At 38.3% G+C, this 430733-nt stretch carries 400 protein-coding genes, 2 tRNA genes, 1 pseudogene and 1 riboswitch; of the genes and pseudogenes, 184 read left to right on the top strand and 219 right to left on the bottom strand.

What is annotated here, in order from left to right:
* The first annotated feature begins 236 nt into the window (after window positions 1-236).
* Window positions 237-818, top strand: a complete 582-nt coding sequence (locus tag D0T08_RS14595) for a hypothetical protein (protein WP_158561270.1) — start codon at window positions 237-239, stop codon at window positions 816-818.
* 42 nt (window positions 819-860) lie between these two features.
* On the opposite strand, the gene D0T08_RS14600 is transcribed toward D0T08_RS14595, so the two are convergent.
* Both D0T08_RS14600 and D0T08_RS14605 read right to left on the bottom strand, forming a co-directional pair.
* Window positions 861-1580, bottom strand: coding sequence for an SIMPL domain-containing protein (locus D0T08_RS14600; protein WP_116983406.1), 720 nt, complete (start codon window positions 1578-1580; stop codon window positions 861-863).
* A 114-nt stretch (window positions 1581-1694) separates the two neighbouring features.
* Window positions 1695-3023, bottom strand: coding sequence for a dihydroorotase (locus D0T08_RS14605; protein ID WP_116983407.1), 1329 nt, complete (start codon window positions 3021-3023; stop codon window positions 1695-1697).
* Between the two features lie 296 nt (window positions 3024-3319).
* Between D0T08_RS14605 and D0T08_RS14610 the strand changes: the two genes are divergently transcribed.
* Together D0T08_RS14610 and D0T08_RS14615 are read left to right on the top strand one after the other, a co-directional pair.
* Window positions 3320-3622 (top strand): LytTR family transcriptional regulator DNA-binding domain-containing protein, encoded by a 303-nt coding sequence (locus D0T08_RS14610; RefSeq protein WP_116983408.1) that lies wholly within the window; start codon window positions 3320-3322, stop codon window positions 3620-3622.
* 18 nt (window positions 3623-3640) lie between these two features.
* Window positions 3641-5884 (top strand): S8 family serine peptidase, encoded by a 2244-nt coding sequence (locus D0T08_RS14615; RefSeq protein ID WP_116983409.1) that lies wholly within the window; start codon window positions 3641-3643, stop codon window positions 5882-5884.
* A 49-nt stretch (window positions 5885-5933) separates the two neighbouring features.
* On the opposite strand, the gene D0T08_RS14620 is transcribed toward D0T08_RS14615, so the two are convergent.
* The 15 genes from D0T08_RS14620 to D0T08_RS14690 all read right to left on the bottom strand — a co-directional run bounded on the left by D0T08_RS14620 (window position 5934) and on the right by D0T08_RS14690 (window position 19882).
* Window positions 5934-6557 carry a response regulator transcription factor gene (locus tag D0T08_RS14620; RefSeq protein ID WP_116983410.1) on the bottom strand — a complete coding sequence of 208 codons (624 nt, stop codon included), beginning with the start codon at window positions 6555-6557 and terminating at the stop codon, window positions 5934-5936.
* Entirely contained in the window at window positions 6554-7129 is a 576-nt protein-coding gene (locus D0T08_RS14625; protein WP_310586261.1) for an ATP-binding protein, read from the bottom strand. Before D0T08_RS14625 ends, D0T08_RS14620 begins: the two co-directional genes overlap by 4 nt.
* Window positions 7130-7189: 60 nt before the next feature.
* Entirely contained in the window at window positions 7190-8536 is a 1347-nt protein-coding gene (locus D0T08_RS14630; protein ID WP_116983412.1) for a tetratricopeptide repeat protein, read from the bottom strand.
* A gap of 239 nt (window positions 8537-8775) precedes the next feature.
* Window positions 8776-10047 (bottom strand): aspartyl protease family protein, encoded by a 1272-nt coding sequence (locus D0T08_RS14635; protein WP_116983413.1) that lies wholly within the window; start codon window positions 10045-10047, stop codon window positions 8776-8778.
* 181 nt (window positions 10048-10228) lie between these two features.
* Complete coding sequence (trpA, locus tag D0T08_RS14640) at window positions 10229-11005, bottom strand: tryptophan synthase subunit alpha (RefSeq protein WP_116983414.1); 777 nt, start codon at window positions 11003-11005, stop codon at window positions 10229-10231.
* 87 nt (window positions 11006-11092) lie between these two features.
* Window positions 11093-11473, bottom strand: a complete 381-nt coding sequence (locus D0T08_RS14645) for a Dabb family protein (RefSeq protein WP_116983415.1) — start codon at window positions 11471-11473, stop codon at window positions 11093-11095.
* Window positions 11474-11524: 51 nt separating this feature from the next.
* Window positions 11525-12733, bottom strand: a complete 1209-nt coding sequence (gene trpB / locus D0T08_RS14650; RefSeq protein ID WP_116983416.1) for a tryptophan synthase subunit beta — start codon at window positions 12731-12733, stop codon at window positions 11525-11527.
* A 32-nt stretch (window positions 12734-12765) separates the two neighbouring features.
* The gene (locus D0T08_RS14655; RefSeq protein ID WP_116983417.1) at window positions 12766-13404 is read right to left on the bottom strand and encodes a phosphoribosylanthranilate isomerase; all 639 of its coding nucleotides are present in this window, start codon (window positions 13402-13404) and stop codon (window positions 12766-12768) included.
* Window positions 13405-13513: 109 nt separating this feature from the next.
* Entirely contained in the window at window positions 13514-14302 is a 789-nt protein-coding gene (trpC, locus tag D0T08_RS14660) for an indole-3-glycerol phosphate synthase TrpC (protein ID WP_116983418.1), read from the bottom strand.
* Between the two features lie 31 nt (window positions 14303-14333).
* Window positions 14334-15320 (bottom strand): anthranilate phosphoribosyltransferase, encoded by a 987-nt coding sequence (trpD, locus tag D0T08_RS14665; RefSeq protein WP_116983419.1) that lies wholly within the window; start codon window positions 15318-15320, stop codon window positions 14334-14336.
* 14 nt (window positions 15321-15334) lie between these two features.
* Entirely contained in the window at window positions 15335-15901 is a 567-nt protein-coding gene (locus tag D0T08_RS14670) for an aminodeoxychorismate/anthranilate synthase component II (RefSeq protein ID WP_116983420.1), read from the bottom strand.
* Window positions 15902-15986: 85 nt separating this feature from the next.
* The gene (locus D0T08_RS14675; RefSeq protein ID WP_116983421.1) at window positions 15987-17411 is read right to left on the bottom strand and encodes an anthranilate synthase component I family protein; all 1425 of its coding nucleotides are present in this window, start codon (window positions 17409-17411) and stop codon (window positions 15987-15989) included.
* Window positions 17412-17416: 5 nt separating this feature from the next.
* Window positions 17417-17740 (bottom strand): PH domain-containing protein, encoded by a 324-nt coding sequence (locus D0T08_RS14680; RefSeq protein WP_158561271.1) that lies wholly within the window; start codon window positions 17738-17740, stop codon window positions 17417-17419.
* A 340-nt stretch (window positions 17741-18080) separates the two neighbouring features.
* A complete protein-coding gene (locus D0T08_RS14685; RefSeq protein ID WP_116983423.1) occupies window positions 18081-18479 on the bottom strand; it encodes a hypothetical protein in 399 nt (132 codons plus the stop codon).
* Window positions 18480-18484: 5 nt separating this feature from the next.
* The gene (locus D0T08_RS14690; RefSeq protein ID WP_116983424.1) at window positions 18485-19882 is read right to left on the bottom strand and encodes a Gfo/Idh/MocA family protein; all 1398 of its coding nucleotides are present in this window, start codon (window positions 19880-19882) and stop codon (window positions 18485-18487) included.
* 66 nt (window positions 19883-19948) lie between these two features.
* Between D0T08_RS14690 and D0T08_RS14695 the strand changes: the two genes are divergently transcribed.
* A complete protein-coding gene (locus D0T08_RS14695; protein WP_116983425.1) occupies window positions 19949-20158 on the top strand; it encodes a hypothetical protein in 210 nt (69 codons plus the stop codon).
* A 36-nt stretch (window positions 20159-20194) separates the two neighbouring features.
* Here the strand turns inward: D0T08_RS14695 and D0T08_RS14700 are convergent, their stop codons facing one another.
* Entirely contained in the window at window positions 20195-21697 is a 1503-nt protein-coding gene (locus D0T08_RS14700; RefSeq protein ID WP_116983426.1) for a glycoside hydrolase family 32 protein, read from the bottom strand.
* A gap of 195 nt (window positions 21698-21892) precedes the next feature.
* Here D0T08_RS14700 and D0T08_RS14705 point away from each other — a divergent pair, with 195 nt between their 5' ends.
* From D0T08_RS14705 to D0T08_RS14720, 4 genes are all read left to right on the top strand, one after another.
* Window positions 21893-22933, top strand: a complete 1041-nt coding sequence (locus tag D0T08_RS14705) for a bifunctional oligoribonuclease/PAP phosphatase NrnA (protein ID WP_116983427.1) — start codon at window positions 21893-21895, stop codon at window positions 22931-22933.
* Between the two features lie 60 nt (window positions 22934-22993).
* Complete coding sequence (locus D0T08_RS14710) at window positions 22994-23836, top strand: FKBP-type peptidyl-prolyl cis-trans isomerase (RefSeq protein WP_116983428.1); 843 nt, start codon at window positions 22994-22996, stop codon at window positions 23834-23836.
* Window positions 23837-23850: 14 nt separating this feature from the next.
* A complete protein-coding gene (locus D0T08_RS14715) occupies window positions 23851-24735 on the top strand; it encodes an FKBP-type peptidyl-prolyl cis-trans isomerase (protein WP_116983429.1) in 885 nt (294 codons plus the stop codon).
* Window positions 24736-24816: 81 nt separating this feature from the next.
* Window positions 24817-25371 (top strand): hypothetical protein, encoded by a 555-nt coding sequence (locus D0T08_RS14720; protein ID WP_116983430.1) that lies wholly within the window; start codon window positions 24817-24819, stop codon window positions 25369-25371.
* Here D0T08_RS14720 and D0T08_RS14725 read toward each other — a convergent pair.
* A complete protein-coding gene (locus D0T08_RS14725; protein ID WP_116983431.1) occupies window positions 25368-25976 on the bottom strand; it encodes an FMN-binding negative transcriptional regulator in 609 nt (202 codons plus the stop codon). The genes D0T08_RS14720 and D0T08_RS14725 overlap by 4 nt on opposite strands.
* Window positions 25977-25978: 2 nt before the next feature.
* The gene (gene rocD, locus D0T08_RS14730; protein ID WP_116983432.1) at window positions 25979-27217 is read right to left on the bottom strand and encodes an ornithine--oxo-acid transaminase; all 1239 of its coding nucleotides are present in this window, start codon (window positions 27215-27217) and stop codon (window positions 25979-25981) included.
* A gap of 150 nt (window positions 27218-27367) precedes the next feature.
* Between rocD and D0T08_RS14735 the strand changes: the two genes are divergently transcribed.
* Both D0T08_RS14735 and D0T08_RS14740 read left to right on the top strand, forming a co-directional pair.
* On the top strand, window positions 27368-27835 hold the full coding sequence (locus D0T08_RS14735; RefSeq protein ID WP_116983433.1) for an Lrp/AsnC family transcriptional regulator: 468 nt from the start codon (window positions 27368-27370) through the stop codon (window positions 27833-27835).
* A 104-nt stretch (window positions 27836-27939) separates the two neighbouring features.
* Entirely contained in the window at window positions 27940-29097 is a 1158-nt protein-coding gene (locus D0T08_RS14740) for a cysteine desulfurase family protein (RefSeq protein ID WP_116983434.1), read from the top strand.
* Between the two features lie 57 nt (window positions 29098-29154).
* Here D0T08_RS14740 and D0T08_RS14745 read toward each other — a convergent pair whose 3' ends face one another.
* From D0T08_RS14745 to D0T08_RS14780, 8 genes are all read right to left on the bottom strand, one after another.
* Window positions 29155-29811 carry a hypothetical protein gene (locus D0T08_RS14745; protein ID WP_116983435.1) on the bottom strand — a complete coding sequence of 219 codons (657 nt, stop codon included), beginning with the start codon at window positions 29809-29811 and terminating at the stop codon, window positions 29155-29157.
* Window positions 29812-29920: 109 nt separating this feature from the next.
* Window positions 29921-31318, bottom strand: a complete 1398-nt coding sequence (locus tag D0T08_RS14750; protein WP_116983436.1) for a RagB/SusD family nutrient uptake outer membrane protein — start codon at window positions 31316-31318, stop codon at window positions 29921-29923.
* Between the two features lie 23 nt (window positions 31319-31341).
* Window positions 31342-34362, bottom strand: coding sequence for a TonB-dependent receptor (locus D0T08_RS14755; protein ID WP_116983437.1), 3021 nt, complete (start codon window positions 34360-34362; stop codon window positions 31342-31344).
* 331 nt (window positions 34363-34693) lie between these two features.
* The gene (locus D0T08_RS14760) at window positions 34694-36142 is read right to left on the bottom strand and encodes a SusD/RagB family nutrient-binding outer membrane lipoprotein (protein ID WP_116983438.1); all 1449 of its coding nucleotides are present in this window, start codon (window positions 36140-36142) and stop codon (window positions 34694-34696) included.
* Window positions 36143-36213: 71 nt separating this feature from the next.
* A complete protein-coding gene (locus D0T08_RS14765; RefSeq protein WP_116983439.1) occupies window positions 36214-39402 on the bottom strand; it encodes a SusC/RagA family TonB-linked outer membrane protein in 3189 nt (1062 codons plus the stop codon).
* Window positions 39403-39723: 321 nt separating this feature from the next.
* Window positions 39724-41253 (bottom strand): SusD/RagB family nutrient-binding outer membrane lipoprotein, encoded by a 1530-nt coding sequence (locus D0T08_RS14770; protein ID WP_116983440.1) that lies wholly within the window; start codon window positions 41251-41253, stop codon window positions 39724-39726.
* Window positions 41254-41275: 22 nt separating this feature from the next.
* Window positions 41276-44455 carry a SusC/RagA family TonB-linked outer membrane protein gene (locus D0T08_RS14775; protein WP_116983441.1) on the bottom strand — a complete coding sequence of 1060 codons (3180 nt, stop codon included), beginning with the start codon at window positions 44453-44455 and terminating at the stop codon, window positions 41276-41278.
* Window positions 44456-44706: 251 nt separating this feature from the next.
* Window positions 44707-45504, bottom strand: coding sequence for an SDR family oxidoreductase (locus D0T08_RS14780; RefSeq protein WP_116983442.1), 798 nt, complete (start codon window positions 45502-45504; stop codon window positions 44707-44709).
* Between the two features lie 141 nt (window positions 45505-45645).
* Here D0T08_RS14780 and rlmN point away from each other — a divergent pair, with 141 nt between their 5' ends.
* A complete protein-coding gene (rlmN, locus tag D0T08_RS14785; protein ID WP_116983443.1) occupies window positions 45646-46695 on the top strand; it encodes a 23S rRNA (adenine(2503)-C(2))-methyltransferase RlmN in 1050 nt (349 codons plus the stop codon).
* A gap of 112 nt (window positions 46696-46807) precedes the next feature.
* Here the strand turns inward: rlmN and D0T08_RS14790 are convergent, their stop codons facing one another.
* The 4 genes from D0T08_RS14790 to D0T08_RS27445 form a co-directional block, all read right to left on the bottom strand.
* On the bottom strand, window positions 46808-47170 hold the full coding sequence (locus D0T08_RS14790; RefSeq protein WP_116983444.1) for a DoxX family protein: 363 nt from the start codon (window positions 47168-47170) through the stop codon (window positions 46808-46810).
* A 111-nt stretch (window positions 47171-47281) separates the two neighbouring features.
* Window positions 47282-49672, bottom strand: coding sequence for a 3-coathanger stack domain-containing protein (locus D0T08_RS14795; RefSeq protein WP_116983445.1), 2391 nt, complete (start codon window positions 49670-49672; stop codon window positions 47282-47284).
* A gap of 23 nt (window positions 49673-49695) precedes the next feature.
* The gene (locus tag D0T08_RS14800; RefSeq protein ID WP_116983446.1) at window positions 49696-51237 is read right to left on the bottom strand and encodes a S8 family serine peptidase; all 1542 of its coding nucleotides are present in this window, start codon (window positions 51235-51237) and stop codon (window positions 49696-49698) included.
* A gap of 20 nt (window positions 51238-51257) precedes the next feature.
* Window positions 51258-51410: a protein BatD gene (locus D0T08_RS27445; RefSeq protein WP_147322780.1), complete on the bottom strand. Its 153-nt coding sequence runs from the start codon at window positions 51408-51410 to the stop codon at window positions 51258-51260.
* Between the two features lie 160 nt (window positions 51411-51570).
* On the opposite strand from D0T08_RS27445, the gene D0T08_RS14805 reads away from it, so the two are divergent.
* The 4 genes from D0T08_RS14805 to D0T08_RS14820 all read left to right on the top strand — a co-directional run bounded on the left by D0T08_RS14805 (window position 51571) and on the right by D0T08_RS14820 (window position 56597).
* Window positions 51571-53241: a hypothetical protein gene (locus D0T08_RS14805; RefSeq protein ID WP_158561272.1), complete on the top strand. Its 1671-nt coding sequence runs from the start codon at window positions 51571-51573 to the stop codon at window positions 53239-53241.
* Window positions 53242-53441: 200 nt separating this feature from the next.
* Window positions 53442-54203 carry a hypothetical protein gene (locus D0T08_RS14810; RefSeq protein WP_229238963.1) on the top strand — a complete coding sequence of 254 codons (762 nt, stop codon included), beginning with the start codon at window positions 53442-53444 and terminating at the stop codon, window positions 54201-54203.
* Window positions 54204-54236: 33 nt separating this feature from the next.
* Entirely contained in the window at window positions 54237-55946 is a 1710-nt protein-coding gene (locus D0T08_RS14815; RefSeq protein WP_116983448.1) for a hypothetical protein, read from the top strand.
* A gap of 153 nt (window positions 55947-56099) precedes the next feature.
* Window positions 56100-56597: a GtrA family protein gene (locus tag D0T08_RS14820; RefSeq protein ID WP_158561273.1), complete on the top strand. Its 498-nt coding sequence runs from the start codon at window positions 56100-56102 to the stop codon at window positions 56595-56597.
* A gap of 91 nt (window positions 56598-56688) precedes the next feature.
* Here the strand turns inward: D0T08_RS14820 and D0T08_RS14825 are convergent, their stop codons facing one another.
* Window positions 56689-58134 (bottom strand): gluconokinase, encoded by a 1446-nt coding sequence (locus D0T08_RS14825; RefSeq protein ID WP_116983450.1) that lies wholly within the window; start codon window positions 58132-58134, stop codon window positions 56689-56691.
* A 9-nt stretch (window positions 58135-58143) separates the two neighbouring features.
* The gene (gene gnd, locus D0T08_RS14830; RefSeq protein WP_116983451.1) at window positions 58144-59046 is read right to left on the bottom strand and encodes a phosphogluconate dehydrogenase (NAD(+)-dependent, decarboxylating); all 903 of its coding nucleotides are present in this window, start codon (window positions 59044-59046) and stop codon (window positions 58144-58146) included.
* A 223-nt stretch (window positions 59047-59269) separates the two neighbouring features.
* Between gnd and D0T08_RS14835 the strand changes: the two genes are divergently transcribed.
* Complete coding sequence (locus D0T08_RS14835; protein ID WP_116983452.1) at window positions 59270-60538, top strand: acyltransferase family protein; 1269 nt, start codon at window positions 59270-59272, stop codon at window positions 60536-60538.
* A gap of 50 nt (window positions 60539-60588) precedes the next feature.
* Complete coding sequence (locus tag D0T08_RS14840; protein ID WP_116983453.1) at window positions 60589-61248, top strand: DUF1080 domain-containing protein; 660 nt, start codon at window positions 60589-60591, stop codon at window positions 61246-61248.
* Between the two features lie 72 nt (window positions 61249-61320).
* On the opposite strand, the gene D0T08_RS14845 is transcribed toward D0T08_RS14840, so the two are convergent.
* The 6 genes from D0T08_RS14845 to D0T08_RS14870 form a co-directional block, all read right to left on the bottom strand.
* Complete coding sequence (locus D0T08_RS14845; RefSeq protein WP_116983454.1) at window positions 61321-61830, bottom strand: hypothetical protein; 510 nt, start codon at window positions 61828-61830, stop codon at window positions 61321-61323.
* 137 nt (window positions 61831-61967) lie between these two features.
* Entirely contained in the window at window positions 61968-62807 is an 840-nt protein-coding gene (locus tag D0T08_RS14850; protein WP_116983455.1) for a tol-pal system YbgF family protein, read from the bottom strand.
* 50 nt (window positions 62808-62857) lie between these two features.
* Window positions 62858-63685: a lipopolysaccharide assembly protein LapB gene (locus tag D0T08_RS14855; RefSeq protein WP_116983456.1), complete on the bottom strand. Its 828-nt coding sequence runs from the start codon at window positions 63683-63685 to the stop codon at window positions 62858-62860.
* 5 nt (window positions 63686-63690) lie between these two features.
* Window positions 63691-64044 (bottom strand): membrane protein insertion efficiency factor YidD, encoded by a 354-nt coding sequence (gene yidD / locus D0T08_RS14860; protein WP_229238964.1) that lies wholly within the window; start codon window positions 64042-64044, stop codon window positions 63691-63693.
* A complete protein-coding gene (locus D0T08_RS14865) occupies window positions 64010-64738 on the bottom strand; it encodes a hypothetical protein (protein ID WP_116983458.1) in 729 nt (242 codons plus the stop codon). Before D0T08_RS14865 ends, yidD (D0T08_RS14860) begins: the two co-directional genes overlap by 35 nt.
* 69 nt (window positions 64739-64807) lie before the next feature.
* The gene (locus D0T08_RS14870) at window positions 64808-65443 is read right to left on the bottom strand and encodes a hypothetical protein (protein ID WP_116983459.1); all 636 of its coding nucleotides are present in this window, start codon (window positions 65441-65443) and stop codon (window positions 64808-64810) included.
* Between the two features lie 376 nt (window positions 65444-65819).
* Here D0T08_RS14870 and D0T08_RS14875 point away from each other — a divergent pair, with 376 nt between their 5' ends.
* Window positions 65820-66503 carry a DUF4190 domain-containing protein gene (locus tag D0T08_RS14875; protein ID WP_147322781.1) on the top strand — a complete coding sequence of 228 codons (684 nt, stop codon included), beginning with the start codon at window positions 65820-65822 and terminating at the stop codon, window positions 66501-66503.
* Between the two features lie 197 nt (window positions 66504-66700).
* Here D0T08_RS14875 and D0T08_RS14880 read toward each other — a convergent pair whose 3' ends face one another.
* A complete protein-coding gene (locus D0T08_RS14880) occupies window positions 66701-69421 on the bottom strand; it encodes a 3-coathanger stack domain-containing protein (RefSeq protein WP_147322782.1) in 2721 nt (906 codons plus the stop codon).
* Between the two features lie 289 nt (window positions 69422-69710).
* On the opposite strand from D0T08_RS14880, the gene tsf reads away from it, so the two are divergent.
* A complete protein-coding gene (tsf, locus tag D0T08_RS14885) occupies window positions 69711-70538 on the top strand; it encodes a translation elongation factor Ts (protein ID WP_116983462.1) in 828 nt (275 codons plus the stop codon).
* A gap of 76 nt (window positions 70539-70614) precedes the next feature.
* Here the strand turns inward: tsf and D0T08_RS14890 are convergent, their stop codons facing one another.
* Window positions 70615-71304: a porin family protein gene (locus D0T08_RS14890; protein ID WP_116983463.1), complete on the bottom strand. Its 690-nt coding sequence runs from the start codon at window positions 71302-71304 to the stop codon at window positions 70615-70617.
* Between the two features lie 146 nt (window positions 71305-71450).
* Here D0T08_RS14890 and D0T08_RS14895 point away from each other — a divergent pair, with 146 nt between their 5' ends.
* Entirely contained in the window at window positions 71451-72803 is a 1353-nt protein-coding gene (locus tag D0T08_RS14895) for a methyltransferase RsmF C-terminal domain-like protein (RefSeq protein ID WP_116983464.1), read from the top strand.
* A 132-nt stretch (window positions 72804-72935) separates the two neighbouring features.
* On the opposite strand, the gene D0T08_RS14900 is transcribed toward D0T08_RS14895, so the two are convergent.
* The gene (locus D0T08_RS14900; protein ID WP_116983465.1) at window positions 72936-73448 is read right to left on the bottom strand and encodes a GNAT family N-acetyltransferase; all 513 of its coding nucleotides are present in this window, start codon (window positions 73446-73448) and stop codon (window positions 72936-72938) included.
* Between the two features lie 213 nt (window positions 73449-73661).
* Between D0T08_RS14900 and D0T08_RS14905 the strand changes: the two genes are divergently transcribed.
* On the top strand, window positions 73662-74771 hold the full coding sequence (locus D0T08_RS14905) for an acyltransferase family protein (RefSeq protein ID WP_116983466.1): 1110 nt from the start codon (window positions 73662-73664) through the stop codon (window positions 74769-74771).
* A 92-nt stretch (window positions 74772-74863) separates the two neighbouring features.
* On the opposite strand, the gene eat is transcribed toward D0T08_RS14905, so the two are convergent.
* Entirely contained in the window at window positions 74864-76174 is a 1311-nt protein-coding gene (gene eat / locus D0T08_RS14910; protein ID WP_116983467.1) for an ethanolamine permease, read from the bottom strand.
* A gap of 121 nt (window positions 76175-76295) precedes the next feature.
* On the opposite strand from eat, the gene D0T08_RS14915 reads away from it, so the two are divergent.
* A complete protein-coding gene (locus tag D0T08_RS14915) occupies window positions 76296-76532 on the top strand; it encodes a hypothetical protein (RefSeq protein WP_116983468.1) in 237 nt (78 codons plus the stop codon).
* Between the two features lie 115 nt (window positions 76533-76647).
* Window positions 76648-77709 (top strand): NAD-dependent epimerase/dehydratase family protein, encoded by a 1062-nt coding sequence (locus D0T08_RS14920; RefSeq protein WP_116983469.1) that lies wholly within the window; start codon window positions 76648-76650, stop codon window positions 77707-77709.
* 236 nt (window positions 77710-77945) lie between these two features.
* Here the strand turns inward: D0T08_RS14920 and yiaA are convergent, their stop codons facing one another.
* The 4 genes from yiaA to D0T08_RS14940 all read right to left on the bottom strand — a co-directional run bounded on the left by yiaA (window position 77946) and on the right by D0T08_RS14940 (window position 80153).
* Entirely contained in the window at window positions 77946-78356 is a 411-nt protein-coding gene (yiaA, locus tag D0T08_RS14925) for an inner membrane protein YiaA (RefSeq protein ID WP_116983470.1), read from the bottom strand.
* A 9-nt stretch (window positions 78357-78365) separates the two neighbouring features.
* On the bottom strand, window positions 78366-79055 hold the full coding sequence (locus D0T08_RS14930; RefSeq protein WP_199538166.1) for a TIGR02117 family protein: 690 nt from the start codon (window positions 79053-79055) through the stop codon (window positions 78366-78368).
* Window positions 79056-79090: 35 nt separating this feature from the next.
* A complete protein-coding gene (locus tag D0T08_RS14935; protein ID WP_116983472.1) occupies window positions 79091-79561 on the bottom strand; it encodes a DUF4293 domain-containing protein in 471 nt (156 codons plus the stop codon).
* A gap of 88 nt (window positions 79562-79649) precedes the next feature.
* Complete coding sequence (locus D0T08_RS14940) at window positions 79650-80153, bottom strand: cupin domain-containing protein (protein WP_116983473.1); 504 nt, start codon at window positions 80151-80153, stop codon at window positions 79650-79652.
* Between the two features lie 75 nt (window positions 80154-80228).
* Between D0T08_RS14940 and gldG the strand changes: the two genes are divergently transcribed.
* The 4 genes from gldG (at window position 80229) to D0T08_RS14960 (ending at window position 85906) form a co-directional block, all read left to right on the top strand.
* Complete coding sequence (gene gldG / locus D0T08_RS14945; protein ID WP_116983474.1) at window positions 80229-81890, top strand: gliding motility-associated ABC transporter substrate-binding protein GldG; 1662 nt, start codon at window positions 80229-80231, stop codon at window positions 81888-81890.
* A 272-nt stretch (window positions 81891-82162) separates the two neighbouring features.
* Window positions 82163-83911: a GMC oxidoreductase gene (locus D0T08_RS14950; protein ID WP_116983475.1), complete on the top strand. Its 1749-nt coding sequence runs from the start codon at window positions 82163-82165 to the stop codon at window positions 83909-83911.
* A gap of 18 nt (window positions 83912-83929) precedes the next feature.
* A complete protein-coding gene (locus D0T08_RS14955; protein ID WP_116983476.1) occupies window positions 83930-84565 on the top strand; it encodes a gluconate 2-dehydrogenase subunit 3 family protein in 636 nt (211 codons plus the stop codon).
* A gap of 177 nt (window positions 84566-84742) precedes the next feature.
* Entirely contained in the window at window positions 84743-85906 is a 1164-nt protein-coding gene (locus D0T08_RS14960) for a LamG domain-containing protein (protein ID WP_116983477.1), read from the top strand.
* A gap of 117 nt (window positions 85907-86023) precedes the next feature.
* Here D0T08_RS14960 and serA read toward each other — a convergent pair whose 3' ends face one another.
* From serA to ubiE, 6 genes are all read right to left on the bottom strand, one after another.
* Window positions 86024-87928: a phosphoglycerate dehydrogenase gene (gene serA / locus D0T08_RS14965; protein ID WP_116983478.1), complete on the bottom strand. Its 1905-nt coding sequence runs from the start codon at window positions 87926-87928 to the stop codon at window positions 86024-86026.
* 15 nt (window positions 87929-87943) lie between these two features.
* Window positions 87944-89530, bottom strand: a complete 1587-nt coding sequence (locus D0T08_RS14970) for a P-loop NTPase fold protein (RefSeq protein WP_158561274.1) — start codon at window positions 89528-89530, stop codon at window positions 87944-87946.
* Window positions 89511-90038: a DinB family protein gene (locus tag D0T08_RS14975; protein WP_116983480.1), complete on the bottom strand. Its 528-nt coding sequence runs from the start codon at window positions 90036-90038 to the stop codon at window positions 89511-89513. Before D0T08_RS14975 ends, D0T08_RS14970 begins: the two co-directional genes overlap by 20 nt.
* A gap of 171 nt (window positions 90039-90209) precedes the next feature.
* Window positions 90210-90419 (bottom strand): membrane protein insertion efficiency factor YidD, encoded by a 210-nt coding sequence (yidD, locus tag D0T08_RS14980; protein ID WP_116983481.1) that lies wholly within the window; start codon window positions 90417-90419, stop codon window positions 90210-90212.
* 3 nt (window positions 90420-90422) lie between these two features.
* On the bottom strand, window positions 90423-91196 hold the full coding sequence (locus tag D0T08_RS14985; protein ID WP_116983482.1) for a porin family protein: 774 nt from the start codon (window positions 91194-91196) through the stop codon (window positions 90423-90425).
* A 44-nt stretch (window positions 91197-91240) separates the two neighbouring features.
* Complete coding sequence (ubiE, locus tag D0T08_RS14990; RefSeq protein WP_116983483.1) at window positions 91241-91969, bottom strand: bifunctional demethylmenaquinone methyltransferase/2-methoxy-6-polyprenyl-1,4-benzoquinol methylase UbiE; 729 nt, start codon at window positions 91967-91969, stop codon at window positions 91241-91243.
* Between the two features lie 486 nt (window positions 91970-92455).
* On the opposite strand from ubiE, the gene D0T08_RS14995 reads away from it, so the two are divergent.
* From D0T08_RS14995 to D0T08_RS15040, 10 genes are all read left to right on the top strand, one after another.
* Entirely contained in the window at window positions 92456-93163 is a 708-nt protein-coding gene (locus tag D0T08_RS14995) for a hypothetical protein (protein WP_116983484.1), read from the top strand.
* Window positions 93164-93252: 89 nt separating this feature from the next.
* Window positions 93253-93804, top strand: coding sequence for a hypothetical protein (locus D0T08_RS15000; RefSeq protein WP_116983485.1), 552 nt, complete (start codon window positions 93253-93255; stop codon window positions 93802-93804).
* Window positions 93805-93873: 69 nt separating this feature from the next.
* Window positions 93874-94425 carry a hypothetical protein gene (locus tag D0T08_RS15005; RefSeq protein WP_116983486.1) on the top strand — a complete coding sequence of 184 codons (552 nt, stop codon included), beginning with the start codon at window positions 93874-93876 and terminating at the stop codon, window positions 94423-94425.
* Window positions 94426-94490: 65 nt separating this feature from the next.
* Window positions 94491-95042: a hypothetical protein gene (locus tag D0T08_RS15010; protein ID WP_116983487.1), complete on the top strand. Its 552-nt coding sequence runs from the start codon at window positions 94491-94493 to the stop codon at window positions 95040-95042.
* 440 nt (window positions 95043-95482) lie between these two features.
* Window positions 95483-98317 (top strand): response regulator, encoded by a 2835-nt coding sequence (locus D0T08_RS15015; RefSeq protein WP_116983488.1) that lies wholly within the window; start codon window positions 95483-95485, stop codon window positions 98315-98317.
* Window positions 98318-98414: 97 nt separating this feature from the next.
* The gene (locus D0T08_RS15020; protein WP_116983489.1) at window positions 98415-99389 is read left to right on the top strand and encodes a polyprenyl synthetase family protein; all 975 of its coding nucleotides are present in this window, start codon (window positions 98415-98417) and stop codon (window positions 99387-99389) included.
* The gene (locus tag D0T08_RS15025) at window positions 99373-100023 is read left to right on the top strand and encodes a rhomboid family intramembrane serine protease (RefSeq protein ID WP_229238965.1); all 651 of its coding nucleotides are present in this window, start codon (window positions 99373-99375) and stop codon (window positions 100021-100023) included. The genes D0T08_RS15020 and D0T08_RS15025 overlap by 17 nt, the downstream gene beginning before the upstream one ends.
* The gene (locus D0T08_RS15030; protein WP_116983490.1) at window positions 100023-100874 is read left to right on the top strand and encodes a LytTR family DNA-binding domain-containing protein; all 852 of its coding nucleotides are present in this window, start codon (window positions 100023-100025) and stop codon (window positions 100872-100874) included. The genes D0T08_RS15025 and D0T08_RS15030 overlap by 1 nt, the downstream gene beginning before the upstream one ends.
* A gap of 173 nt (window positions 100875-101047) precedes the next feature.
* The gene (locus D0T08_RS15035) at window positions 101048-101482 is read left to right on the top strand and encodes a DUF2141 domain-containing protein (protein WP_116983491.1); all 435 of its coding nucleotides are present in this window, start codon (window positions 101048-101050) and stop codon (window positions 101480-101482) included.
* Window positions 101483-101531: 49 nt separating this feature from the next.
* A complete protein-coding gene (locus tag D0T08_RS15040) occupies window positions 101532-102251 on the top strand; it encodes a hypothetical protein (protein WP_116983492.1) in 720 nt (239 codons plus the stop codon).
* A gap of 35 nt (window positions 102252-102286) precedes the next feature.
* Here D0T08_RS15040 and D0T08_RS15045 read toward each other — a convergent pair whose 3' ends face one another.
* From D0T08_RS15045 to D0T08_RS15055, 3 genes are read right to left on the bottom strand one after another with little or no spacing between them, the layout of a single operon-like run.
* A complete protein-coding gene (locus tag D0T08_RS15045; protein ID WP_116983493.1) occupies window positions 102287-103084 on the bottom strand; it encodes an amidohydrolase in 798 nt (265 codons plus the stop codon).
* A 19-nt stretch (window positions 103085-103103) separates the two neighbouring features.
* Complete coding sequence (def, locus tag D0T08_RS15050; protein WP_116983494.1) at window positions 103104-103679, bottom strand: peptide deformylase; 576 nt, start codon at window positions 103677-103679, stop codon at window positions 103104-103106.
* 6 nt (window positions 103680-103685) lie between these two features.
* Window positions 103686-104147 carry a GNAT family N-acetyltransferase gene (locus D0T08_RS15055; protein WP_116983495.1) on the bottom strand — a complete coding sequence of 154 codons (462 nt, stop codon included), beginning with the start codon at window positions 104145-104147 and terminating at the stop codon, window positions 103686-103688.
* Between the two features lie 20 nt (window positions 104148-104167).
* On the opposite strand from D0T08_RS15055, the gene lipB reads away from it, so the two are divergent.
* From lipB to D0T08_RS15070, 3 genes are all read left to right on the top strand, one after another.
* Window positions 104168-104914, top strand: coding sequence for a lipoyl(octanoyl) transferase LipB (gene lipB / locus D0T08_RS15060; RefSeq protein ID WP_116983496.1), 747 nt, complete (start codon window positions 104168-104170; stop codon window positions 104912-104914).
* Between the two features lie 136 nt (window positions 104915-105050).
* Entirely contained in the window at window positions 105051-105959 is a 909-nt protein-coding gene (locus D0T08_RS15065) for an ROK family protein (RefSeq protein ID WP_116983497.1), read from the top strand.
* A 77-nt stretch (window positions 105960-106036) separates the two neighbouring features.
* Window positions 106037-106633 carry a DUF6962 family protein gene (locus D0T08_RS15070; protein ID WP_116983498.1) on the top strand — a complete coding sequence of 199 codons (597 nt, stop codon included), beginning with the start codon at window positions 106037-106039 and terminating at the stop codon, window positions 106631-106633.
* 6 nt (window positions 106634-106639) lie between these two features.
* Here the strand turns inward: D0T08_RS15070 and gatC are convergent, their stop codons facing one another.
* From gatC to D0T08_RS15085, 3 genes are all read right to left on the bottom strand, one after another.
* Entirely contained in the window at window positions 106640-106930 is a 291-nt protein-coding gene (gatC, locus tag D0T08_RS15075; protein ID WP_116983499.1) for an Asp-tRNA(Asn)/Glu-tRNA(Gln) amidotransferase subunit GatC, read from the bottom strand.
* A gap of 78 nt (window positions 106931-107008) precedes the next feature.
* Window positions 107009-107779: a 1-acyl-sn-glycerol-3-phosphate acyltransferase gene (locus D0T08_RS15080; RefSeq protein ID WP_229238966.1), complete on the bottom strand. Its 771-nt coding sequence runs from the start codon at window positions 107777-107779 to the stop codon at window positions 107009-107011.
* Window positions 107780-108023: 244 nt separating this feature from the next.
* Entirely contained in the window at window positions 108024-108782 is a 759-nt protein-coding gene (locus D0T08_RS15085; RefSeq protein WP_116983500.1) for a TerC family protein, read from the bottom strand.
* Between the two features lie 223 nt (window positions 108783-109005).
* Between D0T08_RS15085 and D0T08_RS15090 the strand changes: the two genes are divergently transcribed.
* Window positions 109006-110472: a tagaturonate reductase gene (locus D0T08_RS15090; RefSeq protein ID WP_116983501.1), complete on the top strand. Its 1467-nt coding sequence runs from the start codon at window positions 109006-109008 to the stop codon at window positions 110470-110472.
* 58 nt (window positions 110473-110530) lie between these two features.
* Here the strand turns inward: D0T08_RS15090 and D0T08_RS15095 are convergent, their stop codons facing one another.
* Genes D0T08_RS15095 through D0T08_RS15110 form a run of 4 tightly spaced genes read right to left on the bottom strand, consistent with a single transcriptional unit; the run spans window position 110531 to window position 114705 of the window.
* Window positions 110531-111118 carry a 3'-5' exonuclease gene (locus D0T08_RS15095; RefSeq protein ID WP_116983502.1) on the bottom strand — a complete coding sequence of 196 codons (588 nt, stop codon included), beginning with the start codon at window positions 111116-111118 and terminating at the stop codon, window positions 110531-110533.
* Between the two features lie 60 nt (window positions 111119-111178).
* Window positions 111179-112621: an APC family permease gene (locus tag D0T08_RS15100; RefSeq protein WP_116983503.1), complete on the bottom strand. Its 1443-nt coding sequence runs from the start codon at window positions 112619-112621 to the stop codon at window positions 111179-111181.
* Window positions 112622-112648: 27 nt separating this feature from the next.
* Complete coding sequence (locus tag D0T08_RS15105; protein ID WP_116983504.1) at window positions 112649-113047, bottom strand: NUDIX domain-containing protein; 399 nt, start codon at window positions 113045-113047, stop codon at window positions 112649-112651.
* Between the two features lie 2 nt (window positions 113048-113049).
* The gene (locus D0T08_RS15110; protein ID WP_116983505.1) at window positions 113050-114705 is read right to left on the bottom strand and encodes an amino acid permease; all 1656 of its coding nucleotides are present in this window, start codon (window positions 114703-114705) and stop codon (window positions 113050-113052) included.
* Between the two features lie 394 nt (window positions 114706-115099).
* On the opposite strand from D0T08_RS15110, the gene D0T08_RS28070 reads away from it, so the two are divergent.
* From D0T08_RS28070 to D0T08_RS15120, 3 genes are read left to right on the top strand one after another with little or no spacing between them, the layout of a single operon-like run.
* Complete coding sequence (locus tag D0T08_RS28070) at window positions 115100-115222, top strand: hypothetical protein (protein WP_255413517.1); 123 nt, start codon at window positions 115100-115102, stop codon at window positions 115220-115222.
* Between the two features lie 11 nt (window positions 115223-115233).
* Window positions 115234-116481, top strand: coding sequence for an alcohol dehydrogenase catalytic domain-containing protein (locus tag D0T08_RS15115; protein WP_158561275.1), 1248 nt, complete (start codon window positions 115234-115236; stop codon window positions 116479-116481).
* A gap of 8 nt (window positions 116482-116489) precedes the next feature.
* Complete coding sequence (locus D0T08_RS15120) at window positions 116490-117965, top strand: aldehyde dehydrogenase (RefSeq protein ID WP_116983507.1); 1476 nt, start codon at window positions 116490-116492, stop codon at window positions 117963-117965.
* Here the strand turns inward: D0T08_RS15120 and D0T08_RS15125 are convergent, their stop codons facing one another.
* The 3 genes from D0T08_RS15125 to D0T08_RS15135 are packed head-to-tail and all read right to left on the bottom strand — an operon-like array spanning window position 117966 to window position 119235.
* Entirely contained in the window at window positions 117966-118460 is a 495-nt protein-coding gene (locus D0T08_RS15125) for a GNAT family N-acetyltransferase (RefSeq protein ID WP_116983508.1), read from the bottom strand.
* Complete coding sequence (locus D0T08_RS15130) at window positions 118457-118885, bottom strand: barstar family protein (protein ID WP_116983509.1); 429 nt, start codon at window positions 118883-118885, stop codon at window positions 118457-118459. The genes D0T08_RS15125 and D0T08_RS15130 overlap by 4 nt, the downstream gene beginning before the upstream one ends.
* 53 nt (window positions 118886-118938) lie before the next feature.
* Window positions 118939-119235 carry a muconolactone Delta-isomerase family protein gene (locus D0T08_RS15135; protein WP_116983510.1) on the bottom strand — a complete coding sequence of 99 codons (297 nt, stop codon included), beginning with the start codon at window positions 119233-119235 and terminating at the stop codon, window positions 118939-118941.
* A 152-nt stretch (window positions 119236-119387) separates the two neighbouring features.
* Window positions 119388-119485, top strand: a riboswitch (TPP riboswitch).
* Between the two features lie 115 nt (window positions 119486-119600).
* On the opposite strand from D0T08_RS15135, the gene D0T08_RS15140 reads away from it, so the two are divergent.
* Window positions 119601-121799 (top strand): TonB-dependent receptor, encoded by a 2199-nt coding sequence (locus tag D0T08_RS15140; RefSeq protein WP_116983511.1) that lies wholly within the window; start codon window positions 119601-119603, stop codon window positions 121797-121799.
* Between the two features lie 65 nt (window positions 121800-121864).
* On the opposite strand, the gene D0T08_RS15145 is transcribed toward D0T08_RS15140, so the two are convergent.
* The gene (locus D0T08_RS15145) at window positions 121865-122617 is read right to left on the bottom strand and encodes a DeoR/GlpR family DNA-binding transcription regulator (RefSeq protein WP_116983779.1); all 753 of its coding nucleotides are present in this window, start codon (window positions 122615-122617) and stop codon (window positions 121865-121867) included.
* A gap of 782 nt (window positions 122618-123399) precedes the next feature.
* Here D0T08_RS15145 and D0T08_RS15150 point away from each other — a divergent pair.
* The 5 genes from D0T08_RS15150 (at window position 123400) to D0T08_RS15170 (ending at window position 129237) form a co-directional block, all read left to right on the top strand.
* Entirely contained in the window at window positions 123400-124731 is a 1332-nt protein-coding gene (locus tag D0T08_RS15150; protein ID WP_116983512.1) for an APC family permease, read from the top strand.
* 52 nt (window positions 124732-124783) lie between these two features.
* The gene (locus tag D0T08_RS15155; protein WP_116983513.1) at window positions 124784-125716 is read left to right on the top strand and encodes a carbohydrate kinase family protein; all 933 of its coding nucleotides are present in this window, start codon (window positions 124784-124786) and stop codon (window positions 125714-125716) included.
* 28 nt (window positions 125717-125744) lie between these two features.
* On the top strand, window positions 125745-126689 hold the full coding sequence (locus tag D0T08_RS15160) for an N-acetylornithine carbamoyltransferase (protein ID WP_116983514.1): 945 nt from the start codon (window positions 125745-125747) through the stop codon (window positions 126687-126689).
* Window positions 126690-126837: 148 nt separating this feature from the next.
* Complete coding sequence (locus D0T08_RS15165) at window positions 126838-128001, top strand: acyl-CoA dehydrogenase (RefSeq protein WP_116983515.1); 1164 nt, start codon at window positions 126838-126840, stop codon at window positions 127999-128001.
* Between the two features lie 312 nt (window positions 128002-128313).
* Window positions 128314-129237, top strand: coding sequence for an AraC family transcriptional regulator (locus D0T08_RS15170; RefSeq protein ID WP_116983516.1), 924 nt, complete (start codon window positions 128314-128316; stop codon window positions 129235-129237).
* Between the two features lie 124 nt (window positions 129238-129361).
* On the opposite strand, the gene D0T08_RS15175 is transcribed toward D0T08_RS15170, so the two are convergent.
* From D0T08_RS15175 to D0T08_RS15210, 9 genes are all read right to left on the bottom strand, one after another.
* Entirely contained in the window at window positions 129362-129730 is a 369-nt protein-coding gene (locus tag D0T08_RS15175) for a hypothetical protein (protein WP_116983517.1), read from the bottom strand.
* Window positions 129731-129881: 151 nt separating this feature from the next.
* A tRNA-Gln gene (locus D0T08_RS15180) sits at window positions 129882-129952 on the bottom strand.
* A gap of 74 nt (window positions 129953-130026) precedes the next feature.
* The gene (locus D0T08_RS15185) at window positions 130027-130851 is read right to left on the bottom strand and encodes an aminotransferase class IV (protein WP_116983518.1); all 825 of its coding nucleotides are present in this window, start codon (window positions 130849-130851) and stop codon (window positions 130027-130029) included.
* 35 nt (window positions 130852-130886) lie between these two features.
* Window positions 130887-132539 carry a M20/M25/M40 family metallo-hydrolase gene (locus tag D0T08_RS15190; protein ID WP_116983519.1) on the bottom strand — a complete coding sequence of 551 codons (1653 nt, stop codon included), beginning with the start codon at window positions 132537-132539 and terminating at the stop codon, window positions 130887-130889.
* A 39-nt stretch (window positions 132540-132578) separates the two neighbouring features.
* Complete coding sequence (locus D0T08_RS15195; RefSeq protein WP_116983520.1) at window positions 132579-133088, bottom strand: BspA family leucine-rich repeat surface protein; 510 nt, start codon at window positions 133086-133088, stop codon at window positions 132579-132581.
* A 792-nt stretch (window positions 133089-133880) separates the two neighbouring features.
* On the bottom strand, window positions 133881-134126 hold the full coding sequence (locus D0T08_RS15200) for a hypothetical protein (RefSeq protein ID WP_116983521.1): 246 nt from the start codon (window positions 134124-134126) through the stop codon (window positions 133881-133883).
* Between the two features lie 80 nt (window positions 134127-134206).
* The gene (locus D0T08_RS27600; protein ID WP_158561276.1) at window positions 134207-134383 is read right to left on the bottom strand and encodes a hypothetical protein; all 177 of its coding nucleotides are present in this window, start codon (window positions 134381-134383) and stop codon (window positions 134207-134209) included.
* Window positions 134384-134386: 3 nt separating this feature from the next.
* Window positions 134387-134716: a YegP family protein gene (locus D0T08_RS15205; protein ID WP_116983522.1), complete on the bottom strand. Its 330-nt coding sequence runs from the start codon at window positions 134714-134716 to the stop codon at window positions 134387-134389.
* Window positions 134717-134902: 186 nt separating this feature from the next.
* On the bottom strand, window positions 134903-135262 hold the full coding sequence (locus tag D0T08_RS15210) for a hypothetical protein (RefSeq protein ID WP_147322783.1): 360 nt from the start codon (window positions 135260-135262) through the stop codon (window positions 134903-134905).
* 597 nt (window positions 135263-135859) lie between these two features.
* Between D0T08_RS15210 and D0T08_RS15215 the strand changes: the two genes are divergently transcribed.
* Together D0T08_RS15215 and D0T08_RS15220 are read left to right on the top strand one after the other, a co-directional pair.
* Window positions 135860-136402: a Crp/Fnr family transcriptional regulator gene (locus tag D0T08_RS15215; RefSeq protein ID WP_116983524.1), complete on the top strand. Its 543-nt coding sequence runs from the start codon at window positions 135860-135862 to the stop codon at window positions 136400-136402.
* An 85-nt stretch (window positions 136403-136487) separates the two neighbouring features.
* On the top strand, window positions 136488-137663 hold the full coding sequence (locus D0T08_RS15220) for an epoxide hydrolase family protein (RefSeq protein ID WP_158561277.1): 1176 nt from the start codon (window positions 136488-136490) through the stop codon (window positions 137661-137663).
* 99 nt (window positions 137664-137762) lie between these two features.
* On the opposite strand, the gene D0T08_RS15225 is transcribed toward D0T08_RS15220, so the two are convergent.
* Window positions 137763-138740: an App1 family protein gene (locus D0T08_RS15225; RefSeq protein ID WP_116983526.1), complete on the bottom strand. Its 978-nt coding sequence runs from the start codon at window positions 138738-138740 to the stop codon at window positions 137763-137765.
* A 1-nt stretch (window position 138741) separates the two neighbouring features.
* Between D0T08_RS15225 and D0T08_RS15230 the strand changes: the two genes are divergently transcribed.
* The 6 genes from D0T08_RS15230 (at window position 138742) to D0T08_RS15250 (ending at window position 143519) form a co-directional block, all read left to right on the top strand.
* Window positions 138742-139614, top strand: a complete 873-nt coding sequence (locus D0T08_RS15230) for a diacylglycerol kinase family protein (protein ID WP_116983527.1) — start codon at window positions 138742-138744, stop codon at window positions 139612-139614.
* A gap of 292 nt (window positions 139615-139906) precedes the next feature.
* Window positions 139907-140446, top strand: coding sequence for a ferritin-like domain-containing protein (locus tag D0T08_RS15235; protein ID WP_116983528.1), 540 nt, complete (start codon window positions 139907-139909; stop codon window positions 140444-140446).
* A 161-nt stretch (window positions 140447-140607) separates the two neighbouring features.
* Window positions 140608-141069 (top strand): alpha-amylase family glycosyl hydrolase, encoded by a 462-nt coding sequence (locus D0T08_RS27790; RefSeq protein ID WP_199538167.1) that lies wholly within the window; start codon window positions 140608-140610, stop codon window positions 141067-141069.
* 99 nt (window positions 141070-141168) lie between these two features.
* Window positions 141169-142089 (top strand): alpha-amylase, encoded by a 921-nt coding sequence (locus tag D0T08_RS27795; RefSeq protein ID WP_255413523.1) that lies wholly within the window; start codon window positions 141169-141171, stop codon window positions 142087-142089.
* Between the two features lie 32 nt (window positions 142090-142121).
* On the top strand, window positions 142122-142967 hold the full coding sequence (locus D0T08_RS15245; RefSeq protein WP_116983780.1) for a glucose 1-dehydrogenase: 846 nt from the start codon (window positions 142122-142124) through the stop codon (window positions 142965-142967).
* A gap of 57 nt (window positions 142968-143024) precedes the next feature.
* Window positions 143025-143519, top strand: coding sequence for a hypothetical protein (locus tag D0T08_RS15250; protein WP_147322784.1), 495 nt, complete (start codon window positions 143025-143027; stop codon window positions 143517-143519).
* Between the two features lie 140 nt (window positions 143520-143659).
* Here D0T08_RS15250 and D0T08_RS15255 read toward each other — a convergent pair whose 3' ends face one another.
* The 11 genes from D0T08_RS15255 to D0T08_RS15305 form a co-directional block, all read right to left on the bottom strand.
* A complete protein-coding gene (locus D0T08_RS15255; RefSeq protein WP_116983530.1) occupies window positions 143660-144517 on the bottom strand; it encodes a radical SAM protein in 858 nt (285 codons plus the stop codon).
* A gap of 176 nt (window positions 144518-144693) precedes the next feature.
* Window positions 144694-146307 (bottom strand): carbohydrate-binding domain-containing protein, encoded by a 1614-nt coding sequence (locus D0T08_RS15260; RefSeq protein ID WP_116983531.1) that lies wholly within the window; start codon window positions 146305-146307, stop codon window positions 144694-144696.
* A complete protein-coding gene (locus D0T08_RS15265; protein WP_147322785.1) occupies window positions 146295-147305 on the bottom strand; it encodes a hypothetical protein in 1011 nt (336 codons plus the stop codon). Before D0T08_RS15265 ends, D0T08_RS15260 begins: the two co-directional genes overlap by 13 nt.
* 287 nt (window positions 147306-147592) lie before the next feature.
* A complete protein-coding gene (locus tag D0T08_RS15270) occupies window positions 147593-148282 on the bottom strand; it encodes a hypothetical protein (RefSeq protein WP_116983533.1) in 690 nt (229 codons plus the stop codon).
* Window positions 148283-148394: 112 nt separating this feature from the next.
* Window positions 148395-148928, bottom strand: coding sequence for a phage tail protein (locus D0T08_RS15275; protein ID WP_116983534.1), 534 nt, complete (start codon window positions 148926-148928; stop codon window positions 148395-148397).
* 92 nt (window positions 148929-149020) lie between these two features.
* Window positions 149021-149554: a phage tail protein gene (locus tag D0T08_RS15280; RefSeq protein ID WP_116983535.1), complete on the bottom strand. Its 534-nt coding sequence runs from the start codon at window positions 149552-149554 to the stop codon at window positions 149021-149023.
* Window positions 149555-149568: 14 nt separating this feature from the next.
* Complete coding sequence (locus D0T08_RS15285; RefSeq protein WP_116983536.1) at window positions 149569-150114, bottom strand: hypothetical protein; 546 nt, start codon at window positions 150112-150114, stop codon at window positions 149569-149571.
* Window positions 150115-150199: 85 nt separating this feature from the next.
* Entirely contained in the window at window positions 150200-150889 is a 690-nt protein-coding gene (locus tag D0T08_RS15290) for a Fe2+-dependent dioxygenase (protein WP_116983537.1), read from the bottom strand.
* A 10-nt stretch (window positions 150890-150899) separates the two neighbouring features.
* The gene (locus tag D0T08_RS15295) at window positions 150900-151403 is read right to left on the bottom strand and encodes a hypothetical protein (RefSeq protein ID WP_116983538.1); all 504 of its coding nucleotides are present in this window, start codon (window positions 151401-151403) and stop codon (window positions 150900-150902) included.
* A 161-nt stretch (window positions 151404-151564) separates the two neighbouring features.
* Window positions 151565-152293, bottom strand: coding sequence for a LytTR family DNA-binding domain-containing protein (locus D0T08_RS15300; RefSeq protein WP_116983539.1), 729 nt, complete (start codon window positions 152291-152293; stop codon window positions 151565-151567).
* A complete protein-coding gene (locus D0T08_RS15305) occupies window positions 152283-153305 on the bottom strand; it encodes a sensor histidine kinase (RefSeq protein ID WP_116983540.1) in 1023 nt (340 codons plus the stop codon). The genes D0T08_RS15300 and D0T08_RS15305 overlap by 11 nt, the downstream gene beginning before the upstream one ends.
* Before the next feature lie 65 nt (window positions 153306-153370).
* On the opposite strand from D0T08_RS15305, the gene D0T08_RS28075 reads away from it, so the two are divergent.
* The 3 genes from D0T08_RS28075 (at window position 153371) to D0T08_RS15315 (ending at window position 158072) form a co-directional block, all read left to right on the top strand.
* Window positions 153371-153493: a hypothetical protein gene (locus D0T08_RS28075; protein ID WP_255413519.1), complete on the top strand. Its 123-nt coding sequence runs from the start codon at window positions 153371-153373 to the stop codon at window positions 153491-153493.
* Between the two features lie 71 nt (window positions 153494-153564).
* Window positions 153565-154485, top strand: coding sequence for an ABC transporter ATP-binding protein (locus tag D0T08_RS15310; protein WP_116983541.1), 921 nt, complete (start codon window positions 153565-153567; stop codon window positions 154483-154485).
* Window positions 154482-158072, top strand: coding sequence for a M1 family aminopeptidase (locus D0T08_RS15315; protein ID WP_116983542.1), 3591 nt, complete (start codon window positions 154482-154484; stop codon window positions 158070-158072). The genes D0T08_RS15310 and D0T08_RS15315 overlap by 4 nt, the downstream gene beginning before the upstream one ends.
* A gap of 94 nt (window positions 158073-158166) precedes the next feature.
* On the opposite strand, the gene D0T08_RS15320 is transcribed toward D0T08_RS15315, so the two are convergent.
* The 4 genes from D0T08_RS15320 to D0T08_RS15335 form a co-directional block, all read right to left on the bottom strand.
* Window positions 158167-158811: a YceI family protein gene (locus D0T08_RS15320; protein WP_116983543.1), complete on the bottom strand. Its 645-nt coding sequence runs from the start codon at window positions 158809-158811 to the stop codon at window positions 158167-158169.
* A 260-nt stretch (window positions 158812-159071) separates the two neighbouring features.
* Window positions 159072-160175, bottom strand: coding sequence for a sialidase family protein (locus D0T08_RS15325; protein WP_116983544.1), 1104 nt, complete (start codon window positions 160173-160175; stop codon window positions 159072-159074).
* 72 nt (window positions 160176-160247) lie between these two features.
* Window positions 160248-162071 carry a serine hydrolase gene (locus tag D0T08_RS15330; RefSeq protein WP_116983545.1) on the bottom strand — a complete coding sequence of 608 codons (1824 nt, stop codon included), beginning with the start codon at window positions 162069-162071 and terminating at the stop codon, window positions 160248-160250.
* A gap of 95 nt (window positions 162072-162166) precedes the next feature.
* Window positions 162167-163801, bottom strand: a complete 1635-nt coding sequence (locus tag D0T08_RS15335; RefSeq protein WP_116983546.1) for a YceI family protein — start codon at window positions 163799-163801, stop codon at window positions 162167-162169.
* A gap of 256 nt (window positions 163802-164057) precedes the next feature.
* On the opposite strand from D0T08_RS15335, the gene D0T08_RS15340 reads away from it, so the two are divergent.
* Together D0T08_RS15340 and D0T08_RS15345 are read left to right on the top strand one after the other, a co-directional pair.
* A complete protein-coding gene (locus D0T08_RS15340) occupies window positions 164058-164765 on the top strand; it encodes an aspartyl/asparaginyl beta-hydroxylase domain-containing protein (RefSeq protein WP_116983547.1) in 708 nt (235 codons plus the stop codon).
* On the top strand, window positions 164746-165711 hold the full coding sequence (locus D0T08_RS15345; RefSeq protein ID WP_116983548.1) for a hypothetical protein: 966 nt from the start codon (window positions 164746-164748) through the stop codon (window positions 165709-165711). Before D0T08_RS15340 ends, D0T08_RS15345 begins: the two co-directional genes overlap by 20 nt.
* Before the next feature lie 17 nt (window positions 165712-165728).
* Here the strand turns inward: D0T08_RS15345 and D0T08_RS15350 are convergent, their stop codons facing one another.
* Both D0T08_RS15350 and cysC read right to left on the bottom strand, forming a co-directional pair.
* Window positions 165729-166652, bottom strand: a complete 924-nt coding sequence (locus D0T08_RS15350; protein ID WP_116983549.1) for a methionyl-tRNA formyltransferase — start codon at window positions 166650-166652, stop codon at window positions 165729-165731.
* Window positions 166649-167170, bottom strand: coding sequence for an adenylyl-sulfate kinase (gene cysC / locus D0T08_RS15355; protein WP_116983550.1), 522 nt, complete (start codon window positions 167168-167170; stop codon window positions 166649-166651). The genes D0T08_RS15350 and cysC overlap by 4 nt, the downstream gene beginning before the upstream one ends.
* Window positions 167171-167401: 231 nt before the next feature.
* Between cysC and D0T08_RS15360 the strand changes: the two genes are divergently transcribed.
* The 11 genes from D0T08_RS15360 to D0T08_RS15410 all read left to right on the top strand — a co-directional run bounded on the left by D0T08_RS15360 (window position 167402) and on the right by D0T08_RS15410 (window position 174317).
* Window positions 167402-168022, top strand: coding sequence for a LysE family translocator (locus D0T08_RS15360; RefSeq protein ID WP_116983551.1), 621 nt, complete (start codon window positions 167402-167404; stop codon window positions 168020-168022).
* Between the two features lie 69 nt (window positions 168023-168091).
* The gene (locus D0T08_RS15365; protein WP_116983552.1) at window positions 168092-168541 is read left to right on the top strand and encodes a YHS domain-containing (seleno)protein; all 450 of its coding nucleotides are present in this window, start codon (window positions 168092-168094) and stop codon (window positions 168539-168541) included.
* Window positions 168542-168558: 17 nt separating this feature from the next.
* Window positions 168559-169020, top strand: coding sequence for a YHS domain-containing (seleno)protein (locus D0T08_RS15370; protein WP_116983553.1), 462 nt, complete (start codon window positions 168559-168561; stop codon window positions 169018-169020).
* A 17-nt stretch (window positions 169021-169037) separates the two neighbouring features.
* Window positions 169038-169466, top strand: coding sequence for a DoxX family protein (locus D0T08_RS15375; protein WP_116983554.1), 429 nt, complete (start codon window positions 169038-169040; stop codon window positions 169464-169466).
* Window positions 169463-170482, top strand: coding sequence for a hypothetical protein (locus D0T08_RS15380; RefSeq protein ID WP_116983555.1), 1020 nt, complete (start codon window positions 169463-169465; stop codon window positions 170480-170482). The genes D0T08_RS15375 and D0T08_RS15380 overlap by 4 nt, the downstream gene beginning before the upstream one ends.
* Window positions 170483-170532: 50 nt before the next feature.
* Window positions 170533-171201, top strand: coding sequence for a Crp/Fnr family transcriptional regulator (locus D0T08_RS15385; protein WP_116983556.1), 669 nt, complete (start codon window positions 170533-170535; stop codon window positions 171199-171201).
* An 88-nt stretch (window positions 171202-171289) separates the two neighbouring features.
* Window positions 171290-171727 (top strand): DM13 domain-containing protein, encoded by a 438-nt coding sequence (locus tag D0T08_RS15390; RefSeq protein WP_116983557.1) that lies wholly within the window; start codon window positions 171290-171292, stop codon window positions 171725-171727.
* A 24-nt stretch (window positions 171728-171751) separates the two neighbouring features.
* On the top strand, window positions 171752-172483 hold the full coding sequence (locus D0T08_RS15395) for a hypothetical protein (RefSeq protein ID WP_116983558.1): 732 nt from the start codon (window positions 171752-171754) through the stop codon (window positions 172481-172483).
* Complete coding sequence (locus D0T08_RS15400) at window positions 172473-173021, top strand: YceI family protein (RefSeq protein ID WP_116983559.1); 549 nt, start codon at window positions 172473-172475, stop codon at window positions 173019-173021. Before D0T08_RS15395 ends, D0T08_RS15400 begins: the two co-directional genes overlap by 11 nt.
* Before the next feature lies 1 nt (window position 173022).
* A complete protein-coding gene (locus tag D0T08_RS15405; RefSeq protein ID WP_116983560.1) occupies window positions 173023-173535 on the top strand; it encodes a DinB family protein in 513 nt (170 codons plus the stop codon).
* A gap of 71 nt (window positions 173536-173606) precedes the next feature.
* Window positions 173607-174317 carry an NRDE family protein gene (locus D0T08_RS15410; protein WP_116983561.1) on the top strand — a complete coding sequence of 237 codons (711 nt, stop codon included), beginning with the start codon at window positions 173607-173609 and terminating at the stop codon, window positions 174315-174317.
* A gap of 65 nt (window positions 174318-174382) precedes the next feature.
* On the opposite strand, the gene D0T08_RS15415 is transcribed toward D0T08_RS15410, so the two are convergent.
* The 4 genes from D0T08_RS15415 to D0T08_RS15430 are packed head-to-tail and all read right to left on the bottom strand — an operon-like array spanning window position 174383 to window position 177435.
* Entirely contained in the window at window positions 174383-174670 is a 288-nt protein-coding gene (locus D0T08_RS15415; RefSeq protein WP_116983562.1) for a hypothetical protein, read from the bottom strand.
* A 47-nt stretch (window positions 174671-174717) separates the two neighbouring features.
* Entirely contained in the window at window positions 174718-176091 is a 1374-nt protein-coding gene (locus D0T08_RS15420) for an HAD-IB family phosphatase (protein ID WP_116983563.1), read from the bottom strand.
* A 7-nt stretch (window positions 176092-176098) separates the two neighbouring features.
* Window positions 176099-176989 carry a universal stress protein gene (locus tag D0T08_RS15425; protein ID WP_116983564.1) on the bottom strand — a complete coding sequence of 297 codons (891 nt, stop codon included), beginning with the start codon at window positions 176987-176989 and terminating at the stop codon, window positions 176099-176101.
* 50 nt (window positions 176990-177039) lie between these two features.
* On the bottom strand, window positions 177040-177435 hold the full coding sequence (locus tag D0T08_RS15430; protein WP_116983565.1) for a hypothetical protein: 396 nt from the start codon (window positions 177433-177435) through the stop codon (window positions 177040-177042).
* A gap of 233 nt (window positions 177436-177668) precedes the next feature.
* Here D0T08_RS15430 and D0T08_RS15435 point away from each other — a divergent pair, with 233 nt between their 5' ends.
* Window positions 177669-178346, top strand: a complete 678-nt coding sequence (locus tag D0T08_RS15435) for a response regulator (protein ID WP_116983566.1) — start codon at window positions 177669-177671, stop codon at window positions 178344-178346.
* Between the two features lie 3 nt (window positions 178347-178349).
* Window positions 178350-179720: a HAMP domain-containing sensor histidine kinase gene (locus tag D0T08_RS15440; RefSeq protein ID WP_116983567.1), complete on the top strand. Its 1371-nt coding sequence runs from the start codon at window positions 178350-178352 to the stop codon at window positions 179718-179720.
* Between the two features lie 193 nt (window positions 179721-179913).
* Here the strand turns inward: D0T08_RS15440 and D0T08_RS15445 are convergent, their stop codons facing one another.
* From D0T08_RS15445 to D0T08_RS15495, 12 genes and pseudogenes are all read right to left on the bottom strand, one after another.
* Window positions 179914-180150 (bottom strand): hypothetical protein, encoded by a 237-nt coding sequence (locus D0T08_RS15445; RefSeq protein WP_116983568.1) that lies wholly within the window; start codon window positions 180148-180150, stop codon window positions 179914-179916.
* The gene (locus D0T08_RS15450; protein WP_116983569.1) at window positions 180147-180545 is read right to left on the bottom strand and encodes a hypothetical protein; all 399 of its coding nucleotides are present in this window, start codon (window positions 180543-180545) and stop codon (window positions 180147-180149) included. The genes D0T08_RS15445 and D0T08_RS15450 overlap by 4 nt, the downstream gene beginning before the upstream one ends.
* A 574-nt stretch (window positions 180546-181119) precedes the next feature.
* The gene (locus D0T08_RS15455; RefSeq protein ID WP_116983570.1) at window positions 181120-181425 is read right to left on the bottom strand and encodes a YbbC/YhhH family protein; all 306 of its coding nucleotides are present in this window, start codon (window positions 181423-181425) and stop codon (window positions 181120-181122) included.
* A 4-nt stretch (window positions 181426-181429) separates the two neighbouring features.
* Window positions 181430-181984, bottom strand: coding sequence for a DUF4329 domain-containing protein (locus D0T08_RS27800; protein ID WP_304465952.1), 555 nt, complete (start codon window positions 181982-181984; stop codon window positions 181430-181432).
* Between the two features lie 9 nt (window positions 181985-181993).
* Window positions 181994-182218 (bottom strand): annotated as a pseudogene (locus D0T08_RS28130) (RHS repeat-associated core domain-containing protein); the annotation flags it as partial.
* Window positions 182219-182308: 90 nt separating this feature from the next.
* Window positions 182309-182683 (bottom strand): hypothetical protein, encoded by a 375-nt coding sequence (locus D0T08_RS15465; RefSeq protein WP_116983572.1) that lies wholly within the window; start codon window positions 182681-182683, stop codon window positions 182309-182311.
* Window positions 182655-185960: a DUF6443 domain-containing protein gene (locus D0T08_RS15470; RefSeq protein WP_116983573.1), complete on the bottom strand. Its 3306-nt coding sequence runs from the start codon at window positions 185958-185960 to the stop codon at window positions 182655-182657. Before D0T08_RS15470 ends, D0T08_RS15465 begins: the two co-directional genes overlap by 29 nt.
* Window positions 185961-185973: 13 nt before the next feature.
* Entirely contained in the window at window positions 185974-189690 is a 3717-nt protein-coding gene (locus D0T08_RS15475; RefSeq protein ID WP_116983574.1) for a hypothetical protein, read from the bottom strand.
* A gap of 886 nt (window positions 189691-190576) precedes the next feature.
* Entirely contained in the window at window positions 190577-191392 is an 816-nt protein-coding gene (locus tag D0T08_RS15480; protein ID WP_116983575.1) for a hypothetical protein, read from the bottom strand.
* A gap of 117 nt (window positions 191393-191509) precedes the next feature.
* Window positions 191510-192025: a DUF6252 family protein gene (locus tag D0T08_RS15485; RefSeq protein WP_147322786.1), complete on the bottom strand. Its 516-nt coding sequence runs from the start codon at window positions 192023-192025 to the stop codon at window positions 191510-191512.
* Between the two features lie 10 nt (window positions 192026-192035).
* Window positions 192036-198020, bottom strand: a complete 5985-nt coding sequence (locus D0T08_RS15490) for a triacylglycerol lipase (protein ID WP_116983577.1) — start codon at window positions 198018-198020, stop codon at window positions 192036-192038.
* Window positions 198021-198606: 586 nt separating this feature from the next.
* Window positions 198607-198681, bottom strand: a tRNA-Val gene (locus tag D0T08_RS15495).
* A 256-nt stretch (window positions 198682-198937) separates the two neighbouring features.
* Here D0T08_RS15495 and uxuA point away from each other — a divergent pair.
* The 4 genes from uxuA (at window position 198938) to D0T08_RS15515 (ending at window position 204134) form a co-directional block, all read left to right on the top strand.
* On the top strand, window positions 198938-200134 hold the full coding sequence (gene uxuA, locus D0T08_RS15500; RefSeq protein WP_116983578.1) for a mannonate dehydratase: 1197 nt from the start codon (window positions 198938-198940) through the stop codon (window positions 200132-200134).
* Window positions 200135-200192: 58 nt separating this feature from the next.
* A complete protein-coding gene (locus D0T08_RS15505; protein ID WP_116983579.1) occupies window positions 200193-201200 on the top strand; it encodes a sugar kinase in 1008 nt (335 codons plus the stop codon).
* Window positions 201201-201237: 37 nt separating this feature from the next.
* Window positions 201238-201906 (top strand): bifunctional 4-hydroxy-2-oxoglutarate aldolase/2-dehydro-3-deoxy-phosphogluconate aldolase, encoded by a 669-nt coding sequence (locus tag D0T08_RS15510; protein WP_116983580.1) that lies wholly within the window; start codon window positions 201238-201240, stop codon window positions 201904-201906.
* 851 nt (window positions 201907-202757) lie between these two features.
* The gene (locus D0T08_RS15515) at window positions 202758-204134 is read left to right on the top strand and encodes an MATE family efflux transporter (protein WP_116983581.1); all 1377 of its coding nucleotides are present in this window, start codon (window positions 202758-202760) and stop codon (window positions 204132-204134) included.
* A gap of 90 nt (window positions 204135-204224) precedes the next feature.
* On the opposite strand, the gene D0T08_RS15520 is transcribed toward D0T08_RS15515, so the two are convergent.
* Entirely contained in the window at window positions 204225-204656 is a 432-nt protein-coding gene (locus D0T08_RS15520; RefSeq protein WP_116983582.1) for a CHRD domain-containing protein, read from the bottom strand.
* 205 nt (window positions 204657-204861) lie between these two features.
* Between D0T08_RS15520 and D0T08_RS15525 the strand changes: the two genes are divergently transcribed.
* The gene (locus D0T08_RS15525; RefSeq protein ID WP_116983583.1) at window positions 204862-206685 is read left to right on the top strand and encodes an ABC transporter ATP-binding protein; all 1824 of its coding nucleotides are present in this window, start codon (window positions 204862-204864) and stop codon (window positions 206683-206685) included.
* Window positions 206686-206689: 4 nt separating this feature from the next.
* Entirely contained in the window at window positions 206690-207151 is a 462-nt protein-coding gene (locus D0T08_RS15530; protein ID WP_116983584.1) for a regulatory protein RecX, read from the top strand.
* Between the two features lie 51 nt (window positions 207152-207202).
* On the opposite strand, the gene D0T08_RS15535 is transcribed toward D0T08_RS15530, so the two are convergent.
* The 3 genes from D0T08_RS15535 to D0T08_RS28080 form a co-directional block, all read right to left on the bottom strand.
* Window positions 207203-207691 (bottom strand): lipocalin family protein, encoded by a 489-nt coding sequence (locus D0T08_RS15535; RefSeq protein WP_116983585.1) that lies wholly within the window; start codon window positions 207689-207691, stop codon window positions 207203-207205.
* Between the two features lie 204 nt (window positions 207692-207895).
* Entirely contained in the window at window positions 207896-208375 is a 480-nt protein-coding gene (locus tag D0T08_RS15540) for a lipocalin family protein (protein WP_116983586.1), read from the bottom strand.
* A gap of 28 nt (window positions 208376-208403) precedes the next feature.
* Entirely contained in the window at window positions 208404-208535 is a 132-nt protein-coding gene (locus D0T08_RS28080; RefSeq protein ID WP_255413520.1) for a hypothetical protein, read from the bottom strand.
* A gap of 111 nt (window positions 208536-208646) precedes the next feature.
* Here D0T08_RS28080 and D0T08_RS15545 point away from each other — a divergent pair, with 111 nt between their 5' ends.
* Genes D0T08_RS15545 through D0T08_RS15565 form a run of 5 tightly spaced genes read left to right on the top strand, consistent with a single transcriptional unit; the run spans window position 208647 to window position 213537 of the window.
* Window positions 208647-209747: an efflux RND transporter periplasmic adaptor subunit gene (locus tag D0T08_RS15545; protein ID WP_116983587.1), complete on the top strand. Its 1101-nt coding sequence runs from the start codon at window positions 208647-208649 to the stop codon at window positions 209745-209747.
* Between the two features lie 27 nt (window positions 209748-209774).
* A complete protein-coding gene (locus D0T08_RS15550; RefSeq protein WP_116983588.1) occupies window positions 209775-211025 on the top strand; it encodes an ABC transporter permease in 1251 nt (416 codons plus the stop codon).
* 22 nt (window positions 211026-211047) lie between these two features.
* Window positions 211048-211722 (top strand): ABC transporter ATP-binding protein, encoded by a 675-nt coding sequence (locus D0T08_RS15555; protein ID WP_116983589.1) that lies wholly within the window; start codon window positions 211048-211050, stop codon window positions 211720-211722.
* Window positions 211722-212747 carry a sensor histidine kinase gene (locus tag D0T08_RS15560; RefSeq protein WP_229238967.1) on the top strand — a complete coding sequence of 342 codons (1026 nt, stop codon included), beginning with the start codon at window positions 211722-211724 and terminating at the stop codon, window positions 212745-212747. The genes D0T08_RS15555 and D0T08_RS15560 overlap by 1 nt, the downstream gene beginning before the upstream one ends.
* Window positions 212748-212751: 4 nt before the next feature.
* Window positions 212752-213537 (top strand): LytTR family DNA-binding domain-containing protein, encoded by a 786-nt coding sequence (locus tag D0T08_RS15565; RefSeq protein ID WP_116983590.1) that lies wholly within the window; start codon window positions 212752-212754, stop codon window positions 213535-213537.
* Here D0T08_RS15565 and D0T08_RS15570 read toward each other — a convergent pair.
* Both D0T08_RS15570 and asnS read right to left on the bottom strand, forming a co-directional pair.
* Complete coding sequence (locus D0T08_RS15570; RefSeq protein WP_199538169.1) at window positions 213534-214619, bottom strand: complex I subunit 1 family protein; 1086 nt, start codon at window positions 214617-214619, stop codon at window positions 213534-213536. The two genes, D0T08_RS15565 and D0T08_RS15570, sit on opposite strands and share 4 nt — an antisense overlap.
* A gap of 13 nt (window positions 214620-214632) precedes the next feature.
* Entirely contained in the window at window positions 214633-216066 is a 1434-nt protein-coding gene (gene asnS, locus D0T08_RS15575; RefSeq protein ID WP_116983591.1) for an asparagine--tRNA ligase, read from the bottom strand.
* A 140-nt stretch (window positions 216067-216206) separates the two neighbouring features.
* Between asnS and D0T08_RS15580 the strand changes: the two genes are divergently transcribed.
* On the top strand, window positions 216207-216809 hold the full coding sequence (locus tag D0T08_RS15580) for a Uma2 family endonuclease (protein WP_116983592.1): 603 nt from the start codon (window positions 216207-216209) through the stop codon (window positions 216807-216809).
* Window positions 216810-216841: 32 nt separating this feature from the next.
* On the opposite strand, the gene D0T08_RS15585 is transcribed toward D0T08_RS15580, so the two are convergent.
* Both D0T08_RS15585 and D0T08_RS15590 read right to left on the bottom strand, forming a co-directional pair.
* On the bottom strand, window positions 216842-217006 hold the full coding sequence (locus tag D0T08_RS15585) for an Arc family DNA-binding protein (protein WP_116983593.1): 165 nt from the start codon (window positions 217004-217006) through the stop codon (window positions 216842-216844).
* Window positions 217006-217857: an SPFH domain-containing protein gene (locus tag D0T08_RS15590; RefSeq protein WP_116983594.1), complete on the bottom strand. Its 852-nt coding sequence runs from the start codon at window positions 217855-217857 to the stop codon at window positions 217006-217008. Before D0T08_RS15590 ends, D0T08_RS15585 begins: the two co-directional genes overlap by 1 nt.
* Window positions 217858-218025: 168 nt before the next feature.
* Here D0T08_RS15590 and lysS point away from each other — a divergent pair, with 168 nt between their 5' ends.
* The 7 genes from lysS (at window position 218026) to D0T08_RS15625 (ending at window position 227516) form a co-directional block, all read left to right on the top strand.
* Window positions 218026-219738 (top strand): lysine--tRNA ligase, encoded by a 1713-nt coding sequence (gene lysS / locus D0T08_RS15595; protein ID WP_116983595.1) that lies wholly within the window; start codon window positions 218026-218028, stop codon window positions 219736-219738.
* A 128-nt stretch (window positions 219739-219866) separates the two neighbouring features.
* A complete protein-coding gene (locus D0T08_RS15600) occupies window positions 219867-221501 on the top strand; it encodes a hypothetical protein (protein ID WP_116983596.1) in 1635 nt (544 codons plus the stop codon).
* 588 nt (window positions 221502-222089) lie between these two features.
* Window positions 222090-223760: a M48 family metalloprotease gene (locus tag D0T08_RS15605; RefSeq protein ID WP_116983597.1), complete on the top strand. Its 1671-nt coding sequence runs from the start codon at window positions 222090-222092 to the stop codon at window positions 223758-223760.
* Window positions 223761-223796: 36 nt separating this feature from the next.
* Window positions 223797-224729, top strand: a complete 933-nt coding sequence (locus tag D0T08_RS15610; RefSeq protein ID WP_116983598.1) for a hypothetical protein — start codon at window positions 223797-223799, stop codon at window positions 224727-224729.
* Between the two features lie 10 nt (window positions 224730-224739).
* On the top strand, window positions 224740-225489 hold the full coding sequence (locus tag D0T08_RS15615) for a hypothetical protein (RefSeq protein ID WP_116983599.1): 750 nt from the start codon (window positions 224740-224742) through the stop codon (window positions 225487-225489).
* Window positions 225470-226330, top strand: a complete 861-nt coding sequence (locus D0T08_RS15620; protein ID WP_116983600.1) for a caspase family protein — start codon at window positions 225470-225472, stop codon at window positions 226328-226330. Before D0T08_RS15615 ends, D0T08_RS15620 begins: the two co-directional genes overlap by 20 nt.
* Complete coding sequence (locus D0T08_RS15625; RefSeq protein WP_116983601.1) at window positions 226320-227516, top strand: caspase family protein; 1197 nt, start codon at window positions 226320-226322, stop codon at window positions 227514-227516. The genes D0T08_RS15620 and D0T08_RS15625 overlap by 11 nt, the downstream gene beginning before the upstream one ends.
* Window positions 227517-227607: 91 nt before the next feature.
* On the opposite strand, the gene D0T08_RS15630 is transcribed toward D0T08_RS15625, so the two are convergent.
* Window positions 227608-230031 carry an endonuclease MutS2 gene (locus D0T08_RS15630; RefSeq protein ID WP_116983602.1) on the bottom strand — a complete coding sequence of 808 codons (2424 nt, stop codon included), beginning with the start codon at window positions 230029-230031 and terminating at the stop codon, window positions 227608-227610.
* A gap of 163 nt (window positions 230032-230194) precedes the next feature.
* Between D0T08_RS15630 and D0T08_RS15635 the strand changes: the two genes are divergently transcribed.
* The 3 genes from D0T08_RS15635 (at window position 230195) to D0T08_RS15645 (ending at window position 231863) form a co-directional block, all read left to right on the top strand.
* Window positions 230195-230701, top strand: a complete 507-nt coding sequence (locus D0T08_RS15635) for a PAS domain-containing protein (protein WP_116983603.1) — start codon at window positions 230195-230197, stop codon at window positions 230699-230701.
* A gap of 1 nt (window position 230702) precedes the next feature.
* Entirely contained in the window at window positions 230703-230927 is a 225-nt protein-coding gene (locus tag D0T08_RS15640; protein ID WP_116983604.1) for a cysteine-rich CWC family protein, read from the top strand.
* 243 nt (window positions 230928-231170) lie between these two features.
* The gene (locus tag D0T08_RS15645) at window positions 231171-231863 is read left to right on the top strand and encodes a hypothetical protein (protein ID WP_116983605.1); all 693 of its coding nucleotides are present in this window, start codon (window positions 231171-231173) and stop codon (window positions 231861-231863) included.
* A 1-nt stretch (window position 231864) separates the two neighbouring features.
* On the opposite strand, the gene D0T08_RS15650 is transcribed toward D0T08_RS15645, so the two are convergent.
* A complete protein-coding gene (locus D0T08_RS15650; protein ID WP_116983606.1) occupies window positions 231865-232062 on the bottom strand; it encodes a hypothetical protein in 198 nt (65 codons plus the stop codon).
* Between the two features lie 83 nt (window positions 232063-232145).
* On the opposite strand from D0T08_RS15650, the gene D0T08_RS15655 reads away from it, so the two are divergent.
* On the top strand, window positions 232146-232844 hold the full coding sequence (locus D0T08_RS15655) for a hypothetical protein (protein ID WP_116983607.1): 699 nt from the start codon (window positions 232146-232148) through the stop codon (window positions 232842-232844).
* Here the strand turns inward: D0T08_RS15655 and gltX are convergent.
* The 4 genes from gltX to D0T08_RS15675 form a co-directional block, all read right to left on the bottom strand.
* Window positions 232836-234341, bottom strand: a complete 1506-nt coding sequence (gene gltX, locus D0T08_RS15660) for a glutamate--tRNA ligase (protein WP_116983608.1) — start codon at window positions 234339-234341, stop codon at window positions 232836-232838. The genes D0T08_RS15655 and gltX overlap by 9 nt on opposite strands.
* 141 nt (window positions 234342-234482) lie before the next feature.
* Window positions 234483-234998, bottom strand: coding sequence for a DUF2480 family protein (locus D0T08_RS15665; protein WP_116983609.1), 516 nt, complete (start codon window positions 234996-234998; stop codon window positions 234483-234485).
* An 80-nt stretch (window positions 234999-235078) separates the two neighbouring features.
* Entirely contained in the window at window positions 235079-236008 is a 930-nt protein-coding gene (locus D0T08_RS15670; RefSeq protein ID WP_147322787.1) for a hypothetical protein, read from the bottom strand.
* A 12-nt stretch (window positions 236009-236020) separates the two neighbouring features.
* Window positions 236021-236347, bottom strand: coding sequence for a nucleotide pyrophosphohydrolase (locus D0T08_RS15675; RefSeq protein ID WP_116983611.1), 327 nt, complete (start codon window positions 236345-236347; stop codon window positions 236021-236023).
* A gap of 259 nt (window positions 236348-236606) precedes the next feature.
* Here D0T08_RS15675 and D0T08_RS15680 point away from each other — a divergent pair, with 259 nt between their 5' ends.
* Window positions 236607-237656, top strand: coding sequence for a M28 family peptidase (locus D0T08_RS15680; protein WP_229238968.1), 1050 nt, complete (start codon window positions 236607-236609; stop codon window positions 237654-237656).
* 48 nt (window positions 237657-237704) lie between these two features.
* Here D0T08_RS15680 and D0T08_RS15685 read toward each other — a convergent pair whose 3' ends face one another.
* The 4 genes from D0T08_RS15685 to ribD all read right to left on the bottom strand — a co-directional run bounded on the left by D0T08_RS15685 (window position 237705) and on the right by ribD (window position 241997).
* Entirely contained in the window at window positions 237705-239372 is a 1668-nt protein-coding gene (locus tag D0T08_RS15685; RefSeq protein WP_116983612.1) for a S41 family peptidase, read from the bottom strand.
* 147 nt (window positions 239373-239519) lie between these two features.
* Window positions 239520-240005 carry a hypothetical protein gene (locus D0T08_RS15690; RefSeq protein ID WP_116983613.1) on the bottom strand — a complete coding sequence of 162 codons (486 nt, stop codon included), beginning with the start codon at window positions 240003-240005 and terminating at the stop codon, window positions 239520-239522.
* Window positions 240006-240077: 72 nt separating this feature from the next.
* Window positions 240078-240878 carry a pyrroline-5-carboxylate reductase gene (gene proC, locus D0T08_RS15695; protein ID WP_116983614.1) on the bottom strand — a complete coding sequence of 267 codons (801 nt, stop codon included), beginning with the start codon at window positions 240876-240878 and terminating at the stop codon, window positions 240078-240080.
* Window positions 240879-240965: 87 nt separating this feature from the next.
* Entirely contained in the window at window positions 240966-241997 is a 1032-nt protein-coding gene (gene ribD / locus D0T08_RS15700; protein ID WP_116983615.1) for a bifunctional diaminohydroxyphosphoribosylaminopyrimidine deaminase/5-amino-6-(5-phosphoribosylamino)uracil reductase RibD, read from the bottom strand.
* A 47-nt stretch (window positions 241998-242044) separates the two neighbouring features.
* Here ribD and prmC point away from each other — a divergent pair, with 47 nt between their 5' ends.
* Complete coding sequence (gene prmC / locus D0T08_RS15705) at window positions 242045-242929, top strand: peptide chain release factor N(5)-glutamine methyltransferase (RefSeq protein WP_229238969.1); 885 nt, start codon at window positions 242045-242047, stop codon at window positions 242927-242929.
* A gap of 151 nt (window positions 242930-243080) precedes the next feature.
* Window positions 243081-244052, top strand: coding sequence for a MoxR family ATPase (locus tag D0T08_RS15710; RefSeq protein ID WP_116983616.1), 972 nt, complete (start codon window positions 243081-243083; stop codon window positions 244050-244052).
* 74 nt (window positions 244053-244126) lie between these two features.
* On the opposite strand, the gene D0T08_RS15715 is transcribed toward D0T08_RS15710, so the two are convergent.
* The 3 genes from D0T08_RS15715 to D0T08_RS15725 all read right to left on the bottom strand — a co-directional run bounded on the left by D0T08_RS15715 (window position 244127) and on the right by D0T08_RS15725 (window position 248846).
* On the bottom strand, window positions 244127-245650 hold the full coding sequence (locus D0T08_RS15715) for a zinc-binding dehydrogenase (RefSeq protein ID WP_116983617.1): 1524 nt from the start codon (window positions 245648-245650) through the stop codon (window positions 244127-244129).
* Window positions 245651-245922: 272 nt separating this feature from the next.
* A complete protein-coding gene (locus D0T08_RS15720; RefSeq protein WP_116983618.1) occupies window positions 245923-246606 on the bottom strand; it encodes a DUF1080 domain-containing protein in 684 nt (227 codons plus the stop codon).
* 98 nt (window positions 246607-246704) lie between these two features.
* The gene (locus D0T08_RS15725; protein ID WP_116983619.1) at window positions 246705-248846 is read right to left on the bottom strand and encodes a DPP IV N-terminal domain-containing protein; all 2142 of its coding nucleotides are present in this window, start codon (window positions 248844-248846) and stop codon (window positions 246705-246707) included.
* Between the two features lie 306 nt (window positions 248847-249152).
* Here D0T08_RS15725 and D0T08_RS15730 point away from each other — a divergent pair, with 306 nt between their 5' ends.
* Window positions 249153-250670, top strand: a complete 1518-nt coding sequence (locus tag D0T08_RS15730; RefSeq protein ID WP_116983620.1) for a choice-of-anchor I family protein — start codon at window positions 249153-249155, stop codon at window positions 250668-250670.
* Window positions 250671-250744: 74 nt separating this feature from the next.
* Here D0T08_RS15730 and D0T08_RS15735 read toward each other — a convergent pair whose 3' ends face one another.
* From D0T08_RS15735 to D0T08_RS15760, 6 genes are all read right to left on the bottom strand, one after another.
* A complete protein-coding gene (locus D0T08_RS15735; protein ID WP_116983621.1) occupies window positions 250745-251359 on the bottom strand; it encodes a thioredoxin family protein in 615 nt (204 codons plus the stop codon).
* A 39-nt stretch (window positions 251360-251398) separates the two neighbouring features.
* The gene (locus D0T08_RS15740) at window positions 251399-251896 is read right to left on the bottom strand and encodes a TlpA disulfide reductase family protein (protein WP_116983622.1); all 498 of its coding nucleotides are present in this window, start codon (window positions 251894-251896) and stop codon (window positions 251399-251401) included.
* Window positions 251897-252149: 253 nt separating this feature from the next.
* Complete coding sequence (locus D0T08_RS15745) at window positions 252150-253316, bottom strand: acyltransferase family protein (protein WP_158561278.1); 1167 nt, start codon at window positions 253314-253316, stop codon at window positions 252150-252152.
* Window positions 253317-253420: 104 nt separating this feature from the next.
* Window positions 253421-254578 carry a helix-turn-helix transcriptional regulator gene (locus D0T08_RS15750; protein WP_116983624.1) on the bottom strand — a complete coding sequence of 386 codons (1158 nt, stop codon included), beginning with the start codon at window positions 254576-254578 and terminating at the stop codon, window positions 253421-253423.
* 93 nt (window positions 254579-254671) lie between these two features.
* Window positions 254672-257830: a PVC-type heme-binding CxxCH protein gene (locus D0T08_RS15755; RefSeq protein WP_116983625.1), complete on the bottom strand. Its 3159-nt coding sequence runs from the start codon at window positions 257828-257830 to the stop codon at window positions 254672-254674.
* Window positions 257831-257897: 67 nt separating this feature from the next.
* Window positions 257898-258764, bottom strand: coding sequence for a ThuA domain-containing protein (locus D0T08_RS15760; RefSeq protein WP_116983626.1), 867 nt, complete (start codon window positions 258762-258764; stop codon window positions 257898-257900).
* Between the two features lie 287 nt (window positions 258765-259051).
* Between D0T08_RS15760 and rpsL the strand changes: the two genes are divergently transcribed.
* The gene (rpsL, locus tag D0T08_RS15765; RefSeq protein ID WP_116983627.1) at window positions 259052-259465 is read left to right on the top strand and encodes a 30S ribosomal protein S12; all 414 of its coding nucleotides are present in this window, start codon (window positions 259052-259054) and stop codon (window positions 259463-259465) included.
* 111 nt (window positions 259466-259576) lie between these two features.
* Window positions 259577-260044, top strand: coding sequence for a 30S ribosomal protein S7 (gene rpsG / locus D0T08_RS15770; RefSeq protein ID WP_116983628.1), 468 nt, complete (start codon window positions 259577-259579; stop codon window positions 260042-260044).
* 76 nt (window positions 260045-260120) lie between these two features.
* On the opposite strand, the gene D0T08_RS15775 is transcribed toward rpsG, so the two are convergent.
* Window positions 260121-261158, bottom strand: coding sequence for a PKD domain-containing protein (locus D0T08_RS15775; protein ID WP_116983629.1), 1038 nt, complete (start codon window positions 261156-261158; stop codon window positions 260121-260123).
* A gap of 144 nt (window positions 261159-261302) precedes the next feature.
* Between D0T08_RS15775 and D0T08_RS15780 the strand changes: the two genes are divergently transcribed.
* Window positions 261303-263459: a S9 family peptidase gene (locus D0T08_RS15780; RefSeq protein WP_116983630.1), complete on the top strand. Its 2157-nt coding sequence runs from the start codon at window positions 261303-261305 to the stop codon at window positions 263457-263459.
* Between the two features lie 243 nt (window positions 263460-263702).
* Here the strand turns inward: D0T08_RS15780 and rpsA are convergent, their stop codons facing one another.
* On the bottom strand, window positions 263703-265517 hold the full coding sequence (gene rpsA / locus D0T08_RS15785; protein WP_116983785.1) for a 30S ribosomal protein S1: 1815 nt from the start codon (window positions 265515-265517) through the stop codon (window positions 263703-263705).
* Between the two features lie 344 nt (window positions 265518-265861).
* Here rpsA and D0T08_RS15790 point away from each other — a divergent pair, with 344 nt between their 5' ends.
* Window positions 265862-267568 carry an AMP-binding protein gene (locus tag D0T08_RS15790; RefSeq protein ID WP_116983631.1) on the top strand — a complete coding sequence of 569 codons (1707 nt, stop codon included), beginning with the start codon at window positions 265862-265864 and terminating at the stop codon, window positions 267566-267568.
* 231 nt (window positions 267569-267799) lie between these two features.
* On the opposite strand, the gene D0T08_RS15795 is transcribed toward D0T08_RS15790, so the two are convergent.
* From D0T08_RS15795 to D0T08_RS15805, 3 genes are read right to left on the bottom strand one after another with little or no spacing between them, the layout of a single operon-like run.
* A complete protein-coding gene (locus tag D0T08_RS15795) occupies window positions 267800-268057 on the bottom strand; it encodes a DUF6952 family protein (RefSeq protein WP_116983632.1) in 258 nt (85 codons plus the stop codon).
* Window positions 268038-268352, bottom strand: a complete 315-nt coding sequence (locus D0T08_RS15800) for a co-chaperone YbbN (protein WP_116983633.1) — start codon at window positions 268350-268352, stop codon at window positions 268038-268040. The genes D0T08_RS15795 and D0T08_RS15800 overlap by 20 nt, the downstream gene beginning before the upstream one ends.
* An 18-nt stretch (window positions 268353-268370) precedes the next feature.
* Window positions 268371-269003 carry a peroxiredoxin gene (locus D0T08_RS15805; protein ID WP_116983634.1) on the bottom strand — a complete coding sequence of 211 codons (633 nt, stop codon included), beginning with the start codon at window positions 269001-269003 and terminating at the stop codon, window positions 268371-268373.
* A gap of 359 nt (window positions 269004-269362) precedes the next feature.
* Here D0T08_RS15805 and D0T08_RS15810 point away from each other — a divergent pair, with 359 nt between their 5' ends.
* The 4 genes from D0T08_RS15810 to D0T08_RS15825 all read left to right on the top strand — a co-directional run bounded on the left by D0T08_RS15810 (window position 269363) and on the right by D0T08_RS15825 (window position 272901).
* Window positions 269363-269980: a Uma2 family endonuclease gene (locus D0T08_RS15810; protein ID WP_116983635.1), complete on the top strand. Its 618-nt coding sequence runs from the start codon at window positions 269363-269365 to the stop codon at window positions 269978-269980.
* Between the two features lie 169 nt (window positions 269981-270149).
* Entirely contained in the window at window positions 270150-272198 is a 2049-nt protein-coding gene (metG, locus tag D0T08_RS15815; RefSeq protein ID WP_116983636.1) for a methionine--tRNA ligase, read from the top strand.
* A 113-nt stretch (window positions 272199-272311) separates the two neighbouring features.
* Complete coding sequence (locus D0T08_RS15820) at window positions 272312-272539, top strand: DUF433 domain-containing protein (protein WP_116983637.1); 228 nt, start codon at window positions 272312-272314, stop codon at window positions 272537-272539.
* On the top strand, window positions 272536-272901 hold the full coding sequence (locus D0T08_RS15825) for a DUF5615 family PIN-like protein (RefSeq protein ID WP_116983638.1): 366 nt from the start codon (window positions 272536-272538) through the stop codon (window positions 272899-272901). Before D0T08_RS15820 ends, D0T08_RS15825 begins: the two co-directional genes overlap by 4 nt.
* 4 nt (window positions 272902-272905) lie before the next feature.
* Here D0T08_RS15825 and gcvT read toward each other — a convergent pair whose 3' ends face one another.
* From gcvT to D0T08_RS15840, 3 genes are all read right to left on the bottom strand, one after another.
* A complete protein-coding gene (gene gcvT, locus D0T08_RS15830) occupies window positions 272906-274009 on the bottom strand; it encodes a glycine cleavage system aminomethyltransferase GcvT (protein WP_199538170.1) in 1104 nt (367 codons plus the stop codon).
* A 126-nt stretch (window positions 274010-274135) separates the two neighbouring features.
* The gene (locus D0T08_RS15835) at window positions 274136-275527 is read right to left on the bottom strand and encodes a hypothetical protein (RefSeq protein WP_116983639.1); all 1392 of its coding nucleotides are present in this window, start codon (window positions 275525-275527) and stop codon (window positions 274136-274138) included.
* A gap of 26 nt (window positions 275528-275553) precedes the next feature.
* A complete protein-coding gene (locus tag D0T08_RS15840) occupies window positions 275554-276621 on the bottom strand; it encodes a hypothetical protein (protein ID WP_116983640.1) in 1068 nt (355 codons plus the stop codon).
* Window positions 276622-277016: 395 nt separating this feature from the next.
* Between D0T08_RS15840 and D0T08_RS15845 the strand changes: the two genes are divergently transcribed.
* Window positions 277017-278288, top strand: coding sequence for a 3-deoxy-D-manno-octulosonic acid transferase (locus D0T08_RS15845; protein ID WP_116983641.1), 1272 nt, complete (start codon window positions 277017-277019; stop codon window positions 278286-278288).
* A 55-nt stretch (window positions 278289-278343) separates the two neighbouring features.
* Here D0T08_RS15845 and D0T08_RS15850 read toward each other — a convergent pair whose 3' ends face one another.
* From D0T08_RS15850 to argB, 7 genes are all read right to left on the bottom strand, one after another.
* The gene (locus D0T08_RS15850; protein WP_116983642.1) at window positions 278344-278757 is read right to left on the bottom strand and encodes a RidA family protein; all 414 of its coding nucleotides are present in this window, start codon (window positions 278755-278757) and stop codon (window positions 278344-278346) included.
* Between the two features lie 47 nt (window positions 278758-278804).
* A complete protein-coding gene (locus tag D0T08_RS15855) occupies window positions 278805-279248 on the bottom strand; it encodes a DMT family transporter (RefSeq protein WP_116983643.1) in 444 nt (147 codons plus the stop codon).
* Window positions 279248-279436 carry a hypothetical protein gene (locus D0T08_RS15860; RefSeq protein WP_116983644.1) on the bottom strand — a complete coding sequence of 63 codons (189 nt, stop codon included), beginning with the start codon at window positions 279434-279436 and terminating at the stop codon, window positions 279248-279250. Before D0T08_RS15860 ends, D0T08_RS15855 begins: the two co-directional genes overlap by 1 nt.
* Window positions 279430-279621: a Uma2 family endonuclease gene (locus D0T08_RS28230; RefSeq protein WP_147322788.1), complete on the bottom strand. Its 192-nt coding sequence runs from the start codon at window positions 279619-279621 to the stop codon at window positions 279430-279432. Before D0T08_RS28230 ends, D0T08_RS15860 begins: the two co-directional genes overlap by 7 nt.
* Window positions 279622-279631: 10 nt before the next feature.
* The gene (locus tag D0T08_RS28085) at window positions 279632-279835 is read right to left on the bottom strand and encodes a Uma2 family endonuclease (RefSeq protein ID WP_116983646.1); all 204 of its coding nucleotides are present in this window, start codon (window positions 279833-279835) and stop codon (window positions 279632-279634) included.
* Between the two features lie 14 nt (window positions 279836-279849).
* Complete coding sequence (locus D0T08_RS15875) at window positions 279850-280929, bottom strand: M20 family metallo-hydrolase (protein WP_116983647.1); 1080 nt, start codon at window positions 280927-280929, stop codon at window positions 279850-279852.
* A gap of 196 nt (window positions 280930-281125) precedes the next feature.
* Entirely contained in the window at window positions 281126-281914 is a 789-nt protein-coding gene (argB, locus tag D0T08_RS15880; RefSeq protein ID WP_116983648.1) for an acetylglutamate kinase, read from the bottom strand.
* 96 nt (window positions 281915-282010) lie between these two features.
* On the opposite strand from argB, the gene D0T08_RS15885 reads away from it, so the two are divergent.
* Both D0T08_RS15885 and D0T08_RS15890 read left to right on the top strand, forming a co-directional pair.
* Window positions 282011-283147, top strand: coding sequence for a PLP-dependent aspartate aminotransferase family protein (locus D0T08_RS15885; protein ID WP_116983649.1), 1137 nt, complete (start codon window positions 282011-282013; stop codon window positions 283145-283147).
* A gap of 175 nt (window positions 283148-283322) precedes the next feature.
* Window positions 283323-284918: a S8 family peptidase gene (locus D0T08_RS15890; protein WP_116983650.1), complete on the top strand. Its 1596-nt coding sequence runs from the start codon at window positions 283323-283325 to the stop codon at window positions 284916-284918.
* A gap of 257 nt (window positions 284919-285175) precedes the next feature.
* On the opposite strand, the gene D0T08_RS15895 is transcribed toward D0T08_RS15890, so the two are convergent.
* Both D0T08_RS15895 and D0T08_RS15900 read right to left on the bottom strand, forming a co-directional pair.
* The gene (locus tag D0T08_RS15895; protein WP_116983651.1) at window positions 285176-287560 is read right to left on the bottom strand and encodes a M1 family metallopeptidase; all 2385 of its coding nucleotides are present in this window, start codon (window positions 287558-287560) and stop codon (window positions 285176-285178) included.
* Window positions 287561-287662: 102 nt separating this feature from the next.
* Entirely contained in the window at window positions 287663-288118 is a 456-nt protein-coding gene (locus D0T08_RS15900; protein ID WP_116983652.1) for a RidA family protein, read from the bottom strand.
* A gap of 54 nt (window positions 288119-288172) precedes the next feature.
* Between D0T08_RS15900 and D0T08_RS15905 the strand changes: the two genes are divergently transcribed.
* Window positions 288173-288598, top strand: a complete 426-nt coding sequence (locus D0T08_RS15905; protein ID WP_116983653.1) for an ABA4-like family protein — start codon at window positions 288173-288175, stop codon at window positions 288596-288598.
* 17 nt (window positions 288599-288615) lie between these two features.
* Here D0T08_RS15905 and D0T08_RS15910 read toward each other — a convergent pair whose 3' ends face one another.
* Genes D0T08_RS15910 through D0T08_RS27610 form a run of 5 tightly spaced genes read right to left on the bottom strand, consistent with a single transcriptional unit; the run spans window position 288616 to window position 293132 of the window.
* Window positions 288616-289407, bottom strand: coding sequence for a LytTR family DNA-binding domain-containing protein (locus D0T08_RS15910; protein WP_116983654.1), 792 nt, complete (start codon window positions 289405-289407; stop codon window positions 288616-288618).
* 18 nt (window positions 289408-289425) lie between these two features.
* Window positions 289426-291711, bottom strand: a complete 2286-nt coding sequence (locus D0T08_RS15915) for a histidine kinase (protein WP_116983655.1) — start codon at window positions 291709-291711, stop codon at window positions 289426-289428.
* A complete protein-coding gene (locus D0T08_RS15920; protein ID WP_116983656.1) occupies window positions 291711-292289 on the bottom strand; it encodes a hypothetical protein in 579 nt (192 codons plus the stop codon). Before D0T08_RS15920 ends, D0T08_RS15915 begins: the two co-directional genes overlap by 1 nt.
* 18 nt (window positions 292290-292307) lie before the next feature.
* Window positions 292308-292949 carry a hypothetical protein gene (locus D0T08_RS15925; RefSeq protein WP_116983657.1) on the bottom strand — a complete coding sequence of 214 codons (642 nt, stop codon included), beginning with the start codon at window positions 292947-292949 and terminating at the stop codon, window positions 292308-292310.
* 12 nt (window positions 292950-292961) lie between these two features.
* On the bottom strand, window positions 292962-293132 hold the full coding sequence (locus D0T08_RS27610) for a hypothetical protein (protein WP_158561279.1): 171 nt from the start codon (window positions 293130-293132) through the stop codon (window positions 292962-292964).
* Here D0T08_RS27610 and D0T08_RS15930 point away from each other — a divergent pair.
* The 4 genes from D0T08_RS15930 (at window position 293131) to D0T08_RS15945 (ending at window position 295721) form a co-directional block, all read left to right on the top strand.
* On the top strand, window positions 293131-293814 hold the full coding sequence (locus D0T08_RS15930) for a YafY family protein (protein ID WP_116983658.1): 684 nt from the start codon (window positions 293131-293133) through the stop codon (window positions 293812-293814). The genes D0T08_RS27610 and D0T08_RS15930 overlap by 2 nt on opposite strands.
* A 297-nt stretch (window positions 293815-294111) precedes the next feature.
* Window positions 294112-294606: a DinB family protein gene (locus D0T08_RS15935; protein WP_116983659.1), complete on the top strand. Its 495-nt coding sequence runs from the start codon at window positions 294112-294114 to the stop codon at window positions 294604-294606.
* Between the two features lie 44 nt (window positions 294607-294650).
* The gene (locus tag D0T08_RS15940) at window positions 294651-295274 is read left to right on the top strand and encodes a GyrI-like domain-containing protein (protein WP_116983660.1); all 624 of its coding nucleotides are present in this window, start codon (window positions 294651-294653) and stop codon (window positions 295272-295274) included.
* A 21-nt stretch (window positions 295275-295295) separates the two neighbouring features.
* Complete coding sequence (locus tag D0T08_RS15945) at window positions 295296-295721, top strand: SRPBCC domain-containing protein (protein WP_199538171.1); 426 nt, start codon at window positions 295296-295298, stop codon at window positions 295719-295721.
* A 51-nt stretch (window positions 295722-295772) separates the two neighbouring features.
* Here the strand turns inward: D0T08_RS15945 and D0T08_RS15950 are convergent, their stop codons facing one another.
* A complete protein-coding gene (locus D0T08_RS15950) occupies window positions 295773-296162 on the bottom strand; it encodes a hypothetical protein (RefSeq protein ID WP_116983661.1) in 390 nt (129 codons plus the stop codon).
* A 72-nt stretch (window positions 296163-296234) separates the two neighbouring features.
* Between D0T08_RS15950 and D0T08_RS15955 the strand changes: the two genes are divergently transcribed.
* Window positions 296235-297206: a helix-turn-helix transcriptional regulator gene (locus D0T08_RS15955; protein ID WP_158561280.1), complete on the top strand. Its 972-nt coding sequence runs from the start codon at window positions 296235-296237 to the stop codon at window positions 297204-297206.
* 17 nt (window positions 297207-297223) lie between these two features.
* Here D0T08_RS15955 and D0T08_RS15960 read toward each other — a convergent pair whose 3' ends face one another.
* Complete coding sequence (locus tag D0T08_RS15960; protein ID WP_116983663.1) at window positions 297224-297682, bottom strand: hypothetical protein; 459 nt, start codon at window positions 297680-297682, stop codon at window positions 297224-297226.
* A gap of 111 nt (window positions 297683-297793) precedes the next feature.
* Here D0T08_RS15960 and D0T08_RS15965 point away from each other — a divergent pair, with 111 nt between their 5' ends.
* On the top strand, window positions 297794-299080 hold the full coding sequence (locus D0T08_RS15965; protein ID WP_116983664.1) for a hypothetical protein: 1287 nt from the start codon (window positions 297794-297796) through the stop codon (window positions 299078-299080).
* 208 nt (window positions 299081-299288) lie between these two features.
* On the opposite strand, the gene D0T08_RS15970 is transcribed toward D0T08_RS15965, so the two are convergent.
* Window positions 299289-301466, bottom strand: a complete 2178-nt coding sequence (locus tag D0T08_RS15970; RefSeq protein WP_116983665.1) for a TonB-dependent receptor — start codon at window positions 301464-301466, stop codon at window positions 299289-299291.
* A gap of 453 nt (window positions 301467-301919) precedes the next feature.
* Here D0T08_RS15970 and D0T08_RS15975 point away from each other — a divergent pair, with 453 nt between their 5' ends.
* The 3 genes from D0T08_RS15975 to D0T08_RS15985 all read left to right on the top strand — a co-directional run bounded on the left by D0T08_RS15975 (window position 301920) and on the right by D0T08_RS15985 (window position 304632).
* Window positions 301920-302297, top strand: coding sequence for a hypothetical protein (locus tag D0T08_RS15975; protein ID WP_116983666.1), 378 nt, complete (start codon window positions 301920-301922; stop codon window positions 302295-302297).
* Window positions 302298-302305: 8 nt separating this feature from the next.
* Entirely contained in the window at window positions 302306-303115 is an 810-nt protein-coding gene (locus D0T08_RS15980; RefSeq protein WP_116983667.1) for a helix-turn-helix domain-containing protein, read from the top strand.
* 68 nt (window positions 303116-303183) lie between these two features.
* Window positions 303184-304632 carry an alpha/beta fold hydrolase gene (locus tag D0T08_RS15985; protein WP_116983668.1) on the top strand — a complete coding sequence of 483 codons (1449 nt, stop codon included), beginning with the start codon at window positions 303184-303186 and terminating at the stop codon, window positions 304630-304632.
* Window positions 304633-304673: 41 nt separating this feature from the next.
* Here the strand turns inward: D0T08_RS15985 and D0T08_RS15990 are convergent, their stop codons facing one another.
* The 3 genes from D0T08_RS15990 to D0T08_RS16000 all read right to left on the bottom strand — a co-directional run bounded on the left by D0T08_RS15990 (window position 304674) and on the right by D0T08_RS16000 (window position 306903).
* Entirely contained in the window at window positions 304674-305354 is a 681-nt protein-coding gene (locus D0T08_RS15990) for a carbohydrate-binding family 9-like protein (protein ID WP_116983669.1), read from the bottom strand.
* Window positions 305355-305426: 72 nt separating this feature from the next.
* Window positions 305427-306149, bottom strand: a complete 723-nt coding sequence (locus D0T08_RS15995) for a YebC/PmpR family DNA-binding transcriptional regulator (protein WP_116983670.1) — start codon at window positions 306147-306149, stop codon at window positions 305427-305429.
* Between the two features lie 103 nt (window positions 306150-306252).
* Entirely contained in the window at window positions 306253-306903 is a 651-nt protein-coding gene (locus D0T08_RS16000) for a hypothetical protein (RefSeq protein WP_116983671.1), read from the bottom strand.
* A 159-nt stretch (window positions 306904-307062) separates the two neighbouring features.
* On the opposite strand from D0T08_RS16000, the gene D0T08_RS16005 reads away from it, so the two are divergent.
* Window positions 307063-308388 (top strand): PAS domain-containing sensor histidine kinase, encoded by a 1326-nt coding sequence (locus tag D0T08_RS16005; RefSeq protein WP_116983672.1) that lies wholly within the window; start codon window positions 307063-307065, stop codon window positions 308386-308388.
* Window positions 308389-308483: 95 nt separating this feature from the next.
* Here D0T08_RS16005 and rpsB read toward each other — a convergent pair whose 3' ends face one another.
* The 3 genes from rpsB to rplM form a co-directional block, all read right to left on the bottom strand.
* Window positions 308484-309344, bottom strand: coding sequence for a 30S ribosomal protein S2 (gene rpsB, locus D0T08_RS16010; protein ID WP_116983673.1), 861 nt, complete (start codon window positions 309342-309344; stop codon window positions 308484-308486).
* A gap of 154 nt (window positions 309345-309498) precedes the next feature.
* Window positions 309499-309885: a 30S ribosomal protein S9 gene (gene rpsI / locus D0T08_RS16015; RefSeq protein ID WP_101724513.1), complete on the bottom strand. Its 387-nt coding sequence runs from the start codon at window positions 309883-309885 to the stop codon at window positions 309499-309501.
* A 51-nt stretch (window positions 309886-309936) separates the two neighbouring features.
* Window positions 309937-310386, bottom strand: a complete 450-nt coding sequence (rplM, locus tag D0T08_RS16020; protein WP_116983674.1) for a 50S ribosomal protein L13 — start codon at window positions 310384-310386, stop codon at window positions 309937-309939.
* Window positions 310387-310738: 352 nt separating this feature from the next.
* Here rplM and D0T08_RS16025 point away from each other — a divergent pair, with 352 nt between their 5' ends.
* The 12 genes from D0T08_RS16025 (at window position 310739) to D0T08_RS16080 (ending at window position 328735) form a co-directional block, all read left to right on the top strand.
* Window positions 310739-313399 (top strand): T9SS type A sorting domain-containing protein, encoded by a 2661-nt coding sequence (locus D0T08_RS16025; protein ID WP_116983675.1) that lies wholly within the window; start codon window positions 310739-310741, stop codon window positions 313397-313399.
* Between the two features lie 171 nt (window positions 313400-313570).
* Window positions 313571-314629 (top strand): ferredoxin--NADP reductase, encoded by a 1059-nt coding sequence (locus tag D0T08_RS16030; protein ID WP_116983676.1) that lies wholly within the window; start codon window positions 313571-313573, stop codon window positions 314627-314629.
* 106 nt (window positions 314630-314735) lie between these two features.
* Window positions 314736-317711 (top strand): glycoside hydrolase family 3 N-terminal domain-containing protein, encoded by a 2976-nt coding sequence (locus D0T08_RS16035; RefSeq protein ID WP_116983677.1) that lies wholly within the window; start codon window positions 314736-314738, stop codon window positions 317709-317711.
* A gap of 471 nt (window positions 317712-318182) precedes the next feature.
* Window positions 318183-319067 carry a sugar phosphate isomerase/epimerase gene (locus D0T08_RS16040; protein ID WP_116983678.1) on the top strand — a complete coding sequence of 295 codons (885 nt, stop codon included), beginning with the start codon at window positions 318183-318185 and terminating at the stop codon, window positions 319065-319067.
* A gap of 103 nt (window positions 319068-319170) precedes the next feature.
* Entirely contained in the window at window positions 319171-320337 is a 1167-nt protein-coding gene (locus D0T08_RS16045; RefSeq protein ID WP_116983679.1) for a mandelate racemase/muconate lactonizing enzyme family protein, read from the top strand.
* A 94-nt stretch (window positions 320338-320431) separates the two neighbouring features.
* Window positions 320432-320926, top strand: a complete 495-nt coding sequence (locus D0T08_RS16050; protein ID WP_116983680.1) for a VOC family protein — start codon at window positions 320432-320434, stop codon at window positions 320924-320926.
* Entirely contained in the window at window positions 320923-321891 is a 969-nt protein-coding gene (locus tag D0T08_RS16055; protein ID WP_116983681.1) for a 2-hydroxyacid dehydrogenase, read from the top strand. The genes D0T08_RS16050 and D0T08_RS16055 overlap by 4 nt, the downstream gene beginning before the upstream one ends.
* 154 nt (window positions 321892-322045) lie before the next feature.
* Window positions 322046-324709 carry a c-type cytochrome gene (locus tag D0T08_RS16060; RefSeq protein WP_116983682.1) on the top strand — a complete coding sequence of 888 codons (2664 nt, stop codon included), beginning with the start codon at window positions 322046-322048 and terminating at the stop codon, window positions 324707-324709.
* 147 nt (window positions 324710-324856) lie between these two features.
* Entirely contained in the window at window positions 324857-325705 is an 849-nt protein-coding gene (locus D0T08_RS16065) for an SDR family NAD(P)-dependent oxidoreductase (protein ID WP_116983683.1), read from the top strand.
* A gap of 64 nt (window positions 325706-325769) precedes the next feature.
* Window positions 325770-326690 (top strand): AraC family transcriptional regulator, encoded by a 921-nt coding sequence (locus D0T08_RS16070; protein WP_116983684.1) that lies wholly within the window; start codon window positions 325770-325772, stop codon window positions 326688-326690.
* A 189-nt stretch (window positions 326691-326879) separates the two neighbouring features.
* Window positions 326880-327806, top strand: a complete 927-nt coding sequence (locus D0T08_RS16075; RefSeq protein WP_229238971.1) for a ThuA domain-containing protein — start codon at window positions 326880-326882, stop codon at window positions 327804-327806.
* 38 nt (window positions 327807-327844) lie between these two features.
* Complete coding sequence (locus D0T08_RS16080; protein ID WP_116983685.1) at window positions 327845-328735, top strand: hydroxypyruvate isomerase family protein; 891 nt, start codon at window positions 327845-327847, stop codon at window positions 328733-328735.
* 114 nt (window positions 328736-328849) lie between these two features.
* On the opposite strand, the gene ftsY is transcribed toward D0T08_RS16080, so the two are convergent.
* From ftsY to rpmG, 4 genes are all read right to left on the bottom strand, one after another.
* Entirely contained in the window at window positions 328850-329806 is a 957-nt protein-coding gene (gene ftsY, locus D0T08_RS16085) for a signal recognition particle-docking protein FtsY (protein WP_116983686.1), read from the bottom strand.
* 102 nt (window positions 329807-329908) lie between these two features.
* Window positions 329909-330316, bottom strand: a complete 408-nt coding sequence (locus D0T08_RS16090) for a thioesterase family protein (protein ID WP_116983687.1) — start codon at window positions 330314-330316, stop codon at window positions 329909-329911.
* Between the two features lie 82 nt (window positions 330317-330398).
* A complete protein-coding gene (locus D0T08_RS16095) occupies window positions 330399-330554 on the bottom strand; it encodes a DUF4295 domain-containing protein (RefSeq protein ID WP_015029008.1) in 156 nt (51 codons plus the stop codon).
* A 73-nt stretch (window positions 330555-330627) separates the two neighbouring features.
* On the bottom strand, window positions 330628-330810 hold the full coding sequence (gene rpmG / locus D0T08_RS16100; RefSeq protein ID WP_116983688.1) for a 50S ribosomal protein L33: 183 nt from the start codon (window positions 330808-330810) through the stop codon (window positions 330628-330630).
* A gap of 224 nt (window positions 330811-331034) precedes the next feature.
* On the opposite strand from rpmG, the gene D0T08_RS16105 reads away from it, so the two are divergent.
* From D0T08_RS16105 to D0T08_RS16115, 3 genes are all read left to right on the top strand, one after another.
* Window positions 331035-332036 (top strand): NADP-dependent oxidoreductase, encoded by a 1002-nt coding sequence (locus tag D0T08_RS16105; RefSeq protein WP_116983689.1) that lies wholly within the window; start codon window positions 331035-331037, stop codon window positions 332034-332036.
* A complete protein-coding gene (locus tag D0T08_RS16110) occupies window positions 332033-333187 on the top strand; it encodes a hypothetical protein (RefSeq protein ID WP_116983690.1) in 1155 nt (384 codons plus the stop codon). The genes D0T08_RS16105 and D0T08_RS16110 overlap by 4 nt, the downstream gene beginning before the upstream one ends.
* 109 nt (window positions 333188-333296) lie before the next feature.
* Entirely contained in the window at window positions 333297-334544 is a 1248-nt protein-coding gene (locus tag D0T08_RS16115) for a sorbosone dehydrogenase family protein (RefSeq protein WP_229238972.1), read from the top strand.
* A gap of 8 nt (window positions 334545-334552) precedes the next feature.
* Here the strand turns inward: D0T08_RS16115 and hisF are convergent, their stop codons facing one another.
* Genes hisF through hisH form a run of 4 tightly spaced genes read right to left on the bottom strand, consistent with a single transcriptional unit; the run spans window position 334553 to window position 337178 of the window.
* Window positions 334553-335323 (bottom strand): imidazole glycerol phosphate synthase subunit HisF, encoded by a 771-nt coding sequence (gene hisF / locus D0T08_RS16120; protein ID WP_116983692.1) that lies wholly within the window; start codon window positions 335321-335323, stop codon window positions 334553-334555.
* 2 nt (window positions 335324-335325) lie between these two features.
* On the bottom strand, window positions 335326-335829 hold the full coding sequence (locus tag D0T08_RS16125; protein WP_116983693.1) for a GNAT family N-acetyltransferase: 504 nt from the start codon (window positions 335827-335829) through the stop codon (window positions 335326-335328).
* Complete coding sequence (gene hisA, locus D0T08_RS16130) at window positions 335826-336548, bottom strand: 1-(5-phosphoribosyl)-5-[(5-phosphoribosylamino)methylideneamino]imidazole-4-carboxamide isomerase (protein ID WP_116983694.1); 723 nt, start codon at window positions 336546-336548, stop codon at window positions 335826-335828. Before hisA ends, D0T08_RS16125 begins: the two co-directional genes overlap by 4 nt.
* 39 nt (window positions 336549-336587) lie before the next feature.
* Window positions 336588-337178: an imidazole glycerol phosphate synthase subunit HisH gene (gene hisH / locus D0T08_RS16135; protein ID WP_116983695.1), complete on the bottom strand. Its 591-nt coding sequence runs from the start codon at window positions 337176-337178 to the stop codon at window positions 336588-336590.
* A 343-nt stretch (window positions 337179-337521) separates the two neighbouring features.
* Between hisH and D0T08_RS16140 the strand changes: the two genes are divergently transcribed.
* Window positions 337522-339357, top strand: a complete 1836-nt coding sequence (locus D0T08_RS16140; RefSeq protein ID WP_116983696.1) for a patatin-like phospholipase family protein — start codon at window positions 337522-337524, stop codon at window positions 339355-339357.
* A 9-nt stretch (window positions 339358-339366) separates the two neighbouring features.
* Window positions 339367-340560 carry an adenylate/guanylate cyclase domain-containing protein gene (locus D0T08_RS16145; protein ID WP_116983697.1) on the top strand — a complete coding sequence of 398 codons (1194 nt, stop codon included), beginning with the start codon at window positions 339367-339369 and terminating at the stop codon, window positions 340558-340560.
* A gap of 1 nt (window position 340561) precedes the next feature.
* Here the strand turns inward: D0T08_RS16145 and D0T08_RS16150 are convergent, their stop codons facing one another.
* Entirely contained in the window at window positions 340562-341026 is a 465-nt protein-coding gene (locus D0T08_RS16150; RefSeq protein WP_229238973.1) for a hypothetical protein, read from the bottom strand.
* Between the two features lie 328 nt (window positions 341027-341354).
* Here D0T08_RS16150 and D0T08_RS16155 point away from each other — a divergent pair, with 328 nt between their 5' ends.
* Window positions 341355-342197 (top strand): fumarylacetoacetate hydrolase family protein, encoded by an 843-nt coding sequence (locus D0T08_RS16155; RefSeq protein WP_116983698.1) that lies wholly within the window; start codon window positions 341355-341357, stop codon window positions 342195-342197.
* A 57-nt stretch (window positions 342198-342254) separates the two neighbouring features.
* Complete coding sequence (locus D0T08_RS16160; protein ID WP_116983699.1) at window positions 342255-343817, top strand: aldehyde dehydrogenase (NADP(+)); 1563 nt, start codon at window positions 342255-342257, stop codon at window positions 343815-343817.
* 162 nt (window positions 343818-343979) lie between these two features.
* On the opposite strand, the gene D0T08_RS16165 is transcribed toward D0T08_RS16160, so the two are convergent.
* The 4 genes from D0T08_RS16165 to D0T08_RS16180 all read right to left on the bottom strand — a co-directional run bounded on the left by D0T08_RS16165 (window position 343980) and on the right by D0T08_RS16180 (window position 346326).
* A complete protein-coding gene (locus D0T08_RS16165) occupies window positions 343980-344789 on the bottom strand; it encodes an enoyl-ACP reductase (protein ID WP_116983700.1) in 810 nt (269 codons plus the stop codon).
* Window positions 344790-344942: 153 nt separating this feature from the next.
* The gene (locus D0T08_RS16170; RefSeq protein ID WP_116983790.1) at window positions 344943-345434 is read right to left on the bottom strand and encodes an SRPBCC family protein; all 492 of its coding nucleotides are present in this window, start codon (window positions 345432-345434) and stop codon (window positions 344943-344945) included.
* A 58-nt stretch (window positions 345435-345492) separates the two neighbouring features.
* Window positions 345493-345957, bottom strand: coding sequence for a VOC family protein (locus D0T08_RS16175; protein WP_116983701.1), 465 nt, complete (start codon window positions 345955-345957; stop codon window positions 345493-345495).
* Between the two features lie 36 nt (window positions 345958-345993).
* Entirely contained in the window at window positions 345994-346326 is a 333-nt protein-coding gene (locus D0T08_RS16180; protein ID WP_116983702.1) for a helix-turn-helix transcriptional regulator, read from the bottom strand.
* A 240-nt stretch (window positions 346327-346566) separates the two neighbouring features.
* Here D0T08_RS16180 and D0T08_RS16185 point away from each other — a divergent pair, with 240 nt between their 5' ends.
* The 3 genes from D0T08_RS16185 to D0T08_RS16195 are packed head-to-tail and all read left to right on the top strand — an operon-like array spanning window position 346567 to window position 351136.
* A complete protein-coding gene (locus tag D0T08_RS16185; protein ID WP_116983703.1) occupies window positions 346567-348918 on the top strand; it encodes a TonB-dependent receptor in 2352 nt (783 codons plus the stop codon).
* Between the two features lie 16 nt (window positions 348919-348934).
* Window positions 348935-349957: a DUF4249 domain-containing protein gene (locus tag D0T08_RS16190; protein ID WP_116983704.1), complete on the top strand. Its 1023-nt coding sequence runs from the start codon at window positions 348935-348937 to the stop codon at window positions 349955-349957.
* 54 nt (window positions 349958-350011) lie between these two features.
* Window positions 350012-351136 carry a hypothetical protein gene (locus tag D0T08_RS16195; RefSeq protein WP_116983705.1) on the top strand — a complete coding sequence of 375 codons (1125 nt, stop codon included), beginning with the start codon at window positions 350012-350014 and terminating at the stop codon, window positions 351134-351136.
* 38 nt (window positions 351137-351174) lie between these two features.
* Here D0T08_RS16195 and D0T08_RS16200 read toward each other — a convergent pair whose 3' ends face one another.
* Window positions 351175-352323, bottom strand: a complete 1149-nt coding sequence (locus tag D0T08_RS16200) for a helix-turn-helix domain-containing protein (RefSeq protein WP_116983706.1) — start codon at window positions 352321-352323, stop codon at window positions 351175-351177.
* Between the two features lie 792 nt (window positions 352324-353115).
* Between D0T08_RS16200 and D0T08_RS16205 the strand changes: the two genes are divergently transcribed.
* From D0T08_RS16205 to D0T08_RS16215, 3 genes are read left to right on the top strand one after another with little or no spacing between them, the layout of a single operon-like run.
* Window positions 353116-354045: a hypothetical protein gene (locus tag D0T08_RS16205; protein ID WP_116983707.1), complete on the top strand. Its 930-nt coding sequence runs from the start codon at window positions 353116-353118 to the stop codon at window positions 354043-354045.
* Window positions 354046-354049: 4 nt separating this feature from the next.
* Window positions 354050-354511: a Mov34/MPN/PAD-1 family protein gene (locus tag D0T08_RS16210; RefSeq protein WP_116983708.1), complete on the top strand. Its 462-nt coding sequence runs from the start codon at window positions 354050-354052 to the stop codon at window positions 354509-354511.
* Window positions 354508-355803 carry a ThiF family adenylyltransferase gene (locus D0T08_RS16215; RefSeq protein ID WP_116983709.1) on the top strand — a complete coding sequence of 432 codons (1296 nt, stop codon included), beginning with the start codon at window positions 354508-354510 and terminating at the stop codon, window positions 355801-355803. Before D0T08_RS16210 ends, D0T08_RS16215 begins: the two co-directional genes overlap by 4 nt.
* 105 nt (window positions 355804-355908) lie before the next feature.
* Here D0T08_RS16215 and D0T08_RS16220 read toward each other — a convergent pair whose 3' ends face one another.
* The 15 genes from D0T08_RS16220 to D0T08_RS16290 form a co-directional block, all read right to left on the bottom strand.
* Window positions 355909-357708, bottom strand: a complete 1800-nt coding sequence (locus D0T08_RS16220; RefSeq protein WP_116983710.1) for an acyl-CoA dehydrogenase family protein — start codon at window positions 357706-357708, stop codon at window positions 355909-355911.
* 132 nt (window positions 357709-357840) lie between these two features.
* Window positions 357841-358617 (bottom strand): hypothetical protein, encoded by a 777-nt coding sequence (locus D0T08_RS16225; RefSeq protein WP_116983711.1) that lies wholly within the window; start codon window positions 358615-358617, stop codon window positions 357841-357843.
* Between the two features lie 120 nt (window positions 358618-358737).
* On the bottom strand, window positions 358738-360192 hold the full coding sequence (locus tag D0T08_RS16230; protein ID WP_116983712.1) for a nicotinate phosphoribosyltransferase: 1455 nt from the start codon (window positions 360190-360192) through the stop codon (window positions 358738-358740).
* 24 nt (window positions 360193-360216) lie between these two features.
* On the bottom strand, window positions 360217-360951 hold the full coding sequence (locus tag D0T08_RS16235) for a metallophosphoesterase (protein ID WP_116983713.1): 735 nt from the start codon (window positions 360949-360951) through the stop codon (window positions 360217-360219).
* The gene (locus D0T08_RS16240) at window positions 360948-361490 is read right to left on the bottom strand and encodes an RNA 2'-phosphotransferase (protein ID WP_116983714.1); all 543 of its coding nucleotides are present in this window, start codon (window positions 361488-361490) and stop codon (window positions 360948-360950) included. The genes D0T08_RS16235 and D0T08_RS16240 overlap by 4 nt, the downstream gene beginning before the upstream one ends.
* Window positions 361491-361585: 95 nt before the next feature.
* Window positions 361586-362551, bottom strand: a complete 966-nt coding sequence (locus D0T08_RS16245) for an ADP-ribosylglycohydrolase family protein (RefSeq protein ID WP_116983791.1) — start codon at window positions 362549-362551, stop codon at window positions 361586-361588.
* Window positions 362552-362555: 4 nt separating this feature from the next.
* Window positions 362556-363197 (bottom strand): DUF4291 domain-containing protein, encoded by a 642-nt coding sequence (locus D0T08_RS16250; protein ID WP_116983715.1) that lies wholly within the window; start codon window positions 363195-363197, stop codon window positions 362556-362558.
* Entirely contained in the window at window positions 363194-364051 is an 858-nt protein-coding gene (locus tag D0T08_RS16255; protein ID WP_158561281.1) for a TIGR02452 family protein, read from the bottom strand. Before D0T08_RS16255 ends, D0T08_RS16250 begins: the two co-directional genes overlap by 4 nt.
* Window positions 364038-364565 carry an O-acetyl-ADP-ribose deacetylase gene (locus tag D0T08_RS16260; protein ID WP_116983717.1) on the bottom strand — a complete coding sequence of 176 codons (528 nt, stop codon included), beginning with the start codon at window positions 364563-364565 and terminating at the stop codon, window positions 364038-364040. Before D0T08_RS16260 ends, D0T08_RS16255 begins: the two co-directional genes overlap by 14 nt.
* Window positions 364547-364975, bottom strand: a complete 429-nt coding sequence (locus D0T08_RS16265) for an ADP-ribosylation/crystallin J1 (RefSeq protein WP_116983718.1) — start codon at window positions 364973-364975, stop codon at window positions 364547-364549. The genes D0T08_RS16260 and D0T08_RS16265 overlap by 19 nt, the downstream gene beginning before the upstream one ends.
* A gap of 1 nt (window position 364976) precedes the next feature.
* Window positions 364977-365447, bottom strand: a complete 471-nt coding sequence (locus D0T08_RS16270; protein WP_116983719.1) for a macro domain-containing protein — start codon at window positions 365445-365447, stop codon at window positions 364977-364979.
* Window positions 365444-365995, bottom strand: coding sequence for an NADAR family protein (locus tag D0T08_RS16275; protein ID WP_116983720.1), 552 nt, complete (start codon window positions 365993-365995; stop codon window positions 365444-365446). The genes D0T08_RS16270 and D0T08_RS16275 overlap by 4 nt, the downstream gene beginning before the upstream one ends.
* Window positions 365996-365997: 2 nt before the next feature.
* Window positions 365998-366405, bottom strand: a complete 408-nt coding sequence (locus D0T08_RS16280; protein ID WP_199538172.1) for a hypothetical protein — start codon at window positions 366403-366405, stop codon at window positions 365998-366000.
* Window positions 366406-366407: 2 nt separating this feature from the next.
* Window positions 366408-367253 carry a ribose-phosphate diphosphokinase gene (prs, locus tag D0T08_RS16285; RefSeq protein WP_116983722.1) on the bottom strand — a complete coding sequence of 282 codons (846 nt, stop codon included), beginning with the start codon at window positions 367251-367253 and terminating at the stop codon, window positions 366408-366410.
* Window positions 367254-367321: 68 nt separating this feature from the next.
* On the bottom strand, window positions 367322-368023 hold the full coding sequence (locus tag D0T08_RS16290) for an NrtR DNA-binding winged helix domain-containing protein (protein ID WP_116983723.1): 702 nt from the start codon (window positions 368021-368023) through the stop codon (window positions 367322-367324).
* 205 nt (window positions 368024-368228) lie between these two features.
* On the opposite strand from D0T08_RS16290, the gene D0T08_RS16295 reads away from it, so the two are divergent.
* From D0T08_RS16295 to D0T08_RS16305, 3 genes are all read left to right on the top strand, one after another.
* Window positions 368229-369299, top strand: coding sequence for a branched-chain amino acid aminotransferase (locus D0T08_RS16295; protein ID WP_116983724.1), 1071 nt, complete (start codon window positions 368229-368231; stop codon window positions 369297-369299).
* 45 nt (window positions 369300-369344) lie between these two features.
* The gene (locus tag D0T08_RS16300; protein ID WP_116983725.1) at window positions 369345-369746 is read left to right on the top strand and encodes a nuclear transport factor 2 family protein; all 402 of its coding nucleotides are present in this window, start codon (window positions 369345-369347) and stop codon (window positions 369744-369746) included.
* A 278-nt stretch (window positions 369747-370024) separates the two neighbouring features.
* On the top strand, window positions 370025-370492 hold the full coding sequence (locus D0T08_RS16305; RefSeq protein ID WP_116983726.1) for a MarR family winged helix-turn-helix transcriptional regulator: 468 nt from the start codon (window positions 370025-370027) through the stop codon (window positions 370490-370492).
* A 180-nt stretch (window positions 370493-370672) separates the two neighbouring features.
* Here the strand turns inward: D0T08_RS16305 and uvrA are convergent, their stop codons facing one another.
* Both uvrA and D0T08_RS16315 read right to left on the bottom strand, forming a co-directional pair.
* Window positions 370673-373516, bottom strand: a complete 2844-nt coding sequence (gene uvrA / locus D0T08_RS16310; RefSeq protein WP_116983727.1) for an excinuclease ABC subunit UvrA — start codon at window positions 373514-373516, stop codon at window positions 370673-370675.
* 237 nt (window positions 373517-373753) lie between these two features.
* Window positions 373754-376324, bottom strand: coding sequence for a T9SS type A sorting domain-containing protein (locus tag D0T08_RS16315; protein WP_116983728.1), 2571 nt, complete (start codon window positions 376322-376324; stop codon window positions 373754-373756).
* A gap of 143 nt (window positions 376325-376467) precedes the next feature.
* Between D0T08_RS16315 and D0T08_RS16320 the strand changes: the two genes are divergently transcribed.
* From D0T08_RS16320 to D0T08_RS16340, 5 genes are all read left to right on the top strand, one after another.
* Complete coding sequence (locus D0T08_RS16320; RefSeq protein ID WP_116983729.1) at window positions 376468-377130, top strand: HAD family phosphatase; 663 nt, start codon at window positions 376468-376470, stop codon at window positions 377128-377130.
* A complete protein-coding gene (locus D0T08_RS16325) occupies window positions 377127-377516 on the top strand; it encodes a VOC family protein (RefSeq protein WP_116983730.1) in 390 nt (129 codons plus the stop codon). Before D0T08_RS16320 ends, D0T08_RS16325 begins: the two co-directional genes overlap by 4 nt.
* Before the next feature lie 84 nt (window positions 377517-377600).
* Window positions 377601-378758, top strand: a complete 1158-nt coding sequence (locus D0T08_RS16330) for an MFS transporter (protein ID WP_116983731.1) — start codon at window positions 377601-377603, stop codon at window positions 378756-378758.
* A gap of 231 nt (window positions 378759-378989) precedes the next feature.
* Window positions 378990-380051: a hypothetical protein gene (locus tag D0T08_RS16335; protein ID WP_116983732.1), complete on the top strand. Its 1062-nt coding sequence runs from the start codon at window positions 378990-378992 to the stop codon at window positions 380049-380051.
* A gap of 351 nt (window positions 380052-380402) precedes the next feature.
* On the top strand, window positions 380403-381083 hold the full coding sequence (locus D0T08_RS16340) for a head GIN domain-containing protein (protein WP_116983792.1): 681 nt from the start codon (window positions 380403-380405) through the stop codon (window positions 381081-381083).
* A 111-nt stretch (window positions 381084-381194) separates the two neighbouring features.
* On the opposite strand, the gene D0T08_RS16345 is transcribed toward D0T08_RS16340, so the two are convergent.
* Both D0T08_RS16345 and D0T08_RS16350 read right to left on the bottom strand, forming a co-directional pair.
* Entirely contained in the window at window positions 381195-382985 is a 1791-nt protein-coding gene (locus tag D0T08_RS16345) for an acyl-CoA dehydrogenase (RefSeq protein ID WP_116983733.1), read from the bottom strand.
* 53 nt (window positions 382986-383038) lie between these two features.
* Window positions 383039-383347 carry an SCP2 sterol-binding domain-containing protein gene (locus D0T08_RS16350; protein ID WP_116983734.1) on the bottom strand — a complete coding sequence of 103 codons (309 nt, stop codon included), beginning with the start codon at window positions 383345-383347 and terminating at the stop codon, window positions 383039-383041.
* A gap of 275 nt (window positions 383348-383622) precedes the next feature.
* Between D0T08_RS16350 and D0T08_RS16355 the strand changes: the two genes are divergently transcribed.
* The 12 genes from D0T08_RS16355 to D0T08_RS16410 all read left to right on the top strand — a co-directional run bounded on the left by D0T08_RS16355 (window position 383623) and on the right by D0T08_RS16410 (window position 395760).
* Complete coding sequence (locus D0T08_RS16355) at window positions 383623-384225, top strand: RNA polymerase sigma factor (protein WP_116983735.1); 603 nt, start codon at window positions 383623-383625, stop codon at window positions 384223-384225.
* A 101-nt stretch (window positions 384226-384326) separates the two neighbouring features.
* The gene (locus D0T08_RS16360) at window positions 384327-384518 is read left to right on the top strand and encodes a hypothetical protein (RefSeq protein ID WP_116983736.1); all 192 of its coding nucleotides are present in this window, start codon (window positions 384327-384329) and stop codon (window positions 384516-384518) included.
* 56 nt (window positions 384519-384574) lie between these two features.
* Window positions 384575-385369: a mechanosensitive ion channel family protein gene (locus D0T08_RS16365; RefSeq protein WP_310586262.1), complete on the top strand. Its 795-nt coding sequence runs from the start codon at window positions 384575-384577 to the stop codon at window positions 385367-385369.
* A 176-nt stretch (window positions 385370-385545) separates the two neighbouring features.
* Complete coding sequence (locus D0T08_RS16370; protein WP_116983738.1) at window positions 385546-386490, top strand: DUF3078 domain-containing protein; 945 nt, start codon at window positions 385546-385548, stop codon at window positions 386488-386490.
* Window positions 386491-386522: 32 nt separating this feature from the next.
* A complete protein-coding gene (mscL, locus tag D0T08_RS16375) occupies window positions 386523-386849 on the top strand; it encodes a large conductance mechanosensitive channel protein MscL (RefSeq protein ID WP_116983739.1) in 327 nt (108 codons plus the stop codon).
* Between the two features lie 319 nt (window positions 386850-387168).
* Complete coding sequence (locus D0T08_RS16380; RefSeq protein WP_116983740.1) at window positions 387169-388353, top strand: FtsW/RodA/SpoVE family cell cycle protein; 1185 nt, start codon at window positions 387169-387171, stop codon at window positions 388351-388353.
* A 13-nt stretch (window positions 388354-388366) separates the two neighbouring features.
* Complete coding sequence (murG, locus tag D0T08_RS16385) at window positions 388367-389467, top strand: undecaprenyldiphospho-muramoylpentapeptide beta-N-acetylglucosaminyltransferase (RefSeq protein ID WP_116983741.1); 1101 nt, start codon at window positions 388367-388369, stop codon at window positions 389465-389467.
* 18 nt (window positions 389468-389485) lie between these two features.
* Entirely contained in the window at window positions 389486-390268 is a 783-nt protein-coding gene (locus tag D0T08_RS16390; RefSeq protein WP_116983742.1) for a GNAT family N-acetyltransferase, read from the top strand.
* A 198-nt stretch (window positions 390269-390466) separates the two neighbouring features.
* Window positions 390467-391234 carry a cell division protein FtsQ/DivIB gene (locus tag D0T08_RS16395; protein WP_116983743.1) on the top strand — a complete coding sequence of 256 codons (768 nt, stop codon included), beginning with the start codon at window positions 390467-390469 and terminating at the stop codon, window positions 391232-391234.
* A gap of 81 nt (window positions 391235-391315) precedes the next feature.
* Window positions 391316-392740, top strand: coding sequence for a cell division protein FtsA (gene ftsA, locus D0T08_RS16400; protein ID WP_116983744.1), 1425 nt, complete (start codon window positions 391316-391318; stop codon window positions 392738-392740).
* Window positions 392741-392989: 249 nt separating this feature from the next.
* The gene (gene ftsZ, locus D0T08_RS16405; RefSeq protein ID WP_116983745.1) at window positions 392990-394321 is read left to right on the top strand and encodes a cell division protein FtsZ; all 1332 of its coding nucleotides are present in this window, start codon (window positions 392990-392992) and stop codon (window positions 394319-394321) included.
* Between the two features lie 155 nt (window positions 394322-394476).
* A complete protein-coding gene (locus tag D0T08_RS16410) occupies window positions 394477-395760 on the top strand; it encodes a pitrilysin family protein (RefSeq protein WP_116983793.1) in 1284 nt (427 codons plus the stop codon).
* Between the two features lie 41 nt (window positions 395761-395801).
* Here the strand turns inward: D0T08_RS16410 and D0T08_RS16415 are convergent, their stop codons facing one another.
* Window positions 395802-396803: an SMP-30/gluconolactonase/LRE family protein gene (locus D0T08_RS16415; protein ID WP_116983746.1), complete on the bottom strand. Its 1002-nt coding sequence runs from the start codon at window positions 396801-396803 to the stop codon at window positions 395802-395804.
* 276 nt (window positions 396804-397079) lie between these two features.
* Between D0T08_RS16415 and D0T08_RS16420 the strand changes: the two genes are divergently transcribed.
* Entirely contained in the window at window positions 397080-398312 is a 1233-nt protein-coding gene (locus D0T08_RS16420; RefSeq protein ID WP_229238975.1) for a sorbosone dehydrogenase family protein, read from the top strand.
* Between the two features lie 267 nt (window positions 398313-398579).
* Here the strand turns inward: D0T08_RS16420 and D0T08_RS16425 are convergent, their stop codons facing one another.
* Window positions 398580-398966, bottom strand: a complete 387-nt coding sequence (locus D0T08_RS16425; protein WP_116983748.1) for a helix-turn-helix domain-containing protein — start codon at window positions 398964-398966, stop codon at window positions 398580-398582.
* 123 nt (window positions 398967-399089) lie between these two features.
* On the opposite strand from D0T08_RS16425, the gene D0T08_RS16430 reads away from it, so the two are divergent.
* The 6 genes from D0T08_RS16430 to atpG all read left to right on the top strand — a co-directional run bounded on the left by D0T08_RS16430 (window position 399090) and on the right by atpG (window position 403952).
* Window positions 399090-399884, top strand: coding sequence for an SDR family oxidoreductase (locus D0T08_RS16430; protein WP_116983749.1), 795 nt, complete (start codon window positions 399090-399092; stop codon window positions 399882-399884).
* 135 nt (window positions 399885-400019) lie between these two features.
* Window positions 400020-400334: a nuclear transport factor 2 family protein gene (locus tag D0T08_RS16435; protein ID WP_116983750.1), complete on the top strand. Its 315-nt coding sequence runs from the start codon at window positions 400020-400022 to the stop codon at window positions 400332-400334.
* A gap of 244 nt (window positions 400335-400578) precedes the next feature.
* Window positions 400579-400800, top strand: a complete 222-nt coding sequence (locus D0T08_RS16440) for a hypothetical protein (protein WP_116983751.1) — start codon at window positions 400579-400581, stop codon at window positions 400798-400800.
* Window positions 400797-401123 (top strand): hypothetical protein, encoded by a 327-nt coding sequence (locus tag D0T08_RS16445; RefSeq protein WP_116983752.1) that lies wholly within the window; start codon window positions 400797-400799, stop codon window positions 401121-401123. The genes D0T08_RS16440 and D0T08_RS16445 overlap by 4 nt, the downstream gene beginning before the upstream one ends.
* Before the next feature lie 311 nt (window positions 401124-401434).
* A complete protein-coding gene (gene atpA / locus D0T08_RS16450) occupies window positions 401435-403012 on the top strand; it encodes a F0F1 ATP synthase subunit alpha (protein ID WP_116983753.1) in 1578 nt (525 codons plus the stop codon).
* Window positions 403013-403067: 55 nt separating this feature from the next.
* Window positions 403068-403952 (top strand): ATP synthase F1 subunit gamma, encoded by an 885-nt coding sequence (atpG, locus tag D0T08_RS16455; protein ID WP_116983754.1) that lies wholly within the window; start codon window positions 403068-403070, stop codon window positions 403950-403952.
* Window positions 403953-404112: 160 nt separating this feature from the next.
* On the opposite strand, the gene D0T08_RS16460 is transcribed toward atpG, so the two are convergent.
* The 3 genes from D0T08_RS16460 to D0T08_RS16470 form a co-directional block, all read right to left on the bottom strand.
* Entirely contained in the window at window positions 404113-404898 is a 786-nt protein-coding gene (locus D0T08_RS16460) for a hypothetical protein (protein WP_116983755.1), read from the bottom strand.
* 149 nt (window positions 404899-405047) lie between these two features.
* Window positions 405048-405965, bottom strand: a complete 918-nt coding sequence (locus D0T08_RS16465; protein WP_116983756.1) for a hypothetical protein — start codon at window positions 405963-405965, stop codon at window positions 405048-405050.
* Between the two features lie 86 nt (window positions 405966-406051).
* Window positions 406052-406957, bottom strand: a complete 906-nt coding sequence (locus D0T08_RS16470) for a DMT family transporter (RefSeq protein ID WP_116983757.1) — start codon at window positions 406955-406957, stop codon at window positions 406052-406054.
* A gap of 178 nt (window positions 406958-407135) precedes the next feature.
* Here D0T08_RS16470 and D0T08_RS16475 point away from each other — a divergent pair, with 178 nt between their 5' ends.
* Complete coding sequence (locus tag D0T08_RS16475) at window positions 407136-409001, top strand: glycogen/starch synthase (RefSeq protein ID WP_116983758.1); 1866 nt, start codon at window positions 407136-407138, stop codon at window positions 408999-409001.
* A gap of 61 nt (window positions 409002-409062) precedes the next feature.
* Here D0T08_RS16475 and D0T08_RS28135 read toward each other — a convergent pair whose 3' ends face one another.
* The 3 genes from D0T08_RS28135 to D0T08_RS16490 are packed head-to-tail and all read right to left on the bottom strand — an operon-like array spanning window position 409063 to window position 412554.
* A complete protein-coding gene (locus tag D0T08_RS28135; RefSeq protein WP_158561282.1) occupies window positions 409063-410259 on the bottom strand; it encodes a TlpA disulfide reductase family protein in 1197 nt (398 codons plus the stop codon).
* 42 nt (window positions 410260-410301) lie between these two features.
* Window positions 410302-411747 carry an Asp-tRNA(Asn)/Glu-tRNA(Gln) amidotransferase subunit GatB gene (gene gatB, locus D0T08_RS16485; protein ID WP_116983760.1) on the bottom strand — a complete coding sequence of 482 codons (1446 nt, stop codon included), beginning with the start codon at window positions 411745-411747 and terminating at the stop codon, window positions 410302-410304.
* 27 nt (window positions 411748-411774) lie between these two features.
* On the bottom strand, window positions 411775-412554 hold the full coding sequence (locus D0T08_RS16490; RefSeq protein ID WP_116983761.1) for a hypothetical protein: 780 nt from the start codon (window positions 412552-412554) through the stop codon (window positions 411775-411777).
* A 223-nt stretch (window positions 412555-412777) separates the two neighbouring features.
* On the opposite strand from D0T08_RS16490, the gene D0T08_RS16495 reads away from it, so the two are divergent.
* The 5 genes from D0T08_RS16495 to D0T08_RS16515 all read left to right on the top strand — a co-directional run bounded on the left by D0T08_RS16495 (window position 412778) and on the right by D0T08_RS16515 (window position 417971).
* On the top strand, window positions 412778-414244 hold the full coding sequence (locus D0T08_RS16495; protein ID WP_116983762.1) for a TolC family protein: 1467 nt from the start codon (window positions 412778-412780) through the stop codon (window positions 414242-414244).
* A 70-nt stretch (window positions 414245-414314) separates the two neighbouring features.
* The gene (locus D0T08_RS16500; RefSeq protein ID WP_116983763.1) at window positions 414315-415721 is read left to right on the top strand and encodes an efflux RND transporter periplasmic adaptor subunit; all 1407 of its coding nucleotides are present in this window, start codon (window positions 414315-414317) and stop codon (window positions 415719-415721) included.
* Window positions 415722-415832: 111 nt separating this feature from the next.
* Entirely contained in the window at window positions 415833-416819 is a 987-nt protein-coding gene (locus D0T08_RS16505; protein WP_116983764.1) for an NAD(P)H-dependent glycerol-3-phosphate dehydrogenase, read from the top strand.
* Between the two features lie 37 nt (window positions 416820-416856).
* On the top strand, window positions 416857-417258 hold the full coding sequence (locus D0T08_RS16510; protein WP_116983765.1) for a hypothetical protein: 402 nt from the start codon (window positions 416857-416859) through the stop codon (window positions 417256-417258).
* Between the two features lie 77 nt (window positions 417259-417335).
* Window positions 417336-417971 carry a carbonic anhydrase gene (locus tag D0T08_RS16515; protein WP_116983766.1) on the top strand — a complete coding sequence of 212 codons (636 nt, stop codon included), beginning with the start codon at window positions 417336-417338 and terminating at the stop codon, window positions 417969-417971.
* A gap of 38 nt (window positions 417972-418009) precedes the next feature.
* Here the strand turns inward: D0T08_RS16515 and D0T08_RS16520 are convergent, their stop codons facing one another.
* The 3 genes from D0T08_RS16520 to D0T08_RS16530 all read right to left on the bottom strand — a co-directional run bounded on the left by D0T08_RS16520 (window position 418010) and on the right by D0T08_RS16530 (window position 419668).
* The gene (locus D0T08_RS16520; protein WP_116983767.1) at window positions 418010-418195 is read right to left on the bottom strand and encodes a hypothetical protein; all 186 of its coding nucleotides are present in this window, start codon (window positions 418193-418195) and stop codon (window positions 418010-418012) included.
* 103 nt (window positions 418196-418298) lie between these two features.
* Window positions 418299-418688, bottom strand: coding sequence for an HIT family protein (locus D0T08_RS16525; RefSeq protein WP_116983768.1), 390 nt, complete (start codon window positions 418686-418688; stop codon window positions 418299-418301).
* Between the two features lie 77 nt (window positions 418689-418765).
* A complete protein-coding gene (locus tag D0T08_RS16530; RefSeq protein ID WP_116983769.1) occupies window positions 418766-419668 on the bottom strand; it encodes a TIGR01777 family oxidoreductase in 903 nt (300 codons plus the stop codon).
* A 194-nt stretch (window positions 419669-419862) separates the two neighbouring features.
* On the opposite strand from D0T08_RS16530, the gene D0T08_RS16535 reads away from it, so the two are divergent.
* The gene (locus D0T08_RS16535) at window positions 419863-420744 is read left to right on the top strand and encodes a DMT family transporter (RefSeq protein WP_116983770.1); all 882 of its coding nucleotides are present in this window, start codon (window positions 419863-419865) and stop codon (window positions 420742-420744) included.
* A 3-nt stretch (window positions 420745-420747) separates the two neighbouring features.
* Here the strand turns inward: D0T08_RS16535 and D0T08_RS16540 are convergent, their stop codons facing one another.
* From D0T08_RS16540 to D0T08_RS28235, 6 genes are all read right to left on the bottom strand, one after another.
* A complete protein-coding gene (locus D0T08_RS16540; RefSeq protein WP_116983771.1) occupies window positions 420748-423141 on the bottom strand; it encodes an outer membrane beta-barrel protein in 2394 nt (797 codons plus the stop codon).
* 146 nt (window positions 423142-423287) lie between these two features.
* Window positions 423288-424358, bottom strand: coding sequence for an AraC family transcriptional regulator (locus tag D0T08_RS16545; RefSeq protein WP_116983772.1), 1071 nt, complete (start codon window positions 424356-424358; stop codon window positions 423288-423290).
* A 74-nt stretch (window positions 424359-424432) separates the two neighbouring features.
* Window positions 424433-425497, bottom strand: coding sequence for a helix-turn-helix domain-containing protein (locus tag D0T08_RS16550; RefSeq protein WP_116983773.1), 1065 nt, complete (start codon window positions 425495-425497; stop codon window positions 424433-424435).
* Between the two features lie 210 nt (window positions 425498-425707).
* Window positions 425708-425953 carry a type B 50S ribosomal protein L31 gene (locus D0T08_RS16555; RefSeq protein ID WP_116983774.1) on the bottom strand — a complete coding sequence of 82 codons (246 nt, stop codon included), beginning with the start codon at window positions 425951-425953 and terminating at the stop codon, window positions 425708-425710.
* A gap of 118 nt (window positions 425954-426071) precedes the next feature.
* Window positions 426072-430283, bottom strand: coding sequence for a S8 family serine peptidase (locus D0T08_RS16560; RefSeq protein ID WP_116983775.1), 4212 nt, complete (start codon window positions 430281-430283; stop codon window positions 426072-426074).
* Window positions 430284-430661: 378 nt separating this feature from the next.
* A partial coding sequence (locus D0T08_RS28235) for an IS3 family transposase (RefSeq protein ID WP_409012931.1) occupies window positions 430662-430733 on the bottom strand: 72 nt, incomplete at its 5' end.

The following is a 430733-nucleotide window of genomic DNA, read 5'->3' on the forward strand; positions in this document are numbered from 1 at the left end:
TGAACTTTTTAATCTTATCTTTGCTTAGGATGCTCATTGTAGGTTTTTATTTTGGTTCGCAAAACAAAATTACTCCTTATTTGAGCATCTTTTTATTTAACCAATAATATTAGACAAGTTCATTGAAAAGATATTCAACATAAAAAATCGAAAATTAATAGATAGTTATTATTTTAATCTGGATGATAGAAGAATTTTGGAAGAAATAGCAAATGGAAATATAAAAATAAAAACCTTTGATTTTGACGGAAAAAAAATATAATTGGAAAGAAGCAAAAGTGTTAATTGTTCAATTGAATGATGAAATTGAGAATCAAAAAGAGGAAATTATCAAATTGGAAATGCATGCCCTGCAAATCGCATATAAAAGAGCTAAAGAAAAAGGTGTTGGTGAAGAATTTAAAACGAAACTAAATCTATTTATAGAATTAAAAGATAAAGTAGAAATAATAGAGGGAATTAGAAACAGAATCGAAAGAATGAAAAGTTATATTAAAGAAAATTTTCCGTTAGAATTATACCAGATCAAACTGTTGGAAAGTAATATAGATGAGTTATATAATAGTGTTAAAAAGGAATTGGAAGTGGTAAAAGATAGGCGCATTCAAATAAAAACACAGAATATTGAAATTGATAAGCCTTTTGATAATTATCTACTTGATGAGCCTCTACTTTTTTGTGCTAAAGGCTTTTTTAGTTATGAAAATTTTAATTATTTCTGCACACAAATTTATTCAATGGAATATAAAATTAATCAGGCCTGCATGGCCACTCAAAGAGATTTTATCTATTTTCAGGGAGATTTGTTTAAGGGGTAGAAAAAAACAAGTCCTCTGCAACAACAGAGGACTTACCATATATTACTTAATCTTAAAAGCCGCTTTCATCTTATAGCTGAGCTTTATCTTCTGATATTCCAGACTACTATCTTCCATTGGAGCAGCATCAGCACCAGCTTTCATCATCCGCATGTTAGACATCATCATTGGTTGTGGCGCATAGAACTGGTCGTCTAATTCTTCTATCATTAATATATCACTCACTTTTTCGTTGATAGATTCCAATAAATAAGTCGCCTTTTCTTTGGCTGCTTTCAAAGCATTTATCTTGATTTCTTTTCTATACTCTTTAATTTGCGAATGGTCAACATGATCGATATTCACATATTCAATGCCTTTATCATCTACTTCATCCAGAATCACATCAGATTTATAGAGGTTGTTCATTTTCAGAATATAGCGCTTGCTTTCAAGAAAGTGCAAAGGCTTTTTCTTGCCTGTCCAGTTTCTATAACCTGTAATGGCTTTGATAGTCAGATTATCTCTCGGAAATCCGGCTTTGATTACAGCGGCAATCAATTGTTTCTCCAACACATCAATCGTAACCTTATCTTTCTGATTTTTCTCGTCTTTAAAATATTCTTTGAGCGAAATCGCAAAGTAAATTTCGTCCGGCACAATTTCCATTTCTGCCGAACCAGTTACCTCAATTTTCTTGATGGGGTCTTTTGCCATATTGTCTTGCGCGTGAGTTGTAAATGTGTAGCCTAGTAAGAGAAAGGCCAGAAATAATCTTTTCATTTTGTGTCAATTTTATGTTCAAGAATAAACGTTGTGTTTCGGAAGCATAACGCTATACGTCCGATAATTGTTACAAATCCCAATTCATAAAACTGTTAATAATGCGTTAATGCCTTAACGTGCAAATCTCAAACGCTGACCTTTTTTGCTCTCATCAAACTTGCCGTTAGCAAACACAATATTCCCCGAAACAATAGTATGTGTCACTTTAGACTGGAATTCTGTGCCTTCAAATGGTGACCAAGCACATTTGCTATACAAGCTATTTTTATCAACCAGAGTAGCCTGATTCAAATCAACCAAAGTCAAATCAGCCCAATATCCCTCTCTGATATATCCACGGCGTTCAATCTGAAAACAATCAGCTACGGCATGCGACATTTTCTGTACAATCTTTTCAAGAGAAATCTTGCCTTGTTTATAAAATTCCAGCATCACATTTAATGAATGTTGTACCAATGGCAAACCAGATGGTGCCTGCCAGTAAGATTGTTGTTTTTCATCCAAGGTATGCGGGGCATGGTCGGTGGCAATCACATCAAAATGGTCGTCCAATAAGGCTTGCAGGAGCTTCTCTCGATGGTCATGCTTAATCGCAGGATTGCATTTAATCTGATTCCCTAATCGCTTATAATCTTCCGCATCGAACCATAAATGATGCACGCAAACTTCTGAGGTAATGTGTTTATCAGCCATAGGCCCTTTAGTAAATAAAGGAATCTCTTCGCTGCTCGAAATATGCAGAATATGAAGACGTGTTTTATGCTTTTTCGCTAACTCTACTGCCATTGAAGACGAAATATAACAAGCCTCTTCATTTCTGATAATGGCATGAATATCATAAGGAGGATTATCACCATATAGGGTTTTGTATTTCTCAAGTCTGGCTTTTACAGTAGCTTCATCTTCGCAGTGGGTAGCAATTAAAGCAGGGAAATTGGCAAATACTTTCGATAGCACATGTTCATCATCTACCAACATATTACCTGTTGAACTCCCCATAAATATCTTCAATCCACATACATTCTGAATATCGGTACGCATCACCTCCTCGTAATTATCGTTTGAAGTACCCATGTAGAAAGAGTAGTTGGCTAAAGAAGTTTCTGCTCCTATCACGTATTTATCAGCCAATAATTCCTGCGTAAGTGCATTCGGAACAGTATTCGGCATTTCCATAAAACTGGTGGTACCTCCGGCCACAGCCGCTTTGGCTTCTGTATAAATAGTGGCTTTATGGGTAAGCCCCGGCTCACGGAAATGCACCTGATCGTCAATTACACCCGGAAGCAGATATTTGCCAGTGGCATCAATGATACGGTTAGCTTTCAGGCTAGATAAATCTGAACCAATCTGGTCAATAAATCCATCTTTGATAAATACATCGCGAGGTTCAATCTTCCCTTCGTTTACCACTAGGGCATTTAATATAAGAATTGTCATGGTATGCAATGATAAAGTCCGGCACGAAATTAATAAATAAAATGAGCAAGGTCTTTATAAGCAAGATATAAGTTAAAGTATAGTGAAAAATTGAATATTATTTTTTTGTTATTATGGTACTTGTAAATATTTGGTTGTACTCGACTAAAACAAGGGTTTCCCCCTATTTCCCACCATATATACTTACTTTACTTTTGTAGTGTTAATACTGCTTCAATCAGCATTGCATACTAATGAGCGTCTGAATTGCCGAAGTATAAACTAACCTAATATTTAACCCAACAAGTACAAACTGTATGTTCACGCCTATTAATAGAAATTCAAGAGTTCTTAATCCCAATGCAGAAAGTACCATTATCTATATCAAGCATCTGGGGAATCAACCCTATAATGAGGTAAAATTTGATTGTGGCAAAAAAGTAATTGTAAGTTATAGTCTTAACTACTGGCAAAGTGTTTTTCAGGATTTTAAGCGTATTAATAAGGGAGTGCTGATAAATCCGCAAAAAGTCATTAGCCCTAATGCAAGCTTTGAGGTCGAACTCACCGATAATTCCCGATTTACCTATTCACGTCGTAAATACAAAACTCTCTCATAAATCTTGTCCCTCTCTATCATGAAAAAAACATGTACTTACCTATTACTGCCCTTTCTATTGGGCATTTTTCTGTCAACAAAAGCTCAAACCGACGAAGAAAGACAAAAAATAGTTCAGTCTTATACTAACAGTAATACTCGTATTAGTCTTATTGCTTTACAACAACAAGCACAAAGGAAATTTGAGCAAGACGAAAAGAAAGTGCAGGAATTCCTGACGAAGAATGCACAATTGCGCCGGAGTTTCGTGAAAAATGGCTCCTTATATTATCTGAAGTTTATTGATGCTAAAGGAAATCCTGTGTATATCAACACGAAAAACCGCGCTTCCGGAGAATTGATTAAGGCCAATCAATTATATAGTGGGGGCTCTGTTGGAGTGAATATTACAGGCACTAATATGGTAGCAGGTATATGGGATGGAGGACAAGTAAGAGCAACCCACGAACTACTCTCTGGCAAAGTAGCCATGCAGGCTGGACAAACACTTGATGGAACCGGAGAAAATTACAAAGGGAATAACCATCAGACACACGTTTCAGGGACTATGGTCGGAAAAGATATTGCTAATCAACCTTCAGCCAGAGGAATTGCCTATGGAGCAACCGCTAAAAACTATGACTGGGAAAATGATTATACAGAGATGACAGCATTTGCAGGACAAGGCTATCTGATTTCGAACCATTCTTATGGTTATACTAATGGCGAAGGAGATGCAATATGGCGCTTTGGTGCTTATGATGCCTCGTCTGTAGCAATAGATGCTGTTGTTAAAAATGCCCCAGGTTATTTACCCTTTATTGCAGTTGGGAATGAGCAAGACCCTAATGCGATGGATGACGAAAACAAACATATCAATGGTAACTGGAGTAAAGGCGGTTTTGATATGGTGACAGGAACTTCTGCTGCTAAAAATGTAGTAACTGTAGGAGCAGTTAATGGAGATAAAACGATGTCGAGTTATAGTAACTGGGGGCCAACCGATGATGGCCGTGTAAAGCCGGATATAGTAGCTAAAGGTACAGGCATTAACTCTTCATTATTCGCTGATGAAAACACCAATACACCATCAGATAATGCCTATAGTGGAAATGGTGAGGGTTCAAGTGGTACCTCTTATGCTACTCCTGCTGTGGCCGCATCAGGTTTATTATTACAGCAATATTATAATAGCTTAAATGGCTCTTATATGAAAGCTTCTACATTAAAAGCTCTTTTATTAGGCACTGCAGAAGATTTAGGACTGGCTGGCCCCGACTCTAAATTTGGCTGGGGATTGGTGAATGTTGAAAAAGCTACGAATGCTATTAAGTATAAAAGTGCATCAGTAAATCCTGCTAATCAGGCACATGCTGATGCTTCAAGCAAAGGTGCATATATCGAGGAAATTACGGCTAATCCTACCAATAATTCAACTGCAGAACTGTATCGTACGGTTAAAGCCAGCGGTTGTGAACCACTAATTGTATCTATTGCCTGGACAGATGATGAAGGGGTTGAACAAGAAGGCGAAACAGTTGACCCGACTACCAGTAGAATGGTATATGATTTTGATATGTTGGTTAAAAACATGGGTACCAATGCTGAAACCCGTACCTGGAAGCCAGTCACGATGGCTAACCGGGGGGGAACTGCTACTATTTCTACTGTCTGGTTTGATGGGAATGGTAACAACTACAAACAAGTGAAGATTAATAACCCAACACCTAATCAGGAGTACCGCATTGCTATCAGAAAGAAGGCTTCGTCTCCTGCTGAGGCAAGATTGATTTCGATGGTTGTAACGGGTACTATGATGGCCGCTCCGGGTGGCAATGCCAGTCAGACTTTGGCTAGTGGCTCTACCATTGCTAATATAGTAGTGACAGGATCAGGCATTAAATGGTATGATGCGGCTACAGGAGGTAATTTATTAGTTAGTTCTACAGAATTGATGGATGGCACCATTTATTATGCCTCACAGACAATTAATGGCTGTGAAAGTGCCAGATTAGGGGTAACAATCACGATTGATGGCGAACCGTCACCATGCCAGGCAACACTTACATTAGTGAATCCTACAGATAATGTAGCCACTGGCACAGTTAATCTAAAGGCCAGCAACTCAATTGAGGCTAGTAATGTTATTTCAGGAACAGCTAAAGTAACCTTAAAAGCTGGAAATAAAATAGAGTTAAAACCAAGTACAAACGGAGGTGGAAATAGTTTTGAAGTAGCTAATGGCGCAGTTTTTCATGCTACTATTGGCGGGTGTGAGAATTGATGCAAAATGTAGGGGTTCAAAATTTTGAACCCCTACTACATATATATTATCATTTAAAATGCTTCGTAGCCCATATCAGTAAAATATTCTTCTCTTTAGGTAATTCCAATTTCTGAATAATATTAGTGCGATGCCCCTCAACTGTTTTTTCGGAAATAAAGAGCATATCAGCTATTTGCTTTGAAGTTTTTTGTTGAGCTATTAGTTCTAAGATTTTCTTTTCAGTAAAAGTAAGTTTATCAATAGCGTAGTTTTGTCCTGCCGAATGATTATCAATCACTAAATCATTTTCCAAATTCTTACTGATATATTGTTCGCCTTTCTTTACAGTTTCCAGACATTTCTGTAATTCATCGTAGGCATTTTCTTTTAGGATATAGCCAGATACACCCCATTGATTAGCTTTTTTGAAAATAGTCATTTCTTTGTGCATAGTCAGTAAAATAACTTTGGTAGGAAGTTTCTGACGATGTACTTTTTCTAGGACTTCAAGCCCATCCATTCCGGGCATATTAATATCTAAAATAGCAATTTTAGGCTGTCGCGCCAGAATCAGATTAAAGGCTGTTATCCCGTTTGAACAGACATCTTCTATTTTATAACCCAAAGACTCCACAAAAACTTTAGTTCCCATGAGTGTCAGCGGGTGATCGTCGGCGATGAGTATTCTCATATTTTTACAGGGATATTAATTGTGATAACTGTACCATCAGCCGAAGAGTTGATGTGTGCCTCTCCACCAATCACCCGGCTTCGTTCAATAATATTATGCAGCCCAAAGGCTTTACCACTATTAAGTGTTTCTTTTATACTGAATCCCTTACCATTATCTTTTATTTCTACCAACATATTCCCGGGTTGTTCCACTAGGGTAATTTTGGCTGCATAAGCATTAGCATATTTGATAATATTACTCAGCGACTCCTGAATAATCCGATAAATCTGTAATTCATTGGCTGAACTTAACGAACCACTATAATTCATTTCGGTACTTACAAAAAAGTTGTTCTGGTTTTGAATACGTTCAACTAATTGTTCAATATTGGGTACTAAACCAATTTTATCAAACATAATCGGATGAAGGTTCCGGCTGATACCCCTAATGTCATTAATAATTGTGTCAATCTTACTACTGACTACTTTTGTGTCCTGACTTAAAGTTGATTTCAGATTCAGTAGTTCATGACTGATACTGTCGTGCAAATCTCCGGCAATACGCTTGCGTTCTTCCTCTGTGTTTTCCAGGAGTTGTTTAGTAAAATTGGCACTACTTTCTTTTTCCTGTTTTAAGGTTTTTTGCCTTTGCTATAAATAGTAGGCTGTTGCAGCGGCTATTAAACCGACAATAGAAGCTACCAAAAGTGCAATAAAAGTATTTTTCTGAATCAGTTCTGTTTTCTGCAATTCAATTTGCTGTTCTTTTTTTTCGGTTTGGTATTTTCTGTCAAATTCTTTTACTCTTATTCTTAGCGCCTTGTTGTTAAGACTATCTTGTGCTATCTGAGCAGCTTCTAAATAGGCTAAAGCTGCTTTATAATTCCCTTTAATATAAGCATCATCGTGTAATATCTGATTATACAAGGCAAGGCGTAAATAATCCTGATTTTCTTTTAATGTTGGGATTTTTTTTAAGTAAAAGTCAATATTTTCAGAACCCTTTCCCACTTTTACGTCATATTCTGATGTAGCATTATAATAATAGTCTAAAGATGATCCATCACTCCTTTTCAGACTGATAGGTTTTATTTCATCAAGTACCTTTTTAGCCTCTTCCAGTTTATTGTCATGTACTAACCTGAAAGCATACCAGCTATTGACAGCTAGTTTATCATCCTCTATTTTTTGAGTCCATTGTTTGAATATATTCACTGTTGAATCTATAAATGGATAAAGATTCGGATGTTGCATCTGATTATAAAGATCTATCCGGTTTAACGAAACCGTCAGAATACCAGTCGTATCTTTTGCTTTTCTTACAATTTTAAGGCCTTGGTTTTCATAACTTTCGGCTGCTGCATAATCATCCTGATAACGAAAAATACAGGCAATACCTGAATAACAAGCTGCCAGAAAAGTAGTATCCTTTTGTTGCTCATACATTTCAAGTGCTTTATAGGCTGATTTAAGAGATTGTTCAAGCTTGCCATTATTGAGGTGGCCAAAAAGTAATCCATAATTTATATCAGCTACATTCTGATAAGTATAAAAGTCTCTAGGGCGAATATTGCCTTTATTGAGATAATAAGAACAGCTATCATATTGGCCATTGTCACAATAGATAACACCCACATTATGATAGATACCTGAAAAATAACGGTCTGGTACCTTTGAACTATATTTATTAACAAAATTGATAGCTACCCGAAGAAAAGCAGTATCATATTTAAAATTACTTGCCATGTTTCTGCCCGCCCAGAATAAAATCTGTGAAGCTGAATCAACCTTATTTTCGGCAATAAACTGCTTAAAACGCTTATAAAAAACCGGAAGAAAGGTACTGTCGTGGAGGCTACTATCAGCATTGAGATAAGTGCAATAGGCATCTAGTTGTTCGTCCGATGGTTTCTGGGAAACTTCATGATCCATACTTTTCTTAGAACAAGATGCTAAGTTTAAAGTAGCTATTAATAAAATGAAAAATAATCTCAGCATAGGGTTTATAAAATAGGTTAGTGCGTTTACAGACAGTTTTTTAATGGGTTACGATAAACTCTTTAATCAAAATTAGGATAAAATTTCTTAATTACGTGTTTAGGTTTTCAAAACAGGGGTTTCCCCTTATTCATTTTCACTTACGGTATGGTCTCTGTAATTGCTGATAGCAATACTAAAAGAAACGGGATAATCGCATCGCAATTATCCCGTTTTCATAAGGTCTTATTTTAATACGTTTAAATCATTCTTCTCAGCTTAAAGCTGGCAAATTTCAATTCTCCTTTACGTCTGATGAATAACTCGACATCTTTACCCTCTTTTCTTGACAGGATTTTGTAAATCTCGCTGATAGCCATGTCTTTTACATTCTGGTTATTTACGAATATAATCTCATCTTCTTCTCTTAGGCCTGCATCGTAGGCCGGAGAGTTTTCAATTACTTTGTTGATAAAGTATTGATTAAAATTGTCGCCTCTGGCACGAACATCCATGCCACTCATGTCATGCTCGAAAGTTTCTTTAAGACGATTCTTGATAGGTTTCAGAATCATGTAACCGTCTTTGTAATTAAGGGTTACCGTAAACCGTCTCAATAATTCGCAACCGATACTTCCTTGTCTGCCTTGTACACTCGGTGGGAATTTCATACTGAAAGAAAGGCTATCAGGAAATGAAGCCAGAATATCTTTCATTTCGAGTGTCCCAAGACGAATTTTATCTACTCTACCGATATGGCCGTTGATTTCGCCATTCAGACCTCTACCTAAGTTAGCTCTCATGACCTTGCCGGGTAATTGGATAGGGTCATTTTCTTTGGTGCTTAGTAGAAGTGCGTGTCCTGCGCCCGTGTCAATCACCAATCGCATCGGAATCTCTTTATTATCGTTGCTTACCATAGCAATGGCATCTGTATAAGGTTTCGATTGTGTCAATACAATTGGATAAATAGTACCCATCGACCGTTTATACTTAAACTTGTTAGGGTCTGTGAGTGAGAGCATCTTGTGCTCAAAGTCAATGGTAACTACAAAATTGCTAAAAATGTCGTGTCCGAAAATACCGTGGATGGGTACACCCAAAAACTCTGATAGTTTCAGCACATCTTCATCTAACACAACAATGTTTTGTTGTGATGCCACTATATCTCCCATTCTAATCGTATGTCCTACCGATACATTTGCCATCAAATCTCCGCCTTCTCCTGCCCCTGTTACTCTTACCCGACGTACATATTTTACGTCTAGTGTCAAGGCTCGTTTGGGGTCGGTTACAATGGTAGAAGTTACCCCCGTATCTAGTATAAATCGGAGGGTATCTGAATCGTCAAGTGTAGCTTTTAAAACGATAAGATTAGCATGTAGGTCAAACGGGAATTTGGCAAATTTCTGTTTTTTCCCTCTAAAATGATACCCGTATCTGGTATCTTTCTTCCTGTCTTTTTGAGCAAAAGCCAACTGGCTAGTAATCAATAAGATAGCTATTATGCAGAGTTTGTAAAACTTTTCCATAGCTATAGCCTTTTCTAATAAATATAGGTATTACAATTCTAAGGAAATTTAGAATATTTTTTAGAGAAACAAAAGCTTTTTCAAAAGAGTTTACCATTTGAACTAATTTTGAACGGTTCTTGAACGCTTTTTCGAGGAAAAAGCCTAAAAAATAGATACGCTACTCTAAATTTCCTCCCTCTCAACCCACTTTTACAGATTTTATGTATTCTACTACATCAGTTTTAATATCTGAGGCTGCTTGTAAAACACGGATAAACTGGCTACCAATAATAGCTCCTGCAGCATATTCTGAGGCTTTGGTGAAAGTTTCGTGGTCTTTTATACCAAAACCAATTAATCTTGGGTTTTTCAGATTCATGGCATTAACCCGATTGAAATATGCTTCCATTTCGTCAGAAATACCAGAAGTTTTACCGGTTACGCTGGCGCTACTTACCATGTAAATAAAGCCACCTGAAATCTCGTCGATGCGGCGTATACGGGCCTCTGTTGTCTGTGGTGTAATCAGGAAGATATTTAGCAAACCATATTTATCAAAAACAGGCTTGTATTCTTCCTCATATTCGTCCATCGGCAGGTCAGGCAGAATCATTCCATCAACACCCACTTCCTGACATTTCTGGCAGAAGTTCTCGATACCAAATTGTAAAACCGGATTGATATAACCCATCAGAATAACGGGTATTTGTACCTTTTCACGCATGCCTTTTAACTGCTCAAAAAGCACTTTCAGGCTCATGCCATTATCTAATGCAATCTGGTTTGATTGTTGGATAGTTTCACCATCAGCCACAGGGTCTGAGTAGGGCATACCAATTTCAGCAATATCTGCTCCTGCTTCCTGCAATGCTTCCAGAATTGGCATGGTATCATTCAGCGTGGGATAGCCTGCAGTGAAATATAAATTCAATACGCTATGAAGCTTAGTTTGAAAAAGCTCTGTAATACGATTCATAAATAAATGAGATAAAAATACGCGAAGATGAAAAGAGCAGGCGAGCGTTACATTATCTAACAGATTTCGCTCGCCTGATAGGGGCGATTATTTACTTGCCCAATAATCAAGTACCAGAACTTTATCTAAATGTGGGCCTAAAACGCCAACAAAGGCTTTATGTGCCGGATGAGGAAGATATATCTCACGGTCTTTTTCTGATTTGAATGTTACAAAGAACAAGTGAGTAAATCCCTGGTTCAGGTTTTCAGGGCTATTATTTGTTCCCCACTCAAAACCTTCGATTTCTTTAATCTGGCTTTTTAATGCCCTGAAAGCATCCTCTACTTTTTTTACGTCCGCAGGACTGCTAGAATCTTTAAATTTGAGTAAAACAGCGTGACGAAGGAGTTTCGCAGGCTCTTTTGTTTGTGCATTTGCCATGTAAGTGAACGAAAATAAAGCGATGGTTAATAAAAGGGTTTTCATTGTTTATTTTGGATTGTTATTTGATAGAATTAAATTCCTAAGTGTAATACATTACAAATATTTCATATAAGTAGCCAAATCCTTATCTCCACGACCGGAAAGATTGACGACTACCGTTTCATTTGCCTCGGCATTGAGGTATTTTAAAACACTTAGTGCATGAGCCGATTCTATGGCAGGAATGATACCTTCTAGTTTAGTCAACTCAAAACCTGCTTCAATAGATTCTTCGTCGGTAATAGCATAGAATTTAGCTCTGCCAGAATCCCATAGATGTGCGTGTAAAGGACCAATACCCGGGTAATCTAATCCGGCTGAGATACTTTGGGGTTCTACCACTTGTCCATCTTCGGTTTGCATTAATATACTTTTGCTGCCATGTAAAACTCCCGGCTTGCCCAGGAATGTAGTAGCTGCCGACATACCTGAATGAATGCCATGTCCACCTGCTTCAGCTGCTATGAGTTTTACATCTAATTCATCTAAGAAATGATAGAATGCTCCGGCAGCATTAGAACCGCCACCCACACAAGCAATGACATAATCAGGATTTTCTTTACCTGTTTTTTCTAATAACTGCGAACGGATTTCTTCTGAAATAATCGATTGGAATCGGGCTACCATATCAGGGTAGGGATGAGGGCCCACTACACTTCCGATGATGTAGTGTGTATCTACAGGATTATTAATCCAATGTCTTAAGGCTTCATTAGTTGCATCTTTCAGGGTTTTTGACCCACTGGTGGCAGGACGAACCTCTGCGCCAAGCATTTTCATACGAGCCACATTGGGTGCCTGACGTTGAATGTCGATTTCTCCCATATACACGATACATTCTAAACCCATCAAGGCACAAACAGTTGCTGTAGCTACTCCATGCTGACCCGCTCCTGTTTCGGCTACTATTTTATGTTTGCCCAAACGTTTAGCCAATAATATCTGCCCGATAGTATTGTTCACCTTATGCGCACCTGTATGACACAGGTCTTCCCGTTTCAGGTAAATATTGGTTTTATATTTTTCTGATAGGCGAGTAGCATAATACAGAGGCGTAGGACGACCCACATAGTTCTTCAACAAATTCTGAAATTCTTCCTGAAAATCAGCCTGGTGAATAATCTGCAGATAGTTTTGTTGTAACTCCTCTACATTCGGATGTAACATTTCAGGAATATAGGCTCCCCCAAATTTCCCATAATAGCCTTTGGCATTTACTGCAAAGGCCGTTTCTTGTCCTTTATGTTGTTCTGTACTCGTCATCTTTATATTATTTTTCTATAGTAATTTTTCTATCATACCTGCACACTTTTTCGCTCCTTCAATTTTGTAATCAGTTCTGCTACTTTTTCGATGTCCTTTACGCCTGGCTCAATCTCAAATTTGCTATTTACATCAAGCGAATAAGGTTTAGGCGTAATGCTTGCCAATTCGTCTAAATTGCCAAGACTGATACCTCCGGCTAAAAAATAAGGCTTCTGGTTATCATACTTTTTCAGAATGCTCCAATCAAATGCTATTCCGTTACCACCGTAGCCATCTCCTTTGGCATCAAACAAAAAGAAATCGACATGCGGTTTATAGTTATTCAACTGGCTGAAAATAAATGATTCATCTAAACGAAATGCCTTAATAATATTTATACCTTTCATCCTTAGGTTTTTGCAAAAATCCGGGGTCTCATTGCCGTGCAATTGCACGTAATTAAGCCCGTATTTTTTGACATTCTGCAAGATGTAATCAACTGTTGCGTTCACAAAAACACCCACTTTTCTGATTTCTCTTGGTATCGACTGAATCAATTCAGCATCTAAAGTATTACCGACGAATCGCGGAGACTTATCGTAAAAAATAAAGCCGATAAAGTCAGGTTTTAATTCAACAAGTGCTTTAATGTTTTCGGCATCACGCATGCCACAGACTTTCAGTTTCATAAAAAATATTTCCTTGCCCCCAAAGGAAATTTAATTTTACTCATACTCGGGACAAAAGCATGAATTTTAGAAAAATGGAGAAAAAAGACGTCAAAATTAACATTTTTTCTTAGATTTTAGCAATAAATTCAGCGAGTTTTGCGCCCGGATTCTCATCTTTCATAAAGGTTTCGCCAATCAGAAAACCTTTGTATCCTACAGATTTCAATTGATTAATCGTTTCCGGCTGACTAATACAACTTTCCGAAATCTTCACAATCCTTGCTGGAATTTTATCTGCCAATCCCAACGAAGCATTCACATTGTTCTCAGCAAAGTTTTTCAGATTTCTATTATTCACCCCAATAATATCAACATTGGCTAACGGACTTCTCTCTAATTCTTCCTCATCATGAATTTCCAACAATACTTCCAATCCCAATTCATGTGCTTTCTGGCTTAGTTCCTCTATCTGAGCAGGGCTTAAACAAGCAGCAATCAACAAGATAACATCAGCGCCCCATGCCTTGGCTTCATAGAGTTGATAAGCATCAATCATGAAGTCTTTTCTTAGGATTGGCGTATCAGGATTCGCATTTCTGGCTTTAAGAATATCCTCTTTTGCACCACCAAAAAAGTCAGTATCTGTCAGTACAGATAAGCCCGATGCGCCTGCGGTTGCATAACCATTGGTAACAAATTCAACAGTCAACCGGTCGTTAATAACCCCTTTTGAAGGAGACTTACGTTTATGCTCAGCTATAATTCCCGAAGAACCGTCGGCTTTCAATCGGATGCTCAATGAAATGGTGGTCCTTGAAAAAAGCGGTTCTTTTACTAAGTCTTCTATAGAAATTTTAGCTTTGGCTTCGGCTACTTCTATGGCTTTCTGTGCAACTATTTTATCTAAAATGGTCATGTTTTCGGTATTCAATGGGTAGTTTTATGGCTTATTCTTCAACTAGTTTTTTTAAGGCATTCAAGGCTTTTTTACTTTCTAACGATTCTTTCGCTTGCGCGATTCCCTCGGCAATACTAATGCCTCTAGCCACACTCAAAGCTACTCCGGCATTGGCTAATACCACATTAGTCTGGGCTTTGGTACCTTTATTCTCTAAAATATTGATAAGAATATTAGCTGAATCTTCCAAAGTGTTTCCCCCATGCAAGTCTGATTGCTCGGTTAAATCAAAACTGAAATGAGAAGGCGAGTGGACAAACACGCCATGACGGGTACCTATGTTAAAATCATTGGTAAATGAAATCTCGTCATACCCCCCTAAATCATGGATGATACCGAATTGCGCAGCCGAACGATTGAACAATTGGGTATATAAATCAAACACTTTCATATCATATACACCTGTCAACTGCTTCTGCACTTTAGCCGGATTCAGTAAAGGTCCTAACATATTAAAGAAAGTCTTCATGGCTAATTCCTTGCGGATAGGTCCAACGAATCTCATGGCCGGATGAAACAAAGGTGCGTGCATATAACAGATGCCTGCCGTTTCAATTTTGCGTTTCAGAAAATCGGTATTATTGGTAAATTTTACGCCTAAATATTCTAGAACAGTACTTGAACCGACAGCAGAAGATACGCCGTGATTGCCATGTTTGGCAATAGCTTGCCCGGCTCCTGCTACTATAAATGCCGAAGTAGTGGATATATTGAAAGTATCTTTGCCATCACCGCCTGTGCCACATACATCCATCGCATCAAACTCGGACAGGTCGATAGGTATAGCTAATTCAAGCATGGCTTGTTGAAAACCCTCTAATTCTTCCACCGTTACACCACGCATCTGAATCCCCATTAGAAAAGCGGCAATCTGTGAATTATTGGTTTCTCCGCGACCTATTTTCAACAAGGCCTCTTTCGCTTCTTCACCGGATAATGTTTGGTTATGTAATAAAATCTGCAAATACTGTTTCATTTCAATAATAGGTATTAATTTTTTAACCAGTTTTCAACCATTTTCACACCATGCTGTGTTAGATAAGCTTCTGGATGGAATTGTACGCCTCGCACATCATATTTGGTATGGGCTTCGGCCATCACAAAACCTTTTTCGTCAATGGCTGTTACTTTTAACTCTTCAGGCATAGTTTCTGATACCACAGTCCATGAATGATAGCGGCATACTTCTATCTTTTCAGGTACACCCTGAAAAAGCTTTTCATTGGTATCAGTGATTATACAAGAGGTAGTAACGCCATGTAATACATCGCCCATATTATGCAACTTAGCTCCAAAAGCTTCTCCGATAGCCTGATGTCCTAAGCATACCCCAAAGATGCTTTTCTTGGGGGCATATTCTTTAATTACGTCAAGCATAATTCCTGCTTCTTCCGGTATGCCAGGTCCTGGCGAAAGCAGGATTTTATCGTATTGTGCTACGTCTTCTAAAGCTATTTTATCATTTCTGAATACATCTACGTTTCCACCCAGGTCTTTTAGAATATAGACCAGGTTATAAACGAATGAATCATAATTATCAAGAACCAGAATTTTCATTTTTTGATATTTTTATTATTTAGTGGTAATCTACGGATTACTAAAACTTTCTCTTTAACCGCGAACTGGAAGTTCGCGCCACAAATCATATATCGCTTGCCATTTCAATGGCTTTTCTTAGAGCGGCTAGTTTCAGATGAATTTCTTTCATTTCTAGCTCAACATCTGATTTGGCTACTACGCCCATACCTGCCTGATAGAATAATGTATTGTTTTTACTTAAGAATGTACGAATCGCAATGGCATGGTTAAAATTGCCTTTGAAATCCATGAAACCTATGGCACCTCCGTAGATGCTACGATTGGTCGGTTCAAAACGGTTAATGATGGTCATGGCATTGTGCTTAGGTGCGCCAGAGAGTGTACCAGCCGGGAAAGTGTCGGCTACCAATTGTAGCGGATTCGTACCCTTATGCATTTTTCCGGTTACTTTTGAAACCAGATGGATTACATGGCTGTAGAACTGTACTTCTTTGAATATATCTACTTTTACCGAATCCGAACTCCTCGATAAATCGTTGCGGGCTAAATCAACTAACATCACGTGTTCTGCTGATTCTTTAGGGTCGGCGTGTAGTTGACGGGCTAATTCAGCATCGCTTTCATCATCACCTGTACGTCTGAAAGTACCTGCAATCGGATGAATTTCGGCCTGACCGTCTTTGATAAAGATCTGTTTTTCCGGCGAACTTCCAAAGATATGATAATCGCCACCATCAAAATAGAACAAGTAAGGAGATGGATTAATAGAACGAAGGGCACGATACACATTGAAATCATCACCCTCGAATGTTCTTGAAAAGCGTCTCGATGGCACTATCTGAAAAACATCACCTCTTAGACAATGACCGATACATTTATTGATGATGTCGCGCATGTCATCGTCATTAATATTGGTCGTTTCTTCGCTGTCAGCTTTGAATTTTGAGGTAGTTACTTTTGGGTTTTTCACGAAAAACTCTAAAGTCTCTAAACCATCTTTGGCAGGTTGAGGCTCTTGTCCGTCTGGTGTATAAGTATGTTCAAAAATATATAATTCGTCTTTGAAATGGTTTATCGCAATTACGTATCGGTAAACACGGTACAGGATTTGAGGAATAGTAGTTTCAGCACTTTTTTCCTGTATTTCTATATCCTCAAAATATTCAACCGAATCGTAGGTAATATGTCCGAATAAACCATTGGTGATAAAATTGAAATCGCTTTTGGGCATTTCGAATTGAGAAGCGAAATCTTTCAACACACCTACTGCTTCTTTTCGATTTGCTAAAGGGAATTGGTTTTTAGAGCCATTAGGGAATTTCTGTGTAACAACGTCATTATCCAGAACAAAACTGGCTACTTCGTCGCAGGCAATATAACTGAAACTATTGTGCATAGCATGGTAATCGGCACTTTCGAGAATAACCGAATGCGGATAATGATTGCGGATTCTTTGAAAAATCCCGACCGGTGTAAGCATATCGGCCAATAAACGTTTGTAACGGGTGGTTATACCAAACTTTTGCATTTCTATCAGAGGTTTGTGCTAATATTTTTATTAATCAATTTCAATATTTGAATGAATTCAGTCTGCCTTTCTGGCGAAATAATCACAGAATCATATTTATCATAGTATATCTCAATTCTATCTCTTACTGATAAAGCCGGAGAGCTAATAGGATTATCTGTTTTTTCTATTTTTCTAATCTTTTTTATGTCAACTTCCTGCTTGAACAAGAATCCACATACAATCTTTAAAGTATCTCCCTCAATCTGGTAATAGGTTCTAAACAAAAAACTAAGTATTAAAGCTGTTGCGCCTAAAAGAACAATTATCCCTATCCAAAGCTTTTGCATGACTGTCATGACTAACAATACCATGAGAAAACATAGTAGAGGAACGAAGAGCCAATAGCTTATTTTTGAGTTGAATCTTTGATACATGGCACAAAAAAAGCGGCTCACAGGATGAACTGTAAGCCGCTGAATATATTTTGATTTCTCAATACATAGCTACGCTGTTCATCCTTTTTTGGAAGAACGCCACCACCATATGTTAGCTATGATATTGTGTTGAGTCATTGTCTATGTTTACTATCTTGTTACAAAAGTATTGAGTAATTTTTTAAAACAAAATTTTTTAAGATTTTTTTTATTTGGTGGATTAATGTAAAATCCCACCTTTTAAAAGCAGAGTTTACTTATACGTATCAATAATACCCCCATTCTGAAACGATACCTCTTTTACCAGACTGGCGGCATTAAAATAGAGAAGCATAGAAAGCGAATTGGTTGCGTTCTGAATATGCTCACATTGCGGCCCTTTTTCCAGAAAATATACAAAGACTTTTTCATTGCGTCGGCTCAGTATCTGATAATCATATCGTCCGAAGTTTTCAATAATCTGATTTTCGCTTAATCCCAGTATTTTGGGTTTTAAGGCTTTTAAAGGCTCAATCAGTTTTACTCTCTTATCTTCACAACCTCCACGGTCGGTCTTAAAATTTTGCAAATCAAAGTCGCCTAAATCTGCTTTTTTCTTCTGGCAGGCAAAGGCAAATAAAGCCAGAAGAGCAATTACTAATATTTTACGCATTGTTTTTAGATTTTTACTTCTACCATTTGTTTGCCTAAACGGCTTTTTTCGGCCATAAAGCCCATCACATGACTTTCTATAGAGGCTTCAATGGTTGATGTTAATAATTCAGGTTTATTCTGGGCTACTGCCTGCACAAAATTACGGGCTAAGCCATAATCTCCTCCGGCATGGCCTGATGCCTGACTTTTATATTCTGGTAATTCACTTGCACGCCATCTAGTATTTTGTTTCGTGCGGAAGTCATAAGTTTGAATCTCGTCCATATCTCCCCATACTTCGCCATGCGAAAACATCAGGCGGGTTTTACGGGCTTCAAAAGAAGTAAAGGCTTCCATCGCGAAATTAACTGTAATCCCTCCCTCAAACTCCATTGATGTAGTATAATGGTCTGGTTGATCATTATTCATTCTATAAACACAACGACCATACGGAGAAGTTTTCAATTTGTCTAAAATCTCATCACCTTGCTTGGCCGGGTCGTCGGTTACATCCAATACTCTTACTCGTAGGCGTTGCTTATAATAGATACTTAGCGCTGAAAATGGACATTCCTTTTCTACTTTACAACTATCTGCACAACGTTCAGTACTACCTTCTGGTGCATTCTCTTTTCTGAACCAACTTAAAGAACCATAAGCCGCTACACTTTTACAAGGCTTCCCGATAATCCAACGGAGAATATCTAAATCATGACAGGACTTTGCCAGAATAATCGGATTAGTATCTTTCGCCACATGCCAGTTGCCACGCACATAGGAGTGCGCCATGTGCTGGTATTCAATTCCCTCTAAATGGTTAACACTGATTAATTGCCCGAACTGCCCGCTTTGCGCAATTTCTTTCAGTTTTCTGAAATACGGTGTATAGCGTAGTACATGACAAACAGCTATAATTCTTTTGGTCTTTTTCGCCATCGCTAATATATCCAGACATTCCTGATAGGATGGCGAAATAGGCTTTTCTAGCAATACATGATAACCCATTTCTAAGGCTTTCATGGCCGGACCATAATGCAAATCATCAGGAGTTGAGATGATAATAGCATCGGCAAACTTAGGCACCTTGAAAACATCTTCCCAGGTTTTAAAGCGATTTTTGTCTTCTATATTATGGGCTAAAGAATATTTATCATTTCTGAACGGAATCGGTTCTGCTACACCTACAATATCTAACTCATTCGGAAATGCCAACGCAAAACGACCATAGACATTTCCCCGATTACCTGCCCCTAAAACAATAGCTGTAACAGCTTTTTCCAGTGGAATGTATCGGTCATCATGGGGTAATTCGATTGGTTCATCAGTAAGATTTTCGGCAAAAGCATCATTGTTTAGGAAAGATAAACCACCGGCGGTTAAGCCAAAGGTTTTCAATATATCTCGTCTTGAAAAACTGTCCATCGTAGGGTAGAATCTTTAAAATTGATTACTTTTGCAAATATACTATAAACACAAATACATTAGCCGATGCAAGGAAAATTAGCAAAGATAGTACCTGCTTTCATGCTCGCAATCATGATTATCATTACAGCCGCTGTCTTAGTAGCCTATTATACCGGGCATCAGGAATTAGCACTCGTGATTCAGAAAATTCAGTTTTATGTAATTGGTGTAGGGGCTATTATAAGTTTGTTTTTGTTGTTTAAGCAACGCCAGCAAAAGAAAAAAGCTGAATAAACAATCGGGTTTATTCAGCTTCTACTTTCAGGCAACTTAATCCTTCTGCCATTCCCATACTTTCAGTTTAGTAACTTTCGCTCTGCCATCTCGGCTGAACAATTGCCAGTTACCACTATTACCATCCGGAAAAATCAGGCTGGTTACTACAGCCTCTCCATCATTTCCAAATACTTCTATCGACGACTGATCTACAAAAATCAAAAGCCTTACTGTCCCTCTTTCAACTTTCATCGGGCTGGCATCCATTGAGGCAAAATTCGGCGAAATCACTTTACCTGAATTAATACGATTAACATACAATTGTTCGCTGTCTTTCTGATAGCCTATTAATGTTTCCTGATTGCTCCCCGGATTTTTCATCACTTTAACACCTACTTCTCGAGCATTACCCAATTCAAATTCTACGTCTATCATGTAAGAAGACGGTTGATTCTGCCACATCATGCCATTGTCTTCTTCTATGCCCATTTCCTCCATCTGAACTATCCCACGCCAGTTTTTTGCTTTTAGTACTTCTTCGGCAGGTTTCTGCAAAAGTCTTAAGCCTTCTGCTGTTCTTTTTAAAGAAATCTCTCTAGGAATACTCATTTGACCCTTCCATGGGAAAGTCGGCAAGGCGTCTGTATAATTCCAACTAGCCATCCAGCCCAACATACTTTTCTTAGGCGCATTGTAGAAAGGAATAGCCGCATAAAAATCTTTTCCATAATCGACGTAGAGTTTAGTGTCTGCCGGATTATCATTGGTAAATGTTTTTCCATCAAAATTGCCGACAAAGTATTGCATGCCTATAAAATCCTGATGAGGTCCGTTAGAAGATAACATCAATACCCATTTAGTACCTTGTTCACCCTCAATCTGTAATTCAACTAATGATGGGCATTCCCACATTTTTCGTAAATCGCCCTGTTTGGCAAACTCACTTAACAATGTCCAGTTTGTCAGATTTTTTGAGCCATAAAACTGTGCTTTAAATTCAAGAGGCAATACTACTACCATTACCCATTGTTTAGTTGGCTCATGCCAGAACATATTGGGGTCACGGAAATCTTTTATAGGCTTACCACTCGGAAGTGGAGCCGGGATAATCGGGTTATTCTTATACTTTGTCCAGGTCCGGCCATTATCAGTAGAATAGGCAAGATGTTGATTTTCTTTCTTTCCATGATAATCGCCCGTATAAATAGCTACCATACTATTTTTACCGAATCCGCTTGTATTATCTTTATCCACTACTATACCACCCGAAAAAATCCATACCGAATCTTCAGGAATAGCCAACGGTAGATGCTCCCAGTTTACCAGATCTTTGCTCACGGCATGCCCCCAACTCATATGTCCCCATTTGTTTTCAAAAGGATTATGCTGGTAGAATATATGCCATTCCCCCTCATGATACACCAATCCATTAGGGTCATTTGTCCAGTTTTGGGCAGGCGAGAAATGAAAATTAGGTCTCCATTGTTCGGTAGGGGCTTGTTGGGCACAAGCTATATAGGAGGTGAACAGGCACAAGGAAAGGATAAGAGTTCTCATAGGATAAAGATTAAGAAAATCTATACTACAAACATAAAGGAAATTATCAATGGAAGCAGATTTTATGAATTAATTATATCTTTCATTTTGTATTGAAAATTCAGAATATATTGATATAGAAACTGTATACTGCCAGTTTATCATTATTTTTGGCTTATTTGTTTTCCCATCATTCCTTTGTACCTTTGCGCCGTTATGCAAGAGTTTTTCACAGATTCAGTTCAAAAATTACAAGAATTTAACGATTTATTGGCATCACCCAAAAGAATTGTTATCACTACTCATCAAAACCCAGATGCCGATGCTCTTGGCTCATCGTTGGGTTTGGCTTCCTATTTAAAGAAAAAAAATCATGTTGTAACGGTTATTACGCCTACCGATTACCCTGAGTTTTTACAATGGATGTCGGGAGAGAAAGAGGTGATTAATTTTGAAAGTGATAAGCAAGAACTTGCTAAACAATTAGTAGCGGATGCTGAAGTGATTTTTTGCCTTGATTTTTCGGTTTTAAACCGTATTAAAAGCATGGAAGAATATGTGAGTAAAGCATCTGCCCAAAAAGTATTGATAGATCATCATCAACAGCCGGAAAGATTTGCTGATTTTGTTTTCTGGAATGAGAAGGCAGCGGCTACCTGTGAGTTGATTTATCAGCTCATTGAAATTCTTGGCGATAAAGCTCTGATTGATATTCCTTGTGCTGAGTGTTTGTATGCAGGTCTGGTAACAGATACGGGTTCTTTTAGATTTGATAGTACCACTAAAGATTTGCATAGAGTGGCCGGTGAACTGATAGAAATAGGAGTTGAAACAAATAATGTTCACCGGAAAATATTTGACAACAATTCTTTAGAGCGCATCCAGTTTTTAGGATTTGCCATTAGTCAGAAATTAGTCTATTTGCCTGAGTATAGAGTATCTTATATGACTATTTCTAAGGAAGAATTAGCCAGATATGGCTCTAAAAACGGAGATACTGAGGGTATTGTGAATTATGGACTTTCGATTAAAGGGATAGAAATGACAGCCATGCTAGTAGAGAGAGACGATATGATACGTATCTCATTTCGCTCGGTAAAAGATTTTTCAGTAAGCGATTTTGCCAGAAATCATTTTAATGGAGGTGGACATAAAAATGCAGCAGGCGGTCGTTCTTACGAAAGCCTGGCAAAAACACTTGAAAAATTCCTAAGTCTTTTGCCTCATTATAAAGAACAATTATTAAATATTGAATAAGTAGATTATCGAACAGCGAATAAATATCTGATTACGTAATATATTATAACAATAAATTTCATGACAAAATTTTTGAAACCTACATTAGGTCTTACGGTAGCAACAAGTTTGCTTTTTTCTTGCGGTGATTTTAAAGTAACCCAGGAGGCCGATGGCTCAAAATACCAGATTCACGAAGGTGGCGACGGTAAAATAAAGGCAAAAGAGGGAGATATCGTAACTTTTGATTTAGTAATAAAAGCCCCTAACGATACAGTATTTACAGATACTTACAAAAGAAAAGAACCGATTACGATGCCAGTTCAAAAAGGAGCATTTAAAGGCTCTTTTGAAAACTCACTTACACACTTAACTGTAGGCGATAGCGCAACTGTTCTAGTAAGTGCCGATTCATTGTTTATGCGTGTACAACAACCTTTGCCTCCGGGAGTACCAAAAGGTTCTGATATGAAATTTATTGTAAAAATCAGATCGATTCAGACAATGGCGCAATTCCAGAAGGCACAGGAAGAAAAGAAGAATAGTGAGCTGAAACTGATGGATAATTTTGCAAAGAAAAATTTCCCTAATGCTACTAAAACACAATTTGGAATGTATCGTGTCGTTCTTAAAGAAGGAGCTGGTGCAACCATTACTACCGGACAAACCGTCAAAGTAGATTATACGGGCAAATTGATGAACGGAACCATCTTTGATAGTTCTACAGGTAAACAACCACTGGAGTTTCCGATAGGACAAGGGGCAGTAATACCGGGTTGGGAACAAGCATTAATGTTGATGAAAAAGGGAGAAAAAAGCATTTTCTTTATTCCATCAAACTTAGCTTATGGTGAACAAGGAAGCGGCCCAATTCCACCATTCAGCCCATTGATTTTTGAAATGGAAGTTATCGATGTGAAATAAATAATTTAATTGTAATGAAAAAGATAGTACTTGGCTTAGTAGTATGTTGTTCGGTTTTATTGAGTTCTTGTGGAGGGTTCCTTGCCAATGATCTGGAAGAAACCGTTAAGTTAAATGACCAGCAGATGTTGAATTATATCAACAACAAAAGTCTTACCATGACCAAAGCAGACAATGGTATGTATTACCAGATGATAAAGACTAATGCTGCCGGAAAAAATGTGAAGATAGGTGATGAAGTTAAGTTTCACTATGTGATGTCATTACTAGATGGTACAAAAATTGACAGTACTGAAAGATTAAAAAATGCACCTGCATCTGCTATTTTCGGTGGTACTATCGGCTTACAAGGCTTATTAGATGCTCTCAATCAACTGAAAGAAGGTGAGAGAGGATTTTTCCTGATTCCATCTTATTTGGCTTTTGGTTCTCAGACACAAGGTAAAATTCCGGCTAAATCGGTGGTTGCATTCGATATAGAGGTGTTAAGATACCGCTCGGAAGAACAACAAATGCAAGAATATATTGATACAGGTTCTAATACAACCTTTATATCAAAAGATACGACAGCCTCTGGCGTAAAAGTGCTTAAAATGGTGGCCGGAACAGGTACGCAGTTGGCCGCAGGCCAAACAGCTACTGTGAAATATACCGGATACTTGGCCAGTAATATCAAACAATTTGATACAGGCCAGATAGATGTATATCTTGGTGGTGGAAATGTAGTAAAAGGTTTTGATGAAGGTTTGCAGAAACTGAAAGTGGGCGATAAAGCTGTACTGGTTTTCCGTTCAGAATTAGGATATGGTGTACAAGGTCGGCAGGATTCGAATGGTGCATTTGTCATACCACCTTATTCGCCTTTAATCTTTGTTGTAGAGATTAAGAGCACCAAATAAAAAATCATTATTTTTTGTAATTTTAAAGCCTCTGAACTTTTCAGAGGCTTTATCGTTTTATGTAGAACGTATTGTTAAATTATGGGAAAAATACCTAAGGAACTCGAAAAAGCGATTCTCGGCCTTCCTGCCAAAGAAAAGGATAAAATACTTTTACGCTTGATTGGCAGAAATGAATTATTAACCCAGCAATTGCAATACCAATTGTTGGAGAATGAATCGTTTTTAGAAGATAGGAGGGATGAAATTAAAAAGAGTATTCAAAGGGTTTCTAAGATGCACCATGACACACCAGGTTGGTTGATGATGGATATGCGGGAGTTGAATAGTAGAATCACTATGCATGTAAAAGTAACAAAGGATAAGTATGGAGAAGTAGAACTGACCCTTTATTTATTGAATGCTTTCTTTGAAAATCAGTCTAAATTATTAGAGAAATATAGCAGCAAGTCTGATACGGTGGCCCTTTATATAGCCAAGCGAACAGAGTTTGTACTAAAAAAACTGCCCAAACTCCATGAAGATTATTATATAGAGTTTGAGCGCGATGTGAATAAATTATTAGAGCGAGTGTATAAGTATGCCCCTGCTTATTATGCCCGACAAATGGACTTACCCAAAAGCTGGGATTATTAATCTTTCTGCATGAGTTCAGAAACATGACGAGCAATAGGGTCGGGCGATTGTTGCAAGTGTTCAACTACTCGTTGATAATCTTCTGGATTTCTATTTTGTGAAAGTTTGTATTTGGCTTGTATATCGGTAATTTCGATCTCAAAGCCCACAATAGCTCGCATCTGGTTCTCTACCATTTTTTCTGACATCGTTTCAATACTCACCGGATTTTCAGAAGCTTGTTCATACTTATCAACCAGTTTCTTTAAAGATTGCCACAAGTCCTGCCCTTCAATAATCCTAATTTTTCCGTATACATGCACAGCTACATAATTCCAGGTTGGTACACTTTCACCTTTGTACCATGAGGCCGAAATATAGGCGTGAGGGCCTATAAAAATGGTTAAAACCTCTTTGTTCTCATCAAAACTACGCCATTGTTCATTCGCTCGGGCTAAATGTCCACAAAGCACCTTTTTGCCGTCTCTTTCCTCCAATTCAATCGGAATATGTGTGGCAAGTGGTATGCCATTTTTTAAACTCACTAAAATCCCGAAGCTATTCTGGCGTATAAACTCCTCTATCTCTTCCGGGTTTTCGTTCTTAAATATCTTAGGTATGTACATGCCTACTCAAAGCTTCTGATAGTGTCTGAAATAATCTCGATACAATCCCATAATTGAGATTCTGTCATTACTAAAGGTGGTGCCAGACGTATTTTATTACCATGTGTAGGTTTAGCCAATACACCATTATCTTTCAATTTATTACAGATATCCCAGGCAAGGTCAGAATCTTCTGTTGTATCAATTAAAATAGCATTTAATAAGCCTTTGCCGCGCACTTGCGTAACAATGGTTGTTTCAACTACCAACTTCTGCATTTCCTGACGGAAGATGTTTCCTAAAAGCTCAGCATTTTCAGCCAGATTTTCCTCTTTTACCACTTTCAATGCTTCCATAGCCACTGCACAAGCCAATGGGTTACCACCATAGGTAGATCCATGCTCTCCCGGTTTCAGCGTAAGCATAATCTCATCATCTGCCAATACTGCGGATACCGGTAAAACTCCTCCAGAAAGGGCTTTGCCCAGAATAATCATATCCGGACGAATATTGTAATGGTCAGTTGCCAATAGCTTACCTGTTCGGGCAATACCTGTCTGAATCTCGTCAGCGATGAAAAGTACATTGCTTGCTTTACACATTCTATAAGCCTCCGGTAAATACTGGTCGTCAGGTACTACAACACCTGCTTCTCCTTGGATAGGTTCTACTATAAAGCCTGCAATATATGGATCGTTGATTAGGGCTTCTTCTAAAGCTTCTATATTGTTGTAAGGCACTATTTCAATGCCTGTCATATAAGGCCCGAATTCTTTTTTGGCTGTTGGGTCAGTAGAAGCGGAAATAACTGATAGCGTGCGCCCGTGAAAATTACCTCCGGCAAAAATTATTTTTGCTTTGTTTTCAGGAATACCCTTCACCTGATAACCCCACTTCCGGCACAATTTCATAGCTGTTTCTACTGCTTCTACGCCTGTATTCATAGGCAATACACGGTCATAACCAAAGTATTGGGTAATGTATTCTTCAAAACGACCAAGCATCGAATTATAAAATGCCCTTGAAGTAAGCGTCAGCTTTTGTGATTGCTCAATTAAAGCATTGATGATGCGAGGATGACAATGCCCCTGATTAACCGCAGAATAAGCCGATAGAAAGTCGTAGTAACGTTTGCCTTCAACATCCCATACATACACGCCTTTGCCTTTGTCTAAAACAACAGAAAGAGGATGATAATTATGGGCTCCGTAGCGTTCTTCCAATTCAATTAGTTGTTCGCTTAATTGAGTGTCTACTAACATAATTATAGTATTTAATATTTCTTTGGATACATATACGACAAAAATGTTAAAATGACTTATAATAAACAATAATTAAGTTATATTTACTTTATTTCTAAAAAATAGGGAAAATACTGACGTATAAATAGCTAATAAAATTTACTTTGACTTATGGTGAATGACGAATTTTTAGATGATTTTGATAAACAAATTCTGATTCAACTGGAAAAAGATGGCCGGAAACCTTACTCGGAAATTGCCAAGAATCTGAACATTTCTAATACGATGGTCCATCAACGCATAGCCCGTATGAAGAAAGTAGGTATTCTAAAAGGTGCTGGAATTATTTTAGACGAACGGAAGTTAGGATATGAATGGAGCGCCTTTACAGGGATTATTCTGAAAGAAGATTCAGACTCAAAGCTGATTATTGAGGAACTTAGAAAAATACCTGAAGTTACCGAATGTTATTATATCACAGGAGAGTATACCTTATACACCCGCATCGTTGCTAAATCGAGCGAGCATATGCGGAGGGTATTATATGATAAAATTGATAATATCAATGGCGTACTCAAAACAGAGTCGATGATTGACTTCGGGGCGGCTTTCAAACGAAATGTGAGTGTAGAACTATGATAGTCCAATAGGTAAGTTTTGCCAAATAAAATTTGCTTAGTCTATTGATTATGTGGGTTGTACAATACAAAAACAAATATTAATTTTGTAGAAACAAATTAACAATGCCTCGTATATATCTTGATAATGCCGCCACTACTCGTCTTGACGACGAAGTTCTGCAGGCCATGTTACCCCTGATGACGGAAAATTTCGGGAACCCCTCTTCTATCCATGCGCATGGTCGACAGGTGCGTTCTGCTATAGAGAGAGCCCGTAAAACTATCGCTACTTTACTGAGTGCATCGCCGTCAGAAATTTTCTTTACATCGGGTGGAACCGAGGCAGATAATACCGCCATTACCTGCAGTATTGATACCTATCAGTTGAAACATGCGATTACTTCACCAACTGAGCATCATGCTGTTTTACATACACTGGAACATCTGGCAAAGCAGGGGATTATTGAGTTAAGCTATGTAAAACTCAACGAAAAAGGCCAGGTAGATGTGGCTCATCTGGAAGAACTATTGCGCACTAAACCACGTACTTTGGTGTCATTAATGCACGGCAATAATGAGATTGGTAACCTGATAGATTTAAAGCAAATAAGCGAAATATGCAAGAAATATAATGCGATTTTCCATTCTGATACTGTTCAGACAATGGGACATTATACTCATAATCTGCAGGATTTAAACATTGATTTCATAGTAGGAGCGGCACATAAATTTCATGGCCCTAAGGGGGTAGGTTTCTTGTATATCAATGCCAATAACAAGATTCATCCGTTTATTCATGGCGGCTCACAGGAGCGTAATATGCGTGGAGGTACAGAGAATGTGTATGGAATTGTAGGGATGGCAAAGGCTCTTGAAATTGCTTACCGGGATATGGAAGCCCACCAGAATCATATCAAAGGACTAAAAACCAGAATGATTGAAAAACTGACAGCCAATATTCCGGGTATTACTTTCAACGGAGATTCGGCTAATGTAGACAACAGCCTTTATACAGTACTGAGCGTAAGTTTCCCGCCAAGTTCAGATAACGATATGCTATTGTTTAATCTGGATATAGCGCAGATTTCTTGTTCGAGTGGCAGTGCCTGTTCAAGCGGTACAGATGTGGGTTCCCATGTTTTAGGAGCGTTAAATGTACACCCTGACAGAGGCAATGTTCGTTTTTCTTTCGGGAAATATAACACGGAAGAAGAAATTGATAAAGTGATAGATGTTCTGACAGAGATATATGCTAAGAAAGTACTAGCCCCTAACCCCTAAAGGGGACAAAACAACTTTGAAATGGAAAAGGGGCTTTTTCAGAAACCCCTTATTCATTTATAGAGTATTATAATAATTAACAACTGCAGCAACTGAGGCGTCTTCTTTAAAGTTTGTTTTGTTATCTTTAATATATTGTTCTACTTCTGCGGATTTATCACTCAGAGCTGCGATAATTGCCTTCTTGTCTCTTTTTACTTTGGTATAAGTACCATCGCTCTTTAACAGATAATAATTGGTATTTTCACCAAATGTTCTGGTTATACTAGCGGAATTATAACCTTTACTCTCTCTGATTACTTTCTTGGTTTTCTTCAGAAACTTTACTTTCTTTCCATCACTCAATACTTCAAAATAGGGGTCTTTTTCAGTCTCTTTTATTTCAGGAACCGTAATAAAACTCATAGCTACGTTATTAGGATAGAGCATAAAAGATTTCACAAGTGAAGTAAAACCCATATCAGCCCCATTTTTTCCTTTGAAAAAAACGATTCCTTCAACTTGATCATATTTCAGGTCAAGGTCTTTATGAGCTTTCCCATCAGCTAATATTACTTCGCCCTTGGTCCAGTTTTCAAAAATATAGGGTGTCCCTACCATGTCAACATATTTACTCGTCAATAACGGTTTACCACTTACATCCTGCATATAGTATTGAGCTTGAGCAGCCAGACAGGCAAGAAAAAGAGAAACGCACAAAATAGTTTTGTTCATAGTCAGAATAGTTTTAGCAAATATAATGATGAATAACGATGAGTCGAGTGCTAAAGGTATAAAAAAGCCCGACTTAAAAATAAGCCGGGCTTTTGTTCAAAAAACCAGATTAATATCCAGGATTTTGTGAAATATTTGGATTAGCATTTCTTTCAGTCTGAGGTATTGGCCCAATTCTGAAATTGCTAGTATAAGGAACATTTCTGATTTGGTATTTACCACCTACACGAACGATGTCTCTTTTCAAACGGTTCAAATCAAAGAATCTGTCACCTTCAAAAGCTAATTCTTTTCTACGTTCAGTAATGATGTCTTCAATTAAAGTAGCACCAGTAGAAGCATAAACAAAGCCCGGGTCTCTTTGTGCAATCAAAGCGTTGAGATATTTCAAAGCATCTGTTTCTTTGTTTGTACGTGCCGCTGATTCAGCTGCAATTAAATATACTTCTGATAAACGAAGCACTTTTTTATCGTCTCTGTCACCCGCTACGTTTTGATATTTATTTACAATGTAAGCTGGGTTTTCAGCTTGTGCTCTTGAACCAATTGTGATTAGTTTTTTTCTAACATCAGTATCTGAATATAGTTTATATAACTCTTCGTTAGCCAATAAATCGCCGTAACCAGCCTGGTTGTAGATATATCCTAGTTCATCAGTACCTACGTTCAAAGTAGCATCAGCCGATACTTCAAATAAAGTTTCGGTTTTAACAGTACTAGTGTTTGAAGCAGGAGATGCCCAGTAAGCGGCTACTTTGTCTGCAGTTACTAGCGTGAAACCACTGCTATTGATTACTTCGGTAGAATAAGTCAATGCTTTGTCATAATCACCCTGGTAGAAACTAACTTTAGCTGCTAAAGCACGAGCAGCAAATTTAGAGAATCTTGCAGAACCAGTATACTCAGTCATTGAAGTATAAGCCTTGTCTAAATCAGACTGAATTTGTGTATATACTTCCTGTACAGTATTACGTTTTGGCTTCAATGTCGGGTCATAATGCAATACAATAGGTACTCCTTCCGATGCTAATTCACCAGATTTTGAAAAGCTGCGGACCAGGTTGAAATACAACAGAGCTCTGATAGCATAAGCTTCACCTTTTATCTGATTTACGTTCGCATTTTCAGTCAATTTTGCATCAATGATGTTGTTTGCTCTCAAAATAGCAGTATAGGCATTGTTCCAGTAACCTTCATAATCAGCATTCGCTGTAGTAATTACGTATTGGTCGAATGCAAAATATCTACCAGAGTTTCTTGACGAAAGAAACACGTTGTCGGCACCTAAATCTCCGATAACCGGAATAGTGCGACCAAACAAGTTTGCACTTCTTAATTGTGCATAAGTTCCTCTCAAAGCTACTAGTAAGTCAGCTTCTGTAGAAACAGCCACTTCATTCGGAACCTGGGTATATGGAGATAGTTCTAAGAAAGAATCCTTACAAGAAGAAAGAAAACTTGTAATAAGAACTCCCAAGATTACTATTTTATGATTAAATCTTTTCATGATAATTCTTTAGAAATTGTGTATTAAAACGCGACTTGTAAACCACCTGTAAACGTTTTTGGAAGATAGATCTCTAAGTTCGTAGAACTATTGATATAAGTCTCTGGGTCATAAGGTAAGTTTTTGTCTTTCACCCATGTCCAAAGATTGCTTCCTCTTACGTATAATTTCACATTGCTCAATTTCACTTTCGAAACTATATTTGATGGTAAGGTATAACCCAATGAGATGTCTCTTAAACGGATGTAATCGCCAGCATATAAATATCTGCTAGATAATGAGTTAGACGCACTAGCTCCACCATAAACGTATTTCGGTACATTAGTGATGTCGCCAGGTTTTTGCCATCTTTGTAACTGGATAGCCACTCTGTTGAAGGTTGCATTGTACCCATCACTTTGTGTATAGTTAGCCCAGTTATCGCGTACCATGTTTCCGAAGTTATAGTAGAACAAGAAATCAAGGCTCAGACCTTTGTAAGAGAAAGTAGAGCTAAAGCTACCAAATGCTTTCGGAGTAGCCGAACCTACAATCTGTTGTTTGGCGTTGTTAAGAATGCTGGTTGTTTCAGTGCGAGATTCGTCAATATACCATAACGGAGCACCATTAGCCGGATTAACACCTGCCCATGCTCTTACATAGTATGATTGGTAATCTTCGCCTACTCTTCTTATAAACGGAGAAACTACCTGATCTGCGTTATTAACTAGCGCTAAAATTTTATTTTTGTTCAAAGCAATATTGAAAGCGGCATCCCATGTGAAATCACCTGCAATAACTGGTGTACCAGAAACAGAAATTTCAATACCTTGGTTTTGTAGTGAACCAATGTTGTTTTTGAAGCTTGTGAATCCGGTTGTTCTTGATAATGGTTCATCCAACAATAGATTTGTTGTTTTTCTTGTATACCACTCAAAAGTTAAATTCAAGCGTTTTTTCAACAAAGTCGCGTCAAAACCAATATCAAATGGACGGTTTTCTTCCCAGGTAAGATTTACGTTACCTACAGCGTTAGGACCACTACCAGTTGCACCTAAGTAGTTAAATCCGGCACCGTATGCATAAGTTGGCTGCCAGTCATAATCACCAATTGCAGCATTACCATTCACACCATAAGAAGCTCTTAATTTCAATTGATCAATGAAGGTAATATCTGTCATGAAAGATTCTTTGTGGATATTCCACGCACCGCCTACCGACCAGAAATTACCATATCTGTTATTGCTACCAAATCTTGAAGAACCATCTCTACGGAAACTACCTGATAAAACGTATTTGTTTTGTACAGAGAAGTTAGCCATTGCTAATGCTGAAGAAAAAGAATAGTCGCTGTTTGATCCAACTGCCGAGTTATAAACCGAACCAGCCGAAGGAACAGTAATGTTTATATTTGAAGGCAAACCATAAGCTGTTACACTTGAGGTAAACAACTGAGATTTTTGTGCTTCATAACCTGCAATCACATTCAACACATAATCATCATTTTTAGTAATATCCCAGGTATAGTCAGCTAAGTTTGTCCAAACCCAGTTGAAATAACGTGTATAGAATCTGTATGAACGACCACCATCATTTCTACCATCACCATGGAATGGGTTATTGTAGGCATCTTCTTCGTAGTTATTATAGTCAAGACCAATTTTTGAAGAGATTTTCAAATCTCTTAAAACCTGATACTCTAGAGAAGCTGTAGTAATACCTTTTAAACCACTTGTTTTTCTTTTATCCATTGAGGCAATGGCTACCGGATTGAAAAGTGCACCTGCAGGAAAATCCGGGCCACTGATATTTGGTGTTCCGTCAGCATTTCTTGGAGAATAAGAAGGTAACAAGAAATAAGCATTTAATACAGGATTAGCAAATAAACCACCTGCACTAGGGCCTTTCTGACCTGTAGAAGAAAGCATAATGTTTGCTTTTAAGGTCAATTTATCAGTGATTTTATTAGTCAGGTTCATGTTACCGGTGTAACGATTGAACAAAGACTGAATAACTGTACCTTCTTGTTTAAAATAACCACCAGAGAAATAGAACTGAGTTTTTTCATTACCACCACTCGCCGAAAGGTTATACTGTTGTTGTGTACCTGTGCGGGTAACTTCATCTAACCAGTTTGTATTAACACCATTGTTGGTTCTGAAGTTTTGGTCTACTAATGCTTGCGCTTCGGTTAAGTTAGCTGCCTGACCACCATTTACCAAACCTTCCGCTGTTAATTCGCGCCATTCTGATGAAGTCAACGGGCGGTTAGCATCGCTTAAATAAGCAATATCAGCTACCCCAACCTCAGTGTCGAAACGGATTCTGGTTTTTCCGGCTTTACCTTTTTTGGTAGTAATTAAGATTACACCATTCGCTGCACGAGAACCATAGATTGAGGCAGAGGCTGCATCTTTCAATACCGTTACACTTTCAATATCGTTAGGATTAATACCTGCTAAAGCATTGGCAGTAGTTGTATTTCTTGTTAAATCCCCAGAGTTGATTGGAATACCGTCAACTACATATAATGGATCAGAACCAGCGGTCATCGAACCAATACCACGGATACGGATATTCTGAACTGAACCTGGTTGACCAGAACCACCTGCTGACTGCAAACCTGCTACACGGCCTTGAATCGCCTTATCAACAGAAGTAAATGGTGTATTCTCAATTTTTTCAGAGTTTACTACACCGACTGCACCTGTTTTCTTAATAGAAGAGGTTGTTCCGTAGCCGATTACAATGGCTTCGGCCAATTCCTGAGCATCAGAAGCTAATTGTACATCGATCACTGTGCGGTTGTTTATCTGAACTTGTTGGGTAACAAAGCCGATAAAACTGAATGTAAGAGTTGCGTTGCCTGGTACTGTGATGCTGTAAACACCTTCTGCATTTGTTGTTGTACCTTTAGTAGAGCCTTTTAGGGTAACACTTACACCCGGAAGAGCAGAACCATCGTCAGATGATGTAACCTTGCCGGATATAGTTTTGTCTTGTGCAAATACTTGGACGCTCCAAAACAATACCAATAGAAGACTTGGTAGAAGAGATTTCCTCATAATCGTTTGTTTGGTTTTTAGTTTGTTTTTACTAGAATAAATACCCTTGTGAGAGTATTCTTTTTACAAAAATAATGGAGAGAAAATTCAAAAAACAACAGTTTTTTTTAAAAAAAGGCAAGAAAAACTTTGAATATTTTTAATAAAATACAAAAAAATGTTTTTGTATTTTATTGATTATAAGTTGCTTATGAAATTGAAATTGTGTATTTTTTTTAGTTAGAATATTTGGCTATTGTGGGCATTAATTTTTTCTGAAATACGGGCTTAAAAACAAAAAAGGCAGCCTAATGACTGCCTCTTTGCGATATATGTGTTTCGGTAATTATGCTTATTTTTTATCCCACCAAACGCGTGTATCCTGGGTATCAGCTCCTTGGGCTGCCACTGCTTTATCGTAGTTAGCTTTGTTCAAAGTTTGCTCTGTAACAGGGTAGGCCAAACGACGAGGAATAAGACCACTTGGGTTCAATGGGTTAGCTGCCGGAGTCAAAGCAGGATAACCTGTACGACGCCATTCAGCCCATGCTTCATTGCCCTGGTAGAACAAGGCAATCCATTTTTGTGTACCAATTTGCTCTAATGCCTTAGCATCATCATATTTTACATCAGGTTGTTGCAAGTAAGCATTCACTACTGCATCAGTAGCGGCAGATGTACCAATCCATTGTTCGATAGACGCTTTGATAGCACTTTCGTACAATGCTTTTACGTCACCTGAAATCCATCCTAATTTAACGGCTTCTGCTTCAGAAAATAACACCTGAGCATAAGTTACTACGTTAGCAGGTGAATTTTGCTGACGAATTGAACTTGCTGCCAACGAAACATCCTGTGCTTTCCAGGTAGGAGGAAATACACCATAAGGTACACCTACATATTTTTGTAAGATGTTTTGGTCTGCCATTCCCGGAATACGAGGATCATTATTTTTAATCAGGTAATTCATGAAAGTACTACTTACAGCAAAATCCTTACGGTTGCTTGTAATGTAGTTATTATACAATGGGTGCTCATTATTAGCTTCTGCCAGATAATTATATTTTACATTATCAGCGTTAGAGGCTAATACGCCATCTGCCATTGCTGCAGCAAATTCAGTTTTACCTTTAGCAGGATCTACTTTTGACAAACGAAGCGCCATAATCATACGTAAAGTATTGGCAAATTTCTTCCAACGGGTAGCATTGCCATTCAAAAGAATATCACCTTTTACGGTTGCACCACCGTCAAACTGCGCTTGTGCTTCTTTCAACTCTTTAAACAAATCGGTATAAATAGCTTGTTGCGTATCATAAGCCGGGCTAAAGTTTGCGCTACCTTTCAATGCCTGAGAATAAGGAATATCTCCCCAGCGATCAGTCATCCACATATAAGTATAGGCTTTAGCAATACGGGCAATAGCAATCTGGTTATTGTTTGAACCATTGGCTGCTGCTGTAACTTTAGTATCAGCATTTGTATTCAAGTCAATAATGGCCTGATAAGTTACCAAAGGGCCTGTATAAAAACCATTGAAGTTGAAATTGATGGTTTTATAACGAGAATCCTCAATATAGGTTACATCACCAAATTGTTGTGTATAAAGTGCCGGAACCATTTCGGTAGTCATCCCTCCGATATTACGCAATGCGCCTGTGAGGAACCCTGCAGTATTCGGAGTTGATGGGTTATTTGGGCTAAGGTTCATATTGCCAAAATCACCCGGATCGCACGAAGTAGTGGCAATTGCTAAGCCGAGTGCCACTACTAATGATTTGTATGCTGTTATTTTTTTCATTTTTTTAATAGTGTTTAACGACAGTAGTACTTAACGTTAAAAAGATAAGTTTATTGCCGAATCTCTAATAATTAGAATCCTAAATTAAGGTTGATACCATATGAGCGAACCGGAGGCAACTGGCCACCTTCTGTCCAGTAAAGTTCAGCTTCTGAAATATCGATACCGCCACCTGCTGCACTATAAATCAACCACGGGTTACGTACAATTAAACCAACTCTGGCCGATTTAAATACTTTTCCGTTAAACAATGATTTAGGAACATTATAATTTAAAGAGACCTCTCTCAATTTTACGTAAGTCTGGTCATAAATCCAGGCTTCGTTAAATCCAAACATTTTGTCTTCGTAGAACGATTGCGTTTCTACACGAACGGTATTTGGCTTACCGTCAGCTGTTACACCCGGTAATAAAATACCACCACCGTCAGCTACAGCATCACGTTTTGGTTTACCTAATTCGTTCAAACCTGCTGTTTCTGCTGCCAGACCTGCATAGGCGTTAAACATACGGGTAGTAGAGAAGAATTTGCCGCCTACGATAAAGTCGATATTAGCACGCAATGATAAATTTTTATAAGTAAATACGTTCAGGAATCCACCTTTGAATTTAGGAAGGACAGAACCTAGTGGTTTAGTATCTTTCACTAAATAATGGCCGTCCGGACCAACTACTTTCTCACCTTTATCATTAGTTACATAACCTTTCCCTTCCAAAAGGCCCCATTGTTCACCTACACGGGCATTTACTGTTAAAGTTCTCCAGGTTGGGCCACCTAACTGGTAGTTATTTAAGCCAGCAGCCAACTCAACAATTTTAGAAGTACTACGATCAAAATTGATGTCCATATCCCAAGTGAAACCAGAAGCAGTTTTCACAGGAGTAGCTCCAATATGTAACTCAAAACCTTGTGTCTGGATCAAACCTGCATTGATAAGTGTAGAAGAATAACCACTGGCAGAAGGAACTGATAAATCAATAATCTGATTTTTGTTATCGTTTTTATAAGCTGTAAACTCTAAGCTCACACGGTTGTTGAAGAATTTTAAATCGATACCACCTTCATAAGCGGATGAAAGACCTGGTTTCAAATCAGCATTTGGTAGTCTTGATTGAGGATATAATGTAGGATTAGAAACATAAGGGTTTCCCACATTATAAACCTGATAAATGTTATAAGGGCCTACGTCAGTACCAACTTGTGCATAACTACCTCTGATTTTCGCAAATGATAATACGCTGTTTTTAGGTATCCATTCAGAAACCACGATACTTCCACCAATTGATGGGTAGATATATGAGTTATGAGCTACCGGAAGCGTTGATGACCAGTCGTTACGAATGGTACCTTCGAGGAAGTAGGTATTATCGTAGCCTAAGCTTAAGCTACCATACAAACTGTTTACTTGTCTTTCAAACAGGTTATTAGAAACAGCCGGACGGTCTTTTGAAGCGGCTATATTATAGAAACCAGGCGTAGTAAGACCACCCACAGTTGCCTGAGAAACTACAGTAGTTTTGGCATATCTGATGTTACCACCGGCGTTAGCTACAACCGAAATTTTACCGAAAGATTTATCTAATGCTAATAAAGCTTCGTGGTTGTTTTCATAACCTGTAGTTGCATAGTTGGCATAGGCTCCTAATCCACCAGCATTTAATGTACCGTTGGCAATTCTACCTTCTCCATAGTAGTTTCTCCAGTCTTTACGAGAAGTAACTGAAGCAGTTAAGAAATCGAAAATTTTATAACTTAAACCGAAGCTACCATAAATACGGTCGTTATTATTCAGGTTAGTATTGGCATACATCTGTGTGTATGGGCTATCCCAGTACTTTGGTTTTGCATCAGTAGGACCACCTATATTCCAACTTCTGAAAGTACCGTCAGGGTTTTGATAATTTCTTAAATCTTCAATTTTGATTTGGCGTTGGAACCATTGGTTGAATGAACCAACCGTCTGGTTATAACCAACAGCTGCAATTGGAACACCTGTTGGAAGACCAACACCACCTAAAGTACCACCAGAAGAACCATAATTATCGGCAGGAACATTTCTTGCACGGGTTGACGAGTAAGTAATATCCAATGTAGCCGAAAATTTCTTTGTAAAATTAAAGGTGTTTTTAGCACTAATATAATCTTTTATTTGCTTACTATTAGGGATAATACCGTTGTTATCTAAGTGTGTAAATGATACACGGCTTTGAAAATTATCTCCACCTTTAGCAAAAGAAAGGTTAGTATTATGGCTGAAAGGTTTTTCGAAGAAATCTCTAACGTTATTAGGAGCTGCCTCGTAAGGAGTTAGTTGTCCAAACTGTGGGCCTTGTTGCCATGAGAAAGCCGAACGGTGAGGAGAACCATCTAAGCGAGGTCCCCAGCTTTCGTCAGCCGAATAATCTAATATTTTTTGTCCGTTAAATGAAGACCACGCAGCAGGATGAATAGCAGGGTTAAATTGGAATGTATCCCACTCTTGCGAGTATCCGCCACCGTATTCGTTTTGATATTTTGGCAAAAGACCTACTCTATCCATTGTTGTACTATGGTTGATAGTAAAGGTAGTTTCACCAGCTTTAGCACGTTTGGTAGTAATAACGATTACACCACCTGAAGCACGGTTACCATACAGGGCAGTTGCTGAAGGTCCTTTCAATACGGTAAGGTTTTCTACGTCATCCATGTTTACGTCTGAAATATTACCAACTGGAGTACCATCTACTACATACAATGGGTCACCACCATTCAATGAGTTTACCCCACGGATACGGATATTTGGTGAACCAAATTTTGCACCTGATTGGCCTAATACCTGAACCCCTGCAATCTTACCTGCCAAAGCATTACCTACGTTCGCATCACGCGAAACTGTGAGTTTTTCTGAGTTAATACTTTGTGCAGTGTAAGTCAATGATTTTTTCTCGCGAGAGATACCCAAAGCCGTTACTACCACTTCATTCAATTGAGCGGCGTCGCTTTTCAATGTTACGTTAATCACCGACATATTGCCTACAGCAATTGTTTGTGTTTCAAAGCCAATAAAGCTAAACAAGAGAGAAGAGCCTTTGGTAGCTGCGATTTTGTAATTACCATCCGCGTCGGTTTGTGTACCTCTGTTTGTGCCCTGTAGCACAACACTTACACCAGGAAGAGCAGATCCGTCATCAGCGGTAACCTTTCCGGTTACATTTACATCTTGGGCAAAAGCGCAGCTTGCCCAGGCCAGCATAATGCAGGCGAGTAGAAGTTTCCTCATACAGTTCGTTAGTTTGTTTTAATTAATTTTAAGTACTTTTTTTATTGTACTTTAGTGCTAAGTTAGAGTGTTTTTTTGAGAAAATGGAAACTTTTTAAAAAAAATTAAATATATGTTGCGATGAACATAGAAATTCCAGCGACTGACCTCATACAATTTTCGACAAAAGTTGAAGAAATCAGCGTAAACACACTTTTTGTTTAGATAGTTGATGTAAATTGGGTTATTTGAGATAGACTATAATTTTGAAAATGGTATTATTTAAACAAAAAAAGGTCTCTTCGGAGACCTTTTTTTGTTTATTTATTTGGGATAAAATGATTAATCAACGTCCCAGAATATCCTCGTACTAAACACATCTATAGTGCCTTGTGCTTTTACATTAGCACCATTCGATCCATTTTCTGTATTAGGATAGAACAAACGTAGTGGACGCTTCGTCTCACCAACGATCTGGATACTTTGCGGAGTAACCGGAAGATTAGTTCTTCTGTATTCTGTCCATGCTTCAAAACCACTGAAGTTATTCAGGGCAATCCATTTCTGGATAGCAATAGCTGTTAATTTATCCGGAGATGCCTCCCAGTCGTAGTTAACAACACCGCTTCCTTTGAAAGCATCAGCGTTAGCAGCACCTGCACCTAATACACGGAATGATTGTTTGATACCCTCTTCGAAATACTGTTGGGCAGTATTAGGTAGAGCTACATCGGCATATCTTTGCTTTGCCTCAGCCAGCATAAACTGAACTTCAGCGGCAGTCATGATAATATAAGGGCGATTATATTCACCTTTTACCAATAAACTTGGTCCTAGTGGTACAGTGTTAGCAGGTAAATAGCCTGAGCTTACACCAAATGGAGTTCCTCTATAGTTAGTAACAACCTCTTTCAGGATACTTGTGCCTGGCACATTACCATTTTCGCCACTGTTAGCATAGGCAATTCTTTTCAAACGAAGTGTATCACCAGATGCTTTCAGATTATTCACTAAAAACTCGGTGATACGAGGATAGTTATTCAAGGCTCTTTTAGCACCGTTTGCATCATAACCCCAACGGTCATAAATAGGATTCAATTTACCAGCAGTTGCTAAATAAAAGAAAGAACCACCGATACCTACCTCTTCACCTGTAATAAAACCTGAACCTTCGCTTAGAATTTTAGCAATTTCGCCTTTGATATAAGCTTCTTTTCCGGCAACTCTTGACTGACGAATCAAGATTCTCATTTTCAATGAATTAGCAAACTGAGTCCATTTAGTAAGGTTACCTCTGAATACGATATCCGAACCAGAGAATGCACTTGCAAAAGGATTAGCTTTTATATCAGCAATAGCTTCATCTAATAATTTAATCAGATTATCATAAATAGCTTTCTGATCATCAAATTTCGGAGCTAATGAAGATGTTCCTTTCAACGCATCTGAGAAAGGTACATTGCCATACATATCAACTAAGTGTTGGTATGTCATTGCTTTCATTACTTTAGCCGGGCCTTTGAAATATTTCTGGTTGTTGGCATCGGCATTCTGAATCACATATTCGTAATCAGACAAATTATCATAGATACCATCCCAATAATTGAAATCACCATCGGTAAAGTTATAAGCAAACTGAGTAGTACTGATAATATACCCGTTTCCTTGTGACCATTGGCCAGACCAGTACGAGCCGAGCTCATTATAACCAAGCATGTTGGTTGATGTTACGTTTACCGCATTGGTAAATACAAAGCTTGGCGATGCAGTAGGTAGGGAGTTAGGGTTAGTGTTGATGTCGAAATATGATTCTTTACAGCTACTACCAACCAAAACAACCAAAGCTGATATAAATAATGATTTTAATTTCATGTTTAGTCAATTGTATTGTTGATTAAAATGTAAGGTTAAGGTTCACACCATACTGACGTACCGGAGGTGTTTGGTTCGTGTTGTTGATACCTAAACCGTTTCCTGTTGTAAAGCTATACTCAGGGTCAGTATAGAAGTTCATTTTGTCTACGATAGTAATCAGGTTACGACCGTAAAGAGCAATGCTTGCACCTGAGAAAATCTTTGTTTTAGAAAGGATGCTTTGCGGAACGCTGTACGAAAGATTAATATCACGTAATTTGATAAACCATGCTTTATTAACAAAGTTTTCAGAGATATTACGATAGTTATCAACCCATAGTGCGTACTCAGGCTCACGAACTTTAACAGTTGTATTTGGAACCACTTTACCATCAGCATCCAAGTAAGCAGAGTTCGGGAAGATGTGGTCTGTTCTGTTTTCAGTCCATGCACCAGAGCCGGTAAAGGTCATTTGTCTTCCTATGTCACTATACATATAGTTACCACCACGATATTCGAAGTTAAACGTGAAAGCAAAGGCACCATAGCTCATTCTTGAACCTAAACCAACAATATGGCGAGGTAATGTACCTCCTCTTGGTGTAAGCGTTGTCTGACGTAACGGATATCCAGTTGTTGCACTAACTAAACGATAGCCTGAGCCATCTGGTGCATATTGGTATCCATCAGTTTTCAACATCGGGAAGCGTGAACCTTTGATAACGTTTGTGTTAGCATAAGAATAACCACTTACTAAGAACTCGTTGATACCAGGATAAAGCTCAAGTACTTTGTTGTCATTATATGAATATCTAACGCTCGCATCCCATGAAAACTTGCTTCCTCTTGAAATTAAGTATTTAAACTCACCTTCATATCCGAAGTTTTTAGTTTCACCAACGTTTATCAGGAGGCTAGGGAAACCAGTTGAATTAGGAACTTTAACTGTAATTACCTGTCCTTTTGAATTTTGTGTATAAGCCGATACATCGATGTTCACTCTGTTATCAAATAACTGGAATTCACCACCTACTTCAGCTGATGTTACAGTTTCAGGTTTCAGGTTTGCATCTGGTAATCTGTTACCTACTGTTAAACCTACTGTATTACCATAAGGGAAGTTCGCACCGTTCGGGTAGGTTAAATCTAAACCATATACATCAATGTTGTCGTTTGCGTTTTTATTGTAGTTTACGCGTAATTTAGCATAATTTAACACATTGCTTTTCAAAGATGGGAACGCATCTGTTGGGATAAACGACAAGGCAACACCATAGTAAGGATATGACCAAAGGTTGTTCGGACGAGTTGGTTTGTAGAACAAAGAAGTCTGGTCATAACGGAAAGTACCGTTCAGAATCAACCAGTTTTTGTAGTTAGAGGTTAAGTCAGCATAGTAACCTACACGACGTTGAAGCGTGTTACCTTCGCCACCACCTAACTCGCCCTGACGGTTTGAAACGTTGTATACATCAGGTACAACAATTGAGCTCGAACTTACGGTTACTTCTTTTACATAACGTTGGTATAAGCTATGACCTAAGATTAATTTATTAGCAAACGGACCAAAATCTTTCTCAAATAATAACTGGAACTCGTTATTCAATACATTTTCAGTCTTGGTAAAATCGTTAACCCCACCTAAGATGTCGGTAATAGCACGGTAAACACCGGTACCGTCTCCCTCACGGAAGAAAGGTTCTGCAATAAATGCTTTTGTTTTAGCGTAATCAGAATACAGGAATTTACCTGTTGTATTCTTCTGAGTACGAGAGTTATTCATAATACCCAAACGGTTGCTAACAGTAGCCCAAGGCGTGATTTTATAAGTTGCATTGAGGTTACCACTGATGTTTGCATCTTTATACACCTGACGGTTGTTGTCAGCATTGAAGTACGGGTTATTATAATAATCGTTGAAGAATGCATTCGGGTTAGCAAACTTATCTGTTTTCCAGTTACGGTATTCATGAACCGGAAGGTTAGCTGGCTGGTTGATTACATCATTATAAAAGTCGGAAGAGGTTCTATCGTATTGTGCTTGTGTATAACTTGCATTGAAACCAACCGAAAGTTTGTTGAATTCTCTGGTAGAAGAGATACGTGCACCTGTTCTTTCACTTTTATCTCTTGGAACAATACCCTGAATCTTTTGATTTTCTAATGACATATAGAATGTACTGTTGTCGTCACCACCGGTGAAGTTAATCTGGTTGTTCATTGAAACGCCAGTATCAAAAGCTTTGTAGCGTGCATTTTTAACGGCTGCATACGGAACAATATTAGTAGTACCATCTTCGGCACTACGACCTAACTGACGCATTGAACCATCGAATGGGTCGCCGAATTGTTGGTTTTCATAAGCACGCCAGTTACCTTTCATACGAACCAATGGGTCGGCACTGTAACCTGCTGAACCAAAAGATGGGTAGTAGTGCGAACCTGAACCGTATTTATCCTGGAAATCTGGTAAAAAGCTGATTTGCTCAAAGTTAGTACTGTTTGAGAAACCCACTTTAATTTTACCTTTTGAACCTCTTTTAGTTGTAATAACCATCGCACCATTAATACCTGCCGAACCATATAAAGTAGCCGCCTGACCACCTTTCAGGATAGAGATATTATCAATATCGTTAGGGTTAATCATTGCTAATACTGTAGAGGTAGTTTGCATACCATCTACAACGATTAAAGCTTCGTTGTTACCTGTTAATGAACGGAAACCACGTAATACGATTTTTACAGATGGGTCAACACTATTATTAACGTTATAAACCGCCAGACCGGTTACTTTTCCTGAAAGGGCTTGTGCCAATTGAGGAGAGCGACCTACTGTTACATCTTCAGTGCTTACTTTAGAATAAGCATAACCTACCTCTCTCAGGTTTTTACGAATACCCTGAGCAGTTACAACCACCTCATTTAATTGAGCTGCATCACTTTTTAAAGTAATGTCAATAGTAGTCGAATTACCGACAGTTGCGGTTTGTGTTTCAAAACCAATAAAACTGAATAAAAGGGACGCTCCTTTTTTCGCAGAAATTTTGTAAATACCATTTGCGTCTGTTTGTACACCTTGATTTGTGCCTTTTACTACGACACTCACACCAGGAAGAACTGAACCGTCGTCGGCAGTAACTTTTCCAGTTACATTGACATTTTGGGCATAAGCATAGCTACCCCATACCAGCATCATGCAGGCAAGTAGAAGTTTCCTCATACAGTTTGTTTAGTTTGTTTTTTAGTTTATTTAGTTTAGTATATGTGTGTTAGGCCACATACTGAAACGTTAAATTAATAACTTTTTTATTTACTGCATAATTTCAGATAAAAAAAAAATAAATTTTTGATTTTTTTTACAAAGAAATGTACAATAGTCCCAGAAAGATAGGACTATTCTTAGAAAGCTACTGTTCCGTCTGGTAAAATGATTTTTGGGAAAATTTTCTTAAAACTGATTTTGGCAGAATATTATTTGGGCATTTGGTTTCTCATAATCTTGGAAAGTAAGCCCGGGAAGAAACGTTTTAAATAAACACCTAATACTTCTTTGCGGCCGATATAGACCTCTTCCTTGTTTTTTGCAATCGCATTCACAATACTTTTAGCACAATCTTCCGGCGATATGCCATTGGCTTGATTCTGATCCATTTTACCATGCTTGCTCCCATCGGCAGAAATTGCATTAACAGAGATATTGGTATGTATATAGCCCGGGCAGATAATAGTGATACCAATGTTTTCTTTCCATACTTCGGCTCTTAATGAATCAAAAAAACCATGAAGTGCGTGTTTGGTGGCACAGTAGCCTGAGCGCATAGGTGTGCCTAATTTTCCGGATACACTACTTGTTACGGCAATATTCCCACTTTTTTGTTTAATCATGATAGGCAATACGGCCTTTGTCAAAGCCACCACACCAAAGAAATTAATATCCATAATTTTATGGTATACTTCCATATCGCTTTCTAACACCGAGCTCCTCTGTGAAATACCTGCATTATTAAATAGCACATCTATCTTACTAAAGTGCTTGATTACTTCTTTTACTTTAGCCGGAAATTCCTCTTGCTTTTCTACATCAATGGGCAATACTAATACATCAGCGTCAGGCAGATTGGTGTTTTTCTTTACCCTTTGTAGCTCATCTTCTCTTCTGGCAGAAATAACCAGTTTGGCACCCTCTTTAGCAAATTCATAAACGGTGGCTTCGCCAATACCTGAAGAAGCACCTGTAATCCAGACAACCTTATTTAAAAATCTTTTCATCGGTTTGTTAATTCTTTCAAGCGACTAAACTTCTATTCAATCTTTATTGTTTACTTAAACTGGGGTTTTATGATGATAATTCCATAGATTTTGGTAAAAACCCCGAATATTTCAGAACTTTGCAAAATAGTTGAAGAAAATATGGAAAAACAAGATATACGAAAGCTTTCTGTCGACCAGCTGAAAACCTGGCTTTCAGAAAATGGTGAGCAGGGTTTTCGGGCAAAACAGATTTCGGAATGGTTGTGGAAGAAGTCGGCAAGGAGTTTTGATGAAATGACCAATCTGTCCTTAAAAACACGAGAGCTGTTAAAAGAAAAATTTGAAATCAGGCCTGTTTCGGTGCTGAGAAAGCAGGTATCGAACGATAAAACCATTAAATCGGGTTTCCGATTGTTTGATGGTAATCTGGTAGAGGGAGTACTGATTCCGGCAGATGACCGGATGACTGCGTGTGTATCTTCGCAAGTGGGTTGCTCACTTACCTGCAAGTTCTGTGCTACAGGTTATATGCCTCGTAAAAGAAATCTGGATGCTGCCGAGATTTACGACCAGGTTGTACTAATCAAACAACAGGCCGAACAACATTATCAGGCTCCGTTGACCAATATAGTATATATGGGCATGGGTGAACCCTTGCTCAACTATGCCAGTATGATAGAGTCTATCGACCGCATTACCTCTCCTGATGGATTAGGCTGGTCTCCTAAGCGTATTACGGTTAGTACAGCAGGTATTGCCAAAATGATTCAGAAATTGGGTGATGATGGCGTGAAGTTTAATCTGGCCTTATCACTTCATGCGGCTAATGATGTGAAGCGTAATGAGATTATGCCTATCAATGAAACCAATTCATTGAAGAACCTGGCAACAGCTTTGAATTACTTCTATAAAAAGACAGGCAATCGTATTACATTTGAATATATCGTTTTCAACGATTTCAATGATTCATTACAGGATGCTAAAGAATTATGGGAGTTTACGAAGAAAGTACCCGCCAAAGTAAATATCATAGAATATAACCCGATTGCGGAAGCAGACTTTGTGAATACCTCAGAAGATAAGTTGAGCAAATTTGCCAAATTCTTAGAGGATAAAGGAGTTATCGTGAATGTGCGGAGAAGTAGAGGGAAAGACATTGATGCCGCCTGTGGGCAATTGGCCATTAAAGAGCCAAATGCTGCGGCTTAAAGAGAAGGAGAAAGGATAATGCATGAAAGGAATTTTATTCTCATTTCCTCCGTGTTGCTTTTTCCATTCTCCTTTCTCCCTTCATTCAAAAGCGTTGTGTGGATTAATTGTTTTATTTGATAGTAGTGTTCAGCCAGACATTTATGGCCAGAATCAGCATTAAATGAGCTAGCACTGTTAGTTGAGTAAATAATTCTTTTTTGGGTTCACGATGAATTAAATTTGTAAAAACTCCGCCTGATAATATAATTGCCCAGATAGCAATGCCAAACAAACGAAGCTCAGGGAAAAGGATTGATACAGCTCCGATAATCTCAATCACACCAATCACCTGCATTATCTTCATTGAGTATCCCCAAGTGGCAAATTTTCTTATTTTAGCGGGTTCTGCCATCATTTTAGCGTAACCAAAGTATAAAGTAGGCCCTACAAAAAGCGCTACTAAAATCCATAGAAGAGTTGTTAATAGTTCCATAATTAAGGTCGTTTATTGTTTCCTTAACAAAGGTACTACCCCCTATTGACAACCCTATGTCAGCAATGTTTCAGTTTTTTTTTTCAAAATTTTTTAGAAATAGTTTTTAACCTAATTACAGCCACCAATCTGTGCTGTAAATACTACGCCATTGCCACCTGCCATGAAACCTGGTTGTAAAACAATCGCACTCTTAGCATCAAAAGTTGTATTAGAGGTGGGTATTACTTTACTGGTAGAGGTAAGGACACTGCCATCCTGAACGGTCAAGAGACCATTATTAAAAGTCTGTGAAAGATTCTGATTACTCAAACAAATCTGATTCCCTTCATATGCTCCTAAATCTATTTTCAGATTAGCTAATCGGTCATTGAAGCCTAAATCTTTTGTTAAGCCTGCAAGTGTAGCCAAGGCATTATCACCGATGTTCCTGCAAGGAGAGCTTTCTTTTAAGGTAAATGCATTCGTATTAAATTGCGGGTCTACGGCTAATACATTCGTTCCGGTAAATTGATTGTTCTGAATAGTTGTATTAGCAATAGCTAAGCCGCTGATAAAACCTATTGTTTCGATCTGCGGATTAAACAGAGAAGGATTATCCCAGATAATAGAATTATAGATTTTAAATTCAGATTTTAGTTTTTTGCCAAATGTGGCATAATAAAGCCCTCCTGACCCATATAGATCTGACATATTTTTACTGATAGTACAGTTAATCAGATGCGTTGAATGAAAAAGTGTATCGGTATAAGAGGCAGAAGAACAATGAGAGACTGCTCCCCCTTGTGCTGATTTGTTATCTACAAACAAAGTTCCATAAACTCTTAATCTTGATGGGGCTGAGCGAACAGTTATATGGGCAATACCACCTCCAGCATACCATGATTCATTATTTCGGATAATACAGTTTCTTACAATAAGTTCAGTAGTATCCTGCCCTCCAGCTACCAGAATACCGCCGCCTGACGGTGCTTCATAGTTAATATCCGAAACAATTCCTTTTGTGTTGCCATCCTGAATAATTAAGCCGTCGATAAGTGCTTTATTTCCTTTAATGGTGAAAATATGGTAGGTGTTATCTTCACTGGTATTTTGGTTACCAATATTCCCGGTTATTATAGTCGGATTTGTCGCCCAGTTTCGGCTTTCCAAGGTTGATTCATTACCTGCGAAACCACCATATACTTTTAACTGGTCTTTCAATTCAAAAGAGACAGTTCGGTCATTGGTTTGCGAAGGTCTATAAGTCCCGCTTGCTATCCAGATAGTTTTACTATAAATACATCCTGTTTCCTGTAAATAAAATAGATCAGTAAAGGCATCTGTCCATGATGAGCCATCATTTTTACCGTTAGCATTTTTATTGACATATATCTGAGGGAGTTCGTCTACATATTGTGTGGAGCTTGCACATTCATAAGCACCCATATCAAGTGTTTTTTTAATACGGTTGTTTCCCAGAATATCTATCAGAGGTAGGACTGTATAATTATTGATTAAATAAGGGCTATTGCCACGGTCTACACTCCTGCCACAGGGATTAGGCGTATAATCATGAATCGTTGGATTTGTAAACTGTGGATTAATGCTGATGAGACTCCGGTTTTCATCAGCATTAATCCCTTGTATATTTGAATAAAAAGCTTCGGCTTTTGCACCTACCCCCTCGTTTTCGATACTTTGTGAAGCAGGTGCTATATTCTCCCAGATTATACTATTGAAAATAGAGTCGCGCGCTAAAGCACTAACATTCGTTGAATAATTGAAAATGCCTCCCCCTTTTACGCTGGCAGTGTTTTTGGCTATCGTGCAATTAATCATTTTGACAGATGCACTACCATTGCCTGCCAGGTTACTTATAGCGCCACCCCTTGGTGCTCCATTACCATAGATAGCAGTATTGATCAAGGTTATTTGTGTTGGATAATAAAGACTAAAAGTACAAATACCCCCACCCAGAGTTGCGGTGAAATTTCTGGTAATAATACAATTTGCGATAATGGCAGAGCTTGGTTGTCCATTAAAGCCATTAGTTACTAGTATACCACCACCTCTATTGCCAGCTCCTTCCTGAATAGTAAATCCATCTAATAAGGGGGCGGTACTGGCATTGTAGAAATAGACTACATTATAGCTATTATCTAAAGAATCGCTGGGGTTACCGATATTACCGCTTAAAATAGTTTTGTTGATAGCCCAGTTACGATGCTCTAATGCTATTTCATTGCCTGCAAATCCTCCGTATATTTTTACGCCATTGGGTATGGCAAAACTTATATTTCTATCGCTAGCACTTGGTTTATAAACGCCTTTTGCTACCCAGATAATGTCTCCATTCTGCGCAACTCCTAAAGCGCTTTGTAAATTAGTAAAAGCAGCAGCCCAGTTAACACCTGTATTAGGTCCGGTAGCGTCTATCTTAACAAAAAACTGTCTGGCTATAACGGCTTTTTCAATAAAAAAATGAGAAAGTAAGAAAATAAGTATAAATATCTTTTTCATAAAATTTCAGTGTATAAAGGCTGTTAATTCTGGCAGTTAATAAGGTTAATGGAAAGTAGAGCTGATTTGCGAGGACAGTTATTATTAGTAACTGTTACTGTATATGTTCCTGCGGCATTAATAGTATGTATAGCTACTGTAGCTCCGGCAATGGCGTCTCCATCTTTATACCATTGATAAGTATTCTGCGCACCAGTGGCATTAGTAGGCACCTGTAATTGATAGCTTTGTCCAATGCAATATGACCCAGTACTGTTTGTATTGATGCTGAAATTTGTATCGCTACTATGCGTATTCATACATTCAACGGCTTTTTGTAGGTTTAGTCTTCCATATCCCAGATTCAATTTATGCGTAGGGTTTTGTACTGAAATATCATCTGCCGTGTTTTTGATGAGGGCTTCGATAGTAGTTGCACTCATTTCTGGTTTTATCGAGAGTAAAAAGCCGATGGCTCCTGTTACCAATGGGCTTGCCATTGAAGTACCTGTCAGAAAAGCATATCCGTTAACAGGTATAGTGCTGTATATGTCCTCGCCAGGAGCAGAAATATCAACATACTCGCCAAAACAAGAAGTGAGACTTTTAACATCCTGAATGTTGGTAGATGCTACTGCAATAACTCCATCGAACGCAGCGGGGTAACGGAGTTGATTAGTGTTAGTATTACCTGCAGAAGCTACCAGTATTATACCCGCTTGTCGGGCCAATTGAATAATTGTGTTTTCGGTCTCACTGTAACTAGTCGAACTCCAAGACATGTTAATAACTCTTACATAGCCTAGTTCTATGGCTTTCACAACAGCCTCATAGTCGGCGGGTAGCGCACCAAGATTTGTCGCCGCATTTAGTCCGATAACCTTAACCCGATTAAAACCTACACCTGTTGCCCCGATTCCGTTGTTACTAACTGCACCGATAATGCCAGAAACATGAGTACCATGCGCTATACTTGTCCTTGGGGGTCTTACATCAAAGTCATTATTTGCTACATCTTCACAAAAAATCATATTTGAGAATAAATCGGGGTGATCAACCTGCATAAATGCATCAATGACTGCTACGGGGATAATGGCTTTAGATGGCACAGTATTAAATACCTGAAGTGCTTTAATAGTATTCAGATGCCAATCCTTATCCAGAGCAGGTTGAGTAGCTGTTTCTATAAATTGTGTGGTTGCAATAGGTATTCTCTCTGCATATTCAACCAAGGGATTTTTGTTCAGTTCCGCTACGAACTTTTCTACCATAGTAGAATCACTTATCTGAATGCGATAAACTTGTTGAAGCTTGTCAGACTTTGAGAAATAGAAAGGCCTTATTGCCTGTGTATACTGATATTTCTGCATCATGTTTTGCAGTGCAGTTAGTTCCTGGCTGACATTGACGATGGCAGATGAAGCATTGGGCAAAAACTTAACTTCACCAGGTTTTAGCTTTACATAGATTTCAGTTCCTGAATAAGTTTTTCCCTGATTGATAGTCTGTGATGCAGCCGTATGACTTATCAAAAAAACAATTAATCCGAGCAGTTTTATGAAAGAGGATAGAGCGTTTGGCTGCATGTAAAATGGATAATTTAATTTTATAAATGATTCAACTCAGTTTCTATGGCTTGTGCCTGATAGTGGAAATAGACAATGAGTGCTACAAGTAATGGAATGAAAATGGCTAAAGCCCAGAACCAGAACTGTGGCTTGCTGAAAAATTGATATTTTTTGCTGAAAGGCTTTATCATGTTGCAAAGCTTACTTTATAGGAAGAAAAGACCAAAGAAAGGGGTTGGACAAAAATGGGACATCTTCAGAAGTCCCTAAAAAGAGGGCAGATTCTAACGGAAAATATACTTACTATGGATGGATTTAACTATTTTTGTTAGTCCAAACACTTTCCTTACTATGAAAAGCTTTTTTTGTCAGATACTCCTCTTATACATGATTTTCGGTCGACTATCGGCTCAGGGAAAATTTGAGTTAAAGGCATTTGAAAGCTTCAACTTTAAAGAAAGATATGCGTATGCATTGAAAGTTTTTGTAGCTATACAGCATGATACCGTAGCTGTAAAAAAATATCTACAGGGGGCACTACCTATTGCCCGACAGAAAAAAGACCATGCTACCGAGGTACTTTTACAGATACAGCATTTCAGCTATTTATACTACATAGCTAATCATCAATCAACCAGACTTGTCAGAGAGGCTATTACTGAGGCTATTCAAACAGCTGAAGAATATGATTTGCCCATTCAGTTGAATATTGCACGTATACACTATGGCGGGTTTTTGTATAAAAGAGAGAATAGTTACGATAAGGCTTATGAGGTTTTCCTGCGGGCTTATGAAGGGCTGGAAGAAGTAGGTTTTGAAAAAATGCAATATTATCCCGGAGCAACTTTAAGTGGTATTCTTTATTACCCTGGATTGAATTTTTATCAACTCGATGATTATGCCAATGCGATTAAGTTTTTACAGACGGCTTATCAATATCCCGACTACAAGGACCAGTTTACTACCTGGCAAGTGATGAATACATTGGGGCTTTGTTATCTGAAAAGCAATCAGCCCGAACAGGCTATCAAATACTTCCGTAAAGGGCATGAGTATGCCAAAAGTATTAATTCGGAGATATGGCAAGGGATAAGTTATGGGAATATAGGTAATACGCTTATCAAAAGTAATAAATATACCGAAGCTTTGCCTTATGTAAAAACTGACTATGAAACCGCCAAAAAAAGAGGAGAAAAGGAGTCGATGTTTAATGCTTTGAGCAATTTAATGCTCATCTATTATAATAAGAAACAATATAAAGAGTCTGAAGATGCGCTAAAAGAGGCAGAAGAGATGTATCGGGATATTAAAGAATTGAGATATAATCAGGAGTATTTTAATGAATTTAAACTGATAAATATTTATCGGATAAAGGCGGGCTTGTACGAAACAGAGGGAAATGCTATTGAGGCATTAGCATATAACAAAAAGTATATTAAACTAAAGGACAGTCTGGATAAAAGAAACGATGCCAGAAAATACAAGCTGGTTCAACAACGCCTGGAAGCCGAAAAATATGTGGCTAAGGTAAATAAGCTGGAAGAAGAGAAGAAAACAGAAATATGGAAACGTAATAGTGCTATTTTTATCCTTGTATTAGGTTTGGGTTTCGGGCTATTTAAATACAGGGATGTAAAGGCGAAACAAAAACAGGCTGAATCCCAACTGGATGTGTTTACAAAAAATTTCAAAGCCAAGAGCGAATTAGCCGATAGTCTGCAAAAAGAAATCAACGAAATGATTTCGCAAGGGCAGCAGGTAGAGACCTTGGAACAACTCAAGAAAAAGACGATATTGACAGAAGACGATTGGAGCGAATTTAAAATTCTTTTCGATAAGGTATACCCAGATTTTATTAATAATCTCTACAAACAGAATCCTGACATTACCCATGCGGAAGTGCGTTTATTAGCTTTGTCTCAACTCAATCTCCGCGACCACGAAATGGCTAATATGCTAGGTGTTTCTACTGATGCTATCCGTAAAGCAAGGTATCGTTTCAGAAAGAAAACTACTATGTAAACCGCTGAAAATTAAATTAGTATAAGTCCTTTTAGCCTTGCTGGAGGATAGTTATATTTGTTGAATCTTGCCGTTCAATACATTTGTACAAACAAATTATAAAGTATCCTTTTTTTGCAGCTTTAGCTAGGTTATTTCTATGTGCTCAGAGTAAGATATTATCAAATAAACATACGTGCTTATAACTCGGAAATAAATCAATGGAAACTCAAAACAGACGAGATTTCGGTAAACAAATCTTAGGTACAGCTCTCAACTATTTTCTCTTAGAAAGCCTTTTTAGTTCACAGGCTTTTGCTAAACCCGTCGCCCCAATTGCTAATCATTGGGCAAAACAATTGAGTGAAATATGTAATGATTTAAAACTGGAAAAGATTTCTCCAGCGCTATGGCAAAGCCAGGTAGAAAAACTATTCAATCATATAGAGTTAGAGGAAATGCTGAAATTCATAGATTTTGAGACATTGACTAAAAACTTTGAATATCCTGATTTAGGGGTCAATACCAAAATGATTACGTTCCCGAAATTGGATGACTTGCCTGAAAAGACCGTCTTTATCAAGAAATTATTCGGTATGAAAAAAGACCGGGCCATTATTCCGCATGGGCATTCTAATATGTCGTCGGCGCATCTGGTTCTGAAAGGAGAGTTTGCTTTGAAACATTATGACAAAGTGCATGAGGACGAAAAGAATCTATTTATCAAGCCAACTATCGAAAAAACCGCTAAATTGGGTAGTAGTTCATCTATCTCAGACGAAAAGAATAATATCCATTGGTTTATCGCCAATACTGAAACCGCCTTTACTTTTGATATAATTATGCTTGATTTAGGAGGAAAAGAATATGATATTCATAATATTGATATTGAAGCCGGAGAGAAAACAGGTAATGGCATAATACGCGCCCCAAAAATGGATGTGCAGACGGCGTTAAAAAAATATGGCAAGCAACACCATTAACAAACAGATATAATTACACTAAACTAAACCCCTATGAAAAAGAATCTCCTTTGGGCTTTTCTGCTTTTATCGGTAGCAAGCTATGCACAACCCCAGTTTTCAATTACAGCCCCTAATCAGAAAGACCTATTAGATGGTAGGTTATTGGTGATGCTATCAACCAATGCCGATAAAGAACCACGTTTTGATGTAACTGATGCCTTAAATACCCAATTGGTATTTGGTGTCGATGTCGAAAACTGGAAAGGTGCTCAGGCGAAAATAGTCAATAATGCCAATGGCTTTGGCTACCCGAAAAGATATATGAAAGAAGTGCCTGCCGGAGAATATTATGTGCAGGTACTATTGCATAAATATGAAACTTTTCATCGCAAAGACGGTCACACCGTAAAAATGCCGATGGACAGGGGAGAAGGGCAGCAATGGAACAGAGCACCTGGTAACCTGTACTCAAAACCTATCAAAATAAAATTTGATTCTAAAGGTACTTCGATAATAAAACTAAGCTTAGACCAGGTAATCCCACCCATTGAAGAGCCAAAAGATACTAAGTATATCAAGCATATCAAGATTCAAAGCAAATTGCTGACGGAATTCTGGGGCAGACCTATGTATTTGGGTGCTCATATTTTATTACCAGAGGGTTTCGATGAACATCCGAACGTAAAATATCCATTGGCCATTTTTCACGGCCATTTCCCTGAAGACTTTGATGGCTTCCGTACTATTCCGCCGGATGAAAACCTGAAGACTGACGATTATAATACCCGTTTTAAACTCTATGGCTATAATAAAATAGTTCAGCAGGAAGCATACGATTTCTATAAAATGTGGACAGGTAAAGATTTTCCTCGTGTACTGGCGATAGAGATTCAACATGCTTGTCCGTTTTATGATGATTCGTATGCCGTCAATTCAGAAAATATCGGGCCTTATGGGGATGCCATTACTTATGAATTGATTCCTGAAATTGAAAAACGATTCAGAGGCATTGGCGAGGGCTGGGCAAGGTTCACCTATGGTGGTTCGACAGGTGGTTGGGAGGCCTTGGCAGTACAGGTAAAATATCCCGACCAATACAATGGCTGCTATGCCGCCTGCCCTGACCCGATAGATTTCAGAGCGTTTACGACCGTAAATATCTATGAAGATAAAAATGCCTATTGGTACGAAAGCCAGTTTAAAAAATTAGCTAAACCAGGGCATAGAGATTACTTAGGACAAGTGTCTGCCACAGTAGCCGAAATGAATATGAGAGAACTAGCTCTAGGCACTAAAACACGTAGCGGGCAACAATTTGACATCTGGGAGGCAGTTTATTCGCCAGTGGGTAAAGATGGCTATCCAAAGCGAATATGGGATAAAGAAACGGGGGTAATAGACAAGGACGTAGCCAACTATTGGAAAGAGAATTACGATTTAGCTTATATCCTAAAAAGAGACTGGGCTAAAAATGGAGAAAAGTGGAAAGGTCGAATCCATATTTACTGCGGAGATATGGATAATTATTATCTGAATAATGCCGTGTATCTGGCAGAAGATATGCTAAAAGAGCTGAAGAATCCATCTTATGATGGAGAGGTTGATTATGGTGATAGAGCCGAACACTGTTGGAACGGAGACCATACCCAGCCTAATGCTATTTCAAGATTACGTTACCACCGGATGTTTGTGCCCAAATGGGCAGAAGAAGTGAAGAAAACTGCTCCAAAAGGCGCAGATTTGAAAAGCTGGAGGTACTAAAGTTTTTTTGTAGGGCGAACGGGATGTTCGCCCTACATGTGTCACAATAGTGCCAGTTAACAATATTTAATATTCCTACTTCATAAATTTTTCTTACTTTTGACGTTCTATCAATAATTGAGTGAAGTCTAATCAAAAAGTAAAGAAATCAAAGTGATAAAACTAGAAGGCAAGCTTGCCAAATATAAAGAACTGATTTCATATTTCCTGATTGCCTGTTCGGGGGTGGTTGTACAGTTGATTGTAAGTTCTATTACACAAAACTTCTTTGGTTTTTCTTTTGAATTGTCGATTGCGATAGGGTATATAATCGCTTTTATTATTGGCTTTTTTCTCACCAAGATTTTTGCGTTTAATCAACGACATTCAAAGAACTCTTTCAGAGAGGGTGTCAAATTTCTATTGGTCTCTTTTGTTTCAGGTCTTATTACTGTAAAAGGGGCTTATTATTGCAAGGTTTTTTTAGACGAATCTGGTATTTTTGGTAAAGAGCAACTCATATTCGGAAAAAGCATTGATATAGCCGAACTAGTTTCTCACTTCTTTGGTATGGGCATGAGCTTTGTAGTTAATTTTATTTCACACAAGCACTTCACTTTTAGAACTACCGGCATCTACCATAATTTTAGGTTGTTTTTTCAGAAAGGGTAATAGATTGTGTATGACGATTTAAAAAATCATTTTATATAATGAAAGGCGAACGAGCGGAAGCCGCGCGGACGTTCGCCCCACAATACAGTAATCAAAATTCATCTTTCAGCTTATCATAAAGCCTTTCAAATTTCTGATGTAGTTGGGTGTATCTTTCAGCAACTGCAGTGTTGGGCAGAAATTCTTTTCCTTTAGTTACAGTATTCACGGCCTCTTGCATGTTTAACGCTTTCATAGCTACCAGGGCTGCTCCCCAGGCCGAACCCTCAACGGTTTCACAAATCACTACTTTTTTCTGAAAAATGTCTGCCACTAATTGTAGCCAGAAATCACTTTTGGCAAAACCTCCGCTGGCACATATCTCATGAATCTGTTGCTGTTCCATCAAAATCTTACCAATCGAATACATATTTAGAATCAAGCCCTCCATGACAGCCCTTACAATATGAGCTTGCGTATGGGTAATGCTCAATCCGAAGAATACTCCTCTGGCTTCTGCATTCCAGACTGGTGCTCTTTCTCCTAAAATATAGGGTAAGAATAAAAGGTTCTCACTGCCAATCTCTAATTTCTGAGCTTCTTCAATCAGTTTGGAAATAGGGTTCTTAGAGTTTAATATTTGCTCTTCGAGCCATTGCAATACTATTCCGCCATTATTAGTAGCACCACCAATGATATATTGATTTTCAAAAAGAAAAAAGTTGAAAGTCCGCATTTTGGGGTCAGTATAAGGCTGTGTTACACACATTCTTACTGCCCCGCTGGTACCCATAGTAAAAGCCATTTGTCCGGGCTTCATGGCACCAGAACCTAGATTGGCTAAAGGCCCATCACCTGCCCCAATCACATAATTGACTAAAGGAAGATTTGAATTTGTATCGTTTTTCTGGATATGCGTAGTAGAAACCAATCTGGGTAATTGTTCCTCTGAGATACCTAAAGTTTCTAAAACCAATGTATCCCAGGTGGATTCTCTGAAATTAAATAAACCACTCCCTGAGGCCAAAGAATAATCAATGGTATATTCACCAAATAGTCTAAACCATAGATATTCCTTAATCCCTATAAATTTATAGGTCTTGCTAAAAATCTCAGGCTCATTTTCTTTCAGCCACAAAATTTTGCTGAAAACCGAAAAAGGATGAATCGGAATGCCTGTGCGATGATAGAGTTCTTGTCCTAAATCAGTAGGCTTTAATCGGTTGGCTAATTCGGTAGCCCGATTATCAGCCCATAATATCAGATTGGTGAGAGGTTTTCCATCGGCATCAATCGCTATCAATCCATGCATAGCCGATGAAAAAGAAACAATGCTTTTAGCAGCTACTGATGGGGGAACTATAACACCCAAAGACTTCTGAAATGCTGCGTATATTTCTTCGGGATTCTGCTCGCTCCAGTTAGGGTGGGGGTGCGTCATGCCATAGCCACTGCTAAACTGGCTCAATACATTGCCGTTTTTATCAAAAGCAACGGCTTTGGTAGTGGTGGTACCTACATCAATACCCACGAAATATTCATACAATACCTCTTCCATGCAACAATTCTAGTTCGCTTTTTCTACTGCGTGTCCACCAAATTCATTTCTCAAAGCCGCTACTACTTTACCCGAAAAAGTATCATCCTGTTGCGAACGATAGCGCATCAGTAAAGATAAGGCAATCACGGGCGTAGGCACACCTAAATCAAGCGCTGTTTCAAGCGTCCACTTACCTTCACCAGATGAGTGCATAATACCTTTGATTGCATCAAGATGTGGGTCCTTTCTGAAAGCATTTTCAGTCAATTCCATCAGCCAGCTTCTTACTACCGAACCATGATTGAAAAGTTTGGCTACAGCTTCGAAATTAATATCGTATTCCGAGCGTTCGAAAACCTCAAATCCTTCGGCAATGGCCTGCATCATGCCATATTCAATCCCATTGTGTACCATTTTCACAAAGTGCCCGCTACCTGATGCTCCTGTGTAGAGATACCCATTTTCTAACGAAATATCTTTGAATACACTTTCTACATACGCAAACACGTCTTTATCTCCGCCAATCATAGTGCATGCGCCGTGTAGCGCGCCACTGGTACCACCGCTTGTACCACAATCCAGGAAATTGATCTGTTTGGATTTCAGGTAATTATAACGTCTGACAGATTCTTTATAGTGAGAGTTACCGCCATCTATTACAATATCATTTGGCGAAAGATAATTGAGTAATTCTTCAATCACAATATCTACAATACCGCCTGCCGGAACCATCAGCCAGATGACTCTTCTGCCTGTGAGTTTTTCGCATATTTCCTGGAGCGTGTTAGCAGGGGCAATTCCGCCCTCTTCTCCTATTTTCTTTACCGATTCGACATTTACATCCTGTGCTACTACCTCGTAGTTATGATTACGTAAGTTTAATGCCAGATTATAGCCCATTTTACCGAGCCCGACAATTCCTATTTGCATATGAAAAGCACCCTTATAGGGTAGGTTTAAATGAGAAAATATTTATTCAATCAAATTTAAAGTATCAGATTCTTTGATGATAGATAAAATGTGAGTTTGTTACTCCTGTCTCAAAACTACAAAAATTTCTTTGCTTGCAGGAGTCTGAACGGATAAAAGACCTGTATACTAGCAAAATCAAATAGATAATTATTAAATTGCCTGAAAATAAACCCTGCCAGAAATGAAGCAACGCCTGACGTCATTAGACGTTTTCAGAGGCATGACCATCATGCTAATGACTATTGTGAACAATCCGGGAGATTGGGGTAATCTCTATCCACCACTCGAACACGCCGAATGGCACGGTTGCACACCTACCGATTTAGTATTTCCTTTTTTCCTGTTTATTGTGGGTATCTCTTCAGTTTTATCAATGCCTATCAAAAGGTTTGATGCCTCTACTTTTGAGCGGATAGTTACCCGTACTTTAAGAATTTTTCTGCTAGGGCTATTCCTGAATTTTTATTCTAAAATACATATAGGCGAGATTTCAGGCTTACCACTCATGTTGATTCGTCTGGTTTTCACTGCCCTTATCGTAATGGCTTTATTAGGTGATTATGACAAACGAAAACAGTTTTTTATAGCTCTTGGCTTATTCATATTAATGATGATTTTAGCTTTTGTGGCCGACGATTTCAAAGAAGTACGTATTCCGGGGGTATTGCAGCGTATTGCTATTGTTTACATGATTGTTTCGGTGCTTTATGCTACTACCAATACTACTACTCAAATTATAGTCGGGCTGGTGTGTTTATTAGGCTATTGGGCTTTGATGGCATTGGTACCTGTGCCGGGTGTGGGAGCAGCCAATTTTGATAAAGGGACTAATCTGGCGGCGTGGTTAGATAATCTCTTATTACCGGGACATTTATGGGCAACCTCAAAAACCTGGGATCCGGAAGGAATACTAAGTACTATCCCCGCAATAGGAACAGGTATTGCCGGACTATTAACAGGAACATTACTCACCAATAATTTCGATAAAAATAAGAAAGCTATTTATTTGCTTACTGCCGGTGTATTAAGTGTGGGGATTGGGTTCCTATGGGATATGGTCTTCCCTATCAATAAGGCTCTTTGGACGAGTTCTTTTGTATTATATACTGCTGGCTGGGCCTTGCTGGTATTGGGTGTTTTGTATTTTGTAATTGATGTAGTACGCTTTGATTTCTGGACAAAACCTTTTGTGATTTTTGGGGTGAACCCGATGGTTGTGTTTTTCTTTTCGGGTATTATCCCCCGTGCATTGAATGCCATTAAGATTCCTGTAGCAGATAGAACTCCTGAAGAAAGTCCGGGTTTAATCTCGTGGATATATGAATATGGTATCGCACCATTATTTACCGAACCTAAAAATGCTTCTCTCGCAGGAGCTTTGGTGTATGTCCTTATCTGGTTTGTAATTCTTTGGCTTTTTTATCGAAGAAAATTAATATTTAAAGTATAGATTTCGTTTCTTAGTACAAATTTTCACTATATCAACCTAAGTATCTGACAATGAAAAAATTATTGATTTCTGCTTTAGCTATTTGTGCGATCAATGCATCGGCACAGACAGGCAAATGGGTAAAATTATTTGATGGAAAAACCACCACCGGCTGGCATACCTGGCAGGCAAAAGAAGTAAAAGGGTGGCACGTAATGAACGGTGTGCTAATGACACATGGTGGCAGTGGCGACCTTGTCTCAGATAAAGAATACGGCGACTTTGAATTGGAATTTGATTTTAAAGCAGCCCCTAAAGGCAATAGCGGAGTGATTTATAAAGTATTAGAAACACCTGATGCAAAATCAAGCTATATGTCTGGTCCTGAATACCAGATTATTGATGACGCTAATTATCCGGCGCAACTGAAAGATTCTCAAAAGACAGCTTCAAACTACGATTTACAACCGCCAAAAGATTTCAGCATTGTAAAACCTGCCGGACAATGGAATAAAGGTAAAATTGTGGTAAAAGACGGCCATATTGAACACTGGTTGAATGGTGAAAAGGTAGTGGAGTATGAGTATGGTAGCACCGATTGGCACTCAATGGTAGCGAAAAGTAAATTTCCGACCTGGGAGTATGCTAAACCTCATGATAAAGGTAAAATAGCCTTACAAGACCATGGCGATATGGTATCGTTCAGAAATATCAGAGTAAGAGAATTATGATTTCTTAGATAGACTTTAAAAACGAAATAGGAGGGTTATCGGCCCTCCTATTTCGTTTAATGGAGACAACTATCAGAATTTAAGAGTAATACCTAATGAAGTATATGGAAATCCTGCTTCTGCGTATACTCCTAGTTTTTCTTTGAAGTAATAACGGGCCCCTGCATAACCACCAAAAGAGATTAGTAAATCTGTTGCATTGCCGTAATAATTAGTGTAGTCGTCATTATAGTTTGCTATTCTGAGGCCACCGCTTAATCCGACATAAGGGTCAAACTTATTATCATCAATACTCAAAGCTTCATTCACAAATTTGCCTATATGAACGGCACCTCTCACGCCTAATCCGATATAAGTTGTCCGATAACCCCAATAGTTTCTCGAAGAGAAAGCGCCACCGACGCCAACACTTACTAATTCATGAACGCCTACATCAAAAGAGGCATTAGCACCTACTCCGTATCCTAATCCGAGACCTACGTTCAGATTTTTTGTTCCTTTTTGAAATGCTTGAGCTTGTGTGTTTTCTGCAAAAATGCAACATAAAATTGCAACAGCAGCAATGGTAAGTAATTTTTTCATAACAACGTTTTTTTAATTTGAAAGCCGAAAATTAGATAATGTGGAATATACGAACACTAATTTTTGACATGAATTGCACGAAAATTATATTAAACGGTCGTAAAACATGTTTAAGTTGTTAGTGCTAAAAGTATCAATTATTGCGAAACCTCGTCTAAAATCTGGTTGTAAACCTTCGACCGGCGTTTCTTTTTCTGGTTTTCAGCAATCACTTCGGCCTTTTTGTATCCCCCCATGTAATAGCGCTGAAACCAGGGTACCATCGTTATAAAAATATCCAGAGGAGCAGGGCTACCAATTGCCGCCAGAATGCCCCAGGTAACTACGCCCCCGGTTAATAATAATGAGTTAAAACCATTTTTTACGTCTCCAGCATAAAACTGTCCCAACCCTGGCATTATAATACTCAATACTTTCGCTTTCTTAGGATTCAGACGGCTTATTTTATCGTTCTTAACGAATAAAGCTTCTATTTTTTGCTTACCATCTACATTGTTCGCATCAACCAGAGTTAAAAACTCTTTTTTTGATTTGTCATATTTCTCTGTTGAAAAATGAAGAATCGCTGAGTAAAAGGTTTTACGTCTTTGTTGTTCAGGAGTAAGATTGTCAGGGATATTAACTAATTCCACCTCTGCATATTCAAAATTGCCCAGAATCAGAAAGCAGGATAATTTACGGAGTAATACTTCGGTTTCGGTACTATCTGTTTTTTGCTGATAAAAAGCCAGCTCATAATAATCAGCCGCTTCTTCAAAGTTTTGCGTAGCATATAAGCAATCAGCAATGTTTTTATAACAAAGCTTTCTGAACTCTTCTTTTTTATCAAAGAAAATGACTCTTCTATAGGTATTAGCTGCTCCTTGGTAATCTTTCTTTACATAGAGTTCATTGGCAAAGTCAAAGGTTTCTTTGAGATCTTGAGAATAAACCAGTAACGGAAGACATAGAAAGAGGATGCTTAAATATCTTTTCATAATTCCTGAAAATATACGTAACAAGAAATGGTTTTAGATGAAGAAGATTATCAGAAATAGCTATTGAACAGGTTATCTATTCTGTTTCTGATGGTCTGGTGACTTTTTTTGTTGTAGTTCTTTGCCGAAACTACTGAGCCATGAATATTACCTAAATAAAAGCCTAAACCTACACCACCGAATATCCACCCACGCGTACTGTTTACACCGCTTTTGCTAAAGCCTCTGATAGATTGAAAGGCCATAGTGCCCACAAAAAACATGGAAACAATACCATCTTTCCAGTCTTTGGTATAAAAACGGCCTGTACCCGGAATAATGGTTGACATGATACCCGCTAAGGCCGGGCTTTTCTTCTTAATCTTTAATGCCTGAGCTGCCAAAGTCTTGTAATCTGTAGCCAGTTTATGGTCTTCGTCTTTTAAGACAGATAAAATCTCGTTGGCTGATTTATAATTGTCCTGCAGGATTTCGGAAGTAGCCGAAAGAATTACTTTATCAGGCTGAGACAATTGGGTATTGGTTACCCAGAATTCTCTGGCAACTTTATAATCGGTTTTTAGTAATAAACTCCGGCTATACTCAACGGCAGATGGTGACGACATTAAGGAAATATCAGGATATAGCTGTCTTCCACGCAATAATGCCTCATCTAATTTACCTGAACGGCGATACATTGATAAAAGAGAAGTTTTAAGACTATCGTTTTGCGGAAGCATAAAAATCAAACGCTCATACTCACGGGTAGCTAATTCATACTGACCGGACTTAGAAAGATACTCGGCAAATTTTTTAGAATTATCGTAGTTGTAAAGGTCTTGTGCTGAAGAATTTATGAATTTGAATAGAACTAAAAGCAATAATAAGGTTTTTTTCATCAGGATTAGGGTTTATCAATCAACAACTTGGCCTTCACGTCAATCTCGTACTTCATAGGGCTTAAACCATTGCAACGGGTGAGCCTGTCCATCGTTCTGATACCTCCCATCAATACACCATATTTCTTCACAGTCAGGATACCGTATTCAGAACATGAAGGGGTAAAAGTACAGACAGTTAAATCCTGCGACGAGAAGAAAGTTTTATAAAACAAGAAAAGACCAGAGAACAGGTATTCTACCTCATTCTTATTGCCCTTTGCTTCTTTATACACTCTTTTAGGGGCTTGTTGTATCACATTTCTATGAAGACTTATTTCGTCTTTACTTTGGGCTTGTGCCTGGTTTAGGCAAAGCAACAAGAGGAACAGGGTGGTTGTAGATAGTATCTTCGCCATTTTCGTCGATAGTAATGTTTTTATAGGTCGTTTGCTGGATATTCTGCGTGCCATCCGAATTATAAGAAATCTGGGTCACTTGTAATGGAAAAACAACTCCTTTTACGTTGACATAGTCTTTAAAAAACTGTTGGCTTAAGAGTTTATCCGACACATCATAAAACGCTATAGCATCCAGTTTTTTGTCAATATTAGCCATTTTTATTTTACCCAGAATCTTTAATAAACGTTTTTCTACTACTTTCCAGGTGGTTATTACACGTCCGTTAGCGTCTTTTTCTACTTTTTCAATTTTATATACTCCATTTATTTTTCCTGAATTAATACCATAATCAGCCAGTTTCCCCGATAATGCCAGGTGAAATATTGAAAACTCATTCATGATGGTGACAGTCTGTGAGGCCAACAGCGAGTCTTTTTTATCTAGTCTGTAGAGCGTAGTGTCTTTGATGATAATCGTTTCTGCCTGTGGGAAGTGCAATTTATAAATCAGTCCCATTGAGGGCTTGTTATAATAAACTTTGCCGACTGTAAGCCGATAGGCACCTGTGGATAATTTATCTTTGATAGATACATCGGCTTTCAGACGAAAGAACTCTTGTCCGAAACTGTATTGAAAACTTAAGAGGAATACTAAAAATACTAATTTTTTCATTCTACAAAGGTACTTAAACAAAGAAAGCCCAACAAGGGGTTGGGCTTTCCAATATCGTTTTTATATTAATTAAAAGAAGAAGCTTCCGCCACCGATTAATACAACGAAAATCCACCACAATAACCATACACCAACCCAAACTAAACAGCCATATAATGCTTTTTTAGTTTGATCTTTGTCTTGGTCAGTTACGATATAAACAACCAATACACCAACTAAGCCCAACACGCAACCCCACCAGAATGCAGGAATGTTTAATGGAAGATCACCAGCTGCAACTGTAGAAGTTACGTTAGTGTCTAATTTCAAATCCTTAGCTAGTTCTGTTTCTTGTACATCGGCCAATGTAGTACCTTCGTTGGTATTTACATATTCCTCCAATTTGTTCAATTTCTCGAACTCAGCATTGATGCTTTTTTCATCATATTTCAATGCTTCAACTTGTGGTTGAGGAGTAGTAACATCGTTAGATGCTGTCAATGATTCTGTTGGGTTTGCAATAGTTGCAGTAGTAACCTCTTCAGAAGCAACTGCTGGAGTTTCAACTGCAGTTGGAGCAGCCTCTACTACCTTAGCTTTTGGAGCTTGAGTATAAGCATAAGTATCAACTTTTCCTTGTTGAACATACGCATATTGTTTCTTTTGGCAAGCTACAAAGAAGAAAGAAATGGCTGTTGCGAAGATAATAGATAATTTTCCTTTCATTTACTTAAATGGTTTTAAAAATGGTCAAAAGAATAGTTTTTTTTTATTGCCGCAATATACTATGGTATTTTAAAAAAAAGCGATTTTTGAGAAATATTTTTTATTAAATTTTACTAAATGGAGCTTGTCAGGCATAGACATATAATAGATTTTTGTAGATAAACCAGCCGTTTTATAGATGTAGGAAACAAATTATACGCAACATAGTCATCTTAAAGTGACGAGAAAGTATATCTATATATAATTACCAGAAATTTAAAGTTGTAAGGAAATTGGAAATAAATAAGAGAGTCGGCACATTTATTAACATTTTGTTACTAATATTGTTTTTACTACAACCCAATATAATCTTTCAATTTAAAACCTATTACCAATCATGAAGCAAACTCTCCTTTTCCTTTTTAGCTTTTGTATACTTTCGTTGATGTCATGCCAGAAGAAGCAATATGCTTCTTTTCAAAATGGTTTTCAAGCCGAGTATTCACACAATCTTAAAAAAACCGAAGTACAGCCATCAAATGCAGATTCAAAACTTCCTGATGCCGCAGTAGCAAATGAAGAAATCGTATTACCTACTGCTCCTACGGAAAATGTCTCTGCCAAAAATGGAACAGTTACAAGTATTGAAACTGAAAAAGCACCAATTGTAGAAAAGCCAGCCTTAAATGGAACAGAATCCTTGAATCTTGATTTAACTGGTAAGAAAAAATTGACATTAGTCGAGAAAGTAAAGACTATCCGACAGCTCAATAAATTATCGAAATATGTCTCCAAAAAACCAGCTGCTTCTACCAGTAATACTAAACCTAAATCAAATTCAGATGATACCTTAGCTATAGTTTCTTTGATTCTGGGATTAGTAGGGATAGTGGCATTGCTCTTTGGTGGTTGGATAGGGATTTTAGTAGGCTTAGCAGCTATGATTACAGGTATTATTAGTTTAAGAAGTACTTCTAAAAGAATACTGGCTGTAATAGGTATTGTTTTAGGTGCTGCGCTTCTATTACTGGGCATAATTGTAGTTGTGTTTTTAGCTACGCTTTTCTCGAATTTTTCATAAATTTCACAGATAAAATTCCTTATAACGCATTCAGACAATCAGATAATACTAATCTTAGTCCATGAATCGGTACCGAAGCAATTGGGTGCCGATTTTTTGTGCTATTATATTAGTTTTTGAGAAAAATCGGGATAAGGCTACTTTAATTTTCATGAGTTATCCTGAATTTCAGGATAACTCATGTTTTTTGCATCAACTTATTCGCATTGTTTGATCGCAGCGTAAAAATTCGCGCCGTTTTTAGCTTCAAAGCCAGGCTGTAGAATTATATTCTTAGGCGAAAACAAATTCACAGCAGTAGGCTGGTTTATTTTTTCAGTGCTGCTAACAGCACCGGTATGATAGTACGAACCTGTTACCGACACACTATTTCGTTGATTATTACTTTCACACAATCCTGCCCAGAATAGCTCTCCTCCATACTTTGGGTCAGTACTTTTATAGATTATTGAGTTATTCAGAACAAACATGTCCGCTCTTTCAAAATCTGACCCAATGCGTAAAAGGGCATGTTTTATACGTTTACTCTGCCCTGTATTCAAATCACTAACATAAATAAAATCTCTCTGTGCCTCGTCCCATTCTGCCATTGGTATCCATAAGGTATTATTCAGACAAATAGGATTCTTAAAGAAATTAATATTGGCAAAAGTTTCAAGGGTTGTTAATGTATTTGATGCGATATCATATTTCCAGAATAGATTAGGATAAGTAGTGAAAAAGTAAATAGCATTGGCGCAACTACAAAAAGCCTCTGCCTGGTCAAGTTCTCTGACAGTCTGCAGTAATTCTATTCCTGTAAGTGAATTGTTAGTCCGGTACAAAGACAGATATCCAAATCTATCTATTATATCTATCAAAGTAAAATAAAGGTTTTTACCGTCTGAAACCATTGTTATGGCACGTTTGTAAGCATCAGGTATTTTTACAACTGACTCAGTACCAGCCGGGGTTCCGTTTGTTTTCCAGAGATAGGACTCTCCGGCAATAATCAAATACATGATAAGTGTATTATTTACAATATAAGAGCCTAAATTTTTTGTTTCCTGGCTCAATGAATTGCCAAAATCTTTCAGAAGAATGGTTCCATTACTGGTACCATCTGTTTTCCAGAGTTCTAAGTTATCGGCTGAGTTCCTGAAAAAATAAAGCTCATTATTAAATAGTATACTTTTATCAGGATAGTAGATTCCGTTATCAAAGTTTTTAATGACGCTTGAGGTATTCGTATTCTGATTGTATTCAACAATATCTTTATCATACATTAAAAGCACATGCTGATTTACCCGAAAAATCTTATCGTAATAACTATTGGTCAGATAGGGCGCTTTTGTTGTGTAGGTTCTTGATCTTAAGTTTATCTCGCCTATTTCCTGTGCATTAAAAACAGTAAAAACGGAGTCGTTTTTCCTCATATAGTCACTACTGCTATTTATGTACTTTATATCAGGTATACTGATAGTGTTTTCGGCTTCGCCCTGCGTAACAATTAAATCACCATTTACTACACAAAATAGGTGTTTATCTACCAGCTTCAGGTTGCTTATTCCACTTGCTTTTGTATTTGGGTTTATGGTACGATACAATGTTAAAAGGTTGTTTTTGTAGAAATACAACTGTGCACCAATCGTTGAATTTTTCAATTCACCAAGAATCAGCAGATCTTTTCCTATAAATTTCAGTTTAGTTATCTTCAAAAAATCTGTATTTATCCGGTTTGAGGTTGTTGTACCTTTCTGATACTTCCAAAGCTGCCCTTTGTCATCGCCAAAATAGGCAAAACTGCTATCAGGCGAAACAGCAAAACTTTTCACCGCTAAAGAATCCCTGATTTTGGTATTTACGCCACCATTTGTTTTCCATAATTGTATATTTCCGGAATAAATACCTCCGGTATAAAAGTACTCATCACCCATATTAAGTCTTAATAATTGCGCTCCATAATTATTATCCACTATTGCGGTATTTGCGGATGTTCCGTCTGTTTTCCAAAGGCGTGCGTCTCCTATAAAGTACAATTTATCTTTTACCTTATAGCCTTCCTGCATGCAGCAATCAATTAACCTGCGCGGTGCAATAAGTGTAGAGCTTCCTGCAGTGCCGTTAGTTGAAAATGTACTATCGGCATGAAACACCAATTTATTATTTACCTCTCCTATAAAGCCAAAATTACCTGACCAGGGCGATGAATGAAAGGTTACCAGAGTGCCATTAGCATCTATAGAATGGAAATAACCGATTGCAGGACCATAATTACCATTTAAGTAAGCCCAGGAAAAAAAGTATATCTTTTCTTTTCCTGCATAAAAAGTTTGCACTTGTAAAATAGGTATCGTTGCCACCAATACCAGCCCATTGCTATCTTTTGTCAGTTTATAGATATTAAAGTCATCACTGTTATCTTGTACTTTTTTGTAGAAGTAAAACGTTTCTCCGGCAAACCCCATAAAGCCATAATCAGTACTTAACAGTTTTCTTGTACCCGCCGAAGTGCCACTGCTTAGCCAGACATGCGTTATATTATGAATCTGTTCAGTAAAATAGAAATAATTGCTTTCTGATGGGTAAAACTTACCCTTTGCTGAAAATAATGAGAATCGGGTTGTATCTTCTTTTATAATGCTCCATTGTCTGGTAAGGGTATCAATAACAGCAAACTGATATTTACTTTTATAATCAAATTTGCCCGGTACTTCCTGAACCAGATCGCCAATAAGCAGATATGTTTTTCCGTTGAAATCAATAAAATCATGTAATACACCGTCTCTGTTATTGGTAGTCAAATCTTTAATGATAGTGTTACGGATATTTTGTGAGTAACCATTATAGGTAATGAATAGCAGAATAAATATAGATAGGTAAATAGATTTACAGGAACACATAGCAATGGAGATAATTGGTAGTTTTAGAATAGTCACAATCAATTAATTTTTTTATCAGCCCAATAGAATGATAAATGTTATTACAATGCTAAGCAATTAATCGCTAAAAAAAAATACCCGTTTATAGAGAAGCAAGCAAAAACAATAATTTCAGCGGCCCTATATTACCAATATATAAATTCTTTTTCTAAAAAGATTACACTTTGGTTTTACCAAAAAAACTTGTAATTTTGCACCCCGAATAGAAGCCCTTAGAGGTTTTTTATTGAAAATCAATGTTTGATTGATTAAATCTTTTTAGAAACTCTTTATATTTTATAAAAACATGAATATTACAGCAGCAGATGTAAATAAACTCCGTCAGATGACAGGAGCTGGTATGATGGACTGCAAAAAAGCTTTAACAGAAGCGGAAGGCGATTTCGAAAAAGCCGTAGAGATTCTTCGTAAAGCAGGTCAGAAAGTAGCAGCTAAACGTGCTGACAACGAGACCAAAGAAGGTATTGTATTAACAAACGTTAGCGCAGACGGCAAAACCGCTACTATTTTAGCGCTTGCTTGTGAAACTGAACCAGTTTCTAAAGTAGAGGCTTTCCGTACATTGGCAGATGATATTCTTCAGGCTGCTGTAGCTAACAACATAAAAGATAAAGAAACTTTATTGGCTTTTGCTTTAGCAGATGGCCGTACAGTTGAAGAAAGCATTACTGAATTGGTGGGTAAAATCGGTGAGAAATTAGTAATTACTGAGTATGCGCAAGTAGAAGCAGACCAGGTTGTTGCTTACAACCACTCAACAGGTAAGTTAGGTGTATTAGTAGCATTCGGCAATACTCAAGGTGATGTAACGGAAGTGGGTAAAGATATTGCGATGCAAATTGCTGCCATGAAACCAGTAGGTTTAGATAAAGACGATGTAGATCCTGCGGTTGTTCAAAAAGAAATTGAAATCGGTATGGATATCGCTCGTCAGGAAGGTAAACCAGAAGCAATGTTAGAGAAAATTGCCATGGGTAAATTGGGTAAATTCTACAAAGAAAATACCTTGTTGAATCAGGAGTTCGTAAAAGATAGCTCTATCAACATTGCTCAATTACTTGAAAATACACAAAAAGGTTTGAAAGTTACAGCATTCAAACGTGTACAAATCTAATTTGTATTACGATTTTGAAACGTTGTTTTAAGATTAGCCCCTCTCACAAGAGGGGCTTTCTTGTTTAAACAGGCTGTTATTCGCTATAGCCAATCGGGAATGAGAAACCTGCTGAAACACCTACTGTGCGGTTACGGACAGGCAATTCAATTAGAGGAATATCCAATACTCTTGAAAATCCATGTTGGTAGCGTCCTTCGATGAATATATTGCCATTACCCACCGGAACCTCAAAGCCTAAAGCACCTACGCCACTCAATTCAAATTGATGAAAAAAGCCGGTACCGATAGATGGACGTAACGGGAAAAGCCCAAGTACGCGTATGATGGCTTTGGCATCAGTCATATAACCGACAGATGGGCCTATAGCCAAATAACCATGTGGCATATCAGGGTCGCCTAGTTTGAGTTTGGCTAATACTGGTAGTTCAAGATAGTTGGTTTTAAAAGCCAGAGTTCCACCAATAGGAATATCCACACCCAGAAATTCTGTTCCACTCATATTCAGCGATTCTTTCACTAAGAAACCCTTCTGGGTATAAGCAAACTCGGGTCTGATAGAGAATTGTTCAGTGATAGGAAACTCGGCAAAAAGCGCAGCACCGCCTGATGGCATGAGTCTGAAAGTAGGCGTGATATTCTCAATCAAATCGAATTTAGTCATGGTCGACCAGTTAGCCCCGCCTCTGGCACCCAACTGAATACGTTGACCGAATGAGAGGTGAGCAATTAGCAACAAAGCAAGTGTTTTGAAAATGGTTCTCATTTTTAATTCAGGTTTTATAAATTTGTGTAAAAAATGAGTAGTGGTCTTGCAATAGGCTACTATATTTAAGGTGTACAAGAATGATTATGTAAGCAAGATGCCGTTTAAACTGGCTGCGTTGCAGAATAAATGTTAACAAGAAGTTAATGAAATTACCGGAAGTATTTTCGCTGCAAATGCAGCACATCTTAGGAGAAGAATACCAGGCTTTTGTAAAAAGTTTGTTAGAGCCAACTCCTGTTACCATCAGGCTGAATAACAGAAAAAAGACATCAGAACCAATTGCAACCAATGGGGATGTCTTATGGCACACTAATGCACATTATCTGGACGAACGACCTGTTTTTACGCTTGATCCTGCATTCCATGCCGGTGCCTATTATGTGCAAGAGGCTTCTTCAATGTTTGTAGCCGAAGCCATTAAGCAGACCGTAGATACTTCGAAATCTCTCAGAGTAATGGATTTATGTGCTGCTCCCGGAGGGAAAAGTACACTATTAGCATCCTTATTAAATGATAAAAGTCTGTTGGTCGCCAATGAAGTAATTAAAAGCCGGGTAGGTGTGCTGAAAGAGAATCTGGAGAAGTGGGGCTTCCCGAATTATATAGTTAGCAATCATGACCCTGAGGAAATGATTGATTTGGAAGGCTTTTTTGATGTAGTGTTAACTGATGCCCCTTGTTCGGGAGAAGGTTTATTTAGAAAAGACCCGAATGCCATGAATGAATGGTCGGAGAATAGTGTGCAATTGTGTTGTGCCCGCCAGAAAAGGATTTTGCAGGCATCAGCTATGTTGGTAGCTCCCGGAGGGATTCTGTGCTATTCTACCTGTACTTATAATGAAAAAGAAAATGAATCAAATGCCCAATGGCTGACACAGGTTGCAGACTTTGAGCATGTGCAACTAAAAATACCTGCCGGGTGGGGAATTGTAGAAAAGAAATATGGTTATCAGTTTTTTCCGCATAAAGTACGCGGGGAGGGGTTTTATCTATCAATTTTCAAAAAAACGAGAGGTGAAAAGCAGGAAGCAAGAGGAAAAATTAAACTCAACCGGCTACCACAGAAAAAAGTAGAAGTATTGAAAGAATGGTTGCAAACCCCTGATGTGTTTGACTATTATGAAAAACCTGACGGACAAATTGTAGCTATTCCCAGTATATTAAGTAATGAATACGCAGTTATTTTCAGAGTCTTACATAAACGTTCATCTGGCTTAGAAATAGGGCAGTTTAAAGGGAATGATTTTATTCCGAGTCATGATTTGGCTTTAAGTACGGCTATTGCTAAAGATTTACCTGCAGTTGAATTAGTGAAAGAAGATGCCTTGAAATTTCTTAAAAGAGAGAATCTGGGGGCAGATTTATCTAATCAATCCAAGGGCTGGCTATTGGCGCGTTACCAAGGCTTGAATTTAGGGTTTATGAAAGTAATAGGAGATAGAATTAATAATTATCTGCCTAAAGAATGGCGGATTAGGATGGAGATACCGGAATAGGGATGATTTTTTGTGTAATTACTTAGTGCTTTCAATTCTTGGGATAGTGCCTTCGACTCTGCTCAGACACCGAAAGACCAATGATTTATTGGTGCCTGAGCGGAGCCGAAGGCGCTATCTAAGGGTATAACTTCATTCAATATATCTCTTCATCACAAAATCCGTTTGCACATCATCACCTAATGTAAACGTGTGTTCTCCGAATCGGACATAACCCATCTTCTCATAAAACTTTATCGCGTTGGGGTTATGTTCCCAAACGCCTAGCCATATTACTTCAAATCTTTGTCCTTTTGCCCAATCTGTGCAGAAATCAATCAGTTTTCTACCTAATTGTTGTCCGTGAAATTCTTTCCTCACATAAATTCGCTCTATTTCTACTACCTTTTCTTCTAATAATCCTTTCGTTGAATGATTCTTCACCAATTTGACAAAGGCAATTAAATTTTGTCCATCCTCACAAACCACATATTGATTCGTGGAGTCTTGTAATTCTGTTTCTATTTGGTTCAGAGAGAAGTTCTTAGCTACATGTCTTTCCATATTTTCGGATGTATTATGGGCCGTGTAAGTATCCCGAAAGGTAATTTCTGACAGTTCGCGCAGGTTAGGCGCATCAGCTAGAGTAGCAAGTCTGATTAGCATATTTAAATAATAGTTTTCTGCAAATAAAGGATATATTGGGCTTTGAAGCAACAATCAAAAAAGCTAAGAATGGATTTAAAACGTTTGCAATCATTACCTGAAAATCAGCAATTATTAATCTACCAATTCAGTAGTCAAAAATATGGTTTTTAATGTATAAGAGTATGATAAAATGTTTACATTTAAGTTTTAAACCTAAGCCCTACTAAAATAATGAGTGAAAGTTCCTCTTCACAAAGACTCTATTCGTTGGATGCACTACGAGGTTTTGATATGTTCTGGATAATGGGTGCAGAAGATTTTTTCCATGAATTAGCCGAAGCCACAAATCACCCCGCCGCCGTCTGGATAGCTACGCAACTCTCACATGTGGATTGGAATGGCTTTCGCTTTTATGACCTTATTTTTCCTCTATTCTTATTCATGTCTGGGGTCTCTACCCCATATTCTGTAGGACGAGACTTGGAAAAAGGCGCAGACAAATCTAAATTATTAATGCGGATAGTAAAGCGTGGGCTTATTTTGGTGCTGTTTGGAATTATCTATAATAATGGCTTACATATAAAACCTTTGGAAGAAGTACGTTTCCCAAGCGTATTAGCACGTATAGGTATAGCGTATATGTTTGCCAGTATTATTTATCTATATGCCAGCCAGAGATTTCAGTATGTCTGGTTTGCGGTGGTCCTTGTAGGGTATTGGCTACTATTAAAATTTACCTCTGCACCGGGCTATCCAATGGGAGATTTAACCATGGAAGGTAATTTTGCTTCATGGCTCGACCGCACTATTCTTCCCGGTCGCTTACATCGGGGAGTTCATGACCCCGAAGGCTTAGTCTCTGCTATTCCAGCCATAGGGACAGGACTATTAGGCATTTTTGCAGGAAACTTCCTGAAGAACAACCCGATGGAGAAGATGAGAAAAGCGCCAACTTTAGCTATTGCAGGTATTGCCTGCTTAATTATTGGTGGACTTTGGGATTTGTTTTTCCCAATCAACAAAAACCTATGGACGAGCTCATTTGTGCTATATGTAGGTGGTTGCAGCTTAGTATTATTGGCAATTTTCTATTATATCATTGATGTATTGGGTTTCCGTCGCTGGGCTTATTTCTTTATGATTATTGGCACGAACTCTATTTTGATATATATGTCAGTTAAATTCATTAACTGGTATTATACTTCTAAAGGCTTTTTTATGTGGTTAGCTGATATTGCCGGAGAACATTATCAGGCAGTGATACTTGCCGCAGGAGTTATAGCTGTTAAGTGGGTATTTTTGTGGTTTATGTATCAGAAGAAGGTGTTTTTGAGAGTGTAAAAATATCGTTATTTATAAAAAAGCGCCCAATTTTTAATAAACTGGGCGCTTTTTGCTATTTTATATATTGAAAATTCGACATACACATAAAGTTAAACCCTCTTCAACAAAGTCGCCAATAAAAAACTACCAATAAGAATAGCAAAAAAGATAAGGGCAGACATTGGGTTATAGATAATCATTGCTAATAAGGCAATCGAACCAATCACCAAAGCCACAATCGGAGAAAGAGGATATAAGGGCACATGAAAAGGTCTTGGTAGCTCCGGCTCTTTTTTGCGCAGTACCAATAATGACACTACTGAGAATATATACATGGTTAAAGCACCAAAAACTGAAAGTATAATAATATCAGCAGTAGAATTAGTAAGTAAGGCAATTATACCTAGAACCATATTTAATACTAAAGCATTGGCAGGCGTTTTAAATTTCGTATGAACTTTACCCAGGAAACGTGGTGCATTACCAACTCGGCCAAACTCAAACGTTGAGCGTCCGGCGGCTAAAACCAGGCCATGGAAAGAGGCTATTAAACCACAAGTACCAATCCCAACAATTACCTGATAAATAACACTGCTATCACCGATTACCTTACTCATGGCCATAGGTAGTGGTGAATCAGATGTACTTCCATCAGCCTTGAAAACAATCGCTTCCCAGCCATTTACACCCACGGCTGCAAAAAAAGTAAATAAGCATAGTATAACCAAGGTCGTCATAGCAGAGCCAAAACCCCAGGTAATATCTTTTTGTGGATGAACCGATTCTTCGGCAACATTCGCCAAGCCTTCAATGCCCAGAAAAAACCAGATGGCAAAAGGCAAAGCCGCAAAGCTGCCTGCCCACCCATTTGGTAATGGATTAATGCTTAGGTTTTTCATCTCAAAATCAGGGAAGACTACTATCCAGAAGATAATCAAACCTAAAACGGCTAATACAGTAATGACTAATTCAAAGGTAGATGCTAATTTAGTACCTAAGACATTAAGCGCCGTAAAAAGCAGATAGGCTGTAATGGCAATAGCTGTAACTGAGAATTGTGGAAAAATAACATTGAAATAAGAACCAATCCCAACAGCAATGGCAGGAGGGGCAAAAAGAAACTCTATATTCTGAGACATACCGGCCAGGAACCCCCATCTTTTACCTAAAGCCCGATTGGCATAATCAAACGCACCGCCTGCTTTCGGGATAGCACAAGCCAGTTCGGCATAGCTGAGCGAAAAGGTGATGTATAAAATAACTACAACTATAGTGGCAATAGCCATGCCCAGTGTACCGCCCTTTTCGAGCCCTAAATTCCAGCCAAAGTACATGCCGGATATAACATAACCTACCCCTAAACCCCATAGTAAAGTAGGTGTGAGACTTTTCTGTAGTTTTTCTTCTTGTGATTGTGCCATGTGTAAATTTATTAATTCTGTCGAAGAAATAAAATTTAGGCATTTAAAAAATACAATTTATTTTGGCAATTTGGATTCATGAACTTAAATTTGTGCAAATTTAAAGAACAACATTTCTAACATGAGAAAGTTAAGCGTGTTATTGTTTGCAGTTGTAGCGGTTTCGTTAGCTTCATGCAAGTATCAAAAGAACAATACTATAGAACAACATGATGCCCGCAAAGGAGATGAGTGGGTATATGGTGTAAGCCCTGATTCTGCAGCGAGACAATTAAAAAATAAATATACGGCTAATCCAGACCTCGAAAAACGTGCAAACGATATTCGTGAGAAGTTGTATGGAAAAACCGGAGCTTAATTCATAGCTCACCAAATAGGCAAATTGCAGTCTTCATAGCATTTTAGCTATAGCAAGCTTGTAATATGCCTATTTTTATTTTTCACACTTTCATAAATAAAACAAAAAGTCAAAAATGAAAATAGCATTAGTAACCGGTTCTGCGGGTTTGATAGGTAGCGAGTCGGTAGCCTTTTTTGCAGAAAAGTTTGACCTGGTTATCGGAATTGATAATAATCTACGCTCATATTTCTTTGGTTCAGAAGCCTCAACAGATTGGAATCGCAACCGTTTAGAAGAAAAATTCAGTAACTATAAGCACTACAACGCAGATATCCGTTCAGAAGAACAAATCGGTAAGATATTCGCAGAATACGGCAATGATATTAAACTGATTGTACACACAGCCGCTCAACCAAGCCACGATTGGGCTGCCCGTGAGCCTTTTACTGATTTTACGGTAAATGCCAATGGTACCTTAGTAATGCTTGAAATGACTCGTCTGCATTGTCCCGATGCAGTATTCATCTTTACCTCTACCAATAAAGTATATGGTGATACCCCTAACTACTTACCATTGGTAGAATTAGAAACCCGTTGGGAAATTGACCAGACTCACCCATACTACAAAAATGGTATTGATGAATTAATGTCAATTGACCACTCGAAACACTCTATTTTTGGAGCATCGAAAGTTGCGGCTGATGTGATGGTACAGGAGTATGGTCGTTATTTCGGAATGAAAACGGCTGTTTTCCGTGGTGGTTGTTTAACCGGCCCTAATCACTCAGGTGCACAGTTGCACGGATTCTTAGCTTATTTAATGAAATGTGCGATTACTGGAAACCATTATACTATTTTCGGATACAAAGGGAAACAGGTACGTGACAATATCCATAGCTGGGATTTAGTAAATATGTTCTGGCATTTTTATAACGCCCCTCGCCCGGGTGAAGTATATAATGCAGGTGGTGGCCGTTTCGCTAACTGTTCAATGCAGGAAGGAATTGCACTTTGTGAAGAAATCACCGGTAATAAAATGAGTTTCAGCTATGCAGAAGATAACCGTAGCGGAGACCATATCTGGTATATTTCTGACCTTACCAAGTTCAAAACCCATTATCCGGAATGGACCTGGAAATATGATTTGAAAGAAACATTAACACAGATGTATGATAATATCAGCAAACGTGTTTAATAGATAAAATTTATCATCCACAAAAAAGTCCTAATCTTTTGATTGGGACTTTTCTTTTAATGTTGATTCGTATCCCGTAGGGATGATATATCGGTAGAAATGCCCATCAACCAAATAAAACAAGTCCCGTACGTAGGGACGATATATTGTTTTAATATAACGTCCCTACGGGACTTAAAAGGTCTATTAGCTGTTATTTCTACCGATATACCATCTACGGATTTAATACCATTTTATTAAGAATTCCTCTTCTCACTACCACTACCTTGAGTACTATCTCTCGTATTCTTCTGCACGGCAATAGCGCCAAACAAAGCCAACAAGAACGCAAAAGCATAAAAGCCTTTTTCACTTGGTAGCAATGTGGCATTCCAGAGACCTACGGCTAATAGAACTATACACAAGATAGTAGAGAACCAGCTGATGCCATAGTAAATATCAGTTACAGGAATACCCTCCAGGCGGTCTCTTACGCTTTTCTGCACAGATACAACCGAGAATAAACCGTACATTAATACTGCAAAATAATAGCCTTTTTCGTTAAGCAACATTTCTGAGCGCCATAGGCCAACCAGAAAGCCAACCATTCCGGCTCCTAATGCTACCCACGATGCCGCTATAAAGGCTGCTGATGGTTTTTGATACATATTGTTTATTTATTTAGATGTGTATTGATAAAAAATTCCGGTATCGAAAGGTGTCCAGAGGCTGGCTTTTTGTCCGCAGCTTTTCAGTCCGTTATTAGCCCATGTATTACAGGTATAAAATAGATTGTACCTGCCTTTAGCCTCATAGAAAGCATCATCTTTACTATAGTTTGCATTGGTCTGAATATGCATCAGATGTCCTTGCGCATCTGTAGTAAAGCTCTCCTGAATATATTTAATCAATCTGGAATACTGTTCTTTCGAAATATTTATCTTCACACAATCCGATCCCTCAGTCATGCTTTTGTAGAAAGTCGCATGAATGGCAGCTGTGCTTAGCGCAAATGCTGCTTTAAAAGCAGTACTGGCTTTCAGGTCTGCCCAAGTAGGTGTTTCTAAATAAAAACCTTTATCGCCCCAGCCAAATGCCACATACTCAAATAGGCTGTCTTTGCCAGTTGTATTGGCAAATTTTACTTCCTTACTCCAATCTATCTGCTCGCTTTTAATAGGTACTACCAAATCAGTATGCACACCATTGGTCAGAATGTAGATAGCCATATCATTCTGGGTCTGACTTTCTCGATTCACACTCATTCTTGATAAAACATAGGCAGAGCCCAGATAGATACCAATCAAACAAACCAATGCCAGAATAGTAAGACCTGTAATTTTGAGTATTTTTAAAGCAATTTTCAAGGTAATAATAGGTTAGACTATATGCACTGAGGTTATTATCTCATTCTGTCGGCATCTCTTACTGTTTTCTCATCCTTACGGATCAAACGATTCGCAATCCAATTGAATACCAAAGCAGCGAAAGCTGCCCAGAAACCAATACCAAACTCTCCTTGTTGATCTGGTGCAAAAAACTTGGTAGCTTGAAATTGAATATGATAAACAGTCGTTCCTAATAGCGCAGCTCCAATTAAAGAGTTAAGTGCTACAAAAAGCATCTGACGGACACGATTTTTATATTGAAAAATAGTGAAAAGCGAGGTGCCAGCCGAGAGCACTGCCAGAATCGCCAAGTAATAAACAGGCTTGTTTACTTCGGCCAGTGTGCCTTTCATGTGTAACAAAAAATAAGGGTTCAAAATAGCTTCTTCTCCTGCACCTACCTTATGCCAGACCGGAGTGGCTAAATACAAAATCATACAGATAGAAGTAAGGAGCAATAAAAGTGATTGGGGGCGTTGTAACATTTCAACAATAAATTAATGGTTACATAATACAAATATCAGTACAAAGGTAAATAATCAGGCAAATCGTTTAAGAAACCTGCACATTTTTTTATTGAGTAGTCAGAATATTAATAATCTCCTTGTGCTCGGGGTATTGTTCAATCAGTTTTTCACGGCTTGCCATTTCAAAATCAGCAAAACTAAAACCGGGTGAAACGGTGCAGCCAACTAAAGAATAACTATCTGGTTGAGCAGGTTTGCTACCAAACCACACACCCGCTGGCACCACTGCCTGAAAAACTTCTCCGTTTTCAGGATTATCACCTAATTTAATCGTCTGCACAAATCCCTGATTATCTATATAATAGACATTTAGCGGCGTGCCATAATAGAAGTGCCACATTTCGTCAGACTGAATGCGATGCAGTGCTGAAAACTGATGGCTTTCAAGCAAAAAATAAATGCCTGTGCTAAAATTTCTTTCCCCCTCAAAACGTTTAGGAAGAGCATCATGCGGAATGGTTTCGGCTGAACGATAGGTTTCGGCGAAGTATCCACCCTCGGGATGCGCCTGCATATGGTATTTTTCAACCCAATAATTGGCTGTTTTCATATTTAATGTGGAATTAGATGAATGAATATCTTATTTTTGGCAAAATAAACAGAACGCGTTCTCCTGAATATCTTAATGAAAAGTAAATTTATAAAAATCCTCGCTATTGTTGGCGGAATTGTCTTGCTAAATGTACTGGCTTCTTTTGTATTCTTTCGTCTGGATCTCACCGAAGAAAAACGCTATTCTCTCTCTGATGCTACCAAAAGCCTATTAGAAAATCTTGATAAAGAGATACTGATAAAAGTATATCTGGATGGTGATGAATTACCCGGTGGATTTGAAAGATTGAAACGTGCAGTAAACGAAACCTTAGAGGAATTTCAGGTATACGGCGGAACAAAAATAGAATTCCGTTCTATTGACCCAAGTGCAGAGAGTGATACAAAAAAACGAGAAGATTTTTATGCCCAATTGATGAAAAAAGGCATGCAGCCTTCAAGAGTAATTGATACTAAAGGCGGTCGTCAGATAGAGAATATTGTTTTTCCGTATGCTTCTGTCAGTTATGAGGGCAAAGAAGTACCTGTGCAATTGTTAAAAGGAACAGAGGGAAGAACCGCACAGGAAAAACTGAACCAATCGTATGAGAATGTAGAGTATGAATTAGCGACTGCCATTCGGAAACTGACCTTGAAAGAGAAAAAGAAAATCGGATTGTTATACGAGTTTACAAATCTGAAACCTTTAAACTTTGCCGACCTCATTACTTCTTTGCAGGAACGATACGAACTGTATATGATTGATGCTAAACTATCACCTACGTTTCAAGGGCTTGATGCACTGATTTTACCTAAGCCTACACATCCCGTTGATGATAGTACCAAATACAAAATCGACCAGTTTGTGATGAACGGGGGCAGGGCTCTGTTTTTTGTGGATGGCTTAAAAGTAGATTCGGTAAGTTTAGAAGGTACTTTTGCCCAACCTTTAGAATTGAACCTGACGGATTTGTTTTTTAAATATGGTGTCAGAATCAATAGTAATATTGTAAAAGATGGCGCAAGTTCGGCGGCTATTCCGATGGTAGTGGGTAATATGGGTGACAGGCCGAATATCCAGCCGATACCTTATCGATACTTTCCGGTTATCAATAATTTTGGCAAAAGCCTCATTACCAATAACCTTGATTTGGTCTTCTGTAAATACGTAGCTTCAATTGATACGGTTCAGGCAGCGGGGGTGAATAAGATACCTTTATTAATGACCACACCTTATACTAAAGTGTTAAATGCACCAGCCTTAGTCACTTACAATGAAGCCCACACCGAAACCAAACAGGATGAATACAACGGAGGGGTAAAAACTGTGGCATATTTGTTGGAAGGTAAGTTTGAGTCTTTGTATAAAAATAGATTATTACCATCAGACCCTCAATACAAATCATTCAAGGCGGAAAGTGTGCCTACCAAAATGCTGGTTTGCTCGGATGGTGATTTGATTGTGAATGATTTGAGTCCTAAAACGGGTAACCCGTTACCATTGGGTTTTGATAAAACTACCCAGCACGTGTTTGGTAATAAAGACTTTGTGATGAATGCCATTGATTATATGATTGACGAAAACGGAGTGATACAAGCCCGTGGCAAAGAAGTAAAACTTCGTCCTTTGGATAAACTGCGTACACGTGACGAACGTACCAAATGGCAGGTTATCAATATTGCTTTGCCTTTGGGAATAGTGATTTTATTTGGAATTGTTTTATATATGCTACGCAAAAGAAAATTTGCCTACTGATTGATCTTTTTTTTTGTAAAAAAAGTACTACTTTTAAAAGTAGATTTAAAGGTTATTATTCTGGCTGAAAAGAGCGGTTCGCCGTGGCGGCAGATTTTTTTAAATAAGCGGACGCCACTAGGGCATATTTTGTAGACGTAGTAGGTAGCTATGTCGAAAAATAAGACGAAATATAACTAAAAGAAATACCTTTGTAGGTCGAATCATAACCTATAAATATACTTATAGTCAAAATTCATTTTTTTTAATCTTCTATTTACGACCGGTTAAACATGAACCTATTTGAAATCAAAGAGCAACCTAAGGTCTATGACGTTGTGATTGTAGGCTCTGGTGCAGGAGGAGGTATGGCAGCATACCAACTCACTAAAGCAGGTGCAAAGGTTTGCTTATTAGAGGCGGGTGGTTACTTCGACCCCGCAGACCCTAAATATATTACACAATTAAAAAATCCCTGGGAATCTCCTCGTCGTGGGGCAAGTACGCGTACTCGTCCGTTTGGTGATTTTGATGCTGCATGGGGCGGTTGGGACATTGAAGGAGAGCAATATTCGGCTATGCCCGGCACACAGTTCCGTTGGTTCCGTTCAAGAATGTTGGGTGGTAGAACCAACCACTGGGGACGTATCTCGATGCGTTTCGGTCCGGATGATTTCCGCAGAGGCTCAATGACAGGTATCGGTGACGACTGGCCTACGAGCTATGAAGATTACGCGCCTTATTATGATAAAGTAGATAGATTAATCGGTTTATTCGGTACTAAAGAAGGTATTCGCAATGAACCGGATGGTATCTTCTTACCTCCACCAAAACCACGTCTGCACGAGTTGATGTTGAAGAAAGCGGCTACAGGTATTGGTATTCCGGTTATCCCGTCTCGTATGGCGATGTTGACCAAGCCTATCAACGATTCTCGTGGTGCTTGTTTCTATTGTGCGCAATGTGGACGTGCTTGTCAGGCTTATGCCGATTTCTCGTCGTCGTCAGTATTATGTATCCCTGCAGCTAAAACAGGTAACCTGACACTGATTAACAATGCGATGGTTAGAGAAGTGTTGACAGACCCTAATACTGGTCTTTCAACTGGCGTTTCTTATGTGAATAAACTGGATTTAAAAGAATATTCAATCAAAGGTAAAATTGTCATTTTAGCTGCCAGTACCTGTGAAACTGCCCGTATCATGCTTAACTCTAAATCGCCAAGATTTGCCAGAGGTTTAGCGAATGACAGCGGTGTAATTGGTAAATACCTGAATGACTCAACAGGAGCAAGCCGTTCGGCATTTATCCCTGCTTTGATGGATCGTAAACGTTACAACGAAGACGGTGTGGGTGGTATGCACGTGTTTACACCTTGGTGGGTAGATAATAGCAAGCTTGATTTCCCAAGAGGTTACCATATTGAATATGGTGGCGGTATGGGGATGCCGGGCTTTGGTTTCGGCGGTGGAATTGAGCGTGTAAACGGGCTTTTCCCTGATAGAAACGGTAATAAGAAAAAAGCAGGTGGCTACGGAGTAGCGCTGAAAGATGATATTCGTCGTACTTACGGTGCTTATATCGGTATGGCAGGTCGTGGAGAGCCTATTCCATTAGAATCTAACTATTGTGAGATCGACCCTAATAGTGTAGATAAATATGGTATTCCAACGTTACGTTACCACTACAAATGGAGCGAAAACGAAATCAAGCAAGCCAAACATATGCAGGATACTTTCGAACAGATTATCCATGCCATGGGTGGTATTCCGATGGGTAGAAAACCGGATGCAAGCAATAATTATGGTTTAGCTCAACCGGGTGAAATCATTCACGAAGTAGGAACTGTACGTATGGGTAGTGATCCTAAAAAATCGGCTCTGAACGGCTGGCAACAAGCCCATGATGTGAAGAACCTGTTTGTAGTAGATGCAGCTCCGTTCGTATCACAAGGTGATAAAAACGTAACCTGGACAATCCTTGCGAGTTCATGGCGTACTTCTGATTATATCATGGAGCAGGTAAAAGCTAAAAACATTTAACAAAACCATTTTCCGAACATGAAACGTAGAGACACATTAAAAGCACTTTCATTGAGCTCGTTGGGAATGGCTGTTTTACCAACCACCGACCTCGTAGCGGCACCGCCGGATCCGAAGCCGTTTAAAACAACACCGGCTCGTATTCCCGAAGAAATAGAAAGAGATAAAAAGATTGCCGCCGATAAATTTCTGACTCCAGCGGAATTGGCTACTATCGGAATCTTAGCAGATATTATTATTCCGGCAGAGGGTAAATCAGGTAGTGCTACGCAAGCGGGTGTACCTGCTTTTATCGATTTTATCGTAAAAGACATGCCACAATATCAGACCCCTATCAGAGGAGGTTTGAGATGGCTGGATAACCATAGCACCAAACGCTTCGGCAAATCTTTTGCAGGCATTACGCCTAAACAACGTATTGAGATAGTAGAAGATATTGCTTACCCGGACGATGTAAAGCCTGAATTCAGTCATGGTGCAGCATTTTTCTCACAAATCCGAAATCTGACAGTAACAGGCTTCTATACAACCCGTATGGGCTTCGATGATTTAGGATACATGGGTAACACGCCTAATGACTGGCAAGGTGTACCGCAAGATGTATTAGATAAATACGGCTTGAAGTATGATCCGATTTATGATAAAAAGGATTGATAGTATTGAAGTCTTATTAAAAAGCAAAAGCCCTGAAAGATATTCTTTCGGGGCTTTTTGATGTATCGTGATTTTTCAAATCGCCGTTATAATAAGCATTAGTAATCATTATTATATAAATTATCTAGTTAATGCTTATTAAACGGTATAACTTTAGCGGAAAATTTATATTAATGTATGAAGAGATGTTTACAAATATTGTTTATGGTTTTTGGCCTAAACATAAGTATTTTTTTGCCTTCTTTTGCACAAAACAGTGTGCCACAGGGACTAATAGCATATTATCCTTTTAACGGAAATGCTAATGATGTAAGCGGTAGTGGGAATAATGGAACAGTAGTTGGTGCCTTATTAACTACTGATAGATTTGGCAATGCTAATAATGCCTATAGTTTTAATGGGAGTTCTGATTATATCAGTATTAATAATCCTGCAAATCTGCCATTAGGTAATTCTCCCAGAACAATTAGTGTTTGGCTGAATCCGGCAAATTGGGCGGGTGAATGGACTTTAACTGCTGTTGCCTATGGAAGTGCATCAACTTCAAATGCTTTTATGTTTGGATTGGGTCAAAACATAATTGCAGTTCAGGGATGGGTTAATGATGTTAGTAGTCCTTTAGTTTATTCCATAAATCAATGGATAAACGCAGTTTGTACTTATGACGGTACCAATGTCGCTATTTACATAAATGGAAATTTAATCGGTAGCGGAACAAGTATAAGTTGGAATACAGTAGGTACTGAATTCTATATCGGAGGTAGAGTGTCTCTTGGAAATAGTTTTTTTGATGGTAAACTTGATGATATTGGAATTTGGAACAGAGTTTTAACCAATAGCGAAATACAAAAATTATATTTAGAAGGAGAAAGCGGCAAAACCATTATTCAAAATAATGCAAAGTCTATTTTAATAACCCCGGATTTGATACAATCTAATTCAACGGTAACAGGAACGGGAAATACATTTATAGGAGATAATGCATTAAAAAATAACCGAGATGGTTCTTATAATACTGCTATGGGCTTTCAAGCAGGTGGAATGAGTTCAGGAACAGGTAACGTATTTGTTGGAGCAAATGCGGGAAATGTAACAGATTTTCAAAATACTTCGAATAAACTAATCATTGCGAATTCTACCACTAACAATCCATTAATTTATGGAGAATTTGACAACTCTATTTTGAAAATAAATGGAAAATTGGTGATTCAAAAAAATAATGAAGTTCCGGCAACTTCAAATTCGGCAGGTATACAAGGACAGATTGCCTTTGATGATAATTATCTGTATATCTGTGTTCAGACAAATGTATGGAAACGCTTTGCGCTTAGTTCATGGTAAGAACGTTTATAAATTCTATCATATGTAAGCAAAAAAGTCCTTCATAAAAGGACTTTTTTGCTTACTGTGAATTTCAAAATTCGTCGTTGCACGATTTTTTAAATCGTGATACACCTATCAATACAACATCCTGAACCGAATCGTCTCCTCAATATCCTTAATCTCCTGCACAAATTCGTCGGTATAGCCTTTGTCAATATCCATAATTACATACCCGATTTTTTCATTGGTTTTCAGGTATTGACCGTTGATATTGATAGAATGTTTGGCAAAAATATTATTGATTTTCGCCAGTATACCCGGTACATTTTTATGAATATGCAATAAACGGTGAGAATCTTTCAATAATGGCAATTGCAATTCAGGGAAGTTGACACTACCAGTGGTGCTACCGTTATTCATAAATTCCAATAAACGTTCAGGCACATAATGTCCGATGCCTTCCTGCGCTTCTTCCGTACTTCCACCAATATGTGGGGTCAGAATCACATTCGGTAAGCCTCTTAATTCATTGATAAACTCCTCGTTATTGGTTTTTGGTTCATAAGGAAATACGTCAACCCCTGCACCAGCTACTTTACCCTCTTTAATAGCCTCTACCAAAGCAGGTACATCAACTACATGGCCACGAGCCAGATTCAGGAATATGACACCTTTTTTCATCAACTCAAACTCACGTTTGCCGAAGATATTGGTATTGTCTTTACGGCCATCAATGTGCATACTCACTACGTCAGCTACGCGTAGCACTTCATCTAATGAGCGACATTTTTTGGCATTACCAATAGGCATTTTATCTACAATATCGAAGAAGTATACTTCCATACCCAAAGCCTCGCCGATAACTGATAGCTGCGTGCCGATATGGCCATAGCCTATCAAACCTAATTTTTTGCCGCGAACCTCGAAGCTATTATTGGCCGATTTATCCCACTTACCTGCGTGCATTCCGATGCTTTTCTCAGGGATATTGCGGATAAGCATAATCATTTCACCAACAGCCAGTTCTACTACCGAACGGGTATTGCTATAAGGTGCATTGAAAACGGCGATACCTTTCTCAGTACTTGCTTTCAAATCAATCTGATTGGTACCAATACAGAAAGCTCCGATAAGCATCAGTTTATCAGCATTCTCTAATACTTTTCTGGTAACATTGGTTTTTGAGCGAAGACCCAGGATTGAAACACCTTTGATTTTCTCTGCTAATTCGGCTTCGTCCATCGCCCCTTTGTGGAACTCTACATCAAAACCCTCATATTTAAAGGCTTCAACGGCCACAGGGTGCACATTCTCCAATAAAAGTACTTTGATACGGCTTTTAGGATAAGATTGGCTACGAGGGAGTTTATTCAGGTATAAGAACTCATCTAATGATGGTACTACGTGGTCAGCTTTAGCAATTACTTTTTCACGCTCTACGTTTTCAGTAAAGGCATAGAAACGATTAGCTAAGCCAGATGCTCTTAGTTCATAGTCGGTATAACCGTCGCCGATGGCATAAACGTCTCCATCCAGGTTTAATGAACCAAGAAGTTTTACTTTGCCTTTTTCATGAGCTAGTACATTAGTAGCATCTACGCCTGTAATATTCCCCTCATCATCAAACTCAAAAGTATTGGCATAGACATTTTCTTCTTTCAAACCCAGTTCTTTTACAATAGGCACAATAAACTCTTTGAAACCGCCTGAAACGACTAAAATATTATCGGCATATTCACGGAGGAATTTCTCATTTCTCTGAAAAGAGTCTGATACTTTGGTGTGTAAGAAATCAACTAATTTATCAATATGCGTACGATTGGCTTTCAGTAAATCAATTCTTCTGCTTAAGGCTTCCGAAAATGAAATCTCACCATTCATGCCCATTTCGGTCAGTTTCCTGATTTCACCGACAATTTTTTCCTGATTGGCATTGCCTGCTAAGGCGATATTGGCTAACTCGTCAAGCCCCTCTACTTTTGTAAAAGTGCTGTCGAAATCTATAATAAAATATGGTCTTTCAAGTGTTTTCTCTAACATTGTATAATTCTATATTTAACTTGTTATTCCTATTGCAGTTGCAAAACGTTTATCTTTTGATATAAAATCAGTAATTTCATAAAGTATTTTATAGAGATTTATTTCATTGGGAGAGGAACTTTTATAGTCTTCGGACTTTATAAATGAAGCATTTTTAAAATAGCTTTCACTTGACTTATATGCTTGATAATGTTCCTTTGAATTGTTATTATAGAACCAAGGTAGTTTAATAAAGTAATGATTGTATAATGGGAAATTACATCCTACTTTATTTCCTTTAGAATCTAATATGTAACTATAGTACAGCTCTCTTTTTTTAATATTTAAAGAAAAATGATGAAGTAAGCCTAAACAATCATAAACTTTAATTACATCTGGTTGCTTTAATATAATTGAACCTTCTAAACTTTTTAAAATATTTATTAATTTTTTAAAGTCTCCAATCATGCAATTTAATAATTGAATTACTTTTAAAATTTTAAAGTCGGATACACTAAATTTAACTAATAAGTCTTCTATAATTACTTGTTGAGAATATTGATTGAACCAATTAGATTCTGGAACGATAAAATCTTCTTCTATATTTATATTTTTTATCTTATTAGTAAAAACAATTTTTCTTAATTTTCTAATAGTAATATGTTTTTCCTCATAAAACTTTACCATAATTTTAGAAAGAAGGAATAATTCCGATTCATTTAAATCATTATTAAATATACTACTACAAAATAGCTTTATTCCATCCTCATTTGAAAAATGATAAATGCTATGGGCATAGAATTTATCAATATATCCATCAAAATCAACTTCCTTTCCGTATTTGTGTTCAAATATTTTTTGAATATTGGCAACATCACAAACGATTATAATCTTATCAAATCCAAACTTATTGTCTTCTCCCCAATGATTATTATGTGCACTTAATACATTTAAAATTCTAAAAATATGTTCAGGGTCTAATCTATCTAAATCATCAATAATTAAAACGCTTTCCTTTTTTTTGTCTTGATTTTTAAGAAATTCAATAGAAGCACGAATGGTTTGAGTGACAATATCATCTTCATAAATTGAACCCTTTTTTTCTAATTGATCTTCAATATTCTTTGTTAATTTATCCTCTCCTTTCTTCTGTATAGCTTTTTTGAACTCGTTATACTCTTTAGGAAGTTTTTCTAAAATATCTTTTAATGAAATTTCTATTTCTGTTTTCTCAATCGGCTTTATTTTAAGCTTAACATTAGATAATATTGAACTAATAATTTTAAAGTGAGAATGTATAATAAACTGTTGTAAATATAAGATTTTTGAAAACTTTTCTTGCGGCTCTTTCGGGAGTAAAGGAATTAACTGTTTACTAATATCTACTTTAATATACTCAAATATATCTTCATTATTACTTACGGAATAATCTACAGGTACAAGCCAAAAAGGAGAATATTTATCTGAATGTTTTTTAAAATATTGAGTAAGGAAAAAGGTTTTACCACTACCAAATTTTCCAGAAAATAGGATTCTGTTATTTCCATCAATCTCTATATGATTCTGGAAATTTATGAAAGGTTCATCAATATTTACACTAAAATCACTCACTGTCCAAGGCAATCTGAATATGCCCCAAATGATGTTTACAATGCCATGCTGCCATATGTAATGCCTGCGCTAATGTCAGATTAAGCTGACGCCCTGCATGAAAAAAGGTTCTGCTGAAATCTTCGGAGGACATGGATTTTAGCAAATGTGTCCATCGTTTATGGGTAGCTTCCAACAACAGGAGTGCATCGGCCAATGGTATGCTTGGTACTTCACGGTTATTGATCCAACCGTTAATATTCGGGACATAGCCTTGAGGATTATCTTCGCAAAGTGCCTGTTTGAAACGGGCAAAATGCAGAATGTGCATATCAGAAATATGAACCACTAAACTATGGATACTCCATGCTCCTTCACGATAAGACTTTGCTAACTCGTCTGCCGAAAGATTTTTGGTCAATTGCTCATACTTAGCCGGATATTGCTCAATGATGCCAATATTCTCAGCTATCGTTTCTGTAGAATAGCTATTTTCAGGTGTCCATTTGCCGATTGGAAACTTGCGCTCTTCGAGAGTCATTGCTTTAGGGAGGTTTTGTTGCAAACTCAAATTTACCAAACTATTGCGCAAGTAAATAGAGCTAAGCTATTGATTTTCAATAATTAAATAAATAGTCAAGGATATTCTTGATATAATACAAAATATCAATAGTCGATGAAGAAGATTTGCAAATATAGTAATTTCTGGCAATTAAGGAACGGGGTCATACCCATGACCACCCCAAGGATGGCAGCGGCCTATGCGTTTGACGGTGAGTAGTAAACCCTTGAAAAACCCATATTTCTGAAACGCTTCTACCGAGTATTGGGAGCAGGTAGGCGTGTAGCGACAGGAGGCAGGAAACCAGGGCGAAATACCGACCTGATACAGACGTACAAGAAATATGGCAACGTATTTCATGAATTATTCAAATGAAATGTATAAGGTAACTGTATGAGTAGTCAATCGGTCTATACCTGCAATGGCAGTACCTGAAGCAGTAGAAGGATTGATTAAATTAACTATGCCATGAGAGAAATGTAATTCCGGCGAAAACTTGAAGTATTCTCTGAAAAACTCGATACCTGTACCGTATTCTACAGAAAAATCGTTATTCTTAGTGGTAAACTGCTGACGGTTTCTTCTGTTTACAGCATTGGTTTCAACAGCATAACGTAAACCTCCGAATATATACATCCGCACATTACCTCTACGTTCCGACTTATACTTTAGCATCACGGGCAACTCAAACCAGGCTGTTTCTCGCAATTCCTTTTTCTCCCCCAGCATCGTTTCCGGAGTTGTTGCATCAGTATCTACGTATCGGTATTCTAATTTTCTCCCATAAATGGCTACTGTAGGCAGAACGCGAAAGTCGAAATAATCGTTCAGACGTATATTGGCCAATCCCCCCATTTTCAGGCCAATAGTGCCGGGTGAAGTGATAGCGTATACCTCATCTTTATTAATAAAATAATTATTAAATTTGATATTGAAGTGCGTGTAAGGTAAGCCTAAAAAGTAACCGAATTTCACGGTTTTGGCATCATAATCACCCTGAAAAAGACGTTTATTCTGCTGTGCAGAAGCATTTTGCACAAGCATGAAAGATAATAACAAGCAGCCCTTAGAAATAAGGAAAGTCTTTTTTAATGTTGATGTTAAATTACTTGAAAAGGGTACCTTAATATTTTTCATTCAAACTTTAAGAAAAGGTTACATCTATGTAATCAATAGCAATCTCAGGGCTTTTTCTTACCTATATAGACTGTACAGATGCCAAAAGTAAGCGGCACACTTTTCGTTTCTGTGAATCCGGCTTTTTCAAAAACTTTCAGGAAGTCATTTCCTTCAGGAAAGGCTTTAACCGACTCTGGCAGATAACTATAGGCTGCTTTGTCTTTTGATACAAGTTTCCCGATTAAGGGTAAGATAGTAGAATTATATAACCAATATAACTGCTTGATAATAGGTGTTTTAGGTTTTGAGAATTCTACAATCAGACAGGTGCCGCCGGGTTTGGTTACCCTGTTCATGTCAGTGAGTCCTTTCTCCAGATTCTCAAAGTTCCTTACTCCAAATGAAACGATGACAGCATCGAAAGTATTGTTTTCAAACAGTAATTTCTCCGAATCCCCGCTTCTGAGTTCTATCACATTTTCCATGCCAATCTTCTTCATTTTCTCACGTCCCATCGCTAGCATGCCCTCTGAAATATCTACGCCAATCACTTTCTCAGGCTTTAATTGTTTAACGGCCTCAACAGCAAGGTCACCGGTACCAGTAGCTATATCTAAAATCAATTTTGGCTGAGCCGAACGCAACATAGAAATGGCTTTCTTTCTCCACCATACATCAATCCCCCCACTTAATAAGTGATTCAACAAATCATATCTTGGCGAAATGTTATCAAACATCTCTGCTATCTGCTCACGCTTTCCTGCTTCTTTTTCTTTGTAAGGTACTACCATCTTCTTTCAACAAAAAATCAATAATATGACAATAAACCGCAAAGTTACAACCACATTTTCATATTAGATAAATTTCGGTCATATAAATGCTTTAAGACCAACAAATTAAGATATAGAAATTGACTGGGAATGGGTTGGATGGGTTGGAAATGAGTTCGAAAATAGCGTCTCTTATGATATGCTAAGGGTCGGTGAATGAATTCACCGCCTAAGATAACAAAGGACAATTTTGCATGTGTTGCCGGACTTAAGTCCAGCGAATAAATAAATAAGTCCATTGTTTTTTTAGTCATCAAATTTATTCGGTGAGCCTGTCTAGTATGAGGGCAAATTATACGCCAAATAATATTTTGTGAATTTTTTTTTCGATTTTTATCTACCTGATTTTCAGGTAGATAGCTTTTTTTCTTGATGGATTTTAAAAATTAATTCCAACTAATTTTTTTTCAACTGAATCTATGTAGGAAATAAACCAAAGAAAAATTCATGAAAAAAATCGTTTTAAGTCTCGTTTCGGTAGCTATTTTATTCTCTTGTACAAAAGAGGAAACTACCACCCCACAACTTTCTTTAAATGACCAGTTTAATGTTTCGGCAGAGGGTTGGAGTGCTGATTTTGCAGATTATCCTGTAGGAGAGGAAACATTCTACGAATTATCAACTAAAAAAGATGCTAAATTGCCAGCGCCTTTAGATACATTGAAGAAAGGTTTCCGTGTTTCGGGTAATAACCATAGCGATGATTTGTTTATGTTTATCACCAAAAAAATGACAGGTCTGAAAGCCAATCAAACTTACAAAGGAGCATTTGAAGTTGAATTTGCTTCGAATGCACCAGATGGTTCGGTAGGTGTAGGTGGTTCTCCTGCTGAAAGTGTGTATATGGGTATCGGTCTTACATCAATAGAACCTAAGAAAGTAGCTAATACTACTACCAAGAGCTACGACATGAACATCAAGAAAATGCAACAGGCAACCAGCGGACAAGACATGAAAGTGATTGGTAATGTAGCTAATGGTACAACCGAAAACAAATACAAAATCATCAAAAGAAGTGGTGAGTTTACAGGTAAAACTGATGCTAGCGGTAACCTTTGGGTAATTATAGGTACAGACTCTGGTTTTGAAGCGACAACTACGCTTTATTACACAGGTGTTAAAGTAAATCTGACAGAAGTTACTGCTGCGCAGTAATTTTATGGCAGGTCGGAGCGTTCAAACTCCGACCTGCTTTCTCATATAACCGAAATCGACGTCTATTCAAACTTAATCAGATATATCGTATGAAAAAATTGTTAGGCATCTGTGGTTTTATCGGGGCTTTCTTTTTAAGCGCCTGTAAAGAGAATAAAGTTTCGTTAGAGGGTCTTGACAATGCTTATTTGCCCTTACAGGTAGGTAACTATTGGAAAATGGATAAGACAGCTTCAAGAACCGTTACAGAAACCAAGGTTTTCGATCAGAAGAATTATTATGCCATCACAACATCTTACGATACATCTTATGTGAGAAACGAAAACGATAAGATTGTAGAATACTATAAAGGGAAGACGTCGGTGAGATTCGATTTGACGGCAAATGTAAATGCTACCTGGCAATACAGAGATTATAAGGTAACACTGACAAGTAAAACAGAGACTATTACAATAGGAGGACAAAAAATTAAGAATTGCTATCGCTTCTATTTTGATATTCCGGCGTTGGCTGACGAAGAATATGCTATATGGTTAGCACCAGGTATAGGCTTTATTCAATATGAATGTCTGGGAATGTGTGCAGGGGGAAAAGACAAACTAAAAGAAATGAAAATCGACGGTAAGGTATATGTCCTTTAAACAGGAGGTTTGAGGTACCTGAACACACAGTTAAAAGCGATATCTATTCAAGTTTAACCAGATGTAATTATGAAAAAATTGGTTGGTATTTTTGGTATCATTGGCGTTTTCTTTTTAAATGCCTGTAAAGAAGATAAAGTTTCGCTGGAGGGACTTGATAGTTTTTATCTGCCTTTGACTGTGGGGAATTACTGGATTGTGGATAAGGTGGATAAAAGAACGATTACTGAAACCAAAGTCATCGACCAGAAAACGTATTATGCTATAACTACCAGTTATGATACTTCGTATGTCAGAAATGAAAGCGATAAAATTATAGAATACTATAAAGGGAAAACTTCGGTACGATTTGATTTGACAGCCAAGGTAAACGATACCTGGCAATATAGAGATTATACAGTAAAATTGATCAGCAAAACAGAAACCATTAATATTGGTGGACAGGAGATTAAAAATTGCTATCAGTTCTATTTTGATATTCCGGCAATGGCTGACGAAGAACATGCTATCTGGCTGGCACCAGGCATTGGTTTTATTCAGTACGAGTGTTTAGGTGAGTGTATTGGGGGGAAAAACAAATTGAAAGAAGCAAAAATTGACGGTAAGATATATAAGTTTTAGTCAGAGACCTTGAGGTATACACAGTTAAAAGCATCATCTATTCAAAATTTGATCTGATGTAATCTATGAAAAAAATATTCGGTGTCTGTGGCATCATAGCATGTTTATTATTAAATGCATGTAAGAACGAGGTTTTACCATTAGATGAATTAACTAATGACTATCTGCCTTTAGCTGTTGGGAATTACTGGAATCTGGATAAATTCGGTTTAAGAAAAATTACTGAAACCAAGGTTTTTGATGGAAAAACTTATTATGCCATCACTCAAAGTCATGATACATCATATGTCAGAAACGAAGAAGATAAAATTATAGAGTACGATGGGGGAAAAACCTCTGTTATGTTTGACTTAACTGCAAATGTAAACGATACCTGGCAATACAGGAATTACACAGTAACGCTTATTAGCAAAACAGAAACAATTAACATAGGTAAACAGGAATTTAAAAATTGTTATCAGTTCTATTTTGATATTCCAGCTGCGGTTGATGATGAAAGTACTATCTGGTTATCTCCGGGAATTGGCTTTATTCAGCAGAAGTGTCATGGCGAATGTATAGGAGGAGAATGGAAGCTAAAAGAGTTGAAACTAAATGGGAAGATATATAAACTTTAAATATAAATCCACAATTCGAAAGTAGTAAAAGCCTGATAATCTGTTTATCAGGCTTTTACTTTTTTTTAGACATAAAAAATAATCAAGTATTCTGGAAAGATTCGACAACTTAATGTGTTAATAATTGATTGGGTTCTGCTGTTTACAATATATTTGTCGCCGCTTAATCATTATTTGAATGTTTTTACGACGAACGCTTCATAATTTGATGCATAATTACGTCTTTTAGGCACATTTGTTGCTCATATATGCATACTGAAACCAGGCGCTTCCTGAAACATTTTGGTTTGAATTTGTGTATCTCTATTGAGATTTTTATAATTTACCGAGTCGTAACTCAGCAAGACAAGAAATCTTATAAGTTGGCAAAAGGTAGGCCAGCCTGATTTGCCATACTTAATTTGAAATTTTATTCATCTAAAAATGGCTGGGATTTAAAGATGGACATTAAGAACTTATTGCACAGAAACCCGACATGCCGTTTACAGAATGCTTTTCTGTGGTGTTTCTCTCTATTGGCAGGGGTACTCTTGATGGCATCTTCATCTGTTTCTTTTGCGCAGTCTTTTAAACAAGGTGAGGCAGATTTAAGAGCAATTCGATTTGAGGATACAAAAAATCACGTTGATTTAACAGGTGAGTGGGCTTTTTATTGGCAAAAATTATTACAACCCAACCAGATAGCCGCTAATAAGCCCGATTATTATACCCCCTTTACCGATGTCTGGAATAGACATGAGCAATTAGGCAAGCCTTTCAAAGCCTTTGGCTATGCTACTTATACCTTAAAAATCTACGTAGACCATAAGAATAACCCTCAGCTATCATTCTTTATCCCCGCAGCTTATTCAAGCTACAAACTCTGGATTAATGGCGAAGAGTTTGCGCATAATGGTGTAGTAGCTACTACAAAAGAAGCTTATAAGCCGCATTGGTTACCAACCAAGAAGCTTTATCTGGCACAATCAGATACCTTGCAATTAGTTTTACACGTAGCCAATTTTGACCACTACCGCGGTGGTTTCTCACAACCGATTATCTTAGGTAGTAATGGTTATACCGAAGATTTATGGGATACTGAATTATCCATTACATTGATTCTGACCGGAATCTTATTAATGGTAGCATTGATATTCTTTGGTTTATATTTCTTAGGACAGAAAGACCCTGTGGTAGTGTTTTTTGCCCTCTATTGTGTTTTTTATATCTACCGATTAATTGGGGTAGATAAGATTTATTATCTGCATCAGATTTTCCCTGATATTCCTTTCAAAATCACGTTTTTCTTAGAGTACTTTACTATTTTCTTTTGTATTTACCTCTTTACCCGATTTGTGAGGTCACTTTATGCAAGCAATAGCAGATTTGTAATGGGCGTAGGCTACGTTAGCCTTTTCTATATTGCCTTGTTGATTTTGACGCCTACTTACATTATTTCTTACGCATCGCAACTGTTTTTCTTTATCATTTTGTTTTTTGTGGCATATAATTTCTATATGTCTATTATTGCAGCGCTTCGTAAACGCAAGGGTTCTATGTTTGCCTTACTAAGTATGTCTTCTATCGGTTTGGCGGTTTCCTTAAATATAATGGGGTATTTTGGGCTCATCAGGCCTTCTTCTTATTATCTGTTTTTAGGGTATTTTGGGTTTATCCTTTTTCAGACACTTATTCTCTCTCATAGGTTTGTGTATTCCTTTCAGAAAGCCCGTCGTGAGGCAGAGGGGGCAGCCAAAGCTAAATCAGAATTTTTGGCAAATATGAGTCATGAAATCAGGACACCTTTGAATGGGGTAATTGGGTTCACAGATTTATTGATGAAAACCAAGTTAGATAGCACGCAGCAGCAGTATATGTCTACGGTCTTTCAATCGGCTAATTCCTTGCTTGATATCATCAATGATATACTGGATTTCTCAAAGATTGAAGCAGGCAAACTTGAGATTGTGGTTGAGAAAACGAATATCAATGAATTGATGAGTCAGGTAGCTGATATGATTACCTTTCAGGCAAGTCAGAAAAGCCTGGAAGTGTTGTTGAATATTCCGGTAGATGTGCCACGTTATATATGGGTTGATGTAGTTAGGCTAAGACAAATTCTGGTCAATCTGTTGAGCAATGCCGTGAAGTTTACAGAGACAGGAGAGATAGAGCTGAAAATAGAAATGCTGGGCGATATTAAGAGTAATTATAATAGTTTCAGATTTTCAGTAAAAGATACTGGTATTGGTATTGCGCCTCAGAATCAGGAAAAAATCTTTCAGGCATTTTCACAGGAGGATTCTTCTACAACCCGCAAGTTCGGTGGTACCGGGCTAGGACTTACTATCTCTAATAAGCTTTTAGCTTTAATGCAAAGCAGATTACGGGTAGAAAGTGAGTTAGGTGCAGGTACTAAATTTTATTTCGACCTGAATCTGAGATCAGAAGTAGGGGAAGTAGATGAATGGAAAAACCTGGATGTATTTAAAAAGGTACTGATTGCCGATGATAATAAAACCAATCGCTCCCTGATAAAAAGCATGCTCGATTTGCGGAAGATTAGTTATCAGGAAGTAGAAAACGGGCAGGAAGTAGTGGATATTCTGCAAAAAGGTGAGAAATTCGATCTGTTGCTTATCGACTATCATATGCCTTATCTAGATGGTTTGGAGACGGTGCGAATACTCAGACAAAAACCTAAATTTAGTGCAGAGAAACTACCAATAATCTTGCTGTATAGCTCACATGCACACGAGTATATTAATGCTGAATCTGAGAAACTACAAATCAGACAACGTCTGGTAAAGCCTGTAACAATTCAGAAAGTGTTTGAGGCGATGTCGAAAATTGCGACAAAAGTGGTAGAAGAAAGTCAGAAGACAGAAGATACAAAGCCTAAACAATATGTAGACGAGCGATACCTGACGATTCTGATAGTAGAAGACAATAAAGTAAATATGTTATTTGCCCGAACAATCTTCAAATCGGTATTCCCGAATGGGCGTATTCTGGAAGCAGAAAATGGCAGGATTGCAGTAGAAATTTTTAAGAAAGACGTACCGGATATTATCTTTATGGACATGCAAATGCCAGAAATGAATGGTCTGGAGGCAACCCTTGCTATTCGTGAAATGGAAGCAGGCAAAAGCAGGGTACCAATTATAGCCCTTACGGCTGGAACTGTAAAAGGTGAAAAAGAGAAATGTATAGAAGCCGGAATGGACGATTATATTACCAAACCTTTCATAAAAGATACGGTGGTAAAAGCAATTCAGAAATACTTAGGTAAATAATAAGGATATTTTCTCTGTTTAATGCCTTACATACAATTACAACTTGGTAGTCTTGCCAAGTTTTTTTTATTTTGTTGCTCATTTGAACCTGACATAGATGTCTTTAGAGATTTTTCTTAAAGCAATTGAAGAGGAAATTGCCCACACACAGTATGGCGAGAAACCCGTAGAATTATATGAGCCAATAGAATACCTGATGTCGTTGGGTGGTAAAAGAATGCGCCCGCTCCTGACGGTAATGGCAACTAATATTTTTTCGGATAATTGGAAGGCTGCCATTAAACCAGCTATTGGTGTAGAGGTTTTTCATAATTTCACTTTAATGCATGATGATATTATGGATGACGCTCCATTGCGCCGTGGCAAACCTACTGTGCATGAGAGATGGAATCCTAATGTGGCTATTCTTTCGGGAGATGTGATGTTGGTTTGTGCCTATGAATTAATGACGGCTGTAGAAGACAGGATTTTTAAGCAGGTAATCAGAAGATTCAACCGCACGGCTGCAGAGGTTTGTGAAGGACAGCAATTAGATATGAATTTTGCCACCCGCAACGATGTAAGCGAAGACGAATATATCGACATGATTCGCCTGAAAACCTCAGTTCTCTTAGGTTTTGCTTTAGAACTGGGAGGTATGATTGCCAATGCCGGAGAAACTAATACAAAGCTTCTATATGAAATAGGTACCAATGTAGGAATAGGGTTTCAGTTGATGGATGATATTTTAGATGTATATGGCGACCCTAAGAAATTCGGCAAACAAGTGGGGGGCGATATTATTGAAAATAAGAAAACGTTTCTATTGATAGAAGCCTTAGCACAAGCCAAAGGTAAGCCAGAAGAAAAAGCCTTAGCAGAATGGCTTTCGGCAGAAGAATTTGATAGAAATGAAAAAGTGAAATCTGTTACGGCTATTTATGATACGTTGGGAATCAAGCAAATGGCTGAAAACAAAATGAATGAGTTTTTCAGTAAGGGTCTACATGATTTGGATAAATTAGAAGCTCCGGCAGCGCAGAAAAAACCTTTACTTGAATTAATATATATGTTGATTGAACGAGAAAACTAACGAAACGATGTCTTTGTCTTTAACGGTAATTATTATTGCTATTACGGTAATTGTGAGCATTGCAGCCTTTAATAATGGCCGATTGATGCATCAATACATCCTTAACCCCTATACAGTGCACCGCCGTAATGAATGGTGGCGATTGCTTACTTCAGGCTTTTTACATGGCGATTTCGGTCATCTATTCTTCAATATGTTTAGTTTGTACATTTTTGGAGAAGGGGTTGAATCCTATTTTCGTCAGATATTTGGCAATAAAGCCGACTTCTTCTATTTGTTGCTCTATCTTCTGGGTATCATCGTGGCTAATCTGCCTGATACATTCAGTAAAAAGAATAATTCGGGTTATAATGCTTTAGGAGCATCAGGTGGAGTAGCGTCGGTGGTTTTTGCTTTTATCATGTTTCAACCTACGGCAAAAATGGGTTTTCTTCCTCTTCCTCCCATTATTCCTGCCTGGATATTTGGTATTTTATATCTATTGTATTCTCGCTATATGGCACAGAAACAATATGACAATATCGGCCATACAGCCCATATGTGGGGAGCATTATGGGGAGTAGTATTTGTAATTTTGGCTTATCCACCTATTGTTCAGCATTTTATTCAAACAATTGCCGGTAGTTTCCAATAATGTTTAAAATATTACAGCAACCTTATCCTTTTCCACACAAGTCTGTAGGCGTAAGTCTACGCAAAAGTCTGGTTGAAGGAGCAGGCGTTGCTCTATTCTTTGTTGTTTTTCAACCATTTGGCTTAAATGATTGGCAACACCCACATAAACTGTGGGTGCTTATCGGTTTTGGAGGTATTGTGAGTATTTGTACACTTTTTAATAGGTCAGTATTGCCCCTGCTTCTTCCAAAATTTTTTAATGAGCAGACATGGGTAATCTGGAAAGAAATAGCAGATATATTGTTTCTGCTTGCGCTCATTACCTGTGCCAATATGTTTTATTCCAAGTTTTTCTTTCAGTATATACCGCTTACGCTCTTTGGTTTTGTTGCCATGTTTTTTATTGTGGCTTTGGTGGGATTTGTCCCTATTTCATTTGGGGTGATGTCTAATTATATCTATCAGTTAAAGAAATATAATCAGACGATTGTCGTACAATCCAACGAAACCACGAAACAGGAAGAAAAAGTAGCAACACCTATAAAACTGATAGCTGAAAACGAAAAAGATTCTTTAGAACTAAGTAGTGATGATTTATTATTTATAGAATCATCTGATAATTATTCAACTGTATTTTATCAGAAAGGAAATATACTTCAAAAAGAATTGCTGAGAAGTAGTCTGACACGTTTAGAAAGTCAGATAAATTTACCGAAAATTGTTCGTTGCCATCGGTCGTATATTGTTAATCTCACTAAGGTTGAGAAAGTGACTGGCAATGCCCAGGGGTATAAATTACATCTGAAATCTCTTGATTTCACCGTTCCCGTTGCCCGTAAATATTCCGGAATCGTTGAGCAAATGAAATAGGGTTATAAAAACCTCCTTTGACAGCTTTGTCATTCTTCCCTAAAACTTGTTATTCCTCCCAGTGCTTTGTCAAACTCCCCAAAGGATTGATAGTCAGCCCTTTCGTTTGACTGCTATTCGTCCTGACCTATACATTTGTGTCATCGAAAACGACAAATAAATCAATAACACAAATGAAGAATTTCATCCAATCAATCGCACTAACAACCATTTTAAGCCTGCTTACTACTTTCTCTTTTGCACAAAATAAATATAGCGTAACGGTGGTGGTAAAAGGTATTCAACAACGTCAGGGCAAGGTGTATGCTTCTATTTCTAACGATGCTAACAGCTTCCCGAGAGGAGGTGGTATCAAATCAGCCATTGCCGAAGTAACACAGGAAGGCGAGGTGACTTTGAAATTTGAAAACATTTTAGAAGGTAAATATGCCATCGTCTTATATCAGGATTTAAACGATAATAAACAACTGGATATGAATGGAGAAATGCCTGCCGAGCCTTTTGGTTTCTCTAATGTAACTATGTTGATGGGACCACCAAGCTTTGAACAATGTGCCTTTGACCTGAACGAGAATAAAACGTTAGCTATAGGCTTGATGGCATTCTAAGTTTTGAATCAATTAACTAAAACTAATCACCTTTTAAATCAATAGAATTATGGAAAAGCTCATCTTCAATTTCTTTCTCGTTATACATGTTATCTGTGGCTTTTTATCGCTTTCAAGCGGATTGGTAGCCATGATTGCCCAAAAAGGCAAAAGAGTACATAATATAAGCGGACGGGTCTTCTATTGGGCTATGTTTGGCGTATTTGTTACCACTATTATTTTCTTTGCCATCTACCCTGCTCAATTAAAATATCAGTTTTTTCTGACTATTGGAATTGTTAGTTTTTATCCGAATTATTCAGGCAAAAGACTATTAAGTATGAAAAAAGCCATTGTTCCAGCTCTTGTTGACTGGATAGCTGCCTGGGGTGTGGGTATTTGTGGAATTGTAATGATAGGCTATTCAGTTTACGGGTTTATCAGCCCTGCGGGGTTTAATGGTATGGCTATCTTATTTGCCATTTTCGGTGTAGTGTGCTTAGTAAATGCCTATGGAGATTTAAAAATATATTTAGGTTTTCATAAACCTGAAAAAATTCACTGGCTTTTGGGGCACGGGGGTAAAATGATGGGCGCTTATTCTGCGGCTTTAACTGCGTTCTTTGTAAATGTAGTGCCAAGATATATGCCAAAAAATACACCGGATTTTGTTTTTATTCTGACCTGGGTTTTACCCGGAGTAGTAGTTGGTATTATTGCTTCAAGAATTTTGAAGAAGTATAAAGTGAAGTTTGCAATGAAAAGTGCAAAGCCTATTTTACAGGTTTAGAGAAATGTGGCGCGAGCGTCCCGCTCGCGCCACATTCATATTATCTCAAACCTATCAGCATCCAGATAGGCCGGGAATCTCTGACGGAATTCGTCTAAGGAAGTTTTAGAGAGGGTATGTTGATGGATTACCTCGTTATCTATTTCACGAAAGATTACTTTACCTGAATAGTCAATAACAGCAGAATGGCCTGAATGAACAATATTGTTGCCATCAAGTCCTGTTCGGTTTACGCCTATTACATAGCTTTGGTTTTCGATAGCCCGTGCCACCAACAATGAATCCCACGGATACATTCTTACTTGCGGCCAGTTGGCTACATAAATCAATAGGTCATAAGCTAAATCCACATTTCTGCTCCAGACCGGGAATCGGAGGTCGTAGCAGATGAGTGGACATATTTTCCAGCCTTTTAGTTCTTTGATAATCTTTTTATCCCCACCTGCATACACCTCATTCTCTTTTGCCATTCTGAAGAGGTGGCGTTTATCGTAAGTATCAACCTCCCCATCAGGACTTACCCATAAAAGGCGGTTATAATAATTATCACCTTCTTTAATCACCACACTACCTGTAATAACTGCTCCTGTTTGCGCTGCCATTTGTTTCATCCAGCGAGTGGTATGCAGATTCATAGGCTCAGCCATCTTAGCCGGATTCATGGTGAACCCGGTAGTAAACATTTCAGGCAGGATAATTAAATCGGTAGGAGTGGAAATGCCGAAAATCTTCTCTTCCAACATCGCCCTATTGGCGGTTGCATCTTCCCAATGAAGATTGGTTTGAACAAGCGTAACCTTTAAATCGGGAAGAGAAGAATTTTGTTCAGACATTTTATGAGTGCTTGTGGTATTATCTTGGGAATTTCATTCGGTATTCTACATCTACATCACCTTTAGTAATGTTGGCTAATTTTTTCTTTAACATCTGTTTTTTCAAAGGTGTCAGATGGTCAGTGAATAAAATGCCATCAATATGGTCATATTCGTGTTGAATAATACGAGCCGCCATACTCTCATAAGTTTCGGTATGCTCTACCCAATCAGTATCAAAATAGCGGATGGTTACATACTCAGGGCGGTATACATCGGCACGAATACCCGGAATACTCAAACAGCCTTCTTCATAGGCCCATTCCTCACCCTCTTCTTCTATAATTTCGGCATTGATGAATACTTTTTTAAAACCTAACAACGATTTGTCAATGTCTTCTTCTGTTTCTGCGCTTTCGTTGATAGGAGTACCATCAACTACAAAAATACGAAGGTCTAAACCAATCTGCGGACCTGCTAAACCCACACCTGCCGCTGAGTACATCGTCTCAAACATGTCTTCGGCGAGTTTCTTTACATCAAGTTCGCCTTGTACAATATCACGCGCTTCTTTTCTCAAAACAGGATCGCCGTAGGCTACAATAGGATATATCATTGTATGTTATATATTTTTTAATTTCTTGCGGAAAATAATTCTATAATCTTCAATTGCCTCTTTTCGTTCCACGGCTTCTATGCAAAAACCATTTTTGATGGCAAATATCAGCATTCCTTTAAGGCTATTGCGGGTTTTGAAAACAATGGCATTAAACCCCTTTTCTACTGCCCATGCTTCTTGTGTGTCGGCCAGTTTTTGTGCAATATGTAGTTTTCTGTAATCGGGTATTACGCCACCCATCCAGCTATAAAAACTACCGTCATTATCTCGCTGATAACCGACTTTAAAACCAACCGGAGTGCTGCCATCAAGAGCAACTAAAACCAAAGAATTCGTGTTAAATAATCGGGTTTCGTAGTCTTTCTCATCGTAAATTCCATCATAAAACTCTGGAATTTGTTGAGAAATAGCTACGCATTCGGCAACTGTACCGCGTCTGATTGTTACATTTGCACCCGTATTCATACCACAAAGTTACAAAACTGATGAATAATATTATTAATAAAAAAGTAAGGTTTATTAATTTAGGCCTGATTGACTACCAGAATGGATGGGATTTTCAGGAAAAACTCTTTGCTGAAATCATCGACCTTAAAGTTAAAAACAGAAATATCGAACCTGAGAATCAATTTTCTACACATAACTATCTTTTATTCTGCCAGCATCCGCATGTTTATACACTAGGTAAAAGTGGTAAAATGGAAAATCTTTTGCTTGATGAAGAAAGTCTTTCGGCCAAAGAAGCAAAGTTTTATAAGATTAATCGCGGTGGAGATATTACGTATCATGGCCCGGGACAATTGGTGGGCTATCCTATCCTTGATTTAGAAAACTTTTTTACAGATATACATAAATATATGCGTTTTCTGGAAGAGGGAATTATCCGCACTCTGGCAGACTATGGCATTGATGCAGGCCGAATTGACGGCCTGACAGGCGTATGGCTGGATTATAAAGAACAGAAAAATCCGAGAAAGATATGCGCGATGGGTGTAAAATCAAGCCGTTGGGTGACTATGCATGGCTTTGCCTTGAATGTGAATACCGATTTGAATTATTTTAGTAATATCGTGCCCTGCGGCATCGATGATAAAGCCGTAACCTCTTTAGCACTAGAATTAGGACGCTTGATAGAAGTAGAGGAAGTGGCCGAAAAGCTGAAAAGACATTTGGGGGAATTATTTGAAATGGAATTTGAGGTATCGCCTGAGAGGGAATTAGCAGAGATTTAATGCCAAAATGCAATATTTCCTTGTTACAAATTGCCTTGAAGTGAGAATTATTTTTAATTTTGGGGGAAATATAAAAAACCTTATTAAAAATATATTTTGTAAACACTTACCGAATATAATAACAAAACTATAATAAATGGCAACTGAATATTTGGGAATTGATATTGGCGGCACAAATGTCAAAATGGGCATTGTTGAAGCAGAGACAGGTAAACTTTCGAATTTTTATAGTCACGATACAGCAAGTTGGCGCAAGTCAGGTCATTTTGTAGAACGTTTAGGTGATGCCATAGCGATACAATTACTTGAAAACAAGAATATTCAAAAAGTAGGTATAGGTGTACCGGGTCTGATAACCAGAGACCGCTCAACCCTTATCGAAATTACAGCTATACCTGAAATCAACGGAATTACTATTATCCCCGATTTAAAAGAGCGTTTCCCGAATCATGATTTTTTCTTAGAGAATGATGCCAATGCAGCAGCCTTAGGAGAATACTATTTTGGCGAAGGTGATATTCCGGAAGATTATATCATGATAACTTTAGGAACAGGTATCGGCGGAGCAGCCATTATAGATAAACAGGTGTTTAAAGGCGGTGGTGGTAACGCCATGGAACCTGGGCATATCCCATCAAAACATGGTAGAGTATTAGAGCGTAATATTGGCAAGAATGAGTTGCTAGACCTAGCTAACGATATGAGAAAAGGTTATACAGGTAAAACCCAATTACCTGCCGATGGCACCATCTCAACAACCGGATTGGTAGCTGCTGCAGGCGAGGGCGACGAATTAGCACAAAAAATATTTGATGAAGTAGGTGAAATGCTAGGGAGTGGGCTTGTATCTATGATCAGAATCCTGGATATTACTACTATTCTGATTGGCGGTGGCTTATCAGCCTCATTCGATTACATTATGCCTTCTGTCAACAAACAATTGGAATACTGGTTGACACCTTATTATATTAAAACATTAAATATCAAGAAAGCCACATTAGGCAACGACGCCGGACTCTTAGGTGCCGCCAGTTTGTGTTTCTGATATGCTGACAAAAGGGAGGTAGTAATACTTCCCTTTTCTTTTCCAAATATTTCTTCATCTTATGCTGTGTATTGACTATGGAAATTTCTCACGCTATCTCTGATACCGTTTTAGCCTTAGTTGGCTTTTTCGTTTTCTTCCGTTATTTATTCAAGCTCGATTTAGTGGTTTGCCTGCTTTGGGAGGCTTTCGTACTCTCAGTTACGGTAGCGGCACTTTTTGGTGCAATTCGCTTTTTAGGGTTATCGCCTTATGCAGTTACTGTTTCAGAGTTTTTTCAGCATCTGGCAGGTACGGTAGGAGGGTTCTGTCTGGTATTTGTTACGCTCTTTCTGGTTTTGAAAAAGCCTGTTCCTGTCAATTTTGCCTATATAGTAGTAGCTTTAGGATTTGTAGCTTTTGCGGTAGTAAGATTAACGGGCAATCTGCAAGTATTAAACGCCATTCTTACCGTTTGTGTACCTGCAGTTTTGATTCTGGGTATATGGGCATTGATTAAGGGAGAACGCTCAGTAGGCGCATGGTTAATTCTGGCTGTGATAGCCCTGGTAATGGGTAGTTACAACAAAAGTTTTATGGCAAATTCTATTATAGATAATATAGATACCTATCACTATCTGTTAGCCATCAGCCTGTTTTGCTTCGGCAGAGCCGCTCGCTACCAAACTTTTTAATTTTGATTATTGCTCAATTACTTTAGGCACTAAAAAATACTCACCATCTTGTTTTGGGGCATTTTTTAAGCCTTGTTCACGTGTGAGTTGGTTATTTGCCACATCTTCTCTGAAAACATTTACTTCTTCGCTCATGTGGGTAAGAGGCTCTACTGCTGTGGTGTCCAGTTCTTTCAATTGATCCATCCAGTCCAGAATTTTAGATAAATCCTCCACCATCTTTACTTCCTCCTGCTCGCTTAGTTCTAATCGCGCCAGGTGTGCTATTTTCTTTACAGTTTGCTGTTCTATTTTCATATTGCTGCTTCTACTTCTAAAAATCCTGGTTCATTATTGCCACAAATGTAAGGGTTAATCCTTAAAATCGGATAGTGCTTAATCCTGATATTTATTTAAAGTAGGCTGAATGACGTCGTACACCTGTTTTTTCAGGTCTTCGATAGCTTCTTTGGTTTTCCCTTTGGTTTCGATAGGTGTATGAAAAATAACCCTTACCGGATGCCACGACATACGTATATTGGGCATAACTTTATAATTATCTAATAGAGAGATAGGCACAATAGGCACCTGGTTTTCTATAGCCATTGTGAATGCTCCATCTTTGAAAGGCTGAACCATTTGCGGAAAGTTGGTAGTATGAATTCCTCCCTCCGGAAAAATCATGATACTTCTACCAGATTTAAGGGCTTTTATTGAACGTTTGAGGGCTTTGGTTCTGCTATTTTTGTCACTTCTATCAACCTGAATATGGGCTTTCGCAAACATATAGCCGAATAGTGGAACATTTTTTACCGAACTCTTACCCAAAAACGCAAAGTAGTTTTTGATAATAGTACCCATCAGGGCAATGTCCAGATAGCTGAAGTGATTGGCACAGAAAACATAGGCTTGCTTAGAATCAAGTTTTGCTTCATAGGTGATTTTAACAGGCATACCTGCCATGAATAAAAAGATGCGTCCCCATATCCGGCAGCAATAATGAACCACAATTTTCCACTCTTCTTTTTGCAGACTGATAAAGATGATCGGAAACAATAAAAGGAAAATGAGTAAAAACCAGAAAAGGCACCAGCCTGTATAAAGCCAGGAGAATAGTTTTAAAATGCCACGCATCAGGGTATGTTCAGGGGAATGATTATAGAGCATGTTTAAACATTATAATTCGATCTACAAAGCCATCCGCGCGGCGTCCGCTTTTTCTGCTATACTTCGTTGTATTTTTTGGATGTAGCTGCCGCTTCGGCGGTCCGATGGCTACATCTGCAAACTGCGCCCGCAGCGGCGGACCGCTTGTCTAGCTGAAAAATCTATGCTTTTCGGTCAGAATAATAATATTTAAACCCGTTCTTACAAATATATGGTTTAATCACTCCCCTTGGTAAGTTTCAGCTTATTTTATGTCTTTATGTAATTCGACAGGTTTAGTGGCCTTTTTACGCATACGGATATTCAGTACTTCTACAAAAAACGAGAATGCCATTGAGAAATAGATATAACCTTTAGGTACATGAACCTTAAATGCTTCGGCTACTAATAAGGTACCAATCATTACCAGGAAGGCTAAAGCCAACATTTTCACAGTAGGGTGTTTTTCTACGAATCCGCCAACTGTACCTGCAAACAAAAGCATGGCAATAGTTGATAATACTATTGAAACAGCCATTACATAAATATTGCTTGTCATACCGATGGCTGTAATAATAGAATCGATAGAGAAAACGATATTGATAAGAGAAATATCAAAAATGGCTCTTGAAAGTTTTGAGGCTGTTTTCTTACCCGATACATTTTCTTCCTGCCCCTCTAATTTATGGTGAATTTCAGAGGTTGATTTATATAATAAGAAAAGACCACCGCCTAGTAAAATCAGATCTTTACCACTGAATCCTATGTTAAAAGGTATGCCAATATCCTGTAGATTGAATAAATCTTTTTCTAGACTTAGAATCCAGCCCAATACAAAAAGTAAAGCAATACGTATAATCATAGCCATAATTAAGCCTATACGACGTGCCTTTTTCTGCTCACCTTTTGGGAGCTTGGAAGAGATAATAGATACGAAAATGATATTATCTACGCCTAATACAATTTCTAAAAGTGTGAGGGTCACTATACTTGTTAGTGCTGCTGTAGTAAAAATTTGTTCCATTCTTTGTTTGATACGGTTTATTTGAGGACGAAATTATCAGTTTTCGGTCTTACAGCCAAATCGGAAATTGATAAAAGGCTGGAAAATAAGTCGATAACGTCTAAAAACTTGATGAAAATAGCTGCCTTTGCAAAAAAGTATTAGAATTAAATGGAATATTAGTTGATATAAGATACCCGATTCTCTAAATTTGTTCTATTCAATCTATTTTACGTTAACCTTAATGAAACTTAATAAATCTTTACTAACCGACCCTTCTTTAACGCAACTTCCAGAAAAAGTCTTACAATTTGGTACAGGTGTTTTACTTCGTGGCTTATGTGATTATTTCATAGATAAGGCCAATAAAGAAGGCATATTTAATGGTAGAATCGTTGTAGTTAAATCAACTGACTCTGGCGGAGCAGATGCTTTTGCCGAACAGGATAATCTTTACACCATCTGTGTAAGAGGTATTGACAAAGGTGCTGCCAAAGAAGAAAATATCATTTCTTCAGCTATCAGTCGTGTATTATCAGCGCAAAGCCAATGGGCAGATATTCTGGCAACGGCCACCAATCCGGCTATCGAAATTGTTATTTCTAATACTACCGAAGTAGGTCTGCAATATGTAGAAGAAAGTATCAATCAAGTACCTCCGGCTTCTTTCCCTGCTAAGCTGACTGCCTGGTTGTATGAGAGATTTCAGGCTGGTCTTCCAGGCACTGTAATCATCCCGACTGAATTGATAGTGGGTAATGGTGATAAACTGAAAGAAATTGTTCTGCAATTATGCGCGTTCAACCAATTGCCTGAGGCATTCGTACAATGGTTGACGAACGAAAACAGCTTCTGTAATTCATTAGTAGATAGAATTGTGCCGGGCAAGCCTAAAGGAGAGAGTCTGAAAGAATTGGATGCTAAATTGGGTTATAAAGACGATTTATTAACCATTGCCGAAGTATACCGCCTATGGGCTATTGAAGGAGATGAGAAAGTAAAAGAGACTTTATCTTTCTATGAAGCTGACCCGGGTGTAAAAATAGAAAAGAACATTGAGCAGTATCGTGAGTTAAAATTACGTATGCTCAATGGTACACATACTTTGATGTGCGGCATGGCCTATTTATCTGACTTTGAAACTGTAAAAGAGGCCTTGGCTGATGATTTGACTGAGAAGTTTATCACAATTCTGATGACAACCGAAATCGTTCCGGCGATTCCTTATAAAATAGAGTCTAAAGTTTGTCAGCGTTATGGTAGAGAGGTATTAGATCGCTTCCGTAACCCATACTTAGAGCATCAATGGATAAGCATTACTTTGCAATATACCATGAAGATGCGCATGCGTAATATTCCGTTATTACTTAATTATTATAAAGAGTTTAATACAGTGCCACAATACTTTGCCCGTGGCTTTGCTGCTTACTTATTGTTTATGCGCTCAGTAAAAGAAGAAAATGGTAAATATTTTGGACAGAGAGGCGGAGAATTCTATCCGATTCAATGCGATTCTGCTTCTTATTTTTATCAGGTATGGCAGAGCCAGACAGCCGAAGAGGTAGTGCAAAAAGTATTATCAAATAAAGACCTTTGGGGAAGTGATTTAACCCAACTTTCAGGATTTGCAGATAATGTAAGTACGCACCTTTCTAATATGATGATGCTGGGCGTTCGTGAAGTAGCTTCTGCTTTGAATGTGTATGCTTAAAAATTGAGAATTTTACAATGATAATAGTAAAGGCGAGAGATTCTTTCGCCTTTAATTTTTACCTCACCACTCGCCGCTTCAATAATTCAAAAAAACATCTGGCAGTAGATTCAATATCTATACTCGCATCGTGGGCATCTGTTATCTGCTCCTTAAAAAGTCTGAAATGTAATTCTTCCAGCGTGGGCCATTTAAAGCCAAATTTGCCCGGAATCTTACAGAAATTGACTACATTCTTATCTTTCATGGTGCAAAATGTGCGCTTAGATAGCAAAGCTTTTGTGTCCATCTTTTTCCTGATAAATTCCGCACCTACAATGGCTTTGTCAAATTCAATATTATGCCCAATCAGAATAGAAGATTCACTAATGGCTTGATGAAACAAACCAAGTACTTGTGTTAAATCCTGCCCTTCTGCCAAGGCTTGCTGAGTAGTAATCCGATGAATGCGGGTAGCATCTGCCGGAATTACAAAACCTTCTGGTTTGATTATATAATTATGCTTAGCATTTAAGGAACCATCTTCATGATATACCAAAAAAGCTAATTGCACCATTCGTGGCCAGTTCTGAACCGCTGTTATTGGTGCATTATAATTATTAGGTAAACCCGTGGTTTCGGTATCAAAAAACAATATTTTTCTCATAACTAATAAAAAAACGCTCTTCCCTGCAAAGAAAGAGCGTTTACACGATATCGCAAATTTTTATTTTTGTCGGTTAAACCAGAAATATACCGGAATCCCGATGGCTACAATACCTAAGCCGGGATAAGTAAACTGTGGTTTTTCTTTCACTAATATCAAAACGATAATAGAAGCCACAATCACATACAACATCGGAATGATCGGATAACCCGGCGCTTTGATCGGACGTTCTGCCTCAGGCATTCTACGGCGTAAAATGAATATACCATAAATAGTAAAGGCGTAGAACAAAATAACGATACCCATCAGATAATCTAATAAATCACCATATTTGCCTGTTAAGCACAAGAAAGATGCCCAGAAACATTGCCACCAAAGTGCATTTTTAGGTACGCCACGCTCTGATAATTTACCAAAGTTTTTGAAGAACAAACCATCTTTTGCCATGGTATAATACACCCGTGAGCCTGAAAGAATCAAACCATTATTGCAACCAAAAGTAGAGACCATAATCAACATAGCTACTACTACTGTAAGGGTTTGTCCACCAATTAGGTTAGCGGCAGCTGCAGCAACTCTGTCTTCACTGGCAAACTGAATCCCTCTGCTGAATACATCTGCACCATCCGGTGAGCCTTTTAGTGGTAGAATACATAAATAAGCAATATTCATTAATATATAAAGAACCGTTACTACCAAAGTTCCGATTGCCAAGCCTCTTGGGATTGTTTTCTTAGGTTCAACTACTTCATCACCTGCAAAGGTTAACCCGTTCCATGAATCACTAGAGAATAAAGTACCAACTTGTGTTACACCTAAAGCAAGCACGATGGCGAAACCACTGATTGCTGTCGTAACCCATTCACCGTTTACTTCTTTGATGCTTGAAGCCTCGAACATATTAGAGAAGTTCTGAGAAATTACATCAGCATTAGCACCCAGGATAAAGCCTAGAATAATCAATAGGGCAATAGCTGCTAATTTGGTAGTACTGAAAATATTTTGTATAGTTTTACCCTCTTTTACTCCTCTTGTATTAGCATAAGTTAGAATAATGATACTGATAATTGCTAATAACCGCTGGGAAGTGAGTTTAAAAGAAGTATCACCAATAGCAAAAAACTCATGCTTGTCGCTAATGAAATCAGGGAACAATACGCCTGAATACTTGGCGAAAGCTACAGCTACGGCAGCGATAGTACCAGTCTGTATTACAGCAAAAAACGACCATCCATAGAGAAAGCCTGTGAGTTTGCCATAAGCTTTTTGGAGGAATACATATTGACCACCAGCATGTGGAAACATAGCTGTTAATTCGCCATAGCATAGCGCGCCTACCATGGTAAGGACTCCGGCCAATAGCCAGGAAGCTAAAAGCCAACCTGTTGAGCCAACCTGACGAGCCACGTCAGCACTTACAATGAAGATTCCAGAGCCAATCATTGACCCTGACACGAGCATCACAGCATCGTATAAGCGGATTTCTTTCTTGAAATTTGCCAATTTGATTAGGGGTTAGGTATTAGTTATTTAATAGATGAGATTTTTATCTTTTAAATGGTCGAAAATAATCTGGTCAACAGCCGAGCTTTTACTTTTATCTGCATAGGTTAGCCAGGCTAATTCTTCAATCTCTGCATCAGGCTTGAGCTCTCCCTCATAATCGGCCAGATAGCAGGTCATTACGACCGTAATACCATCGGCATGTCCGTGTGCCTGAGCTTCAAATTTTCCAAAGAATTGCAGTGATTCTGGTAGCAGGTCAACACTAAGTTCTTCTTTTATTTCCCTTGTTAACGCTTCTTCATCACTTTCTCCCGCCTCTCGCTTACCACCCGGAAAATACCAGATATCCTTTCCTCTGCTGCGTGTGCTTAATATCTTCCGGTCTTCAATATAAATCCAGGCCAGCTTGTCAATCCATTGCATGCCTATTTCTTTGCTAATTTACTATTTTGGTAGCCATAAGCAAAATATATTACTAAACCGATAATCATCCAGATAATAAACATGCGCCAGTTAGTCCAGCCTAATTCAGTCATCAGGTAAAGATTGGTTAAGATACCCAATACAGGTAAAAGAGAGAAATTGTATTTGAAGCTCATAACCGCCAACACCAGCCACACAATCCAGAAAACAACCAATAATGGTCTTTCGTTAAGATGTGCCATTACATCTCCCTGGGAGTAGGTTAAGTATAAACCAACTAATAGTAAAGGCGCTGCGAAATATTTAGCATTGATATATGGAATCTTGAACTTAGCATCTTTGCTCAAGCCTTTGGCATCTAAAACCAAAACACCCGCACAAACCAGAATAAAGGCAAAGAAAGTACCTACACTGGTCAAATCAACAAAGAAGCTCATTTTGAAGAATAGTGATGGAACCGCTACCAGAATACCTGTAATGATAGTAGCAAAGCCCGGAGTCTTAAATTTAGGGTGAATTTCACCAAATTTTTTGCCTAATAAACCATCGCGACTCATAGTCATCCAGATACGTGGTTGTCCGATTTGGTAAGCTAATAAGGCACTTGTAATGGCTACTACGGCGCTCACTGAAATGACTCCAGCGACAAAGTCGAAACCTACCTTTGAGAATACATAAGCTAATGGGTCGGCCACGTTTAGCTCTTTATAACTCACCATTCCGGTTAATACAGTGGTTATTAGAACATATAAGACAGTACAGATAAGCAAGCATAGGAGCATGGCCCGAGGTAGATCTCTCTGCGGATTTTTAGCTTCTTCGGCAGTAGTAGAAATGGAATCAAAACCGATAAATGCAAAGAAAACAGAGGCAACCCCACTCAAAACCCCATTGACCCCGTTCGGTGCAAAAGGCGACCAGTTTTCGGGCTTTACATAGAAAACGCCTACAATAATTACTAATAAGATAACACCTAATTTAAGCGCTACTAAAATATTACTCGCATTACGAGATTCCTTGATACCAATATAACAAAGGGAAGTAATTAAAACGGTAACTAATCCGGCTGGCAGATTGAAAATTAGTTTGGTAAAACCAAAATCCGGGGCATCCTGAAAAGCTTTTGCCAATATTTTTTGACCCTCTGTAATATCCGGTCCATTAGCAATTACTACTTCAAAAGCTTCTTTGGCAGAAGTATAATCCGTAGCCAGCCACATAGGGAAGTGAATCCCGAAGCCCTCAAGCATGGAAATAAAATAGCTAGACCAGGAGATGGCTACCACCATATTTGATACGGCATATTCCAGAATCAATGCCCAACCGATAATCCAGGCCAACACCTCACCAAACGATACATAGGCATAAGTATAGGCACTGCCACTCACAGGTACCATTGAGGCAAATTGTGCATAGCTCAAAGCCGTGAAAACGCAGGCAATTGCCACAAAGACAAAGAGGAGTGATACTGCAGGTCCACCATTGAAACTTGCCAGACCAATGGTACTGAAAATTCCGGCACCTATGATGGCTGCAATTCCAAGGGTAGTCAGGTCTCTTACGCCAAGAATCTTTGCCAGGGAATGTCCGTCATCGCCTTTTTTTGCTTCTTCTATTGCTTTGTTGACATCTTTCCTGCGAAAAAGTGAAGTACTCATGAATATGTAGAGATGGGGGTTTTATGTGTTTGTTATGGTATATTCTTCAAAACTATCGAAAAAAAGATAATACTAATCTATGAAAAGCAAAATTTTTATCGAATGAAGTGTATTTTTACTCACCTTTTTTCAGATTATCTTATTTCAGAAAGTCATTTTCCTGAAATATTCTTCCGGAAAAACTTGTCTGTTCTTTTTCACGTAGTTACATTTGTAGGCGTAACTTGTATAGACAAGTTGAGAAGAAAAATTATTAAAATCAATTGCTTGGGTGAAATAGGCTTAACAGTCTGATTATACCAAAAACCTTGGAAAACACTTTGAAAATACAAGCTTAAGTCAGAAATTTAGAGATGCCTATTCATGGTTAACAATCCAGAAAATAACTATTGTAATGGAGGAAAAGAAAGAGTTTCAAGCGCAAGACTGGTGGTTAAAGTGGAACTGGAAAAGGTTACCAACATGGTGGGAACCTTTTGTATTTATGACATTTTATAGCGGAAAAGAAAGAGCATAAGCGGAATGCAGGTGGCAAAGGTGGAATCGGAAAAGGTTACCAATACTGTAGGAACCTTTTGTAGTTACGACACTTTATGGAAAAAAAGAAAGAATTTAAGCGGAAGACAGGTAGCCAAAGTGGAACCGGAAAAGGTTCCCGATACGGTGGGAACCTTTTGTATTTACAACCCTTTCATTAATTTAAATCAATTAAAATATAGCAAAGTGAAAGCAGCAGTTTATCGTGGAAAAGAAGAAATACTGGTAGAGGAAGTGGGAATGCCAAGTCTGGACGAGGGAGAAATATTGCTTGAGATAGAGGCCTGCAATGTATGTGGGACGGACTTACGAACCTATCGGCATGGGGATAAGAAAATAACTCCACCTCGCATTCTGGGACATGAGTTTTGTGGCAGAGTAGTAGAATCAAGAAGTTCTGCGACAGATATAAAAGTAGGTGATAGAGTGCTGATGTACATTGTTTTATCGTGTGGGGAATGTCGCTATTGCAAAGCCGGACGGGAGAATTTATGTCAGAATCGTACGACAATGTCTTATCATTTAGATGGAGCTTTTGCGCCTTATATGAAAGTTCCGGCAAAAGCTATTCGTCGAAAACAATTGTTTAAAGTAAACGAAGATATGCCCTCAGAATACCTGAGTCTGGCCGAGCCATTAGGTTGTGTAATTAATGCGCATGGCAGGGGTCGATTAGAGGTTGGTCTGAAAGATAAAGTGGCTATTATCGGTGCCGGGCCAATTGGCGTGATGCATGGGTTAGTTTCTCGTTTTCAAGGGGCGCAGCAGGTAGATATATATGATGTGATGCAAACCCGTCTGGAAAAAGCAGCCCAATTTGATATTGACAACGTGGTGAAAGTAGACAAAGAGAATGGACATTTAGAAAGAGCGCTTGAGTTAACTGAAGGACTAGGGTATGATGTGGTAATTGTGGCTGTAAGCGTTGCTCAAGCTCAGGCTGATGCACTTGAAATAGCCGGAAAAGCAGGAAGAGTTGAATTCTTTGGTGGACTGCCAAAGACGAATCCTTTTGCTACATTAAATACTAATCACCTCCATTATAAAGAGTTACGAATCAGTGGCTCTTACTCCGAAAAAATGAGTGATTTTCAAGCGGCTACGGCATTAGTACAAAAGAAGAATTTTCCATCAGATAAGATAGTGACGCATACTCTATCCTTAGATAGAATTACCGAAGCATTTACTCTGATGGAATCGGGTGAGGCGTTGAAAGTAAGTATTAAACCTAATCTCTAAGATCTGAAATGAATAATGAATTGATAGCTGAACTAAAAGGGCGCACATGGGGACTTTTTATAGATGGAAAATCAATTCCAGCCACGGATGAATCCACTATAACCAAATTGTCTCCAGCCAATGAAGAATCAATTGCAACGATTGCTCGTGCTACCGCAGAAGATGTAAACAAAGCTGTAGAAACCGCGCAAATCGGTTTTAAAGAGTGGTCGAAACTGACGGCCTATCAGCGGGAAAGTATTATTAAAAAGGCTACCGCCCATGTACGTACTCAAGCTGATCGTATCGGTATGCTAATGGCTCTAGAACAAGGTAAACCTTTCAACCAATCTAAATCAGAAATCATTGGTTCTTGTGATACTTTAGACTATTTCGCGGCAGAAGGTGTAAGGATAGAGGGGTATGTGAATCAAACCGAGAAAACAGGAATGTTCTCGATGGTGAAATACTATCCGGTTGGCGTCTGTGCCTTGATTACTCCCTGGAACTATCCTGTTTCATTATTATCCTGGAAATTAGGTCCTGCTCTAGCAGTGGGTTGTTCGGTGGTAGTGAAGCCTACAACTGTTACCCCATTATCACCGATGGCATTTTGCATGGCTTTGGTTGAGGGGGGTATTCCGGCTAAAGTGATTAGTGTAGTAACGGGACAAGGCGCAGTAGTTGGCGATAGTTTAGCTAAACATCCTTTGGTAAAAAAAGTAGCCATGACAGGCTCTACCGAAACTGGAAAAAAACTGATGCAAACGGTGGCCCCCTATTTAAAGAAAATATCTTTGGAATTAGGTGGACAATGTCCTGCCATTGTTTGCGAAGATGCTGATTTACACAATGCAGCTTTTGTAGTAGCTTACAAAGGTTTCAGGAATATGGGCCAATCATGCAGTAGTGTCAATCGGGTATATGTGCATGTGTCCAGGCATCAGGAATTTGTAACGGAACTGAAAAAACAGGCAGAAAAACTCACCATTGGTGATGGAGTAAGTGATGGGACAGTAGATTTAGGACCAATGGCTACAGCAGATGGTGTGCTAACTTCAAGACTTCATGTAGAAGATGCCATTGGTAAAGGCGCTTCATTAGTTACAGGTGGTAGAGTGCCAGAGGGAGAACAATATGAGAAAGGGCATTATTTTCTACCCACTATTTTAGATAATTGCAATGCAAGTATGAAAGTTATGCAGGAAGAAACCTTTGGTTGTGTAGTACCTGTGGAAACTTTTGAAACGCTTGAAGAAGCCATTGAAAAAGCGAATAATACGAACTATGGTCTGGTAGCTTATGCTTTTACAAAAGATTTTAAAACCAGTATGCTTTTGGGTGAGCAATTAGAAGCCGGAACGGTATGTATTAATAACGGCGCTGTAAATACTAATTATGCACCTTATGCTGGCTGGAAAGATTCAGGCTATGGAGTGGAGTTATCAAGAAATGCGGTCTATGAATATCTGGATACGAAGCATATTAAGATAGAGGGGGTTTAATCAATCCCGATATTTTGCGTAGATATGTTCATCGTAGAGTTTACCTTCCTTGGTAAGTGATTTTTTCAGGATGGCTTCTTTTTCAAAGCCTGCCTTTTCTAACACTCGAATAGAGGGAATATTGTATTCAAATACTCCCGCATAAATACGATGAACATCATAATTAGCAAAGGTGTAATTGACTATATCAGGTATGGCTGTTGAGATAATTTTGTTGCCCCAATAGGCTTCGCCTAGCCAGTAACCTATCTCGGCATTTTTCCGATAAATATCGTCTTTCAGCAAAATACCGATGGCACCTACGGCTTTGTCTCCTACCTGAATAGCAAAACTTTCCGCTGAATTTGAGGCGATATTTACCCACTCATAGGCATCTGTAATGGTATAAGGATGGGGGAAAACATCTTTCAGGTTTTTCCAGATTTTATAATTATTGGCATTTTCAACCAATGATTGCTCGTCGCCCGATTGCCATTTTCTCAGGAAAAAATTCATTTGATATCTTTTCTGTAGCTGATTTCTTGTTTATCTAACAGTTCTCTGATGCGAGGGCTATCCGAAAAAGCAAAGATGAGTTCTTTTTTCGGAAAGTCTTCAGAGTCATCCTCCCAGCGCCAGTCTTCACAAATAGCATCTAATAGATTAAGCAGAGTACCTATTTTCTCAGGATTACGTTCTTTTTCTATGAAGTGTTCAGATGGAGAAATATAGACTACTATTTTTTCATCTTCCAGCCACGATAAATCGCTTAGCATTTCATCAAGCGATTCGCTGGTAAAGCCAAATTCTTCAGGAAATGCGAGCGCATCGCCTATTTCTTCATAGAAACCTCTTAAAGTAAGTGTTTTATGACCGTCTAATTCAATGATTGAGTAATCGGAAGGAAGTTCTAGATTTTTGGTAACAAGAAAATTCGGCATGGGCTCGGTTGCAGAAAATATATATTACGTGGTCTTGTGACAGACCACGTAGTTTAGTTCAATGAAAAAGTAGGCACTTTCATTACTACAGAATTATTAAACATCAATTCTGTAATAGTTGGGCGCATATAATCGATTAATGGAAATTCGGCGATAATATCCATCACTTCTAATTCGTCCTGGGCATTCACAATACACCAGAGTCTGCTTCTGTCAGACGATAAAGCATATGATTGTAGTTTTCCCTCCTCTAACAATTGATTTACAGCAATTCGTTGATAGGGAATTTTGGCAATGAAACTTTCAGGGAAAGGCACTGGCAAATCAAATTCCACCATAAATTGAGTCATAATCTCTCCTAATTTTAATAATACAATACACAAAATCTATACCACGCTCAATTGTCACTTTTTGGTTTAAATCAGCAGCTGGTTTGATAGGTTATAAATTTCTCTCACTAATATAAACAAGTTTTCGTAAAAAAACGTTTTCTTTGCAAAACTTATCTCAAAAGGGGTGCCTTAATATAACGGGCTGAGATTATACCCATCGAACCTGATACAGGTAATTCTGTCGAAGGGAGAGAGAATAGAACTATAGTGTGCGCAGCTATAGAACTGTTTGCGATTTCCAATTAAAATTTTGTTTCACCAATAGAGCCGTTTTGGGCTCACAAGATTTTACTCCTTTACCTTGTTAAAATTTTCGTTAACCAATGAAAAAATTAACAAAAACTGTTATAAGCATTCTTTTTAACCAACAAAAGTTTCTCAAAAAAGCCATTTCGGTTCTTGTCTTATTTCATGCCTTTTTCACATCCACCTTTGCACAAGATGATTCTACCAAAATCAAAGAATTGAATGAAGTTGTCGTAAAATCGACCCGTGCAAATGAAAAAACGGGTATGGCTTTTACCAACGTGTACCAGCGAGATATCAAAAAACAAAATCTCGGGCAAGACTTACCGTTCTTATTAAATCAATTGCCATCGGTTGTAGTAAGCTCTGATGCCGGAGCAGGAGTGGGCTATACAGGTATCCGTATCCGTGGCTCAGACCCTACCCGTATTAATGTAACGCTCAATGGGGTGCCTTATAATGATTCTGAATCGCAAGGGACTTTCTGGGTGAATATGCCGGATTTTGCCTCCAGTGTGCAAAGCATTCAGGTACAACGCGGAGTAGGAACCTCAACCAATGGTTCAGGGGCTTTTGGCGCAAGTCTGAATATCAGTACTCTTGGGTATGAGCGTGAGGCTTTTGGCGAAACTAACCTATCTTATGGCTCTTTTAATACGATGAAAGCCAATATTCTGGCAAGTACAGGTTTATTGAATAACCATTTTGTCGTAGACGCGCGTTTATCAAAATTAGCCTCTGATGGCTATGTAGATAGAGCCAGTTCTGATCTGAAATCCTTTTATGTATCTGCCGGATATTATAACAAAAGTAACTTTATCAGATTGAATGTATTCTCAGGCAAAGAAGTCACCTATCAATCATGGAATGGAGTGCCTGAAAGTATGTTGAAAACCAATCGCACCTACAATGCGTATACTTATCCTAATCAGGTTGATAATTACCAACAAGACCATTATCAGTTGATTTCTTCCTTTAGATTAAGCAACCATTGGACATTTAACCCAACCTTACATTATACCAGAGGAAAGGGGTATTATGAAGAATTTAAAGAGGGGGCAGACCTTGCAGCCTATAAGCTGCCTAACGTAATAATCGGGGGAGATACCATTGCAAGCACCGACTTAGTACGTAGAAAATGGTTAGATAATCATTTTTACGGAGCTACTTATTCGTTTGATTACAGAAGCAATAAAAAGTTATCAGCCAATATTGGTGGCGCTTGGAATCGTTATGCCGGGCATCATTATGGTGAAGTAATCTGGACGAAATTTGCCATGACCCCTTCAAACGCTTATCGTTGGTATAAGAGCTATTCTGAAAAAAGCGACTTCAATGTTTTTGCAAAGTTGTTTTATCAGTTAACAGACCAATTCAATCTATTTGTTGATGTACAATACCGCAAAGTAGATTATGATATGAATGGAACTGGCGACAAATTGCAGGACATTACCCGAAATACTTCTTTCCAGTTCTTTAATCCTAAACTGGGTTTGAATTATCAGTTAAATAGTAAAGCTTCGGTATATGCCTCTTATGCAGTAGGAAATAAAGAACCAAACCGCACTGATTTTATAGACAATGTAAAAGTGCCAAAACCTGAGCATCTGGAAGATTTAGAAGCCGGCTATCGTTGGGCCAATCAAACATTTAGTTTTGATGGTAACTTCTATTACATGAACTACAAGAATCAGTTGGTACTTACAGGACAGGTAAATAGTGTAGGAGAGGCGATTCGTGTCAATGTGCATAAAAGTTATCGGGCAGGGATAGAATTGGTAGCTAACTGGAAATTTGCTTCACAGTGGCGTTTGAATGCCAATGCAACTTTCAGTCAGAACAAGATTAAGAACTTTACCGAAACCATTGTAAATTATGATGGAGAGGCAGATAAAATAAATCAATTCAGTAAATCAGATATTTCATTTTCACCGAATATAATTGCGGGCGGACAATTATCATACTCACCAGCTAAAAATCTTGAATTTGCCTGGTTGCCAAAATATGTGGGTAAACAATATATGGATAATACGGCTGACGATAACCGTAAGTTAAACGCTTTCTTTGTAAATGATTTACGGGCCAATTACACTATCTATCCAAAGATTGTGAAAGAAATGACCTTTAGTGTATTAGCTAATAATATCCTGAATCACCTGTACGAATCGAATGGGTATACTTATAGTTATATCTATGACAGACAGGTAATTACTGAAAACTTCTACTATCCGCAAGCAGGTACTAATTTTTTAGTGGCTGTGAAGGTTAGGTTGTAAGATGTTTTTAAAATTTCTCCTTCTTGGAAAGGAGGAGAAATTTTAAAAATAATAGTATTGTTTTTTTAAATTATCTCCACTCCCTTCCCCTGAAAGCCATTCAGTGCTTCATCCATTGGGCTTAGATTAGTTATCAAATAATCAACCGCTGAAAAATCACATATTTTGTAGGCTTCCTGCAAATGTAGTTTTTCTTCAATCACGCAACAGACTGTTTTCTTAGCCGAGCGCATCATTTTCTGCTTAATCAGCGATTCTTCGTAATTCCTGATGCTCAGACCTTCATTCGGGTCAATTCCATTGATACCAATAAAATAATAATCGGCATTAATATGGTCGAGCTGGTGATAGACTTCACTTCCTAAAGTAATCTGATAGCGTTTAAAATAACTTCCACCTAATAAGATTACCTCAAGACTAGGATGGTCATTGAGCACCATCGCCAACGCCGGACTATTAGTTACAATAGTAGCTTCTAACATTTTAGGCAATTGCTGCGCCATAAAAAAGTTGGTTGTGCCACCGTCCATGATAATAGTCTGATGATTTTCGAATAAGGTCAGCGCTTTTTTGAATAAGATATTTATTTCATCGCTGCTTGTCAATCCTTTCTTCGCATCGCTCACATAAGGCAGGTAAGAGTTGATAACAGCACCGCCGTGTACTTTTTTCAGCAGTCCTTTATCTTCTAATTCAATAATATCACGACGGATACTATCGTATGAAACATTCAAAAACTTGCTCAAATCCGTGAAATTAATCTTTTTGTCGGTGGCGAGTTTTTCCAAAATTAGGGTTTGTCTTTCTTCTTTTAGCATAGTTTTGCAAACTGTTTCACAAATATTGCAAAATTTTGCAATATTTTCTTGCATTGTATATTTTATTTTGCATATCTTTGCATCAATTAACCTATACTGTAACTTATGATGTAAGAAATTACCTTTGGAAATCGCTCTTGTGGCGATTCCAAAGGCCTTCATCAAAGGAAATATTTATGAGTAGATAAAAAGATTTTTTGCGTTTGATATAATTTTTGATGTTAATACACTTTTTTACCTTAGTTAAATAGATGGTTTATGGGAAAGGTCGAAACGCTTGGTTCGATCTTTTTGTTTTTTACTAGAATAATTTTCGCTGTAATCAGTTTATAAGAGCATGTTTTTAAATTGGGGTTCGATCTGTGGAGGAAGAATAGCAAAATTTAAGCATGCTTTAATTTTTTCCGTCTTATTAGAGCCTGTTTAAATATTGTCTTTCTGACCGAAAAGGGCGGTCCGCCGCCGCGCGGGCGTATTTTGCAGGCGTAGCCAGCAGCTACCGGTACGCCGAGCGGACGAAAAAATACAACACAGTATAACTGAAAAAGATACCTTTGAAGGTCGAAATATAATATTTAAATAGGCTCTTAAAATAAACAAATTTTTTTCTACGTTTTATAATTAAAACCTTCCTTGCATAATGAATTGACTTTTACTGATTTACGTGCTATCCTATTATTGTTTCTGCCCGCTATTTCAGAAAAGCTGATTCTTGTTTTTCTTCTATTTATTTCATTTGTCTGTTTAATTGCTATATTCGTTAAAATTAATAAAACGAAAGCATGGCTTCTGAAAAAAACAAAGGTGAACTTCTCAAACTTCTTGGTGTTGGTTTTGGTATTGCAGTGACAATTGGCGGAACAATCGGTACAGGTATTTTGCGGAAGCCCGGCCCTATTGCTGCCAACCTTGGTGACCCGACACTTATTATGTTGGTTTGGATATTAGTAGCCATCTATGCTTTTTTGGGAGTTTTGTGTGCCATTGAATTAGGTGTGTCTATACCTAAAGCCGGTGCCTGGTATGTATACGCCCGCAGAGCCTTTGGTAATTATGTAGGTTTCATAACAGGTATCACAAGCTGGATGGGAACAGTAGCTGCCCTTGGCTTCGGGGCCTATACCATGAGCGAATTTATAGCATTGATGCTGCCTGATACCGAATCTGTAGTAAGATACATGGCCATAGGAATTCTGATTTTATTGATGTCCTTTCACTGGTTAGGTACTAAATCAGCAGGCCGTTCGCAGGAGATTCTTTCGTTTTTAAAAGCTATCGGTCTATTCGCTTTTGTAATTATCTGTTTTGTCTATGGTGGTGAAGTAAAAACCGCTGAATTAGTGGCCACCACCGAAAGAGTAAGCAAACCCGCTTTATTGACAGGATTAATTGTGTCTTTACAATCAGTGTTCTATACCTTTGATGGCTGGCATACAGCCGCCTATTTTTCGGAAGAAAGCACCGATCCTGCTAAAAATTTACCAAAATCTATGATAAGCGGTGTACTAGTAATCATTGCTATCTATTTGCTTGTCAATCTGGCTATCTTATATATTATGCCCATGGATATGCTGGCTACTTCTAAATTGGCGGCTTCTGATGCTATTAAATTAATATTCGGGGAAAAATCAGCTATGGTGGTAACCTTTTTCCTGACGCTTTCCATTTTTGGGATTTTGAATGCCCAGATTATGTTCTCGCCAAGAGTGATTTATTCCATGAGTCGCGATGGTCTATTCTTTAAAGCCGCACAAAAAGTCAATAGTGGTGGTACACCTGCTATTGCTATGCCTCTGACGGGTATTTGTTCAATCCTCTTGATTCTTAGTGGGAAAGATACTTGCGAAAAACTCTCAGATATAGCAGTTTTCTTTTTTGTATTATGCTACATTGCAGGATTTGCCAGTTTGATTATGTTGCGCAGAAAAGAACCCGAATTACCAAGACCATATAAAGTGTTTGGCTATCCGTTTATCCCCTGGTTATTAATTGTTATTTCTCTCTTGTTTTTGATAGGTGCCGTTTATCAGGACATCAAAAGCAGTGGTTATGCATTAATCTTCCTGATTATTAGTTATCCTCTGTACTTATTGACTAAAAAATTAAATCAATAGCGGCTTGTTATTATTTTTCAAATAGCCATATTTGTGGCAAATTTCATGCCCTATGACCAAGAGAAAATACGCCCTTTTGGCTGTTGGAGAATTGTTAGCTGATTTTATTGGCACTGAGTTGGCAGATAATCTATTAACTACAGAGAGATTCCAGCGTTTTCAGGGTGGTAGTCCATCGAATCTGGCGGCTAATATGGCTCGATTAGGGAACAATACAGCTATTGTTTCTTGTGTGGGTAATGATAATTTGGGGACTTATCTCATAGATAAAGTAAAAGAAACAGGAGTTGATACAAAATATATAGTAATTGATGAATTGACACCTACTACGATAGTAGTAGTTTCGAGGTCGAAAGGAACACCTGATTTCATTGCCTATCGGGAAGCTGACCGGATGATTCAATCAGCTCATATATCAGATGATTTATTAAAAGATGTATCAGTTTTTCATACAACCTGTTTTGCTTTAAGCAGAAATCCTGCACAGGAGAGCATCGTGGAAGCAGCTGGAAGAGCAGCTAAATTAAAGTGCCAGTTGAGTATTGACTTAAACTATGCACCACAGATATGGCCAGATAGAATTAATGCGCATGAAGTTGTGAAAGCCTATGTAGCCAATGGGGCGTTTGTGAAAATGAGTGAGGATGATGCCGTGCGTTTTTATGGCAAATCAGTTGAGCCTGATGAGGCAATCGCAGATTTTCACACCTGGGGAGCAAAACTGATATGTTTTACGTTAGGAAGTAAAGGAAGTATTGTTTCGGGTAATCAGGGGCGTTCAAGAGTCTTGGTAGAGGGAAAGAAAATAGACGTGAAAGATACCACAGGTGCAGGAGACTCGTATTGGGCAGGTTTTCTGACGGCTTATTTAGATGGTTTTACGCCTGAAATATGTGCCAAAGCCGGAGCAAATATAGCCGCATTGAAGTTAAGCACCCTGGGACCATTGCCCGCCAAAGTAGACAAAGCATTGTTATATCATTAAATAGTATCCGATTATTTACCAAAGAAAAATGAGAAATTTTATTTCGCTGAAAGATGTTGAAAATGTTCAGGAATTAGTAAATGAAGGAATTCGTCAGAAAAAATCACCTTTCGCCGATCAGGCTTTAGGAAAAAATAAAACCATCGGTTTAATCTTCTTTAACCAGAGTTTAAGAACCCGTTTGAGTACACAAAAAGCGGCCGAAAATCTGGGTATGAATGTGATGATAATGAATGTGGGGCAGGATAGCTGGCAATTGGAAATGGAGGATGGCGTAATAATGAATGGTGACAAAGCCGAACACGTAAAGGAAGCGGCTGCCGTAATAGGTAGCTATTGTAATATAATAGCTGTAAGGGCCTTTGCGGGTCTGCAAGACCGTGCAGCAGATTATCGGGAGATTGTGATGGAAAAATTCAAGCAATACGCAGGAGTGCCTATCGTAAACCTTGAATCAGCTACACGTCACCCATGCCAGTCTCTGGCAGATTTGATTACTATTCAGGAGTGTAAAAAAGTAGAGCGCCCAAAGGTAGTATTAACCTGGTTGCCACACTTTAAACCTTTACCACAAGCCGTGGCAAATTCCTTCTGCGAATGGGTAAATCAGACTGATTATGAGTTTATCATTACACATCCGGAAGGATATGAATTAGCTCCTGAATTTGCTGGCAATGCCAAAGTAATTTATGACCAGAATGAAGCGCTGAAAGATGCTGATTTTGTCTATGGTAAAAACTGGTCGTCATATACTAAATATGGGCAGGTGCTTACACAAGACTCATCATGGATGATTACCCGGGAGAAAATGGAATTGACCAATAATGGTTTGTTTATGCACTGTTTACCTGTGCGCCGCAACCTGAAAGTTAGTGATTGGGTATTGGATAACCAATCAGTAGTTATCCAGCAGGCAGCAAACAGAGAGTGGTCGGCACAGGCTGTTTTAAAGAATATTCTAATAGATTTATAAGCTCGTAGAGTTAGAAATTAGCACAAAAAAAATTCATCAACTGATATTATTTCTTCATTATCTCTAGTATAGTATGCTTGCATACTATACCTCTGTTATTTATTTTTGTTAAATCTATCACAAATCATCAATCAAATACTATAAATCAATGGCAGTCGCAACATTAGAAGGTCTTAATTTTAATTTAACAGAGGAGCATTTAGCTGTAAAGGCAGCCGCTCGTGAATTTGCCCAGACAGAACTACTACCTACTGCAATAGAGCGCGATACACACTCAAAATTCCCGACAGAGCAAGTAAAAAAAATGGGAGAGTTAGGCTTTTTAGGCATGATGGTATCACCTGAATATGGTGGTGGCGGCATGGATACTGTTTCATATGTGTTAGCTATGGAAGAAATATCGAAAGTAGATGCTTCAGCTTCAGTAGTGATGTCGGTAAATAACTCTTTAGTGTGCTGGGGATTAGAAACCTTTGGAACAGAGGAACAAAAACAGAAATATCTGACTCGTTTGGCAAGTGGGCAAATAATAGGTTCGTTTTGCTTATCAGAACCGGAAGCAGGGTCTGATGCCACTTCACAAAGTACTACAGCAATAGATAAAGGAGACCATTATCTGGTAAATGGAACAAAAAACTGGATTACGAACGGCGGCACTTCATCGGTTTCTTTAGTAATAGCTCAAACTAATGTTGAATTGAAACATAAAGGTATCAATGCATTAATCATAGAAAAAGGCTGGGATGGATTTGTGATTGGTAAGAAAGAAGATAAAATGGGTATTCGTTCATCAGATACACACTCTCTGATGTTTACTGATGTAAAAGTGCCTAAAGAAAATAGAATAGGAGAAGATGGCTTCGGATTCAAATTTGCCATGAATACACTTAATGGTGGTAGAATCGGTATTGCTGCTCAGGCATTAGGTATTGCTGCAGGTGCTTATGAATTGGCCTTAAAATATTCAAAAGAGCGCAAAGCATTTGGTAAAACTATCAGCGAACATCAGGCAATCCAGTTTAAGCTGGCTGAAATGGCTACTAAAATTGAAGCAGCCCGCTTATTGGTATATAAGGCAGCTCGTTTAAAAGACGAACACAAGGATTATATCGAAGCGGCTGCTATGGCTAAGCTATTTGCCTCAGAAGTAGCCATGTGGGCAACCACAGAAGCCGTACAAATTCATGGCGGATATGGCTATGTGAAGGAGTATCATGTGGAGCGTTTAATGCGTGACGCCAAGATTACACAGATTTATGAAGGTACTTCTGAAATCCAAAAACTGGTAATTGCACGTGAGATTCTGAAATAGTTTGTTAATCAGTAGCACAAAACATATAATTCATTGTATTAAAAAAGGCTCATTTTGGGCCTTTTTTTGTGCAAAACAGGGGTGGGTTATTGGAATTTTACCTAATAATACAATATTACTGATGTATATACATATAAATTAAATTAGACTATTTCGAGAAAAATGGACTGATTTTTGTAAAAAAATATAATTAAAGGAACATCTTTTATCTTTTGTTTGTTAGAAAAAAAATGAGAAAATATTAGTTTTGTCCAATATTAGTTAATACATTGCGTTTAGTATTCTAAGCTATCACGAAAATGCTCCAACAAAATGGAAGATTATAATAAGATTATTGAATCTCTTGGTGTGAAATTCGCTAAAGCACGCCACATAAGAATTTTGCAAACAGTTAGAATTAAAAACGTTTATGACGTTGAAAACACTATTTTGGTACTATATGATGGAGATGTAAAATTAGCAGGTAACGACGAACGTGTGCAGCCGGGTGATTTGCTTTTTATACCAGGAGGAAAAGCCGCAACCATTACGTATGGAGCAGGAGAGCCAAAAAATATCTCGTTTGAAGAGTTCATGACTCGTCGCGAAAGTTATTGGGAAACCTTGTCTGATTCATCAAATGTCGGCAGAGTTCCTAATTCATTCGGTTTAATAGCTTTTGAGGCAAAAGTTTTCGATTCTGTAAACTTCTTTACTTCATTAGATATTCCGCCATTTTTTATCAAACAACATTCAAAACTGGGTTCATTGATTCATGACATTCTGAAAGAAGATTTTTCAGATGAAGTAGGTCGTGGCCGGGTAATCAGAAATAAAACAGAAGAAATAGTTATTGAGATTGTACGCCATATCTTAAAACATAGAATGTTTGTAGAGCAATTGGCAACTAATAGTACTTATTTCAAAGACCCTCGTTTGATTGACATCTTTACTTATATCAAAAATAGTCTGGCTGGCGATTTGTCGAACAAACAATTGGCAAACGTAGCTAACGTATCAGAAGATTACGTAGGTCAATACTTCAAAATGCTGACAGGTATCAATCCACAGGATTATATCGAGTACCAACGTATGGAGGCTGCGGTAACTTTACTTCGCACTTCGAAGAAAAGTATCCGTGCCATTGGTCATGAAGTAGGTTATAAAGATACAGCATATTTCTGTCGTCGTTTCAAAATGATGTTTGGTATTCCGGCAGGTAAAATGAGACGCAGAGAGTCTTTAATGATTGGTTAAAACCGATTTGTTTATATAAAAAGCCACTGCTAGAAATAGCAGTGGCTTTGTTGTTTCTATGTATCACAATTTTTCAAATCGTCTTTTAGTAACCAACACGATTTGAAAAATCGTGATACACTCCTTAGTTACTAATCTTCAAATCCTCCAGTTTTTCTATTACTATCTGATTGCGGCCTTTGTGAACACTTATTTTTCCGCTGGCTACCACTTTCTTTCCTGTTAGTGTTTTTTCGTCAATAGTTGTTTTCTCCAATACCTCTTTAAATAATACTACGGTCAATGGAGTATTCGGATAGGCTTCATCTAAATTTATCAGCAAAAAAGGTGCTCGCTCGCCTGTCTCAAAACGTCTGGCACCTGCTACTACGCCTTTTACTACTACTTGTTTGTCAACATAAGCGGTTACTTTATCTGTAGTTAAGGTATCTGTCTGTGAATAAGCAGCACTTAGGGCACAACTAAGCAATGCTACTAAAAGTAATTTTTTCATTGGGAATGTTTTAAGATGAAGAATTGCTAAATGATTATGAATTTTAAACGTTACCGGACTTTCCCTTAGTGCGTTTGTTTTAAATATTCTGCCAGGCTTAAAAGCAAAAGAGGTAATTACTTGATTATCAAATAACTACCTCTTTTTGTTGTTGACCCACTAGGATTCGAACCTAGACATACAGAACCAAAATCTGTTGTACTACCCTTATACTATGGGTCAATCCTGAAATGTGAGTGCAAAATTAATATTTTCTCTCTAATGAAGCAAGTATGCCAAAGAAAAAAAGTAAAATTTTACCAATTTTTTACTTTTTCATTAATTAAGTCCAATAAAAACTGGGTTTTCTGCCCTATTTTGCCAGAACCTAAAACATGGTCATCCACTCGGGTAATAGGCAGTACTCTTTTGGTAGTACTGGTAGTAAATACCTCATCCGCTTCTAATAATTCGGTGAATGTCACCCCTCTTTCCTCAATTTTGAAATGCCCTTGTGCCAGCGCTAAAGTCGTGCGTCGGGTAATGCCTTTCAGAATATCAGTATCAGGGGTTATTAATGTATCACCTTTAAATATAAATACATTGCTACGGCTCAATTCACTGATATACCCGTTTTTGTGGAATAGCACATCTGATGCCTTTGCCGCTTTAATATCTTGTTGCAATATCATAAAATGCTTATAATCGGTGCTTTTTACTTCCGGCAAATCTCTTACAAAATTATAAGCAATTACCTTTATCCCATTGATATACTCCTCTGGTTTTACCGGATGTATATCTTCACTGATGATTAACAAATTAGGACTACTACTAGAAACACTATCTTCCGAATAACCACCAGTCAATATAAAACGAATGGCACAATCACCCAGGTCCGACTTTTCAATCAGCTGCATCACTACTTTGTAGGCTTCCTCTTTCTGAATCGGATTCGGTAATCTTAAAAGCCTTGCCGAGCGCTCGTATCTTTCCCAATACCAATCCCATTGAAACGGACGGCCATTGTAAGTACGGAAATAATCGAAAAGACCGTAGCCACGCAGTAGTCCAAGGTCAGTAATATGCACACTGGTTTGCTCTACCGAGCCAATTTTGCCATTAAAGTAGCAGTGATGAGCCATTAGAATTGTTTAATTTGTTCAACCTCACAAAGGTATCATTTTCCAACATTTGTCTCAAAAAAATCTCCTTTATTCCACGTAGGTCTTTCAGGATTCTGCGCTACCAGGTAACTTACCAGAAAGTTTACCTGTGCATATTTCTTTCCGGCCGACCATATAAACGTATCATTTACCTCGTCAGACGGTTTATGATAATTGGCGTCTCTCCACACTTTCACTTTGGCTGCCAGGTCTTTCTCGATAGTGGTTTTCTTATAACCGTATTTAATATGTATAGCAGGAATACCTGCTTTTACAAAATTATACTGGTCACTTCTCACAAAACGTCCCTCTGTTGGGTCAGGGTCAGGTTCTACATTTAAGCCTACATAGCCGGCGGCCTCTTCCACTACTTTCCATAAACTGCTATGTTCGGCGCCCAGTGGTGCTACTGACTCCAGAGGAGCTAAAAGCGTAGGCATATCAGTATTAATATCTGCTACAATTTTGTCTTTTGGCAAGGTTGGTAAAGCCGTAAAATAGCCCGAGCCTAATAAGCCTAATTCCTCGGCTGTCATCAGGGCAAATACAATCGACCGTTTGGGTTTAGTCGCAAGCTTTGAGTAAGCACGGGCAATCTCTAAAGCACAAGCTACACCTGAAGCATTATCATGTGCTCCATTATAAATAGAATCACCATTCACAGGCTTGCCGACACCTACATGGTCGAGGTGCCCTGAGTGAATCACAAACTCGTTTTTCAGTTTAGGGTCAGAGCCTTCAAATTTACCTATCACATTATAGCTTTCAATATCATCAAAAGTAGATTCATAATGTCCGCTGATACCACTTTTCAGAGTTTTACTTACGTATTTACCTGTTTCTACTGCTTTCCAGATGCTTTCCAGATCTTCACCCTCAGCCTGCATCAATTCTTTCAATAAAGCTACCGAAATGCCACCGGCAGCCTGAATCTTACCACCAAAAGCAGAGGCTGAGCTGGCTCTCGTGCCATCTGGCAGAATAGCCGCCCCAATACCATTGACCGACATATTGTTACTAATGGCTTTAAACTGAACGGTATTGGTGGTATAGTTACAAACCAATACGCCAATAGCTCCGTTTTTAGCCGCATATTCCTGCAAAGTGGCCGGATACTGCAAATGCAACTTCACGTTAGCCGATAAATTATCAGGTACTTTGCGCAGGATAACCACGATTTTGCCTTTTACATCCAGACCTTTATAATCCTCAATCTTGATTTTCGGTGCGTCAAAACCGGTACCTACAAAGGCCAGCGGTGCATCTAAATCAATAGATTTTTTTTCCGGGTGCGGGTACACATAGAAATCAGTGCCCAATGCCAAAGGCTTTTTATCGCCATTGGGTAGGGTCAATACTAATGCCGTTTTATCTTTATTCAGTTTGCTTTTTCTCAGCGTTACTTTTTGGCGATAAGATCCATTTTCTCCGGCTGGTTGCAGCCCTATTTCTTTATATTGTTTTTCTATATACTCTACAGCCATCATATAGCCTTCTTTTCCGGGCTGTCTGCCTTTCAGTTTGTCGTCTGCCAGATATACCACATGGGCTTTAATACGGTTCGTATCAATCTGATTAATGGCCGACTGAACATCAGCATTTAACGATTTTTGGGCACAAGCCAGTAAAGGCATTAAGGAAAGCAAAAGACAAAACGCGCGTTTCATAGAAATCAGTCAGGTATGGTTTGTTGAAAAACTTTTCCGCTAAGTTAAGGAAAAAATACTTAGCGTTAGGTTCGAACTTATATAATCCATTTTAGTGGTTACTTTAATAATCCTGGAACCATCTCTGTCCTCTTTCAAAAAGGTTCCTACCATATTGGTAACCTTTTCAGGTTGATTTTTACTGACTTTTACTTTCAAAGGCTCTTTTTTCAAAAAGGTTCCCCCCGTATAGGAAACCTTTTTCGGTTCGGTTTTACGGATTTTTACTTTCACAGGCATTTCTTTTAAAAAGGTTCCCACCGTATTGGTAACCTTTTTGGGTTCAATTTTACTGACTTTTGCTATCGCAGCCTCTTGTTTTAAAAAGGTGCCCACCATATTAGTAACCTTTTTTGGGTCAGTTTTGGTGACTTTTACTCTCATAGGCCCTTCTTTTAAAAAGGTGCCCACCATATTGGTAACCTTTTTCGATTCCATTTTGGATGCTGGAACTTTGGTAGCGTAAGTTATATATCTTCTACCTGTGTTAACTTTATTTTCTTCTTCCATTGCAGTAGTTGTTATGCAGACGACTAGTTGCGAATTGAAATTTAAGACTTGACATATGCTAAATTTCCGGCTTTGGATTGTGTTTTCAAAGTGTTTGGGAAGGTTTTTGGTTTAATCAGACTGTTACAAAGCCGGCTCAAAAGTTTTTCAGGTAAATAATATTCTGTCCGGCAGAGTCTCTCGTGCGCGCATGCAAAAAGCCAAGCAAGAGGACTCTGACATGCCTTAGTCTGTGCGATACTTTTATCAATTTTTAACCAAGAGGCAGCTATCTTTTAGTGATAAGACCTTTGCGGCAGAGTCCCCTTGCTTGGTTTAGGCTTACACACACGGGAGACTCTGCCGAAACATCATAATCAGACTATTGTGTTATTCCCTGCGCTTCATCTACTAAGTTACTGATTAGAGAACCCTTTATTTCAGCGCCTAGCCCGGCGCCTGAGCGAGTCGAAGGCCGTGCGATAGCCATTTTTGTGCAGATACTATGATAAATCCTACTAATTTCGAAAGATTAAACTTGTTTTTAATTTAATAGTTTATTCTTTATTTCCTTATATATCTATAGTATAAATGCTTTGCATTGCTTTAACTTATACTTTGCCAATGCTTTATTGAATGATTGGTATAGGTTGGTGAAGAGAAAAATGAATGGGCGAGCTTAATATAGAAAGTAAATAATATTGTCGAAATATATTTGAGGCGTGTTTAGCCTAATTAAATGAAGCTTTATTCATACAAATAAAAACATTAAGTTGGTCTGGAATCGAATCAAGAAGCTAAGCTTCTCTTTGACTAATTCATCATCAATGCGCCACCCAAAACCCAAATTTGATTTGTTCTACAGAGTAATATTTCGTCCAACTCATTTGCCTCAATTTCTTCAATACAAATAGCGAGTTCTGGATAAGATTGAGCAGTTTTCCATCCACAAAATTCAAAAATCCATTTTGCATCTTTTTCTGATTTCGCAAATCCATCATTTTTATGCCATATAGGGAAATTTCCATCTAAGCTAAGAATAATCGCTGTTTTAATCATAAAAATTATTTTTAGCCAATATTAAAAAAAAGGAGGGTAAATTCCTACCCTCCCGTGAACAAACTAATATTATCAGACAATTAGGAACTTAATAACTTAGCTTTAGCTTTACTGCTGGATATTGATTTTGAAATAGCAATAGTTAATATAAATATTCCTAAACCTATTAGAAAAGCAATTATTTTCCCTTCTTCTGCGTCTGCTTTTGTGCTAATTGAAACACCTTGTGCCCCAACGTTGATTTGATTATATACCATAAATTAAGTTAAATCATAAACTGGTGCCGTAGGTGCTTCCTTTTTTACAACCTCAATAGCTTTGTCTCTATTATAAGAGGTTGTATAACCCTCTGAACTCCGAGCGATTATTTCATTATTTTTAGCAACTAAATTGAAACGATAGTCACTTGGCTTATCAATTCTTCGATAATTGTTATCATAAGGAGCGTGAGCCTTAACAGAGGCTATTCCATCTTGACAACTTTGTTTTGTAATATAGCTTTCGCTTGATAAAATTTGTTCTCCGTTCGAGGCCTTAAAACGGAAATAATATTGAAAATTGGTGCCTCTGAAAATTTGAAAACTTGACATGGTAATTGTTATTATTGTTTAAAAAATAACAGTCCAATCTTTGGTTTTTGACCAAAAGGCATTAAATTTGTACAACAAAAGGGTGGTAAGGTGAGCGAACCTCCGCCCCCTTGTAAATTGTCTGGTGGAACATACAATTTATATAAGAACAATGCTCATGGACTGGAAACCTGCATTGTTCTTTTTTTATTCTAGGTCATCTTTCTTCCGCTCTCTAATACGTGGTTTAAGTTTATAATATTTTTCTTCATCAAAAATTACCTCGGTAATATCGTAGATAACTTTTTGATGTTCATAATCTATTCCTATCGAATCGAAAAGTCCTTTGGTGTTTGCATAAAAATATTCACCTGCTTTTGCAATTGAAAAAGTTTCTTCGTCTTCTTCATTAGTAATAACGAAGTATAGAATTTTGTCCTTTTCAAAATCTTCTCCGAATCCTATCTTTATAAATTTTGAATTATCAATATTTAATTTTTTTTGCGCATTAGAATTAAAGCCCAATCTTCCAGATATGTGAATTGTTGCCTTAACATTGGAATCCATGTCAACGGATTTGAAAAACCGTATCTTCATAATTCAATAATTTATTAGAAATGTATCACAAATATAATAATTTAATTGTATGAAAAACAAAACTTGATAAATAATTTATTCCTTTCAATTTCCTTGTATCATCCCTTACAATATTACCTTGCCTTAAAAAATGATCTCAATACATCATTTTTCTATATTATTTTATTGCAATAGATAATATACTAATAAATGCTTATGTAAATAGATAATTTATCTTTTATAATTATCTAACGGATACAAATTTAGAGAAAAAATATTTTCTGGATAAAGTGTATGATTTATATTTTCACCAATTATTTTTAATTTATATAATGTAGATTTAGAAAAATATGGAAAATCTTTAGAAGTAACGAATTATGGATTGAGTCATGCAGAAAATCGAAAATACATATATGATAATTTTATGTATAATAAAAAATTACGTAGGAGATGATACGAATTCGTATATTCATAATGAATTTGAGTTTCATTCCAGTTAGATCCTTTTAGTGCCCATAAACAACTTTGTTTCGTTTGTACTAAAGAATAAATAACTTTGCCTACTAAGTAAAACAAACTTACAAACTCATGGATAGCCAGGAAACCCACATCCAATCAGAATGGCAGAAATTCAGCCATTTATTCAAACGAGAAGAGGTTCCGGCAAAAACAATTTTACTAAAGGAAGGAGAAATCGCCAAAAAAATTTACTTCATTGAAAAAGGTTGTTTCAGGCTTTCGCTCAACAATGATGGTACAGATATTACCTTTCAGTTTTTCTTTGAGGGTGAGGGTATATCCTCTGCCGAAAGTTTCCGGTACAACCAACCAAGCCTTTATTCCATTGAAAGCCTCGAACCATCTATCGTACATTCATTGACCAAAGCAGATTATCTGACAATCATTGAAAATTCGCCATTAATTAAGCAAAACATCGAAGAACAAACCGTTCAACGGCTTCTCTACATCGAAAAACTTTTTCTGTCCAGAATAAAAAACAGTCCTGAAAAACGATACAAAGAATTACTGGAACAATACCCGAAAATTCTTCAAAGAGTGCCTCAACATTATATCGCTTCTTTTCTGGGTATTACCTCAGTTTCTTTAAGCAGAATCCGAAACAGGCGATAGCGTTTATTAACAATTGTTATCGTCGAAAAACTGTATGATGACGAATTTTGTATCAACAAAGTTTAACAATCAAAATTCGAAAATCATGCAAAACTTCACAATTCAAATCCCTGACAGCGAAATTAACTACCTCAATCAAAGATTGGCCAATGCCCGTTGGGCTGATTCAACTACCGACAACAACTGGGAAAAAGGCGTACCGACAGCCTATTTAAAAAAAGTAGCAGACTATTGGCTAAACAAATTTGACTGGAAAAAACAAGAGGCTATCCTCAATCAATTTCCGCAGTTTATCACCGAAATCGATGGGCAGACTATCCATTATTTACATATTAAATCAACCAGACCTAATGCCACGCCTTTGATGCTTGTTCATGGCTGGCCGGGTTCATTTGCTGATTTTATCAGGGTTATTGAACCGCTTACTAACCCACAAACTGAAGACCAGATAGCTTTTGATTTGGTTATTCCGTCTATCCCCGGCTTTGGTTTTTCAATACCCGTAAAAGAGAAAGGCTGGAATATGATTAGAATTGCCACGGCGTTCACCACCTTAATGAAGAATCTGGGTTATGAGCAATTTGCCGTTCATGGGGGCGATATGGGAGCAGGCATTGTGGGTATTGTGTCGGGTGTGGCAGCATATAATTTGATTGGCACACATATCAATTCAGATTTTTTTGCAGTGGCAGGGCTCGGCATGTTTCCTTCTGATAATTCCTTTTTTACCAATGAAGAAAACGTACGTTTAGAACGAATGAAACAATACAAAAAAGACGGAACAGCCTATTTAGAAATCCAGTCGACAAGACCAAATACCATTGGCATTGCGCTATCAGATAGCCCAATCGGACAATTAGGCTGGATACTTGAAAAATACAAAGAATGGTCAGACGAAGATAAGAATCTACCCGAAGATGCCATTGATATTGACCAGATTCTCACGAACGTATCCTTATACTGGTTCAATCAATTGGGGGCATCAAGCGCACAGATTCTTGCTGAGAATATGAGTATGGCTTTCGATTGGGGTGGCGATAATTCACAAGAAGCCAACCAATGGACACCTCCAAAAGTCCCATCAGCAATGGCTTGTTTCGGAAAAGCAGCAGACGAATCTTTATTGAAAAAACTGACTTCATTGATGGGCGAACCGGATAGATTTACTTTTTATGAGAAAGGCTGCCATTTCCCAGCAATGGAAGTACCGGATGCGCTGGTAAATGATATCAGAGCATTTTATGCAGGCATAATTAAATAGATTTTTGGGAGACTGGTAAGTGCATAAAATCCATTAATTTTATGCACTTACCAGTCTAAATAAAGCTCTATAGTCTTTCTAGTTATACCTGATACTCTTCTACATTATCAATCCAATTTGCTTAGCATGTGCAATGGCATCATCTGTATGCTTAAACTGAAAGGTGTAAATATTTTTGTTTGTGATAGCATTCATCATTTCTAGAGTAATGCTTTCTTTTTCTGCACTTACATTTCTGATATATATAGCTGCAACTTGCCCGGGATATTTATTGGCAATAGCCATATAAATTTCCGGATCTTTTTGTGAGTTATCTCCCAGCAAAACAAATTTTTGCTTCGGAAATGCGTGCAGAATTCTTATGACCCGCGCTAGTTTTCCCTGGTGTTTGGTTCTACCGGTTTTCAATAATTGATACCATTCTTTTATCTGATTCAGTAAAAAAGCACCTTTAGGTAAGTCGTTATGCTTAAAAAACTCATTCAGGTAATCATACAGATTCCACTCACTGCTCGAAACATAGAAAAACGGATTGAGTAAATCGGGAGTTGTGTGGCTCAATGAAAGCAACTGGTAAAACTTGACTACATCATCAAAAGTTTTTCGGCTACGTGGGTTTTTGGTAAACATCACACGTAGTTTTTTGCCTGGCCTGACAGAATGGGAAATGAGGACAGTATCGTCAATATCAGAGATAAAACCATACTGGGTAGAGTGTGGGATAAAAATTTTACCCTGTCCCGAAACAATTGGCTGGTTTTGTGTATTTACTAGACAAATGGTTATTTCATGCCATCCGGCAGTCACTTCGGTAGCAGATTCCCATTCAAATTTAAAGAAACCGTCAGATTCGGTCGTACTATACAGCTGTTGATTCCCCCATTGCAGACTTACGCGGACATTGGCTAATGGTTTTACGAAAAACAGTCTGACTAACTGTACCACATTTATGAGAATATTATTACTGAATTTATCCGGTTTGGCGGGTTTCCCGGCCAGAACATGACCATATACAACCAGATTATGCGTATGGCCGTAGCCATGATATACTTTTACGAAAGCCTCTGAATTTTCCATTATGACACAAACTAATTCTAAGATTCTATTTATAGTCAATCCTGTTTCAGGAAGAAATAACACTGACTGGGCTTCTTTAATAGCCGATTATTTTAAATCAACGCAGCATCACATTAAAATTTATGAGCTGACAAAAAACTGTAATATAGAAACAATAAAAGAGCAGATTAAGTTATTTCGGCCTGAGCAGGTGGTTGCCGTTGGAGGAGACGGTACTATCAAATTAGTAACCGAATGTGTGATAAATACGAATATAAAAGTCGGCATTTTTCCTGCAGGTTCAGCAAACGGGCTAGCCAATGAGCTTAAAATATATGCAAACAATGCGCTGGACATTATTGCCAAAGGCTTTTCAAAAAAGATTCACTTAACCAATATTAATGGTGAACTATGTATTCACTTAAGCGATATCGGGCTGAATGCCTATGCTATGAAAAGGTTTAAAAACCAGAAAGTGCGTGGTATGTGGGGCTATTTTATCGCTTCTCTGAAAGTGCTTACTCAGAATCCAAAAATGGAGATAAGCATGCGTATTGACAAGAAAGTAGTTAAAATAGAGGCCGAAATGATTGTCATTGCCAATGCCACAACATATGGAACAGGGGCAGTTATTAATCCAATCGGGCGATTGGATGATGATTTATTTGAAGTAGTAGTGGTTAAAAAAATATCTGCTAAGGAGGTTTTCAAAATGGTCTTCACGCACAAAGAGTATGATTTAGATAAAACCGAAGTTTTTCAGGCTAGTTCACTATCTATGCATTCAAGAAAAAAAGCACATTTTCAGATTGACGGCGAATATCTCGGGAAAATACAAAGCCTGAAAGTAGAACTCATTCCCGATGCTATCGAATTGGTAGTGCCTGAAGAATAATTGTTGCTATTTTTTTAACAACTATGTGACCACTCGGCTTAAAAACTTCCCTAACTGCTCCCTAAGCAATTATAACTTACCCGTTTCTTTCGCTTGAGAGCTTCCTGCATAGTATCCCTTTGGCACTATATATGTCTTAATCTATTAAATATTGTAGAATTACTTGCTCATTAAATTAGAGACTTCAGAAGTATTCTAATTTAACATCCCATAGAAACCCCAAGCGGTTATTAATAGATGTTGGTACATTTTTATGTTTAACAAATAAGATACTTTAAACTATTTTTTAAATATGAAAACCACAAAATCAAATTCCGCAACTGCAACGTCAGAAAAAAATGGCGAAAAATTAAAAGAACTGTTTGTTGATGCCCTGAAAGACATTTATTGGGCCGAAAAACATCTCATGAAAGCACTTCCAAAATTGGCTAAGGCCGCTACTTCGGAAGAACTGAAAGCGGCCTTTGAATCACATCTCACAGAAACAGAAGGCCATGTAACTAAAGTAGAACAGGTTTTTGAAGAGATTGGCGAAAAAGCCAAAGCCAAGCATTGCCCGGCTATGGAAGGTTTAATCGAAGAAGGGCAAGAAGTAATTGAATCTACCGATAAAGGTACATCTGTAAGAGACTGCGGGCTGATTATGGCCGCACAAAAAGTAGAGCATTATGAAATAGCTTCTTATGGCTCTCTGAGAAACCTGGCAGGTCTTTTAGGCTACAAAAATGCGGCTAAATTACTTCAATCTATCCTAGAGGAAGAAACTGCTGCAGATGAAAAATTAACAAATTTAGCCGAATCTCAGATTAACGAGGAGGCTCTTCAGGAATAACAAGATAAGATTTAAAATTCTGGTTATGAATAAGCCTTGTAAAATTTTATAAGGCTTATAACTCTTTATTGCCTATAATTTAATCTGACTTTCGATTGTCGTCAGTGAAAGGCTGTGATTTAAAATACATGGTTTATTAAAACAATACTAATGCTTTGACTATGAATGGAGTGCTCATGCAATATTTTGAGTGGTATTATCCTGCCGATGGTACCCTGCGGGGGAAATTAACAGAAGAGGCAGAAAACATCTCTAATTTAGGGATTACAGCAGTTTGGGTACCTCCTGCCTGTAAAGGAGAACAAGGCAAGGAATCAAGAGGATATGATATCTACGATTTTTATGATTTAGGAGAGTTCGACCAGAAAGGTACAATAAGAACTAAATATGGAACCAAAGAAGAATATATCCGGATGATAGAAGCTTTACACCAATATCATATACAGGTATATGCAGATGTGGTCTTCAATCATTTAGCAGGTGCAGATGAAACAGAGAGAATATGGGTCAGGAAAATGAATCCGGAGAGTAATACAGAATTCATTAGCGAGCCTTTTGAGATAGAAGCAGCTACGCGTTTTACTTATCCGGGCAGAAACAAGAAATATTCAGACTTCATCTAGGATTATAACTGTTTCAGCGGGGTAGGTTATGCAGAAGATTTAAAAGAGGAAGGAGTATTTAATATTTTGAATGAGTATGGTTATACCTAGGAAGAAGTAATAGGAAACGACAAAGACAATTATGATTTTCTGATGTTATCAGACATCGAATACAGAAATCGGGAGGTACGCGAAGAATTAAAAAAATGGGGTAAGTGGTATTATGAAACTACTCATTTTGATGGGATACGATTAGATGCCCTCAAACATATTACACCCGGCTGGCCTGTTGAATGGCTGGATTATATGCGGCAACAGGTGAATCCAGATTTAGTAGCAATAGGTGAGTACTGGACGGCTGAAAAAGTGGATATGATGGAGAAATATATTGAAGCTACTGAAGGTAGAATCAAATTATTTGATGCCCCGCTTCACTACAATTTCTGTCGTGCTTCTAATTGTGACAAAGACTTCGATCTGAGAACAATCTTCGATAATACCCTTGTACGTACACATCCTACGTTAGCCGTAACATTCGTAGATAACCACGATACACAGCCTATGCAGGCTTTAGAATCTTGCGTTGAATCCTGGTTCAAAACAATAGCTTATGCGCTCATCCTCCTAAGACAGGATGGATATCCTTGTATTTTCTATGCCGATTTCTATGGTGTTAAATATCAGGACAAAGGCAAAGATGGTACCCAATGTAAGGTCGTTCTCCCGCAATTGAAAGAAATAAAAAAACTATTGGTACTTCGTAAGAAATATGCCTATGGCGAACAAACAGATTATTTCGACCATGAAAACTGCATCGGTTGGGTAAGAAGTGGTAGTGAAGAAGGTCCCGGTTGTATAGTACTACTCACTAACTGTGAAAAAAGTGAAAAGCGAATGGAAGTGGGCGCCCGATATGCAGGCAAAAGCTTTGTAGATTTTCTTCATCCAAATAGTGAAGAAGTTATCATTGATGAAGACGGGACAGGAGTGTTTCAGGTAGAAGCCAAATCCGTTTCAGTATGGGTTTTAAAAGAAGAATAATTAATCCGATTAATAGAATAAATAACTGCACAATGAAATCAGAAAAAGAAAAAGTAGACCATGCAGCTTCAGGCGAAGCAAATATGAAAGTGAGACCTGTTTTTGAAAGAGAATATGATACAACAGACAAAAAACTACAGGACAAAGTGGCTATTATCACCGGAGGTGATAGTGGTATTGGTCGGGCTATCTGTGTAGCATTTGCCCGTGAAGGGGCAAAAGTAGCCATTGTCTTTATAGATGATGATGACGATGCCAAAGAAACCCAAAAACTGGTAGAAGAGAAAGGAAGTGAGGCCATTTTGATTAATGCAGACATTGGTCTTAAAAAGAATGCAGAAAAGATTGTTCAGAAAGTAATAAATAAATGGGGTAGGCTCGATATTCTGGTCAATAATGCAGCGGTTCAATTCCCTGAAACTGATATTCTGGAAATTGAAGAAGAACATATTGTCAAAACTTTCAGGACAAATATTTTCTCACAACTCTTTTTGGTACAGGCAGCTCTGCCTCATTTAAAAGAAGGCAGTTCAATTATCAACACAACTTCAGTAACGGCCTATCATGGTAATCCTTTTCTTCTGGATTATTCTGCCACCAAAGGAGCTATTGTATCTTTCACCCGGTCTCTATCTGGCATATTAACCGGAAAGAAAATAAGAGTAAATGCAGTTGCTCCAGGTCCTATCTGGACACCACTGATTGTCTCTACTTTCCCGGATGAATCATTAGATACCTTTGGTAAAGATACGCCTATGCAACGGGCAGGCCAACCGGCTGAAGTAGCCCCTGCTTATGTTTTTCTGGCCTCTGATGATGCCAGTTATGTTACAGGGCAGGTAATACATGTGAATGGAGGAACGATAGTTAATGGGTAGTGTAGATAATTCCTACTATTCAATCAATAATTTTTTAATGAGATAAATACAAGAACTATGATGACCGACGAAGTTATTCAATTAGATAAAAAACGTGTTCAACCCCCGGCAAAAAAACCGATGCCCTGGGAAGAGTTTTATGAGTTATATAGAAAATACATTGTAGATGAGCACAATATTCTGAATCAGCGTACTATTTGGCTGGCTATTTCACAATCGTTTTTCTTTGGAGGCTATGCTAGTGTAGCCAATGCGCCTAAAGAAGCCAAAAGTCCCATTTTTGCGGCTCAGCAGGAATTACTTTTATGGCTATTGCCATCAGCTGCTTTAATCGCCTGTTTTTGTGTTTTTCTGGGCATCATTGCCAGAAGTATGAATCTTGAATCAACAAAAAGAAAATTTGAATTATGCTCTGAGGAAGACGAAAATTATCCTTTAATAGATGGTACTACTAGGGTTAAAAGAATGGAAATATTTTCCATATGGGTACTACCAATCATTTTCATGGTAACCTGGCTTGTGATTCTCATCAGACAATTCATACACGCTTAAGTAAAGTAGCTTGTTTGTTTGAATGCTCTGACGAGTATATGAATAGTATTTATTTAAGAGATAAATTTCTAGCGAATGCCCCTTCTCAAGGGGCATTTGACTTTATAAATAAGTTTGAATTGAAATGATTCGAACATTAACTAACATCCGCCAACTCTAAGCTCAGGCAAATGATTTTTTAATGTAACTACTGTTTTGTTCAGTTTATAATCATCCCACCCTAAATCATTCACCAGTTTGATGGCTCCCTCGCGTGTGCCGGATACAAACTTGCTATTGTTCATGTGAAAGCTATTAAGATAATATTTCGAAACGCCAGTATCTAATAATTTATGGGCGAATTGCTCGGCATTACGAATCGGTAAGAGAGGAGACAAAGATATACAGGCATTGATACCCGCCTCACGCACTTGTTTAATAGCCTTTAAACGCATCTCAATGGACGAACAAACGGGCTCAAAAACTTTCCTGACCTCTTCAGTATCTGTAGTAACCGACATATTCACCTGAATCGAAGGAAATTGTTTGAATAATTCGATATCCCTCACCACTAATGGACTTCGGGTCTGTACAACCAGCCTGATATGATGATACTTGATAAATTCCTGTAAAAGACTTCTGGTAAGCTCCAACTCTCGCTCAATAGGCTGATAAGGGTCTGTTGCACTACTCATATAAATCGACTTATTATATAGCGGCCTTTTTCTGAATTTCATCAGCAATTGCAGCGCATTCTCTTTTACCCTTACCCAACGCCCCCAGTTATTTTGCTCTTCATCGGTTCTGGTAAAAAAAGCAGCGTAACAATAACTACAAGCAAAGGTGCATCCGGAGTAAGGATTAAGCGTAAAATCAAAATCCGCCATAGCACCCTTGCTGGCAGTTAAAATGGAAGAAGCCTGATGATAAGATACGCTGGCCTGGCCGAATTTCTCTCGTCGTTCTCTGTCTTCCCTGTTCACGAATAACTCGAATAATTCGAGTTGAGTGGATTTCATAAAAGTGTGTGAAAATAGATTGTGGATTTAATAGCTGCTATTTACAGCATCTCTGGGATTCTGCAACAAAGTTATAGTCAATTTGTGTAATAGTATATCTACAAATTGTGTAGTTTGTAAAAATAAAAAGACTGCCCTTTTAAGACAGCCTTTTTTGCATGGTTAATCATTACTTTTTAAAAAGTAATGGTATTAACTGTATTAGTGGTTGAGGTAGTAGTAGTAGTTTTTAAGGTGCCACCCGAGGTAGAATAGTTTCCTCCGGTATATAATCCCCATCCTGACGAATTGCCAACAAAACCTCCACCCATATAGCTTCCGCCAAAATATATTTTATATTGCGTTCCTTTTACTAAGCCCGGTGCAGAAAAATGGAAAGAATAAACCGCATTTTTAGGCTTGAATGTTACCAGCTCCGTTCCGGCTGCATTCTCTATATGGATTAGTGAAGAACCCGCCAATTGAGCACTTGATTTTAAGTACATACCTACTTGTGTAGAAGTAGCATTCATGGCTTTTGCTCTATTAGAGTTTGAACCTGCTGCAATTAAAGTTCCTCCATTCACCAGAAAGGTACCATTCACATCAATCGCTTCTTCCGGCGAATTAGTTGGGCCACATATAATGGTCGTCCCGCCTTTTATCGTAATGTTTCCATTGCTATCTATCGCATCACTGCCTGCTACTATTACAATGCCGTTATTAATAAACAGATTGCTTCCATCATTAGATTCTGTTCCACCACTCACTGTTCCTTTTGTTACATTAATGCCATCGTTGGTAGATGTCACATTTGTTACACCACCATCAAAAGTAATGATTGGCGCTTCTATGCCCTCTCTTGATTTAGTAATATTTATAGTTCCGTTGGTCACCGTAACAGAAGTTTCTGATTTGATACCATCGTCGGTGGCAGCAATGTTCAGCTCACCATTGGTAATAGTAAAAGCACCATCGCTTTTAAAGCCTTTGGCTTCACTGGTTGTAGAGCTATTGTATGTATAAGTAGCACCTGTTGCCGAAATGGTAGTCGTACCCCCACTAATAGTTGCTGTGCCATCTACACTTATTCCTTTTCCACCGGCCCCTGTATTCGTGATACTAAGATTCCCGCCTTTAATGGCTAAATTTTTATCACAATTAATTCCGGCAGAGGCAGCAATATCAGCATCAGCAGTTACATAATAAGCTGCACCAGAGACATTGATTTTTATGGTACCAGCAGATAGCGTAAAGTCTCCATCCGTTTTAATTCCTTTAGCACCTTTACCGTTTACATTTAGCGTTACAGCATCAGCCGTACCGATTGAGGTATAGCTTGTACTTTTAATAGCATTGCCTTTATCTCCGGTTGTGGTCACTTTTATAGTGCCGCCTTTAATTAAGACATAAGGTGTAATACTCGCATCTGTGCCATCGTAGGCTGCAGTGATACCATCATCTACACTATTTACAGTTATTGAACCACCATTAATAGTTATATATCCTTCTTCGGCCACAATACCATCACCCAAGGCGGTTATATTCACCGTTCCGTTATCCATCGAGAAATAATCATTGGCATGAATACCATCTTTAACTGCCGATTTTACGATCAAATTAGTTTCGCTGATAGCAACATAATCGTCTGAAGCGATAGCATGTTTATAGTTTCCGGTTACGTTCAACGTACCTGTACCCATAAAAATCAATTGCCCTTCGCTAAAAAATGTGCCTTTCTGGTCTTCACCACTGGTAGCATAAGTTGTACCATCAGTCAGGTTATTAGTTGTACCATTTAGTACATTAATTGTACTTTTTTACCTGATTGGATATTGATGGCCGGGCCTGCACTGTTGGTCAGGCTTACCCCTTTCATGGTAATATTAAATTTATATTCGCTGTATATCTTGAAACTGCCTTTTGAAGCTGTTCCTGATAGCAGATATACAATTTCTTTGATAGTATTTTTAGAAGTTATCGTAACATCTGCTCCGCTTACCGCCACACTTACTCCATCATTGGAAAAAGCATTGTTTACAGTCGCAGTTGTACCTGAGTAGACAATCACTACAGTATCTTTAGCAGGATTGGCCGTACCTGTAGAACCCGCTGCCACAGTTAAAGTAACGGTAAAGGTTTGTCCGCCAAAACTGATATTAAAAGTAGCAGTACCAGCTGAGGTAGGAGTACCCGAAATGGTATAAGTTAATTTCCCAGTACCATTAGCTAAAGTGCCTGCAGCTAATGTAGCAGTAAGCCCTTCAACACCTGTTGACGAAGCCGTAGAGGCATCATAAGTACCGCCATTTCCTCCTGTATAGTCTAATATAATAATACCTGTATAGGCAGTTCCGCTCGTGCCGGTAGTTGGAGTAATGGTACCCGTCAAGGTAGACACATTGGCTTTGGATTGAACAACAGGTAAAGCCAGTATACATGATTGTCCACCTAATTCAATTGAAAAACTAGCTGTTCCGGCAATATTAGGAGTGCCTGTAATAACGAAACTGGCAATTCCATTGCCACTAGCCAGCGTACCCGCAGATAAGGTGGCTATTAAACCTGTGACACCTGAGGATGCGACAGCAGTACCGGCAGGATAAGCAATGCCATTTCCACCTGTGTAAGGAACACTCGCAGTTGCGGTATAAGATACACCGCTGGTAGCAGTAGCCGAAAACGTAGCTTCTGAACAATTAAGTGCTGAAATACTGGCTGTTTTTAGTATGTCATCAGTTTTGCAGGAATGAAAAATTAAAACTACCATTAGCAATAAGCTAACTATCACGAATCCTCTTCTATTCATATTGGTGATTAATTTGGGAAATATTTTATCGGTTTTCAAAAACAAAGACGAATAGAAGAACAAAAGAGTGGTATGGCTTATAAAAAGATGTGAAATAAATAAGGGGTTAAACGATTTCAGAGTTTTAACTAATGAAATTATTGAGAATAACAGAAAGCTTTTAAAATAGGAAGAAACAAAAAAGGTCTGAGAATTGATAAATTATCAGACCTTTAATTGAAAATTGGGGATTTTAAAAATGTCTACTACTTATAAGGCAGCAGAGTATTATGCTAAGCAAAGAAATATCATTTACAATTTAAAGAAACATTCATTTTGATATATTTGGCTGGATTAGCGCTTGAAACACCTATAGTTAACTTATCTCCTGCAGCTACTGCTATCGAGCCTGTTCCTAAACCAACTACTTTATCTCCTATATTTGCACCTGAATTCACAATTACTGTTAGTGCAGTGGGATTACCGTTTTTGTATAAAGTTGCCGTAGATGATGAAACAGGGGCTGCTGTAACGGTCTCAGTTTCCAGGTATATGGCCGTACAATTAGCAGCTGCTGGCATAATAGTAACTACATTAGTAGGTGAATACGGAATTGGAACTTGCCTTGTTCCCGGAGTGTCAGGGTTAACAGTACTAGTAAAGAATGCAGAACCCAGCCCCATGGAAGGCTCACCAGTAAGTCTGACCCAGTTTGGTGTGTTAGGTGTACCCGCATTATAATAAAACCCACTTGCACCATCTGTTTGATACACCAATAATCCGGTAGCAGGGGCAGCAATTCCAGGGCTTCTTTGTGCTGCTGTCATTCGGGGTACTAAAACCCCTTTAGAATCCATGCTTACTGATGGATTTTGAGCTTTGGCAGCTTCAATATTCAACAAAAATAGACAAAAGACTGCAAATACAGCCATATAGTTTTTGGTTGTCGAAGACTTTTGTTCAATAAATATTCGATTAATATGGTAGATAGTTTTCATTTTGTTAATAATTTACATGGGAAATATGGCAAAGAATAACATAAAAAATAGTCATCGTTTTATTACTTTTCCAATAGTCTTCATTAGAAAAGTATGTACTATCACACTCTTCTTAATTTCTTGATGGGAAAATTCCTTGCAAACAAATAATAAAGTTCATGCCAAGATATGGTTGCATATTATTAAATGGTTGACTCCCACCCGTAACACCAATGGCTGAGTTAGCCATCGGCACCGCACCTGAATTAGCGACATAAACATTAGGCATTGTTCCGCCATTTGAGCGTGATTGAGAGGCTAACAGATTCCCATTGGCAGTATTAATGGTAGGCCCATTAGCAGAAGCATTTAACGAATGTATATGAGCTGGTAACTGGCTTATCGTTAAAGTATTTGTTTCACTACCGGCCACTTCTCCTAAATCTATAGGAGATAACCCTGGTCCTTGCCCTTGCCCTACAGGTACTCTGCTCCTAAAGTCCGGTAACGCAAAAGTAGTTTGTCCGTTACCCCCGTAGGTAGTACCTAAGATTGAAAAAAGAGCAGTGTTTTGTGCAATAGATAAAAGCTGACCCTGACAAAATGCCCAACTTTTAGGAGCAAAATTTCCTGCAAACATTCTGATTTCTCCAATAGTTCCTTCCATACAATGATGTCGTTTAATGATTGAGATAAATTTCTGAACTTTACCAAAAATCAAAATCCTTATATCAGGATTATGTAATAGCATAATCGACCTTAATTTCTTGAAGGATAAATGCCCTCCATACAAATAATAAAGTTTATACCAAGATATGGTTGTATGTTATTGACTGGCTGGCTCCCACCTGCAACACCAATTGCAGAGCCACCCATTGGTACCGCACCTGAATTGGGGGCATAAACATTGGGCATTGTTCCGCCATTTGAGCGCGACTGAGAAGCTAATAGATTTCCGTTAGCGGTATTGATTGTTGGGCCATTGGCGGAGGCATTTAACGTATGTATATGAGCTGGCATTTGGCTTATCAATAAAGTATTGGTTTCACTACCCCCCACTTCACCCAAATTCCTACTTGTCAGTCCTGGCCCTTGTCCGGTACCTATAGGTACTCTGCCTCTAAGATCTGGTAAACCAAAAGTAGTTTGGCCATTGCCTCCATAAGTAGTGCCTAAGAGTGAAAAAAGTGCTGTGTTTTGAGCAATAGATAATAATTGACCCTGACAAAATGCCCAACCCCGGGGAGCAAAATTGCCTGCAAACATTCTGATTTCTGCAATGTAACCTTCCATGGCTTTATAATTCTTTAATAGTTGAGATAGATATTAAACTGGATTTTTGAAAAATTTTCATTTTCTTTTTTTGTCTTAGGCAACTCATCTCTCAATTTTTCATGTGTGTTGCTCACATGAAAACCATCCACAAAAGCCTTTCCCGAAGCCCCAAAATAGAGTTTTGTCAAAACCTCTTTCCCATTTTTATCTTTAATTTTAAAGAAAATCCGGCTCATTCTATAATGCCCTTCTTCAAAATGATTTTCAGGAAAATCGGTCTCGAAAGTATAATTCCCTTCTGCATCAGTTATGAGTTTTCCTTCATATTCAAATGTTTTTGGCTCACTTGCTGAATTATTATGCCAGATTTCAACAATCGCGTTTTTAACGGGCTTTAAATCTTCATAGCAAATTTTGCCATATATATTTACTACTTTATCAGCCTTCTTTTTCAAACTCAATACTTTGTTTCCGTTAAGTTGATTATTAGCCTTAGCGTAGGTAACCAATGGAAGGAAACTAACTCCTATGCCTAGATAGACAGCGTTTTTGCAAAAACTTCTACGACTGTTTGACATTTTTCTAATATTTAGAGTTTTAATAAAGTACTCAATTATAACTTTTATTTCGTGACAATTCAACTGGTTTTATGGTATTGTCCAATTACTCAGCAAGCCACATTCTTAATAAATTACTATGTGTTTGCAGCAATAAATTTGCCTCAACTGAATTTGCGTCTTTCTGATAAAGCGAGCCATGAATCTGATTCAGATTGAATAATATTTGTCGTTTATCAATAGAAGCTATTTCACTTTGTATCCATGTTACAGCAGCACGGCGTTCTCCTTTCGTGATTGGGTTTACACAATGTAGGTACATACAGGGATAAACTACCGCATCGCCCTTATTAGGCTTGTAAGAGGTAATTCCCTGCGAACCATGAATCATTAACTCACCTCCCTCATAGGTGTCTGGCTTAGACAGAAAAATAGTCATTGCTAAATCCGTTCTGATAACAGGGCCCCCTATATGTGGATTACGCATTTGTGGACTATCCACATGCCATCCGTATGTCATGCCTTCAAGGTATTTACTAAAGATAACCGGATAAATATGTTTGGGCAATATGGCTATCTGGAAAAGTGGACTTGTTTCTAATGCCTGAACAATAATGGATTGTAATTGTGGAAGAATTTCGTAATCGTTGGTATCAATCTGTAAATTATTTTTAACCGACTTTGCTGCCAGAGAGGCAGTTTTCGAACCATCAACAAATTGACTTTTCTCAAAAAGAAAATCAATCTTTAAAAGCTCTTCAGGCTTTAATAGTTGAGGTATATGTATCAGACTCATGGTTACAATTTTATTGTCTTAGCCAGCTAATCATTTCCGGATAAGCAATTGTCTTACTCTGGGCTAAATCTATTCTCTCATTAGTCATTCCATACCATTGTAATATGGGTACTCCTATATAATGACCATTACTAAAGTTATATATAATGTTTTCTGACTCGCCTTTATACCCATAGGCATGAAAAACTACACTTGGCTCAATTCCAATCTCAAGGCAGGCGGCGTAAGTCCAGGCAATAACAGCCATTTCGGTTGCTGCTTTATGTACCTCATTCTCCAAACTTCCTGAGTTATTCTCCCTCTCTTCCGGAGTCATCAAGGCAATATGGCCCGCTTCGTGTAAAGTATCACCTATATAAGTCAGCTTCTCTTTTTCAATTTGCAGAACCCCGTTTTCAATGCGTAATCCGGGCAAAAACATTTCCTGATTTATTTCACAAATTTCAAATGGAATCCCGATTTTCTGAATGAAATCAATGATTTTTGAAAAGATAACTTCTTCTGACTGACTCACAAGTTTCAGACTATTTTTTGGGTATATAAATGAATAGTAAATATAATCATATAAAAAGTCTTCTATTTGGTTTTATAGAGTTAAAATTTAAATTATTTACTAAGTGGTAAGTTTCGAGAAATGATCAAATAAAAACGAAGAAAATCAATTAAAAACTCACTCTACTGCAATCCTCTCAGCATTTTATAAAAAGCTTCGGCATAGGTATCACTAATAGGGATAATCTGGTCTGCAATCTGAATCCTGTTTTTTTCGATGTGGTCAATTTTGTCGATAGCGACCAGAAAAGAGCGGTGCACGCGGGCAAAATCCTGCGAGGGAAGCAATTCTTCCAGCTTGGCGAAGTTCAGAAGTGTCATAATCTTCTCTTCTCTGGTATGAATCCGCAGGTAGTCTTTCATTCCCTCCGCAAAAAGAATATCACGGACTACTACTTTTTGTATGCGATGGCCTACTTTCAGGAAGATATATTCCTGTTCACTTTTCGCTTCTACTTTAACTTCTTTCGTTTCAGATTGCAGTTTGAGGGTTTGTTCCTGATACAGGCGCAGTACGCTTTTGTAAAATCGTTCAAACGAAAAGGGTTTTAACAAATAATCCTTTACTTCCATTTCAAAAGCCCTTAAGGCATATTGGTCATAGGCCGTAGTCAGTATAATCATCGGTTTAGGGTTCAGCATCGGAATAAAACTAAGCCCGTCCAGATCCGGCATGTTGATATCCAGAAACAGAAGATCAGGTTGGTCTTTCTCCAGAGAACCAGCCGCTTCCAGAGGACTTGCGAAACTACCTTTCAGCTTTAAAAAAGAAACTTTTGCAATGTATTCTTCCAGTATTTCTTGCGCCAGCGGCTCATCGTCAATGATATAGCAGGTAAGCTTATCTTTCATGAGGTTTTAATTGAAGACCATGAATTTTGAGAACAACGGTAAAAGTTTCACCCGTGTTGTGAATTTCCAAAGTGTGCTGATCCGGGTATAGCAAAGTTAGTCTTTTCCGGACGTTCGGCAAGCCAATACCACCAGGTTCATCAAGCGTATGATGGGTTGGATGTTTATTAACGGGGTTCTGGACGCTGAAAGTAAGTATTTCTTCCGCTACCTCGACTCTGATTTTCAAATCGCCGGGATTAAGCCTCGCGGGGCTATGCTTGTAGGCATTTTCAAGCAGGTGAATGAACAATAGAGGAGCGATATGGCAGATTCCTGTTTCTCCCCCTATCTTCAAATCCACCACCGGACTCTGTTTATACCGGAGTTGCTGCAAACTTATATAATCCTGCAAATAGGTCATTTCCTTAGTCAGCGGAACGGTAGAAGCGTTTGAATCATAAATCATGTATCGCATAAGCGAAGCCAGATGCAAAACTGCCTCCGGCGCTGTCGGAGCCTGCTTATATACCAACGTGTGGATATTATGGAGAGTATTAAACAGAAAGTGCGGGTTAATCTGCGATTTGAGGTAATACAACTCAGCCTCCGCAGCCTGCTTCTCCAACTGCTCTTTTATAATAGTATTAAGCACCAGATTCTCTGTGACCCTCGCCAGCCAGCTGAGAAAGAGAAAAATAGGCACAATAGATAGTAGTGCCATAAAATAATTATTAAAGAAAGCAGACCAGCTATGAAGCTTCAGGTAATGAAAATACGAAAAAAGAAAAGGCCCCATCAAAGCAATCGCTGTCAGTCTGGCCCTATATGCCCGCTTCTTTCTTTTACCTGAATAGTGCGTCAGGAGGAAGAAATGGCTGTAAAAAACAAACAAACATGTCAGAATAAATCCCAGAGTTGTAGTAAACCATTTGGGATCATTCTCGCCTCCTAATTGTAAGGCTACCAGCAGGCTGAACAGCGTCCAGAGAACGATATGTACTACCCTGAATATATTTTTAACTCGATTCATAGAACAAAGATAGCTTTTCCTACCATTTGCTAACCACCTTATCGACCGGGGTTTTATCCCAATCTATGAAAGGTTCAATCAGGTCTGCCAGTGCTTTGGCAGAAGCGAATCAGACATTGGTCGATTACTTCACAGCATTAGCATATCGCTTTTCGCTTTTTAATCTGGTGATAATTGATTTGTACTGAAAACAGAGAAAGAAAGTATTATAAAAGTGCTTTAATCAAAAAAGCTTGACCGATAAAACCAGATCAGAATTATGAAAAACTATCCCCTTAGCCTATCTATCCGCAATGTCTCTAAAACTTATGCGAATGGCACCCAGGCATTGGATAATGTATCACTCGACATCCCTTCAGGCCTGTTTGGGCTATTAGGCCCTAATGGTGCCGGTAAATCAACGCTTATGCGCACGCTTGCCACTTTGCAGGAGCCGGATGAGGGGCAAATATTTTTAGGAAATATAGATGTAGTGAACCAGAAAGAAGAGGTGCGTGAGACACTGGGCTATCTTCCTCAGGAATTCGGCGTTTATCCCAAAGTAAGCGCGGAGGAACTGCTAGACCATTTCGCAGTGCTGAAAGGTATTATCAATCGGGCAGAGCGAAGAGAAGTTACTGAGACTTTACTCAAACAAACGAATCTCTGGGATAAGCGCAAGCAAAAGCTGGGTGGCTTCTCAGGTGGTATGAAACAACGCTTTGGGGTGGCAGTAGCTCTTCTTAATAACCCAAAGCTATTAATCGTAGACGAACCAACGGCCGGATTGGATCCGGCAGAGCGCGTGCGTTTTCTGAACCTTTTAGGTGAATTGGGGGAAAACAGTGTGGTAATCCTATCCACCCACATCGTGGAAGATGTATCAGAACTATGCACACATATGGCCATTATCAATAAGGGGCAGATTCTATTGGAGGCCCAACCAATGGAAGCAGTTGCTGCACTCAAAGGTAGAATCTGGCATAAACTGACGGATAAAAGTACATTACCTGCCCTGGAGCAGGCGCATCAGGTGATTTCTGCCAAAATGTTAGCAGGCCGCACAATGGTGCATGTATATAATCAGGAAAGTCCCGGCAACGGTTTTGAACCAGTAGAGCCCGATCTGGAAGACCTGTACTTCAGTACCATGGCGGGCCATTATGTTCAACCGCAGACATTGAAGGAGGAGAAAAAATGAAGTTCTTAAAGATTTTTGAGCTTGAATTCACCTATCAATTACGTAGTGTCACTACCTGGCTCTACTTCTTAGCTGTATTGAGTTTTGCTTTTCTGGTTGTGACAGAGAATTATAGCTATGATGCACATGAGGGCTATTTCTTACTCAATGCGCCTATTGTCATTGCTACTGTGGCGGTCTTATGCATCGTCCATTGGCTCGTAATAGGCGCGTCTGTGGCGGGCAATGCCGCTGCCCGCGATGTACAGACAGGGATGCATTCTCTTACCTATACTGCCCCCGCCAGTAAAGCCGAGTATCTGGGAGGGCGATTCTTCGCTGCCCTTGTCCTTAATGTTCTTACGATGCTCGCCATACCGTTGGGTATTTTGTTTGCCTTATATTTCTCTGGCATAGAGGCTGAAATTCTAGGTCCGTTCCGGTTGGCATCCTATCTGACAGCCTTTTTCTATATCATATTACCCAATGTTTTTATCGCAACGGCAGTTCAGTTCTCGCTGGCAGCGCTCAGCTGCCGCACTATGGGAAGTTATCTGGGAGGGTTGATTCTCTTCATGGCCGCCTACCTGTTCTGGGTACTTATGCAGAATACAGGAGAATTGCGTGATCTCGTAGACCCTATGAGTTTCACCTCCATTATGAACCACCAGAATGATTGGAGTCCGCTGGAGAGGAATACACGACTGTTCTTGTTAGAGGGTTTATTTCTGGCAAATCGTCTCCTGTGGCTAGGGATTTCAATTGGTTTGCTGACATTTACGTATTTCCGATTCCAGTTCGTTTTACCAGAAACAAGCCGGAAGCAAAAACCTGTTAAAAATCTAAAATCAACTATAGCACCCCATGAAAAATTAAAATGGGGAACCGCGAAAGCGTTGTCACAGGTGAGGGGAACTTATGGATTTGGCACGAGCCTATGCCAGTTACGCCTCCTTACCTGGAAAGCCTTTCTGCAAATTTCCAAAAGCGGAACGGGTCTCCCTCTTTTGGCAGTTTTGGCCCTGATGATGGGAATAGCCGCCCCTGGGAACGGAAACCTAAAGGCAAAAGGCGTGCCTTTGCTGCCCAGAACTGACCAGGTTCTGCATTATCTGACAGCTCCCCTGACAGAACCGAAGTTCTTCTGGATTATCATCTCCCTGCTGACTATTTACTACGCTGGAGAACTGGTGTGGCGGGATCGGGAAGTTAGAATAAGCGAGATTACCAACGCTGCGCCAGTATCAGGATGGGTTCTTATCCTGAGCCCGTTTCTGGCACTGAGCATGGTACTTTTGGTATGGCTGATATTGGTGATGATTACCGGAATCTCAGTGCAAGCAGGCATAGGCGGTACCAGTATTGAAATCGGTCTGTATCTGCCAGTTCTTTTCGGGCTACAGTTGGTCGATTGTCTGCTTTTTGCGCTGATAGCTCTCTTGGTGCATGTGTTAATCAATCAGAAATTCATAGGCCATATGGTAGCAATGCTAACCTATGGGTTCATTGTCTATGCGGGTAAGCTGGGCATTCAGCACAAGCTCCTTATTTTTAGCGCAAGTCCGGAATGGTCTTATACAGATATGGTTGGTTTCGGTACTTCCCTTGCACCTTGGCTCTGGTTCAAATCGTATTGGGTCGCATGGGCACTTTTATTAGCTGTATTAACAAGGCTGTTCTGGGTACGGAGCCGGGAGGTAAGTTTAGTTTCACGCTTTTATCTTGCCCGCCGTCGTTTTACATCTTCTACAGCTTTGGTTGCTGCGGTTTCAGTTGGGAGTATCATCTTACTGGGAGGTTTCATTTTCTATAATACCAATATTCTTAACGAATACAATACTCCCGCTGAAACAATGGAGCAACGGGCTGCGTACGAGCAACGCTATGGGTTATATAAGAATCGACCACAACCCCGGTTGACAAAAATTAATCTTAATGTTGAGATTTATCCTGAGCAGCGGCAAGCAGAAATACGTGGTACTTTTCATTTGCTAAACAATACCAGGGTAGCCATTGACTCTATCCATCTATCTACTGCGGCGGAAGTTCAGACTACTGATGTTGCTTTTGACTGGCCGGCAAAGCAGGTACTAGCTGATGAAAAATTGGGTTACCGGATTTATGCGCTTGCCGAACCACTCCAACCCGGAGACTCATTGCAACTCAGTTTTGAGGTAAATTATAAAGCTAAAGGCTTTACGAATATTGGAGCAGACGCCTCTGTGATGACTAACGGAACCAACTTCAAAAATTATGACTGGTTGCCTACTATTGGATATCAATCATACAAGGAACTGAATGAAGTAGGTCAGAGAAAAGCGTATAATCTCCCTGCACGACCTGAAATACCCTCACTTTATGCTATTAATGCACGTAAAGATGCACCTTTCAAAGAGCAAATCCTTTTCGAAGCGGTCGTTGGCACCGATAGTAGTCAGACCGCAATAGCACCGGGTACGTTACGTAGCACCTGGGTCAAAGGCCACCGCCGATACTTCCACTACGTTACTGATGCTCCTATCAGGAATGAATATAATTTCTTTTCAGCCAATTATGCTGTATATGAAAGAAAGTGGAACGATGTAGTTATACAAATTTACTATGACCCGGGTCAAACGGAGAATCTGGAACGCATGACGCGAAGTATACAAGCCTCGCTGGCCTATTATACCCAACAATTTGGCCCTTATCCTCATCGGCTGATTCGGTTTGTTTCCTATCCCAGCTATAGTTTTGGTAATCATTCTACACCTGCTACTATTACGGCAGGAGAGAGTTTCTTCCTGTTGAACCCGAAAGATGACCCAAGAGGGTTTGATCTGGTAACAGCAACGGTAGCACATGAAATGGGGCACCAATGGTGGGGAGGACAATTAACACCTGCCCTGGTTGAGGGAGCAGGGATGCTTTCAGAAAGTCTGGCTTGGTATTCTGCCATGGGGGTTCTGGAAGATAAATACGGTTCTGAACACCTCCAGCAACTCCTGAGCTTCCTGAGGGAAGAGAATGAAAATCCGCGTACCCGAGCGGCTTTGCCACTATTACAGGCTAGCGACTGGTATCAGTATTACCGTAAAGGGCCTTTCGCGCTGTATGCGCTAAGCCAATATATAGGTAGAGGCCGGGTAAACGAGGCGCTCAGGAAATTACTAGAGAAGCATCACCCGGGAGCTCTTCCAATGCCCACATCACTTGATTTCTACCGGGAGCTACAAGTAGCAACGCCGGATTCGTTACAGTATATGCTACACGACCTGTTCAAGGCAAACACCTTTTGGGAGTTGAAGACAGAAATAGCTACTGCTAAACCTATTGCAGAGGGTAAATGGCAGGTGATAATTAACCTGCAGGCGAAAAAACTGGTAGTGGATAGTATCGGGGTAGAGACTAAACTTCCAATGAAAGATTGGATAGAAATAGGAATCTACGCACCTGCTGAGCAGGGAAAGGAGTTAGGAAAACAACTCTATCTGCAAAAGCACTTGATTAAATCAGATAAGCAGACCATTACAGTGACTGTAAAAGGCAGACCCGGCAAAGTTAGTTTTGACCCAAATCATTTGTTAATTGATTGGAATGTAGAAGATAATTATGCAAAAGTAGATTGAGAGGCTGTTTAAATATTGTCATTCCGGCTTCAAAGGAATGACAATATTTAAACATGCGATAAGAATTCCAAAACATAAATCAGGATTCAGCTATTTATTTTTTAGCTACAATCTCCATCAAAAGTACAACGTCATCAGAAACAGCCTGATCTGCTAAATTATCATAAAACTTCCCGGATCTATAACGAATACCCCAATCTGTTCTATCAAAGGTTAGTTTGGCATTAGCCTTGGCAATTCCATCCTTAACATCTATTCTGGCCGGGAAAGTAACTTCATTTGTAACACCTTTAATAGTGAGGTTCCCTGTAATTTTTATATTGTCACGAATCACAGAATCGACCTTTGTAATAGCAAAAGTAGAAGTAGGGAATTTTTCGACATCAAAATAATCAGCGGATTTCAGGTGTTTAATGGGTGTATTTTTATTTTCCTTGTCTCCATATTCCATTGTATTCATGTCTACTTCAAATTTACCACCCACCAATTGACCTTTGTCAATCATCAAGTCACCTTTTGATAGATGAACGTATCCTATATGTTCTTCCTTAAAATCAAATAACATTGAACCCTGCCAAGTTACCACACTTTCCGTCGTATCCACCACATATTTTTCTCCGAGAGATGTAGAGCTTGCTGATGAATTATTTTTATCTTCTTCTTTTCCAGACCCATTGCAACCCAGGAAAAAAAGAGTACTCATTAAAATTAAGTAAGTGATTAATAGCTTGTTGTTCATAGTATGGAAATAATATTTATTTAACCCATTGGGGGAATAGGTTTGAACACTTTTATTTTATCGTTCCTACAGGACTTTGTGGTATTTTTTTGATATTTTCTACCGATATAGCATCCCTGCGGGATATTTAAATGATGATTTTAGTCCCGTAGGGACGATATATAGGTAGAGAAATATTAATTATTCCTTCCCCATATCCCGTAGGGATAATATATTCAATTTCACCCAACGAGTATTTATTTAATAATTGACAAATGATTTCAACATCCTTTATTGGGTATGACATACATCGCGTTGCCCACAACAGATAAGTTGAAGCCAAAATTTTCTGTTGGAGGAAGTGCTAGTCGTTGCCATGTTTTGCCCATGTCAGCTGACCGGAATATACCATCTGCGCGACCACATACTAAATATTTACCCATTTGCTTGATAGATAAAATATCCGATGAAGATTTAAGTAAGCCTACTTTTCTCATGAATACACTACTCCACGAAGGCTGAAGGTCTTCGCCTATAGCATTCCAGGTTTTCCCACTATCCATTGAAATATGTATGGTGTTTGTCCGGGTTTTTGTGTTGTTTATTATAGCAGCAAAGCCTCCATTAATACTTTCCACAGCGATGCCATAACCCCCTTCACCAATCACAGGTTCCCAGTTTTGACCATCATCCGTCGATCTTAGTACTCCATCTTTGTAGGTAGCCAGAAGTACACCGTTTAGCTCTGCCAATTTCATGAAGCCGCCTCCAACTTGCACTCGTTTCCAGGTTTTCCCATTATCAGCTGATCTGAAAAGGTTGTTGCCAGCACCGATGAAAACTGTGCCTCCGGCAGTTTCAAAAACGGTGTTTACTTGTCTCGCTTTATAATTCGTGTACATCCAATCTACTTTGTTGTCTATACGCACGGCTTGCTCCTGAAAACTTGCGTATATAGGAGACCAATCACTCGTTCCATTAATTTTCTTTAAAAATTGCCCTCTGAAATCAAAGGCAAATATCCCATTCTTGCTGGGGCTAATGTTACGTTGCTTACCGGGGAAACTCTCTTTTGTCCAGAAAGTAGTTGTAGAATTTGGCTCACTATGATAAACTCCATTGCCAGCACGTAAATAGAGCCCATTGTCATTGGCAATTAAACCATTGCTCCATACACCTTCTCTCTGCAATTTTTCAGGCAATCCTTTGCTAATGTCCTGCCAGGTTTGTCCGCCATCAGTAGATTTAAAAATGATGTTGGCAATCTCCGATGATTTGCCCTCTTTTATTATTTTCTTTTTTGCTTCCTTTTCTTTCAGTACAAAAGAATTCAGTAGAAATAATCCCAGGAGAATAGCCGGAATAAATACAAATAGTTTTTTCATATTCTTATAATTTAAAGTAAAACCTTATTAATTCGTAATTATTGAAAGTAGCAGGTGGGATAATTGCTTGGATTACGGTTTATAATCATTAGCTTTTTTCCATACATCCTTATTATGTACAAGAACCTCAACAATGGCCCCCTCTTTATTTTTGGTAAACTTTAACGGGTAATTTCCCCTTTCATTCAAAAATTCCAGTTCAGACTGTTGATCAAAAGTAATTTCTCCTCCATTCCATGTTTCACTTAAAGTCAGATGGTTATTTTTGGTGAATATCTTTATGTACACGTCTTTCCCCGGTTCAAACTGAAAGGTATAGTATCCTTCATAAGCTTTAAAATCATCTTTCCTTTGTAAGTCCAGATCCTGAAAATCAAAGCTAAAGTCAATATTTGGCGAAATGCCTTTCATTTTTATTGATTGCGCTCTGCCTTTTTCATCCAATGAAAACATGGCCAGTGCATCGGCATTCATAGCCTGATATTCCCATTTGATAGCAAAAGTATTGGCGTTATAAAAAGCCATCGGACCATTTAATTTTGGAGAGCGGTACGATTTGAACCATAAATTTTTATCTTTTTCAAACACTTCAATTTTTCCAAACCAGGGGTCTTCATATATTCCGATAAAGTCATAGTTGTTGACTTTTACATTTTTTGCTGATTCAACTTTTTCCCAGACTTTTTTTGTTACTACATCACCCATATTGTTCTGATACTGCATCCATCCTGCTACTTTATCAGTCCAGCCAAAATCGTCCAGACCTAAATAACTGTCGCCAATAGTACCAGAAACCGCCGACAAAAATGCGCCACCCTCATCTGAATTGGTTAATATGACAATCCCCAGATTCAAATCAGGATACATAGTTACTTCTGATATCATTCCTGGTAATCCTCCCGTGTGCGATACTTTTAAATTTCCTTTTACATCGGTCAAGAACCAACCTAAACCATAGCCATTAAAATGAGAATTGTATCTTGGGAACCGATTGGTTTCTAAAACAGTATGCAAGCGCCACATTTCATCGTGGTTTTTCGAAGAAAATAATGATGTTTTTAAATCAGCTCCATACTTACCTCTGTTTAGTTGAGCCAGCATCCATTTTGACATATCCGCCACATTCGAAAATATTCCACCAGCAGGGCTACCAAGTCCCACATCCTGAGCGTCAATTGTTTTGATGGCTCCGGACACTGCTGAATGCGGTGTCGCCCGATTGCTTTTGTCTTTCATCAAACTGCCAACAAATGTATTTTTCATTTGTAAAGGCTCAATAATTCGTTTCTGGACAAATGGGTCATAACTCATACCGCTGACTCTGGCAATTACTTCTCCTGCCACGATATACAGTAAATTGTCATAATCATATTTGGTTCGAAAAGCAGAAACAGGTTTAAAGTATTGAAAGCTAGTCAGAACATCCTTCATGGTAAAATTAGCACCATCAGGAAAAAACATCAGATCTCCAGCCCCTAATCCGAGTCCGCTGCGATGCGTTAGAAGGTCCTGTATATTAAAATTCTCTGTTACATAATCATTATACATTTTGAATTCAGGCAGGTGGTCTTTTACTTTATCGGTCCACTTAAGTTTGCCTTCATCGGCTAAAATAGAAAGTGCAGCCGTTGTAAATGCTTTGGTATTTGATCCAATCTGAAAATTGGTATATTCATTCACTTTTTCTTTTGTTGTAACAGAAGCAAGCCCATATCCTTTCTGGTGAATTACTTTGCCATCTTTAACAATGGCTACAGATGCGCCAGCTACCTTCAGCTTTACCAGCGCATTTTCTATTAATGAATCAATTTTTTGAGGTGTTAATTGGGCAATAGTTTTAGTGGATACAAAAAGTATAAGGAGCACTGATGTTAAAAGAGTTGCTGTCTGTTTCATGAGTTTATTCTGAAAGTTTGATTATTGTTCGTGATAGGCTGCCAGCGATTTGGAGCTTATGAAATTGTCAGCGACGCACATTATTTCTAACCTTGTTATTTCTTTGCTACAATTTTCATAAGTAGTTTAACCTCATCCGAAATAGCTCCCTCACCATACTGATTAAAGCGTTTTTCTGATGCATAATCGATACCCCAGTCTGTTCGATCAATTTTCAGCGTGCCATTTATCTCAACAGTTCCGTCCATTCCGTCCTTAAAATAGATTTTGGCTGGAAAAGTAACTGACTTCGTTATACCTTCAATGGTCAGTTTGCCTGTAACTTTTAAATTTCCTTCATTTCTTAAATTTCCATCATTCCATTTTTCAACCTTGGTAATTGTGAATGTAGAAACAGGGAATTTTTTGACATCAAAAAATGGAGATAATTGATTGAGTGAACGTTGATCAACAAAATTTTCAATGGTTCTCATGTCGACTTCAAGTGCACCGCCCATCAGATGACGATTGTCGATCAACAATTCTCCTTTTAATATATCGACGTCCCCCGTATGCGAACCATCACCAAGAAATTGAGTGCCCTCCCATCCACCAAGTAGGGCAGAACCTTTCCATATTACAGCACTTTGCTTCGTATCTATGCTATATTTTTTCTGACCATCTTTATTATAAAAGTCTGTGATGGTCTTTCCATTATAACGATACACTCCGGTCGCATCTCCAAACCAGATACTTCCATCCTTAGCTTCCAGAAGCCCGAAGAAAGCCTTTCCTGACATAATTTCGGTTACATCGGGATTATCACTATACAACGACTTTGCATCATAACGGGAAAGTGCCTGGACCGCCTGATTAGCAGGGTTTACCGGGCCAGTTGTCCAGATATTCCCTTCTTTATCCTGGATTATAGCATAAGCACCTCTCTCCGATACCTTAGTAAAGGTACTACCATCATAGCGGTAGAGGCCACCGGGTCTACGGCCTCCTCTAAAGCCATTGTAACCGCTGAGCCATATAGTTCCTCTTCTATCTTCCATTATAGCCGTAACGTGGAGAAAGGGTTCGCCTAAATGGATTAAAGTGGTGAATTTTTTTCCGTCATAAACAAAAGCATCACCCGTTGTGCCAACCCATAATTTCCCTGTTTTATCTGCAATGATTGTATTGATCTCATTATTCCAGAGTCCTTCTTTATAAAAAAGCGGGGCGTTTGGAGATGTAAAACTTTGAAAAGATTTTCCACCTACCAGGTTGGGATCGTAACGGCTTATTCCAGCTCCGGTGCCGAACCAGATAATGCCGGCTTTATCTTCATAAACAGACTTAACCTGATTATCGGCAAGACCCTCCTTTGTAGTGAAATGCCTAAGGGATTTCCTGTCGTAATGATAAATACCTGAGTCAATAGTAGCGAACCAAAGGTTTCCTCTGCGATCCTCCAGAACATCCCAGAATCTGTGCTGACCTATTTTATTGGTAAGATTAGTAAAAGATTCTCTCCCCGCCCCAGAAGGGTCGTATCGAAAAACATCACCAAATGATTCGTTGTTCGGGCCAGCAATAAGAATGGTGCCATTGCTGCCTTTTTTTATATTACGTGCCATGATGTTAGGCCCTATATCTTTAATTTCATACTTGATATCCTTTGAAAGGTCAGTTTTGATTTGTTCTTTACAGGAAGTGCAGAAAACAAACATTAACAAAGCATAGAGGTAAAAGTGTTTTGACATTTTCTTTTTGTATCAGGAATTTAAACAAATATAAATACCTCTACCTCGAGCATTGTGAATAGCTTGTAAAAAGATGTTAATAAAATGTAAATTTGTTTGGGAGAATCTGGAAAGGTGTATTTAGATTTGAAATCCCAAGAAAATAGTGCTTTTCTGTACTTTAGCTGTAAGAATTCAGTTCACAATTAATTATTTTTTTCGTTAATTTGGATGTAGTTGACAGGTGTGATTTTAATAATTAAAAATCAATAATACTATGATGGAGTCGTGTAGACTTCCGTTTTTGTTTGATATACAAAAACTCAGGGCAGATTTGAGTATTTGCCAAGCTAGCGAATGGAGTTTGCATTTTAACAAAAATGATTTTACAGGAACCTGGACAAGTTTTGCTCTACGATCTATTTCGGGAAAAGAATTAGATATTCTGGCAACGCCAAAAGCTTCTTGCCAGAATACACCAACCCTTGAAAAATGCCCTTATTTCAAATCGATAATTGATTCATTCGAGTGCCCCAAAGAGACAGTTCGTTTGCTTTCTTTATCACCCGGGAGCTATATCAAAGAACATAAGGATGCTGATGGTGGATATGAAGATAATTTTTTCAGGATTCATATTCCTATTCAGACCAACGAAAAAGTGATATTCAGGCTTAAGGGCCAGACTTTGCCCATGAAACCCGGAGAATGTTGGTATGCCAATTTTAATCTTCCACATTATGTGTCGAATGAGGGCGAAAATGATAGAATTCATTTGGTGCTAGACTGTCTTCGGAACGATTGGTCGGATAAGCTTTTTGCTGAGATAGGTTATGATTTTGAAGAGGAAAAAAAGCCCAAATACGATATACAAACAAAGTTGATGATGATAGAGCAATTATCATTAATGGGAACAGATACTGCTAAAAACCTGATTCTACAATTAAAAGCCGAAATCGAAAGTGCCAATGGAGGATTACCCGCTTAAAGATTGGATACCATATAAATTAGATTTACGTGGTTCTGAATCAATTCTGTGCGAATGGCGCTACATTGCTGATAAAACATTTACCGAGCCTTTTTTTCAGGAAAGTACATCCAAATGTACTGTTTATCAGGAAAACAGGAAAATGTTTAAACCAAACACGCAACTCAAAGGCTTAGTTGATTTTGCGAACAAAGTACCTGCCATTGAACCAACGGCATTTATTTTTCATGTGTCAAGATGCGGTTCTACACTTTTAGCACAATTACTTTCGCTTGACCCTCAGCATATAGTTATTTCCGAAGCGCCGATTCTTGATGAAGTGATGCGGGAAATTTTCTTTAGTAAATTTGAGATTGAGGAAGAAGAAATGAACGTGTTAATCAGGAGTGTAATAAAATTACTAGGAAAAAAACGAACTGGACATGAAAAACATCTATTTGTCAAACTAGACAGCTGGCATATTTTCTATTATGAGAAACTTCGTATTTTATATCCCGACACACCTTTTATTTTCTCCTACCGTAGACCCGATGAGGTAATTCGTTCACAACTCAAAAGCCCGGGAATGCACGCAGCACCCGGAGTGATTCAGCCAGCTTTGTTTGGCTATGATTTAAATGATGTTTTGTTTCTGGAACGTGAAGTATACATTTCAAGAGTACTCGAAAAGTATTTCGAAAATTATCTAAGAATCGTTGGAAATGATGAAAAGTCCATTTTTGTAAATTATGCCGACGGCATCTTACCCATATTTGATAGAATAGTGTCTTTTCTGAACCTTGATATTGAAGAAACTATCAAAACAAAAATGATAGAACGAACACACTTTCATAGCAAATCACCTAATACAGTTTTTGAGGAAAAACCGTTAGAAGATGAGATACCTGCTTACCAGCAAAAAGTATTTAAGATGTATAAACTTTTGGAAAATAAGTCTAAGAACTAGCTGATAAGTTTGAATATTTAAACCAATATCTTCTCAAAAACATCCCCTTCTTTTACGCCAAAAGCATTTAATGTTTCACCCTCCAGATACCCGAATTGCGAGTAAAGTATTTTAATATCCAAAGCAGTATTCTGTATACAGCTCACCTGCATGCCATTGGCAGAGAGTTGTATCACTTCTCCTGCTTTCTTGCTTGAAGCGCTACTTGTTTTTGCTTCAATAATCTTTACATCAATGCCATTGATACGGGCAATTGCGCCACGATTCCAGGGATTACAGGCTTTTATCAAAGCCAGAATCTTCTCTGCTTTCATGGTCTGCCAGTTAATGATAATGTCTTTAGCTGTAGGTATTGGCAGTAGTACCTGATTTCTCTTGGGTTGAGGCTTCAGACTCAAGGTATTTTTCAATATTTTGTCTAATAACTGAAAAACGCCATTGATGCTCATATGGCTATAATTGGTTTCAACAATGCCAAAAGTATTGATTGGTTTGATTTCAAAAGGAATTTCTATGGCAATTGGCCCTGAGTCGAAATTCTCATCGATTTGATGAATAGTTAGAGATCCTTCTTTTTCCTGATTTTTTATTTGCCAGAATACCGGGAAAGTTCCACCATAAAGGGGCAATTTCCCGAAATGAATATTATAAAAACCCAGTTGGGGTAGTTTTAAAACCTCTTTCGGAATTTTATAAGAAAACCCTAAAACCAATACAATATCGGCTCTGGTTATACGAATCCAGCTTGACAATTGCTGAGCAAGATTCTCCTTTTTAAAAATGTGAGGTGTCAACTTTTTTTGCTGACAAATGACCGATAAGTCGTTTGAAAAGTCAGTTTTTTGTTCTTTAATACCCACACCAGCCAGAATTCCTTGTGAATCTAACCAATGCAATAGGGGGAAAGCAGATATGGTATTACAAATCAGGGCTACTCTCATAGGGTTTGTAAGATAAAATGGATGACCTTTTGCACAGATTGCGCTATACTTTCCTGATTGGTATCAAGCACTAAATCGGCATTTTGCGGAATTTCGAAAACATCGTTCACTCCCGTCAGATTATTGATTTTTTCAGGGTGACCTTCCGGCAAAAAAGCCCTTCTGTATAGTCCTTTGGTATCGCGGTGTTTCAATGTTTCTATGGCACAATTGACCCAGATGGTTTTTGCGCCATACTTATCCTGTAATTCCCGGCGAATCTCTTCATAAGGGTTTATGGCTGCGATGATAACAATGATATTGTTCCTTGTTAATATATCTGCCACAAAACCCATTCTACGGATATTCTCACAACGGTCTTCTTTTGAGAATCCTAAATCTTTACATAAAGTTTTTCTGAAAATATCGCCATCCAATAGCTCAACTTTGTAGCCTAATTGTTGCAAATGCTCTTTTACATGACTTGAAATTGTAGTTTTGCCAGCTCCTGAGAGCCCCGTCATTTGTAAAAGCATCATCTGAACGTGTTTCAATTTTGAAATGCTAATATAATTTTCAAAAACTATAAAAGCAAAAAGGTGAAGAGCGCACTTTAATCTATAATGCCGTAAAAGTTTTTGCCTTTTATAGTCTTAGCTATGCTACTCAGAACACTGTTTTACCAATCATAATTGAGACTCAATTGTCGGCAACCCGACAATTTGTTATTTATAAGTCAGATACATTTGTTGTGTAAAACCAATCGATGTATGTCTGAAGCATTAGCTGTTTTATTACTGACAGCCTTCATAAGTTTTGTTGGCTCTATTCAACCCGGACCAGTAAATCTGGCAGTAGTACAGGCCACACTTTCCCGTAGCTTTAAAACTGGTATTTGGGTTGCCATTAGTGGAACACTACCCGAAATCATCTGCACAATAATTGCTCTTAAAAGCCAGAATTTATTAACAAAAAATCAAAAGGTATTTGAAATCTTAGAACTGGCATCTATCCCTTTTTTTTTGCTAATCGGCATTTACAGTTTCTATTACGTATCCAAATCGAGCATAGAGTTAAAGGTTACTACCCAATCAAAAGAGATTTATAGCGGATTTATCAAGGGTATACTCAATCCTCAATTACTACCTTTCTGGGTAGTGGTATTGGTCTACCTCCAGTCATTTTTCAGCCTACAATCATTTAGCTCACAACTCTCTTTTGTCGTTGGGGCAGCTTTAGGAGCATTTCTTATTTTACTGATTTTTGCCTGGCTAGCCTATCGTTTTCAAATCAGACTACTGAGTTTATTTGAGAAGTATTCGCTTGACAAAGCTATCGGGCTATTTTTTGTCGCCATGTCGGTATTTCAAACCTTCAGAATTTTTCTATGAATTGTCATTGAGCCGACAATTGGGCTTTTATTAATCTGCCAATTTTGTAAAAAATAAATCTCTATTAAAATGAAAAACAAACCAGTTCTGATTGTTATTCTCTTATTATTATTCTCAGGAAGCGTTTTTGCTCAGGAAAAAGCCGTTTACGAAAAAAATGGAATAGCCATTAATGGCTATGACCCTGTAGGCTATTTTACAGAAAGCAATGCCATTGAAGGCAAAGAAACATTCAGTTATGTCTGGAGTAACACTAAATGGCTATTCATTTCTCAGGAAAATTTGGATGCCTTCAAGGCTAATCCGGCTAAATATGCGCCACAGTTCGGTGGTTTTTGTGCCTTTGGTGTAAGTGAGAACCATAAATCACCAACCGACCCGAACGCCTGGACAATTGTTGATGATAAACTTTACCTGAACTATAGCAAAAAAGTAAAAGAATTATGGTCGAAAGATATTCCGACACGCATCAAAAAAGCCAGCGATAACTGGCCTTCTCTCAACAAGTCTAAAGAATAAATCTAAACAATACCCAAATGAAACTCCGATATTTTTTTATATGCCTGCTACTAGGTTTATCAATTGAAGGTTTTGCCCAATCTGCCACCAGAGCAAAACAGTTTAATCTTGAAAACGGTCTGGCAATTCAGGGCTACGATCCGGTAGCATATTTTAATCAGAATAAGGCTGTAGAAGGAAATAAGCAATTCAGTGTAAATTTTGAAGGCATAACCTATCGCTTTGCCAATGCAACTAACAAAGAAGCATTTTTAAAAGACCCTAAAAAATATGAACCTCAATATGGCGGTTGGTGTGCCTATGCGATGGGAGCTACAGGCGAGAAAGTAGAAATCGACCCGGAAACCTTTAAGGTTTTAAACGGAAAACTCTATCTTTTTTATCATTCATGGGCCAATAATACACTGCCAAAATGGAATAAAGATGAGGCAAATCTCAAATCGAAAGCCGATAAAAGCTGGATGAATATTTTTCAATAATCGTGCTATAAAATCAAATGAAAACACTTAAAACAGCCTCCTGGGTTTTACGAATTATAGCCGCCGTGATTCTTTTACAAACGCTTTATTTTAAATTTACGGCACATCCAGAATCAGTAGAGTTATTTACAAAGCTCGGTGCTGAACCCTGGGGGCGAATTGGCACGGGAATTTTAGAACTAATAACAGGCATATTGCTATTAATACCAGCCACAGCATTTATTGGTGGATTTCTTGCAATGGGTTTAATGTTTGGCGCAATTGCTTCGCATATACTGGTAATTGGAATAGAATCAAAAAGCGATGGCGGGCAGCTATTTATGCTGGCGATTATTGTGTTAATTTGTTCGATGGCTATACAGATTATTCATCACAAAGAGGGTAGGGCCATTGCTGAAAAATACCTTCCGGCATCTATAAATCAATTTTTCAAAGCAATTACATGAGGCTACCGCTTTCAATTATTAAAATCTTTAATTACGAATACTGGCCCTGGTGGGTTTTCTACTTGCCAATGGCTCCCTATTGGCTTTATCTGGCATTCAAAACCCGGTCATTTACGTATTTCACTTCTGTAAATCCGGGTATTGAGGCCGGCGGCTTTTATGGCGAAAGCAAGATTGATATTCTAAAGAAAATCAACCCGCAATTTTTACCCAAAACCGTTTTTATTGATAAAAATAACGAATTTGAAGAAGAAGTTATTCATTTATTAAAAAACAGCCATTTGGCCTTCCCGTTAATTGCAAAGCCGAATATCGGCGAAAGAGGAACAAATGTGGCCAAAATTGAAACGATTGAACAATTAAAGAATTATCATTCGTCAACTCAGGAAGATTATATAGTACAGGAATTCGTTAGTCATCCCATTGAATTTGGCGTGCTTTTTAGCCGCCTGCCAAACGAACGAAAGGGAAAGGTTTCTTCGCTGACTATGAAAGAGTTCCTGACTGTTACGGGTGACGGGAAATCTACCATCAGAGAGTTAATTGAGAATTCTACCCGAGCCCGGTTTCAATTAGAAGTGTTAGAGTCGAAATTAGGCGAAACTATCCATGAAAACCTTGCTGAAAACGAAAAGCTTTTATTGGAACCCATTGGTAATCATTGTCGGGGAACGAAGTTTGTCAATGCCAATCATCTGATTAACGAAAAACTGGATGAGGTTTTCAGTAGAATTGCTGAAAGCTTTGAAGGCTTTTATTACGGAAGATTTGATATGAAAGTAGCAAGTATTGAAGACTTATACAGAGGCGAAAACATAAAAATAATGGAATTAAACGGCGTCAGCTCCGACCCCGGACATATCTACGACCCCAACTATCGGCTCTGGCAAGCCTACCGGGATTTGCGCTGGCACTGGAAACGCAGCGCCGAAATAAGCATTCACAACCAGAAAAGAGGATTTCAGCCATTGCCATTCAGCGAAGTATGGGCAATAATTAAAAAGCATTTTATGTAGATATAGGAGACAATCAGTATATTAGCATAGAATATTACTCAGGACCCTTAATGAATCTTGATACAAAATACTGGTATCTGCGAGACCATAAACTTTTCAGTGTACTTTCTTCATCAGAATTGAAATCAATATGTATGATAACGAACTTCAAAACTGCCAGGAAGGGAGAAATAATTTTGTTTTCACACGATGAAAATACAAGGGTTTATTTTCTCAAAAAAGGAACACTGAAAATTGTAGAAATAGATGAAAAAGGGAATGAAATTGTAAAAGACCTTATACAAAAAGGAGACATTTTCGGCGAGTTTACCTTAACCGAAACACAGTCCGATGAATATGCGGTGGCCGTTTCTGATAACGTGATTTGTTGCAGTTTCAGGATGGACGATTTTGAACAAATGTTAGAGAAAAATCCTCAATTGGGTCTTTCGTATACCAAATGGATGGGATTCAGGTTTAAAAGGCTTCAAAGTAAATATTCAAACCTCATGTTTAAAGATGTTCGAACTCGTTTCATGAGCTTTTTAGAAGAATGGGCATCCAAAGAAGGAACAGCTTCAGCCGATGAGGTGACCCTTAAAAATTATCTTACTCACCAGGATATCGCCAGTCTGATATGCAGCACCCGCCAGACAGTTACCCAACTCTTCAATGAATTCAAAGAAAAAGGTATTTTAGACTACTCCCGTACTGAAATCATCTTAAAAAAAACAGCATAAACTTCCCATATTTTTTTGAGTTCGGTCGTCCAGCCGACAATACAGATGTCAACAACCCATGATATTTGTATGGTAAACTCAAAAAATTATGAAGATATATCTCGTAGGTTTATGCTTTGCATGGGCTTTGGTCTCTTGCCAGAAAGAAGTAATCAGTAGCAATGATTCTACATCAAATCCTATACCGTCATCAGGTACATTCAACTCAACCGGACAAAATCTTCTATTGCAGGGCAACTTTGAAAATGCCGTACATAGTACTTCCGGAATTGTGAAAATTTACGAAGATAAAGACAAGAGGCGCACTTTAGTTCTGGAGAATTTCAAGACCGATGCCGGGCCTGACCTCCGTATTTACCTTGCGGAAGATAAATCTGTAACCAACTTCATTCAGATTACCGACAAAGTGCAAAACGGTAATATTTCGTTACAAATCCCATCAGATGCTGATTTACTTAAGCAAAACCATGTATTGATATGGTGCAGAAAATATTCAATATTATTTGGCTTTGCCCAGGTTAAATAATCACTTCTCTAAATAAAAATCACCATGAAAAAAATCATAATGTTCCTGCTTTTAAGCCATACATTATCAGCGCAATACATATACCCTAAAACGCAATGCAACTTAGATTTAGCCGTTGCTTTTGGGTCTGCTTTTTCGCCATCTATTTCCTATCAGAATCTGTATGGCATTGGTAAAACTGACCGCTTTAAGATTGGTTGGGGAGTACGACTAAATACATTCTTCAGCGGACAAAAAAACTATATCACTGCACCCGCAAGGCTCACTTCTGGTACACAGAGTATTGTAGCGCTATTTACTGAAAATATTGCTGGTAATCTTGATACATTGCAACTGACAAAATCAAACCTTAGTAGTGTAAATGGCACAATTGTATTGCAATATAGCTTCAAAAAACTTGATTTAGGGTTTAACATTGATTTCATCGGCTTCTCATTTGGTGGTAGGCAAACAGGCAAATTCGTTGCCAGCGAATCAAAATCATTGCATGGAACCACACAAACAGCCAAACCAACTCTATTCAACTTATTATTAATCAGTGATAGCGATAGGGGTAGCTTGAATTCAGAATTATATTTCAGGTATTGGGTAGGCAATCAATGGGCGCTTCGTGCAGGAGCAAGTTTTCAATTTCTGGAATATACCACCGACAAAACTTTAACTTTTGAAAACGACCGTTTCCGCCATAAAGCGTTGCTTCCCTTTGTAGCAATTACTTACACACCTTTTAAAATGACTGCTAAAGATGCCAAATAATTCATTCAGAAGCATTTCATTAGTGTTTTTGCTGTTTGCAAGTGTGCTTACTCAGGCGCAAAATTGGAAACCGTCTACCGCAACAATAACTTTTACAATAAAACACGCCTTCGGCACAACTGCCAATGGCTCGTTTAAGGGTTTTACAGGAGTTATAGTCTTTGACCCTAAAAACCTCCCAAATGCAAGTATGAAAGCCAGTATTGATACTAAAACCATTGATACAGGCTTAGAAATACGCGACAAAACACTGAGGGGCAGCAATTATTTTGATACCGAAAAGTACCCTAAGATTTCGCTGACTTCAACCAGAATCGAAACAGGAGCAAAAGAAAATGAGTTTATAGGATACTTTAACTTAACGATTAAGAAAACTACTAAAAACATACAAATCCCTTTTTCTTTCATCCGGAACAATTCAATGGCGCAATTGAAAAGCACTTTCGAGATAAACCGGCTAGAGTACGCAATAGGCGAGAAGAGTTCACTTCTCAGAGATATTGCCACTGTTTCAATCACCTTAAATGTTCAACAATAGAATGACACGACAAACATCAATAGAAGTAATTAATCAACTGAAAGATTTACTCAATCAAATAAATTCAAACGAATACACAGAAAGCCTTGCAGTGTTGAATGAGAGTAGTATCGGGCAACATGTAAGACATACGATTGAGTTTTTTCAATGCTTAATTAAAGGCAGCTTAACTGGCATAGTAGATTATGATGCCCGGGAGCGTAATTTATTAATAGAAACCAATCTGCTTTTTGCACTGAATGTTTTAACTGAGATTGAACATAGTGTTGCAACTGAGCCGAATCTCTATAGAACACTTAAGATTAAGGTAAATTACGGCGAAAACAACTTTGAGTTCATCGAATCAAATTTCATGCGTGAATTAGTATATATGATTGAGCACTCCATCCATCATTTTGCCTTAATCAGGATTGGCATTCAGGAGAATTTCAGACATATACAGATTGAGCCAACCTTTGGCGTGGCATATTCGACAATCAAATACAAACAGGAAATCCTCGCTTTTGAAAATTGATTACCGTCTCTTTTAATAGTACAATTCGAGCAATTCGGATTATTTGAACAATTCTAAATTTTTCAATAGTCATGTGTGTCCTGACTTATATCCCTACCCAGAATAAGGGTTTTATTCTTACCTCCAATCGAGATGAAGCCGTATCCCGCGAGGTAGCTACTCCACCCAGAAAATATATGATTAATGGGCACACTATTTTTTTCCCGAAAGACCCTCGTGGTGGTGGCACCTGGATTGCCAGCAGTGGAGAAATGACCTTATGCCTCCTGAATGGCGGCATCACCAAACATATTTCACAACCACCATACAGGCAGAGTAGAGGTAAGGTTATTCTTGATTTCTTTAAGTTCAGCAGCGTAAACACCTTTATTGATGACTACAATTTTACCGGAATAGAACCCTTTACATTAGTCATTATTGAGAATACTCAGGAGTTGATGATTCACGAACTGAAATGGAATGGACAAATACTTTCTAACAAAAAAATAGATACATCAAGACCTCGTATCTGGTCGTCGGTTACGCTTTATTCTCCAGAAATCATTGAGAGGAGAGAACAATGGTTTACCGATTTTCTGCAGCAGCCATTAAACCCTGAGACAGTGCTTGGGTTTCATCAATATGCCGGTGTAGGAGATATCAGAAATGATATCAGAATAAATCGTGACAATATGCTCAAAACAGTTTCAACAACGCAATATGTAATCAATGAGAAACTTTTTACAATCTATTATGAAGATTTAGTGACCCAAAAAAAGTATAATTACAGGGTGATTGAGTAATGGTCTTCCAAATCAGGTGCACAATTGTAAAAATCCTGTATCAGTTATAACAATATCTCCTTCTTCTACTCAAAATCGGGAATAATACTATTCAGAATATCTGGTATTTTGTTTACCTCGCTAATTTTTTCGTCCAGTTTTTCAATTTTTTCTTTCCAACTATCGTCAGTAAAAACCAGGTCGGTTGTTGGAGCTTCATGAGGAAAGTCTGTATAAGGCGAAAATCCTCCAACTGTGTCTAAGCAGATTACTCCCCTTTTCATTCCCTCCCGAATTTTATTCTGTCTTTTCCTCACAAGTGCCTGCGCAATTAGTGCCGTATCTGCAATTGCTTCATTTATTTTGATACTCATATTTATTGTTTGATTTTCTCCGGGTAAGCTGTAATAAATCTATGCCACTAGGCTATCAATTCAGCAACCTGCCCGAAATCATATTCTTTTACCACATAATCGGCCACTCTGTCTATTTTTTCACAGGTAGCGCAAAAAGAAATACCAACACCAGCCTTCTCTATCACGCATACATCATTCTCGCCGTCTCCTATCATAATCGTGTCTGCCGGATTAATCGAATAGTGTTGACAGATATACGTTAAAGCATGGGTTTTACAAAACTCATGTGTGCAGGTAGTATGCCTGTCGGGGAAAAAATAAGAAGGAATTTTTACTTCACCTGTAGCTATACCATTAGAAAACTCCAGTTCATTGGATAGGGCAAAGTCTAAACCCAACTTGTTTTTCAGGTTTCTGGTAATACAATCATAGCTATCAGAAATAATACCGATTATGAAGCCTCTTTCTTTCAAAGTATCTACCAATTGATAGATATTAGGGGTCAAGGGAATACTATCTGCTACTTTTAATAGTTCCTCCAGCGATTTACCTTTCAGTAAGGTCGCTATCTGCTTGGTGCGTGTAACAGGGTTTTTCTGCCGTCTGACAATTTCATTTAATTCAGGGACAAAATCGAATTCCCTGGCAGCGGTATGAATAAAACTCTTTCTGGTAATGGTGTTATCCATATCAAAAATGGCGATCTTTTGCAGGTTTTGCAGATTTTCGTGGATAGCTATATCCATTTGCTGGTTAATAACCTGAATATCTTCATACGTTTTTAAATCATGCGCGCCTTTAAATCTTGATTTTGACAAAATGACGGAAGCTACTTGTCTGGACATTTTACCTAGTTGCAAAATACTCTGCATACGGTTTTCGATATGGCCAATATTAACTTCCACTATTCTGGCTTTCAGATGATACATATCAATCAATAAACCAATATCAACGCCATACCCTTCTTCAAAATCAACTTTCATTAACAGACTCCTTTTGCCGGCAATCATGCCGCTCAGAGGTTGGCGGAAAGTGGGGAATTTAGGGTATAGGATAGAGAGTAAGGGTTTAGCTACCAACTCGGTTACTCTACCGGCTTGTCTGGTAAAATAAGACTTCACAAAGTCAGCTTCGTTGCTTAAAAGTGGTTTGCACAGTAATTCAACCACATTGGCAGGATATGTAGTAATATCGGCATCCAGAAAAGCAATAATTTCATTTTTTGCATACAATGCACCATCTCTCATAGATGTGCCCTTACCCTGCTTATTACTGATAATCACTTTGGCTCCGTGTTTTTTGGCAACAGCAACTGTATTATCTTTTGATTGATCATCCACTACCAGTATCTCAGTTACCTGCGGATTATTTTTGGCTATATCAATGACACATCCGATAGTTTTTTCTTCGTTAAGTGCCGGAATTACGACTGTTATCATATGTTCTTTATTTAATATGAGTGGTTATTACATGCTTACTCATCACGTGGTTCGTTTCAGGCTTGACACACATGACAGGTTTTTTTGTATGATTAAGAATTTTCTGGGTATAAGGACCCAATGAAAAGAATCCCCAGTCATCATCCATTACCGGATTAATCACCAGAAGCTCTGCATCGCAGGCATCGGCATAGTCCAATACAAAATCTGCTATATCTTCACAAATCTCGTTTCTGTGAACAAAATCAATACCCTGGTTCTTTAAATTAAATGCCAGTCCGTTTATTTTGTTGGTCAGGCAATCGAATGAAGTAAAATCGGTAAAAGGAGCAACTCCTAAAAATTCTATCCGGGTAGAAGGCGATTTTAAAAAACGGGTAACGATTTTAAATTTATCTTCAATTTCTTCCGTCCTTCTTATTGGCAATAGTATATTCCGGAAGAAGAACTTTTTATAGTATACGGGTATTGCCAGCACCGGACAGGCGACATTTCTCATGACAGTATAAGTATTGCTGCCCATAAAAAAGTCTCTTGTACCTGACAAGCCATGTGTTCCCATGACAATTAAGTCTACATTAAGTCTTTCAGCAAATTGTTCTATACACTCAGCCGCATGAATATCGCTAATAGATGTATGGGCATAGACAGTGATATTGTACTGCTTTTCCAGTGCCACCGATAGTTTTTTCAGCCCTTTTTTATTCTGCTGTTCCAATGCTTGCCATACTTCCGGCCTTCTGTCGAAAGATATATCATTGCACTTTGGGACTATTATATGTAACAGATGTAGAGCCGCCTGATCTCTTTTAGCTATGTTAATAGCTATCAGTAATGCGTTGTTGGCTGTTTCTGAAAAATCAGTCGGAAAAAGTATGTTTTCAATCTTATCATTCATAGGCTTGTTCTTTAAATAAAGGCTGAACTTATCTTGGCTAATACGCTCATTTAAAAGAACCAGAACCTTTTTCTAACCTTGAAGTCAACACTTCCAAGATATTCATCTACCGTATACATTTTTGCAGTGTATATTCCCGGGGGTAGTTTTTCCTGTGCTATAAACTCAAAATCTACTTCCTGAGGATTTTTATAGAAATCAACAAGCTTGCTTTTATGTACTTCTGTCAACAGGTCCTTTTTGTCCTGCCCTCTTACTATGGTAGTTTTTATCCAGCCATCTATGGCATCATTATTTTCATCGCGGATACTTAAATGAACCGCTTTAACATCAGCATAGATGGTCTTGAAAATTTCAGGAATAAAAAAAGAAATCTTTATTTTCCGGGCGTCTTTTAGCATGCCTCTTAGCTCTGTAATCTCTACACAGAATTTATCAGTGGTCATTATCATTTATTATTTTTAACAGCAGTTTGTCGAAATTATACTTCTATTTATTATTCAAAATCAGTAGAATTACTGATAGTTTGGTAGTGTTTAAGTGTTACTTATCTATAGTCTATTCTCAAAAATATTTTGCTTTTTTATAGAGAATACACAAATTTCCTTGTTATGTATTAGAGCCAACTAAACGGGACATTAGATTTAGCTTAGAATTTCTGACCATTTTTTTAAGGTATATGAAAATATTAGTAGTAGAAGATGAACTCAAAACCATACAGGCGATCAGGCAAGGCTTAGAAGAAAATCATTACGAAGTAGATATTGCCTATGATGGGTTAATTGCCAGACAATTAGCGCTTCGTAATAACTATGCCTGTATTATTACAGATATTATTATTCCGGGCATTAATGGGCAAATGCTTATAAACGAATTGAGAGAGGCAGGAATAAGAACACCTGTATTGATACTTTCAGCTTTAGGCGAAGTAGCAGATAAAGTTGCCGGTTTTAATGCGGGAGCTGACCAGTATCTGGTAAAACCTTTTCAATTTTCTGAATTATTGGCCAGAGTCAGTGCATTGACTAAACGGGCATCAGATGTATTAGTAAGCAATCATATTATCAAATTTGCCGACCTTGAAGTAAATACAGGTTCCAAAGCCGTCAAGCGAGGCGGTAAGCGAATAGAGTTAACAGCTTTAGAATTCCGGTTGCTTGAATATTTCCTGAAAAATCAGGGTTGGGTATTATCTAAAATACAAATTGCCGAAAATGTATGGGATGTAAATTTTGATAAACGTACCAACTATGTAGAGGTTTATATTAATTATCTGCGTAAGAAGATTGATAAGGATTTTCCAAAAAAACTGATTCATACTGTCATTGGTATGGGCTATGTATTAAAAGAAGAATAGCGTATGTCTCTCAGAAAACAGCAGACCCTCCGATTTGTCGCAGTAGTATCAGGCATTCTTTTTACGGCTCTGGTTTCTATTTATTATTTCATAGCCTATTTTCTGGATGAGAATTTTTTTCGGCGCTTAAATAACAGAGCAGAAACCGTAGCTAACTGGCTTGAACAAACCATAGAAAATCATGAAAACATTCGTCTGCTTGAAAGGCTTCTGAAGTCACGCAAAGACCAGATGCCCTCTGAGGAAACGCTGATATATACTCTGAAGAATAAGTTAGTATTTATATTCAATAACAATGTGTATGAAACTATTGATACAACCAGATTAGAAGAGATAAAACTTCAGGGGAAATCAGAGTTTATGGTCGATGACTTTAAAGCCGTAGGCATATTATATAAGACATCTACCCAATCTTATATCATTATTGCACTAGCTCGTGATGAATATGCCATGATATTCCTGAAACAAATGCGATGGATGATGCTGGCTTTAATTGCTATCTCCTTATTTGTGGTAACTATCGTTGGGTGGGTATATGCAAGAAAAACAATGGAACCCATCGAGAAAATCAGTCAGGAACTAAGCCGGATTTTTCCAAAAAATACGAATTTAAGACTTAGTAAATTTGAGGGCGACAATGAAATCAGTCAATTAAGTGAAACCATCAATCAATTATTAAACAGAGTAGAAGAGGGAATACATTTGCAGCAAATGTTCATTGCCAATGTTTCACACGAACTGCAAAACCCACTAACCAGTATTTCTTCTCAGCTGGAAGTAAGTTTATTAAATGAGCGTACCAATGCTAATTATAAGCATACCATTCAATCGGTATTAGAAGATACCACCGATCTAATTGAATTGGTGCAAAACCTACTTAACCTGTCCCGTGCAGATGGAGACATCAATCATTTATTGGTGGAGAAAGTAAGGATAGACGATATTATCTGGGAGGTACATGACATGGTGACAAGCAATAATGCTCATTATAAAGTTCATATCCATTTCACTGCTTTACCTGAAGACCCGGAGCATCTGTGTGTTGTAGGTAGTGATGCACTTTTAAAAATAGCCCTGTTTAACCTTGTTGAAAACGCGTGTAAGTTTTCTTCTGATAATGAGGCTTTCATCAGCCTTTCAGCCAGTGCTAAACAAAAGAAAATCAATATCAGAGACAATGGCATAGGTTTAAGCAAAGAGGAAATAGAAAAAATATTTCAGCCATTCTATCGCTCCGAAAAAAGCGCAAGTATTAAAGGCTATGGAATTGGACTCTCTCTGGTAGACCGGATTGTAAAAATACATAAAGGCAAGATTGAAGTAAATTCAAAACTTAATAGAGGTACGAATTTTACAATCACTTTTGATACCTAGCTTAACTAAAGAATACTCATTTAATAAATATATGCTGATAAATTTCATAGAAGCAACAGTGTCTGTATTACACTGCCCCCAATAAGTATCTAACTTTTTTGGGGCAGTGCAGAATTATAACAAGCATAATAATAAGAGAGCCCACCTAATAAAAATTATCGAATGGGGCTTATTATTAAAATTAATCAAATTTTCAGGACGCTACGTCCCATTCAATTATCCAATTAGCATCTATAAAATATTCTTCAACATCATTGAAGTTTTCAAGCCAATTGTCGTACGCTTCACCTTTCCCGTCAAAATTTTTGAAAATATTGATATAGAAGCCGCCAGTTTCGCCACTAGTATCATCAATTACCTCTACATACCAGTCTAAGTAATTACCTTGTTTTATTTTTCCAATCTTATTTATTTCAATTTTTTCTTTCATGGTATTATTGGAATATGATGATTTACAATCATTTTATTATTGGTAGGGTTAATAATTTCTAAATGAACGTGAGGTACATTTGGACGGTGAGAACCTGCAATAGAGAAAGCATCCATTTTATATTGGCTTACAGTCCCATCCTTATTAATAGTTTGACTACGATATACACCTGAACCACTTTGTCCAATTTCTTTTGCATTGTTACCTGCAAAATTAACACCTGCTTCTAATGCCTGAGCTTCTGTTAAGGTATGACTACTTGTTATATTGCCCTTACCAGCATTTGTTTCTGCAATGACAGCTTTTACTGCTCTTGAAGTTTGAGATTTACTTGTTTGAGCTAATAATTTACCTTCTGTACTTTCACCTGGAATGATGGATACAACATCCGCCAAAGCACTTAACGTTTCTTTTACTATTCCTTTGAAAGAATTGTCTACAGGTTTTTTGGTAAGTTCTGTCTCAAATACTTCTTCACCATTCTCAACTTTGTATCCTGCAAGTAAATCTGAACCAAAGGCTCTCAGTGCTGTATTGTAAATAGCGTGTTTGGTATCATAGAATGAAGTAACAGCTAACTTAGCAAATAAAAATGGGTCATCAGATGGGTCATCGCCACAACAAGGCTCACCTAAAGCAACGTTCGGTCAATGCGATTAATTGGATTATTTTGAGCAAAATTGTATGTGGTTGACCACACTCTCATTTTTGCCAACACATCCACCCTATCAAACCTCCCAATACTCGCATTATAACTCCTTGCGCCAAAGTCAATTCTTCTCAGATTAAACGTACTTTCTTTCTATTTATTTTGATATTTCGGTATGAGAAAATTCATCAAACCAAGTTCCTGATGCTTTTGGTGCATCTAAAAATCATAGAGAGTCCAATCATAATAAGGCCCACCCAATAAAAATTATCAGATGGGCCTTATTATTAAAATTAGTTAACTTTTTTCAGAATGAGAGATTATTTTGAATGTATTACTTTAAGTATTTTACAATTATCTTTTTGGATTTCCATATAAGGGGTACCACCATCTTTGTTATTTAATGTTCCTTCTACAATCCAAACACCGTCTTTTCTCAAAGTAGCTTTATATGGTTTTTTTTCTAATACATTTTCTCCATATATATTCACCCAAACCACTTCAGCTATCCTAACGGCTGTTTCTTTATCTGGAACAAAACCATCTTTAATAGTCCAATTTTTTCTTCCACTTTCATTTTGGCAGCTCATGCTCAAAAATACTATATAGATTAATAGTCTTTTCATTTTCTTAATTTTTGATTGTAGAAACTCCTTCTCCAAGCGGAATAAGTATATAATTAACAATTATATCAATTATTCTTTGTTTAGGTTCATTTTTTGGTAAATTATTTATACTTACATTATTTAAACGAGCTGGGTCATTTGAGTCACTTGGAAGGCTTTTATCTAAAACAGTTACTTTTTGGGTTGATGGATCATATTTTTGTAAAGACCCATTAGGAGTTGTAACATAGTTAGGAACTCCGCGTATGTCAGCATTACTTTTGTCTGTGGGCGAAAAGTTATTATTATCATAATTTGGATCATAATTACCATGTGCATGAACAGTGCCAACTCTTTCCCCTTCAAATGTACCACTAACACTTACACTTGCTATATCTCCTTGATTTGGTTTCGTATAAGTAAAATATGTCGTGCCAAGAAAATCTTTTGTTTTAATAATCGTTGAGCCAAACTCAGTTTTAGCTGCAATGGAATTATCATTATACGTCTTACCAAAGTCACGTGCTGCATCATCCGCCGTCTTGAATCTATCTCCAGGGCCAAATAAAACCGCTCCCATTCCATCAGGGTCAATAAATCTTAAAGGATTACCAAAAGCATAATTATAAGTACTCCATCTTCTCATCTGGTCTGCCAGCGGATCCACCCGGTCAAACCTTCCAATACTCGCATTATAACTCCTTGCTCCAAAGTCAATTCTTCTCAAATTAAACGTACTTTCTTTCTCTTTATTTTGATACTCAAATCTATTTTGAAAAGCATTAACTAGTCCTGCATCTTTTAAAACAATCCCCCATGTATAATATTAAGAAAGCCCACCCAATAAAAATATCAGGTAGGCTTTCTTGTTAAAATTAGTTAAATTACTTTAGGATGAGATACCTCATTTCGATGAATCTATTTCGTATTTTAATAAAGAAACGGATGGGTTTTTCCTTGAGTACACAATATCTACGCTGTCCCCGACGGCATATTTTTTATAGAATTCCGTGGTTATTCCTGTACTTAAATTATACTTCTTATCATCAACAAAATATTCAAAATCTGCTCCCTTTCCTTTATATGTTCGTTTTGCTATTATAACTCCTTTAGTATAAACAGGATTAGACAAAATTTCCTCTTTGTCTTTTTTGAAGTCATAATCCAAATACCACCAAATTCCTTTAAAAATAAGAAATCCTATAACAAGGGCAAAACTTATGGCTTGAAGTTTTTGCCAAATGGATGTTTTAGAACCCAAATAATTTTTTGACTGCATCGGTAAATTTATTTTCGTATGTATTTTGTGTAACATCACCAATTACTGATTTGGAAACTTTTGCAGTAGACGACACTACTTGTTGTTTTACATTAGCAACTGTAGCCTCTTTCGCAAGATTATTGGCTAATGTCTTAGCACTTGCTTTCCCTGTTTCATTAGCATAAGTTTTTGCTATTGACGCTGCTCGATTAGCAGTATTTGATTCTGCAACCAATCGTACAGCCGATTTTTCTACGCCCTTCGTTATACCACCTCCTATTTTTCCAGCAATTTTTCCACCTGCAACATCAGCAACAGCATCAAAGCCTGTTTCTGCAATACTTTTACTTCCATTAAAGGTAGTTTTTACACCATCTTTTTTGGATATGTCTAAAGTAGATTTTGCTGCAATACTCCCGACTTCTACAATGCCAGCAGTGACTGCACCTACTCCTGAACCTATAACAGCGCCTTTAACAGCTTCTACTCCAACATCCGCCCAATCAACTTCGTTCAAGTTTTTACCTGAAAGTAGTTGCCCTCCTAATTCGATGCCACCCTTTAATAAAAACCCACCTAGGGCAGTCAGACAATTAGGACATTCTCCATTCGGGTCATTCCTTAAAACCGGATTATTCCAACCGTACTGATAGGTACTATATTGTTCCTGCTCGTCTAATACTGGGTCAACCCTATCAAAACGTCCAATAGTAGGATTATATCCTCTTGCATTTAAACGGATATATCTTAGATTAAATGTACTTTCTTTTTCCCGATTTAAAAACTCGAATCTATTCTGATACGAATTTAGCAAATTTATTCCATTTAACACAACTCCCCACGGATCAAACGAAGTTTCAGAGGTCTTGGTCAACGCAGTGCCGTTTGCTTTATAGGCTACACGTGTATTACCCAGATGGTCAGTATGGAAATATTCATAAGACCAGGCTCCACTTTGATAAACCGCTCTGCCCTCTGGCGTAGCCAGTTGATAGAAAGCCCCATTCTTGAAAACCAAGCCATCAAGATACTCCCAGTATTCTCCTGTCGAATAACTGGTTTTATATAATCGGCCTGCACCATCATAGGAGTTTTTAATCCATCTGCTGCTGGTCAACTGCATTTCAATGGGCTGATTGACATACGTACTATAAATGATGTCGTTGATGGCTTCATTCTTATCCGCTTTCAAAGCCCCGTTGGCATAATAGCTATAATCATCGGTTCCCGAATTTCGGTTCACAAAGTCAACATCATAATCACCTGTTACGCCATCTTCCACCCTCATCAAACGGTTTCCGGTATAGGTATAACTCAAGTTGTCCATTAATCCGTACGTACTGGTCAGTTTCCCATTCCGTTGCAGACTGGTGATATTGCCGTTTTTGTCGTAGTTGACTGTAGGTAAGCTGTAGCTTTCTGAGCTAATTCCGGTATAAGCTGCTGATTTTAATCGTGAGGCGGCATCATAGGTAAAAGTATAGAAACGAATGCCCGCAGGGGCATTATTGGTGCTTGCCTGCCAGTATTGTTTACCGATATTGCCATCATAATAACCCGCTGTTTCGTAGTCAAGCTTATAACTGAACAAATCACCCTGGCTGGCATTCGGCACCGGATTACCCGAGCCATCCAGGTTAATACCTCGCAATTGTCCTCTCAAATGATAGGTATAGTCGGTGGTCTGCAAACCGCTGATAGAAGTACCATTGGCTGTATAAGTACCTGTAGCCCTTATTTTGGCCTGTTTTAAACGACCTGCCTCATCATAATCTGACCTTCTGACTTCCGATACTGCCGTATTAATCCCATGTGATACTCTCAACCGTCTACCAGTATTATCATATTCATAGGTAGCCAGGCTTTCTGTATTTGCCATACCATCTACCTGATACAATACTTTTTCGTTCACTACTTCACCCGCAAAATTATACCCCAGATTAGTGACTACTGGTTTTGTCCATGGAGAGGCTCCGCCTTTATCATGCACGCGGTAGCTTTGCATCATCCGGCCTTTGAAATCATAGTAAAAAACCGAGTGAAACACTTTACTTGGGGTTTCCTGATTACGGGCAAAAGAGCCTGACTGCAACCCTTTGGAATTGCTGTAATAATTGGTGGAATTATAGGCCGTGCCCGAATTGAATGCCCATTCTCCGGCAATCCACTCATAGCTATCATAAAAATTCCAGAACTTTTCGGCCGTAGAACCATAGCTTACCGGAAAACTGCTGTTGGAATATCCCGAAACGCCAAGCCAGGTTTCATAAGTGGTAGACATACCATCAAAACTGGTTTGTAAGGTAGCCCGGCTTGAAGCATTATCCAGTTCTCCTTTGATGATAGTCCGCCCAAAGGCATCATATTTGTTAAACGACCATTTGCTTAAGGCAGTCTGACTGGCATCCTGCGTCAGCACAGGGAGATCATTTTTATCATAAACAATATATTGCCAACCTCCACCGGGCGTATGTTTTTCGATAAGTCTTCCAGCAGCATCATACGTATAGCCGAATACCCAACTGTTCCAGGTAGCTGAATTTTTGGTAATACTGGCATTCAGGGCATAACCTTCGGGCTGGATAACAGCCCTTAGCCTTTGCCATTCGTCATATACATAATAGGTAATTAAGGTTTCAGCACCTACAGGTTGTTCTCGTTGAATGAGATTTCCCGACTTATCTTTTATTTCAACAATGGTATTGCCCTGCTCATCAATCACCCGTGTTTTATACAAAGTATTAGCAGTGTAGGTGCCGGAGAGTGTGATATTGCCGGTAGGGTCTGAATTGTAAAGGCGTACCGCAGTACCAGCTATTTCATCAAAAGTCTGGATATTTTTGGTATTAGTCCGCCACGCCTGGCCAGCACCGTACTGTACCCTTAGTCGATTCAAAGGCGAATTATCAAAGGCGGTCATTTCACTATACGAATAACTATCGCCATAAAAAGTAGTGGCAAGGCCGGAAGGGTTAGCCTGATATTCTCCGGTTTGCACAGCCGTAGGAGCGGTCAGCGCTGTTTTGAACGGACGGCTAAAGGCATCGTAGGTTTTGCCTTCGAATACAATATCCTTTGCTGTTGGAGACTGACGATACCCCACTGTTTGCAGCGGGTGGCCGAGGCCATCCATGTATTGTATCGAAATCAGCGCTTTCGTTGCATCACTGGCATCGGCTGTAGTTGCACCGCTAACGCGGAAAGAACTATGAACAACGGCGTTTTTATGATTGGTAATGCTTTGCCCCCAACTGCAAAGCGGGAGCAAAAGCCATAAGATGAGATTCTTTTTCATGAGATGTGTGGATTTAAAATGCAACTCCGTTAATAGTGATATTTGAAAAAGTTGTCTGGTTAGCGCCTCCCCATAAGGCAAAACCTATGTAGAAATTGCTGCCAAAATCTAGTGTAGTAGGGTTGCTCCCAGTCAGATTGAAGTAGTCATTCCAGGCATTATTGGCCTCAGGATTACTATTGGTGCTATAATATCCCTTGATTGAAGTGCCTGTTTTTACTACTTTTATCCAGGTCTGGTTTACAGCAGACGGCGCAAAACTGTAGAGCCCACCCGTGCCTCCGTTCGTATCACGTTTCAGCTCACCCACATTGGCATTTCCATCCTGAAGCAGGATATAATACTGGGCATTAGGGTTAAGATTACTTCGAATCATGATACCTGATCTGTCGCCATCATCAGCCGGAATGGAGTTAATTTTAGCAATGATTGTGACATTACCGCTGAATGCTTTATATATCCAGTGGAAGTTATCAGAAGTACCACTCGCAGGGCCATATCCAAGCATAGTAAGATTGCCTGAAGCATTTTGCGTACATCCGGGCGAAGATGGAGATCCAACGTCCATGGCACTCCAGGTAGCAGGTAGCACTGGCACAGTTAAAGTATTAGAAGCCACACTTTCACAGGTTCCGACTTTACATTTGGCCGTATAACTGATTGAAGTAGTAGTAGGAACAGAAGTGGTTGGTCCGGAAGCTCCGTTAGACCATTGAATCGTTCCGCCTGAGCAGGTGGTAGCCGAAAGCGTAACCGAACAAAGCGTAGTGCTTGTGATCGAAATTACAGGTGGAGACGGAGGCGTACACTCAGAAGCTGTAGCATAGAAATACCTGTAATAATCTGTCAGGTTCCCTAAATGATCTTTGACCGCACTCAATCTGTTAACACCATCATATTCATATGTACTTTTGAGTCCGTTAGGAGCAGTAATCTGGCTGAGTCCTATGCCTGACCTCATTACACCCGAAGTGACCATTGCAGAAGAGAGATTACTTCTTAAACTGGTACCAATGTTTTCTATATTTGCAGCAACATAAGTGTCTGCCACTGTTTCCAGGCTACCAATCACACCTTCTACATTGGCTACAGTAGCATTTTGCACAGAGGCAATCGGGTAAGAGTGCTTGTACCCCCAAACATAAGTCGTTGGCGGCTGATTAAGCCTTTTGATTTCTATCGGATTCCCTTTGCTACTGTACTTTCTGCTTTCAAACAATTTAAATTCAGGAATAATAAATTGTGACATACTATGCGGAAGGTTAACCAGCGAAGCGTTTTCATAACGATAAATTTCCAGAGGATTTCCATTGGCATCGCTTTTAACCATTACTCCATCTACAGTCAGGTTATCTACATAGCGGACAACTTTCAGTGGCATGCCAATGATGTTTTTGCTTTTCAGCTGGTCAATGTTTGTACCGGCAATATTATTGAAGTCATTCGCATAATAATTGATAGTTGAATCCTTTTTATTTTTACTGTTGATAATTGAGGTAGTTCTTAGCAGTACTTCCGGCGTATAGGTATAAGTGAGAGTGTTACTTAACCCTACTCCCCCTGAATATTCAGTAGTAGTAGCAGCCTTTAAATTATAAGTATCACTGAATACATGGGTACGTTGATAATTGAAATAATTATAACTGAACCCCGATGAAGTGGCTTGTTGTGCACAAGCCATGCTTCTTCCTACTTTAAAACCGTATCGTGTAGTAGCAGCAATGGAAAGAGGATTATAGGTATTGATCAACTCTTTTGCAGGCGTTATCGCATTTTGCTCATAGGTCTGCTCTTTTGCCAGATTACCACTTCTCCAGCTTAAGTTGACAGTAGCCGCGTGAGGTGGATTGTAAACCGGCTCACCAGCAGCAACGCTGGCATTATACTCATATATTTTTTTGCCATTTGCTCCGGTATTTCCATAGGTCTCGGTTACTTTTCTGTACTCTATCTGATACCCTTCCCAGTTGTAGACATTATTCTCTGAGACAAAATACCTTGTTCCACAGGCAGTACATGGGCCTGTTGGATATGTTGCACTGCTAGGTATACTTGATTCAATGGATGTAACATAATAAGGGACAGCTAAAAGATTAGCCTGTTCGTAGGTAATAATTCTTTCGTTAGACTCTGTGGATCCGGTATTATCTACAATACGTGAAACACGATTTCCACCTATTTGCAAGTAAACACCACTACCACCAGGTGGAGGAGTTTCAGGCGTTTGTGTTCTTAAGAAGACAGGGGCTGCTGATACACTACTGTAGTTAACTATATTCGGTTCATAGAATATCTCTGTATATCCTTTTGTCGGATAATTTATCTTTTTGAGCATCCCTATTTTTGAATAAGTATTATCAGCACGCCTGTCCGCAGTTCCGAAGTTTGCGTTTGATAAAGGAGTAAAGATAACCGAAGAGTAATTGGCCGCCGGAATTTTATTGGGATTGTTTCTTCCGTTGTAATAACCCCAGTGATCTACAGAGTTGTTGGCAGCACGAGGAGTGTTCGCTACCATGAGAGAGGGGATTGGAATATCTGCTCCGCTCATGCCGTAGTATTCAAAAGAAGTAGTCTGAATAGCTGCAAAAGGCGTTTTGTTCTCAATAAAAGAGACTGAATTCAGTTTCAGACGGTCGTTTGTGCCAATATAGCCGTAGCTGAAACCAATCCGGTTTGTTTCCTGATTGGCTTCATCATAAGCCACTATGGCTGAGAGTCCTTTGGCTTTCACATTGGCATTGCTTACCAGGTCGTTGCGGTCAAAAAACTGAAAATCTACGGTCTTACCTTTCCAGACAATATTATCGAGCAAATACTGTCCAACACCTAGTTCAGTAGTTGTCTGGCTAAAAGCAAAATTGTCGTTTAACGTACAGTTTGGAGACCCTGATGTATATCCGGTAGAATAAGAAGAGCCTTTCACGCTCGTTTGGTAAGAAATGTCCTGGTAATAGTTAAAGTCTACTACAACGCCATTGGGAGACGTGATTTTTCTGAGATACCATGTCACACTACTTATATAAGAAGGGTCGCTGATGGGATCTACAAATCCATTGGTGAAAGTTCCGCCTGTTGGTATAGATAATGTGAAGGCAAACTGATACCCTTTTTCATCCGTAATCGTAAATGAATTGGAGGCATACGTAATCTTAAGCGGCATATTGTTCATCAAAACAATATTGTTGTCAAGAAAATAGAATTTGCCGCTTCTGCCCAGAAAACTGAATGAAAATATATCGTATTGAGTGTCTGTCTGGTTGTTTAATACGTTTGTCAGATAATTGTATCTGGCATCATCAATCATTGATCCGGCCAGGAAATTCTCCATTTGCTGCCGCACACCGGGGGTTTGTAATCCGCCGCTAGTAAAATCAGATATACCATTAATGGTCTGAACGATAGTTCCACCAACTTCCAGATTCCAGCCATTACCTACCCAGGTAGGCACATCCTGAGGCTTTAGACCTGTATTGTTATAGGCTAACTGGATAGGGATAGTTAAATTTTCGTCTACCTTTATTTCGTAAAGCGGCATATTGAAATTCAATTGTCCGGTGCTGAAATTAATCGGAACATTTCCGAACTCCTGAGTTTTGGCAACATTAGGAGGCAATATCCTTAATCTCCCTGAGGTGCCCTCAAATGGAGAAACGAGTGAAGAGCCTTGTTGAGCCACTGAGCTAATACAGAGGCAAATAAACAAAGCTAAAAGAAGTGGATTTTTCATGAATATTCTTGTGTGTTTGATTGATTATTGAAAAGAATTTGAAGATTTAAGCCATAGCAAAGCATACCCAATGGTTATTGGGAAAAATCGAATTAAAATATTCGAAACAGGGAGGCGTTAACGCTTATCCGGTTTATGAGATGAAATTCAATCGATTATCATCAGAGCCCGAATATGAATTGAGAGCTGTCTTTTGTTGTCACGTGCAATTATAAAGTCAGTTATTGTGTTAGTTTTTGGAATTAATAAAGTACATAAGTATGTCTTTAAGCCATAGCAAAGCGTATCCAATGGTTATTGGAGATAATCGAATCAAAATATTCGAAACAGAAGGAGTTAACGTTATCCGACTTAGGAGATGGAATCTAATAAGATTTGTTAATCATCAGAGCCGGAATCTAGAGTGGAAATTGTTTTTTTAGTTTTCACATGCAAATTAATTTTAAGTTGTGGTTTGATTTCTAATATGAAACAAAGGTACCACAGATAATCCTGACAAATCAAAAAAGAACAGTATGATTTTTTAAATATTTTCTGCTTTCACGCATCATTTAATGGAACACCCATAAAATTAAACAGAATTTATCGCATGAAACATATTTATTGAACCGACAATAGATGGTGTGTAGTATAAGAATTGACTATAAGTCATCTCAGCAGAAGGTTGGATAAAAGGTATTGAGAGCGAAAAAATGATAGAAATGTCACATTGAATAGTCACTAAAATCTTATACAAATAAAAAAAGCACTTACAAGAAAAACCTTGTAAGTGCTTGATTATCAGTGTGGGAGTTGAGGGATTCGAACCCCCGGCCCTCTGCTTGTATGAAAGAGGCATGTGTTTACACTATAAAATACAAACCCATGCAAGTTTATAAATTGAAGATCAATAATACTCTATCCTCAGCTCAGCTACTTTGGCATCATTCACCAGGCTACTCTGAGATACCAAACGATTATCTTTATTGTATTCATACTCATATTTCATACGAGTGCCTTCAAAGAGTTTTTGCTGGAAAGTCAATAAATTCTGACTGATTTGCTCTGGTAAATAAACTGGTGTTTTGATTTGCTCTATAAAAACCTTTCCTAAATTATTCGGATTACTACCATAGATAAAATCTGTTTCTTCATAACCCATTATTCCCCGTTCTTCTACTGCTGAAACATTTCCACTTTTCCATTTATAGGATATGCTTTGCAAAAGGCTATTCCGATTATTCTGGTTTTGATTACGGGTGTATTTAATCAAATGCTTATCCTGATCATACAGAAAATCTTCTACTATTTTCTGGTTCGGAAATTCTTCTGTAGTACGAGTTAAAAGCTTGTTAGCATCATACTCATATTTTCGGGTTCCCTGTGTTTTTACACCTTTGATTGTACGCTCGATAGTGGCTTCCGCTATTTTGCCCTCTACATTTCTTGTAAAAGTTTCATTTATCTCCGATTGAGCCAGAGAATCAGTAACAACTATACCTGAAACTTCTTTAGTTTCCTGGCTGTAACTGAGTTGAGTATAGATTTTATTCCCCTGCGTCGTAAGCTGGATTACCTTCTTAGGTTTCCCTTCCAACCCTGAAGGGACAACAGGTTTTTCCTCTTCATCTGTTTTAGCCAACACATCTAAATCTCCTTTTCCGCAAGCGAATAAAGTATTGATTAAAAGGAGGGTTAACAATATTGTTGATATTTTTTGCATAATGTTTTTAATAATTTATAATCTTTTAGTCCAATTAAAGATTGAATATCTCGTAAGTTTATAGAAGAATTACAAGTTTTAAAAAATTCAATCCTTTTTATAATTTTATAGTACCTTTTATTTAAGATTTACATCAAATCTTCCTCTAGTTATTTCTATTACTTTAGTTGTATCTAATGTATTGGGGTAAACAGATATATCAACTTTTGCAGCTTTAAAACTAAAAGTACCTGAGACAATTTTATTTTTTACATCAAATTTGGTGATGTGTACTTGTCCTCCATATTGGTTGTAGGTTTTATAAGATGTACTTGGGTAATTTCTATTTTCATAGCTTGCTGCACCAGTAATATTATCTAAGTAATAGGTTCCCTTCTTTCGAATATTGCCAAGAGAAATAGCAATATCCAGTTTATCATTGTAATCACTACCTGATATGTAGAAGGTGCTATCTGTAATTCTTGCAGATATAGGCTTATCTCTTGCAAAATAGTTTGCGCTACTAGCTTTCATGGTAATTCCTTCAACTTTGCAACCAAAACTATCGTTACCCCACCTGATAGGTAAGGGTAGCAGATTGTCACAAGAAACTAAAAAGAGACTTAAAAGTATATTAATGAGTCTTTTTGTCATAGTTATTAAATTAGTTACATGGGGTAAGTAGAATCTGTTGTTTTATAAAATTAACTCCTGCAGCAGTAATAAATACATGCTCTTGATTAGTAGTAGGAGCATAAATTGCTTTAAATGGCGTATTAGTTAAAGGATTATTTCTATAAGAACTAAGGTTACTTCCCCAATCTATATAGTTTACTACTGGCCCAACTTGTGCAATAGCCATCGAACTATATGAAGGAATAAAAGATTGCTTTGAAAAACGTTTTGTTACGCTTGCAATTAGTGCATGTACAGTTGGGATTTCATCATTTACAGCATAATATCCTCCTGCTATTATATCTAAGCTATTAGAAATGCCATTTCCCTTAACAAATCTACTATATTTTTTTGAAGAAAATAAGCTGGTGTTAACATTTGCTTCCAAAACTCTGCATCTATTATTGTATGAAGGCGAATTTGAAGTAGTTAAAACAACAGAAAAAGGACCGCTATTGTTAAATAACAACTTAGATATAAAAATAACAGGGTCAACGCCAATTGTAATATTCATAGCTTGGCTACAACTTGCAGGTTGGGTAGTCAAGAATTGTTGTTCATGCTGCTGAATTGTACCTAAATCGCTACCATTTATTAGTGCTACATTTCTAATACAAGAACTTGTGGGAAAGCCCATATTCTCCATCGTTTCTACAAATCGGGTTCTAAAATTAGGGCTACCAGCTATCTTTTCAATATCAGGTGGATTGATGGCATTAAATTGAGGATCAAGAATGGCAGTATAGTGATGAAGTAGCATTTGTTTTGCTGCAACAGCATCTAATTGTGCCATTGCATCTTCAACTGCTCCGACCCAACCTAAACTTCGATTTAAATATTCAAATAACAATTGATCTCCAATATTTATATTGGCACCTCTATGAGGAGAATCAAAAGATACCCACAGTTTACATCGATGATCCAAATTATTCTTCTCCATATAGGTTAAGGCATATCGCGAAATTAGGCCTCCCATGCTTGGACCAATAATGACTATTCTCTCATTACTACCGGCAGCTGCTAATTTTATTTTTACTTGTTCAATTAATTCAACTAAGACAAAAGCATTTCTTTCAATATAATCTGCCCCTCCATCTCGCATTATTCTCCAGCCTCTTGGGGCAACCCAAAGAGGATACGAAGGGAAATTAAGAACTATTACATCATATCCATCTGCCTTTAAATCTTCAATTATATTCTGATTGTTCCCATAAACCATTTTTTCATCATAAAGTCTATTAAACCCTCTTGTATCTCCAGCATCAAATCCATCAAGCACAATTGCCACCTTATTTAGCGCGGGATGTTTCACACCGTTGACAACATTATTGTAGTATGCTATTTCTCCTTTGCCTTTTACATTAGAAAAATCTTCAGTTACATACGGAATAAAATCAATCTTTGCTTCTACTCCTCCTCGACTATCTGGCTCAGAAGCAAGAGAGTAAGTTTTTGCTTTTACATAGGCATATGTTGTCTGAGTTGTACCATTTGTAAATTCAGCAGTGAAAGTAATTGTTTTCTGTCCGGCAGTAGTGTAAGTTACATTAACCTCATCACCAACGCTCATAAGAGCAACTGGATTCCCATCCCCAAAGCTAACTCTCAATTTATTTAAGGTATTACCACTATTATTTATAAAAGTATACGGTGATAATATGAACTTTGTTACCCCCGTACTTATCTCATCAGCTAATGCCGCAGAAACAATAACATTTTTGGTAGCATAAGCAGAATTAGCATTATTGGGATTATCAAATAATTGATTGTCTTTTTTGATAAGTATATTACTTGTCAGGGCATTATCAAGAAATACATTGAATTTTGCAATAACTAACCCTATAGCGACCTTTTTCTGGTATTTATAATCACCTACTACATTTTTATAATCTTCCCGGCTTAATAATTGCGTTTTGTTATAACTTGATTTATATATTTCTGAATAAGCTTGTTGAAAATGATCAGTATCAGAGATATTACCAGTAGTATTAAATGTTGCAAGCTTTGCTATAGGTAATACTCTATCATATAAAATACCAGTAGTAATTTTGGTTTTATCAAGAGGATAAAATGCCCAATCCAAAGACTCCTGATAACTCACTTCATCAACTTTAACGGCTAAACTACAATTAAAACTGGTACTATTTACATCAACCGTATAAAGGCCTTCTTTTCTTACAAAGACCTGATCAGTAATACTTATTGATTCTTTGTTATTATCTTTCCAATTAAAATTTAAGTTCTGAACTTGATCACTAGCTGAATTTACAACAATTAATACTAATGGGTCATATTCACTTGAACTACTAATAGTTGTTCGGGGTAGCTCATAAGTTTCTAAGCCCGTTAAAGGATTAATAGCTTTTATCTTTAAATTATTGCATCCATTCACTACCAAATTAGTAGTAGCAGTAACACTGCAACCATTAGTACCGGTTTTACTTACAGTTACCGTATAAACACCTGATTTGGCCTCTGTTAGACCAGTTACGTCTGCAATACGCGAACCACTTGTAAAACCACTTGGTCCTGCCCATGCATAAGTAATATTAGGTCCAGGTACTTCAGTGACAGCAACTTTGATTCCAGTTGCTCCTATCAAAGCAGGCCCATTATTACTAGCACGTAGGTATTCAGGGAAGACAGGCTCTACTATAAAAGACTTGTCTTTAAACTCACCTATCCAGGTAAGGTCAGGTTTCAAACAACGGACATAATAAACTCTTGGTCCAGTTTTACTGATTGAGTTAGCAGATATTGTCTCAAATACTTCCCCATAATTTTCTCCAAAATTTTCAATGGCATTTCTGTTATTAAGCCAATAGTCTATTTTATCGTCTTTTACATATTGCCATTGAATTGGCCAGCCGGTAGGACATGCATTAGGGCTGATATAATTAAGGGCGGTTAAAGTAACAGACTCGCCCGGGCAAGCTGTATTATGGGTTGAACTGATTACTGGTACAATACTACCAATTGGCAATATTGAAGCGATTGCATAATCACCATTATTGGTTGGGTCTCCAACACATCGGGCTTTGTAATTACCGGGTCCTATGGTGCTAAATTGAACACCGGGTATAAATACGCCGCCAATTTCCCACTGTACAGTTCCATTAGGGCAGCCAAAGGCTGTCAATACTACGGATTCAGACGGTAAAGCTTTGGCTTTGTTGGCTACAATAGTTAAAGCATCAGAAGGGTTAGGAAAAATTACTATATCCTGAAAACTGGTATGATTACCTTCATTGCATCGTACTTGATAAGTACCTGGGCCACGTACAATTAAAGTTGGAAAGAAATTCGCGTAATCATAATAAGTATTGCCATTGGCATCCTGTTTTGGTACACCCCATTGCACATAGTTGTTCGGGCAGTTTTCTGCCACTAACTGGAATATCTGGTTTCCGGAGGCTGTCGATTGTGTGGCATAAAACCGAGGGGCATCATTCGATTTTGTTTGTATGACGATACTAGCTTGTGTACCAGTAATACCAAAGCGTACACATCGCGCTTTGTAAGTGCCCGGGCCAGTGGCAAATAATATACTTGTACCTCTTACTTCAGTATTATTAGGTAATGTCCAAACAACCTCACCATTGCAGCCATTTGCTCTTAAGGTTACTAATTCTGAACCTCCTGCACTAGTTTTGCTGGTAGAAATAGTAATACCTCCAGGTGATGGAGCATTGATTCGTATACTAGCCCAACTGCCATAAGAAGAATTATCAATAATACAACGTGCCTCATAAGTGCCTGGGCCATAAACAGTCTTAGATTCATACCTGGTCGTCCAGCTGTTTTCTCCAGTTATTTTCCATTGTATCCCGGCATTACTTGGGCAATCGCCGGTAATATTAAACTCAACAGCTTCTCCTGTGTTAGCGACTGTCTTATTACTTGTAATAGTAATATTTCCTGGTTGCATTTGACCAACAGTCACATAGGCCCAAGGTCCTGTATTAGTACATCCCACCTGATAGGTTGCGGGACCTGTGGCTGTCCAACCAGGACCTGAAGTAACAGGATTTGGAGTGCTATAACTTCCATTTGGTAAAAGAACAGGAATAACCCAGTAATAAGTAGTACACCCAGTAGCTGTTAAAGTAACGTTTTCATTATTGTAGACACGTATTTTATTAGCTGCTATAGTAGGGGTATTAGCAGGTAACTGATGAATAAAAATTTGAACCCATCCAGAAGCATAGGTTCCATCCCAGCTATTACAACTGGCACTATAAAAACCACTCGAATTAAAAGTAAAAGGATTTTCTGTTGTTGGTTGTAGATTATCATTTATTTTCCATTTAATATAGCCATTAGTACAACCATAAGCTGTAACTGTAACAGATTCTCCTGGTCTAATTTGTGATTTGTCAGCTTGTATTCTAAGAGGAGCCACAGAAATATTAATAGTGACAGATAAGCCACTGTAATAATCAGTCGCAACATTATTCTGAATACATGTCGTTTTACATTTAGCATTATATCCACCAGATTTATTGACACTAATCTGGTTACCTGTATCAGCAAAATTATTAGGACCTGTCCAAAGAATAGTTCCTGAACAATTACTTGCAATAAGTTGAGCAGATTCTCCAGGGGTTAAGGCATTTTTGTCGAATGTAACAGTAGGAATAGGGGGAATAGTAGAAACATTAATACTTATTGAGTTAGAAATTACAATTGGGTTTGAGCATTCAGCTTTATAACTTCCTGGTCCATTTACTAAAAGACTACTACCGTTATTGCCAAAAGGAGCATTATCCTTTTTCCATGAGACATTAGCAGAAGGACAATTACTTGATGCCTCTAAAACAGCTGAATTGCCTGAACAAATAGCTGTTGAAGAAGCAGTAATTGTAAAGTTTGGTGGCGGACAAGGCGTGCGGTCAATCGTATAAGTTATAGTTTTAGAGTATACAGGAGTAGCAGTAGGAATTGTGGTACTAGTAGGACATACGTTAGAATTGTATATTTTAATAACTGATGTAATTGAGGTTGTATTATTAAGAACAGAATCTGACGATTCAATAGTTTGAAGGTCGCAGATAATTCTTTTTGCTATAACAGTGCTACCTGCTTTTTGGGTAATTTCCCAATAAACCGAGCCTCCATTATCAATTATTTCAAGTGCTCCTTCCATATTTATAGACATGGCGAAAAAATAGTTTCTCCAATTTAAGCAGTTAAATTTTATAGTGAGCTGATTTTCATCAAGCGGAAGATTATTACCATCTCTTGACTTTAAAGTATTAAAATAGTTAATTTTATTTAAATCAATAGTAGCAATTTCTCTGGTTTTTTCAGGTTGTTTCTCTTCTGATTTTACACTAGCTACATCTACTTCAGTAATAGTTGGGCATTGTGTATTCTTTAAAACAAATACTTCATTATTTAATTTTCTAAGTACTTTAAAACAATCGTCCAAAGCAGGTGTAGCTAAATAGCGACCCTTAATTGTATATATTTTCTTTGTGCTACCACCATCTAATCTATCTGACATAAAATCATAGTAAGTACCCCCTGTTTGAATAAAATCACTAGGTAATACTACCTTTAAGGTATACTCACGTAATTCTTCAAAGGTAAACAAAGCAGTAGGGGAGATATTGAGTAGCTCTGCTGTCAGAGTCAATTCAATTTCTTCACCCACATAAGCGGTTTGCTTATTGGGAGTCAGTGTAAATCTAACTGGATCGTTGCTTACAGTTTTCCACTCTTGAGCTGATAAAACAGGAAAAGCACTGGTAATCTTACCAAATACATATGCCTTCTGGTCAAATTGATACAAATCGACTTTCGTTAAGTGTAACGGTCTGAACGGAAGTGGTTTGAATCTGATAGGTAAAGCCTTAACAGGTGTGGGCTTTAATACAAGAGGCTGTTCATCGGTTGTCTTAGCAAAAACGTTGAAATGTAAGCAGACAAACACAGCAAAATACACAAGAGTGTACGAGTAGAGTTTTTTCATTCGTGGGACAGTATTGAAATAAAAATAAGATTAATAATAATTTCAGTCGCAGTTTATGCGATATAGTCTAAAAACCTAAGTATTGATTCAGATTAAGAGATTTGAATCGTATGAATAAGATTTAGCTTAGTATAGTCTTTAAAATTCCTTGAATAATATTTATTGCCTTAGCAGAAACATTGTAATCGGAACAAGCAAACACAGCAAAGCACACAAATGTGCAAAAGGAGAATTTTTCATGAGTAGGTATAATGTTAAAAATACTTTTTTAGTCGAAAACTGTTACAAACTTAAAAAAGGTTAAACATTCAAGCAAGTAATATAAGAAAAATATTTTACGGTATCATATTGATTAAATGATACCGTAAAATCAAAATATGGAGCTTATTACAAGAAGAAGTGAAACACCATTTTTACTAGTAAAATAGTAAAAGGCTTAAGAAGCATTTACAGCTATGATGGAAGGCATTGAGAGCGATAAAATCATAGAAATATTACAATGAGAGTCACTAAAATCTGTGTGCAAATCTTGTGCAAATAAAAAAGCACTTACAAGAAAAACCTCGTAAGTGCTTGATTATCAGTGTGGGAGTTGAGGGATTCGAACCCCCGGCCCTCTGCTTGTAAGGCAGATGCTCTGAACCAGCTGAGCTAAACTCCCATATGTTCCTGTCATTTGGGACTGCAAAGATGCAAGGTTGTTTTTTGTTATCCAAATATTCGCCAAAAAAAAGTTAATATTTTTTCATTTTCTTCATAAAATCATATTTTGAATGTACTGAGTACAATAATTGGACTATTTTTGCAGCAATTAAGTCTTACTACTGTCAAAAAAGTACTTATTTTTAACAGAATATTATTTGAAGACTTAGGTACTAAAACCTAATTTTGCATCATAACATTTCAACCTTTTACTTATGGCTCTTGAGCAAACCTGGCGCTGGTTCGGCCCAAACGACCCTGTGAGTTTATCTGATGTTCGACAAGCAGGTGCTACAGGAATCGTGTCGGCTCTTCATCATATTCCAAACGGACAAGTCTGGACAAAATCTGAAATAGAAATCCGAAAAGCGGAGATAGAAAAAGCTGGCCTGATATGGTCGGTGGTAGAAAGTGTGCCGGTGCATGAAGACATCAAAAAGGCTTCGGGGAACTACAAGCAATATATCGAAAACTACAAAGAGAGCCTGGCGAATCTGGCGGCTTGCGGCATTGATACGGTTTGCTATAACTTTATGCCGATTCTGGACTGGACACGCACCGATTTGGATTATCCAATGCCTGACGGCTCAACAGCCCTTAGATTTGACATGAACGAGTTCTGCGCTTTTGAAGTGCATATCCTCAAAAGAAAAGATGCAGAAAAGTCCTATTCAGAAAGCCAGCTCAAAAAAGCCAAAGAATGGTTTGACAATGCCAATGATGCAGATATTCATAGATTAACCAGAAATATCATTGCCGGATTACCGGGTAGCGAAGAAAGCTTCACGATTGAGGCTTTTCGTGATATGCTGGATACGTATAAACACATTGGCGATGCAGAGCTTCGTCAGAATCTATATGCTTTCATTAAAGCTATTACTCCGGTAGCAGAACAGAATGGGGTTCTATTATCCATTCACCCTGATGACCCTCCTTATCCGATTTTAGGTTTACCACGAGTAGTGAGCACAGAGTCTGATGCCAAAGCTCTTTTAGAAGCTGCTGAAAGCAAATACAATGGCATCTGCTTTTGCACTGGTAGCTATGGCGTAAGAGCCGATAACGATCTGGTAGGCATGGTAGAAAGACTGGGCGATAGAATCAATTTTATTCACCTGAGAGCTACGAAACGCGATGCCGAGGGCAATTTCTACGAAGCCGACCACCTGACAGGCGATGTAGATATGTTTGGCGTAATGAAAGCCTTACTTACCGAACAACACAGAAGAATAGACGAGGGAAGAAAAGATATAAAACTACCTTTCAGACCTGATCATGGACATAAAATGTTGGATGACCTGAATGCTGGTAAACGAACGAATCCAGGCTATACTGCTATTGGTCGTTTACGCGGTCTGGCTGAATTAAGAGGTCTGGAACTAGGTATTATCCGTACTTATTTTAAGAAGTAGAATAATCCCTTACATTTGTTAAACTAAGATTTCATATACTGATACAGCACATAATAAAATGCCTAAAATCGTAACCCTTGGCGAGATATTACTTCGTCTGTCGACACCTAATTTTCAGAAAATTGAGCAGGCTCAATCTTTCAATGCTACTTTTGGTGGTACTGAAATGAACGTTGGCGCCTCTTTAGTAAAATTTGGTTTTGATGCTACCCATGTAACCTGTTTTCCTAACAACCTGATGGGACAAAAAGCCAGGGCTTATTTGCGAGCTTTAGACATAGATACTTCTTATGTGAAACTGGAAGGTGATAGAATCGGCGTTTTCTTTTTAGAAACAGGGGCTGTCATGCGAGCCAGCCAGATTGTATACGATCGTATGGATTCAGCCTTTTCTAAAATTGACCCATCATGGTTTAATTGGGAAGAGATTCTGAAAGGGGCAGACTGGTTTCACTGGTGTGGCATCACTCCGGCTTTGTCTGAGGGTGCGGCTAAGGCTTGTCTGGAGGCAGTAAAAACGGCTAAAAAACTAGGTATTACGGTTTCGTCAGATATTTATTACCGTAGTAATTTATGGAAGTATGGCAAAACCCCTCAGGATATTTTACCCGAATTAGCTTCTTATTCTGATATTATTCTGGCAAGCAGAAAGAATATCGAAGAGATATTCTCCATGAAAGTAACAGCCGAGAAAGGTAAATTCGTAGAGGCCTGCAAGATGCTGATGGAGGCTTATCCTAATGTGAAAAAAATTATAGACACCGACCGTGTGCAGGTAAGCGCTTCGCATAACCAGTACAACGCTAAAATGTGGACTGGTGAAGAACTGATAGAAACCGAATATCAGGATATTACGCATATTGTAGACAGAATTGGCACCGGTGATGCCTTCTTAGGTGGTTTCATCTACGGGCAATTGACCTTCCAGGATGACCTCAAATCGTTACAATTTGGCGTAGCAGCAGGCGCATTAAAACATACAATTGAGGGCGACCAGAATTTAGTTACTGTTCTGGAGGTAGAGTCTGTCATGAGTGGGGATAAATCAGGTCGTTTAAAACGTTAAAATAATAAAGGGTTTTTCAAAGAAAATTATTAATACAATGGCAAGATTCGATAAAAATACAACTTTAGCACAAGTAAACGCAACGGGCTTAGTGCCTTTATTTACACATAATGACTTAGATATTTGTCTGAGTGTATTGCGAGCTTGCTACGCTGCAGGCGTGCGGGTTTTTGAGTTTACGAATCGTACCGAAAATTCATATACTAATTTCAAAGAGCTACTCCGCATAGCAGAAACCGAAATGCCCGAAATGATTCTGGGTATCGGTACTATCTATGATGTAGCCACCGCCAATAAATACATAGAAGTTGGTACTAATTTCATTGTAGCTCCTATTATGAATCCCGAAGTAGGGGCCGTTTGTCTGGAAGCAGGCATCCCGTGGATGCCTGGTGTAATGACCGTTACTGAAATTTATAATGCCCGTCAGGCAGGTGCAGACTTCATCAAGCTATTTCCCGGCGAAGTATTAGGGCCTGCCTTTGTAAAAGCAATAAAAGCCCCAATGCCTGATGTACAGGTAATGGTAACCGGTGGCGTATCACCTACCAGCGAAAGCCTGAAATTATGGTTTGGCGCAGGCGCAACTGCTGTAGGCATTGGCTCACAATTAGTACCAAAAGAGGTATTGGCGAGCAAAAACTTTGATGAGGTTACTACTATTGTTGGTCATTCATTGAAACTTATCAAAGAGCTTAAAGAATAATATTGCAAATACGACGAGTAAATCTTACTGTGTTGTTAAATTATTTGCTACTATTAAGAAACTGTTTGAGTTAAATTTTGAAAATAAAAAAGAATGATTTTTGAACCAAGACAAGGTATAAAAACCGGAGTTTAGCAGAGCTAAATGAGCGGACGCCGCGCGGGATTTTTATAACGCAGTATTGGTCAAAAAGCAACTTTTTCAATCAACAAGATTAACTCAAACAGTTTCTAAGATATCAATGAAGGTTAGAGATACTTTTTTGCAGTACTTACTTAGATTGTGATGTATTGTATTTGACTAGAATTTACAATGATGCAGAGTAAAAATTAATGCAACAGGTATAAAAATAACAACTAAAAATCGTATCCTTATTCCGTCATTCCTGTTTGAACACAATTAAAAATCGTGGAAAAATATTATTTAAAGAAAAGACTATCGGATTTTTAATTGTGTGAGTTTGAATGATGGGCTGCTTTTTTGGTTACTTTTTTTCAGCTAAAAAAAGTAACATCCCATGACTATGAAAGCAAAATAATATAAGGCATACCAAATATTTACTGCACGTCAAAATCTATGCACTAATCCTTATACGAAATTTGTTCTTCAAAATTTTGCTTCACAAAAGCAAAAAACTATCTTTGCTGCAGAAAATTTAAAAGGCCCATGTATATGACCACCTCCGTTCGTATCCGTTAACTACGGATAATTTCTTTCCTCTCTTTTACTAAAGTTGCTTTGCCGGCTTTTGGTAAACCTATTTCTTATATCCTTTCATTAGAAAATTATTTATATCGCGTCAATAGGCGGTATTATGCCGTTTTTTTATTGGCTATAAACTTTTTGAATTCATGCGAAAGTTTTTTGACTTGTTGATGCAAGCCATTCGTGGCGAAGAACAAAACTATACAGAAGTAAATATTAACCGCGCTATTTTTCTACTATCAGTGCCCATGATATTAGAAATGGTAGGCGAATCCCTCTTTGCCATTGTCGATGCCTTTTTCGTAGCGCGTTATGTGGGCATTGAGGGGGTAGCCACGGTCGGGCTTACAGAATCAGTACTTACATTGATTTATTCGGTTGCTATTGGGTTAAGTATGGCTGCAACAGCAATTGTAGCACGCCGTGTAGGTGAGGGTAATAAAAAAGAAGCCGGATTGGCTATGGCACAGGTTATTATTATGTCCGTAATATTTGGCATTATCGTAGGTATTTTAGGCTTTGTTTTTGCCGAAGATATTCTACGTTTAATGGGCGGCGACCAACACCTGATAGACAAAGGCGCTAACTTTACCCAGATTATTTTTGCCAGTAGCCCCTCAATCATTTTGCTATATACTTTGAGTGGTGCCTTACGTGGAGCGGGTGATGCTTCTACGGCTATGAGGTCGGTTATTTTAGCTAATTTTATTAATATAGGTATGGACTTTCTACTGATTCCGGTAATGGGAATGGGTGTAGAAGGTGCCGCCATTGCTACAACTATAGGCCGTACTATCGGTGTTATTTATCAGCTATATGCCATATTTAAAGGAAACGGAAATATGCAGATTGAGAAAAGCCAGTTTGCTCCTAATGCTGAAGTAATGAAAAGCCTTATCAGTATAGGTGCAGGTGGAACAGGCCAGTTTATAATTCAATCAGCCAGTTGGATTTTTCTGACACGTATTTTGTCAAGTTTCGGAAGTGATGTGGTAGCAGGCTATACCATTGCCATCCGAATCATTGTCTTTACTATTCTACCATCATGGGGAATGTCAAACGCGGCTTCAACCTTAGTAGGTCAGAATCTGGGTGCCGGAAAACCGGAACGTGCAGAAGCATCTGTCTGGCGGGTTGCGCTTTATAATATGATTTTCTTATTATTTGTGGGTATTGTATTCTCGGTTTTCGCCAAAGAGTTTATCAGTATTTTCAATAACGATCCAAAGGTTGTAGATGTAGGTATCGTGTGTTTGCAGATTATTTGTCTGGGCTATGTTTTCTTTGGTTACGGTATGGTCATTGGTCAGGCATTGAATGGTGCCGGTGATACCAGAACACCTACCATTATGAACCTGATTTGTTTCTGGGCTATCGAAATACCATTGGCTTATATCTTTGCCAAAACTCTCAACTGGGGGCCATCAGGTGTATTCTGGTCTATTGCTATCGCTGAGTCTATCCTGGCTGTAATTGGCATTTTTGTATTCAGAATGGGAAGATGGAAAACCAAGCAGGTATAAGCATGCAAGGGGCGTGGGTATAGAGGAAAAACTAAGTATAAAATAAAGCCCATCGCAAAAGATGGGCTTTGCATTTCATTCAGTTAAAACTCACTTTTTCAAAAGTTGCCCACGGATTTCGCCAGAAGGAGATTTTGATGAGTGGATATTTACGTAATACATGTCATTCATTAAGTCTGACTCCTGGTCTGTAGTTAGAGCTACAGTTGCCGCATTGAAAGGTGAAGTAAAAGTTTGTCCGAAATTAAAAGTAACCGGCCCTGTTACACCCATTGCTCCCTTATGGATATGCCAGGCAGTAGGTGTAATACCTGTATAAGTAACAGTGTAAGTCAGAATCTTAGTGTCTTTGTTGTAAGTGGCATTAAAAGTTCCTGTAGCATCTGTTGTAACAGCCGGAACTTCCTCTGAGCCTTTAAGAGTTGTGCCAAATTTCACTTCATTAGAATCTACCTCGTCTTTTTTACAAGAGGCAACAAGCAAAATTGATAGAATGGAGGCAATTGCAAGGATTTTCTTCATGACTAGTAAACGCTTTTAGATGATTAATAAAGGCATTACGGAAGTTTAAACACGAGGGTTGCGTGACCAAATAAAAAATATACTAAATTTCTATTCAATGCTTTTTAGTAGTTAATCGTAGTATTATCTTAAGTTCTTTCCGAACTTTGCAGCTTTTAATATTGTAGTATTTAGAAACTCAGAAAAAGAGTTCATGTGAGCCTCAATGAAGAATTACCTCAGATTACTTTCGTATGCCAGACCTTTAGGAAATTTCGTAGTTCCATTTCTGATTACGTCTTTGTTAGCAAGTATTTTTGGCGTACTGAATTTTACTTTATTAATACCTTTACTTAGAGTTCTTTTTGATCAGGTTGATGCCAGGCAACTAGCTGAAATGTTGCAGCCGACTTCTGGTTTCGACCCTATCAAAGAGTTTAATTTCCATTTCGCTACATTCCTGAAAGAGTATGGAAAGCAAGGCGCTTTACAGTTTGTGTGTGCTACAGTAGCCACTACCATAATACTATCGAATATATTTAAATATTTTAGCGTCCGGCTTTTAGAGAAATTTAAGTCTAATATGGTAGCTAACTTACGTGAGGAGGTTTTCAATAAAGCCATTCATCTGCATTTAGGTTTTTTCAGCAATGAGCGTAAGGGAAATCTGATTTCGCGTATTGTCACAGACGTGCAGGAGGTTGAAAACTCAATCGCCAATACTTTCTCCGCAGCTACTAAAGAAGTATTTTTATTCTTAGCTTATATCTATTCTTTATTCGCTATTTCATGGAATCTTACTCTTTTTGCGCTGTTGGTAATCCCAGTCTCAGGCATTTTTATTTCGACATTGGTAAAGAAAATGAGGCACAATGCGGGAGAAGGACAGCAACGGTTGAGTAATCTGATTAGTCTGATGGATGAAGTTTTTGGAGGTATGCGGGTAGTAAAAGGCTTCGTTGCGGAAAAATTTGTGACTGAAAAGTTCAGAGAAGAAAATCAAGGATACCGTCGAGCCATTTTTAGCCTGGCTGCCCGAAGAGAAATGGCTTCACCTTTTTCTGAAATTATGGGCGTATTCGTCGTGGTAGGCATTCTGCTCTATGGCGGTTCATTAATTCTTTCTAATAATTCAAGTCTTGAGGCATCGGAATTTATTGCTTATATAGCCATTTTCTCACAGGTGATGCGCCCGGCCAAAGATATCTCTAATGCCTTTAGTTCTGCCCAAAGAGGGTTGGCCTCTGGTGAGAGGGTATTAGGTTTGATAGATAGTGAATCATTAATTAAAGATGTACCTGATGCCATAGCACTTAAAGAATTTAAAAATGAAGTAATATTCAAAGATGTGAATTTCTCTTACGACGAAAATATTCAGGTTCTAAAGGATATTAACTTTTCACTACTAAAAGGAAAAACCATCGCACTGGTGGGTTCATCCGGTGGTGGAAAATCTACCATTGCCGACCTCGTTCCGAGATTCTATGACCCAACCACTGGTGAAATCCTCATAGATGGTATTGGTTTAAAAAAGGTATCCCAACAATCACTACGAGATTTAATGGGGATTGTTACCCAAGAAGCTGTTTTATTTAATGATAATATTTTTAATAATATTGCCTTTGGTAAAAATGTCTCAGAAGCAGAAGTAATTCAAGCCGCAAAAATCGCCAATGCACACGATTTTATCATGCAACAGGCAGAAGGTTATCATACCGTTATTGGTGATAGAGGAACTAAACTTTCGGGTGGACAGCGTCAGCGTTTATCAATTGCCAGAGCCATTTTGCAGAATCCGCCAATCTTGATATTAGACGAAGCTACTTCGGCTTTGGATACGGAATCTGAAAAACTGGTGCAGGATGCTTTAACGAATCTGATGAAAAACCGTACAACTTTAGTGATTGCCCATCGTTTAAGTACTATTCAGAGTGCTGATGAGATTCTGGTGATTCATAAAGGAGAAATCATCGAGAGAGGTACGCATGAAGGTTTATTGAAGATTCAGGATGGATTTTATAAGAAACTAAGCTTGATGCAGACTTTGTAATACTATGATTATTCGGAAAGATGCGCTGGTAAAAGCGGCCAATTTTTGTGCCTATCAGGAACGTACACAGGCAGAGGTGCGAGAAAAATTGCAGAAACTGGGCGTAGACGGAGACGAAGCCGATGAGATAATTGTGTATCTGATAGAAGAGAACTATTTGAACGAAGGGCGTTTTGCGAAAATATTTGCCGGAAGCAAATTTCGGGTAAAACATTGGGGCCGAACAAAGATTTTGTATGAATTAAAAGCCCGAAAATTATCCGAACATTCAATCAGAGAGGGGTTGGCAGAAATAGATGATGAAGATTATATAGAAACCCTACGGACTTTGATTGAAAAGAAAAAAAGAGAATTGCGCTCTGAGAAACAACCTTTAGTTTTAAAACAGAAATTAGCCCGTTATGCCATAAGTAAAGGTTTTGAAGGAGATCTGGTATGGGATATTATTAATAAACCGGAGAAATAACAAAGCCAACCCATAGAGGTTGGCTTTGTTATTATATCTTTTTAATCGTTTTTATTGTTTCGCAAAAACAATTCTTCTTGTAGAGGTTACTCCACCCGAAGTGGACGAAGTACCTAGAATCATATCGCTGCCACTAAAAGACAAATCGAAAGAAACTGCAGGATTACTACTAGAGGTTACCAGAAGTTTATTATCTTTTATTTCATATTTAAAATTGTCACTTCCTCCGAGAATCAGAGCTACAGCTGCTTTACAATCATTGGTGAAATTGCCAACTAAAACTCCATTATCCTGAAAGGTAAAACTGGCATCTTTTACACATGGGTACAATATCAATAAAGTAGGAAGTTGGTCAACTTCAGCAGCAGACCCTTGTTTATCGTATACATTTTTCGCTTTCCAGGTTGCTTTAATTTTTGTACTTAAAGAAGGATCCGGAGCCGGCTCTTCTTCTTTTTTTGAACAATTCATCACTGTTAATGCCATTGATAATAATAAAAACAATACGGCAAATTTGCGGATTAAAGAAGGAGCTTTCATGAAAATTATCTTTGGATGAAAAATTTTAAAATTGTTACGAATTTACAACAGTGTAAGGGTAACACAAGAAAGTTTTTTAAAAAGACCCTGATTGAAAAGAAAAAGCAAGCATTGGATATCAAATGAATCTTTGGTTTTTAAGCACAAATAAGAAAGCCAACCTCATGAGTTGGCTTTCTTATTGTGTCTTTTTTTAAGTCGTTCTTATTGTTTTGTGAAAACAATTCTGCTAGTAGTAGTTACACCACCGCTGGTTTCTGATTCATTCCATGACATCGTTTTACCGCTAAAGCTAACATTGATTGTCGACTTTGTGCCATCGGTTTCAGTAAAAATAAGCTGATCACCTTTTACTTCATATTTAGATTGCTGAATATCGCCTACAACGCCATCTACATCGTCCTGGCAAGCGGCAGGTATTGAACCCGTAACAGTACCATTTGAATTAAAAGTAATAACAATGTCTTTAAAGCAAGGTACAAGAGCTACCAGAAATGGGAACTGATCTTCTTCAGGGTCATTCCCTTCTTTAACGAAAAGGTTGGTGATTTTCCAGCTGCCTACTATCTGAGCCTCAGGTGTAGCATCGTCTCCATCTTTTTTAGAACAGTTCATCACTGTTAATGCTAATGTTGACAAGGCGAGCAAAACGGTAAATTTGCGGATTACAGAAGAAACTTTCATGAAAAATTGTCTTTGGATTAAAAAAATATTAAACTGTCGCGAATATACGATTACGCTTCCGTTCTACAAGAATGTTTTTGATAAAAGGCATATAATTATTTATCAAACGGTCGTCAGCCTTGTTGAGCGTCTCGCTATAATTTTCTTCCGCTTCATTCATAAATTCTTGATGGTTTTCTAAATTACGTCTCTATTTGTATGGTAGAACGAAAAGTAAAGCTCGTTCTTCAAATAATATAAGACACGTAAATCGTCTCATTGACATCGAAACATGAAGAAGACCATTATTTTTTTTTCTAGTGTAACCACGTTTCTGATTTCCTGTGATAAGGACAAAGATCAGGCTACTTCTCCTCAATATAAACCTTTGACCGAAGCCGTTTATGCTTCAGGAAATATATTTCCTGAAAATGAGTATAAGCTCACAGCCAATGCTGATGGCTTTCTGGTACGCCAGACTACTTTTGAAGGAGATCTGGTTACCAAAAATCAATTGATTTTTCAGTTAGAAAGTATATCTCAGGATGCCCGCCTCGAAGCATCAAGCAATATTCTTCGTCAGGCAGAGGCTAACTATGGTGAAAACTCTCCGGTATTGGCCGAACTCAGTACACAATTACGCAATGCCCGTACTAAACTGGCCAACGATTCTGTCAATTTCAGTCGCTATAAAGAACTGTACGACCGCAATGCTACTACTAAAATAGAGTATGAGCGTGCCGAATTAGCCTTTCAGACTTCAAAGAATGATGTAATTGCCCGCCAGAAAGCGTATCAGAGAACCAGAAGCCAGTTATATGTCGATTTACAGAATTCTCAATCCACTTATCGTGTGAATGCCCGTGAAGGAGATAATTTCAGAATCAAAACTTTTGAAGCAGGCAAGATTTATGAAATCTATAAAAAACAAGGCGAACTGGTAAGAAGAGGTGAGCAAATAGCCCTGATCGGCGATGCCAGCGAGATTTATGCCCAATTAGCTATTGATGAAAGTGATTTTGTAAAAGTCAAAATCGGTCAGGAAGTGTTGGTAAAAATTGATGTATATAAAGACAAGGTATTTAAAGCCAAAGTAAGTAAGCTATACCCAAAATTGAATAAAGCCGACCAGACTTTTAGAGTAGATGCCGAGTTTGCAGAAGAAAAACCAAATGCCTACTATGGTATGACAGTTGAAGGCAATATCATTATTTCACAGAACCAGAATGTATTGACCATCCCTAAAAACTATCTCGTAGGAAACGATTCGGTATGGATTGAGGAAAACGGAGATAAGAAGAAAATCAAAATCGCGAAGGGTGTAGAAAACCTTGATTTGGTTGAGATAAAAGGCGGCTTGACAGATAAATCAGTGATTGTGCGTGGAAATTAAGCATTGCGGATATTTAATAGCAAAGAAATGAACATACGAATATCTCTTCAAATAGCGAAAACGCATTTGCTTACCAAAAAAAAGCAGACTCTTATTGCCATGCTTGGGGTAACTTTTGGTATAGCCATGTTTATCGTCATGATTTCTTTTATCAAAGGGGTAAATAAATTTCTGGAAGATTCTGCCTTGGATGCTACGCCACATGTAAGAATTTATAAAGAAATTACGAGTAATCACCCAAGCCTGATAGAAGAAGCCAACCCGAAAGCCTTTAATGTGATTCATCACCAATTACCTAAAAACGAGTTGGCGAATATCAAGAATGGCTTACAAATAGTAGCAAATATTGAAAAAGACCCCGCTGTTTTAGGGGTTTCTCCACAAATAGGCTCACAGGTATTTTTTAACAAAGGACCGATTCCGGTAGCCGGACAGATTGCCGGGGTGGATATTCTGAAAGAAGACAAGCTCTATAGTATCAAGCGGCGGGTGAAGTCGGGGAATATGGAAGCGCTCCTGTCTAACCCAAATGGTATTCTGATGGGTAAGATTCTGGCCCGGAACCTGAATGTGAACGTGGGAGACAAACTGACCATAACCACTCCTACCGGAAGCTTGAAACTGGTAAAAGTAGTTGGCATTTACGGCTTTGGAATCCAGACAGTGGATGGAGTACGATGCTACGCGAATATGTCTATGGTGCAGGAGATTCTGCAAAAAGATAAAAGCTATGTGACAGATATTCATATTAAAATGAAGGATTCGCAGGCTGCCATTGATTATGCCAAAGTACTGGCCAATCAGTATGGGTATGAAACACAGGACTGGGCAGAAGCGAACTCAGCTTTTATGACAGGTGATAAGATACGGAATGCGATGGTAATTATTGTGTCGATTACCTTATTGGTTGTGGCCGGATTTGGTATCTACAATATCATGAATATGAACGTAATCAATAAAATGAAAGATATTGCTATTCTGAAAGCTACTGGCTTTGGCGGTAAAGATATTGTAGCGGTCTTTCTGATTCAATCTATCATCATCGGTGTTTTAGGGGCTTTTCTGGGTCTTTTCATTGGCTTTTCGCTGAGTTATCTGCTATCAATTACCCCATTCGATGCTGGTGATTTTTTAGATGTGAAGACCTTTCCGGTCATTTTCAATATCAAATATTATATCATGGGTCTGGCATTTGGTGTAGTTACCACTATTTTAGCCGGATATATGCCAGCCCGAAAAGCCTCTAAGATAGATCCTGTGGCGATTTTGAGGGGATAGAAACAAAAATATTCAGACTATAATGAAAGTTTTATCAGCAAGTCATATAAACAAGTATTTCTACGAACCGGAAAAATTCCAGGTTCTGAAAAATATATCTTTTGAAGTCAAAAAAGGAGAATTCCTGTCTTTGGTAGGTAAATCGGGCTGTGGGAAATCTACCCTCCTGTATATACTCTCTACTATGGACACCGATTACGAGGGTACTTTAGAAATGAACGGAGAGAAGCTGACAGGTAAATCGCAAGACCAATTAGCCGCTTTCCGAAACGAGCATTTAGGTTTTGTTTTCCAGTTTCACTTCTTACTACCTGAGTTTACTGTATTGCAAAATGTGATGCTCCCAGCTTTGAAATTAGGCAGATATTCAGCCAAAGAGGTAGAAGAAAGAGCCATTCAGAAACTGAAACTGGTTGATATGGATAGTCATGCCTTGAAGCAATCTTCTAAACTCTCAGGTGGACAACAACAGAGGGTAGCCATAGCCCGCGCATTAATTAATGACCCGACCATCATTATGGGAGATGAACCAACAGGAAATCTGGACAAGAAAAATTCAGAAGTAGTCTTTAATATCTTTAAACAGATAGCCCACGAAAATCACCAGACCATTATTACAGTAACGCACGACCCGGATTTTGCCAAAGGCAGTGATAGAATTATTGAGATGTCTGACGGACAGATAATTAAGAGTTAATGGAAAAAAGAAATAAAATATTGGTTGTTGTCGTATTGATAATGGTAAGTATTTCTACTTTTATCAGATGGTATTTTTTTGAGCTTGATCATAGAACCAACCTTATATTAGCCTGTATTTCTACAGTTGTAATCACAAGCTCTATTCTTTTCTTTCGTAGGCTTTATGCGCATTTCGATAAAACGATGCCTTATGATAGCGGCATTGTACGAAGGCTAATTTTGCAGATTGTCATTATGTTTATTTTTGTCTCGATTATCAGTCAGGGAATCTTATATGCTACCACTCACTTTTTTAAGATTGCAAAGGTAAATTATCTGGTAAAATATGAGTTTACTCAATTGGCCAAAATTGCAGGCTATATGACTCAGGCATTATTTGTCATATTGCTCAACGTGGCACATTTTACCTATTACTCTTTACAAAAATGGCGTGAAAGTGCTTTAAGGGCATCTAATCTTGAAAAAGAGAAATCGCAGGTGCAGTTTGATAACCTCAAAAATCAGTTGAATCCCCACTTTTTATTTAATAGCCTTACTTCTTTAGATTCACTGATTCAGGAGAACCCTCCGTTGGCGAGAGATTTTTTGCAGCAATTGTCTAAGGTCTTCCGCTATGTGTTGAAGAATAAAGAAAAGGGCTTGGTAAGTCTTGAAACAGAATTGACATTTATTAAGCATTATGTAAGCTTATTGAAAACCCGTTTCGGAGAATCTTTGCAGGTTGCTTATGTTATTGCTGACGATACCTTAGACTTACAGATTACGCCTGTTACCTTGCAGATATTAATAGAAAATGCCATCAAGCATAATATTATCAATGAAAATAATCCTCTGACAATTCATATTAAAAGTGAGGGAAATACGCTAATCATTGAGAATAATATTCAAAGAAAAAAACAGGTGGAAACCTCAAACGGGCAAGGATTAATAAATTTGAGAACTTTGTATAACTTTTTGAGTAATAGAGGAATAGTGATCAATACAGATGAAGACGTTTTCTCAGTAAAAATACCTTTGATTTAAGTGCATGAAAATACTCATTATAGAAGACGAACCGCTGGTTGCCAAAAACCTTGAAAATCTGGTGCAGGAATTAGAACCAGCCGCTACCATTGTTGCCACTATCGGGAGTGTAAAAGAAACTTTGACCTGGCTTAAAATTCATCCGAGACCTGATTTGGTATTGTCTGATATTCAATTATCTGATGGGGTAAGCTTTGATATATTTCAGGATGCCGATGTGACTTGCCCTATCATTTTTACTACTGCTTACGATGAGTATGCCATTCGTGCATTTAAACTCAACAGCATAGATTATCTGCTGAAACCTATTGATAAATCTGAGTTGAAATGTGCCTTTGATAAATTTAAGCGAAATAGTCAGGTAGCTAAATCAGATGTATATCAGGAGCAACTGGATAATTTACTATCTGATTTAAAGAATCGGGCAGCGACACCTAAATATAAGACCCGCTTTACAGCCCATCATCACCGTAGTATTGTAGCAGTGCCTGATAGCAAAGTAGCTTGTTTTTATAGAGACGAGGTAATATGGCTGCAAACATTTTCAGACGGAGACACACATAAACTGATAACTGACTATAATTCACTAGATGAAGTAGAAGAATTACTGAATCCAGAGCAATTCTTTAGAGCTAACCGTCAGTTTATAGTAAATAAAACAGCGATTGAAAGCTACCGCACACATTTTACTGGAAAAATAGAATTAAAACTGCTTGTGCCAAGTAAAGAAGAGATAATTATCAGCAAAGAAAAAGCGCACCAGTTTCGGGGCTGGTTTGAATTGGGTTAAACCATCAACAATCGCCATACCCCCGAAATCAACAAAAGTATCAGGCAGAAAGGAGTAAGAATTTTCCAGGACAAGTGCATCAACTGGTCGACACGCAAGCGAGGAAGTGTCCAACGAAGCCACATCTGAATAAAAATGAGCAGATAAGATTTTGATAATAACCAGAAGGCTCCCCAAAGATTGCCCGACCATTCGCCAACTGTCCCACTTGTCCAGTCGGCTAATCTTATAACCCAGATATTTGGCAAAGGAGTATTCCAACTTCCAAGGAATAAAATCACGCCTAAGATAGATACCAGAAGCATCATAGCGTATTCAGAAAGCATCATCACCGCCCATCTGAAACCGGAATATTCAGTATGAAAACCCGCAATCAGCTCAGATTCAGCTTCGGGCAAGTCAAAAGGTGCACGGTTACTCTCGGCAAGGGCAGCAATAAAATAAATAACAAAGACAATTAACAGAAAAGGATTTCTGAAAATATTCCATGTCAGAAAGCCACCAACTTCACCTACTTCTACACCTAATGCTTTAATGCCAAACAAGTAATTTTTCTCGTCCCAGAAGATTCCCTGTTGAAAGCTGATTTCCTGTAAATCTAAGGTTTGTGTAATCAGAATCACGCAAAGGATAGATAGACCCAGCGGTACTTCATAAGATATAATCTGTGCCACTGAACGCATAGCTCCTAACAAAGAATATTTATTATTAGATGCCCATCCGGCCATCAGAATCGCTAGAATATCTAATGATACAACAGCCAACAGAAGAAAAACACCAGTTTGAGTGCCCGAACCTGATAACCCTGAGGATAGCGGAAAAACCGCAAAGCCAGCAAACACTACCATAAACAGCATGATAGGAGCAAACTTAAACAGGTTACGGTCAGCATTGGCAGGGGTGATGTCTTCTTTCTGAATCAACTTCAACAAGTCGGCAATTAACTGCAAAAGCCCCCAATGGCCTACTTCCATAGGCCCAAGACGGTCTTGTATAAAAGCAGAAACCTTACGCTCGAGATAAACCCCGACCACTACGTTGGCAAAAGCAATAGCAAGAAATATAGCGAGCGTAAGTATCATGTATTTCGATTAATTAAAATTCAGCACTCTTAGGCGTTCTTGGGAAAGGAATTACGTCACGGATATTGGTCATACCCGTTACGAACAATACCAGACGCTCGAAACCTAAACCAAAACCTGAGTGTGGTGCAGAACCAAATTTACGGGTTTCCAGATACCACCAGATGTTTTCCGGGTCAATACCCACTTCTTTCACACGGGTCAATAATTTTTCGTAATCATCTTCACGTTGTGAACCACCGATGATTTCACCAATTCCCGGGAACAATACGTCCATTGCTCTTACAGTCTTGCCATCAGCATCCTGTTTCATATAGAACGCCTTAATCTCACGAGGGTAATTAGTCAGAATCACAGGTTTTTTGAAGTGTTTTTCTACTAGATAACGCTCATGCTCAGACTGTAAATCAATTCCCCATTCAACAGGATACTGGAATTTCTTCTCTTTATGGGGTTTTGATTTTAATAAAATCTCAATCGCTTCTGTATAAGTCAGTCTCTCAAATTGGTTATCAACTACAAAACGTAATTTCTCCAATAAAGCCATTTCACTGCGTTCGTTTTGTGGTTTGTTTTTCTCTTCGTCTAACAAACGTTTCTCTAAGAAAGCCAAATCATCTGCACAGTTTTCTAGGGCATATTTGATAACATATTGCACGAAATCTTCTGCCAGAGCCATGTTGTCTTCCAATTCATAGAAAGCTACTTCCGGTTCAATCATCCAGAACTCGGCTAAGTGACGGGTCGTATTAGAGTTTTCGGCACGGAAAGTTGGCCCGAAAGTATAAATCTTCGATAAAGCCAGAGCTCCCAATTCTCCCTCTAATTGTCCTGATACGGTAAGGCTTGTTTCACGACCGAAGAAATCTTCTTTATAATCAATTTGTCCGTCTTCTGTTTTTGGAGGATTCTTGATGTCAAAAGTCGTTACATGAAACATTTCACCTGCGCCCTCGGCATCAGATGCCGTGATGATAGGCGTATGCAGATAAAAGAACCCTTTATCGTTGAAATATTTATTGATAGCAAAAGCTAAATTATGACGGATGCGAAAAATAGCACCAAAAGTATTTGTACGGAAACGTAAGTGTGCTTTTTCACGCAAAAACTCCATGGAGTGGCGTTTCGGTTGCATCGGGAAAGTCTCATCAGCCGAGCCATATACTTCTATTTTCTCAGCTTTCACCTCAACCGCTTGTCCTGACCCTTGTGAAGCAATCAATTTTCCTGTTACAGCCACACATGCGCCAGTGGTAATTGAACGTAAAGTATCTTCATTGATTTGATTATTATCACCCTCAACTACCGCTTGAATATTATGAATAGTTGAGCCGTCGTTAATCGCAATGAATGTTACGGCTGCCTGGCCTCGTTTAGTACGTACCCAGCCTTTTACTGTTACCTCTTGTTCTGCAGGTGTCTGTGTAAGAATTTCCTTGATTTGCATAAAAATAAAAACTAATAATGAGCCGCAAAAATAGCGAAAATTAGCTTTTAAACGTGCCTTTGTTAGAAATAAAACAAGGGAATTTTGAGGAAATGCCAAGATTGTTGTAGATTGGTTTAGTTTAATTTTCAGTAAATCGAATGTCTATTACTGTTAAAAAGTCATTCAGAAGAAAAAATCCTTCTCAATTCATTTATGAAATAATAGATGGGAAACCCATTTATTATAGAGGCTATAAAGAGGCTGTTAGGAATAATCTAGGAGTTGAAGCAATAAAAGGGTGTAGTACTTTACAATCTGAAATAGTATTTTTTGTATTGTCTAATATTTATCCTTTTTATGATAGAAAGAAGTATCGTATTCTTACCAATAAGCTGAGTTTGCAGTTAGATAGTAAAAATATTTTATCAGGAGATATTGTGATTTATGATAAGCAAGTGCTGACAGGGGATAAAATTAATAATAAATACCCTGATGTACCGCCCAAATATGTAATTGAAATAGATACTAATGCAGACTTAAGTGAAAGCAGTTTTATGGAGTATATGACTCGTAAAACCGAAAAACTTTTTGAGTTTGGTGTAGAAAAAGTATTTTGGGTAATTACATTAACTCAACAAGTAATCGTAGCTTTACCTAAAGAAGACTGGTTGATTAAAAACTGGAACAAGAATATTGAACTCTTTGACGGCATAACAATGAATATTGGCAGGTACTTAGCTGAAGAAGGCATAAAAATATAATCACAGGAGGCACAGCGCGCGCCTCCTGTCTATTACTCTTCACTTTTCTTGCCCTTCTTCCTTTTCTTCAGCGCATCACTTAGTATGTATTCTATCTGCCCGTTCAGGCTTCGGAACTCTTCTGCTGACCACTTTTCGAGCTCTTTCAACACTTCCGGGCTGATTCTTAATACAAATGCTTTCTTTTCACTGGCCATTAGTTATATAGGGTTCCGGCATTTACCACTGGGCTTACTGATTTTTCACCACACAAAACTACCAATAAATTGCTTACCATAGCAGCTTTTCGCTCTTCATCCAACTGAACAATTTCTTTTTCTGATAGACGAGCCAATGCCATTTCTACCATACCTACTGCCCCCTCTACAATTTGCTTACGGGCAGCTACCACAGCCGTAGCTTGCTGACGTTGCAACATGGCGTGTGCAATCTCTGGCGCATAAGACAAGTGGCTGATACGCGCTTCTACTACCTCTACACCTGCCTGTGCAATGCGCTCATTCAGCTCTTTTTCTAACATTTCATTGATTTTACCTGAACCGTCTCTCAAAGTAATAGTAGCGTGTTCATCTTCAATATTATCGTAAGCATAAGAACTCGCCAGGTGACGCACGGCAGCTTCCGACTGAATATCCACAAATTTCTGGTAATCATCTACCTCAAAAATAGCTTTTGCAGTATCGCTTACACGCCAAACTACCACGGCAGCAATTTCGATAGGGTTACCTAATTTGTCGTTTACTTTCAGTTTTTGTCCGTTCAGGTTTCTTGCACGCAAGCTGATTTTCTTACGCTTAAACAAAGGGTTTACCCAACGCAATCCGGTTTGTTTCATAGAGCCTTCATAATTACCAAAGAAAGTAGCAACAGCCGCTTGATTTGGGTTAATGACCGTAAGCCCGATGATGAGGATAAAACCAGATATCATCAGAATAACCGCTAAAATCGGAATAATCTGCATTAAGGCTATCGGCGGTACAAATATTAAAAGGAGCCCGGCTATTAATAGGAGATAGCCTGATTGTGAATCTAATTCTTTTTCTTTCATCTGGTTTAGAAATTTTTGATATTAAAATGATATCACAAAGATATTGCTGTTTGCGAGATTGCCAAAAGAAAAAATGATGGATGAAACTTTTTGTAGATGAGTGGTAATTAATAATAATCGACAATTTTTCCTAAATTGCGGCCTAATTGAAATTTAATAAATAAAACGATGGTTCTTAGCGAACAAGAAATTTTACGCCGTCAGAAAAGACAAGATTTAATGGCAATGGGAATCGACCCATATCCTGCTGAATTATTTGAGGTGAATGTTACATGCGCCGACATTGAGAAGAATTACGAGAACAATAAGTTAGACTATAAGAATGTATCTATTGCCGGCCGCCTGATGAACTTCCGTATTATGGGAAGTGCTTCATTTGCCGAGCTACAAGATTCAACAGGTAGAATCCAATTGTATTTCCGACGTGATGATTTGTGCCCGGGCGAAGACAAGGCCTTGTATAATACGGTTTTCAAGAAGCTATTAGATATTGGCGATATTATCGGTGTAAAAGGTTATGTGTTCACTACCCAAACCAACGAAATATCTATCCATGTAACAGAATTTAAAATTCTGAACAAATCTTTGCGTCCGCTTCCGGTAGTAAAAGAAGTTGATGGCAAAGTATATGATGCCTTCTCAGACCCTGAGCAACGTTATCGCCAACGTTATGTGGATTTAATCGTAAACCCGCATATCAAAGATATTTTTATCAAAAGAGCAAGGATTATCAGCACCATGCGTCAGATGTTTGACGAAAGAGGCTGGTTAGAGGTGGAGACGCCTATTTTACAGCCTATTCATGGTGGTGCAGCGGCTCGCCCGTTTAAAACACATCACAATACGTTGGATATGCCATTATATATGCGTATTGCTAATGAATTATATCTGAAAAGACTGATTGTTGGTGGTTTTGATGGCGTATATGAATTTGGTAAAATGTTCCGCAATGAGGGTATGGACAGAACCCACAACCCGGAATTTACTTCTCTAGAGTTCTACGTAGCCTATAAAGACTACGAATGGATGATGAACATCACCGAAGAAATATTTGAAAAAGTAGCTTTGGCAGTTCACGGTACAACCAAATTCAAATCAGGTGAGCACGAACTGGATTTTGCAGGGCCATTTGCGCGTTTGAGTATCCTTGAAGCTATCGAAAAATATACGGGCGTAAATGTAGGGGCATTAACCGAAGAAGAAACACGCCAGCATTGCCGCCAGTGGGGTATGGAGGTAGACGATACGATGGGCAAAGCCAAATTGATTGATGAGATTTTTGGTGAAAAAGTAGAGGATAATTTAATCCAACCGACTTTTATCATCGACTATCCGGTTGAGATGTCGCCATTAACCAAAAAACACCGCAGCAAAGCAGATTTAGTAGAGCGTTTTGAGTTGTTTGTGAATGGCAAAGAAGTAGCTAACGCTTATTCAGAGCTAAATGACCCTATTGACCAACGCGAGCGTTTTGAAGAGCAATTGAAACTGGCTGAGCGTGGTGACGAGGAGGCAATGGCCATGGACGAAGACTTTATCCGTTCGCTCGAATATGGTATGCCACCAACCGCAGGTATTGGTATCGGTATCGATCGCTTAACAATGATGTTGACCGACAATACCAGTATTCAGGAAGTACTGTTTTTCCCACAAATGCGTCCTGAGAAAAAACAGGAAGTATCTACTGATGCAGATTACGAAGCGATTGGTGTTCCAACAGTATGGATTCCGGCACTACAAAAAATGGGTTTTGTGATGACTGAACAACTGAAAGGAGCAAACCCGAACAAAATTTTCAACGATTTAGGTGGCGTAAGAAAGAAACTGAAAATTGAAGAGAAAATGCCTACGCTTGATGAGGTGAAGGCCTGGGTTGGGTAAAATATAGAAGATTATACAATCCATCATACAAAAGCAGCATTTCAACCGATAATGCTGCTTTTTTTATTGGGCGGTTGTAGGTCAAAACATCTATATCCTTAAATTTGCCTGAAAACAATATTTATTCCATGAAAAAATATATCACCTATTGTCTGGTCATACTGCCCATTCTTACACAAGCACAAGGCAACCTGAAAGCATCACTTGATAAAGTAAAAAGCTATGTAAAAGAGATTAAGCTAGAAAAATCTACTGTTAATCAACAATTCAGCTACGATAATGCCAATCCTTATGATATAAAAATTGCTATTACAACTTCCGATTCTAAAGGCAAAACCACGGAGGAAATCTATGAGTTTAATCTAGGATTGATGGGAGAAGTAAAAAGAAGTGCATCGAGTAAGGAAATGAAAGTAGAATTAGGTGCTCAGAAAAACCTCAAAGTAATTCGTTATACCAAAGGCGGCGAAATGCAGAATTATGAAAATAAGGTAGAAATTTTAGCCGAGAATGTAGACGATGCCCGTGAGTTAGAAAAAAATCTGAAAGATGCTGTCGCGGCGGCTAAAACAGCTTGGGAGGCCTCTGTTAAATTGCCAAAAGATGATTTAGCTTCTTTGCAAAGCTGGCTTGAGCAACATATTAAAGATGTATCATCAGATAAACAATCTGTCAAACAAAGTCTGAAAAAATCAGGTGCTTATAAAGATCGTGCAGTGTTGACGAGCGAAGAAAACGATGGCAAGAAAACTACAGAATTACAATCGGATTTTAGCTGGGGAGATTTTAACGAAAACGGCGCGGAGTTAAAGATCAGTGGCAAAGAAGTAACAGTTAGTGTTAAATCAAAGAATGATTATGTGCGAACACAGCAAGGGAGTGTAATGAAAGGCTACGAAGATGAAGTGAAATTTGCGGCAACTAACCCAACTGAAGGTACAATTTTGCAGATGGCTATTCAGAAGATTATTACATTAGCCAAAAAAGAATTACAAAACAGAGTACCTAAAGTAGCTACTAAGGAAGATGGCTTTAAGATTCTGAAAGACCGGTTGAAAGATATAAAAGTCAATGAGTCGAACTATACACAAAAAATTGAGCCCGCTTGTGCGACTACCTATACCCTGAAATCGGAAGTAAAAGGTAAAACGGTTGAAGAAAGTTTTAAATTTAATTTCGGTGATTTGACTGATTTCAAATTATCAGTTTCAAAAGAAATAATCAAAATCGCCTCAAAAGTACAGGATAGCAAGAAGTTTATTCAGGTAACCAAAGATGGTGCACTACAAAATTACGATAACAGCGTAGAATTTGTAGCAGGGGATATTGAAGATGCACGCTATCTGATGGAAGCTTTACCTGCTATTGCCAAAGGCTGTAAGGGTAATGTTACCGCAGGAGATTTCAACTGGTTGGCAGGCAAAGTGAAATCTATAGAAAACCCAAAACAGGAACTGGTATTACAAGATGGCGATAAGTGTAAATGGAAGTTGACGTCAACTGCTTCAGACTCAAAAAAGACGGTTGAGACTGTTCTGGAATTTAATCTCTACGATATTGACGCTAATAAAATAGAAGTAGATGTATCGGGTAAAACAGTAGGTATTATGGGTTATACCATCAATAAAGAGAAGTTTATCAAACAAACCAAAGACGGCAAGCCGACCTTTGCCAGTGAAGTCAATCTGGTTGTGAATACCATTGAAGATGCACAGAAAGGTGTTGCTACTTTTAAAGCCTTGGCAGGGAGTTGTAAAAAATAAACGTAATCAATCTATTTTACTAATAGGTAAACATGATTAATTAGGTGGTTACTTCCCTATAAACTTTCGAATAAATCAAATAAAATAAAAGTCGTAATTTATTTGGTTACTATCGATAGTTTATAGGGATATTTTATTTAGTAATGATACTTAATTCCACCCAACAATAAATTTCTTCTATACTTCAGAAAGTTAAAATATGTTTATGCCACGAGTAAACAATCGTATTTGATTTTAATAATAATTCTTCTCTTAAAACTTCTCAAAGTTTGTCTATTTTAGACAACTATAGGTTCTATTATTTTAAAGTGACCGAAAAATAAAAAAATAAAGAGATTTCTAAATTTTTTTTTTTATTTTGATTTTCCTCATGATAGTCCACCGCCTGATTAACAAGCCAGTTTAATTACTTAACGCCGATAAACATCGCATCATATCTGATAACACCTATAGTGCTATCAGCAGGAATAATATTGCCTTTAACAAAACGAAAAAGGGCTTTGAGCTATGCTGGACGGTTAAAACTGTACTTCTGATAAGATACCCGAATTAGAGAATGCCAAATAATAGGAACCATTTAACTCGACAATGATGAAATTCTTTTACTATCCGTACTTATTGATTATATTCTTGGCTACTTCAGCTCAGGCACAGGTTGAAGTGCCGATAAACCTTGTAAAAAAAGGGTTTATTCTGGAAAACAAGGCACCGTTTGAATCATTGCGAGTTTCTTTTGAAGATGATTTAGGTGAACATTTCTCCCAACTTTTGTTTACCGACTCAACGCTTGTTTTTAAAAATAATAGTGATAAAAGTGATTATACAAAGCTTAAGAATAAACATAAGCAGGATAACCAGAAGAAAGCCAAAGCTAGAGCGAAAGGGACTGCATTAGGCGATACTTCTAATAATAGCACAGCATTTAATATTAGCCAGTTTATTGATGAAAGAGATTTTTTAAAACCGGGGCTTGAAGTAGAGATTATTTTTGATGAGTATAGGTATACCAAGAAAAATGTACTTAAACAAATATCAGTAAAAACTGACTTCACCAATCAGTCAAAAGTAGAGGGCTTGTTTGAGAAAATGGATGGTAATGTTGCCATTGTAGATGGGCAGGCCGTTGTCCTAAGAGAAGGCACTTCTTTAACAGGAAAAGAAGGATTCGAAAACAAAAAATTTAGCTCATTTAAAGATATGATGTATGGGATGGAGGTAGAAGTAAGAGGCAAACGGCAGGTTAATGGTATTTTTCTTGCAGAGAGCGGAAATGTAAGAGCCACTCAATTTAATGAGACAGATAGAAAAATAGCTTCGTCTTATAAGAATACAATGAAAATGTCGGCTAATGAAGAAGAAATAAAAATAGCAGATACACTAACATTAAAAGTTCTCAAAAATATTACGATTCAAACCTACATTACCCGAGTTGGCAATGCTGTGATGCCTAAGTATATGCAAGCTTTACCGGACGGTACACCCGGGAAGATTGATTTTAATTTTTATGTAATTAAAGACGACTCTTTTAATGCTTGTGCTTACCCCGATGGCACTATTCATATCTACACCGGATTACTGGAAAAAATCGATAATGATGCACAACTAGCGGCTATTATAGGGCACGAAATAGGGCATGTCATTTATAAACATGCCAGGCAGAATTACGAAAAGCAAAAAACGCAAACTATTATAACAGAGCTTAGTTTTGTTGCCAGTTTAAGTGGTGTCAAAGGAGCAGATGCTGTCTTTTTAGCCACGGCAATCGGGGGGCCTATCTTATTAAGTAAGTATAACCGTGATATGGAAGAACAGGCCGATCGTGTGGGCCTTACTTACACCTATGATGCAGGTTTTGATCCTAGAGAAGCTGCAAAAATCTGGCAAAAACTAGCTTTTACTGAAGATAGTGAACTCCCATCAGGCTCAATACTGGAAGCATTAAGTTCAGGGGGGAATAAGACCATCAATTCTATTTATGGTTCACATCCTGAAGCAGCTAAACGGTATCGGAATTTAAGCTTACTCATAGCTAAAAACTATCAGGATACTGATTTGTCGAAACAAACGATTGGCGAAGAAGGGTATCTTAAAATGAAGAAAACATTAAAAAGAATATTAAAAGGATTACCAGAAAAAGAAGAAGTACGTGCGGAGGTTCCACCACCGGCCGCTGAAATTAAAAAGACCTCAATTCCTGAGAATAAAAAAACACAATTGAAAAAAGGCCAAACCGTAAAAACAGTGCAAAAAAAGAACTGATACTTAAAAAACTGTCTGGTTAAAAGTTAATTGTTTATGACGCAAGAAAAAGAAAATACGAAACCCGAAGAGGGCAAAGAGGCGGTTAAGAATGATGGCCCATCTCTAAAAACAGATATGCCATCTGAAACAGAAAATACAGTCTCTGAAGAAAATGCAGAAGAAATCATTACTACTGATAAAGCCAGGAAATGGCTAAAGCAAATTCAGGATCATCCTGTCTATATTTTTATTATTATATCAGGAGTGCTTGTTAGCTTTTTCTTTAAAACCCTTCCGCCTTTATTTGGAAGTTCGTCAGATGTAGAAAAGACTTCGGCTCAATTCTTCGGTACTTCAAAAAATCAGAAATGGTCAGAAAAAATCCAGATTACTTATCCTGATTTAGCTGGTAAGAATGACTCAATAGAGAAAATTATAGTCAATAAAGTAATTTCATATTTAGAGAAAGATGAACCCGGAAAATACAAGACCTATGAAGATCTAGATTATTTTCTCGACAATTATCAATACAATAATTCTGATTCTCTTTATATGAACGTGGTTATTCATCAGAATAGAAAGAAAAAAGATAAAACTGGTTTATCAGAATATTTATATATCTCATTTATAAGACTAAAACCTTCAAGAAAAGACACGCTTTCGGTAGATTTTATAAATTTTGATACTAAGGCAATGAAGGAATTAAAGTTAAAGGATATGTTTCATGCGATTTCAATTTTAAAACAAATGGTAGAAGAAGAATTCAAGGATAAAATTAAAATTGAAGAGACTTTCGTTGATGGTTTTTTCCATCTTTCCCCCAATTTTTTATTGACTGATAATGCCATTGAATTCTATTATTCTTACAAGAAAGGAGGTGAATTGAAGCAGACGAAACCTTTTAAACTTGTTATGCACTACGATGAAATCAAACCGGTCATAAATTATAATGGCAAACTCAAATTTCTAAGAAACAAAACCAATTAAATTTTTTCATATGCTTAAATATATAATCAGTCTTTCATGGATACTTTTTTCATTTTTTTCTTATTCCCAACAGCCACAAGTACATTCTATTGCCATTTTTATCCAAAGCCGACCGGCAATAGATAAAGATAAGCAAGCAATTGATGAAATGCGTAAAAATATTGCCAGATTTACTGATAGTAAACTTGGAAAGGAATATATAATTGGAAATCCGGCAGATGCAAATACCGAAAAAACTATAACAGATTTTTGTAACATCATAACGAAGGACGACATAGCCATGTTTTATTTCTCTGGCACAGGAAAATACAAGGGAGACGAGTTAAATATGGATATAGGAGGCAAAGAGAAACCTGTTAAATCAGTTTTAGATTCAATTACAAAAAAAATCCCCAAAACCGCTATTGTCATAATTGAGTGCGCACTACGAGAAATCGAAAAAGATCATGATGGTCAAATAAAAAGTCATGCAAATATTATTACAAAAGATAATACCAAGAAGTTGTTTTTTGTAAAAGATAAAAGTCAACTGGTTTATATTAAAGCAGCATCTCCACCTAAACAGCCAATTCACCGAAGTGCAGTTTTAGGCTCTTTTTTACTACAATCTTTTAAAAATAATATGTTGGACGAAATGGGCATTGAAGAAGACGTGAAGCCTTCTTGGGTGGTTGTGCTAGACAAAACAAAACAAGACATATCAAACATAACAAGAAACGGACAAACCCCTGTCGTAAAGTATGAGACCTATCCTAAGTAAAATTTATCTGCCTGTCTTTTTATTACTATCGCATGGGTTATTTGCTCAGAATTTACATTTTCTATCGGTTATAAATACAGATGATTATACCAGACAGGATAGACGTATGGATGCCGATAATGTCAACAAAATGGCGGGCAATATTGCGCAATATATGAATCTTACAAAGTATACTTATAATTTCAGCGATAGTGTTGATTATAACCCGACATCTGTAAAACTCACGTTACAAAGTTTGAATATTGCGCCCTGTGGCGATGATATAGTCTGGTTCCATTATAGTGGCCTGGGTGGAAATTATGGAGAATCTATGCCCACTCTGCAATTGTTTGGCGGAGAACTGGAGGTAAAAGAAATTGAAAATACGTTGAGACAAAAAAGACCTAAACTCTTGCTGATTTCTATTGACTGCTCAAATAAACCGGTAAGGTCTAAATGGATAGCTAATCAGACCGATGTTGGCGGAAGTAGGTCTGCAACCATCAAAAAATCACCTTCAGCTATAAAACCCCGGGTAACTATTACCCCTAGTAATGAGATTCCGTATTTTCAGATTATTGAAAATTATAACAAGCTTTTCAAGGATTTTAAAGGCACCAAAATAGTATTATTATTATCTACACTTAAAGACGAAGATGCCTTGTCTGATAGCAGAAAAGGATCATTATGGGTTCAGGCATTAAATAAAGCGTTTAGCGAAATCACAAATAATAATACCCAGAAAGATATCTGGGACAAAGACCTCCATGTAAAACTTCAGTCATATCTTTCAAGGCTTTCAAAAGCTACTCAACATTCGAGAATATTTACCTATCTTAATTCACATTGTGATGATGAATAAAAGACTTCATTTTTTTTGTTTATTTTTTTTGGTGAATAGCTTTTTATACGCACAAACACCAACAACTCATTTTTTGCTTTTTTTTGATACCAACGATCCATATGTAGGTCCATCTGCTGAAATTACTTATGGACGTATGATGGAATTAATCGATAAAATCAGCAAACATTCTGAAACACAAAAGGATTTGGTGCTAATAAAAGGCGATAATCTTACAGTAGAGAAAGTAGATGAAACAATCCAGAAATTAGTCATTAAAGAAAAGGATATTATATTTTTCTATTTCGTTGGTCATGGCTGGAATAATTCGCAAAGCGAGTTCCCGATGCTAAAAATAGGAGGTGATGGTATAACGCTTGAAAATTCCAGAAGCTTAGAGGAGATTTACTCTCAATTGCTTGAAAAAAAAGCCCGGAGCACTTTTGTGTTTGCAGAAGCTTGTAATACCAGTAAAGCAGTAAAACCAAAAAAGAAAAATGATGGTGAAGAAGACCATAGTAGATATAATATAAATCCTAGTCATGTTAGAACGCTTTTCCGCCAAACGAAAGTAAACATTATTATGAGTAGTAGTAAACGCGGTCAGGAATCATTTAGTAATTATTTTGGAGGTTACTTTTCTAATAGTTTTCGTAGTGTTTTTGATAAAATGACTTCGAAAGAATATTTAGAGCAACCTAGTTGGGATGAAATTTTAGTAGAAATACAAGAAGCAACCCGGGAAGTTTCAGGTGATAAACAGAATCCTATCCTGAATATTGACTACTATGAAACGGATCATACTAATTCGAGTTTGCTTGCAAACAAAGAGTGTCCTTTGAATATGACTGCCTTTAATAAGGTATCTGAAGATTTGTTTTTCTTAAATAAGTATTGGAAAGAGATATTGAACTATGAGAAAGATTTTGCAACAGAAACTTACGAAACATTTTATCAGATAGAAGTACAGGAATTCTATGATCATCTACTAGAAAAGCTAAACCTTATTGAACATCTTTCGGATGCTGACAAAAAATGGTACAACAACACAGCCAAAGAAGTAAGTACTTATTTAAAGACAATAAATAAATATAAAGAAGAGGATACTTTCAAATCCAAAGCTTTTTCGAAACTTTCTATCCCAATTGATAATCTGAAACAGCTCCATGGTAAGCTAGATGAATTCAGAAAGCGTTGTCGGGAATAAAAAACTTCTGGTATCCATAATTTTTCCAAAATATTAATACCAGAAAATTTAAGCGAGCAATAGAGTCAAAACCCGGATTAATTGTAAACGTTTATTTCATTCGCACAATCGTCACCCCTTGTCCACCCCTGTCGGCATGTTCGTCGCTCATACCTGCTACCTGTTTGTAAGAGCGCAGGTGCTGACGAATCAGCGTTCTCAGGATACCATCACCTTTGCCGTGGATGATTCTTAATTCTGGGTACCCCAACATTATCGCGTCATTCATCAGGTTATCAACTGCTCCCAAAGCTTCTTCACCACGCTTACCTCTCAAATCAAGATTGAAACTAAAATTCATCATCTTTTCATTCAGATCTATGCCTGTCATTCTAGGCTTAATGCTTTCTTTGACAGCCTCTCTGAACTCTTTGCGACTCATTTTCTCCAGACGATTAAGCTTCACATTGGTTTTCAACTCGCCAATGGCAATTTCAGCATCTTTGCCTTTCATTGAAAGTACTTCACCAATAGTAGCCTGGCCTTTTATTCTTACAAAACTACCGATCGTTATTTCGCCTTTTTCTGTCTCCCATTCTTCCGAAACAGGTTTTTGTTCTTCCACTTTTTCCAGTTTCAGTTCCTGTGTTTCAAAGGTCTGGAGCTTCTGACGAATCAATTTGGTAATATCTTTATCAGCTTTACCTTCTTTTATCTCTTTAATGGTAGTTTCTATCTTGCGATTGGTCTCTTTCAGCAATTCTTTTGCCTGTGCCTTGGCATCGTTCAGAATCTTCTTCTTTTCTGCTTCCAGAAAACTCTTCAACCCATTATACTGCTCCAGGGTATTTTTCAGTTGTTGATTCTTCTCAACAAACTCTTTATTTCTATCAGAAAATACCTTTCTTTCAATCTCTAATTCCTTAATCAGTTTCTCAAAATCAATCTGCTGCGTACCTAATTTTCGTTTCGCATTATCAACCACTTGCTTAGGTAAACCTATTTTCTGTGCTACTTCTAAGGCAAACGAGCTACCTGGCTTACCGATTTCAAGTTCATACATAGGCTCTAAATGTTCGGCATCAAATTTCATAGCGCCATTGATGGTACCACTATTTTTATTGGCAAATACTTTCAGATTGGTATAGTGGGTATTAATGACACCATAGGCCTTTGAGCGCAACAATTGCTCTAAAATAGACTCAGCAATGGCACCACCTAAGCTTGGCTCAGTACCTGTACCAAACTCATCAATCAGAAACAAAGTGAATTTATTAGAGAAATTGACAAAGTGCTTCATGTTCGTCAGGTGCGAACTATAGGTACTTAAATCATTTTCAATGCTTTGTTCATCACCAATATCAATAAAAATATTCTTAAAGATACCCACTTTAGAATCAGGCGAGGCAGGTACTAATAGCCCACATTGTGCCATGTATTGCACCAAACCAATGGTCTTCAACATAATCGATTTCCCACCGGCATTCGGCCCTGACACCAATACTATTCTATTCTCATGGTCGAGTTTAATACTAAGTGGTATAATTGCCTTACTTTGTTTCTGATGTGCCAGATATAACAAAGGATGCGTGGCTCTATACCATTCCAAAGCCTGATTCTCGACCAATAGGGGAGCAGTAGCATTAATAGACAAAGCAAATTTAGCCTTGGCTCTAATAAAATCTATAATACCTAAAAACAAATAAGCCTTACGTAGAGCCGGAACATGTGGACGTAAAAAAGCTGTGAGTTTTTCCAAAATCTTTACAATCTCACGACGTTCACGGGCTTCCAGTTCTCTTATTTCGTTGTTGGCTTCCAGTACTTCGGCAGGCTCAACAAAGGCCATCTGGCCTGTGGCTGATTCATCATGCACAAAGCCTTTTAATTTGCGCTTATGCTCTGACAAAATCGGGATCACCATCCGTCCGTCACGAATGGTTAACGACATCTCGTCTCCAATCCAGCCGCTATTACGTGCGGTGCGGAGAATACGTTCAAGGGTTTTTCTTAAATCGCTTTGTTCGGCTATCAGTCTTCGGCGAATATCGGCTAATTCAGGCGATGCTGAATCCCTAACTTTGCCTCTTTCGTCAATGATTTTATCTATCTGAGAAATAACCCCACCCCAACCATCATTCTCTGAAACAGGTAATGAGTTGGCTGTAAGAGCTTTTAGCTCGGGATAAATCATTTCTTCTTTCGTTTTAAAGAAATGGATAATCTGCTGAATGGTGCGAAGCGAAAGTTTGATTTCAAAAAACTGCTCTTCTCCTATAAATGCGCCCTCAATAGAAGCCCGTGCAAGGGCATCACTTACATCTATATAATTTTGCTCCGGAAAGCCCGACTCAGTTTGCAGAATCAATTTAAACTCTGCCACCTGGCGGATTAATCGGTCAATTATTTTATAATCATCAGAAAAACGTATTTTATCAACAAAAACTCGTCCAAGCGAACTCACGCATTGTTCGGCAATAAGTTCACGAATTTTATCAAACCCTATTTTTTGTTCTATGTTTTGTGGGTAAAGCATATTTTTTATTTGAAAACGGGTGCAAATTTACTAAAATTTCCTGTCTTTTTATAAATCAGGATAGATATGCACTTATGGGTTCAGGAATATATTTTTTTCGTATACTGAAAATTTTTAAACATTTACATTAAACAAATGGTATTCACTAAAAAAATGAAAACCTATGTTCAATTTACCAGCTTTTGCGCAGCAGGAAGACAAAGAAAAACCAGCAATCATTCCGTTACTATGCTGGGATATTGCCAATCCGTTATTAGAAAAGCGTGTGCAGATACACAATGATATTCAGCAGATTGGAAATCTGGCTCGAACCCACGATTGGCAATCGGATATTAACTTTAAAAAACTGTTAGCAGATAACTACACGGTTGTCGTTACCAATCTTTCTCAGGAAATTATCTGGGTTAGTCAGAGTTTCCACGCTATGACGGGTTATGATATAGACGAGTCGATAGGTAAAATTCCTTCATTTTTACAAGGTGAAAAAACGAATCTTCAAACGAAATTGTTACTTAAAGAAAAGCTGACTAAGCTGGAGATTAGTGAGGCCAGAATCTTAAACTACCGCAAGAACGGAGAAACCTACTGGTGTGGTATTAAGATTTCTCCTATTCAGAATAGCCAGGGCGTCTTTACTCACTATATTGCTATCGAAAAAGAAGTCAACTAATATGCCGGAGCAAATACCTCCCTATTCCGCACAGGCTTGTCCTCGTTGTCATCAGTCTTTTGCATGTAAAGCCACTCATATTGGTACTTGTCAGTGTATGGCTATTTCTTTAAGCAAGGAGCAATCGGCCTTTATTAATCAACAATACGCTACCTGTTTGTGTATCAGTTGCTTACATGATTTACGACAGGAGTATGTACAACAAGAGCTGATTTCTATCAAATAATTTTATTCTCTATATAATCAACTAAAAGTAGTATTCACTTTTTAGGTATATCTACCCGTTTTTGGTGCTAAAGCTAGTATTTTTTGCAGTTTTCCTTTCTTTTTTTCTCTAATTTTATCAAATTTGGAAAGATTTATGCTATTTATTAATCATAAGTCTTTTGCACTTAACTAAACTAAAAATCATTTGAGCTATTCTTTTAAAGAATTTTCTCAATAACATTGCTTGCGTCATAAACCTACCATGATAAAGATTAGCGTACTTTCTTTGCTGTTAATTATTGAGTTGACTATATTTTACAGAGTAGATTCAACCCTTGCTTATCCTTTCAGAGGGATTATACATCTTTTTATGGCCTGGTGGTATTATTCTGAAAGAAAAAATGAGCTTAATCTGACAGACAGACTGTTTCTTATTTCCTGTCTGGTGCCTGCCATTACACCAATCCCGATATATATTTTTGGTTTTACCTGGGGTACACTTCTGGAGGCCGTAATGCTTTTAGTAAGTTATCAGCTATTAATTAAGATTTACAGTTTAGAAGGGGCAGAAATCAGACTTGCCAATAACCTGAAAACTTTTGGTATGATTTTGACACCTTATGTATTTTTCCCACTGGCGTATTTTTTCTTTATTGTATATCCTGTAGCAAAGCCCGATGTTTTACTGATTACTTCTATTTACCTGATTCAGATTATGTACATGGCTGTGCTATCAGCCTATTTACCATTTTCCGAAAAAAGCAAGCTGTATATATCTTTAGGAATGTTTTTTATTCTGTTTGCCAGCGGAGCAAGCGTGCACCGTGTATATGTAGCGCCTTATGAGTTCGACTATGGCATAGTAAGAATAGCTGCCAATCTTGGTCGCATACTGATCATTATTGGTCTACTTAATCGTACGAAGAGAGAAATTTTTCTTCCCAAATTAGCATAAACTATTTTTCGCCATCTTTTTTACGATTGCGAAGTTTTTTATCATCCACCGTATTATTTAAAAAACTATTGATTTTATCAATTTCAAAACTCATTTGGATTTCACCAAAAGAGTTGATTTTGATATCAAAGCCGTTTAAATCTTTGTGAACACGAGGGTTTTCGGCGGGTGCTTTATCATCTGTTTTCTTTTTGGCCATAGTTTTATGAAATGTTTTATGAATTCGAATAGAATATTAAACAGTATTTTTATTTGTTGTGCAATGATAAACTACTACCTATTATGATAAAAATAATACTGACATTTTCACTACTCCTACTGGAGATAGTGCTTTTTTACAAATTTAACCGAATTATTGCATACCCAGCCAGAATTTTAGTGTATTCTTATCTGGTGTACTGGTATTATTCTGAAAGAAAACGCGATAATACGTTAAATTTAACAGACAAGCTCTTTATATGGTCTTCTCTGATTCCGATATTTTCACCCCTGGCTGATTATATCTGGCCTTCAGTTCCGACTAAAATTCTGGAAATCCTTCTTTTAATGGTGAGCAATCAAATGATTGCTTCTGTCTGGACACAAGAAGGGGCAAAAATCGACTTCTCTAGTCAGAAGAATACTTTTATTAAAGTATTAGTTCCTTATGTTATTCTTCCGGTCTTATTTTTTTGCTTTGTAGTATTGCCTACCAACCAGGTAATCCCGATTGTTCTGTTTGCTTTTTATCTCTTACAAATGATGTATATAGCTACTTTATCAGCCTTTGTGTCATTTTCTGAAAAAAGTAAGCTGTATGTGTCTTTGGCAATGGGGCTTTTGATATTATCTAGCGGAGCTAATTTTTTGCGGATTTGTGTATCGCCTTATGAATACGATTTTGCAGTTGTCAGATTTACCGCGATTGCATTTCGTGTGTTTCTGCTGATGGGTTTATTAACCAGAGAAACACACGAAGTAGAGTCACCTTATTTACGCTAAAACTTCTGTTGCTTTTTCTATTCTTTTAATAACCTCTTCTTTACCTAAAATCTCCAGGGTCAGCATCAGGTCAGGCCCTTTACCCACACCAGTAATTGACAATCGGAAGGCCTGCATAACTTTGCCAGGTTTTAGTCCTGCGGCTTCAAGCGCGGGGAAGATAGTGTCATGAATATTTTGTGCCACGAAGTTTTCATCGCCTATGCCCTGGATCGCTTCTTTAATAGCTCCTATAGCTTTGCGCGCATCATCATTCCATTTGGTTTTCACGATTTCTTCGTCGTAAGTAGATGGGGCTTCGAAAATGAAAGGAACTTCAGTTACAATTTCTTGCGGGAAAGTAACACGGTCTTTCATCAGACGGACCAGTTTAGGAGCAATATCAACAGGGGCACCAACAGGAAGCTCAATCATCGCTGCTAATTCTTCTTCTGATTTTGCCTTTAAATAATGCTGGTTAAACCATTTGGCTTTATCTACCATGAATCTTGCTCCCGCTTTGTGTATCTTATCTAAACTGAAAGACTCCACCAATTCGCTCATCGAGAAAATCTCCTGCTCAGTTCCCGGATTCCATCCTAAGAAAGCAAGAAAGTTTGTTAAAGCTTCAGGTAAATAGCCATCTTCTCTGAAACCTCTTGCCTGGTCACCTGTGAATGGATCTGTCCATTGTAAAGGGAAAACCGGGAAATTGCCTAATAAACCATCACGTTTGCTTAGTTTGCCATTGCCTTCTGGTTTTAACAATAGTGGTAAATGCGCAAACTCAGGCGCTTTCCAGCCGAATGCTCTGTATAACAACACGTGTAAAGGCGCTGATGGCAACCATTCTTCTCCACGAATCACGTGCGTGATACCCATTAGATGGTCATCAACAATATTCGCTAAATGGTAAGTAGGCATGCCGTCTGATTTCAATAATACTTTATCGTCAATGGTTGATGAATGTACTACTACCCAGTCGCGAATAATATCTTTGAAACGGATTTCTTCTTTTAAAGGTACTTTCAAACGGATAACATGTGCTTCTCCGTTGGCGATTCTCGTCTCTACTTCTTCTTTTGACAGCGTCAACGAGTTTTTCATCTGCATTCTCGTAACCGCATTGTAAGATGGATTATCAATCTTCGCATCTTCCAGGCGTTTACGCATATCTTCCAGCTCTTCAGCTGTATCAAAAGCAATATAGGCTTTACCTTCCTGTAATAACTGATCTGAATATCTACGATAGATTTCTTTTCGCTCCGATTGACGGTAAGAAGACTCCGGGCCGCCTACGCCTTGCCCTTCATCTATTTTAATTCCTACCCAGTTTAGGGCTTCTAAAATATATTCTTCTGCTCCGGGTACAAAGCGGGTCTGGTCTGTATCTTCTATGCGAAGCAACATCTTACCGCCCATTTTCTGAGCAAACAAATAATTATACAAAGCCGTACGAACCCCTCCAATATGAAGCGGCCCTGTTGGACTCGGAGCAAATCTTACACGAACAGACATAATTTTTACGGACGATTTTCTAAATCGTCAAAATCTAGAATAGTGGTCTTGACGACCCTGAATGAAAACGGGGCGCAATTTACGAAAAATTTGTAGGCAGATTTGCTAATCTTTTAAAATTAGCAAATCCTTTAAATGATTTTATGCCTTAGGCTTCTTATACAGAGGAACTGTACTGCAAGGTTCACCGAACATAATGCTTTGAGCATAAGGTTTTAAACGGCGGCTGATTTCAACATAGGCAGAGGTTGGTACATCTACCTTGCTACATCCTTTTACTACCACTTTTGCCCCTATATATTCTTTGAAATCAATGTTGGCGATAGCATCATTATAGAGTTTAGTCTCCAAATCTTCAAGTGTGCCGTAGACTACCATATTGGCATAAGGCTCTAAATGTATCGCCAGAAGCATATATGCCCATGTAGGAATAATAGCTTCTTCGGTGCAGGTAATAGCTACATTTTTATTGGTATAGAAAGACCAGTCATGTGTTTTCAGAAACTCACGAAAATCTTTTTCGCGCAGAATCAAACCCATATACAGGTTATCTTTTATATCGTATACAACGCGGTCGCCTTTATGATAAAAATCTTCTAAGTCTAGCGTAACCAAGCCACTTTTGCTTACGCGGTTGATGATTAGTTCTTCTTCCATTGGTTTAAAAATAAAAAAGTACCATTGTGGGCTGGTCGCTTCAAATGGCACAAAACTTTTATAATAGAATAACACGTTCTTTACTCAGAAAGTTTGCTTTCGTTATCACCTGATAACTCGGTTGAATTATTAGCAACGAAAACAGGCGTAGGGCTAATAGGAACCGGTTTAAGTGTAAGATAATCAAACGCACCGCTAAGCATCCACATTTTTATGAAAACTCTGCCGAAAATAAAAGCCTGTTGTACAATAAACATTACAAAAATCTTGAATACCGAGTTCATACCAATGGCAGATTCAAGAAACAGATAAACCAGAACTAAGATAACAGCTACAGCAATGATAGCCCAGTAGATGCGCATGGTTTTGAAATTCTGAAAGATATAATTAGCAGCTTTCCAGAAGCCTAACCAGGCATTTAAAGAGAGATTTTTGAATAATATTACCTTGGCGTAGTTGCCAATATTAAGCACTACTGTGAATAAAAAGCCTGAAATCAGGAAAAAGGGTGTAAGCCAGGCCATCTGCACAGGCTCGGTGCTACCATCCGATGCTATTAAAACAACACCTAGAAAAATAAAAGAAATAATACAAACACCTAGAAGTGCCACCAGTTCAATCAGAAACACCAATAGAAATTTGGCAAAATATTGGGTGCAGTTTCTCAGAAATTCACTGATTCTGAAAGTACCTCTTAACGCATATTGAGAAAGAATACCACCTGCAAAAAATATATTCAATACCAGATAAAGCAAAGACAATACAAAACCTAATAGCCAGAATGGAGGCAGTTTTTTGCCACTTGTACTTAGGAAATCTATAATAACAGTCAGGTCAAAACCGCCGATTAATTTATTAAATTCTAAAGAACCCTGAGCTTCTGATTGCAGTACTTTATAAAGAGGTGCAGCTAAAATTAATCCAAGAGCTAAATTAACTGTAAAAACTGTCAGAACCATTTTCCAGTTTCGAGCAGTTCGGTTAAATGCTTGGGAGAGTATCGTAAACATATTACATATTGGTTAGGTTAGCTTTTCATTGTTTTGGTGGCGCAATTTATCTCTTTTTGTTTTCTTTTCAAGGTTTTTCCGAAGCGCCTCAGTCAAATCTATATTGGTTTGGTTAGCCAGGCAAATCAGCACGAATAATACATCAGCCATCTCATCTCCTAAATCTTTGTCTTTATCTGACTCCTTTTCTGATTGTTCACCATATCTTCGGGCTATAATCCGGGCTACTTCGCCTACCTCTTCGGTCAGCATAGCCATATTCGTAAGCTCATTAAAATACCGTACACCGATGGTCTTAATCCAGTTATCTACTTCTGCTTGTGCTTCTGCAATAGTCATTTCAAATGGGTTTTTGAGGTGCAAAATTAAGGTAAAAAAAGTGCTTCCCGAAATACATTCTACACCACAGCGTTAATTTACAGACAAAAGGAATAATAGCACTTTGAAGATAAATTGATTAATTTAAAATCAACAGCTTATAAAGATATTTTTAAAACGATTCTGATACAAATTAATTTTCTTTTAAAATGAATAACTTTGCAGGCGATTAGTGTTTGCATAGTTGAGACTCATATAAAAAATTCTATTTTAATATTTAATGAATACAATGAACTTGTTGAATAAACAGACAATTCAAAATAGACGATTCCCCTATCAGAGTCTGATAGTTTTATTACTATTGCTTATAACGATTGTTTCCTGCAAACAAAAGCCAGGCAACGAAACGAGCCAGGAAGAACAAATAAAACTCGCTACTGCGCCCACTTTTAATGCTGATTCTGCCTATGCTTTTGTAGATAAGCAGGTAAATTTCGGCCCTCGTGTGCCTAATACTCCTGCCCACGTAAAAGGTGGTGATTGGATGGTGAAGAAACTGAAAGAGTATGGCTTTGAAGTAACAGAACAACCTTTTAAGCCTGTCACATTTGATGGAAAAGTTTTAAATGCCCGCAATATCATAGGAACTTATAATCCATCGGCAACGAAAAGGATTTTATTAGCCGCCCATTGGGATTCACGCCCGTTTGCCGATAAAGATTCTGTAAAAAAGGATCAAGCCATCGATGGTGCTAATGATGGCGGCAGTGGGGTAGGTGTCTTATTAGAAGTAGCTCGCACGATTCATACGGCGCAACAAAAACCAAATATTGGAGTAGATATTATCTTCTTTGATGCCGAAGACTGGGGTGAAAAAGATGATATGCAACCAGATCAGAAAAAAGTATATTGGTGTTTGGGTTCACAATACTGGGCTAGTAATCTCCATAAACCTAATTATTCAGCTTATTTTGGTATTTTATTAGATATGGTTGGAGCAAAAGGAGCTACTTTCCCGAAAGAAGCACAATCAGTGCAATTTGCCGGAAGTGTCAATAACCAGATATGGGATATTGCCGAGCGCTTAGGCTATGGGCAGTATTTTATTAAACAAGAGGCCGGTGGTATTACCGACGACCATGTATTTGTAAACACAGTAGCCAAAATCCCGATGGTAGATATTTTGCATCAGGAAATAAATAGCAACCGCACATTTGGAGCCTATCATCATACACATGGTGATAATATGAGTGTCATAGATAAGAATACACTCAAAGCTGTCGGGCAGACAGTTATACAGGTATTATATCAGGAAGATAGCGGATTATAAAACGAAAGAGGGAGCTTGATGGCTACCTCTTTCGTTTTATATAGACTCTTAAATCTTCTTCTCTTTCTCTAGTTTCTCCGCTTTTGCAAAGCTCTTTAAGGCTGTTTCAATCATTGGATCATCCGCATAAACAATCTGATAATATTCATTATTCAGACCATTTTTTACACTACGATGCCAGATATGGCGGGCAATAGCCGCTTTGAGTTGGGATTTGATAAACTCTTTCGAATCAGCCAGATCCTTAGCCGTATAAGTTACGCCAGTCTGGGTTAACCTCCTGTTCATATCGCTAATCATAGCATCTGTTACTGTAAAACCTTTTAGATAACTATCGAATGACTGCTTAGACAGGCTCTTGCTGTTATCGTTGGCATAACTCATGGCATATTCACGAATGATGTTTCTACCATATAGCTCCATCAGATACTTGGTAATATGGCTTGTATCACGTGGTACAAAAATATCAGGCGTAACACCACCACCGCCATAAACCGTTCTTCCACCTACAGTTTTGAAGCGCATCTTAGGGTTATTCTTGATACTATCAGCAATGAAATACTCACCCGATTTTCCCCTGTCTTCCAGTTCATGCTCATAATTATCTAAATGTCCTTTTACATAAGGCTTCTGGATACTTCTGCCACTTGGAATATAATAACGCGAGATAGTCAATCGCAATTCCGAACCGTCAGATAGCTGAATCGGTTGCTGTACCAATCCTTTACCGAAAGTTCTACGACCGACTACTAAAGCTCTGTCATAATCCTGCAATGAACCTGAGACAATCTCCGATGCCGAGGCACTTCCTTCATCTACCATTACTACTACTGCACCTTTTTCAAACATGCCGTCAATATGCGCATTGGTTTTGCGGTTATTGCGGGCATCTTTCCCATCGGTATAAACAATGACTCCCTTACCTGCCACGAGTTCATCCACAATATCAGTCGCTCTATCCATATAACCACCCGGATTCCCGCGCAAATCTAATAACAATTGGGTCATACCCTGTTTTTTCAGGTCGGCCATATGCTCTTTAAATTCGTCATAGGTTGTCTCTGTGAAACGATTAATTTTCAGATAGCCTGTCTTTTTATCGCTCATCAGATAAGCGGCATCTATCGAATATTGAGGTATTTTATCGCGGGTAACCGAGAATTTTAATAGGTCTTTAAAGCCTTTACGTTTAATTTCCAATTTGGCTACTGAGCCGCGTTTTCCTCTCAGGTTGGCAAAAATATTGGTGCTGCTAGCCTCTTTACCGGTCAGGCTATTATTGTTGGCTTTGATAATGGCATCACCACTTTGGATACCAACAGCCTCAGATGGCCCTCCGGCCAATGGCGTAACTACATATACCGTATCATTGAATACATTAAACTCAATACCAATACCATCGAAACCGCTTTCCAGTTGCGAGCGCGCCAGTTCAGCATCTTGTGGTGGAAAATAATACGTATGCGGGTCTAATTTTTCAAGCATTTTTGTGATTGAATAATCGACCAGACTATCGGTATTTACGCTATCGACGTAACTTCTGTTAATATAGGTCAGAATCTCCCGAAATTTACTTGAACTGCGAGATACATCACCCGCCGGACGACGACCTCCAAAAAATGTTGCACCTATCAGAATCCCCAGCGCCAAAGTTGTGCCTACAATGATAGGTGTTCGTACAGTGGCTTTACTATTCTGTATTTTATTTTCTTCCACTTTAAAACACTTTGTTTTAGAATTAATATCTGTTCGTAAGATAAATATACTGACTTTGTCAATTAATTGTTTTAAATCTTACATTAAAATGCAAATATCCGGTTTAAACGGATTCACACTAATAACAGAAAATGGGTTGAATAAATTTTATAGGGGTGAATTTTCTTGATATTTAATAAAGTCTATAACTGGATTTATATCTGAATGTAAAAATTCATAAACCTCACTTTTATCCAGATTAGGTCTGAAAGCAGGGGTCTCAATGGGAATCCACATTTTAGTTGATAATCTGCTATCAGATCTTAGAATTAAACAAAGTTTTTTACATTCAATTGAAGCCTCAAATTGTTCAGCGCCGACTATACTCGCACAACCATTATAATACATTTCAGTTCCTTCAGACACATTATTGAGGACTGTGTTAAAATGAAAAGTCTTAACATTTAAGTAAAACAAATAGCAATAATCAATAAAGTTATTTTCTTTAGTTTTATTTAATGAATGTTCGGTAACACTGACATTTATGCAAGGAATTATTACATGATTATCAATTATTTTAATAGCTCCCCTATATCCTTCAGAGGTATTAATTTCATCTGAGCCTTCATAAAAAACTTTGTAAGACTTATTCATTTCCTTTGCAAAATCAATTTAGTTTACTTTTTAAATTATAATCATAAGTTTCTTAAACCCTCGCTAACTTAACTATTTAGATAATTCCTTCGCTCTTCTTTCGGCTGCTAAAATACCATTGATTAATCCATCCGGAAGCTGGCTTTCTTCAAAAGTTTTCAATGCTGCTTCGGTTGTACCACCTTTTGATGCCACGGCTTTAATTAAATCATCCAGGCTTTTTTCGGCATTATTAATGAGATGATAAGAACCTAACATGGTTTGTTTTACCAATAGGCTTGCCATCCCTTCGTCAAAGCCCATTTGCTTGCCTGCTTCAATCATATGTTTTACCAGATAGTAGAAATAAGCAGGACCGCTACCACTCAATGCCGTTACGGCATCAATCATGCTTTCGTCTTCTAAATATACCGAGCGCCCTGTGGCGTTAATCAGATTCTCTACTTTACGTAATTTATGGGCATCTACTTCGGCAGAAGCCGTAAAACCGGTAATACCCATACCTAGCATAGCAGGAGTATTTGGCATAGCCCTAACTACCAATTTATGATTAAGCATTTCCTGTATCTTGGTCATAGGTATACCCGCCATGATAGATAAAACCACCTGTTGCGGTTGGATAACGGCTGTTAGTTCATCTTTTAAAGAAGCAAAATCCTGTGGTTTTACCGAGAGGATAATCAGTTCGTAGTCGGCTATCTGAGCATTGATAGTGCTTACCACTACACCTTCTTTGGCACTTTTAAGTGTTTCGCTACGCTCCTGGCTTTTTTCAATTAATAATAGGTCTTCTTTTTTAACTAGGTCGTACTGCAAAAACGAACGAGCAAAGGCCATTCCCATGTTTCCGCAGCCTATAATGGCAATTTTCATGAATCAACAATCTCCTTACCCTTTGTCGGAGCATTTTTTGGTGAAAGATAGATTACCTTTATAGGGTAGAAAGGTAATTTTACAAAATTAGCGATGTTTATAAATAATCAACTCATCGCCTAATAAGTTTTGTTTTTCTGTTATCTCAATGTTTTTAGGCATATTGGGTGCCGCAATACCTTTATATAGCTGATTAGGGCTTCGAAAAACCCGGATTTCATCAAACAAATTAGCTTTGATAAAACTCTGCAAAAGAGCAGTCCCTCCCTCTACATAAACTGACTGTATTTTTCGCTGATATAATTCCTGCAATACATTCTCGATAAATGACTCACCAAATGCAATTTTGATATATGTATTCCTCTCGTCTGATTTCTCTATCAATTCGTTGAATACCCACGTATTTTGAGTATTATTAAACAAATTCAAGGATTGTGGTAATTGCAATTGTCTGTCAACTACGAGTCGTATAGGATTCCTAGCCCCTTGCCATCCTCTCACATTCAATTTGGGATTATCATATCGTGCAGTATTGGTACCAACCATAATCGCATCTTCCTCGCTACGCCATTTGTGAGCCAGTTTATGCGAAAGCGCATTACTGATTTTTACAGGTTCATAATTTTCGCCCGCAATAAAACCGTCGGCTGTTTCAGCCCATTTCAGAATCACATAAGGGCGTTGCTTTTCTATATTGGTAAAGAAACGGGCATTTAATGCTCTACCTTTCTCTGCTAATAAACCTTGCTCTACTTCAATACCTGCGGCTCTTAATTTAACAATGCCTTTTCCGGCTACTAAGGGATTTGGATCATCATTGCAAATGACTACTTTTTTTACCTGGTGTTTCACCAGTAAATCAGCACACGGAGGAGTTTTGCCAAAATGTGAGCAAGGTTCAAGGGTTACATAAACCGTAGATTCTGGTAGCTTTGATTGGTCTTGTACTGAATTGACTGCATTCACCTCGGCATGCCAGCTACCATATTGCTGGTGCCAACCCTCACCGATTATCTGGTCGTTATGCACAATCACACAGCCAACCATCGGGTTAGGACTCACCTGTCCTCTTCCGATTTCAGCCAATTGTAGCGCCCTTAGCATATATTTTTCTTCCATTCTTAATTTCTTGCGTTAATTTTGCGGCAAATCACAAAGTTTACATTTTGAACGAGATTACTACCAGCAAACAATTCTTCGACGAATTGTTACACCAAATTACGGTGTATGAGACACAGGAAGCAAAAGAAATTGTTTTTTGGTTGTTAGAACATGAGTTGGGCCTCAAAAAAATAGATATCCTAAGCAATCGACCTATCAATTCCACAAAAAGCATTGACTGGGATTCGATTGTTAAGCGCTTAAATAATCACGAACCCATTCAATACATTTTAGGGGAAACAACTTTTTACGGCAGAAGATTTCTGGTTGATGATTCTGTACTGATTCCAAGGCCGGAAACCGAAGAACTGGTTGATTATGTTTGTGAGTGGGAAAAGAAAACCAATAGAATTGAATCCGAAAAAAAAGTAATAGACATTGGCACAGGCAGTGGTTGTATTGCTATTTCTCTGGCAAAAGAGTTAAGCAACGCACAGGTCTGGGCGTATGATATTTCAGAAAAAGCATTAGTAACAGCCCAAAAAAATGCAGACCTTAATCAAGCGGCTAATGTAAGTTTTGAAAAGGTAGATATTCTGCAATACTTATCAAACGGTGCACAATCTAAGCTTCGTTTTGATATAATCGTGAGTAATCCCCCTTATGTTACTAAGCAGGAAGCTGCACAGATGCGAAGTAATGTACTGAATTTTGAGCCACATTTAGCCCTTTTTGTTGAGGATAATGACCCACTAATTTTTTATCAGGCTATTGCCAATTTTGCTATCCAGACTTTGAAAGAAGATGGTTTAGTAATAGTAGAAATCAACGAGAGTTTGGGAGAAGAAACTGCAGGTGTGTTCAGTCGAGCAGGATTCTCTGAAACTGAAGTGATTAAGGATTTGCATCAGAAAAATAGATTTGTGAGAGCAGCGTTTTTAAAAAGATGAGAAAGGATTAAGTGTTTTTATGGGATTTTCCTATCTTCACACTTTTTACAACAAATTGGGTCGATTTATTTGATTTTGAGGAATCATATTTCTATAAAATCAAAGTATCTTATGTTATTAATCCAACGATTTTGCTTTAATCTTAATACAAATGGAAGGTTCGAGAATTTTACATAAAAAAATAAGAGAGGTTTTTTCAGAAACAAGTAAAGTAGTGATAGGGCAGGAACGATTGATTAATCGCTTGCTGATTGGGCTTTTTACAGGTGGTCATATTTTATTGGAAGGTGTTCCCGGACTAGCTAAAACAAAAACTATCAACACCTTAGCCAAGGTATTAGATTTAGGTTTCAACCGTATACAATTTACTCCCGACTTGTTGCCTTCTGACCTAGTCGGAACGATGATATATAACCAGAAATCAGGTGATTTTGAGGTAAAGAAAGGGCCGATATTTTCTAATCTGATTCTGGCTGATGAGGTAAACCGTGCCCCAGCTAAGGTACAATCAGCGCTTTTAGAGGCTATGGCTGAAAAACAGGTAACTATTGGTGACGAAACGCATCAGCTCGACCGACCATTCCTTGTAATGGCTACCCAAAATCCAGTAGAGCAGGAGGGAACTTATCCATTACCGGAAGCACAGGTTGACCGTTTTATGATGAAAGTTTTTGTAGATTATCTTGACAAAAACTCTGAACTGGAAATGGTTCGCAAAATGGCTAATCTTAATTTCAATTATGTGCCGAAACCGATTTTAGACAGAGAAGAAATTGCAGCTGTCAAGCAGGAAATCAACCGGATTACAATTTCTGAAATGTTGGAAAGGTATATCATTGAGTTAGTATTTTCTACACGCCGTCCGGCTGAATATGGCTTGAAAGACGAAGCCCGATACATTCAGTTTGGGGTTTCTCCGCGTGCAGGTCTTTCTCTTTACAATGCTGCTAAAGCCTTAGCCTATTTTGACGAAAGAGATTATGTATTGCCAGAAGACATTAAGGCATTGGTACATGATGTTTTTAACCATAGAATTATCTTAAACTACGAAGCAGAAGCCGATGGCATAACTACCCGCCAAGTGATTGATACATTGTTGAAGAGAGTGGCAATTGGTAGATGATACTATTCAGGTAGAGACGTATTGCAATACGTCTCTACCAATTTCGATTAATTAATAAAATCTAGTTTTAATACTTACTCATAAATCACACTCAACAACTCTGCCGCACAAGCAGGTTTTTCAGAGCCTTCTAATTCAAAAATTGCATCAATAATCAGTTTTACTCCGCTAGGCTGCATATCTTCTACCTCTTTTAAAATGGCTTTCATACGCACCCGACTACCGGATAGCACAGGTGAGATAAACCGGACTTTATTGGTGCCATAATTCAAACCCATTTTGGCTGACTCTACCTTAAACATTTCGTACATGAACTTGGGCGAGAGCGATAATGATAAAAATCCATGTGCAATGGTTTTACCAAAAGGCGAAAATTGCTTAGCCATTTCTTCATTCACATGAATCCATTGGTCGTCGAAAGTAGCTTTGGCGAAATCATTAATCATTTCTTGTGAAAGTGTTTGCCAGCTTGATATACCTAGTTCCTTGCCTTTGAAAGCCTTTAGTTCAGCAATGTTTTTAAAGAGAATGGTATTACCCTCTTTCTTGATTTCGACGGGCCTTTCTTCTTTTGTCTGGATTTCCTCTTTAGGCGCTTCATAAGATGACATCTTCACATCATCAGACATTACGACTACCGCTTTACCCACCACTTTTCTATTCATCAAATCCGCAATAGCATCGGCCGCATTTTCTAACGCATACAATTTATGAATATGCGGACGAAGTCTGCCTTTCATAAAATAGCCTGCCAATTCCTGAATATTCTGAAAATTCTTTGCGGATTCTTTATCTGCAAATTGTCCCCAGAAAACACCTACAATGGAGCAGCCTTTTAATAAGGCCAGATTCAAAGGAATTTTAGGGATTTCGCCAGCGGCAAAACCTACTACCAGATAGCGCCCTTTCCATGCGATGGAACGTAAAGCAGGTTCAGCATATTTATCTCCTACGGCATCATAAATCACATCTACTCCTTTGCCTTCGGTGAATGTTTTGATTTGTTCTCTTAAATCTTCGGTTGTGTAATTGATAGTAAAATCTGCTCCCTTTTCTTTGCAAACGGCCAGTTTCTCATCGCTTGATGCCGCTGCTATTACTTTAGCACCCATCATTTTACCCAATTCAACAGCCGCCAGGCCTACCCCTCCGGCGGCGCCTAAAACTAAAAGTATTTCGCCAGTCTTTAACTCCCCACGGTCTTTTAAGGCATGAAATGAAGTACCATAATTATACATAACCGAAGCTGCTGTAACAAAATCCATTGAAGGCAACATCGGGAATACCCGACGAGCGTCTACTAATACCTCTTCTGCCATACCTCCCCAACCCGTCATCGCAAAAACTTTGTCACCCACTTTGACATGCTTTACACCTTCACCCACTTCTTTCACAATACCCGAAACCTCACCTCCCGGCGAGAAAGGCAAAGCAGGTTTGAATTGATAGAGATTCTGGATAATGAGTGTGTCAGGAAAGTTGGCACTGCAAGCTTTGATGGTAATAACCACTTTACCAGCCTCTGCCTTTAGTGGTTCTAATTCTTCTAAAACTAAGGTATCCGGCTTGCCAAATTCTTTACACAAAAGGGCTTTCATAGTTGGTTTTGTTTGATGGTGGGTATTTTGGATAGTTGAATATTAAATCTTACTCGTTGGAGTAAATAAAATCGAAGGGTTAAATATATCGTCCCTACAGGACTTAAAAGCATTTTTAGTTATTTTTTCTACCGATATAGCATCCCTACGGGATATTTTTTAAGTCCCAGAGGGACGATATATCGGTAGAGAGATAAAACTTTCAGAGAAAAGTATCTCGTAGGGATAATATATTTAATACCACTCAAATTATACTATTAGAAATTAATCGTCTAATTAGACAATTGAGTAATAGGTGTAAAATCGACCTTGCGAAACTCAACTTCTGAACCCTCAGCTTGTAAAGCAATTTGTCCTTTACTGACCGTACAATTAAAGCCATGATTGACTAAATCACCATTGACCCATACTTTTATCTGGTCACCCAGGCACTCTACTCGCATGGTATTCCATTCGCCGACAGGCTTTTCAGATTTATCAGTCAGGTTGACGATTCTACGCTCTTTACCATCTACTGAGCCCCAGTTTTTCTTAGGTCCTCTTCTTTTTTCCATATCAGGCACACTGATGTCTTCACCAATACACCAGAAATCCCCTGCATTTTTATGCATCAACTGTGCCTCAATAGACTTCGGGAACATAGCATACAATACACGTGGTGTAGAGGCATGCAAAATAACGCCACAATTACCGGGTTTGGCCGCAAAACGATATTCTATTTCGAAGCGATAGTTTTCATAAACTGAATCAGTGATGATATGTCCTTGTGGGTCAGCCAGACTTACCAACATCCCATTACGTATAATAAATGGGTTTTTACCATTGGGGTTATTATCTAATGCCGGAACATCAATATGCCAGCCATCAAAATTTTTGAAGTTGAACAGGCTACGGGTTTGTGCTTTGGTACTTAATGAAAATATTAATAAAACGGCTATAAGAAAGGTGTTTTTCATAAACAGATAGGTTTTTATATTGGATTGAATAGGTATTACATAAAAATAGCCAATAGCTTTTTAAAAGTACTATTGGCTATCAGATTTTTTATTTCAGCTTATTTCAAAAGACCTTCCGGAACTGGTTTTTCTAGTAAATATTTATAGATAAACTTGGTTTTCAGATTGTCAAAATGCTGTCCTTTATTACCTCCCCAGCCGTGTCTGCCACCAGGATATAGCATAAATTCAAAGTCTTTTTTCTGGTCTTCCAATTTGCTGATTAACTGAATGCTGTTTTGCATATGTACGTTATCATCCATCGTACCATGCACAATCTGTAACATACCTTTATATTTATCAGTATGTGTCATTACGCTACTACTTTTATACCCCTCAGGGTTTTCTGCAGGCGTATCCATAAAGCGTTCAGTATAGGCACTATCATATAAGCTCCAGTCGGTTACACTTCCACCTGCCATACCGTGTGTAAATACATCAGCGCCATAAGTGAGGGCATAACAACTCATATACCCACCATAGCTAAAACCTGTAATACAGATTTTGGTAGGGTCAGCAATACCTTTCGCAATTAACGATTTCACTAAAGTGATATAGTCTTTCATTTCCCAATAACCCAGATTACGGTGCATATAAGCTACACCTTCTTTACCAAAATGCCCGCTTGCACGGTGGTCTAGTGATACCTGAATCAGACCCTCTTGTGCCAACCATTGGCTACGAGGTGTCCACGACCATTGGTCGAATACCGTTCCGGCATCAGGACCGCCATAGATACTGATTAATACCGGATATTTTTTGCCCGGTACCATATTCTGAGGATAGGTGATAGTCATAGGCAAATCAAATAAACCATCATCACTTTTCACTCTTAATAATTCCGATTTGGCTACATTATAAGTATCCATTTCAGCTCCCTTAACCGTACCTAAGTCTTTGATAATTTTTCCGGTATTATCTACCACTGCCATTTGTGTAGGAGTAGTGATATTTGAGTAAGTAGTAATGAAATACTTGAAATCTGGCGACAATTGAATCTGACGGTGGTTGAAATCGCCGAAAGTCAGACGTTTCAGGTTTTTGCCATCAAAACTTACGCGATAGAAATCATAACGGGCAGAATTTTCAGGTCCGCGGGCATGGAAATAAACCACTCTGTTCTTCTGGTCAATCCCTTCTACTGACTTAATAGTGAATTTACCATTGGTAATATTATTGATTAGCTTACCATCTACGCCATATAAATACAGTTGTTTCCAACCGCTTTTATCGCTCAGGATAATCATTTCTTTGTTACCATCCAATAATGTTAGACGATTGTCGGCATCATCAATATCAATCCAGGCTTTCTGGGTTTCGGCATACACTTCTTTTTTGCTGCCGTTGGTTGGAGATACATTATACAATTTCAGATTATCATTCCCACGGTTAATCCATTGTACCATCAATCCGCTGCCATCCAGCAACCACTCCGGCCAGCCGAAATATTGCTCTTCTTTTTCATTAAAATCAGCCCAAGTAACTTTTCCACCTTCCGGCGATACAAAACCAATTTTTGCTTCCGGATTCGGGTCACCACTTTTTGGATAGCGCGTTTCTTCTATAAAACCATGTTGGCCCTCACTATTATATAATGGAAACATTTGAATTTTGCTCTCATCAAAACGCATAAAAGCCAGTTTTTTGCTATCCGGACTCCACCAGAACGCTCTGAAACGTGTTGAGCGACCAAAGATTTCCTCCCAATAAACCCATGTCGCATAGCCATTCAAGGTAGTCTTGGTGCCATCGCTCGTATGCTGTATTTCTTTATTGGTTTTCAGGTTGAAAGTATACAGATTATTGTCTTTGGTATAGGCAATAAAATTACTATCCGGCGAAAAAGTCGGGTTTTTCTCTTCGCTTTTATCGTTGGTCAATTGTTTTTCACCACTATCATCCTTTAAGAAAATATCACCGTTTTTTATCGAAACCGACTTCTTAGGCTGAGGTATTTTAGAAGAAATCTTAGCCGTACCTTCTGTCAGTTTTCCGTTAGTAAGGTCTAAAACGAAATTTTTACTGCCTCCATTTCTTTGTACCACCGATAATTTATCGCCATCAGCCCATTGTACAAGGGGTAATATCTGTTGGAAATTTTGTGGCGAACGGCCTGCTTTTAAATCTTTTGCATCAAAATCTTTTTTCTGGGCAAAGACACAAGCATGAGAGAGGAGTAAAAGTGCTACGACTTTTTTCATGGTTTATGAAGTGTTTAGTTTAGAATGATTAAGGTCTAATTTATTACGCTTATATAGAATTAACGCTTAAAAATAGAGAATTTTTAAATCATCTGTATCAGAATAGACCAGGAATCGGCTAATCATAGATAAGTATAGCAAAAAAGTAGATGCTTTTGAACAGAATCAAGACTGACAGATAACAATCATTTATTACTGTGGAACAATCTGGAAATACCTCTCATTTATAATTTCTTTATTTTTCCTTAATAGTAAGATAATATGCGAACTCTACTTTTGCGCCCAGATTACGAAAGAAGAACTTTTATGAAAAAAACAATTTTACTAGCCTGCGCTATTACTATAGCCGTTGTCGGATGTAACAAAGACGAAGAAGTCCCTGCCTTAGAATTTACTGTTAATGAAGACCTTGCTACTTATAAAGAAATCGCTTCAATCGGTTTAGGGGGTGTAGGTGCTGCAGAAATCACAACTTACGATGCCCAAACCAAAAGATTATTTGCCGTAAACAACGGTACCACCAACAAAATCGATGTGATTGATTTGGCTGATCCTTCCAGTATTAAAGTTATTCACTCTATCAGCATGACTCCTTATGGGGGTTATGTGAATAGCGTATCAGCCTATAATGGCAAAGTGGCTGCTGCTATTGAATCTACAGACAAACAAGCAGCCGGAAAAATTGTTGTTTTCAATGCTTCTACTTATGCGGAAGAAAAAGTAATTACTGTAGGGGCATTGCCTGATATGGTTACGTACAGCCCTGATGGTAAGTATATCTTAAGTGCGAACGAAGGCGAGCCTAACACCAGCTATACCAATGACCCTGAGGGTTCGGTATCAATCATTGATGTAGCGAATAACTATGCAGTAAAAACAGTTAATTTTTCTGCATTCTCGAACCAATTAGCTGATTTAACTTCAAAAGGATTGAGAGTTTTTGGCCCTGGTAAAGATTTTGTAAAAGACATAGAACCTGAGTATATTACCGTTTCAGATGATTCAAAAACGGCTTGGGTAACTCTGCAGGAGAACAATGCCATTGCAGAAATTAACATTACTGCAGGAACTATCACTAAAATCAGTCCGCTTGGCTTTAAAGATTACAATGCTGCCGGAAACATGATAGATATTAGCGATAAAGATAATGCAGTAGGCGTTTTTGCTCCTTGGAAAGTATTTGGCACTTATATGCCAGATGCTATCGCTTCTACGAAATACAACGGTGTAACCTATTTATTTACGGCAAATGAGGGGGATGCCCGTGAATATGATGCTTTTGCAGAGGTAAAACGTATTAAAGATTTGAAATTAGACGAAGCGGCTTTCCCGAATGCTTCGGCACTTAAAGCTGAACCACAAATGGGACGCCTGAACGTTACCACTACTTTAGGTGATAAAGATGGTGACGGTGATTATGACGCGCTTTATAGCTTTGGAGCAAGATCATTCTCAGTATGGAATGCACAAACAGGCCAGCAAGTATATGATAGCAAAAACGAACTGGATGTAAAAATCAAAGAAGCGAATCTATATGATGATGCCAGAAGTGATGATAAATCGATAGAGCCAGAGGCTATTGCAATTGGCAGAGTAGGAAGCAAACTGGTTGCTTATGTAGGGATGGAAAGAGTAGATGCTGTAGCCGTTTATGATATTACAAACCCGACTGCACCTGTTTTTGTAAAAACCATACCTACTGGAGATGCCCCTGAAGGAGTGTTATTTATCCCTGCACCAAAAAGCCCCATACAACAAAGCTTGATAGTGGTAAGTAGCGAAAACGATGGCGTTGTAAAAGTATATAAGGCAAATAAATTGTAATATATATCTGTTTGGAAAAATGAGAAACAGGGGCTTGATTAAGCCCCTGTTTTTATTTTGTATTAAATTATTAACTACATTTTCCACTTTATCCCACAACCAATGGCTTTTGCCGTAGTAATTTCCACAGGTTTATTAGCCAGAAGTGCATTAATGGCCTGGCTTACATAATGTACACTGGCAGATGAAGCATCGTTTGAATTATTGTCGATAGCACCATGATAAGCCAGAATATAGTCATTACCTTCGCGTTTTACCACATAAGCCGTTGGGGTGCTTCTGGCACCATAGGTTTTAGCTACTTCCTGGGTTTGGTCTAATAAATACGGGAACTGATATTTACTGCTTTTGGCTCTATTCTGCATTTCACTAAAGCTATCACCCGGTGAGCGGTTACTGTCATTGGCATTAATCGCTATCACCGGATAGCCTTTTGGTGCATAAGTCTTGTTCAAATCAATAATACGTTGCTCATAGGCTTGCGCTACCGGACAGGTATTGCAGGTAATAACTACAATATATCCTTTAGCCGTTGCATCATGCCCCAATGCCACCATTTTGTTGTCAACATTTTTCAGGTTGAAAATCATTACTTTGTCTCCTACCTTATAGCCGTCTGCCGGTAAAAGGAAGCTGCTAAGCACAATCAAAAGTGCCGCTGCCATGCCGAGAATGCTTGTTTTTTTCATAAAATTCAAAATTGTGTTAAACAATAAATAATGTCGATATTAATTGATAAAAGGCTGAATTTCCTTTTCTAGTTGGCTCTCTGTTAAAGGCTCTTCAAATGTTTTGCGTGCGTTTTTGCCCGATGGAACAATAAGTGTAAAGGGTAAAGAACCTGACCAATCGGCCGATACCTGATCAATCCATGAATTATAATCAGGCTCATCTAATAGATAGATGCTCGATGACCTGATATTATTTTTCGCCACAAAAGGTTTCACTTTCGTGTTCAAATCCTTCACCATATCAAGATTAATCAATACTACCTTTACATTTTTGCCTGCATACTTTTTGCTGATTTTCTCAAAGTAAGGGAGTTCTTCCACGCAAGGTTTGCACCAGGTAGCCCAGAAATTGATGATCAATACAGTATCTTTCGACTGCCTGAGCATCTTTTCCAGGGCAGAGTATTTAATAGCCTGCACATTTTGTGCCATAGCCCAATAGCCTGAGCAAAGAAAGATGCTAAAAAGAAGTATGAGTTTTTTTATGTTCATCATAGAAAAGAATCTTTTCTGCTGAATGTATAATAAAAAACGTTTGTAAAACTGATATATTTTAAAAGAGTAGAATGAATAAGCCTTTTACTGAAACACTTGTTGTAAACAAATTTAACTCTAAAATTCAGCTAATCAATATTTTTTGAGAAAATCGAAAATATTAACCACGGAGTTACGCAGAGTTTTTGCTATTACTCCGTGAAACTCTGTGCAAAACTTAGTGCAACTCCGTGGTTAGAACAACAATCTGATATTACTTCCCTTTCACCCCAAACAACAATCTTACAAAATTGAATGGACGAATCAGAAAATGATAGATAAACAAACTAAACCCAAATGTGCCAAGCACCAGAATAAATAGCTTCAACCACACATTTAAATCCCAATCAGCAATATGGAAGCCAATAGCAACAGTAATAGTCTGATGCAGAATATAAAAAGGATAAACTGCTTCGGTACTATAAGTTAAAAATTTGTTTTTGAAGTTGAGATAATGTTTGGCAAATCCGCATATACCAAGGATGGTTGTCCAAAGACTGGCCATCGTTAGAACTCCATTAATGAAAGGCATAAAAGGTACATCATCAGGAATTTCTCCTATTATTGCATCAAAAGAAATCCTGAATGCAACGATGAATGTCCCAACACCTAAAAGCGCAATGCGATATTTCTCCATAATATCCCATATCTTCTGATTAGTGCCTATCAGATAACCATAGATAAAAATAGTAAGTGATAAAGTAAAATTATACCAGTCAGCAATCAGGTTGTTACTTACCGGCCATTTTTCTCTGAGAGTCCAGTAGAGAATCATAGGAATTACACTTAATAACAATACTCCCCAGATATTGCTGAAAAGGTTTCTTGCAGTCTTTATTACCTTTTGAGCATTATCTGACTTTAACCATAAAAACAATGGAGTACCTATCAAAGAGAAAACCCATAAGTAAGCCACAAACCATAGATGATGCCATGAGAAATCACCTTTGGGATAGGGAATAAAATTGAAAACATTCGGATAGAAATCTACATAAGAACCACTGAATTGCCCGCTTTGCAGACGCTCAAAATAAATCTGTGGTGGCACAATGATAAACATACCAAAAACCAAAGGAAGCAATAAACGCTTCGTACGCTCACCTATAAATTGCCAACCCGTACGCGACTTCATAGCAAAGCTTACTCCTACACCGGAAATAAAAAATAGTAAAGGCAAGCGCCAGAGATGTAGCCATTCCATAGGGTATTCCATTGTATGGTTAATGACATTGTTCTTTACATGCCATCCCCAACTGACGAAGAACATGCCGCTATGAAAGAAAATGAGAATACAGAAAGCTAATACCCGAATCCAGTCGATATAATACTGGCGTTTGGCTGTTCTGGTTTCGGGGAAAGATACTGTTGTAATAGGTTCCATGATTTTGTGCATAATTGTTTAAATGATGCCACAAAAGTAGACTGATGGCTAGGCTGGCGAAGCCTCTCCCGATAAGCGAGACGTTCGAGCCGATAAAAACGAACCTATTTCTGTATCCTGAATTGCGAAGGTGTCTGGCCGACAATCTTTTTAAATGAAGTATTAAAGGCCGATTTTGAGTTATAACCCACCATTTCGGCTATTTCTTCAATTTTAATATGTGTATATTCGGGAGATGCTAATAATTGTTGTGCTTCTTTGATACGATAGGTGGCGGTATAGTCAAAAAAACTTTGTCCCAGCTTTTCATTCAGAATTTGAGAGAGGTGGTGCGGCGAAACAGCCAGCATTTTTGCCAGTCCGGGCAACGAAAAATTATCATTCATAAAAGGTTTTTCGGTATTCATTACCTCTGTCAGTTTATCTAATACATTATCCTGAATATCAGTAGTCAAAGATGACTTCTCATACTTTTTCACAGCTTTGGCCTGTTCATCATGAAAGAATTTTGAGCGACTGATGACTGAGAAAGAAATGGCATAGATAATAAGCGTAATATGGCCTGCAATAATATGGTCGCCTAAATCATGAATGAATGTTATTTTGATAATCAGAAAAATAATGACAATAGACGCTAAGGAAACAGCCTGATTGCGAGACCAACTCAATTTAGGATTCTGATTGGAATTAAGTGGGAGACCATCTTTTCTAAAGGCTTTAATAACTACATAAAAACTTGCAACGAGGTATACAACCATATGGGCGAACATCAGGTCATTGATATGATGTTTAAACCAGTAGTACCATTCCCCTTCAGCATAATCGCACGGCACTCTGGCCATATCGGGATGGAAAGCATAGAGATAGGAGTTATAATGTGGAATGTCGGGGAGTGGATAAAATAAAACCGACATGTATACGAGATACGCAAAAAAAGGAATGAAGTGTAATAATTGTGCTTTGGTGAATCGCTCGGTAATATAAGTTTGTATATATAGAAATGAAAGGGGAGCTACAGTAAAATTGAGTGGCTCAGCCATATCTACCAGATAAAGTGTCTGAAAGGTATAATTGGTATAACCCATTAGTACTTCGGTAATAGCAAAAGCCATAGCAAATAAAAACAAGCCTAAATACCTATGCGCTACTTTGTTACCTTGTTTGGTAGTAAGAAAGAAAAATGCTAAAAAGAAGCCTTGTACTACTCCTAATAGTATAATAATCGCAAATAAATCAATTTTTAGCGGTAACGAGGGTAGCATTCAGACTAATTTTTAGAGCAAATTACAAATAAAAAAATACCTCGGCAAATCTTGTTAATTTCGCCGAGGTATTGATTGTGTGTTACAGACCTATTACTTCTCCAAAGGATGTTCCGCCAACAACTTCGAAGCATTATAAATATCCTTCTGATTTTTCAGGGCTGCCCTTACAGTCTTTACTTTTTCAGGTTGAATAGCAGGAGCTTTGTTGCCAAAGGAGTTGCGCACATAGGTTAATACTGCGGCTACCTCTTTGTCATTCAATAAACCTTCAAATGGGGTCATAGGTACTTGTCCCGGATATTTTTTGCCATTTACCTCTATAGGACCTAATAAACCTTTCAATACAATCTTGATGGCGCGTTCTTCATTGCCATTTACCCAGGTAGTACCAGCCAATGGCGGGAAGCCCGAAGCTGTCAGCCCTTTACCATCTGCCTGATGGCAGGTAGCGCAATAGCCCTCTTTGGCATAAATAGTTTTACCTATATTAAATAACTCCAGTTCTGCCCCTTTCAAAGTCGATTTTTCTGCTACTTCTTTTTCTTTCTTCACAGGCATATCGTTGAGGTGTGCCACTGCCGTTTCGTAGGCATGAATCATCCAGTCGTCTAGCGGTTTCTTTTTGGCTTCTGCTAAAATCGGATTGCCCTTTGCTTTCCCAATCCACGAAGAAGCTACAATGGCATCCAAACGTACCCGGCTGTTTTCATCCTTCACTGCCTGCATCAATAAGGCTGCTTGGTCTGGTACCTGATGACCTGTAAAGCGCAAAACCTCAACTGCCGCTGCCCTTGCATGGTAATCTTTGGCTCTCAACATCTGTTTCAACAATTTCTGGTCAACTTTATCCAAGCCCCAGGTAACCCATAATGCTTCTAATACATGATGCTCATAACGTGGGTCGTTTTTGTCTAATGCTGCTACCCATTTAGTAAGTTTCGGTAATACTTCCGCGGCACTTCTGCCTCTCAACTCGCGGCGAGTACGGTAGCGAGTACGGTATTCAGGTAGTTTCAGATTATCCAGTAAAGTTTCAACACTTGCTCCGGCAATGGTAGCAGGTTTTACCAATGGTCTTGACGGATAGGTTATGCGATAGATACGGCCATGCGAGTGGTCGCGGAGAGGGTCACGGGCATTGTGTTGCATATGCCCAATCAGAATATTATGCCAGTCAATCAGGTAAAGCGAGCCATCAGGGGCAAATTCCATATCCACCGGACGAAAGTTACGGTCTTCGCTCACTATTAAATCTGCTCTGTGTTTACTCTTATAACCTGTGCCATCATCCACCATACTATGCATTTTCATGCCAAGGAAACCAATAGTATTATTGATTAGCAAATCTCCTTGCACCTCATCCGGGAAATGGCGACTTGAAACAAATTCCAGCCCCGAAGTCGGGCGAACCATATGTTCTTTTTCTATTAATTGCACACCCTTATGTGTATATTCTCCATAACGAGGCAAAACAGTACCCGGCATCATCCAGCGCACATCAGGGCTTGAAGTTTCAGCAAAAAACGGTTGCCCCCAGTCATCAAAAGCAATACCCCAGGGATTTGGTATCGATAACTGCGCCGTACGTTCCAATTTACGTAATTGAGGGCTGAATCTATAAAATCCACCATTGGTAGCACGTACAGTTCCATAAGAAGTTTCTATATTGGTATGTAAAAAAACACCCTCGCCTGAATATATAGCACCTGATGGGTCAACCGAATAAGCATGGCTGTTATGGTGTGTATCATGGTCGTCATATCCACTAAAGATAATTTCTTCTTTATCTGCTTTATCATCACTATTAGTATCAGTAAGCAATTTCAGATTTGTACCCTGCGACACAAAAACACCTTCATGTGTAATTTCAAAACCTAAAGGCAGGTGCAAACCATCTGCAAAAACGGTTTCTTTATCAGCCTTACCGTCATTATTGGTATCTTCAAAAATTAAGATTTTATCATTTGGCTTGGTATCACCCGGTTTATAATGCGGATAACTTGGCATAGCTGCCACCCATAGGCGGCCTTTATTATCAAACGACATCTGCATCGGTTTAGCCAAATCAGGGAATTCCTGTTCTGAGGCAAAGAGTTCAATCTTATAGCCTGCAGGTACTTTCAACTTACTAAGTGCTTCTTGTCCATATAGGTAGGTTAAACTGCCATTTTTCTCAGGGTTAAAGTTGGTTTTAACTTCTGGCAAAGTTCTGGTGTTTTTATCGGCCATTGTTACATCCATTTTTTCACCTTTAGATGCCGCCAGCCAAACGGCTTTATCACGAATTTCAGTCATTTCACGGATCTTCTCAATTTCAGCAGGATAGTTATCCGGACCAAAAGGATTATATCGGCGACCATACACATGCACTCCATTCGGAATTTTGTAGTCATTATGCCACATCCAGTTTTTTTCATTAACGGCCGCTAAAATTAGATTTCTGTTAGACTCTGCTTTGGCAGGTGCTTTACCAAAAACGGCATCTGTCAACAACTCGGAAAATTTCTTGTATCCGGCTTCATTCAATTGCGAACCGTCAATGGTTAAAAATTCTTTGGTTGTATCATACCATTTTTTAGAAGGTGTAAAGGCGTCAACAAATAGTACATTATTCTGGTCGGCAACTTCTTTCATCGCCTTGGTATATAACCAGAGGTTTTCATTTTCTTTCACTCCGTTCGGTAAATCATATTTGCCTGATAGGTCTTCAAAAGCAATCGGAGAAACAATAACTAATTGCGGTGCGCTTTTACCATTATATTTCTGATTAAGTGTATATTTGATAAATGCATCCAGTTCAGCTTTATAGGTATCCAACTTCTCCTTGCCCTGAAACGACTCGCTATAACCAAACATACCAATAATTATATCCGTTTTTAGGCGGGTCAGCCATTGATCGGGAGAATCAAAATGTCCTTCACTACTTGAGTTTTTGGCATATTCTGTCTGAAATTTCTCAGCTCCCGGAAAAGCCCAGGGTAAATTACGACTCGCGTGCGGTCTGAAACCGGGCGTATCGCCACCATCGCACATGTTACGGATATATAAATTATAGTCAGGATAACGAACGTGCATTTCAGTCTCAAAAAGTCCATAATTCATCATTCGAGACCCTAAATTGCCACCGATTAAGGATATATGAGAATCTTTCTGAACGGTCAGTGTTGGGGGAGGAGTAGCCTGAAATGAACTGATCGCAAAGACCGTCAGAACAAATAGGACTATTAATAGTCTGATATTAAGTTTCATGAATAGAATAATTAGGGTTGTGGATGAGGTTGTTATATACGCCTGTATATTTATCAATACGCCAGAATCACTTCTTCATACCTCTATAAGGTACATTAATATCAATTTTACCTTTCCATTTTTTAGGAACAGGTTTGCCCAATTCCCAATGGATAGCATTAATCACCAGTCGTTGGAATGATTCTATCTGAAAATCTTCCGGGTGACCTAAAGTTGTGGTAAATACCTTAGCACCAAAAGAATTAGTGCCTGTCCACGCCACGGGGTTTTCAATCGCTGCTTTATCAGGGTTCACTGATTTACCCATCAATAACCATTCTGAACCTTTGGTTGGGTAATCCGGCAAAACTCTATATAACCATGAACGGGCATGGAAACTGGGCGCTACTCCTGTAAGTATTGGATGCTTAGCCGCGGCAGGAATAATGGTTACATCTGTGCTACTCTCATGACCATAGTGGGTATGGGCTGCTTTACCACCCCAACCCGGAGGAGCATTCAGCGCAAATTCACCAAAAGCATTCCATTTCTCTAATTCGCTTCCTTTTGGGTAATTGAAGGCATGAGTTGTCGTACGGAAACCCATCACAGGCTTGCCGGTTTTTAAATAGGCTTCAATGAGATCGAGTTGTTCCTTGGGTAATTGACGCCAACGGAGAGAAAATACGACTAAATCAGCATCTTTCAGGGCTTCTAAACCCGGAATGTTTTTTTCTGCATTCTGGTCAGGGTCAGACTTAAGTACTTTGGTTCGGAAACCGTAGTTTTTTTCTAATTCTGCAGCAATGACTGGAAAGGTGTGTTCGCTACTATACTCATGTTCGCCTGTGACAAAAACTATCAGGGGAGCGTTTTTGGATTGAGCGAATAACTTATTTACCGTTGTATGGATAAATAAAACCAATAGAAAGGTGGATACTATGGACTTTGCCATAAATAGAAGGTTTATAGGTTTATGTAGGAGTTTGTTTAAATACTCCGAGGTTTGAATATTTGGTATGCAATTTACATATTTTTAAATAATATCATTGATTAGACATGATATTAAAATGATTGGACTAATAACTTCAAAAAGAGCATTTTTTTGATAAATAATTGATAATAAGGCCAATTTTGCCCAAAAATATTTGGAAACTGTTTTCTATTCTCAAAAAAAGGTCGTACCTTTGCAGCCCTATTTAGGAATTTAGTAACTAAACGAAAAATAATTTTCAAAACAAAATGCCTACTATACAACAGTTAGTAAGAAACGGTAGAGAGCAAATGACTTGGAAATCGAAGTCTCCAGCGTTGGACTCATGCCCACAACGTCGTGGCGTGTGTACTCGCGTGTATACTACGACTCCAAAGAAACCAAACTCTGCGCTTCGTAAAGTAGCTCGTGTTCGCTTAAGTAACACAAAAGAGGTGAATGCCTACATTCCGGGTGAAGGCCACAACTTACAAGAACACTCAATCGTATTGATTCGTGGTGGTCGTGTAAAAGACCTTCCAGGTGTACGTTACCACATTGTTCGCGGTGCCCTTGATACTTCAGGTGTGAACAACCGTAAACAAAGTCGTTCAAAATATGGTGCGAAACGTCCTAAACCAGGTCAGGTTGCAGCTCCACAAAAAGGCGGCAAGAAAAAATAATCGCATTCATGTTTAGTACCGTCACTACGGAAAATCGTTTAGTTACGGGGTAGTAATCCTGAGGGTTCAGGGTGAATTAGTTTTCAAAAAAACGAAACCTTATTTAAAAAAATGAGAAAGGCAAAACCAAAAAAACGTTACGTATTACCTGATCCTAAATTCAGAGATGTAGTCGTAACAAAATTCGTTAATAACCTGATGTACGATGGCAAGAAAAGTCTTGCTTATAGCATTTTCTACGGAGCATTAGAACTGGTAGAAAAACGTACAAAAGAAAACGGCTTAGAGCTTTGGAAAAAAGCGTTGAGCAACGTATCACCGGCAGTAGAGGTTAAGAGCCGTCGTGTAGGTGGTGCTACTTTCCAGGTACCAACAGAGGTACGTTCGGAGCGTAAACAATCTTTAGGAATGAAATGGTTGATCAGCTATTCACGTAGACGTGGAGAGAAAACCATGACAGAGCGTTTGGCAGGTGAAATCGTTGCAGCTTCAAAAGGTGAAGGTGCAGCGGTGAAGAAAAAAGATGATACGCATCGTATGGCAGAAGCTAACAAAGCGTTCTCACACTTCAGATTCTAATCAATCAGAGGTGTTCAGATACAAAACCGCAAGTTTCGGAAGAGACTTGCGGTTTTTTGTTTGTATCACTCTCAAATTAGTTTAACTCACATATAGTTATTCTGACTTTCAATTCTCCGTCTAACTCTTCATTCTTTACCCTATATTTTACCCAAAAAGCCTTAGGGTAAAAATCGCTTGTATTGTTATACAGATCAGGATTAAGCTCTTCTTCTTTTAACTCAATAATATCTTTTCTGTCCTCTTCTAAAGATTTTTTAACTAGTAAATATTTTTGTTCCAAAGTATATTGGTTTTGGGGTTTATAAGGATCATGAGGGTAAGAATATATTTTAGAAAATATAACTTTTAAATCTGATTCTTTCTGGATTCCTTGATATAATCCATAAGGAGACATCGCACCTCCTGCAAAAATACTCATATAGTAAATCTCTGACCCATCTAAATTCATCTCTCTTTTTTCGCCTTTATAATAACCGGAAAATGTCATATTGTTTTTGGCATTTTTAATTTCAATAGTTTTATCTACCTCACTTATATTGCCATTTATGGCTTGAAGTTTTATTACATATTTTCCGTTTAAATCGATATTCACAATAGGTTCTTTTTCAGTAGATTTATAAAAATAATAGCTAAATCCAATTCTCTTAAAAGAATATTCTTGAATTAACCATTGGTAATTCTCTGCTTTATTTTCAGATAAGTTTTTAAGCTTAACTTTTCCATTGTCTAACAGTTCGTAATCAAAATCGGCTATCGCTATCTTTCTTGCTTCTACAATTTTTTGCTCACGGCTAGTATAGCTTGGGTTTTTTATAGTAAGCGTTACAGTAAAATCTCCATTTCTTTTATATTGATGTGATACATAATAATTAATCATTTTTGTGTACTCTTCTGGCAATTTATCGGAGTAAGTACTTCCATCTCCGAAATCAATTGTATACATATCTCCTTTATTCAAATTAAAAATAAAAGCAACTGTATTAAACTCATCAATTCTTTCCCTAAATGTAGCATCGGGTACAGTATAAACCACTGGGGGAATTTTATTTTCCTTATTCTGGCAAGCCAGAAAGGTGAAAAGAATACTTATGATACACAGCGTTTCTTTCATTGATTGCTTTTTATATATCCATTTGACTTTTAAGTCTATAAAAAGGTTGGAATGATGAATGAAAGAGTAGTCTTTTAAAATTCGTCTATTTTTAATTTCTCGCCTTTTCGTATTTTTACCACATAAACCTCAAAACAAACTACTATGAGAATACTCTTCACAGCCTTGGCGTTACTCTTCATTTCAAACTTAGTCTTTGCACAAACCAATTCACAGAAAATCTTAGTAACGGATTTAACTAAAATCAAACAAGTCGTATCTATTGCTACCTCGCCTGATGGCAAAAAAGCTGTTTATGGTCTCAGAACCATTGAAGTAAATGCTGATAATGCTTTAGAGTATGATTACCGTACACATCTGTATCTGATAGATTTACAGGCAGGTAGCACACCAAAAGCTTTAACCCGTGGTTTAGAGAGCGCTTCACAAGCCACTTTCTCGCCCGATGGCAAAACAATAGCATTTGTAAGAGCCACAAAAGGTAAAGGACAGATTTTTATCATGCCTTTAGATGGAGGTGAAGCATGGCAGTTAACCAACTCTAAATATGGTGCAGGCAATCCATCTTTCTCACCAGATGGCTCAAAAATCCTGTTTACAGGAGGAATCTCTTTTAATGAATTATTAAAAGATTCGACCCTGAACCCATCGAAATCAGGCCCTGTGTGGTCTTTAGAAAAACCGGGTTTCCCGAAGAACGAGTTTCTGACTAAAGACAAAAAAATCAAGGCTAATCCTGATGGAAACATTGAGGAGATAAGAGCTTATCTGGATAAGGATGTAGAAGACAAAAAAGCCAGAGTAGTAAACCGCCTGAATTTTCAGGGCGAAGCCACTGTAGAGCCGGAATTAAGTTTCTCACATATCTTTATTACCGATATAAAAGAAAATGCCAAAGCTACACCGCTAACAACCGGATTCTGGTCGTACGGACAGGCCACCTGGGCAACTGATGGCAAGCGAATATTGGCTGTTTGCGGCAAAGATGCCGACCAACACCCTGACCGTGAACAAGAAAGTATCGTAATCAGTATAAATCTGGATGGCTCTGAAAGAAGAGTCCTGGTTTCAGAAAATGGCAAGAGCTTCTCAGGCATCGAGCCTTCACCGGATGGTAAACTATTGGCTATGACGATGAATACACCAAACCTGCTGTCATTTGGCCAATTAGTGATTGCGAATGCAGATGGTACGAATCGACAAGTAGTAGATTTTGACCGTGTGCCGGGTAATCTGAAATGGACATCAGATAATAAATATTTATACCTCTCTGCTTCTTCGAACGGTGGTATTCCAATTTTCAGAATGGATACTAAAACCCGCAAAATTGAGCGTTTAAGTGATTATGAATCGGGTAATAGCCCATTTGAGTTGACTAATGATAAAGTAGTTTTTGCCAAAACAGAAGTAGCCAATCCGTCAGAATTATACATGGCTGATTTAACTATGAAAAATGGTGTGAAACTCAGTGCGCATAATGACGGCTGGTTAAAAGACAGAAAACTAAGCTATCCTGAAAAGCATGTATACACTAACTCAAAAGGCGAAAAAGTAGATTACTGGATTATGAAACCTACTTTTATGGAAGCAGGTAAAAAATATCCATTACTACTACAATTACATGGCGGCCCAACAGCGATGTGGGGACCTGGAGAACTATCAATGTGGCATGAGTTTCAGTATTTCTGTTCGCAGGGATATGGTGTAGTCTATCCAAATCAAAGAGGTTCGGGAGGTTATGGTAAAGACTTTCAATTCTCTAATTACCGTGATTGGGGTAAAGGCCCGCAAGAAGATGCCTTAAGCGCTTGTAGTGCCGCAGCTAAAGAAGCATGGGCAGATACATCAAAACAAGTAATTACAGGAGGCTCATACGCAGGGTATTTAACGGCCTGGATTATTACTCAAGACCATCGTTTTAAAGCCGCCTTTGCGCAACGTGGCGTATATGACCTGACAACCTTTATGGGAGAAGCTAACGCCTGGAGATTAGTACCAAACTACTTCGGCTTACCATGGGAAGATGAAAAAGTAACCAAAATAGATGCAAATTCACCTTATACCTTTGTGAATCAAATCAAAACCCCATTCCTGATAAAGCATGGCGAAAATGATTTGCGTACAGGCGTAATCCAATCAGAAATGATGTTCAGAAGTCTGAAATATCTGGGTAAAGATGTGGAATATGTACGTATGCCGGGTGCAACTCATGAGTTATCACGCACAGGTAATGTTCGTCAGAGAATAGATAGAATTTTGAGGATTTATGAGTTTTTTGAGCGGTTTGTGGGGGTGAAATGATGCTTTTGTTCCACTGCTACTAAAGTTCACCGACTGAAGTCGGTGGCTAAAATAACAAAGGAATAATTTACCTGTAAGCCGGACTTAAGTCCGGCGATGTATGCAAAAAGACCGTTGTTTTCTTAGCCGGCGAATTTATTCGCTGACCTTTGGGCTATCATTGAAATGATAAATCATGCAACCCTAATAAAACAAAAGAAGGCTTCCCACTAGGAAGCCTTCTTTTGTTACTCTTATGTTATCTTACTCAGATACTGATTCAGATTCTTTCTTTTTGTTAGAAAGTTTCTTTTTCTCACCTTCTACCATTTGCTCTTTTAATGCAGCAAGGGCATCAAGGTCTCCAAGTGTTGATTTTTCTTCATTCGAAGAAGAAGCAGTTGCTTCTTTTCCACCTTTTTTCTTAGCTTCTTTTTTCTCATCTTCCTTAGGAGCTTCCCAGGTTTTAGAGTGAGAAAGCATGATTTTCTTCTCTTCTTTGTGGAATTCAAGCACCTGGAATGGCAATTTCTCACCAGCTTCAGCTACTGTACCGTCGGCTTTAGCTAAATGCTTCAACAATGCGTAACCTTCAATACCGTAAGGTAATTCAAGTGTTGCTTGTTTGTCATTTTTAGAGATAATTGTACACTCGTGCTCAGAACCTACTGTGAAGATGTGCTCGAAAGTATCCCAAGGATTTTCTTCTAAGTGTTTGTGGCTAAGGGCTAAACGACGGTTTTCAACGTCAAGCTCAAGCACAACTACTTCCAAAGAATCACCAACTTTCACGAAATCTGATGGATGTTTGATTTTCTTGGTCCAGGATAAATCTGAAACGTGTACTAAACCATCAATACCTTCTTCTAATTCAAGGAAGATACCGAAGTTAGTCATATTACGTACAGTACCAGTATGAGTAGTACCTACTCCATATTTGCTCAATAAATCTTGTTTAGTCCAAGGATCTTCAGTCAATTGTTTAATGCCTAAAGACATTTTACGCTCTTCACGGTCAAGTGTCAATACAACTGCTTCGATTTCGTCACCGATTTTCAAGAAATCAGATGGGTTACGTAAGTGTTGTGACCATGACATTTCAGAAACGTGAATAAGACCTTCAACACCCGGTTTCAATTCTAGGAATGCACCGTAATCTGCAATGTTTACAATCTTACCTTTTACTTTCGAACCAACTGACAATCCTTCTGCCAATGAATCCCAAGGATGAGACTCAAGCTGTTTCATACCCAACGAAATACGTTTTTTGTCTTCGTCGAAGTCCAGAACAACCACTTTGATACGTTGATCAAGTTTAAGCAATTCGTTTGGATGGTTGATACGACCCCATGAAATATCAGTAATGTGAAGTAGACCATCAACACCACCAAGGTCGATGAACACACCGAAGTTAGTAATGTTTTTAACCACACCTTCCAATACCTGACCTTTCTCCAAGTTATTAAGGATAACCTGACGTTGAGTTTCAAGGTCTTTTTCAATAAGGATTTTGTGAGAAACCACTACGTTATCGTTAGTATGGTTGATTTTCACAACCTTAACTTCCATTTTCTTACCAACGAAGATATCGAAATCACGGATTGGTTTAACGTCAATTTGTGAACCTGGCAAGAACGCCTCGATTCCGTAGATGTCAACAATAAGACCACCTTTTGTACGACGTTTCACGAATGCATCGATGATAGCGTCTTCTGTAAATGATTTTTCGATGTTGTTCCAAGCGGTCAATACTCTTGCTTTTTTGCGAGAGATAACCAACTGACCCATAGCATCTTCTTGTTTTTCGATGAAAACCTCTACCTGATCACCTACTTTAAGGTTAGGTAAATCGCGGAACTCAGAGACCGAAACAAGACCATCTGATTTGAAACCAATGTTTAATAAGATCTCACGGTCAGTGATACCCACAACCGTAGCCATTACTACATCTTTCTCAGCAACCTCTGTTAGGGTTTCGCTATAAAGTTTTTCAAGATCTGCTTTTTCAGAAGCGGAGTAGCCGCTACCGATACCTCTTTTTGAGACTTTGTCCCAGTCAAATTCTGCAACTTGTGCCATATTGATTTTTTGATGCGCCCATTCATACATCGACCCACCGGGCTTTCAGGTCGAAATTAGTTTGAAATAATCCTTTGAAAAAAGGACTGCAAAGGTAGGCCTTTTTCTGACAAAATCCAATATAAATTATTTATTATTAGTAAGTTAGAATATTTTTTTACTGATTGTGCTTTTAATGGTGATTATTCACCTGTTTTATAGGAAAAATACTTGTTATATATACCGAAAAATATTATGCGTGCCGATTATTTTTAAATTTTTCTCATTGCTTCTCAATAAATCGTCTTATTTTTACATTAAAAAATACAAAACCTGTTCACTGTTAATAAATATTAAAATCTATTATGCCTGTTAAAACACAACCGTATCCCTGGCTAAAATTTTATCCGGAGGGGATACCTTATGAAATCAACCCAGATGCCTATCCGTCATTATTAGAATTAATGGATGAGGGCTTTAAGAAATATGCTAATAATGCCGCCTACTCTTGCATGGGCAAAGAGATCACATTCGGCGAATTAGATAAATACTCGCGCGATTTTGCCGCCTATCTTCAAAGCACGGATTTAAAGAAAGGTGATCGTCTGGTGATTCAGATGCCTAACTGTCTGCAATATCCGGTGGCTATGTTTGGTGCTTTAAGAGCAGGATTAATTATCGTCAATACCAATCCGCTATATACGCCTCGTGAAATGGAACATCAGTTTAAGGATTCGGGCGCAAAAGCTATTGTGATTGTAGCCAATTTTGCTTCGAACCTGGAGAAAGTACTTGATAAAACATCCATCAAGCATGTATTTGTAACACAACTGGGCGATATGCTGGGCTTCCCAAAAAAGCAGATTGTGAATTTTGTGGTGAAGACCGTGAAGAAGATGGTGCCTGAATACAACCTGCCACAAGCCATGCCGTTTATGAGTGCCGTTAGCAAAGGCAGCAGCCTGAATTGGACTAAACCTACGCTTAAAAATTCAGAACTGGCCTTTATCCAATATACCGGTGGTACCACAGGTGTGTCAAAAGGCGCTATGCTGACTCACCGCAATATTATAGCCAACTTAGAGGCGAATCATATATGGCAAAGCGTAATGACTGGTAAGATTAAAGATGATAAAATAGTAGTGGTAGCCGCCCTGCCTTTGTATCATATTTATGCCCTGACAGTGAATGCCCTAACTTCTTTGAAAACTGGAACAATGAACCTGCTTATCACAAACCCACGTGATCTGGTGGCATTCATTAAAGATTTGAAGAAAAACCCACCTCATGTTTTCACCGGTTTAAATACATTGTATAACGGGTTATTAAATCATCCACAGATCAAAGAGGTTGATTTTAGTAAATTGGTGATTACTTCGGCAGGGGGTATGGCTTTGCAAGGTGTAGTAGCCAATCGTTGGAAAGAAATGACAGGGAATTTGCCTGCTGAGGGTTACGGTTTATCAGAAACCTCACCTGTATTGACATCTAATCCATTAGTAGGTGAAAACAGAATAGGAACCATCGGAGTACCCTGGCCAAGTACAGAAGTCAGAATATTAAAAGACGATGGCACCTGGGGAGACGTAGGCGAAGTAGGAGAGATTTGTGCTAATGGCCCACAAGTAATGGCAGGTTACTATAACAGACCTGATGAAACGGCCAAAGTGATGATGAAAGATGAGGATGGCAAAGACTGGTTCAAAACCGGAGATATTGGCGTGATGGATGCAGACGGCTACTTCAAGATTGTAGATAGAAAGAAAGATATGATTCTGGTATCAGGCTTTAATGTTTATCCGAATGAAATTGAAGAGGTAGTAGCTACTTGTCCCGGTGTTTTAGAAGTGGCTTGTATCGGTGTTCCTGACGAAAAATCTACGGAAGCCGTAAAAGTATTTATCGTGAAAAAAGACCCTGAGCTGACAGCCGAACAGGTAAAAGCCTATTGTAAGCAAAACCTGACAGGTTATAAATGCCCGAAACATATAGAGTTTCGTACTGAATTGCCTAAAACCAATGTTGGTAAAATTTTGCGCAGGGCTTTGAAGGAGGAGACGGCCAAAAATTAACCGTGTTCGACAGTCAAAGGGTTCACCGAATGAATTCGGTGTCTAAGTCAACAAAGGTATTTTTGAATACAGTACCAGACTTAAGTCCGGTACATAAATTTAGAATTATTCCTTTGTTAATTTAGTCGGCGACTTCAGTCGCTGAATCGACAGTAAAAGCTAAATAAACCCATAAAAAATGCCCTAAAATCGTAAGATTTAGGGCATTTTTGTTGATGAAGCGAGTGCGAATTAAGCGGGTACTCTATCAATTGAACCCATCACTTTTTTCATAAAGGTGTTAGCGGCATCTTTTTCAGGCATGCCATCAGCTATCATTTGGTGTACTTCCAATGCTCCACAGAAATTAGAGATGAGTTCTCCAATCACGTCTACTTCTTCGTCTTTCAAAGACGGTGTTTCAGAAATATTTTCTAATACTTTAATAGCTGCCTCGATTTCAGCTACCGAAGAGGTGCGCTGAATTTGTCTAATTAAGGGTAATTTCATCTATCAAAGATTTTAATTGTTCTTCTTTATTGGTCTGTACCTGATTTACCAATTGTCCGCCTTTAAAACTGGCAAATGTTGGCAAATTGTTCACCGAAGCCAGTTTTCTAGACGACGGGAATTTCTCGGCATCCACAATCACAAAAGCAGTGCTTTCATTGTCGTTTGACAGTCTTTTGAATTTTGGTTTCATCAGTCTGCAATTCCCACACCACGAAGCCGAAAATTGTACCATTACTTTGTCGTTTTGAGCTACAATCTCAGCTAAATTATCTTCTGCTAATTCAATCAACATACTCGTAAGATTTTAAAATTAGTTTTGTGAGAAATAATTGGCCACACCTGCATTAGTAGCCTCCATGGCTGCTTCACCTTCTTCCCAGTTAGCAGGACAAACCTCACCGAATTTCTCTACGTGCAATTGTGCATCTAATAAGCGAAGATAATCATCAATATTACGGCCTAACGGTAAGTCATTGATTGACTCATGACGCACGATACCTTCTTTGTCAATTAAAAACGTACCACGGAATGCTACCGGATTTCCCACAAAAGACCATGTTCTGGTTTCGTTGTTGAACACATACTCACCACCCAAAACGCCACAATTCAAAGAAACAACTTTAGAAGTATCAGCAATAATCGGATAAGTAATGCCCTGGATACCACCTTGTTCTTTAGGCGTATTCAACCAGGCCAGGTGTGTTTCTTCTGTGTCTGTTGAACAACCTACTACCACTGCACCTCTTTTTTCGAATTCACCTAATTTTTCCTGAAAAGCATGCAATTCTGTCGGACATACGAAAGTGAAATCTTTCGGGTAGAAGAACAAAATCACATACTTTTTACCTAAATATTGGTCTAAACTGAAGTTTTCAACGATTTCTTCACCGTCGATTACAGCACCTGTATTAATGTGCGGATATTTTTTACCTACTAATGACATTGTATTATTATACTATTTATTGGGTTTGTAAATAAGAAAACCAACACAAAAAAATACAAAAATTTGGTATCGGTCTCTCTATTATTCGAATGTTCTATTAAGTTCTTTTAATAGTCCAAATGTGTTGCAAAGGTATAATCTATGGAGGGAATAGAATATGATGATTGTCAGGAATAGGTTAATAGTGCAATTTTAGTGAGAATTGGGAATTGGATTTTTATTAGATTGGGATTTTGTAAGAATTTCTTTGCTAAGAAAAAAAGGTTGTATATAAGGACGTTTTAAAAGTATATTTTAAACTTATGAAATACACTTTTAAAGTGTAAATTGGTTATATTTGTAAATAAACTTCAGGAAAGATGGCAACGGGAACAAGTGATTTTTTACCAAGACTTATCCGACATAAACCTGCTCGTAAATATACACTCGAAGAATATTTACGAAAGGAGGGTAATTCGACGTATAAACATGAATTTATAAATGGCGAGATACTTAAAATGCCTAACGCAAGATATAATCATAATCTGATAGCCATGAATGTGGCTGTTGAAATGACTAATACCATTGAAGAATCAGATAAAAACTATCTTGTTTTAGGTTCTGACCAGAAAATATATCTACCTGTTCTTGATGAAAGCGTTTATGCAGATACCCTGGCTGTTTGTGAAAAGCCGTTATTCTGGGACGATGACGATTTATTATTAATAAATCCGATTTTGGTGGTAGAAGTTTTATCAAAATCAACTCAACGCTATGACCGGACAAGTAAGTTTGATAAATATAAAACACTAGAATCATTTAAAGAGTATGTAATGATTCGTCAGAATGAATGTTATGCAGAGGTTTGGTATAGAGAACGCCCCGGACTTTGGCATGAAACAAATGTAACTGATATTGACAGCAAACTACCTCTTCAGTCTCTTGGTGTAGAAATTTCAATGAAGCGGATTTATAAAAATGTAAGTTTTGCTGTCTAAAAGTATATCTTCTTGCGCAAAGTTTTGCAGTGATTTTTACTTGACTCTACTCAAAAATCATTTAAACCTGTAACTTTGCGAACTTATTTTTATAATGCGTGATTTAGTATAATCAAAAAGAGGCGTTTGCTCGTTTATTAATTACTAAAATCACACAATACCATTTCCTATGCAAAAATACACTGTTACAGCAGCCCTGATTTATGCCAATGGCCCTATTCATATCGGGCATTTGGCGGGTTGTTATATTCCTGCGGATATTTATGTGCGTTATCTTCGTTCTACCGGTGCTGATGTAGCTTTTATCAGCGGTACTGACGAACACGGCGTGCCAATTACTGTTAAAGCGAGGTTAGAAGGTAAAACTCCTCAGCAAGTAGTAGATTTTTATTACGAACAAATCAAAAAAGCTTTTGCTGATTTGGGTATCTCTTTCGACATTTACTCGCGTACATCTAACCCTGCACATCATCAGCTTTCGCAGGAGATTTTCTCTACCATGTACGACAAAGGTTTCTTTGATGAGGAAACGAATGAGCAATATTATGACGAAGTAGCGCAACAGTTTCTGGCAGATAGATACATTGTAGGTGAATGTCCTAGCTGCGGAAACCCGAATGCGTATGGTGACCAGTGTGAGCGTTGTGGTTCTACACTTTCGCCTACTGAATTGAAGAACCCACATTCTACACTTTCAGGCTCAAAACCTGTGATGAAGCCTACCAAAAACTGGTATCTACCACTTGACCGTATGCAGCCTGATATAGAAAAATATGTCAACAGCCATAAGGAGTGGAAAACCAATGTTCTTGGTCAATGCCAATCATGGTTGAAAGATGGCTTGAGACCCCGTGCCATGACCCGTGACCTTGACTGGGGTGTGAAAGTACCTTTGCCTGATACAGATGGTAAAGTGCTATATGTATGGTTTGACGCGCCTATCGGCTATATTACTTTTACGAAAGAATGGGCAGACCAGAATGGCAAAAACTGGGAAGATTACTGGAAAAATAAAGATACTAAACTCGTGCATTTCATCGGAAAAGATAATATCGTTTTCCATTGCATTATTTTCCCTGCGATGCTAATGGCTGAGGGAAGCTATATTTTAGCTGATAATGTCCCTGCCAATGAGTTTATGAACTTAGAGGGTAATAAAATCTCAACTTCAAAAAACTGGGCAGTTTGGTTACATGAATATTTAGAAGAATTCCCTGATAAACAAGATGAATTGCGCTATGTATTATCAGCCAATGCTCCTGAGACCAAAGACAGCGAGTTTACCTGGAAAGATTACCAAACCCGCGTGAATAGCGAATTGGTAGGGGTTTTCGGAAACTTCGTGAATAGGGTATTAGTGTTAACACACAAAAATTTCAATGGGGTTGTACCAGCAAAAGATACATTAAGAGAAATTGATACAAAAGTTCTGGAAGAATTGAGTGGATTTCCTAAAGTAATTGGTGGGGCTATCAGCAATTATAAATTCCGTGAGGCATTAAATTTAGTGATGGATTTAGCTCGCTTAGGAAATAAATATTTGGCAGATACAGAACCTTGGAAAGAAAGCGATCCTATAAGAGTAGGCACTATCATGAATGTGGCTATACAGATAAGCGCAAGTCTGGCCATTGTCAGTGAGCCTTTCTTACCTTTTACAGCTGCTAAAATCTTTGAAATGTTAAATCTTGACCCACAAACATGGGAGTCGGCAGGTAGGGTAGATATGATAGTGGCAGGCCATAAATTAAACCCAGCACAATTGTTGTTCACAAAAATCGAGGATAGTGTAGTTGAAAAACAAGTGCAAAGATTGTTAGAAATTAAGAAGATGAATGAATTAGAAGCTAAAAAGAGAGAAGACGAAATAAAGGAAGTTCCTGAACTGAAAGCTAGTATTCAATATGATGATTTTGCGAAACTGGATATTCGTGTTGGGACTATTCTGGAAGCAGAAAAAGTAGCCAAAAGTGACAAACTATTGAAATTTCTGATTGATGATGGTATTGAGAAAAGAACAATTCTGAGTGGTATTGCCAAATACTTTAAACCGGAAGAAATGATTGGCAAACAGGTAACTTTCTTAGCCAACTTAGCTCCACGTAAAATGATGGGCGTAGAATCAAACGGTATGATTCTGATGGCAGAAGACCGCGATGGAAGTCTGGCGCTTTTGCAACCACACAAAGCCGTTTGGAACGGTGGGCCTGTGAGTTAAGGAGCTAAGCATACAAAATTTAAAAATGGGATTGCAAGTTATTGTAATCCCATTTTTATGATTTCTATCCCTAAAAAGTTATATTTGTATAAGGAAACAAAAAGGATTATTATATGGACCTCAATCGTATCACTTTCAATCAAAATATTATGGGGGGCAAACCCTGTATTCGTGGAATGCGAGTTACAGTAGGAACAATTGTAGGTTTAATAGCTGCGGGGCGTTCTAATAATGAAATCCTGGAGGCTTATCCGTATTTAGAAATAGAAGATTTACGTCAGGCTCTTTCCTATGCTGCTTGGCGAGCCGAAGAAATTGATATTCCTGCTGTATTTTCATGAAAATATTAATTGACATGAATTTGTCTCCCAGTTGGGTTCAATTTCTCCAAGAAAATGGTTTTGAAGCCATTCATTGGATAAATGTTGGTAAACCAAACGACCCTGACAAAGTTATATTCGACTATGCTTCGAAAAACAACTACATTGTATTTACAAATGATTTAGACTTTGGTGCTATATTAGCTGCAACAAATGCTGATTCTCCAAGCGTGTTTCAACTAAAAAGTCAAGAATTACTTCCAACTGCTATTGGAGAAACAGTTATCAACTGCTTTAATCAATATGAGAATTATTTGAAAGAGGGAAGCTTAATAACTTTTGACACATCTAAAATCAGAGTTAGAATTCTCCCTCTAAAATAGTATCTTACACCCCAGGCTTCACAAAAGGCATCTTAGTAACCACTGCCTTCAACAATTTATCTCTTACTTTGATAAATACCTCTGTCCCCACTTTTGAGTATTCAGTCGGTACATATCCCATCGCAATACCTTTCTGCAAAGTTGGCGACATAGTACCTGAGGTAATTTCTCCTAATCTATCGCCCTCAGCATCACAGATTTCATAATGTGAGCGAGGAATCCCTCTGTCAACCATTTCCAAACCTACTAATTTACGTTTCAAACCAGCTGCTTTCTGTGCTTGCAAATTAGCTGAATTAACAAAGTTTTTATTGAATTTGGTAACCCAACCCAAGCCTGCTTCCAGTGGAGAAGTAGTGTCGGTAATATCGTTGCCATATAAACAATAACCCATTTCTAAGCGTAGAGTATCTCTAGCACCTAAACCGATGGGTTTAATATCAAACTCAGCACCTGCTTCAAATATCGCATTCCACAATTCTTCGGCTCTATCATTGCTTACATACACTTCAAAGCCACCTGCTCCGGTATATCCGGTAGCTGATACAATCACAGGCTCAATTCCGGCTACTTTGCCCGATTGGAAAGTATAATAATCCATCGAAGCCAAATCCATATCTGTCAGCTTTTGAAGCGTTGGCAATGCTTTTGGGCCTTGCACCGCAAATAAACAGGTAGTATCAGATACATTAGTCATTTTCACGCCATCCGTATTATGGCTTTGAATCCACTCCCAATCCTTTTCGATGTTTGACGCATTTACTACCAGATAATACCAGTTTTCGTTCATACGATAAACCAATAAATCATCTACCGCACCGCCTTGTTTATTAGGCAAATAACTATATTGTATTTTGCCGTCAAACAATACAGAAGCATCGTTTGCTGATACGCGTTGAATCAGGTCAAGGGCTTTTTCTCCGGTCAACATAAATTCGCCCATGTGTGATACATCAAAAACACCCACGCCATTACGCACACAATTATGCTCTTCGATATCAGATGAATAGCGAACAGGCATCAGAAAGCCTGCAAATGGCACCATTTTTCCACCGATTTTTTCGTGTAAATCACTCAGAGGGATTTTCTTTATTTCTGTTGAGTCCATGTATTTTTTGAAGGATATGTTCTGGCGACAAAAATAAATAAAATATCGGGTTGTAAACCCCTCAAACAAAAAAAGTAGAAACACGTTGCCATATTTCTACTTTTAAATATTCTAAAACCAATCTCCTTAGTTAGGATTCTGATTATTAAACTGCTCAGTAATCACCTTACGAAGTTGCTGATGCGGGCGAAGCCCGTTATTGCGATACACTTTTGGTGTTTTATCTGAGTTAGAATCCTGAGCATTACGCATCTGACGAACCGAAGCAGTTCTGAATTCTTCGTATTCATCGTCAGTCATTTCTCCACGATTCGCTCCACCTTTAGCAACACCATCGTTGAATGAATTGATGCGACGATCCTGGTCTGCTAATCTGGTATGTTCGAGCATACTCAAAATCTCGTTTGAAAGTACTTTCTTTTCCTCTTTCAATTCAGCAATGCCTGGTAGATTAGCCAAATCATTTTCTACAATATTCTTTTGCGCTGTTTGTTCTGCTAGTACTTTTTCCGCAGCTTTCAAATTTTCTGTCAATTTTACATTTTTCTTACGCAAGCGTCTGATAGCAGGTCCAGATTGGAGCCATCTATACCAATAAGACTGCATTACAGGCAGAGCAATACCCAAGCAGATTGCACCGGCAATGGCAAATAGAATACCACTCAAAACAAACGACATCAACGCCCATGGACTATTCACTAAATCAATATTTAGTTTGTCATAAGCTTTTAATTGCTCGTCCATTTTCTGAATCAACGCTTGGTTGTCAGATGGTTGTGCCGAACTAGGGTCTAAAGGCGTACTGTTTACCTGCATAGCCTTTATCTGTTTGTTGATACCCTCTTTCAGTTTATCTGTTTTATAGGCTTCATAACGGAACCACCCTAAAACAAGCATCGTACCGATAGAAAACACCAATAAAAAGCCTTGGAAAATCCCATAAACCTTTTTGGTTTTGGCATTATAATCGGTCAGGTAAGGTTGCTCTACCAAACGCTCGTAAGCAGGTTTCAACAGGATAGACAACATCGCTAAACCAATGGCAAAAGCCCAGGCCTCAAAGCTATTACGGATATTGAGGGCATAAGCCACAATTTCGTGCGAGATAATCAAATCACCCGATACGAAAGCTACCCCTGCCAATAGGTATAAAATACCTGCAAATAACGAGTATGGCGATTCTGATTTTTTGCGCTTTTCATCCAGGAAAGTGATCCTTTCGGTATTGGCATCAATTTCTTTCTGAATGTAACCTATGTGTTGGGTTTGTGTGTTTACCGCAAGCGAATGCTCCTGAAATTTATCGTAAGCAACTTTCTGCGTTTCTTTACTATGTTTAATAGTCTCGTCAATCTCAGCTATTTCTGCACGCTTTTCGGCAATGCGGTCTTGTAACCACTCATAGCTGACGTGACTGGAAAGGAAACTTTCATAAGTCCCCTTATCGACATTCTCGACACCAGTAATATACCCGTGCTGAAAATCTCCGTTATAATAATTTTCGTTTTCTTTTTCCATGCTTAATTAGCTTTCATGTTGAAAAATTATTCTAAAATCTTTTTGATTTGTTTGCTGGTAAGTTTCTCACGATAGCTTCTCGCCAGATTAAACTCACTCTCAAACAATTTTATCATCATATCACGTTTTTCATTCAAACGTTTCAATTCGGCTTCTGGTGCTTTTAGCTCATCAACGATTTTCCATTTCTGAACTCTCAACTCATCAATTTCATTGGTTAGTCTATTCAATTCAACATCCCATTCACTTGCTTTGCTTATTTTATCACTTTTCAATCTTCTGTTTCCCAACCATAAACTCATATCATTCTTAGTTACTGTTAGGTTACTTAATAAGAGTTTCCCTGCAAATAGGAACAGGAAGAAACTAAAGAGTAACAAGGCTAATGCTCTTACAATAGACTGATGTTCGAGTGCTTGCACAAATACAAAAACCGAAGCAGCCAAAGGCATACCTATTTCTTCCAGGGCATTTCTCCACGAAACAGGTGCATCTTTTTCATGAAACAATGACTTTGGATTAAATAAATTAAACATACCAGCCAACAAAACACCTAAAGCAATAAAAAAGTGATTCTGTGGGAAATTTGGCTGGATGGATTCATCTATCAGGTAATAATTACCTACACACATAGCTAAAGACAATAATAGACCAACGATTGTACGTGGTAAATAATGATTAGCTGCTTCACGGTTTTCAAGCGTGTGCGCTTTATCCTTCAGTTCATTGATGCGGGTTTCTTTTTGCTCGATGAAAAGGTTTAATTCACCAATTTTCTCCGAGAGGTATTCAGCTGTTTTCTCTAAATCGGCTGTTTTATGTGAAAAATAATTCCTTATTGCACCGATTTTCTCTTCTGCTTTAGAGTCTGACAAACCAAAGATTACTCCCTCATCTCTCAGGGCATCTTCATTTTCTAACCAGAAAGGAGTTAAAGGAGCCTCTGTGCTTAAGACAGGTATTTCTGTAGTAGGCGTAACCAGATTGTTTGCTTCATTTTGAGGTTCAATTGCTACAGCAGGTACCTCGGTATTCAGTGTTTCTGATGGTATTTCAGAGCGGAACCAATTTTTTAGACGATCGAGGAAAGACATGGGTTAACTGGTGTTTTAATCATTTCCCCAATTTTATATGGGTTACTCGCCTTTGTGGGAAATGAATCGTATTTACTTGTTAAAAATACAATATGGCTTATGGATAACAAATATTAACCGACATAATTGCCATTATAACTCGAAATTCCGAAAAATATTTTGATTTTCTTTAAATAATTGTGAAGAGAGGTGCCTACAAGGGGTATATGGTCGTTTTTTCTTGCTTTTGTCCTATTTACGTATATTAGTTTCATCGTATATATCAATAGTTTGGGATAAAGAAAAAATTGAGAATAAATTAAGATTACAGGCTAACTAAGTTTAAAAACATACTTTTTCAAAGCTTTTTTGTAGGTTTGTTCTGTAAATATCATTATTGATAATTAACCACTCGTATGTTACTAGACTTCCTATATAATCTCTCAATTTATATTTATGTTGGGCTATTGAAGCTTATTGCACCTTTCAATAAGAAAGCAAAACTTTGGGTAGAGGGCAGAAATAACCTATTCAATAAACTGAAATCAGATGCTGAACGCCGACAATTGAGGTCAAGGAGTGCAAAAGTAGCCTGGTTTCATTGTGCTTCTTTAGGAGAGTTTGAACAGGGGCGTCCGGTGATAGAAGCCTTTCGCAAGCAATATCCTGAGTATAAAATCGTGCTCACTTTCTTTTCCCCGTCTGGTTACGAGATACGGAAAAATTATTCAGGTGCAGACTACATTTATTATCTGCCTACTGATACACCCGAAAATGCCAAAGATTTTGTGAAAATAGTAGATCCTGATATTGCTTTTTTTGTGAAATATGAGTTCTGGAAAAACTATCTGACACAATTAAACAAGTGCAAGATTCCTGTTATTTCTTTCTCGGCTATTTTCAGACCTAATCAGATATTTTTTAAGTTTTATGGTGGTTTTTATCGTGACTTGCTCCATCAATTCAACCATATTCTGGTTCAGAATGAAAGCTCTTTAGAATTATTGAAAAGTATTGATATAGACAATGCTACCCTGGCAGGTGATACCCGTTTTGACCGTGTGAAACAAATTGTAGATAATAAAAAAGATATTCCGGTTGTAGCGCAATTCAAGGACGGGCATCAGATATTTATTATAGGCTCGGCATGGCAGACTGATATGGATGTGTTGATTCCGCTAATTAATGAATTAAAGGACGGTACCAAATTTATTGTAGCTCCGCACGAAATTCATGATGCTGAGATTGAAATCTGGCGGAACCAATTAACAGTCAAGTCGGTACTTTTTTCTGATACAGATGAGGTGAAGGATCTGGAATCTTATGATGTGCTGTTTATTGATAACATTGGTATGCTCTCTTCTTTATACCAATATGCTGAATACGCTTTTATTGGCGGTTCTTTTGGTAAGGGATTACATAATATTCTGGAAGCCGCTACTTTTGGTATGCCTATTTTCTTTGGTAATCAATCGTATCAGAAATTTCAGGAGGCAAATGATTTAGTTCAATTAGGAGGAGCCTTTCCGGTAGAGAATATGGAAGAGCTAAAAACTTTGTATCAAGGGCTAAAAGCCAACGAAAAGAAACGAACAAAAGCTGCTGAAATATGCAGCAATTATGTATTGGACAATGTCGGTGCTACGCAGAAAATCATGGAAGTGGTAGAAAGCGTAGTAAAAAAGTAGTTAATTTTTACTGCTTCTGAGCTATTGAAAGTTTTATTATTCAACTTTCAATCATCTATATAGAAATTATGGCAATAGCATCAATTTCTATCAATAATCCGTCTAAAGCTAAAGATTGTACGCCAAGCCAGGTACTTGCAGGAAGTTTTTTTTGAGTAAAAACTTTTCGAAATGCCTCACTAATGCATTCGGCATCACTGAAACGATAATCTTTTACATAAATGTTTATTTTAACAACATCTTCCGGTACTGCTCCCGCCGAAGCTAACGCAGTCTTAACATTCTGAAAGGCCTGATTTGCTTGAGTTGCCAAATCATTTGCCCCAATGAGTTGATTATCTTTATCCATTGAAACCTGTCCTGAAAGATAAATCGTTCGGGAATCTCCATTATCAACCATTACTACCTGCGAAAAAGATTGCTCCCATTTAGGTAAATCATTCGGATTGATAAAATCTTTTTCAATCATTATCTTAATGTAATAAAGTTTCTGGAATCAGGATAAACAGTTATCAATTAATTCTTCACAATCATATAAACGCCAACAACAGTAACTATCCCACCAAGAATGCGCATCAGGCTGACAGGATGTACTTTGAATCCTAGTAAGCCAAAATGGTCGAGCGTCATAGCTGTAATTAACTGACCAGCAACAATTAAGGCAAGCATATTGGCTGAACCGATTTTCTGAATGCTTAGAATAACTGTTGTTACAAAAAAAGCACCCAAAAGACCTCCTGTCCATTTCCACCAGGCTACTGATTTAAGTGAGGCCAGAGAGGGGATAGGTTCTTTAAAAAAAGGAGTAATCAGAATAAGGGTTATCAGGCCGATACAAAAAGAAATAATGGCCGAATAGATCGGATTCTGAATAGACTTACGGAGCTCGGCATTCACACCTGACTGAATGCTATTGGCAACTCCGCAAAGAATAGCGAAAAAGTAAAAAATGATATTCATTAATGTTTATTGGCTTCTTCGGTAGAATCAAAAATGATAGTCTTATAAATTTCTTCTAAAGACAGCATAATATCGAGTTTCCCTAAATTAATTATCTGGCTGGGTTCAATAAAATCTTCATATTGCCACTGAAAATCATTCAGGCGACTATATAATTCAATGCGTACTTCATTCTGTGAAACTAACATATAGTATTTAACAGAGCTTTATATTGTCGTAACTTAAACTCATGATCATATCGGGTAGTTAACTCAGATAATACCTCAATAATTAAGCTTGGACGACGAATGAAAAAATCTTGTTTTATATCATCCGCATCACAAGTAAGCATTATATCTGGATATAGATAACAATTTTCTTGAATTGCTTCCAATTTTACACTTTCAGTAAAAATATCCCACCCTTTCTTTACTTATAAATGCTATTAAGCTATTTGCAATATTTCCAATAATCCGATTGTGATTCAATGTTGAACCCTCTAATTCAAAAAGTTCACCCTTAAAATATTCATGTCTTAAGTCGCTGATTTCTTCTAACTTAAAATATTCTTCTACTGAATAATATTTTTTTAAATCAGCCTGTCCCATGATATAAGATATGTTTAAAGAATCACCTTTTCCAACATCTTGATATATAATTGAACTCCCTCTACTATTTCATCTATATGTACATACTCATCGGCCGTATGTGAACGAGCTGAATCACCGGGACCCATCTTCAGAGACGGGCAATCCAATAAAGCCTGGTCAGAAGTAGTTGGTGAACCGTAAGTATTGCGTCCCATAGAAATACCCGCCTGTACAATCGGGTGTTCCATCGGGATACTTGATGGTCGTAAACGAATCGAACGTGGTATTACCTCACTACCAATATTTTTCTTTACCGTTTCAATGATTTCTTCTAAAGTATATTGCTCTGTTACCCGAATATCAACCGTGAACTTACAGGTATCCGGCACTACATTATGCTGTGTTCCTGCATTAATAATCGTCACCGTCATTTTAATGGGACCAAGATTCTCAGATACTTTCGGGAATTGATGCGTCTGGAACCAGTTTATATCCTGAATCGCCTTATAAATCGCGTTTTCGCCCTCATTTCTTGCTGCATGTCCTGATTTGCCATGTGCAATACAATCCAATACCAAAAGCCCTTTTTCAGCCACAGCCAGATGCATTTGCGTAGGCTCACCCACAATAGCAAAAGAGATCTCCGGCAATTCAGGTGCTACCATTTCAAGCCCCTCTCGTCCTGAAATTTCTTCTTCGGCAGTGGCGGCTATAATCACATTATAAGTTAAATCGTCACGGTAGTAAAAATAGCAAAAAGTGGCAATTAGCGATACTAAACACCCACCTGCATCATTACTGCCTAATCCATATAATTTCCCATCTTTCAATAAGGGGTTAAACGGATTAAGAGTCCATGAGGGATTCGGTTTTACCGTATCGTGGTGAGAGTTCAATAAAACAGTGGGCTTATTAGCATCGAAATATTTATTTCTTGCCCATATATTGTTTTTCTTTCTGCGATAAGGAATATTTCTCTCACGGAAAAATTCTTCTATAATAGCTGCTGTTTCATCTTCCTGTTTACTAAAAGATTCGGTTTGGATTAAATCTTTCAGTAATTCAATCGCATCATTTGTTAGCGTCTCAACCAGATTGGAATTTTGAATCATATATATTCTGTATGTTGTTGATGCAAAGTTAAGGAAACTGTTTGAGTTAAATTTTATGAATCAAAATGAATTATTTTTTTCAAAGACAAGGAATGACAACCGGAGTTTAGCAGAGCTAAATGAGGATTGTTATGACGCAGTATTTGGAAAAAAGAATCATTTTGAACATAACAAGATTAACTCAAACAGTTTCATTTCATAAAATAATTTGTGTTCCGCTTTGTCCTTGGGTTACTGCTTGTTGTAATTCATCGGCATGACAGATAATTACTTTCGAAACACCCTTTTGTAAAGCCGCAAAAGCATTATCCAGTTTCGGAATCATACCTGCATTAATTGTTCCGTTAGCCTTGTATTCCGCATAGCTGGCAGGTGTCAGTTTCGGAATCACCGAATCATTATCTTCAGGGTCTGAAAGTACACCTTTTTTCTCAAAGCAATAAATCAGATTTACTTCAAAATGACTAGCCATAGCTACTGCTACCGACGATGCCTGTGTATCAGCATTCGTATTCAGGATATTTCCATCTTTATCAAAAGTCAAAGGAGCAAAAACCGGAGTCAGTTGGTTATCAATAAAATTCTTGATAATGGCATCATTCACTTTCTCCACATCTCCTACATAGCCATAGTCAATTTCACGTACAGGACGCTTTTTTGCTAATATTACACCTGCATCGGCGCCTGTCAGTCCGATAGCATTACAATCTAAAGCCTGTAGTTGGGCAACGATTTGCTTGTTTACCAATCCTCCGTATACCATCGTTACTACCTCTAACATAGGTAGGTCAGTAATACGTCGACCCTCTACCATTTTGGTTTCAACATCCAGTTTTACGGCTATTTTTGTGGCGATTTTGCCACCGCCGTGAATTAATACCCTGGCATCGGATAGCGCTGAAAAGTCTTTTAGAAATTGAGCTAGAGCCCGTGGATTGTCTATGACATTCCCGCCGATTTTTATAATGTTAAGTTTTTGCTTCATTTATGGTTATATTTGCTGCTACCGTGCCACGCCTATACTCGTCTGAAAAAGGGCGTGGCACGGTTAAACTTCAAGAATTATTTTCCAAAATTACACATGAAATTAGAAACTCTAAGCATTCATACAGGAAATCATGGCGAACCTACAACCGGAGCAGTTGTACCACCCATTGTTCTATCTACTACTTTTGAGCGTGCCGAAGATGGAGCCTTTGTAGAAGGAAGAGATATCTATGCCCGGGCATCTAATCCTAACAGAAGAATGCTAGAAGAGAAACTCGCAGCTTTGGAGGGTGGAACGGATGCTATCGCTTTTTCATCGGGTCAGGCAGCAACCATGAGTGTTTTTCATGCCTTAGGTACAAATAGCCATGTAATTTTGCCAGATGATATTTATTATGGTACCAGATACATGATAGAAAGTCTATATGCACATTGGGGTATGACCTGTACGCCTGTAGATATGACCGATATTAATCAGATAAAAAAGGCCATTAAGAAGAATACTAAGCTCATCTGGATAGAGACTCCTTCAAATCCAAACCTTAAAATAACCGATATTCAGGCAGTAGTAAAACTGGCTAAATCTAAAAATATCCTGACAGGTTGTGATAATACCTGGGCTACGCCTTACTTCACTAAACCTTTTGATTTTGGGGTGGATATTATCATGCACTCAACTACCAAGTATTTTGGTGGACATTCTGATATACTAAGTGGTTGTATTATTGTGAATGATAGTCTTCCACAGGATTTAAAGGCCAGAATCAGAAACTTTCAGACTACAGGAGGCGTAATCTCTTCACCTTTTGATTGTTGGTTGTTGTTTCGTAGCCTTGCTACGTTTGCCGTTCGGATGCCTGTTCATGGACAGAATGCTATGAAACTAGCTACTTTCCTGGAAAGTTATCCGCAGATAGAAAAAGTAAACTATCCGGGTCTAAAGTCTAACGAATACCATAAAGTAGCTAAAAAACAAATGAAGAATGGTTTTGGTGGGATGATGTCCATTCTGATAAAAGGTGGACAGGAAGCTGCTTTAAAACTGACTTCAAATTTAAAATTAGTTAAACATGCAACAAGTTTGGGCGGAGTAGAGACTTTAATAGAACATCGTAAATCGGCAGAGGGAGCACATTCGGTGAGTCCTGATAACTTGCTTCGGATTTCGGTAGGGATCGAAAACATTGATGATTTAATTGAAGATTTCAGACAAGCCCTAGAGAATCTATAAGCTTTGCGCACCTCCATTCAATAAAATAACCCATTATGGGTTAAATAAAACCCGAACCAATTCGTTTATTTCGCAGTTTACATAGTTTGTATTATCTTAATCATAAGTGACTAATATTGTCCATCGGGATAAATACTTTAACCAGAATAGATTTGTATTTCAAAAAAAACTAAACATGAAAAAAATACTTTTTGCTTTTTTCTTATCTCCTTTTTTTCTTCTTCAATCCAACGCACAAGAGTTAAAAACTAAACCTAACTGGCAGAATCTTGACTTTGAAAAAGACGGTGTTCGTGGGATGAGTGTTGAACGTGCCTATCAGGAATTACTGAAAGGCAGAACTTCTAAAACGGTGGTGGTAGCCGTAATAGATGGCGGTACGGATGTGAATCATGAAGACCTGAAAGATAAACTTTGGGTAAATAGCAAGGAAATTGCAGGCAATGGCAAGGATGACGACAAAAACGGGTTTGTTGATGACATTAACGGCTGGGATTTCTTAGGTGGTAAAGACGGGCAGGACGTGAACCATGAACAGGTGGAAATAACCCGTATGCTGAAAAGATTCAAAGATAAATTCGGTACTGAACCTTCTAAAAAACTGATTCGTAAAAATCAGGCTGAATATGATTTGATGGGTAAACTACAGAAAGAATATGAAGAAAAGAAAGCGGAAGCAGAACAATATGCACCTTTTTATGCCCAATTATATAAAAACTATACGGAGTCTGAAACCATTTTGAAGAACTTCCTGAAAGTAGAAACACTGACTAAAGAAAATATCTCGGGTATTGACGAAAACAACGCAGACCGTAGTGTAAGAGCCGCTAAACGTACACTTGAGAAATTTATAGAATTAGGTGCTAGTGGTAATGATATTAAAGAAGCAGTAGAGCACTATGAAAGCGAGTTGAAATATAATTATAATCTTGATTTCAATGCGCGTACTGTAGTAGGTGATAATCCTGATAAACTACAATATGGTGAGTACGGTAATAATGAAGTAACCGGCCCGGATGGGATGCACGGCTCGCACGTAGCAGGTATTATCGGTGCTAACCGTAATAATACATCAGGAATCTTAGGTGTAGCTGACGATGTAAAACTGATGATTGTTCGTGCAGTGCCAGATGGTGATGAAAGAGATAAAGACGTAGCCAATGCTATTCGTTATGCAGCTGATAACGGTGCCCAAATCATCAATATGAGTTTCGGTAAACCATATTCGCCTGAGAAAAAATGGGTAGATGATGCCGTGAAATATGCGCAATCGAAAGGCGTACTGTTAGTGGCCGCTGCGGGTAACGACAATCTGGATATTGATGTTGACGTGCATTACCCGACCGCCACTTACGAAAACGGACAAAAAGCAGAAAATTGGATCTCGGTAGGTGCGTTGTCGTGGAAAAGTGCCCCTGATGCAGTAGCCGAATTCAGTAACTACGGTAAAAAAGGTGTTGATGTGTTTGCACCGGGTGTTGATATTTATTCAACAGTGCCAGGCTCTAAATATGAGGAGAAAAGTGGTACAAGTATGGCAGCCCCTGCAACTACAGGTGTAGCGGCTTTATTGAAATCATATTTTCCTGAGTTAACAGCCGCTCAAATCAAAAAGATTATTCTGGAATCATCTGTAAAAGTGCCTGATTTCAGAGTATATAAACCTGGCGGGAAAGAAATTGTGAAATTTGAAGATTTGTCAGTAACGGGTGGTATTGTGAATGCTTACAATGCTGTGAAGATGGCAAAAGAAATGATGAAAGTAGAATAACAAATGTTTAAACGCATATTCGAATCCGCAGTAGTCTTTACTGCGGATTTTTTATTTTATCAACATGAGACGATTGCAGATTATATTGTAATTCTTTTTACTTTGTAAATAGCGCAAAAGACTATTGATGAATTGTAGAGATGTGCAAGTAAGAATTTAAAGTAAAGAAATAGACCAGTACTAACCTGATTTTATACAAAAAAAGAAGCCGAAGCATTCGCTTCGGCTTTCTTGATTTATGGAAAACAGAGAGAAAATTAATTCTTTCCGCTGGTTTGTACGCCTGTAGGCTGATTTTGTTTTGCCTGTTGCATCGGGTTAGGACCTTGTTGGAAAGCTCTTTGTTTGAAAGCCTGGAATTTGCTTGGTTGCTCAGGCTCACGAGGGAATGCATTATTGGCTGTATCAATATCAGCGGTTTCATAGAATGGATCAAGAGTGAACTTCGCTACTTTCTTAGTAGTAGGCAATGTTTTCTTGATTTCTTTGTCATTTGTACGCCAGATTTCAGCCGGAATTCTCACGATTTCACTTGTACCGTCTTCAAAATCCAGTTTCACAATCACAGGCATGGGTAAACCACCTTTATTTTTGATTTTCAATACATAAAAGTTTTTACCTTCTTCCAACATCTTACGTTCGTCGTCTGATAAACTTGCTCTGTATTGCTCTGATTTTTGTTTATCAGCCGCTGTTACAGCGTACTTGTCATACGAGTTATAGAAGTCTCTCATGGTTGAGTCAGCCTCAACTACCGTTTGTTTAATATCTGTTTTGTTACGGATATTGCTCAATGTCTCACGCTTAGCGTCAGCCTCTGCTTTGTCAGCGGCTTTTTTAGCAACCGGGTCTTGTGTATCTATTGAATACCATTCTACTTCAGCTAAATCCTGGTCAACAGGCTCTACGCCATAGAACCATCCTTTCCAGAACCAATCCAGATCAACACCAGAAGCATCTTCCATTGTACGGAAGAAATCGGCAGGTTGTGGAGATTTGAAAGCCCAACGACGCGCATATTCTTTGAAAGCATAGTCAAACAACTCACGGCCCATAATGGTTTCACGCAGCATATTCAAGCCTGTAGCAGGTTTGGCATAAGCGTTTGGCCCTAATGAAATTACGTTATCAGAGCTGGTCATGATAGGTGATAGTTGCGACTTATCAGTTTTCATATAAGGCACAATGTATTGTGGTTCACCTCTGCGCGATGGGAAGTTACGATCCCACTCCTGTTCAGCTAAATACTGGCAGAAAGTATTCAAACCTTCGTCCATCCAAGTCCATTGACGTTCGTCAGTATTTACAATCATCGGGAAGAAGTTATGGCCTACTTCGTGGATAATTACACCAATCATACCTGCTTTGGTTTGCTCCGAATAAGTGCCATCAGCCTCCGGGCGACCACCATTGAATGAAATCATCGGGTACTCCATACCACCACCAGCAGTTGCATGGCAAGAAATAGCCACCGGATAAGGATACTGGATAGTACGGTTACCGTAGCTTCTCAAAGTATGCTCAACCACTCGGGTTGAGTATTGTCCCCAAAGTGGATTGCCTTCTTTTGAATAGAAAGACATCGACCAGATTTTGCGGCCATTGTTATATACATCGGTTTGCATGGCATCCCAGATGAATTTACGAGAAGAAGTAAAGGCGAAGTCACGTACGTTAGCAGCTTTGTAGATCCAGGTTTTTTTGCCGGTTGGCTTGCCTTTCTCTGCCGCTTCTGCCTCTGCCTGGGTCACCATTAAAACAGGCGTTTTTGAGTTTTTGGCTTGCTCCCAACGTTTCAATTGCGTTGCTGATAGTACTTTGTCATAATTCTGGCACTCACCTGTAGCACCTACTACGTGGTCGTTAGGCACAGTAATTTCTACCTTATAATCACCAAAAGGTAAGGTAAACTCACCCTGACCTAAGAATTGTTTGTGTTGCCAGCCATTCACATCATCATACACAGCCATACGAGGAAACCAATGTGCAATAAAGTAATTGTAGTTACCATCTTTCGGGAAGTACTCCAGACCCGAGCGACCGTAGTATTCAGTGATATTATAATTCCAATCAATACGGAAAGAATATGTTTGTCCTGTTTTTAAAGGAGTTGGCACCTCAATACGCATCATGGTATTATTGATGGTATAAGTCAGATCAGCACCTGTTTTGGCATCTTTTACTACAGTAATTTTGTAACCGTATTCTTTATTACTAGTGATTGTAGTGTTTACAGAACTCGGCGAGTTGATACCTTGGATAGCGCCAAAAGACATTTGATTATTATTTATGCCACCCGTCTTTGTCATGGCGTTAATAGAGGTCTTCTCAAACAAATTCTGGTCTAATTGTAACCAGATATAACGCAATTCATCCGGTGATTTGTTGGTATAGGTAACTACCTCTGTACCAATAATGCGCTGATTGATGTCGTCTAACTCTACTTTTATATCGTAGTCAGCTTTTTGTTGCCAGTAATCTTTACCCGGAGCTCCTGAGGCTGTACGATAGGTGTTAGGAGTTGGTAACTCCGTACCCATCTGCTCGAAGCGGGTGTTGGCATTATATTGCGTTGTGGCAGGTTGTTGCGCAAACGCTGCAAGGCCTGTCAAAAGACAGAGCAGAAGAATGGTGTTTCTCATATATTTATGATGAAGGGCTTAATAAATAACAAAAATATAAAAAAAGCTTAAAGATTGACATTAAAAATGCCTCTTTTACCTATTCTGGAGACATTTCTTAACTTATTTCCGACGAATCTTTGGTAAAACGACTATTACTGCAATTTCTATATTAGCTCCTCCAGGTAAATTTGCCACACCAACGGTCGTGCGGGCAGGGAATTTACCTTCGAAATACTGGCCGTACAGCTCGTTTACTCTGGCAAAATTAGCGATGTCTTTCAGGTAGATAGTAGTATTCACAATGTCCTCCATTTTGGCTCCTGCGGCTTCTACAACAGCTTTGATATTTTCCATGACCTGTATGGTTTCAGGGTCTATACCTCCCTCCACCAATTTACGGGTTTGAGGATTCAGCCCGATTTGTCCGGCTACATAGAGCATACCATTCGCTTTTACTCCCTGGCTATAGGGAGCAGTAGGTATGGGAGCCTTCTTAGTCTCGACAATTTCTTTGTTTTGTCCAAAGGCAAGGGATATAGAGAGGGCTAAAAAGCCAATGAGTAGAAGTTTGTTCATGTGTTTTTGATTTGTGCTTACAATTTTCTAAATTTTGTTTTAAAATCAAAATAGATGAATTTTGAAACTGTTTTTTCTGTAGTGAATGCCTTGGTGATGCCCCAATGGCTATTGATGATTTTTGCTCCATATTGGAGGTGGACGCTTAAACTGACAGATTCGTACCTTATTCCGGTATTATTGGCTGTTACTTATGCTTTCTATGTGATTATGAGCTTGGATGATTTAGACTTTATGTCATTCAGCACATTGGCAGGGATTAAACAAATGTTTTCAGCAGAACAGAGTGTTCTGGTTGGTTGGATTCATTATTTGTGTTTTGATTTAATAGCAGGCACATGGATTTACAAAGATTCATTAACCAAAGGCAAAAATCGGATAGTAGTCGGTATATGCCTGTTCCTTTGCCTGATGCTCGGGCCGATTGGTTTCCTGCTGTATTGGATAATCCGAAAATTGGCAAGAAACCAAGCAACTTAGTATCACGACATGGAACATTATATCTCCATCAATCTCTTCAGATTATCGCCATAGGTAGAACCTGTCTCAATCTTGGTAATTTTACTGTCACGCATCACAACCAGATATTTGCCATTGAAATACTTCTGTAATTCTTTAATCAGATGAGAATTAACAATGGACGCGCGGCTTACCCGTACGAAATTTTCTGGCAGTTTTTCTTCCAAGCTGGTAATGGTATAGTTAGTCAGATACTGCTTGCCATCAGTAGTATTCAGAAATACATATTTATCCTCTGCTTCAAAATAACTGATGTCGGTTAGAGGAATAAACAATATCCTTTCCCCTGATTTCACCGAAATAGAATGAGCTGTTGTCTGTTTTTGGGCAGGCGAACGTTGTGTTTCCTCTTTGGATTTAAACTGTTCGAGCAACTGAATCAGGTTAGCATTCAATGAATTATCCTCTTTCTTCTCTTCTAATTTCTTTAGTTTCTCTATCGTTTTCTCTAATCTTTCCGGCTCAATCGGTTTCAATAAATAATCAATCGAGTTCTCTTCAAAAGCCCGGATAGCATATTGGTCGTAGGCCGTAGAGAATATTACCTTTGGCATATACGATAGGTTTGATAACATTTCAAAACCTGTCATCAATGGCATTTCAATATCTAAAAAAATCAGGTCGGGTTTTTGTGTTTCAATTTTTTCTAAACCCTCTTGCCCGTTATGTGCTTCATCGATGATGCTGATAACAGAATTGTAGTGCGACAACAATCTTTTCAAACGGCTGATAGCCAGCGGTTCATCATCAATCAATATAGTCTTAAACATGGTCTTCAATTTTAATGGTTATATACTCATTTTATCCAGAGTCTCTACAGGTACTTTGATAATAATGGATTTGTAATCGTTATTTTCAATTTGCAGATTCGCGTCATTACCATAAATCAGCTGCAATTTATCACTAATACTTCTTAGCCCATATCCTCCGCTCAAATCTTCTTTAAAAGCCGGGCCATTGTCATGTATCTGAAAGGCTATCAGATCTTTTTCTTTTGAAATCTTCACATCAATAATTCCATGCTCGGTAATCTTAGAAATGCCGTGTTTGATGGCATTTTCAACAATCGGTTGTAGTAGAAAACGAGGGATCTTAATGTTTTCAAGCCCCGGCTCTAATTGAACTGAGTATTTCAATCGATCACCGAAACGCATTTGTTCGATTGACAGGTAAGATTTGACAATATCTAATTCTTCGGCAATGCTATGGAAACTCTGGTCAGAGCGCCCTGTGGTAGCCCTGAATAATTTGGAAAGTTGGATGGTCATTTCTTCGGCTTTGTCCGGATTATCGTGAATCAAACCGGTGATACTATTTAATGAATTGTACAGAAAATGTGGATTAATGCGGGCTTCTAAGGCGTTGAGTTGAGCTTTGGTTTTTAGTTTTTCAAGGTTCAACAGTTGGTATTCCTGCTCCGAAATCTTCCTGTCGAGGTCTTTAGAGCGTTGCCAGTTATAGAAAATCACACAAACCGCAACCATCGGAATTAATAGATAAAGTGTACTATGATTAGCTATGCCCGTTTCAGTATATTTTATTGACATGATTCTCCAGTAGTGTGCCCAGTATTTTCCTCCATCATTCTCTACTAAATACAAAGCTTTTTGAAAAAGGCGCGCCAACATTAAAGTAAAGTAAGTAAATACTATCAGAATAGTGTATTTCGACCAGTTCTTTGTAAGAAAACGCTCGATAAAAAGGATAAAAATAATCAGACTGATAAAACAGGCAAAGCCCGTAGTAAGATTGGCTAAAAAAACGGCTTTATTCTGCTCGGCTTCTAAAGAGGTAGGATTTAATAGTTCTAAAGAAAAATATAAGATACTGTTTAGTCCATAGATAAGGAACAGCGCAAACAAAAAGGTATAAAAGACAAATTGTGGGTTAAGCCGATTAATAGCATTTTTAAAGCTTGTTCTGAAACTATTATTCCGTTCTCTGTAATGAGGTCTTGGGAGTTCTGAAACGGGTGTCGGTATATCATAGCCAGAAGTCTTTGAAGTAACATCAGGAGCTTTCTCCAGATTAATCCTATCTACCCAGGTATATTGTTTTTTTTTAAGCTCGTCTTCTACATCCGGGAAAAGCTCTGCTTTGGGGGCATAGATTCTGACATTGCCCCCAAAAGATTTTAGTTTCACACTTGCCCCACCACCGTTGATACTACCCAATATGAATCCCGACCGCTTATTACCCTGGAAATTGGGTAGGTGAGGAGCTCTTACAATCGACCCGTCGGCTTCTATTTGCAAACCCTGACTCAAAGGCAGCTGCGCTTTAATATTACCCCCACTTGTTTCAAGCCATAAGTATTCGTTAATAGCACTTGCCTGAATATTAATGTTACCGCCTTTGGTAGAAGCACCAATATTGCCTTTCATGTTTTCGAGACGGATGTTCCCACCAAACGTAAAAGTTTTAAATTCACCTGAAATATTGGCGGCTCTGATATTGCCTCCACTAGTCTTGGTATAGAGTTTTCCGCTGAAATTCTCTAGTTTAAAATTACCCCCGCTGGTGTTACTATTAATCTCACCTTTTGAATTTTGAATCAGTACATTACCTCCTGAGGTAGAAAGATCAGCTTTTATATCGCAATTACCTACTTTTATACTTCCTGCTGATGCTTTTCCTTGTATCTCTCCAACCGAATTGGCAATTTTTATATCTCCTATGGCCGTACGAAGTGTTTGTTTGCCAATAAGGTTATTCAAAGCAATATCTCCTACAGTGGTTGTGACTAAGGCATTGATATTCTTAGGAATAAAAACCCGAAAAGATACCTGAAAAAAACTCAACCAATCCCATTTCCAGAAGCCATTATTACGGGCAGCAATTCTTAGATGGTCGCCCTGTTGCGTTATATTCACCAATTCATATCCTGCGTCGGCAGAGGTGACACTCTCTTTTCTAAAGAAATTGATAAACAGGCGTTTAGAGGCATATATCTCAATTCTGATTTCATTTTCTTCGTTACCCAGAAGTTCAATATTTCCGGTAATAGTTTCTATTTGCAGGTTTCTGACACCTTCAGCAGAGACGGTCTTTATTTCTGATGGTAAATAATTCATTACTTCATTAATTTATTTCTTTCTACAATCCACATCACAAACAATGTCTCAAAAATCAAAGTAAATGGAATAATAGAAATATTTTTGAAAAATAAGAGTACCGGCCATTTTGAGGCTGTAGGACTGAGTAACTCTGTCGATTTTAACCAATCTAAAAATGTGGTGTAATCAAATAAGGCAAATAAAGCTATATTAAAAATAACTGCTACCACTATTAAGATGATAAAATTGGTCAGAATGGCTATAGAATTATTCGAGAAATTACTCTTAACTGTAGCCCAAACATGAGACCATTCATCTCTTGTCAGGCGGAACAGGTTGGTTAGATTGTTGAAACCTATCTGCACATACCCCTGACCAATGATAAGGAAGATAATTAAAAGGCGTGCTCCATTGATTACAACTTCCAGTATTCCGTGCATGGATGGAGTTATCTCGCCATAGCCGCCCTCCTGAAAAAACCTGCCTAAACCCGCCACTGCCCCCAAACTCAATATCAGAATAAAGTTTCTTTTGAAATAAGTGTCGGTCTTTTGAATAAGGTCCGCAAAACCTAACAAAGCATAAGTATTTTTCATGATTATAGTAGGGTTAAATTAATTAGCTTGCGATAATAAATAATTAGCAGCTCTTTCTCCCCAGTTTGGTGCAATGGTTGATGCGGGTTTGAATTTGGCAAATTTACTCAATGCATCTTCAAACAAAGGAGCTGATTTCTTTTTGCCTCCACCGTAAGCTTCCGGTGTAAAGAAAATACCTTGTGCTTCTAGTAATTTGGCTCTTGGGTTTTCTGGGTTCAGTTTATAAGCATTTTGTATGCCTGTGCTTACAGCTCCACCATATTTTTGCCAGCGATCTTGTGGCGCTACGGCCATTCTTGCACCCGCCACATACGCTTTCATCACTTCTATTTCATCATTATTCGGTTGTAGCTTTTCGGCTGCGACCAGAAATTTATCGGCTTTATCTAACAACAGGTCTTTTTTATCAGCATCAGTTTCGGCAAAAGAAAGATTGGTTAAACCATACGTTGCCCAATAGTTTGGTAGCCATTCTTTAGGTTCTGCGGCTGCAATGCGTTCTAGCTGGCTTACTCCTTGCTTGGTATTTTCGGTATTTTCAAACTCGCTCAATAAGGTAATGGCATTTTCCATAGCTGCCACGTACTCGGCTTTCTGAGCAAAAGTCTTGACGAAAATTAAAGATAAAAAGCTGATAGTTAAAATAATTCTTTTCATTTCTGTAGGTGTTTAAATGATTAATGAGGTCTTGTGCCTGATTGACGATTCAAAATTATATGGTAGAGAAAGGGCAGGACAGGAGTTTCTGACAAAGGCCTGATTTGCAGGAGTAAAATAGGCTTTTAAAGGAGTAAATACTTTAGTATTTTTGGCTATTAATCCTCTACCTATCTTACTCATGAATCGTATCGACCGCCTGATGGCCATTGTAACTACACTACAATCCAGAAAATTTGTGAGTGCCGAGAGCATTTCAGAGAGATTTGAAATCAGTGTCCGTACGGTTTATCGGGATATTAAAGCATTAGGCGAATTGGGTATTCCGGTGAGTTTCGAGAATCAGAAAGGGTATTTTATTGTGCCTGGCTATTTCCTGCCTCCGGTGGCATTCAGCATTGAAGAAGCCAATGCGCTTCTGCTCATGGAAAGTGTAACCATGGGATTTGCCGATAAATCTATCAGAAAACATTATTCGTCTGCGCTCAATAAGGTAAAATCAGTACTACGAACCGGCCAGAAAGAAAAAGTAGAGTTACTGACCGATAATATTAAACTACAGGTGCCTCAACGCCTGAATAATGATTTTGAATACCTGAGTACCATTCAGAATGCCATTGTCTCCAAACATATTCTTGATATTCAGTACAGCAATATGAAAGAGGAAGTCAGTCGGCGGCAGGTGGAGGCGATAGGTTTGGTTTTCTATGCCTTTAGCTGGCATATGATAGCCTGGTGCCACCTGCGCGAAGAATATCGAGACTTCAAGGTTTCCCGCATACAAAGTATTAATGATATGGAGATTCCTTTCAGGAAGCAGAACCATATTAAGTTAAATGATTATGAGCTGCCTGTGGAGTATTAATCCATTTGTTCTCTATTACGGAAATGACAACGACTTTAGTCGCTGCCTAAGATAACAATGGTATTTTTTTTATATACATCGCCGGACTTAAGTCCGGCTTGCATACAAATTTGTTCCGTTGTTATTTTAGCCACCGACTTCAGTCGGTGAAAACGATGAACAATGAGGGCAAATCTGTAAATAAAATTTCACCCAAAAATTCCCAAAAAATTTTTAAAAAATTCCAAAAACCGACTGCCATAGGGTTGTCAGTGGCGTGTATTTACTTTGTAAGGTAAACTAAAACACGACACAATTATGACTATTATTCAGCAATTCTCAAGACAATTGGAGCAAGAGGCTCAAACCACACGCAAAATGTTAGCGATTGTTCCAACTGATAAGTATGACTGGAAGCCACACGAAAAAAGCATGACTATGAAACGCTTAGCCACACACATTGCCGAGTTACCATCCTGGATAAAAATGGCATTGACAACTGATGAGTTAGACTTCGCCAACAACCCTTATCAACAGGAGAATGTGAGTAATACCGGAGATTTATTAGATTATTTTGAAAAAACCTTAGAAGAGGGTAAGTCGTATCTGAAAGAAGAATATGCCGACAAACTCTCCGAAAACTGGACACTTCGTAGCGGCGATACTATTTATAGTGTTGAGCCAAAAATTGATGTATTGCGTATGTCGTTCAGCCAGATTATCCATCACAGAGCACAATTAGGGGTCTATCTGCGCTTATTAGATATTCCGATTCCGGGTAGCTATGGCCCTAGTGCTGATGAAAGTTTTTAATTACAATTCATAAAGGAGGCATTTTGCCTCCTTTTACTAGGATTATGGAAAAGCTAGATTTAGGTAAGCAATACAAGGCTTATTATATCGCCACCACTACGCCAGCTTTAGTAGAGATAGAAGCGGCAAAATACTTATCTATTGTAGGCAAGGGTGACCCATCTGGGGAAGAATATGCAGCTACTTTACAAGCGCTATATGCCACAGCTTATGGGGTGAAATTCTGGTATAAAGCACAAAAACAGGATTTTGTCGTAGCAAAATTAGAGGGATTGTGGTGGTTTGATGAGGCTAAATATAAAGACATACCAATGGCTGACTCACCAACACAAATTCCCCGCAGCGAGTGGCATTTTAGAATGTTAATTCGCATGCCGGAATATGTGACCATAAAAGCAGTTCAGCAAATAGCTGAAGAAGTGACTGCAAAAAAACAGATTGCTTTGGCCAGACAAGTAGAATTGTATGAAATGCAGGAGGGGAAATGTGTACAAATGCTACACATTGGGCCTTTTGATAAAGAGCCAGAAAGCCTGCAACAGATTATGCAATTTTCAGAAGCCCACCAACTCCAGAGAAATGGCTTGCATCACGAAATCTATCTTTCAGATTTTCGTAAAACAGTACCCGAAAAGTTAAAAACTATATTAAGAGAACCTGTTAAGTAAAATGAACTAAATCTAAATGATATGACAAAGGAATTGAAAAAAACGATTGCAATCAAAGCATCAAAAGCTGACGTTTGGGATGCATTGGTTAATCCTGAAAAAATTAAAAAATACCTCTTTGGTACAGAAACCAGAACCGATTGGCAAGTGGGTAGCCCTATAATCTTCTCAGGTATCTGGGACGATAAACCGTATGAAGACAAAGGAACAATACTGGCCTTTGAGCCGGAAAAATCATTAACCTACAACTACTGGAGCAATTTAAGTGGTACAGTAGATATTCCTGAAAATTATGCCAATATTAGCTATACGGTAGAAGAGAATGGTGATGAAACGCTTTTAACAGTCATACAAGATGGTTTTAAAGATGATGCCGCTTTAGAGCGTTCGGAGGGAGATTGGGGCTATGTATTATATGAATTGAAAAAAATAGCGGAGGGAGAGTGAAAATAAGAGGGGAAATCATTTCTCCTCTTATCCTATTTAAATCCACGAAAATTACTCTGTTTTCAGAACAAGTCTTTCTTTCAATCCCCTTATCTGCAAAAAAGCCATCAGGGCCACCCACAAAGCTACTGCCGAGGTAAGGGCATAACCAATCAGGGTAAAATCAAATAATTGTCCGCCAACTACAATCAGACTGTCGACTACCCACATAATATCTAAGGCGATAATCCAACGAACCAATGTTTTATTCACTGATTTCTGGCGCGAAGCATAGTATACCAGTAAAGAAAAAGCTACCAGGAAAATACCTGTCGCCATAAAAGGCATACTTTGCGATACGCCAAAGAGTTGAGCTGTGAAAGACGGAAACTCTATTAATAAAAGACCTGTAGCGCCTGAGCTAAGGGCATTAATCAACAATACATTTTTTAAAGTTGTCATATTTTATCAATGTTTAATGATGAAACAAAGGTAGATTTACCTCATCATTCAGGATTGATAATTCACGACAAAATGAAAATACTGGCACTGCATCTGCATCATGTGATAGAATATGGCTATATGAGAGGCATCTCTCGTCGGGAGTTGATAAGTTTAATGGAAAAACCTCCTGTTAATTTCCTGGATGAAACAGAAACAATCAATGAACGGGATTTTTATATGGTTATTGATGCCATTACCAGGCAATTGAAAGAAGGGCGTTTAGGGATTAGGTTAGGCAGTTTCCTGAATTTAAGTGCTTTAGGGCTCATCTATCGCATATCCTTACAGGCTACTACCATAGAAGAAGCGCTGTATTATTTGCAAATGTATATGACCGCTACGTTTCCTATTGTGAATATTGAAACGAAAGTCAAGGCTGATTCGGTGAGTATTATATTAAGTATTGACAATAATAGGGCAGAAGCTAATCGTATCATTTTAGAAAATATCCTAACGGTTATTGCAAGAGAAGTCAATCTGATGACTACCAGAGAGGTAAATATTACCAAAACTTCACCATTCTTCTCCAAAGATTACCCTGATGATTGGCAGATAGCCGATAACTATTCGGTAAATTTTACACCTACCATTTTGAAGGCGACTTTACAGGATAGAAGTAGACAGCAGTTAGACGTGTTGATACCGGAGTATCTGAAATTGATTGAGGGTCTGAAATCGGAAGCAAGTTTTACGAATAAAGTAAAAATAGCATCGCTACACTTAGCAAAACCCGAGTTACCAGACCTCGCCAGTGTAGCAGATGCATTCCACCTTACACCTCGCACTTTTCAACGACGCTTACTTACTGAAAACGTTACCTTCCGACAAATTACCGATGATTTACGGAAACAAATCTCCAATCTACTAATCCGGCATAACCGGTTCACAATTACCGATATTTCTTATGTATTAGGCTATTCCGAGCCGGCAGCCTTTATACATTCATTTAAAAAGTGGTTTGGTGATGCGCCCGACCGCATGCGTCAAAAAGCTTTTTCATAAGCCTGCAGGGGGCTGATTTACTCTACAGCATAATATTTATTTGCATTGAAGGCAATTGGTAGCCCAATCATCAGCATCAGAACTACCATACCTACAATAGCTTGAGTTATATTAAATGGTCCGGTTGTAACATGCGATAGCGGCACTACTATTTTATTCATAATCACCCACACAAATGCGCCGTACAAAATACCAGATACTATTCTGTTGATATGTAGGAAACCTACTTTAGGGTAAATCCAGAAATAGAAAAAAGTAAAGGTATAGGCTATGAAATAATGGAATAATAAGCCCCAGAGAATCATGATATTGCCACCACTGAATGCTTCTTTGCCAAATACGCCACTGGAGATATAATGAAATATCTTACTCGGGAATTTCCCGTTCAGGATAGTTGAAGAGATGATGGCTCCTGTTAGGTCTAATGAGCCAGCTATAAATCCAGTTAGCAAAATAACTTTATAATACGTCTTCATAGTAAGTAATAAATGGTTGGGTTGTTGATAGGTTGACCATACAAAAAACTAAATTTTTCATTATATTTTTACAATCAAAAGCCGTTCAATCCGGGTCAAAACACATTCAAAATGAATACGATAGAAGATAAAGAACTGGTACAACGCTGTTTGTTTGAACTAAAAAAACAGATGGGCTATGCCGTAGATAACAGGCTATCGCAGCGTGATATTGAATATTTAAGTGAGGCTATTGAAGCGAAAACCAAAATTCTTATCAGCCTTTCTACACTTAAACGTATTCTGAACGGACAATTCGACCGATTGCCACAAACCTCTACGCTTAATGCTCTTACTATCTTTATCGGCTATACTGGTTGGCATGATTTCAAAACCCGGAAGCTTTTAGAAAACCCTATTTCGGTTAATGATTCTGAAACCTTTGTCTCTCCTATTAAAGCAACAAAACCTCGCTCAAGTATATGGATAGGTATAGCCTTAGTTGCATTGATTATCATAATCGCTTTTTTATTAAAAACACCTTTATTGGGTTCTCAAAACGCAGCAAATAATATTCAGTTTTCTGCGCGACAAACAAGCTCAGAGAATATCCCGAATAGCGTAGTCTTCAACTATAATATTGATAAAGTAGAAGCAGATAGCTTTCATTTTCAGCAATCGTGGAATGAGCGGACTAAAATAGGGATTCTAAAAAATAGTCATACGCTGACAGATATTTATTACGAGCCGGGTTATCATAAAGCCAAGCTTATAGCTAATGGCAAAGTGCTTAAAGAAATAGGCGTAAATATTACTGCCAAAGACTGGTTTTGCTATAGCAAAACCAACTTCACAGAAGTTAAACCCAAATACTTTGCCAAAGGTAATCCCATACACGATGGGGTACTAGGCATAACTGATGAAGCCATTGAAGAAAACAATGTAGATTTTCAGAAAGACCAGATTTATTTCTACACTTTCTGTCCGAAACTGATGGATGTGGCAGGAGATAACTTCAAATATAAAGCACGTTTTCGACTACGGAAAATTAAAAACACCCTTTGTCCCTGGATTATGACGGAAGTATTCTGTGAGAACTCTTTCATGTATTTTACTAATACAACTCCGGGATGCATCAGTGAGATAAATGCCAAAATAAGTGACAAAGACCTAAGTGGCAAAACTACAGACCTATCACCCTTTGGTTGCGATTTAACCCAATGGCAGGATTTAGAAATCCGGGTGGTTAATAAGCAGGTAACGGTATATCTGGCCAACAAAAAGATATTCGAAAAAACCTACGAACAATCCCTCGGCCTGATAGCAGGGATTGGTTTTACTTCGAATGGCATTTGTGAAGTGGATAAAGTGAGTCTGGAGGATTTGAAGGGGAAGGTGGTTTATGGGAGTGGGTTTTGAGAGGCCTGCGTGTCACGCGTATACTCGTACTCAAAAAGGGCGTGTCACGTTTACCTGAGCTTCAAATTATCTATACTAGCATTGTAAAAATTTGTTATAAAGGATTGATTAAGTAGATAATTTAAATTTGACCCAAAATATGCGTGCCACGCACTCTTACGGACGAGTATACGCGTGACACGCAGTCTCCTTCTTCTTTCTCCAATCCCTACAAATTATCCAAATCCGCCTCCTTCGGCTTCGACATCTGCTTCGATAAATTCATCGATAACCCAATAAAGAAGGTACGATACATCGGAGGAATCACCTCGAAGCGTTGTTTGCCATCAGCCGAATAACGGTAGCCGAATACGTTTTTACGGGCAAAAAGATTATCTAAGGTCGCATAAAAGACAATAAAGTTGCCTTTAATAGTGCGGATATGACTGGCGGATAAGCTTACATTCTGATACGGCTTAGTGTACTCCGGAATAAATGAAGTAGTTGCAAAATCATAATTCGGACGCCCACTGGTATGGGTGAAAGTAACACCTACATTGGTGCCAATTTTCTCAAAGAATTGTTTATACACTATACTTACATTGTGTTTAGAGGCAAAAGTAGGGGTAGTTTCTTTCAGATAATTTCTGAACATGCGTTCAGTATCCAGAAAGGAATAAGTTAACCAGAATTCACCGCTTTTGATACTCTTCTTATCTCTAAAAAACACATCAAAGCCTTGTGCATAACCTTTGCCACTATTATCTGTTAGTCCGGTCGGGAAACGATAGGGGTTCGGGTCATAATAATTCGTGTGTTCAACTACCAGATTCTTATAATATTTCTTAAAGCCCTCTACTCTGAAAGTACGGTCATTTTTGATAATCTGGTAATTTAGAATCAGGTGGTTGGCTAATTCATATCCTAATTTCTGATTCAGGTATAGATAGTTTTTTTCAGGTGTTTGGTAGAATTGTCCTGCGGCCAATGATACCTGGCTATATTGTCCGGTTTTATAAGCTAATGAGACACGTGGGGCAATATTTGCTTTGCTGATTACACTGGTGTATTCTGTTCGCATACCAAATCTTCCGGCCAGTTTGGGTGTCAGATACACCTCTGTTTCTACAAATGCCGCACTATAATTATCCCTTAAACTTAGATTATATTGATTATAAATATTGCCTACTTTAATAGCATGAAACTCTGCTCCGAATAAAACCGAACTGGTATTGTTTTTACCAAATAGCCTGGTCATAACTGCGCGTACTTGTGTGCGCTCATCTAATCTATCTCCATCGTCATTCCCTATTTTTATTTTGTCGCTGTTATGGCTATAAGATAAACCTGTTAATAATACCCATCGTCCCTCGTCAAAGTTTACCTGATAAGTACCATTCGTAAATACATTCTTATTCTTTAAATCGAAACGATACTTGGACCCAACCTCATCATAAGATGGAAACGACATCGCCGATTGATTATCTGAATAAGTGCCATACAACTTCAAAGTACTGTTTTTAGTAAGGTTTTCATTGACTGCTAAAGATGTATTTATGCCCTGCGGCACTTTATCAAACTGCACATTAGATTTCATCAGATTAAAGAAAGGAGAGAGGTTGGTATAATACAACGAACCTGAGATAATTCCTTTATGCGTATAAGTAGCACCCAGACCTGCCAGATTAGCATTGATATTCCACCCACTAATATCATCGGTTTTATCTTTGGTATTCAGTAATAATACCGACGAAAGCGCCTGGCCATATTGTGCCGAATATCCTCCGGTGCTAAAAGCAGTTCCTTTAAACATAAATGGTGTAAAACGTCCACGCTGAGGTACATCAGGCGTGCTGCTGAAAAATGGATTCTGTACAATCATGCCATCGATCACGGTTTTGGTTTCGTTGGCAGAGCCGCCTCTTACAAATAATCCTTCCTGTTCGCCTACCCGTTGAGCACCCGGCAATAACTGCATCACAGCCACAATATCAGCACCACCACCTGCAGTTGTTACAATATCAAGTGGCTTAAGCATCACCATCTTTTTACTATCCGATGCCTCAAATGTACCCGCTGTAATGGTAACCATATTCAGCGCATTCATCGCCTCCTGCAATTTAAGACTTACTTCGACGGATGAGTTATTTAAGGTGATTTTTTGCTCAAAGTTTTCATAACCTACAAAGCTGGCAGCCAGGGTAGCCGTATCTTTTCTACTGGTTCTGAAACTAAAGTTGCCTTCTGTATCGCTCGAAGCACCATCATAGCTACCTTTGATGAATATATTTGCACCAGGGAGCGCTTCTCCCTTTTTATCGGTTATGCGTCCTTTAATAGTAGTCTGGGCAAACAATTGAGGTATCAGAAAAAATAGAAATAGGAGATAAGGTAGTAGCTTGCTCATGTGCTGATTCGTTTAGATGATGAAACAAACCTATCGAAATGATGAGCAGAGCAGTAGTGATTTCCGACAAACACAGATTTTTAGGGAGTAAATTAGGCGTATGAAAAGATGGACACGCATAGTAAACAGGCAAACTAAGAGGTTTATACAGTATACACCTAACCGCGAAGTGGTAATATTTCAACTGCCTGCACAAGTAGGATGCTTGCTGATTGGTTTAGAAAAAAATCTTAATATTTAGCAACTTTTTTGCATAGTATCCATCATATACAAGTAAATAAGGTTCGCTCGATAAATAATTTCATCAACCTTAAAAATAACCACTCATCCAACCTTATTACCATTTATATAAATTTCAATAATAACAAGGTACTATGTATAACAATGTATCTTTTATTGCCCTATATTTGCAATACAAATTATGAATTATAAAGCGTTAAACTTTCAATAATTATGAAAAAGCTATTTAACTTAGTTCTCATTACTGTCTTATCAGTGGCCTTTTTCTCTTCTTGTAGACATAGAGGTGATATTTCTATTTCACATAATGAGTCAAATGATTTGTATAAATTTGTAGCTCATTTTCCTGAAGACCGAACCAAAGAAGTACAGCGCTATCTGGATGACAAATTAGAGAATGGTGGTGACTTTTCTTTTGTAAATTCAAAAATAGACGGTACAATTGCATTAGATAACAAAATGAATTTCTATATTAAAATGTATCCGGGTAATTTGAAGATAGAAATGAATAAATCGAAAAATTCCTATGAAAACTATGCTCGTATGAGAAAAATAGGGGAGGATATGGGAAAAATACTGAAAAATGACTAATATCGCTTATGGTTGAGATTTTTGATAATATTCATAAAATATATCAATACCAGGCTCCTTGTGGAGAATTGGGCGACTATATCGAATTTTTCTCAGAATCTTCTCCACAGGCTACACGTGAATATATTGCCAACGAACACTTCAATGTCAGGCTTTTTCCGAGTTGGACACCAACCATGTGGTTTAACTTAGGCTCGCCTTATCAATTGTTGATTAGTGATAAACGCTATTCCGTTCAATCTGGAGATGATGTACTATTGTTAAGAAATTCGATTGTTGAGCGGTATAACCTGCCAACTGACCATATTTTTACGGTCAAGTTTTCACCCGGAGGTTTTGAATCTATCTTTGGTATTAAGCAAAGCAGTTTAGGAGATTCGCTTATTAATCTCTCTATGCTTCTACCTACCCAACTGATTTATAAGATAAAAAAGATGGATAATTTTGAAGAACGGGTGAATCTATTACAAAGCTTCTTTCTTAATAAATTCAGGAAAAAGACTAATCAGGAATATTACTTCAGAACTGTGCAAAAAGCTATTGAAACCTACCAGATAAGCAATATGGAGTTTAATAGTACCGAAGTAGCCAGAGAAGTATTTGCTACCAATAAAACCATCTACCGCTATTTTAATCAGGTAATTGGTACTACGCCTAAAAACTATTTCTCCATTCTCAGAGTCAGAACGGCACTTCAAAATTATGTAGCTGCTCAATCAGATTTTAGCCCCTATGATTTTGGTTATTATGATATGAGCCATTTTTATAAAGATGTAGTGAAGTTTACTGGTCGAAAATTAATTGATAATCTCGCCTAAATTGTCCATTTTTTACTAAGTTTTACTGATGAAAGCCCATAGCTTTGCTGAAAATAAGTCTAATATTCATGAAAAAGCTTTCAATCATCACTTTAGTAAGTCTTTCAGTTAATGTAGCATTTGCACAAAAAAAAGCTACCTACACCCCCAAAATCGAACCTTGCCCTTGTGCCTTTAAGGCCGATAGCAGCCTGAAAACTATATGTGGCTATCTGATTGTCCCTGAAAACAGAAACAAGCCTAATGGCAAGACAATCAAATTACCTTATATAATCGCTGAAAGTAATAATCCGAACAAAAAGAAAGACCCTGTACTTTTTACAGGAGGCGGCCCAGGTGCCAGTTCTCTAGGTTTTATCCGTTCAGTTCATAATCGCTCCCTGATTAGAGACCGCGATTTTATTACATTCGAGCAACGGGGTACTCACTTTGCTGTACCTAATTTAAATTGTAATGATATTGGAGAAGCCCTAAAAAAAGCCTTTATATATAATCTGCCTAAAGACAGTATGATATTGGTTGGGGTAAAACAGTGCAGAGCCAAGTTAGTTGCTCAAGGCATCGATTTAGCAGGCTATAATACTGTTGAAAGTGCCGCAGATATAGAAGATTTACGTAAAGTTTTAAAAATTGATTCTTTAAATCTGTTTGGTGCCTCCTATAGCGGAGGGCTCATGCCTACAGTTCTTAAAAACCACCCTGATGGTATCAGGTCTTTGATTTTAGATTCACCATTACCCGAATTTGTTAATATTGATGAAGAAGAATTAGTCAATTTCAACGAGGCGCTAAATACAGTATTGACCAAATATGAAGCTGATACAATAGCTAAGTTGCCTTACGGAAAGTTAAAAGATAAGTTTAAACAATATTTTACAGGTATTACAGGTAAAGACTTTACCATTAAATATCTACCTAAGGATGCGAAAGATAGTCTGACTATCCATTATTCTCAAGGTGAGTTGATTGGGTATCTGTTAGATGTTCTCTATGATTTCTCACGAATCAAAGATATTCCTTTTATTGTCTCAGAAATGATACAAGGCCGTCATCAGTTGTATATTAAATCGTTTCTTGATGGTATTTTTCGCAATGGCGGGCCATCAGGTATGCGTTTGTCGGTATATTGTTCTGATAAAATGGCCTTTGCACGGGATGTGGTTATTAAACAACAATATCAGCTTTATCCTTATATGGCAGGCGCAGGATATTATGTGAATGATGTGTATCGAAGTATGTGCGATTGCTGGAAAGTGCCACCTATTGTTGATGAAACCAAGATGCCTTTTTATTCGAAAGTTCCGGTGCTTTTAGGTGGAGGAGATACCGACCCTGCTACCCGACCGATTTATAATGATATGATGCATCATTTTATGCCTAATAGCCAGCGTGTATTGTTTAAAGGTCGTTCGCATTGCCCAACTATGAGAGGAGATGGGGATAGCTTTATTTCTCAGTTTCTCAATAATCCTTATAAGAAAGTAGTTTCTACTAATAAAGATATTATTGTGTATTGATCATAGGGCATTTGCATAACCAAAGCAAATGCCTTATCTCGTTATTTCAAATGCATTTTCCCAAAATGCTCCGGGCGGTGAAAGGCAGGGTTTTTGCCGCTCATAGTCGGGCTCCAGCACAGGAAATTACATTCTTTGGGGTTACATTTCCAGTCTTTGTTGGTATGTGATTGTAGCGAAACAATGCGGTAAAAATTAACGCGATAATCTTTGGTTCTTTTAGGGCCAATCAATGTTAAAGGTATTTGTAAGGTACCGCTCCAGGTTTGACCACTGGTATGTACCATGTGTTTAATACCTGCATTTTCGTAACTAATCATATCAGCAGAATTCCCACCTCCATGCCCTTTGGTTGGGTTATGTATTTTTCCTATCCATATCACATTGTTAGGATTGATTTCCAATTCCAGATAACGGTCAGGTACTACTGTTCCTTCAGCTATAAATACCTCAAACACTTCCTGATTATACATCTCTGTATTATGAACAGTATAAGTGTTCTCGTTCCAGTAGGGATTTTGTCTGCACTCAAAATCTACATATAAGTATTCATCATCATATTTCAGCTTGACCAAAGTTTCCTGTGGAGCTTGTAACCCATCAGTTGAGTGTCTGAAATACTTCTGGTCGATTGATTTCCATTCGTTTTTCGATAGCGAAATTGTATAATCAGAGAGTGGCATAAGAAAGAACAGGATATAAGGATAAAGGAAATTGAGCATAGTCAGGTTTTTGGGTGAATAAACAAAAACGTCAGAATCTTTTCAGGATTCTGACGTATATCAAGTCTAAAATCAGGCGATTATCATATTATGATAGACGTTCTGCACGTCGTCGTCCTCTTCCAGTTTTTCTATCAGTTTTTCAACATCTGCAGCTTCCGCTTCCGAGATAGTTTTCATATCAGTCGGAATCCTCTCGAAATCGGCCTGCAATAACTCAAAACCTTTTTCTTCCAGAAATTTCTGAATAGCTCCGAAAGCAGTAAACTCTCCATAGATGTTGATTTGATTGGTTTCTTCGTCTAAGAAAACTTCTTCTGCTCCAAAATCAATCAATTCAAATTCCAGTTCTTCTACATCAATTTTATCGCTCTTGGCAATCTTGAAAACAGATTTTCTGTCGAAGATAAAATCCAGCATCCCAGATGTGCCTAGGCTACCACCACATTTTGAGAAATAACTGCGGATATTGGCTACCGAGCGATTGGTGTTATCGGTAGTACACTCAACCAGTATGGCAATACCATGTTGTGCGTATCCTTCATATACCATCTCTTTATAGTCTTCCTGATCTTTTGAAGATGCTCGCTTGATCGCGTTTTCTACGTTTGCTTTAGGCATATTGGCTGCCTTCGCATTCTGGATAATCGCTCTTAGGCGAGAGTTACTGTTCGGGTCAGGGCCGGCAGACTTCACAGCAATCGCTATATCTTTACCAATACGGGTAAATGTTTTAGCCATTTGCCCCCAACGCTTCATTTTACGAGCTTTTCTAAATTCAAACGCTCTTCCCATATATAATATAATTTCTATTATTAATAATTATCCGCCTTATTTTAACCAAAACAAGGCGGAATTTGAGAGTGCGAAATTAGAAAAATTTCGATTAAAAATCCACTTATTTCTCTCTATAAGGCAAATGTTTAGCTACTTGTGCTATTAACTGACTCGACATATGATGTGGAGTATCCAGACGGCTATTCGGGCGTTGCGATAAATTAGTTTTCCACAATAGTTCTCCACTAGCCGCATCATATAGATTCACATTGGTTGATACCCCATCATTGCCCATATAAGTCGGCATCATAGAATAACGGTTCTGGCGTGTGATAGTAATACCCAGTTGTCCCCAGATAACTGCGTCAACACCTAGTAAGCGAGCTAAACTCCCTTTATCCTGTTGTCCGATGTCTTCTAATCTGATACCGCTTTCGGCAAGAATCTTATTGGTTTTAGAAAAATCCTGAAAAGCTAATTCGTATTTGCCTTTTTCTACCTGTTTAGCAGCATAAGCAAATAATTCTTTCTGGGTATCCAGACTCGCTTCACGTTCTTGCTGGCTGAAAAACTTCTGGGCACGGGTATCTGGTTTACGGTTAGCAGGGTTCTCAAACTGCACATCAAAAGGCAAAATAGCCACTTTTTGGTGGGTATTTTTTACTTTAGCAAAATTGTCTGACAAGAAATCTCTTGAAGCAGAACAGGCAGATAGCACCGCTGCTAAAAGGATTATCGCAATGAAATTTTTATTTGGTTGTTTGGTTATCATTTTGTTGTTGTTTTACCAAGTATTTAACGAAATTTGAGAAAATTTCTTTTGTAATCTTGTACGATTTTTCAAATTGGGCTTTATTTTAGATAGTTTTATTTTTAAAAAGATTAAAAGTAGATATTCTTTTAATTTTAGCTAAACAAGCAATTAAAATTCATGAGGCATTTTGCAATTGGTATCATCTGGCGTGTGGGTATTTTGAGTGTAATACTAATGGGGCTGGTTTATTTTTTCCTACAAGGCCAGTGGTCAGCCGTAGGCTTGTTTAGTATTTTAGTGGCCCTCATTTTCTTCTGGATATTTACTTATACTACCTCTATCAATCGCAAGCTAGCCCGCTTTTTTGAGTCGGTTCGCTATTCAGATTTTACGGTAAAATTCCGGTCAGATAATAAACTAGGTAAAAGCTTCGAAGAGGTGAATCAACAATTCAATGGGGTATTAGAAGCCTTCCGTCAGGCCCGTGCCGAGAAAGAGGCGAACCTGCATTATATCAATACGATTGTACAGCACGTAAACGTGGGTCTTTTATCCTACGATTCATCAGGAAATATCGAATTAATTAATAATGCTGCCTTTCGAATTCTGAACATCTATCGTTTGCGGAATATCAACGAATTAGCCAAAACCAGCCATTCAGGCTTATTTGATATTTTAAATGATATTTCATCAGGTAGTAAAGCACTCTATCAGACGTCTAACGAAAAGCAAATATCTATTAATGCCGCTACTGTAAGTTTGAGAGGCAGAGTAATTAAACTGATTTCTTTACAAAATATCCAGTCGGAGTTACAGCAGAAAGAGTTGGAAGCCTGGCAAAACCTGACTAAGGTATTACGGCACGAAATCATGAATTCCGTAACGCCAATCGTTTCGTTAGCAAGTACTATGCGCGAAATCATTGAATTAGACCTTTCAGCAAAAGATGATATTCAGGAAACAGTAGCTGACTTGAAAGAAGCCCTTTTTACGATTGAAAATCGAAGTAAGGGTATCATGAACTTTGTGAATGCTTACCGCGAGTTTACGAGTATTCCTAAACCTAAGTTTGAAGAAACTAATTCAAAAGACCTGATAGCGCAGGTATTGAATCTGGTTCAACCACAGTTAAAAGAAAAACAGGTTACTTTGAAAACTGATTTCAAAGAAGATTTTGAATTATTAGCAGATACTGAGCAGATAGAAATGGTATTGATTAATATCATCAAAAATGGGGTAGAGGCAGTTGAAAACCGATTGAACCCGCAGATACGAATCAGAACGTATGAAATAGATGAGCAGAGAATCATTGAAATTGCCGATAATGGTAGCGGTATTGAGCCGGAAGCTCTGGAGAAAATATTCATTCCGTTTTACACCACAAAAAAAACAGGCTCAGGTATCGGCCTCAGCCTTTCAAGACAGATTATGCAAATGCATGGCGGGAATCTGAAGGTATCGTCTAAGGTTGGGGAGGGTAGTAAGTTTTTGATTATATTTTAGTTCTAATTTGTGGCGCGAACCTCCAGTTCGCCCCAAAATAAAAACAGCCCGCTGTCATCGACAACGGGCTGTTTTTATTTTGCATTAAAAGCAAATTATGCTTCTGTTTCTTCGCTTGCTTCTGTTTCAGCTACTGGAGCCGAAGTTTCTTCTTCGATTGGTAAAACAGGTGTTTCATCTGCAACCGCTTTAGCTTTAGGAGCTGCTTCGTCTACTGCACGTTTAGCATCTTCTTCTTCTTGAAGGGCAGCGTTATCTTTATCCATTTTACGCTCCATGATACCTTCTTCGATTGCTTTTCCTAGTGCCAGGGTAATTAAAGCAACTGATTTGTAAGCATCATCATTCGCCGGGATCGGATACTCAACTGCTTCAGGATTTGAGTTAGTATCGCACATAGCGATTACCGGGATACCTAATCTGTGAGCTTCAGCTACGGCAAGGTGTTCACGTTTTACGTCAACAACAAACAAAGCAGCTGGAAGTCTTGATAAATCAGCTACACCACCTAGTAATCTTTCTAATTTGATACGCTCACGATCAAGCATTAAACGCTCACGTTTCGCGATATTGCTAGCTGTAGCTTCGTCTTTCAACATACGCTCAACATTCTGCAATTTTTTCAAAGATTTCTTGATAGTTGCAAAGTTTGTCAACATACCACCTAACCAACGCTCAGTTACGTAAGGCATTTTCAAGCGTTTTGCTTCTTCTGCCACGATTTCCTGTGCTTGTTTTTTGGTAGCAACAAACATGATTTTACGACCAGAACGAACAATTCCTTTTACTACCTGTTGAGCTTCCTCAATACAAGCTAAAGTTTTGTTAAGGTCGATAATGTGGATACCGTTTTTCTCCATGAAGATATATGGAGCCATTTTCGGATCCCATTTACGGGTAAGGTGACCAAAGTGTACACCTGCATCTAAAAGGTCTTTGTACTGTAATTGTGCCATTTTTGGTAAAATGAAAAATGATTGAAAAAAGTTAAACTACGCAGCACAGCACGTCGGCATCACTGTAAGTGCTGTCTGGACAAAAAAGAATTTACGAATTACATATAGCCGGCACCAAATCGATGCAACAACCAGATGTAATTCGTAAAAAATATTAACGTTTCGAGAATTGGAATCTCTTACGAGCTTTACGGCGACCGTATTTCTTACGCTCAACCATACGAGAGTCACGAGTTAAGAAACCTTCTTTTTTCAATGCAGGACGGTTCTCGGTGTTTGCTTCACACAATGCACGAGCAATTGCCATACGCACTGCTTCTGCTTGTCCGGCAATACCACCACCTTGTACATTTACTTTAAGATCGTACTGACCAGTTGCATTTACAGCCGTAAATGGTTGGTTTAATACGATTTGAAGAATTTCAGAAGGAAAATACTCCTTTAATTCACGACCATTCACAGTAACTGCTCCATTTCCCTGTTTCATATAGATACGGGCAACAGCTGTTTTTCTTCTACCTACTGCGTTGATAACTTGCATTATTATATAGGAATTTTGAAAATTTTCTAAAAATTAAAATTGTTTGCCCGATTAGTATGACAGTTCAACAGTTTTTGGCGATTGAGCTGCATGTGGGTGATTTGGTCCTTCGTACACATATAGATTTGTGTAAAGACGACGACCTAAACGTCCTTTTGGTAACATACCTTTTACGGCATATTCAACTACACGACGACCATCTTTTGCCAATACCTCACGAGGCGTAGCAAAACGTTGTCCACCTGGGTGACCAGTGTGGCGGATATAAACTTTGTCAGTCATTTTCTTTCCTGTCAGGCGGATTTTCTCAGCGTTGATAACAATTACATTATCGCCACAATCTACATGCGGAGTATAGTTTGTTTTGTTTTTACCACGAATGATATTCGCGATCTGGCTGCACAAACGACCTAAAACTTTATCGGTAGCGTCTATTACCACCCATTCTTTATTTACGGTTCCGTTATTTGCGGAAATCGTTTTGTAACTTAAATGTTTCACAATTATAAATTATTAAATGTGTTTGAAAAAAGCTTGTGTCATCGTAGTTTTAATCATTGCCCCCAAAAGCTTTGACTAACACAGGATAACTTTTTTTCGCGAATTTTCGAGGTGTTGAAACAACACATAGCAACTCCGGAAACAGTTACTTCTCAAAATTTACAATCCCCTCGAACAAACGGGCTACGCTACGAGGGTAGTATTTTGGGGCTGCAAAATTAGACAATTCCTGATAAAAAAGCAATTCTTTCTCTTTTTTTTCTCCTAACTCCTTGAAAATTAGTTGTTCTGCTAATAAGAAGTTAGTTTTGTTAGATATTTAGAGTCATGTTATAACTTCCCATAAACAGCAATGAGATTAAAACAACTTTTTAGCCTTGCCATCTTTCTGGTGATTCTTCAACCAGCTATGGCTCAATGGAAACTGAATGACCAAACGCCTGTACCGGTCTCTACAGCTATTAATTTTCAGTCTGCTCAATTGTATGCGACAGACGATGATGCCAATAGCTATTACGTCTGGTCTGATTACAGAACAGGCGTGATTGAACTCTATGCACAAAAGTTCGACAGCAAAGGCGTAGCCCAATGGCAAAAAGATGGTATAAGAATAGGAAACGTATTAAATGCCTATGATATACTTTATAGTCAACGGGTGATCAGACCTGACGGACAAGGAGGCGCATTTATTGGCTGGCATCTTTTACCTGATGTGAATAGCAGGGGACACCGCCAGTTTTATATGCAACATGTCTCTAAAGATGGAAAAGCCTTATGGGCAAATGGAGGGGTTAAAGTAACTGACCGTGAGTTATGGACAGCCGAACCTTACGATGATGTATTTGATATTGTGGTTAGTAACAATCAGCTACTGCTTATTTTTAATCAATATATAGGTAATACGGGCATCAACGCAGTGTATACTAAGAAACTGGATTTTGATGGTAAAACTATAGAAGCCGAAAAGAAGCTATTTGAAAATAACAGAATAGAAGATAAGGTTATCTATGATTCAAAAAACAGCCGATTCCTGGCCCTGATTAAAGATACTCAGTTTGATTATGTGTTTCAGACATTTGATGTTACCAATAAGCCTCTCATCCCAAGTCCAATTGCCGTTTATCAAAACCCGGTTAGTGGTAATTCTCGCATAGATTTATTTAAGGTAGATAATCAAGGTAATGCAGTAATAGGAAGAACACTATCGATAGACGATGGCAGAAAAATGGTATTTGCGCATAAAGTAGATATTGAAGGTAAGCCTATCTGGGGTAATAATGGTCTTAAAATGGGCTCAGATTATACCTTTGATATACAGATTGTACCGACTAGTGATGGTGGTGGCATTGCTACCTGGGTTGAAACTGCTAACCCACAGCAACCTTTTAAAATAGCTAAAATAACGGCGACTGGGAATGTTCTCTGGCAAAACGATGTATTTGTGCCTAAGTCTGACAAACCTTATCAGCTGCCCAATAAATTAGAGTCAGATGGCAAGGATGGTGTTTATACCTTATGGCTTGCCCCAAAGACTATTGGATACGATTTGACTGTACAACATTTTGATAATAATGGCTCACCGAGATTTGGTGCTGATGGCATCGCCTTTAAGGACTTTACTTATTATAGTGGCCCTCGCGTAATTCCGTATCCTAAGGGTGGGGTAATTGTATTCTGGGGTGCTAATAAAGAAGAATCAGACGGAATCGGATTTACAGTAGATTTATATACTAATTATATTAATGAAGTGGGAAGATTTGGATTTGACGAATCTGCTACCATTGAAATAGCTCCCGTACAACCTAATAAAATGTGTGCAGGCCAGCCATTTAATATTTCTATTGCTAGTACCGGCCCGGCATTTAATTTTGATAATGTTTTTAAGGTCTTAATATCTGATAAGAATGGTAGTTTTGTTAATGCTACCGAAATAGGTCAGGATGCCCGAAAAACAATTAGTGTAAAGCCACCGCAGGAATTGGAAGAAGGAACCTATAAAATAAAAGTAGTTTCTACCTCGCCAATGATTGAAAGTAATCTGATAGAAATAATAATTGATGAGCCTGGTGCGCCTATCATTAATGCCGATAAAATAGCTGCCTGTTCTGGTGAGACATTTAAATTGATCGCTTCAGGTTGTGAGGGTGGAACCGTTAAATGGTCTAACAACCAGGAAGGAACCTCTATTTCTATAGCCTTAGAAAATAGCACAAGCTTTACAGCCATTTGTAGTGTGGCCGGTTGCAAAAACAGCGTAGCGTCTAATGAAATTGCATTACAGGTAAATAAAGCAACTATAACTGCTGATAAGCTGTCGGGTTGTTTGGGTGAAACATTTAAATTGACGGCTTCTGGCTGTGAAGGAGGAACGATCAAATGGTCGAATAATCAGGAAGGAACCTCTATTTCTGTAGCCTTAGAAAACTCAACCAAGTTTACAGCGACATGTACGGTACCAGGGTGTAGCAATAGCGTAATTTCTAACGAAATCTCAATACAGGTAAATAACGTAACGGCTACTGCTACTAATACTGGACCCATTTATGTTGGGGAGTCTATTAAACTAAGCAGTACTGGTGGTGTAAAATATGCCTGGACAGGCCCTAACTCTTTTGTGTCAAGCGAACAGAACCCTACTATTGCCAGTGCAACTCTGGCAATGGGTGGTGTTTATGCGGTATTGGTTACAGATAGTAATAACTGTACGGCAAAAGCAGAAACTACCGTATTAATTAATAACCTGTTGGGCATAGAGAAAGAAGTAAATATCCGCACTTTCCCGAATCCGACGAGCCATGAAGTGATAGTAGAGTTTTATGCCACGGCTAATAACCCCGTTAGTATTTCATTGATTGATATGAAAGGCTCGGTAATAGGCGAAAGAAAAATCAAAGCACTAGGTGGGTATCAGAAGGAAGTAGTAGACATCCGCTATTTTGCCCGAGGCCAGTATTTAGTAAAAGTAAACACCTCACAAAAAGAAGTAGTTAAAAAAATAATTATAGAAAATTAAGAAATTGAGTGATTTAGTAAATGAGTGATTGTGTGATTAATTACGAATTAGTGAATGATGAATTAGCGAATAGTTTAATATTGAAAGATAAGTTAATGACAATTATTCACTAATTTACAATTCGCCATTCACGATTAATCACTAAATCACTCATTCACTCAATAGTACATCATGGCATTAAAAACGTATTTTCTTCAGGTAAAAGAAGTAGTCAACGAGACCCCGGATTGTGTGACGATTTATTTCTGGCACCCATTGAGTGAACAGATAAAATATAAAGCAGGGCAGTTTATATCGGTAATAGTACCTATTGATGGCAAAAAGGTGCGTAGAAGTTATTCTATGTCCACTTCGCCACATACAGATACTGCCATTGGTGTCACGGTAAAGCGGGTGTTGGGAGGACTGGTTTCTAATTACCTGAATGACAGAGTAAAAGTAGGAGATTTTCTTGAAGTGGTAGAGCCGCTTGGCAATTTCTATGTAGAAACTGATGCCGAAAATTCTCGTCATCTGGTGCTTTTTGCTGCAGGCAGTGGTATTACACCCATGATGTCTATCATGAAGTCAGTCCTGAAAATGGAACCTAAGTCAAGGGTTACCTTAGTATATGGAAACCGTTCGGAGGAGAGTATCATTTTCAAAGATAAGTTAGAGGAACTAGAGTATACCTACCGGGAACGTCTGAAAGTACACCATATCCTTTCTCGTCCGTCTGACTATTGGGTAGGGCAGGTGGGTCGTATCAGCCAGGGTATCAGTATCCGCTTTATGAAAGATTCTTATACCGATTTCACCAAAGACAATTTCTATCTCTGTGGCCCTGAAGGAATGATGGAAGATGTGATAAAAGGGCTGAATATCTACGACGTTTCGAAAAGTCAGATCCATCGCGAAAACTTCCATGCCCCAATGTTGGATGAAATTCATGTAGAAGAGAACGATAATTCACTCAAAGCCCAGTTGGTAAAAGTTATTTACGATGGCGATGAATATGAATTTGAAGTAAAACCTCACCAAAGCATTCTCGAAGCAGCCTTAGATTTAGATATAGATTTGCCATATTCTTGTCAGGCAGGTATGTGCACGGCCTGTATGGGCAAGTGTATAGAGGGCAAGGTAAAAATGGACGAAGAAGAGGGCTTAACCGAAAAAGAAATCCAACAGGGCTATATTCTTACCTGTGTAGCTCATCCGCTTACAACCGGAGTGGTAGTGGAAATGGATTAAAAAAAAATTAAAACAATTATATACGAATATTAGTATTTCAATTCTGATGATACCTTTACTATAACCAATCGTATATAGTAAAAATAAAAGCCTCTATTCGGCGTTAATGTTTAAAATTTCAGGAATCGTGCTTGTGAGGAAGATTATTTTTTCGGGGGCTTTTGCTTTAAGCTTATTGACAGTTTTTAGTTCATTTATTTTATCCCCTAAACCTTTAGACTACCAGACTCAACAGGAAAAGTGGGCTGACAGCCTGCTTGCTACTATGTCTTTGGACGAAAAAGTAGGCCAGCTATTCATGGTGGCTACTTTCTCTAATCGTACTGAAAAATATTACCAGCAGGTTGAAAATAACATTGCCACCTACCACTTGGGTGGCCTTATCTTCTTTCAGGGCGGCCCTCACCGTCAGGCCAGATTAACCAATCGTTATCAGCAGATTTCACGTATTCCGCTCATGATTGGTATTGATGCTGAGTGGGGTTTAGGCATGCGTCTGGATAGTGCGATTGACTTCCCGAAGCAGATTACTCTGGGTGCCATTCAGGATAATAGCTATGTCGAAAAATTTGGTCAGGAGATAGGTCGCCAATGTAAGCGTATAGGTATCCATATCAACTTTGCTCCCTCTATTGATGTCAACACCAATCCCGATAATCCGATTATCAATTACCGTTCATTTGGTGAATCGCAGGTAAATGTAGCAGAGAAAGGATTGGCCTATGTACGTGGGATGAAAAAATACAATGTACTGGGTAGCGCCAAACATTTTCCTGGCCATGGCGATACCGATCAGGATTCCCATCATACACTTCCAGTGGTAAATCATACGCTTCAACGGTTGAATGAAGTAGAATTGTATCCTTTCCGCCGACTGATTGCCGATAGTATAGCTTCTGTTATGACAGGTCATTTATTTGTGCCTGCTCTGGAGCCACGTGGTACTACACCCACCTCCATATCTGAAAAAATCGTAACAGAAATGATTAAGAACCAGATGGGTTTTAAAGGCTTGACTGTGACGGATGCCTTAAATATGCGCGGTATTACCCAAGGTTTACAACCCGGCGAACCGGAGTTACTGGCATTTATGGCAGGGAATGATATATTGCTACAAACAGGTAATCTACCTGCTGCCTTTAAAAGAATTAAACAGGCCGTAGAAACAGGACAGATTTCACAAGAAGTATTGAATGCCCGTGTAAAGAAAATATTAAAGGCTAAATACTGGGCTGGTTTGAGTAAATACAAACCGGTTGACATGGCAGGCTTAGGTACTGATTTAAACGGTAAAAAAGCCATTGAATTAAAGACTGAATTATTTGAACAAGCCGTTACTATTGTTCGCAACCAGGATAATCTACTACCATTTACTCACTTAGATACCACTACATTTGCTTCAGTGGCAATCAGCGGCGATTATGATAATCAGTTTCAGAAAGCCCTAAGCCAATATGCCAATTTCAAGCACTTTACCGTACCTTTCAAACCAAGTTCAGATAAAGATGTGGCATGGGTACTGGACGAAGCAGCTAAGTATAAAGTGGTAGTGGTAAGTGTGCATGGCATGAATAGCAAAGGTGAGCGAAACTACGGCGTATCTCCTGCCACAGTTGATTTCATTAATCAATTAAGCCAGCGAACCTATGTAGTAGTTTGTGCCTTTGGTAATCCTTATGGATTAAGGTTATATGGCTCTTCCCGCAGTCTGGTATGTGGTTATGAAGACGACCCTATTTCTCATAAAGTAGTTCCGCAGATATTGTTCGGAGCTTTACCTGCCAAAGGTCGTTTACCCGTTTCGGTGGATACTGATTTAAAAGTAGGAAATGGCATTCTTACCCCTAAACTGGGCAGGGTATCATTTGGCAATGCCGAAAGCGTGGGTATGGATAGCCGTAAATTAGACGAAATTGACCAGATTGTACAACAAGGTATTGATAACAGAGCGTTTCCGGGTTGTCAGGTTTTAGTGGCTCGCCAAGGAAAAGTAGTGTATAACCGTAACTTTGGGAGTTTACGCTACGGTCTTTATGAACCTGTAAATAACCAGACTCTCTACGATATTGCTTCCATGACCAAAGTTACTGCAACCTTGCAGGCTGTTATGATGCTGAACGAAAGAGAAGCAGTAAATCTGAATGAGAAAATATCTACTTATCTGCCTGAAATGAAAGGTTCAAATAAGGAAAATATGTTGATTTCAGATATACTGATGCATCAGGCAGGTTTGGTAGCTTTTGTTCCTTTCTGGGAGAAAACCAAAAAAGGTGCTACCCTTAGTAACGATTATTATAGTACGGTGTATGACAGTCTGCAAGTACCTCAGAACCTACAGGTAGCGACTAATTTATATATCAAGCCCAGTATCAAAGATTCAGTATGGCATTGGGTGATACAGTCTAGACTATTAAATATTTATGATAAAATAGGGGGTTACCGTTATACCTACAGTGATTTAGGCCTGATGATTCTGCAAAAATTAGTAGAGCGTATTACCAATCAACCTTTAGATGAGTTTCTGGAACAAAACCTCTATGAACCTTTGGGTATGACTTCCACATTGTTTAATCCCCTGCAAAGATTCCCAAAAACTAATATTGCCCCTACTGAAAACGAAGCTATTTTCAGAGCCTCGCAGATACAGGGAACGGTACACGACCCCAATGCAGCTTTACTCGGTGGAGTCTCCGGTCATGCCGGATTATTCAGCAATGCCACCGACTTAGTGAAGTTATTTCAGATGAATTTGCAGCATGGGTTTTATGGCGGAAGAAACTTTCTGTTCCCTGAAACCGTGACACATTTTGCTAAAACTTATACCCAAAAAAGCCACAGAGGTTTAGGTTGGGATAAACCCAGTTCTGGTGATAGCCCCATTGTAGGTTCTACTGCTTCTGACGATGCTTACGGGCACTCAGGCTTCACAGGAACAGTTGTTTGGGTTGACCCTGATCGTGAACTGATTTTTATTTTTCTCTCCAACAGGGTATATCCGGTTTCTACCAATAACAAAATTAATACGCTACGTATCCGTAAAAGGATTCATGAAATAATCAACGAAGCGATTATTACGCAATAGAGCCTACTGCTACTATACTTTTGCTTTTTTCTCCTGACTTTCTTAGTATCATTTTTATTTTATAAAAAATTCTACCTGAAGGAGTACTAAATCTTTTTTTTGCAGTACTGATTTAGGACATTTATTACTCATTTAATGAAATTAGAATATATTATCCCTACGGGATACCAATATTCGAAAAGCCTATTTTTACTACCGATATATCGTCCCTACCGGGACTTAAAAGATATCCCGTAGGGATTGTATATCGGTAGAAAAAAAAGTAAAAAACAGCTTTTAAGTCCCGTAGGGACGATATATTAAAGCCTTAAGTCGAATTTTACTTAACGGGTATATATTGTTCTATATATTAGCTCAAAAAACAAATAATATATTTGAAAACCCAAAGAAAACAAACAAATACTATTATTTTTGCCTTAGAGCATTTTACCCTTATGCTCATAGATTTATTCAACACTTATAACCTTTAGAATGGAAATTTCAATTCACAACTGGATGCGGGCAGAATCCATAGAGACTACTATTAAACGAATCGCCGGATTGGGCTACGACAAACTGGAGATTCAAGGAAGCCCGGAGGCGTATGATACAAAAAAAGTAAATAAACTACTAAAAGACCACGGATTGACTTGTTGGGGCTCAGTAACCCTGATGCTGGAAGACAGAAATCTACTTGCCAAAGACAAAGCCCAAAGAGCAAAATCAGTTCAATATATTAAGGATGTGGTAACCATGGTCAGAGAACTCGATGGCCAGATGGTATCTGTGGTTCCGGGAACTGTAGGCAAAATTATACCAGACGGCAGACCTGACGAAGAGTGGGAATGGGCAGTTGAAGGCATGAAACAAGTATATGAATATGCAGAGAGCATAGGTATCCTGATAGGTATTGAGCCAATCAACCGTTTTGAAACCTACTTTATTAACAGAGGCGATCAGGCTTTGGTATTGGCAGAAGCTGTTGGGCCTAAATGTGGGGTTTGTCTGGATACTTTCCATATGAATATCGAAGAAGATAATACCTATGATGCCATTCGTCGGGCAAAAGGTCGTCTGGTAGGTTTCCATGTGGCAGATAGTAATCGTATGGCGCCGGGAATGGGTACCATCAACTGGCCAAAAATCATTGAAACGCTTCGCGAAATTGACTATGACCAGGTATTATCGGTAGAATTCTGCTCTCCTTTAGATAGAACCCCTGCGAACCCATATCCAAATTCGATTGACCTGAATCCGGAAGGATTAAGTCCTGAGCAAAAGAAATTTCTGGAAGACCACGGTAGTTCTTCGGTTACTGAAGAATTCTATTCGATGCTTACCAGGAAGTCGATAGAAACCCTAAGACCTCTTTTATAACTTGTGGCGGGAACTCCGATACGTCGGACCGCCAGCTTGCAGTTTAAATTTATATCCTATAAAACGGCTATTAGCAGCCACCAACCTATTTAATCTTTTATAAATGAAAATTACCAATGTAGAAGCTTTCTGGCTTCGCTGCCCTATTCCTAAAGAAAAACAACACTTTTCAGATTACGGTCTATTAACAGACTTTGATATGACACTGGTGGTTATTACTACTGATACAGGTTTGCAGGGATTCGGCGAAGCAAAGGCAGCCGTAGGGTCTTCAGGCGTTTGTGCCTCTATTGTTACTTGTGTAGAGAAAGAAATAAAGCCTTTACTTGTGGGTAAAGATGCGCATCATATCACCCGAATCTGGGAACATATTTATAATGGGACCCGCGACCATTATGCTTTAAAAAGAGGTCGTAAATTTCCGATATTGGGCAGAAGAGGTTTAACTATCTCTGCCATGAGTGGGGTTGATACTGCTCTTTGGGATTTAAAGGGTAAGGCTTTGGGCGTTCCTGTAGTAGAATTATTAGGTGGTGCCTGCAGAGAAAAAATGCCTGCTTATGCCAGCGGTGGCTGGGCAGGAACCGATAAAATTGGCGAACAATTATTAGGCTATGTTTCTAAAGGTTTTCAAGGCGTAAAAATGCGTGTGGGGGTGATGGACGAAACCGTGCAGGAAAGCGTAAGACGTGTAAGAGCCGCCAGAGAAGCTTTAGGCGAAAATATTAAATTAATGACCGATGCCCATGGCACTTTCAGCGTGCCGGAGGCCAAGCAGTTTTGCAGAGGTGTAGAAGATTGTAATTTGTATTGGTTTGAAGAACCTATTAGTCCGGATAACCGTCATGGCACAGCTGAGGTAAAAGCTTCAACATCTATCCCCATTGCGGCAGGTGAAAGTGAATATACCGCCTTTGATGTGAGGGATTTGATAGAAGTACGTGCCTTAGACGTAGTTCAACCGGATTCAGCTATTATTGGCGGTATCACAGAAGCGATGCGTGTAGCGCATCTGGCACATGCTTATCAGTTAGAATTAGCCCCGCATTGCTGGGGTTCTGCATTCTCTTTCATGGCAGGTGTTAATGTGGCTTTTGCAGCGCCTGCCGCTACAATTATTGAGTTTTCATTAGGTGGAAACCCGATGATGTATGATCTGGTGCAGGAAAAAATACAGGCAATTGATGGAATGATTGAAGCACCAACAGCGCCGGGCTTAGGTTTAACTCCTAACTGGGATTTTGTAAAGGAATTTAAACAAACGTTTTAAGCAAAGATCCTATAATTTATTTAGTGTAACATTGACTGGGCGTCCCCATGCCCTTGTGTAAATTGTGGCTAATAGATTCAAACTATATAAAACTATGGCAAAAGCAGTAAAAATAAACCACGTGGCGTTGGTAGTAAGCAATCTTGAAAAAGCTTGCGAATTCTACGAAAAAGAAATGGGCTTAGAACCCCTTCCGGCTTTTTTGTTCGACTACCCGACAGCCTTTTTTAAATTCAACGAAGAACAACAACTACACCTTACCGAGTGGGACGATACCTATTCATTCAGAGGACACGTATGCGTGCAGGTTGATGATTTCAATACCATTTTCTACCGTATGAAAGAGCTAGGAGTAATTGATATTCTGCCTTGGGGTAAAGTGCGTCAATTACCTGATGGTGCGATGCAGATGTTTGTCCGTGATCCATCTGGAAATCTGGTTGAAATATCGTCAGCTCCCGGTAGTAGTATTGACCCAAAGATTTTTGAGGATGAAGAGTTGTTTAAAGCAGGTATCTATGTTTCAGGGCGTAATGATTTCAGAGGATATAAATCAGCTGACGCGACTTTATATCACGACAGAACATGAAAAAAAACGTATTGCTTTTGGAAACCGTTGCCGATGAAGCAATGGAACTATTGAATAATGCAGCTTCGGCAGGAGAAATAGAAATTTTTACGGCCTACGGAGATAAACCCTTAGCCACTATCCTTGAAGAAAACTCCATTGATGGTGTAATAACCAGAGGAAAAGGGCAGTGTAACAAGCAATTAATGGAGGCTTGCCCTGATTTACAGGTCATTGCCCGCTGCGGTGTCGGTCTTGATAATGTAGATGTAAAAGAAGCTAGTGCACGCAACATTAAGGTGGTAAATGCGCCCGGTTCAAATTCAAGTACCATAGCCGAACATGCCATTACCCTAATGCTGATGCTGCAACGCAATTTGTACGAATCAGCCAGACAGGTAAAAGCAGGTAACTGGGATTGGCGCAATCAGTTTGTAGGAGACGAGCTACATGGCAAAACTCTGGGAGTTTTAGGCATGGGAAATATCGGTAAGCGAGTAGCTAAATTAGGTGATGCTTTTAGTATGAACGTTGTGTATTGGGATAAATTTCCGGTACAATCAGAGTTTCAGGGTTTGTCTTTGGAAGAGGTTTTAAAGGTATCTGATATTATTACTTTGCATTTACCGTTATTTGAAGATACAAAAAACCTGATTGGAGAGAAAGAGTTGGCGCTAATGAAACCTCATGCTATTTTGATTAATACAGCCAGAGGAGCATTAGTAGACCAGAAAGCTCTAGTAGAAGCGTTGAATAATGGCACAATCGGTGGATTCGGCGCTGATGTATTGGTAGTAGAGCCACCTACGCCAGACGAGCCATTATTGAACCACCCTAAAACCATTATTACAGCACACGTAGGAAGCCTTACAGCAACTACTTATAAAAATATGTGTGTATCAACTGTAAAAAATGTTTTGGCTATTTTATCAGGAAAGTCACCTCAACCTGAAAGTGTTTTTAACAGAAGAGAGTTAGATTTATAATCTTTTTTCGCAGTTATAAGTATTTAACCACGGAGTGACACTGAGTTCTGCACAGAGTTTCACAGAGTATCTGAAAACCGTGTAACTCCGTGCAAAACTCTGAGCCACTCCGTGGTAAATAAAAAACCTAAAATTCAATCCTAAAAAATAAACTATGAATGCTCAACCAAACACACTGAAACTCCTTGTGGCTGTCACAGGGATATTTCTGTTTGTGGCTTCCTACACTAGCCTGAAACGCAATCCGGCTACTGCAGATGAAAACCCAAAAATAGCCAAACTGAAATTGCAACCCGGCTTTAAGGCTGAACATCTCTATAGCCCCTCAGAAAACGAACAAGGTTCATGGGTAGCAATGGCTTTTGATGATAAAGGGCGCATGATTACTTCAGATCAATATGGCATTCTCTATCGTCTGACAATCCCGGCTATTGGTCAGGGAACTGCTCCCAAAACAGAGAAGCTAACTATTCAGGGTGATACTGTTGCGTTGGGCAACGCACAAGGCTTATTATATGCTTTCAATAGCCTGTATGTGATGATGAACAACAGCGCCAATAAGAAGTTTCCTAGAAAAAGTGGTTTGTATCGCTTGCAGGATACTAACGGCGACGACCAGTTTGACAAAGTCACCTTGATGAAAGAACTGAAAGGAGATGGCGAACATGGCCCGCATAGTGTGATTCTATCACCTGATAAAAAATCTCTGTACATCGTAGCAGGTAATTATACTGACCCTCCGAAATTTGATTCTTATCGCCTGCCACCAAACTGGAAATACGATAAATTATTTCCACATATCAAAGACCCGAGAGGCCACGCTACTGATCGTACAGAACCGGGTGGATGGATTGCCAATGTAGACCCCGAGGGCAAGCATTGGGAACTGGTAAGCGGTGGCTATAGAAATACCTACGATATTGCTTTCAATGAAGTAGGTGATTTATTTGCCTATGACTCTGACATGGAATGGGATTTCGGTTTACCATGGTATCGCCCGACACGTATTTGCCATGTAACCAGTGGTAGCGAATACGGCTGGAGAACAGGCTCAGGTACATGGGAACCAACTTTACCGGATAACCTTCCTCCGGTAATTGGTATCGGACAAGGCTCTCCTACCAACTTATTGCATACAAAAGATGCAAAATTCCCTGCAAAATATAAAAATACGCTATTAGCATTTGACTGGAGTTTTGGTATTGTACACGCCATTCACTTAAAACCAAGCGGCTCTACTTATTCGGCCGAAAGAGACGAATTTTTATCAGGTTTACCATTACCTTTAACTGACGGAGCAATCGGTCCTGACGGTGCTTTATACTTCCTGACAGGTGGGCGTCGCTTGGAGTCAGACTTATATCGTGTATATTATAATGGCCCTGAAAGCACTGAGGTTTCAGTAGCTACAGCCCCAACCAAAGAAAATACTTTAAGAAGAGAGTTGGAAGCTTTCCATGGCGAACCAAATAGTATGGCTGTAGAAAAAGCATGGCCAAACTTAAGCCACCCAGACCGCTTTATTCGTTATGCCGCGAGAATGGCTTTGGAGCACCAACCAGTTACCGAATGGCAGGATAAAGCTTTAGCAGAAAAAGACCCTATCAAAGTGATTAATACAATGATTGCCTTGGCTCGTCATGGCAATGCAGATCAGAAAGAAAATATTCTGAAATCATTATTAGGTGTCAACTATCGTACATTATCAGAATCGCAACAAGTAGATGTATTGCGTGCGTTTGAGTTGGTATTTACGAGAATGGGTGCGCCAAGTGCAGCTACTAAAGCAAAGGTGATTGCTTATATGAATCCTAATTTCCCGTCAAGTGGCAATGAGCAGAATAAGATTTTAAGCAGAACTTTAGTTTATCTGGATGCGCCGGGAGTAGTGGCTAAATGTGTAGCTATGTTAGATAAAAAAGAAGCGGCAGGAACAATAGCCGGAGGACAAACAGCTACTTCATCTGCCGATTTAATCATGCGTAATCCGGCTTATGGTTTAGACATTGCCAAAATGTTGGAGAAAACTCCTCCGGTACAACAAACCTATATTGCTACGGTTTTAACTTCTGCCAAAACTGGTTGGACACCACAATTGAGAGAAAAATATTTCAAATGGTTAGGTAATGCCTTAAACTATCGTGGTGGCAATAGTTATATCGGTTTCATTGATAGAATGCAAAAACTGGCATTAGCCAATGTACCAAAGGCACAGGTGGCTCATTACGAAAAATTATCAAGAGCTGATTTGCTTACCAAATCAGGTAATGATCTGGTGATAAAGAATTATCCGAAAGGCCCTGGTAAAAACTGGAAATTAGACCTTGCCGTGGAATCAGTAGAAAAAGGCCTGACAAGTCGTAATTTCCAACAAGGCAAAGATATGTATAATGCCATTACCTGTAGCCGTTGCCACAGCATGGGTGGAGAGGGTGGAAATGTCGGCCCTGATTTAACTCAATTAGGTACGCGTTTTACAACAAAAGATATTCTGGAGGCTATCATCGACCCAAGCAAGGCAGTATCAGACCAATATGCAGCTACACAGTTTATCCTGAAAAACGGAGATTCGGTTGTGGGTCGTCTGGCTAATGAAGATAATACTGCTTATTATGTGTCGCAGAACCCTTATGCACCAGACATGTTAATGAAAATAGCGAAAAAAGATGTAGCTTCAAGTAAATATTCGTCTGTATCAGTCATGTTGCCGGGTCTTATCAATGGTTTGAATGAAGAGGAATTGAGAGATTTAATAGCTTATCTGAAATCAGGCGGTAACCAAAACCATGAGATTTTTGCGAGTAAGGGTGGGAAATAGGTTTTGATAGACCAATCTGAGGCAAACTATAAAGTTATTGTAAGTCAATCGTTGATTTTAGCACAAACATCATTAATTCGACTACGTCCACTTTTTTAGTGTTTCGCAATTTTGCATTGTAATTATTAACAATCAAAATTTAAAAAAATGGACAATTCAAAAAAAGTATGGTTTGTAACTGGTGCCTCTAAGGGTTTAGGATTAGCTCTTGTAAAAAAGTTACTTACAGAAGGCTATAGAGTAGCTGCTACTTCAAGAGATGTAAAAAGCTTAAGTTTGGCAGTTGATAACAACACTTCAAATTTTTTACCATTACAGGTAGAATTGCTAAACGAGGAAAGTGTTTTAAAAGCAATACAAGACGTTATCAACACTTTTGGAGGTATTGATGTATTGGTAAATAACGCAGGTTATGGTCAGATAGGTACGTTAGAAGAAATGACTGATGTTGAAGCAAGAGAAAATTTTGATATTAATATTTTTGGTTTACTGAATGTTACCAGAAATATGATGTCACATTTCAGAACTAAGAAGTCTGGTCATATTATCAATGTTTCCTCTATTGCTGGCTTATTAGGTACCTTCCCTGGCTGGGGAGTATATTGTGCTACAAAATTTGCTGTAGTAGGCTTAACTGAGGCTTTATCTGCGGAAGCGAAAGAGTTTAATGTAAAAGCTACAATAGTTTATCCTGGGTACTTCAATACTAATTTTTTAAAAGAAGGTTCAATGAAAATGCCTGCCAATCCTATAGCTGATTATACCGCTGCCAGAAACACAGAAGTTTGGCATGAAACTCAAATGATAGGTAATCAGCCGGGAGACCCTGACAAGGCCGCACTTGCTTTTATTCAATTAGCAGAAATGGAAAATGCACCTTTACACTTTTTTATGGGTTCAGATTCTTTTGGTATGGCTTATAACAAAATTGAAGTATTACAAAATGAATTAACAGCTAACGAAGTGTTAAGCAAATCAACAGACTATAAAAAGTAATAATGCTTAATTTTGTCCGAGCTTAATTCATAAGTTAAGCTCGGATATTTTAAATTATGGTCACATGAGCAATTTAAAAATACATCAATTCAAAACCATAGCTGAGTTTCATAAGATAAGTGGCTTACCAAAACCTGAGCATCCATTGGTAAGTTTGGTAGATTACGGCTTAGTAGAATATCAGACCGATGAAAAAGAAATTAGCTGGGTGCAGAATTTTTATTCAATCGGCTTAAAAAGAAATATTGAAGGTAAGTTTAAATACGGTCAGCAACAATACGATTTTGACGAAGGTCTGTTAACATTTGTAGCACCAAAGCAAGTGGTAAGTATTACTATTGATAAATCTCAAGCAAAAAAGCCCGATGGTCTTTTGTTATTTATTCATCCGGATTTTATATGGAATACACCATTGGCAGGTACCATCAATAAATATGATTTTTTTGGTTACAATGTAAACGAAGCTTTATTTGTATCTGAAAAGGAAGAAATGGTTATTATGGATATTTTTAAAAACATACAACGGGAATATCATTCTAACATAGATAAATTTACCCAACGCATTGTTATAGCCCAGATAGAGCAATTGTTAGGGTATTGTGAAAGATTCTACCAAAGACAATTTATAACCAGATCTAAAACCAACCATCAAATATTGGCAAAGTTTGAAACCATTTTAGAAAATTATTTCAACAGTGAAAATCTAATTGAAAAAGGTACACCTACTGCTCAATATCTGGCTGAACAATTAAATTTATCTCCAAACTATCTAGGTAGTTTGTTGAAATCTCTTACGGGTAATTCTACTCAAACACTTATCCATGAAAAACTTGTTGAGAAAGCTAAAGAAAAATTATCAACAACTAATCTATCAGTAAGTGAAATAGCCTATCAATTAGGCTTTGAGCATAGCCAGAGTTTTTCAAAGCTGTTTAAAAGTAAAACTCAATTGTCACCATTAACATTTAGAGCAAGTTTTAATTGATCAATAGTCCGCTAAAAAAAAAGGTATTAAAAAATGGGTAAAATACTTAGGTTGTTTTGCGTAGCAACCCAAATCTTTTACCCCATCAACGTAGAAACACTTACAAAGAAAATATTGCGAAAAATGTCTGGAAATGGTAAATTTATTCACCGTTTGTATGGATTTAGATAATTTCCAACTTCTAAATAAATGGCTATGATAATTAAAAAACTAAATTTTAATAAAAAATTCGCCTTATTATTAGCCGGATTTTCGTTTCTTTTTCTGGGTCAACTTATTGCACAGAAAGGAGCCAGACAACCTATCAATGTATTGATAATCGACGGGCAGAATAATCATAAAAACTGGCCACAGACTACCCAACTGATGAAAGGCTATCTGGAAGAAACCGGGCTTTTTAAAGTGAGTGTAGCCACTACACCACCGGAGGGTGGAGATATGGAAACCTTTAAGCCGGATTTTTCTCAATATCAGGTTGTGCTATCCAACTATAATGGTGATTCATGGTCTAAAGCTACCAAAGATGCATTCGAGAAGTTTGTTAGCCATGGGGGCGGTTTCGTAAGTGTGCATGCGGCAGATAATGCTTTTCCTGAATGGGAAGCATACAATAAAATGATTGGTGTAGGTGGTTGGGGCAATCGCAATGAAAAATCAGGTCCGTATGTGTATTACGACGAAGAAAAACATACATTCGTACAGGATAACAGCGCAGGTCGTGGCGGTAGTCATGGGGTAGAACATCAGTTTGTGGTAAAAGTACACAATACCAAACATCCGATTACCAAAGGTTTGCCAGCAGCCTGGTTACATGAAAAAGATGAGCTATATGATAGATTAAGAGGACCAGCCGAAAATCTGGAAATATTGGCTACCGCCTATAGCGATAAAGAAAAAAGAGGCTCAGGTAGAATTGAACCGATGTTAATGACCATAACGTATGGCAAAGGTAAAATCTTTCATACTGTGCTTGGGCATGGCAATTACTCACAGAAATGTAAAGGATTTATTGCTACTTTGCAAAGAGGTACCGAATGGGTAGCCACTGGAAAAGTAACACAGGCTGTTCCTAAGGATTTCCCGACAGCTGAAAGTGTAAGCATCAGAGACAATTAATATAGAGAAACTACTATTCAAATTTAACAAAATAAACAATGGAATCGAACTCATCACGTCGCTTAGTTCTGAAAAACATCATCGGTGGAGCGGCCATATTATCAGCACCCATGAGCCTTACAGAAGCTTTTGCGGCCAACGAAAAGATATTGGGAAGTGAACTGAACGGTAAAATTAACCACTCGGTTTGTCGTTGGTGTTATAGCAAAATACCTCTGGAAGACCTTTGCAAAGAGGTGGTGGCTATGGGTATGAAATCAATAGAACTACAAGGCCCTGAAGATTGGCCAACGCTTAAAAAGTATGGTCTTCATTGCGCTATGCCCTGGGGAGCAGGGATGGGTATTGAAAAAGGATTCAACAATCCGGCTTTGCATGATGAACTGGTTGCCAGTTATGAAGGCATTTTCCCTAAACTGAAAGCAGCAGGGTATGATAAAGTCATTTGTTTCTCAGGTAATAGAAAAGGGATGTCAAATGAAGAAGGTATGGAAAACTGTGCCAAAGGTTTGAAAAGACTCATGTCATCGGCAGAGAAACACGGAGTAACAATGGTAATGGAACTATTGAATAGCAAAGTGAACCATAAAGATTATATGTGCGACTATAGTAAATGGGGCGTTGATTTATGTGATAAAATAGGTTCAGAAAGATTCAAATTGTTATATGATATCTACCACATGCAAATCATGGAAGGTGACGTAATTGCCACTATCAAGAAATATCATCCATATTTTGCACATTATCATACAGGCGGTGTTCCAGGCCGTGCAGAAATTGATGATACGCAAGAATTGAACTATCCGGCAATTATGCGCGCTATTGTAGAAACAGGTTATAAAGGCTATGTAGGACAAGAATTTGTACCAAGACGCCCAGACCAGATAGCTTCTTTAAAACAAGGAATGAAGATATGTGATATAGCTTAATACGGGCTAAACCCCATTCTACGCGGGCCGCCCTAACCCTCCCCAACAATGGGGAGGGGACAAAAAAAGCCGCTTCAAGAGCGGCTTTTGTGTTTCATATCAATTGTAGCGAAATCACTTCTTAAACAATGAATCCACAAATTCCATTTTATTAAATACCTGCAAATCATCCATTTGCTCACCTACTCCAATATATTTCACCGGAATCTTAAATTCATCTGAAATACCAATAACTACCCCACCTTTGGCAGTGCCATCCAATTTAGTAATAGTCAAGGAATCAATTTCTGTTACTTTCGTGAACTCGCGGGCTTGTATAACGGCATTTTGTCCGGTACTTCCATCTAAAACCAGCATTACTTCATGTGGCGCTTCCGGTAGGAATTTCTGAACAACCCGCTTAATTTTTCCTAACTCGTTCATTAGGTTTACTTTGGTATGCAAACGTCCTGCTGTATCAATAATGATAATATCGGCATTCATTTCCATTCCTTTTTTTACGGCATCAAAAGCTACTGACGATGGGTCAGTGTTCATGCCATGGTCAATCACGTCAACACCTACCCGTTTCCCCCAGAGTTTCAATTGGTCAACAGCCGCTGCTCTGAATGTATCGGCTGCTCCTAGCACTACCTTTTTGCCTCTTTTTTGAAACTGGTGTGCGAGTTTACCAATAGTAGTTGTTTTACCTACACCATTGACACCTACTACCATCAGTACATAAGGTTTTGGCAGATGGTCAGTTTCAAAACTATCTTTTACATCCTGTGAATTATTCTCGGCCAATAAAGCAGCTGCCTCTTCACGCAGGATTCTATCTAATTCTTCAACACTTGTATATTTATCACGCTCTACTCTTGCCTCAATACGTCTGATAATCTTCACGGTTGTCTCTACACCCACATCAGAACTGATAAGGATTTCTTCCAGTTCGTCTAATACTTCCTCATCCACTTTCGATTTCCCGACGATGGCGCGTGAGAGTTTATCAAAAATACTTGTCTTTGATTTTTCTAGTCCTTTATCAAGCGATTCTTTTTTTTCTTTCGAGAAGAAGTCAAATAAGCCCATTTATAGTAATATGTGTAAATATGAATAATTGCCATGCCTGAGGGATTTAAACAGGCTTTAAGACAAAACTATAACAATTTTATGAGAGTTTCAGTTTAACCCTCACGAAAAACTAAAAAACAAATCAGCTATTTCTTCGCTGACACGCTTCGGACGAAACGTTTTAGCATCTAAACAAACCCATATCGTACGTGAGCGAGCCAGTACTTCCTCATCCTGCAGAATCTCACAATGGCGATCGCTGGTGACACCCGTAAAATTGTCAACCCAGGTTTTCACCATCAGATTTTCGCCTAAAAAAGCAGGCTTCAGGTAATCAATTTCATGTCGGCGTACAACCCAGGCAATTTGTGAGCTTAGCTCGGTTGGCACTGCAGTATGCCAGTGGTTACCAGCAGCTTCCTGCACATAGCGTAGGTACACGATATTATTGACATGATTAAGGTCATCGATGTCTGTGGCAACGACTTTGATAGGAAAGAAATGGTAATTGCTTCTGCGGGTTTCCATGGCTTTGAATGGGTTAAATGATTCCAAAACAAAAAAGCCCTCTTGAGCATCAAGAAGGCTTCTACCAATATCTTTATTGGAATTATGCTTTAAGCGCGTTTTGCAATTCTTCCATAGGAACCATTTCTTCCTTGAAAGTATATGCACCGGTTTTAGGAGACTTCACAGCTTTGATAACTTTTGCGAAGTTTTTTCCTGCGGTTTTATCACGAAGCGTAGCGACTACTTTCTTTGCCATTTGAGTATCGTTTTATGAGGTTTTGATTCAATTGATTTTACAGAATCCTGATAAAATCTACAAAATCAAAGAATTATTTAATTTCTTTATGAGTAGTATGTTTCTTCAGGAATGGGTTATATTTTTTTAACTCCATACGACCTGTAGTGTTTTTACGGTTTTTAGTCGTAACGTAGCGAGACATACCTGCTACACCGCTTGTTTTTTGCTCAGTGCACTCTAGGATAACCTGTACACGATTGCCTTTCTTCGCCATTGTTTTATGTATTTGATAACTTTAAAATCTATTTCGGGCTGCAAAGATATTAAACTATTGATTATTAACCAAATCTCTATCGAAAGTTTTTTGTGAAATTATTAGATTTTGTGCTTCTTACTACAATTTTATAGAGGCCCATATCGACTATTTTAAAAGAAATGCAATAAATTCGTTTTAATATCATAGTTTTGAACTGTACAGATAAAACGACCTGAAATCTTATGAACAACACACGCATTAACTTACTGGCTCGCCCAATTGGTAACCCGACACCTGAATGTTGGGACATAGAAGAAGTGGATACCCCCGAATTGCAGGAAAATCAGGTATTGGTGCAAGTACAATACTTGTCTATTGACCCTGCGATGCGTGGGTGGATGAATGAGGGCAAATCTTACGTAAGACCTGTCAGAATCGGGGAAGTAATGCGGGCTTTAGGGGCTGGGGTAGTGGTTGAGTCAAAACATGCTGATTTCAAGGCCGGTGATTCTGTAACAGGCATTACGGGTGTACAGGAATATGCTGTATTAGATGGCAAAGATTTAGTAAAAGTTGACCCGAATTTTGTACCGTTACCTGCCTATTTAGGCACTTTGGGTATGTCAGGATTGACTGCCTATTTTGGACTTTTAGATACAGGCCAACCTAAACCGGGTGAAACGGTGTTGGTATCTGGTGCTGCCGGAGCGGTAGGAAGTGTAGTTGGGCAGATCGCCAAAATAAAAGGTTGTAGAGTAGTGGGCATAGCCGGAGGAGACGAAAAATGTAAATATGTAGTAGAAGAATTGGGCTTTGACGCCTGTGTGGATTATAAAACCGGAAACCTGAGAGGACAATTAAAAGAAGCTTGTCCGGATGGCATTGATGTGTATTTTGATAATGTAGGTGGAGAAATATTAGATACAGCACTTACTCTGATTAATATGAAAGCAAGAATTGTGATTTGTGGAGCTATTTCGCAATACAATGCTATTCAGAAGCCTGCAGGACCGAGCAATTATATGTCGTTATTAGTCAATCGTGCCCGGATGGAAGGGATTGTGGTTTTTGATAATGCAGCTAATTATGGCAAAGCCATTAAAGAAATGGCAGGCTGGGTAGCACAGGGAAAACTCAATGCCAAAGTAGATGTAACCGAAGGAGGCATTAAGGCATTTCAGGATACTTTCATGAAACTTTTTAAGGGTGAAAACATAGGTAAACTGGTTTTGAAAGTAACATGATGCCAACCCATCCGGAAACAGATACCATTCATTCAATCATTCAGAAAATCGCCTCGCTACAATCGCGGGGCGATATATATTTTCCTGAGGGCATTTTCCCGTCTTATCGCCAGAATAAATACCTGCTTTATAAGCGACCGGATACCAATATCTTTTATACGGCTTCTATTGTTTTTGTTCTTAATCAACTTAAATCTTCCTTACCTCTTGAATCTCAACTGCTTGTTAAGGATATTTCGAAGAAAGCCGTTCAGAATTATCCTACTTTTCAGAATAAAGATGGTTTAAAAACTTATAACTTCTGGCAGACACCCAAAGATGGGAGAGAGTCTAATCATTTCCCTAACGGTTATATTTTTCGCTATTCAGAGCATTTCAGATTACCCGATGATATTGATGATACCTCATTGGTTTACCTGACATCAAAGGCTAGTAAAGAAGAAATAATCTGGCTGAAAGAAAAGCTGCAATTACACGCCAATTTATCGGAAGGCCCCACAAAAAAAAGACAGGTAAAGAATACCTTTACACATTACAAAGCCTTAAAAGTCTACTCTACCTGGTTTGGCAAAAACATGGCTATTGAATTTGATGCTTGTGCCTTATGTAACCTGATGTATCTGTTTGAATCATTTAAATTGCCACATAACGAGTATGATATGGATACCTATCAATACCTGATTGGTATCATCAGAAGAAAGGAGTTTATCAGCCACCCGTTTCAGGTATCGCATAATTATGCTACTGCTCCTTTATTTGTGTATCATTTATCACGCTTATTAGGCGAATTTGCAACTACTCCCTTAGAATCTTACAGAAAAGACCTGATTGAAATTGCGCTTTTATTAATGAAAATAGAAAAAGTAGCAATGAATAAAATATTGCTACAAACATCGCTTCTGAAACTAAGCAGAATCAATGATTTTGGGTATAAAAACGAAATAGAAGATTGCCTGAAAGCAGATTCGGCACTTAACCTGATAATACCTGACTCTGATTTCTGTTATTTCTTAGGGCCGTTATTAAGCTCTTACGAAAATCCGATTTTGCAGTTTTTTGCCCCTTTGAAAATCACCCAGATGGATTGGAAATGCGAAGCGCATGAATGGGTTTTGGTCTTAGAGAATTTAATTGAGCGCAATAAAAATTAGCATCTTACGCTACTTTATTATCCTTTCACCTAGAGAATCTTGTAAATATCATGGCAAAGTGCTAGTATAGCATACTATTTTATGATTAGCTAAGGCTTTTAAAACTTTTATGCATATGTACCTCCGTTTGCCTGTTCATTTGTCACTCAGTCGTCATAAAAACAGATTATTGGTTTTTCTGTTCATCATTGCTATTGTAGCTGCCGGATTAATCGTGTTATTGATAAATTATGTGAATAAAAATCGGTTGTTTCATGGTTTCTATTCAAAACCAACAGCTTATCAATTAGAAAATGCTTTCCCAAATCTGAAATTTAATAGCCCGGTTGAGTTTGTGCATGCGGGTGATGGTACTAATAGGATTTTTGTATTGGAGCAGGAGGGCGTCATTAAAGTATTTGATAATAATCCGTCTGTTAAAGCTGCCTCTACTTATATGGATATCAAAGACAAAGTAGATGATTTAGGTGAAATGGGTTTATTAGGTATTGCCTTTGACCCGAATTTTAAAGAGAATGGTTATTTCTACGTAAACTATAATAGAAGAAATCCTTTGGAAACAATTATTGCCCGTTTTAAAGCCAGTAATTATAAAGATGCCAAAGTAGCTCCTGCGTCTGAAACTATAATTATGCGTTTCCCGCAACCTTATGATAACCATAATGGAGGAAAAGTAGCCTTTGGTCCGGATGGCTATCTGTACGTTGCTGTGGGTGATGGGGGTGCGTGGGGAGACCAGCATAATTATTCACAGAACAGAAGTTCTATTTTAGGCAAAATGCTACGGATAGATGTACATAAAACTGATAAGGGTAATTATGGGATTCCGGCAGATAACCCTTATGCAGGTAATAAAGAGGGATTCAGAGAGGAGATATATGCTTATGGCTTGCGTAACCCCTGGCGCTTTAGTTTTGATTCGAAAACCGGGCAAATGTGGGTAGGAGATGTAGGGCAGAATGAATTTGAAGAGATAGACATTGTGACAAAAGGAGGTAATTATGGCTGGCGTTTAAAAGAAGCCAATCGTTGCTATAATCCAAGAAATGATTGCGACCCGTCAAATATATTGATAGACCCTATTCATCAATATCCACGAGGTGATGGTACTTCTGTTACCGGAGGATATGTATATTATGGCAAAAGGATTCCTGCTTTGCAAGGCAAATATATTTTTGCTGATTACACCAAAGGAAATGTATGGGCTCTCTCTTTTAACGGAAATACCAAAACAGGTAATGAATTATTAAGTACTGAAGCAGGCCAGGTCTCTTCTTTCGGGGTAGACGCCAACGAGGAAATTTATATCTTAGACCATTATAGCGGGCAAATTAAACGATTGGTGGCAGGTAAATAAAAGCCTGCCTAAATGCGCATAGAAATGCCTTTGCCTTTTAGATAATATTTCAATTCAGGAATACCGATTTCCTTGAAGTGGAAGATACTGGCAGCGAGTCCTGCATCGGCCTTTCCGGTAGTAAAAACATCATAAAAATGCTCCATTGTTCCGGCACCACCTGAAGCAATGATAGGTATATTAGCATTATCAGAAATCTGAGCAGTCAATTCAAGGGCAAATCCGGCTTTAGTACCATCTGTATCCATTGATGTCAATAATATTTCTCCGGCGCCTCTGTCTTCTACCTCTTTTGCCCATTCAATGGTTTTTAATTCGGTTGGTTTTCTTCCACCGTGCGTGTGTACAATATGTTCCTGAAAACCATTTTCCAAGGTAATATATCGGGTGTCAATCGCCACTACAATACATTGTGAGCCAAACTCCAAAGCCAGTTCATTAATCAAACCCGGGTTACGCACGGCCGATGAATTGATAGAAACTTTATCTGCTCCGGCATTCAATAATTTAGAAACATCAGATACTGACCCGATACCGCCACCTACGCAAAACGGAATATTAATGGTATGCGCAACCCGTCGAACCAGGTCTATCAAGGTTTTGCGTTCTTCAACAGTGGCCGTAATATCCAGAAAGACCAATTCATCGGCACCTTGCAGCGCATACTCTGCCCCTAATTCAACGGGGTCTCCGGCGTCACGCAGGTTTACAAAGTTCGTACCCTTTACCGTACGTCCATCTTTTATATCTAAACAAGGGATTATTCTTTTAGTAAGCATAGTTAGTTTAATTGTGAATTAGTAAATGGTGAATGCGGACGCCGCTCAATCACTAATTCACTCAATTCTTTATAAATATTCGGTCTGGCAATCTGCATCATAATATCCGGGTTATCCAGAGGAGTGAAGCCAAATTGGGCGTATAGGCCGTGGGCATCACGGGTGGCTAACATCCAACGTCTCAGATTCTGTAATTCCGGTAATTGTTGGATACATTCCATCAGCCATTTTGATAAGCCTTTTCCTCTTTCTGGTTCCAATATAAATACATCAGCTAAATAGGCAAAAGTAGCACAGTCTGAAATCGCGCGGGCATAGCCCACCTGTTCACCTGAGTCTTTATAAATCCCAAAGGCAATTGAGCCTGCTGCTGCACGCTTTACTACATCCATCGGAATCTCCGGCGACCAATAACTTGTTTTCAGGAAGTCATGAATCACATCAAACTGCAACAATTCCTTATCGGTGCTGATGATATACCCGTCTTTTCTGAATTCGTGCTTCATATAAATCTGCGTTCAATGTCTTTCAAGCTAATGCGATTTTCATAAATAGCCTTGCCAACAATGACTCCGAAAATATTTAATTCTGCTAATTCTTCAAGGTCAGCCATTGAGCTTACACCTCCACTCGCAATTACTTTTAAATCAGGGAATTGTTCGTGCATTTTTTTGTATAGGTCTACTGATGGACCTTGTAGTAGTCCATCTTTGGCAACATCAGTACTTATAGTATATTGAATACCCTTTTGAATCCATTCGCCAACAAAATCGTATACCCATACACTGGTTTCTTCCTCCCAACCACTTACGGCAATTTTTTCCTGTTTGGCATCAGCCCCCAGAATAATCGCTTCACTTCCATAAGATTTGAGCCATGATTCAAACAACTCAGGATTCTTCACGGCGATACTTCCTCCGGTTACTTGTTTGGCTCCACAATCAAAAGCTAGTCGGATATCCACATCTGATTGTACACCTCCACCAAAATCAATATGCAGATTAGTTTTTGAAGCGATGGTTTCTAATACTTTGGCATTGACAATCTTTTTCTGCTTGGCACCATCTAAATCAACTAAATGCAAACGCTTGATTCCGGCATCTTCAAACATTTTAGCAACTTCAAGCGGATTTTCATTATAGGTTTTTTTCTGGGAATAATCGCCTTGGGTAAGGCGAACACATTTGCCTTCGATGATGTCAATGGCTGGTATGATTTGGAGCATGGTCTTGTCGTATTCAGGTAGTAATAGTAATGAGAGAGGTTATTGTATCTTCAAAAAATTCTCAAAAATCTTCTGCCCTACATCTCCACTAATTTCAGAGTGAAACTGGGCGGCAAAGAAATTATCTTTTTGTAACATAGCTGAATATTCGAGCATATATTCAGTCTTTGCCACAGTATAATCGCATAAAGGGGCATAATAGCCATGATTGTAATAGACATACGAATGCTCAGCTAATCCTTCAGTTAATTCGCAGCCATAGCTATAAATATCATTCCATCCTGTTTGAGGTACTTTGAAACCTTTAATCTGCGGGAATTTCAGTACAGGCACATCAAATACGCCAAGACAATCAGTATTGTTTTCTTCTGACGATTTGCATAACAATTGCATGCCTACACACGTACCCAGAAAAGGTTGCTTTAGGGTGGGAATGAGTTTATCTAAACCATTCTCACGCAGGCTTCTCATGGCTGTGCTGGCTTCACCTACACCTGGAAAAATGATTCTTTCTGCCGAGCGGATAGTATTGGCATCATCAGATAATTCGTATGCCACACCAATACGCTCCAGAGCATACATTACTGACTGCACATTGCCTGCGTTATATTTAATAATGATAACTTTCAAATCAGAGAAAATTGAAGAGGGTTTATTATGGTGTTGTTATTACAAATCTATCAGTATACTTTGATAATGTCAGTAGAAAATCAAAAAAGTACTATTATTTCTTTTCATTATTTAATTAATTCTACGGCTGTATCTCTATCTATAAATGCAAAATACACCTTTTATGGCACTTTGTCCAAAATGGGTAAGAGAATGTTCATTTTGAGTTAACGCTTGTCTATTATTTCCCTGCAAATTTGTCTATAACTTCTCCATTACCAAACGAGCAAAAGTAACAACTAGCTTTTTGTATCATGAGATGGATTAAGTATAAGCGCTGTAATGACATTTCAATTATTGATATATGCAAAAAACAATCTACCACGATTTATTGCAATTAACACTCAATAAGATTTTCGGAACGTTAAGCGTCGAAGCCTTTGAGTCAGTATTTAGTTTGCTTGAATGGAAAGAAATATCAGGGGGCGAAGTCCTGTTTCATAAGGGCGACGAATCAGATAGTCTTTATGGCGTATTAAGTGGGCGATTGCAAGCCTACGTCACTGATAGTTCTGGTGAAAAAGTGATCCTCGGAGAAATTCCTCCGGGTGAAACGGTGGGAGAAATGGGAGTTTTCACCGACTCTCCCCGAAGTGCTGATATTGTAGCTATTCGTGATTCGGTGCTCGTTAAAATCAGCAAAACTACCTTTGAGCGAATCATTATGGTCTCTCCCAGGGTCGTACTCAATATTACTAACCTGATTATTGAGCGATTAAACCGACAAAATCTTTCAAAAAAGACCAACTATAAAATTACCAACGTAGCTCTGGTCTGTCTGCATAATTCAGAGGCCGAAAAAAAATTCTGTCGTAAAATCTATCAATCTCTAAGCAAACAGGAGAGTGGCCAGTATTTATCTGTTCCTATCATCAACGAGCATTTTGATAATAATCAGATTGCTAATGTAGAAAAAGCAGATGTTGAAAAATACAGATTGCTGAGCAACTGGCTCGATGAGCAGGAAGCAAAATACAGTTATGTACTCTATGAAGCCGATTCTCTCACCAGCGAATGGACGAAAAGATGTATTCGTCAGGCAGATAAAGTTTTAGTTATTAGTGAAAGCAGTTATCCCCCAACACCTCAATCAGCGGAAACATCTTTATTATATAATCGGTTTTCAGATGTCAGCAAAACCCTTATCCTGATTCATCCTGCTAATTCAGGCTTGCCTATTGACACTTCTGTATGGTTAAAGAAACGACAAATCCAGCGTCATTTTCATGTGGAGCAGGATAAACCGGCTGATGTTGAGCGTATACGTCGTTACCTGATGGGACAGTCTGTTGGTTTGGTTTTGTCAGGTGGAGGAGCCAGAGGCTTTGTACATGTAGGGGTTTATCGCGCATTGGAAGAATACGGCATTCCGGTAGATTTTGTGGGTGGAACAAGTATGGGCTCTATCATTGCTAGTTTCATTGCCATGGGTAATTCGGCAGACAAACTCTATAAGGCCATGCGGGAGATTTATCTGGATGGTAAAAATCCTACGTCTGATTTTAACCTGATTCCTTATTTCTCTCTGATTAAAGGGAAAAAAGTAGAAGAGATTCTTGAAAAATATTATGGAGCTGCTAACATAGAAGACCTGTGGCGAAGTTTCTATTGCGTTTCTAGTAATATTACTAAAGCAGAGGCTGTTATTCATAAACATGGTCAATTACGCAAATATGTACGCGCCAGTATTTCTTTACCGGGTGTTTTTCCGCCTGTAATTGACGAAGATGGACTATTGGTTGATGGAGGTATTTTCAATAATACACCCGTTGATGTAATGCTTGCACAAGGGGTAGGTAAGGTGATTTCAGTAGATATGAATATACAACGCTCATTACAGAAAAAAGAAGAATTTCAGACAGGTGGTAGCTGGACTAACTTTAAAGAACGCGTGATGGGAAACAGCACAGGCGCAAAAATCCCGAATATGATGTCAATGATTTTTCAGTCGACTACCATTGCCAGTGATTTTAAGGCTAATCAGTATAAACCTTACTGCGACCTGTATATTAACCCAAATGTCAGCAATTTTGGTTTAATGGATTGGAAATCTTATGATAAAATTGTTGAAATCGGGTACCAGACCGCTGTAAATGCTATTCAGGAACAATTGGCCGATACTATTGACTCCTTCAAATAATCCACAGGTATGAAAAAACTTTTTTTAATCCTGGTCTTAACTACCACGTTAAGCTATATTTCTGTTGCGCAAAACAGTAAACTGGATACCGCTACCTCAAAAAAAGGCTGGCGGCTATTTGGTAACAAAAAAGCCAGAGAACTGGAAAACTTATCACGCGAGAAGGGAAAGATTGAAAACGAAAAGAAACAACTGGAAAAACAAAACCAAGACCTGTACCTACAACAGCATGCGCTTGATTCACAATTAGTGGCCACTAATCAGAGCCTTAAATTAATGAGTGAAGCACAGGTCAAGGCTGAATTCAGATTGCTGCAACAAAGGCAATTGCTAGACTCTGTTACTTATTCTAAAGTTATTGATTCGCTCAAAATAAGTGAACAACAAACCGCATTGGAACAAAAGGAGGCAGAAGTAAAGCTCAAACGAAGCCAGACTAACCTATTAATTGTAGCGGTATTTGCCATGCTTTGTCTGGCAGTCATTTTTTATAAGAGTATGGTGAATGTGAAAAAGTATTCAAAAATTATTGATGCTGAGAAAAACAAAGCCGAAAATCTATTGCTCAATATTCTACCAAAAGAAATAGCCGAAGAATTGAAAAAGAATGGATACTCAGAAGCCAGGTATTATCCTAAGGTGAGTGTATTGTTTTCAGATTTTGTGGGCTTTACTTTTTTAGCTGAAAAACTCACTCCACAGGAATTAGTGGCTGAGCTTGACTATTGTTTCAAGCGTTTCGACCGGATAATGGAAAATAATAAGATTGAAAAGATAAAAACGATTGGCGATGCCTATATGGCCGCAGGAGGTGTGCCGATTTCAGATGATGAAACACATATTCGGGTAGTGAGGGCGGCTCTGGAAATGCAGGAGTTTGTAGAAGCACGTAAACAACAACGGAAAAGAGATAATCTTCCTTATTTTGAAGCCCGTGTCGGGATTCATACCGGAGAATTGGTAGCAGGTATTGTGGGTGAAAAGAAATTTGCCTTCGACCTTTGGGGTGATACAGTCAATATTGCCTCACGGGTAGAATCTGTGAGCCTTCCCGGCAAAGTAAATATTTCAGAAGATACTTATCTGTTGATCAAGGATCGCTTTATCTGCTCAGACAGGGGTAAAAAAGACATCAAGAATCGTGGTGAAAAAGGAATGTATTTTGTTGAAAGTGAAATTATGGTAGTAGAAGAATTGGTTTGAACTATTCCACTTTCTTCTTTTTCATAAATACATAGGCAACGCCTAAATTGGCCCGGAATATTCCTAAATCAAATTGCTTATTGGCATAAGGAGATAGTTCGAATACCCCTTGAAATTGTGGCACTTTTTCGAAAGGTGAAACCCGTACGCCCAGGTTAAAGCAATAGCCTTCTAATGGCGCTCTTTTTTGAGGGTCAGTATTCAGATAATTCAGGAAATTTGCTTTTACGCCTACTCCGATATACATTTTAGCTTTTCCTTTCGTCAGATTAACCATGGGTGCAATCTCTGTACTCAATGAAGAAAAATAAGAGTTCATCTGAAACCTGACATCTGCCCATACCGGTTTATTTGGATTACTGGCGATCGAAAAAATAGAATTGAAAGGATAATAAGTAAGGGCCTGTGAATAACAAGCGTTTGTAAGTGTAATAAAACAACAGATGAAGAGTAGTTTTTTAAACATATGTCTGATTTAGATTTCCTGCCGCTAAGTTAAGATAAATATTCGTAGTACTTAATCTACATTTTAGAGTAATATGGAATAAAAAACGGCTTCTTTGCTTAATTGGTACTTTTTAATAAAATTTGCAACAAATAAATACTTATGATAGTTAAGTCAATTAACCTGAATGCTTTAGGCAGATTAATATTTTTTTAATTAAATCTCAATAAATTATTGTCTCTTTCAGCGTTTGATTAAATACAATAAAAAAAGCCGTATAAATATAGACTCAGATTGTACGTATATGGGTCTTTTTCCCTAATATTGAAAAAAAATACTGTGCCGCTCAATGAAAGCCTACAAAACTTTGCAAGGATTCGTTATCGAATACCAAAACCAATACTTCCTTTCTCGCCATCAGGACTGGGATTTGTTTATTAACCGTGAAGATTTATTTTATGAATTGCAACGCGAAATACAATTGCTCTCACCTGTACCCGAATACAAATCGTTAATCGACAATAGCTTACAGGCTCCTATACAATCGCAGGAAGTATGGGCATCGGGTGTTACTTATATGCGAAGCAGAGATGCTCGTATGGAAGAGTCGAAAAAAGCAGGTGGCGATAATTTTTATGATAGGGTATACGATGCCGAGCGTCCTGAGCTTTTCTTTAAATCTACGCCACATCGTGTAGTAGGGTCAGGTCAGAAAGTGCGTATCCGCAAAGACTCTAAATGGAATGTACCAGAACCTGAATTGACTTTATTTATCAATTCAAAAGGACAGATTTCGGGTTATACTTGTGGTAATGATATGAGTTCAAGAGATATAGAAGGTGAAAACCCTTTGTATCTGCCACAGGCTAAATCATACGATAAAAGTACAGCTATAGGCCCATGTATTACCATTCTGGACGAGCCTATTATATCGGAGACCCAAATCAAGTTGGAGATTATCCGTTATGATTTGCCATATTTTACCGATTTCATCGCTATCAATCGGATGAAACGAAAACATACCGAATTGGTTGAATTCCTGTTCCGTGAAACTTCTTTCCCTCATGGTTGCTTCCTGATGACGGGTACAGGGATTGTACCGCCGGATGATTTTACGTTAGAAGTAGGCGACGAAATCAGAATCACAATTGAGGGGATTGGTACTTTGGTAAATACAGTAGAAACAAAATAAAACAAATAAAGACTTAAGTAACGGAGACAATAGCGATTCGTTCATAATAAACCTGACATGCAACTCACAGGAAGAAATATCATTGGTTTCGAGACCTTTTCAGAAGGCACAGTTGCCATACAAAGTATAAATCCGGCTACAGGCGAGACCTTAGCCCCGCTTTTCTTTAAAGCTACACTTGAAGAGCTCGACTACGCCGCAGAAAAAGCAGAAAAAGCTTTTCAGGTTTATCGGAAGAAATCAGGCTTTGAAAAAGCTAATTTCTTAGAGAAAATTGCTGAAGAAATAGAAAACTTAGGTGATAACTTATTAGAAAGGTATATGTTGGAATCAGGCTTGCCACAAGGCAGAGCCGTAGGGGAAAGAGGTAGAACTACAGGGCAATTGCGCTTGTTTGCTAAACTCTTACGTGAGGGCTCATGGGTAAATGCCCGTATTGACCCTGGTATGCCAGACCGCCAACCTCTTCCTCGTGTTGATTTGCGTTCGATGGAGCGTCCATTGGGTGTGGTAGGTGTTTTTGGCGCAAGTAACTTCCCATTAGCTTTCTCTGTGGCGGGTGGAGATACCACCTCAGCATTCGCTGCAGGTTGCCCGGTGATTGTAAAAGCACATCCTGCCCACTTAGGTACATCAGAATTAGTAGCTCAGGCTGTACAAAAAGCTGCAGAGGCAACTGGTATGCCTGATGGTGTATTCTCGATGCTATTTGATGATGGTCATGAAATAGGGATGGCATTGGTGAAACATCCGGCCGTAAAAGCGATTGGTTTTACGGGTTCATTAAGAGGTGGTAAAGCTTTATTTGATGCTGCCGCCAGTCGCCCTGAGCCGATTCCGGTATATGCAGAAATGGGTAGTATAAACCCTGTATTTGTATTGCCAAAAATATTGACAGAAAAAGGCCGTACTATTGCAAATTCTTATTTGTCTTCTGTCACCTTAGGCGTTGGACAGTTTTGTACTAATCCGGGAATTTTGTTTTTGCAGAATGACAAGGATTTTATTGATGAAATAGAAAAAAATGCACCGGATACACAGGGAGGTGTGATGCTTACACCAGGTATCCGTGATGCGTATGTGAGAGGAACCGAACACTCGAAGCAATATACCAAAGTAATAGGTATTGGTAAGGCATCGGAAGGCTATACAGCTGTAGAACCTGTGTTTCTGCATACAGATATTGAATCATGGAATGCACAGCCTGATTTGGCAGAAGAGATTTTCGGACCTACCAGCTTGATTGTAGAAGCAAATACCAAAGAAGAGATTCTGATAGCGGCCCAAAACCTGACAGGTCACCTGACAGCAACCGTGCACGGTACAGCAGAAGATTTGGAAGAATATAGTGAACTACTGGATATTCTGGAACAAAAGGTAGGTAGATTGATTATTAATGGTTTACCAACAGGGGTAGAGGTTGGTCATGCAATGGTGCATGGCGGGCCATTCCCGGCTACCACCGATTCTCGTTCTACTTCGGTAGGTACAGGAGCTATTACCCGTTTTACCCGTCCGGTAAGTTTTCAGGATTTCCCTGATGCGTTATTGCCGGATGAACTGAAAAACGATAATCCGCTGAGCATCTGGCGATTGGTTGATGGAGAGTTGAAGAAATAGTTTGTTTATATATGTGTCGACTTTAGTCGGCACTGTATAGAAAAAATACCTTTGTTATTTTAGACGGCGACCGCGACGGCGGACCGTTTTATTCGCTGAAATTCGATAAAAACAAAAGAGGAACCGCGTGGTTCCTCTTTTCATATATATGCCTGGTTGAAATTAATCCAACAAGCCCATTACATCTTCTGAAATACCGGTATTAACAAATCCTCCGTCGTGGAAAAGATTTTGCATGGTTACCATTTTGGTAAGGTCAGAGAAAAGGGTGATTACATAATCTGCACAATCATCTGCCGAAGCATTGCCTAGTGGAGCAATTTTATCAGCGAAATCGTAGAATTTATCAAAACCTCCGATACCTGTACCAGCCGTTGTTTTAGTAGGTGACTGCGAAACAGTATTTACACGTACTTTTTTCAGTTTACCATAACGGTAGCCATAGCTACGGGCAATTGACTCTAACATCGCTTTAGCTTCTGCCATATCAGTATAGAATGGGAATGTACGTTGAGCTGCCATATAAGTTAAGCCAACTACTGAACCCCACTCATTGATAGCATCCAGTTTCTCGGCTACCTGCAGGAATTTATGGAAAGATAAAGCAGATACATCTACACTTTTCATAAACCAGTCATAGTTCAAATCGCCATAGGCTTTACCTTTACGGATATTTGGCGACATGCCGATAGAGTGCAATACGAAGTCTACTTTTCCACCCAAAACATCCATTGATTTGGTGTAAAGATTTTCAATTTCTTCTACCACTGTTGCATCTGCCGGAATGATTTCTGCCTCACAGGCTTCGGCTAATTTCTTGATTTCGCCCATGCGCATTGCAATAGGAGCATTTGTTAAAACGATTGATGCACCTTCTTCTTTTGCTTTCAGTGCAACTTTCCAGGCAATAGATTTTTCGTCTAATGCACCTGAAATAATACCCTTTTTACCTTTAAGTAATCCGTATGCCATGATGAGTAAGTTTTAAATCTGTATACGTAGAAGTATCTACGCTAATGTCATAATAATATTTTGAGTGCCAAAGGTAGTTATTTTCTAAAATAATAAAAAAACATCGGATGTTTTTGCTTGGCACATCTTACCTCTACGTTTACAGACTTAAATTTACTTGACTAATCCTTGCTCAAATAGTTCATCCAGACGTTCGTGTCCTTCCTTTACTCCGGTTTCCATATTAGAACGTAACATCATGTCCCGGTCGGCCACTGACTGGAAGACGGATATCGAAGTTACTCTTGTTCTGTTGTCAGGCAGAGTTTCAAACTTAGCACTATCAAGCGAAACATGACCTTTGGCTCCTTCAAACTCAAAGGTCTGAACAGCCGACTCTGGGGCAGTAATATCATGAAAAACGCCTCTGAAAGCGTATTCTTCACCATTTTTACCTGTATGTATATATCTGTATTCTCCACCACTTCTGGCATCAAATTTATCAACATGCATTTCATAGCCTCTCGGCCCAAGCCATAATTTCAATAATTCGGGGTCAGTATAGGCTTTAAATACTAATTCTCTTGGTGCTTCAAATTCACGGGTTATAATAATCTCCTGTTTACCTGATTCTCCGACAATTTTGGTTTCATTCTTACTTTTCATAATCATTATTTGTTTTAATTGTGATTGGATAATTTATAATATAGATTTTATGCTAAGCCTATTCTTTCTCATACGCATCTTTCAATTGCTGAATATCAATTTTCTCCATTTGCATCATAGCATTCATGACATTGCGCGCTTTTACCGGATTTGGGTCATTTAAAAACTTACCCAAAGTATCAGGAATAATCTGCCATGAAACACCGAATTTGTCCCTTAGCCAACCACATCTATCAGGCTTACCACCATCGGCTATTAGTTTGTCCCACAAATCGTTTACTTCTTCCTGTGTTTTGCAATCCACAAAGAATGAAACAGCCGGAGTGAAAGAATAATGAGGGCCGCCATCGAGCATCATAAAATCCTGTCCTTCCAGCTGGATTTTGGCGGTCATGACTTTGTCGCCCATTTTTTTGACAAATAAGACTTTAGTATCTTTAAATACAGAAGTATATAATTCAATGGCTTCGTCAACATTGCCGTTATACCATAAAAAAGGAGTGATTTTTTGTGAGGTTTCCATATGCTTTTGTGAATTGTTTGTGAGTAATAGGTTTGTTTAATTATGTTGGTCGTCCGTATTCTGTTGGAGTTGATGTAATAAATTGTCCAATGCATCAAACTTGTGTTCCCATACCTGTTTATATTGTTCTACCCAATTGGCTACTTCGCTCAGTTTCTCCAGTTTGGCTATGCAATAGCTCTCCCTACCCTGTTTCTGAATCACAATAAGGCCGCATTCGGTCAGTATTTTAATATGCTTCGAAACTGCCTGACGGCTGATGTCAAAGGTTTCGGCCACTGAGTTTAGATTTAATGATTGTTTGGCTACTACGCCAATAATTTCTCTTCTGGTGGGGTCGGCTATCGCCTGAAAAACATCTCGTCTCATATCTATTCAAATTATTAATGCAACTAATCGGTTGCAAATATATGCGCAACTCTTCGGTTGCGCAAATTTTTTTCTGATTTTTTTCATAAAGTGTTTTTATCCATGCATAATGCGTTGTTATCAAAGCTTTTATGAGGATGGTCTACACGTAGGCATTCATAAATTGCTTTAAGAAAGATTTATTTGTACTTTTGATAGAATACAATACTTTAACCGTCTATTTCACTATTAACCCAATCTATGAGAACAGCACTAATTAGTGGGCTTCTTCTTTTAGTGGTATTCACCGCTATTTCTCAAAATAGATTTTCTTTTTCCGGTACAGTAACTGATGCCGCCAACGGACAACCGATTCCAGGGGTCGGTGTGTTTTTCTCAGGTATTACCAGAGGTGCTTTGACTGATAGCAGTGGGAAATTCAGCATTTATTTACCTAAATCTGGCTATGTAGTTACGGTTCGTGCCTTAGGCTATAAAATAGAATCTTTCAATATCAATCTGAATCAGAATCTTACCAGAGATATTAAACTCAACCTGCGTGTCGATGAACTGGCTGAGGTAGAAGTAAAAGCCACCAAAGAAGACCGGAATATTAAAGAAACCCAGATGGGTGTAGTGAAACTTGAAATGAAAAACCTGAAAAAGATTCCGGTGGTATTTGGTGAAACTGATATTATTAAAGCGCTTACACTACAGCCTGGTATTACAACAGTAGGTGAGGGCGCAGGAGGCTTTAATGTAAGAGGGGGGCGGGTTGACCAGAATCTGGTCTTGCTAGACGGCATGCCTATTTATAACACCTCCCATCTACTAGGTTTTTTAAGTAGTATTAATTCCGATGCTTTATCAGGTGTAACCTTATATAAGGGTGGAATCCCTGCACAATATGGAGGACGTTTGTCTTCATTATTAGAAATGAACACCAAAAGCGGTAATGCCGAAAAGCTGACAGGCTCGGTAGGAGTGGGTTTGATTACGAGCAAAGTGGTTTTAGAGGGGCCGATTCTGAAAGATAAAATTACTTTTATGGTAGCAGGCCGGATAGCCTATCCTAATTTCATGATTAATCAATTCCCAGAGCCTACCGATAAAAGTAAAGCCTTTTTTTATGATCTGAATGGGAAAGTCCAGTATAAAATAAATGCTAAAAATATTTTGACATTTAATAGTTATCGCAGCTTTGATAGTTTCAAATTTGCGGACGATACCCTCTACTATGCCAAAACACAGACGTTAAGTCTGCAGTATAGTAGCCTTATCAGCAAAACGCTTACAGTTAATGTGCAGGGTATTTATTGCAACTACGATTTTGGTACGCAGGGCTTTAGAAAAGATTATGAATTCACGCTTAACTCAGGTATCAGGCATAATGAATTGCGTGTTTTTGCACTATATACGCCTAAAGAACAGATTAAAGCCGAGATAGGAATGAATGCAGTAGATTATAGCATTAGTCCGGGAAATCTGAAACCTGATATGAGTACTTCAAGCATTATCAATCTTGATTTACCTAAAGAATATGCCCGGGAAATTTCCCCTTATATTAATATAGACTGGTCTATTACGCCAAAAATCAGTGTGCAAGCAGGGGCTCGTTATTCTACTTTTCAGAATTTAGGACCCAAAGAAGTTTTTGATTACGCCGAAGGACAATCCAGAACTACACAAAGTATTACTGATAGCGTATCCTATGCCAAAAATCAGGTGATTAAACAGTATGGCGGTATTGAACCACGCCTATCTCTACGCTTTGCCATTACCAAAAGTTCGGCTATCAAGCTAAGTTATAATCGTATGCGTCAGTATCTCCACCTGATTTCGAATACAACTGCCATCTCTCCGGTTGATTTCTGGAAAGTATCTGATAAGCATATTCCACCGCAGATTGCCGACCAGTTATCACTAGGTATTTTCAAAAACTTTAAAGATAATACCTACGAGACCTCAATAGAAGCTTATTATAAAGACATTCAGAATCTGGTAGAGTATAAAAATGGGGCAAGATTGTATTTTAACCCGACCATTGAAACAGAATTGGTAAAAGCCATCGGAAATGCCTTTGGTATTGAAGGGAGCATTCAGAAAAACAAGGGGCGTTTGAAAGGTAGTTTGTCTTATACTTATTCCAGAACCCTGGCAAAGGTTAATTCTGATTATCCGACAGAACAAATCAATAAAGGTCAGTGGTTTCCGTCTACTTTTGATAAACCGCATAACCTGGCGATATCTATCCAACAATTTATCAGTAATGGGTGGACGTTTTCTACCAACTTCGTCTATGCCTCTGGCCGTCCGGCTACTTATCCTGACCGCACTTATCGATTACTAGGCAAAACGGTTATTGATTATTCAGCTCGTAACCTGGATCGTATTCCTGACTATCACCGCCTGGATATGTCTTTATTGAAAGATACCCGTAAAACACCAGAGCAAAAGAAATATTATACTATTTCGCTTTCGTTTTATAATATCTATGGGCGAAGGAATCCTTATTCCATCTATTTTGTGCGTTATAATAACTCTATTCGCTCTTATCGTTTGTCGGTTTTCGGAAATATAATCCCTGCGGTAGCTGTTACATACAATTTTTAAAAAGGCCCTAAGAAAGATGAAACGAAATATTCTATTCATAATTATTGCTATCGTTGTTCAGCTATCGTGTGTAGAGCAGGTGGAATTGCCGTATAGAAACGAAACCCCGGTATTGGTGGTAGATGGAGAAATAACCAACGAAGCACCCCCTTATAATCTCCGCTTAAGCTACTCGGGCAAATTTGTTTCGGGCAGTATTATTACTTCAAGATTGGCAGTCAATGGCGCAAGGGTGATATTGACCGATAATGCTGGTAATTCAGTACGTTTCCGCCAGAATATCTATGAACCTGCTTTATATCAGACCGATAATGATTTCAGATGTCAGGTAGGTCGTTCGTATTCATTACGTATCGAAATGCCTGATGGGAAAGTATATATTACCAAACCCCAGTTAATGAAAGGTGTACCTCCAATTAGTAATGTATACGCTGATAAAACCAAAGACTTTGTGCGTACTTATATTGATACCAAAGATGCCGAAAACTCAACGGATTATTATCGATGGAAGAGTTATTCTATTTCTCTGAAAATAACCAGGGGCGGTGGAGCTAATACCTGTGCTTTTTCATGCTGGGCGTATAATCGTGACGATGGGGCCAATGTTTTTGCTGATACTTATATCAACGGAAAAGACATAAAAAAACGTCTGGTACAGTTTTCACCAATAGACCCGGATGCGCCTTTATCAAGACATTATATAGAAGTAAAACAGATGTCTATTTCAGAAGAATCTTATCTTTTCTGGCAGCAATACGAAGAACAAAGAACCCGAACCGGGAGTATTTTCGACCCATTGCCTTCAACGATTATAGGCAATATCGTAAATGAAAAAGATGATAAAGATTTTGCATTGGGCTTTTTTGGCGTTTCGGGCGTAAGTACTAAACGCCTGTTGGTAGACCCATCGTTGGTTAGTTTATCCAATGAGGCAAGTATCGGACTTTTACCACCTTTGATTCCATTAGAGAAACCCACAACGAACTGTCAAACGACCTACCCGGGCTATGGTTGCACACCACCAACGGAGTGGAAGTAATTGAGCAAATACATAATCACTCAATCACTAATTCGCTCAATCACTCAATTACCTATGAAAAATATATTTAAACTAATCATATTCGGTAGCATAATAACAGGCATTTTTGCCTGTGAGAAGAATCCTGCTGAGTTAATTGATGAATCTCCTAAGGTAGAGGAAGCACCGACTTATACGCCTGATTCACCTATGTGGAAAAAGTTGAATTCGCCTGTCAGCTATTCTTTTACTGATGGAGTAGTAAAAACTGAATCAGAAAACTTATATACGTGTGTCATAGGTAGACCAGATACTACGAACGACCATCTGGCTATAGACAACAAAAGCCGCATAGATATGATGGGGAATATTGATGCCCAGACAATCATTTCAGGCACTTACTCACCTGACGGAAATTTCTGGAATCTCAGAAAAACAGAATCGACACCGCGCTTTTCTCCAATACTTTTAGGGCCTTTTGCCGTATTTGGCAGAACCGAAGTGGAATACTTCTCATTATTTGGAGGAGGTTTTTACTTCAATGAAAGTTTTCCGGATGGAGTTAATTATTATCTGGATAGCTGGATGATGACCGATTTTAATCAGACGGGGGATATAATAGGAAAAGGTTTACTGACAGGCTGTATGGTAAACAATGCGGGGTATTTTATTGAAAATAATGCCGGTAAACAAATGTGGGCTATCAGCAGGATTCGGGTATATGAAAAGCGCAAGCCATTTCCGAATAGTTTTTTAGGCAAATTTGCGATGGCATCGGCTGAGGTAAATAAAAAAGAGGTAGGCTTTATGCTTTCAGAAAGTGAGAGCGAGAAAGTACCAACCAAAGAATTTTATCAATACGATGATGCAAATGATACATGGACAAGAAAAGCCGATTTTCCAGGGGATGATAGGTACGAGGGAACAATTTTTGGTGTAAAAGATAAAATCTACTACGGTCTTGGGCAAAGCAAAACAGAAGCCAGGGGTTTCAGAGACATCTGGCAATATGACCCTGTAACTGATAAGTGGACTAAGTTTGCGACTTATCCGGGTAGTGGTAATATCAAAGTAGCTACGGCTAAGGTATCCGGCAAAGTATATATTGGGTTTGGCTATTATGTAGGTGCTACCAAGATAAATACCGAGAAGTATATTGGCGTATCAGACTTCTGGGAGTTTGTGCCGAGTAGGAAATAGGATAAACTAAAATGAGGAGTTAAACTCCTCATTTTAGTTTATCCTATTTTATATTTATCATGAATATTGTTCTTAGCAGTTTCTTTAAACCTATGTAAAATTGAATAGGATGCTTGCCCATGCCAAGCCAAAATACCTACAACGATTGATGGATGAACTTCATAAGTTTTTGAAAATGAAAGAACTTCATTCTCAGGTATATAATTGAAAAACTTTTTAAAATGTTCTAAGATTATTTCTCCTTTTAATTTTTTGAATGCTTCTTCATTAGCTTCAATTTCATCAGGGTCTAAATTATCTTTAGATAATGTGCTTTGTTCATCCATAATAACTGCTTTTGACAAATAGTGCTCTCTAATTATATGTACAATCTCGTGTGACATATTGAACCAGAAGTTATCAAGCCTATCAAATCTGCCAGTTAAAGCAATAACTGGCCCCAAATCACTATTAAAAGCTGCGCCTTCTGTATAAGTTTTTGAAAGATGGGATAAATACACAAATCTAACTCCAGCTTCATTAAGCTTCTTAAGAAATAAAGCAATTCCATTGGACTTATTTGTGTAAATATGTATTTCTTCGAAAAGCTCTAAAAGTTTTGATTTATTATAATCTGGAATATTTTTTAACTGATTCGCTTTTTGGAGGGCAAAACGATGCCAAGCCATTCTATTATTTTCAACAGGATTATAAACTTCTTTATCAGTATTTCTAAACGAGAGCGAAAGTGCTGATTTGTATTCGTCTATTTGAGTACTTAAATCTTCAATATTTTTTGCATTAAACCCTAAAACTTTATTTACTTCTTTCAGGAGACTTTGGAAATCCGCACATTTATTTATCCATCCTTTTTTTATCATTTCTCCTATAGGGAGAAGTTTATATAGCTTTGCTTTTTGCTCTATTTCATTATTTTCATTTTGCTGTTTTTCTAATTGCTCAAGTCTAAATTTAAAATAGGTTTCTATAAAATTTTTCTCATCATCTGAGTTTAGACCAAAAACCACTGAAATATCAGAGATTAATTCAAGTGACAATGTCCTTTTGTCTTTTATAATTTCATTAATATGTTTTAATGAAAGTGAAAGGATTTGAGCTAAATCTTCTTGAGTCCATTTGGCTTGTTGTAAACAATCTTTGATTACTTCGCCTGGACTTGAATAGGTTTTATTTTTTAATGTTATCATTATTCATCTCCTATGAAATTAGAATGGTAAGGTAAAATTAAGATGAACATCGTATTGAGATATGAAATTACATAAGTTGAGTTTTGCAAGTAGAAATAATTGGGATTTGAAACTTATGTAGTTCTTGCGTGCTGCTAGTTGTTGATATTATAAAGTGATTTTTGTATAAGTTTTATCCATATAGATTTCAGAGTTTAAAGTAGAGAGTTATATAAAATGTATTACAAAATAAAATAATATATATATAATAACCAAATAATTGAGATATTATTACAATTATTTATAATAAATATTTCATTGAATGTTGAAAAAATGTTGATAATTCCGTTTTAATAATAAATAAAATAGATTAATATTGTAACAGGCAAATTTTTAAATGGTTAACATATAAATGTTTAGAGAAAGTAAAAACGAAAATAAAAATTTACATTTTATGTCTAAATATATTTTAAAATTTATCTTGAAAAATTTGTTTTGTATTTTTTAGTTCATAAATTTGGCAAAAAATAAAGCCGAAGGTTTCCCAACGGCTTTGGAAAGAGGATGACGGTTTAATAGAGCCGCCAAATGTCTTTTGGTTTCGCACATCAAATATATTCAAACTTCTTCGTATTTCCAAATCTGGGAGCTTAGGCTAGGTACTAATTTAAATTATCATACTCTATTTAATTTCATTTTTTTCTTGGAAGCTGTCTTAAAACACATTTGGCGTGTGCCTAAGACTTCTATTGCCTAAGTCTTTGACTTTGCTAGGCTTTTTTAATATTTTTTAAAATTAAATTAACGAAAACAATGAAAATTTTTGTAAGAGTAAATAGTAATTTAAGTGCAGAAAAAATTGATATTGAACCTTCTGCGACTGTTGGCCAATTAATGAAAAAGGCCTTGCCTGATTTAGGAAAAAAATCGGATTTTGAAGAGGATAATGAAGTTTACATTCAAAATCAGGATGAAGACCTTGATAAAGGCAAAACTTTAGAACATTATAAAATAAAAGAAGGAGATACTCTCTTTGTTGGGATGTGTAAAAGGGTAATCGTTTCTGTTTCGTATGCAGGTAAAAGTTTTACCGTTCAAACAACGCCAGCTTTAATGTTAAAGAATTTAAGAAAAAAGGTTGCGGAGCATTTTGGTATGTCTGAAGATGAAGTAGCAGATTTTCAATTTTTATTGAATGGAAAAGCGTTAGATGACTTGAAAATCATGGTTGGTTCTCTAACGCAGTATGCTGAATGTTCGGTTCAACTAGTTTTTGCTCCAAAAAAGGATATTAATGGTTTTCTCGAAACTCCAGAAGATATTCTAAAAAGAGACATTGAGAATGCAGATTATCTTTCTGGAGAATTGGATGGATATTGGGGATTTGAAAATAATGAAAATGGGCCCGAGTGGCCCATTTGTCTTTTTTGGGTTTTAGCTAAAAATGGTGAGAAATTTTATTTAAGGTTTGATTTAACAAATTACAGTAAAATTGCTCCTACAGCTCAATTATGGGATATAGTTGAAAATCAACCTCTCTCCGAAAGTGAGTGGCCAAATTGGTCAAAAAGATGTCAACAAGTTTTTAAAAGATGGGGAAGAGCATGTCTTTACCTTCCCTGTGATAGTTTGGCATTCAAAGACCATCACGATTGGCCAATTCAGTACCCTAATTTAATATGGCAACCAAATGAAGACTCAATATTTAAGTATTTAAATGAGGTTTATCAAATTTTAAATTAAGAATATGAAAATTTCATTTTATAGATGGTTGTGTCTTACAATAGGTTTAAGAAGGCGTGGAAAGGGGATTAGAGAAAGCGGAGCATTTTTGATAGGGAAAGTAGGGTCAACAAGAATTTCAAAAATCATATTTTATGATGAATTAGACCCTAATGCCTTTAAATCTGGAATCATAGAACTCGAAGGTTTGGGTCATGGAAAACTTGCCGAAATGTTGAAGAATTTTAGAGGTGAAGTTTTAGCCGATATCCATACTCATCCAATCGGATGCAGTACTAGACAAAGTGATTCTGACAGAAGACATCCGATGGTACGTTTAAAGGGACATATAGCTTTTATTGCTCCGGATTTTGCATTGAATAAGTTTTTAATGCCCAAGGATTGTAGTGCGTATTTATATGAGGGTTCTTTCAAATGGAGAACTTTATATGATAGAGATTTTCCACTTAAAGTCGTAATTGTATGAACATTGATATTCAGCAGATAGATAGAATGGTAATTGCGCTAGCTGAAAAGAATAATATTTCTTTAGAAAATGCAGAAGAGATGCTTGGTAAACACCAAGTAATATTAAGTGCAAGTGAAGAAATAAAAGTTTCTTATCATTTGCAAGCGGCTTTTTTAACTTGCTATAATATTGCCAATAGAGTTTTTAAAGGTGGGGTAATATGTAATTTGCCTAATTATATTCCAAATCTTTTAAAATTTAATAAAGAGTCATTTATAGAAATATTAAGTGATTTCTTTCCTTTGAATGAGGTAGAACAGAGATTTAATGAAGCACCTAAAATTCTTTTTGGTAAACAACCATTAGCTTCGAATGAAGTAGAAATAACTTGTTCAAATTGGCAAGGAGGACTAAACTTCTATGAATCAGAAAGATTTGAATTAAAAGGTGCGGGGAATAGTATTTCTTTAGGAGCTTGCCTTGCAAGTGCTTATGCATTATTTTGGGCATTTAATCGAATATACTCTATAACAGAAGATTATTATAAGGAGTCCTTTGGATTTTCCTTATGGAATAATTCTTTAGAATTAGACTGGAATAGTAGTAATGGAGAAGGGCCAGAAAAAATATATTTACCTTCAAAAATTTGGTCAGTGGGATTAGGTCATCTAGGGCAGGCATATTTATGGATTATATCTCTGCTTAAATCTAAGCAAGATTACGAGATACTGCTTCAAGACTATGATAAATTAGGTATTGAAAATTTGGGTGCTCAAATCTTAAGTTTTGAACATCAAGTAAATAAAAGTAAGGCAAGAATATGTGCTGAATTTTTAGAAAAAGTTGGTATCAACTCTAAAATTATAGAGAAAAAATTTATCGAATCTGACCAAAGTGATGAGTCATTAAATGATTTTGAAGTTTTGCTTACGGGTCTTGATAATATTCAGTCTAGACGAAAAATTGACACAACTCGATTTAAAATTTGTTTAGATGGTGCTACTAATGGTAAACTCATAAATTTTGACTCTTTCACTTTTAGGAATTTAAGTCTTTCACAAAAGAAACCACCTGAAATATGGCAAGAAAATCAAGCTATTAACGAAATTCTTCATGAAAATCTTTATAGAATGGTTGAAGAAAAAGGAGGTTGTGGAGTATTGACAAATATAGGTATTTCTACACCTTTTGTTGGGCTTTTTGGAGCAAGCATTCTAGTTTCAGAATTAGTTAAAATGATGAATAAAGGTACTCCAATAAAATACTTTTCCGGAAAAATGAGTACAATTAACTCATATACAATGAACTAGTAATTGATGATTTGACCAATAAAAAACCGTCCTCCAAAATTGAAAGACGGTTTATTGATTTTTAGTTGTTGATTATTTGAGTTTTAAAAACTACTTCTATTAATATCAGAATATGTATTTATTCTCCTCAATCATCGCTTCCGCTACGCGGCGACGAGCATTTTTGAGGTTAAATGGTTCAATCTTTGTAAAACGCTTCAAGCCCATTAGCATTACTCTTAGTTCATCGCCCTCGGCAAATGAAGTAATGGCTTCTTTACCTGCATTGTTTACTCTGTTTACGGCCTCATGTAGATAAATCATCGCCATATCTTTTTGTAAGGCTGCGGCTGCTTCACCTTTAATGCCTATCAGTTTTTCTACTCTTAATAAAGCCGATTCTGCGGCGTAAATTTCAATGCCCATATCAGCAATATTCATCAGAATTTCCTGTTCGCTTGATAGCGACATCATGAATTTTTGTACTGCCGCACCTGCTACCATTAAAGCAGCTTTTTTCAGATTTTTCAACACTTTCTTTTCTGCGGCAAACAATGTATCCTCGTCAGAAGCACCAAAATCAGGAATCGACATGATTTCTTTTGCTACCGCCATCGCAGGTCCCATCAGGTCAATTTCGCCTTTCATGGCACGTTTCAACAACATATCTACAATCAACATACGGTTGATTTCGTTGGTGCCTTCAAAAATGCGGTTGATACGGGCATCACGGTAAGCACGTTCCATCGGAGCATCAGCTGAATAACCCATACCACCATATACCTGCAAGCTTTCGTCGACAGTATAATCTAATACTTCCGAGCTATGCACTTTCATGATAGCACATTCAATCGAGAATTGCTCCAAAGCTTTTAGTTTTGCCTCGGCATCATTCAAGCCCTGTGCTTTCAGGTCTAAAATGGCATCATCAATATTTTGTCCGGCTCTGTAGTTAGCAGATTCAGAAGCAAAAATACGGGTAGCCATTTCAGCCAGTTTATATTTAATAGCCCCGAACGTGGCGATCGAAACACCAAACTGTTTGCGTTCGTTGGCATAGTTAATGGCATGGCCTAACGAACCTTTCGAACCTCCTATAACGGCAATACCTAATTTGATACGACCAATATTCAGGATATTTACGGCAATTTTAAAGCCATTCCCACGGCTCGAAAGCATGTTTTCAACAGGTACCTGGCAATCGTTGAAGAAAATCTGACGTGTATCAGAGCCTTTGATACCTAATTTATGCTCAGGCTCATTCATCGTGATACCATTAAAGGTTTTTTCCACGATAAAAGCTGTTAAGTTTTTATCATCATCTATTTTGGCAAAAACAATAAACAAATCTGCGAAACCACCATTGGTAATCCACATTTTTTGTCCGTTGATGATATAATGCTTACCATCAGCTGATAGAACCGCTTTCGCTTTACCTGAATTAGCATCAGAACCTGAATCCGGCTCGGTTAAGCAATAAGCTGCTTTCCATTCGCCTGTAGCTAATAGCGGTAAATATTTAGATTTTTGCTCTTCGTTACCATAGTATACAATCGGCAAAGTACCGATACCCGTGTGGGCTGATTGCGCAACTGAAAAAGAATGACCTTGACCCAATGCCTCGGCTACGAGCATAGAAGTATTGAAATTCATACCGAATCCGCCGTATTCTTCCGGTACTGCTGTACCTAACAATCCTAATTCACCTGCTTTTGTCATTAATGAGGACATCAGTTCAGGCGATTTGGCATTGTCAATCTCGTTTAAGCGTGGGTGGATTTCTGTACGCAAAAAATCGCGACAGGTTTCGGCAATCATTAGTTGTTCTTCTGAAAACTCTTCCGGAATGAAAATCTGATGTGCTTCAACATCTTTTATCAAGAACTCTCCTCCTTTAATAGAGGCCTTATTTTCAGTTGCTACCATAGTATTAATAGTAAATTTTGTCTGAGTCAAAAGTGCGCACAATTGTTATGCGTGCATACTGTTACAAAGATAAAGAATTTTGAAAATATTATGCAAGCATACTATTGATTTTTTTTAGCGCAATAATCAGGCTTATTTTTTACGGACTAAAAACAGCAATTGCTGTCCATGTTGGTAGACAGGTTTTTCGTCGGGGTCGTTAATCTGGGTGAGTTTGAAAAGTGTAAGTGTATCTCTTTTTGATATGAAACCATATTGGTCGGCAGTTCCTTTATTATTCAGAATAATCAGGTCCCCACTTTCGTTGGCGGCACAATCACCATTTACACAAATGGTATAAGTCAGGTATTTATCCCAACCTTTAATCTGCCCGAATCTATCAAACTGAACTATCTTAGCAGGAGAATCTCCTTCTACCATATCCCATGAGCCCTCTAATAAAGTTTTATTAACGGCCGTTGGGAAAGCAATGGCTGGACTATAGCTCTTATCAATCAGGCTGCTATCTGCTCTGGTAAAAGTATAAACCCGGTTCAGGGCCTTGTCTACATAAGTTAACGTTTTGCTTGAAGAGTTATAAACGATTTCAGTTTCCGGGTCACGATTCAATTTCAGACGTAAGGTATCTCCACTTCTTTTAAAAGGAAGCGTAGTAGTTTCTACCTGACCATTAAAAACTGTGATAGAATCAGGAGTATTACTAAACAACAAAAGTTCGGTGGTATAAAACGGGATATTATCAGCAACTGTCATCGGAGAGTGAGTACTGGCGAGCGCATCTAAATATTCTTTATTAAGCCAATGCCCTGATAAATTCGAAAGTGCTTTTTCTTTTTCACTGGTACTGCTGTCACAAGCATTTAATACAATAACTAAAGCTGAAAGGAAAAAATAATGCAGTTTTTTCATTGAAATGATGGGTATGCGTTTCTGATGGCAAATATACAATTGATTGAAAGATAGGAAAGGATAGAAGTTTAATAAAAAATCAGCTAAGACACCTCCTAGCTGATTAATCTATTACAAATATCAGGATTTTAGCCTTTTTCTAATCTCAGCCAACGAATCATCAATTAACAATTTACCATCTCTGAAAACCTCTCTCAACTCACCTTGTTTTTCTTCTTCCCAGCTACATTGGTCTTTTAGTTGATAATGGCCTTGTGGGTCTTTATAAATCTGAATCAATCCTTTGGCAGATTTCTTGGTGCCATCGTCCGTAATGGGGTCTTTATAAATTTCTCTTCCCTCGCCATTTACTTCGCCATAAGTGGCTTTCATAGCAAAACCAAAAGTATCACGCGTATTGTATTGATAGGTATAAGAGCCAATGCCTAATACTACGTTGGTAGAGGCAAAGCCTTTTTGTTTTAATCTTTCACAGATCTGAGTTGCTCTGTCAATCGTGATACTATCACCATAAATAGCACCTATTTTTGGGATTAATTCTTTATACCCTTTGGCATTAGTAGTACCACCAAAAGTATCCCATAGCAATTCTATTACGCCTTTCTTTTCTTCAATGGTTTTTCCATCAGGATTCCCAGCGATAATATCCACAGGGTCTCCCGAATCAGGGCGGATTACTACTTTGCCTTCTCTATTCGTAATTTCTTCTTTCAAGGCGGGCAAATATTCGGTTAATACTTTCCATAAATCCCAGGTATCAGATACGATTGATACGATACCCTTAGGATAAATATCTGTAATCAGCCGTTTGAAGGTCTCATATTCACCTTCGTTAGTTCCCATACACATCACAGAGTGCTCGGTAGCAGCTACAGATCCACCAATCAATTCGGTATCTGAATTGGCATTATAATAGGTTTCCAGAAACTGTAAGGTCGGGATAGTATCGGTACCTGTAAAACTCAATAAATGTCCTGAACCCGAAGTAACACTGGCTTCGATACCACCCATACCCCGCATGGAGAAATCATGCGCCTGCCAATCGACAAACTCGGGTACTGAAGAGGTTTCCTGCGCATATTTATCTAAAATCCTGCGGTATTGTCTGGCAATTGTAGCAGACGTACAAGGCACCCAGATGGCGGTTGAAAGCAAGGTTTCAAAATAATTGGTGAGCCAGAAAAATTCAGGTTTGGTATTATACATCGTAAACATTGGTACACGTACGGGTACGCTTACACCCTCGGGCAATGCCTTGAAAACCATGGGAATATACCCTAAATCGTGCAAAGCTTCTATATGGGCGGTACCTACCTGATTTTCGCCTAAATAATTATTAATAAAACGAGCATATTGTTTTACCACCACTTCTTTAGGTTGATTAAAAAAGTGATTCGTGAAATCTTCAATGATATATTTCTTCAAAAAATATTGTAAGCCAAAAAACACTACCTCATGGATGCTTTCGATTCTGCTTTTTCTAGGTGTCCAGTTAGAATACACTAATGTTGTACCTGTGGGATATTGTCTGCGATGGTCTACTTTATAGCCATCGGTTAATAATAAAGGATTCATAGCTATTTGTGATATATAAAAAATTTACTTGTTTCTTCCTTTTTCGTCCGGATAGAGGCTTGGTAAAGGGTCACTTTGCCAGAATTCCTTCGAATCTACATCCATAATAGTAAGGCTCCCTGTAAAAGCTGCCCCTGTATCTACATTCCACACATTGCAGCCATTCATCGGAACTGTCATATCATAATTAAGGGTAGGCGTATGGCCAATATAGATTTCATAAAATTGGAGTAGCCGTTTAGGGTAAAGCTTTGAATCTTTTTTGATATGCTTATCCATCGTCAAAGCCATTTCCCAAAGCGTTCTGTCCCATTTAAAATTAGATGAATGGAATTCATGCGAAGGACCGTGCATAGAAGTAAATCCGGCATGTAAAAAAAGTCTGTTTTGTGCATCTACATGATAGAGCTTCATTCTTTCAAAGAAATTCAGGTGTTCTTGTCTTTGAGCTTCAGAGAGAAACGTATAGCTGTCTACAGTGGATGCTCCTCCATGAAATAACCAGGTTTTGTCCCATTCCCCCTCCCGCAACCAGTCTTCGCACCAGGAATCATGATTCCCGGTAATGAAAACGCAATGTTGCTTTTGATCCAGTTCTGTTAAAAACTGAATAACCTGAGCCGATTCACTCCAGCCATCTACATAATCGCCCAGAAAAATGAGTGTGTCTTGTTCGGTCAAATGGGCTCTTTCCAGCACTTGTTTTAAGGCTTTTAAGCCGCCATGTATATCGCCAATCACTAAAGTTCTTGGTCTCATAACTGTATATATTGTCTGGCTACTTCATCCGTAAGCCAAACGCCATTGTCTGATTGATAAAATAGTAAACCATCCTGATGCATTTGCGCTGCATTGATAGCCAATATTACGGGTTTTCCGTGTCTTGAGCCTACTTTATGAGCGGTTTCTTTTTCCTTGCTTAAATGCACATGCTGGCGACTCATTTTCTGGATGCCTTGTTCAAGAATGGAAGCCAGATTCTTTTCGGCTGTGCCATGATACAATACTTCAGGCGGAGCAACAGGTTTTAATGCCAGATCTATTTCGACTGAATGCCCCTGATTCGCCCGAATCATGGTTTTGTCTTCGCTAAAAGAAAACCGCTTTTTATCATTGGTTGCTACAATTTCTTCTAATTCTTCTATCGAAAAACGTATGCCTCTTTTGGCTGATTTCTGCATTAATTCTGCTACTTCAGCCCAGCCGTTTTCGTTGAGTATCAGACAAATTTCCTGCGGCTGATGCCTGAGCACCAGACTCAGAAATTTGCTGATTGATTTTTTATGTTCTTCTGTCATGTGTTATTCGATTTTAAAACTAAGCAGTAAATAAATTATAATTCCTGATAAAGGTAAGAATGTGGATGATTTTTTATTTGTTGGTTTTAAAATGATTATAAACCCGTTTTTAAAGCCAGCCTATTACCCAACTCATCAATATCATCTTTTCTTGCCAGACTATCAATCCATTCGTTAGGGATGCTTTCATAACCATATAACAATCCGGCCAATCCTCCGGTAACTGCTCCGGTTGTATCTGTATCGCTGCCTAAATTAACTGCTTTCAAAACAGCATCTTTATAATTGTCAGTATGAAACAAACACCAGAACGAAGCTTCCAGAGTGTCAAGCACATAGCCTGATGAGCCTATCTCAGCCTCATAATATTCATGAATAGGAAGAATGGTATAATTACCAATAGGATTTTGTAAAATACGATGGTATTTATCTATTTCCATCTGTGAGCAAATAGCATTATTATTCAAAAAATCATTTACACTTTTAACCGTCTCGGCATAAGCTTTCCATTTATCTTTTAATGCCATGATTTGCAAAGCCATTTCTGTATAAATAAAGCATCCTAAAACAGAGCGGATATGCGCATGTGTAAGTGATGATACCTCTTTTACGATTTGGAATCTTTTCTTAATAGGCAAGTCTTTGGTATAAAAAACAAGCGATAAAATGCGCATCAATGAACCATTGCCATTACTCTCCTCGCCTGTTCCTCCAGCGAGGGTGGGCGTAATCCCCTTAGACAAGCTATGAATGGCTTGTGAGGTAGCAATGCCAATATCGAAAACTTTGCCATGAGGTGTCCAGACTTCAGCATTGTACCAGCCGACAAATAGTTGAGCCAATAATTTTAAATCATAACCTTTACATAGCATTTCAGCCAGACAAAAAGTAAGAGAGCTATCATCAGACCATGTACCCGCAGGTTGGCCATGTGTGCCATAACCTGTCATAAAAGTTACAGGGTTTTGTTTCAGATATTCTCTTGATTTAAACTCAACAGGTACACCTAAGGCATCGCCTACAGCTACTCCGAATAAGGCACTATGTATAAGACTTTTCATTGTTTTAATTGGTAATATTGATTCCAATGCGCTTACAAATACTTTCATCCATAATTTCAATAACTTCTTCAACTGGCACTTGCAACGCGTCTAATCTTTTTGATTTCACATATTCATATTGTTCTTTTACAAAAGGAGTAATGTCGTCAATCTTGATAATCCAATCTGTGCAGAATTTTCTAAGTATCTCTCCTTTTAGTCCCAACTGTATAGCTTTTCTTGCAATTTTGTTTCCATATGGATCATGGTCTGGGTCCCATTGCAACCGCACTTGGGTTTTAGCTAATTCTTGCTGCCATTTTTCTCTGGAATCAAAAAGTGCATCGTCAAATGAAGAAATAGTGGCTTGCTTTAAAATTTCTTCAAAGTGTATCTGAGAAATAGTAATAGCTAAAATATGTTGTTGATGATCCTTAGATGCCCAACCTGCCCGATGCATCATCCAGAGAAAACCGGGTTTTATCCATGACATTCTATTAAAACTATAGTGTTCTCCGCCAAATTTTTGGTGTATAATAGCATACCTGGCTATGCTTGGGTTAAATGCCTGATAAACAATTATATTATCCTCTACTTTTTGACCAATAACATATTTACCCTCTTTCGGTAATCTATTGAAGTGTTGTATGTAGCTTCCGGATTTCATTTTACATTAAATACTTTCTCAAAAGCCGCGATATTCTCCTGCGCTGCATTTCGGTCTAATACGGCAAACAAGATGTTTTTAAATGCCTTACTGTATTTTCCATTTTCAGTTAAATACCGGGCAAAATATTGAGCAATATCTTTAGGCTCATTCTGAAATACACCGCAGCCCCAGGCGCCCAAAACTAAGTTTTCGATGCCATTGGCAACAAAAACGGCTAATACTTTATCTATTCGCTGAAACATGGTTTGTTCTACCAAATCTAACTCAGAAATGTTATTCTGTTTCATGGCTCCCGCATTTACCGCCGGACTCGTTACAAAGGAGACTTTGTAAGGATTAGCCAGAAGCGTATCATTATCGTCTCTGAAAATCAATACCTCCGGGCTGTATATCATATAATCAGAATACAAGAAAGTATTTTGTGAGCGATTATATTCATACATTTCAAAGTGCTTTAACAGGCTTAGATACAAAGCACTGGCTCTTGACAGACTTTCTTCCTGTGCCTGGGCACCTCCTAAAAATCCCCCTCCGGGATTTTTGGCAGAAGCGAAATTCAAGCAACCTACACTTGTATTTATCTGCGTTAATTGCGATAAGGCTTCTAAAACTGTGCAGTTTTTCACTTCGATACTAGTGTCAAAGTCCAAATTATCTAGCTTAGTATTCGCTGATTCCAATATTTCATTGAAACCGTTCGGTCTGATAAGTTTAGTGTTATCAACGGAGTAATCAACCGATTCTTCGATAGTGATGGTCTTGTCATCAGCTGTATACCACCCTTGGTCTAATATTTTTAAGGTTTCTTCTGCTGTTAAGGCTCTTTTGTTTCTGTTTTTAGTCGCGCTCATGGATTTTATTTTTATATATCTCATAATTCTCTTCATCAAAACAGACGAAAACTACTTCCCGAACTGTCTTATTTTCTGAGTTGAGAAATTCCTGTACGGCCTGAATGGCTATTTCTGCTGCTTCCTCTTTTGGAAAATGATAAATTCCTGTACTGATATTGGGGAAAGCAACGGTAGCTATATTCAATTCATTGGCTATTTTGAGTGAATTATGATAGCAATTTTTTAATAGTTCTCTTTCCTTTTTATAACCTCCGCTCCAGATAGGTCCTACGGTATGAATGACATATCGACAAGGCAACTGACCACCGGATGTGTACACCGCTTCTCCTGTTTTACAACCACCTTGTCGGTTTCGTATGGCTATACATTCTTCCAGAATCTGGGGCCCACCCTTACGATGAATGGCTCCATCAACACCTCCACCACCCAGTAAGGATGAATTAGCTGCATTGACAATCGCATCTGTATCTGATACAGTGATATCGCCTTTGATTAATCTGATTGTTGCCATGAGTCCTTATGGTTTAATACTACCTTGGTTGCTTCATCATTTTTTAAAGCATCAAATTGTTTACCTATAAAAACCTTTATAATTTCTATGCCACCTATTATCTGATTGTTGAAATCTTCCAGGTCTTCTGCAGGAACCCACAATTCTTCATGAATTTTAGCCCCCACATTCTGTATCGGATATTTTTGCAAATACTCAGTTGGTAAAGAGAATCCCGTTACCACACCACAATACCCCGAAAACTCATCGTTTGTATTCCATTCTAATGCTATCTGTTCGGCATAAGCCTGATTGAGCACCGGATAGAAGATGGGTTGCCAGGATAATCGTGGCGGAAACTTTTTATAGTCACTGTCAATAATCAATTGCAATTCTTTCAGACCTATAGGTCTATATAATGTGGTTTTCATCTCATTCAAAATCGTAAACAAAGGTTTCTATATCATTTGCCAGCAGTGTTTTCTGAATCATAGGTTCTATAATTTCCCATCTACCACCTCCCAATCCACAACCTATTTTTGGCATATGAATACTTGCCTGGAGGTTTTGTGCATTTTTAGCTAAATTTGACAAGCATAATTCAACTGCTTTATAGTCAATAGGAGGTTGGTTCTTTCTTATTCCCATACCTCTTTGGGCAATCATATTGGCAACAAAAATTTCATCTTCTACCTGAATCAGCTGAATATTGCCGAGAGCAAAATCTGTTTTGGTTTTATGCCATTCTCTATAAGCTATTTCGGGTGCTTTCCATCGTTTCGAAATGGCTACAACAAAACCTTTCCCCCAACCACCTATATCATTGCAGATATGAGCAATAATCCTGGTTCCATTGGCTTGTGGAAGTGTAGCATCTCCTTTCAGATATATTATCTCTTTCATTGTATGCTCAATTCATCTCTAACTTCCATCAAAGCAAAGCCCAATAAGTTCAGGCCCTTCCACTTTTCAGGATTTTCTATGTCTTTATGGTCTGTGGCCATACCGATTCCCCAGATACTGTCAACCGGGCTGGCTTCTACCAGTACTCTATCACTTGTATTTAAAAGAAAATCTTTCAAAGCCTCATGTTGACTGAATTTGTGATAATTACCCTCTTTCACAATCTGGTAGCGATTCGCTAGCCAGATTTCTTCCAAATAATTTTTTACTTTTCTGCCTAACTTTTTAGCTTCGGCAGGTGATTTTGCGGATAAAATCTTATTTAATATCTCGTTATCTTCAAATAACTCTGCTTTCTTAGCCATCATCCAATGCTCAGCCGTTGGGTATGTAATTCCTTCTACTGTAAAAGCACTTAACCACCATTGGCTGAAACAGGTTTTGGTGATGCTCCCATCTTTTGATGGTTGATGGCCCCAGAAGAACAGGAATTTATTTCTGTTACCTGCTGATTCGTTTGCTATCAGCTTTTCTATCGTGTATTTCATTACTAATTTTCTATTGTGTGAATTTTATTCTTTCTTCTCCTGATATTTTTCGCTGTTCCACTTTTCTCTCTTCCTGCTCTTATCCAGGCTATATCCATATCGCTATTGTCTGTCATAAAAGTATCTCTTTCTGTATCATTCGCGAAACCTCCTATATATTGCCATTCGTTAGATAAAAGACCTATAATATCTACCTTATAACGAGCACTTGAAAAACAGTGGGTGATAGTAACCGATGCCGTCTTATCTTTTAAATACTCCATACTTAATGTATCAACTCCTCTGAAATCGCCAATGATAAAACAGGATTCCTCTTTTAGTGCCTGATCAATCAAAGGTTTATAGTGATCCAGCCATTCTTCAAAAGTGATGTTCCCGTGTCCTGATATGAAATAGCATATCTTTTTCATTTCTATTTATCTAAAATGTCTCCTAAATTAATCTGTACAACTCCGGCTTCCGCAACATTCTTAACCGAATCAGTAGTGAATATTTTTTCAAAATGCTGCGTCAGATTAGCAAATCCTTTACTGAATATCCCGTGGCTGATGGCTAAGTATAGCTTGCCCGCATTTTTCTTTTTCAATTCTTCTGCTAGCCCGATAAAAGTAGCGCCACCGTCGCAGATGTCGTCTACTATCATACAATCTCTGCCTTGTAAATCGTCGGCATACACTTTAAAGCCTGATAACTTACCTGTCTTTACATCTCTGCTTTTAGAGCATTCTACTACTTCAACCCCTCCTAAGTATTCCGATACCTTGTAAATTTTCTTCAAAGCACCCCCATCGGGTGAAATCAATAGAGGAGTTTCTCCAATATGTTCGATTGCCTTTTTAATAAAAGTATGATTCGGAATCACCTCACAATTATTCAACAAGGCCGGAGTTACCTCAGAATGTGGGTCAAAGACCGTTACTTTGCTGAGTTGTAAGGCATTGATAATATCGGCATACACTTTCACTGTCAAAGGCTCCCCACCCACCATCACTCTATCTTGTCGGGCCGCCGGAAAGTAGGGGATAAAAGCATTTATCTCTTTTACTTTCATTCGTTTTAAAGCATCCACTGCCACACATAAAAGCCCTAAATCATTAAATGAGTTAAGTCGGTGACTTATCACTACCTGCTCTGTAATAGCAAAGTCTGATTTGATTTTGATATGTGGTTCTCCACCTGCAAAAGTGAATGCCTCAAAACTGATGCTTTCCAGTTCCAGGAACGAGTTGAAGTTTTTATCTAAATTAATTGTTTTCATGTATTTGTGTAATTTTTACGCAAATATAAATAGAATTAAATGACATCTCAAAATGTTTTGTGTAAAATTTACGCAAATGTTATTTCAAAATGAAAACCCTTGCTTAAGAGCTGATTATAAGCGTTGTTATTAAATCTGAATAATCGGGCAGGGCGACCGCTTCCAGTATTAGGGGAAAGCGTATTTGTTTCTTCCAGAAAACCGAAGCTTAATATTTTCTTCCTGAAATTGCGGCGATCAATATCCTGTTCTAAGATAACTGTGTAGAGGCTTTCGAGGTCTGAGAAAGGAAACTCCTCAGCTAATAAATCGAAACCAATCGGTTGATAGGTCAATTTGTTTTTTAATCGTTGATGCGCTACTTTGATAATCTCGTTGTGGTCGTAACCCAGCTTAGGAACTCTATCAATCGCAAACCATTGGGCTTCTTCGGCATCGGTGTCGTTCTGATGCACCAAAGCAAAATTATCGGGATTCACCAATGCAAAATAAGCAACAGAAATAACCCTGAAACGAGGGTCGCGGTTGATATCATCGCCGAAAGTATATAACTGCTCCAGATAATTTACCTGAATGCCTGCTTCCTCCTGTAGCTCACGGGTTACGGCCTCTTTCAGTGATTCGTGTTTGAGCACAAAGCCACCCGGCAGTACCCATATACCTTTCATTTGTCCGAACTTCTGTTTTACCAACAACACATACAGCGTGTTTTGCTGATAACCAAACACAATGGCATCGACAGCTACTTTTATTTCATTCGTTTCAGACATATTCGTGGCGTATAATTTACGCAAAAGTAGCGACTAACAGCAAATATCGGTATAGAAATGGGCTGTTTTTTGAGGTAACGGTATGACTGAGATTAAAAAACTTGTCTTAACAACTATTTTTGCATTTTTCCTTGACAATGTGGTATATTCTTTGTTGTTTCGCAAATGGAATAGTTATTTGAGTACATAATTAATAAAGTTTATCATGACAGAGACATTAAACTTCGACGTTACCACAGTAGCACAAAGCAGAATTCATCAGTTTGACCCTAATAATATTGTATTTGGTTCGCTCTTTACAGACCACATGCTCGTGGCTGATTATATTGATGGACAATGGCAAACACCGAAAATTCTTCCTTTTGGTGATATCAGCTATAATCCGGCTCTGGCAAGTCTGCATTACGGACAAGCGATTTTTGAAGGAATGAAAGCTTTCAAAAATGACAACGACGAAGTATTGATGTTCCGTCCGCAAGATAATTGGAAACGTTTTAACATTTCGGCTGAACGCATGTGTATGGCACAAGTGCCGGAAGAAATATTCATTGGTGGGTTGGAAGAATTGTTGCGTTTAGATGCTGCCTGGGTACCCAAAGGTGAAGATAATTCATTGTATCTAAGACCATTCATGATTTCTAGTGATGTGTATCTGGGTGTTCGTCCATCACAAAACTATCGTTTCATGATTATTATGAGTCCGGCAGGTAAATACTACTCTACGCCGCCGAAAGTGAAAGTAGAAACTGAATTTATCCGTGCGGCTCCGGGTGGCGTAGGTTATGCGAAATGTGCAGGTAACTATGCGGCTTCGTTGTATCCGGCTAAATTGGCGCAACAACAAGGATATACACAATTATTATGGACAGATGCCATTGAACATAAATATTTTGAAGAGTCAGGTACCATGAACGTGATGTTTGTGATAGATGGTAAGCTGGTTACGCCTGCAGTAAGCAGTACTATCCTGAAAGGTGTTACCCGTGATTCTTTGGTAAAATTAGCACAATCGATGGGTATTGAAGTTGAAGAAAGAAGAGTATCGGTAGAGGAGGTAATCTCAGGTATCAGCAATGGCACTGTAACAGAGGTATTTGGTGCAGGAACAGCCGTAGTGGTATCACCGTTTGCTGCTATTGGTTTTGAAGGTGAAGATTATGACTTACCTGAAATCACCGAAAAATCTATCTCTTCTCAATTGAAAAAAGCCTTGAACGATGTTCGCACAGGTAAAGTAGAAGATACTTTCGGTTGGGTTTGGAAAGTGAATGCTTAAGACAATTTAAAGTAAATTCAGTTTAGCAGTATTCTGCAAAATTTTATGGAAGAACAACATCCGAATATTCAATTAATAGGAGCTTTTTTTTCAGCATATGCTGAGAATAATTACGATAAAATAGGTGAAGTACTTGATGAAAATATAAAATGGCATATACCTGGAACACACCCACTCAGTGGAACAAAAGTGGGGATTGAATCAGTTTTAGAATATTTTCAACAATTAGGAAAAGGGTCATTTAAGGCCGAACCAATAGTTATGGGCGTTAACGAAAATTTTGTGATTGACTGCCATAGGAATTGGAGCAACCTTGAAAACGAAGAGAATCTGAATAATATGTCATGTCTTTTGTGGAAAATTGGAAATGGCAAAATTGTCGAAGTACATAATTTCCCTGAAAATCAACAGATAGTAGATTCATTTTTCTCAAAATTGTATAGTTAATGATGTTTTAATAGATTGAGTATAAAACGACCCCGGGACCGTCAATTTTCTGATGTTTCGGGGTTGTTTGCTTATCTTCAACGTAAAGATTTCTACTATATATAGTTCTTCTGACAATTAGTTTTTTTTATTCACTACAAGTAATTGATAAGTTTGAATAAAGTAAAGAAACTAAGCTCTTGAGAAAACCTCTTCTTATTCTCAAAATAATTTTCATGATAGTATGCCTGCATACTGATTTTTTTCTACATTTGTGGTTACCCGAAGCGCAAACACCAATGAGGAAGGAAAAAACGATAGATTTTCATCTAAAATGGGCCTGGCATGCTATTTCACGCATGTACAATGCCTATGCAAGCCAATATGATATAACCATGGCCATTGGCTATGTATTGCTTAATATTGATTCAGAGAAAGGTACACCTGCTACAAAAATAGGCCCCTCGATAGGTATGGAGCCCCGTAGCCTGACCCGCATGCTGAAAACATTGGAAGAAAAAGGCTGGATTTATCGTGAAACCGATGCTGATGACAAGCGTTTCGTAAAAGTATATCTGACGGAGGAAGGCAAAAGAAAAAGAAACTTTGCGCGCGAGGGAGTAATCATCTTCAATAAGAAGATTCAGGAAGTGATACCTGCCGACAAACTAGCTGTTTTTTTTGAGGTGATTAAAGAAATTAATTCACTGGTAGATGAAGAAAACAGTAAGGTAAAAGATAATATTATATTCGAAATAATGGATTGAGAGCATGTTTAAAAATTATAATTCGACCTACAAAGGCATCTTTTTAAGCTATACTGCGTTGCATTTTTTCGCCGTAGCTGCTGGCTACGTCTGCAAAATGCGCCTTGTCTAGCTTAAAAATCTGTCCTTTTCGGCCAGAATAACAATATTTAAACCTGCTCAAAATAAAGGTCTGAGTACTCAGACCTTTATTTTTTCTTTCAGAAACTCTGCTGTATAGTTGTTTTCGAGTTTTACCATTTCTTCCGGTGTACCTTCAAAGGTTACATAACCACCTTTTTCTCCCCCTTCCGGCCCTAAATCAATAATCCAATCGGCTGATTTAATGATTTCCATATTATGTTCAATGATAATCACCGAATCTCCCTGGTCTACTAAGGCATTAATGGCTTTCAGTAGTTTCTTAATGTCATGAAAATGTAGTCCGGTAGTAGGTTCGTCAAATACGAATAAGGTTTTGCCTTTATCTGCATTGCCTTTGCTTAAAAAGAATGCCAGTTTTACCCGTTGTGCTTCTCCACCTGATAGAGTACTTGACGATTGCCCCAAACCGATATAGCCCAAACCAACATCTTGTAGAGGTTGTAGTTTGTCCGCCAGTTTAGGGTCACTTTCTTTAAAAAATTCTATAGCCTCATCAACCGTCATGGCCAGAATATCGGCAATATCCTTGTCTTTATATTTTACTTCCAGAATCTCCTGTTTGAAACGCTTACCTCCGCAGCTTTCACATTTCAGGCGCACATCAGCCATGAATTGCATTTCAATGGTTTGTTCTCCCTCACCCTGGCAAGCTTCACAGCGTCCACCATCTACGTTGAACGAGAAAAACGCAGGCTTATAATCGCGGGCTTTTGATAATTGCTGATCAGCCATTAACTGTCTGATATAATCATAGGCCTTGATATAAGTTACCGGATTAGAGCGGGAAGATTTACCGATTGGATTCTGGTCGACCATCTCAATCTGGGTGATTCTGTCTAGCGAACCTATTAAATCGCTGTACTTTCCGGCCTCTTCGCTGTATTCTCCTTTCAATCGGGCAATGGCAGGGAATAAGATTTTGCGTACTAAAGTAGATTTCCCGGAGCCACTCACACCTGTTACCACGTTCAGTACGCCTATCGGAAATTTTACATCCACTTCTTTTAAGTTATTTTCCCGGGCACCTCTGATTTCAATAAAATCAACAGGTTTTCTTCTTTGGGTGGGTACTGATACCTGATCTTCGCCAGTCAGGAAGCGAATGGTGTGGCTGCCTCCGGCTTTTTCTGCTTTCTTCACATCCTCCCAATTCCCCTGAAAAATCAGATTCCCTCCCAGTGTTCCTGCATCCGGGCCAATATCCACAATTTCGTCAGCGGCCATCATTACCTCTTCTTCGTGTTCTACTACCACCACACTATTACCCAAGTCTCGTAAAGATTCCAAAACCCCAACTAATCGACGAGTATCTCTTGGGTGTAGACCAATACTTGGCTCATCAAGAATATACATAGAACCCACCAATGCACTACCTAAGGAAGTAGCCAATTTAATGCGTTGAAACTCACCACCTGATAAGCTGGATGTCAATCGGTTTAAGGTCAAATACCCCAAACCTACCCGCTCCATAAAGTCGAGGCGGCTATTAATCTCTATCAGTATTCGTTTAGCAATCCCTTGCTGGTAATCAGGCAATTCCAGTTTTTTGAAGAATTGAATGACATCGGAGATTGGCATTAATACCAAATCTGTAATGGAAATACCCCCGATTTTTACATAAGCCGCGTCTTTACGCAAGCGAGAGCCCCGACAATCCGGGCAATCTGTGCGCCCACGATAGCGTGAGAGCATCACTCTGTATTGTACTTTATATACCTGACTTTCAACATCAGCAAAGAAGGCATTTAAGCCCTGGAAATAAGAGTTACCTGTCCAGAGTAAGTCTTTCTGTTCTTGTGTCAGGTCTCTGTAAGCCCTATGAATCGGGAAATCAAAACGGATACCATTTCTCAATAAAGGAGCTAACCATTCACTCATCCTATCTGTTCGCCACGGCACAATGGCTCCTTCAAAAATTGAAAGATTTTTGTCAGGTATTACTAAATCAGGATCTATACCCAATATTTTACCAAAACCTTCGCAACGTTTACAAGCGCCATAAGGATTATTGAATGTAAACAGATTGACGCTTGGTTCTTCAAAGGTCAGCCCGTCTAATTCAAATTTATCAGAGAAAACGCGTTTTTCTACACCCACTATATCTATAATACACTCACCCTCTCCCTCAAGAAATGCTGTTTGTACCGAATCTGAGAAACGGAATTGCGTATCTTCATCATCATGTTTTACAGTATTTCTATCAATCAGAATTTCGATTTTATGCTTTGTTTCATCAATCACATAACTATCCTCTACAATTTCTTCAATCTGCTTGATTTCGCCATCAATCAACACACGGGTATAGCCTTTTTGGAGGAGTAAGTCTAATTCCTTCTTGATTTTACGGTCATCTTTAATTTTTAAAGGAGTAAGCACCATTACTCTTGTGCCCTCGGCGTGTGAAAGAATAAAATTCACCACATCGGTAACGGTATCTTTTTTTACTTCTCTTCCGGTCATTGGGGAATAAGTAATACCGATATGGGCAAATAAGAGTTTGAGGTAATCATAAATTTCGGTAGTAGTACCAACCGTTGAGCGTGGGTTTTTGGTTGCTACTTTTTGCTCAATAGCTATGGCAGGAGATACCCCCTTGATATATTCTACATCGGGTTTCTCCATACGCCCTAAAAACTGGCGGGCATACGAACTCAAACTCTCGACATACATGCGTTGCCCCTCAGCAAAAAGGGTATCAAAAGCCAATGATGATTTTCCACTTCCTGACAAGCCTGTTACTACCACCAGTTTGTTTCGTGGAATAGCAACATCTATATTCTTTAAATTATTTACTTTAGCTCCTTTAATGATGATAAATTGCTTAGGGTCAAGATTATCAACATCTGGATATTTTATAAAACTACGCGAAGAATTTTCCATGAAGAAAAAGCCTGTTCTCCCCAACGAAAGCTCAGGTATGTATATTTGGAGTTAGATAAATCGTACAATAAAACAAGTGTAGTAATTAAGTAAAATTAGTTGATGTTTACTGAGGATTTAAACATTTGATAATCAATACATTAATCGCTCATTCACACAATCACTCATTCACTAAATCACCTAAACGAGGCAAAACCTCATCTATTGTAACCAAATATCGATAGAGATAGTTCTTTATTATCGGTCAATAATTATGCGCTCGGTTTTCTCAAAATCAGCGCCTTTTATTTTCACTAGATAGTGACCGTTTTCTACCTTGTTTAAATCAAGGTCTTTGCGCTCAGTGGTATCTGTGATATAAAATCTATATGCCAATTTACCTGATATAGTATAGAAAAGCAGTTCTACATTCTTCAGATTTTCTTTGGTTTCTAGATAAATAATATCAACAGCCGGATTGGGATATAACGTAATAGCGTCACTGGCTAGTTTTAAGAACAAAGACTTTGAAGGTACAGACTCGCAGATGAGTGTACGATTCCCCAATTGATAAGTTCTGACAACCGTAACCTGATAAGCCCCCGGCTCCTGTACTTTCAGCGAAGATAATTTAGACGTCGTAAATTTAGTATTTTCACGAATCCACTGAAACTGGTCTGATGCGCCAAGTGTTACATTTTGTGCCAACAAAGTATAGATACCCAATTTATCTATATCTGGTGTTTTTGGTGTTTCTCTGATGTGAGCATTTTGTGGGTCTGATTCCTGTACACAACCAAAAGAGGTAATGGCCTTTACTTTAAAAGTATAATCACCCACCGAATCTACTGAAATCTCTTTGGCTGTGCTATTATTAGTCCACTGAACATTCTCATTCGAATCTGTTCTTAATTTAATACTGGTTCCTTTACAGGCTAATGTATCAGGCGAAAAAGTAATGCGAGGTTTAGCAGGAAGCGGGTTGATTCGCACACTTACATTATCTGATAGCTCTTTGCAACCAAAAGCATTGGTAGCCTCAACATTAAAATCATAAACGCCTACAGCATCTATCGAAAAGTCTTTGGTAGTAATATTATTATTCCAACGTAGAATATCATCGTTATTCACACTCAATTGAATGGTGGCTCCCTCACAGACTGAGGCGCTCGGCGAAACGGCAATCTTTGGCTTAACAGGCGCAGGATTTATCTTTACTTCGGTATTATCCGAATTAGCCGAATAACATCCAAATTCATTGAAACCCTTTACAGAATATTGTCCGCTATTACTGACAGTTATATCCTGCGCAGCAGTCCCTGTACTCCATTGAAAATTTCTAAATTCATCGCCGTTAGCTCTCAGATTAACGCTTGACCTCACATTTGCACAGAACTCTAAATCTTCTGCATGTGTTATATGTGGTCTTGTAACAGGATAAATAAAGTTGGTATTTACACTTGGCACTAATAACTGATTACCCTGATTGTCTCTGACTTTTACAGAATATGTTCCTTTATTAACTGTTATCTGATTTGTGTTGCCGCCATTAGACCATTCATAGTTTGTCAGGTTGTTTGGCAATGTCAATGTTGCCTGATTAGTAGCATTGCAGGCGAGATTTATATCTACTGCAGAGCGAGCCATTACAGGAGTAGAACTTAGAAAAAAATTATTGTCTAAGTAGTTATTCCAGGCTTCAGCTAGCATAGTCAGACCCATATTTCCGGGCCCTGCGTTATTAAAATGTACAAAATCAGGTCTGTTTGGTTGCAAATCGTCAGTAAATGGCCCCGGGAATACATTATTCCCTGCGCGTCCGATAACAATATTCTGTCCTCCGATAATTTCAGGATTTGATGGATGCTGATAAGTAAGGGAGGTACGTGCCACTACCCAACTTAAATTACCACTAAATTGAGCACGCGTAATGTCTATTAATGTTTGCAGATTAGAAGCATAATCTGTAGCCGATAGTTGTTTAGGGAAATTATCGGTTTCACCTTGTAGCCACAATAGAGAGCGAACACCTAACAATGCCCCATAATAATGTAAGGTATTGCGCAGATTGGTATAGGGTAAGCCTTTGGGCATTACCTGGCCAAATATATTGATTGTAGGCTTGCCTTCCGCACTTTCGCGCCAGTTAATAACCGAAACGCTTAGTTCTCCGGCATTAAAAAACATGATAGGTACATTCAGCTTTTTAGCTAATCGATCTCCTAATTCGCCATAACACCAGGCCGTATTTCCGGCAGGGGCTATATCAACTTCAGCTTCTAAATGAACAAAGTTTAGGTTTTCCGGTAGCGGGTCTAAAACTGCTTTATTGCTAAAATTAACGGCATTTACTCTGTCATCAGTTGCTCTTAAAACATTGTTACCAGGTAGTTCTGAAAGAGGAAGACCCGAAGCATTTGACTGCCCTAAAGCCACAAATACTTCACCAATACCTACTCTATCGACAGTAATAGTTTGTAGAACCACAGTGTTTTTTGAGGCCCTAACCTCCAGCTTATACCAGCCACCAAAGCCGGGCATTCTACCAGAAAAATAGCCTGCTTTCGGATTCTCCTGTATGGTGAGCCAATCCATAGGTGTACCCTGGCCCTCTGTGACCGGAATCAACCTTGCTTCGACTTTATCGATAGGCTGGGAGTAGTTTCCTATAATATTAATGAAGCCTAAATTATCATTATTTCGCTGAAAAACGGCCCGGTTAGTAGGAAAAGAGAGCGAAATCTGAGCGAACGTATTGGTGGTAAAAAGTAAAATACAAAACGACAAAATATGCCTTCTTCTGGCAAATTGAAAAGGGTTAAAGAACATCTTAAACAGTTTTTTGCAGGGTTTTTGGCAAAATTAAGATTTTTGACTGACATATTGTCAACCACGTATCATTATTAGTAAATAAATGAGTAGTAAACACAGACTAAATGCCCTAATTTTGCAAAAAATTGATTAATTGAGTATTGGAAACACCATTTGCAGTAATTTTTGATATGGACGGTGTCATTTGCGACACGAACCCTCACCACTCACTTGCCTGGAAAGCATTCTTGAAAAAATTTGAGATTGATGCCACTGAAGACGAGTTCATTGCCCACATGTATGGCAAAAGCAATAGTTATATTCTGAAATACTTCCTTAAAAGAGACGTAATAGGAGATGAATTTATTGCGATGGAGTTTGAAAAAGAAGCACTTTTTAGAGAATTATATGAACCGGAGGTAATACCGATTGCAGGTTTAATGGAATTTATAGCCGATTTAAAGGCCAACGGTGTAAAAACAGGTATTGCCACTTCGGCACCGGTCGAGAACCTTAGATTGATTCTGAGCAAATTGCCATTGGTTTCTCAGATGGAATCTCTACTATCAAGTTCAGATGTAATTCACCACAAACCTAACCCGGAAGTGTATCTGAAATCAGCTGCGAATCTGGGTGTGTTGCCAGAAAACTGTGTGATATTTGAAGATTCTCATGCAGGTGTATCAGCAGGCAAAGCAGCGGGAGCAAAGGTAATAGGGGTATTGAGTACCTATAAAAAAGAAGAGTTGCCTGTTTGTAATGATTATGTGGTGAATTATAAGGAAATGAGTTATCAGAAAATTAAATCCCTATTTGAATCATGATAATAGAACACCTGGCTATCTGGGTAAGAGACCTGGAATTGATGCGGAGTTTCTACGTGAAATATTTCAACGGGAAATCGAACGAGAAATATAGAAACGATAAGAAAAACTTTGAGTCGTACTTTATTTCTTTTGATTCAGGTGCAAGATTAGAATTGATGCAAATGCCCGGTATTACAGATGCAGGAAATAATGGGTACGAACAGTTTATAGGTATTACACATCTTGCAGTTTCGGTAGGTACTAAAGAAAAGGTAGATGAACTGACTGAGGTTTTCAGAAAAGATTCTTTTGAAATTGTAGGTGAACCTCGTTGGACAGGAGACGGCTATTATGAAAGCGTGATTCTAGACCCGGAAAAAAACAGAATTGAGATTACGGCTTAGAATGCCGAAAAATATTTTACCAAAGAAAAGCGTATCATCCGTCAATATACGAGTATTGTATGTGTTTCGTCATTATAAAGAGTCATGTTTAAGCACTTATCCACTTTCTTCTTTCATCGTCAGAGTCTGGCTGTAGCTATGGTTTTTACAGCTATGGGCATTTTGTTTGGTAGCTGGGCTACATTAATTCCCTTTATTAAACAAAAATATACCTTAGACGATGCCCAGTTAGGTCTCCTGTTACTTTGTCTGCCTCTGGGAGCAGCGGGTATGAATCCGTTTACTACTATTCTGATTAATCGTTTTGGTATGCGCACTATGACATTAGTCGGACTGATTTTTATGTCGATAGTGTATGCTATGCCAGTCAGTATGAGTTATCTGCCTTTAGTAGCTTTCAGTCTGTTTTTAGTGGGTCTCAGCATTTCAGTTACCAATGTATCGATGAATACCTGTGTTACAAGTCTGGAGCATCAATACAATATTAATATTATGTCAACCTGCCACGGGATGTTTAGTGCAGGCTTGATGTTGGGTTCTATTCTGGCGAGTTTTACACAGGGTATGAAAATATCTCCGGCCTATCATATGTGGATACTGGCCTTTAGTTTCATTTCTTTAGCTTTTTTTATTCGCCCCACAGTTATCAGTATTCATGAAGAAAAAATAGAACAGAACGATGGAGCTAAATTCGTATTCCCAAAAGGAGCCCTATTATTAATGATATTAATAAGTCTTTGCACCAATATCACCGAAGGAACAATGGCTGACTGGACAGCGGTCTATATGAGAGATGTAGTACAGACCCCTGATTATTTCATTGGCTGGGGATTAGCAGGCTATTCCTTTTGTATGTCTGTGGGTCGTTTTGCAGGCGATGCGCTTATTCCTCGTTATGGCGGCAATGCTGTTTTAAGAATCGGCGGTATTATTGCTATCTGTGGTATTATCATTGCCATTGCCTTACCTTATACTATTACAGCCATTATAGGCTTTGCTATGGTAGGGGCAGGGGTTTCTTGCGGAGCACCTATATTATATGGTAGCTCAGCCAGAGTACCGGGCATGGCCAAAGGTGCAGGATTAGCAACTATGAATACCTTTAGCATGGCCGGGTTTCTGGCTGGCCCTGTGTTAATAGGTTTTGTTTCTGAAAGCATTAATTTACCATTTGCCTTTGGCATAATCGCTTCTTTGGGTTTAATATGGGTTTTATTAGTAAATAAGGTGAAATTATACTAATTTTAATGGAAATATTTTTTGGCACGCAAACCTTATGGAATGATATTTGTTTTAGATGAAAGTACATTGAATAATACACGAAGAATCGATTCACTAAATCGTACACAAACGTCAACCTGCCCATATAATTTTTGATTACCATTAAATAAAATTTAGAGAAAAAGCTTTTTCTTCTAAATAAGACTCATTAATTTTATCATCGGAAAACAGAAAAAAATAAAGCAGGATTATATGAAAAAAATTATTTACTCTCTGGGAGTATGCCTTGTCGCTACTCAACTACACGCCCAGGTGGTTAACAGCACTGATTTTTACGTAAGCGAAGGAGCAGTTGTTAGTTTTAATACCGATGTAGTAAATGAAGGCAAACTTACAAATAACGGTAAGATTCACTTCCAAAAAAACTTTGACAACCTTTCTTTAGTAAAATCGGCAGGTACTGTTGTTTTTGATGGCAACGCTCCTCAGACTCTGAAAAGCACTAAAGAACTGGCATTCGGTCAATTGCTATTAGACAACGATCTAAAATTAGAAACGGCTCTTCGTGTTGACGAATCCCTTTCTTTCCGCAGAGGTATTATCGAATCATCTGTACAAAATCCTTTAACATTTGGTGCAAATGGTAAATATGATGGTGCATCAGATTTCTCACACGTAAAAGGTGTAGTGAGCAAAGAAGGAAACGAGGCTTTCGAATTCCCATTAGGTGATGGTACAAACTTCCGTTCTTTCAAAGTAGCTAGAACTAACGAAAGCCAGACTTTGACAGCTGCTTACTCATTCAAAAGCCCATTAAACGTTTCAGATCAGGTTTCATCAGGTGTTGATGCAATCAATCAGGATGAATACTGGTCATTGAAATCTGAATCTTTAAAAAGCGACGCAAAGGTTTCTGTAAACAGCAAATCTGATTTAGATGGTATCGCTTTCTTAGATAAAGGTACCTGGTCTATGACAGATGATGCTAATCTTTCTTCTGCAACTAACCTGAAAGACGGTACTCTTTTCACTTTAGCGAAAAGCCGTAACATTCAACCAGGTATTGGTGTATATCCAAACCCAACAGAAGGTGAGTTCTTCTTGAAATTGTCAGGTATGAACGAAAACGAAATGATTACTGTAGATATTACTAATCAAGACGGTTCGAAAATTATGCACAAAGAAGGTTTCGTAAAAGACCTACGTAAAGCATATTTATTACCTGAAAATCTTCCTGCTACTGAACTAACTGTAAGAGTTATCAGAGGAGATTCTAAAAAAGCTTTATACCAAAAAATGATTTTGAACAAATAATCATTCTTTGAGCATATTCAATATAACAGAAAGGCTGCCTCTACAAAGGCGGCTTTTTTGTTATATAACCTCATAGCAATATTAAGCAAAAAGCTAAGCAAAAGCTTTCTACAGAAATATCCCATATTCTTTCAACAGGCATCAGAAAGAATCCTGTCTCGGGAATGTTTTTTTAGTAAGAATGATTTATAGTATCTGGCCGAAAGTTGATTTACGAAAAACACACAAAGCAAAGCGGTGTAGATGCCGGAAAGCAAGGATCATATGGGTGAAAAAATATTAAGGCTTTTATGCAACCTTTTCATATTTTTAACATCTTATTTTAGTACATACATAAACTATACCAAAATCATGAAAAGACTATTCATTTTATTCATCTTTTTTTCAACTACTGTTTTCGCACAAGATAAACGTACATTCAATGTATCAGGCTTTGATAAACTGGATATGGGTAGTGCTTTTGTCATTACAGTTACACAATCAAGCAATTATAAGGTAGATGTTACAGGCCGTGAGCAGGATTTGAAAGACTTAGTAGTAAAAGTTTCAAACGGCAAATTGGACATTGGTTATCCGAATAACTGGGGGGGCTGGAAAAACCGTAAAGAAGTATATGTCACTATCACTATGCCTAAATTGGTAGGAGTTGATTTCTCAGGCGCATGCAAAGCCAAAGTTGCAGGTTTTTCAAGCGATAAAATGGATATTGATGTATCAGGCGCATCTCAGGCTACTTTTGAGATTAACGCTAAAAATCTTTCATTAGATTGTTCAGGAGCATCGGGCTTAACTATTACAGGAGATGGCCAGAGCCTCAATGCAGATATATCAGGTGCATCAAGTGTAGATGCTTATGCATTTAAAGTAACTACAGCCAATATTGATGCTTCAGGTGCCAGTGGTGCGAAAGTAAATGTATCGAGCAAAATTGTAGCAGAAGCCAGTGGCGCAAGTAATGTGCGTTATAAAGGTGGTGCTACTTCGGTAGTAGCTAATACTTCTGGGGCTGGTTCGGTGAAATCAGTGAATTAAATCTATTTAGCGGCCGCCGCTGCGGTGAATGAGTGATTGTGTGATTTAGTGATTAGTCACAACGAATTTAATAAGCAAAGAGGAGGAGAATAAATTTCCTCCTCTTTGCTATTACATCACTACCTCTTTATCAGTCATAATAGTCAATACTTCCGTATCTAGTAATCTTGTAGTCAGACCTTGTGTTTTAGGCAATTCGTAATGGAAGAAATACTTCATGGTATGAATCTTACTTTCGTAAAAATCTACATCATCAGTGCCTGCTATTAGTTTTTGTTGCGCTACAATCGCTTGTTTGAGCCATTGCCAGGCTACTACATTCAGGCTGAACAGTTCCATATAAAGCGTAGCGTCTGATAAAAACCTTTCGATGTCGCCAGTTCCGGCAATACCCAATAGATGCATCGTTACTTCCTGCAATTGCTTACTGCTTTCTGTAAGCAAGGTCGCATACTTTTTCAATTCGTTATATTCTTTAGCCGACTGAATAGTCTTGCCCACTTCCTGCGCTAAAAGCTTCATGGTTTTACCTCCTGCCATCATCACTTTTCTGCCCAATAAATCCTGTGATTGGATACCTGTAGTGCCTTCATAAATAGGGGTTATGCGTACATCTCTATAATATTGCTCAACCGGAAAATCTTCAGTAAAGCCATATCCACCAAAACATTGCACGGCATCATTGATGGACTTTACACCATACTCACAAGGGAATGTCTTGGCAATTGGGGTCAGTAACTCTACCAGTAAGTGCGCATTCTCTTTTTCCTCAGGATCGTCACTGGCTTCCGATAAGTCGAAAAACCTGGAGGTTTCTAATAATAATGACAAACCACCCTCTACCACCGATTTCTGGAATAAGAGCATCCGCTTTACATCAGGGTGTTGGATAATCGGTATCTGTGGGGTATCTAAAGCAGTTTTAGCATTTAACCTACGGCTTTGCGGGCGTTCTTTGGCATATTCCAGCGCAGCATAATAGGCGGCAGAGGTGATTGAAATCCCTGTAAGGCCTACACCAATACGAGCCTCGTTCATCATCTGGAACATATAGTTCAAGCCCTTGTTGGGTTCACCTACCAGATAGCCGATACAATCATCATTTCTATCACCAAAACCCAGGTGCATAGCCGGAACACCTTTCTGACCTAATTTATGATAAATACCCATTGAGGTAATATCATTGTCGGTGCCATCCAAGCGGAATTTAGGGACTACAAACAATGAAATACCTTTTGTACCTTTCGGTGCGCCTTTGATTCTGGCTAAAAATAAATGGATTACATTCTCTGTAGCATCATGGTCACCGGCTGAGATAAATACCTTTTGTCCTCTGATTCTGTAGGTGCCATCTTCTAAAGGTTCGGCAGAAGAAGTTATATCAGACAATGAACTTCCGGCTTGTGGCTCAGTCAGGCACATTGTGCCTTGCCATTTACCAGAAATCATGTTTTCGATATAATCCTTTTTCAAATCATCTGAGCCAAAGTTGGCAATCAGGCGGGCGCCTCCGGACGTTAAGCCAATATACATCATCCCATTATTGGCCGACATCAGTATATAGCCAACCGCACTCGTAATGGTCATGGGCAATTGTGCACCGCCGTTTTCATAAGAGAAATCAGCTCCGATAATGCCCGATTCACCTACAGCCTTTATATAATTCTTAATAGATGGATGAACTTTCACCTTACCGTCTTTCAGTTCCGGCTGATTTTTATCAACATCTTTCACAAAAGGGAACATCAGATTTTCAGCAATCTGGGTTGCTGCATCAATCGTCATGTCGAAAGTTTCCTTATTATGATCAGCGAAATAGCTATGCTTTGTCAGTGATTCTGCCTCATGTACTTCGTAAAGCAGAAAATTCACATTTCGTTTACTGAAAAAATTCTTTGCCATGCTACTATTTCAGTTAGGTTTTTATAATGTTGAATAGAAAAGAGAGAGGATTCTTACATTAATCCAAGCATTTTGGCATATTTCATCATCGCACCCGGATTCGATATTTTCAGTTTACCCATCATCATCGCCATCATCGGATTCATATCACCTGTGGCAATTTTCACAAAATCGTCTTCATTAGCCTTAATCACGCATTCAGCTTCACCTACTAAGCCCTCTTGTAGCTCAGCTTTGCCATCAGCTACGTGCATCGAGTAAGTTGAACCATTAAAATCAAAATGTAATGTTGTGTTTACATCACCAATTTCAGTTCCGTTGAGTTTCGCAGCGGTATTTTCTAAGTATTCTTTTGCAGACATTTTTATATAAGATTTTTAAGAAAAAATTGATTGGCGAAATTTAAGCAAAATAAGATAGACATTATGCAAGCATACTAATTTTTTTGTTAAAAATTTGTCATTCTAAGTAAAAAATTAAATATTTGGTACAGGTATACAAATTACTTCGTAATACTTTCGTATATTATTTCAAATGCGAAATGGCCTGTATACGAGCAAGAATTTTTGCGTGCTAATCAAAACCCAATAAAAAAATCTTTCCATATAGTTACTTTTCCCTAATCATACTGTCAAAATTGAAAAACAAAGATTTTAAAGGAGTTGCAGATGAGGAGTTGGTTCGCATGTATATCGAAACCCAACGTAACGTGTATTTTGAAGAACTTTATGATCGCTATGTCGATAAAGTATACCGTAAATGTTTATCATTTGTCAAAAATGAAGCACAGGCTGAAGACTTTACACACGATATTTTCCTGAGATTGGTATTGAAACTGGGGAGTTTTAAAGAGCATGCTAAGTTTTCTACCTGGCTTTATTCTATCACCTACAACTATTGTATGGATCAGGTAAGACAAACGAAGCGTCAGGCAGAGGTAGCATTGGATGAAAACTTTGATCTGGCAGATGACGGATATGACTTAGAGTTAGTAGAAATGCAATCGCAAGGCCTTAAAAAAGCTTTGCAAAAAATCGACCCAGACGAGAGAGCTATCTTATTGATGAAGTACCAAGATGATTTTAGTATTAAAGAAATAGCAGAAACCTTTAAGATATCAGAAAGCGCTGTGAAAATGCGCCTGATGCGTACAAAAGAGAAATTGAAGAAAATATATACCGAAAATGTTATTTTCTTCCTGATTATATTAATCAAAGCTATCTGGTTCTGGAGAAAGTAATTGACCAGCTTAGCACATTTTAAGATAATAAAACTGTTGAAAGATATCATTAGAAGAGAGATTCTTGAAATGTGAATTCGATTTTCTAAAAAATATTTGTTATGACCGACGATACATTACCAGACTTTGACGATGAAGCTCAAGCCCCCGCGCACCTGAAAGGGATGATTACCGCGGAAATTGACGTCATTCGGGATATCATGCAGGTTGTACAGATGTTTTTAGGTGAAACAATGGTAACAGGAGTGATATTATTGCAGGAACTGGAGAACAAAGAGAAAGAAGAAAAGTAGAAATTTTTGAATGCATAGTTATGGATAGACGAGTACCAAGTTTTGTTGAGACACTCATGGAAACTTTTAATAACCTTCTTAAAAGTTTCATGGGCTTCATATATAATCTGATTGGCGCATTAGCTATATTATTGATAGGCTGGCTGGTTGCCAAAGCTGTAGCTGCTATTACTAAAAAGATGCTGCAACAGATAGGCGCCGATAAGATTGGTGAAAAGCTGACGCAGATTGAGCCCATCAAAAGTATGAAAATAGAGATAAAAATAAGTACTATCATCTCTAAAATTCTCTACTATTTTATTCTGATATTTATTCTGCGCCCGGCAGCTGATACTTTGGGAGTGCCTGCTATTTCAGATATGGTAAAATTGCTGGTTGAGTTTATTCCGAAAATGATTTCGGCAGGTATCATGCTGTTTGTAGGTATATGGCTGGCCGATACACTCCGCAATTTTGTGGTATCGCTTTGTAAATCTTTCAATATTGCTGCCGGAAAACTGATAGGAACAGCCGTTTTCTTTTTCCTGTTGATCATCTTTGTGATTCAGTCGGTAGCGCAAGTGGGTATTAATACAAGCCTGCTAGAATCAAGCTTTAATCTTTTCATAGGCGGAATCATCTTTGCCTTTGCTATTGGTTACGGCTTTGCATCAAAAGAAATATTATTGAATATAATATCGTCATTCTACAGTAAAAACAAATACAGAGAAGGACAGGTAGTAGAGATAGACGGAGTAAAAGGCGAAATTATTGCAATGGATAATACTACATTAACGCTACAGACCGAAGAATCGAAAACGGTATTTCCACTGCAGGTACTTCAATCGAAGAAAATCGTAATTTTTGACTAATTCAAAAATTAATGTTGATATTGTGTTACTCTTCCAATGTATAAACGTATAAATTTGGAAGAGTAATAGCTCTTCTTAATAAATCAAACTGAATTCTTTTCAAACTGCGCTGGTCATCTATTGTATGATTAGACGTAACCGTTTTTGACCAAAATATCTAACCCCAATTTAATCCAATGAGAAAGTTTATTCTTATCACAACCATTCTTTTATCAACAGCCAACTTATGGGCACAAAAAAACGACACGCTTAGCTTAAAAAATGCTAAAAACATGGCCGATTCATTAAAAGTCGGCTTCTGGAAGCCTAGAAATACGCAATTTGGTATTAACTTTAGTCAGGCAGCTTTTAATAACTGGCAAGGTGGCGGTATAAACAACTGGTCGATTGGAGCCTTGTTTAACAACCACGCAGAATATTATAAGAATAAAGGTGCCTTTATCAGTGATATTCAGTTTCAATTAGGAACCATCAATAACAAAGGGCAAAGAAGAGCCAAAAGCATTGACCGTCTATTTTTAGAAGCTAAATATTCGCATAAAATAAGCCCTAAAATAAACTGGTTTGCTGGTATAAACTTCTTGTCGCAATTTGCAAATGGGGTGGTCTATGAAAATGATGGTCTGCCTACCGAACGCAAAAGAACTATCTCGAGTTTTCTGGCTCCTGGCTATCTGGCAGAGGGTGTAGGTATTGAGTATAAACCTGTTCCTTACTTTGTATTGCAATTAGGCGGTGCTACACTACGCCAGACTTTTGTAACAAGCGATAAGGTATTTACTGATTTTACCGAATACAATAAGAAAGATGATGCTTACGGTGTAAAGAAAGGCAAAAAAGTATTGTTTGAAACAGGGTTTCAGTTAGTAGCTGCTTTTGATAAAGACATTGCCAAAAATGTGAATCTGAAATGTCGGTACCAGGCATTCTTAGCCTATACGCCAAAAAGAGAAGCCCCGGATAAAAACTCGATTGACCATAATATAAACCTGATTGCCACTGCCAAAGTGAATAAATATCTGAATGTCAACTTTACGCTCTTGGGAATTTATGACCGCGATCAGATTGATAAGTTTCAGATAAGTCAGGGATTTGCCGCAGGATTATTGTTTACCCTTTAATAATTTATAACCCCTTAAACGCCAGAAAATCAATGCTAAAAGAATTCAGAACTTTTATTGCTCAGGGCAATGTCCTTGACTTAGCTATTGGTGTGGTCATTGGTGCCGCATTCGGTAAAATCACTACCTCTTTGGTTGATGATATTATTATGCCAATTGTCAATGTATTGACAGGAGGCGGAGTAACGGGTGGTATTATTTTAAAAGAAGCCACTGTCGATGCCGCCGGTAAGGCCATACCTGCCATTACAATTAATTATGGTAATTTTATCAGTGTAGTAATTAACTTTTTTATTATTGCCTGGGTGCTTTTCCTGATTGTAAAGGGTGCTAATAAAATGAAACTGACAGATAAATAATAAGCCCGGTTTTAGATAAGCCTCCTATATGCTATATAAACTTATAGGAGGTTTTTTAGTCGACACTTGTTGAAAAAACTGAAAATAGAAGAAAACAAACCAAACATAATTTGGTTTATTTGAGAGAAATTCGAGACAAACTGGTAAATATTGTAGGTCAATTACCCTAAAATAAATTTTCTGTTTTTTCTTTTTCTTTCTATCATAATTAATTTACATTTGTTATCAAGTTTAATTTAGGGCGTGAACCCGCCAGAGATTAAATTTTTCGTGCTTATATCCTATAATCTTTTTTTGCGGTGTTCCGCTATTATGCGTCATGGAAACGTGGTTAAAAGACAAACTGCGTGGCGACTGGCAAATCTGGTTTATTATCGCCGTGCTTTCGTTATTCAGTATACTGGTAGTTTATAGTGCCAGTTCCGCTCTTGCTTACAAAAGAGCCGGTGGAAACACCGAAAGCTATCTGCTCTCTCATACTATCCATTTATTATTAGGTTTGGGAGTAATCTGGTGCATGCACCGAATCAACTACACAAATTTTGCTGGTGTTTCAAGATTATTGCTTTGGATTACGCCAATGCTCTTGTTGTATACGTATTTCTTTGGAACAACTGTGGGAGGAACCAAACGTTGGATCAACATCTTTGGTATCTCATTTCAGTCATCAGATTTAGTGCGCTTGGTATTAATTACCAATTTGGCAGCCATGCTGGCGCGCAGACAGAATATGGAATATAACCCAAAAACTTTGTTAGGACTGATATTCTGGTGTGGCTTGTTGTGTGGGATGTTAGCTATAACCAACTTTTCGACGGCAGTTATTCTGGGAATTACCTGTTTTATCATTATGTGGGTTGGCCGTGTACCTGGAAGATACCTGATACGCATGGCAGGTTTTGTGATAGGAGCGATTGTAATAGTAGTAAGCATCAGTATATTTCTCTATAACAGAGGGGTTGATTTTGGCCGCGGACAGGTAGTATTAGAGCGTATAGAAGCTTTTGCCAAAGTTGATTTAAACGGAGATAAAGTAATGGGCAATGCTGATAGAGACGACAGTTATCAGCGAGACCAGGCTATGATTGCTATTGCCAGAGGTGGTGCGATAGGTATCGGCCCTGGAAAAAGTTTTCAACGTAATTATCTGCCAGAGGCCTTTTCTGACTATATATATGCCATTATTGTTGAAGAATATGGCTTTTTAGGGGCAATTGTTACCATGTTTATGTACCTTTGGCTCTTGTATAGAGGCCTGAAAAATGTCGAGAATACTAATCGTGCTTTTGGTGGGCTACTCTGTGTAGGGCTTACGTTTAGTATAGTATTTCAGGCATTTGTACATATGTTTATCAATGTAGGCTTAGGCCCCGTAACCGGACAGACCCTACCATTGATGAGTATGGGAGGAACCTCTATTTTGTTTACCTCGGTAGCTATTGGTATTGTGCTAAGCGTAACCAAAGGAGAACACGACGAGGCCAAAGTAGCTGCTTTAAAATAATAACAATAACTGAATGAGTAAAGGCACTAAAATAATAATTTCGGGTGGAGGTACAGGCGGGCATATTTATCCTGCAGTGGCAATTGCCAATGAACTGAAAGCCAAAGACCCAAGTATAGAAATCTTATTTGTAGGTGCCGAGGGGAAAATGGAAATGGAGAAAGTGCCTAAAGCAGGGTATAAAATCATAGGTTTACCCATTGCAGGTATCAATCGCTCCAATATGTTGGCCAACATCGGGCTACCATTTAAGTTAATCAGAAGTCTATGGAAAACGTATAGCGTTATCAAGAATTTCAAGCCCAATGTGGCTATCGGTGTAGGAGGCTATGCCAGCGGGCCAACCTTGATAATGGCTAACTTTTTAAAAGTACCTACTTTGATTCAAGAGCAGAACTCCTTTGCCGGCGTTACCAATAAGAATTTAGCCAAAAAGGCAAAGAAAATATGTGTGGCGTATCTGGGCATGGAACGGTTTTTCCCGGCTGAGAAGATTGTCATGACGGGGAATCCGGTAAGAAAAGATATTCTGGAAACCGCTTCAAAACGTGAACAGGCATTGAAACACTTTGGTCTAAGTGATGATAGAAAAATATTGCTGATTATCGGTGGTAGCCAGGGCGCAAAAACCATTAATGAGTCAATAAAGGCGGGTTTAAATGATTTAATTTCCAATGATTTGCAGATTATCTGGCAAACAGGTAAATTGTTTATCGACCAGGCTAAGTCGGCAGTAGATGCTTTACAAACCAATAGGGTTTATATATCTGACTTTATCTATGAAATGGATTTAGCCTATGCTGCAGCCGATCTAGTGGTTTCAAGAGCAGGAGCATTGTCAGTATCTGAATTGTGTTTAACAGCCAAGCCGTCTATTCTGGTGCCTTTTCCGGCTGCGGCAGAAGACCATCAGACACAGAATGCACTAAGTCTGGTTAATGTAAATGCAGCCTGGCTGGTAAAAGACCAGGAAGCGAGAGAGAAATTGGTGGATAAAGCCATTGAACTGGCTGATAACCCAACAACCATGAAAGAATTGAGTAAAAACATCAAGACTCTAGGAAAACCGAATGCGGGGCAGGAGATAGCCGAAGAAGTCTTACGTTTAATATAGTATTAGCTGAAGCCCTTTATGAAAATTTTCTTTTCTGAAAACAGAGTTGATTATTCAAATTATACCTTCGATTACGCGATCTATTGTTACAAAGAGTCGCAGGAAGAGATGCCAGAGATATATGCAAAAGGATTTTTACCTTATACAGGCGATTTGAGCATAGAGGGAGATATTTTTTATCTGGCAAGAAGCTTAAGAGTGGAGTTAGATAGTTTTGAAGATACTTCCGAGAATCGCAGAGTCAATCGTTTAGTGGAACCGTTAAAGGTTGAATTAGCCGTAATTAAGAAAGAAGACTTTGATTTGAATGACCCAACCTTTGCCGATTTTTGTCAGGAATACATCTCGCAGCGTATCGGTGACGACAATATGAGCATGGAGCGTTGGCAATATATTCTGTCGAGAGAAATAGGAACTCATATTTTTCGTTTTTCATCAGAGGGTAAGTTGTTAGGATTTATTCTCGGTGCTTTAGATGAAAATATCTTACACTATTGGTTTGCGTTCTTTGATACTGAATATATGCGTACGCACTCGTTGGGTAAGTGGATGATGTGGAGAGCCATACGCTGGGCAAAAGATAATGGGTTAAAATATGTGTATCTGGGTACAGCTTATAAACCAGGGGCCTTATACAAAATAAGAGATCACAAAGGATTAGCGTACTATAACGGGTACGAGTGGAGCAAGGATATAGAAAAATTAAAAGAACTTTGCAAAACCGATTTAGAATCCAAAGAAGCCGATCATTTTAAGCTGATGGGAGATAAGAATGGATTCTTGAAGAAATTGAGTGATTGAGCGATTTAGCGAATGAGTGATTATTCTAATTGTGAATTAGTAAATGGCAGATTAGCGAATAATTGTGTTTTAGCCTAATTTTTCTATTTTAATATTCACTAATTCACAATTCGCCCGCGCGGCGTCCGCATTCACGATTAAAAATCACTAAATCACTCATTCACTCAATCGCTAAATAAATTTTACGTGCTAAAGTAAATGGAAAAGAAATTAAATTTTAAGAAAATCGGCAAGTGGGTCATGGCTGGGAGTGCCTTGATTGCAGTTGTTGTGCTTATTATTTTTTCGAGCAATACCTTTTCTACCGACCGTTGCAAAAAGATTGAGATAAAGATTAAAAATGCCAACGAGCAATTTTTTATCGATAAAAAAGAAATCGAAAATCTGGCTACCAAACAAGGGGGTGATCAGTTAACAGGTAGATTATTTGAGAAAATAGATTTAAGAGAAATTGAAAAAAGAGTATTAAAAAATAAACAAATTAAGAGTTGTCAGGTTTTCAGAGGTATAGAGGGTAATCTTAATATTGATATAGAACAACATATTCCTGTAGCTAGAATCCTGATGTCCGACGGCCGTGAAGATGTATATGTTGATAAGGATGGATACTTTTTTCCCCTCTCTGAAAGATATTCCGCAAGAATTATATTGCTTTCGGGCGAATATTTCCGAAATTTGCCGAGTTTAAAGCAACAACGTCAGGAAAATTTATTAAATTTCATCAATTTAATAAACGATGACAATTTCTTAAAAGCTCAATTTACACAATTAGATATTAACCGTGCCGGGAATATCACCATTGTACCCTTATTAGGAAAACACGTAGTTGAGTTTGGAGAAGCTGAAAACGTTCAGAATCGATTGAATCGCTTAAAAATATTTTACAAGCAGATTTTACCTGTACAGGGTTGGGATACATTCACACATGTGAGTGTAAAGTATGATGGGCAGGTGGTTTGTAAGTAAAAACAGAGGTCGGCATTTATAGTTTATGATACCCTCCATAAAGCTAAATAGTCATGGATAAATGCCTTAAAAAATAACGAGATGAGTAAAGGCGTAATAGTAGGTATTGACATTGGCAGCACGAAGATTTGTGCCGTTGCTGGCATAATGGACGAGGTTGGGAAAGTAAAAATTCTTGACATCGTGGAAGAGCCTACCCAGAGGGGAAGGGTATCGAATGGTACCGTAGTGAATTTAGAATTTACAGCAAAAGATATTGATCGTATTCTGAATATACTTTCAGATAAGGCTGATATTAATATCCATAATGTAATTGTTAATATTTCGGGTGAGAATGTAGAGGGCAAAGCACATCAGAGTTTTCTGACGAGAGATGATAGCCGGAGTACTATTCGTAAAGAAGAAATAGAAAGATTAGCTGTTGATATAAGAAAGTCTTTTCGTCCGACTGCAGGGAATATCATTATTCATACATTCCCACAAGAATTCATAGTTGACAGAGCAATCGTACCTGATAATCCGGTAGGTCGTTTCGGAATTACTTTAGGTGGTAATTTCTTTTTGATTTCAACCCCTAATGATCCGCATCTGGCACTACGCCGCACGATAGAAAGTGTTGGAGTAAAGGTACAAAATAATCATAGATTCGTTCCGCTTAAAATCGTTCATACTTTGTTCACACCATTGGCTGATGCTATGGCAGTATTGAGCGAAATAGATAAGAAACTTGGTGTTGCAGTAGTAAATATCGGTGGTGATACTACCGAATTAGCTATTTTTCAGGAAAGTGGGTTACGTCATATTTCAGTGATTCCGTTTGCAGGTAAAAGTATTACCAACGACTTGGTAAAGGCATTCCAGATATTGCCGGATCATGCCGAGAAACTGAAACTGATTATGGGCGCCATTCCGCCGTATGAGGTGGGTAAAAACGATATTATCAAGATTCCGGGTGTAGAGGGGTTGCCTGACAAAGAGATTGTCGCACAAAACGTGAGTATCATTATAGAGGAGCGGGTGAAAGAACTGGCCTCGATGGTGATGGCAGAAATCATGCACTCAGGCTATGATGGGCAATTGATAAGCGGAGTAGTGCTGACGGGTGGTACCTCTAATATTGCCATGATAAAAGAAGTATTTACCAAAGTAACCAACGGCATGAATATCCGGGTTGGTAATACTATCAGAAATATTGGACAAACAGCAGTAGCAAAAATAGCTGACCCGAAATATGCTACGGTTGTAGGGCTTGTACTATCAGGTTTTCTGCCACTGGACGAACGAGTACCGGAAGAAGTAATCTGGGGAGATATACCTGAAAGCCAGGTATCAGCAGGAAGCCATAATAATGGCTACGAAACCACTAATACCCGGGTGAACGGCAAAAAAGAAGAACCACCACAGGAAGAAGAACAGAACGGTGGAGGTATCTTCGGTTGGTTCAAGAAAAAAGTTTCTTCAGCCGGGAAGATTGACATGGGAGATGATAAAAACTATACAAATTAATTAACAAGTTATAACAAGACGAGCGTGCAAAGAGGAGTATATATTTAAACAATAGTGAGTATTTTTGAGTATATATTTTATAATGACCAAACCATAAAAACTAAGTTAGAAAACAAACGTATTTGCTGCTAAACGTTAATGCCAGACCTTTTGAAAACTATTCTCACGGGCGTAATCATTGCGTTTACCTCTATATTTTTGTTGACTAAAAGTACCAAACTTTCCTAATCTACATAAATTCTTACTAAAATGTCTCCAGAGCCAGAATTCGAAATTGTTTCGAGCAAAAACAAATTTAAGAACATCATCAAGGTGATTGGTGTTGGTGGTGCAGGCTGTAATGCTGTTAAGCACATGCATCATTTGGGCGTTCGCGATATTGGATTAGTTATCTGTAATACCGACCAGCAAGCGCTGGAATCTGCCCCGTCGGAGATTCGTCGTTTGCAGATAGGTATTGAACTAACCAAGGGTTTAGGAGCAGGTACAGAGGCGAGCATGGGTAAAAAGGCTGCCGAAGAAAGCGAAAAAGCCATTCGCGAGGTACTGAAAGAACCTACAGAGATGGTATTTATTACGGCAGGTATGGGTGGTGGTACCGGTACAGGTGCTGCTCCGGTAATTGCTCGTATAGCCAAAGACATGGGTCGCCTGACTGTTGCCGTTGTAACAGATCCTTTTACATTTGAAGGAGAAGACAAGATTACACAGGCAAGAGCCGGAATTGAAGAACTGAAAAAGTATAGTGATACGGTATTGATTATCAAGAATGAGCGTCTTGAAATGCAATACGGTGATATGGATATTGAAGAGGCTTATCATAAAGCCGATGATGTATTAGCCAATGGTGTAAAAAGTATTGCCGAACTGATTACTCGTCCCGGAATCATCAACCTTGACTTTGCTGATGTGAAGAAAGTACTAGGTGGCGCCGGACAAGCAGTAATGGGTACCTCAGAGGCTGAAGGTGATAAAAGAGCGGAAGAGGCTATAAAAGCGGCTCTTTCTTCTCCTTTGTTAGAAAGTAATGGTATCAGTGGCGCTCAACGCGTATTGGTAAGTATTGCGTATAGCTCTGAGCATAAAATAAAACTTTCTGATCAGACATTGGTAACCAAATTTATCGAAAGTCAGATTCAGGCCAAAGCCCGTTTGTTTAAACATGGTTTTGCTGTGGATGACCAGTTGGGTAAAAAAGTAAGGGTAACCATTGTAGCTGCGGGCTTTGACCTGGCCCCTGAACAGGAAGAAGTAAAAGAGGTGAAGTTTGAAGTAGTAAGAGATCATGGGGCAAAAGAAGTTAATGGTACTACGAAAGTGGAGAAAAGCCAGCTACAACAGCCGCAAGCAGAACCTGTTGCCGTTGTGATTCCGGAACCTCCTAAACGAGATGATATGGAGCAAATCAGAATCATGATTCAACGTTTCATGCGTGAGGGATACCGTAACCCAGCCTTAAATCATCCTACTTATGCCCGCAATGGTATTGAATTGCAGGATGTAAGAAAATTAAAACAAGGTAGTAAGGTATTAGAATATGAATTAGACCATTTGCTAAGCATGATGGAATCTGCCAGATAATTTTTTTGTTATAGATAAGAACCCTTAAACAGGTTCTGAATCGGCCATTTGTTAAAGTAAAATGAATAATGAACTTTTTGTCGAATCGTTCGTTATTCATTTTACTTTTTCTGTATAAATACCAAAGAGTATACGAATTATATTTAATTAAACCTATGATATTAGACCGCACGATAGCACCTCCCTCACAGACTATAGAACAAGTGAGCATACCTAAAGCAGAGAAAGCGATACTGGATAATCAGGTACCTGTATATATGGTTAAGGCAGGAGAACAACCCGTAGTGCGTTTAGAATTGATTTTTGAAGCAGGCAGCCGTTATGAGAATCGTATCGGAGAAGCCTATTTTGCTTCAAAAATGCTTTCGGAAGGAACTTCAAGTCATACTGCTACTGAAATCAGCGAATACTTTGACCAATATGGCGCTTTTCTTGAAATCAACCATTCGGTAGAAAGATTAGCCATAACCGTTCATGGACTCACCAAGCATTTGCCTAAATTGTTACCTATGCTGCAGGAAATGATTGCTGATTCTATCATTCCTGAAAAAGAATTGCAGGTTCAGAAAAATATCAGTTCTCAGAACCTGAAAATCAATCTGGAAAAGAGTGCATATGTGGCAGGACAGGTTTTCAGAGAGCAAATCTATGGAACGAATCACCCATACGGCAAATCTCTGACTTTAGAAGCCATTGATGCTATTACCAGAGAGGCTGTTAATGATTTTTATCAGAAACAGATTCGAGGTAAGTCTTTCAGAATTTTTATTGCAGGTAAATTTGATGATGAGGTAGTTAAAGCTTTGAATCAGCATTTAGGACAAATGCCATTACAGTCGCCTGGCCATAGTGCCATTATTGATAATATTTCAGAAATCAAGCACCCTGAAAGTGTACTGGTTGAACGTTTGGATAACTTGCAGTCGTCGATTCGTTTAGGTAAGCGGATGTTTGGGCGTACACACCCTGATTTCTTTAAATTTATCGTTTCCAATACTATTTTTGGCGGATACTTTGGTAGCCGTCTGATGAAGAATATCCGTGAGGATAAAGGCTTTACCTATGGTATTTCGTCAGGTTTAGTACCACAACGATATGGCGGGTATCTGGTAATGGGGACTGATGTGAAGAAAGAATATACCCAACAAACCCTTGATGAGATTGCCAAGGAAATCAGCCGATTACAGACTACACCAGTAGAAGAAGATGAAATAGATACTGCTAAAAACTATATGATTGGTTCATTAGTAGGGTCACTGAACACACCTTTCGAAGTAGCCGACAGACAGAAAATCATTCTTTTGGACGAACTGCCTGAAGATTTTTATGATAATTATATCCAGAAAATAAGAGCGGTAACGCCTTTAGATATTATAGAAATGGCGAACACTTACTTTAAGCAGGAAGATTTATGCGAAGTGGTTGTAGGAGGGAAGTGATATGATGGGGTCAGGTTCAAAACCTGACCCTTTTTTATTTCTTAGAATCCAACCCCCACGGTCTTCGTCTGGATACGCAACAAATACATATCGGCAGTAATATAAAGCGTTGAACCATCATTTCCCCAGGCACAATTCGCTGTTGGTACACCCGTTTCAATTCTTCCTAATAGTTTACCTTGTGGGGTTAGTATTAATACACCTCCTGGACCTGTAGTGAAGATATTTCCTTTTTTATCTACTTTCAAACCGTCCGGTAAACCTTGCAAGCCTTCTTTCACCATCGGTGTTGCATCGTACAATAGTTTTCCTTTGCCCACCTTTCCATCTGCCAACACCGGGTAAGCCATAATATAAGCCCTGTCAGGGTCTGATTGCGCAACATATAAGATTTTCTCATCAGGTGAAAAAGCCAATCCATTCGGGCGCGTCAGGTCTTTTACAATTAAGGTAACCGTCCCATTTGTGGCTCTGCGATATACCCCAAACAGTTCAGTTTCTCTGGTAGGGTCTTTATCTTTTTTCATTAAGCCATAGGGTGGGTCAGTGAAATAATAATCTCCGTTTGATTTCTGCACTATATCATTCGGGCTATTGAAACGCTTACCTGCATAATTATCCGCCAATGTACGCTTGCCACCAACAGTTAATGGCATAACTGAAATACGGCGGTCGCCATGTTCGCATGAAACCAACATGCCATCTTTGTTGATAATTAACCCGTTGCTGCCTGGTTCGTCGCTATAGATGCCTATACCCGTATAACCTGATGGTTTTAAGAAAGGCTTTGTTCCTTCTCCCTCTTTCCATTTGTAGACAGTATTGGCTGGTACATCAGAGAATAGTAGGTAATTGCCGTCTTTTACCCAGGCAGGGCCTTCTGACCAATCGTATCCTTCACTTAAAATTTCAATTTTGGCGTCTTGGTCTATCAGATTATCTAATGCAGGGTCAAGGCGATTTACTTTGCCAAGGGTTTTTTGTTGGGCTGTTGCGGTATAGCTCATAGTAATGATTGAAGCGAGTAATACTAATGTTTTCATACAATAGGCTTTGAATAGGTTCAGTAGCGAAATTAAGGGAATTTTTATGAAAATAGTTGTGTATGACGATTTTTTAAATCGTCTTTCGACAAATATCTGAATGTTAGATTCATAACCTATTTCCTTGAGTTAATTGGTGGATTTATAAAATTCTGTCGAATTTTGACGATTTGAAAAATCGTCATACATAAATACTTATCTTTGCCTTTAAGTGGCATTAACCACTTTCTATTTTCAACCATAACGATAAATACTACCATGCGAACCTTTTTTAAGATGCGCCATCTGCTCATGGCAGCAGTAGGTGTATCTCTAATGTCTGCCTACAATTATGACGAAACTCCTGCCCTAGCAATCAAAGTTCCTGCCGGATTCTCCGCTACTATTATAGGAAGCGACTTAGGTGGAACCAGACACCTCGCTGTTACCAGCAAAGGTGGTATCTATGCCAAAATAGCTAAACCAAAAGAAGCTAAGGGTATGGTTTACCTCTATGATTCTAATGGTGATGGTAAAATAGATGCCCAAAAGAACCTGTTAGATTATAAAGGCACAGGTATTGTCATTAAAGACAATTATCTGTATTCTTCATCTAATACAGGTGTGTATCGTTACCAACTAGATGCCAATGGAGAAATCACTAATATTGATAGCCCAGAATTATTAGTAACAGGATTAGTAGCTAAAGGTCGTGACGAGTCAAAATCTATTGCCTTAGACAATGCTGGTAATCTCTATGTAACCGTAGGCTCTTACGATGAGACTTGCAAAGAGAAAGGCACAAACAAGGGTATTTCTCCTTGTGCTTTGCTTGATTCGGTAGGAGGAGTATGGCGCTTTAAAACCAACAAATTGAATCAGACTTATGGAGACGGCGTAAGATATGCAACCGGACTAAAAAACATTGTAGGTTTGGACTGGAATACCAAATCGAATAAATTGTTTGTGATGATGCACGGGAGAGGACAATTCCATGAGGCATTCCCTAACTACTATACACCGGAAATGAGCACGAAACTACCTGCTGAAACGATGTATGAACTGCATGAAGGAGCAGACGCAGGCTGGCCATATGTGTATTATGACCAATTTCAGAAAAAGAAAATCTTATGCCCTGAATATGGTGGAGATGGGAAAAAAACTGGTGGAGAAAAAGCTTTAAATCCTTCGGCTGCTTTCCCTGCGCACTTAGGGCCAAACGGATTGTTGTTTTATACAGGTACTCAGTTTCCTGCCAAATACAGAAACGGCGCTTTCATTGCTTTTCATGGACAATCGCCTGAGTTAAAGAAAGGCTATATGGTAGGCTTTGTGCCTTTCAAAAATGGAAAGCCATCCGGCCCCTGGGAGATTTTTGCTGATAATTTTGCAGGTATCGACCTGGCAAAACCAACGGGCCCGGTACAACACCGTCCATGCGGCTTAGCGCAAGGCCCTGACGGCTCTATCTATGTTTCTGACGATTTAGGTGGTACTATTTATAAGATTAGTTATAAAGGGGCGAAATAAGAAAATGACCCCATTCCTAACCCTTCCGCGCGACGGCCGCCCCAACAATGGGGAAGGGAATTAAAAACACTTAACAAATGATATCTTTCACAGTTAATTCAAATTCTCCTAAAGGCACATAACGGTACGCCATTGCAGGAGACTCTGAGGGCAAGGGTATTGGTAACAAGAACTGAGATCTCCTCAATCCTCAGAGTCCCTTTCTGTGGCTTTTGCTTGCACACACAGGGGACTCTGAGGGTACATAATAGACGCCAACCATAGTGGCTATACACTTACAATATCCTGTCGACTTTCCTGCCTTAAACGCTCTAAAATGACTGTCCGTAAGTGTTCTTCATTTTCATCGCCCCATTTACCTAAAGCTGAAATCACAGGAATTAACGTTTTGCCAAATTCTGTAAGACTATATTCTACTTTCGGAGGAACGACAGGATAGATTTTTCTTGTAACCAATTCATGCTCTTCCAATTCTTTCAACTGAATATTTAACACACGCCTTGTAGTATCGGGTATTTTTCGTTGCAACTCGCTTGGTCGTTTGTAACCTTCGTTAATAAACCATAACAAACGGATTTTCCATTTTCCATAGAGTACTTCGCCAATCAAATCAAGACCGCAATTCAGGTTTGGTAAAATCTTTCTTTCATACATAGAACAAAATTAGACTTATGTATCCAAACATACAATAGGGGAAAAATTTATCCCTATATGAATCGTATTTCCGTAATTGTTTCATGTGAATGTACAACTGAAATTTGCATAAAAAAATAATCAATGGAACAGGATTTTAATTTCAACAATGAGTTATTGGGCAAAATTGCTTTGGTAACAGGCGGTACAAAAGGTGCAGGAAAAGCTATTGCAGAACGGCTGGTAAAAGCAGGAGCAACTGTTATAATTACTGCAAGAAATGCACCAGAAAAAGAAAACAGTAAGCTGCATTTCATTCCTTCGGATTTAAGTAAAGCAGCAGGAACACAGAAAGTAATCAGCGAAGTGCTATCTACTTATGGGAGGCTAGACATTCTTGTGAATAACCTTGGTTCTTCAGTAACACCTGCCGGTGGTTTTGCTGTATTAACTGACGAAGATTGGGAATCAACCCTACAAGCTAATTTGCTTGCCCCAATTCGTTTAGACAGGGGATTTCTACCGCAAATGATTGAGCAAAAAAGTGGTGTTATCATTCACATCGCTTCTATTCAAGGCAAACTGCCCCTATATGATTCTACATTACCCTATGCAACTGCAAAAGCTGGATTGATCAATTATAGTAAAAGTTTATCAAATGAAATTACACCGAAAGGTGTTCGTGTGCTAACTGTTTCGCCGGGATGGATTAATACTACAGCATCGGAAGCCTGGTTGGGCGAGATTGCAAGAAATGCAAATAGTACTGTAGAAGAAGCTCAACAAAGTGTTATGGATGCGTTGGGAGGAATACCTTTTGGCAGACCAGCACAACCTGAAGAAGTAGCTGAATTAGTTGGTTTTCTTGTTTCACCAAGAGCTAGTTATTTAACAGGGACAAATTTTGTAATCGACGGCGGAACAATACCAACCATTTAAGAGTATGTTTAAACTTTATTGTTCGACCTTCAAGAAAATTCGTGCAGTGTCCGCTTGTCTAGCTAAAAAATCTTGTTCTTTCGGTCAGAAAAACAAAATTTAAACCTACTCTAATAATCTTTAATTTTAAATACAATGAACTTACCACAAGTAGTAGCAGAATTAGTAAAAACACAGAATAACTTTGATAGTGCAGCATATGCCAATTGTTTTACCGAAACAGCCGTAGTATTTGACGAAGGAAAAACACACAACGGGAAAACAGAAATAAAAAATTGGATAGATAAAGCCAATAAAGAATATCAAGCGGTAATGAAACCCATAGAATATTCAGAAACTGAACATACATTGAAAACGGAAGTTTCAGGAAAGTTTCCCGGAAGTCCGATTGTAATGACTTATCATTATGAATTTGAAGATGGATTAATTCAATCGCTGAAAATCGTGTAAACCAATCTACCAGACACCAATATTGTTTAGTTCTAAAATAGGTTTCACCAACTTATTTTAGAACTAAACATTTTGGGCGCACAATGTTCACAGCTTTAGCTGGAATCTGGAATAACCTCAACAGTCTGATTGTTCTAAAAAACTCCTCGAATACTTTGAAAACATAATTCTAAGTCGGAAATTTAGGAGACGCCCAGTCCGTAAATACAATCCTGAACTAACTGTCCGCATAACTACTAGTGGTATGAAGGAAGATAAATATGTTATTCGTGAACCTTTAAAAATCGGGAAAGAACTGGCAGATATAAAGGTTACCAATATAGTGGGAACCTTTTTGAATGAGGATAGGGATAGTTTCCAGAAAATCAGATTTATGAACACTAAAAAAGAACCGAAAAAGGTTGCCAATATGGTGGGAACCTTTTTGAATGAGGATAGGGATAGTTTCCAGAAAATCAGATTATGACTGCGAAACGGAATCGGAAAGGTTACCAATATGTGGGAACCTTTTTAGCGGGGAATGGCGATGGTTTGCGTAAAATCAGCATAATAACTACTAAAACGGAACTGAAAAAGGTTACCAATGTGGTGGGAACCTTTTTTAATGAGGGCAGTGATGGTTTTCAGAAAACCAGAGTTATGACCAAAAAAGTGGAAACGAAAAAGGTTACTAATCTGGTGGGAACCTTTTTGAACGAGGGAAGTGATGGTTTTCAGAAAATTAGAGTTATGACCAAAAAAGTGGAAACGGAAAAGGTTACCAATATGGTAGGAACCTTTTTGGATTAGGACAGTAATGGGCTGTGGATAATCAGCGTAAACAAATCTTTAATGAAATATTGAAACAGTTTCAGCAAATGAATCTTTGTTAGAAGAATCATTTCGGGCAGAACAAATAATATTCTGAAAAGCCAGATTTCGATATTTTATTCGCTCCGATAAGCGCAAAAGCCATTTTCTAAAAATAGTCCTACTTTTATGTATCTTTTTTTGCCTAAAATATCGGAATTGTGAAAAATGTGTCGTACTTTTGCACCCGAAAAATGAAGCTATAAAGCCCGTTTTTCGAATCTACATTTAAAAACTCATCAAAATATAATATGGCATCAGTCAGACCAGATGAAGTTTCGGCTATTCTACGTGAACAACTAGCAGGTTCAAAAACCGAAGCGGAACTTGAAGAAATAGGTACTGTGTTACAAATCGGAGACGGTGTAGCACGTATATATGGTTTATCAAAAGTACAAGCCGGTGAATTGCTGGCTTTCGAAAACGGCCTAAAAGCCCTTGCATTGAACCTTGAAGAAGATAACGTGGGAGCGGTACTTTTGGGAGATGCAACAGGTATCAAAGAAGGTGCAACTGTAAAACGTACCGGCGAAATCGCTTCTGTGAAAGTAGGTGACGGTATTGTAGGACGTGTGGTAAACACGCTTGCAGAGCCAATCGATGGTAATGGTCCGATTCAAGGCGAAACTTTTGAAATGCCTGTGGAACGTAAAGCTCCGGGTGTTATCTATCGTCAGCCTGTAACAGAGCCTCTTCAAACAGGTATTAAAGCGATTGACGCGATGATTCCAATCGGTCGTGGTCAACGTGAATTAGTAATCGGTGACCGTCAGACAGGTAAAACTGCTGTTTGTATCGATGCTATCATCAATCAAAAAGAATTTTACGATAAAGGCGAACCAGTTTATTGTATCTACGTAGCTTGTGGTCAGAAAGCATCTACCATCAAAGCGGTTGAGCAAACCTTACGTAAATATGGTGCGATGGATTATACAGTAATCGTAGCTGCCGGTGCATCAGACCCATCACCTATGCAGTTCTTTGCTCCATTTACAGGTGCTGCCATTGGTGAGTATTTCCGTGATACCGGTCGTCCTGCACTAGTTGTATATGATGATTTATCGAAACAAGCGGTTGCTTACCGTGAGGTATCATTATTACTTCGTCGTCCTCCAGGACGCGAGGCTTACCCAGGAGACGTATTCTACTTACATAGCCGTTTGTTGGAGCGTGCCGCTAAAGTAACTGCCAATGATGCGATTGCGCAAAACATGAATGACCTTCCACCTTCATTGAAAGGTAAAGTAAAAGGTGGTGGTTCGTTGACAGCCCTTCCAATCATTGAGACACAAGCAGGTGACGTTTCGGCTTATATCCCGACTAACGTAATCTCGATTACTGACGGTCAGATATTCCTGGAGTCGAACTTGTTTAACGCAGGTATTCGTCCGGCTATCAACGTAGGTATTTCGGTATCCCGCGTGGGTGGTAATGCTCAGATTAAATCAATGAAAAAAGTAGCAGGTACCTTGAAACTTGACCAGGCGCAGTTCCGTGAACTGGAAGCCTTCGCGAAGTTTGGTTCAGACCTTGATGCTGCTACGAAACTGACTATCGAACGTGGTCGTCGTAACCAGGAAATCTTGAAACAAGCACAGTTCTCTCCATCTGCGGTGGGTGAGCAGGTAGCTATCATTTATGCTTCTATTAATGGTGTACTTGACAAAGTTTCGGTAAGCAGAACAAAAGAATTTGAAGTTGAATTTATCACTTTATTGAAAGCGCAATATCCTGATGTATTAAAAGGACTTGCTGCCGGTAAATTAGATGATTCAGCTACCGATACTATTAAGAAAGTTGGTAGAGAGTTAGCTCAAAAATATGCTTAATAACATAGAATGAAAAGAGTGTAAAAGCTCTTTTCATTCTTAATTATATAGAAAAATGCCTTCATTAAAAGAAGTTAGAAATAGAATTGTCTCGGTAAACTCAACGACGCAGATTACAAAAGCCATGAAAATGGTGTCGGCGGCGAAGTTGCGTAGAGCACAAGATGCTATCCTTCAGATGCGTCCGTATGCTACCAAACTGAACGAGCTGATTGCTACCGTATCTGCCAACACCGAAGTAGGTGCGACAAGCCCTTTTACGACGGTACGTCAGGTAGAGAAAGTTTTAGTAGTAGTAGTTACTTCAGACAGAGGACTTTGTGGTGCATTTAATGCAAATATCATTAAAGCGGCTCTGGCTGCTATTAATGAAAAATACCCGTCGCAGGCAGCTAAAGGCAATGTAGAAATTCTGGCGTTAGGAAAGAAAGGTGGAGAAGCATTACAACGTCGTAATTTCAAAGTGAATGATACTTATATGAGTATCTTCCAGAATCTGAACTTTGCTCATGCCCGTTCAGCTGCTGAAGCTATCATGACTGCTTTCTCAGAGGGTAAGTATGACGTAGTTGAATTAGTATACAACGAGTTCAAGAACGTGGCTACACAGATTCTTCGTGTAGAACAAATGTTGCCATTGGTAGATAAAAAAGCTGATGATGCGAAAGCTAGCAAAATAGATTATATTTTTGAGCCTTCGGAAGAGGAGATTGTATTGGAGTTGATACCAAAGGCGATTAAAATGCAATTGTTTAAAGCGGTATTGGAATCGAATGCTTCTGAGCACGGTGCCCGTATGACAGCGATGGATAAAGCAACTGACAATGCCAACGAATTACTTCGTTCATTGAAAATTGAATACAACCGTAGCCGTCAGGCCGCAATTACTAAGGAAATCCTTGAGATTGTTGGTGGTGCCGAGGCTTTGAAAGGAGAGTAATCTCATTCAAAAGATATAAAGTAAAAGAGGCGAATCGAAAGATTTGCCTCTTTTTGTATTTAGTGAATGAAGATTTAGCGAATGAGTGATTATTGATTAAACTGCCTTTTCTAAATCAGGGCTTCAACCGTGTGGCGGCCGTTCCGCAACCGGAGTACAATCACATCTCTGTCACACTCATCACCCCTAGGCTTTCAAACAATTTCTGCCAATAGTGTGTAACTGTAGGGTTATTTTCTTTAGAAGAACTCGTTGGTTCAAATGGAAGAATCATCGAAATTTCAGGGCCGCTTAGCTGATAGTTTTTCAGTTTGGAAGCATCGGCTGTTGCCCATGCTTCTGCTTCGGCATCGTCTTTGGGTGGACGTATCTGAAAATCTCTGCCATTTTTTACGCTCTCTACCATATCGCTCAGATAATAAACCCGTACATCGCCTGAGTTCTCTGCGAGCTTGGCAATGACAGGAATACTTGCGGTAATATTGGTTTCCAGATTGGAGGCATTATCATTTTGTGCTTTCAGGCGATTTAATGATTGTTGAGTAACGAAGTTGCGTTCTTTACGGATTGATAGATCGTAAGAGGTTTTAATGGCTTCCAAGTCAGTAGCATTTACTCCTTCAGTGTCTTCCATCTCTGTACGACAAACAAGTGATAAGGTACGTGCCTTAGAGGTATTTTCGTGGATATAATATATCTGAAAAGTGTCGCCCGCTTTTCTGAAATTCTGCTCAATAATAGAAGTGAGAGCCTGTTGATATTTTTGCGCAACAAAGGGTTTTTGCACATCAACACTAGCAGTTTTATCAATAAAAATCAATGTATGAATACTCGGGCCTTTAGCCGGATTTTCAGTTTTTTGAGCTGCTTTGTCTCCGCAAGAGAAAAGTGCCAATGATAGAAAAAAGGAAGTAGCGATTAAATAAACAAAATTGCTCTTTTTCATCAAAATTGAGTTATGTTCTTAGATATGAACCGAGTACAGAACTTTGAACGTATAATACAGCACAAAATTATAATAGAGTGTGTATAAAACTATTTTTCGCCTTAGAAAACTATCATGCGGTCAGAAAATAATTCTTAAAGGTACTCAAATCAATACTTCAATTTTAACTTTTTTCTATAAATGGTGTCGACAGGCATATTTTTCTGCCAATAAGGATTTTGGATGGTAGCTTTTAATACTGCTCTTGAAGTTAAGGTCTTATTCTGGGCACGATAGCTCTCTTCCCAACCGACAATTTTATGCGGAAAATGCTTCTCGAATATAATTCTCAGGCTTCTTTTGCTTTCAGCATAATTTATCCGATAATCAAATAAAGAATCTCCTCTGAAAGTAGAATCTCCTTTATAAGGTTCTAATGTAACATCTGCAATGGCTGGAGCGGCTTTTTCCCGTCTTAAGCGTAAAGATCCTAAACTTGGTATTAAAATGACTTTCCCAACGGGTAATTGCTGGCAAGGAACCAAGCGAATACGTGTCCAAAGCTCGTCTTCCAGAACAGCTTTGTCTATATGGTAATCGTCCTCAATCTCTTCTTCAAAATATGATTTACCTAATACCTGATAGCCATTCTGACGGAAGTTTAATTGTAAGAAAGTTTGCCCACTCCAGTCCTGATTGGTATTAGAGACCTTTAAGGTAGAAGTAATGTCTTGTGTCTGAACAGGTGTAAAAACAGAAGTATACATCGAAAAATCATGAATGCCTGTAACAAAACGCTTGATAAAGTTGAGTTTCATTACTTTAACAGCTTTTTCTTTGGCATCCGACTCTAGTTTTACGTGTTTATCTTTCCGAAAATCTTCGGTATTGAAAACCATGATAGCCTCTCCATCGTTCAGATTACCGAATTGTGCCTGTTTCAGGCTATAACTGCTGATTTCGGCATTTTCTGAGTACCAATACTGCTTGAAATTCTGATTGTCACAAAGTTGTTGCTGTCGATTAGATTCTTTTTTATTGCAGGAGGCTAATAGCGAAACCCCCAAAAGGAAATACACGTATCTCATAAATATCGGTTCATAAAAATCTTTCAAATTTAATCAATTAAATTTCTTCACTCGATTAAATCTCGTTTTTGAAAGATAGGGTTATATTATTTTTTACCTTTCCAGCTTACCAGGAATACTCCTGTCAATACTAAAATCGTGCCTATGATTTGTTCTATCCAGATTGGTTCATGCAAAAATAAGGTGGCTAATATAATAGTGAAAATAGGACCTATACTTGCGATGATTGAAGCATTACCGGAGCCTACACGCTTGATGCCTGCCGAGAACATATAAGTTGGCAGCACAGTAGAAAAAATGGCCATTGATAAAGCTATAACGTAAACTTCGGCTGGAAATTGGAAAATATTGAGTCTATTATAAAAAAAACTATGAATCAAAGTAGGTACTAAAGCAGATAGCATCGCCCAGGAAGTAAAACGCGTAGTTCCTAATTTACCAATAAGTTTATCACTGCCAACCAGATAAAATGAATAAGTAAGGCCGCTCAAAATCACTAAAAACGCCCCTAAAGCAATGTTCTTTTGCTGATGTGCTTCAAAATGTTTGATAAAGGCAATGGCAATACCTGCATAGGTGATCAGAAGCGCCAGCCACTGCAAGCGGGTTACTTTTCTTTTGACCAGAAAGGCATTAATCAACAAAACAAATGTAGGATAGATGAATAAAAGGATACGTTCAAGGCTGGCAGAAATGTATTCAAGACCTAAGAAATTAACATAAGCTGATATATAATAGCCAATAAAACCGATTAAAGCCACATATAACCAACGCCTTTTAGCAAAGATTGGGTGAGACTCTTCTTTATACCTTTTACGAAGAATAATAAACAGAAAAAAGGGCGCAGAAAACAGAAATCTCAACGACAACAGCGAGATAGAATCAATATCATAGCGGTAAGCCGACTTGATAAAAATACCTTTTAAAGCAAAACCAAAAGCCGCTCCAAATACCAAAAAAGCCCCAATCAAATACTTTGCGCGGTCTGTCATAAAAAATAAATCCTCTTATGATTTTCAAAAAGGTAAAAATGATAGCTTTGTTTTTATTTTGTACATCCCAACCAACCATTAAGTTCACGGATATTTGAAAAGTTAAATTTTTTATTGTTATTGTTAAAAATTATTACATAATTCACTCATTCGGAATAGATTAAATTAATTAACCCACATGGTAACGTCCAAAAAACTTAAAAGAGAATCAGAAGAAACTGTTAGTATTCAACCACGCGAACAAAAGAAGCCTTTATTGATGGAAATAGCCTGGGAAGTGTGTAATCAGGTTGGTGGAATTTACACAGTTATCCGTTCAAAGGTGCCTTCAATGGTAGAAGAGTGGGGTGAAAATTACTGTTTGATAGGCCCCTATTTTCAGAACACTGCCATGGTGGAATTTGAACCGATTGAGGATTTAGAAGAATCATATTTTGGCAGGATAGTCAAGCGAATGCAAGAAATGGGTTATGAGGCACACTATGGCAGATGGTTGGTAACTGGCAAACCCAAAATCGTTTTATTAGACTTCAAGAACCTCTTATATAAGAGTAATGATCTCAAACATGCCTTATGGAATAAACATCAGATTTCTACTTTAAATGCTGAGCCTTTGGTTGACCAGGTAATTGTCTTGGGGGAAATGATACGGATATTCCTGACAGAATTTGGAGAAACTTATGGGCACAAAAATGATGTAGTAGCGCATTTCCACGAGTGGATGGTGGCACCTGCTTTAATAGATATTCGTACAGACAACGTGCCTATTTCAACTGTATTTACTACGCATGCTACTATGCTTGGCCGCTATATTGCAGGTAATGAGCCTGATTTCTATGAAAAATTACGTTACTATAACTGGGAATATGAAGCACAGCATTATGGCGTAGAAGCACAGGCAAAAATTGAGCGGTTTGCTGCACAAAAATGCCATGTACTTACAACCGTAAGTGATGTAACAGCTAAGGAATGTGAGGTGTTTTTCGGACGTATGTGTGACTTAATTTTACCAAATGGATTAAATGTGACCCGTTTTGCCGCTACGCACGAGTTCCAGAATCTTCACTTGAAATATAAAGAGAAAATTCATCAGTTTGTGATGGGGCATTTCTTCCAGAGTTATTCATGGGATTTAGATAATACCCTTTATTTCTTTACTTCCGGACGTTATGAATTTAGAAACAAAGGTTATGATTTAACTCTGGAGGCCTTGAAAAGGTTGAACTTCAAGATTGTACAGGCAGGGCTTGATACTACTATTGTGATGTTTATAATCACTAAAAATCCGGTATATTCAATTAACCCCGAAGTCTTGCAGTCAAGAGCCGTGATGGAGGAAATAAGAGAGACCTGCGAAGCAATAGAAAAACAGGTAGGAGAGCATTTATTCCACTCCTCTGCATCGGATGAAAACCATAATTTACCTGACCTGAACGAGTTTGTAGATGAATACTGGCGATTAAGGTTACGTCGCACAATTCAAACCTGGAAGACTAAAAAATTACCACATACGGTTACCCACTTGTTGAAACAGGAAGACGATATTACGAATTATCTCAAATACACCAACTTACTCAACCATCAGCAAGACCGTGTGAAATTTGTGTATCATCCTGATTTTATTTCACCTACCAATCCATTATTTGGTATGGAGTATAGCCAGTTTGTAAGAGGGTGTCACTTAGGTGTATTCCCGAGTTATTATGAGCCCTGGGGTTATACGCCATTAGAGTGTGTAGTACGTGGGATTCCGACTGTAACGAGTGATTTATCAGGCTTTGGAGATTTTATGATTCAATTGATGAAGGACTATGAAAGCGTAGGAGTATATGTAGTAGATCGTAAAGAGAAGAGCTATGATGAAGCTGCGGACCAATTGGCCGACATCATGTTCAATTTCGTAACAATGAACCGTCGTGACCGCATTATGCAACGTAACCGGGTAGAAAATATCTCTGAAATATTTGACTGGACGAATCTACGTTCGTATTATGATACCGCTCACGATTTGGCGTTAAAACGCAAAGGTGTAACAAGATTGTAAGGCATTAAAAAAGGGAAGATTTCAGAATCTTCTCTTTTTTTGTATGATTTTGATCTCAAAATTATTTCGCCGCTTCATCTATCCACTTGGTCATCTCCTGAACTATCAGTTCATTTGAGCCCATAAAGCCGGTACTTTTAAATTTAATTTTCCCTTCTTTATCAATGCAGAATTTAGCTGGGATACCATTTACACCATAGTTGAGAGCAACTTCTCCACCCATATCATATATAATAGGGAAAGTATTAAAACCTCTCTGATTCACAAAGTTTGTTACGGTTGATTTCCATTGGCTTTGGTCAACTCTTTCAAAAGTATTCACAAATAAGAATTGTACATTCGGGTTACTTTTGTATTTATCCATTGCCTGTTTCATGCCTGGAAAAGACATGATACAAGGCCCACACCACGTAGCCCAGAAATCAAGAATAACTACTTTTCCTCTCAATTCTGATAGCTTTACGGGCTTACCTGCCATATCTACTAAAGAGAAATCAGGTGCCTCTGAACCCACTGAACCTGCGCTTCTGCGTTTTACATCTTCTCTGAAAAGCTTAGCAAAAAAGTGATTCTGACCCTCTTTTTCTAATTGTGCGGCAGTTTTAGCAAAAATTTCAAAATCTTTTTCAGGATTCAGGAAGTTATTGATTGCAATCAAGCCAGCTAATGAGGTACCCAAATCAGCTATCATAGGTTTGATAGTATTAGAATAGGTCTCTTCTGCAGCCATATATTGTGCCTGTAACTCTTTCTTTTTCTTTTCGTCTTTTTTCTTTGAAACTGCGTCAAATTGCTCTTGTAAAGAAGTTTGTGTCTGACGGAATTTCTGTGCTTCAGCCACTATCTGATTAAATTTAGCCATGGCAGGTGAGCCATCTACGCTAAAAGTTGCGGCTTTATCCGGAGTACTTACACCATCGGCTACTATACTTAGGTTTTCACCACCATCTAAAATCAAACCGATTACCTGTTGATTAGCTATGTTGACCTGGTAAATTCCCGGTTCAGCGGCGTTCCCATTGATTATGAAAGTATTGTCGGCAGCAATCTTCACTGAATCTACTTTCAATGGGATATTTCGGTCGTTCATTCTTTCCAGGTAAACCTTACCTGATACCGAATTATTTAACTTACCTTTTATGGTAAATGGCTTTCCGTTAGTAGCACTTGCTTTGGTCTCAGCGGGTGCATTCTGCGGCTGAGACTGACAAGCCAAACCAAAAGCCAGAAAGCATATAGCAAAAAGAGATTGTTTCATATATGTGTTCATTCAATTGTTCTATTATTAGGACTAAACTGCTTATTTCAAGGCTTCCATCAACAGTTGATTGGTCAGTTTTGGGTCGGCAGTGCCTTTCGATTTTTTCATTACTTCACCAACAAACAAGCCAAGCAAACCTTTTTTTCCTTGCTTATATTCCTTTACTTTATCCGGGTAAGCAGACAGAACCTCGTTGATTAACGTTTGTAAGGTGTCTGTATTGCTTTGCTGAATCAAATTGTTCGATTCTGCCAGGGCTAAAGCTGTTTCATTAGGATTATTTAATAACAAAGGGAAAAGCTTCTGCGCGGCAATTGAACTACTGATTTTATTTTCATCCACCAAAGTAATCAACTCAGCTAATTGATTAGGTTTCAAAGGCAATTCAGTGATTTCGATGCTTTTCTCATTTAGGTAACCCTTAATAGTTGAAGTCAACCAATTGGCAATAGCTCTATGATTTTTTATAAACTGAGAAGTTTCCAGGAAATAACCTGCTATATCTCTGCTATCAGTCAATACTACGGCATGCTCATCTATTATTCCATATTCCTGCGTAAATTGCTTGAATAATTCATGCGGTAAGGCTGGCATCTTTGCTTTAACTGACTGTAGCCATTCGTCAGAAATTCTGATAGGAGCTAAATCCGGTTCAGGGAAATAACGATAATCGTTCATGGTTTCTTTTACACGCATGCCATAAGTTTCACCTGTGTCGGCATCAAACATGCGGGTTTCCTGAATGATCTCTTCACCTGCTTCAACCATACGCACCTGACGCTTAAACTCAAACTCTACTGCTCTTTGCAGGTTACGGATAGAGTTCATGTTTTTTACCTCAACCTTTGTTCCTAATTTTTCAGTACCAATCGGGCGTATTGAAATGTTTAAGTCGGCTCTCATAGAACCCTCTTCCATATTGCCATCGCAAATATCCAGATAACGAACAATTTTTCTGATTTCTGTTAGATAAGCACCTGCTTCCTCGGCACTTTTCATACAAGGTTCAGATACAATCTCAATCAGGGGTGTTCCTGCTCTGTTATAATCCAGACGGGTATAAGCGCTTTCTCCTTCGTGTACTGATTTTCCTGCATCTTCCTCTAAATGGATATGATGTAATTCAAGAAATCTTTCTTTGAATTGTTTCCCATCTTTCAGGCGAACGGTTACCCCACCACCTTTGCATATAGGATATTTATCCTGCGATACCTGATAGCCTTTCGGAAGATCTGGATAAAAGTAATTTTTGCGGTCGAAATAATTATTACGCGTGATTTTGCAACCGCAGGCAAGGCCCATTCTGATGGCGTATTCTACGGCTTTTTTATTCAATTTGGGTAAAACCCCGGGATGGCCCAAAGTAATAACACTGATATTAGTATTTGGCTCGCTGCCAAATTGGTTAGAATCTGAAGCAAAAATTTTACTTTCAGTCGAAAGCTGACAATGTACTTCTAATCCTATAACAATTTCGTACTGCATGAAAAGAGGTTAAGATATATGGGCAAACTATTTGTCTAGGCCCGGTCTCACAAATTTACGAGCATTAGGGAAATCTTTTTCTATTTGTTGGCGTAGTTTTTCCAACTGTAACAAGATTTCAGTAATCTTAGTGACTTTTTCCGGAAAATGTACTTGCAATACCAACCAAGCCGCCAGACTTCGGTCTATACTGATCAACGTTAGCTTGGCTTTGCCATTATAGTAATCGACCATAAAGTCGCTCAGGTTATATTCAAAGAATAGCTGGCAAGCATTTCTGATTTTAATATAGATAAGACTCTGGTACCAGTTGATTACCTCAAAGGCATCTTCAATTTGCGATAAAGCTTCTTCCGCTTCCTCTACCGAAATAATGCCTTTATTCAAATCATTCTGAAACTCAAGCCCTTTGCCTTGCATAAAGCCTTGTTCTGTTTTCAGAAACGAGCCATACAAATACGTATATTCTTTGGCACTTCTTACATTGCGGTGTTCATCTGCTTCTTTATGAGGGTCAATAGTAGGTGTTTCGGTATCTGCCTGGCTCACTATATCTTCCCAACTCATGCCTTTATCTTCAATAATTTGCTTAATCAGATCAGTAGTTTGTTGAAAAACCTCTGTCAGACTATCCTCTATACTTGCCTCACCGTTCTGGTCTTCTTTGTATTTGCGCATGGCAAAATTCATACATTTATCGGTAAAGGCACAGCGCTCACACCAACTATCGCAATAGTTGTAAATCCCGTCGATAAAGTCCGGATTCTTCAGAAATTTCAAAAAATCCTTTGGTGTCTGACTGCTCATTTTCAACCCTTTCTAAAACAACAAATGAAATTTACTTCAAACTTAAAGCTATTTTTCAAGAAGTTCAAACCTTAAAGTATTAAGTCTAAACTTCAATAAAACCGCTTATCCATTTCTTGTGGCAGGCATATAAAATTGTTTCGTAAGATTGTCTTATCAAAACTCGTATAAAGCCTTATAAGTTTCATCGAATTGGTTCATCGAATTGAAAAATATTTTCCTCATGAAATTTGTTAAAATCTTATTACCTACGCTATTACTAGTCAATGTTTTTGTGCAGGCACAGCAACCTACAGCTACGAGTGTAAATGCTACTCCGGCAGATAAAATAGGTTTGCAAGAGGCAGTTGATGTGGCCTTGAAAAACAACCTTTCTATCAAGCAGAGTGGTCTGGCAGTAGAGGGCAGCCTGAACACATACGACCAATCTAAATGGGCCAGATACCCTAACTTAAACGGAAGTGCTAACCTGAACCTGTTTTCAGGGCGTAACATTAACCCTTATACCAATGGTATCATTACCAATACAGTGGGTTCTAATGGTTTTGGTCTTTCGTCTGGTGTTACTATTTTCGATGGGTTTCAGACAAGAAATAACATCGCATTAAACCAGACTAATCTTGAAGTAGCGAGATTAGACTTGCAAGCGATGAAAAATACAATTACTCTGAATGTAGTAGTAGCTTATCTGAATGTATTATCACAGGAAGACCTCCTGGCTATTGCACAAAGACAGGTAGAGGTATCAAGAATACAGTTGGAGCGTACTCAAAAAATGGTGAATGCAGGCTCTGTTCCTGAAACCAACCTGTTTGATATTCAGGCACAATTGGCTAATGACGAAGTACAGGTAGTAAATGCCGAAAATGCCATTATCACTGCTAAGTTGACATTGAAACAATTACTTAATGTAGCTGCTGACAGAAATTTAGATGTAGTAAGAATAGAAGTGCCGAACCCGAACATAGCCCCTTATCCGAACTCTGCCAATGAAGTATATGATATAGCTCAAGGCTTTCTGGCAGATGTACAGGCAGCTGATATGCGTATAAAAGCAGCACAAAAAGCAGTAGATATTGCCAAAGGTTTAAAATATCCGGTTGTGTCAGCTTTTGCTAATGCTAATACCTCTACTACTACAGCAGCTGAAAAGGTACTGGTATCTCAAAAAATTGTTGAGACAGAAGCAGGTTATGTAGATGTAGCAGGCGTACGCTATCCGGTTATTGCTTTACTGCCTACAACATCAACCTCTACAGAAAAAATCGGATACTTCCGTCAGTTAGGTGGTAACGTAAATCTTTCAGCAGGTATAAGCGCAAGAATCCCGATTTTTAATGGCTATAATGCTAAATATCGTACAACGGGTGCCGTGATTCAACAAAAACAGGCCGAAGTACAGGCCGAGAATGTACGTTTACGTTTGCGTCAGGATATTGAGACGGCTTATGTAAATATGAGCAATTCGGCCAAAAAATATTCAGCTTTGGGTAACCAAGTACGTGCTTTAGAAGAATCATACAGAGCGGCAGAAGCCAGATATAATGTAGGCTCACTAAATTCATTAGATTATAGCATTTCAAAAACCAATCTGGACCGTGCCAGAGCTAACCAGATTCAAGCAAAATATGATTATATTTTCAGAATCAAGATTTTAGATTATTATCAGAATAAACCACTTAATTTCTAAGCCTTTCGCCTTTAAGGACAGAAATCTAATACTTACCTTATTACTAATTGTATAAAAATTTATTTTCTCAATGAAAAAATCAAATAGAATCTGGTGGATTTTGGGCGGTGTAGTAGCCCTACTTGTAATATTTCTATTAGTAGCAAAATCGGCCGGTTGGATAGGTAAAGAAAAACCTACCGAAGTTGAGTTTGTAAAAGTAGGAAGAACAGATATTATTGAAACAGTATCGGCTTCGGGTAAAATCCAACCGGAGGTTGAAGTAAAAATCACGCCTGATGTACCTGGTGAGATTATCGGTTTGTATGTAAAAGAGGGTGACTCTGTGAAAAAAGGACAATTGTTGTTGAAAGTTCAACCAGAGAACTATATATCCATTACGCAACGTGCCGAAGCCGTTGTGAACCAGTCAAAAGCTAGTGCCGAGCAGGCAAGATCTGCCATTGCGCAGTCAGAAGCTCGTGTGATCAGAGCACAGGCTGAATATGATCGTCAGAAAAAACTCTTTGACCAGAAAGTAATATCAGCTTCTGATTTGGAAATTGCCGAAACTAATTTAAAAGTGGCTAAGCAAGACGTAGCTGCTGCCAAAGCTAATCTTGAAGCCTCAACTTTCAATATCAGAAGTGCAGAAGCAGGTTTGAAAGATGCCTCAGAAAACCTACGAAAAACGAGCATCTATGCGCCAATGAACGGTATTGTATCTAAACTTGCAGTTGAATTAGGAGAAAGAGTGGTGGGAACCTCACAAATGGCAGGTACCGAGATGCTTCGTATTGCCAACCTGAACAATATGGAGGTGAGAATCAACGTAAACGAAAATGATATTGTAAGGGTAAGCTTAGGCGATACGGCTAATATTGATGTAGATTCGTACTCACTGACAGGTAAGAAATTTAAAGGAATAGTTACGCAGATTGCAAATACTGCCAATGGTAGTGGCGGAACTTTAGCTGCTGCCTCAGCTGCAACGGATGCCGTAACAGAATTTGAAGTGAGAATCAGAATTTTGCCTGAATCGTACCGTGATTTGATTGATAGAAAAGCGAAAAAAGTGTATCCGTTCAAACCGGGTATGACCGCAACGGTTGATATTATCACCGAGAAAAAAGAAAAAGTGTTGAGCGTACCAATTGCTGCCGTAACTACCCGTGATGGTAGTAATACTGAAGAGAAGAAAGACCAGCAAGGTCCTCCGAGTGACGACCAGAATACTAACGAACCTGCAAAGCCTAAGAAAAAAGACCTGCCTAAAGAGGTGGTATTTGTTGCAGGTGCCGATAATAAAGCGAAATTACGTGAAGTGAAAACCGGTATTACTGATACAGCTGCCGGAACTATTGAAATTAAAGATGGCTTGAAAGAAGGGGAGCAAATTATATCAGGGCCTTTCATTGCCGTATCGAAAAAACTGAAAGACGGTGACTTGGTTGCCAAAAAAGTAGAACAGAAAGATCAAGGTAAGAAAAAAGAATAATACTGAAACACCTTTTGAACATACCCGACAAAAGACTGCTGCAAAGCAGTCTTTTTGTTTTTTCAAGGCTTTTGGTTTATTTAGCATCATGAAATCCTTTGAGATACGAAAATGAAAATAACGATTATAGGAGGTGGGAGTTGGGCAACAGCTATTGTTAAGATTTTAAGCGAGGGCAATGTACATATCAAGTGGTGGATGCGAAATAGCGAAGATGTAGAGCATATCAAAAGGCTACACCACAACAAAAACTATCTCAGCAGCGTAGAGATTCATCCTTCAAAGGTAAAACCTTATACTAACTTAAAAGAAGCCCTGCGAGATACCGAATGGGTAGTATTGGCCGTTCCGGCGGCGTTTCTTTCAGACGCCTTAAAGACTATTAACAAGAGCCATCTGCAAGGCAAGAAGATTATATCAGCCATTAAAGGGATGATTCCCGCTACTAATCAGCTGGTGACCGATTGGATAGAGCAGGAATACGATATTCCTGCTGATAATATTGGGGTGATAGCCGGACCATGCCATGCTGAGGAAGTAGCGTTAGAGAAACACTCCTATCTAACTATTGCTTCTCCTAATCTGGAGCTGGCCAATGATTTTGCTGATTTATTGCGTTGCCGTTTTGTGAGTACTTCGGCTTTAGCTGATTTGTATGGGGTAGAATATTCGGCTGTAATGAAAAATATTGTAGCCTTAGCTTGTGGTATTACGCATGGTTTGGGTGGCGGAGATAATTTTCAGGCGGTAATGGTGTCTAATGCTATGCAGGAAATTTGCCGGGTAGTTGATGTGATAGACCCGATGAAACGGGATTTAAGTGCATCGGCATACTTGGGCGATTTGCTGGTAACTTCCTATTCGCAGTTTAGCCGAAACCGTACGTTCGGTAATATGGTAGGACGGGGTTATAGTGTAAAAGCCGCTCAGTTAGAAATGAATATGGTGGCCGAAGGATACTATGCCGTAAAGTGTGTTTACGAAATGCTGAAAGACTATGAAATAGAGATACCTATTACCAACTTTGCCTATCAGATTCTCTATCAGAATGCTCCTTTAAAGAAAGAATTTGAAGATTTGAAAGAGAAATTGAAGTAAGCTTAATTGATCTATTAAAAACGAAGTGTAAAACTATATGCAAGTAAAGAGCCTAATTGTAGATATTGAAACAGAGAATTCAATTTTTTATGAAAAAATTGAGAATCCTACTTTACAAGATGTTTTACAGAGTGTTGATAGATTAAACGGAAAAGATATTACAATGCTGAATCTTCTTTGCAAGGAAGAAAATCATCTCTTATGTGTTGGCGGCGGAAAAGAAGATTATATTTTGTTTATTACCTTCGACAATGAGAATTTTGATTCTTTATGCGACGAAAGTAAAAGTAGCTCGAAAGAAAAAGAATTAATAATAGGAGGACAATTGGGTGAATACCCTGAAAATCTTTGTAATAGTAAGCCTGAGGTAATTAAAGCGATTACTTATTTTTTTGAAACAGGAAAACCAAATCCTGCTTTGTCGTGGATTAAAGAATAAGTATCTATAAATTTACTTTTCTGATAGAATAACAGATATTAAATAAAAACTTTTACAACTTTTTTGAATATCATACTATGCCAACTTACGAACAAGTATTTGAAAACAACCAGACCTGGTTGAATGAAAAAAAAAGAACCAATAAAGACTTTTTTGAGGAACTTGCCAAAGGACAAAGTCCTGACTACCTGTATATCGGGTGCAGTGATAGTCGTGTAACCGCCGAAGATTTGATGGGAGCAGGTCCCGGTGAGATTTTTGTGCACAGGAATATAGCTAATTTAGTCAATGCCACAGATTTGAATGTAATGTCGGTGATTAATTATGCTGTCCGTCACTTAGGTGTCAAGCACGTAATAGTTTGTGGTCACTATGGCTGCGGTGGGGTTAAGGCAGCTATGCAGCCTGTAGATATGGGAATTCTGAACCCCTGGTTAAGAAATATCAGAGATGTATACAGATTGCATAAAGATGAGTTAAATGCCATTTCTGACGAGGGTAAACGTTATGACCGCTTGGTTGAGCTGAATGTGCAGGAACAGTGCATTAATGTAATTAAACTGGCCAGCGTGCAACAGGAATATTCAAAAAAAGGATTTCCTACAGTACATGGATGGGTTTTCGACATCAAAACCGGAAGACTAATAGATTTGAAACTTGATTTCAATAAGTTGTTGAAAGACATACAGGAGATATATTATCTAGGAGAATAAAAACTAAATGCAGAGAGTTAGATAACCCTCTGCATTTATTATATCTTCCCCAAAAACCTCGTTACTAAAAACACAACCCCTGACATAATTCCTTGCACAGCAGTGAGTACTCCCAGACTCATATTTGCTTTAGCGCTACTACCATCGTTCATAAAATGGTGAATACTCACACTAATTGAAACGATAATAATGCCACTGAGAATGGCGGTAATAATGCTCTTCATGAATCCTGAAATCTTAGGATTTTTTCTCAATAAGTAAATACATCTGAAGGATAAAAAGAGCGGTAAAATGCAGATAGTAACTGCGTAGGCTATTTCCATATACTTATAAAAAACTTCTGATTTTTGCCGCTATCTCAGCAAGTTCGTCTTGAGAAATTTTCAGTTTGTTATTAAAATTCATATCGCTCATGCTGTTCATTGGTATAAGATGTACATGGGCATGAGGCACTTCTAAGCCTACTACAGCAACACCAATGCGTTTGCAGGGAATGGCCTTTCTGATAGCAGGTTCTATTTTCCTGGCAAACTGCATTAATCCCGTATAGAGTTCATCATCTAGATCGAAGAGATAATCTATTTCTTTTTTTGGGATAACCAATGTATGTCCTACAGAACATGGAAAAACATCAAGAAATGCCAGAAACTGGTCGGTCTCGGCAATTTTATGAGCCGGAATTTCTCCTGCTACTATTTTTGAAAAGATAGATGGCATAGTATATCGTTGATAAATTCGGGCGCAAGGTAATAAATTTTGCAGTCAGGTTCCGAGAAAACTTGAAGATGTAGAAATCACTTTAGTAAATCTTCCAGAGCGGCCTTAATTGTAGTGAACTTGTAAGAAAAAGATAATTCTTCTGAAACCCTTTTATTTTTTACATAATTACCGCCAAGAACAGCAACAGCTAATTCGCCGAAGAGTAATTTCATTACAAATGCCGGTACATTCGGAGCCCATAAAGGACGTTTCAGTACATCTGCTGCCAGTCGGGTTATTTCTTCATTCCTTGCAGGAGTAGGAGCCACTGCATTATAGGCACCATGCATTTTATCATCTTCAATGGCTTGCAGGTACAACTGGCACATATCATCAACATGTATCCATGACATCCATTGTTTGCCACTGCCTAAGGGTGAGCCTATGCCCAATTTAATAGGTTGTGCCAGTTTGGGTAAAGCCCCACCTTTGTCGCTCAATACAATTCCGGTACGCAAACTCACGGTTCTTTCAGCTTGAGCAAACTTTTCTGTTTCTGCTTCCCATATCTTTACGCAAGTGCCCAGAAAATCATTTCCTGCAGGGCTATTTTCATCTAACCTGGTTTCGCCTGTATCACCACCATAGTATCCTACACCCGACGCAGAGATGAAAGCTTTAAGTTTATGTCCTTGTTCTTTTAAGTGCTTATCAAGCAATTGAATAGGCTTAACACGAGAGTCTATGATTTCTTGTTTACGCTTGTCAGTCCATCGTTTATCGGCAATTCCGGCACCAGCCAAGTGAATGATATAGTCAATATCTTTAAGGGCTTCATCATCCATGAGCCCTTTTTCAGTATCCCACAGGAATACTTTTACGTCCGGAATATTATCTTTTTCACGGCTAAGCAAAGAAACCTTATGGCCTTTGCTTAATAAAAGTCTGGTCAGATGCTTACCTATAAGCCCTGTGCCCCCGGTAATTAAGATATTCACGTCGTTTAGTAGTTTGTTGTAGCTTTACAACATAGAAATTGAAAGAAATGTTTATAGTACGGTTTTTTAATTATGTGTAGTATAACTGTAAAATTTATCTGATAAAATAAACCCAAGCAGGTAGCTATCATTATTTTTCAAAATCTCATTACCTTTGAACATCCGTAGAAATAGCCCTAAGCCCCTTAAAAATCATGACCAAAGCATCGCCGCAAGATTACCTTAAACTCCATCTCATTGTTATTATTTTAGGCTTTACGGCCATCCTAGGCCGCTTGACTGATGTCTCTGCTTTAGGGGTAGTATTTTACCGTACGTTGCTGGCATCGTTGGGTATGTATTTAGTGGCAAGGTTTCAGAAAAAGAATATACTTCTCCCATTTAAAGAGAGTTTGCCGTTATTGGGAGTTGGGGCCATTATATCCCTGCATTGGATGTGCTTTTTTGGTTCAGCACGAGCTTCTACTATCGCAATCAGTTTAGTAACTTTTTCGGTTACCTCTTTCTTTACGAGTATTCTGGAGCCTGTCATCAAAAAGTCAACAATCAGTTGGACTGAGGTTTTGCTGGGAATATTGGTAGTAGCAGGTATGTACTTTGTATTCAAGTTTGAGTACCAATACCTCACAGGTATTATTATTGGTATAACAGCGGCTCTATTGGCAACCATTTTCTCAGTCCTTAATGCACAATTAGCCCAAAAATATGAAGCCCAAACTATTACCTTCTACGAAATGGTGGGCGCATTTGTATCGTCATGGATATTTATCCCTATCATTGTTTATGCTTCACCCAATACCCATTTTCAATTAATACCCAGCCCAACCGATTGGGTGTGGATAGCGATTTTAGGCTTGGTATGTACAGTATACCCTTATAATGAAATGGTAAAGCTATTAAAGAAAATCTCTGCTTTCACGCTCAATCTTTCTATCAATATGGAGCCTATCTATGGTATCCTATTAGCCTATTTCATCTTTGGGGAAAAAGAGCGCATGACCACAGGTTTTTATATTGGTGGGGTATTAATATTGCTTTCGGTGATTCTACATCCTTTTTTAAAACCAGCTAAATAGTTTTTAATTACTTACCCGACTTTCTTCTTCATTTCTGGTATTTTGTCTGATTTTATAACCTGATTTACCGAAATTATATGTGATAGAAAACGACACTCGCTGGTTGCCGCTCCAATGCGAAAATTCATTATCAAGTATGCTTTTTTCTCTGAAAACCAGACGAAAGTAATAGGTATTAGAAATATCGTAGAAGTTCAATTTGGTATTCAGCTTGCCTTTCAGCCAGGTTTTCTGCAAACCTAAATCTATATAGTACACAGGTTTCATAATATATAACCCATTCCCTCTGGTGGAGATATAATAATAATATATATCAAATGTAAAATCTTTAGCTAAGGTAAAAATCTGACTTCCGTTAATCATATAATTTGTAATCGGAATCTGATAGACAACTTCATGATAAGGTGTTTGCTCTTTTTTATAATAGAGACCCAGATTATGATTCATACGCCACCATTTTTTTACGGTGACAGCCCAATTGGCTTCGAGCGTGGCAAAATCATTATATGGTAAATTCCTGCCCAGATACTCCAACACATTTGTTATACGATTATATTCAGGATAACGTGCCATAGGGTCTACTTCCCGCCCTATATTCAGCAAAGTATAGAAGTTCTTTTTGGTATAAGTAATACTTAGCTGCTTGGTAGTAGAAGGTAACAGATATGGATTCCCCAACCAATAATTTAAAGGACTCAGATAAAACCTAAAAGGATTTAATGCCTCAAAGCCAGGGCGTGTCATGCGGTGCGTATAAGCGGCTGTGAGTTGTTGTTCATTAGCCAAAGGATAAGAGAGATTAACGCTCGGTAACCATCTGAAATAGTCGCGTTCGGTAATCTGCTTATTCGTAATAGCGTTGGCGATACTATGGGTATGCTCAGTTCGCAAACCTATTTTATAAGTCAGTTTACCCCATTTCTGTCCATATATCAGATAAGCGGCTGAAATATACTCATTATAATGAAAATTGTTGGTTCGGCTATGGTCAAGCACAAAACTATTGTCTTTAGCCAGAGTATCATATACCAGATTGTTTTTAGTATTAATAGCCGCAAATTTTGCCCCCAATTCCAGTTTACCTTTGCCAATAGTGCTGATGAAATCTGATTGAATAGAGCGGATTGAAATATCATTGAGCAGATTTGTTTTCCAGTAATTCAATAAATCTCCTGTAAGGGTTTGAGTATTCTGAATATCTTCTTTCCGACGATTATTTACCTGCGAAACGATTCCCAATACATGCAACTCATTTTTATCTATGAGGGCATCATAGCTCAGATTGACGCCATAATTGTTTTGAGTTGGGGTATAATTATTCATGCTATGAATATTTGATAGCACATGCTCGTCTGTTGAGTTGGTAAAATGCAAAGTATTATCAGCCCATGCCTTTCTATCCAATTGATTGGTACGTAGAATCAGTCCAATATTATGATTCTTGTTTAAATGGTAATCTGCCTCAAACTGTAAATTAAGATTATCATGAGTGGTTTTCTGCCACGTGTCAGTACGCATAATATTAGTATTGGCCTGATGTTGCAATGCACGATAGCGATAGACCGTAGCACCTGCCTGATAGCCCAATCTCGCCGTATAAGCCACTTTTGGCATATTATAAGTCAGCGTAAGATTATTGTTAGCATAAGTATAAACCCCTTGCTGGAAATTCCCTACATAATTGCCTACCCAACCCAGTGTTTTATCTCGTTGTAATCGGATGTCGATAATGGCTTTGTACTCGGCATCATATCTACCGGATGGATTAGCAATAATTTCGATAGAGGCAACCATCTCAGGCGTAAGACTATTCAAGTAATTCTGCAATTGCTCGGGGCTCATAGGCATTGGTTTGCCATCTACGAAAATGGTGGGTATTACTCCCCCCGCCATGGTAAGGTTACCATCAGAATTGATTTGTATACCCGGCATTTTCTTTAGTATATCAAAGCCATTGGTTGAGGTATTGAAGAGTTTATTATCAGCTATATTCACAATCAGCTTTTCATCTGTCTGTTGTATCTGTAGTTTATCTGCGCTTACATTTACCTCATTCAGTAATTGATTGTTTATAGTCAATGTAATATCATTCAACTTTAAAGTAGATGGGGTATTATTTTCTATTGATAAAGCCTGATAATATTTCTGGTATTCAATAGATGAAAAGAAAAGGAGATAAGGACCTTTTGGCAATGAAACTATTTGAAAAATACCTGATGAATCGGTAATATTTCCTTTTATTAGTGTTGAATCTTTCACTGAAAGCAAAGAGACATTTACAAAAGGGATACCCTGCCTAGAGATATTGTCAATGACTCTTCCTGACAGATTGACCTGGGCGAATGATACAGAATAAATAAGAAAAAACAGAATGGTTGTTAATGATGATTTCGACATGAGAATTACATTTAAACTAAAATTGGTCAAATGTAATTTTTGAAGAAATAACCAAAGTTCGGAGTTTAAGATTCAGGAGTACGGAATTATAAAACCGGACTTTTATGAAAATTTATTAAAACTGTAAGGTGTTTATAGTCAATAACTTATGAGCTAATGCTTTTCTCTGTATTTGCCTTGTAAATCATTGGGGTAGTTTGCTTCAGTTTTTTAAAAGTTGTATAAAAAGTAGACTTAGAATTAAAACCCACCTCATATCCGATAGCTTCCAACGTGAGATTGGGCTGCTCGATAATCATTTTGCAGGCCTCATTGATTCGGTACTCATTGATATAAGTTGAAAAACTTTTGCCCAGATTATCATTTAATAATTGTGATAACTGATGCCCTGAAATATTGATTTTCTTCGACAAATCATTCAGTTTAAGATTGGGGTCTTTGTATAATTCCTGAACTTGCAATAGCTGTTCTAACCTCTTCACCAATGCTGTAGCCTGTTCGTCGCCGATTTTCTTATGGGCATATTTATCTTGTACGGCAAATACAGCATTTGCCATTTTTTCTCGGTTTATAACAAATACAAGACTAATATAGAGAAAGAAGGTAAAGGCTAATGGGCCGCTTATACAAAAACCATGAAACACATCGAGAATAGATAAGAGATAGTTGAGTAAAATGATAGTATTACCCAAAAATAATAGTATCAGAAATTGCTCTGTAACATTTAATTCTTCTTGCTGATTACGAATTTTTAATACAATGTTTTTTATACTAAAGCCGGTTGCCACAGTATATAAAAGCCATTGAAGATATACAAAATAGACCACATGGTTATTCCATATCTCAGGGTATTTCTGATAAGGAAATATAATTCCTGTCAGGAGAATAGCGATGAGTTGGAAACCGAAATTCCGTTTCCAATAAGCAGGGATTTCGGTGATATTTTCATTAATAGCCCTGATAAGATAGTAGAATGTGGGCCCAATAAAAAAACAGACAGACAAGCCGATCTGTCTGTAAATATCGGGCAGATAGGGATAATAATATATAAATACAGATTTACCAATCCTGATACTAAGTATTAAAAGTAACAATCCAAGTAAGAAACTGATGAAATTTTTGATTTTCTTGAAGAAAAGAAAATAGGCAGCCAGAATAAGCCCATTAAGAGTACCTGATCCACTAAAGAAAAACATCAGTCCGTTCTCTATATTCATCCCTGTAGAAATTTTAGTTTTAATGTGTCTTCGATAATCATTGACTAAAAATTAACTCAAACAGTCTCTAAGACTTAGAGTATATTTTCTGCTTTTTCTTTATAAGCCATTGGTGTTGTAAGTCTGATCTTTTTAAAAGTTGTATAAAAAGTAGATTTAGAATTAAAGCCTACTTCATATCCGATGGCTTCCAAAGTTAGATTGGGCTGTTCGATAATCATTTTGCAGGCCTCATTGATTCGGTACTCGTTGATATAGGTAGAGAAGCTTTTACCCAGATTATCATTCAATAATTGTGATAACTGATGCCCTGAAATATTGATTTTCTTCGACAAATCATTCAGTTTCAGATTAGGGTCTTTGTATAATTTCTGCTCTTGTAAGAGTTGCTCCAATTTTTGTACTAGTGTATTGGCCTGCTCGTCTCCTATTTTCTTATTAGCATATCTGTCCTGCATTGTGAATATATAAGTATCCATCTTTTCCTTTTTCAATAAGAACAGGATACTGATATACAGAATAAAAGTAAATGAGAGCGGCCCGCTAACATAAAAGCCCTGCTGAATATTAAGTAAAGAAAGAAAATAACTCGTAAAAATGATGATATTACCAGTGAATAGCAATAGCTGAAACTGCTCGGGCAAATTCAATTTCTCCTGCTTGTTAAACAGCTTCACGAATACCTCTTTCATTTTTACTCCTGCAGCAACAGTATACAAAAACCATTGAAAGTAAATAATTCTTATGAAATAAGGCCCCCAAAGTTCTGGGTGTTTTTCGTAAGTAAACAAAGTGCCTACTGAAACGATAATAACCAGATGTAATAAGAAGTTCCGCTTCCAGTAATTAGGCACTGCTACGATATGTTCCTGGATGGACTTGATTAAATAATAGAGTGTGGGCCCGATAAAGAAACACGCAGATAAGCCTATCTGCAGATAAATCTTAGCCAGGTCAGGTTTAAAAACCAGAAAGACTGATTTACCTACCCTGACACTTAAACACAGTAATAATAAACCTAGTAAGAAACCTGTAAAAGTTCGGACTTTTTTGAAGAACAAGAAATAAGCAGCTAAAAGCAGCCCATTAAAAACACCTAGTCCACTGAAGAAAAATAATATGTCCTGCCTGAGGTTCATGATTCCAGAAGTTCTAGCATAGCTTTTAAATACAAAAATATCTAAAATATCTAAAGCATTTGTTTAAGCCGGAAATACTTTTTTAAGTTCACTCAGTGTCTCCTGTGTGCAAGCCAAAGCGAAGCAACTCTTAGGTTTGTAAGACAAGCTAAAAAACAAAAAAGGTCTTTTAGAATTTCTAAAAGACCTTTTTTGAGGTAAACTCGATAATTATTTTTTACCATAACGTTTGTTGAATTTATCAACACGTCCGGCTGTATCAAGCAATACGTTTTTACCAGTATAGAATGGGTGTGAGTTAGAACTAACCTCTACTTTGTAAACAGGGTATTCTTGGCCATCTTCCCAAACAATGTTTTCCTTCGTGTTCACACAAGAACGTGTGATGAATTTGTAATCTGTCGACAAATCCCAGAAAACAACTGGTCTATAATTTGGATGAATATCTTTTTTCATTGCTGTATTTGTATTGAACTTCTTAAAATCGCTAAAACGGGTTGCAAAATTAGAAATATTTAAACAAAAAACAAAACGTATTCCATAAAATAATGGAAGAAACTCTATTTTTTATTTACTAATTATAGCAAGCCTTTATCTCTGCCTTGAAAACCGCACTATTATCTACCTGAAAACCCGCCCCTAAAATAACCGCATTTCCAGCTTCATAGGTGATATTCGATGGTGTGAATATCTTATTACTTGCATTGATGGTTTGTCCGGCTGTTTTGATAAGTGTCGCTCCCGTATAATTATCGTTTGGACTTACCAGGGTTAAAACACTAGAGGTAATACTGATAGTAGTACCATTAGAATTACCATTAATGGTAGGATTGGTAGAAACGACTCTGATTTTATACTGATTTCCCGCTACCACATTGGCCGGAATAGTACAGGCCACATTTCCAGCGGTGCTTGAAGTACCAATTACCAAAGGATTATCAAACGAACTATATAAATCAGATAATTGTACTTCAAACTGATTACCCGGGGCAAATGTACCCGTAGTAGCAAAATTGACATTGAAAGTATTCGAACCGCCCGCACAAAGGGCATTAATATCAAAAGTTGGTGTGGCAATAGTGGCATTGCTGGCAACAATGCTAAAATTTATAACCGTTGGACCGTATGTAACGGTTCCTTGCGCATTATCCTGATTATATCCTGTTACTGTAAGCGTATAATTGCCGGTCGGTAAATGACGTCCAAGTACATAATTGCCCGTATTATTAAAAAGCGCATAAATATCCACACTTTCAATGGTTTCGTGATTCTGGAAAGGGGCGGGACCTTGCAAAACGATTCTGAAACTTTCGATAGTTACCGATGGACAAATAGGATTCAGTACAATAGAGGTTTCCTCCGGCACCTGAGCAATTACCATATTATTGGCTAATGGAAACTTATAATCAAAAGGATTGCCTGCCAATACATAATCAAAATCAACTACTTTGCTACATGGATTAATATTGTTCACCGATACAAAAGTAGTGGCAGTAGCGGTGCAAGTGCTTTGTGTAACCGTAACGGTATAAGTACCTGTCATGGCCAGCGTGGCATTGTTGATAGTAGCAGGATTATTACTGCTACTGAAACCATTAGGCCCCACCCAGCTATAAGAACTACCACCTGAAGCTGTTAACTGAATGGTTTGACCGACATCATAAGGCCCTGTATTGCTGGCAGCGGCAGGAACAACCGTAACCGTAATGCTCGCAGGTATAGCATTGGCTTCGGTACAAGATCCATTTTTTACTACTGCTCTGTACTGCGTATTTTGTGTAAGACCCGAATAATTTTGCGTGGCAGTTGTATTATTAATAGTAGTGACAGTAGCAAAATTATCAGTCGATGATTCCCATCTGAGAATAGTGCCTATGTAGCCCGTTAAAGTAAGTGTACCGCTATTGCTACCCGCACAAACGTTGGTACTGCTATTAACCGTTCCGGCTTGCGTTACACAACCCGGTATAATGGTTAATGTGGCAGGTCTTCTGATACTTGCCTGGCAACTTAGGCCACTACCTGCGCAAGTAGCCTCAGCATAGTAAGTATAAGTACCCGGAGCAGTATTAGTCGGAATAAACTCATTTCCTGTTCCTACCTGAGCTCCACCCGACGGACTATCCCACCAGGTAATCGAACTTGCTGACCCGATTCCGTTAGTATAAACTGTAACTGAGAAACTTTCTACACAAAGAGGGTCTATACTGGCGTCGTCATTAGCTATCAGTTTCCAGATGCCATTCGGGTTTGTATCAACTAATTGCGCCAGACTTTGCGCAGGGTTAAACGTCCCTGAAGCAGGTACAGTACCAACAGTAGCTCCACCATCTTCAAATACAGTGGTAACAGTACCTACGTAGCTTCCCGAAAATGCATAAGTATTAGCATTGAGTAGGTTGATAGTTGTATTATCAGGAGCTATTAATTTAAAAGATACTTCATCATTGAATGGATTAAGATTACCTCCGGTTGTACCACAATCATTTATAGAACCCCCACTTCTTTTTCTCCACCTAATAGAGACCCTTGCCAGCGCAATATTTCCATTGACTCCTGCCACTGTTACGGTCGGGTCAGGGCCGCTTTTAGTATTTCCATCATAACCTATAGTTGGGCCTGCATAAGTAGCTGTATATTGCGGATGGCAATTGCTACTCGCCTGTAGGCCGTTTCCTGTTGTTATCACTGTCCCTTGACTAATAGTTCTGCTGACAGTAGTCGGCACAGGTACGCCTAATTTTACTGTAACTCTGATAGCTATAGAAGACAACGTACAATTCAGATTTGTAATCGCTACTGTATATTGACCTGATTCTTTCGCAATCAAACGTGACTGGTTCTGGCCTGATAAATTCGTATTATTCCTTTTCCATTGAAAGGTATAACCGGAATTTGTATTGGCATCAAAAATCACCGAGTCTCCCTCACAGAAAGTAGTTGGTCGGGTGATCGTAACATTTACAGTAGGACAATTCGGATTCAGTGTGCTCAGAACAGCCGCATCGGCTCTGATTAATCCATTACCGGTGGCATAATCAAATCCTGTATCAAAACCCGGTGTTGAGGGGTCGTCCATGTCTACACAAGAATTAATCAGAGCTGTTTTAATAGTGCTCGGTGTCAACCCTGGATTCCCCTGTAGCATTAATCCTGCTACTGCCGCAGCATGAGGTGCAGATGCCGAGGTCCCATTAAAATTAGGTATACCATCGCTTTCATAATCGTATCCTTGAATAAAAAACGAGGTATTGGCATTGTCAGGAGCTACTATTTCCGGTTTTTGTCTGATAATAGGCTGAGGCAATAAAGCACCTGAGATAGAACGATAAATAGGCGTACCACCTCTGGATGTATAAGATTCGGGTAGAGGAGGGGTAACTCCATAAGCAGGAGTCTGGTCATAACTGGCTGCTCCTACTGCCACTGTATGAGTAGCATTATGATGGCCAATAATGGTTGAGGCTTTAATGCCTGCAATATTGTTAGGTGTAACAGCCCAACTTAAGCCACGAAAGCCTACAAACTTAATATTCCGTGGGTCGGTTCCAGATTTTTTTGTAATCAATATATAGGCAGTGCCTGATCCTGATACCTGAAATACCTCTGCCGGGTCGGCCCCGATATTGCTTTCAATACTGGAAGCTACTACCTGATAACCACTGCCGTTTGATATGAGCAGGTAGATATTAAGGTCAGATGTGGCACCTGCCGAGCCATTGCCTGTACTGAAATAAGGGTCGTCCCATTCCAACGTCAGCGTCAGTCCGCCTACTATCTGAATAGGTAAGAGGTAAACGGGGCTTCCGGCTGTGCCGAAATTATGGGCTGTTTCGGTACTATTGCTAAAAGGCCGCATATTGCTTGCCTGATAGGGAGCTTCATATGAACTATTAATTGAGTTTCCTGCGGATGAATAATATGACACGCCATAGTTGGCAGTAACTTCATCAACCGCCTGAGCAATCAGGCCATCCTGAAAGAAAGGTTCGGTCACATAAGTAATATCATCAACAATAATTTTACAGCCCGCTGCGGCCAAAGCTCTGATACCATTCGCAAAATCGGCCTCGCCATTATAAGCAGAATAATAATATAATTGCGCACCCGGAGCCACATCGTGGATAATTTCAAGCATGGCTCTACCCTCATCTGAACCACCGCTTAGCGATTCACTCAATACAGTCACTGGAGTGGTAAAACCATCAGGGTTGCCTGTACCCGGTAATTCTCCGGCACTTACGCCTGCAGCTGCTCCACCTAGTATGTTATAACTATCAGATAATACCCCAATCTTTATATTAGCTCCGTTAAGTCCTGTTATTTGTCGGGCTATACCGGAACGCTGGGCAGAATCGCCCTGGGATATCACAGGACCCGAATTATTAAGCGGTTTTATCACAGGCTGAATCCATGAAATATTCCGGGATGTGGCAGCCAGGCTATTAATTTTATCGGTTTCTATCCAGCAGGTCACCCGCTTTTTTGAGGCACTTATCATTTCAATGGCTGCTGCATTCAGTTCTTTTTGAAGTACGGCTACGTCAGTTTTAGCTATTACATCAACCAGTATTTTTTCATTCCTTTCTTTAAAAAGAAACAGGTTGTAATTGCTTACACTGTTATTGTCAATTAATTGATTATTAGCGCCTAAAGTAGCAACCTGCGCTAGCCCTAACTTTAGTTTTGAATGGGCAATAGGGGGCGTAAAGTTGATCTGTTGCGCTTGTATAGAGAGTGTGAAAAGGTTAAATGCAAGTGTGAAGAATAGTAGAGATTTTTTCATATTACAGACAAATTAAACAGAAGACAAAATTGAAAATTTAAAATCAAGAAAACAATATAGTTTCTGTTGAATTGATTAGACGGTAAAAGTTTTAAATATAAACTTGTCATGATTATTTTAACTACTATAAAATGATGGCGAATCATCTCGTATACCCTCTTTAAAAAAGGTTCCCACTGTATTGGTCACCTTTCCGATTCTTTTTTAGTGACTAGCCCTGGGAAACCATCGCATTTGTCGTTCAAAAAAGGTTCCTACCATATTGGTAACCTTTTTTTGATGTGGCTTGAGTAGCCGATACTTGGAAACTATTGCTATTGTCGCTCAAAAAGGTTACCAATCAATGGACTGCACCCCAAATTTTGGACAAAATTATTATTAAGTTTTAGAATGATGCGCTCGGTATTGTATGGGGCTCATTCCTTTTAGATTAAGTTTAATTCTTTCTTT

The sequence above is a fragment of the Emticicia sp. C21 genome, from assembly GCF_003418935.1.
Lineage (GTDB): Bacteria > Bacteroidota > Bacteroidia > Cytophagales > Spirosomataceae > Emticicia.

Bases quoted from the DNA above. Each gene is read 5' to 3' on its own strand.
- D0T08_RS15990 (WP_116983669.1), bottom strand. From the start codon at position 305,354: ATGCTCAATTTCCTTTATCCTTATATCCTGTTCTTTCTTATGCCACTC.
- D0T08_RS14770 (WP_116983440.1), bottom strand. From the start codon at position 41,253: ATGAAATTAAAATCATTATTTATATCAGCTTTGGTTGTTTTGGTTGGT.
- D0T08_RS15105 (WP_116983504.1), bottom strand. From the start codon at position 113,047: ATGCAATGGATTGACAAGCTGGCCTGGATTTATATTGAAGACCGGAAG.
- D0T08_RS16445 (WP_116983752.1), top strand. From the start codon at position 400,797: ATGACTGCGAAACGGAATCGGAAAGGTTACCAATATGTGGGAACCTTT.
- D0T08_RS14705 (WP_116983427.1), top strand. From the start codon at position 21,893: ATGCAAGAGTTTTTCACAGATTCAGTTCAAAAATTACAAGAATTTAAC.
- D0T08_RS15625 (WP_116983601.1), top strand. From the start codon at position 226,320: ATGATGAATAAAAGACTTCATTTTTTTTGTTTATTTTTTTTGGTGAAT.
- D0T08_RS14605 (WP_116983407.1), bottom strand. From the start codon at position 3,023: ATGACAATTCTTATATTAAATGCCCTAGTGGTAAACGAAGGGAAGATT.
- D0T08_RS15055 (WP_116983495.1), bottom strand. From the start codon at position 104,147: ATGAATACGGGTGCAAATGTAACAATCAGACGCGGTACAGTTGCCGAA.
- D0T08_RS15190 (WP_116983519.1), bottom strand. From the start codon at position 132,539: ATGAAACGCGCGTTTTGTCTTTTGCTTTCCTTAATGCCTTTACTGGCT.
- D0T08_RS14710 (WP_116983428.1), top strand. From the start codon at position 22,994: ATGACAAAATTTTTGAAACCTACATTAGGTCTTACGGTAGCAACAAGT.
- D0T08_RS15965 (WP_116983664.1), top strand. From the start codon at position 297,794: ATGAATACGATAGAAGATAAAGAACTGGTACAACGCTGTTTGTTTGAA.
- D0T08_RS16005 (WP_116983672.1), top strand. From the start codon at position 307,063: ATGAGGCATTTTGCAATTGGTATCATCTGGCGTGTGGGTATTTTGAGT.
- D0T08_RS16230 (WP_116983712.1), bottom strand. From the start codon at position 360,192: ATGAATCCTTTATTATTAACCGATGGCTATAAAGTAGACCATCGCAGA.
- rpsA (WP_116983785.1), bottom strand. From the start codon at position 265,517: ATGGCACAAGTTGCAGAATTTGACTGGGACAAAGTCTCAAAAAGAGGT.
- D0T08_RS15310 (WP_116983541.1), top strand. From the start codon at position 153,565: ATGAAAAACTATCCCCTTAGCCTATCTATCCGCAATGTCTCTAAAACT.
- trpA (WP_116983414.1), bottom strand. From the start codon at position 11,005: ATGAATCGTATTACAGAGCTTTTTCAAACTAAGCTTCATAGCGTATTG.
- D0T08_RS16090 (WP_116983687.1), bottom strand. From the start codon at position 330,316: ATGGAAACCCGCAGAAGCAATTACCATTTCTTTCCTATCAAAGTCGTT.
- D0T08_RS14700 (WP_116983426.1), bottom strand. From the start codon at position 21,697: ATGAGAACTCTTATCCTTTCCTTGTGCCTGTTCACCTCCTATATAGCT.
- D0T08_RS15915 (WP_116983655.1), bottom strand. From the start codon at position 291,711: ATGAATTATTTACCATCAGAAATAAAGACCGTCTCTGCTGAAGGTGTC.
- D0T08_RS15740 (WP_116983622.1), bottom strand. From the start codon at position 251,896: ATGATGAACATAAAAAAACTCATACTTCTTTTTAGCATCTTTCTTTGC.
- D0T08_RS14870 (WP_116983459.1), bottom strand. From the start codon at position 65,443: ATGAAAGGAAAATTATCTATTATCTTCGCAACAGCCATTTCTTTCTTC.
- D0T08_RS15435 (WP_116983566.1), top strand. From the start codon at position 177,669: ATGAAAATATTAGTAGTAGAAGATGAACTCAAAACCATACAGGCGATC.
- trpC (WP_116983418.1), bottom strand. From the start codon at position 14,302: ATGACCATTTTAGATAAAATAGTTGCACAGAAAGCCATAGAAGTAGCC.
- D0T08_RS15415 (WP_116983562.1), bottom strand. From the start codon at position 174,670: ATGAGTATCAAAATAAATGAAGCAATTGCAGATACGGCACTAATTGCG.
- D0T08_RS16035 (WP_116983677.1), top strand. From the start codon at position 314,736: ATGTTTAAAATTTCAGGAATCGTGCTTGTGAGGAAGATTATTTTTTCG.
- D0T08_RS16075 (WP_229238971.1), top strand. From the start codon at position 326,880: ATGGCTATGATAATTAAAAAACTAAATTTTAATAAAAAATTCGCCTTA.
- gldG (WP_116983474.1), top strand. From the start codon at position 80,229: ATGAAAAGTAAATTTATAAAAATCCTCGCTATTGTTGGCGGAATTGTC.
- D0T08_RS15035 (WP_116983491.1), top strand. From the start codon at position 101,048: ATGAAGAATTTCATCCAATCAATCGCACTAACAACCATTTTAAGCCTG.
- D0T08_RS14620 (WP_116983410.1), bottom strand. From the start codon at position 6,557: ATGAGAATACTCATCGCCGACGATCACCCGCTGACACTCATGGGAACT.
- D0T08_RS16000 (WP_116983671.1), bottom strand. From the start codon at position 306,903: ATGATAACCAAACAACCAAATAAAAATTTCATTGCGATAATCCTTTTA.
- D0T08_RS15970 (WP_116983665.1), bottom strand. From the start codon at position 301,466: ATGAGCAAGCTACTACCTTATCTCCTATTTCTATTTTTTCTGATACCT.
- D0T08_RS15120 (WP_116983507.1), top strand. From the start codon at position 116,490: ATGAATAATGAATTGATAGCTGAACTAAAAGGGCGCACATGGGGACTT.
- D0T08_RS16220 (WP_116983710.1), bottom strand. From the start codon at position 357,708: ATGGTAGCAACTGAAAATAAGGCCTCTATTAAAGGAGGAGAGTTCTTG.
- D0T08_RS14750 (WP_116983436.1), bottom strand. From the start codon at position 31,318: ATGAAAAGATTTAATCATAAAATAGTAATCTTGGGAGTTCTTATTACA.
- D0T08_RS14735 (WP_116983433.1), top strand. From the start codon at position 27,368: ATGGTGAATGACGAATTTTTAGATGATTTTGATAAACAAATTCTGATT.
- trpD (WP_116983419.1), bottom strand. From the start codon at position 15,320: ATGAAACAGTATTTGCAGATTTTATTACATAACCAAACATTATCCGGT.
- rpsG (WP_116983628.1), top strand. From the start codon at position 259,577: ATGAGAAAGGCAAAACCAAAAAAACGTTACGTATTACCTGATCCTAAA.
- D0T08_RS15360 (WP_116983551.1), top strand. From the start codon at position 167,402: ATGTCTGAAGCATTAGCTGTTTTATTACTGACAGCCTTCATAAGTTTT.
- metG (WP_116983636.1), top strand. From the start codon at position 270,150: ATGCAAAAATACACTGTTACAGCAGCCCTGATTTATGCCAATGGCCCT.
- D0T08_RS16335 (WP_116983732.1), top strand. From the start codon at position 378,990: ATGAAAAAAATTATTTACTCTCTGGGAGTATGCCTTGTCGCTACTCAA.
- D0T08_RS15920 (WP_116983656.1), bottom strand. From the start codon at position 292,289: ATGAAAAATACTTATGCTTTGTTAGGTTTTGCGGACCTTATTCAAAAG.
- tsf (WP_116983462.1), top strand. From the start codon at position 69,711: ATGAATATTACAGCAGCAGATGTAAATAAACTCCGTCAGATGACAGGA.
- D0T08_RS14865 (WP_116983458.1), bottom strand. From the start codon at position 64,738: ATGAAAAAATTAGTATTTTTAGTATTCCTCTTAAGTTTTCAATACAGT.
- D0T08_RS14935 (WP_116983472.1), bottom strand. From the start codon at position 79,561: ATGTTACAACGCCCCCAATCACTTTTATTGCTCCTTACTTCTATCTGT.
- D0T08_RS16095 (WP_015029008.1), bottom strand. From the start codon at position 330,554: ATGGCAAAGAAAGTAGTCGCTACGCTTCGTGATAAAACCGCAGGAAAA.
- D0T08_RS14960 (WP_116983477.1), top strand. From the start codon at position 84,743: ATGAAGAGATGTTTACAAATATTGTTTATGGTTTTTGGCCTAAACATA.
- D0T08_RS15855 (WP_116983643.1), bottom strand. From the start codon at position 279,248: ATGAATATCATTTTTTACTTTTTCGCTATTCTTTGCGGAGTTGCCAAT.
- D0T08_RS16295 (WP_116983724.1), top strand. From the start codon at position 368,229: ATGACAGAGACATTAAACTTCGACGTTACCACAGTAGCACAAAGCAGA.
- D0T08_RS16490 (WP_116983761.1), bottom strand. From the start codon at position 412,554: ATGAGCAGTCAGACACCAAAGGATTTTTTGAAATTTCTGAAGAATCCG.
- D0T08_RS15395 (WP_116983558.1), top strand. From the start codon at position 171,752: ATGAAAAAAATCATAATGTTCCTGCTTTTAAGCCATACATTATCAGCG.
- D0T08_RS16195 (WP_116983705.1), top strand. From the start codon at position 350,012: ATGAAAAATATATTTAAACTAATCATATTCGGTAGCATAATAACAGGC.
- D0T08_RS15620 (WP_116983600.1), top strand. From the start codon at position 225,470: ATGAGACCTATCCTAAGTAAAATTTATCTGCCTGTCTTTTTATTACTA.
- gltX (WP_116983608.1), bottom strand. From the start codon at position 234,341: ATGTCTGTTCGTGTAAGATTTGCTCCGAGTCCAACAGGGCCGCTTCAT.
- D0T08_RS16280 (WP_199538172.1), bottom strand. From the start codon at position 366,405: ATGAAAAAGATATGCTATTTCATATCAGGACACGGGAACATCACTTTT.
- D0T08_RS16515 (WP_116983766.1), top strand. From the start codon at position 417,336: ATGCCAACTTACGAACAAGTATTTGAAAACAACCAGACCTGGTTGAAT.
- prs (WP_116983722.1), bottom strand. From the start codon at position 367,253: ATGAAAACAATTAATTTAGATAAAAACTTCAACTCGTTCCTGGAACTG.
- D0T08_RS16520 (WP_116983767.1), bottom strand. From the start codon at position 418,195: ATGAAGAGCATTATTACCGCCATTCTCAGTGGCATTATTATCGTTTCA.
- D0T08_RS15875 (WP_116983647.1), bottom strand. From the start codon at position 280,929: ATGATTCAAAATTCCAATCTGGTTGAGACGCTAACAAATGATGCGATT.
- D0T08_RS16065 (WP_116983683.1), top strand. From the start codon at position 324,857: ATGGACAATTCAAAAAAAGTATGGTTTGTAACTGGTGCCTCTAAGGGT.
- D0T08_RS15205 (WP_116983522.1), bottom strand. From the start codon at position 134,716: ATGTCAAGTTTTCAAATTTTCAGAGGCACCAATTTTCAATATTATTTC.
- D0T08_RS16030 (WP_116983676.1), top strand. From the start codon at position 313,571: ATGGCATTAAAAACGTATTTTCTTCAGGTAAAAGAAGTAGTCAACGAG.
- D0T08_RS16275 (WP_116983720.1), bottom strand. From the start codon at position 365,995: ATGAAATACACGATAGAAAAGCTGATAGCAAACGAATCAGCAGGTAAC.
- D0T08_RS16025 (WP_116983675.1), top strand. From the start codon at position 310,739: ATGAGATTAAAACAACTTTTTAGCCTTGCCATCTTTCTGGTGATTCTT.
- rpsL (WP_116983627.1), top strand. From the start codon at position 259,052: ATGCCTACTATACAACAGTTAGTAAGAAACGGTAGAGAGCAAATGACT.
- D0T08_RS15405 (WP_116983560.1), top strand. From the start codon at position 173,023: ATGACACGACAAACATCAATAGAAGTAATTAATCAACTGAAAGATTTA.
- D0T08_RS16265 (WP_116983718.1), bottom strand. From the start codon at position 364,975: ATGAAAACCACATTATATAGACCTATAGGTCTGAAAGAATTGCAATTG.
- D0T08_RS15925 (WP_116983657.1), bottom strand. From the start codon at position 292,949: ATGAAAAGAATTATTTTAACTATCAGCTTTTTATCTTTAATTTTCGTC.
- D0T08_RS15755 (WP_116983625.1), bottom strand. From the start codon at position 257,830: ATGAAACTTAATATCAGACTATTAATAGTCCTATTTGTTCTGACGGTC.
- D0T08_RS15535 (WP_116983585.1), bottom strand. From the start codon at position 207,691: ATGAAAGCTCCTTCTTTAATCCGCAAATTTGCCGTATTGTTTTTATTA.
- D0T08_RS14720 (WP_116983430.1), top strand. From the start codon at position 24,817: ATGGGAAAAATACCTAAGGAACTCGAAAAAGCGATTCTCGGCCTTCCT.
- D0T08_RS15905 (WP_116983653.1), top strand. From the start codon at position 288,173: ATGAATTTTGAAACTGTTTTTTCTGTAGTGAATGCCTTGGTGATGCCC.
- D0T08_RS15615 (WP_116983599.1), top strand. From the start codon at position 224,740: ATGCTTAAATATATAATCAGTCTTTCATGGATACTTTTTTCATTTTTT.
- D0T08_RS16435 (WP_116983750.1), top strand. From the start codon at position 400,020: ATGAACTTACCACAAGTAGTAGCAGAATTAGTAAAAACACAGAATAAC.
- D0T08_RS15335 (WP_116983546.1), bottom strand. From the start codon at position 163,801: ATGTCAAAACACTTTTACCTCTATGCTTTGTTAATGTTTGTTTTCTGC.
- D0T08_RS15505 (WP_116983579.1), top strand. From the start codon at position 200,193: ATGCCTAAAATCGTAACCCTTGGCGAGATATTACTTCGTCTGTCGACA.
- D0T08_RS15160 (WP_116983514.1), top strand. From the start codon at position 125,745: ATGAGAAATTTTATTTCGCTGAAAGATGTTGAAAATGTTCAGGAATTA.
- D0T08_RS16465 (WP_116983756.1), bottom strand. From the start codon at position 405,965: ATGAGATACGTGTATTTCCTTTTGGGGGTTTCGCTATTAGCCTCCTGC.
- D0T08_RS15325 (WP_116983544.1), bottom strand. From the start codon at position 160,175: ATGAAAAAACTATTTGTATTTATTCCGGCTATTCTCCTGGGATTATTT.
- D0T08_RS15605 (WP_116983597.1), top strand. From the start codon at position 222,090: ATGATGAAATTCTTTTACTATCCGTACTTATTGATTATATTCTTGGCT.
- D0T08_RS15745 (WP_158561278.1), bottom strand. From the start codon at position 253,316: ATGGAACCTATTACAACAGTATCTTTCCCCGAAACCAGAACAGCCAAA.
- D0T08_RS15340 (WP_116983547.1), top strand. From the start codon at position 164,058: ATGATGGAGTCGTGTAGACTTCCGTTTTTGTTTGATATACAAAAACTC.
- hisF (WP_116983692.1), bottom strand. From the start codon at position 335,323: ATGCTTACTAAAAGAATAATCCCTTGTTTAGATATAAAAGATGGACGT.
- D0T08_RS15675 (WP_116983611.1), bottom strand. From the start codon at position 236,347: ATGACTATTGCAGAAGCACAAGCAGAAGTAGATAACTGGATTAAGACC.
- D0T08_RS15560 (WP_229238967.1), top strand. From the start codon at position 211,722: ATGGAAAAAAGAAATAAAATATTGGTTGTTGTCGTATTGATAATGGTA.
- D0T08_RS16340 (WP_116983792.1), top strand. From the start codon at position 380,403: ATGAAAAGACTATTCATTTTATTCATCTTTTTTTCAACTACTGTTTTC.
- D0T08_RS15425 (WP_116983564.1), bottom strand. From the start codon at position 176,989: ATGAATGATAAGATTGAAAACATACTTTTTCCGACTGATTTTTCAGAA.
- D0T08_RS16215 (WP_116983709.1), top strand. From the start codon at position 354,508: ATGAACATTGATATTCAGCAGATAGATAGAATGGTAATTGCGCTAGCT.
- D0T08_RS15070 (WP_116983498.1), top strand. From the start codon at position 106,037: ATGGAAATTTCTCACGCTATCTCTGATACCGTTTTAGCCTTAGTTGGC.
- D0T08_RS15235 (WP_116983528.1), top strand. From the start codon at position 139,907: ATGAAAACCACAAAATCAAATTCCGCAACTGCAACGTCAGAAAAAAAT.
- D0T08_RS15545 (WP_116983587.1), top strand. From the start codon at position 208,647: ATGAAGAAGACCATTATTTTTTTTTCTAGTGTAACCACGTTTCTGATT.
- D0T08_RS15445 (WP_116983568.1), bottom strand. From the start codon at position 180,150: ATGAAAGAAAAAATTGAAATAAATAAGATTGGAAAAATAAAACAAGGT.
- D0T08_RS15590 (WP_116983594.1), bottom strand. From the start codon at position 217,857: ATGAAAGAAAAAGAATTAGATTCACAATCAGGCTATCTCCTATTAATA.
- D0T08_RS15940 (WP_116983660.1), top strand. From the start codon at position 294,651: ATGGAAAAGCTAGATTTAGGTAAGCAATACAAGGCTTATTATATCGCC.
- D0T08_RS14760 (WP_116983438.1), bottom strand. From the start codon at position 36,142: ATGAAAAAAATAACAGCATACAAATCATTAGTAGTGGCACTCGGCTTA.
- gatC (WP_116983499.1), bottom strand. From the start codon at position 106,930: ATGAAAATAGAACAGCAAACTGTAAAGAAAATAGCACACCTGGCGCGA.
- D0T08_RS15470 (WP_116983573.1), bottom strand. From the start codon at position 185,960: ATGAAAAAGAATCTCATCTTATGGCTTTTGCTCCCGCTTTGCAGTTGG.
- D0T08_RS14850 (WP_116983455.1), bottom strand. From the start codon at position 62,807: ATGAAAAGATATTTAAGCATCCTCTTTCTATGTCTTCCGTTACTGGTT.
- D0T08_RS15945 (WP_199538171.1), top strand. From the start codon at position 295,296: ATGACAAAGGAATTGAAAAAAACGATTGCAATCAAAGCATCAAAAGCT.
- D0T08_RS14915 (WP_116983468.1), top strand. From the start codon at position 76,296: ATGAGAAAGTTAAGCGTGTTATTGTTTGCAGTTGTAGCGGTTTCGTTA.
- D0T08_RS28070 (WP_255413517.1), top strand. From the start codon at position 115,100: ATGGAGGAAAAGAAAGAGTTTCAAGCGCAAGACTGGTGGTTAAAGTGG.
- D0T08_RS15210 (WP_147322783.1), bottom strand. From the start codon at position 135,262: ATGGATTCCAATGTTAAGGCAACAATTCACATATCTGGAAGATTGGGC.
- D0T08_RS14975 (WP_116983480.1), bottom strand. From the start codon at position 90,038: ATGACTCTCGAAGAGCGCAAGTTTCCAATCGGCAAATGGACACCTGAA.
- D0T08_RS27790 (WP_199538167.1), top strand. From the start codon at position 140,608: ATGAATGGAGTGCTCATGCAATATTTTGAGTGGTATTATCCTGCCGAT.
- D0T08_RS28135 (WP_158561282.1), bottom strand. From the start codon at position 410,259: ATGAAACAATCTCTTTTTGCTATATGCTTTCTGGCTTTTGGTTTGGCT.
- D0T08_RS14955 (WP_116983476.1), top strand. From the start codon at position 83,930: ATGAAACGTAGAGACACATTAAAAGCACTTTCATTGAGCTCGTTGGGA.
- D0T08_RS15430 (WP_116983565.1), bottom strand. From the start codon at position 177,435: ATGACCACTGATAAATTCTGTGTAGAGATTACAGAGCTAAGAGGCATG.
- D0T08_RS15285 (WP_116983536.1), bottom strand. From the start codon at position 150,114: ATGTCAAACAGTCGTAGAAGTTTTTGCAAAAACGCTGTCTATCTAGGC.
- D0T08_RS16150 (WP_229238973.1), bottom strand. From the start codon at position 341,026: ATGTTTAAAAAACTACTCTTCATCTGTTGTTTTATTACACTTACAAAC.
- D0T08_RS15520 (WP_116983582.1), bottom strand. From the start codon at position 204,656: ATGAAGAAAATCCTTGCAATTGCCTCCATTCTATCAATTTTGCTTGTT.
- D0T08_RS14740 (WP_116983434.1), top strand. From the start codon at position 27,940: ATGCCTCGTATATATCTTGATAATGCCGCCACTACTCGTCTTGACGAC.
- gatB (WP_116983760.1), bottom strand. From the start codon at position 411,747: ATGCAGTACGAAATTGTTATAGGATTAGAAGTACATTGTCAGCTTTCG.
- D0T08_RS15320 (WP_116983543.1), bottom strand. From the start codon at position 158,811: ATGAACAACAAGCTATTAATCACTTACTTAATTTTAATGAGTACTCTT.
- D0T08_RS14725 (WP_116983431.1), bottom strand. From the start codon at position 25,976: ATGTACATACCTAAGATATTTAAGAACGAAAACCCGGAAGAGATAGAG.
- D0T08_RS16055 (WP_116983681.1), top strand. From the start codon at position 320,923: ATGAAAAAAAACGTATTGCTTTTGGAAACCGTTGCCGATGAAGCAATG.
- D0T08_RS15380 (WP_116983555.1), top strand. From the start codon at position 169,463: ATGAGGCTACCGCTTTCAATTATTAAAATCTTTAATTACGAATACTGG.
- D0T08_RS14655 (WP_116983417.1), bottom strand. From the start codon at position 13,404: ATGAAACTGAAAGTCTGTGGCATGCGTGATGCCGAAAACATTAAAGCA.
- D0T08_RS15805 (WP_116983634.1), bottom strand. From the start codon at position 269,003: ATGTCATTAGTAGGTAAAAAATATCCGCACATTAATACAGGTGCTGTA.
- D0T08_RS15230 (WP_116983527.1), top strand. From the start codon at position 138,742: ATGACACAAACTAATTCTAAGATTCTATTTATAGTCAATCCTGTTTCA.
- D0T08_RS14840 (WP_116983453.1), top strand. From the start codon at position 60,589: ATGAAAAAATTATTGATTTCTGCTTTAGCTATTTGTGCGATCAATGCA.
- D0T08_RS16410 (WP_116983793.1), top strand. From the start codon at position 394,477: ATGATATTAGACCGCACGATAGCACCTCCCTCACAGACTATAGAACAA.
- D0T08_RS14680 (WP_158561271.1), bottom strand. From the start codon at position 17,740: ATGCAAAAGCTTTGGATAGGGATAATTGTTCTTTTAGGCGCAACAGCT.
- ubiE (WP_116983483.1), bottom strand. From the start codon at position 91,969: ATGGTAGTACCTTACAAAGAAAAAGAAGCAGGAAAGCGTGAGCAGATA.
- D0T08_RS16505 (WP_116983764.1), top strand. From the start codon at position 415,833: ATGAAAATAACGATTATAGGAGGTGGGAGTTGGGCAACAGCTATTGTT.
- D0T08_RS16160 (WP_116983699.1), top strand. From the start codon at position 342,255: ATGCAACTCACAGGAAGAAATATCATTGGTTTCGAGACCTTTTCAGAA.
- D0T08_RS14845 (WP_116983454.1), bottom strand. From the start codon at position 61,830: ATGAAAAAATTACTTACCATTGCTGCTGTTGCAATTTTATGTTGCATT.
- D0T08_RS15155 (WP_116983513.1), top strand. From the start codon at position 124,784: ATGACCAAGAGAAAATACGCCCTTTTGGCTGTTGGAGAATTGTTAGCT.
- D0T08_RS15170 (WP_116983516.1), top strand. From the start codon at position 128,314: ATGGAAGATTATAATAAGATTATTGAATCTCTTGGTGTGAAATTCGCT.
- D0T08_RS15630 (WP_116983602.1), bottom strand. From the start codon at position 230,031: ATGCTTTACCCACAAAACATAGAACAAAAAATAGGGTTTGATAAAATT.
- D0T08_RS15315 (WP_116983542.1), top strand. From the start codon at position 154,482: ATGAAGTTCTTAAAGATTTTTGAGCTTGAATTCACCTATCAATTACGT.
- lysS (WP_116983595.1), top strand. From the start codon at position 218,026: ATGGTTCTTAGCGAACAAGAAATTTTACGCCGTCAGAAAAGACAAGAT.
- D0T08_RS28080 (WP_255413520.1), bottom strand. From the start codon at position 208,535: ATGAATGAAGCGGAAGAAAATTATAGCGAGACGCTCAACAAGGCTGAC.
- D0T08_RS14950 (WP_116983475.1), top strand. From the start codon at position 82,163: ATGAACCTATTTGAAATCAAAGAGCAACCTAAGGTCTATGACGTTGTG.
- D0T08_RS15845 (WP_116983641.1), top strand. From the start codon at position 277,017: ATGTTACTAGACTTCCTATATAATCTCTCAATTTATATTTATGTTGGG.
- D0T08_RS15820 (WP_116983637.1), top strand. From the start codon at position 272,312: ATGGACCTCAATCGTATCACTTTCAATCAAAATATTATGGGGGGCAAA.
- D0T08_RS16145 (WP_116983697.1), top strand. From the start codon at position 339,367: ATGAAAAAACTTTTTTTAATCCTGGTCTTAACTACCACGTTAAGCTAT.
- D0T08_RS16260 (WP_116983717.1), bottom strand. From the start codon at position 364,565: ATGGCAACAATCAGATTAATCAAAGGCGATATCACTGTATCAGATACA.
- D0T08_RS16325 (WP_116983730.1), top strand. From the start codon at position 377,127: ATGATAATAGAACACCTGGCTATCTGGGTAAGAGACCTGGAATTGATG.
- D0T08_RS15045 (WP_116983493.1), bottom strand. From the start codon at position 103,084: ATGTCTGAACAAAATTCTTCTCTTCCCGATTTAAAGGTTACGCTTGTT.
- D0T08_RS16315 (WP_116983728.1), bottom strand. From the start codon at position 376,324: ATGTTCTTTAACCCTTTTCAATTTGCCAGAAGAAGGCATATTTTGTCG.
- atpA (WP_116983753.1), top strand. From the start codon at position 401,435: ATGGCATCAGTCAGACCAGATGAAGTTTCGGCTATTCTACGTGAACAA.
- D0T08_RS15800 (WP_116983633.1), bottom strand. From the start codon at position 268,352: ATGTTGATTGAATTAGCAGAAGATAATTTAGCTGAGATTGTAGCTCAA.
- atpG (WP_116983754.1), top strand. From the start codon at position 403,068: ATGCCTTCATTAAAAGAAGTTAGAAATAGAATTGTCTCGGTAAACTCA.
- D0T08_RS16345 (WP_116983733.1), bottom strand. From the start codon at position 382,985: ATGGCAAAGAATTTTTTCAGTAAACGAAATGTGAATTTTCTGCTTTAC.
- D0T08_RS15245 (WP_116983780.1), top strand. From the start codon at position 142,122: ATGAAATCAGAAAAAGAAAAAGTAGACCATGCAGCTTCAGGCGAAGCA.
- D0T08_RS15525 (WP_116983583.1), top strand. From the start codon at position 204,862: ATGAAGAATTACCTCAGATTACTTTCGTATGCCAGACCTTTAGGAAAT.
- D0T08_RS15370 (WP_116983553.1), top strand. From the start codon at position 168,559: ATGAAACTCCGATATTTTTTTATATGCCTGCTACTAGGTTTATCAATT.
- D0T08_RS16210 (WP_116983708.1), top strand. From the start codon at position 354,050: ATGAAAATTTCATTTTATAGATGGTTGTGTCTTACAATAGGTTTAAGA.
- D0T08_RS15635 (WP_116983603.1), top strand. From the start codon at position 230,195: ATGTTCAATTTACCAGCTTTTGCGCAGCAGGAAGACAAAGAAAAACCA.
- D0T08_RS14670 (WP_116983420.1), bottom strand. From the start codon at position 15,901: ATGAAAATTCTGGTTCTTGATAATTATGATTCATTCGTTTATAACCTG.
- D0T08_RS16420 (WP_229238975.1), top strand. From the start codon at position 397,080: ATGCGCCATCTGCTCATGGCAGCAGTAGGTGTATCTCTAATGTCTGCC.
- D0T08_RS15030 (WP_116983490.1), top strand. From the start codon at position 100,023: ATGTTTAAAATATTACAGCAACCTTATCCTTTTCCACACAAGTCTGTA.
- D0T08_RS16040 (WP_116983678.1), top strand. From the start codon at position 318,183: ATGGAAATTTCAATTCACAACTGGATGCGGGCAGAATCCATAGAGACT.
- rocD (WP_116983432.1), bottom strand. From the start codon at position 27,217: ATGTTAGTAGACACTCAATTAAGCGAACAACTAATTGAATTGGAAGAA.
- D0T08_RS16475 (WP_116983758.1), top strand. From the start codon at position 407,136: ATGGTAACGTCCAAAAAACTTAAAAGAGAATCAGAAGAAACTGTTAGT.
- D0T08_RS14715 (WP_116983429.1), top strand. From the start codon at position 23,851: ATGAAAAAGATAGTACTTGGCTTAGTAGTATGTTGTTCGGTTTTATTG.
- D0T08_RS15610 (WP_116983598.1), top strand. From the start codon at position 223,797: ATGACGCAAGAAAAAGAAAATACGAAACCCGAAGAGGGCAAAGAGGCG.
- D0T08_RS16200 (WP_116983706.1), bottom strand. From the start codon at position 352,323: ATGATAACATTAAAAAATAAAACCTATTCAAGTCCAGGCGAAGTAATC.
- cysC (WP_116983550.1), bottom strand. From the start codon at position 167,170: ATGATGCTTTTACAAATGACGGGGCTCTCAGGAGCTGGCAAAACTACA.
- D0T08_RS15600 (WP_116983596.1), top strand. From the start codon at position 219,867: ATGAAAAAATATATCACCTATTGTCTGGTCATACTGCCCATTCTTACA.
- D0T08_RS16540 (WP_116983771.1), bottom strand. From the start codon at position 423,141: ATGTCGAAATCATCATTAACAACCATTCTGTTTTTTCTTATTTATTCT.
- D0T08_RS15650 (WP_116983606.1), bottom strand. From the start codon at position 232,062: ATGGCCAAAAAGAAAACAGATGATAAAGCACCCGCCGAAAACCCTCGT.
- D0T08_RS15825 (WP_116983638.1), top strand. From the start codon at position 272,536: ATGAAAATATTAATTGACATGAATTTGTCTCCCAGTTGGGTTCAATTT.
- D0T08_RS14780 (WP_116983442.1), bottom strand. From the start codon at position 45,504: ATGAAAAGATTTTTAAATAAGGTTGTCTGGATTACAGGTGCTTCTTCA.
- D0T08_RS14790 (WP_116983444.1), bottom strand. From the start codon at position 47,170: ATGGAACTATTAACAACTCTTCTATGGATTTTAGTAGCGCTTTTTGTA.
- yiaA (WP_116983470.1), bottom strand. From the start codon at position 78,356: ATGTATCAAAAACCATCAGCAGCCTTTATAGCGGCATCGTGGGTAGCA.
- D0T08_RS16395 (WP_116983743.1), top strand. From the start codon at position 390,467: ATGGAAAAGAAATTAAATTTTAAGAAAATCGGCAAGTGGGTCATGGCT.
- D0T08_RS16470 (WP_116983757.1), bottom strand. From the start codon at position 406,957: ATGACAGACCGCGCAAAGTATTTGATTGGGGCTTTTTTGGTATTTGGA.
- D0T08_RS15480 (WP_116983575.1), bottom strand. From the start codon at position 191,392: ATGCAAAAAATATCAACAATATTGTTAACCCTCCTTTTAATCAATACT.
- D0T08_RS15550 (WP_116983588.1), top strand. From the start codon at position 209,775: ATGAACATACGAATATCTCTTCAAATAGCGAAAACGCATTTGCTTACC.
- D0T08_RS16370 (WP_116983738.1), top strand. From the start codon at position 385,546: ATGAGAAAGTTTATTCTTATCACAACCATTCTTTTATCAACAGCCAAC.
- D0T08_RS15715 (WP_116983617.1), bottom strand. From the start codon at position 245,650: ATGAAAGCCCTTTTGTGTAAAGAATTTGGCAAGCCGGATACCTTAGTT.
- rpsB (WP_116983673.1), bottom strand. From the start codon at position 309,344: ATGGCACAATTACAGTACAAAGACCTTTTAGATGCAGGTGTACACTTT.
- D0T08_RS14855 (WP_116983456.1), bottom strand. From the start codon at position 63,685: ATGAAAAAAACCTTATTATTGCTTTTAGTTCTATTCAAATTCATAAAT.
- D0T08_RS16190 (WP_116983704.1), top strand. From the start codon at position 348,935: ATGAAACGAAATATTCTATTCATAATTATTGCTATCGTTGTTCAGCTA.
- D0T08_RS15385 (WP_116983556.1), top strand. From the start codon at position 170,533: ATGAATCTTGATACAAAATACTGGTATCTGCGAGACCATAAACTTTTC.
- D0T08_RS15710 (WP_116983616.1), top strand. From the start codon at position 243,081: ATGGAAGGTTCGAGAATTTTACATAAAAAAATAAGAGAGGTTTTTTCA.
- D0T08_RS15250 (WP_147322784.1), top strand. From the start codon at position 143,025: ATGATGACCGACGAAGTTATTCAATTAGATAAAAAACGTGTTCAACCC.
- D0T08_RS14835 (WP_116983452.1), top strand. From the start codon at position 59,270: ATGAAGCAACGCCTGACGTCATTAGACGTTTTCAGAGGCATGACCATC.
- proC (WP_116983614.1), bottom strand. From the start codon at position 240,878: ATGAAAATTGCCATTATAGGCTGCGGAAACATGGGAATGGCCTTTGCT.
- D0T08_RS15220 (WP_158561277.1), top strand. From the start codon at position 136,488: ATGCAAAACTTCACAATTCAAATCCCTGACAGCGAAATTAACTACCTC.
- D0T08_RS16305 (WP_116983726.1), top strand. From the start codon at position 370,025: ATGAGGAAGGAAAAAACGATAGATTTTCATCTAAAATGGGCCTGGCAT.
- D0T08_RS15125 (WP_116983508.1), bottom strand. From the start codon at position 118,460: ATGAATTTTTTCCTGAGAAAATGGCAATCGGGCGACGAGCAATCATTG.
- D0T08_RS16350 (WP_116983734.1), bottom strand. From the start codon at position 383,347: ATGTCTGCAAAAGAATACTTAGAAAATACCGCTGCGAAACTCAACGGA.
- D0T08_RS15080 (WP_229238966.1), bottom strand. From the start codon at position 107,779: ATGCTCTATAATCATTCCCCTGAACATACCCTGATGCGTGGCATTTTA.
- D0T08_RS14920 (WP_116983469.1), top strand. From the start codon at position 76,648: ATGAAAATAGCATTAGTAACCGGTTCTGCGGGTTTGATAGGTAGCGAG.
- D0T08_RS15790 (WP_116983631.1), top strand. From the start codon at position 265,862: ATGCCTGTTAAAACACAACCGTATCCCTGGCTAAAATTTTATCCGGAG.
- D0T08_RS15165 (WP_116983515.1), top strand. From the start codon at position 126,838: ATGGCAGTCGCAACATTAGAAGGTCTTAATTTTAATTTAACAGAGGAG.
- D0T08_RS28085 (WP_116983646.1), bottom strand. From the start codon at position 279,835: ATGGGACAGGCTGATTTAAAAAAATATTATTCAGTAGAAGAATATTTT.
- D0T08_RS15795 (WP_116983632.1), bottom strand. From the start codon at position 268,057: ATGAAATTACCCTTAATTAGACAAATTCAGCGCACCTCTTCGGTAGCT.
- D0T08_RS15890 (WP_116983650.1), top strand. From the start codon at position 283,323: ATGAAAAAAATACTTTTTGCTTTTTTCTTATCTCCTTTTTTTCTTCTT.
- D0T08_RS15780 (WP_116983630.1), top strand. From the start codon at position 261,303: ATGAGAATACTCTTCACAGCCTTGGCGTTACTCTTCATTTCAAACTTA.
- D0T08_RS16365 (WP_310586262.1), top strand. From the start codon at position 384,575: ATGGAAACTTTTAATAACCTTCTTAAAAGTTTCATGGGCTTCATATAT.
- D0T08_RS15530 (WP_116983584.1), top strand. From the start codon at position 206,690: ATGATTATTCGGAAAGATGCGCTGGTAAAAGCGGCCAATTTTTGTGCC.
- D0T08_RS15350 (WP_116983549.1), bottom strand. From the start codon at position 166,652: ATGAGAGTAGCCCTGATTTGTAATACCATATCTGCTTTCCCCCTATTG.
- D0T08_RS15515 (WP_116983581.1), top strand. From the start codon at position 202,758: ATGCGAAAGTTTTTTGACTTGTTGATGCAAGCCATTCGTGGCGAAGAA.
- D0T08_RS15750 (WP_116983624.1), bottom strand. From the start codon at position 254,578: ATGCTACCCTCGTTACCGCTAAAAATTGATTTATTTGCGATTATTATA.
- D0T08_RS14610 (WP_116983408.1), top strand. From the start codon at position 3,320: ATGTTCACGCCTATTAATAGAAATTCAAGAGTTCTTAATCCCAATGCA.
- D0T08_RS16115 (WP_229238972.1), top strand. From the start codon at position 333,297: ATGCATATGTACCTCCGTTTGCCTGTTCATTTGTCACTCAGTCGTCAT.
- D0T08_RS14630 (WP_116983412.1), bottom strand. From the start codon at position 8,536: ATGCTGAGATTATTTTTCATTTTATTAATAGCTACTTTAAACTTAGCA.
- D0T08_RS15540 (WP_116983586.1), bottom strand. From the start codon at position 208,375: ATGAAAGTTTCTTCTGTAATCCGCAAATTTACCGTTTTGCTCGCCTTG.
- D0T08_RS15885 (WP_116983649.1), top strand. From the start codon at position 282,011: ATGAAATTAGAAACTCTAAGCATTCATACAGGAAATCATGGCGAACCT.
- D0T08_RS14745 (WP_116983435.1), bottom strand. From the start codon at position 29,811: ATGAACAAAACTATTTTGTGCGTTTCTCTTTTTCTTGCCTGTCTGGCT.
- D0T08_RS28075 (WP_255413519.1), top strand. From the start codon at position 153,371: ATGAAAGGTTCAATCAGGTCTGCCAGTGCTTTGGCAGAAGCGAATCAG.
- trpB (WP_116983416.1), bottom strand. From the start codon at position 12,733: ATGACGAGTACAGAACAACATAAAGGACAAGAAACGGCCTTTGCAGTA.
- D0T08_RS27800 (WP_304465952.1), bottom strand. From the start codon at position 181,984: ATGGGAGCGGTTTTATTTGGCCCTGGAGATAGATTCAAGACGGCGGAT.
- D0T08_RS15735 (WP_116983621.1), bottom strand. From the start codon at position 251,359: ATGAAAAAAACAAGCATTCTCGGCATGGCAGCGGCACTTTTGATTGTG.
- D0T08_RS15000 (WP_116983485.1), top strand. From the start codon at position 93,253: ATGAAAAAATTGTTAGGCATCTGTGGTTTTATCGGGGCTTTCTTTTTA.
- D0T08_RS16045 (WP_116983679.1), top strand. From the start codon at position 319,171: ATGAAAATTACCAATGTAGAAGCTTTCTGGCTTCGCTGCCCTATTCCT.
- D0T08_RS16560 (WP_116983775.1), bottom strand. From the start codon at position 430,283: ATGAAAAAATCTCTACTATTCTTCACACTTGCATTTAACCTTTTCACA.
- D0T08_RS15185 (WP_116983518.1), bottom strand. From the start codon at position 130,851: ATGGCTCATCACTGCTACTTTAATGGCAAAATTGGCTCGGTAGAGCAA.
- D0T08_RS15895 (WP_116983651.1), bottom strand. From the start codon at position 287,560: ATGAGAAACACCATTCTTCTGCTCTGTCTTTTGACAGGCCTTGCAGCG.
- D0T08_RS15835 (WP_116983639.1), bottom strand. From the start codon at position 275,527: ATGGAAAAAGAAAACGAAAATTATTATAACGGAGATTTTCAGCACGGG.
- D0T08_RS14815 (WP_116983448.1), top strand. From the start codon at position 54,237: ATGAAAAAGAATCTCCTTTGGGCTTTTCTGCTTTTATCGGTAGCAAGC.
- D0T08_RS15255 (WP_116983530.1), bottom strand. From the start codon at position 144,517: ATGAAATCCACTCAACTCGAATTATTCGAGTTATTCGTGAACAGGGAA.
- D0T08_RS15565 (WP_116983590.1), top strand. From the start codon at position 212,752: ATGAAAATACTCATTATAGAAGACGAACCGCTGGTTGCCAAAAACCTT.
- D0T08_RS15225 (WP_116983526.1), bottom strand. From the start codon at position 138,740: ATGGAAAATTCAGAGGCTTTCGTAAAAGTATATCATGGCTACGGCCAT.
- D0T08_RS16105 (WP_116983689.1), top strand. From the start codon at position 331,035: ATGAACAACACACGCATTAACTTACTGGCTCGCCCAATTGGTAACCCG.
- D0T08_RS15095 (WP_116983502.1), bottom strand. From the start codon at position 111,118: ATGAGAAAAATATTGTTTTTTGATACCGAAACCACGGGTTTACCTAAT.
- D0T08_RS15570 (WP_199538169.1), bottom strand. From the start codon at position 214,619: ATGATACTTACGCTCGCTATATTTCTTGCTATTGCTTTTGCCAACGTA.
- D0T08_RS15140 (WP_116983511.1), top strand. From the start codon at position 119,601: ATGAAAAAATTAACAAAAACTGTTATAAGCATTCTTTTTAACCAACAA.
- D0T08_RS15465 (WP_116983572.1), bottom strand. From the start codon at position 182,683: ATGCAGTCAAAAAATTATTTGGGTTCTAAAACATCCATTTGGCAAAAA.
- D0T08_RS16555 (WP_116983774.1), bottom strand. From the start codon at position 425,953: ATGAAAAAAGATATTCATCCAAATTATAGACCAGTTGTTTTCTGGGAT.
- rpsI (WP_101724513.1), bottom strand. From the start codon at position 309,885: ATGCAAGTTATCAACGCAGTAGGTAGAAGAAAAACAGCTGTTGCCCGT.
- lipB (WP_116983496.1), top strand. From the start codon at position 104,168: ATGAATAATATTATTAATAAAAAAGTAAGGTTTATTAATTTAGGCCTG.
- D0T08_RS15345 (WP_116983548.1), top strand. From the start codon at position 164,746: ATGGAGGATTACCCGCTTAAAGATTGGATACCATATAAATTAGATTTA.
- D0T08_RS14805 (WP_158561272.1), top strand. From the start codon at position 51,571: ATGAAAAGCTTTTTTTGTCAGATACTCCTCTTATACATGATTTTCGGT.
- D0T08_RS15410 (WP_116983561.1), top strand. From the start codon at position 173,607: ATGTGTGTCCTGACTTATATCCCTACCCAGAATAAGGGTTTTATTCTT.
- D0T08_RS15850 (WP_116983642.1), bottom strand. From the start codon at position 278,757: ATGATTGAAAAAGATTTTATCAATCCGAATGATTTACCTAAATGGGAG.
- D0T08_RS16525 (WP_116983768.1), bottom strand. From the start codon at position 418,688: ATGCCATCTATCTTTTCAAAAATAGTAGCAGGAGAAATTCCGGCTCAT.
- serA (WP_116983478.1), bottom strand. From the start codon at position 87,928: ATGTTAGAGAAAACACTTGAAAGACCATATTTTATTATAGATTTCGAC.
- D0T08_RS15475 (WP_116983574.1), bottom strand. From the start codon at position 189,690: ATGAAAAATCCACTTCTTTTAGCTTTGTTTATTTGCCTCTGTATTAGC.
- D0T08_RS15375 (WP_116983554.1), top strand. From the start codon at position 169,038: ATGAAAACACTTAAAACAGCCTCCTGGGTTTTACGAATTATAGCCGCC.
- D0T08_RS15810 (WP_116983635.1), top strand. From the start codon at position 269,363: ATGGCAACGGGAACAAGTGATTTTTTACCAAGACTTATCCGACATAAA.
- D0T08_RS15960 (WP_116983663.1), bottom strand. From the start codon at position 297,682: ATGAAGACGTATTATAAAGTTATTTTGCTAACTGGATTTATAGCTGGC.
- D0T08_RS15720 (WP_116983618.1), bottom strand. From the start codon at position 246,606: ATGAAAAACACCTTTCTTATAGCCGTTTTATTAATATTTTCATTAAGT.
- D0T08_RS14895 (WP_116983464.1), top strand. From the start codon at position 71,451: ATGAAATTACCGGAAGTATTTTCGCTGCAAATGCAGCACATCTTAGGA.
- D0T08_RS15975 (WP_116983666.1), top strand. From the start codon at position 301,920: ATGAAAAAGCTATTTAACTTAGTTCTCATTACTGTCTTATCAGTGGCC.
- D0T08_RS16110 (WP_116983690.1), top strand. From the start codon at position 332,033: ATGATGCCAACCCATCCGGAAACAGATACCATTCATTCAATCATTCAG.
- D0T08_RS16460 (WP_116983755.1), bottom strand. From the start codon at position 404,898: ATGAAAAAGAGCAATTTTGTTTATTTAATCGCTACTTCCTTTTTTCTA.
- D0T08_RS15485 (WP_147322786.1), bottom strand. From the start codon at position 192,025: ATGACAAAAAGACTCATTAATATACTTTTAAGTCTCTTTTTAGTTTCT.
- rpmG (WP_116983688.1), bottom strand. From the start codon at position 330,810: ATGGCGAAGAAAGGCAATCGTGTACAGGTTATCCTAGAGTGCACTGAG.
- D0T08_RS15290 (WP_116983537.1), bottom strand. From the start codon at position 150,889: ATGAGTCTGATACATATACCTCAACTATTAAAGCCTGAAGAGCTTTTA.
- mscL (WP_116983739.1), top strand. From the start codon at position 386,523: ATGCTAAAAGAATTCAGAACTTTTATTGCTCAGGGCAATGTCCTTGAC.
- D0T08_RS16270 (WP_116983719.1), bottom strand. From the start codon at position 365,447: ATGAAAGAGATAATATATCTGAAAGGAGATGCTACACTTCCACAAGCC.
- ftsY (WP_116983686.1), bottom strand. From the start codon at position 329,806: ATGGGCTTATTTGACTTCTTCTCGAAAGAAAAAAAAGAATCGCTTGAT.
- D0T08_RS15150 (WP_116983512.1), top strand. From the start codon at position 123,400: ATGGCTTCTGAAAAAAACAAAGGTGAACTTCTCAAACTTCTTGGTGTT.
- D0T08_RS15510 (WP_116983580.1), top strand. From the start codon at position 201,238: ATGGCAAGATTCGATAAAAATACAACTTTAGCACAAGTAAACGCAACG.
- D0T08_RS16080 (WP_116983685.1), top strand. From the start codon at position 327,845: ATGGAATCGAACTCATCACGTCGCTTAGTTCTGAAAAACATCATCGGT.
- D0T08_RS15365 (WP_116983552.1), top strand. From the start codon at position 168,092: ATGAAAAACAAACCAGTTCTGATTGTTATTCTCTTATTATTATTCTCA.
- D0T08_RS16060 (WP_116983682.1), top strand. From the start codon at position 322,046: ATGAATGCTCAACCAAACACACTGAAACTCCTTGTGGCTGTCACAGGG.
- D0T08_RS16380 (WP_116983740.1), top strand. From the start codon at position 387,169: ATGGAAACGTGGTTAAAAGACAAACTGCGTGGCGACTGGCAAATCTGG.
- D0T08_RS16550 (WP_116983773.1), bottom strand. From the start codon at position 425,497: ATGAACCTCAGGCAGGACATATTATTTTTCTTCAGTGGACTAGGTGTT.
- D0T08_RS15730 (WP_116983620.1), top strand. From the start codon at position 249,153: ATGAAAAAAACAATTTTACTAGCCTGCGCTATTACTATAGCCGTTGTC.
- D0T08_RS14755 (WP_116983437.1), bottom strand. From the start codon at position 34,362: ATGAGGAAATCTCTTCTACCAAGTCTTCTATTGGTATTGTTTTGGAGC.
- D0T08_RS16240 (WP_116983714.1), bottom strand. From the start codon at position 361,490: ATGACAGAAGAACATAAAAAATCAATCAGCAAATTTCTGAGTCTGGTG.
- D0T08_RS15020 (WP_116983489.1), top strand. From the start codon at position 98,415: ATGTCTTTAGAGATTTTTCTTAAAGCAATTGAAGAGGAAATTGCCCAC.
- D0T08_RS14645 (WP_116983415.1), bottom strand. From the start codon at position 11,473: ATGAAAACCCTTTTATTAACCATCGCTTTATTTTCGTTCACTTACATG.
- D0T08_RS15130 (WP_116983509.1), bottom strand. From the start codon at position 118,885: ATGCCGAATTTTCTTGTTACCAAAAATCTAGAACTTCCTTCCGATTAC.
- D0T08_RS15840 (WP_116983640.1), bottom strand. From the start codon at position 276,621: ATGTCTTTCCTCGATCGTCTAAAAAATTGGTTCCGCTCTGAAATACCA.
- D0T08_RS14795 (WP_116983445.1), bottom strand. From the start codon at position 49,672: ATGAAAAAGATATTTATACTTATTTTCTTACTTTCTCATTTTTTTATT.
- D0T08_RS16300 (WP_116983725.1), top strand. From the start codon at position 369,345: ATGGAAGAACAACATCCGAATATTCAATTAATAGGAGCTTTTTTTTCA.
- D0T08_RS15090 (WP_116983501.1), top strand. From the start codon at position 109,006: ATGAAACTTAATAAATCTTTACTAACCGACCCTTCTTTAACGCAACTT.
- D0T08_RS15455 (WP_116983570.1), bottom strand. From the start codon at position 181,425: ATGAAAAGACTATTAATCTATATAGTATTTTTGAGCATGAGCTGCCAA.
- D0T08_RS16235 (WP_116983713.1), bottom strand. From the start codon at position 360,951: ATGAGACCAAGAACTTTAGTGATTGGCGATATACATGGCGGCTTAAAA.
- D0T08_RS16330 (WP_116983731.1), top strand. From the start codon at position 377,601: ATGTTTAAGCACTTATCCACTTTCTTCTTTCATCGTCAGAGTCTGGCT.
- def (WP_116983494.1), bottom strand. From the start codon at position 103,679: ATGATATATCCTATTGTAGCCTACGGCGATCCTGTTTTGAGAAAAGAA.
- D0T08_RS14800 (WP_116983446.1), bottom strand. From the start codon at position 51,237: ATGCAGCCAAACGCTCTATCCTCTTTCATAAAACTGCTCGGATTAATT.
- D0T08_RS16440 (WP_116983751.1), top strand. From the start codon at position 400,579: ATGAAGGAAGATAAATATGTTATTCGTGAACCTTTAAAAATCGGGAAA.
- D0T08_RS16155 (WP_116983698.1), top strand. From the start codon at position 341,355: ATGAAAGCCTACAAAACTTTGCAAGGATTCGTTATCGAATACCAAAAC.
- D0T08_RS16225 (WP_116983711.1), bottom strand. From the start codon at position 358,617: ATGAAAAAACTGCATTATTTTTTCCTTTCAGCTTTAGTTATTGTATTA.
- D0T08_RS15420 (WP_116983563.1), bottom strand. From the start codon at position 176,091: ATGATAACAGTCGTAATTCCGGCACTTAACGAAGAAAAAACTATCGGA.
- D0T08_RS16140 (WP_116983696.1), top strand. From the start codon at position 337,522: ATGCAAAAAACAATCTACCACGATTTATTGCAATTAACACTCAATAAG.
- D0T08_RS27600 (WP_158561276.1), bottom strand. From the start codon at position 134,383: ATGGTATATAATCAAATCAACGTTGGGGCACAAGGTGTTTCAATTAGC.
- hisA (WP_116983694.1), bottom strand. From the start codon at position 336,548: ATGCTCCAAATCATACCAGCCATTGACATCATCGAAGGCAAATGTGTT.
- D0T08_RS15085 (WP_116983500.1), bottom strand. From the start codon at position 108,782: ATGGAACAAATTTTTACTACAGCAGCACTAACAAGTATAGTGACCCTC.
- D0T08_RS15400 (WP_116983559.1), top strand. From the start codon at position 172,473: ATGCCAAATAATTCATTCAGAAGCATTTCATTAGTGTTTTTGCTGTTT.
- D0T08_RS15555 (WP_116983589.1), top strand. From the start codon at position 211,048: ATGAAAGTTTTATCAGCAAGTCATATAAACAAGTATTTCTACGAACCG.
- D0T08_RS16390 (WP_116983742.1), top strand. From the start codon at position 389,486: ATGAAAATTTTCTTTTCTGAAAACAGAGTTGATTATTCAAATTATACC.
- D0T08_RS15725 (WP_116983619.1), bottom strand. From the start codon at position 248,846: ATGAAAAAAGTCGTAGCACTTTTACTCCTCTCTCATGCTTGTGTCTTT.
- D0T08_RS15280 (WP_116983535.1), bottom strand. From the start codon at position 149,554: ATGGAAGGTTACATTGCAGAAATCAGAATGTTTGCAGGCAATTTTGCT.
- D0T08_RS16415 (WP_116983746.1), bottom strand. From the start codon at position 396,803: ATGAAAACATTAGTATTACTCGCTTCAATCATTACTATGAGCTATACC.
- D0T08_RS14685 (WP_116983423.1), bottom strand. From the start codon at position 18,479: ATGCGTAAAATATTAGTAATTGCTCTTCTGGCTTTATTTGCCTTTGCC.
- D0T08_RS15640 (WP_116983604.1), top strand. From the start codon at position 230,703: ATGCCGGAGCAAATACCTCCCTATTCCGCACAGGCTTGTCCTCGTTGT.
- D0T08_RS16070 (WP_116983684.1), top strand. From the start codon at position 325,770: ATGAGCAATTTAAAAATACATCAATTCAAAACCATAGCTGAGTTTCAT.
- D0T08_RS16495 (WP_116983762.1), top strand. From the start codon at position 412,778: ATGAAATTTGTTAAAATCTTATTACCTACGCTATTACTAGTCAATGTT.
- D0T08_RS27610 (WP_158561279.1), bottom strand. From the start codon at position 293,132: ATGAGTAAGATAGGTAGAGGATTAATAGCCAAAAATACTAAAGTATTT.
- D0T08_RS15330 (WP_116983545.1), bottom strand. From the start codon at position 162,071: ATGAAACAGACAGCAACTCTTTTAACATCAGTGCTCCTTATACTTTTT.
- murG (WP_116983741.1), top strand. From the start codon at position 388,367: ATGAGTAAAGGCACTAAAATAATAATTTCGGGTGGAGGTACAGGCGGG.
- D0T08_RS15980 (WP_116983667.1), top strand. From the start codon at position 302,306: ATGGTTGAGATTTTTGATAATATTCATAAAATATATCAATACCAGGCT.
- D0T08_RS14825 (WP_116983450.1), bottom strand. From the start codon at position 58,134: ATGGAAGAGGTATTGTATGAATATTTCGTGGGTATTGATGTAGGTACC.
- D0T08_RS15040 (WP_116983492.1), top strand. From the start codon at position 101,532: ATGGAAAAGCTCATCTTCAATTTCTTTCTCGTTATACATGTTATCTGT.
- D0T08_RS14985 (WP_116983482.1), bottom strand. From the start codon at position 91,196: ATGAAAAATATTAAGGTACCCTTTTCAAGTAATTTAACATCAACATTA.
- D0T08_RS15935 (WP_116983659.1), top strand. From the start codon at position 294,112: ATGACTATTATTCAGCAATTCTCAAGACAATTGGAGCAAGAGGCTCAA.
- ftsA (WP_116983744.1), top strand. From the start codon at position 391,316: ATGAGTAAAGGCGTAATAGTAGGTATTGACATTGGCAGCACGAAGATT.
- D0T08_RS16205 (WP_116983707.1), top strand. From the start codon at position 353,116: ATGAAAATTTTTGTAAGAGTAAATAGTAATTTAAGTGCAGAAAAAATT.
- D0T08_RS16185 (WP_116983703.1), top strand. From the start codon at position 346,567: ATGAGAACAGCACTAATTAGTGGGCTTCTTCTTTTAGTGGTATTCACC.
- D0T08_RS14600 (WP_116983406.1), bottom strand. From the start codon at position 1,580: ATGAAAAGATTATTTCTGGCCTTTCTCTTACTAGGCTACACATTTACA.
- D0T08_RS16050 (WP_116983680.1), top strand. From the start codon at position 320,432: ATGGCAAAAGCAGTAAAAATAAACCACGTGGCGTTGGTAGTAAGCAAT.
- D0T08_RS15390 (WP_116983557.1), top strand. From the start codon at position 171,290: ATGAAGATATATCTCGTAGGTTTATGCTTTGCATGGGCTTTGGTCTCT.
- D0T08_RS16250 (WP_116983715.1), bottom strand. From the start codon at position 363,197: ATGAAATCCGGAAGCTACATACAACACTTCAATAGATTACCGAAAGAG.
- D0T08_RS15065 (WP_116983497.1), top strand. From the start codon at position 105,051: ATGGCAACTGAATATTTGGGAATTGATATTGGCGGCACAAATGTCAAA.
- D0T08_RS14995 (WP_116983484.1), top strand. From the start codon at position 92,456: ATGAAAAAAATCGTTTTAAGTCTCGTTTCGGTAGCTATTTTATTCTCT.
- uxuA (WP_116983578.1), top strand. From the start codon at position 198,938: ATGGCTCTTGAGCAAACCTGGCGCTGGTTCGGCCCAAACGACCCTGTG.
- D0T08_RS15645 (WP_116983605.1), top strand. From the start codon at position 231,171: ATGATAAAGATTAGCGTACTTTCTTTGCTGTTAATTATTGAGTTGACT.
- D0T08_RS15690 (WP_116983613.1), bottom strand. From the start codon at position 240,005: ATGAATAAGTCTTACAAAGTTTTTTATGAAGGCTCAGATGAAATTAAT.
- D0T08_RS15265 (WP_147322785.1), bottom strand. From the start codon at position 147,305: ATGAATAGAAGAGGATTCGTGATAGTTAGCTTATTGCTAATGGTAGTT.
- D0T08_RS16360 (WP_116983736.1), top strand. From the start codon at position 384,327: ATGACCGACGATACATTACCAGACTTTGACGATGAAGCTCAAGCCCCC.
- D0T08_RS14690 (WP_116983424.1), bottom strand. From the start codon at position 19,882: ATGGACAGTTTTTCAAGACGAGATATATTGAAAACCTTTGGCTTAACC.
- D0T08_RS15860 (WP_116983644.1), bottom strand. From the start codon at position 279,436: ATGTTAGTTTCACAGAATGAAGTACGCATTGAATTATATAGTCGCCTG.
- D0T08_RS15490 (WP_116983577.1), bottom strand. From the start codon at position 198,020: ATGAAAAAACTCTACTCGTACACTCTTGTGTATTTTGCTGTGTTTGTC.
- D0T08_RS15135 (WP_116983510.1), bottom strand. From the start codon at position 119,235: ATGACTCAATTTATGGTGGAATTTGATTTGCCAGTGCCTTTCCCTGAA.
- D0T08_RS15955 (WP_158561280.1), top strand. From the start codon at position 296,235: ATGAAAATACTGGCACTGCATCTGCATCATGTGATAGAATATGGCTAT.
- D0T08_RS15200 (WP_116983521.1), bottom strand. From the start codon at position 134,126: ATGATTAAAACAGCGATTATTCTTAGCTTAGATGGAAATTTCCCTATA.
- D0T08_RS15270 (WP_116983533.1), bottom strand. From the start codon at position 148,282: ATGAAAACTATCTACCATATTAATCGAATATTTATTGAACAAAAGTCT.
- D0T08_RS27445 (WP_147322780.1), bottom strand. From the start codon at position 51,410: ATGATAAAGCCTTTCAGCAAAAAATATCAATTTTTCAGCAAGCCACAG.
- D0T08_RS16290 (WP_116983723.1), bottom strand. From the start codon at position 368,023: ATGTCTGAAACGAATGAAATAAAAGTAGCTGTCGATGCCATTGTGTTT.
- D0T08_RS15195 (WP_116983520.1), bottom strand. From the start codon at position 133,088: ATGGAAGAAGAAAATAAAGTTAACACAGGTAGAAGATATATAACTTAC.
- D0T08_RS15175 (WP_116983517.1), bottom strand. From the start codon at position 129,730: ATGAAAAAATTACTTTTAGTAGCATTGCTTAGTTGTGCCCTAAGTGCT.
- D0T08_RS16535 (WP_116983770.1), top strand. From the start codon at position 419,863: ATGACCAAAGCATCGCCGCAAGATTACCTTAAACTCCATCTCATTGTT.
- D0T08_RS15145 (WP_116983779.1), bottom strand. From the start codon at position 122,617: ATGCTAAAAGAAGAAAGACAAACCCTAATTTTGGAAAAACTCGCCACC.
- D0T08_RS15005 (WP_116983486.1), top strand. From the start codon at position 93,874: ATGAAAAAATTGGTTGGTATTTTTGGTATCATTGGCGTTTTCTTTTTA.
- D0T08_RS14635 (WP_116983413.1), bottom strand. From the start codon at position 10,047: ATGGAAAAGTTTTACAAACTCTGCATAATAGCTATCTTATTGATTACT.
- D0T08_RS16170 (WP_116983790.1), bottom strand. From the start codon at position 345,434: ATGAAAAGTAAGAATGAAACCAAAATTGTCGGAGAATCAGGTAAACAG.
- D0T08_RS15670 (WP_147322787.1), bottom strand. From the start codon at position 236,008: ATGTTTACGATACTCTCCCAAGCATTTAACCGAACTGCTCGAAACTGG.
- D0T08_RS16245 (WP_116983791.1), bottom strand. From the start codon at position 362,551: ATGAAAAGTCTTATACATAGTGCCTTATTCGGAGTAGCTGTAGGCGAT.
- D0T08_RS15930 (WP_116983658.1), top strand. From the start codon at position 293,131: ATGAATCGTATCGACCGCCTGATGGCCATTGTAACTACACTACAATCC.
- D0T08_RS15775 (WP_116983629.1), bottom strand. From the start codon at position 261,158: ATGAAAGAAACGCTGTGTATCATAAGTATTCTTTTCACCTTTCTGGCT.
- D0T08_RS14615 (WP_116983409.1), top strand. From the start codon at position 3,641: ATGAAAAAAACATGTACTTACCTATTACTGCCCTTTCTATTGGGCATT.
- D0T08_RS14810 (WP_229238963.1), top strand. From the start codon at position 53,442: ATGGAAACTCAAAACAGACGAGATTTCGGTAAACAAATCTTAGGTACA.
- uvrA (WP_116983727.1), bottom strand. From the start codon at position 373,516: ATGGAAAATTCTTCGCGTAGTTTTATAAAATATCCAGATGTTGATAAT.
- D0T08_RS15215 (WP_116983524.1), top strand. From the start codon at position 135,860: ATGGATAGCCAGGAAACCCACATCCAATCAGAATGGCAGAAATTCAGC.
- D0T08_RS15760 (WP_116983626.1), bottom strand. From the start codon at position 258,764: ATGGCAAAGTCCATAGTATCCACCTTTCTATTGGTTTTATTTATCCAT.
- asnS (WP_116983591.1), bottom strand. From the start codon at position 216,066: ATGCAAATCAAGGAAATTCTTACACAGACACCTGCAGAACAAGAGGTA.
- D0T08_RS16545 (WP_116983772.1), bottom strand. From the start codon at position 424,358: ATGAATATAGAGAACGGACTGATGTTTTTCTTTAGTGGATCAGGTACT.
- D0T08_RS15010 (WP_116983487.1), top strand. From the start codon at position 94,491: ATGAAAAAAATATTCGGTGTCTGTGGCATCATAGCATGTTTATTATTA.
- D0T08_RS14695 (WP_116983425.1), top strand. From the start codon at position 19,949: ATGCAAGGAAAATTAGCAAAGATAGTACCTGCTTTCATGCTCGCAATC.
- D0T08_RS16500 (WP_116983763.1), top strand. From the start codon at position 414,315: ATGAAAAAATCAAATAGAATCTGGTGGATTTTGGGCGGTGTAGTAGCC.
- D0T08_RS15585 (WP_116983593.1), bottom strand. From the start codon at position 217,006: ATGGCCAGTGAAAAGAAAGCATTTGTATTAAGAATCAGCCCGGAAGTG.
- D0T08_RS16165 (WP_116983700.1), bottom strand. From the start codon at position 344,789: ATGGCATACGGATTACTTAAAGGTAAAAAGGGTATTATTTCAGGTGCA.
- D0T08_RS15275 (WP_116983534.1), bottom strand. From the start codon at position 148,928: ATGGAAGGAACTATTGGAGAAATCAGAATGTTTGCAGGAAATTTTGCT.
- D0T08_RS15440 (WP_116983567.1), top strand. From the start codon at position 178,350: ATGTCTCTCAGAAAACAGCAGACCCTCCGATTTGTCGCAGTAGTATCA.
- D0T08_RS15950 (WP_116983661.1), bottom strand. From the start codon at position 296,162: ATGACAACTTTAAAAAATGTATTGTTGATTAATGCCCTTAGCTCAGGC.
- argB (WP_116983648.1), bottom strand. From the start codon at position 281,914: ATGAAGCAAAAACTTAACATTATAAAAATCGGCGGGAATGTCATAGAC.
- gnd (WP_116983451.1), bottom strand. From the start codon at position 59,046: ATGCAAATAGGAATTGTCGGGCTCGGTAAAATGGGCTATAATCTGGCA.
- gcvT (WP_199538170.1), bottom strand. From the start codon at position 274,009: ATGGACTCAACAGAAATAAAGAAAATCCCTCTGAGTGATTTACACGAA.
- yidD (WP_116983481.1), bottom strand. From the start codon at position 90,419: ATGAAATACGTTGCCATATTTCTTGTACGTCTGTATCAGGTCGGTATT.
- ribD (WP_116983615.1), bottom strand. From the start codon at position 241,997: ATGGAAGAAAAATATATGCTAAGGGCGCTACAATTGGCTGAAATCGGA.
- D0T08_RS15580 (WP_116983592.1), top strand. From the start codon at position 216,207: ATGTCTATTACTGTTAAAAAGTCATTCAGAAGAAAAAATCCTTCTCAA.
- D0T08_RS15900 (WP_116983652.1), bottom strand. From the start codon at position 288,118: ATGAACAAACTTCTACTCATTGGCTTTTTAGCCCTCTCTATATCCCTT.
- ftsZ (WP_116983745.1), top strand. From the start codon at position 392,990: ATGTCTCCAGAGCCAGAATTCGAAATTGTTTCGAGCAAAAACAAATTT.
- D0T08_RS16510 (WP_116983765.1), top strand. From the start codon at position 416,857: ATGCAAGTAAAGAGCCTAATTGTAGATATTGAAACAGAGAATTCAATT.
- D0T08_RS14890 (WP_116983463.1), bottom strand. From the start codon at position 71,304: ATGAGAACCATTTTCAAAACACTTGCTTTGTTGCTAATTGCTCACCTC.
- D0T08_RS14775 (WP_116983441.1), bottom strand. From the start codon at position 44,455: ATGAGGAAACTTCTACTTGCCTGCATGATGCTGGTATGGGGTAGCTAT.
- D0T08_RS15300 (WP_116983539.1), bottom strand. From the start codon at position 152,293: ATGAAAGATAAGCTTACCTGCTATATCATTGACGATGAGCCGCTGGCG.
- D0T08_RS14905 (WP_116983466.1), top strand. From the start codon at position 73,662: ATGAGTGAAAGTTCCTCTTCACAAAGACTCTATTCGTTGGATGCACTA.
- D0T08_RS15680 (WP_229238968.1), top strand. From the start codon at position 236,607: ATGAATACAATGAACTTGTTGAATAAACAGACAATTCAAAATAGACGA.
- D0T08_RS14765 (WP_116983439.1), bottom strand. From the start codon at position 39,402: ATGAGGAAACTTCTACTCGCCTGCATTATGCTGGCCTGGGCAAGCTGC.
- rlmN (WP_116983443.1), top strand. From the start codon at position 45,646: ATGGAAAAACAAGATATACGAAAGCTTTCTGTCGACCAGCTGAAAACC.
- D0T08_RS14900 (WP_116983465.1), bottom strand. From the start codon at position 73,448: ATGCTAATCAGACTTGCTACTCTAGCTGATGCGCCTAACCTGCGCGAA.
- D0T08_RS16425 (WP_116983748.1), bottom strand. From the start codon at position 398,966: ATGTATGAAAGAAAGATTTTACCAAACCTGAATTGCGGTCTTGATTTG.
- D0T08_RS15910 (WP_116983654.1), bottom strand. From the start codon at position 289,407: ATGTTTAAGACTATATTGATTGATGATGAACCGCTGGCTATCAGCCGT.
- D0T08_RS15110 (WP_116983505.1), bottom strand. From the start codon at position 114,705: ATGAGTACTTCACTTTTTCGCAGGAAAGATGTCAACAAAGCAATAGAA.
- D0T08_RS15655 (WP_116983607.1), top strand. From the start codon at position 232,146: ATGATAAAAATAATACTGACATTTTCACTACTCCTACTGGAGATAGTG.
- D0T08_RS15995 (WP_116983670.1), bottom strand. From the start codon at position 306,149: ATGGGAAGAGCGTTTGAATTTAGAAAAGCTCGTAAAATGAAGCGTTGG.
- eat (WP_116983467.1), bottom strand. From the start codon at position 76,174: ATGGCACAATCACAAGAAGAAAAACTACAGAAAAGTCTCACACCTACT.
- D0T08_RS15015 (WP_116983488.1), top strand. From the start codon at position 95,483: ATGGACATTAAGAACTTATTGCACAGAAACCCGACATGCCGTTTACAG.
- D0T08_RS15305 (WP_116983540.1), bottom strand. From the start codon at position 153,305: ATGAATCGAGTTAAAAATATATTCAGGGTAGTACATATCGTTCTCTGG.
- D0T08_RS16180 (WP_116983702.1), bottom strand. From the start codon at position 346,326: ATGAGACGAGATGTTTTTCAGGCGATAGCCGACCCCACCAGAAGAGAA.
- D0T08_RS14675 (WP_116983421.1), bottom strand. From the start codon at position 17,411: ATGCAAAAGTTTGGTATAACCACCCGTTACAAACGTTTATTGGCCGAT.
- D0T08_RS15665 (WP_116983609.1), bottom strand. From the start codon at position 234,998: ATGGAAGAAGAACTAATCATCAACCGCGTAAGCAAAAGTGGCTTGGTT.
- D0T08_RS16175 (WP_116983701.1), bottom strand. From the start codon at position 345,957: ATGGAAACCTCACAAAAAATCACTCCTTTTTTATGGTATAACGGCAAT.
- D0T08_RS16255 (WP_158561281.1), bottom strand. From the start codon at position 364,051: ATGAGCGCGACTAAAAACAGAAACAAAAGAGCCTTAACAGCAGAAGAA.
- D0T08_RS14875 (WP_147322781.1), top strand. From the start codon at position 65,820: ATGAAGCAAACTCTCCTTTTCCTTTTTAGCTTTTGTATACTTTCGTTG.
- D0T08_RS16125 (WP_116983693.1), bottom strand. From the start codon at position 335,829: ATGAAGCACGAATTCAGAAAAGACGGGTATATCATCAGCACCGATAAG.
- D0T08_RS15985 (WP_116983668.1), top strand. From the start codon at position 303,184: ATGAAAAAGCTTTCAATCATCACTTTAGTAAGTCTTTCAGTTAATGTA.
- D0T08_RS16430 (WP_116983749.1), top strand. From the start codon at position 399,090: ATGGAACAGGATTTTAATTTCAACAATGAGTTATTGGGCAAAATTGCT.
- D0T08_RS14940 (WP_116983473.1), bottom strand. From the start codon at position 80,153: ATGAAAACAGCCAATTATTGGGTTGAAAAATACCATATGCAGGCGCAT.